This is a genomic window from Pseudomonas sp. BIOMIG1BAC, assembly GCF_001705995.2.
GTDB lineage: Bacteria > Pseudomonadota > Gammaproteobacteria > Pseudomonadales > Pseudomonadaceae > Aquipseudomonas > Aquipseudomonas sessilinigenes.
Map to the genome: position 1 here is coordinate 5,625,172 of NZ_CP049045.1, position 452,186 is coordinate 6,077,357.

At 61.3% G+C, this 452,186-nt stretch carries 421 protein-coding genes, 9 tRNA genes, 8 pseudogenes and 2 riboswitches (2 of these 440 only partly in view); of the genes and pseudogenes, 197 read left to right on the forward strand and 241 right to left on the reverse strand.

Annotation, left to right across the window (positions count from 1 at the left end; all coding sequences use genetic code 11):
• Both ATY02_RS25900 and ATY02_RS25905 read right to left on the reverse strand, forming a co-directional pair.
• Positions 1 to 822 carry the 5' portion of a chemotaxis protein CheV gene (locus ATY02_RS25900; RefSeq protein ID WP_068585605.1) on the reverse strand. The gene continues 114 nt to the left of window position 1, outside the view, so only the first 822 of its 936 coding nucleotides appear in the window; its start codon is at positions 820 to 822; its stop codon lies beyond the left edge, outside the window.
• Between the two features lie 714 nt (positions 823 to 1,536).
• Positions 1,537 to 2,517: an IS5-like element IS1384 family transposase gene (locus ATY02_RS25905; protein ID WP_010466230.1), complete on the reverse strand. Its 981-nt coding sequence runs from the start codon at positions 2,515 to 2,517 to the stop codon at positions 1,537 to 1,539.
• 163 nt (positions 2,518 to 2,680) lie between these two features.
• Here ATY02_RS25905 and ATY02_RS25910 point away from each other — a divergent pair, with 163 nt between their 5' ends.
• From ATY02_RS25910 to ATY02_RS25920, 3 genes are all read left to right on the forward strand, one after another.
• Positions 2,681 to 3,016 carry a hypothetical protein gene (locus ATY02_RS25910; protein WP_228022224.1) on the forward strand — a complete coding sequence of 112 codons (336 nt, stop codon included), beginning with the start codon at positions 2,681 to 2,683 and terminating at the stop codon, positions 3,014 to 3,016.
• A gap of 525 nt (positions 3,017 to 3,541) precedes the next feature.
• Positions 3,542 to 4,435: a sensor histidine kinase gene (locus ATY02_RS25915; RefSeq protein ID WP_068581527.1), complete on the forward strand. Its 894-nt coding sequence runs from the start codon at positions 3,542 to 3,544 to the stop codon at positions 4,433 to 4,435.
• Positions 4,432 to 5,091: a response regulator transcription factor gene (locus ATY02_RS25920; RefSeq protein WP_068581530.1), complete on the forward strand. Its 660-nt coding sequence runs from the start codon at positions 4,432 to 4,434 to the stop codon at positions 5,089 to 5,091. Before ATY02_RS25915 ends, ATY02_RS25920 begins: the two co-directional genes overlap by 4 nt.
• Position 5,092: 1 nt before the next feature.
• Here the strand turns inward: ATY02_RS25920 and yegS are convergent, their stop codons facing one another.
• Positions 5,093 to 5,992: a lipid kinase YegS gene (gene yegS, locus ATY02_RS25925; RefSeq protein WP_068581533.1), complete on the reverse strand. Its 900-nt coding sequence runs from the start codon at positions 5,990 to 5,992 to the stop codon at positions 5,093 to 5,095.
• Positions 5,993 to 6,415: 423 nt separating this feature from the next.
• Here yegS and ATY02_RS25930 point away from each other — a divergent pair, with 423 nt between their 5' ends.
• The 13 genes from ATY02_RS25930 (at position 6,416) to ATY02_RS25990 (ending at position 21,937) form a co-directional block, all read left to right on the forward strand.
• The gene (locus tag ATY02_RS25930; protein WP_068581536.1) at positions 6,416 to 7,849 is read left to right on the forward strand and encodes an undecaprenyl-phosphate glucose phosphotransferase; all 1,434 of its coding nucleotides are present in this window, start codon (positions 6,416 to 6,418) and stop codon (positions 7,847 to 7,849) included.
• Entirely contained in the window at positions 7,850 to 9,307 is a 1,458-nt protein-coding gene (locus tag ATY02_RS25935; protein WP_068581539.1) for a mannose-1-phosphate guanylyltransferase/mannose-6-phosphate isomerase, read from the forward strand. It begins immediately after the preceding gene.
• A 67-nt stretch (positions 9,308 to 9,374) separates the two neighbouring features.
• Entirely contained in the window at positions 9,375 to 10,151 is a 777-nt protein-coding gene (locus ATY02_RS25940; RefSeq protein WP_068581542.1) for a polysaccharide biosynthesis/export family protein, read from the forward strand.
• 18 nt (positions 10,152 to 10,169) lie between these two features.
• A complete protein-coding gene (locus ATY02_RS25945; RefSeq protein WP_068581544.1) occupies positions 10,170 to 12,164 on the forward strand; it encodes a GumC family protein in 1,995 nt (664 codons plus the stop codon).
• Positions 12,164 to 13,360: a glycosyltransferase gene (locus tag ATY02_RS25950; RefSeq protein WP_068581547.1), complete on the forward strand. Its 1,197-nt coding sequence runs from the start codon at positions 12,164 to 12,166 to the stop codon at positions 13,358 to 13,360. The genes ATY02_RS25945 and ATY02_RS25950 overlap by 1 nt, the downstream gene beginning before the upstream one ends.
• The gene (locus ATY02_RS25955; RefSeq protein ID WP_068581550.1) at positions 13,350 to 14,651 is read left to right on the forward strand and encodes a cellulase family glycosylhydrolase; all 1,302 of its coding nucleotides are present in this window, start codon (positions 13,350 to 13,352) and stop codon (positions 14,649 to 14,651) included. Before ATY02_RS25950 ends, ATY02_RS25955 begins: the two co-directional genes overlap by 11 nt.
• A 2-nt stretch (positions 14,652 to 14,653) precedes the next feature.
• Positions 14,654 to 15,874 carry a glycosyltransferase family 4 protein gene (locus ATY02_RS25960; RefSeq protein ID WP_068581551.1) on the forward strand — a complete coding sequence of 407 codons (1,221 nt, stop codon included), beginning with the start codon at positions 14,654 to 14,656 and terminating at the stop codon, positions 15,872 to 15,874.
• Positions 15,865 to 16,965 (forward strand): glycosyltransferase family 4 protein, encoded by a 1,101-nt coding sequence (locus tag ATY02_RS25965; protein WP_068581554.1) that lies wholly within the window; start codon positions 15,865 to 15,867, stop codon positions 16,963 to 16,965. The genes ATY02_RS25960 and ATY02_RS25965 overlap by 10 nt, the downstream gene beginning before the upstream one ends.
• On the forward strand, positions 16,965 to 18,383 hold the full coding sequence (locus tag ATY02_RS25970) for an O-antigen ligase family protein (RefSeq protein WP_068581557.1): 1,419 nt from the start codon (positions 16,965 to 16,967) through the stop codon (positions 18,381 to 18,383). Before ATY02_RS25965 ends, ATY02_RS25970 begins: the two co-directional genes overlap by 1 nt.
• Complete coding sequence (locus tag ATY02_RS25975; RefSeq protein WP_068581560.1) at positions 18,380 to 19,201, forward strand: acyltransferase; 822 nt, start codon at positions 18,380 to 18,382, stop codon at positions 19,199 to 19,201. Before ATY02_RS25970 ends, ATY02_RS25975 begins: the two co-directional genes overlap by 4 nt.
• Before the next feature lie 10 nt (positions 19,202 to 19,211).
• Complete coding sequence (locus ATY02_RS25980) at positions 19,212 to 20,627, forward strand: lipid II flippase MurJ (RefSeq protein ID WP_068581563.1); 1,416 nt, start codon at positions 19,212 to 19,214, stop codon at positions 20,625 to 20,627.
• Positions 20,628 to 20,643: 16 nt separating this feature from the next.
• Positions 20,644 to 21,594, forward strand: a complete 951-nt coding sequence (locus tag ATY02_RS25985) for a glycosyltransferase family 2 protein (protein ID WP_068581566.1) — start codon at positions 20,644 to 20,646, stop codon at positions 21,592 to 21,594.
• Positions 21,595 to 21,697: 103 nt separating this feature from the next.
• Positions 21,698 to 21,937, forward strand: coding sequence for a hypothetical protein (locus tag ATY02_RS25990; RefSeq protein WP_068581568.1), 240 nt, complete (start codon positions 21,698 to 21,700; stop codon positions 21,935 to 21,937).
• Between the two features lie 46 nt (positions 21,938 to 21,983).
• On the opposite strand, the gene glp is transcribed toward ATY02_RS25990, so the two are convergent.
• Positions 21,984 to 23,171, reverse strand: a complete 1,188-nt coding sequence (gene glp / locus ATY02_RS25995; RefSeq protein WP_164487375.1) for a gephyrin-like molybdotransferase Glp — start codon at positions 23,169 to 23,171, stop codon at positions 21,984 to 21,986.
• A 22-nt stretch (positions 23,172 to 23,193) separates the two neighbouring features.
• Complete coding sequence (moaB, locus tag ATY02_RS26000) at positions 23,194 to 23,733, reverse strand: molybdenum cofactor biosynthesis protein B (protein ID WP_068581573.1); 540 nt, start codon at positions 23,731 to 23,733, stop codon at positions 23,194 to 23,196.
• 245 nt (positions 23,734 to 23,978) lie between these two features.
• Between moaB and ATY02_RS26005 the strand changes: the two genes are divergently transcribed.
• Positions 23,979 to 24,200: a YgdI/YgdR family lipoprotein gene (locus ATY02_RS26005; RefSeq protein ID WP_068581576.1), complete on the forward strand. Its 222-nt coding sequence runs from the start codon at positions 23,979 to 23,981 to the stop codon at positions 24,198 to 24,200.
• Between the two features lie 75 nt (positions 24,201 to 24,275).
• On the opposite strand, the gene ATY02_RS26010 is transcribed toward ATY02_RS26005, so the two are convergent.
• The 6 genes from ATY02_RS26010 to ATY02_RS26035 all read right to left on the reverse strand — a co-directional run bounded on the left by ATY02_RS26010 (position 24,276) and on the right by ATY02_RS26035 (position 28,577).
• Positions 24,276 to 25,166, reverse strand: coding sequence for a pseudouridine synthase (locus ATY02_RS26010; RefSeq protein ID WP_068581580.1), 891 nt, complete (start codon positions 25,164 to 25,166; stop codon positions 24,276 to 24,278).
• Positions 25,167 to 25,243: 77 nt separating this feature from the next.
• Complete coding sequence (locus ATY02_RS26015) at positions 25,244 to 25,564, reverse strand: transcriptional regulator (protein WP_068581585.1); 321 nt, start codon at positions 25,562 to 25,564, stop codon at positions 25,244 to 25,246.
• A gap of 40 nt (positions 25,565 to 25,604) precedes the next feature.
• Entirely contained in the window at positions 25,605 to 26,051 is a 447-nt protein-coding gene (locus ATY02_RS26020; protein ID WP_068581588.1) for a S24 family peptidase, read from the reverse strand.
• 111 nt (positions 26,052 to 26,162) lie between these two features.
• Positions 26,163 to 26,399 carry a glutaredoxin family protein gene (locus ATY02_RS26025; RefSeq protein WP_068581589.1) on the reverse strand — a complete coding sequence of 79 codons (237 nt, stop codon included), beginning with the start codon at positions 26,397 to 26,399 and terminating at the stop codon, positions 26,163 to 26,165.
• 75 nt (positions 26,400 to 26,474) lie between these two features.
• The gene (locus tag ATY02_RS26030) at positions 26,475 to 27,446 is read right to left on the reverse strand and encodes an acyltransferase family protein (RefSeq protein WP_068581592.1); all 972 of its coding nucleotides are present in this window, start codon (positions 27,444 to 27,446) and stop codon (positions 26,475 to 26,477) included.
• A gap of 36 nt (positions 27,447 to 27,482) precedes the next feature.
• Entirely contained in the window at positions 27,483 to 28,577 is a 1,095-nt protein-coding gene (locus ATY02_RS26035) for an acyltransferase family protein (RefSeq protein ID WP_068581595.1), read from the reverse strand.
• A gap of 243 nt (positions 28,578 to 28,820) precedes the next feature.
• On the opposite strand from ATY02_RS26035, the gene ATY02_RS26040 reads away from it, so the two are divergent.
• Positions 28,821 to 30,776: a monovalent cation:proton antiporter family protein gene (locus tag ATY02_RS26040; RefSeq protein ID WP_068581598.1), complete on the forward strand. Its 1,956-nt coding sequence runs from the start codon at positions 28,821 to 28,823 to the stop codon at positions 30,774 to 30,776.
• A gap of 59 nt (positions 30,777 to 30,835) precedes the next feature.
• On the opposite strand, the gene ATY02_RS26045 is transcribed toward ATY02_RS26040, so the two are convergent.
• On the reverse strand, positions 30,836 to 32,044 hold the full coding sequence (locus ATY02_RS26045; protein ID WP_068581600.1) for an ammonium transporter: 1,209 nt from the start codon (positions 32,042 to 32,044) through the stop codon (positions 30,836 to 30,838).
• 336 nt (positions 32,045 to 32,380) lie between these two features.
• On the opposite strand from ATY02_RS26045, the gene ATY02_RS26050 reads away from it, so the two are divergent.
• The 10 genes from ATY02_RS26050 to ATY02_RS26095 all read left to right on the forward strand — a co-directional run bounded on the left by ATY02_RS26050 (position 32,381) and on the right by ATY02_RS26095 (position 49,424).
• Positions 32,381 to 32,695 (forward strand): DUF883 family protein, encoded by a 315-nt coding sequence (locus ATY02_RS26050; protein ID WP_068581604.1) that lies wholly within the window; start codon positions 32,381 to 32,383, stop codon positions 32,693 to 32,695.
• A gap of 1 nt (position 32,696) precedes the next feature.
• A complete protein-coding gene (locus ATY02_RS26055) occupies positions 32,697 to 33,086 on the forward strand; it encodes a phage holin family protein (RefSeq protein WP_068581605.1) in 390 nt (129 codons plus the stop codon).
• Positions 33,083 to 33,424 (forward strand): hypothetical protein, encoded by a 342-nt coding sequence (locus ATY02_RS26060; protein ID WP_068581607.1) that lies wholly within the window; start codon positions 33,083 to 33,085, stop codon positions 33,422 to 33,424. Before ATY02_RS26055 ends, ATY02_RS26060 begins: the two co-directional genes overlap by 4 nt.
• A gap of 95 nt (positions 33,425 to 33,519) precedes the next feature.
• Positions 33,520 to 34,683, forward strand: coding sequence for an EAL domain-containing protein (locus tag ATY02_RS26065; protein ID WP_068581610.1), 1,164 nt, complete (start codon positions 33,520 to 33,522; stop codon positions 34,681 to 34,683).
• Between the two features lie 128 nt (positions 34,684 to 34,811).
• Positions 34,812 to 36,143 carry a deoxyguanosinetriphosphate triphosphohydrolase gene (locus ATY02_RS26070; RefSeq protein WP_068581612.1) on the forward strand — a complete coding sequence of 444 codons (1,332 nt, stop codon included), beginning with the start codon at positions 34,812 to 34,814 and terminating at the stop codon, positions 36,141 to 36,143.
• Between the two features lie 764 nt (positions 36,144 to 36,907).
• Positions 36,908 to 38,632: a ShlB/FhaC/HecB family hemolysin secretion/activation protein gene (locus ATY02_RS26075; protein WP_068581615.1), complete on the forward strand. Its 1,725-nt coding sequence runs from the start codon at positions 36,908 to 36,910 to the stop codon at positions 38,630 to 38,632.
• 101 nt (positions 38,633 to 38,733) lie between these two features.
• Positions 38,734 to 43,695, forward strand: coding sequence for a hemagglutinin repeat-containing protein (locus ATY02_RS26080; protein WP_068581618.1), 4,962 nt, complete (start codon positions 38,734 to 38,736; stop codon positions 43,693 to 43,695).
• A gap of 203 nt (positions 43,696 to 43,898) precedes the next feature.
• Complete coding sequence (locus ATY02_RS26085) at positions 43,899 to 44,525, forward strand: response regulator transcription factor (RefSeq protein WP_068581620.1); 627 nt, start codon at positions 43,899 to 43,901, stop codon at positions 44,523 to 44,525.
• A 43-nt stretch (positions 44,526 to 44,568) separates the two neighbouring features.
• Positions 44,569 to 46,248: a response regulator gene (locus ATY02_RS26090; RefSeq protein ID WP_068581623.1), complete on the forward strand. Its 1,680-nt coding sequence runs from the start codon at positions 44,569 to 44,571 to the stop codon at positions 46,246 to 46,248.
• 227 nt (positions 46,249 to 46,475) lie between these two features.
• Positions 46,476 to 49,424 carry an HD domain-containing phosphohydrolase gene (locus ATY02_RS26095; protein ID WP_068581626.1) on the forward strand — a complete coding sequence of 983 codons (2,949 nt, stop codon included), beginning with the start codon at positions 46,476 to 46,478 and terminating at the stop codon, positions 49,422 to 49,424.
• A 4-nt stretch (positions 49,425 to 49,428) separates the two neighbouring features.
• Here the strand turns inward: ATY02_RS26095 and ATY02_RS26100 are convergent, their stop codons facing one another.
• Together ATY02_RS26100 and ATY02_RS26105 are read right to left on the reverse strand one after the other, a co-directional pair.
• Entirely contained in the window at positions 49,429 to 49,911 is a 483-nt protein-coding gene (locus ATY02_RS26100; protein ID WP_068581628.1) for a GAF domain-containing protein, read from the reverse strand.
• On the reverse strand, positions 49,908 to 50,798 hold the full coding sequence (locus tag ATY02_RS26105; protein WP_068581631.1) for an ATP-binding protein: 891 nt from the start codon (positions 50,796 to 50,798) through the stop codon (positions 49,908 to 49,910). The genes ATY02_RS26100 and ATY02_RS26105 overlap by 4 nt, the downstream gene beginning before the upstream one ends.
• Before the next feature lie 165 nt (positions 50,799 to 50,963).
• Between ATY02_RS26105 and ATY02_RS26110 the strand changes: the two genes are divergently transcribed.
• Positions 50,964 to 53,285 carry a hybrid sensor histidine kinase/response regulator gene (locus tag ATY02_RS26110; protein WP_068581633.1) on the forward strand — a complete coding sequence of 774 codons (2,322 nt, stop codon included), beginning with the start codon at positions 50,964 to 50,966 and terminating at the stop codon, positions 53,283 to 53,285.
• On the opposite strand, the gene ATY02_RS26115 is transcribed toward ATY02_RS26110, so the two are convergent.
• The 3 genes from ATY02_RS26115 to msrB all read right to left on the reverse strand — a co-directional run bounded on the left by ATY02_RS26115 (position 53,269) and on the right by msrB (position 54,877).
• Positions 53,269 to 53,730 carry a MarR family winged helix-turn-helix transcriptional regulator gene (locus ATY02_RS26115; RefSeq protein ID WP_068605668.1) on the reverse strand — a complete coding sequence of 154 codons (462 nt, stop codon included), beginning with the start codon at positions 53,728 to 53,730 and terminating at the stop codon, positions 53,269 to 53,271. The genes ATY02_RS26110 and ATY02_RS26115 overlap by 17 nt on opposite strands.
• Positions 53,727 to 54,212 (reverse strand): glutathione peroxidase, encoded by a 486-nt coding sequence (locus tag ATY02_RS26120; protein ID WP_068581641.1) that lies wholly within the window; start codon positions 54,210 to 54,212, stop codon positions 53,727 to 53,729. Before ATY02_RS26120 ends, ATY02_RS26115 begins: the two co-directional genes overlap by 4 nt.
• Before the next feature lie 272 nt (positions 54,213 to 54,484).
• Positions 54,485 to 54,877: a peptide-methionine (R)-S-oxide reductase MsrB gene (gene msrB, locus ATY02_RS26125; protein ID WP_068581644.1), complete on the reverse strand. Its 393-nt coding sequence runs from the start codon at positions 54,875 to 54,877 to the stop codon at positions 54,485 to 54,487.
• Between the two features lie 223 nt (positions 54,878 to 55,100).
• Here msrB and ATY02_RS26130 point away from each other — a divergent pair, with 223 nt between their 5' ends.
• Together ATY02_RS26130 and htpX are read left to right on the forward strand one after the other, a co-directional pair.
• Positions 55,101 to 56,312: a pyridoxal phosphate-dependent aminotransferase gene (locus ATY02_RS26130; protein ID WP_068581647.1), complete on the forward strand. Its 1,212-nt coding sequence runs from the start codon at positions 55,101 to 55,103 to the stop codon at positions 56,310 to 56,312.
• A gap of 303 nt (positions 56,313 to 56,615) precedes the next feature.
• Complete coding sequence (gene htpX, locus ATY02_RS26135) at positions 56,616 to 57,503, forward strand: protease HtpX (protein ID WP_068581651.1); 888 nt, start codon at positions 56,616 to 56,618, stop codon at positions 57,501 to 57,503.
• Positions 57,504 to 57,567: 64 nt separating this feature from the next.
• Here htpX and ATY02_RS26140 read toward each other — a convergent pair whose 3' ends face one another.
• Positions 57,568 to 58,233 carry a thiopurine S-methyltransferase gene (locus ATY02_RS26140; RefSeq protein ID WP_068581655.1) on the reverse strand — a complete coding sequence of 222 codons (666 nt, stop codon included), beginning with the start codon at positions 58,231 to 58,233 and terminating at the stop codon, positions 57,568 to 57,570.
• Between the two features lie 102 nt (positions 58,234 to 58,335).
• Here ATY02_RS26140 and ATY02_RS26145 point away from each other — a divergent pair, with 102 nt between their 5' ends.
• Positions 58,336 to 59,103 carry a DODA-type extradiol aromatic ring-opening family dioxygenase gene (locus ATY02_RS26145; protein ID WP_068581658.1) on the forward strand — a complete coding sequence of 256 codons (768 nt, stop codon included), beginning with the start codon at positions 58,336 to 58,338 and terminating at the stop codon, positions 59,101 to 59,103.
• Positions 59,104 to 59,181: 78 nt separating this feature from the next.
• Here ATY02_RS26145 and ATY02_RS26150 read toward each other — a convergent pair.
• Positions 59,182 to 60,889: pseudogene (locus ATY02_RS26150) on the reverse strand (DEAD/DEAH box helicase).
• A gap of 387 nt (positions 60,890 to 61,276) precedes the next feature.
• Between ATY02_RS26150 and ATY02_RS26155 the strand changes: the two are divergent.
• On the forward strand, positions 61,277 to 62,068 hold the full coding sequence (locus ATY02_RS26155; RefSeq protein ID WP_068581665.1) for a crotonase/enoyl-CoA hydratase family protein: 792 nt from the start codon (positions 61,277 to 61,279) through the stop codon (positions 62,066 to 62,068).
• A 19-nt stretch (positions 62,069 to 62,087) separates the two neighbouring features.
• Here ATY02_RS26155 and ATY02_RS26160 read toward each other — a convergent pair whose 3' ends face one another.
• Entirely contained in the window at positions 62,088 to 62,843 is a 756-nt protein-coding gene (locus tag ATY02_RS26160) for a spermidine synthase (protein WP_068581667.1), read from the reverse strand.
• 158 nt (positions 62,844 to 63,001) lie between these two features.
• Here ATY02_RS26160 and ATY02_RS26165 point away from each other — a divergent pair, with 158 nt between their 5' ends.
• On the forward strand, positions 63,002 to 64,348 hold the full coding sequence (locus ATY02_RS26165) for a class II 3-deoxy-7-phosphoheptulonate synthase (RefSeq protein WP_068581671.1): 1,347 nt from the start codon (positions 63,002 to 63,004) through the stop codon (positions 64,346 to 64,348).
• 49 nt (positions 64,349 to 64,397) lie between these two features.
• On the opposite strand, the gene ATY02_RS26170 is transcribed toward ATY02_RS26165, so the two are convergent.
• Together ATY02_RS26170 and ATY02_RS26175 are read right to left on the reverse strand one after the other, a co-directional pair.
• Positions 64,398 to 65,612 carry a winged helix-turn-helix domain-containing protein gene (locus tag ATY02_RS26170; protein WP_068581673.1) on the reverse strand — a complete coding sequence of 405 codons (1,215 nt, stop codon included), beginning with the start codon at positions 65,610 to 65,612 and terminating at the stop codon, positions 64,398 to 64,400.
• Between the two features lie 65 nt (positions 65,613 to 65,677).
• Positions 65,678 to 65,899 (reverse strand): DUF1127 domain-containing protein, encoded by a 222-nt coding sequence (locus ATY02_RS26175; RefSeq protein ID WP_068581726.1) that lies wholly within the window; start codon positions 65,897 to 65,899, stop codon positions 65,678 to 65,680.
• Between the two features lie 96 nt (positions 65,900 to 65,995).
• Between ATY02_RS26175 and ATY02_RS26180 the strand changes: the two genes are divergently transcribed.
• Positions 65,996 to 66,850, forward strand: coding sequence for a LysR substrate-binding domain-containing protein (locus ATY02_RS26180; protein ID WP_068581677.1), 855 nt, complete (start codon positions 65,996 to 65,998; stop codon positions 66,848 to 66,850).
• Here the strand turns inward: ATY02_RS26180 and ATY02_RS26185 are convergent.
• Positions 66,840 to 67,589, reverse strand: coding sequence for a sulfite exporter TauE/SafE family protein (locus ATY02_RS26185; protein WP_068581681.1), 750 nt, complete (start codon positions 67,587 to 67,589; stop codon positions 66,840 to 66,842). The two genes, ATY02_RS26180 and ATY02_RS26185, sit on opposite strands and share 11 nt — an antisense overlap.
• A 106-nt stretch (positions 67,590 to 67,695) precedes the next feature.
• Between ATY02_RS26185 and ATY02_RS26190 the strand changes: the two genes are divergently transcribed.
• The 3 genes from ATY02_RS26190 to ATY02_RS26200 all read left to right on the forward strand — a co-directional run bounded on the left by ATY02_RS26190 (position 67,696) and on the right by ATY02_RS26200 (position 69,790).
• Entirely contained in the window at positions 67,696 to 68,646 is a 951-nt protein-coding gene (locus ATY02_RS26190) for a LysR family transcriptional regulator (protein WP_068581685.1), read from the forward strand.
• Positions 68,647 to 68,720: 74 nt separating this feature from the next.
• A complete protein-coding gene (locus tag ATY02_RS26195; RefSeq protein ID WP_068581689.1) occupies positions 68,721 to 69,182 on the forward strand; it encodes a MarR family winged helix-turn-helix transcriptional regulator in 462 nt (153 codons plus the stop codon).
• 188 nt (positions 69,183 to 69,370) lie between these two features.
• Positions 69,371 to 69,790 carry an organic hydroperoxide resistance protein gene (locus ATY02_RS26200; RefSeq protein WP_068581692.1) on the forward strand — a complete coding sequence of 140 codons (420 nt, stop codon included), beginning with the start codon at positions 69,371 to 69,373 and terminating at the stop codon, positions 69,788 to 69,790.
• Positions 69,791 to 69,860: 70 nt separating this feature from the next.
• On the opposite strand, the gene ATY02_RS26205 is transcribed toward ATY02_RS26200, so the two are convergent.
• A complete protein-coding gene (locus tag ATY02_RS26205) occupies positions 69,861 to 70,433 on the reverse strand; it encodes an elongation factor P (protein WP_068581695.1) in 573 nt (190 codons plus the stop codon).
• 48 nt (positions 70,434 to 70,481) lie between these two features.
• Positions 70,482 to 71,615, reverse strand: a complete 1,134-nt coding sequence (gene earP, locus ATY02_RS26210) for an elongation factor P maturation arginine rhamnosyltransferase EarP (RefSeq protein ID WP_068581697.1) — start codon at positions 71,613 to 71,615, stop codon at positions 70,482 to 70,484.
• A gap of 127 nt (positions 71,616 to 71,742) precedes the next feature.
• On the opposite strand from earP, the gene ATY02_RS26215 reads away from it, so the two are divergent.
• Together ATY02_RS26215 and ATY02_RS26220 are read left to right on the forward strand one after the other, a co-directional pair.
• Positions 71,743 to 72,138 (forward strand): hypothetical protein, encoded by a 396-nt coding sequence (locus ATY02_RS26215; protein ID WP_068581700.1) that lies wholly within the window; start codon positions 71,743 to 71,745, stop codon positions 72,136 to 72,138.
• A gap of 2 nt (positions 72,139 to 72,140) precedes the next feature.
• The gene (locus ATY02_RS26220) at positions 72,141 to 72,623 is read left to right on the forward strand and encodes a GreA/GreB family elongation factor (RefSeq protein WP_068581703.1); all 483 of its coding nucleotides are present in this window, start codon (positions 72,141 to 72,143) and stop codon (positions 72,621 to 72,623) included.
• 10 nt (positions 72,624 to 72,633) lie between these two features.
• Here ATY02_RS26220 and cysB read toward each other — a convergent pair whose 3' ends face one another.
• The 5 genes from cysB to ATY02_RS26245 all read right to left on the reverse strand — a co-directional run bounded on the left by cysB (position 72,634) and on the right by ATY02_RS26245 (position 76,594).
• Positions 72,634 to 73,608: an HTH-type transcriptional regulator CysB gene (cysB, locus tag ATY02_RS26225; RefSeq protein WP_007931387.1), complete on the reverse strand. Its 975-nt coding sequence runs from the start codon at positions 73,606 to 73,608 to the stop codon at positions 72,634 to 72,636.
• Positions 73,609 to 73,719: 111 nt separating this feature from the next.
• Complete coding sequence (locus tag ATY02_RS26230) at positions 73,720 to 74,220, reverse strand: universal stress protein (protein ID WP_068581706.1); 501 nt, start codon at positions 74,218 to 74,220, stop codon at positions 73,720 to 73,722.
• Positions 74,221 to 74,314: 94 nt separating this feature from the next.
• On the reverse strand, positions 74,315 to 75,220 hold the full coding sequence (locus ATY02_RS26235) for a 5'-nucleotidase (protein WP_068581708.1): 906 nt from the start codon (positions 75,218 to 75,220) through the stop codon (positions 74,315 to 74,317).
• Positions 75,221 to 75,251: 31 nt separating this feature from the next.
• Complete coding sequence (locus tag ATY02_RS26240) at positions 75,252 to 76,208, reverse strand: putative 2-dehydropantoate 2-reductase (protein ID WP_068581711.1); 957 nt, start codon at positions 76,206 to 76,208, stop codon at positions 75,252 to 75,254.
• A complete protein-coding gene (locus ATY02_RS26245; protein ID WP_068581715.1) occupies positions 76,208 to 76,594 on the reverse strand; it encodes a thioredoxin family protein in 387 nt (128 codons plus the stop codon). Before ATY02_RS26245 ends, ATY02_RS26240 begins: the two co-directional genes overlap by 1 nt.
• Here ATY02_RS26245 and ATY02_RS26250 point away from each other — a divergent pair.
• Both ATY02_RS26250 and ATY02_RS26255 read left to right on the forward strand, forming a co-directional pair.
• The gene (locus ATY02_RS26250; RefSeq protein ID WP_068581718.1) at positions 76,593 to 77,027 is read left to right on the forward strand and encodes a PilZ domain-containing protein; all 435 of its coding nucleotides are present in this window, start codon (positions 76,593 to 76,595) and stop codon (positions 77,025 to 77,027) included. The genes ATY02_RS26245 and ATY02_RS26250 overlap by 2 nt on opposite strands.
• Positions 77,028 to 77,167: 140 nt before the next feature.
• Entirely contained in the window at positions 77,168 to 78,244 is a 1,077-nt protein-coding gene (locus tag ATY02_RS26255; RefSeq protein WP_068581720.1) for a 3-deoxy-7-phosphoheptulonate synthase, read from the forward strand.
• A gap of 59 nt (positions 78,245 to 78,303) precedes the next feature.
• Here ATY02_RS26255 and ATY02_RS26260 read toward each other — a convergent pair whose 3' ends face one another.
• Positions 78,304 to 78,585: a GNAT family N-acetyltransferase gene (locus ATY02_RS26260; RefSeq protein WP_068581723.1), complete on the reverse strand. Its 282-nt coding sequence runs from the start codon at positions 78,583 to 78,585 to the stop codon at positions 78,304 to 78,306.
• Positions 78,586 to 79,219: 634 nt separating this feature from the next.
• On the opposite strand from ATY02_RS26260, the gene oprI reads away from it, so the two are divergent.
• Positions 79,220 to 79,471: an outer membrane lipoprotei OprI gene (gene oprI / locus ATY02_RS26265; protein WP_003448337.1), complete on the forward strand. Its 252-nt coding sequence runs from the start codon at positions 79,220 to 79,222 to the stop codon at positions 79,469 to 79,471.
• Positions 79,472 to 79,594: 123 nt separating this feature from the next.
• Here oprI and ATY02_RS26270 read toward each other — a convergent pair whose 3' ends face one another.
• The 3 genes from ATY02_RS26270 to ATY02_RS26280 all read right to left on the reverse strand — a co-directional run bounded on the left by ATY02_RS26270 (position 79,595) and on the right by ATY02_RS26280 (position 81,657).
• Positions 79,595 to 80,569 (reverse strand): L,D-transpeptidase family protein, encoded by a 975-nt coding sequence (locus ATY02_RS26270; protein ID WP_068605704.1) that lies wholly within the window; start codon positions 80,567 to 80,569, stop codon positions 79,595 to 79,597.
• Between the two features lie 132 nt (positions 80,570 to 80,701).
• Positions 80,702 to 80,995 (reverse strand): hypothetical protein, encoded by a 294-nt coding sequence (locus tag ATY02_RS26275; protein WP_007931378.1) that lies wholly within the window; start codon positions 80,993 to 80,995, stop codon positions 80,702 to 80,704.
• Positions 80,996 to 81,051: 56 nt separating this feature from the next.
• The gene (locus ATY02_RS26280) at positions 81,052 to 81,657 is read right to left on the reverse strand and encodes an arylesterase (RefSeq protein WP_068581728.1); all 606 of its coding nucleotides are present in this window, start codon (positions 81,655 to 81,657) and stop codon (positions 81,052 to 81,054) included.
• Positions 81,658 to 81,667: 10 nt separating this feature from the next.
• Between ATY02_RS26280 and ATY02_RS26285 the strand changes: the two genes are divergently transcribed.
• Positions 81,668 to 82,351 carry an ABC transporter ATP-binding protein gene (locus ATY02_RS26285; protein ID WP_068581730.1) on the forward strand — a complete coding sequence of 228 codons (684 nt, stop codon included), beginning with the start codon at positions 81,668 to 81,670 and terminating at the stop codon, positions 82,349 to 82,351.
• Complete coding sequence (locus ATY02_RS26290) at positions 82,351 to 84,855, forward strand: ABC transporter permease (RefSeq protein ID WP_068581733.1); 2,505 nt, start codon at positions 82,351 to 82,353, stop codon at positions 84,853 to 84,855. Before ATY02_RS26285 ends, ATY02_RS26290 begins: the two co-directional genes overlap by 1 nt.
• Before the next feature lie 20 nt (positions 84,856 to 84,875).
• On the opposite strand, the gene greB is transcribed toward ATY02_RS26290, so the two are convergent.
• The gene (greB, locus tag ATY02_RS26295; RefSeq protein WP_068581794.1) at positions 84,876 to 85,349 is read right to left on the reverse strand and encodes a transcription elongation factor GreB; all 474 of its coding nucleotides are present in this window, start codon (positions 85,347 to 85,349) and stop codon (positions 84,876 to 84,878) included.
• A gap of 244 nt (positions 85,350 to 85,593) precedes the next feature.
• Between greB and ATY02_RS26300 the strand changes: the two genes are divergently transcribed.
• Positions 85,594 to 86,223 (forward strand): response regulator transcription factor, encoded by a 630-nt coding sequence (locus ATY02_RS26300; RefSeq protein WP_068581739.1) that lies wholly within the window; start codon positions 85,594 to 85,596, stop codon positions 86,221 to 86,223.
• A gap of 13 nt (positions 86,224 to 86,236) precedes the next feature.
• Here the strand turns inward: ATY02_RS26300 and ATY02_RS26305 are convergent, their stop codons facing one another.
• The 3 genes from ATY02_RS26305 to ATY02_RS26315 form a co-directional block, all read right to left on the reverse strand.
• A complete protein-coding gene (locus ATY02_RS26305) occupies positions 86,237 to 86,545 on the reverse strand; it encodes a hypothetical protein (protein WP_083235922.1) in 309 nt (102 codons plus the stop codon).
• Positions 86,546 to 86,839: 294 nt separating this feature from the next.
• Positions 86,840 to 87,274 (reverse strand): DoxX family protein, encoded by a 435-nt coding sequence (locus ATY02_RS26310; RefSeq protein WP_068581745.1) that lies wholly within the window; start codon positions 87,272 to 87,274, stop codon positions 86,840 to 86,842.
• Between the two features lie 102 nt (positions 87,275 to 87,376).
• Entirely contained in the window at positions 87,377 to 88,798 is a 1,422-nt protein-coding gene (locus ATY02_RS26315) for a transglycosylase SLT domain-containing protein (RefSeq protein ID WP_068581746.1), read from the reverse strand.
• Between the two features lie 236 nt (positions 88,799 to 89,034).
• On the opposite strand from ATY02_RS26315, the gene ATY02_RS26320 reads away from it, so the two are divergent.
• The 3 genes from ATY02_RS26320 to ATY02_RS26330 all read left to right on the forward strand — a co-directional run bounded on the left by ATY02_RS26320 (position 89,035) and on the right by ATY02_RS26330 (position 91,927).
• Complete coding sequence (locus ATY02_RS26320) at positions 89,035 to 89,841, forward strand: TatD family hydrolase (RefSeq protein ID WP_068581748.1); 807 nt, start codon at positions 89,035 to 89,037, stop codon at positions 89,839 to 89,841.
• Positions 89,842 to 89,926: 85 nt separating this feature from the next.
• On the forward strand, positions 89,927 to 91,408 hold the full coding sequence (locus ATY02_RS26325) for a methyl-accepting chemotaxis protein (protein ID WP_068581751.1): 1,482 nt from the start codon (positions 89,927 to 89,929) through the stop codon (positions 91,406 to 91,408).
• 156 nt (positions 91,409 to 91,564) lie between these two features.
• Positions 91,565 to 91,927 (forward strand): terminase, encoded by a 363-nt coding sequence (locus tag ATY02_RS26330; protein WP_068581797.1) that lies wholly within the window; start codon positions 91,565 to 91,567, stop codon positions 91,925 to 91,927.
• A 2-nt stretch (positions 91,928 to 91,929) separates the two neighbouring features.
• Here the strand turns inward: ATY02_RS26330 and ATY02_RS26335 are convergent, their stop codons facing one another.
• From ATY02_RS26335 to ATY02_RS26345, 3 genes are all read right to left on the reverse strand, one after another.
• Positions 91,930 to 92,727, reverse strand: a complete 798-nt coding sequence (locus tag ATY02_RS26335; RefSeq protein ID WP_068581754.1) for an acyl-CoA thioesterase — start codon at positions 92,725 to 92,727, stop codon at positions 91,930 to 91,932.
• Between the two features lie 107 nt (positions 92,728 to 92,834).
• Positions 92,835 to 93,602, reverse strand: coding sequence for a CHAD domain-containing protein (locus ATY02_RS26340; protein WP_068581756.1), 768 nt, complete (start codon positions 93,600 to 93,602; stop codon positions 92,835 to 92,837).
• A gap of 142 nt (positions 93,603 to 93,744) precedes the next feature.
• Entirely contained in the window at positions 93,745 to 94,023 is a 279-nt protein-coding gene (locus ATY02_RS26345; protein WP_068581760.1) for a hypothetical protein, read from the reverse strand.
• A 219-nt stretch (positions 94,024 to 94,242) separates the two neighbouring features.
• Here ATY02_RS26345 and ATY02_RS26350 point away from each other — a divergent pair, with 219 nt between their 5' ends.
• Positions 94,243 to 95,280: a patatin-like phospholipase family protein gene (locus ATY02_RS26350; protein WP_068581764.1), complete on the forward strand. Its 1,038-nt coding sequence runs from the start codon at positions 94,243 to 94,245 to the stop codon at positions 95,278 to 95,280.
• Position 95,281: 1 nt separating this feature from the next.
• Here ATY02_RS26350 and ATY02_RS26355 read toward each other — a convergent pair whose 3' ends face one another.
• From ATY02_RS26355 to kdpF (ATY02_RS26380), 6 genes are all read right to left on the reverse strand, one after another.
• Positions 95,282 to 95,977 carry a response regulator gene (locus tag ATY02_RS26355; protein WP_068581766.1) on the reverse strand — a complete coding sequence of 232 codons (696 nt, stop codon included), beginning with the start codon at positions 95,975 to 95,977 and terminating at the stop codon, positions 95,282 to 95,284.
• 98 nt (positions 95,978 to 96,075) lie between these two features.
• Positions 96,076 to 98,727, reverse strand: coding sequence for a sensor histidine kinase (locus tag ATY02_RS26360; RefSeq protein ID WP_068581768.1), 2,652 nt, complete (start codon positions 98,725 to 98,727; stop codon positions 96,076 to 96,078).
• 100 nt (positions 98,728 to 98,827) lie between these two features.
• Entirely contained in the window at positions 98,828 to 99,373 is a 546-nt protein-coding gene (kdpC, locus tag ATY02_RS26365; RefSeq protein WP_068581772.1) for a potassium-transporting ATPase subunit KdpC, read from the reverse strand.
• Positions 99,374 to 99,405: 32 nt separating this feature from the next.
• A complete protein-coding gene (gene kdpB, locus ATY02_RS26370) occupies positions 99,406 to 101,490 on the reverse strand; it encodes a potassium-transporting ATPase subunit KdpB (RefSeq protein ID WP_068581775.1) in 2,085 nt (694 codons plus the stop codon).
• Positions 101,491 to 101,500: 10 nt separating this feature from the next.
• Positions 101,501 to 103,195: a potassium-transporting ATPase subunit KdpA gene (gene kdpA / locus ATY02_RS26375; protein ID WP_068581778.1), complete on the reverse strand. Its 1,695-nt coding sequence runs from the start codon at positions 103,193 to 103,195 to the stop codon at positions 101,501 to 101,503.
• An 11-nt stretch (positions 103,196 to 103,206) separates the two neighbouring features.
• Positions 103,207 to 103,296: a K(+)-transporting ATPase subunit F gene (kdpF, locus tag ATY02_RS26380; protein ID WP_058435663.1), complete on the reverse strand. Its 90-nt coding sequence runs from the start codon at positions 103,294 to 103,296 to the stop codon at positions 103,207 to 103,209.
• A gap of 481 nt (positions 103,297 to 103,777) precedes the next feature.
• Between kdpF (ATY02_RS26380) and ATY02_RS26385 the strand changes: the two genes are divergently transcribed.
• Positions 103,778 to 103,945 (forward strand): DUF2897 family protein, encoded by a 168-nt coding sequence (locus ATY02_RS26385; protein ID WP_068581781.1) that lies wholly within the window; start codon positions 103,778 to 103,780, stop codon positions 103,943 to 103,945.
• 43 nt (positions 103,946 to 103,988) lie between these two features.
• Here ATY02_RS26385 and ATY02_RS26390 read toward each other — a convergent pair whose 3' ends face one another.
• Together ATY02_RS26390 and ATY02_RS26395 are read right to left on the reverse strand one after the other, a co-directional pair.
• Positions 103,989 to 104,840, reverse strand: a complete 852-nt coding sequence (locus ATY02_RS26390; RefSeq protein WP_068581784.1) for an urea carboxylase-associated family protein — start codon at positions 104,838 to 104,840, stop codon at positions 103,989 to 103,991.
• Between the two features lie 30 nt (positions 104,841 to 104,870).
• Positions 104,871 to 105,509, reverse strand: a complete 639-nt coding sequence (locus tag ATY02_RS26395; protein ID WP_068581787.1) for a GntR family transcriptional regulator — start codon at positions 105,507 to 105,509, stop codon at positions 104,871 to 104,873.
• Positions 105,510 to 105,698: 189 nt separating this feature from the next.
• Here ATY02_RS26395 and ATY02_RS26400 point away from each other — a divergent pair, with 189 nt between their 5' ends.
• Entirely contained in the window at positions 105,699 to 106,259 is a 561-nt protein-coding gene (locus tag ATY02_RS26400) for a TetR/AcrR family transcriptional regulator (protein WP_068581789.1), read from the forward strand.
• A gap of 33 nt (positions 106,260 to 106,292) precedes the next feature.
• On the opposite strand, the pseudogene ATY02_RS26405 reads toward ATY02_RS26400, so the two are convergent.
• From ATY02_RS26405 to ATY02_RS26415, 3 genes and pseudogenes are all read right to left on the reverse strand, one after another.
• Positions 106,293 to 107,320, reverse strand: a pseudogene (locus ATY02_RS26405) (IS30-like element ISPsp8 family transposase).
• 182 nt (positions 107,321 to 107,502) lie between these two features.
• A pseudogene (locus ATY02_RS26410) lies at positions 107,503 to 107,827 on the reverse strand (ComEA family DNA-binding protein).
• A 109-nt stretch (positions 107,828 to 107,936) separates the two neighbouring features.
• Entirely contained in the window at positions 107,937 to 109,931 is a 1,995-nt protein-coding gene (locus tag ATY02_RS26415; RefSeq protein WP_068587377.1) for a polysaccharide biosynthesis protein, read from the reverse strand.
• 768 nt (positions 109,932 to 110,699) lie between these two features.
• Between ATY02_RS26415 and ATY02_RS26420 the strand changes: the two genes are divergently transcribed.
• From ATY02_RS26420 to galE, 12 genes are all read left to right on the forward strand, one after another.
• The gene (locus tag ATY02_RS26420) at positions 110,700 to 111,824 is read left to right on the forward strand and encodes a DegT/DnrJ/EryC1/StrS family aminotransferase (protein WP_068595846.1); all 1,125 of its coding nucleotides are present in this window, start codon (positions 110,700 to 110,702) and stop codon (positions 111,822 to 111,824) included.
• The gene (locus ATY02_RS26425) at positions 111,821 to 112,519 is read left to right on the forward strand and encodes a WbqC family protein (protein ID WP_068587703.1); all 699 of its coding nucleotides are present in this window, start codon (positions 111,821 to 111,823) and stop codon (positions 112,517 to 112,519) included. The genes ATY02_RS26420 and ATY02_RS26425 overlap by 4 nt, the downstream gene beginning before the upstream one ends.
• Complete coding sequence (locus tag ATY02_RS26430; RefSeq protein ID WP_083236065.1) at positions 112,513 to 113,481, forward strand: hypothetical protein; 969 nt, start codon at positions 112,513 to 112,515, stop codon at positions 113,479 to 113,481. Before ATY02_RS26425 ends, ATY02_RS26430 begins: the two co-directional genes overlap by 7 nt.
• Positions 113,478 to 114,038, forward strand: coding sequence for a GNAT family N-acetyltransferase (locus ATY02_RS26435; RefSeq protein ID WP_068587701.1), 561 nt, complete (start codon positions 113,478 to 113,480; stop codon positions 114,036 to 114,038). Before ATY02_RS26430 ends, ATY02_RS26435 begins: the two co-directional genes overlap by 4 nt.
• A 4-nt stretch (positions 114,039 to 114,042) precedes the next feature.
• Positions 114,043 to 114,465: a MaoC family dehydratase gene (locus ATY02_RS26440; protein ID WP_083236066.1), complete on the forward strand. Its 423-nt coding sequence runs from the start codon at positions 114,043 to 114,045 to the stop codon at positions 114,463 to 114,465.
• A gap of 12 nt (positions 114,466 to 114,477) precedes the next feature.
• Positions 114,478 to 115,986 (forward strand): oligosaccharide flippase family protein, encoded by a 1,509-nt coding sequence (locus tag ATY02_RS26445; protein ID WP_068587700.1) that lies wholly within the window; start codon positions 114,478 to 114,480, stop codon positions 115,984 to 115,986.
• Positions 115,987 to 115,994: 8 nt separating this feature from the next.
• A complete protein-coding gene (locus ATY02_RS26450; RefSeq protein ID WP_083236067.1) occupies positions 115,995 to 116,909 on the forward strand; it encodes a glycosyltransferase in 915 nt (304 codons plus the stop codon).
• Entirely contained in the window at positions 116,906 to 118,114 is a 1,209-nt protein-coding gene (gene wzy, locus ATY02_RS26455; protein WP_141698278.1) for an oligosaccharide repeat unit polymerase, read from the forward strand. Before ATY02_RS26450 ends, wzy begins: the two co-directional genes overlap by 4 nt.
• Positions 118,115 to 118,127: 13 nt before the next feature.
• Positions 118,128 to 118,925 carry a glycosyltransferase gene (locus ATY02_RS26460; RefSeq protein WP_068587696.1) on the forward strand — a complete coding sequence of 266 codons (798 nt, stop codon included), beginning with the start codon at positions 118,128 to 118,130 and terminating at the stop codon, positions 118,923 to 118,925.
• A gap of 98 nt (positions 118,926 to 119,023) precedes the next feature.
• Positions 119,024 to 119,989, forward strand: a complete 966-nt coding sequence (locus ATY02_RS26465; RefSeq protein WP_068587694.1) for an NAD-dependent epimerase/dehydratase family protein — start codon at positions 119,024 to 119,026, stop codon at positions 119,987 to 119,989.
• A gap of 43 nt (positions 119,990 to 120,032) precedes the next feature.
• Positions 120,033 to 121,058, forward strand: a complete 1,026-nt coding sequence (locus tag ATY02_RS26470) for an MraY family glycosyltransferase (protein ID WP_068587693.1) — start codon at positions 120,033 to 120,035, stop codon at positions 121,056 to 121,058.
• A gap of 115 nt (positions 121,059 to 121,173) precedes the next feature.
• Complete coding sequence (galE, locus tag ATY02_RS26475; protein ID WP_068587691.1) at positions 121,174 to 122,196, forward strand: UDP-glucose 4-epimerase GalE; 1,023 nt, start codon at positions 121,174 to 121,176, stop codon at positions 122,194 to 122,196.
• A gap of 595 nt (positions 122,197 to 122,791) precedes the next feature.
• Here galE and ihfB read toward each other — a convergent pair.
• From ihfB to mtnA, 9 genes are all read right to left on the reverse strand, one after another.
• Positions 122,792 to 123,079 carry an integration host factor subunit beta gene (gene ihfB, locus ATY02_RS26480; RefSeq protein ID WP_068587689.1) on the reverse strand — a complete coding sequence of 96 codons (288 nt, stop codon included), beginning with the start codon at positions 123,077 to 123,079 and terminating at the stop codon, positions 122,792 to 122,794.
• A 393-nt stretch (positions 123,080 to 123,472) separates the two neighbouring features.
• Entirely contained in the window at positions 123,473 to 125,167 is a 1,695-nt protein-coding gene (gene rpsA / locus ATY02_RS26485) for a 30S ribosomal protein S1 (RefSeq protein WP_068587686.1), read from the reverse strand.
• Between the two features lie 121 nt (positions 125,168 to 125,288).
• The gene (cmk, locus tag ATY02_RS26490; RefSeq protein ID WP_068587685.1) at positions 125,289 to 125,975 is read right to left on the reverse strand and encodes a (d)CMP kinase; all 687 of its coding nucleotides are present in this window, start codon (positions 125,973 to 125,975) and stop codon (positions 125,289 to 125,291) included.
• The gene (locus ATY02_RS26495; RefSeq protein ID WP_068587683.1) at positions 125,975 to 128,182 is read right to left on the reverse strand and encodes a bifunctional prephenate dehydrogenase/3-phosphoshikimate 1-carboxyvinyltransferase; all 2,208 of its coding nucleotides are present in this window, start codon (positions 128,180 to 128,182) and stop codon (positions 125,975 to 125,977) included. Before ATY02_RS26495 ends, cmk begins: the two co-directional genes overlap by 1 nt.
• 28 nt (positions 128,183 to 128,210) lie before the next feature.
• The gene (gene hisC, locus ATY02_RS26500) at positions 128,211 to 129,323 is read right to left on the reverse strand and encodes a histidinol-phosphate transaminase (RefSeq protein ID WP_068587682.1); all 1,113 of its coding nucleotides are present in this window, start codon (positions 129,321 to 129,323) and stop codon (positions 128,211 to 128,213) included.
• A gap of 10 nt (positions 129,324 to 129,333) precedes the next feature.
• A complete protein-coding gene (pheA, locus tag ATY02_RS26505) occupies positions 129,334 to 130,428 on the reverse strand; it encodes a prephenate dehydratase (RefSeq protein WP_068587680.1) in 1,095 nt (364 codons plus the stop codon).
• The gene (serC, locus tag ATY02_RS26510) at positions 130,428 to 131,513 is read right to left on the reverse strand and encodes a 3-phosphoserine/phosphohydroxythreonine transaminase (RefSeq protein ID WP_068587706.1); all 1,086 of its coding nucleotides are present in this window, start codon (positions 131,511 to 131,513) and stop codon (positions 130,428 to 130,430) included. Before serC ends, pheA begins: the two co-directional genes overlap by 1 nt.
• Positions 131,514 to 131,577: 64 nt before the next feature.
• Positions 131,578 to 134,244 carry a DNA gyrase subunit A gene (gene gyrA, locus ATY02_RS26515; protein ID WP_068587678.1) on the reverse strand — a complete coding sequence of 889 codons (2,667 nt, stop codon included), beginning with the start codon at positions 134,242 to 134,244 and terminating at the stop codon, positions 131,578 to 131,580.
• Positions 134,245 to 134,598: 354 nt separating this feature from the next.
• Positions 134,599 to 135,675, reverse strand: a complete 1,077-nt coding sequence (gene mtnA, locus ATY02_RS26520) for an S-methyl-5-thioribose-1-phosphate isomerase (RefSeq protein WP_068587676.1) — start codon at positions 135,673 to 135,675, stop codon at positions 134,599 to 134,601.
• Between the two features lie 110 nt (positions 135,676 to 135,785).
• Between mtnA and ATY02_RS26525 the strand changes: the two genes are divergently transcribed.
• The 5 genes from ATY02_RS26525 (at position 135,786) to ATY02_RS26545 (ending at position 140,645) form a co-directional block, all read left to right on the forward strand.
• The gene (locus ATY02_RS26525; protein WP_068587675.1) at positions 135,786 to 137,117 is read left to right on the forward strand and encodes a TRZ/ATZ family hydrolase; all 1,332 of its coding nucleotides are present in this window, start codon (positions 135,786 to 135,788) and stop codon (positions 137,115 to 137,117) included.
• Positions 137,118 to 137,178: 61 nt separating this feature from the next.
• The gene (ubiG, locus tag ATY02_RS26530; RefSeq protein ID WP_068587673.1) at positions 137,179 to 137,877 is read left to right on the forward strand and encodes a bifunctional 2-polyprenyl-6-hydroxyphenol methylase/3-demethylubiquinol 3-O-methyltransferase UbiG; all 699 of its coding nucleotides are present in this window, start codon (positions 137,179 to 137,181) and stop codon (positions 137,875 to 137,877) included.
• Positions 137,878 to 137,880: 3 nt separating this feature from the next.
• Positions 137,881 to 138,552 (forward strand): N-acetylmuramic acid 6-phosphate phosphatase MupP, encoded by a 672-nt coding sequence (gene mupP / locus ATY02_RS26535; protein WP_068587672.1) that lies wholly within the window; start codon positions 137,881 to 137,883, stop codon positions 138,550 to 138,552.
• A gap of 54 nt (positions 138,553 to 138,606) precedes the next feature.
• Positions 138,607 to 139,347: a YciK family oxidoreductase gene (locus ATY02_RS26540; RefSeq protein ID WP_068587670.1), complete on the forward strand. Its 741-nt coding sequence runs from the start codon at positions 138,607 to 138,609 to the stop codon at positions 139,345 to 139,347.
• Between the two features lie 368 nt (positions 139,348 to 139,715).
• The gene (locus ATY02_RS26545) at positions 139,716 to 140,645 is read left to right on the forward strand and encodes a GGDEF domain-containing protein (RefSeq protein ID WP_068587668.1); all 930 of its coding nucleotides are present in this window, start codon (positions 139,716 to 139,718) and stop codon (positions 140,643 to 140,645) included.
• Positions 140,646 to 140,708: 63 nt separating this feature from the next.
• Here ATY02_RS26545 and ATY02_RS26550 read toward each other — a convergent pair whose 3' ends face one another.
• The 7 genes from ATY02_RS26550 to ATY02_RS26580 all read right to left on the reverse strand — a co-directional run bounded on the left by ATY02_RS26550 (position 140,709) and on the right by ATY02_RS26580 (position 148,609).
• On the reverse strand, positions 140,709 to 141,461 hold the full coding sequence (locus ATY02_RS26550) for a TenA family transcriptional regulator (RefSeq protein WP_416220695.1): 753 nt from the start codon (positions 141,459 to 141,461) through the stop codon (positions 140,709 to 140,711).
• 77 nt (positions 141,462 to 141,538) lie between these two features.
• Complete coding sequence (locus tag ATY02_RS26555) at positions 141,539 to 143,998, reverse strand: EAL domain-containing protein (protein ID WP_068587665.1); 2,460 nt, start codon at positions 143,996 to 143,998, stop codon at positions 141,539 to 141,541.
• A gap of 201 nt (positions 143,999 to 144,199) precedes the next feature.
• Complete coding sequence (locus ATY02_RS26560; protein WP_068587662.1) at positions 144,200 to 146,026, reverse strand: ABC transporter ATP-binding protein; 1,827 nt, start codon at positions 146,024 to 146,026, stop codon at positions 144,200 to 144,202.
• Complete coding sequence (locus ATY02_RS26565) at positions 146,019 to 146,621, reverse strand: DsbA family protein (RefSeq protein WP_176719817.1); 603 nt, start codon at positions 146,619 to 146,621, stop codon at positions 146,019 to 146,021. Before ATY02_RS26565 ends, ATY02_RS26560 begins: the two co-directional genes overlap by 8 nt.
• Before the next feature lie 36 nt (positions 146,622 to 146,657).
• Positions 146,658 to 147,599, reverse strand: coding sequence for a rhodanese-related sulfurtransferase (locus ATY02_RS26570; RefSeq protein ID WP_068587659.1), 942 nt, complete (start codon positions 147,597 to 147,599; stop codon positions 146,658 to 146,660).
• A gap of 185 nt (positions 147,600 to 147,784) precedes the next feature.
• A complete protein-coding gene (locus ATY02_RS26575; RefSeq protein ID WP_068587657.1) occupies positions 147,785 to 148,081 on the reverse strand; it encodes a BolA family protein in 297 nt (98 codons plus the stop codon).
• A gap of 12 nt (positions 148,082 to 148,093) precedes the next feature.
• Positions 148,094 to 148,609: a DUF2059 domain-containing protein gene (locus ATY02_RS26580; RefSeq protein WP_068587655.1), complete on the reverse strand. Its 516-nt coding sequence runs from the start codon at positions 148,607 to 148,609 to the stop codon at positions 148,094 to 148,096.
• A 191-nt stretch (positions 148,610 to 148,800) separates the two neighbouring features.
• Between ATY02_RS26580 and ATY02_RS26585 the strand changes: the two genes are divergently transcribed.
• Complete coding sequence (locus ATY02_RS26585; protein ID WP_068587654.1) at positions 148,801 to 150,195, forward strand: class II fumarate hydratase; 1,395 nt, start codon at positions 148,801 to 148,803, stop codon at positions 150,193 to 150,195.
• Between the two features lie 43 nt (positions 150,196 to 150,238).
• Here the strand turns inward: ATY02_RS26585 and ATY02_RS26590 are convergent, their stop codons facing one another.
• The 3 genes from ATY02_RS26590 to pap form a co-directional block, all read right to left on the reverse strand.
• Positions 150,239 to 151,198: a DMT family transporter gene (locus ATY02_RS26590; RefSeq protein ID WP_068587652.1), complete on the reverse strand. Its 960-nt coding sequence runs from the start codon at positions 151,196 to 151,198 to the stop codon at positions 150,239 to 150,241.
• A gap of 155 nt (positions 151,199 to 151,353) precedes the next feature.
• Positions 151,354 to 152,538, reverse strand: a complete 1,185-nt coding sequence (locus tag ATY02_RS26595; RefSeq protein WP_068587650.1) for a thiolase family protein — start codon at positions 152,536 to 152,538, stop codon at positions 151,354 to 151,356.
• Between the two features lie 99 nt (positions 152,539 to 152,637).
• Positions 152,638 to 154,152 (reverse strand): polyphosphate:AMP phosphotransferase, encoded by a 1,515-nt coding sequence (pap, locus tag ATY02_RS26600; protein ID WP_068587648.1) that lies wholly within the window; start codon positions 154,150 to 154,152, stop codon positions 152,638 to 152,640.
• 147 nt (positions 154,153 to 154,299) lie between these two features.
• Here pap and mnmC point away from each other — a divergent pair, with 147 nt between their 5' ends.
• The 5 genes from mnmC to ATY02_RS26625 all read left to right on the forward strand — a co-directional run bounded on the left by mnmC (position 154,300) and on the right by ATY02_RS26625 (position 161,583).
• Positions 154,300 to 156,276 carry a bifunctional tRNA (5-methylaminomethyl-2-thiouridine)(34)-methyltransferase MnmD/FAD-dependent 5-carboxymethylaminomethyl-2-thiouridine(34) oxidoreductase MnmC gene (mnmC, locus tag ATY02_RS26605; RefSeq protein WP_068587645.1) on the forward strand — a complete coding sequence of 659 codons (1,977 nt, stop codon included), beginning with the start codon at positions 154,300 to 154,302 and terminating at the stop codon, positions 156,274 to 156,276.
• Positions 156,277 to 156,480: 204 nt separating this feature from the next.
• Positions 156,481 to 158,253, forward strand: coding sequence for an N-acetylglutaminylglutamine amidotransferase (locus ATY02_RS26610; protein WP_068587643.1), 1,773 nt, complete (start codon positions 156,481 to 156,483; stop codon positions 158,251 to 158,253).
• Positions 158,254 to 158,256: 3 nt separating this feature from the next.
• The gene (gene ngg, locus ATY02_RS26615; RefSeq protein ID WP_068587642.1) at positions 158,257 to 160,002 is read left to right on the forward strand and encodes an N-acetylglutaminylglutamine synthetase; all 1,746 of its coding nucleotides are present in this window, start codon (positions 158,257 to 158,259) and stop codon (positions 160,000 to 160,002) included.
• Positions 160,003 to 160,083: 81 nt separating this feature from the next.
• Positions 160,084 to 161,268, forward strand: coding sequence for an osmoprotectant NAGGN system M42 family peptidase (locus ATY02_RS26620; protein ID WP_022640144.1), 1,185 nt, complete (start codon positions 160,084 to 160,086; stop codon positions 161,266 to 161,268).
• An 87-nt stretch (positions 161,269 to 161,355) separates the two neighbouring features.
• Positions 161,356 to 161,583 carry a YheU family protein gene (locus ATY02_RS26625; RefSeq protein WP_068587640.1) on the forward strand — a complete coding sequence of 76 codons (228 nt, stop codon included), beginning with the start codon at positions 161,356 to 161,358 and terminating at the stop codon, positions 161,581 to 161,583.
• A 19-nt stretch (positions 161,584 to 161,602) separates the two neighbouring features.
• On the opposite strand, the gene ATY02_RS26630 is transcribed toward ATY02_RS26625, so the two are convergent.
• Entirely contained in the window at positions 161,603 to 161,935 is a 333-nt protein-coding gene (locus ATY02_RS26630; RefSeq protein ID WP_068587638.1) for a YnfA family protein, read from the reverse strand.
• Between the two features lie 64 nt (positions 161,936 to 161,999).
• Positions 162,000 to 162,815, reverse strand: a complete 816-nt coding sequence (locus ATY02_RS26635; RefSeq protein WP_068587636.1) for an SDR family oxidoreductase — start codon at positions 162,813 to 162,815, stop codon at positions 162,000 to 162,002.
• A gap of 274 nt (positions 162,816 to 163,089) precedes the next feature.
• On the opposite strand from ATY02_RS26635, the gene ATY02_RS26640 reads away from it, so the two are divergent.
• Positions 163,090 to 163,248, forward strand: a complete 159-nt coding sequence (locus ATY02_RS26640) for a DUF3309 family protein (RefSeq protein ID WP_176719818.1) — start codon at positions 163,090 to 163,092, stop codon at positions 163,246 to 163,248.
• A gap of 109 nt (positions 163,249 to 163,357) precedes the next feature.
• Here the strand turns inward: ATY02_RS26640 and ATY02_RS26645 are convergent, their stop codons facing one another.
• The 5 genes from ATY02_RS26645 to ATY02_RS26665 all read right to left on the reverse strand — a co-directional run bounded on the left by ATY02_RS26645 (position 163,358) and on the right by ATY02_RS26665 (position 169,144).
• Complete coding sequence (locus tag ATY02_RS26645; protein ID WP_068587632.1) at positions 163,358 to 165,445, reverse strand: LTA synthase family protein; 2,088 nt, start codon at positions 165,443 to 165,445, stop codon at positions 163,358 to 163,360.
• A 326-nt stretch (positions 165,446 to 165,771) separates the two neighbouring features.
• Positions 165,772 to 165,963: a PLDc N-terminal domain-containing protein gene (locus tag ATY02_RS26650; protein ID WP_068587630.1), complete on the reverse strand. Its 192-nt coding sequence runs from the start codon at positions 165,961 to 165,963 to the stop codon at positions 165,772 to 165,774.
• Between the two features lie 85 nt (positions 165,964 to 166,048).
• Entirely contained in the window at positions 166,049 to 166,579 is a 531-nt protein-coding gene (locus ATY02_RS26655) for a hypothetical protein (RefSeq protein ID WP_068587628.1), read from the reverse strand.
• 110 nt (positions 166,580 to 166,689) lie between these two features.
• Positions 166,690 to 167,208, reverse strand: a complete 519-nt coding sequence (locus ATY02_RS26660; protein WP_068587626.1) for an ankyrin repeat domain-containing protein — start codon at positions 167,206 to 167,208, stop codon at positions 166,690 to 166,692.
• Positions 167,209 to 167,305: 97 nt separating this feature from the next.
• Positions 167,306 to 169,144 carry a long-chain-acyl-CoA synthetase gene (locus ATY02_RS26665; protein WP_068587624.1) on the reverse strand — a complete coding sequence of 613 codons (1,839 nt, stop codon included), beginning with the start codon at positions 169,142 to 169,144 and terminating at the stop codon, positions 167,306 to 167,308.
• Between the two features lie 652 nt (positions 169,145 to 169,796).
• Between ATY02_RS26665 and ATY02_RS26670 the strand changes: the two genes are divergently transcribed.
• On the forward strand, positions 169,797 to 170,075 hold the full coding sequence (locus tag ATY02_RS26670) for a DUF3509 domain-containing protein (RefSeq protein ID WP_068587622.1): 279 nt from the start codon (positions 169,797 to 169,799) through the stop codon (positions 170,073 to 170,075).
• Positions 170,076 to 170,154: 79 nt separating this feature from the next.
• Here the strand turns inward: ATY02_RS26670 and ATY02_RS26675 are convergent, their stop codons facing one another.
• The 3 genes from ATY02_RS26675 to aroC form a co-directional block, all read right to left on the reverse strand.
• Positions 170,155 to 170,691: an acireductone dioxygenase gene (locus tag ATY02_RS26675; protein WP_068587620.1), complete on the reverse strand. Its 537-nt coding sequence runs from the start codon at positions 170,689 to 170,691 to the stop codon at positions 170,155 to 170,157.
• A gap of 127 nt (positions 170,692 to 170,818) precedes the next feature.
• The gene (locus ATY02_RS26680; protein ID WP_164823717.1) at positions 170,819 to 171,973 is read right to left on the reverse strand and encodes an MFS transporter; all 1,155 of its coding nucleotides are present in this window, start codon (positions 171,971 to 171,973) and stop codon (positions 170,819 to 170,821) included.
• Positions 171,974 to 172,001: 28 nt separating this feature from the next.
• Positions 172,002 to 173,093, reverse strand: coding sequence for a chorismate synthase (gene aroC, locus ATY02_RS26685; RefSeq protein WP_068587617.1), 1,092 nt, complete (start codon positions 173,091 to 173,093; stop codon positions 172,002 to 172,004).
• Positions 173,094 to 173,284: 191 nt separating this feature from the next.
• On the opposite strand from aroC, the gene ATY02_RS26690 reads away from it, so the two are divergent.
• Complete coding sequence (locus ATY02_RS26690; RefSeq protein WP_068587614.1) at positions 173,285 to 174,238, forward strand: alpha/beta hydrolase; 954 nt, start codon at positions 173,285 to 173,287, stop codon at positions 174,236 to 174,238.
• A 98-nt stretch (positions 174,239 to 174,336) separates the two neighbouring features.
• Positions 174,337 to 175,128: a hypothetical protein gene (locus ATY02_RS26695; protein ID WP_068587612.1), complete on the forward strand. Its 792-nt coding sequence runs from the start codon at positions 174,337 to 174,339 to the stop codon at positions 175,126 to 175,128.
• A 49-nt stretch (positions 175,129 to 175,177) separates the two neighbouring features.
• On the opposite strand, the gene prmB is transcribed toward ATY02_RS26695, so the two are convergent.
• The gene (prmB, locus tag ATY02_RS26700; RefSeq protein ID WP_068587610.1) at positions 175,178 to 176,086 is read right to left on the reverse strand and encodes a 50S ribosomal protein L3 N(5)-glutamine methyltransferase; all 909 of its coding nucleotides are present in this window, start codon (positions 176,084 to 176,086) and stop codon (positions 175,178 to 175,180) included.
• Between the two features lie 240 nt (positions 176,087 to 176,326).
• Between prmB and ATY02_RS26705 the strand changes: the two genes are divergently transcribed.
• The 5 genes from ATY02_RS26705 (at position 176,327) to ATY02_RS26725 (ending at position 179,095) form a co-directional block, all read left to right on the forward strand.
• The gene (locus ATY02_RS26705) at positions 176,327 to 176,917 is read left to right on the forward strand and encodes a cysteine hydrolase family protein (RefSeq protein ID WP_068587608.1); all 591 of its coding nucleotides are present in this window, start codon (positions 176,327 to 176,329) and stop codon (positions 176,915 to 176,917) included.
• A gap of 128 nt (positions 176,918 to 177,045) precedes the next feature.
• Positions 177,046 to 177,366 carry a hypothetical protein gene (locus ATY02_RS26710; protein ID WP_068587606.1) on the forward strand — a complete coding sequence of 107 codons (321 nt, stop codon included), beginning with the start codon at positions 177,046 to 177,048 and terminating at the stop codon, positions 177,364 to 177,366.
• Between the two features lie 75 nt (positions 177,367 to 177,441).
• Positions 177,442 to 177,999 carry a Smr/MutS family protein gene (locus tag ATY02_RS26715; protein ID WP_068587604.1) on the forward strand — a complete coding sequence of 186 codons (558 nt, stop codon included), beginning with the start codon at positions 177,442 to 177,444 and terminating at the stop codon, positions 177,997 to 177,999.
• Positions 178,000 to 178,075: 76 nt separating this feature from the next.
• Positions 178,076 to 178,621 (forward strand): GTP cyclohydrolase I FolE, encoded by a 546-nt coding sequence (gene folE / locus ATY02_RS26720; RefSeq protein WP_011062625.1) that lies wholly within the window; start codon positions 178,076 to 178,078, stop codon positions 178,619 to 178,621.
• 102 nt (positions 178,622 to 178,723) lie between these two features.
• Positions 178,724 to 179,095, forward strand: coding sequence for a glutathione S-transferase N-terminal domain-containing protein (locus ATY02_RS26725; protein WP_068587602.1), 372 nt, complete (start codon positions 178,724 to 178,726; stop codon positions 179,093 to 179,095).
• A 46-nt stretch (positions 179,096 to 179,141) separates the two neighbouring features.
• Here ATY02_RS26725 and ATY02_RS26730 read toward each other — a convergent pair whose 3' ends face one another.
• Both ATY02_RS26730 and ATY02_RS26735 read right to left on the reverse strand, forming a co-directional pair.
• The gene (locus ATY02_RS26730) at positions 179,142 to 179,744 is read right to left on the reverse strand and encodes a glutathione S-transferase family protein (RefSeq protein WP_068587600.1); all 603 of its coding nucleotides are present in this window, start codon (positions 179,742 to 179,744) and stop codon (positions 179,142 to 179,144) included.
• Positions 179,745 to 179,763: 19 nt separating this feature from the next.
• Complete coding sequence (locus tag ATY02_RS26735) at positions 179,764 to 180,921, reverse strand: PLP-dependent aminotransferase family protein (protein WP_068587599.1); 1,158 nt, start codon at positions 180,919 to 180,921, stop codon at positions 179,764 to 179,766.
• An 82-nt stretch (positions 180,922 to 181,003) separates the two neighbouring features.
• Between ATY02_RS26735 and ATY02_RS26740 the strand changes: the two genes are divergently transcribed.
• Both ATY02_RS26740 and ATY02_RS26745 read left to right on the forward strand, forming a co-directional pair.
• Positions 181,004 to 181,447, forward strand: a complete 444-nt coding sequence (locus tag ATY02_RS26740) for a MarR family winged helix-turn-helix transcriptional regulator (RefSeq protein WP_068587597.1) — start codon at positions 181,004 to 181,006, stop codon at positions 181,445 to 181,447.
• Between the two features lie 246 nt (positions 181,448 to 181,693).
• A complete protein-coding gene (locus tag ATY02_RS26745) occupies positions 181,694 to 183,043 on the forward strand; it encodes an NCS2 family permease (RefSeq protein ID WP_068595874.1) in 1,350 nt (449 codons plus the stop codon).
• A gap of 163 nt (positions 183,044 to 183,206) precedes the next feature.
• Here the strand turns inward: ATY02_RS26745 and uraH are convergent, their stop codons facing one another.
• Positions 183,207 to 183,560, reverse strand: a complete 354-nt coding sequence (gene uraH, locus ATY02_RS26750; RefSeq protein ID WP_068587591.1) for a hydroxyisourate hydrolase — start codon at positions 183,558 to 183,560, stop codon at positions 183,207 to 183,209.
• A 425-nt stretch (positions 183,561 to 183,985) separates the two neighbouring features.
• Here uraH and puuE point away from each other — a divergent pair, with 425 nt between their 5' ends.
• The 7 genes from puuE to ATY02_RS26785 all read left to right on the forward strand — a co-directional run bounded on the left by puuE (position 183,986) and on the right by ATY02_RS26785 (position 191,395).
• Positions 183,986 to 184,912, forward strand: a complete 927-nt coding sequence (gene puuE / locus ATY02_RS26755; RefSeq protein WP_068587589.1) for an allantoinase PuuE — start codon at positions 183,986 to 183,988, stop codon at positions 184,910 to 184,912.
• Positions 184,909 to 185,424: a 2-oxo-4-hydroxy-4-carboxy-5-ureidoimidazoline decarboxylase gene (uraD, locus tag ATY02_RS26760; RefSeq protein WP_068587587.1), complete on the forward strand. Its 516-nt coding sequence runs from the start codon at positions 184,909 to 184,911 to the stop codon at positions 185,422 to 185,424. The genes puuE and uraD overlap by 4 nt, the downstream gene beginning before the upstream one ends.
• Before the next feature lie 157 nt (positions 185,425 to 185,581).
• The gene (locus ATY02_RS26765; RefSeq protein WP_068587585.1) at positions 185,582 to 186,085 is read left to right on the forward strand and encodes an ureidoglycolate lyase; all 504 of its coding nucleotides are present in this window, start codon (positions 185,582 to 185,584) and stop codon (positions 186,083 to 186,085) included.
• Between the two features lie 51 nt (positions 186,086 to 186,136).
• Positions 186,137 to 187,447, forward strand: a complete 1,311-nt coding sequence (locus ATY02_RS26770) for a urate hydroxylase PuuD (protein WP_068595877.1) — start codon at positions 186,137 to 186,139, stop codon at positions 187,445 to 187,447.
• Between the two features lie 171 nt (positions 187,448 to 187,618).
• The gene (locus ATY02_RS26775) at positions 187,619 to 188,968 is read left to right on the forward strand and encodes a nucleobase:cation symporter-2 family protein (RefSeq protein ID WP_068587384.1); all 1,350 of its coding nucleotides are present in this window, start codon (positions 187,619 to 187,621) and stop codon (positions 188,966 to 188,968) included.
• A gap of 639 nt (positions 188,969 to 189,607) precedes the next feature.
• Positions 189,608 to 190,393 (forward strand): outer membrane protein OmpK, encoded by a 786-nt coding sequence (locus ATY02_RS26780; protein ID WP_068587386.1) that lies wholly within the window; start codon positions 189,608 to 189,610, stop codon positions 190,391 to 190,393.
• Positions 190,394 to 190,540: 147 nt separating this feature from the next.
• Complete coding sequence (locus ATY02_RS26785; protein ID WP_068587387.1) at positions 190,541 to 191,395, forward strand: pirin family protein; 855 nt, start codon at positions 190,541 to 190,543, stop codon at positions 191,393 to 191,395.
• A gap of 16 nt (positions 191,396 to 191,411) precedes the next feature.
• Here the strand turns inward: ATY02_RS26785 and ATY02_RS26790 are convergent, their stop codons facing one another.
• Positions 191,412 to 192,584 carry a patatin-like phospholipase family protein gene (locus ATY02_RS26790; protein ID WP_068587390.1) on the reverse strand — a complete coding sequence of 391 codons (1,173 nt, stop codon included), beginning with the start codon at positions 192,582 to 192,584 and terminating at the stop codon, positions 191,412 to 191,414.
• A 51-nt stretch (positions 192,585 to 192,635) separates the two neighbouring features.
• Entirely contained in the window at positions 192,636 to 193,568 is a 933-nt protein-coding gene (locus tag ATY02_RS26795; RefSeq protein WP_068587392.1) for a lipid A biosynthesis lauroyl acyltransferase, read from the reverse strand.
• Between the two features lie 121 nt (positions 193,569 to 193,689).
• Between ATY02_RS26795 and minC the strand changes: the two genes are divergently transcribed.
• The 8 genes from minC (at position 193,690) to ATY02_RS26835 (ending at position 201,859) form a co-directional block, all read left to right on the forward strand.
• Positions 193,690 to 194,427, forward strand: a complete 738-nt coding sequence (minC, locus tag ATY02_RS26800; RefSeq protein ID WP_068587393.1) for a septum site-determining protein MinC — start codon at positions 193,690 to 193,692, stop codon at positions 194,425 to 194,427.
• Between the two features lie 200 nt (positions 194,428 to 194,627).
• Positions 194,628 to 195,440, forward strand: coding sequence for a septum site-determining protein MinD (minD, locus tag ATY02_RS26805; RefSeq protein ID WP_058433395.1), 813 nt, complete (start codon positions 194,628 to 194,630; stop codon positions 195,438 to 195,440).
• Positions 195,440 to 195,694: a cell division topological specificity factor MinE gene (gene minE, locus ATY02_RS26810; RefSeq protein WP_068587395.1), complete on the forward strand. Its 255-nt coding sequence runs from the start codon at positions 195,440 to 195,442 to the stop codon at positions 195,692 to 195,694. Before minD ends, minE begins: the two co-directional genes overlap by 1 nt.
• Before the next feature lie 90 nt (positions 195,695 to 195,784).
• Positions 195,785 to 196,420 (forward strand): RluA family pseudouridine synthase, encoded by a 636-nt coding sequence (locus ATY02_RS26815; RefSeq protein WP_068587398.1) that lies wholly within the window; start codon positions 195,785 to 195,787, stop codon positions 196,418 to 196,420.
• 111 nt (positions 196,421 to 196,531) lie between these two features.
• Positions 196,532 to 197,821, forward strand: coding sequence for a M18 family aminopeptidase (locus tag ATY02_RS26820; RefSeq protein WP_068587399.1), 1,290 nt, complete (start codon positions 196,532 to 196,534; stop codon positions 197,819 to 197,821).
• A 149-nt stretch (positions 197,822 to 197,970) separates the two neighbouring features.
• Positions 197,971 to 198,147 carry a hypothetical protein gene (locus ATY02_RS26825; protein WP_164487340.1) on the forward strand — a complete coding sequence of 59 codons (177 nt, stop codon included), beginning with the start codon at positions 197,971 to 197,973 and terminating at the stop codon, positions 198,145 to 198,147.
• Between the two features lie 80 nt (positions 198,148 to 198,227).
• The gene (locus tag ATY02_RS26830; protein WP_068587570.1) at positions 198,228 to 200,387 is read left to right on the forward strand and encodes a mechanosensitive ion channel family protein; all 2,160 of its coding nucleotides are present in this window, start codon (positions 198,228 to 198,230) and stop codon (positions 200,385 to 200,387) included.
• A 125-nt stretch (positions 200,388 to 200,512) separates the two neighbouring features.
• The gene (locus ATY02_RS26835) at positions 200,513 to 201,859 is read left to right on the forward strand and encodes an amidohydrolase (RefSeq protein ID WP_068587401.1); all 1,347 of its coding nucleotides are present in this window, start codon (positions 200,513 to 200,515) and stop codon (positions 201,857 to 201,859) included.
• Positions 201,860 to 201,896: 37 nt separating this feature from the next.
• On the opposite strand, the gene ATY02_RS26840 is transcribed toward ATY02_RS26835, so the two are convergent.
• A complete protein-coding gene (locus ATY02_RS26840; RefSeq protein WP_068587402.1) occupies positions 201,897 to 202,610 on the reverse strand; it encodes a UTRA domain-containing protein in 714 nt (237 codons plus the stop codon).
• 363 nt (positions 202,611 to 202,973) lie between these two features.
• Here ATY02_RS26840 and ATY02_RS26845 point away from each other — a divergent pair, with 363 nt between their 5' ends.
• From ATY02_RS26845 to ATY02_RS26870, 6 genes are all read left to right on the forward strand, one after another.
• On the forward strand, positions 202,974 to 204,041 hold the full coding sequence (locus tag ATY02_RS26845; RefSeq protein ID WP_068587404.1) for an ABC transporter substrate-binding protein: 1,068 nt from the start codon (positions 202,974 to 202,976) through the stop codon (positions 204,039 to 204,041).
• 128 nt (positions 204,042 to 204,169) lie between these two features.
• Entirely contained in the window at positions 204,170 to 204,976 is an 807-nt protein-coding gene (locus tag ATY02_RS26850) for an alkaline phosphatase family protein (protein WP_068587406.1), read from the forward strand.
• Positions 204,973 to 205,818 carry an ABC transporter permease gene (locus ATY02_RS26855; RefSeq protein WP_068587407.1) on the forward strand — a complete coding sequence of 282 codons (846 nt, stop codon included), beginning with the start codon at positions 204,973 to 204,975 and terminating at the stop codon, positions 205,816 to 205,818. The genes ATY02_RS26850 and ATY02_RS26855 overlap by 4 nt, the downstream gene beginning before the upstream one ends.
• Positions 205,805 to 206,605 carry an ABC transporter permease gene (locus ATY02_RS26860; protein WP_068587409.1) on the forward strand — a complete coding sequence of 267 codons (801 nt, stop codon included), beginning with the start codon at positions 205,805 to 205,807 and terminating at the stop codon, positions 206,603 to 206,605. Before ATY02_RS26855 ends, ATY02_RS26860 begins: the two co-directional genes overlap by 14 nt.
• Positions 206,602 to 207,591 (forward strand): ABC transporter ATP-binding protein, encoded by a 990-nt coding sequence (locus ATY02_RS26865; RefSeq protein ID WP_068587411.1) that lies wholly within the window; start codon positions 206,602 to 206,604, stop codon positions 207,589 to 207,591. The genes ATY02_RS26860 and ATY02_RS26865 overlap by 4 nt, the downstream gene beginning before the upstream one ends.
• A 106-nt stretch (positions 207,592 to 207,697) precedes the next feature.
• Positions 207,698 to 208,351: an HAD family hydrolase gene (locus tag ATY02_RS26870; protein ID WP_068587413.1), complete on the forward strand. Its 654-nt coding sequence runs from the start codon at positions 207,698 to 207,700 to the stop codon at positions 208,349 to 208,351.
• A gap of 43 nt (positions 208,352 to 208,394) precedes the next feature.
• Here ATY02_RS26870 and ATY02_RS26875 read toward each other — a convergent pair whose 3' ends face one another.
• Positions 208,395 to 209,357 (reverse strand): NAD(P)H-quinone oxidoreductase, encoded by a 963-nt coding sequence (locus ATY02_RS26875; protein WP_068587415.1) that lies wholly within the window; start codon positions 209,355 to 209,357, stop codon positions 208,395 to 208,397.
• A gap of 139 nt (positions 209,358 to 209,496) precedes the next feature.
• Here ATY02_RS26875 and ATY02_RS26880 point away from each other — a divergent pair, with 139 nt between their 5' ends.
• Entirely contained in the window at positions 209,497 to 211,581 is a 2,085-nt protein-coding gene (locus ATY02_RS26880) for a carboxy terminal-processing peptidase (RefSeq protein ID WP_164487341.1), read from the forward strand.
• A 121-nt stretch (positions 211,582 to 211,702) separates the two neighbouring features.
• On the forward strand, positions 211,703 to 213,511 hold the full coding sequence (locus tag ATY02_RS26885; RefSeq protein ID WP_068587419.1) for a bifunctional diguanylate cyclase/phosphodiesterase: 1,809 nt from the start codon (positions 211,703 to 211,705) through the stop codon (positions 213,509 to 213,511).
• Here the strand turns inward: ATY02_RS26885 and ATY02_RS26890 are convergent.
• The 5 genes from ATY02_RS26890 to ATY02_RS26910 form a co-directional block, all read right to left on the reverse strand.
• Positions 213,480 to 213,878, reverse strand: coding sequence for a sel1 repeat family protein (locus tag ATY02_RS26890; protein WP_068587421.1), 399 nt, complete (start codon positions 213,876 to 213,878; stop codon positions 213,480 to 213,482). The genes ATY02_RS26885 and ATY02_RS26890 overlap by 32 nt on opposite strands.
• A complete protein-coding gene (locus ATY02_RS26895) occupies positions 213,879 to 214,250 on the reverse strand; it encodes a hypothetical protein (RefSeq protein ID WP_003179080.1) in 372 nt (123 codons plus the stop codon).
• Complete coding sequence (locus ATY02_RS26900; protein ID WP_068587571.1) at positions 214,247 to 214,588, reverse strand: helix-turn-helix domain-containing protein; 342 nt, start codon at positions 214,586 to 214,588, stop codon at positions 214,247 to 214,249. Before ATY02_RS26900 ends, ATY02_RS26895 begins: the two co-directional genes overlap by 4 nt.
• Positions 214,589 to 214,695: 107 nt before the next feature.
• Complete coding sequence (locus ATY02_RS26905) at positions 214,696 to 215,160, reverse strand: YkvA family protein (protein WP_068587423.1); 465 nt, start codon at positions 215,158 to 215,160, stop codon at positions 214,696 to 214,698.
• 292 nt (positions 215,161 to 215,452) lie between these two features.
• The gene (locus ATY02_RS26910; protein ID WP_068587427.1) at positions 215,453 to 216,175 is read right to left on the reverse strand and encodes an FKBP-type peptidyl-prolyl cis-trans isomerase; all 723 of its coding nucleotides are present in this window, start codon (positions 216,173 to 216,175) and stop codon (positions 215,453 to 215,455) included.
• 267 nt (positions 216,176 to 216,442) lie between these two features.
• Here ATY02_RS26910 and ATY02_RS26915 point away from each other — a divergent pair, with 267 nt between their 5' ends.
• Positions 216,443 to 218,251: a di-heme-cytochrome C peroxidase gene (locus ATY02_RS26915; protein WP_068587429.1), complete on the forward strand. Its 1,809-nt coding sequence runs from the start codon at positions 216,443 to 216,445 to the stop codon at positions 218,249 to 218,251.
• Positions 218,248 to 219,414: a catalase family protein gene (locus ATY02_RS26920; RefSeq protein ID WP_068587431.1), complete on the forward strand. Its 1,167-nt coding sequence runs from the start codon at positions 218,248 to 218,250 to the stop codon at positions 219,412 to 219,414. Before ATY02_RS26915 ends, ATY02_RS26920 begins: the two co-directional genes overlap by 4 nt.
• 140 nt (positions 219,415 to 219,554) lie before the next feature.
• Here ATY02_RS26920 and ATY02_RS26925 read toward each other — a convergent pair.
• The 4 genes from ATY02_RS26925 to ATY02_RS26940 form a co-directional block, all read right to left on the reverse strand.
• Positions 219,555 to 219,631 (reverse strand) — tRNA-Asp (locus ATY02_RS26925).
• A 19-nt stretch (positions 219,632 to 219,650) separates the two neighbouring features.
• Positions 219,651 to 219,726, reverse strand: a tRNA-Val gene (locus ATY02_RS26930).
• 187 nt (positions 219,727 to 219,913) lie between these two features.
• Positions 219,914 to 219,990: transfer RNA gene (locus ATY02_RS26935), tRNA-Asp, on the reverse strand.
• 20 nt (positions 219,991 to 220,010) lie between these two features.
• Positions 220,011 to 220,086 (reverse strand) — tRNA-Val (locus ATY02_RS26940).
• Positions 220,087 to 220,246: 160 nt separating this feature from the next.
• Here ATY02_RS26940 and rdgC point away from each other — a divergent pair.
• The 3 genes from rdgC (at position 220,247) to sugE (ending at position 222,638) form a co-directional block, all read left to right on the forward strand.
• Positions 220,247 to 221,167 carry a recombination-associated protein RdgC gene (rdgC, locus tag ATY02_RS26945; protein WP_068587433.1) on the forward strand — a complete coding sequence of 307 codons (921 nt, stop codon included), beginning with the start codon at positions 220,247 to 220,249 and terminating at the stop codon, positions 221,165 to 221,167.
• Positions 221,168 to 221,240: 73 nt separating this feature from the next.
• The gene (locus ATY02_RS26950) at positions 221,241 to 222,191 is read left to right on the forward strand and encodes a bile acid:sodium symporter family protein (RefSeq protein ID WP_068587435.1); all 951 of its coding nucleotides are present in this window, start codon (positions 221,241 to 221,243) and stop codon (positions 222,189 to 222,191) included.
• A gap of 129 nt (positions 222,192 to 222,320) precedes the next feature.
• A complete protein-coding gene (gene sugE / locus ATY02_RS26955; RefSeq protein ID WP_068587437.1) occupies positions 222,321 to 222,638 on the forward strand; it encodes a quaternary ammonium compound efflux SMR transporter SugE in 318 nt (105 codons plus the stop codon).
• Between the two features lie 64 nt (positions 222,639 to 222,702).
• On the opposite strand, the gene ATY02_RS26960 is transcribed toward sugE, so the two are convergent.
• The 3 genes from ATY02_RS26960 to ATY02_RS26970 all read right to left on the reverse strand — a co-directional run bounded on the left by ATY02_RS26960 (position 222,703) and on the right by ATY02_RS26970 (position 226,232).
• Entirely contained in the window at positions 222,703 to 224,577 is a 1,875-nt protein-coding gene (locus ATY02_RS26960; RefSeq protein ID WP_068587439.1) for an MFS transporter, read from the reverse strand.
• An 82-nt stretch (positions 224,578 to 224,659) separates the two neighbouring features.
• Positions 224,660 to 225,811 carry a TDT family transporter gene (locus ATY02_RS26965; protein WP_068587441.1) on the reverse strand — a complete coding sequence of 384 codons (1,152 nt, stop codon included), beginning with the start codon at positions 225,809 to 225,811 and terminating at the stop codon, positions 224,660 to 224,662.
• A gap of 109 nt (positions 225,812 to 225,920) precedes the next feature.
• Positions 225,921 to 226,232: a cupin gene (locus tag ATY02_RS26970; protein ID WP_068587443.1), complete on the reverse strand. Its 312-nt coding sequence runs from the start codon at positions 226,230 to 226,232 to the stop codon at positions 225,921 to 225,923.
• Between the two features lie 187 nt (positions 226,233 to 226,419).
• On the opposite strand from ATY02_RS26970, the gene ATY02_RS26975 reads away from it, so the two are divergent.
• Positions 226,420 to 227,379, forward strand: coding sequence for a GlxA family transcriptional regulator (locus tag ATY02_RS26975; protein WP_068587445.1), 960 nt, complete (start codon positions 226,420 to 226,422; stop codon positions 227,377 to 227,379).
• A 10-nt stretch (positions 227,380 to 227,389) separates the two neighbouring features.
• Here ATY02_RS26975 and ATY02_RS26980 read toward each other — a convergent pair whose 3' ends face one another.
• Entirely contained in the window at positions 227,390 to 228,592 is a 1,203-nt protein-coding gene (locus ATY02_RS26980; RefSeq protein ID WP_068587447.1) for an MFS transporter, read from the reverse strand.
• Between the two features lie 93 nt (positions 228,593 to 228,685).
• On the opposite strand from ATY02_RS26980, the gene ATY02_RS26985 reads away from it, so the two are divergent.
• Positions 228,686 to 229,258: a TetR/AcrR family transcriptional regulator gene (locus ATY02_RS26985; RefSeq protein ID WP_068587449.1), complete on the forward strand. Its 573-nt coding sequence runs from the start codon at positions 228,686 to 228,688 to the stop codon at positions 229,256 to 229,258.
• Between the two features lie 116 nt (positions 229,259 to 229,374).
• Positions 229,375 to 232,848 carry a PAS domain-containing hybrid sensor histidine kinase/response regulator gene (locus ATY02_RS26990; protein ID WP_068587451.1) on the forward strand — a complete coding sequence of 1,158 codons (3,474 nt, stop codon included), beginning with the start codon at positions 229,375 to 229,377 and terminating at the stop codon, positions 232,846 to 232,848.
• Between the two features lie 8 nt (positions 232,849 to 232,856).
• On the opposite strand, the gene rmuC is transcribed toward ATY02_RS26990, so the two are convergent.
• The gene (gene rmuC, locus ATY02_RS26995) at positions 232,857 to 234,194 is read right to left on the reverse strand and encodes a DNA recombination protein RmuC (RefSeq protein WP_176719821.1); all 1,338 of its coding nucleotides are present in this window, start codon (positions 234,192 to 234,194) and stop codon (positions 232,857 to 232,859) included.
• A gap of 205 nt (positions 234,195 to 234,399) precedes the next feature.
• Positions 234,400 to 234,723: a hypothetical protein gene (locus ATY02_RS27000; protein ID WP_083236069.1), complete on the reverse strand. Its 324-nt coding sequence runs from the start codon at positions 234,721 to 234,723 to the stop codon at positions 234,400 to 234,402.
• Positions 234,724 to 235,588: 865 nt separating this feature from the next.
• On the opposite strand from ATY02_RS27000, the gene ATY02_RS27005 reads away from it, so the two are divergent.
• From ATY02_RS27005 to ATY02_RS27015, 3 genes are all read left to right on the forward strand, one after another.
• Positions 235,589 to 235,813, forward strand: a complete 225-nt coding sequence (locus ATY02_RS27005; RefSeq protein ID WP_068587457.1) for a hypothetical protein — start codon at positions 235,589 to 235,591, stop codon at positions 235,811 to 235,813.
• Between the two features lie 271 nt (positions 235,814 to 236,084).
• On the forward strand, positions 236,085 to 236,567 hold the full coding sequence (locus ATY02_RS27010) for a hypothetical protein (protein WP_068587458.1): 483 nt from the start codon (positions 236,085 to 236,087) through the stop codon (positions 236,565 to 236,567).
• 144 nt (positions 236,568 to 236,711) lie between these two features.
• Complete coding sequence (locus ATY02_RS27015; protein WP_068587460.1) at positions 236,712 to 237,986, forward strand: OmpP1/FadL family transporter; 1,275 nt, start codon at positions 236,712 to 236,714, stop codon at positions 237,984 to 237,986.
• A gap of 72 nt (positions 237,987 to 238,058) precedes the next feature.
• Here ATY02_RS27015 and ATY02_RS27020 read toward each other — a convergent pair whose 3' ends face one another.
• The 13 genes from ATY02_RS27020 to cobO all read right to left on the reverse strand — a co-directional run bounded on the left by ATY02_RS27020 (position 238,059) and on the right by cobO (position 249,370).
• Positions 238,059 to 238,610 (reverse strand): glutathione peroxidase, encoded by a 552-nt coding sequence (locus ATY02_RS27020; protein WP_068587462.1) that lies wholly within the window; start codon positions 238,608 to 238,610, stop codon positions 238,059 to 238,061.
• 174 nt (positions 238,611 to 238,784) lie between these two features.
• Positions 238,785 to 239,987: an MFS transporter gene (locus tag ATY02_RS27025; RefSeq protein ID WP_068587464.1), complete on the reverse strand. Its 1,203-nt coding sequence runs from the start codon at positions 239,985 to 239,987 to the stop codon at positions 238,785 to 238,787.
• Between the two features lie 51 nt (positions 239,988 to 240,038).
• Positions 240,039 to 240,443, reverse strand: coding sequence for a MarR family winged helix-turn-helix transcriptional regulator (locus tag ATY02_RS27030; RefSeq protein ID WP_068587466.1), 405 nt, complete (start codon positions 240,441 to 240,443; stop codon positions 240,039 to 240,041).
• A 70-nt stretch (positions 240,444 to 240,513) separates the two neighbouring features.
• The gene (locus ATY02_RS27035; protein ID WP_068587468.1) at positions 240,514 to 241,245 is read right to left on the reverse strand and encodes an adenosylcobinamide-GDP ribazoletransferase; all 732 of its coding nucleotides are present in this window, start codon (positions 241,243 to 241,245) and stop codon (positions 240,514 to 240,516) included.
• A gap of 1 nt (position 241,246) precedes the next feature.
• A complete protein-coding gene (cobC, locus tag ATY02_RS27040) occupies positions 241,247 to 241,822 on the reverse strand; it encodes an alpha-ribazole phosphatase family protein (protein ID WP_068587470.1) in 576 nt (191 codons plus the stop codon).
• Positions 241,819 to 242,874, reverse strand: a complete 1,056-nt coding sequence (cobT, locus tag ATY02_RS27045; protein WP_068587472.1) for a nicotinate-nucleotide--dimethylbenzimidazole phosphoribosyltransferase — start codon at positions 242,872 to 242,874, stop codon at positions 241,819 to 241,821. The genes cobC and cobT overlap by 4 nt, the downstream gene beginning before the upstream one ends.
• On the reverse strand, positions 242,871 to 243,392 hold the full coding sequence (cobU, locus tag ATY02_RS27050; protein ID WP_068587474.1) for a bifunctional adenosylcobinamide kinase/adenosylcobinamide-phosphate guanylyltransferase: 522 nt from the start codon (positions 243,390 to 243,392) through the stop codon (positions 242,871 to 242,873). The genes cobT and cobU overlap by 4 nt, the downstream gene beginning before the upstream one ends.
• A gap of 40 nt (positions 243,393 to 243,432) precedes the next feature.
• Complete coding sequence (locus ATY02_RS27055) at positions 243,433 to 244,884, reverse strand: cobyric acid synthase (protein ID WP_068587476.1); 1,452 nt, start codon at positions 244,882 to 244,884, stop codon at positions 243,433 to 243,435.
• Positions 244,881 to 245,873: a threonine-phosphate decarboxylase CobD gene (cobD, locus tag ATY02_RS27060; protein ID WP_068587478.1), complete on the reverse strand. Its 993-nt coding sequence runs from the start codon at positions 245,871 to 245,873 to the stop codon at positions 244,881 to 244,883. Before cobD ends, ATY02_RS27055 begins: the two co-directional genes overlap by 4 nt.
• On the reverse strand, positions 245,866 to 246,774 hold the full coding sequence (cbiB, locus tag ATY02_RS27065; protein WP_068587480.1) for an adenosylcobinamide-phosphate synthase CbiB: 909 nt from the start codon (positions 246,772 to 246,774) through the stop codon (positions 245,866 to 245,868). Before cbiB ends, cobD begins: the two co-directional genes overlap by 8 nt.
• Positions 246,771 to 247,421, reverse strand: coding sequence for a 5,6-dimethylbenzimidazole synthase (gene bluB, locus ATY02_RS27070; RefSeq protein WP_068587482.1), 651 nt, complete (start codon positions 247,419 to 247,421; stop codon positions 246,771 to 246,773). The genes cbiB and bluB overlap by 4 nt, the downstream gene beginning before the upstream one ends.
• Complete coding sequence (locus tag ATY02_RS27075) at positions 247,414 to 248,748, reverse strand: cobyrinate a,c-diamide synthase (protein ID WP_068587484.1); 1,335 nt, start codon at positions 248,746 to 248,748, stop codon at positions 247,414 to 247,416. The genes bluB and ATY02_RS27075 overlap by 8 nt, the downstream gene beginning before the upstream one ends.
• 10 nt (positions 248,749 to 248,758) lie before the next feature.
• Complete coding sequence (gene cobO / locus ATY02_RS27080) at positions 248,759 to 249,370, reverse strand: cob(I)yrinic acid a,c-diamide adenosyltransferase (RefSeq protein ID WP_068587486.1); 612 nt, start codon at positions 249,368 to 249,370, stop codon at positions 248,759 to 248,761.
• Between the two features lie 80 nt (positions 249,371 to 249,450).
• Positions 249,451 to 249,686: riboswitch (cobalamin riboswitch) on the reverse strand.
• Positions 249,687 to 249,855: 169 nt separating this feature from the next.
• Between cobO and ATY02_RS27085 the strand changes: the two genes are divergently transcribed.
• Complete coding sequence (locus ATY02_RS27085) at positions 249,856 to 250,437, forward strand: hypothetical protein (protein WP_068587488.1); 582 nt, start codon at positions 249,856 to 249,858, stop codon at positions 250,435 to 250,437.
• A 69-nt stretch (positions 250,438 to 250,506) separates the two neighbouring features.
• The gene (locus ATY02_RS27090) at positions 250,507 to 251,823 is read left to right on the forward strand and encodes a PQQ-dependent sugar dehydrogenase (RefSeq protein ID WP_068587574.1); all 1,317 of its coding nucleotides are present in this window, start codon (positions 250,507 to 250,509) and stop codon (positions 251,821 to 251,823) included.
• Positions 251,824 to 251,825: 2 nt separating this feature from the next.
• Here ATY02_RS27090 and ATY02_RS27095 read toward each other — a convergent pair whose 3' ends face one another.
• From ATY02_RS27095 to ATY02_RS27120, 6 genes are all read right to left on the reverse strand, one after another.
• A complete protein-coding gene (locus ATY02_RS27095; protein WP_068587490.1) occupies positions 251,826 to 252,488 on the reverse strand; it encodes a class I SAM-dependent methyltransferase in 663 nt (220 codons plus the stop codon).
• Positions 252,489 to 252,509: 21 nt separating this feature from the next.
• A complete protein-coding gene (locus ATY02_RS27100) occupies positions 252,510 to 253,043 on the reverse strand; it encodes a C40 family peptidase (RefSeq protein WP_068587492.1) in 534 nt (177 codons plus the stop codon).
• Positions 253,044 to 253,207: 164 nt separating this feature from the next.
• Entirely contained in the window at positions 253,208 to 253,828 is a 621-nt protein-coding gene (locus ATY02_RS27105) for a C40 family peptidase (RefSeq protein ID WP_068587494.1), read from the reverse strand.
• Positions 253,829 to 254,046: 218 nt separating this feature from the next.
• Entirely contained in the window at positions 254,047 to 254,751 is a 705-nt protein-coding gene (gene hda, locus ATY02_RS27110) for a DnaA regulatory inactivator Hda (RefSeq protein WP_068587496.1), read from the reverse strand.
• A gap of 195 nt (positions 254,752 to 254,946) precedes the next feature.
• On the reverse strand, positions 254,947 to 256,020 hold the full coding sequence (locus tag ATY02_RS27115; RefSeq protein WP_068587498.1) for an AI-2E family transporter: 1,074 nt from the start codon (positions 256,018 to 256,020) through the stop codon (positions 254,947 to 254,949).
• Positions 256,021 to 256,057: 37 nt separating this feature from the next.
• Positions 256,058 to 257,101 (reverse strand): DUF2066 domain-containing protein, encoded by a 1,044-nt coding sequence (locus tag ATY02_RS27120; RefSeq protein WP_068587501.1) that lies wholly within the window; start codon positions 257,099 to 257,101, stop codon positions 256,058 to 256,060.
• Positions 257,102 to 257,470: 369 nt separating this feature from the next.
• On the opposite strand from ATY02_RS27120, the gene purM reads away from it, so the two are divergent.
• The 4 genes from purM (at position 257,471) to ATY02_RS27140 (ending at position 260,388) form a co-directional block, all read left to right on the forward strand.
• Positions 257,471 to 258,529: a phosphoribosylformylglycinamidine cyclo-ligase gene (purM, locus tag ATY02_RS27125; protein ID WP_068587503.1), complete on the forward strand. Its 1,059-nt coding sequence runs from the start codon at positions 257,471 to 257,473 to the stop codon at positions 258,527 to 258,529.
• An 11-nt stretch (positions 258,530 to 258,540) separates the two neighbouring features.
• Entirely contained in the window at positions 258,541 to 259,191 is a 651-nt protein-coding gene (gene purN / locus ATY02_RS27130) for a phosphoribosylglycinamide formyltransferase (protein ID WP_068587576.1), read from the forward strand.
• Between the two features lie 8 nt (positions 259,192 to 259,199).
• The gene (locus ATY02_RS27135; protein WP_068587505.1) at positions 259,200 to 259,913 is read left to right on the forward strand and encodes a DUF3108 domain-containing protein; all 714 of its coding nucleotides are present in this window, start codon (positions 259,200 to 259,202) and stop codon (positions 259,911 to 259,913) included.
• 286 nt (positions 259,914 to 260,199) lie between these two features.
• Positions 260,200 to 260,388, forward strand: coding sequence for a hypothetical protein (locus ATY02_RS27140; RefSeq protein WP_083236070.1), 189 nt, complete (start codon positions 260,200 to 260,202; stop codon positions 260,386 to 260,388).
• Positions 260,389 to 260,484: 96 nt separating this feature from the next.
• Here ATY02_RS27140 and ATY02_RS27145 read toward each other — a convergent pair whose 3' ends face one another.
• The 7 genes from ATY02_RS27145 to ATY02_RS27175 all read right to left on the reverse strand — a co-directional run bounded on the left by ATY02_RS27145 (position 260,485) and on the right by ATY02_RS27175 (position 268,729).
• Positions 260,485 to 261,024: a DUF2058 domain-containing protein gene (locus ATY02_RS27145; RefSeq protein WP_068587508.1), complete on the reverse strand. Its 540-nt coding sequence runs from the start codon at positions 261,022 to 261,024 to the stop codon at positions 260,485 to 260,487.
• 26 nt (positions 261,025 to 261,050) lie between these two features.
• Positions 261,051 to 261,884, reverse strand: coding sequence for a nucleoside triphosphate pyrophosphohydrolase (gene mazG / locus ATY02_RS27150; RefSeq protein WP_068587510.1), 834 nt, complete (start codon positions 261,882 to 261,884; stop codon positions 261,051 to 261,053).
• 23 nt (positions 261,885 to 261,907) lie between these two features.
• The gene (gene relA / locus ATY02_RS27155) at positions 261,908 to 264,151 is read right to left on the reverse strand and encodes a GTP diphosphokinase (protein ID WP_068587512.1); all 2,244 of its coding nucleotides are present in this window, start codon (positions 264,149 to 264,151) and stop codon (positions 261,908 to 261,910) included.
• Positions 264,152 to 264,273: 122 nt separating this feature from the next.
• Entirely contained in the window at positions 264,274 to 265,626 is a 1,353-nt protein-coding gene (rlmD, locus tag ATY02_RS27160) for a 23S rRNA (uracil(1939)-C(5))-methyltransferase RlmD (RefSeq protein ID WP_068587514.1), read from the reverse strand.
• Positions 265,626 to 266,528: a cysteine synthase CysM gene (cysM, locus tag ATY02_RS27165; protein ID WP_068587579.1), complete on the reverse strand. Its 903-nt coding sequence runs from the start codon at positions 266,526 to 266,528 to the stop codon at positions 265,626 to 265,628. The genes rlmD and cysM overlap by 1 nt, the downstream gene beginning before the upstream one ends.
• A 118-nt stretch (positions 266,529 to 266,646) precedes the next feature.
• Positions 266,647 to 268,020: a sensor histidine kinase gene (locus ATY02_RS27170; RefSeq protein WP_068587516.1), complete on the reverse strand. Its 1,374-nt coding sequence runs from the start codon at positions 268,018 to 268,020 to the stop codon at positions 266,647 to 266,649.
• On the reverse strand, positions 268,007 to 268,729 hold the full coding sequence (locus ATY02_RS27175; RefSeq protein ID WP_068587518.1) for a response regulator transcription factor: 723 nt from the start codon (positions 268,727 to 268,729) through the stop codon (positions 268,007 to 268,009). Before ATY02_RS27175 ends, ATY02_RS27170 begins: the two co-directional genes overlap by 14 nt.
• A 213-nt stretch (positions 268,730 to 268,942) precedes the next feature.
• Here ATY02_RS27175 and ATY02_RS27180 point away from each other — a divergent pair, with 213 nt between their 5' ends.
• From ATY02_RS27180 to ATY02_RS27195, 4 genes are all read left to right on the forward strand, one after another.
• Positions 268,943 to 271,696 (forward strand): response regulator, encoded by a 2,754-nt coding sequence (locus ATY02_RS27180; RefSeq protein ID WP_068587520.1) that lies wholly within the window; start codon positions 268,943 to 268,945, stop codon positions 271,694 to 271,696.
• Between the two features lie 64 nt (positions 271,697 to 271,760).
• Positions 271,761 to 272,750: a 2-hydroxyacid dehydrogenase gene (locus ATY02_RS27185; protein ID WP_068587523.1), complete on the forward strand. Its 990-nt coding sequence runs from the start codon at positions 271,761 to 271,763 to the stop codon at positions 272,748 to 272,750.
• Between the two features lie 90 nt (positions 272,751 to 272,840).
• Entirely contained in the window at positions 272,841 to 273,278 is a 438-nt protein-coding gene (locus ATY02_RS27190; protein ID WP_068587525.1) for a hypothetical protein, read from the forward strand.
• The gene (locus ATY02_RS27195) at positions 273,275 to 273,679 is read left to right on the forward strand and encodes an META domain-containing protein (protein WP_068587528.1); all 405 of its coding nucleotides are present in this window, start codon (positions 273,275 to 273,277) and stop codon (positions 273,677 to 273,679) included. Before ATY02_RS27190 ends, ATY02_RS27195 begins: the two co-directional genes overlap by 4 nt.
• A gap of 31 nt (positions 273,680 to 273,710) precedes the next feature.
• On the opposite strand, the gene ATY02_RS27200 is transcribed toward ATY02_RS27195, so the two are convergent.
• On the reverse strand, positions 273,711 to 274,172 hold the full coding sequence (locus ATY02_RS27200) for a TlpA family protein disulfide reductase (RefSeq protein ID WP_068587531.1): 462 nt from the start codon (positions 274,170 to 274,172) through the stop codon (positions 273,711 to 273,713).
• Between the two features lie 137 nt (positions 274,173 to 274,309).
• On the opposite strand from ATY02_RS27200, the gene arsC reads away from it, so the two are divergent.
• The 7 genes from arsC (at position 274,310) to ATY02_RS27235 (ending at position 281,222) form a co-directional block, all read left to right on the forward strand.
• A complete protein-coding gene (gene arsC / locus ATY02_RS27205) occupies positions 274,310 to 274,663 on the forward strand; it encodes an arsenate reductase (glutaredoxin) (RefSeq protein ID WP_068587533.1) in 354 nt (117 codons plus the stop codon).
• Positions 274,660 to 275,274 (forward strand): NAD(P)H:quinone oxidoreductase, encoded by a 615-nt coding sequence (gene wrbA, locus ATY02_RS27210; RefSeq protein ID WP_068587535.1) that lies wholly within the window; start codon positions 274,660 to 274,662, stop codon positions 275,272 to 275,274. The genes arsC and wrbA overlap by 4 nt, the downstream gene beginning before the upstream one ends.
• On the forward strand, positions 275,258 to 275,680 hold the full coding sequence (locus ATY02_RS27215; RefSeq protein WP_068587537.1) for a DUF2069 domain-containing protein: 423 nt from the start codon (positions 275,258 to 275,260) through the stop codon (positions 275,678 to 275,680). Before wrbA ends, ATY02_RS27215 begins: the two co-directional genes overlap by 17 nt.
• 117 nt (positions 275,681 to 275,797) lie before the next feature.
• The gene (locus tag ATY02_RS27220) at positions 275,798 to 276,469 is read left to right on the forward strand and encodes a DNA-3-methyladenine glycosylase I (RefSeq protein ID WP_068587539.1); all 672 of its coding nucleotides are present in this window, start codon (positions 275,798 to 275,800) and stop codon (positions 276,467 to 276,469) included.
• A gap of 581 nt (positions 276,470 to 277,050) precedes the next feature.
• A complete protein-coding gene (locus tag ATY02_RS27225) occupies positions 277,051 to 277,572 on the forward strand; it encodes a histidine phosphatase family protein (protein WP_228022225.1) in 522 nt (173 codons plus the stop codon).
• 259 nt (positions 277,573 to 277,831) lie between these two features.
• A complete protein-coding gene (gene arnT, locus ATY02_RS27230; RefSeq protein WP_083236071.1) occupies positions 277,832 to 279,565 on the forward strand; it encodes a lipid IV(A) 4-amino-4-deoxy-L-arabinosyltransferase in 1,734 nt (577 codons plus the stop codon).
• 121 nt (positions 279,566 to 279,686) lie between these two features.
• Positions 279,687 to 281,222 (forward strand): ArnT family glycosyltransferase, encoded by a 1,536-nt coding sequence (locus ATY02_RS27235; RefSeq protein WP_068587544.1) that lies wholly within the window; start codon positions 279,687 to 279,689, stop codon positions 281,220 to 281,222.
• A gap of 48 nt (positions 281,223 to 281,270) precedes the next feature.
• Here ATY02_RS27235 and ttcA read toward each other — a convergent pair whose 3' ends face one another.
• The gene (gene ttcA, locus ATY02_RS27240; protein ID WP_068587546.1) at positions 281,271 to 282,095 is read right to left on the reverse strand and encodes a tRNA 2-thiocytidine(32) synthetase TtcA; all 825 of its coding nucleotides are present in this window, start codon (positions 282,093 to 282,095) and stop codon (positions 281,271 to 281,273) included.
• Between the two features lie 292 nt (positions 282,096 to 282,387).
• Here ttcA and ATY02_RS27245 point away from each other — a divergent pair, with 292 nt between their 5' ends.
• The gene (locus ATY02_RS27245; protein WP_068587548.1) at positions 282,388 to 282,990 is read left to right on the forward strand and encodes a Yip1 family protein; all 603 of its coding nucleotides are present in this window, start codon (positions 282,388 to 282,390) and stop codon (positions 282,988 to 282,990) included.
• Between the two features lie 165 nt (positions 282,991 to 283,155).
• Complete coding sequence (locus ATY02_RS27250) at positions 283,156 to 283,650, forward strand: SprT family zinc-dependent metalloprotease (protein ID WP_068587550.1); 495 nt, start codon at positions 283,156 to 283,158, stop codon at positions 283,648 to 283,650.
• 14 nt (positions 283,651 to 283,664) lie between these two features.
• On the opposite strand, the gene ATY02_RS27255 is transcribed toward ATY02_RS27250, so the two are convergent.
• Both ATY02_RS27255 and ATY02_RS27260 read right to left on the reverse strand, forming a co-directional pair.
• Positions 283,665 to 284,846 (reverse strand): CaiB/BaiF CoA transferase family protein, encoded by a 1,182-nt coding sequence (locus ATY02_RS27255; protein WP_068587553.1) that lies wholly within the window; start codon positions 284,844 to 284,846, stop codon positions 283,665 to 283,667.
• Positions 284,847 to 284,992: 146 nt separating this feature from the next.
• On the reverse strand, positions 284,993 to 286,324 hold the full coding sequence (locus tag ATY02_RS27260) for a dicarboxylate/amino acid:cation symporter (RefSeq protein WP_068587554.1): 1,332 nt from the start codon (positions 286,322 to 286,324) through the stop codon (positions 284,993 to 284,995).
• Positions 286,325 to 286,659: 335 nt separating this feature from the next.
• Here ATY02_RS27260 and ATY02_RS27265 point away from each other — a divergent pair, with 335 nt between their 5' ends.
• A complete protein-coding gene (locus ATY02_RS27265; protein WP_068587556.1) occupies positions 286,660 to 287,658 on the forward strand; it encodes an AraC family transcriptional regulator in 999 nt (332 codons plus the stop codon).
• 9 nt (positions 287,659 to 287,667) lie between these two features.
• Here the strand turns inward: ATY02_RS27265 and ATY02_RS27270 are convergent, their stop codons facing one another.
• From ATY02_RS27270 to ATY02_RS27280, 3 genes are all read right to left on the reverse strand, one after another.
• Complete coding sequence (locus tag ATY02_RS27270) at positions 287,668 to 289,014, reverse strand: ATP-binding protein (protein ID WP_068587558.1); 1,347 nt, start codon at positions 289,012 to 289,014, stop codon at positions 287,668 to 287,670.
• Positions 289,011 to 289,688 (reverse strand): response regulator, encoded by a 678-nt coding sequence (locus ATY02_RS27275; RefSeq protein ID WP_068587581.1) that lies wholly within the window; start codon positions 289,686 to 289,688, stop codon positions 289,011 to 289,013. Before ATY02_RS27275 ends, ATY02_RS27270 begins: the two co-directional genes overlap by 4 nt.
• A 124-nt stretch (positions 289,689 to 289,812) precedes the next feature.
• Positions 289,813 to 289,983 carry a hypothetical protein gene (locus tag ATY02_RS27280; protein ID WP_164823718.1) on the reverse strand — a complete coding sequence of 57 codons (171 nt, stop codon included), beginning with the start codon at positions 289,981 to 289,983 and terminating at the stop codon, positions 289,813 to 289,815.
• Between the two features lie 168 nt (positions 289,984 to 290,151).
• Between ATY02_RS27280 and ATY02_RS27285 the strand changes: the two genes are divergently transcribed.
• On the forward strand, positions 290,152 to 290,877 hold the full coding sequence (locus tag ATY02_RS27285) for a 4'-phosphopantetheinyl transferase family protein (protein ID WP_068587560.1): 726 nt from the start codon (positions 290,152 to 290,154) through the stop codon (positions 290,875 to 290,877).
• A 9-nt stretch (positions 290,878 to 290,886) separates the two neighbouring features.
• On the opposite strand, the gene ATY02_RS27290 is transcribed toward ATY02_RS27285, so the two are convergent.
• The gene (locus ATY02_RS27290) at positions 290,887 to 292,497 is read right to left on the reverse strand and encodes an ATP-binding protein (RefSeq protein WP_068587562.1); all 1,611 of its coding nucleotides are present in this window, start codon (positions 292,495 to 292,497) and stop codon (positions 290,887 to 290,889) included.
• Positions 292,494 to 293,216, reverse strand: coding sequence for a response regulator (locus ATY02_RS27295; protein ID WP_068587564.1), 723 nt, complete (start codon positions 293,214 to 293,216; stop codon positions 292,494 to 292,496). Before ATY02_RS27295 ends, ATY02_RS27290 begins: the two co-directional genes overlap by 4 nt.
• A gap of 760 nt (positions 293,217 to 293,976) precedes the next feature.
• On the opposite strand from ATY02_RS27295, the gene ATY02_RS27300 reads away from it, so the two are divergent.
• Positions 293,977 to 296,868, forward strand: a complete 2,892-nt coding sequence (locus tag ATY02_RS27300; protein ID WP_068587566.1) for a ribonucleoside-diphosphate reductase subunit alpha — start codon at positions 293,977 to 293,979, stop codon at positions 296,866 to 296,868.
• Between the two features lie 232 nt (positions 296,869 to 297,100).
• Here the strand turns inward: ATY02_RS27300 and flgE are convergent, their stop codons facing one another.
• From flgE to ATY02_RS27330, 6 genes and pseudogenes are all read right to left on the reverse strand, one after another.
• The gene (gene flgE / locus ATY02_RS27305) at positions 297,101 to 298,435 is read right to left on the reverse strand and encodes a flagellar hook protein FlgE (protein WP_124347024.1); all 1,335 of its coding nucleotides are present in this window, start codon (positions 298,433 to 298,435) and stop codon (positions 297,101 to 297,103) included.
• 28 nt (positions 298,436 to 298,463) lie between these two features.
• On the reverse strand, positions 298,464 to 299,192 hold the full coding sequence (flgD, locus tag ATY02_RS27310; protein ID WP_124347023.1) for a flagellar hook assembly protein FlgD: 729 nt from the start codon (positions 299,190 to 299,192) through the stop codon (positions 298,464 to 298,466).
• Positions 299,193 to 299,207: 15 nt separating this feature from the next.
• Positions 299,208 to 299,651 (reverse strand): flagellar basal body rod protein FlgC, encoded by a 444-nt coding sequence (flgC, locus tag ATY02_RS27315; protein ID WP_068587379.1) that lies wholly within the window; start codon positions 299,649 to 299,651, stop codon positions 299,208 to 299,210.
• A gap of 3 nt (positions 299,652 to 299,654) precedes the next feature.
• Positions 299,655 to 300,062, reverse strand: a complete 408-nt coding sequence (flgB, locus tag ATY02_RS27320; RefSeq protein ID WP_068595672.1) for a flagellar basal body rod protein FlgB — start codon at positions 300,060 to 300,062, stop codon at positions 299,655 to 299,657.
• Positions 300,063 to 300,316: 254 nt separating this feature from the next.
• The gene (gene cheR, locus ATY02_RS27325) at positions 300,317 to 301,144 is read right to left on the reverse strand and encodes a protein-glutamate O-methyltransferase CheR (RefSeq protein WP_068578588.1); all 828 of its coding nucleotides are present in this window, start codon (positions 301,142 to 301,144) and stop codon (positions 300,317 to 300,319) included.
• Between the two features lie 43 nt (positions 301,145 to 301,187).
• Positions 301,188 to 301,340: pseudogene (locus ATY02_RS27330) on the reverse strand (chemotaxis protein CheV); the annotation flags it as partial.
• Positions 301,341 to 301,375: 35 nt separating this feature from the next.
• Here ATY02_RS27330 and ATY02_RS27335 point away from each other — a divergent pair.
• The gene (locus tag ATY02_RS27335; RefSeq protein WP_011911785.1) at positions 301,376 to 302,413 is read left to right on the forward strand and encodes an IS630-like element ISPa47 family transposase; all 1,038 of its coding nucleotides are present in this window, start codon (positions 301,376 to 301,378) and stop codon (positions 302,411 to 302,413) included.
• 24 nt (positions 302,414 to 302,437) lie between these two features.
• On the opposite strand, the pseudogene ATY02_RS27340 reads toward ATY02_RS27335, so the two are convergent.
• A pseudogene (locus ATY02_RS27340) lies at positions 302,438 to 303,229 on the reverse strand (chemotaxis protein); the annotation flags it as partial.
• Between the two features lie 75 nt (positions 303,230 to 303,304).
• Between ATY02_RS27340 and flgA the strand changes: the two are divergent.
• From flgA to ATY02_RS27360, 4 genes are all read left to right on the forward strand, one after another.
• Positions 303,305 to 304,066, forward strand: coding sequence for a flagellar basal body P-ring formation chaperone FlgA (gene flgA / locus ATY02_RS27345; RefSeq protein ID WP_068584609.1), 762 nt, complete (start codon positions 303,305 to 303,307; stop codon positions 304,064 to 304,066).
• A 153-nt stretch (positions 304,067 to 304,219) separates the two neighbouring features.
• On the forward strand, positions 304,220 to 304,537 hold the full coding sequence (gene flgM, locus ATY02_RS27350) for a flagellar biosynthesis anti-sigma factor FlgM (protein WP_068584611.1): 318 nt from the start codon (positions 304,220 to 304,222) through the stop codon (positions 304,535 to 304,537).
• A gap of 48 nt (positions 304,538 to 304,585) precedes the next feature.
• Complete coding sequence (locus ATY02_RS27355) at positions 304,586 to 305,053, forward strand: flagella synthesis protein FlgN (RefSeq protein WP_068584614.1); 468 nt, start codon at positions 304,586 to 304,588, stop codon at positions 305,051 to 305,053.
• A 96-nt stretch (positions 305,054 to 305,149) separates the two neighbouring features.
• A complete protein-coding gene (locus ATY02_RS27360; protein ID WP_068584623.1) occupies positions 305,150 to 305,896 on the forward strand; it encodes a flagellar brake protein in 747 nt (248 codons plus the stop codon).
• Between the two features lie 52 nt (positions 305,897 to 305,948).
• Here ATY02_RS27360 and ATY02_RS27365 read toward each other — a convergent pair whose 3' ends face one another.
• Complete coding sequence (locus tag ATY02_RS27365) at positions 305,949 to 307,313, reverse strand: MFS transporter (protein WP_068584626.1); 1,365 nt, start codon at positions 307,311 to 307,313, stop codon at positions 305,949 to 305,951.
• A 70-nt stretch (positions 307,314 to 307,383) separates the two neighbouring features.
• Positions 307,384 to 308,625, reverse strand: a complete 1,242-nt coding sequence (locus tag ATY02_RS27370; protein WP_176719751.1) for a glutamine synthetase family protein — start codon at positions 308,623 to 308,625, stop codon at positions 307,384 to 307,386.
• 319 nt (positions 308,626 to 308,944) lie between these two features.
• On the opposite strand from ATY02_RS27370, the gene ATY02_RS27375 reads away from it, so the two are divergent.
• Positions 308,945 to 309,889 (forward strand): LysR family transcriptional regulator, encoded by a 945-nt coding sequence (locus tag ATY02_RS27375; protein ID WP_068584632.1) that lies wholly within the window; start codon positions 308,945 to 308,947, stop codon positions 309,887 to 309,889.
• Here the strand turns inward: ATY02_RS27375 and ATY02_RS27380 are convergent.
• Complete coding sequence (locus ATY02_RS27380) at positions 309,877 to 310,566, reverse strand: sensor histidine kinase (protein ID WP_068584635.1); 690 nt, start codon at positions 310,564 to 310,566, stop codon at positions 309,877 to 309,879. The two genes, ATY02_RS27375 and ATY02_RS27380, sit on opposite strands and share 13 nt — an antisense overlap.
• The gene (locus ATY02_RS27385; RefSeq protein ID WP_068584643.1) at positions 310,563 to 312,167 is read right to left on the reverse strand and encodes a tetratricopeptide repeat-containing response regulator; all 1,605 of its coding nucleotides are present in this window, start codon (positions 312,165 to 312,167) and stop codon (positions 310,563 to 310,565) included. The genes ATY02_RS27380 and ATY02_RS27385 overlap by 4 nt, the downstream gene beginning before the upstream one ends.
• Before the next feature lie 523 nt (positions 312,168 to 312,690).
• Between ATY02_RS27385 and ATY02_RS27390 the strand changes: the two genes are divergently transcribed.
• The 3 genes from ATY02_RS27390 to ATY02_RS27400 are packed head-to-tail and all read left to right on the forward strand — an operon-like array spanning position 312,691 to position 316,921.
• The gene (locus ATY02_RS27390) at positions 312,691 to 315,021 is read left to right on the forward strand and encodes a hypothetical protein (RefSeq protein ID WP_068584646.1); all 2,331 of its coding nucleotides are present in this window, start codon (positions 312,691 to 312,693) and stop codon (positions 315,019 to 315,021) included.
• A complete protein-coding gene (locus tag ATY02_RS27395; RefSeq protein WP_068584649.1) occupies positions 315,012 to 316,265 on the forward strand; it encodes a hypothetical protein in 1,254 nt (417 codons plus the stop codon). Before ATY02_RS27390 ends, ATY02_RS27395 begins: the two co-directional genes overlap by 10 nt.
• On the forward strand, positions 316,259 to 316,921 hold the full coding sequence (locus tag ATY02_RS27400) for a DUF1266 domain-containing protein (protein WP_068584653.1): 663 nt from the start codon (positions 316,259 to 316,261) through the stop codon (positions 316,919 to 316,921). The genes ATY02_RS27395 and ATY02_RS27400 overlap by 7 nt, the downstream gene beginning before the upstream one ends.
• A 132-nt stretch (positions 316,922 to 317,053) precedes the next feature.
• Here the strand turns inward: ATY02_RS27400 and ATY02_RS27405 are convergent, their stop codons facing one another.
• Positions 317,054 to 317,260 (reverse strand): hypothetical protein, encoded by a 207-nt coding sequence (locus ATY02_RS27405; protein ID WP_141698135.1) that lies wholly within the window; start codon positions 317,258 to 317,260, stop codon positions 317,054 to 317,056.
• Positions 317,261 to 317,317: 57 nt separating this feature from the next.
• Positions 317,318 to 317,394, reverse strand: a tRNA-Arg gene (locus ATY02_RS27410).
• Between the two features lie 549 nt (positions 317,395 to 317,943).
• Between ATY02_RS27410 and ATY02_RS27415 the strand changes: the two genes are divergently transcribed.
• Complete coding sequence (locus ATY02_RS27415) at positions 317,944 to 318,123, forward strand: PA3371 family protein (protein ID WP_068584658.1); 180 nt, start codon at positions 317,944 to 317,946, stop codon at positions 318,121 to 318,123.
• Here the strand turns inward: ATY02_RS27415 and phnN are convergent.
• Positions 318,098 to 318,679 (reverse strand): phosphonate metabolism protein/1,5-bisphosphokinase (PRPP-forming) PhnN, encoded by a 582-nt coding sequence (gene phnN / locus ATY02_RS27420; RefSeq protein WP_068584661.1) that lies wholly within the window; start codon positions 318,677 to 318,679, stop codon positions 318,098 to 318,100. The two genes, ATY02_RS27415 and phnN, sit on opposite strands and share 26 nt — an antisense overlap.
• Positions 318,680 to 318,787: 108 nt before the next feature.
• Positions 318,788 to 318,946 (reverse strand): hypothetical protein, encoded by a 159-nt coding sequence (locus ATY02_RS27425; RefSeq protein WP_164823720.1) that lies wholly within the window; start codon positions 318,944 to 318,946, stop codon positions 318,788 to 318,790.
• 111 nt (positions 318,947 to 319,057) lie between these two features.
• On the opposite strand from ATY02_RS27425, the gene ATY02_RS27430 reads away from it, so the two are divergent.
• Positions 319,058 to 319,384 carry an Arc family DNA-binding protein gene (locus ATY02_RS27430; protein ID WP_003204761.1) on the forward strand — a complete coding sequence of 109 codons (327 nt, stop codon included), beginning with the start codon at positions 319,058 to 319,060 and terminating at the stop codon, positions 319,382 to 319,384.
• A 107-nt stretch (positions 319,385 to 319,491) separates the two neighbouring features.
• Here the strand turns inward: ATY02_RS27430 and ATY02_RS27435 are convergent.
• From ATY02_RS27435 to ltaE, 11 genes and pseudogenes are all read right to left on the reverse strand, one after another.
• Positions 319,492 to 319,683, reverse strand: a pseudogene (locus ATY02_RS27435) (magnesium transporter); the annotation flags it as partial.
• 145 nt (positions 319,684 to 319,828) lie between these two features.
• On the reverse strand, positions 319,829 to 320,809 hold the full coding sequence (locus ATY02_RS27440; protein WP_010466230.1) for an IS5-like element IS1384 family transposase: 981 nt from the start codon (positions 320,807 to 320,809) through the stop codon (positions 319,829 to 319,831).
• A 62-nt stretch (positions 320,810 to 320,871) separates the two neighbouring features.
• Positions 320,872 to 322,128 (reverse strand): annotated as a pseudogene (mgtE, locus tag ATY02_RS27445) (magnesium transporter); the annotation flags it as partial.
• A 415-nt stretch (positions 322,129 to 322,543) separates the two neighbouring features.
• Positions 322,544 to 322,620 (reverse strand) — tRNA-Arg (locus ATY02_RS27450).
• 71 nt (positions 322,621 to 322,691) lie between these two features.
• A tRNA-Arg gene (locus ATY02_RS27455) sits at positions 322,692 to 322,768 on the reverse strand.
• 71 nt (positions 322,769 to 322,839) lie between these two features.
• A tRNA-Arg gene (locus tag ATY02_RS27460) sits at positions 322,840 to 322,916 on the reverse strand.
• Positions 322,917 to 323,023: 107 nt separating this feature from the next.
• Positions 323,024 to 323,114, reverse strand: a tRNA-Ser gene (locus ATY02_RS27465).
• A 62-nt stretch (positions 323,115 to 323,176) separates the two neighbouring features.
• On the reverse strand, positions 323,177 to 323,365 hold the full coding sequence (csrA, locus tag ATY02_RS27470) for a carbon storage regulator CsrA (RefSeq protein ID WP_002554426.1): 189 nt from the start codon (positions 323,363 to 323,365) through the stop codon (positions 323,177 to 323,179).
• A gap of 187 nt (positions 323,366 to 323,552) precedes the next feature.
• On the reverse strand, positions 323,553 to 324,794 hold the full coding sequence (locus tag ATY02_RS27475; RefSeq protein WP_068579374.1) for an aspartate kinase: 1,242 nt from the start codon (positions 324,792 to 324,794) through the stop codon (positions 323,553 to 323,555).
• Positions 324,795 to 324,890: 96 nt separating this feature from the next.
• Entirely contained in the window at positions 324,891 to 327,515 is a 2,625-nt protein-coding gene (gene alaS, locus ATY02_RS27480) for an alanine--tRNA ligase (protein WP_068579376.1), read from the reverse strand.
• A 146-nt stretch (positions 327,516 to 327,661) separates the two neighbouring features.
• Entirely contained in the window at positions 327,662 to 328,666 is a 1,005-nt protein-coding gene (ltaE, locus tag ATY02_RS27485; RefSeq protein WP_068579379.1) for a low-specificity L-threonine aldolase, read from the reverse strand.
• A 213-nt stretch (positions 328,667 to 328,879) separates the two neighbouring features.
• Positions 328,880 to 329,050, forward strand: a riboswitch (FMN riboswitch).
• Positions 329,051 to 329,170: 120 nt separating this feature from the next.
• On the opposite strand from ltaE, the gene ATY02_RS27490 reads away from it, so the two are divergent.
• A complete protein-coding gene (locus ATY02_RS27490) occupies positions 329,171 to 329,680 on the forward strand; it encodes a 6,7-dimethyl-8-ribityllumazine synthase (RefSeq protein ID WP_068579381.1) in 510 nt (169 codons plus the stop codon).
• A 52-nt stretch (positions 329,681 to 329,732) separates the two neighbouring features.
• Here the strand turns inward: ATY02_RS27490 and astE are convergent, their stop codons facing one another.
• The 14 genes from astE to acs form a co-directional block, all read right to left on the reverse strand.
• Positions 329,733 to 330,743, reverse strand: a complete 1,011-nt coding sequence (gene astE, locus ATY02_RS27495) for a succinylglutamate desuccinylase (protein WP_068579386.1) — start codon at positions 330,741 to 330,743, stop codon at positions 329,733 to 329,735.
• A 12-nt stretch (positions 330,744 to 330,755) separates the two neighbouring features.
• On the reverse strand, positions 330,756 to 331,043 hold the full coding sequence (locus tag ATY02_RS27500; RefSeq protein WP_022640322.1) for a hypothetical protein: 288 nt from the start codon (positions 331,041 to 331,043) through the stop codon (positions 330,756 to 330,758).
• 56 nt (positions 331,044 to 331,099) lie between these two features.
• Complete coding sequence (gene astB, locus ATY02_RS27505; protein ID WP_068579502.1) at positions 331,100 to 332,446, reverse strand: N-succinylarginine dihydrolase; 1,347 nt, start codon at positions 332,444 to 332,446, stop codon at positions 331,100 to 331,102.
• 173 nt (positions 332,447 to 332,619) lie between these two features.
• Positions 332,620 to 334,089, reverse strand: a complete 1,470-nt coding sequence (gene astD, locus ATY02_RS27510; protein WP_164823756.1) for a succinylglutamate-semialdehyde dehydrogenase — start codon at positions 334,087 to 334,089, stop codon at positions 332,620 to 332,622.
• On the reverse strand, positions 334,086 to 335,111 hold the full coding sequence (gene astA, locus ATY02_RS27515) for an arginine N-succinyltransferase (protein WP_068579392.1): 1,026 nt from the start codon (positions 335,109 to 335,111) through the stop codon (positions 334,086 to 334,088). Before astA ends, astD begins: the two co-directional genes overlap by 4 nt.
• Before the next feature lie 85 nt (positions 335,112 to 335,196).
• Positions 335,197 to 336,216, reverse strand: coding sequence for an arginine/ornithine succinyltransferase subunit alpha (gene aruF / locus ATY02_RS27520; protein ID WP_068579395.1), 1,020 nt, complete (start codon positions 336,214 to 336,216; stop codon positions 335,197 to 335,199).
• A gap of 133 nt (positions 336,217 to 336,349) precedes the next feature.
• Positions 336,350 to 337,570, reverse strand: a complete 1,221-nt coding sequence (locus ATY02_RS27525; protein ID WP_068579398.1) for an aspartate aminotransferase family protein — start codon at positions 337,568 to 337,570, stop codon at positions 336,350 to 336,352.
• 383 nt (positions 337,571 to 337,953) lie between these two features.
• On the reverse strand, positions 337,954 to 338,934 hold the full coding sequence (gene argR, locus ATY02_RS27530; protein ID WP_068579401.1) for a transcriptional regulator ArgR: 981 nt from the start codon (positions 338,932 to 338,934) through the stop codon (positions 337,954 to 337,956).
• A gap of 112 nt (positions 338,935 to 339,046) precedes the next feature.
• Positions 339,047 to 339,811: an ABC transporter ATP-binding protein gene (locus ATY02_RS27535; protein WP_068579404.1), complete on the reverse strand. Its 765-nt coding sequence runs from the start codon at positions 339,809 to 339,811 to the stop codon at positions 339,047 to 339,049.
• Positions 339,812 to 339,834: 23 nt separating this feature from the next.
• Positions 339,835 to 340,947, reverse strand: coding sequence for a succinylglutamate desuccinylase/aspartoacylase family protein (locus ATY02_RS27540; protein ID WP_068579406.1), 1,113 nt, complete (start codon positions 340,945 to 340,947; stop codon positions 339,835 to 339,837).
• A 1-nt stretch (position 340,948) separates the two neighbouring features.
• On the reverse strand, positions 340,949 to 341,647 hold the full coding sequence (locus ATY02_RS27545) for an ABC transporter permease (protein ID WP_068579409.1): 699 nt from the start codon (positions 341,645 to 341,647) through the stop codon (positions 340,949 to 340,951).
• Complete coding sequence (locus ATY02_RS27550; RefSeq protein WP_068579412.1) at positions 341,644 to 342,333, reverse strand: ABC transporter permease; 690 nt, start codon at positions 342,331 to 342,333, stop codon at positions 341,644 to 341,646. Before ATY02_RS27550 ends, ATY02_RS27545 begins: the two co-directional genes overlap by 4 nt.
• Before the next feature lie 91 nt (positions 342,334 to 342,424).
• A complete protein-coding gene (locus ATY02_RS27555) occupies positions 342,425 to 343,201 on the reverse strand; it encodes an ABC transporter substrate-binding protein (protein ID WP_068579415.1) in 777 nt (258 codons plus the stop codon).
• Positions 343,202 to 343,850: 649 nt separating this feature from the next.
• Positions 343,851 to 345,806 carry an acetate--CoA ligase gene (gene acs, locus ATY02_RS27560; RefSeq protein WP_068579418.1) on the reverse strand — a complete coding sequence of 652 codons (1,956 nt, stop codon included), beginning with the start codon at positions 345,804 to 345,806 and terminating at the stop codon, positions 343,851 to 343,853.
• Between the two features lie 410 nt (positions 345,807 to 346,216).
• Between acs and ATY02_RS27565 the strand changes: the two genes are divergently transcribed.
• The 3 genes from ATY02_RS27565 (at position 346,217) to ATY02_RS27575 (ending at position 349,677) form a co-directional block, all read left to right on the forward strand.
• Entirely contained in the window at positions 346,217 to 346,480 is a 264-nt protein-coding gene (locus tag ATY02_RS27565) for a DUF2790 domain-containing protein (protein ID WP_083235997.1), read from the forward strand.
• A 731-nt stretch (positions 346,481 to 347,211) separates the two neighbouring features.
• Positions 347,212 to 348,462, forward strand: coding sequence for a ribonucleotide-diphosphate reductase subunit beta (locus ATY02_RS27570; protein ID WP_068579426.1), 1,251 nt, complete (start codon positions 347,212 to 347,214; stop codon positions 348,460 to 348,462).
• A 234-nt stretch (positions 348,463 to 348,696) separates the two neighbouring features.
• Positions 348,697 to 349,677 carry a hypothetical protein gene (locus tag ATY02_RS27575; RefSeq protein ID WP_068579429.1) on the forward strand — a complete coding sequence of 327 codons (981 nt, stop codon included), beginning with the start codon at positions 348,697 to 348,699 and terminating at the stop codon, positions 349,675 to 349,677.
• Between the two features lie 11 nt (positions 349,678 to 349,688).
• Here ATY02_RS27575 and ATY02_RS27580 read toward each other — a convergent pair whose 3' ends face one another.
• On the reverse strand, positions 349,689 to 350,846 hold the full coding sequence (locus ATY02_RS27580) for a hypothetical protein (RefSeq protein ID WP_068579431.1): 1,158 nt from the start codon (positions 350,844 to 350,846) through the stop codon (positions 349,689 to 349,691).
• A gap of 119 nt (positions 350,847 to 350,965) precedes the next feature.
• Entirely contained in the window at positions 350,966 to 351,781 is an 816-nt protein-coding gene (locus ATY02_RS27585) for a sulfite exporter TauE/SafE family protein (protein WP_068579434.1), read from the reverse strand.
• Between the two features lie 114 nt (positions 351,782 to 351,895).
• Between ATY02_RS27585 and ATY02_RS27590 the strand changes: the two genes are divergently transcribed.
• Positions 351,896 to 352,678, forward strand: a complete 783-nt coding sequence (locus ATY02_RS27590) for an AraC family transcriptional regulator (RefSeq protein ID WP_068579439.1) — start codon at positions 351,896 to 351,898, stop codon at positions 352,676 to 352,678.
• A 109-nt stretch (positions 352,679 to 352,787) separates the two neighbouring features.
• Positions 352,788 to 353,105 (forward strand): transcriptional regulator, encoded by a 318-nt coding sequence (locus ATY02_RS27595; RefSeq protein ID WP_068579442.1) that lies wholly within the window; start codon positions 352,788 to 352,790, stop codon positions 353,103 to 353,105.
• A gap of 56 nt (positions 353,106 to 353,161) precedes the next feature.
• Here the strand turns inward: ATY02_RS27595 and ATY02_RS27600 are convergent, their stop codons facing one another.
• A complete protein-coding gene (locus ATY02_RS27600) occupies positions 353,162 to 354,220 on the reverse strand; it encodes an MBL fold metallo-hydrolase (RefSeq protein WP_068579445.1) in 1,059 nt (352 codons plus the stop codon).
• A gap of 202 nt (positions 354,221 to 354,422) precedes the next feature.
• Here ATY02_RS27600 and ATY02_RS27605 point away from each other — a divergent pair, with 202 nt between their 5' ends.
• The 4 genes from ATY02_RS27605 to ATY02_RS27620 all read left to right on the forward strand — a co-directional run bounded on the left by ATY02_RS27605 (position 354,423) and on the right by ATY02_RS27620 (position 358,562).
• Positions 354,423 to 355,031, forward strand: a complete 609-nt coding sequence (locus ATY02_RS27605; protein ID WP_068579448.1) for a TetR/AcrR family transcriptional regulator — start codon at positions 354,423 to 354,425, stop codon at positions 355,029 to 355,031.
• Positions 355,032 to 355,203: 172 nt separating this feature from the next.
• Complete coding sequence (locus ATY02_RS27610; RefSeq protein WP_068579449.1) at positions 355,204 to 356,274, forward strand: diguanylate cyclase; 1,071 nt, start codon at positions 355,204 to 355,206, stop codon at positions 356,272 to 356,274.
• Between the two features lie 351 nt (positions 356,275 to 356,625).
• Entirely contained in the window at positions 356,626 to 357,945 is a 1,320-nt protein-coding gene (locus ATY02_RS27615) for a methyl-accepting chemotaxis protein (protein WP_068579452.1), read from the forward strand.
• Between the two features lie 89 nt (positions 357,946 to 358,034).
• A complete protein-coding gene (locus ATY02_RS27620; RefSeq protein ID WP_068579456.1) occupies positions 358,035 to 358,562 on the forward strand; it encodes a DUF1003 domain-containing protein in 528 nt (175 codons plus the stop codon).
• A 15-nt stretch (positions 358,563 to 358,577) separates the two neighbouring features.
• On the opposite strand, the gene ATY02_RS27625 is transcribed toward ATY02_RS27620, so the two are convergent.
• Positions 358,578 to 359,525 (reverse strand): LysR family transcriptional regulator, encoded by a 948-nt coding sequence (locus ATY02_RS27625; RefSeq protein ID WP_176719796.1) that lies wholly within the window; start codon positions 359,523 to 359,525, stop codon positions 358,578 to 358,580.
• 17 nt (positions 359,526 to 359,542) lie between these two features.
• Here ATY02_RS27625 and ATY02_RS27630 point away from each other — a divergent pair, with 17 nt between their 5' ends.
• Both ATY02_RS27630 and ATY02_RS27635 read left to right on the forward strand, forming a co-directional pair.
• Positions 359,543 to 360,262 carry a CTP synthase gene (locus tag ATY02_RS27630; protein ID WP_068579461.1) on the forward strand — a complete coding sequence of 240 codons (720 nt, stop codon included), beginning with the start codon at positions 359,543 to 359,545 and terminating at the stop codon, positions 360,260 to 360,262.
• Complete coding sequence (locus ATY02_RS27635) at positions 360,259 to 360,582, forward strand: antibiotic biosynthesis monooxygenase family protein (protein WP_068579464.1); 324 nt, start codon at positions 360,259 to 360,261, stop codon at positions 360,580 to 360,582. The genes ATY02_RS27630 and ATY02_RS27635 overlap by 4 nt, the downstream gene beginning before the upstream one ends.
• A 46-nt stretch (positions 360,583 to 360,628) precedes the next feature.
• Here ATY02_RS27635 and ATY02_RS27640 read toward each other — a convergent pair whose 3' ends face one another.
• Positions 360,629 to 360,964 carry a DUF2025 family protein gene (locus ATY02_RS27640; protein ID WP_068579467.1) on the reverse strand — a complete coding sequence of 112 codons (336 nt, stop codon included), beginning with the start codon at positions 360,962 to 360,964 and terminating at the stop codon, positions 360,629 to 360,631.
• A gap of 245 nt (positions 360,965 to 361,209) precedes the next feature.
• On the opposite strand from ATY02_RS27640, the gene ATY02_RS27645 reads away from it, so the two are divergent.
• Together ATY02_RS27645 and ATY02_RS27650 are read left to right on the forward strand one after the other, a co-directional pair.
• Positions 361,210 to 362,337, forward strand: a complete 1,128-nt coding sequence (locus ATY02_RS27645) for a glycerophosphodiester phosphodiesterase (protein WP_068579472.1) — start codon at positions 361,210 to 361,212, stop codon at positions 362,335 to 362,337.
• Positions 362,338 to 363,018: an AraC family transcriptional regulator gene (locus ATY02_RS27650; RefSeq protein WP_068579476.1), complete on the forward strand. Its 681-nt coding sequence runs from the start codon at positions 362,338 to 362,340 to the stop codon at positions 363,016 to 363,018.
• Here the strand turns inward: ATY02_RS27650 and ATY02_RS27655 are convergent.
• The gene (locus tag ATY02_RS27655) at positions 362,987 to 363,907 is read right to left on the reverse strand and encodes a sterol desaturase family protein (RefSeq protein ID WP_068579479.1); all 921 of its coding nucleotides are present in this window, start codon (positions 363,905 to 363,907) and stop codon (positions 362,987 to 362,989) included. The two genes, ATY02_RS27650 and ATY02_RS27655, sit on opposite strands and share 32 nt — an antisense overlap.
• A 157-nt stretch (positions 363,908 to 364,064) precedes the next feature.
• Here ATY02_RS27655 and ATY02_RS27660 point away from each other — a divergent pair, with 157 nt between their 5' ends.
• On the forward strand, positions 364,065 to 364,382 hold the full coding sequence (locus ATY02_RS27660; protein WP_068579483.1) for a PepSY domain-containing protein: 318 nt from the start codon (positions 364,065 to 364,067) through the stop codon (positions 364,380 to 364,382).
• 65 nt (positions 364,383 to 364,447) lie between these two features.
• Here the strand turns inward: ATY02_RS27660 and ATY02_RS27665 are convergent, their stop codons facing one another.
• Complete coding sequence (locus tag ATY02_RS27665) at positions 364,448 to 366,073, reverse strand: methyl-accepting chemotaxis protein (protein WP_068579486.1); 1,626 nt, start codon at positions 366,071 to 366,073, stop codon at positions 364,448 to 364,450.
• 272 nt (positions 366,074 to 366,345) lie between these two features.
• Here ATY02_RS27665 and ATY02_RS27670 point away from each other — a divergent pair, with 272 nt between their 5' ends.
• On the forward strand, positions 366,346 to 367,368 hold the full coding sequence (locus tag ATY02_RS27670; RefSeq protein ID WP_068579494.1) for a transporter: 1,023 nt from the start codon (positions 366,346 to 366,348) through the stop codon (positions 367,366 to 367,368).
• Positions 367,369 to 367,613: 245 nt separating this feature from the next.
• Positions 367,614 to 369,224, forward strand: coding sequence for an inorganic phosphate transporter (locus ATY02_RS27675; protein WP_068595817.1), 1,611 nt, complete (start codon positions 367,614 to 367,616; stop codon positions 369,222 to 369,224).
• Between the two features lie 84 nt (positions 369,225 to 369,308).
• On the opposite strand, the gene ATY02_RS27680 is transcribed toward ATY02_RS27675, so the two are convergent.
• The 5 genes from ATY02_RS27680 to ATY02_RS27700 form a co-directional block, all read right to left on the reverse strand.
• Complete coding sequence (locus tag ATY02_RS27680) at positions 369,309 to 370,283, reverse strand: biotin-dependent carboxyltransferase family protein (protein ID WP_068579505.1); 975 nt, start codon at positions 370,281 to 370,283, stop codon at positions 369,309 to 369,311.
• Complete coding sequence (locus ATY02_RS27685; protein WP_053137130.1) at positions 370,280 to 371,152, reverse strand: 5-oxoprolinase subunit B family protein; 873 nt, start codon at positions 371,150 to 371,152, stop codon at positions 370,280 to 370,282. Before ATY02_RS27685 ends, ATY02_RS27680 begins: the two co-directional genes overlap by 4 nt.
• The gene (locus ATY02_RS27690; protein WP_068579508.1) at positions 371,149 to 372,522 is read right to left on the reverse strand and encodes an acetyl-CoA carboxylase biotin carboxylase subunit; all 1,374 of its coding nucleotides are present in this window, start codon (positions 372,520 to 372,522) and stop codon (positions 371,149 to 371,151) included. The genes ATY02_RS27685 and ATY02_RS27690 overlap by 4 nt, the downstream gene beginning before the upstream one ends.
• Before the next feature lie 10 nt (positions 372,523 to 372,532).
• Positions 372,533 to 372,775 (reverse strand): acetyl-CoA carboxylase, encoded by a 243-nt coding sequence (locus ATY02_RS27695; RefSeq protein WP_022640376.1) that lies wholly within the window; start codon positions 372,773 to 372,775, stop codon positions 372,533 to 372,535.
• 93 nt (positions 372,776 to 372,868) lie between these two features.
• Positions 372,869 to 373,627 carry a 5-oxoprolinase subunit PxpA gene (locus ATY02_RS27700; RefSeq protein ID WP_022640377.1) on the reverse strand — a complete coding sequence of 253 codons (759 nt, stop codon included), beginning with the start codon at positions 373,625 to 373,627 and terminating at the stop codon, positions 372,869 to 372,871.
• Positions 373,628 to 373,746: 119 nt separating this feature from the next.
• On the opposite strand from ATY02_RS27700, the gene ATY02_RS27705 reads away from it, so the two are divergent.
• Positions 373,747 to 374,664 carry a LysR family transcriptional regulator gene (locus ATY02_RS27705; RefSeq protein WP_068579511.1) on the forward strand — a complete coding sequence of 306 codons (918 nt, stop codon included), beginning with the start codon at positions 373,747 to 373,749 and terminating at the stop codon, positions 374,662 to 374,664.
• 183 nt (positions 374,665 to 374,847) lie between these two features.
• Here ATY02_RS27705 and ATY02_RS27710 read toward each other — a convergent pair whose 3' ends face one another.
• Genes ATY02_RS27710 through ATY02_RS27725 form a run of 4 tightly spaced genes read right to left on the reverse strand, consistent with a single transcriptional unit; the run spans position 374,848 to position 378,332 of the window.
• Positions 374,848 to 375,429: a PqiC family protein gene (locus ATY02_RS27710; protein WP_022640379.1), complete on the reverse strand. Its 582-nt coding sequence runs from the start codon at positions 375,427 to 375,429 to the stop codon at positions 374,848 to 374,850.
• Positions 375,426 to 377,117, reverse strand: a complete 1,692-nt coding sequence (locus ATY02_RS27715) for an intermembrane transport protein PqiB (protein WP_053137139.1) — start codon at positions 377,115 to 377,117, stop codon at positions 375,426 to 375,428. Before ATY02_RS27715 ends, ATY02_RS27710 begins: the two co-directional genes overlap by 4 nt.
• Positions 377,110 to 377,724: a paraquat-inducible protein A gene (locus ATY02_RS27720; RefSeq protein ID WP_068605563.1), complete on the reverse strand. Its 615-nt coding sequence runs from the start codon at positions 377,722 to 377,724 to the stop codon at positions 377,110 to 377,112. Before ATY02_RS27720 ends, ATY02_RS27715 begins: the two co-directional genes overlap by 8 nt.
• Complete coding sequence (locus ATY02_RS27725; RefSeq protein WP_031320352.1) at positions 377,724 to 378,332, reverse strand: paraquat-inducible protein A; 609 nt, start codon at positions 378,330 to 378,332, stop codon at positions 377,724 to 377,726. The genes ATY02_RS27720 and ATY02_RS27725 overlap by 1 nt, the downstream gene beginning before the upstream one ends.
• Positions 378,333 to 378,485: 153 nt before the next feature.
• Between ATY02_RS27725 and ATY02_RS27730 the strand changes: the two genes are divergently transcribed.
• On the forward strand, positions 378,486 to 379,133 hold the full coding sequence (locus tag ATY02_RS27730; RefSeq protein WP_068579362.1) for a TetR/AcrR family transcriptional regulator: 648 nt from the start codon (positions 378,486 to 378,488) through the stop codon (positions 379,131 to 379,133).
• A 9-nt stretch (positions 379,134 to 379,142) separates the two neighbouring features.
• On the opposite strand, the gene ATY02_RS27735 is transcribed toward ATY02_RS27730, so the two are convergent.
• Positions 379,143 to 379,577 (reverse strand): multidrug/biocide efflux PACE transporter, encoded by a 435-nt coding sequence (locus ATY02_RS27735; RefSeq protein ID WP_068579359.1) that lies wholly within the window; start codon positions 379,575 to 379,577, stop codon positions 379,143 to 379,145.
• 89 nt (positions 379,578 to 379,666) lie between these two features.
• Between ATY02_RS27735 and ATY02_RS27740 the strand changes: the two genes are divergently transcribed.
• Positions 379,667 to 380,521 (forward strand): LysR family transcriptional regulator, encoded by an 855-nt coding sequence (locus ATY02_RS27740; protein WP_068579356.1) that lies wholly within the window; start codon positions 379,667 to 379,669, stop codon positions 380,519 to 380,521.
• A 19-nt stretch (positions 380,522 to 380,540) separates the two neighbouring features.
• Here ATY02_RS27740 and ATY02_RS27745 read toward each other — a convergent pair whose 3' ends face one another.
• The 5 genes from ATY02_RS27745 to ATY02_RS27765 all read right to left on the reverse strand — a co-directional run bounded on the left by ATY02_RS27745 (position 380,541) and on the right by ATY02_RS27765 (position 383,802).
• Positions 380,541 to 381,782, reverse strand: coding sequence for an RNA polymerase sigma factor (locus tag ATY02_RS27745; protein ID WP_068579353.1), 1,242 nt, complete (start codon positions 381,780 to 381,782; stop codon positions 380,541 to 380,543).
• Entirely contained in the window at positions 381,782 to 382,273 is a 492-nt protein-coding gene (locus ATY02_RS27750; RefSeq protein ID WP_068579350.1) for an SRPBCC family protein, read from the reverse strand. The genes ATY02_RS27745 and ATY02_RS27750 overlap by 1 nt, the downstream gene beginning before the upstream one ends.
• Positions 382,274 to 382,295: 22 nt before the next feature.
• Positions 382,296 to 382,640 (reverse strand): YciI family protein, encoded by a 345-nt coding sequence (locus ATY02_RS27755; protein WP_068579348.1) that lies wholly within the window; start codon positions 382,638 to 382,640, stop codon positions 382,296 to 382,298.
• A gap of 64 nt (positions 382,641 to 382,704) precedes the next feature.
• Positions 382,705 to 383,139 carry a YybH family protein gene (locus tag ATY02_RS27760; protein WP_068579345.1) on the reverse strand — a complete coding sequence of 145 codons (435 nt, stop codon included), beginning with the start codon at positions 383,137 to 383,139 and terminating at the stop codon, positions 382,705 to 382,707.
• Positions 383,140 to 383,304: 165 nt separating this feature from the next.
• Positions 383,305 to 383,802: a GNAT family N-acetyltransferase gene (locus ATY02_RS27765; protein ID WP_068579342.1), complete on the reverse strand. Its 498-nt coding sequence runs from the start codon at positions 383,800 to 383,802 to the stop codon at positions 383,305 to 383,307.
• A 184-nt stretch (positions 383,803 to 383,986) separates the two neighbouring features.
• Here ATY02_RS27765 and ATY02_RS27770 point away from each other — a divergent pair, with 184 nt between their 5' ends.
• Positions 383,987 to 384,139, forward strand: coding sequence for a hypothetical protein (locus tag ATY02_RS27770; RefSeq protein WP_164823721.1), 153 nt, complete (start codon positions 383,987 to 383,989; stop codon positions 384,137 to 384,139).
• On the opposite strand, the gene ATY02_RS27775 is transcribed toward ATY02_RS27770, so the two are convergent.
• The 8 genes from ATY02_RS27775 to ATY02_RS27810 all read right to left on the reverse strand — a co-directional run bounded on the left by ATY02_RS27775 (position 384,118) and on the right by ATY02_RS27810 (position 393,784).
• A complete protein-coding gene (locus ATY02_RS27775; protein ID WP_068579340.1) occupies positions 384,118 to 384,813 on the reverse strand; it encodes a response regulator in 696 nt (231 codons plus the stop codon). The two genes, ATY02_RS27770 and ATY02_RS27775, sit on opposite strands and share 22 nt — an antisense overlap.
• Positions 384,810 to 387,503, reverse strand: a complete 2,694-nt coding sequence (locus ATY02_RS27780) for a sensor histidine kinase (RefSeq protein ID WP_068579338.1) — start codon at positions 387,501 to 387,503, stop codon at positions 384,810 to 384,812. Before ATY02_RS27780 ends, ATY02_RS27775 begins: the two co-directional genes overlap by 4 nt.
• A gap of 56 nt (positions 387,504 to 387,559) precedes the next feature.
• A complete protein-coding gene (kdpB, locus tag ATY02_RS27785; protein ID WP_068579334.1) occupies positions 387,560 to 389,632 on the reverse strand; it encodes a potassium-transporting ATPase subunit KdpB in 2,073 nt (690 codons plus the stop codon).
• Between the two features lie 12 nt (positions 389,633 to 389,644).
• Positions 389,645 to 390,328, reverse strand: a complete 684-nt coding sequence (gene kdpC, locus ATY02_RS27790; protein WP_068579330.1) for a potassium-transporting ATPase subunit KdpC — start codon at positions 390,326 to 390,328, stop codon at positions 389,645 to 389,647.
• Positions 390,329 to 390,337: 9 nt separating this feature from the next.
• Positions 390,338 to 392,044, reverse strand: a complete 1,707-nt coding sequence (gene kdpA, locus ATY02_RS27795; RefSeq protein WP_068579329.1) for a potassium-transporting ATPase subunit KdpA — start codon at positions 392,042 to 392,044, stop codon at positions 390,338 to 390,340.
• A 166-nt stretch (positions 392,045 to 392,210) separates the two neighbouring features.
• Positions 392,211 to 392,309 carry a K(+)-transporting ATPase subunit F gene (gene kdpF, locus ATY02_RS27800; protein ID WP_068579325.1) on the reverse strand — a complete coding sequence of 33 codons (99 nt, stop codon included), beginning with the start codon at positions 392,307 to 392,309 and terminating at the stop codon, positions 392,211 to 392,213.
• Positions 392,310 to 392,564: 255 nt separating this feature from the next.
• Complete coding sequence (locus ATY02_RS27805; RefSeq protein WP_068579321.1) at positions 392,565 to 393,053, reverse strand: GyrI-like domain-containing protein; 489 nt, start codon at positions 393,051 to 393,053, stop codon at positions 392,565 to 392,567.
• 68 nt (positions 393,054 to 393,121) lie between these two features.
• Positions 393,122 to 393,784, reverse strand: coding sequence for a LysE family translocator (locus tag ATY02_RS27810; RefSeq protein WP_068579318.1), 663 nt, complete (start codon positions 393,782 to 393,784; stop codon positions 393,122 to 393,124).
• A gap of 281 nt (positions 393,785 to 394,065) precedes the next feature.
• On the opposite strand from ATY02_RS27810, the gene alaC reads away from it, so the two are divergent.
• Positions 394,066 to 395,280 carry an alanine transaminase gene (gene alaC, locus ATY02_RS27815; protein WP_068579315.1) on the forward strand — a complete coding sequence of 405 codons (1,215 nt, stop codon included), beginning with the start codon at positions 394,066 to 394,068 and terminating at the stop codon, positions 395,278 to 395,280.
• A gap of 145 nt (positions 395,281 to 395,425) precedes the next feature.
• On the opposite strand, the gene ATY02_RS27820 is transcribed toward alaC, so the two are convergent.
• Positions 395,426 to 396,778: a GntP family permease gene (locus tag ATY02_RS27820; protein WP_068579313.1), complete on the reverse strand. Its 1,353-nt coding sequence runs from the start codon at positions 396,776 to 396,778 to the stop codon at positions 395,426 to 395,428.
• Positions 396,779 to 396,862: 84 nt separating this feature from the next.
• Positions 396,863 to 397,396: a gluconokinase gene (locus tag ATY02_RS27825; protein ID WP_068579309.1), complete on the reverse strand. Its 534-nt coding sequence runs from the start codon at positions 397,394 to 397,396 to the stop codon at positions 396,863 to 396,865.
• 217 nt (positions 397,397 to 397,613) lie between these two features.
• Between ATY02_RS27825 and ATY02_RS27830 the strand changes: the two genes are divergently transcribed.
• Complete coding sequence (locus ATY02_RS27830) at positions 397,614 to 398,645, forward strand: LacI family DNA-binding transcriptional regulator (RefSeq protein ID WP_068579305.1); 1,032 nt, start codon at positions 397,614 to 397,616, stop codon at positions 398,643 to 398,645.
• 6 nt (positions 398,646 to 398,651) lie between these two features.
• Here the strand turns inward: ATY02_RS27830 and ATY02_RS27835 are convergent, their stop codons facing one another.
• The gene (locus ATY02_RS27835; RefSeq protein ID WP_068579302.1) at positions 398,652 to 399,272 is read right to left on the reverse strand and encodes a LysE family transporter; all 621 of its coding nucleotides are present in this window, start codon (positions 399,270 to 399,272) and stop codon (positions 398,652 to 398,654) included.
• Positions 399,273 to 399,338: 66 nt separating this feature from the next.
• Here ATY02_RS27835 and ATY02_RS27840 point away from each other — a divergent pair, with 66 nt between their 5' ends.
• A complete protein-coding gene (locus tag ATY02_RS27840) occupies positions 399,339 to 400,274 on the forward strand; it encodes a LysR family transcriptional regulator (protein WP_068579299.1) in 936 nt (311 codons plus the stop codon).
• Here ATY02_RS27840 and ATY02_RS27845 read toward each other — a convergent pair.
• Positions 400,271 to 401,188 carry a LysR family transcriptional regulator gene (locus ATY02_RS27845; protein WP_068579296.1) on the reverse strand — a complete coding sequence of 306 codons (918 nt, stop codon included), beginning with the start codon at positions 401,186 to 401,188 and terminating at the stop codon, positions 400,271 to 400,273. The genes ATY02_RS27840 and ATY02_RS27845 overlap by 4 nt on opposite strands.
• A gap of 120 nt (positions 401,189 to 401,308) precedes the next feature.
• On the opposite strand from ATY02_RS27845, the gene ATY02_RS27850 reads away from it, so the two are divergent.
• The 3 genes from ATY02_RS27850 to ATY02_RS27860 all read left to right on the forward strand — a co-directional run bounded on the left by ATY02_RS27850 (position 401,309) and on the right by ATY02_RS27860 (position 403,139).
• Positions 401,309 to 401,740: a PACE efflux transporter gene (locus ATY02_RS27850; protein WP_068579293.1), complete on the forward strand. Its 432-nt coding sequence runs from the start codon at positions 401,309 to 401,311 to the stop codon at positions 401,738 to 401,740.
• Positions 401,741 to 401,837: 97 nt separating this feature from the next.
• On the forward strand, positions 401,838 to 402,470 hold the full coding sequence (locus ATY02_RS27855; RefSeq protein ID WP_068579290.1) for a glutathione S-transferase family protein: 633 nt from the start codon (positions 401,838 to 401,840) through the stop codon (positions 402,468 to 402,470).
• Between the two features lie 153 nt (positions 402,471 to 402,623).
• The gene (locus ATY02_RS27860; RefSeq protein ID WP_068579286.1) at positions 402,624 to 403,139 is read left to right on the forward strand and encodes a hypothetical protein; all 516 of its coding nucleotides are present in this window, start codon (positions 402,624 to 402,626) and stop codon (positions 403,137 to 403,139) included.
• Positions 403,140 to 403,193: 54 nt separating this feature from the next.
• Here ATY02_RS27860 and ATY02_RS36710 read toward each other — a convergent pair whose 3' ends face one another.
• From ATY02_RS36710 to ATY02_RS27870, 3 genes and pseudogenes are all read right to left on the reverse strand, one after another.
• On the reverse strand, positions 403,194 to 403,733 hold the full coding sequence (locus ATY02_RS36710; RefSeq protein ID WP_225926590.1) for a methyl-accepting chemotaxis protein: 540 nt from the start codon (positions 403,731 to 403,733) through the stop codon (positions 403,194 to 403,196).
• A 6-nt stretch (positions 403,734 to 403,739) separates the two neighbouring features.
• Positions 403,740 to 404,513: pseudogene (locus tag ATY02_RS36715) on the reverse strand (PAS domain-containing protein); the annotation flags it as partial.
• A 566-nt stretch (positions 404,514 to 405,079) separates the two neighbouring features.
• The gene (locus ATY02_RS27870) at positions 405,080 to 405,940 is read right to left on the reverse strand and encodes a LysR family transcriptional regulator (RefSeq protein ID WP_068579280.1); all 861 of its coding nucleotides are present in this window, start codon (positions 405,938 to 405,940) and stop codon (positions 405,080 to 405,082) included.
• 97 nt (positions 405,941 to 406,037) lie between these two features.
• On the opposite strand from ATY02_RS27870, the gene gstA reads away from it, so the two are divergent.
• Entirely contained in the window at positions 406,038 to 406,640 is a 603-nt protein-coding gene (gene gstA, locus ATY02_RS27875) for a glutathione transferase GstA (RefSeq protein ID WP_068579277.1), read from the forward strand.
• A gap of 96 nt (positions 406,641 to 406,736) precedes the next feature.
• On the forward strand, positions 406,737 to 407,156 hold the full coding sequence (locus ATY02_RS27880) for a GNAT family N-acetyltransferase (RefSeq protein WP_068579273.1): 420 nt from the start codon (positions 406,737 to 406,739) through the stop codon (positions 407,154 to 407,156).
• A gap of 44 nt (positions 407,157 to 407,200) precedes the next feature.
• Here the strand turns inward: ATY02_RS27880 and def are convergent, their stop codons facing one another.
• The 3 genes from def to ATY02_RS27895 all read right to left on the reverse strand — a co-directional run bounded on the left by def (position 407,201) and on the right by ATY02_RS27895 (position 409,055).
• Complete coding sequence (gene def, locus ATY02_RS27885) at positions 407,201 to 407,740, reverse strand: peptide deformylase (RefSeq protein WP_068579270.1); 540 nt, start codon at positions 407,738 to 407,740, stop codon at positions 407,201 to 407,203.
• Positions 407,741 to 407,742: 2 nt separating this feature from the next.
• Complete coding sequence (locus tag ATY02_RS27890) at positions 407,743 to 408,687, reverse strand: YihY/virulence factor BrkB family protein (RefSeq protein ID WP_068579267.1); 945 nt, start codon at positions 408,685 to 408,687, stop codon at positions 407,743 to 407,745.
• Between the two features lie 176 nt (positions 408,688 to 408,863).
• A complete protein-coding gene (locus ATY02_RS27895) occupies positions 408,864 to 409,055 on the reverse strand; it encodes a CsbD family protein (RefSeq protein WP_068579264.1) in 192 nt (63 codons plus the stop codon).
• Positions 409,056 to 409,267: 212 nt separating this feature from the next.
• On the opposite strand from ATY02_RS27895, the gene ATY02_RS27900 reads away from it, so the two are divergent.
• Positions 409,268 to 409,645 carry a hypothetical protein gene (locus ATY02_RS27900; RefSeq protein WP_068579262.1) on the forward strand — a complete coding sequence of 126 codons (378 nt, stop codon included), beginning with the start codon at positions 409,268 to 409,270 and terminating at the stop codon, positions 409,643 to 409,645.
• A gap of 60 nt (positions 409,646 to 409,705) precedes the next feature.
• Here the strand turns inward: ATY02_RS27900 and fadD1 are convergent, their stop codons facing one another.
• A complete protein-coding gene (gene fadD1 / locus ATY02_RS27905) occupies positions 409,706 to 411,397 on the reverse strand; it encodes a long-chain-fatty-acid--CoA ligase FadD1 (RefSeq protein WP_068579258.1) in 1,692 nt (563 codons plus the stop codon).
• A gap of 344 nt (positions 411,398 to 411,741) precedes the next feature.
• A complete protein-coding gene (gene fadD2, locus ATY02_RS27910) occupies positions 411,742 to 413,430 on the reverse strand; it encodes a long-chain-fatty-acid--CoA ligase FadD2 (RefSeq protein ID WP_068579255.1) in 1,689 nt (562 codons plus the stop codon).
• A gap of 214 nt (positions 413,431 to 413,644) precedes the next feature.
• On the opposite strand from fadD2, the gene ATY02_RS27915 reads away from it, so the two are divergent.
• Both ATY02_RS27915 and ATY02_RS27920 read left to right on the forward strand, forming a co-directional pair.
• A complete protein-coding gene (locus tag ATY02_RS27915) occupies positions 413,645 to 414,589 on the forward strand; it encodes an alpha/beta hydrolase (RefSeq protein WP_068579252.1) in 945 nt (314 codons plus the stop codon).
• Positions 414,590 to 414,634: 45 nt separating this feature from the next.
• The gene (locus tag ATY02_RS27920) at positions 414,635 to 415,105 is read left to right on the forward strand and encodes a MaoC family dehydratase (RefSeq protein ID WP_068579250.1); all 471 of its coding nucleotides are present in this window, start codon (positions 414,635 to 414,637) and stop codon (positions 415,103 to 415,105) included.
• A 15-nt stretch (positions 415,106 to 415,120) separates the two neighbouring features.
• Here the strand turns inward: ATY02_RS27920 and ATY02_RS27925 are convergent, their stop codons facing one another.
• From ATY02_RS27925 to ATY02_RS27940, 4 genes are all read right to left on the reverse strand, one after another.
• Positions 415,121 to 415,987, reverse strand: a complete 867-nt coding sequence (locus ATY02_RS27925) for an HlyD family secretion protein (protein WP_068579249.1) — start codon at positions 415,985 to 415,987, stop codon at positions 415,121 to 415,123.
• A gap of 10 nt (positions 415,988 to 415,997) precedes the next feature.
• On the reverse strand, positions 415,998 to 416,204 hold the full coding sequence (locus ATY02_RS27930; protein WP_068579245.1) for a DUF1656 domain-containing protein: 207 nt from the start codon (positions 416,202 to 416,204) through the stop codon (positions 415,998 to 416,000).
• Entirely contained in the window at positions 416,191 to 418,179 is a 1,989-nt protein-coding gene (locus tag ATY02_RS27935) for an FUSC family protein (protein ID WP_068579371.1), read from the reverse strand. The genes ATY02_RS27930 and ATY02_RS27935 overlap by 14 nt, the downstream gene beginning before the upstream one ends.
• A 155-nt stretch (positions 418,180 to 418,334) precedes the next feature.
• Positions 418,335 to 418,802, reverse strand: a complete 468-nt coding sequence (locus tag ATY02_RS27940) for a ferritin-like domain-containing protein (RefSeq protein WP_068579241.1) — start codon at positions 418,800 to 418,802, stop codon at positions 418,335 to 418,337.
• 231 nt (positions 418,803 to 419,033) lie between these two features.
• Here ATY02_RS27940 and ATY02_RS27945 point away from each other — a divergent pair, with 231 nt between their 5' ends.
• Together ATY02_RS27945 and ATY02_RS27950 are read left to right on the forward strand one after the other, a co-directional pair.
• Positions 419,034 to 419,270 (forward strand): DUF3820 family protein, encoded by a 237-nt coding sequence (locus ATY02_RS27945; RefSeq protein ID WP_068579239.1) that lies wholly within the window; start codon positions 419,034 to 419,036, stop codon positions 419,268 to 419,270.
• Between the two features lie 45 nt (positions 419,271 to 419,315).
• On the forward strand, positions 419,316 to 420,506 hold the full coding sequence (locus ATY02_RS27950) for an aminotransferase class V-fold PLP-dependent enzyme (RefSeq protein WP_068579236.1): 1,191 nt from the start codon (positions 419,316 to 419,318) through the stop codon (positions 420,504 to 420,506).
• Between the two features lie 153 nt (positions 420,507 to 420,659).
• On the opposite strand, the gene ATY02_RS27955 is transcribed toward ATY02_RS27950, so the two are convergent.
• From ATY02_RS27955 to zwf, 3 genes are read right to left on the reverse strand one after another with little or no spacing between them, the layout of a single operon-like run.
• Positions 420,660 to 421,325, reverse strand: coding sequence for a bifunctional 4-hydroxy-2-oxoglutarate aldolase/2-dehydro-3-deoxy-phosphogluconate aldolase (locus tag ATY02_RS27955; protein WP_022640431.1), 666 nt, complete (start codon positions 421,323 to 421,325; stop codon positions 420,660 to 420,662).
• Positions 421,326 to 421,342: 17 nt separating this feature from the next.
• Entirely contained in the window at positions 421,343 to 422,056 is a 714-nt protein-coding gene (pgl, locus tag ATY02_RS27960) for a 6-phosphogluconolactonase (protein ID WP_068579231.1), read from the reverse strand.
• Positions 422,043 to 423,512 (reverse strand): glucose-6-phosphate dehydrogenase, encoded by a 1,470-nt coding sequence (gene zwf / locus ATY02_RS27965; RefSeq protein WP_068579228.1) that lies wholly within the window; start codon positions 423,510 to 423,512, stop codon positions 422,043 to 422,045. Before zwf ends, pgl begins: the two co-directional genes overlap by 14 nt.
• A gap of 304 nt (positions 423,513 to 423,816) precedes the next feature.
• Here zwf and hexR point away from each other — a divergent pair, with 304 nt between their 5' ends.
• On the forward strand, positions 423,817 to 424,677 hold the full coding sequence (gene hexR, locus ATY02_RS27970; RefSeq protein ID WP_176719805.1) for a DNA-binding transcriptional regulator HexR: 861 nt from the start codon (positions 423,817 to 423,819) through the stop codon (positions 424,675 to 424,677).
• A 37-nt stretch (positions 424,678 to 424,714) separates the two neighbouring features.
• Here hexR and ATY02_RS27975 read toward each other — a convergent pair whose 3' ends face one another.
• The 11 genes from ATY02_RS27975 to edd all read right to left on the reverse strand — a co-directional run bounded on the left by ATY02_RS27975 (position 424,715) and on the right by edd (position 438,096).
• Positions 424,715 to 425,569, reverse strand: coding sequence for a D-hexose-6-phosphate mutarotase (locus tag ATY02_RS27975; RefSeq protein WP_068579223.1), 855 nt, complete (start codon positions 425,567 to 425,569; stop codon positions 424,715 to 424,717).
• A gap of 132 nt (positions 425,570 to 425,701) precedes the next feature.
• Positions 425,702 to 427,051, reverse strand: coding sequence for a carbohydrate porin (locus ATY02_RS27980; RefSeq protein ID WP_068579221.1), 1,350 nt, complete (start codon positions 427,049 to 427,051; stop codon positions 425,702 to 425,704).
• Between the two features lie 88 nt (positions 427,052 to 427,139).
• The gene (locus tag ATY02_RS27985) at positions 427,140 to 428,300 is read right to left on the reverse strand and encodes an ABC transporter ATP-binding protein (RefSeq protein WP_068579219.1); all 1,161 of its coding nucleotides are present in this window, start codon (positions 428,298 to 428,300) and stop codon (positions 427,140 to 427,142) included.
• A gap of 3 nt (positions 428,301 to 428,303) precedes the next feature.
• On the reverse strand, positions 428,304 to 429,149 hold the full coding sequence (locus ATY02_RS27990; RefSeq protein ID WP_068579217.1) for a carbohydrate ABC transporter permease: 846 nt from the start codon (positions 429,147 to 429,149) through the stop codon (positions 428,304 to 428,306).
• On the reverse strand, positions 429,142 to 430,050 hold the full coding sequence (locus tag ATY02_RS27995) for a carbohydrate ABC transporter permease (protein ID WP_068579215.1): 909 nt from the start codon (positions 430,048 to 430,050) through the stop codon (positions 429,142 to 429,144). Before ATY02_RS27995 ends, ATY02_RS27990 begins: the two co-directional genes overlap by 8 nt.
• Before the next feature lie 170 nt (positions 430,051 to 430,220).
• Complete coding sequence (locus ATY02_RS28000; protein ID WP_068579213.1) at positions 430,221 to 431,513, reverse strand: ABC transporter substrate-binding protein; 1,293 nt, start codon at positions 431,511 to 431,513, stop codon at positions 430,221 to 430,223.
• A gap of 116 nt (positions 431,514 to 431,629) precedes the next feature.
• On the reverse strand, positions 431,630 to 432,889 hold the full coding sequence (locus tag ATY02_RS28005; protein ID WP_068579211.1) for an AGE family epimerase/isomerase: 1,260 nt from the start codon (positions 432,887 to 432,889) through the stop codon (positions 431,630 to 431,632).
• 204 nt (positions 432,890 to 433,093) lie between these two features.
• Positions 433,094 to 434,521, reverse strand: coding sequence for an ATP-binding protein (locus ATY02_RS28010; protein WP_141698309.1), 1,428 nt, complete (start codon positions 434,519 to 434,521; stop codon positions 433,094 to 433,096).
• Between the two features lie 31 nt (positions 434,522 to 434,552).
• Positions 434,553 to 435,284, reverse strand: a complete 732-nt coding sequence (locus ATY02_RS28015; protein ID WP_068579207.1) for a response regulator — start codon at positions 435,282 to 435,284, stop codon at positions 434,553 to 434,555.
• A gap of 38 nt (positions 435,285 to 435,322) precedes the next feature.
• Positions 435,323 to 436,273, reverse strand: coding sequence for a glucokinase (locus ATY02_RS28020; protein ID WP_068579206.1), 951 nt, complete (start codon positions 436,271 to 436,273; stop codon positions 435,323 to 435,325).
• On the reverse strand, positions 436,270 to 438,096 hold the full coding sequence (gene edd / locus ATY02_RS28025; protein ID WP_068579203.1) for a phosphogluconate dehydratase: 1,827 nt from the start codon (positions 438,094 to 438,096) through the stop codon (positions 436,270 to 436,272). Before edd ends, ATY02_RS28020 begins: the two co-directional genes overlap by 4 nt.
• A 223-nt stretch (positions 438,097 to 438,319) precedes the next feature.
• On the opposite strand from edd, the gene gap reads away from it, so the two are divergent.
• From gap to ATY02_RS28065, 8 genes are all read left to right on the forward strand, one after another.
• Positions 438,320 to 439,324 carry a type I glyceraldehyde-3-phosphate dehydrogenase gene (gene gap / locus ATY02_RS28030; protein ID WP_068579201.1) on the forward strand — a complete coding sequence of 335 codons (1,005 nt, stop codon included), beginning with the start codon at positions 438,320 to 438,322 and terminating at the stop codon, positions 439,322 to 439,324.
• A 137-nt stretch (positions 439,325 to 439,461) separates the two neighbouring features.
• Positions 439,462 to 439,980 carry an RNA polymerase sigma factor gene (locus ATY02_RS28035; RefSeq protein WP_068579200.1) on the forward strand — a complete coding sequence of 173 codons (519 nt, stop codon included), beginning with the start codon at positions 439,462 to 439,464 and terminating at the stop codon, positions 439,978 to 439,980.
• A gap of 114 nt (positions 439,981 to 440,094) precedes the next feature.
• Positions 440,095 to 441,063 carry a FecR family protein gene (locus tag ATY02_RS28040; protein WP_068579198.1) on the forward strand — a complete coding sequence of 323 codons (969 nt, stop codon included), beginning with the start codon at positions 440,095 to 440,097 and terminating at the stop codon, positions 441,061 to 441,063.
• A gap of 122 nt (positions 441,064 to 441,185) precedes the next feature.
• The gene (locus tag ATY02_RS28045; RefSeq protein WP_068579196.1) at positions 441,186 to 443,804 is read left to right on the forward strand and encodes a TonB-dependent receptor; all 2,619 of its coding nucleotides are present in this window, start codon (positions 441,186 to 441,188) and stop codon (positions 443,802 to 443,804) included.
• 110 nt (positions 443,805 to 443,914) lie between these two features.
• Positions 443,915 to 444,523: a biliverdin-producing heme oxygenase gene (locus ATY02_RS28050; RefSeq protein WP_068579193.1), complete on the forward strand. Its 609-nt coding sequence runs from the start codon at positions 443,915 to 443,917 to the stop codon at positions 444,521 to 444,523.
• 112 nt (positions 444,524 to 444,635) lie between these two features.
• The gene (locus ATY02_RS28055) at positions 444,636 to 445,037 is read left to right on the forward strand and encodes a YbaN family protein (protein WP_068579191.1); all 402 of its coding nucleotides are present in this window, start codon (positions 444,636 to 444,638) and stop codon (positions 445,035 to 445,037) included.
• Positions 445,038 to 445,223: 186 nt separating this feature from the next.
• Positions 445,224 to 447,368, forward strand: a complete 2,145-nt coding sequence (locus ATY02_RS28060; protein ID WP_068579189.1) for a methyl-accepting chemotaxis protein — start codon at positions 445,224 to 445,226, stop codon at positions 447,366 to 447,368.
• Positions 447,369 to 447,477: 109 nt separating this feature from the next.
• The gene (locus ATY02_RS28065) at positions 447,478 to 448,827 is read left to right on the forward strand and encodes a CoA transferase (RefSeq protein ID WP_068579186.1); all 1,350 of its coding nucleotides are present in this window, start codon (positions 447,478 to 447,480) and stop codon (positions 448,825 to 448,827) included.
• 12 nt (positions 448,828 to 448,839) lie between these two features.
• Here ATY02_RS28065 and ATY02_RS28070 read toward each other — a convergent pair whose 3' ends face one another.
• Entirely contained in the window at positions 448,840 to 449,730 is an 891-nt protein-coding gene (locus ATY02_RS28070) for a DNA-3-methyladenine glycosylase family protein (protein WP_068579184.1), read from the reverse strand.
• Positions 449,727 to 451,154, reverse strand: a complete 1,428-nt coding sequence (gene arcD / locus ATY02_RS28075; RefSeq protein WP_068579182.1) for an arginine-ornithine antiporter — start codon at positions 451,152 to 451,154, stop codon at positions 449,727 to 449,729. Before arcD (ATY02_RS28075) ends, ATY02_RS28070 begins: the two co-directional genes overlap by 4 nt.
• A gap of 453 nt (positions 451,155 to 451,607) precedes the next feature.
• On the opposite strand from arcD (ATY02_RS28075), the gene arcD (ATY02_RS28080) reads away from it, so the two are divergent.
• Positions 451,608 to 452,186 carry the 5' portion of an arginine-ornithine antiporter gene (gene arcD / locus ATY02_RS28080; protein WP_068579181.1) on the forward strand. It continues 849 nt past the right edge of the window, so only the first 579 of its 1,428 coding nucleotides appear in the window; its start codon is at positions 451,608 to 451,610; its stop codon lies beyond the right edge, outside the window.

The window sequence follows — 452,186 nt, forward strand, 5'->3', positions numbered from 1 at the left end:
GAAGCTGCCCGACAACGAGGTATGCAGTACCACGTAGAGCCCGCGCAGGCGCGGGTCGTTGCGGATCTCGGTGGTCAGGCGGTAGCCATCCATCTCCGGCATCTCGGCGTCGGTGAACACCATCAGCAGCTTCTCGGTCATGTCGACCCCGGTATCGGCCCAGGCCTTGAGCATCTTCAGGGCCTTGAGGCCATCGCTGGCGATGTGCATCTTCACCCCCAACTGGCCCAGGGTGTCGCGCAGTTGCGACAACGCCACGTTGGAATCGTCCACCAGCAGCACTTCGCGGCCACGGGCACGGGCCAACAGCGGGTCGTCGAGCTTGTCGCGAGAAACCTTGGCGTTGTACGGCACGATCTCGGCCAGCACTTTCTCGACATCGATGACTTCCACCAGTTGGTCATCGACCTTGCTGATGGCGGTCAGGTAGTGCTGGCGGCCGGCGCTGGAGGGCGGCGGCATGATGGCTTCCCAGTTCATGTTGACGATACGGTCCACGCCCCCCACCAGGAACGCCTGCACCGAGCGGTTGTACTCGGTGACGATGATGGTGCTGTTGGGCCCCGGGACCAGCGGACGCATGCCGATGGCCTGGGACAGGTCGATCACCGGCAGGGTCTGGCCACGCAGGTTGACCACGCCACAGACGAATGGATGGCGCTGGGGCATCAGGGTCAACTTCGGCAGTTGCAGGACTTCCTGGACCTTGAAGACGTTGATCGCGAACAATTGCCGACCGGCCAGGCGGAACATGAGGATTTCCAGGCGATTCTCACCCACCAATTGCGTGCGTTGATCTACCGTGTCGAGAATGCCGGCCATTGATGACTCCTGGGCTGTGCTGATGAATTCACTAAAGACTGATATCGGCCAGGGACGCCGTATCTTGACCCGTATGCAAATTGCCACACAAAGCCATTGATGTCACATTAACATCATGCTTTACTTCGGTGGTCAATTTAGCAGCATGGCTGCAGCGCCGCCGAGACCTCTATTCCGGCGGAAGGTTCCCGCGCCTAAGGGATTCCCCTATCAACAATCAGGACCAGCCTGATATTCGCAATATCCAATAGCCATTAATGTGACGCCATTCTCATTGCATGAATGGAGTCAGGCTTTTGTTTTTGATCGCAGAAAGGTGGCTCGGCACCCTTTCAAGCCTAAGTTCCCCTGCTCCTGAAGCCCCGGCGCTCATGCGTTGCCTGGCTGTGAGCGGCATCTGGCTGCCAACGCTGGACGATAAGCATCGAGCATCGTCAATGGCTGCACGCGCGGAAAAAACTCCAGACTTGTCTAATATTCAATTTCTCAAAACACCTTCCAACTTGAAACCGTTCAGCCAACGCCCTATCCCACCATCGGAAACGAAGTCATGGATATAAGCATGCTAAGGATGGTCTGAAGTAGCCATGTATTTCCCCGGCATACCACCTAGCGCAACTTTTAAACTCGCCAAATGATCAAAAAACAATCAATTCGACGAGTATTTCTTACGTTTTCGCCACCCGGACCCCACTCCGGTGGCCATTTCCCGCATTACAGGCGCACCTCTCCTGCATTCGTCAGTAAATGTCGGCGCGCCATCCACAGGTTCGACAGAGCGAACAGTGTCACCAGTTGCGCCGTGTTTTTGGCCAAGCCGCGAAAGCGCACCTTGGTGTAACCGAACTGGCGCTTGATTACCCGGAACGGATGCTCGACCTTGGCGCGCACCTGAGCCTTGGCCTTTTCAATCTTGCGCTTGGCTTTGTACAGCACGCTGCGCTTATCGAGTTTTTTGTAGGTGCTGCGGCGTGCCGCCACCTGCCAGATAACTTCACGTCCTTCATGCTCGGGCCGCTTTTCGACACCGGTGTAGCCTGCATCGGCGCAGACCACGTTTTCGTCGCCATGCAGCAATTTGTCCACCTGGGTGACATCCGCCACATTGGCCGCCGTGCCCACTACGCTGTGCACCAGACCCGATTCGTCATCGGCGCCGATGTGGGCCTTCATGCCAAAATAATACTGGTTTCCCTTCTTGGTCTGGTGCATTTCCGGGTCGCGCTTGCCGTCCTTGTTCTTGGTCGAACTGGGCGCATTGATCAGCGTTGCATCGACGATGGTGCCCTGGCGCAGCGACAGGCCGCGGTCGCCCAGATAGCCATTGATGACAGCGAGGATGCCGGCCGCCAGCTCGTGTTTCTCCAGCAAGCGGCGGAAGTTGAGAATGGTGGTTTCGTCGGGGATGCGCTCCAGGTTCAGCCCGGCAAACTGGCGCAGGATCGTGGTTTCGTACAGCGCTTCCTCCATCGCTGGATCGCTGTAGCCGAACCAGTTCTGCAGCAGATGCACACGCAGCATCGCCATCAACGGGTAGGCCGGACGGCCACCTTCACCTTTCGGATAATGTGGCTCGATCAAAGCAATCAAGCCCTTCCACGGCACCACCCGATCCATCTCGATCAGGAACAACTCCTTGCGGGTTTGCTTGCGCTTGCCAGCGTACTCGGCGTCGGCGAAGGTCATCTGCTTCATCGGGAAACTCGGTGGGTGGGGTCGCGGTATTTTGCCAAATCAGAAAGTCTTTTTCAGAGTTTCCCTAAAGGACGGCCATGAGTGCGCTACCCCTCTGCCCGAATTCCTGCTTGAAGCCCAGACCCTGCTGGCCAAATCGGAAGATTGCCTGAGCCACCTGCACTTGATCAGGAATGACGAGGAGGCCATCAGTTGCCTGCTCGTCAGCCTGCAGCGCCTGGCCCAATGCGCAGCCCGCCATGCCATCAGCCCGCTGCATGAGTTCTCAGTGCACATCCACGGCCTGCTCAAGCGTCCCCAGCACCCGTTGGACCTCAACGACCAGGTGCTGGAATCCCTCAAGAGCTGCCTGACCCTGATGGCCTGGCAACTGGAACTGATCGACCCGAACGATGGCCAGTTGAATATGGATGACAGCGAACAGGTCATGCTGATCGAGGAATTGGCCGACCAAGTCTCGCAGAACTGCACCTGCACACTCCCTACTTGCAGGCACTAGTTTTTATACCGCCCAAGGTGGCGAATAACATCAGGCAAAGATAGCTAGGCAACACAAGAATAAGTAGCCGGCTAAGTATCTACGCCACTGTCGTTATTGAACATCACATACCCAAGAACGACACTCCCCACTAAACAATCCAACTTCTTGCGATCCGGGATTTAATCTTCCGAGACTTGCGTGCCCCAATGGAAGCTGACTTCACTCTGAGCGCTTATTGAGCGATACCGCTGCCGAACGCCGCACGGCAGATACGCTGAGTCGCAACTTTATTGACTTTCCGGACATGTATATCAAGTACCTGAGCGCGACCAACGGTATCTTCGGTGGTATTATGCGGCGCACTAATGAACCGTATTAATGGCACATTGACTCCAATGTCGATAATCACTATCAGGCCTGCACAAGAGATACAGACAGAACTGATTGAAATCACCTATTCAAATGGCACCGCTTCTCAAACAGGCCCCGTCACCTGCTCCTGACCGGGCTCTTCGCAGCGAACATTCATTGGCTCCATCCGCTATGTACGCCAGCCTCAAGTCACTGTTCTCCTGGCCCATCTCCCAAGATCGCCTACGCTGGCTCAGCCTACTGCTGTGCTCAGGCTCGGCCGTGGGCAATGTGCTGGTTTATTGCCTGAGCCGCCCTCTGCCCCTGGCGTTGCTGGTTCTCAACGTGGTGGCACTGGCATGTATCTGGGCGCAGTACGGCTATTCGCGTAAATCCATCCGTTTTCAGCCCCAGGAGCTGGCCGAGCGCTTGCTGCAAGTCAAGGAAAGCGAACGCCACCGCCTCAGCCGCGAACTACACGATGACATCGGCCAGTTGCTGACGGCGGCAAAACTGCAGGCCGACTGGCTCAAGCGGCGCCTGCCGGACGACCTGCAAGAGCATTTCGCACTGCTTGGCACCACCCTGGAAGAAACCCTGGCCAAGGTCCGCGACGTATCGGCCATTCTCAATCCCCGCCAGCTAGCCAGCCTGGGGCTCGAGGCCAGCCTGCGCGCCCATCTGATCAAGACCCTGGAAAGCAGCACGGTGCACTGGAGCCTGGAGTGCCACCAGCGCCTGGCCGGCATCCCCGAGGAAATGGCCGTGGCAGCGTTTCGCATCACCCAGGAAGCGGTGACCAACATGCTGCGCCACGCCCACGCCAAGAACCTGCTGGTACGCCTGCAACGCCTGCCGGAAGGGCTTTCACTGTTCATCAGCGATGATGGCCAAGGCTTTGCCCCCGCCGCGAACCCTGGAGAGCAGGGCCAGTGCGGCATGGCCGGCATGCAGGAACGAATCAGCCAACTGGGCGGTTTCCTCAAGGTCACCAGCGAGATCAACCAGGGCACCCAGATCGAAGCTCTCTTTCCCTGGGCCCCTCGCACCCTGGAGCGGGCCAGCACGAATAAGGTTTTACATTGACCTGTAATTTACTCTTGGTGGATGACCACTCGCTCATCAGGGCTGGCGTGCGTGCGCTGGTCATGGATATTCCCGGATACGCCGTGATCGGTGAAGCCGACGATGGCTCGCACCTGCTGGAAATGGTCGAGAAGCTCCATCCGGACATCATCCTGCTGGACCTGTCGATGAAGCATACCGGCGGCCTGGAAGCGTTGCGCCGACTCAAGGCGGCCCGCCCGCAGAGCAAGGTCCTGATCCTGTCGATGCATACCGATCCGGCCCTGATCATGCAGGCCCTGGAGTCCGGGGCCCACGGCTATCTGCTCAAGGACACCACGGCTACCGAGCTGGGGCATGCCCTGGAAGCCCTGCGCAACGGCGAACGCTACTTGAGCCCGGCGATTGCCCATACCGTGATCAACCAGGCCCTGACCCGCTCCCAGAAGACCCAGCCGCCACCTGCCGACACCCATAACCTGACAGCCCGCCAGCTGGAAATCCTGCGACTGATAGTGCGCGGCAAGTCGACCCGGGAAATCGCCCAGGGACTGGGGTTGAGCATCAAGACCGTGGAAACCCATCGCTCGCAGATCATGAAGCGCCTGCAGATCTTCGATGTCGCCGGGCTGGTCCTGTTCGCCGTGCGCGAACGCATCATCAGCCTCGACGACTGACTCAGCCATCGGTGCCCAGCAACGGCGATCCCTGCGGCAAGTGCATCTGCAGGGCCGCGGGCCGGGCCGTGAAACGCAGCAGCTCACCTTGCCGTGGCTCACCGTCGAGGTTGATATCCAGGCCACGCGAGGCCTTGATCTCGACCCACGGCAGGCGGGCCCGGATGAACAAGTCGTCGATGCCCATGTCCCCTGCCAGCAGGCTCTTCAGAGCACCCACCAACTCCTGGGGCGCCGGCAGGATGCTGACATCGAGCAACCCATCGTCGATCAGGGCTCCCGGGCACAGCTCATGACCGCCGCCAGCCTGTCGACCATTGCCAATACCCAGCGCCAGCAACTGGCCATGCCAGTGAAAACCCGGCCCCTGCAACTCGCCATAGGCCGCGCTCAGCTGCGCAAAGCGCGATAACCCGGTAAACAGGTACGCGGCTCCCCCCAGGACTTTCTTCAGGTCGGGCGATGTATTGGCGGTCACCTGGCTGCCGAAACCACCGGTGGCCATGTTCAGGAAAACCTGCCCGCCGACCTCCCCCAGATCCACCGGGCGGGCCGGGACATCCAGCAAGTCCAGGGCCGCCGATGGCTCCAATGGCACGCCGGCCGCCCGCGCGAAATCATTGGCCGTTCCCAGAGGCAGCGGCACCAGGCTGGCCGGCTGCGAGGCTTCGGCCAAGGCCTGGGCGACATCGCGCAACGTACCATCGCCACCACCGGCGATCAGTTGCCGGTAACCTGCGTCCAGCGCCTCCCCGACCAGGCGCTGGGCATCCCCGGCCTCCCACGTCAGGCGTACCGCCAGGTCCCAGCCCGCCTCACGCCGGGCCTGGACCGCAGCCCGCAGCTCTTCGTTGAGTGCCTGCTTGCCGTGCAGGATCAACAACGCCTTGTGTTCACTCATTGGTCATGCCTCCCGTGTTCAATGGCTGCGAAAAATGTGGACCCTGGCCGTCGAGAAAAAGATCTGCCGCCAAGCATTATTTTTTACCGGCAACCCGGTTCGTACGCCCTTTGTCAGCCTGCAAGGGAGATAAAGGGCACGCAAAAAAAGATCTTTCATCACCAAGCGGTTTTCAATTCGCAAGCTTCTGTTTCATGAGCTTTACTCAGCCAAGTCATCTGGATGAGCAGGCTCGACAGCGGGTCGATCGGCATCGGGAGCCCCACCCCGCCATGGACAGCGCCTGCACCCCGGTGAAAAGCGACCAGGCCGGCAATGGCGTGGCGCGCCTAGAGCAGGGCTTCCGGGTGCGAAGTGAATGCTCGAAGTTGTGGCCGGTTCTTCCAGTCAACCGGTGTGCCTTGGGTCGAGGGAATTGATCTTATGCGGTTGCAACCTGTAGACAGCCTGTTACTGACTCGACCCAGCATGGTCGAGTACTTCCTGTTCGGTATCCGCGTAGCCCACGGCATGACCGCGATCCTTCCAGGGCTCCTGCTACTGCTGCTGGCGAACGACCTGCCCAATACCCTGAAGAGCGACCTGACCATCCTCGCGTTCTTCGGCGTCATCAGCGTGCTGATCTTCCAGGCCCTGGGGGTCTACGCCGAATCCATCTTCAGCAACTTGCTGCGCTTCCAACTGACCCTGTTCGCCTGGTCGGCCTCCTTTTGCGTGCTGTTGTTCATGCACCACTCGATGCTGATGTTCAACGCCATCGACAATCGCGGGCTGCTGGCCTGGTTCTTTGGCAGTTTCGTGCTGTTCGGAATCGAGCGCCTGATCCTGCTGACCCTGTTCCAGCAGCTGATGCAGCGGGGCGTGTTCCTGCAGAACGCGGTCATTCTCGGCGCCACGGAAAATGGCCAGCGCCTGGCCGAATACCTGGCCCAGCACCAGGACATCCGTTCCGGCGTCATCGGTTTCATCGACGACCGAATCGGCCGCCTGCCCAAGGTGCTGTGCAACCTGCCGCTGCTGGGCAACTCCAGCGACCTGGAACGGCTGATCCGCGAGGAGAAGGTCACCCAAGTCCTGGTCGCCCTGCCCTGGTCGGCGGAAAGCCGCATGGCCTACGTCATTCGTGAACTGCGCCGGCTCCCGGTGAACGTGTTGCTGGTTCCCGACATGGTGGCCTTCCGGCATGCCCACAACCGCATCACCGAAGTCGCCAACCTGCCGATGTTCAACGCCTCCGAGGTCCCCCTGCGAGGCTGGTCGCCGTTCTTCAAGCGCCTGGAGGACATGATCCTGTCCACTATTGCCCTGGTCCTGCTGTCCCCGGTGATGCTGCTGGTGGCCCTGGCGATCAAGCTGGATTCCAGGGGCCCGGTGCTGTTCAAGCAAAAACGCTATGGCTACAACAACCGGCTGATCCAGGTCTACAAGTTCCGTTCCATGCACCAGCACATGAGTGATGCCAACGCCGAGAAGCAGACTACCCGCGGCGATCCGCGCATCACCCGGGTCGGGCGTTTCATCCGCAAGACCAGCCTCGATGAGTTGCCACAGCTGTTCAACGTGTTCGGCGGCAGCATGTCGATGGTCGGCCCGCGCCCCCATGCCACGGCAACCAAGGCCGCGGGCATCCTGTTCGAAGAGGCGGTCAAGGAGTACACCTCACGGCACCGGGTCAAGCCGGGCATCACCGGCCTGGCACAGATCAACGGTTACCGGGGCGAAACCGACACCCTGGAAAAAATCGAGAAACGTGTCGAGTTCGACTTGGAATACATCGAAAACTGGTCGGTCTGGTTCGATCTGTACATCCTGTTCCGCACCGTTCCCTCCGTGATCATGACCCGCGAGGCCTTTTGAATGAGCACACTCATTCCCTGCATCATCGCTGGCGGCGCCGGCACCCGTCTGTGGCCGGTGTCCCGCGAGGCAATGCCAAAACCCTTCATGCGCCTGCCCGACGGCGAAAGCCTGCTACAGAAGACCTTCGTGCGCGCCGCGAACCTGAACGATGTCGGTCGGCTGTTGACGGTGACCAACCGCGAAGTGTTCTTCCGTACCCTCGATGACTATCGCCTGCTGAACAAGAAGCGGGTCGACCTGGACTTCATCCTCGAACCCTTCGGGCGCAACACCGCACCGGCCATCGCTGCAGCGGCCCTGCATGTCAGCCGCCTGTATGGCGAGGACGCACAATTGCTGGTGCTACCGGCCGACCACCTGATCAAGGACCTGGCAGCCTTCTCGACAGCGGTGGAGCATGCCCGGCAACTGGCCGAACAAGGCTGGTTGGTGACTTTCGGCCTTGTACCGACCCACGCCGAAACCGGTTTTGGCTACATCGAGAAAGGCCAGGGCCTGAACGACGCCGGCTTCCAGGTCAGCCGCTTCGTCGAAAAACCCGATGCCGCCACGGCCCAGCGCTATGTCGACGGCGGCCTGCACCTGTGGAACGGTGGCATGTTCTGCATGCGCGCCGACGCGATTCTCCAGGAGCTTCGGGAATTCGTGCCCGAAGTGGTCAGCGCCGTGGAGCGTTGCCTGGAGCTGAGCCATCGCAAGGAGGGCAAGCACGAGCTGCAAGTGGAGCTGGACGGCGAGAGTTTCGCCCTGGCCCCGGACATTTCCATCGACTACGCGGTGATGGAGCGTTCGAAGAAGGTCGCCGTGGTGCCCTGCCAACTGGGCTGGAGCGATATCGGCTCGTGGCAGGCCGTGCGGGAACTGACCCCGGCGGACGAGCACGGCAACCAGTGCAACGGCGAGACCGTGCTGCATGATGTCCGCAACTGCTACATCGATTCACGCAAGCGCCTGGTGGGCGGGGTTGGCCTGGATAACCTGATCATCATCGACACCCCCGACGCCCTGCTGGTGGCCGACGGCAAGCGTAGCCAGGACGTCAAGCTGATCGCCCAGGAGCTCAAGCGCCTGGGCCACGACGCCTACAAGCTGCACCGCACCGTGACCCGGCCCTGGGGCACCTACACCGTGCTGGAGGAAGGACCGCGCTTCAAGATCAAGCGCATCATGGTCAAGCCCGATGCCTCGCTGTCGCTGCAAATGCACCATCACCGCAGCGAGCACTGGATCGTCGTCAGCGGCATGGCCCGGGTGACCAATGGCGAGGACGAATTCCTGCTCAATACCAACGAATCGACCTTCATCAAGCCGGGGCGCACCCACCGGCTGGTCAATCCCGGGGTGATCGATCTGGTGATGATCGAAGTACAGAGCGGGGAGTATCTCGGAGAGGACGACATCGTGCGTTTCAACGACATCTATGGGCGGGCACCCGCCGAAACCGCAAAGACCTGAAGGCGCACTTGCGCTTGAATCTGGCCCGACAGGGAGCTGTAACTATGCACGCCAGGAAGACCGCTCGATGAAAAGACTGCTGCTGATTTCCAGTGTCCTCATACTGTGCGCCTGTTCCATACCGGCGAAAGTGGAGTTACCTCCCAGCCAGGACCTGGAGGCGGGCCACCGAGCCGGTGAAGCCCTGGCCGGCAAGCCGCTGCCACCGCAGCGGATTCGCCCGGGCGATACCCTGCGCATCGTCCGCAACACCGGTGAGGCTCCGTCGATCTCGGCCTTCACCGCCAACTCGATCTACGAGCTGACGCTGTTCACCGTGCTTAACGACGGCACCTTCTCCTACCCCTACGCCGGCCAGATCAAGGCCGCGGGGCTGACCCCGCAGCAGTTGACCCAGGTCCTGGAAAACAAGCTGAAGAACGTCTACCAGGACTCGGCGCTGACGGTGAACATCAACCAGGCGCCGGGCAACACCGTGTTCGTCGGTGGCTCGGTACGCAACCCGGTATCCCTGCCGGTCACGGTGACCACCACCCTGGAGCAGGCCATCGTCGGTGCCGGAGGCCTGCTATCGGTAGGCGACAGCCGCAATATCGCCCTGCTGCGCGAAGGCGAGGACGGGCGCTACAAGACCTACTTCTTCGACTATCGCAAGTTCATGATCGCCGGCAACGCCGGGACGCCACCGGTGCTGCTGCAACGTGGGGACGTGGTGTTCGTGCCCAAGTCCAGCGTCGGCAACGGCATTGAATGGGTGGATGTGTACCTCAACCAGCTGATTCCGTTCACCAAGTCGATCGGTATCGGGGCGAGCTACGAAATCAACCGCCAATCCAGCAATTGATCGCCAAGGACTGCCCATATGATCAATATCCGTTCCTTTCGCGATTTGCTGCGACTGTTCTTCATCTTCAAGCGTGAGGTGAAGATCACCGTCCTGGTGACCTTCATCATCATCGTGCTGGGTGCTTTCCTGCTGCCCAACCGCTTCGAATCCACCGCGTTGCTGCTGGTCAAGCCAGGCCGCGATACCAGCACCCTGCCGATCGAGATCTCCGATCGCCAGGCGGTGGTGATCCCCAGTGCCCAGCGTGACCCGATCCTCGACGAGGAGCGCATCCTCACCGGTGCTCCCATTGCCCGCAAGGTCGCGCAGCAGTATCTCGACGACCTGTCCCGCCAACCCCAGCCCGGTGGCGTGCTGGGTACCATCAAGAACGCGCTCAAGAGTGCCGTGGAAGGCATCGCCGATCTGTTTCGCGGGCTGCTGCAACTGGTGGGCCTGGTGGAGAAGCAAACCCCGGTCGAACGCCTGACCGAACGCATGCTCAAGAACTTCAGCGTGACCCATGTCGCCGGCTCTTCAGTGATGGAGGTGAGCTTCACCTGGAACGACCCGCAAGTGGCCCAGACCGTGGTCAAGAGCTGGATCGAGCAGTACCAGCAAGAACGCGCGCAAACCCTGGGGCGCAAGAGCCTCTACGCGTTCTATGAAGGTGAAAGCACCAGCACCAACCAGCGCATCCTCGGCTACAAGAAACAAATCACCGACTACCTGAACCAGTTGGGCGCCGTCAGCATCGAGGAGCGCCTGAACGATATCTCGCGCAACCTCAATAACCTCAAGGGTGAGCACCTCAATACCACCCGGGCGGTGGCGTCCACCAAGAGTGGCCTGGACACCATCCAGAACCAGCTCAACAGCATGAAGAAAGAGATCAGCATTGGCCGCCAGATGAGCCTCAACCCTGATCGCCAGGACCTGCAGCAACGGATCAACGCCAAGCAGATCGAGCGCCAGGAAATGCTTCGCACCTTCAAGGAAGGGGCGCCGCCGGTGCGTGCCATGGATGCTGCGATCGCCAACCTGCAAGCCCTGTTGCGGGCCGAGAACGCAACCGTTCAACGCAGCGAGAACCTGGCACCGAACCCGGTCTACACCCGCCTGCAGAACAGCTTCGCCGACCAACAGGCCAGCCTCAGCCGCCTGCAGACCCAAGCCGCCCAACAGGAAAGCCAGCTGCTCAAGCTGGAACAGGACCGGCGCCAGGCGCTCGCCCTGGAACCTGAGCTGGCACGCCTGCAACGCGAACTCAGTGCCGCCGAGAAGAGCTTCGCGCTCTATAGCGATAGCACCGAGAAGGCACGGATCGACCGCGAACTGGACCAGAGCCAGATCAGCAACATCGCCGTGATCGAAGAAGCTACCTTCCAGCCCAGCCGGATCTTCCCCAAGAGCCTGACCATGTTGCTGGTGGCCATTCCCCTGAGCCTGGCGGTAGGCCTTCTGGCCCTGTATTTCTTCTACCTGCTGGACCAGCGCATCCACGATGGCGACCAGTTGGAGGAGCGTTTCGGCGTCAAGGTCTGGAGCAGCCTGCAAGACCTGCACAGCCACCTGCCACAGCGCAACAGTGCCTTCACCGCCAGCCTCTACCGGCTGTATGGCGTACTGCCGTTGAAACAGGTGGCCGAGCGCGGCCTGGTGATCGGCCTGACCTCGGCTCGCCATGGCGAAGGCGTGAGCTTTGTCACCGGGCACCTGCGCGACCTGCTGCAAGAGCGCGGCCACACCGTACGGGTCGATGGTTCGCCAAACGCAGCCCCGGGTGAAATCGTACTGCTGGAGGCCTCCGGCTTCTTCTCCAACCAGGAAGCCTTCGTCAGCCTGCGCGAGGCCGACCTCATCGCCCTGATCATCGAAGCCGAAACCACCACGGTGCCGATACTGCAAAACGCCTTGTCGATCCTCAACACTGCATTCAAGCGGGTCGACGGCATCATTCTCAACCGTCGCCGCTTCGGTATCCCGGAAAACGTGCTCAACTTCATGGCGCGAATCAGGAGCCCCCACTGATGCATATCGCCGTGCTGGCCCCCATGCCCCCCGAGCAGAACGGTATTGCCGACTATGCCGCACACCTGCGCGCGGCGTTGCAGGACCAGGGGTTGCAGGTCAGCACGCCACTGCAGGGAGTAGGCAACGATCCACAGCGTGCCATCGAGCGCGTGGACCAGGTCGACTGGCAAGGCATCGACCTGGTCCATGCCGAACTCGGCGGAGGCCGGCTGGCGGAATTTCATGCCCTCCAGGCTTTGCGCCAGCGTTTTCCCAGCCTGCCCCTGAGCGCCACGGTGCACGATCCCGAGCGCCTGGTCTGGCGTCGGGCCAAGCTGCCCTGGCCATTGTCGCTGGCGAGCAACCTGCCTTCGCCATTGCCCCAGATTGCCACGGTGCTGGCCGATCCGATCTGCCTGTACGAGGAAAGAAAGCTGGCCCGCAGCCTGAACCGGCTGATCACCCTGACCCACGCCGGTGGTGAATGCCTACGCCAACGCATGGGCCTGCGCGCCGAGCAGATGGTGGTGATCCCCCACGGCAACCTGGCAATCGCCCCCCAGCCCCTGCCGCCGGCATCCCCGCTGAAACTCCTGTATTTCGGCTTCATCTACCGTGGCAAGGGCATCGAGGACTTGCTGGATGCACTGGCCATGGCCTTCGCCCAGCAACCCGACATACGCCAGCGCATGCGCCTGACCCTGGCCGGCGGCAGCGAGCCGGAAATGGCCTTCGGCAACGCCGGCAGCTACCTGGAGCAGTTGCGCGAACATATCCGGCGCCTGAACCTGCAGGACAGTATCGACTGGCAGCTCGACCTGCCGGCCACCGACATCCCCAAGGTCATCCAGGCCCATCACGTCATGGTCTTGCCGTATCGCGAGTCGAGCAAACTCAAGTTGCTGGGTACGTTGCGCGGTACCAGCGGGGCCTTGTCCTGGGCGGTCGCTTGTGGACGCGGAGCCATCACTTCCGATGCGCGTTCATTCGCCGAGGAAGTGGCCCAGAACAACGGAGTGATCTTTCCCCAGGGCAACGTCGCGGCCCTGGCCGCCGAGCTCAGCCACCTGTGCGCCAGCCCGGAGCTGGTGGAACGCTGGGCCGAGCACGCCACGATCATCGGCCAGCGGCGGATCTGGAGCCACACCGCCGAGCGCTTTGCCCGCGTGTTCGCCGACGCCTGTGGAGGCAATGCCCATGCCTATGTCACGTAGATCGGGCCTACCGGTGCTGCTGGCCACCCTGGCCGTCCTCGCCTGGCCGGCTCTTGCGGACAACACCTTGCGTGGCCCGCGCCCGGTGGTGTGGAAGGACTTCCTCGGGGTCAATGCGCAGTTCCAGTACTTCGCCCCGAGCGTCTATCAGAAACAGATGGACCGGCTCGATGCCCTGGGCCTGAACTGGGTCCGCCTGTCCATTCACTGGGCAATGATCGAGCCGGTGGAAAACAGCCTGCAGCTCGATAGCCTGGATGCCGTGATGAGCGCCATGCAGAGCCGCCACTACAACATCCTGGCCTACATGGTCGGCTCGGCGCCCTTCGCTGCCAACGTACCGGCCGGAGCGGCACCGTCCGACCAATATCCGCCCAAGGACTTCAACGTCTTCGCCCAGCGCATGCAGATGCTCGCCCAGCGTTATCCCCAGGTGAACACCTGGCAGGTCTGGAACGAGCCGAACATCGTCTGGCTGCCCAAGGAAGATCCCAGCGCCTACGACCAGTTGCTCAGTACCACCAGCACCGCGATCCGCGCCGCAGTCCCCGACAAGCCCGTGGCCACCGCCGGCATGGCCTACTACAGCCAGATGCGCAGTACCCCGGGGCTGATGCTTGAGGACCTGCTGCAACAGGGCCTGGCCGGCGACAACCTGATCGCGGCCTATCACCCTTATTCCGAGTACCCCGAAGGGGACGATCCCGCCGCCAAGGACTTCCTGAGCCGCGGCAACTTCCTCAACAGTGCCCTGCACGGCAAGGGCGTGAAGCAGGTCTGGGCCACCGAATGGGGTTGGTCGAGCTATACCACCGGCGTCCCCGAGATGCAGGCGATGATCGGGACCAGCGGCCAGGCCGACTACACCCTGCGCCGGCTGGCGCTGATGGCGACCATGGACTATCAGCGCATCTTCCTGTTCAACCTGAGCGATCTCGATGCCAGGGCCACCAATCGTGACCAGTCCTACGGCCTGGTGGACCTGAGTGGCGAGCCCAAGCCTGTGTACAACGCCCTCAAGTATTTCCTCGATACCACCGGGCCGAGCCTGGCCCCGGACGACCCACCGACCCTGAGCAACGCCCCCGACGACCTGTACAGCATGGCCTGGACCCGCCCCGATGGCTCCCACGTCTGGATGTTCTGGAGCGCCAGTGGCAGCAGCCTGCAAGTGCCCGGCCTCAATGCCGCCACGCTGCACGATCCACTGGCCGGTACCCGGACCGACCTGAGTGGGCAACAGGGCCTCAACGTACCGCTGAAAACCAGCCTGCAACTTCTGGTGTGGTGAGCATGAAGATCCTCTGGACCCTACCCTACTTGCCCTGGCCAGCCACCAGCGGTGGCAAGACCCGGCAATATCACCTGCTGCGGGCCCTGGCTGCCCGCGGGCATCGCATCACCTTGCTGGTGCAATCCAAGACTCCCTTGGACGAAGCCTCGCGCGCCGCCCTGGAACCCTGGCTGGAACGCTTGATCGTGCTGCCGCGTCGCCCCCTGCGCAGCCTCAAGACCCTGCTGGCGGTGCTGTTCGCTCCTTATCCGATGCTCGCCACGATCAATGGCCTGGCTGAGCCGCTGCAACAGCGCTTTGATGAACTGCTGCGCGAGCACTGGGATGTGATCCAGATCGAACACAGCTACAGCTTCCAACCTTTTGAACAACCGCTGCGCCAGTATGGGCAAGACTTCATTCTCACCGAGCACAATGTCGAGTCGGCCCTGGGCGCCGCCAGCTACGACCGCCTTCCCGCGTGGTCCAAGCCCTTCACCCTCTATGATCAGTGGCGCTATCGGCGCTGGGAAAAACGCGTATTCCAGCAAGCGGCCAGGGTCGTCGCCGTGACCGAGCAGGATGCCGTAACCCTGACCCACTTGAGTGGCAAGCCGTCCGCGGTAGTGGTCAATGGCGTGGATTGCGGGCACTACGCCTCGGTCCAGCCGGACCTGGCCAGCCAGCGCCTGTTGTTTATCGGCAACTATGAATACAGCCCCAACCTGGACGCGGTGGAGTGGGCCCTGGACGAGATCATGCCGCGCCTGTGGGCGATCAATCCGCAAGTGCGCTTTGCCATCTGCGGCTATGCCCTGCCGGACAGTTTCCGCCAACGCTGGAGCGACGCCCGTATCGAGTGGCAGGGCTTCGTCCCCGACCTGCGGGAGCTGCAACGGCGTTCAACGCTGTTCTTCGCGCCACTGCGCCAGGGTGGCGGGTCCAAGCTCAAGGTCCTGGAGGCCATGGCTGCCGGCCTGCCAGTGGTGACCACCGCCCAGGGTGTCTCGGGGCTGCAAGTCGAGAATGGCCAGCACTACCTGGGCGGCGAGGACCCCGGCGCCCTGGCCCAGCTCCTGGTCCAGGCCCTGGCCGAACCACAGCGCCTGCAACGCATTGGCGCCGCCGGGCGCGACTATGTGGTGGCCAAGCATGACTGGAGCGCCGCCGCTGCCCAGCTCGAAGCGGTCTATGACCAACTCCCCTCTGTCAAAAAAGAAGAAGTGTCCGTATGCGCATAGGTCTGGATTACCGCCCCGCCGCGGGCTACAGCAACACCGGTATCGGCCGGCAGAACCTGGCGCTGGAAGACGCCTTGCGAGCCAACCCGCAGGTCAGCCTGCAACTGTTCGGCCTGGCCCCGGAAGACCATCCCCTGCGCCGCCGGGTGCATTGCCCGCGCTGGGGGGCGCCACTGCAAGGAGTCCACCGCCTGCCCGGGCGCTTGCGCTTCGAGGGTGGATTCCTGCCCGGTGCCCTGCGCGAAGCAGGTGTCGAGGTCTATATCTGCAATTTCAACATGGGCCTGCCATTGGGCAAGAAACCCCAGGGCCTGCGTTATGTGTTGCAACTGCATGACCTGTTCCAACTGACCCTGAGCAACAGCCATGGCTCCAAGCTCAAGGAGCGCCTCTATCGCCTGAGCGACCAGCTTTCCATCGGCTACTCAGTGAAACAGGCGGACCGTGTCTGGACACCTTCGCAATACACCGCCGACGAGCTGGTGAAACTGTTCCCCAGCGCCCGGGACAAGGTGCGGGTGCTACCGAACCTGGTACCCGGCTTCACCGGTGAGCCGGTCGACATCAAGGACCTGCAACTGCCCGAACGCTACTGGCTGGCCGTGGGTACCCGAGAGCCACGCAAGAACATGCCCTGGTTCGTCGCCGCCTGGCAGGCCGCGCGCCAGCAATCGGCCGACGTTCCTGAGCTGGTGCTGATCGGTGCGGCGCAGCATTTGCCCAGCGAACTGCAGAGCGTGCCCGGCCTGCATTTTCTCAGTGACATCAGCGACGACCAGTTGCATGCCGTCTACCGTCAGGCCCAACGCCTATGGCAACCCTCCTATGCCGAGGGCTTCGGCCTGCCGGTGATCGAGGCCCTGAGTGTCGGTACCCCGGTGGCAGTGGCCACAGGCTCGGCACTGGATGAGATCACCCCGGCGGACAGCCCGCGCTTCTCGCCAACCGACAGTGATGCCCTGAGCCAACTGATGGTGCAGTTGGCCAACAGCGCCAAGGGCGATCCCCAGGCGCTGGAGTCCTGGGCCGCAGGCTATGCCCAAGGCGCTTATCGCCAGCGCCTGGACGAACTGCTCGAGGAGCTCAAGTAATGCCCATTGCCTTGCCGCTGGCGCTGGTCTTCAGCCTGGTATTCGGCGTGCTGGCCTGGCTGCTGCCTGCCCTCAAGGTGCTGGTACTGATGGTCGGCATCGCTGCCGTGGTGACCGTGATCCGCAACCCCTTGCGCGGCCTGCTGTTGTTCGCGGTACTGGCGACCTTCCTGCCCTACTCCACGGTGCAGATCGGCCTGCGCACCACGATTTCCGAAGCCCTGCTGTTGTTGGTCTGGGCCAGCGTCCTGACCCAGAACCTGTTTTCCAACCTGCCGCGTCCGCCGCGGCTGTTGCGCACCGAGAAGCTGTTGCTGGCGCTGATGGCCTTCAGTGCCCTGCCCTTCATCATTGGCCAATTGACGGTGAACGCCGAAGGCAACGGGCCGGTGAACTGGGTGCGCTGGCTGCTCAACCTGTCGGCGCTGTTCCTGGTGCCGCGGCTGTTGCAGGACAACAAGGCCCGGGAGCAATTGGTCTGCGGGCTGTTGCTGGGCACCTTGCTGCTCCTGTTGCTGTCGATTCCGGTATTCCTGAAAAACGGCACCGCGACCGCCATGACGCCGATCCTGGAAAAACTCGGCTACGGGGGTATCGCCGTGCTTGGCGACAGCCTCAGCGCCCTGTCCAATCGCATGGGATCGCCGTGGATGCACCCCAACGTGACTGGCGGCGCCATGGCGCTGACCCTGCCCCTGGCCTTCTGCTTCGGCCTGACCCGTACCGGCTGGGAGCGTCGTCTGGGCCTGGGCGTAGCGCTGCTGGGGGCCGCCGGATTGCTGCTGTCGGGTTCACGCGGGGCCCTGCTGAGCTTGCTGGTGGTCCTGATCTGGATGGCTCGCCAGCGGGTGCCCTATACCGGGCGCATGCTCATGGGCGGCTTCGTGCTGGGCACCTTGCTGTTGATGTCCTATCCGCCGCTGCAGGATCGCCTGCTGACCCTGTTCACCTCCAACGACGCCAGTACCAGCGTCCGGGTCGACGAGTACTCGCACTTCCCGGCAGCCATGGCGATGTTCCCCTTCGGTATCGGGTTCAAGGTCGACCCACCCGTTCCCGGTACCGGCCTGTGGGGGATTTCCAACCTGTGGTTGAACTACATCTACAAGATCGGCGTGCCCGGCATGCTGCTGTTCGTCGCGGTGATCTGGAGCTGGTGGCGGGAAACCCGCGCCCCCGGGCGGCAGGTACGCCTGACCCGCGACAACGCCCTCTGGCTCGGCAGTGGCGCAGGCCTGAGTGCCGCCTTGATCAGCGGCCTGTTCGACCACTATTTCAGCTTCACCCAGGTACTGGTGGCCCTGTTCTGGTTGTTGCTGGGCCTCAACCTGCATGAGGCCAGGCGCTTGCGACTCAAGGCCAATGCCGCGGCAGCCGGCACCACTCCAGAATCCCCCAGCTCAGGAATCCATTCATGAAACATCGCCTCTTTCACTCGCAGAACCTGAAACAGGCGCTGCCCGAATATGCGCAGAAAATGGGCGTAAGCCTCGAGGACCTGGAAGCGGCCTATCAGTGGATGCTGGAAAACGACGTGATCTTCGAGCAACCCCTCAAGGGCAACATCCTCACGTATGTCAGCTACCTGAACATCGAGTCGAAGATCGAACCGCCCCTTCCCCGGCGCTTCTATGCCCTGCTGGGCCGCGAAGTCAAAGGGGCGCTGATTCCCATGTACGGGATCAATTGGCCGACCCTGCGCGACCGCATGCTGCGCACCTGGGAGCAGATGTACAACATCCTCATCTGCAAGATCCCCAGCCACACCCTGCGCCTGCTCTGGCTGCGCATGGGCGGGGCGAAGATCGGCAAGGGCTCCACGGTATGGCGCAACACCGAAGTGCTGGGTATCGACAGCCTGCGCATCGGCCAGGACAGTACCGTGGCCTGGCATTGCCAGTTGGATGCCCGCGGCGGGTTGATCATCGGCAATCACGTGACCATTGCGTCCCACGTGCTGATCATCGCCGGTGGCCATGACCTCAAGGAGCCGGAGTTCTGGGCGGTGGGCGGGCCGATCTATATCCATGACTACGCCTGGATCGCCAGTCGCGCCCTGCTGTCCTACGGCGCCGAGATCGGCGAGGGCGCTGTGGTCGGTGGCCAGTCGGTGGTGTCCAAGCCAATCCCGCCCTATGCCATCGTCAGCGGCCCGGATGCCGCGATCAAGGGCGAACGTTGCCGCGACCTCAACTACAAAGTGGGCGGCAAAGGCCTGTTCACTTTGTTCCACTGAAACGCTTTCCATGTTCGGCGCAACCTTGTGGCTGACCCTGGCCACCCTGACCGGACTTGCCGCGGGATTTGCCCGGGAATGGCTGTTGGTGGCCGCTTGGGGCGCCGGTGGCCAGAGCGACGGCTTCCTGGTGGCGATGTTCCTGCCCGAAGCCCTGCGCATGGCCCTGGCTGCCGGCCTGCTCAGCGCTGCCGCCTTGCCGCTGTATCAACAGCGCTCGCCCTCGGAACAACAGGCCTGGCTCAGCGCCCTGGCACCGCGCCTGCTGCTCTGCGGCCTGCTGCTGGCTGGCCTGCTCAGCCTTGGCGCCCCCCTCTGGGTACGCCTGATCGGCCCGGGCCTTGGCAGCGACGGTTATGCCCTGGCCAGCGGTGGCCTGCACTGGCTGGCCTGGTGCGCCCCGGGGTTCATCCTGCACAGCCTGTTCTGCGTCCCGTTGCAGGCGCGCTCGCGCTTTGTCCTGGCAGGGCTGGGCTCGTTGCTGTTCAACCTGCCACCCGTGCTCTACCTGGCCAGCATGCAGCATGCCGCCAGCCCCAGCGGGCTGGCGGCCGCCTGTGTGCTGGGTAGCCTGCTGATGCCCAGCGTGCTGCTGCCCTCCGTGCTGCGCGATGGTTGGCGTCCCTGGCGTATTCAGGGGGCGCCAGGGGCCGGTCGCGAGCTCCTGCAACGCATAGGTCCGTTGCTGAGCAGCAACCTCGCCAGCCAGGGCCTGGCCTTGCTGGAACGCATGGCGGCCTCGCTGCTGGGTGAAGGGGCTGTCACCTGGATCAACCTTGCACGCAAGCTGATCAACCTGCCTCTGATCGCCCTGATGAGCCTCAACCAGGTACTGCTGGGCCTCATGAGCGGCAGTTCCGGGGAGCAGCGCCTGGATCTGTTGCGCAAAGGCCTGAGCAGCGCCACCTTGCTGACCATTCCAGCAGTGGTGGGCTTGATCGGTGCGGCCGCATCGCTGGTGCACCTGTTGCTGCCATCCCAGGCCGCCGACAGCCCCCTGCCGCATCTACTGGCGTGGTTCTCGGTGCCCTTGATGTTCGGCGCCTGGAATGCGCTGCTGGCACGCTATGCCTATGCGGCGGGAGATACCCGCATGCCCCTCAACTGCGAGCTGGCCGGCAGCCTGCTCAACGCCCTGCTGCTGGCCGCACTACCGTATTTCCTGGGCTTGATCGGCATCGCCCTGGCGGCCATCTGTGGCGTGCTGCTCACCGGCTTGCTGCTGATGCGGCGCCAGCAACTGCTGGGCCTGCTGCCGTGGCGCAGCCATTGGCTGATTGGCCTGTGCGGCATGTTGCTGGCGGCGCTGCTCCTGCATCCATTGACCTCGATCGCCTGGCAATTGGGCTTGAGCAGCGCCTGCGGCCTGTTGCTATTGCTGGGCCTGGCCGCCTGGTTGCGCCCCTGGCGCCAGAACCCGACCTGAACCGGAGGCAACGATCATGTCCACACTACGCGTGGCCTGTGTGATCCCCACCTACAACGGTTGCCGGGACTTGTCCCGGCTCCTGGATTCCCTGGCCATCCAGAGTGCCGTCTTCGACACCCTGATCGTGGATTCCAGCTCCAGCGATGGCACCTACGAACTGGCCATGTCCCGTTGTGCCAACGTACTGCGCATCGACAGTCGCGATTTCAATCACGGCGGCACTCGGCAATTGATGGTGGAGCGCAATGCCGACTACGACGTCTATGTCTTCATGACCCAGGATGCGTATCTGGCCGATGCCGAGGGCATCGCCAACATCGTCGCGCCCTTCGCCGACCCGCAAGTCGGTGCGGTATGCGGGCGCCAGTTGCCGCATCTGGATGCCAGCCCCCTGGCCACCCATGCGCGATTGTTCAACTACCCGCCGACCTCCCAGGTAAAGAGCCTGGCCGATGTACCGACGCTGGGTATCAAGACCGCCTTCATGTCCAACTCGTTCTCTGCCTATCGTCGCGAGGCACTGATGCAGGTGGGCGGTTTTCCCAACCATGTGATTCTTTCCGAGGACATGTACGTAGGCGCCAAGATGCTCCTGGCGGGATGGAAGGTGGCCTATGAAGGCCATGCCTGCTGCCGCCATTCACACAACTACAGCCTCAAGGAAGAGTTCCGTCGCTACTTCGACATCGGCGTCTTCCACGCCCGCGAACCATGGATCCGCCAGGCCTTCGGCGGCGCCGGCGGCGAAGGCTTGCGTTATGTCAGATCCGAGCTTGAGTTCCTTGGCGGCGATCGATTGCTGCAATGGCCAGGGTCGCTGCTACGCAATGCCTTGAAATTGTTCGCCTATAAACTCAGCCAGCAGGAGCGCTATCTCCCCCTGGGCCTGAAGAAAAGACTGGGAATGTACAAGGGCTATTGGAACGGGCCCTATGCTTCTGCGCAGGCCAGGACGCTGCCGTAACTTTTCTGACTCAAAAAAGCGAAATGCCCTGATTGATCCGCTGGTGCCGATCAGTGACTGTGACCGACAGGCGCTGACGCCTCCAACAGGGAAGTACAACGTCATGAACGACAAGGGGCTTTATCCAGGATCGCACACACCACTCAACCCCATTAAAGGCAACGCCTGGCTCACAGGCAGCCCAGCCAAGGAACGCTACGAATCGCATCCCCCACATTCCAGGCTGCAATCGACACTCAAGCGCGTGGCCTGGCTGGCCCTGGCCGCGTCGCTAGTGGCCGGCCTGGTGACCTGGGGGTTTCATAGCCGTTTCGGCCTGCTGCTCTTGCTACTGCTACGTTGAGCTGGCTGCAATGGGCTCGCTTCGAGCGGGCCCATTGCTCCAGGCTTCAGTCCAACAATTCGCTCAAGGGAATGAAACTGACCTGATCACCTTCGACCAGGGTCCGGCCTTCGAGCACCTCCACCAGGCCTTCCGCCCATGCTGCACTGCGCAAGACACCCGAACTCTGGTTGCGATAGATGATCGCCCGCCCTTGTTCCATGCGCCCTCGTAGATATTCGCGACGATTACCCGGCTGGGGCCAGGCGAATCCGGCTGCGACCTCGAAACGAAGGGGCTGGACCTGCTGTACACCTTGGCGCCGAAGCAGGTAAGGCCGCGCGAGCAAGGCGAAAGTCACCAGGGTCGATGCAGGATTGCCAGGCAGGCCGATCACCGGCACTCCACGAAAATGTCCGAAAGTCAGCGGCTTACCTGGCTTGATCGCCAGCTTCCACAGCGCCAGTTCACCGGCCTCGCGCAGGGCCAAACCAAGAAAGTCCGCCTCGCCCACCGATACGCCACCGGTAGAAAGGATCAGGTCAACGTCCTTGAGATCCGCCAGGCGCTGGCGGGTCGCTTCCAGATCGTCGGGCAGGATTCCGCCATCCAGCACTTCACACCCCAGGCGCTGCAACCAACTGCATAGCAGTACCCGATTGCTGTTGTAGATCTGTCCCGGGCCTAGGGACTGGCCCGGTTCCACCAGTTCATCGCCGGTGGACAACACCGCCACACGAACCCGTCGAACCACTTCCAACTCGGCACATCCCAGGGATGCCGCCAGACCCTGCTCGATCGGCCCCAGGCGGGTACCGGCAGCGAGGACCTCCTCCCCCACCGTGGTTTCCTGGCCTTGGGGACGGATATTTTGCCCGCGCTTCAGAGGCTCGGTGAACAGCACGCGCTGGTCGTCCTGGACCTGGGCATTTTCCTGCATCTCGACGCAATCCGCGCCGGCCGGTACCGGAGCACCGGTAAAGATCCGCGCGCAGGTTCCAGGCTGCAGCGGCTCTGGCGCCTGCCCGGCGAAAATCCGCTGGCTGACCGGTAGGGGAAGCCCCTTCCAGTCTTCAAGACGCAGCGCATAACCATCCATGGCACTGTTAGGCCAGGGTGGCAGGTCCAGGCTGGAAACCAGCGGCTCGGCCAGTACCCGCCCATGGGTGGCCGCCAAAGGCAGGCGCTCACGCTCGGTGATCGCCGAGGCCTCGGCCATTGCCAGCAGACGCTCGAGTGCCTCTTCCACGGGCATCAACGCACCGAGCTTGCCTGGCTTACCCACGGGATTCACAAGGGGCCGCCTGCTTCAGGTGAGGTACGAAGTTGCAGGGTCGATGCCGTGAATCCAGTTGTTCGGCCAAAATGCCGTCCCAACCGGTACGCACTGCATTCGTGGAGCCTGGCAGGCAACACACCAGGGTTCCATTGGCCAAACCGGCCAAGGCCCGCGACTGCACGGTGGAGGTGCCGATATCTGCCACGGAAATCTGGCGGAACAGCTCGCCAAAACCATCGACCTGCTTATCCAACAGGCAAGTCACGGCCTCCGGGGTACTGTCACGACCCGTGAAGCCGGTGCCACCGGTGATCAGTACCACCTGTACCAGGTCATCGGCGATCCAGGTAGCGACCTGGGCGCGGATCTTGTACAGGTCATCCTTGAGCAGGACCCGTTCCGCCAGGCGATGGCCTGCGGCACTCAGGCGATCGACGAACAGTTGTCCGGAGGTGTCGGTCTCCAGGGTTCGGGTATCGCTGACGGTCAATACCGCAATGTTCAGCGGAGCAAAAGGTACATCAGCCTTGGCTTTCATAGGCTCGGTCCAGTGATGGGGGAAACAGGCCGGTGTTATATCACAGCACTTTGGAGCGTCGGCGCCTCTCCAGTAATCGGCCGATGATTCCCAGCCACGGCCAATCAGGCACAATGCGCCGCTTGCAATCAGCGAACGCCTGCGATCTGCCCGGCAACGTGGCAGAATGTCCCTGGCCAAGGAACTTGCAGGCGTTGTATACGTCTGAAGACCAGCACTCAAAGTACTTATTTCGGAGACACACAATGACTCAACGGACCCTCGCCACTCTCATGCTCGCACTGGGCCTGGCCACTCTCGCCGGCTGCGCCTCGCCGACAGTGCTCACCCTGAATGACGGTCGCGAAATCCAGGCCGTAGATACTCCCAAGTTCGACAAGGATTCCGGCTTCTACGAATTCGAACAGCTGGATGGCAAGCGGACTCGTATCAACAAGGATCAGGTCCGTACCGTCAAAGAACTGTAAGACTGACGACTGTCGATCTGAAAGCGACAAAACCCGCCTATAGCGGGTTTTGTCGTTTCTGGGCCCGGGGCAAGCTCACCAGTCGAGGCTGATGCGACTCTCGAACTCACGCGCCTGCCCAGTCAGCGGATCAGTGAAACGCAGGCCCTGGGCCAGGAGTTTCAACGGCTGGCCCAGGTCATCCTCGACGTCCTTGAGCACCTCGGGGTAGAACGGATCATTGGCGATCGCTGCGCCAAGGGCGCTCATATGCACCCGCAACTGGTGCTTCTTGCCCGTTACCGGGTACAGGGCATAACGCCACAAGTCGCCATGCTTTTCCCGGACATCGATAAGCGTCTCGGTGTTACTTACACCTTCAACCTCCTGCATGCGAAAGAACGGTTCCCCATCCACCAACCGGCTTTTATGCAGCAGCGGAAAAGCCAGCTCCGGCAAGGCCCGGGCAATGGCTTCGTAACGTTTCTCTATTTGCCGGGTCGGAAACAGCGCCTGATAGGCCGAACGGCTATCGGGGTTGGCAGAGAACAGCACCAACCCCGCCGTGTGCCGGTCGATGCGATGCAAAGGCACCAAGTGAGGATTGTCCAGGCGCCGGATCAGACGCCGGAGCAAGGTCTGCTCGACATATTCCCCCGCCGGGGTCACCGGCAGGAAATGCGGTTTATCCGCTACCACCAGGTGTTCGTCGACATGCAGGATCGTCTCCTGGACCGGGATCACCTTCTCGTCCGGAACTTCCCGGAAATAGTGGATACGCAGGCCTTCGCGATAACCCAACTCCAGGGCGATGGGCTGGCCCTGGCTATCCAGTACCCGGCCACGAGCGATACGGTCCAGCCATTGTTCACGGCTGATGGCCTTGAAGTGATCGCACAGGCAGTCCAGCACCGTCGCCCAAGAACCTGGGGGTAGGTACAAGGTGCTGGCCTGATGCTGTGCCGCAGAAAAACTCGCGCAAGACATACAAAAACTCGAGGGATCGATCCAAAACGGCATTATCCAACAGCGATCCCCCACAGCCTAGGAACAGTTTGTCCCGTTCAGGCACAAGACTGCCTGGCCTGTGCAGCCGCCTCAGTAAACTCCTTGAGCCAGCGCAGTACATCTACCGCCTCCCACCGCCCCGGATCGTAAAGGGCATACAGCAGTCCCTGATACCCGACCACATCCAGTTGCCGATGATAGCCAGCGCGCTGGAACAGGGCTTCGATCTCGGCGAAGCAGGTATTGAAATGCAGTTTGTTGAAGGGTGTCTTGCCTTCAGTCACCAGCCCATCCAGGCGTAGCTCAAGCACCGCCTCACGGACCACATCGGTGGACATGCTGTTCACGCTATTTTTAAGTTGTTCGACATTGACCATCATTTATTCCTTTAACGATTCCGGGACTGCGCCCCATCCTTCAGGGCTGCTTGTGCCCGACATAACTGACCACCCACAGCACAACGCCCCAGATCTCTATGGAGTCCAGATCGTCCAGGACAATGGAAGGGATTGAAGGCCGCGCCGCCTTGAGCAACAGGCCACCGCGAGGGTCGGGAGCCAATAGGCGCAATGAATACTCGACATCACCTTCGGGCCGCACCACCAGGTACTGATCCACCACCGGTGCGGCCGAACGATCGACGATCAGCCGGTCCCCGGGATAGATCCCGAACCCCAGCAGGTTGTCATCGTCCACCAGCAAGCCATGAATTTGCGGGGCTCCGAGCCCCAGGGTCCGGTCCAGGGAAAATCCGCTGCCCGTGGGCTCATGGGCAATCGGGGCATGATCATTGGCGCCCAGCTCCAGGATGGGGGCTGGCAAGGGTTGCGAGCGTTCGATAGCGGTCAGGAAAGTGAGAGACATGACGAGGCTCCTCGATAACTGTATGGACATACAGTAAACGAATCATCGAATCTCGCCAATGAATTCCAACCAGGGGCGACCAACGGAAGCATCCGGGTGCCAAGGCCAGGCTCAGCGCAGGAAGGCCACCACTTGTTCAGCGTCGAACGGCCAACCCAGCTCCGCGCCGCTGTCCACCCGGCGCAACACCGGGATGCGCAAGCCATAGGTTTCGAACAGCTCCTGGCTGTCGGCGATGTCCACCAGTTCGACCAGCAGGCCGTGCTCCACCAGCGGCATCAGCTCGGCCTCGGCCAGTTCGCACAGGTGGCATCCAAGGGTGCCGAACAATTGGCATTCAGGGGGCATCGCGGGACAACCGTTGAATTGGGGAACAGGCGCCCATTGTAGAACCTGAAGGAAAAAGCCGTCGACCCGCCAGGGTCAAAGAATGAATCGCACTCGACGGCTGGCCAGGATCAGCAGCGGTGCCACGGCGAACGCCAACACCAGCACCAGCAGTGCCATCTGGTTGCCATAGGCCAGCCCTGCCGACAGTGCGCCATAGACGAACCAGGGATGCACGTAATACACCGCCGAAGACAACTTCGCGGGGTAACTGCTGTGGCTGGCCCTGAAGTAGGCCTGGGGCAGCAAAAACAGCGCCGGGGCGATCACCAGCAGCGATACGAGAAAATCGAAGTTCTGCTCGACATCGGCCCGAAGTGCAAAATTCAGCGCCGCCTCGCCCAGGATCAACACCAGTCCCAGGATCAGCCAGCCCCACAGGACTGGCCGGCCAACACGCTGCGCCAGCTGGTGGCGGGCAGACAGAAAACCGATGGCCATGAACGGAAACCCCATGAACAGGAAGTTGCGCGCGGTGTAGTCGTTCTGGTTGAAGTGCTGGACAAAAGCATTGGGCAACTCGAAGTAGACCCGCGCGTATTGCAGGCACAGGCCAATCAGGAACGCCACCAGCGCCAGGCCGATCAAGGCCCCCGAACGCCATTTGCGCAGCATCAGCAATATCAGGCCACCACCGAGCATGCCCAGCAGATACCACAGGTGGAAATAACCAATCAGCAGCTTCTTCAGCACTCCCAGGACCCCGCCGATACTGGCGATGGTCGCCGGATCGACGTACTGCGGGCTGTAGACCAGCATCCAGAACAGGTAGATCAGCAAACCCCGCTTGAACCACTGGCCGAAGGAGTGCCCGCCCTCCAGGGTCTGGTACAGGTAGTAGCCGTTGATGATGAAGAAGGTCGGCACCGCCACTCGGAACAGGCCGTTGCACAGCAGATAGCCGGCCCAGGTGTAGTTTCCCCCCAGCAGCTTGCAGTGCAGCAGCACGACCATGACGGCCAGCAAGACCTTGAGGGCATCGAGATTTCCGTTGAGGACTTTCGACATGAAATGGCTACCCGAACAGGCAGGAGGAATCCCGGTCTACACCGGATCGTAGTGTTTGCGCTTGGTGCTCGAGCTGAAACGACGCTTGCAGTAGGCCGTAGCCCTATCAAGGATAGGCTTCTCATAGAACTGGTAGCCCACCCAGCCATAACAGACCACCGCCGCCATCATCAGCACCAGGAACACCAGGTTATCCACATAGCTGGCCGGCCAGGCACCCACCACCTGCCAGGCCCGACCCACCACGCCCAGTACCAAGAGATGGGACAAATAGATGGTGTAGGACATGTCGCCAGTGGCGGTCAAAAATCCCGGCATCCGGATCAGTTGCCGCCGCTCCAGCAACGCCAGGGACAGCACCAGGGTGCCAAAGGTCAGTCCTACTGCCAGCATTCTCGGCAGCCCCTCGGTCAGGAACAGCCGATTGGCGTAGATCAACGGGAACCCCACCAGCAAGGCCGCCGCCAGCGCTCCCCAGACCAGCGCCGCAGGCACCCTGGCGCTATGCGGGCCATAAAAGAACAGGGCCAGGGCACTGCCGACGATGAACTCCAATGCATAGGGATGCAGCATGATCTTCAAGGCCGGGGAGTAATCCTGCCAGTCCTGCAACAGGTTGAAGAGCACCAGTACCGCCGCCCATGACAACAGGATCAACGGCAGCAGCCGCTCCTTGAAGAACAGGAACAGGGTGAACATCAGGTAGAACCACAACTCGAACAACAGCGACCAGGCCACCATCACCAGCAGCACCCGGTCATTGGGCAACAGCAGGAAGGACATCCACAGGTTCGAACCGCCGTGGGAGCTGTTCACCAACGCCGGCTGCCACAGGTACACCCCCAGGGTGATGAAGAAATACAACCAGTAGGTGGGATAGATCCGCGATAGCCGGTTGAACAGGAAGCGCTGGGTCTCGACGCTTTTCTGGAAACGTCCGCGACTGACGATCACCATCACGAACCCGCTGATGACGAAGAACAGGTCGACCCCGAGCTGGAAGAAATCCAGAAAGACCGGCAGCAAGGTATCGCCACCGGAATACTTGGTCTCCACCGACATCATGTGGAACAGCACCACGCCCAGGACCGCGGCACCACGCAACCCTTGCAGTGAATACAGACGCTCCATATACCTCTCCGGCTCCTCACTGGCAGGGCCCGTCAGACCTTGGCAAAGACACGGCCATGCGTGGCCCCATGTTGCGTGCACAGCGTGCATCGACAGTGTCTGAGCATAGCGAAGGCTCGTGAAGATGAGACATTCTCGATAAAGAATGACTTGTGTCAGCGCGACCCTGCGTCGCTCGAGCGATCCTCCTGTCTTTTTTGCCTCTAGGCTTTGCCCTGCTCGCCCCTCGTCCGGAGATCGCCGTTGTTTGCCAATCTGTTGATCATTCTCGCCTCCTCACTGGTAGTCATCGCGCTGTTCCGGCGCCTGAGCCTGCCACCGGTACTGGGTTACCTGTCGGTGGGGCTGATGGTCGGCCCTACGGCCCTGGATTGGGTCAACGACAGCGAAGACCTGCCGGACCTGGCGGAACTGGGCGTGGTGTTCCTGTTGTTCTCCCTGGGCCTGGAGTTCTCCCTGTCGAAAATGCTCGCTCTGCGCCGCGTGGTGTTCGGCCTCGGCAGCCTGCAAGTGGCCTGTACCGGCCTGGTCCTGGGCGCGCTCCTGGCACTGTTCGGCATGCCGTTGAGCTCGGCCTTGATGCTCGGTACGGGGCTGGCGCTGTCTTCCACGGCCATCGTCAGCAAGGAGCTGACCAGCCTCGGCGAGATTTTCAGCAGCCATGGCCAGAATGCCATCGGCGTGTTGCTGTTCCAGGATGTGGTCGCAGTACTGCTGCTGACGCTGGTTCCGGTGTTCGCCGGCAATGCCGAGCAGGCCTGGTACTGGGCCCTGCCGGCGACCCTGGGCAAGACGGTCATCTTGTTCGTCGGCCTGCTGCTGGCCAGCCGCTGGCTACTGCCACGGCTATTTCATGAAGTCGCCGCCTCCCACTCCGCCGAGCTGTTCGTACTGCTGGCCCTGGTGATCGTCCTGCTCACCGCCTGGCTGACCCACCTGCTGGGCCTGTCGCCCGCCCTGGGAGCCTTCCTGGCCGGCATGCTACTGGGGGAAAGTCACTACCGGCATCAGATCGAGGCCGATATCCGACCCTTTCGCGACATCCTCCTGGGGCTGTTCTTCGTCAGCATCGGCATGCTCATCGACCTGCAACTGTTCATCGACCACAGCCTGCTGATCATCGGCCTGACCCTGGCCCTGCTGCTGATCAAGGGTACGGTGGTGGCCGCCCTGCTCAAACTGCGCGGCAGCGACGGTGAAACCGCCTGGCGCAGCGGCCTGGCCCTGGCCCAGGGCGGTGAATTCTGCTTTGCCCTGATGGCCCAGATGCAACTGGGCCAGATGATCCCGGCAGAAATCAGCAGCCTGCTGCTGGCCGCCACTTTCTGCTCGATGCTGCTGACGCCGCTGCTGTTGCGGGCCGCTCCGGTGCTCACCGCGCGCTTGCATCGCAAGCCCAACCAGGCCGCGCAGCTGGAAGAGATCAGCGCACAGAATGCCCAGCTGCAGGGCCATGTCCTGATCTGTGGTTATGGCCGGGTAGGCCAGTCCATCGGGCGATTCCTGCGCCACGAGCAATTGCGCTACATCGCCCTGGACGACGATCCCGTGCGGGTCCAGGAAGCCTCGGCGGCGGAAAGCTGCGTGCACTACGGCGATTGCCGGCGTGGCGATCTGCTCGCGGCGGTCGGCCTGGAACGGGCACGCCTGCTGGTGATCGCGGTGGACAAGAGCGACATCGCCCTGACCGTACTCAAGGCCGCCCGGCGCCTGGACAGCGCCGTGCCGATCCTGGTGCGCACCCGGGACGACAGCCAACTGGCCGAGCTCAAGGCCGCCGGAGCCAATGCCGTGGTTCCCGAGCTGCTGGAGTCGAGCCTGATGCTCGCCTCCCACGCCCTGATCATGCTCGGCCTGCCCGAGCAACGCGTACAACGCACGGTGGATGAAGTGCGCCACAGCCGCTACCACCTGCTCCACGGCTTCTACCACGGCGGCCAGAGCGACACCCAAGACAACCGCGAGCCACCCACGGTGCAGATGCACGCCGTCAACCTGGACGCCGATGCCCACGCCTGCAGCCAGCCGCTGCAGTCCCTGGCCCTGGAGCAACTGGGGGTGGACATACGCGCCGTGCAGCGTCACGGCCATGACCTGCCCCTGTCTCCCGGCCTGCAGCTGCAAGCTGGCGACCGCATCCTGGTGTCCGGGCCACAGAGTGCCATCGAAGCATGCGAAGCACGCTTGCTGGGCGGTTAAGGGCACAGCGGGCGCGTCCTGGACGGCAACGAGCCAGGTCTTCGGGCGACCCTGCCGCCCTACTCCTGATTGACCGCGCCGATCTTGTGCAGCGACAGGTCGGCGCCGTAGTACTCCTGCTCCTGGGTCAAGCGCAGCCCGCAAACGGCCTTGACCAGGCCGTACACGGCAAAGCCTCCCAGCAGCGCCACCAACACCCCAAGCGCGGTGCCCAGCAACTGGCTGGCCAGGCTCACACCTCCCAACCCGCCCAGCGCACTCTGGCCGAAGATCCCGCAGGCGATACCGCCCCAGACCCCACACAACCCATGCAGAGGCCAGACCCCAAGCACATCGTCGATCTTCCATTTGCCCTGGGCTGCGATGAAACACCAGACGAACAGGGCCCCGGCAATCGCCCCAGTGACCAGGGCTCCCACCGGATGCATCAAGTCCGAGCCGGCGCAGACCGCGACCAACCCCGCCAGTGGACCGTTATGCAGGAACCCGGGGTCGTTGCGCCCTACGATCAACGCTGCGACCGTACCGCCGACCATGGCCATCAACGAGTTGACCGCCACCAAACCGCTCAGGCCTTGCAGGGTCTGGGCACTCATCACGTTGAAACCGAACCAGCCAACGATCAGGATCCACGAGCCCAGGGCGAGGAAAGGGATGCTCGACGGCGCGAACGCAACCAGCTTGCCATCGCGATAACGGCCATGGCGCGGCCCCAGCAACAGTACCGCCGCCAGTGCCAGCCAGCCGCCCATGGCATGCACCACCACGGAACCTGCGAAGTCGTGGAAACCGGCACCCAAGTGCACCTGCAACCAGGCTTGCACGCCGAAATTGCCGTTCCAGACCAGGCCCTCGAAAAACGGATAGACGAATGCGACGATCAGCACCGTGGCGCACAATTGCGGGACAAACCGCGCGCGCTCGGCGATGCCTCCAGAGATGATCGCCGGGATCGCTGCCGCGAAGGTCAACAGGAAAAAGAACTTCACCAGGCCGTAGCCGTGATCGCTGCTAAGTACCGCGGCCGGTTGCAGGAAGCTCACACCGTAGGAGATCCAGTAGCCTATAAAGAAATAGGCCAGGGTCGAGACAGCAAAATCGCTGAGGATCTTCGACAGGGCATTGACTTGGTTCTTCTGCCTGACCGTGCCCACTTCGAGGAAGGCGAAACCGGCGTGCATGGCCAGGACCATGACCGCCCCGATCAGGATGAACAGGGTGTTGGAACCGTGGACCAGGGTGTCCACAGCGCTTTGCAGGTTTTCCATGGAGTAGGCAGATCCGGTAATGGCCGTCGGCTCGCGCAAGCCTTGCAACGCCGCCCCTGCACCAAGTTGGCTCGCGGACACCCAACAGCTGTATCCGGTGAACCGTTTTGGCGCGCAAGGGGCCGTAAGCAGCGCCGCACGCAAGAAAATGACCTGGGGTTGTGATTCACTCGGCCAGGGTTTGCGCGGTCCACAGCGCTTTCCCCGCTCGTTTTCAGCGCAGGCTCGAGAACCTGCGCACCAGGACAAAGCAAAAGCTGTACCAGGCAATTACAGTGAACCTTCATTCAGGGCTCATACTCATAGCTCACACAAGCCACCTAAGGAGGCAGCAGCATGGCCAGCAAAACGGCAAAGACGGCTCAAGAAGTACTGATGGCGGATTTTCAGGCACTGGTCAGTGACACGGAACGTCTGCTGGAGCACACCGCAACCCTGGCCGGCGACCAGGCCGACGAGTTGCGCGAGCAGATCCACGAAAGCCTGCTCAAGGCCCGGGAAACCCTGCAACTGACCGAAGACTCCCTGCGCCAGCGTGGCCAGGCCGCGGTCACCGCCGCGCAAGACTACGTGCAGGCCAACCCCTGGCAGTCGGTGGGCATCGCCGCCGGGGTGGGCTTCCTGATTGGCCTGCTGGCGACACGGCGCTGATATGGCGATCGATGAATCCAACGCCTCCGGCCATGGCCCGAGTGCATCCTCACGACGCCTGGGAGCGGCGGTCCTGGGCCTGCTGCACAGTCACGTCGAGCTGTTCGGCATCGAGTTGCAGGAGCAAAAAGCCCGGACCGTGAGCCTGCTGCTGTTCGCCGGCCTGGCCCTGGTATTCGCCTTGCTGTTGCTGGTAGGGCTCTCGGCGCTGGTGTTGATCCTGCTGTGGGACAGCTATCGCCTGGCCGGGATCATCGGCCTGTGCGTGTTCTATGCCCTGGCAGCGATCTTCTGCGGCTTGCGCCTGAAATCGGCGGTGTTCGACGAATCATCGCCCTTCCATGCCACCCTTCAGGAGCTGGCCAATGACCGGGAGCGCCTGTTGCCATGAACCTGCCTGAAATTCCACAGAACAGCTCCCGCCGGGAAATGCGCAAGGCCCTGATCCGCCTGCGCATGGAAATGCACCGCCAGGAGATCCGCCACGAATCCCAGCAACTGCTGCAACCGCTGCAACGCATGCGCAACCTGGGGCAAAGCTGGCAGGACGGCCTGGGCATCAAGCACGCCCCCCTCTGGGGCGTGGCAGTGGTGACCTTGCTGGGCTTCATCACCGGCAAGGGCGTCAAGAACGGTGGCACCAGCAGCCTTGCCCGCCTGGTGCGCCTGGGTACCAGCCTGATGCCGCTGATCAAGCTGGTGTTGCAGGGCTCCTCGCGCAAAACCTGATCAGCCTCATCTGGCTGCATTCTTGCTAAGCAACCCGGACCGGCCCTGAACCAGGTGCTGGTCCATGCCGTTATGACGCCCTATGAGGAGGCCTTGTGACCGACGGGCAACCGCTCGCGTGTTTCCAGCCATTCATCGACACCGCCACCGGGCGCATCGCCGGGGTCGAGGCCCTGGGGCGCCTGCGCCTGGGCAACGACCAACTGGTATCGGTAGGTCCGTTGTTCAGCGAACCACGCACCCCGGCCAGTGCCTTGCGCCGACTCGACCGCCAGATCCGCGAGGATGCCCTGCGGCGCCTGCACCAGGCCCCGGAGGACTGGTTCCTGAGCCTGAACATCTCGCCACGCTGGATCAGCCTGTTGCGGCCCGGTCAGCCACTGCCAAGCCTCAAGCAACTGCAACACCACCACATCGATCCGCGACGCATCGTCTTCGAGATCACCGAGCTGGGCGGGAACAGCCAGCGCCTGGCCCAGGTCGTGGAGCGTTATCGCCAGGCCGGGGCGAGGATCGCCATCGACGACTTCGGCGCCGGCTACTCGCAACTCGACCGGGTACTGGCCCTGCAACCGGACATCCTCAAGCTCGACATGCGGCTGTTCCAGGCCGCGGCCCGCGGCGGCCCCAGTAGCGATGTGGTCAAGGCCCTGGCGCAGATGGCCGAGAAAACCGGCTGCTGGATCATCGCCGAAGGCGTGGAGACCGAAGCCGAGCTGGACTTCGCCCTGGAATGCGGATCACGTTATGTGCAGGGCTTCCTGTTCGCCCAGGCCCAGGAAGGGTTCTTTGCCAGCGACACCTTCGTCCAGCCCTTCGCACGCCTGCGCGAACGCTATGTGCGCGACAAGCTCAAGGAGCGCCATCGCCTGATGCGCCTGCGCCAGCAATTGGCGCAACTGATGAACCTGCTGCAGCCATGGGCCCTGGCCCAGGCCCCCGTCAGCCAACTGCCCAGGCTCGAGGCCTTTCCCTGGCTACTGCGCTTCTATCAGTGCGACCGCCACGGCACCCAGCTGACTCCGAACCTGGAACGGCGCCACGGCGCCTGGCACGTCGACACCAGCTATGTCGGCCACAACTGGTCCTGGCGCCCGTACTTCTACCACCTGCTGGCCGAAGGTTGGGAGGAACGCCGGCTGATTCTTTCCAGCACCTATCGCGACGCCACCAGCAACCAGTATTGCCTGACCGCCGGCCAGTTCTTCGCCAACGGCCAGCGCCTGCTACTGATCGATATCGATGCCGCCGGGCTCTAGCGACCCGCCGATCGCTGCGCCGCGCCGATCCGCGGCATTTACTTGCACAGCAGCCCCTACGCCCTCTTGCAGCCAAGCGCGGGAACCCGGAAGCTGGGCACTTTGTGTTTTCTTCGGAGAGACCCGCCTTGGATTGGCAGACCCTGCTCAACCGCGAACGCCTCGGAAAGCCAGTGCACAGCCCGGAAGAACTTGGCCGTAGCCCTTTCCACAAAGACCATGACCGCATCATCTTTTCCGGCGCCTTCCGCCGCCTGGGCCGCAAGACCCAGGTGCACCCGGTATCCAGCAACGATCATATCCATACGCGCCTGACCCACTCCCTGGAGGTCAGTTGCGTCGGCCGCTCCCTGGGCATGCGCGTCGGTGAGACCCTGCGCAACGCCCTGCCCGAGTGGTGCGAACCCAGTGACCTGGGCATGGTGGTGCAATCCGCTTGCCTGGCCCACGACATCGGCAACCCACCCTTCGGCCACTCCGGCGAGGATGCCATCCGCCATTGGTTCCAGCAGGCGGCCGGGCGTGGCTGGCTCGATGCGATGAGCGAGGCCGAGCGCCTGGACTTTCTCAATTTCGAGGGCAATGCCCAGGGTTTCCGGGTCTTGACCCAACTGGAATATCACCAGTTCGATGGCGGTACCCGACTGACCTACGCCACCCTGGGCACCTACTTGAAATACCCCTGGACCGCGCACCATGCCGACGCCCTGGGCTACAAGAAACACAAGTTCGGCTGCTACCAGAGTGAACTGCCCCTGCTCGAACAGATCGCCCACAAGCTGGGCCTGCCGCAGCTGGAGGAGCAACGCTGGGCCAGGCATCCCCTGGTGTACCTGATGGAAGCTGCAGACGACATCTGCTACGCCTTGATCGACCTCGAGGACGGCCTGGAGATGGACCTGCTGGAGTACGCCGAGGTCGAATCCCTGTTGCTCGGCCTGGTAGGCGACGACCTGCCGGAAACCTACCGCCAGCTCGGCCCCGAGGATTCGCGCCGGCGGCGCCTGGCGATCCTGCGGGGCAAGGCCATCGAGCACCTGACCAACGCGGCGGCCCGTGCCTTCGTCGAACAGCAGGACGCGCTGCTGGCCGGCACCCTGCACGGTGACCTGGTGGAACACATGCACGGCCCCGCCAAGCGTTGCGTACTCAACGCCAAGGACATGGCCCGCAAGAAAATCTTCCAGGACAAGCGCAAGACCCTGCACGAGATCGGCGCCTATACCACCCTGGAGATTCTCCTGAACTCCTTCTGTGGCGCTGCGCTGGAACAACATGGCGGCAGAACGCCTTCATTCAAGAACCGGCGGATCCTCGACCTGCTGGGTAACAACGCACCGGACCCGAGCTGGCCTTTGCACAAGTCTTTCCTGCGGATGATCGATTTCATCGCTGGCATGACCGACAGCTACGCCAGTGAAATGGCCCGGGAAATGACCGGCCGCTCCAGCCCGCAGTAATCTCCGCTACCCGGCACCTCGCCCTCGCGGCAGGTGCCTGATATCAACCACGACACCTGCCCCGCGACTAAGGGATTCCCCTAGTCCATCTAACGAAGGCTGCGCCTGAATACTGGCAAGACATTCCCGCCAGGCTCCCGAAAACACCCATAGATCGCCGCAAGCAATACAACCGAATGATTCTAAGGAAAACCCTTAGTTTAAAAACGAAATCACCCTAAATAAAAAATAGAGCAACAACTCAACTAACAAGACAAACCGCAAGATGAAACTAGTTAGTTCACTACTGAATATTCCAAAAGACTCACAAAATTAAACATCTCCACCCTAAATCCATCAGGCGTCCCACCTTCCAGCATCTGTCATTTCTGGCGAAAGCCTTGCCAGCAAAGGCCAGGAGTAAAATTTAGTTAGCCTTCTATGCGTTTACAATTTACGTACAAATAGTACTTTTGGTTTCGGATAGTCTCGATTTCAACAGGAAATTTCCCCGCTGAACGCCCTCCATAAAAATAAATCCGCGCTGCGCTGTAACGTTTCCACGGCTACTCACTCAACCCTTTTGTCATACCTGAAACTGCACTGAATCACCCGGTACTCACTCAGGAACTGTCACTCTCGAGCACTTGAACATTGCTCCTCGATATAGCTGTCGTTGGGATTTGATGTTCATAGGGCAGAACTAAAAGCGACGTCACTAGTTGAGCCCGCTAACCGGCTTCTCTGTTGTTCGTCACTTGGCCTTTTTACAGTAAGGACACCAAGTGCCCCATTCATCACGTACTGAACGCTCTCTTCCTATTCGCACCGGCGGTTGGGGCCTGGTTTGTTTGCTGGGCCTGGCGTACCTGGGCCCGGCCCAGGGCGACGACTTGCAACCCGGCCAGGAAGCCCTGCGCCTGCAACAGCAGCAACAACAGAACCTGCAACAGCTGCAATTGGAACAGCGCCAGCGACAGATGCAACGGGGCAGCTTCAGCGGTACCAAGACCGAGGCCGGCGTGCCCGAACAAACCGCCAGCGACAGCCGTTGCTGGCCGTTGAGCGGTACACGCATCGGTGGCGTCAGCCTGTTCGACAAGAGCCGCGTCAATGCCTTCATCAAGCCGTACGTGGCGCCGTGCATGGGGGTCAACCAGATCAACCAGTTGCTGGCCGCCCTCACCCGCCTCTATGTGGAGGCCGGCTACATCGCCAGCCGCCCCTACCTGGCCAGCGCTCCGGCCACCGGGCACAGCCTGGATATCCTGATCGAGGAAGGCTACGTCGAGGCCATCGAACTGGCCGACCAGAGCCTGCCAGTGTCGTTGCGCGGGGCGTTCCCGGGAGTGCTCGGCAAACCCCTGAACCTGCGGGACCTGGAACAGGGGCTGGACCAGTTGAATCGCCTGCGTTCGCTGGACCTGACTGCCGATATCGCCCCGGGCAGCCAACCTGGCGCTTCGCGGATCATCCTGCGCTCACGCAGCAGCGCTGCGCGCTGGGGCCTGGGACTTGGCCTGGACAACCTCGGCAGCGCCGGCACCGGGCGCGACCGCCAGTCATTGAACTTCAACCTCGACAGCCCCTTGCAGCTCAACGATGCGCTGAACCTGAACTACAGCGACACCCTCAACCAGGGGCCGCGCTACAGCCGCAGCAGCAGCCTGTTCTACTCCGTGCCCTATGGCTACTGGACCTACAGCCTGTTCGCCAGCCATGCCGAGTACCGCTCGCCGCTCAAGCTGGCCCGCACCACCCTCTACAACAGCGGCCGTACCGACATGGTCAGCGCCCGTGCCGACCGGGTGCTGTGGCGCGGCCAGGGCCACCAGCTCAGCGCCAACCTGCAACTGGCCTACAAGGACGTCGACAGCTACCTGCAAAAAGCCCATCTGCAGATCCAGAGCCCGACCCTGACCGTGGCCGAGACCGGGCTCAACCTGTTCTGGCTCAACAGCGCGGTCTGGAACCTGGACGTCAACTATGCCCAGGGCTTGACCTGGTTCGGTGCCGACCGCGACTCGCAACAAGTACAACGCAACCTGCCCAAGGCACAGTTCCACAAGTACCGCGCCAGCCTCAGCCAATGGCGCAACGGACAACTGGGCGGCCAACGCTGGCAATGGCAGAGCCAACTCTCGGCGCAGTACAGCCCGGACCCGCTGCCAGCGATCGAGCAACTCCTGGCCACCGACGATTCGGCGGTGCGCGGTTACCGAGTCAACAGTGTCTCCGGGGCCATCGGCGCGGTGTGGCGCAACACCCTGCGCCTGCCCCTGGACAGCGACCTGCCGGTGAAACTCACCCCACGCCTGGCCCTGGACAACGGCTGGATCAAGGCCGACCACGGCGCCCAGAGCCGACACCTCGCCGGTGCCAGCGTGGGCTTGAACCTGGCCTGGAAAAAACTGCAGCTGGACCTCGACTACCAACGCAGCCTGCAAACGCCGCAGGGCCTGCGAACGGAGCCGGAAACCTGGCTGGCCAGGATCAGCCTGCAGATCTGACCAACCGCCGATTTAGCCTGAATCAATCGATGAACCTGAGCCCCATGGGCCGTTGACCACAGAAAGCAACGCCCGGCTCACCTACTTAGAACGAGGTTCTCATGCCTGACAACACTCACAGGTTCCACCTTTCGCCCCAGGGCACCTTGCGCTGGACCATCGCCAGCCTGCTGCTGGTCTCCCACCTGCCTTTGGCCCTGGCCGGCGGCATCACCGTGGTCGAGGGCCCGGGTGGCGTGCCGATCCTGCAAGACCAGGGTGGCGTACCCATCGTCAACATCGTCGCCCCCAATTCCGGCGGCCTGTCCCATAACCAGTTCCTGGACTACAACGTCGGCCAGCAAGGCGTAGTGCTCAACAACAACAGCGATGTGTTGCACCAGGCAGCTTCGCAACTGGCTGGCCAGGTGGCGGCCAACCCGCAGTTCCAGGGCCAGGCGGCCAGCGTGATCCTCAACGAAGTGATCAGCCGCAATGCCTCGCAGCTCAACGGTATCCAGGAAATCGCCGGTACCGCCGCCGATTTCGTGTTGGCCAACCCCAACGGCATTTCGGTCAACGGTGGCAGCTTCCTCAACACCCCCAACGCCAGCCTGGTGGTGGGCCGTCCGGAACTCGAGGACGGCAAGCTGCAAGGGCTCAACACCCGCGACGCACGGGGCCAACTGGACATCCAGGGCGGTGGCCTGCGCAACGACAAAGGCTCGATCAACCTGATCGCCCCCCGTATCGACAGCCGCGGTGAGCTCAAGGCCCAGGATCAGTTGAACCTGACCGTAGGGCGTAACCAACTCGATGCCAAAGGCCAGGTACGCCAGGTCGACCCGGCCGGCCACACCCAGGAGCAGCGCATCGACGCCAGCCTGTTCGGAGCCATGCGCGCCGGGCGGATCAATATCGTCAGCACCGCCGAAGGCGCCGGGGTACGCGTTGGCGCGGTACAGATCGACGGTCACGATGGCATCAAGCTGAGCTCCGCTGGCGACCTGGACATCCGTGGCCAGGCCGTGGCCAACAGCCTCGACGCCAACCGGGCCGACCTGCGCAGCCAGGGCGATATCGACCTGCATGGCGGCCGCGACCTGGACCTGGCCGCCACCGACGTCAGCGGACGCAACGTCAAGCTCGACGCCGGGCGCAACCTGACCCTGAGCAGCATCGAAAGCCGCAAGCTCCAGGAAAAACGCCAGCAGTGGGACAACAGCACCATCGGCATTACCTGGGAAACCTACGACCGCACCGAGACCAGCAGCGACAGCCGCCAGCACGGCAACAAGGTGGTGGCGCAACACAACGCGCAATTGAACTCGGGGGCCGACACTCGGCTGCAAGCCAGCAGCATCGAGGCCGGCAATAGCCTGTCCGCCAACAGTGGTGGCGACCTGCAACTGACCGCCGCCACCGAGACCCACACCCAGCGCGACCAGGGCCAGCACCGCAAGCACCTGTGGAAGGAAACCTGGGACACCGCCAGCAGCGACCAGCGCAGCATCACCAGCCAGCTCAAGAGCGGCAACCAGTTGCAACTCGACAGCAAGCAGAAGCTACGCCTGGAAGGCGCTGAACTGCACAGCAAGGGCGATATCCAACTGGCGGCCAAAGACGTGGATATCACCAGCGCCAGCCGCCATAGCAGCAGTAGCGAGCAACGCTACTCCGGCGACCTGGTGGGCGGGGGCTTCTTCGGCAAGAACGCCGATGGCGACCAGGGCAAGACCCAGAACCAGGGCAGCAAGGTCAATGCCGAGGGCAAGCTGATCGTGCAGGCCGACAACGTGCGCATCAGCGGCAGCCAGGCCCGGGGCGGCACCCAGGCCAGCGTTATCAGCGACGACGGTTCGCTGACCATCGACGGCGTGCAGGACACCAGCCACAGCAATAGCCACAACAAGGACAGCAAGTTCTTCGGCATCGCCAAGGACGAGAGCAGCCAGCAGAACAAGGCCAGCACCACCGTCGGCAGCCAAGTGCGCTCGGACAGCAACCTCAAGCTGCAAAGCGCCAAGGACCTGGTCGTCAGTGGTTCCCAGGTCAGCGCCAAGGGTCAGCTGGACGCCAGCGCGAAGGGCTCGGTCAAGGTGACAGCGGCCGAGGATACCCAGCACACCAGCAGCAGCTCGCAACAGCGCGGTTTCGACGCCTACGCCAAGCAGACCGCACCCGGCAGCGGCCAGTACCGGGCCGGCGTGCGCTACCAGGACCAGCAGCGCAACGACAGCAGCGACAGCACCCGGCAACAGGCGTCCAGCCTTAGCGGCACCAGCCTGGCGGTCAGTGCCGGCGAGGACGTGAGCATCCAGGGCAGCAAAGTGGCGGCCACCGCGGGCGATGCCAGCCTGAGCGGCAAGAACGTCGAGCTGCTGGCAGCGCACGACAAACAGGACAAGCACAGCGACAGCACCACCACTGGTGGCGGCTTCTACTACACCGGCGGCCTGGATCGGGCCGGCAACGGCGTGGAGGTAGCCCATAACAGCAGCCAGGACAGCAGCAGCAAGAGCACCGCACAAACCAGCAACATCGCCGCCAGCGGCAACCTGACCATCAGCGCCGGCAATCGCCTGAGCACCGAGGGTGTCCAGGTCAAGGCCGGCGACAAGCTGCAAGTCAGCGCCGGGCAAATCGACAACCGCGCCGCACACAACAGCGAAAGCAGCCACCACCAGGAGAACAACTGGGCGGTGGATGTCGGCGCCAACGTCGAGTACAAGGGCGTGGCCCGGCCCATCGAGAAGGCCGTCCAGGGCGTGGCCCAGCGCAAGTTCCACCAACCTGGGGTGCTCGACGCCCTGGAACAGCCCAACATCGGGCTGGACGTGGATGTCAGCCACCAGAACCGCCAACTCGACACCAGCGCCAGCACCGCAGTGGTCAGCCAACTGAGCGGTGGCCAGGTCCAGGTCAAGGCCGACGGCCAACTGCAGGACCAGGGCACCCAGTACCGCGCCACCGACGGCGCGGTGAAGATCGATGCCGGCAGCCTGGTGGCCAGCGCCGCCAAGGACACCCACAGCAGCAGCGAGCAGGCGGTGGACGCCAAGGTCGGCGTACGGGTCTACACCAACACCGGTGAAGACCTGAACATCCGCGGCAGCGGCGCCGGTGGCAGCAGCACCGTCACCAGCAGCACCGAGAAAGCCCAGGTGGGCAGCTATGCCGGCAGCCAGGGCGTGGAAATCAAGCTCACCGGCGACGCCAGCTTCGAGGGCAGTCAGTTCAATGGCGGCCAGGGCGACGTAAAGATCAAGGCCGGCGGCGAACTGGCGTTGAACCAGGCCACTGACAAGCAGGACAGCAGCAACTCCAGCCTGCGGGGCGATGCCTCGCTGAGCCTGGGCACCCTGCCCGGCAGCAGCGGCACCAACCTCAACGTCGGCGCCGGGCTCCAGCTGGACCACAAGCGCCTGGACCAACAGGACAGCCAGGCGCAGGTCGCCAGCATCCAGGGCCAGGGCAAGGTGCAGCTCGAAAGTGGCGGCAACCTGACCCTGCAAGGCACCCAGATCGGCAACGCCGCGCGCCCCACCGGGGATATCAGCCTCAATGCCGGTGGCAAGCTCGACCTGCAAGCCGCGACCAATACCCACGCCAGCCAGGGCAGCAATCTGGGCGGTGGCCTCACCGCCGGTGGTGGCAAGTCCAGCAGCGAGCAGAGCAGCGGCAAGAACGCCAATCTGAGCGCCAACTTCAACATCGGCCGGGTCTCCGAGCAGGACCAGGACCAGCGTGGCGGCCAGCTCTACAGCCAGGGCCAGGTCACGCTCGCCAGCGGCGCCAGCGGTGATGCTGCGATCCACCTGCAAGGCACCCGGGTCGATGCCGGCAAGGTGGTACTCGATGCCGCCCAGGGCGGTATCCACCAGGAGTCGGCGCAGGCAACCCAGGTCCATAACAACTGGGGCCTGACCCTGGGCGCCGGGGCCAACCTGAGCCAGACCACCCCGACCGACGCCGAGCAGGGCTCGGCGAAGAACGCCCACGGGATCAACGCCCGGGCCAAGATCGACGTCGACCGGCGCCAGAACAGTACCCAGCACGACAGCCTGATCAAGGCCGACCAGGTTGTGCTCGCCAGTGCCGGCAACGTGCAGCTGGCCGGTGCGCACATCGACGCACAGCGGGTCGACGGAGCGATTGGCGGTGACTTGAGCATCGAAAGCCGCCAGGACCAGGTGCGTTCCACCCAGGTCAACATCGACGCCAAGCTGGACGCGGAGAAGAACCAGCCTGGCCTGGTGAGCAAGCTGGCCAAACCCGCCGGTCCGCTCAAGGACGATCTGCAGGCCAAGGCCGAGAAGAGCTTCGGCAAGCACCGGGAAAAACTCGAGAACGCCGTCGACAAGGGCGTGGACAAGCTCGGCTCGGCCAAGGACAGCCTGGTCAGCCAGGCCGACAACGCCAAGGAACGCCTGGGCGAGAAGCTCAGCCGCAGCGCCAGCTACGACGTCAACCCCGAGCCTCGTGGCGCCATCGGCAACAGCGTGGACAAGGCCAAGGGCTATCTCGCCGACAAGGCCGACGCGCTGGGCAATCGCTTCTCCAGCCTGAAGGACCGCTTCTGGCCCAAGACCAGCGACAGCTACTCGGTCAGCGAGAAGACCACCACTGGCGCCAGCGTGGCCAACACCACGGAAAACGTGCTGTTCGGCGACAAGAGCGGCAACACCTCCTACACCCCGACCTTGAACCTGAACCTCAGTCACCAGGCCAAGGACAGCGTGCAGCAGGCCTCGGGCATCAGTGGCCGGCAGGGCGTCAATCTGTCGGTGAGCGGTGAAACCAAGCTGACCGGAGCACGCATCGGCGCCAGCGACGGACGTGTCGACCTCGGCGGCTCGCGAGTCACCAGCACCGCCCTGGCCGGCTCGGACTACCGCGTCGACGTCGGGGTCAACCTGTCCAAGTCGCCAGTCAACCTGGCCCTGGGCAGTGGCAACGAACTGACCCGCAAGCAGGACGACGCCACCCAGAAGGACCAGGTGTTCAACCTGGGCCCGCTGCGTGTCGGCGGCCACAGTGACAGCCAACTGCTGCAGGCCGGTATCGACCAGAAAGCACCTTGAAACATCGGCCGCCTCCTCCCGGGGGCGGCCTTTGCCCCTCGCCTCCCCGACAGGGGCTTCCTCTGCGTGCCACCTGACTGTAATACCTCCCCTTATTCGCTGTAGGACCGTTCTCGAATTCGCTCCACGGTCTTTTTCGCCACGCCTTCCCCAAGACAGCTGGGCTACTGTTCGAACTTTCCACTCATCGACAGGAGGTCCGTATGCGCTCTGTACTCATCATTGACGACCACCCTGTCATACGCCTGGCCATCCGCTTTCTCCTGGAACACGAGGGGTATGCGGTCATCGGTGAAACCGACAACGGCGTCGATGCCCTGCAAATGGTCCGCGAGCACGAACCGGACCTGATCATCCTCGACATCTGCATTCCCAAGCTCGATGGCCTAGAGTTGCTCGAACGTTTTGGCAGCATGCCCCGGCCTGTGCGAACCCTGGTCCTGACCGCTCAGTCCGCCGCCTTGTTCGCCAATCGCTGCATGCGTGCCGGCGCCAGCGGCTTCGTCTGCAAGCAGCAAGACCTGAGCGAGCTGCTGAGCGCCATCAAGGCGATCCACAGCGGCTATAACTACTTTCCCAGCCAGGCCATGCAGGCCAGCCGCACTGCCCTTGGCGCTCCCCTGGAGCTGGCACAGTTCAACTCCCTGAGCGACCGGGAATTGATGGTCATGCAGCTTTTCGCCATGGGACAAACCAACCAACAGATAGCCACGGGGATGTTCTTGAGCAACAAGACCGTCAGCACCTACAAGAAGCGCATCATGCAGAAACTGGCCGCTGCCTCCATGAACACCCTGGTGAATATGGCCAAGCGCCACGAACTGATATGAAATCTCCCTGCCTGCCACCCTGCCCTGTTGATGAACCACGGCAATGATCGACTTCCTGCTGCAACACCCCGCACTGATTGCAATGACCACGTTGCTACTGGCGGCCTTGCTGGGCCAGGCCTGGTTGTATCGGCAACTTCGCCAAGGCACCCGATTGCTGCAGGCAACGTTGCGCACGAGCCAGGCCCTGCAAGCCGACAAGCAACAGGCCGAAGAGGCCAGCCGGATAAAAAGCCGCTTCCTGGGCAACATCGGTCATGAAATACGCACACCGCTCAACGCCCTCATCGGCTTGCTGGAGCTGGTGCTGCAGCGCACCCAGGCCCAGGACCCGAACCGCTCCTCCATCGAGCTGGCACTTGGGGCGGCCGGGGACCTGCGGGAGTTGCTGGCCGACCTGCTGGATGTAACCCGGATCGAATCCGGGCAAATGTCACTGGCACCGGATTGGACTCGCCTGCGCGATTGCGTCGATTCGGTGATGAGCATCTTCCTGATCTTGGCTCGCCAGAAGCACCTGGAGCTGAACCTTGAGTACCAGGTCCCGGACCCCGAGCCCCTGGTCCTGATCGACGCCCTGCGCTTCAAGCAGGTGCTATCGAACCTGTTGAGCAACGCCATCAAGTTCACCCATCGGGGCGAGGTCCGGGTCAGGCTGCAGCTGGTGCCCGGCAAGCACCCGGAGCACTTCAGGCTGCGCCTGCAGGTGCTGGACACAGGCATCGGCATTGCCGAATCACAGCGCCAGCGTGTGCTGTTGCAGCCTTTCGCCCAATCCACGCCTGACGGTCAGTCGGCCCGGGACAGCACCGGGCTCGGCCTGCCCATCAGCCATCACCTGTGCCAGAAGATGGGGGGCAGCCTGACCCTGCACGGGCGCAACGGCCCCGGTAGCGAAGCGCGCGTCAGGCTACCGCTGACCGGTCGCACGCTGCCTGTCCCGGCCAAGGAGGAAGCCGTACTGCCCTCCACCAGCCAGCCACTGGATATCCTGCTGGCGGACGATCACCCCGCGAGCCTGGTGCTGCTACGTGGGCAGTTGGAATACCTCGGGCACCGGGTCACCAGTGCCGCGGACGGGTTGCAGGCCTACCAGCAGTGGAAATCCGGGGACTTCGACTTGCTGATCGTCGACTGCAACATGCCCGTGATGAACGGCTATGAACTGGCCGAGGCCATACGCCAGGATGAAGCCCTGGAGCGGAGACCTGCGATCACCCTGATCGGCTATAGCGCCAGCAACGACCCGCAGACAGTCCAGCGTTGCCTGGATACCGGCATGCACGACTGCCTGTTCAAGCCCCTCAGCATTGGTTTGCTGAGCCATAAGCTGGCCATGCTCGATCCACAGCCCCGGGCAGACTGTTTCAACATGGCAGCCTTGCGCACCCTGACCCGTGGCGAACCGCGATTTGCCCTGCGCCTGCTCAAGGAGTTGCTGCAGTGCTGTCATGACGACCGCCGCCTGCTGGTCCGGATCAGCCCCGACAATCTCCAGGAACTGCGCCCACTGGCCCACAAGATCAAGGGCTCGGCACTGATGGCCGGAGCCGACGCGTTACATGAATGTTGCGAGGCCCTCGAGCTGGCGTGCCTGGGAGGCGCTGGAGCCGAACTGATCGGCAACGCTGTGGATGAGCTGGACCTGGAGCTGGTGCGGTTCACCCAATCCCTGCATCGACATCTTGAGCGTCATCGACAAGCGACTGCCGAATCGCCCTAAGCCATGGGCCTCACCACACCCGCCGTTGCCACCCGAAAGCCTGGCAAGCGCGACTAAAAAACGTCTCTTGCCAGACAAATATCAAAAAGCCACTATCCTCTCCCCCGCGCCCTCATCTGCGAATGAGTGAACGCCATCAACTTCCAAGCAAGATCGCAGCAGGAATGCCTGCCTTAACTATGCTTGGTTCCTGAGTCATGCCTGATGTGCCTTTGGAGAGAACTGGAATGCCGAGCACGCCATTGCCCGCACAACGCCGTCTCCCCCTCCATATTCATATCAGTGCGATGTTCACCCTGTTGCTGCTCCTGACCGGAGTGGTGCTGGGCATCTACAACTATCAGGCCACCACAAGCATCATTCTCGGCAGCAGCGAAAAACTGTTCCAACGCATAGAACAGGACGTACGCAGCGACCTGAGATCCACCTACGAACCCATCCGCCATGTGCTGAGCCTGTTGGCGACCAGGTCGGCGACCCAGGCACCGAACCTGGAGCAGCGGCTGGAGTTGCTCCAGCCATTCAGCCAGTCCCTGTTGGACAATTCCGACCTGGCATCGCTGTACCTGGGGTACGCCAACGGTGACTTCTTCATGGTGCGGCCGTTGCGCAATAGTGAGATCAAGGACAAGCGCCAGGCTCCCGCCAACAGTGCCTATGAGGTATGGAGCATCGAGCGCAACGCCAGTACTGGCCAGGTCAAGTCGCAATCGTTGTTCTATGACGCAAACCTGGTGCTGCTCGGGCGCCTGGATCACCCCGACGAGCGCTACGATCCCCGGACCCGGGACTGGTTCGCCAATGCCCGAGGCAATGCCGACCAGATCACCACCCGGCCGTATGTTTTCTATTCCACGCTGAATGTCGGCACCACCCTGGCCCGCAGCAGCGGCAAGATGGCAGTGATCGCCGCCGACCTGACCCTGGAGCAACTGTCTTCGACCCTGGCCAAGCACCGCGTCACCGCCACCACCGAAGTGGCCTTGCTGGACGACCTGGGCAACGTCGTGGCCTACCCCGAGAGCCACAGATTGCTGGTGGAACAGCGCTCCGCCCGCCTGATCAAGGCCAGTGACCTGAACCCGGTGCTCAACGCCCTGTTTCAAGGCCAGACCGTGGACGGCCATCTGCAAGTCCAGGGTCGCAACTGGATAGTTGCCAGCAGCCATATCGCCGAAGGCGGACCCGGCGGCCTGCAACTGGACCTGCTGGTACCCGAGGACGAGTTGCTGGCCGATGCCTACCGCTTGCGCTGGCAAGGTGCGCTGATCACCCTGACGACCCTGTTGCTGTGCCTGCCCCTGGGCTGGCTGATATCACGCATCCTGGTCCGTCCGTTGCGTAACCTGGTGCAGGAAGCCGATGCCATCCGCAGCTTCGACTTCCACTACCCGGCATCACGCCGCTCTCCGGTCCTGGAAGTGGATCAACTGAGCGTATCCATGACCCGAATGAAGAGCACCCTGGCCAGCTTCTTCGAGATCAACGCCAGCCTGTCCTCGCAAACCCGTTTCGATCCCCTGCTGCAACGAGTGCTGTTCGAGACGGTGAAGATCGCCCAGGCCCAGGCCGGGCTGATCTATCTCTGTGAAAGCAAGGGCACGCGCCTGGAACCCCATGGCCTGATCATCGACGGGCAACCCCAGGACCTCTCGCCCTTCGATATCGCCACCCAGGACCTGGCCGACCCGCATAACCCAGCCTGGCTGCAACAACTGGCGAACAACGACAACGTGGTCACCACCCTGGGCTTCGAGCAGGCCGGCAACCTGCAACGTATCCTGCTGGCCCTGGACAGCCCCAGCGCCCACCTGGTGGGCGTGCGCTTGCGCAACCGGCACAACGAGACGGTGGGCATGCTCCTGCTGTTCCTGGTAGACAGCGGCAGCGAGGCCGACATGGACAAGCTCGGCCCGGACCGCATCGCCTTCATCCAGGCGGTATCAGCCACCGCCGCACTGTGTATCGAAAGCCAGCGCCTGCAGAACAAACAGAAGCAACTGCTGGACGCCTTCATCCAGTTGCTGGCCGGTGCCATCGACGCCAAGAGCCCCTATACCGGCGGCCATTGCCAGCGGGTGCCGGCGCTGATGCTGATGCTGGCCGAAGCTGCCGCTGCCAGCCAGGAGCCCGGATTCGCCGCCTACCAGCCCAGCGAGGACGACTGGGAGGCCTTGCATGTCGCGTCCTGGCTACACGACTGCGGCAAGGTAACCACCCCCGAGTACGTGGTGGACAAAGCCACCAAGCTGGAAACCCTGAACGATCGTATCCATGAGATTCGCACCCGCTTCGAGGTGCTCAAGCGCGATGTCTGGATCGACTACTGGAAGGCACTGGCCCAAGGTGCCGAAGAGGTGCCCCAGGCCAGCGAACGCGATGCACGCCTGCAACAACTGGACGAGGAATTCGCCTTCGTCGCCCGCTGCAACCTCGGTGCCGAGTTCATGGCCGAGGCCGACCAGCAGCGACTGCAACGCATCGCCCAACGGACCTGGAGCCGGACCCTGGACAACCGCCTGGGCGTGTCCTGGGCAGAAAGCCAGCGCCTGGAGCGCACGCCCGCCCCCGAACTGCCAGTGGATGAACCGCTGCTGGCCGACCGCCCCGACCACCTGCTGGAACGTGACAGCACGGAGATCCTCGCGGCGGACAATCCCTGGGGCTTCAAGCTGCAGATGCCGCTCCACAAGTACAACCGTGGCGAGCTGTACAACCTGAGCATTCCCCGGGGCACCCTCACCGCCGAGGAGCGCTATGTGATCAATCACCACATCGTGCAGACCATCATCATGCTCGAGCACCTGCCCTTCCCGAGCCACCTGCAGAACGTGGCGGAAATCGCCGGTGGCCATCACGAGAAAATGGACGGCAGCGGTTATCCGCGACAGCTCAAGCGCGAGCAGATGAGCCTGCCGGCCCGCATGATGGCCATCGCCGACATCTTCGAAGCCCTGACCGCCGCAGACCGACCCTACAAGAAGGGCAAGACCCTGAGCGAAGCGCTGGGCATCATGGCCATGATGTGCCGCGATGCCCATATCGATCCGCAACTGTTCCAGCTGTTCATCCAGCAGCGGATCTACCAGCAGTACGCCGAGCGCTTCCTGACGCCGCAGCAGATCGACCCGGTGGACCAGGCGGCCTTGCTGAGCAAGGCCGGACTGGGCCACTGAAGGCTCAGCAGTCGCTGGCGTCCAGGAAGATCTGCGCCAGGCGCTCGATGCCTGCCTGGTCTTCTGCCCCAAAGCGCGCCAGCTTCGGGCTGTCCAGGTCGAGCACACCGATCAGTCGGCCCTCCTTGACCAGCGGTACCACCAGTTCACTGTTGGACGCGCTGTCACAAGCGATATGCCCGGCAAACGCGTGCACATCTTCCACTCGCTGGGTTTGCAAGGTGGCCGCCGCGGTACCACACACACCGCGCCCGAAAGGAATGCGCACACAGGCGATCTGGCCCTGGAACGGGCCCAGTACCAGCTCCTGGTTGCGATTGAGGTAGAACCCGGCCCAGTTCAAGTCCTCGAGCTGGCTGAACAGGAATGCCGAGAATTGCGCCGCGTTGGCGATGAAGTCGCGCTCATCGGCCAGCAGCGCTTGCAACTGGGCGCACAGCAACCCATAGCCGTCCAGGCCCTGTCCGGTCCCTTGTAAATCGATCATGCGTTTTGCTCCAACAACTGCAAGCCCACCCAGTAGCGGGCAAATTGATAGGCACAGCGGCCATTGCGGTTACCACGGCCGGTGGCCCAGCGTACCGCGAGAATGTCCAGCGCCTCGTCGCGCTGCCACTTCAGGCCGGCCTTGCCTGCCAGCTCGCCGATCCAGTGCTCGACCACATTGAGGAAGTGCTCCTGGGTAAAGGGGTAGAACGACAACCACAGGCCGAAGCGGTCCGACAGGGCGATCTTGTCTTCCACCGCTTCGCTGGGGTGCAGTTCGCCATCGACGCGCTTCCAGTTCTCGTTATCGCTCTCCTTTTCCGGTACAAGGTGCCGGCGGTTCGAGGTGGCGTAGAGCAGGACGTTCTCCGGGGCCTGCTCCAGGGAGCCATCGAGCACGCTCTTGAGCACCCGATAGTCGCCCTCGCCCGACTCGAAGGACAGGTCGTCGCAAAACAGCACGAAACGCTGGGGCAGCTTGACCAGTTGCTCCACCACTCGCGGCAGGTCCGCCAGGTGGTCGCGCTCGATCTCGATCAGGCGCAGGCCGCTCTTGGCGTGCTCGGCCAGCAGCGCCCGCACCAGGGAGGACTTGCCAGTGCCACGCGAGCCCCAGAGCAGGGCATGGTTGGCCGGCAGGCCGTCGAGGAACTGCTGGGTATTGCGCGCCAGCTGTTCACGCTGCTTGTCGACCCCGATCAGGTCGCTCAGGCGCATGTCCAGGCTGACCTCCAGTGGCAGTAGAAAACCGCTGCGGCCTTCGCGTTGCCAGCGAGCAGCCAGGCACTGGCTCCAGTCGATAGACTGGCGCGGGGTTGGCAACAGGGGTTCGATCCGGGCCAGAACCGCATCGGCGCGTTCAAGAAATGCAATCAATCGAGCATCCACGACTTTTCCTCAGGCACGTTCAAGGTAATGATGCGGCACACAGACGAAACGCAGTCCTGATCGAGGGGTCTATCGCCTTATCAGCTGCTGCCAGGCCAAGCCGGCAACCCAAGATGATCAGCTATGCTTGCGCAGCGAAGGGAAACGAAAGTGGTTCAACTCCCCATGGATATCAATTTCACCAACCGCCTGTCCTATAAACAGGCTCGGCTCACCGTGGTGGTGGGTTTCATTCTGGGGACCGCGCTCAGTCTGCTGCAAATCGGCATCGATTATGCCAGCGAAGACGCCTCCATCAATCGTGAAATCCATGCGTTACTGGAAATCAGTCACAATCCGGCCTCACGGATCGCCTACAACATCGATTCCGAACTGGCCCAGGAATTGACCCTGGGCCTGCTGCGCTCCCCGGCAATCATCCGTGCGCAGTTGATCGACAACAACAATACCTTGCTGGCCAATGTCGAGCGCCCACCGCTGCAAAGCCGCTACCGGGCCATCAGCGACTTCCTGTTCGGCGCCGACCGCCAGTTCGAGGATCGCCTGTACCTCAGCCACCTGCCGGAGGAGTCCCTGGGCTCCCTGCACCTGGATGTCGACACCTACGCTTTCGGCAGCCGCTTCCTGCGCCGCGCCGAAGTCACCCTGATCAACGGGTTTGCCCGCAGCCTGATCCTCACCGGGATTCTCCTGGGGTTGTTCTACGTGATGCTGACCAAGCCCTTGGTCGGTGTGATCCGCGAGCTCAGCAGCCGCGACCCGCGCAGTGCCCAGCAGGCCAAGCTGGAGTTTCCTCCTGGCCATGAAAACGACGAGGTCGGGGTGCTGGTCAAGGTCGCCAACCAGCAGTTCGAGATCATGACCACCGAAATCCAGCAGCGGCGCAATGCCGAAAATCGCCTGACCGAGTACCTCGGGCAGCTGGAGAACATCGTTTCGGCCCGTACCACCGAACTCAAGGCCAGCAATGCCCGCCTCAGCCAGTCCAACGAAGAACTGGAAGCGGCGCGACGCACAGCACTGGACATGGCCCAGGCACGTGCTGCGTTCCTGGCCACCATGAGCCACGAGATCCGCACCCCACTCAACGGCCTGCTGGGCATGATCGCCTTGTCCCTGGACAGCCCGCTGAACCCGGAGCAACGCCAGCAACTGTCCATTGCCCACGACTCCGGCAAGGTCCTGGTGGAATTGCTCAACGATATCCTCGATATGTCCAAGTTCGACGCCGGGCAACTGGAGCTCGAGCACATTCCCTTCGATCTCGGGGTCCTGGTGGAGGACACCGCCAACCTGCTGTCGCAGAACGCGGCGGCCAGCGTCGAGTTGGCTTGCCTGATTGCCCCGGACTTCCCCGCGCTGGTCCTGGGGGACCCAACGCGAGTGCGGCAGATTGTCAGCAACTTACTGTCCAATGCCCTCAAGTTCACGCGTTTCGGCCGGGTCGATGTGCGCCTGAGTACCCTGGGCGATGGAGTACGTATCGAAATCTGCGATACCGGCATCGGTATCGCCCAGGAAGCCCAGGCCAAGATCTTCCAGCCCTACACCCAGGCAGGTGCCGGCATTACCCGGCAATTTGGCGGCACCGGGCTGGGCCTGGCACTGACCTATAATCTCTGCGAGGCCATGAACGGCCGCCTGAGCATCAGCTCGGAAGTCGGCTTCGGCAGCCAGTTCTGCGCGGACCTGCCACTGCCATGCCACACCCCGGCGACACCGCTGCCGATGCTGTCCGGCAAGATCATTGCCATCACCGATGCCGGCAGCGGCCTGGCGGAACTGCTGGACAGCCTGCTGCCGGCCTGGGGCCTGAGCTACCAGCGGTGCAATATCGAGGACTCCCTGGCCGGGCGGCATCCCGACCTGCTGATTACCGACTGCCCGGAATGCCTGTTCGGCCTGCGCCCGGCCATCAATGCGCCGATCCTGCTGGTGACCGCCTACGGCAGCTTCCTGCCCAGCGAGCAGGCCAGTGCCCTGGCACCGCTGCAACAACAGGCGCGGCCGCTGGCGCGCAATGCGCTGTATCAGACCTTGCGGCGCTCACTGCAGGCCGAGCCCGTCACGCTCAACGATGCACAGCTGGAAATGCCGGCGCAGATCCGCCGGGCGAACATCCTGCTGGTAGAAGACAACCCGGTGAACCAACTGGTGGCCAAGGGCATGCTGAGCAAGCTGGGGTGCTCGGTCACCGTGGCCGCCCATGGCCTGGATGCGCTCAACCAGCTGGAACACAGCGCCTTCGACCTGATCCTGATGGATTGCAACATGCCGGTCATGAACGGCTACGAGGCCAGCCGGCAGATCCGCCGCAGCGGGCGCTGGCCGGACCTGCCGATCATCGCCCTGACCGCCAACGCCATGCCCGAGGAGCGCGAGCGCTGCCGTGCTGCCGGGATGAGCGACTACCTGGCCAAGCCCTTCCGGCGTGAAGAGCTGATCGCCCTGCTGGACCTCTGGGTACCGACTACGACAAAGCTCTGATCTGTTGCAGCAAGCGATCGAGGCCATCACGCAACTGGCCCAGATTGTCCAGATCGACTCCGCTGTCGCACAACAGCGCCGCCTTGAGCGGCGGGACTTGCTCGCGCAGGGCCAGTCCCGCCTCGCTCAGGCTCAGGTGCACCTCGCGCTCATCACGACCGGAGCGCCGGCGTTGCACCAGTTGCAGTTGTTCCAGGCGCTTGAGCAAGGGGGTCAGGGTGCCGGAGTCCAGCGCCAGCCGCTCGCCCAGGGCCTTGACCGTCGGCAGGGGCGGAGGCTGTGCATACCACTCCCACAACACCAGCATCACCAGGTATTGCGGGTAAGTCAGGCCCAGGCGATCGAGCATCGGCTTGTAGCCGCGCACCACGGCCCGGGATGCGGCATACAACTTGAAGCACAGTTGGCTATCGAGCTTGAGTGAGTCCACGGGCGAGTCGTTCATTTGAGCAGGGCTTCGATCTCTCGAGTCAGGTCCTGGGGCTTGGTGGTCGGAGCGAAACGCTTGACCAGCCGTCCCTCACGATCGATCAGGAACTTGGTGAAATTCCACTTGATCCCCTGGGACCCCAGGAGCCCGGGAGCCCGCTTCTTCAACTGGACGAACAATGGATGGGTACCCTCGCCATTGACCTCGATCTTCTTGAACAGCGGGAAGCTCACGCCATAGTTCAACTCACAGAACTCGGAGATCGCATCCTCGTCGCCCGGCTCCTGCTTGCCGAACTGATTGCACGGAAAACCCAGAACCACCAGGCCCTGGTCCCGGTAGGTCTGCCACAGTTCCTCCAGCCCCTTGTACTGGGGCGTGAATCCGCACTTGCTGGCGGTATTGACCACCAGCACGGCCTTGCCAGCGAAATCCGCCAGGGTTTTCTGCTCACCCTTGATGGTGGTGCAGGGAATGGTCAGCAACGCATCGGTCATGGCAGCAACTCCATTGAAGGTTGGGAACGGATAAAAATAGCGCTCAATTAGATTGCGCACAATTTAAATAATGAAAAAATAGGCCCCATGGAGCCCAATACCAGCCAGTCAAGCGAGGCGAACCCTGCAGGAGCGAAGCTTGCTCGCGATGGACTTCAGAGCGCTGCGTTTATCCAGTCAATAAGCGCTAACGTTAACGACCATCGCGGGCAAGCCACGCTCCCACCCTTTCCTTAGTTGATCGGCATTACTCCATGGAGCCGTCCTTTCGCCTAGCGCGCTACCAGGTCCAGGCAGACGGAGTTGATGCAGTAGCGCAGGCCGGTGGGCGGCGGGCCATCCGGGAACACGTGGCCCAGGTGGGCATCGCACTTGGCACAGACCACTTCGGTGCGGATCATGCCGTGGCTCAGGTCGCGGATCTCGATCATCGCGCTATCGGCGATGGGCTCGTAGAAGCTCGGCCAACCACAACCGGAATCGAATTTGGCCCTGGAGTCGAACAGCGGCTCATTGCAACAGATGCAGTGGTACACCCCATCGGTCTTGGTGGCGTTGTACTTGCCCGAGAACGGACGTTCGGTGCCCTTGAGCCGGCAGACGTTGTACTGCTCGGGATCGAGCATGGCCCGCCATTCTTCCAGGGTTTTTTCCAGCTTTTCCATGGTCCTTCCTCTGCAACGGAAAAAGCCCGATCTGTATCTTTTCCACGGATCGGGCGGCACGTATGATTGCGCCTCGTCAGACGCCAGTCTGGCAGCCGCGCTACACCCATTCAAACGGATTCTGCCGCAGCCGGCGCGAGCTACAGCCGGTGTCACACGGCAGGATTCCCAGTACGGTAGTTCATCCTCCGCCTGGATCGTTCATTTTCGGGAACACATCGCCATGCAGGTCAGCAAATCGAACAAGCTCGCCAACGTCTGTTATGACATTCGCGGCCCAGTGCTCAAGCACGCCAAACGCCTGGAAGAGGAAGGCCATCGCATCCTCAAGCTGAACATCGGCAACCCGGCGCCCTTTGGTTTCGAGGCACCGGACGAGATTCTCCAGGATGTGATCCGCAACCTGCCGACCGCCCAGGGCTACAGCGACTCCAAGGGCCTGTTCAGCGCACGCAAGGCTGTGATGCAGTACTACCAGCAGAAGCAGGTGGAAGGCATCGGCATCGAGGATATCTACCTGGGCAACGGCGTATCCGAGCTGATCGTAATGGCCATGCAGGCCCTGCTCAACAATGGCGACGAAGTGCTGGTCCCGGCCCCCGACTATCCACTGTGGACCGCCGCGGTGAGCCTGGCCGGTGGCAATCCGGTGCACTACCTGTGCGACGAGCAGGCCAACTGGTGGCCCGACCTCGCCGACATCAAAGCCAAGATCACCCCGAACACCAAGGCCCTGGTGATCATCAACCCGAACAACCCCACCGGCGCCGTGTACCCCAAGGAAGTGCTGCTGGGCATGCTGGAGCTGGCGCGCCAGCACAACCTGGTGGTGTTCTCCGACGAGATCTACGACAAGATCCTCTACGATGACGCCGTGCATATCTGCACCGCCTCCCTGGCCCCGGACCTGCTGTGCCTGACCTTCAACGGCTTGTCCAAGTCCTACCGCGTGGCGGGCTTCCGCTCCGGCTGGGTGGCCATCTCCGGTCCCAAGCACCACGCCCAGAGCTACATCGAAGGCATCGACATGCTGGCCAACATGCGCCTGTGCGCCAACGTGCCCAGCCAGCATGCGATCCAGACCGCCCTGGGCGGCTACCAGAGCATCAACGACCTGGTCCTGCCGCCTGGCCGCCTGCTGGAACAGCGCAACCGCACCTGGGAACTGCTCAACGACATTCCCGGGGTCAGCTGCGTCAAGCCCATGGGCGCACTGTATGCCTTCCCGCGGATCGACCCGAAAGTCTGCCCGATCCACAATGACGAGAAGTTCGTCCTCGACCTGCTGCTTTCGGAAAAGCTCCTGGTCGTCCAGGGCACAGCCTTCAACTGGCCGTGGCCGGACCACTTCCGCGTAGTCACCCTGCCTCGGGTCGACGACCTGGAACAGGCCATTGGCCGGATCGGCAATTTCCTCAAGTCCTACCGTCAATAATTCTGATAACGCAGTGCGATCCTTCGCTGATCGCACTGCGATTAATTCAGCAACACATCTTCGCTGACCTTCTCCGCCCCCCTCTACTAAGCTTGCACTTTCCATCGCATCCACTGTCACAGGGTCTGCATTGCAACCAGGTGATGACTGCGTGCGAGGGTTGGTCATGAAGCTGTCACGCCAGCGTCATCTCCTTTTCCATGCGACATAGTTTGAAATAGAAGCTGTATTGAATAGGGCGTTGTCGCGCCTTATATACCCCGCGGTACGCAACATCTTTAGCTTGAGGAGATTTCTACAACCATGATGCGAATCCTGCTGTTTTTGGCCACTAACCTTGCGGTCGTGCTGATTGCCAGCATCACCCTGAGCCTTTTCGGCTTCAACGGGTTCATGGCGGCCAACGGGGTTGATCTGAACCTCAATCAGCTGCTGATTTTCTGTGCGGTCTTCGGGTTCGCCGGTTCGCTGTTCTCGCTGTTCATCTCCAAGTGGATGGCGAAGATGAGCACCAGCACGCAGATCATCACCCAACCGCGCACCCGCCATGAACAATGGCTGCTGCAGACCGTTGAACAACTGTCCCGCGAGGCTGGCATCAAGATGCCGGAGGTCGGGATCTTTCCGGCCTACGAAGCGAATGCCTTCGCCACCGGCTGGAACAAGAACGACGCCCTGGTAGCCGTGAGCCAAGGCTTGCTGGAGCGCTTCTCGCCAGACGAAGTGAAGGCCGTGCTGGCCCATGAGATCGGCCACGTCGCCAATGGCGACATGGTCACCCTGGCATTGATCCAGGGCGTGGTGAACACCTTCGTGATGTTCTTCGCGCGGATCATCGGCAACTTCGTCGACAAGGTGATCTTCAAGAACGAAGAAGGCCAGGGAATTGCCTACTACGTGGCGACCATCGTCGCCGAACTGGTCCTGGGCATCCTGGCCAGTGCCATCGTGATGTGGTTCTCACGCCAGCGCGAGTACCGTGCCGATGAAGCTGGCGCCCGCCTGGCCGGCACCAATGCGATGATCGGCGCCCTGCAGCGCCTTCGTTCGGAGCAAGGCCTGCCAGTGCACATGCCCGACACCCTGAATGCCTTTGGCATCAACGGTGGCATCAAGCAAGGCTTGGCTCGCATGTTCCTGAGCCACCCGCCACTGGAAGATCGCATCGACGCCTTGCGTCGCCGCGGTTGATCCGCAGTACGGCAACCAGCAAAAGGGCGACGCAAGTCGCCCTTTTGCATGGACTCAGGAACGCTCAGCGTTCACGCTGCTTCTCCAGGCGATAGACCCGCTCCACCAGGCGGGTGACGCCGCCCTGGAGAAACTTCCAGCTCTCACCCAGGATGTCCCGTTCGGTCTCCACCTGCAGTTGCCAACTGCCCTCCAGACGCTGTCGGACCTCATCATCCAGTACCGCGAATGGCGGCCCGTCCAGCTGGGCCTGATCGTAGTCCATGGTAATCAGCAGGCCACGAGTACCAGCTGGCAAAAGGCCGTTGAGGTGTGCGCTATAGCGCTGGCGCATTTCCTGGGGCAAGGCAATCATCGCCGCACGATCGTACAAGGCCGTGCAATCGGCGATGTCCTGGGCGGTCAGGGCGAAAAAATCGCCACGCCAGATCTGGATCGGCCCCTGGGCATAGACCGTGAACGCTCCTTGCTGGCGGATCTCTGGTTGCAGTTGATGCTCATGGAAAAAATCCTCCACGGCCTTCTGCGACAGCTCGATACCCAACACCTGATGCCCACGATCGGCGAGCCAGAGCAAATCCAGGCTCTTGCCGCACAGCGGCACCAGCACCCGGCTCTGCGCTGCCAGGCCAAGGCCTGGCCAGTACTGCTGCAGATAGGGGTTGACCTCTGTCGAATGAAAACCGATCTGCCCCTGTTCCCAGCGTTTGTGCCAAAAATCTGCTTGCATGAGACACCCTTGGAATTCGATCAAAAAGCCCTAAAACTTATATTAGATTTAGATCGATGACCTGATTGAAGATGGCGCATCTTAACCCTCAGGACCTTCTTCATGCTCCCCAGCCTGTTCATTTCCCACGGCTCCCCCATGCTGGCCCTGGAACCCGGCGAAAGCGGTCCGGCATTGGCCCGCCTGGCCGCACAGCTACCACGCCCCCGGGCGATCCTGGTGGTATCGGCCCACTGGGAAAGCAGCGACTTGCGAGTCAGTGCCCACCCGCATCCAGAAACCTGGCACGACTTCGGCGGTTTCCCGGCGGCCTTGTTCGCCGTGCAGTATCCCGCCCCCGGAAGCCCCGAACTGGCCGCGCAAGTCGTGCAGCTGCTGGGGGCCAACGGCCTCGTGGCACAACTGGACGAGCACCGCCCTTTTGATCACGGCACTTGGGTACCGCTATCGCTGATGTATCCACAAGCAGATATCCCGGTCGTGCAACTGTCGCTCCCCAGCCAGCAAGGACCGGCCCTGCAGACTCGCATCGGCCACGCCTTGGCCAGCCTGAGGGCCCAGGGCGTACTGTTGATCGGCTCCGGCAGCATCACCCACAACCTGCGGGAACTGGACTGGCATGCCGGCCCGGAAAGCGTCGAACCCTGGGCCAAGGCCTTTCGCGACTGGATGATCCAGCACCTGGCTGCCAATGACGAGAGTGCCCTGCACGCCTATCGACAACAGGCCCCCCATGCCGTACGCAGCCACCCAAGCGATGAACACCTGCTACCGCTGTACTTCGCCCGAGGCGCCGGCGACACGTTCGGCCTGGTCCATCAAGGCTTCACCCTGGGTGCGCTGGGCATGGATATCTATCGCTTCGATTGAACAGCTGGCGCAGCAGGCAAAAAAAATCCCCGAACCAGTCGGGGATTTCTTTGCCTGATCAATCAGCTCGCGAGCCGATCAATCTTCGCGGTAGCGACGCAGCTTGAGCTGCTTGCCAGCTACGCGGGTGTCCTTGAGCTTGGTCAGCAAACGATCCAGGCCTTCTTCCGGCAGTTCTACCAGGCTGAAGCTGTCACGCACCTGGATCCGGCCGATGGCTTCACGAGCCAGGCCACCCTCATTGAGGATCGCCCCCAGCAGGTTCTTGGCGGCAATACCATCGCGCGCACCCAGCGCAGTACGGCAACGGGCACGGCCCTCAGCCAGCGGCATCGGTGCGCGACGCTCACGCTCGCCACGCTCAGGACGATCACCATAGCGCTCGGAACGCTCGCCACGCGGAGCGCTGTTCGGCACCAGCGGACGCTCTTTCTCGATCGCTGCCAGGTTCAGCGCCTGACCATTGGTAGCCTTGCGCAGCAGAGCCGCAGCCAGGGCACGCGGGCTGCAACCGATATCGGCAGTCAGGCGGTCCAGCAGGTCGCCATGGGTCGCTTCAGCATCGGCAACCAGCGGCGACAGGCTGTTGGTCAGCTTCTTGATGCGCGCATCGAGAACGGCTTGGGCATCGGGCAGTCGAACTTCGGCAACCTTCTGGCCAGTCACGCGCTCGATCACTTGCAGCATGCGACGCTCACGCGGGGTCACCAGCAACAGGGCACGGCCTTCACGACCGGCACGACCGGTACGGCCGATGCGGTGCACGTAGGATTCCGGATCGTAGGGCATGTCCACGTTGAATACGTGGGTGATGCGCGGTACGTCCAGGCCACGGGCGGCAACGTCGGTAGCCACAACGATGTCCAGGCGGCCATCCTTGAGGGAATCGATCACGCGCTCGCGCTGGTTCTGGGCGATGTCGCCGTTCAGCGCAGCGGCTTTGTAGCCTTTGGCTTCCAGGGCACTGGCCAGGTCCAGGGTGGCTTGCTTGGTACGCACGAACATGATCAGGGCGTCGAAATCTTCGACTTCCAGCAGGCTCAGGACCGCGCCAGTCTTCTGGTCGGCGTGAACCAGCAGGTGAGCCTGCTCGATCGCGGTAACGGTCTGGGTCTTGCTCTGGATCTTGACGTGTTTCGGATCCTTCAGGTGACGCTCGGCGATCGCACGGATCGACTGCGGCAGAGTGGCCGAGAACAGTACGGTCTGACGGGACTCCGGCATGGCCTTGAAGATCACTTCCAGGTCATCCATGAAGCCCAGCTTGAGCATTTCGTCGGCTTCGTCGAGAACCAGGTGGTTCACGGTAGCCAGGACCTTCTCGTCACGACGCAGGTGGTCGCACAGACGGCCAGGGGTGGCGACAACGATTTGCGCGCCATTACGGATTGCTTTCAATTGTGGGCCCATCGGCGCACCGCCATAGACGGCCACAACGGTCACGCCAGGCATTTGCTTGGCGTAGGTTTCGAAAGCAGTTGCTACTTGCAGCGCCAACTCACGGGTTGGGGCCAGGATCAGAGCTTGCGGCTCGCGCTTGGACGGATCGATGCGGTTCAGGATAGGCAGGGCAAAGGCAGCGGTCTTACCGGTACCGGTTTGCGCCTGGCCAATCATATCGTGACCGGCAAGGATGATCGGAATCGACTGCTGCTGAATGGCCGAAGGCTCTTCATAGCCGGTAGCGACTACTGCAGCGACAATATTGGGATGAAGTTCAAGAGCGGCGAAGCCGCCGATTTCCTGGGTCATGGGTCTGCCTCTAAGTGCATCCGCAAAGACCCATGCTCCAAAGCTGCGCATGCCGTGTAAGACTCGGAGAGTCACCCTGGCAGCTTTGTCGGCGGGGATTTGCGAAAACGATTGAAAGAAATGAACGTCAAGGATAGCCCGCGAAGCGGACAAGCAGCCGAAGCTGACTTCGGGGAAATGCGTTACCTAAACGGGGCCCGGTTAAAGGCCGGCGCGCACTATACCGGAATTACTTAAAAAAGGGAGTTTTTTTTGTCGGAAAAATCCGCTCAACCCCCGATTACCACAGGCTTTGCGCAGACTCGGGCGGCACGCTACTTTTGCTCAAGCCCCGGGTAAATGGGCGCCTCGCTTAATCGGTTCACCTTTATTCGCCAAATCATCCCACAGCCGCCCTTTTGTCTTCCAAGGACAACCCCCTATGAATCAGCCCAGCGCCAGTCGCGTCAGCCGTGAACAACGTGGCCATCTGTTCCTCATCGGCCTGGACCGGATTGCCAAGCGCAACGCTTTCGATCTGGAACTACTCAATCAATTGAGCCTGGCCTACGGCGAATTCCAGGCCGACAGCCAGGCACGTGTCGCGGTGGTCTTCGCCCATGGCGAGCACTTCACCGCCGGGCTGGACCTGGCCAATGTAGCCGCCGCCCTGGCCCAGGGCTGGCAGGCGCCTCCTGGCGGTTGCGACCCTTGGGGCGTGTTCGCCGGGCCGCGGGTAAGCAAGCCGGTGATCACAGCGGTGCAAGGCTATTGCCTGACCATCGGCATCGAACTGATGCTGGCCGCCGACATCAACCTGTGCGCCAGCAACACCCGCTTCGCCCAGATGGAGGTGCAAAGGGGCATCCTCCCATTCGGTGGTGCCACCTTGCGCTTGCCGCAACTGGCCGGATGGGGCAACGCCATGCGCTGGTTGTTGACCGGGGATGAATTCGATGCCCACGAGGCCCTGCGGATGGGGCTGGTGCAGGAAGTCATGGCCAGCGAAGACCTGTTGCCACGAGCTATCGAACTGGCACAACGCATCGCCCAACAGGCGCCACTGGGGGTCCAAGCCACACTGTTGTCGGCGCGCCAGGCGCGCCTCGAGGGAGAGACCGCAGCCGCCCGGGGCTTGCCCCCCTTGGTGCAGAAGCTGATGAACAGCGACGATGCCAAGGAGGGCATAAGGGCCATGCAGGAAAAACGCCCGGGATCGTTCAAGGGCTGCTAACAGCACCCGCAAAACGATCTCAGGTAGCCGGGCGGATGTCCTTGATCAGCGATTGCAACGAATAGCCCAGGCGCGGCGCCAGGGCCTCGGCCCTGGCCACCAGGCCCGGCATGTCCAGATCCTGCTCCAGGTCGGCTGGCACGATCAGGATCACATTGCCCTCCTTCACCGGCAGCTCCCAGTAATGCCGGTGATACAGGCCACGCAACAACGCCGCCCCCAAGGGCTTGCCGTCATCGGTGGCCCACTGGTTGATCACCAGCCAACCGCCGGGGTTGAGACGCTTCTGGCAGTTTTCCAGAAACCCCCAGGCCAGATGGCCGACACCTGGGCCAACATCGGTGTACAGGTCGACGAAAATCAGGTCGGCAGGCTCGGCGCTGTCCAGCAATTCCAGGGCATCGCCAATCCTTATATAAAGCCGTGGATCATCATCCAGTCCCATGTACTCGATGGCCAGGCGCGGTACATCCGGACGCAGTTCGATAGCCTCGACGTCCTCCAGGGGCAGGAACTTCAGGCACGCCTGGGTCAGGGTGCCGGCGCCCAGCCCGAGAAACAGGGCACTTTCAGGTGCGGCATGGCACAACGCACCGATCAACATGGCGCGGGTGTAGTCATACTCCAGCCAACTGGGGTCTGCGGTGAACACGCAGCTTTGCTCGATGGCCTCGCCAAATTCGAGAAAGCGATAATCGGCCACTTCCAGGACCCGGATCATGCCGAACTCGTCGTGAACTTCGGCGAGCACTCGCTCGACGCGCTCCTCAGTCATTTCATCTCCTAATGCACCGGTGCGAACCTTGCCGGTGCCATGAACCAGCCGCTCGATGGCGAGCGCAAAGGCGCGATTGTCGACCAAGCCCGATAAGCAGGTCACGCATTAATTTGCTGCTAACATGCCTACCCCACCGTAACGCAATCGAGTACGCGATGAGCCAACCCTGGACCCCCGACAGCTGGCGCGCCTTGCCGATCCAGCAACAGCCCCATTACCCCGATGCTGCACACCTGCTCCAGGTGGAGCAGACCCTTGCCAGCTATCCACCACTGGTCTTCGCCGGGGAAGCCCGGGAGTTGCGCCGCCAGTTCGCCGAAGTCACCCAGGGTCGTGCCTTCCTGCTGCAAGGCGGTGATTGCGCCGAGAGCTTTGCAGAATTTTCCGCGGCGAAGATTCGCGATACCTTCAAGGTGCTGTTGCAGATGGCGATCGTCATGACCTTCGCTGCCGGCAGCCCGGTGGTCAAGGTCGGGCGCATGGCCGGCCAGTTCGCCAAGCCACGCTCGGCCAACGACGAGACCATCAATGGCGTGACCCTCCCGGCTTACCGTGGCGATATCGTCAATGGCATCGGCTTCGATGAAAAAAGCCGGGTACCGGATCCCGATCGCCTGCTGCAGTCCTACCACCAGGCCACCGCCACCCTCAACCTGTTGCGGGCCTTCGCCCAGGGCGGTTTCGCCGACCTGCACCAGGTGCACAAGTGGAACCTGGACTTCATCGCCAACTCGGCACTGGCCGAGAAATACAGCCAATTGGCGGACCGCATCGATGAAACCCTGGCGTTCATGCGGGCCTGCGGCCTGGACAGCTCGCCACAATTGCGCGAAACCAGCTTCTTCACGGCCCACGAAGCACTGCTGCTCAACTACGAGGAAGCCTTCGTCCGCCGCGACAGCCTGACCAACGACTATTACGACTGCTCGGCGCACATGCTGTGGATCGGTGATCGCACCCGGCAACTCGATGGTGCGCACGTCGAGTTCCTGCGCGGGGTGAACAACCCGATCGGGGTCAAGGTTGGCCCAAGCATGGATACCGAGGAGCTGATCCGCCTGATCGACATCCTCAATCCCAGCAACGACCCAGGCCGCCTCAACCTGATCGTTCGCATGGGGGCGAACAAGGTGGGCGAGCATCTGCCACGACTGATCCGTGCGGTGGAAAGCGAAGGCAAGCAAGTGCTGTGGAGCTCGGACCCGATGCACGGCAACACCATCAAGGCCAGCAGCGGCTACAAGACCCGGGACTTCGCCCAGATCCTCAGCGAGGTCAAGCAGTTCTTCCAGGTGCACCAGGCCGAGGGCAGCTACGCCGGCGGCATTCATATAGAAATGACCGGGCAGAATGTCACCGAGTGCATTGGCGGTGCGCGCCCCATTACCGAAGATGGCCTGTCGGACCGCTACCACACCCATTGCGATCCGCGGATGAACGCCGACCAGTCCCTGGAGCTGGCATTCCTGATTGCCGAGACCCTGAAACAGGTCAAGCGCTGAGTCCGGCCAGGACCTGCTACGGCCTTCGCGGGACGCCCTCGCGAAGGCTTCAGGCCAAGAGCTTGCGCAAACGCTGTGCCCCCTCTCGCGGGCAGTTCAATTGAATGTCCGCCAGGCCCAACCAGTCAGCCATCTGCCGTAGCTGCCCGGCCAGCGCCTGCATTCCAGGTTCGTCCAGCCCCACCGCCTCTTCATGCACCGCATGCACCGCCAGTCGCCCCTGGGCACGCTCAGCCCGCAGGTCGACCCGGGCAACAATGCGCTCATCGTGCAGAAATGGCAGTACGTAGTAGCCATAGACCCGCTTGTGCAGCGGTGTGTAGATCTCCAGCCGATAGCGGAAATCGAACAGGCGCTCGGTGCGGCTGCGCTCCCAGATCAGCGAATCGAACGGCGATAGCAAGGCACTGGCGCCAACCTTGCGCGGCACCTTGAACTGGGGCAGGCAGTAAGCCGGCTGCCGCCACCCCTGAACCTCACAGGCCAGCAGCTCGCCAGACTCCAACAACTCGGCCAGGCGAGCGCGGCTATCGGCAGGATCGAGGCGAAAATAATCACGCAGGTCCTTTTCCGTCGCCACCCCCAGGGCCGTTGCCCCTTGCACCAGCAATTGGCGCTGGGCCTGGGCCTCATCCATTAGCGGCTGCTGGAGGATGGCCTGGGGAATGACCCGCTCCGGCAAATCGTACAGTCGCTCGAACCCCCGTCGCCCGGCCACCGTCACCTCACCAGCGGCGAACAGCCATTCCAGAGCATGCTTTTCATCGCTCCAGTCCCACCAGGGCCCTGCCCGCTCCTCGCGACTGGACAGGCTGCCAGCGCCCAGGGCGCCCTGCGTCTGCACTGCCGCCAGTACCCGGCTGATCGTGGCCTGCTGCTCCCGGCCGAACCGCGCCAGCTGGGAATAGATACCCTGGCCCTGACGGGCTCGCTGCATGCGCCAGCGCATCAGTGGATACATGGACATCGGCAACAGCGACGCTTCATGCCCCCAGTACTCGAACAAGGTACGCTGCCGCCCCTGGCTCCAGGCAGCCTGATCCAGCAACTGCTGTGGATAACTGCCAAGACGGGAGAACAACGGCAGGTAATGGGCGCGAACCAACGCATTGACCGAATCGATCTGCAGTAGCCCCAGGCGCTCTATCTGCTGGTTGAGGCGTGCCGCCTTGATCGATGCCGGCGGCCGCCGCCCGCCAAATCCCTGGGCGGCCAAGGCCAGTCGTCGAGCCTGCTTGAGCGAAAAAGAATGGGCTACGGGCATGGATTCCTCCTTGTCTGAGCGCACGCTAACGCACCGACAACCGATTTGGGTAGCCACTCCTACGCTCATTTATGCATCGGGTCGTCCCAGAATGGGCGAACCCTCTCATGCTCGACATCCACTCGGGTGAGCCCCAGGTCCTTGAGCGCCTCGTCACTGAGACTGGCAAGCATCCGGCGCTCGTGACCCAGGGTGTACCAGCGGGCCACCTTGTGCCACAAGACACTGAGCGACAACCCTTGGAAGGGTGTTTTATGGACGAGTACAAAACCCTTTTGACCTTTCATCATCTTGCCCTCCAGTGGGGATGACGCCAGTGTCTGCCCAGGAATAAGATCAATCCAACGAATGTTTCTTATGCCGAACATCTCAGGATTTGATGAATGTCTCAGTTCCCCAGTATCGATACCGAAGTGCTGCGTACCTTCGTCGCCATTGCCGATGAAGGCGGTTTTACCCGGGCTGGCGAACGGGTCAATCGCACCCAGTCTGCGGTCAGCATGCAGATGAAGCGCCTGGAGGAGGATGTGCTGCAACGCCAGCTGTTCCAGCGCGATGGCCGCCAGGTCAAGCTGACCGCCGAGGGGCAGGTGCTGCTGGGCTATGCCCGGCGCATCCTGAAACTGCATAGCGAGGTGTTCAACACCTTGCGTGAGCCGCACATGGTGGGATTGGTGCGCATCGGCACCCCGGACGACTATGTGATGCGCTTTTTACCGGGAATTCTCTCGCGCTTCGCCCAAAGCTACCCATTGATCCAGGTCGAGGTGCATTGCGAGTCCTCCAGGCAGCTGTTGCAACGCCAGGACCTGGACCTGTCCATCGTCACCCGGGAACCTGGCAACGAGATCGGCCAACTGTTGCGCAAGGAGCGTTTCGTCTGGGCCGCGGCCCAGTGCTTCAGCGCACATGAACAGTCGCCCATGCCCTTGGCGATGTTCAACAGCGATTGCTTTTGCCGGGTGTGGGCCTGCAATGCCCTGGACGCTGCCGGCCTGGACTATCGGATCGCCTACAACAGCTCAAGCCTGTCGGCGATCATGGCGGTGGTCAGCGCAGGGCTCGCCGTCACCGCGCAACTGGAAAGCCTGATCACGCCGGACATGCGCATCCTCGGTGAGGCCGAAGGGCTGCCCCTGCTGCCAGAGGCGAGCATCATGCTCTTGCGCAACCTCAACAAACCCTCGCCCATTACCGAATGCCTGGCCGAGCATATCGTCGAAGGCTTCAAAGCTTGAGGCCCAGCATCACTGCGCACACCACCAGGAAGCCACAGAACAGGGCACGCAACAGGCGCTCCGGCAAGGCATGGGCGACCCTTACCCCCCAACTGATACTCAACAGGCCACCTGCCGCCAGCGGCAAGCCCACCTGCCAATCCACTTCATGATGGATACCGTAGGTCACCAGGGTCACCGCCGTGCTGGGCAGGGCCAAGGCCAGGGACAGGCCCTGGGCCACCACCTGGGTGGTGCCGAAAATACTGGTCAGCACAGGCGTGGCGACCACCGCACTGCCAACGCCGAACACGCCCCCCAGCGCTCCGGAAGCTGCGCCCAGGGCACCCAGCCAAGGCCAGGAGTAGCGCATCTGCGATTGAGCCGGGGCACTGGAACTGAACATGCGCAACAAGTTGTAGGCTGACAGGGCCAGTAGAAAGACGACGAAGATGGTACGCATCGATTGGGGATCGATCCCCACGGCCCAGATCGACCCGAGCCAGGCGAAACTGAACCCCATCAGCGCCAGGGGCGCGGCATGGCGCGCGGCGATACGGTTGTGCTGGTGATACCGCCACAGCGCCAGCATCACGTTCGGCACGACCATCACCAGGGCAGTCCCCTGGGCAATCTGCTGGTCCAGGCCGAACAGCACCCCCAGCACAGGGATGGCGATCAGCCCCCCACCGATACCAAACAGACCGCCCACTGTCCCCAGCACTGCGCCCAACAACAGATACATCGCTAACTCGATCAATGCCGCACTCCTCACCTGAGGCCTTGCATGCTACGTAGCTGGCCCTGGTACGGAAACGCATAGCAACGCACAATGGCTTTGCTGTTTTCGCATAAGCGAGTCGACCATGAATCCCAATACCCTGACTGAACAACTGGGGCTGTTTATCGATGTGCTGGAGGCAGGCAGCTTTTCTGCCGCCTCACGCCGCCACCCCCTGACACCTTCGGCCGTGGCCCGACGTATCGACAGCCTGGAGAAGGCCGTGGGTACCACCCTGTTCATGCGCACCACCCATGCGGTAGTCGCCACCGCGGCCGGCCTGGCATTCGCCGAACGGGCTCGACGGATCGTCGCCGAACTGCAACTGGCACGGGCCGAAGCCGTTTCCTTGAGCCATGCCCCGGAAGGCCTGATCCGCATCGACGCCCCGGCCGCCTTCGGGCGACGCCACTTGGCTCCCGCCATTGCCGACTTCCTGGTGCTCTACCCAGGCCTGGACGTGCAACTGCACCTGATCGACAGCTTCATCGACATGCAGGGCGCACACCTGGGCAAGGTGGACCTGGTCCTGCGGGCGGGACAACAGGTGGATACACGCATGGTCGCCACGACATTGGCCAGCATCGTGCGCATTGCCTGCGCCAGCCCGGCCTACCTGAAGAACCGTGGCACTCCCCGGCATCCATCCGAGCTCGATCAGCACGACGGGCTCGACTGGGATGGCCTTGCCCCACTGTTTGCCTGGCGCTTCGAACTCGACGGCCAGTTGCAGAGCCATCGTCCCCAGCGCATCCGCTTTAGTGCCAACAATGCCGAAGCCTTGCTGTCCGGGGCCTTGGCCGGGTTAGGTATCGCCCACTTGCCCACCTGGCTGGCGAGCGAATACCTGTTGCGCGGGGAATTGGTACCGTTGTTCTGCGAAGGTGGCCTGCCAAAGCCAGAAACCGCTGGTATCTACGCCTTGCGCATGGAGCAGCACCCCAATGCTCGCAGCCGGCTATTGCTGGAGTACCTCAAGAGCCGATTCAGCCCGGTGCCGCCCTGGGACCTGGCATTGCAGAGCAGCATGGGCTGAGCTTCGGCATAATTACCTGGCGCATTAAAGGCTTGCCCGCTAGATTCAAGATCATTAACGATCAAGGCTCCAACATGACCACTGAACACACCGCCCTGCCGCCCTGCGAGCAACTGTTGCTGGATAACCAGTTGTGCTTTGCCCTGCACTCCACTTCGCTGCTGATGACCAAGGTCTATAAACCTTTACTGCAGCAATTGGGCCTGACCTATCCGCAATACCTGGCGATGTTGGTGCTGTGGGAGCGGGATGGGCTGACCGTCGGCGAAATCAGCCAGCGCCTGCTGACTGACCCCGGGTCCCTGACCCCTTTGCTCAAGCGCCTGGAGGCCGAGGGATTGCTCAGCCGTACCCGCAGCCGTGAAGACGAACGGGTGGTGATCGTCGAACTGACCGAGCAAGGCCGCGAGCTGCAGGCCAAGGCCCGGGATATTCCCCAGTGCATCCTGGGTGCCAGTGGCAGGACAGTGGAACAACTGCGCCACCTGCAGGCAGAACTGCAGATTCTACGCAGCCACCTGCAAGACAGCCTGTAAGGCACGGGCAGCCACCCGAGCTGCCTCAAAAAATATCTCATTAAAAATCAATAGATTAGACCTCTATAGAGGTCTTTTTGTGTTTGCGTTCGAAAAATTATCTTGCGCACAAAATATTTGAGCGATAAATTAATTTCGAAATTACTTAACGCGCAAATAATTTGCGAGCAACCGAAGAGGCTGAACCCATGCAAACTCTCTATACCGCTGTTGCAACCGCTACCGGTGGCCGTGATGGCCGCGCCGTTTCCAGCGACAACATTCTTGACGTCAAGCTGGCCACTCCCAAGGAGCTGGGTGGCGCAGGTGGCCAGGCCACCAACCCGGAACAGCTGTTCGCCGCCGGTTACTCGGCTTGCTTCATCGGCGCCCTGAAGTTCGTCGCCTTGCAGAGCAAGCGCAAGATTCCAGATAACGCCTCGATTACCGCCAAGGTCGGTATCGGCCAGATCCCCGGCGGTTTCGGCCTGGACATCGACCTGCATGTCAGCCTGCCCGGGCTGTCCCAGGAGGACGCCCAGGGCCTGGTGGATGCGGCGCACCAGGTTTGCCCCTACTCCAACGCCACCCGTGGCAATGTCGATGTGCGCCTGCACGTAACGGTCTGACACGATAAATCCCAGGCATAAAAAAGCCCGACTCAAGGTCGGGCTTTTCATTTACAGGATCGAACCAGGATTAAACCTTGGCGCGGCCCTTGTAAGAACCGCCTTCGCGGGTATCGATCTCGATCCAGTCGCCGATCTCGATGAAGTCGGCAACGCTCAGCTCGGTGCCGTTCTTCAGTTTGGCAGGCTTCATCACCTTGCCCGAAGTGTCGCCGCGAGCGGAACCTTCGGTGTAGTCGACCTGGCGCACGATGGTGGTCGGCAGGTCAACGGAAACCAGGCGGCCTTCGAAGAACACAGCTTCACAGACGTCAGTCATGCCTTCTTCGATGAATGGCAGAACGGCCTCGATGTCTTCGGAGTTCAGCTCGTACATGGTGTAGTCAGTGGTGTCCATGAACGTGTAGGTGTCGCCGCTGATGAACGACAGGGTCGCTTCTTTGCGATCCAGGATCACGTCGTCCAGCTTGTCGTCCGCACCGTAGACGGTTTCGGTCTTGTAACCGGTCAGCAGGTTCTTCAGCTTGGTCTTCATGATCGCACTGTTACGACCCGACTTGGTGAATTCAGCCTTCTGAACCAGCCAAGGATCGTTGTCGATACGGATCACGGTACCGGGTTTGAGTTCTTTACCAGTTTTCATTACGAATATCCGAATTTGGATGGGATTTACAAAAATCTAGGCCGCGTATCATATCCAATTTAGGTAAAACTGCACCAGCGCCGCAGCAAGATCGGTCTGCGAGCCTTGTTCCAGACACCACTGTTCGGCATGCGCGGTGATTTGCGGCCAGTGTTGCAGGGCGTTTTTCCAGGCTTGGGCCATCCCGGACTCGGTATTCCAGGCCTGCCACAGCGCCAGTACTGCGGCCCGGGCTTCAGGGGACAGGGACCGGGTGTAAAGCGCAAGGAAGGCCTCGAGCTTGTCCAGGTGGATATCCTCGTCCTGGCGATAGATATGCCAAAGCATGGGCCGCCCCGCCCATTGCGCTCGTACGAAGGAGTCTTCACCACGCACGGCGTTGAAGTCGCAGCACCACAACAGGCGGTCGTAGTCTTCCTGAGGGACAAAAGGCAGGACTTGAATCGTCAGCGAACGGCGAACCGCCAGGTCGCCCGCCCCCAGGGGGGCGACATCCAGCCAGCGCTGGACATCTCCCAGGATGCACCCCTCGGGAACCAGGAGATGGGTGGGGCGAACATCATCGGCCAGGGCATCCAGCCAACTGCCGAGACCGGCATTCTCGTAGGCGAACAACGACATCAGCCTGGCATCGGCTACCGGTGCCACCCCCAGCCCTTGCAGGAATTCCAGTTGGGCCTGGCGATCTCCCTGAAAAGCCTGGCGTCGCCGCAAGAGATCGCTCTCACGCAGCAATCCACCAGTCCCTGGTACGAACCCTGGAAAGAAGAAGTACTTCTGTACCCCGTGAAACTTCACGGAAGGTAAACCATGGCAACCACCGATCCAGTCCTCGGCGCTCAGGTAATCCAGGTTCAGCCACAAGGGCGGCCGTTCACGTTCGGCCATGGCCTCCATATAGGCATGGGGCAATTGGCAGGCGAAGGCAGCGATGACCACATCGGCTGCAGCTACTGGCAACCAGTGTTCGGGCCATTGTCGTACCTCCACTCCCGCTTGCTGCTGGCACTCGCGCCGGATGTCGATCTGCGGACAGATCTTTTCAAAGGCACGCAAGTCATCGACCCACAAGCGCACCTCGCACTCGTGCTCGGCAACCAGTTGCCGCGCCAGGCGCCAGGTCACGCCGATATCACCGTAGTTATCGACGACGCTGCAGAAAATGTCCCAGGAGGCTTTCATTTCGGTCCCCGATTGGCAAAGGCGCCGATTGTCCGCATAAATGCCCCTGCGCAGAAGAGCCAACCTCGATTAATCTTCATGCGACAATCAGCCCTCGTTCAATACTGCCCGCCAGGAGGCAACTACCATGTCCCACCGCCCACCCGCCCGCCGTTCCTTGCGCATCAGCTTCAATGCGTTGGCGCTCAGCGGCAGCATCGCCCTGGGCCTGTGGCTGGGATTCCTGGCGATCGCCCTGACCTGCTGGCTGGCGTCGCACTTTCTCCTCGCCCCGCAAATCGCTCCAGTAGCCCAGGCAGTGCAACGATTGACCCAACCGGCAGCCGTTGCCCCAGAACCGCAGAACCGCATGTTCGAGCAGTATCAGGAAAACCTGCGCAAGAACGAGGAGTTGCAGTCGATGGACAACGCCCGTAGCAATCCGCGCAATCTGTCCAACCCCAAGTGCCAGTTCTGGTTGCAGCAGGACCAAACGGCACCAAGCGAAAAAAGCCGGGCCAATGTCCTGCAATTCTGTAATTGATCATGAATAAACAGTCGGTCTATCAACTGATTCTGCAACAGCTCCAGGACGACCTGCAGATCATCCTGCGGGCGGCACAAACCGCCTACGAAACCGCCACCCACGAAGAGAATATCGCGGAGAACAAGTACGACACCCTAGGGCTGGAAGCCGCTTACCTGGCTGCTGGCCAATCTCGGCGGGTCGAAGAGATCCGCCAGGCGCTGAGCCTCTGGCAGAGCCTGGTACTGCGCCCCTACGAGCCGCAAGCCGGCATCCAGGTCGGAGCCCTTTTGGGCCTGGAAGATGAAAAGGGCCACGAGCAGTGGTTGTTTCTAGGCCCGGACGGCGCCGGCCTGAAAGTCCAGGTCGTCGGTCAGCTGGTCACCGTGATCACCCCGCGCTCTCCCCTGGGCGCGAGCTTGCTGGGCAAATTCGAAGACGACGAGGTGGAGATCGTGGTGGCGGGCTCTCGGCAACAATTCACTGTCACCGAGGTCCGCTAGGCGGGCAGGATCAGTGGACAGGCAACTCGACACCGTCGAACAGCTCTTCCAGCTCCTGCTTGTTGTGGCACTGGATGGCCTTGGCCATCACTTCACGCGTCAGGTGCGGGGCGAACTTCTCGATGAAGTCGCACATGAATCCGCGCAGGAAGGTGCCACGACGGAACCCGATCTTGGTGATGCTCGACTCGAACAGCTCGCTGGCATCCAGCACCACCAGATCGCTATCGAGCTTGGTATCCACCGCCATCTTGGCGACGATGCCCACTCCCAGTCCCAGACGGACATAGGTCTTGATCACGTCGGCGTCGGCGGCGGTAAATACGACCTTGGGGGTCAGGCCGCGATGGCTGAAGGCCTCGTCGAGCTTGGAACGACCAGTAAAACCGAAGACATAGGTCACGATCGGATACTCGGCCAGGGTTTCCAGAGTCAGCTTCGGCAGTTTGGTCAGGGGATGGCCTTGAGGGACGACCACGCAGCGGTTCCAGCGATAGCACGGCATCATCACCAAGTCGCCGAACAGCTCCAGGGCTTCGGTGGCGATCGCGAAATCCACAGTGCCATCGGCGGCCATCTCCGCGATCTGCATGGGCGAGCCCTGATGCATGTGTAGCGCAACATCCGGATACTGTTTGATGAAGCTGCTGATCACCGGCGGCAAGGCATAACGCGCCTGGGTATGGGTGGTCGCGATGGACAGGGTGCCTTTTTTCTCGTTGGAGAATTCCTGGGCGATCTGCTTGATGCTCTCGACCTTGCGCAGGATCTCGCCAGCAGTGGTGATGATCCTTTCGCCAGCCGGAGTCACCCGGGTCAGGTGCTTGCCGCTACGAGCGAAGACCTCGACGCCCAGTTCGTCCTCCAGCAGGCGGATCTGTTTGCTGATACCTGGTTGCGAGGTGTAGAGGCTTTGGGCAGTAGCGGAAACGTTGAGGTCGTGGTGCGCCACTTCCCAGATGTAGCGCAATTGTTGGAGCTTCATATCAATCCCTCAAAGCAGAAAGACGCCACGGGTATCAGCGACGGTATATAACTATATTAATGGTCAGGAGAATAAATCTAGAACTTTTATTCAGAATTTTCCATTCTGACTTCAAGCATCTCCCTGACGTCTTCGCTGCACCAGAGGCACCAGGTAAACCGGCACTTTCGCTAACTGCAGGACCCGCGCCGCCGTGCGCCCCAAAGGGGTTTGTGCCCCGACGCCATGGCTGTGACTTCCTACGATCAGCAAATCCACCGAGAGTTTCGCCGTCTGCTCAAGAATCACCTGGGAGGGATCGCCCTGCAGGACACGCACCGACTGGATCAAAGACAGGTCCTGCATCCCTTCCCCCAGCTCTTCGCGAAAGCTATCAAGCACCCGCTGCTCGATATTGGCCATGACCGTATTCAGGCCCTGGCGATGAAACTCATTCAGCGACTGCTCGTCCAGGTAGCTCTGGAGCACCGATTCAGCGAACAGTCCCATGGGCTCCACAGCGTGGACTACATGTAAGTCGGCATTGAACGTTCGAGCCAGCTCCAGGGCATGCTGCATCACAAAAGGGGCGTACACCCCGAGGTCAGTGGCATACAGCATCGAACGAATCATATGACCTCCTCAACTGCCAAGATGGCGGAGATTGATTCAGCTTAGCAGTGCCTGGATGCATGGGAGGCCGCGGCCTCTACGGGTTTGGATAGACTCAGGTACTGGCTTCATTACTGATGCCATGGGGCACATGACCGGTGGCCACTACTTCGCGTGCCAGTTCGCAGTGCCCTGCCTGGTCATCGAAGAAGACATCGGCAGCAAAAGCCTCGAGGAAGGCGGCCTTCTCCAGCCCTCCGAGGAACAGCGACTCGTCCAGGCGGATGTTCCACTCGCGCAGGGTGCGAATCACCCGCTCATGGGCCGGAGCCGAACGTGCAGTGACCAAGGCGGTGCGGATCGGACAGGCATCAACGGGAAACTCGCCCTGGAGCAGATTCAGCGCCGCCAGGAAACCCTTGAATGGCCCACCTGGCAGGGGCTCTCGGGCTGATTGCCGCTCACTGGCCTGGAACGCCTCGAGGCCTCCGGACTGGTAGATGCGTTCCGAGACATCGGAGAACAACACCGCATCACCGTCGAAAGCGATACGCAACTCACCATTTTCAGCGCGTCGCGCACCACCCGACAGGATAGTGGCCGCAGCGAAACCGGCATCCAGCGCATTGCGCACATCTTCGGCATGGGTCGAAAGAAACAGGTCGCTGGCAAAAGCGGCCAGGTAGGGATAGGGACTGCGCCCGCCGACGAACGCAGCCCGGGAGATGGCCAGGCCGTAGTGCTGGATAGAATTGAAGACGCGCAAGCCGGTATCGGCACTGTTACGAGAAACCAGCACCACCTCGACCCTCTCCCGGCCCAGGCTGGCATTGAGGTTCAAGAGTTTTTTCACCAGAGGGAAGGCATCACCTGGCTCGAGAACCTCTTCTTCGTGCTCGATCTGGTACTGCCGATAAGCCTCAACGCCTTGGGCCAGGTACACCTTGTGACTGTCACCCAGGTCGAACAACGCCCGTGACGAAATCGCTACCACCAGCTTGCCATCCAGGCCCTTGGCCATGCTCCGTCCTCTTGAGGGTGATGAACCGGGCTCAGGAACGATACCGGTCGATGAAACCCAGGGCCTGGTACAGCGCCCGGATCTTGGGCAACTCGCAACCAGCGGCCCGTGCCGCAGCCAGTGGTGCAGCATAGATTGCCTGCAGTTCCAGGGGGCGCCGATGCAGAAAATCATGGTACATGCTCGGCCAGTAATCGGGCATGTGCTCGGTAGACCTGAACAACTGCTGGGCATAGGCCGCCGGAATGACATGGCCACAAGCCGCAGCCCCCTGCAGCACCTCTTGCATCAGGTCCTGGATCAGTTGGCGAATGTCCGGATCCGCCATCAGCGCAGTGGTGCTGGCCCTGAGCAATACCGATAGGCCGTTGTAGGGCACATTCCATACCAGCTTCTGCCAACGCGCCTGGTGCAGGTTGTCCATGGCCTGGGAGTCGAGCCCGGCCTCCCGGAACAGCCCTGCGCCTTCCTCGACAATCGCCCGGGTCAAGGCCGGATCGACAGCAGCCGGACCGCTGTGATAACCCAGGTTCACCGCCCCCAGCGCCTGGTGCTCTATCTGGCCGGGCCCTGCACGATGGACACAAATAAAGCACAAGCCGCCCAACAGATGCAGCGAATCGGGTAATGCACTACGCAACGCATCCTCGACATCCAGGCCATTCTGCAGCAACAGGACCTTGGCCCCGGGAGCCGCAGCCTGGACGATCGCCGGCGCCAACTGCAGGTTACTGGTCGTCTTGGTCCCTACGAGCAACCAGTCGCAAGGAGGCATGTCTTCGGCGCGGACATAAGCCTGCACCGGATTCAGGCTCAAGATGCCATGCTGGGCATGGTTGAGACGCAGCCCCTGCTCCAAGACCGCCGGGAACTCGCTGCGCATTAAAAAGTGCACGTCAAAACCGGCCCGTGCCAGCATCACCCCGTAAAAGCCTCCAATCGCTCCAGTGCCGATAATGCCAACCCGCGGTTTACGACGTGCATCCATCAAGGCAACTCCTCTGGTAATCGTTGCAACGCTTGACGCAGGCTCTCGGTGAGTTCCCTGTACGTCAACCGCGACTCTAGGCCCCCATAAAACTCGGCATCGCGCACCACGAACAAGGCCGGCAGGTGAAAGACCTGATAACGCTCCACCGCTCCACCATTGTCACCGGCATCGACCCAGCACAAGCGGTCGATCGGCAGTCCCAGCGCTGGCAATTGCGCCCGGGCCCAGCGACAGCCAGCACAGCCGGGGCTGGTGAAAACCACCAGGGACACCCCTTTCAGTCCCAGCAAGGTCTGGTCGATGTCGAGATCGGTCAGTTCCGATTCGAACACTATACTGGGGGAAACAATGTCAAATGGACGACACTCGGAGTCTGCGGTCATGGGACGTTTTCTGCCTCATCCTGATGATGTTCCGGTTGAGCTGACATTACGCAAGCATGCCTGTATCTCGCGCCAGCGGCTGCACACTATCAGTCTCGGCGGCATGGCGTGCAATTACCACCGGGCCTGGCGCCGGGGCACCGCCCTCGAAGTCCACATGCCGACACTGGGGGAGAATGCCCGCTATAACGGCTACGTCGCCTGGTGCCTGAAACGCAAGCGCGGCTATCTGGTGGGCATCGCCTTCGTCGACGAGCAAACCCTGTTCAGCGCGCGCATGAGCGAACAGGTCTGCCAGATTGCCCGCTACTGCCGCCAGCATGACGCACAGAGTGAACAGCGATGCATCGAGGCCTTGGCCCTGGATTGGGTCGAACGGCATGCGCAAGACTATTCAGAAGATCGGGTGCATCAGGCTTTTATGCAGCCATAGCCCAATAAAACCGCAGCCAGCCCATTGTCGAGCCACCGCCTAACGCGCTAAGGTTCCGCTCCCCGACGCGCCCAAATCCGCTGTGCTCCGCCGCGCGGGGATCGCTGGCGGCCGGCATCCGTGACCTGACGAGTAACACGATGGCTGATTTACCGATCAACGACCTTAACGTCGCCTCCAACGAGACCCTGATCACCCCAGATCAACTCAAGCGAGACATCCCCCTGAGCGACACCGCCTTGCACACCGTGACTCGGGGCCGCGAAGTGATCCGCAATATCCTCGACGGCACTGATCATCGTTTGTTCATCGTCATTGGGCCCTGCTCGATCCACGACATCAAGGCAGCCCACGAATACGCCGAGCGCCTCAAGGCCCTGGCAGCCGAAGTTTCCGACACGCTCTACCTGGTGATGCGGGTGTACTTCGAAAAGCCCCGCACCACTGTTGGCTGGAAAGGCCTGATCAACGACCCTTACCTGGATGACTCGTTCAAGATCCAGGATGGCCTGCACATCGGTCGCCAGTTGCTGCTGGACCTGGCGGAAATGGGCCTGCCTACCGCCACGGAAGCCCTGGACCCAATCTCCCCGCAATACCTGCAGGACCTGATTAGTTGGTCGGCCATCGGCGCGCGCACCACCGAATCCCAGACCCACCGCGAAATGGCTTCCGGGCTGTCGTCGGCGGTAGGTTTCAAGAACGGCACCGATGGCGGCCTGACCGTCGCGATCAATGCCTTGCAATCGGTTTCCAGCCCTCATCGCTTCCTGGGCATCAATCCACAAGGCGGTGTGTCTATCGTCACCACCAAGGGCAATGCCTATGGCCATGTGGTGCTGCGCGGTGGCAACGGTAAGCCGAACTATGACTCGGTCAGTGTCGCCGTTTGCGAACAGGCCCTGGCCAAGGCCAAGGTCAAGCCGAACATCATGATCGATTGCAGCCATGCCAACTCCAACAAGGATCCGGCACTTCAGCCACTGGTAATGGAAAACGTTGCCAACCAGATACTCGAAGGCAACCAGTCGATCATCGGTCTGATGGTGGAGAGCCACCTGAATTGGGGTTGCCAAGCAATTCCCAAAGATCTCTCGGAACTGCAATACGGCGTTTCGATCACCGATGCCTGCATCGATTGGGAAAGCACTGAGAAGACGTTGCGCAGCATGCACGCCAAGCTCAAGGACGTCCTGCCAAAACGCAATCGCGTCTGATCGCGATTAACACGCGCAAAAACGCCGGGGCAAGCCCGGCGTTTTTCATGGTCGCTCGATCAGAGTTTCGCGCCGTGGCGCTGGTGACGCTCCATGTACCGCTCAACGTATGAGCAGGAAGGGATCACGGTGTATCCCATGCGATCGGCATACTCCAGCGCATGCTCGGTCAACGCCGCAGCGATACCGCGCCCACGCAGCGCGTTGGGGACGAAGGTGCGATAGATATCCAGGGTTTGCTTACCCAGGTCCATATAGGTCAGGTAGGCACGATGACCGTCCACATTGGTCTCGAACTGATGACCAACCTGGTCATGGTGGATGGACAACGCCTCGCTCATCACAACTCCTTGCGGGTCTGGAATACTGACCCGTACCTTACCGATGTTTTTCCGGCGAAGGAACAACTTACGCCACCTCGTACCTGCTGGGCGCAAGTAGAAGCTTTCGCTTTTGCACCACGAACACGTTACAAAATATTAGGCGCCTTTGGCATGAATGCTCAAGCCACACTCGTCACAGATCAGCACAAAAATCCTCGTACACCGCCCAGAGCCTGGCCTGGCCCCATACGCAAGACATCTTTTGGCTGCACATCGCCGGACGCTGAAACTTAAGACGGGACTCACCTCTTAAAGTCACCAGCAACAAGGATAAAAAAACCGACATAGAGCCAAGGTCAAAGTGTCACAGACACGATATAGACCGACTTTAGTCTAGCCCCTGAAACAGTACTTGGAAAAATCCGCAAGCGATGCTGGCAAACAAGCAGCATCCTCCGGGCGGGAATCGAATTGAATGTTTTTTAAACAACTCCTCAAGAGAGTTGCCTGAAAAAGATTCACCACCTAGAATTTTTTTTGCTTCTTGCGTTACGTCAGTTTACTTACTACAAGTAATGGGTAGTATGTACGCCGGCTATTTCCTCACTCTGGGGTGGTAGCTACTAATAGAAAGTCCTTGAAGGGGAACACGATGAACAACGTTCTGAAATTCTCTGCTCTGGCTCTGGCCGCAGTTCTGGCTACCGGTTGCAGCAGCGTATCCAAAGAAACCGAAGCTCGTCTGACTGCTACTGAAGACGCAGCAGCTCGTGCTCAGGCTCGTGCAGACGAAGCCTATCGTAAAGCTGATGAAGCTCTGGCTGCTGCTCAAAAAGCACAACAGACTGCTGACGAAGCTAACGAGCGCGCTCTGCGTATGCTGGAAAAAGCTAGCCGCAAGTAATAGTCCCTCGGGATTGTTATCAAGCCGACCCATCTTGGGTCGGCTTTTTTGTTGCCCGATTTTGTCATCGGCAATAAAAAACCCGCCGCTACCCTCAGGTATCGGCGGGTTGGGCTACCGCCCTTACTGCTGCATATCGAAAGGCGTAGCAGACAGAGAGGTCGCCGGCGCAGCGGTTGGCACCGCAATCTCCACCGGCAGGCCATCTTCCGCCGCGACTACGTCACGGACTACATCCCAGTTCATACGCAGGTTGTTAGCCAGGTCTTCACGCTTAAGCAAGGCGTTGATCACTGCAGTGTGTTTGTCGACCACTGAAGGATTGCCTTTATCATCTAACGGCGTATGTGCTTCCAGATAGACTTTGCCGGCGCTGATACCAAACTTGTAAGGCTCGTTGATGATACGTACGGAAGTTCCAACTGGAACCATACCGGCCATTTGCAGCACGTTGTTATTGAGCATTCGGAAACAACCGTGGCTGGTGCGCATGCCAATACCGAACTTCTTGTTGGAGCCATGGATCAGGTAACCCGGCGTACCCAGGGTGAACTTGAATGGGCCCAAAGGATTGTCTGGCCCCGCCGGCACTATGCCTGGCAGGGGATCACCATCAGCTGCATGTTCGGCCCTGATTGAGGCCGGTGGCGTCCAGGTCGGGTTGGGAGTCTTCGCGGTGATACTGGTATGGGCGATCGGCGACCCCCACCCCTCGCGACCAATACCCAATGGGAAGGTGTAAACCACGCTCTGGCCCTTGGGGAAATAGTACAGACGGTACTCTGCCAGGTTGATCACGATACCTTCGCGAGGCCCTGGCGGCAGGATGAAACGGGTGGGAAGAACCACTTCGGTACCGGCTCCCGGCAACCAGGGGTCGACTCCCGGATTGGCAGCCACCATCTCCAGATAACCCAGGTCATTGGCGGTGCCCAAGTCGGCGAAGGTATCTTCGTACTTGGCCTTGATCACCTGAACCTGGCCTACGACATCTTCGCCAGGGGGAGGAAGAGGAAATTCCAACGCTGCAACGGGACCAGCCACACATAATGCGGCAAGTGTCAGACAGCGGGTGACGACAGGGAGGCGCGGCAACATCCGGATAATCCTTCGCTCGTACAACCAATGAAAGAGACACGATTGTACACCCCTCCCATGGCTACGGCAGCCAAGCCGGGGAGACAAGCGCAGATACATGAAATCCCTGTCGAAACACCCAATAACGGGCGCCTACAGCTCGAAACGCAACTCTGGCCAGATCGGAGGCGTACCTCGCTTCTGCGACTCCAGGATTGCCCTGCACAGCGGACAGAGCCGCTGATCCTGGAAAATCGTCCGATCTACGCTGGACCAACGTGGCTGCGCAGGCAGCAAGGTCCCACACAAGGTCCGGTCGGCGGAGCCGCCCAGCTCCAATTGACGCGTCACCAGATGCACCCGAACTTCCTGACAAGCGAACAGGTCAAGCTGTTCATCAGGCTCGATCAGTTGATAGGCAAACAAGGACCAGGCGGGACGCGGCATCGGGGGCTCCAAATCGGGGGCGCCACATTAGCCGAAACACTGCCACTAGAAAAGCGTCAAAGCAGCGGTTTTAGCGTCGGCCAGACATTTTCCAACAACTTGCCCTGGGCCGCTGCCGCCGGGTGCAGACCGTCCGCCTGCATCAAATCGGGATGCCCTCCGACCCCATCAAGAAAAAACGGCACCAGTGCCACCTTCTTGTCGATGGCCAACTGCTGGTAGACCTTGGCGAATGCCTGGGTATAGCGCACACCGTAATTGGGCGGCAGCTGCATGCCCAACAGCAGCACCCTAGCCCCCGAGGCCTGGGCACTGTCGATCATCGAGGCAAGATTTTGTTGCAATTGCTGGGGCGGCTGGCCGCGCAAGCCATCATTGCCCCCCAATTCGAGGATCACCACCTGAGGCTTGTGCTGCGAAAGCAGCGTCGGCAGGCGCGCTTGCCCCCCAGCGCTGGTATCACCACTGATCGAGGCATTGATCACTTTGTCCGTGAAGCCCTGGTCCACCAGGCGCTTTTCCAGCAGTGCCACCCACCCCTGCCGGGTATCCAGGCCGAAAGCCGCACTGATACTATCGCCCACGATCAGGACCGTACCGGCAGCTGCATTCTGGGCCATGCATATCAAGGCCAGGCCAGCACTCAAAAACCATACACGCATCGGACTCTCCATGGGCGCAAGCATTCTCACTGCACGGAACCTTAGCAAAGTGGTTCCCAGCGCGGAAGGCGAGCTGACTATCCTTCATGAACTCAACCTGCAGCTTGATAAGGGTGACAGCCTGGCTATCGTTGGCGCCTCCGGCTCCGGCAAATCTACCCTGCTCGGTTTGCTGGCCGGGCTCGACTTGCCCAGCAGTGGTGAAGTCATCCTTGCCGGGCAAAGCCTGAGCCAGCTCGATGAAGACCAACGAGCACGCCTGCGGGCCGAATACGTAGGATTCGTCTTCCAATCCTTCCAACTGCTCGACAGCCTCAATGCCCTGGAAAACGTCATGCTGCCCATGGAGCTGGACGGCCGCCGCGATGCCCGCAAACACGCGACCGAACTGCTGCAACGGGTCGGCCTGGGTCAACGCCTGAACCATTCCCCCCGCCAACTTTCCGGCGGAGAGCAACAACGCGTAGCCATTGCCCGGGCTTTTGCCGCAGAACCGCAAGTATTGTTCGCCGACGAACCCACCGGCAACCTTGACAGCCATACCGGCGAACGCATCAGCGACCTGTTGTTCGAACTCAACCAGGAAAACGGCACGACCCTGGTCCTGGTGACCCATGATGAGCGCCTGGCCCATCGTTGCCGGCGCCTGATCCGTCTTGAAGCGGGCATGCTGGTCGCCCCCCAGGAGCCTTGATGGCACGCCTGTCCCTGTTGCGCCTATTCAGCCTTGCCCTACGCCAATTGTTGCGTGATGCACGTGCCGGCGAGTTGAGGGTATTGTTCTTCGCCTTGTTGGTGGCGGTCGCGGCAAGTACCGCCATTGGCTACTTCGGTGCCCGACTGAACGCCGCCATGCAACTGCGGGCGACCGAATTCCTCGGCGCCGATCTGTTACTCGAGGGCAGCTCTCCTGCGCGGGCCCAACAGATAGAGAGCGGATTAGAACTAGGGCTCGTGCACGCCCGCACCGTCGAATTCTCCAGTGTCATTGCCACCGACAACGCAATTCAGCTGTCCAGCATCAAGGCCGTGGACAACGCCTACCCGCTACGCGGTCAACTCAAGAGCGCAGCAGGTCCCTATGCCTCCGAAGAGCCCGGTGGCGGGCCCAAGATTGGCGAAGCCTGGGTCGAGTCGCGTCTGCTGACGGCATTGGAGTTGAAGGTCGGCGACAGCATCGACGTCGGTAGCAAGACCCTGCGCCTGGCCCGGGTCCTGACTTACGAGCCGGATCGCGCAGGCAACTTCTACAGTTTGACACCTCGAGTCCTGATCAACCTGGATGACTTGCAAGCCACGGGTGTCGTCCAGCCTGGCAGCCGGGTCAGCTACAAGGAACTCTGGCGCGGCCCGTCCCAAGCTCTCGAGGCTTACCGCAAGTTGATCAAGCCAGGCCTGGAGGCCAATCAGCGCCTGCAGGACGCACGGGATGGCAACCAGCAAATCGGCGGGGCGCTGGGCAAGGCCGAACGCTATCTGAATATGGCCAGCCTGGTGGCCGTGCTGCTTTCGGGTGTCGCCGTGGCGCTATCGGCCAACCGTTTCGCCGCCCGCCGCTTCGATGCCAGCGCCCTGCTCCGCTGCCTGGGCCTGTCTCGCCGGGAAACCATGTTGCTGTTCAGCGCCCAACTGGGGCTTCTCGGACTGCTGGCCAGCCTCAGCGGTGCATTGCTTGGCTGGCTGGCGCAGTTGGTGCTGTTTTACCTGCTACAGGGGTTGCTACCAAGTGATGTGCCGCCCGGAGGACTGCTGCCCGCCATGGCAGGTATCGGCACGGGGCTGGTGGCCCTGGCCGGTTTCGCCTTGCCTCCACTGGCCGCATTGGGACGAGTGCCGCCGCTTCGAGTGTTGCGTCGCGACCTGCTGCCGATTCCGCCCAGTACCTGGATGATCTACGGCGTCGCTCTACTTGCCCTGGGCTTGATCATGTGGCGCTTGAGCCTGGACCTGGTGTTGACCTTCGCGCTGATGGGGGGTGGCCTGGTCGCGGCATTGGCGCTCGGCGGCCTGTTGCTACTGCTCTTGCAGAGCCTGCGCCGCCTCTTGGCAGGCGCCACCTTGCCCTGGCGCCTGGGGTTGGGACAACTGCTGCGCCACCCTCTCGCGGCAGCTGGGCAATCCATGGCCTTCGGCCTGATCCTGCTGTCCATGGCACTGATCGCCCTGCTGCGGGGAGAATTACTGGATACCTGGCAAAACCAACTGCCGCAGAATGCCCCCAACTATTTCGCACTGAACATCCTGCCGGCTGACAAACAAGCCTTCACCGAGCGCCTGGTGCAACTCTCGGCTCCTTCGGCGCCGCTCTATCCGGTGGTACCCGGGCGCCTGGTCAGTATCAATGGAGAGCCTGTGACGGAGCTTGTCACCAAGGACTCCAGCGGGGACCGTGCTGTCCAGCGAGACCTGAGCCTGACCTGGTCCGCCGACTTGCCTTCTGGCAACAGCATCACGCAAGGAAGCTGGTGGTCTGCCCGGCCTGACGAAGCCTTGCCTGGCGTATCGGTGGAAGCCAAGGTGGCCCAGAGCCTCAAGCTGAAGCTGGGTGACCGACTGACCTTCACTGTCGCGGGCGTCAACCGTGAGGCGCAAGTCACCAGCCTGCGTACTATCAATTGGGACAACTTCCAGCCCAACTTCTTCATGATTTTCCAACCCGGTACCTTGAAGGATCTGCCGGCCACCTATCTCACCAGCTTCTACCTGAGCCCAGGTCATGACCAACAGATCGTCGAACTGTCCAGGGCATTTCCAGCGGTGACCATCCTGCAGGTCGAGGCTCTGCTGGAGCAGCTGCGCAGTATCCTGGGTCAAGTCACCCTGGCAGTGGAATATGTGCTGTTGTTCGTCCTAGCAGCAGGAATGACGGTGCTGTTTTCCGGACTGCAGGCCACCCTGGACGAGCGTATTCGCCAAGGAGCACTGCTGCGAGCCCTTGGGGCTGAACGCAAGTTACTGGTCAAGGCACGGCGCATCGAGTTCGGCCTGCTTGGTGCCGCCAGCGGGCTACTGGCAGCCCTAGGTTGCGAGCTGGTCAGCCTGGCGCTCTACCGCTTTGCCTTCGGCCTGCCCTGGCATCCGCACCCCTGGCTTCTGCTGCTGCCTCTGGCCGGGGCACTATTGGTGGGTGGGGCCGGGGTCTTTGGTACCCGCCGAGCCCTGAACGTCAGCCCACTGAATGTCCTGCGCGAAAGCTGATGGCTCGCCCTGCGGCGAGCCTACTTCACGTATTCGATCTGATTGATCCACCAACAGGTTTCGCCCGCGGGGGTCACGACAACGGCCTCGTCCCCCACCTCCTTCTTCAACAGCGCCCTGGCCATGGGCGAGTCGATGGAGATGTAGTCCTTGCGCTGATAGATCTCGTCATAACCGACGATACGAAAGCGCTTGACCTGCGCCTCGTCGTTTTCGACCTCGACCCAAGCCCCGAAGAACACTCGCCCTTCTTGTTCGGGTGCATATCCGACGACCTTCATGTCTTCGAGGCGCTTACGGATATAGCGCACCCTGCGGTCGATCTCTCGCAGAAGCTTCTTGTTGTACTGATAGTCCGCATTTTCACTGCGGTCGCCCAGAGAGGCGGCCCAGGTGACCTTTTGAGTGATATCGGGACGCTTTTCCCGCCACAGGTAGTCCAGCTCCTGCTTGAGAGCATCGTAACCATCCTGCGTGATGAGCTTGGTACTCAATTGGTGTTCCATCTCCCAGCCAGGTAAAGGCTGCTCCGTTACGTGAATGAACTACAAACGCGACCCGTCATTAGAAATGGCAGCGACTCGTTCTTCCCTTTTCGCCCTCCCCTATCAGATCTGTCCGATTTAGGTTTCAGATAGGTCAGCCAATCATAGAGCCAAGCCAACAAGGTTTACGAGCCAGGCGCATTTTCAGCCACGGCCCCCGTATGCGCCACCAGATACCCAAGGAACTCTATCAATGGCCAATATCATCGTCGTCGACGACCACCCACTGATTCGTATGGCTATCAAGATGGCCTTGGAAACTCAGCAGCATACCGTAGTCGCCGAAACCGACAACGGAGCGGACGCCGTCCAACTAGCACGCCGACATGTTCCGGACTTGTTGATCCTTGACCTGGGAATTCCCAACCTTGACGGTTTTTCGGTCATATCCCATGTCCGGAGTGCACAGCTAGACATCAAGATCCTGGTGGTGACGGCAAGCGACGCCAAGAATTTTGCCTTTCGCTGCCTGCTGACCGGAGCCGCTGGTTTTTTGTCCAAGGGCGAAAACCTGCACGAACTGAATAATGCCGTCAAAGCCGTCCTTTCTGGATACAGCTACTTTCCAGAAGATACCCTCAGTGCCTTGCAGCAGAACAACAAGGCCGCCGACCAGGAAAGCGTGTTGGTTTCCCGACTGACAGACCGTGAGATCACGGTCCTGAAACTGCTGGCCAGCGGCCTGAGCAACCAGCAGATCGCCCAGACACTCTTGATCAGCCACAAGACTGTGAGCACCTATAAAGTCCGCTTGCTCAAGCGTTTCAGTGTTTCCAGCCTGGTGGCACTGGCAGAGCTGGCAAAACGCAACTCGATCATTTGAATGACGGCTCGAACTAGCGGCGAACGATCAGCCCTTGTCGAGCGATGCGCGTCAGTTGCTTGATGACCTCGATCGCTTCTTGTGCCCCTGGGGCTGGAATGACAGCCAGATCGAAACTATCACTGGCAAAACGCGCCAAGGATTCGCCTTCTTCGACAAACTGGATCAGAAACGCCGCCGGCCCTACGGAGCGTTTAGGCCAACCATCGAGATAGCGCAACAAGGTCGGTTGATGCTTGCCGCAGAGGAGGATTTTCGGATTGCGCTGGGAAAGGTTCGCCGTGATTGGCGCAAGACGTAGAAGAGGGCGTGGTGCATTCATCGTATCGTGTCTCTGCCTCAAGTTTCTGCCGGGCAGGTGAGAGGCACCACCGAACCAGCGCTTTAGCGGTACTTCGAAACCTGGAATGGCTTCTGGTAGTGAGCAAGCTGGCTCACCTGGCGCCCCGCAAGTAGCTGTTTAAATCGGCGCATGAGAAACATCCTAGAGAAGCTGGCAGGCCAGTGTCAAGATTCGGCCAAAACGAAAAAGGCCTGCATTGGCAGGCCTTGGATAACTTCACAACGCTCGCTCCAGGACAGTCGATAAGTCTGCGACCTCCTAAAGCTGCGTGGCTCATTTGGTGATGGCGGCGTCCAGCGACAACTTGCCAGCTCCCTCGAGCAACACCGCCAAGGTGCCCCCCAGCAACGCCAGGGCGAACTCGTAACCATTATTGGCCATGAACAAGCCATTGCTGATATGCACCGAGAAGATCGCCACCAGCAGGGTGAATGTCAGCCCCAATGCGGCAGGACGTGCGAGCAAGCCGATGATCAGAGCCAAGCCGGCAAAGAATTCGGTGCCACCGGCCAGCAGTGCCATCAGGTAGCCAGGGGCCAGGCCGATGCTTTCCATCCACTGGGCCGTGCCGGCCAGGCCGCCGCCGCCGAACCAGCCGAAGATTTTTTGCGAGCCATGGGCGGCGAAAATGATGCCAACAAGAATGCGCAGGATAGTCAGGCCGTAGCCTGCACGGGTGCCCAGTACGTTTTTGATCAGAGTGCTCATGCTATGTAGTCCTGTGTAAGGTGAGGAAGTTGGTCGCCATACTAATCAGTTTTCATCATGTTAAAAGCGGAAATAACCCGTAATAACAATCAGTTTTTTCGATTATTTGCGAGACACAACTTTCCGCTCCCGAGGCTCCAGGGAATCTCGTTCACGATCAAAGGCCAGATAGTATTTGTTGACACTATTAACATAGCTGACAGCCCCCACTCCGACCTGCTCCATGGCGATACGCTCCACCTGGAAGAACCACTGGTTGGGGTTCAACCCCCGGCGCCTGGCTTCGTTGCGCATTCCCTGGACCCGCTCAGGCCCCATGTTGTAGGCCGCCAGGACAAAGGCCATGCGTTCGCGCTCATTGAGCTTGGGGCTGGAGAAGAACTTGCGCCGGATCATCGCCAGGTACTTGGCTCCGGCCTGCACATTGCTGTCTACCGATTGAATGTTACTGACACCTACTCGCTGCGCCGCAGAAGGGGTGATCTGCATCAGGCCAGTAGGCCCACTGCCGCTCTTCGCATTGGGTTGCAAGGCCGACTCCTTGAACGCCAGGGCTGCAAGGTTCAGCCAATCCATGCCCTGCTCCCCGGCATGCTTCTGCAGCACCGGACGCAGCTTCTCCAATCGCTGACGATCAGCCCGGGCCAAGGGATAGTGCACCTGATACTGGCGTCGATAGGTACGCAAGAATGCTACATCCTGATCCGCCGGGGTTTTGTAGGTCTTGAGGAAACGATCGATGCTCGCCCGCAGCATCGAAGCGTCGCGACGGACGAACCAGTGCTCCTCCCCCGGATCGCTGATCTTCAATTGGCGATCAAAACGCAACTTCGGCAGGATCTTGCTCCACCGCTCGGCAATCGGCTGCTCCACGATAGTCAGGTGGAAGATGCCCCCTTGGACCATTTCCAGCACATCCTCCACTGCCAGGCTGGGGTCGACCCACTCGATCTTGATCGGTGCCAGCTTGCGCAGCGCCAATCGCTGGTTGATCTGGCTCACCGCATCCCCGGCAGCACTGCCGGTAGTCAGGGTCAGGGTCTTTCCGGAGAGTTGCTCGGGTCGCGTATAGCGACGCTCGCCCTTGATGCCTACCAGTAGAAGGGGAACATTGCTGGCAATTGGATCACTGGAGCTGACGGCATGCCCTGGCTGGGCCTCGAGCAATTCTCCTGGCGCCACCAGGTCCCCTTCTCCACGCTGCAAGGCGCCCAGTAGCTGGTCCTTGGCCTTGGGAATGATCTTGAGGCTGATTTCCTGGCCATCGCGGGCGTGACCGTTAAGGTATTGCTCGAACGCCCGCAAACGATGGTACTCGACACCAATAGGCTGGCCCTTGACCTCACCGGAACTATTACGGCTCTGGTTGACCAGCACTCGCAGTACGCGGCTGCTACGGATTTCCGCCAGGTCGCGCACCTTGCCCGAAGCCAGCACTTCCGGCGGGCCTGCCAAGCGCGCCATTGCCGGCAACGGCAATAGCAATGTCAGGCACAACGCAAACAACATCGAGGATCGGATCATCCGTTCTCCGCAAAGAATACTGTTCAACCCTTCGTCGCTTTTTAAGGATTGGTCGACAGAAACCGAGCGCCTTGAGCGCTGACAAGGTGCGAAAGACAGGTGAAATGGCCTCAGGACGTTGTGGCCACGATCTGCCTCCGGCAGCAAAAGACAGCTTCAACTCGTTGTAGTTCTTGGTTTTTCTTATTAAATCTACAGCTCTGATATGCTTTCCGGCCGCAGGCGGAGATAGCACCATGCAACTCATCGATATTGGCGTCAACCTGACCAATCCGTGTTTTTCCGAAAAACACCAAGCCGTTCTCGATCGAGCTTATGCAGCCGGAGTCTGTCAGTTGGTCGTGACCGGGACCAGTATCGAGGGCAGCGAACAAGCCCTGGAGCTATGCCAGCAACTGGACACCAGCGGCCAGAGACTGTTCGCCACGGCCGGTCTGCATCCCCATAGCGCCAGCGACTGGAACACCGACAGCACACGGCGCTTGCGGGCCCTGCTGGGCGAACCACAGGTACGAGCGATTGGTGAATGCGGCCTGGACTTCAACCGTGACTTCTCCCCTCGCCCGCAGCAGGAAAAGGTGCTGGAAGAACACCTGGCCTTGGCCGTCGAGCTGCAACTGCCGGTATTTCTCCACGAACGCGACGCCAGCCAGCGCCTGCTGGATATCCTCAAGGACTTTCGTGACCGTTTGCCGGCAGCCGTAGTGCACTGTTTCACCGGCGAGCGACAAGCGTTATTCAGCTACCTGGACCTGGATCTGCACATCGGCATCACCGGCTGGATCTGCGACGAGCGCCGAGGCACTCACTTGCATCCGCTGGTACGCGAGATCCCTCGTGGGCGCCTGATGCTGGAAAGCGACGCCCCCTATTTGCTGCCTCGCAGCCTGCGGCCAAAACCGAAGAACGGGCGCAATGAACCAGCCTATCTGCCAGAGGTACTCCGCGAAGTGGCCTTGCACCGGCAGGAAACACCCGAAGACCTGGCCAGCCATAGCACCGCTTGTGCCAGGGCCTTTTTTGGCTTGTCAGAAATTGGTTGATGCATATCAAGATTTTTCTGACCCCATAGGGGCACAATAATGGCACCTTGCCAATACTATTCCGCTCAATCAGAGAAGACCTTCTATGGGTGCCTGGCTTAGCAATATCTCGCTGAAATACAAATTCTGGGCGGTCAATGCGGTCGCCTTCGTCACCACCTTGTTGCTGGTACTGTATGCAGTACAACTGGAACAGCAGGCCCGCGGCCAGAACGCCCAGGCGGCGGCTCAGGCTCAAGCTCGCCTGCTCGATGCCTGGCCTGCTGGCACAGCGCTGCCCAGCGCCGAGAACCTGGTGTATTTCTCCCGTGGACAGACACCAACCCTGAACGACCAGCCCCTGCCGCAACTGAACGGCGCCAATGGTTGGGTCCAGCTCAACCACCTGCCATTGTTTGGCGAAAATCCGTTGCTGGGCGCCGAAGTCATCAGTCGTGCCGATGGCCAGCAAATCGCGGTGGTGGCCCATACGCCCAGCCTCGCCCAGGTTTTCAGCGATCGCTTCACCAACTATGCGGTCGCCGTATTCATCCTGATGTTCGCCATGCTCTGCGCTTCGCAGTTGCTGATCCGCTTCCTTCTCAGCCAGCTCAATACCCTGAAGGACGTGATGCTGCATGTAGAAAAGACCGGCGATCTGGCGGCCCGGGTACCGCTGTCCTGCAAGGACGAAGTGGGCCAGATGGCCAGTGCCTTCAACGCCATGCAGGCCGGCTACCAGCGAGTGGTGAATACCGTGGCCAACACTGCCCGCCAACTCGACCAGGGAGCCGCACGCCTGGCTTCGAGCATGAATGATGTGCGCCACGGCATGCTCGGCCAGCAAAGCGAAACCGACCAGGCCGCGACGGCCATCAATGAAATGTCCGCCACTGTCTACCATATCGCCCAGCATGCGGGCGCAACTCGGGACCTCTCGCAAACTGCGGACACCCTGGCCGGCACTGGGCATGAAGTGGTGGGCCGGGTACAGAAGTCCATCGCCGGGCTGTCCAACGGCGTGCAGCAGACCGCCGAGATGATCCAGAAGCTGGCCGAGGACAGCCAGAAGATCAACGGCGTGGTCAACGTTATCCACAGCATCGCCGAGCAAACCAACCTACTGGCCCTCAACGCCGCCATCGAAGCCGCCCGGGCCGGCGAGATGGGCCGGGGCTTCGCCGTGGTGGCCGACGAAGTACGAAACCTGGCCAAGCGCGTGCAGACCTCTACCGACGAAATCACCAGCATGGTCTCCGCCCTCCAGGCCGGCACCCGCGATGCCGTGGACTTCATGCAGGAAAGCTCATTCAAGGCCGATGACTGCGTACAGCAGGCCCAGGAGGCTGGCGCTGCCCTGGAGGAAATCACTGGTGCTGTTGCCCAGATGCGCGAGAGCAACACCCAGATTGCCGTCGCTGCGGAACAGCAGAGCCAGGTGGCGGAGGAAATGAACCGGGCAGTGGTCAGCATCCGCGACGTGACCGAGAACACGGTGCAACAGACTGTCGCCTCTGCGACGACCAGCAGCGAACTGGCCACCCTCGCCGGCGAACTGAGCAAGGCCATCGGCCAGCTCAAGCTCTGAATCGACGCCATCTGCCAAGGGGTGAGGCCTGCTCACCCCCTCTCTCCCAGAGCCCCGCGGTTGTGCTATCGAGCCGATAGCCAGCCTTGATTCGTCGCCGGGCGGCCCGCGCCCTATCCTTGGTCCATGAGTTTCCAGACACTAAGGATGATCATCATGGGCCAACGCCACCCCAACCTTCCCGCCTGGCAATGGCGAGTCTACCCACACAGCCACCAGCATCCGACCAACCTGGTATTGCACCTGATTGCCGTACCGCTGTTCATCGTCGGTTTCCTGCTCATTGTCTCAGGGGTGTTTTCCCTGAGCCTGGCGAGCCTGGCCATCGGAGTGGTGGGCATCCTGGCGGCCCTGGGCCTGCAACGCCACGGCCACAGCCTGGAGGCACAGGCCTCCGAGCCCTTCAGTGATCGCCAAGATGCAATACAACGCCTGCTGACAGAACAATTCGTGACTTTTCCACGCTTTGTCCTCACCGGTGCCTGGTGGCGTGCCTGGCTGCAGCGCCACCGACACTGACCTCAGGCGAAAATGGTCACCGTCTGCCGGCTCAAGGCGACCAACTGGCCCTGGGCGCTCCACAACGCCGCAGCAGCGTGACCATAGCCATCGCGAGCATGCTCGATGTCTACCCGATACTTGCACCAGTCCAGCGTACTGAGCTCCAGCAACGGCTGGACGAACTCGATCGTCCAGGTCAGGGTGCTGCCGGCCGCGGGTTTGCTCAGGTGCGGCAACAGGGCGGGTGGCCAGGCATCCACCAACGCCAGGATGTGCGCCTCGGTCACCGGCTCCTCCTTCACGTCACCGCGCAGGCGCACCCACCCTCCCATGTCCCGGGAGCGATTGCCGGTGAAAGGCATGCCGCCGATACTCCAGCGCATCGCCAGATGACGCATGAACTCCGGGGTCACGCCCGGGATATAGGGCAGTTCCTGGCAATCGTCCCAGTGCTTCATTTCGGGCGCCGGCAAGGCCTCGACACTCACCACCGACTCACGTGAGGCGCCGAAGCTGCCTTGCACCAGGGTCACGACCTGGCCTTCCTGCATCACCCGCCCCAGGACCTGGCTGACCGCCTTGCCCTCACGCAGCACATCCACTTCGAAACTCACCGGCACTTCGGGAGCCACCGGACCGACGAACGTTACCGCCAGGGAGCGCACGGGGCGATCCGCCGGGACCTTGGCCCGCATCGCTTCATACTGCAAGGCGACCACCAGGCCACCGAAGCTGGCACGCCCTTGGGCCCATTGCGCCGGAATGACCAGCGCCTGTGGCTGGTTGCGGACAGCTTCGAGCAAATCGTGGAAACGCATGAAAACCTCAATGGAGAAAGAAGACAGGGGATGTTAACCAGCGTCACGGATGCACACAGCGCCTATTCCGGCCAAAGCAGCGGACAGAAAAGCCGCAACCTGGCGGCTCACCCCTGGAAGCAATCAGCGCATAGCTTGTCCAGTACCTGATCGGAGCGGGCCTCGGCCTTGAGCATGGTACGCCGCCATACGGCCATGCAGGGCAAGAGATCCAACTCATGCTCGGCCTGAGCTAGCCATTGCCAGCAATCGTGCCAGTCCCCCAGCACTGCCTGGGCCTCCTTCAGCCGCTTGACGGCCTTGGCAGGCAAGCGCGCCAAGTCGGGATAGGCATCTGCGCCATAACGCACGCGCTTGATCAGCAGCCGCAAGCGATGGCGATCATGGGCCGGGTCCTGCAGCGCGTCGCCCAAGATCCGCCACTGCCTGGCCAGGCGCTTTTCGATGCGCTGGCGCAAGCCACCCAACAGTCCTTGATGCTGGGCGGCCCTGAGAAAGCGCGGAAACGCATCCAGTACCATCAACAGCTGCGCCAGCTCCGGCCCACTGGCCACCGCGGCATACTCGCCTTGCAATTGCGCGGTGCGCCGATCGGCAGGCGCATGCTGGCCATGCTGATGCAGATAAGCCGCCAGCACCTCGCGATCACGGATCGGCGTGGTCACGCGTCCGACTTCACTGGCCGCGCCCTCCAACTGCTCGACACCCGGCAAACCACGCAAAGGTCGCAACAGGCTGCGCAAGCGCCGTACGCCGACACGCAGGTCATGCAGGGCCTCGCCATCCGTGGCGGCGGCCAAGCGAGCCTGGCACGCCAGCAAGTTCACATCCAGGCTCAGGATCTGAGCCACCAATCGATCGATCAAGGCAGACATCAAGGATTCCCCCAAGCACGACACACATCCGGCAGCGCACTGCCGTTCCCCTGAACGGCATCGCGGGCCGATGACCAGCCCAATGCCAGTTCATCGACCCGCGATCCCCGTATTACCGTTTCAGCGTAACGCGTATGGCGATTTAACGCCCGGCGCGAGACTCACGAATGTAGAAGCGCGCCTTCTCGGCCTTGTTGGTGCACCCTTCGAAGGCTTCGAATTGCTGCTGGGTCTTGGCACCCGTCAGCAACGACAGTGCCTTGGAGTAACTCACGGTGCCGGCGAAACCCTCGGCCTTGGCCAGGTCCAGCTCATGCCAGGCGGCATCCAGCTGCGTGCCGCAGCTATCACGGTAGGCAGTCTTGCCTGCGCAACCGGTCAACGCCAGTGCTATCAGGGGCAAGCAGATCCAGGCTTTCATCAATGACACCTCAGGAATGGAAAACAGTCGTACAGGGTAAGACGGCGACCGCAGGAAAAAGTGCCAGGCCCATCTTCTGGAAAATATAGCCGCGCCAGTCTATCCGTGCGGCCAGCCAGGCACTGGAAAAACACCGAACGCCCCTGCAGGCACATCGACGATTGAACCCCGGGCTGCTATGGGTGCATTGTTGCAACCTGCTTGGCGAAAGGACAGATCATGAACAAACGTGTCGCACTGGTCCTCGGCTCGGGAGGTGCCCGCGGGTACGCCCATATCGGGGTGATCGAGGAAATCGAGAAGCGCGGTTATGAAATTGCCTGTATCGCTGGCTGCTCCATGGGCGCCGTGGTAGGCGGTATCTACTCGGCCGGCAAGCTCGCGCAGTACCGCGAGTGGATCGAAAGCCTGGATTACCTCGACGTACTGCGCCTGGTGGATGTGAGCTTTCGCCTGGGAGCCATTCGCGGCGAAAAAGTCTTCGGGCAGATTCGCAAGATCGTCGGTGACGTGAACATCGAAGACTTGCGCATTCCCTACACCGCGGTTGCCACCGACCTGACCAACCAGCAGGAAATCTGGTTCCAGGAAGGCTGCCTGCATCAAGCCATGCGCGCCTCGGCGGCCATTCCCAGCCTGTTCACCCCGGTGATGCAGGGCAATCGCATGCTGGTGGACGGCGGCCTGCTCAACCCGCTGCCGATCGTTCCGGTGGTGTCCAGCCACTGCGACCTGATCATCGCGGTCAATCTCAACTCCACCAACCAGCGGCACTATCAGTTGCCGGTGATCCAGCGCCCCCCAGCCTTCAAGAGCCGCTTCGACAGCCTGATCAACTCGTTGGGCTCGCGCCTGCCATTCCGGCGCAAGCAGGCCGAGCAACTGTTGTTGCTGGAGCAAGAGGCATTTAGAAGCGATGCGGCGCAGATCAATCCCTGGGTCGAAGGCGCCGAACCTGAGTCCCAACAGCCCGCCGCGGCCCCGGAAACCGACGGTGCCCCCAGGTCGGCCAGCGGCTCGTTCATCGTCGATAACGTCGGCCCCGCCTCGCTGCTGGACCTGGTCAACCAGAGCTTCGAAGTCATGCAGACGTCCCTGGCCCAGTACAAGATCGCCGGCTACCCGCCGGATATCCTGATCAACGTACCCAAGCGGGTGTGTCGTTTCTTCGAATTCTACAAGGCGCCGGAGCTGATCGCCCTGGGTCGGGAAATCGCCAGCGACACCCTCGACCGCTACGAACAGGAGCAGCTCTAGCTCAAGCTTCGCCCGTCAACAAGCGATAACCGACCCCGGCCTCGGTGACGATAAAACGCGGCCGGGTCGGATCGTCTGCGAGCTTCTGGCGCAGGTGCCCGACCACGATCCGCAGGTAATGACTGTCCTCGGTATGGGTCGGTCCCCAGATGTCCTTGAGCAGTTGCTGCTGAGTGATCACCCGCCCCGGGTGGCGGGCCAGCTGGGCCAATACCGCATATTCCTTGCGTGTCAGGGCCACTTCCACGTCCTCGAGCAAGACCCGGCGGTACGCCAGGTCGACCGTCAAGGGCCCCACCTGCAACGCCGCTTCCTGGACTTCTCCCGACGGTGCCTGGCGCAACAGGGCGCGTATGCGAGCCAGGAACTCCTGGATACCGAACGGCTTGGTGACATAGTCGTTGGCCCCGCCGTCCAGGGCTTCGACCTTCTGCAACTCGCTGGCCCGCACCGAGAGCACCAGCACCGGTACCGCCGACCACTCGCGAAACTCGCGCAGCACCTGCTGGCCATCCATGTCCGGCAACCCCAGGTCGAGCACCAGCAGGTCCGGCTTGTTCAACGCCGCCTGGGCCAGGCCCTCGGTACCGGTGCCGGCTTCAATCACTTTGTATCCTTGGGACGCCAGGCTGATGCGCAGGAATTTGCGGATCTGCGGCTCGTCGTCGATGACCAGGATGGTCGCGGTCTGGCTCATGGGTTCAGTTCAAGACAAATAAGAGACAAGAGAGTAGCGCAACGCCAATCTCCTCCAGAGGGCTTTTGCAGGAGCCCTCGCCCCTGCCACCGATCGCGTCACAGCTCACCCTCGAGTTCCGGCTGGGCCTGCAAGGGCAGGTACAGGGTGATACAGGTGCCCTTCCCATCGATGCCATCGGCGACACTGATGTGCCCGCCATGGGCCCCCACCATGCCCTTGCAGATCGCCAGCCCCAGGCCCGTACCCTGGCCGCCCCGATCGCCCCTGGCGGCGGTGTAGAACATGTCGAAGATCTTCGCCCGCTCCTCTTCGGGAATACCCGGCCCCTCGTCGCTCACAGCGAAACTCAGCGCCTGCTCGTCGGCGCGAACCGCCAGGTGCAGGCGGCCATGAACCGGGGAAAAACGCGCCGCATTCTCCAGCACATTGACCAGGGCCTGTTCGATCAGCGCCGCGTGTACATACAGCAGCGGAAGATCCTGGGGCAACTGCGTACTGACCTGCAACGGCGCCAGCACCACCCGCAGGCGATTGAGCGCGCTGCCGACGATATCCGCCGGGGTGACCCAGTCGCGGGCCAGCTTCAAGGCGCCATGGCCAAGCCGGGTCATGTCCAGCAGGTTCTGGATATATCGATCCAGGCGCTCGGCTTCATCCCGGGTGCCCTCCAGCAGTTCCCTGCGATCCTCCAGGGGAATCGCCTCGCCCAAGGCCAACAGGCTATCGATGCTGCCGCGCATCGACGTCAGCGGAGTGCGCAAGTCGTGGGACACAGAGGCCAGCAAGGCGCTGCGCAGTTGCTCGGTTTCGCCGTGCAAGCGCGCCGCCTCCAGGTCCTCGGCCAGGCGCGCCCGGGCCAGGGCCTGGGCCAACGGCTGGCTGAGCGCGGTAAGCAAGCGCCGGCGTTGATCACTGAAGACCGCGCCCTCCCTGGGACACACACCCAATAGGCCCAAGGGGCCGTCATCCACTGACAGCGGCCACCACCACCAACGGCCAAAAGGCAAGGTCCCAGTGCCCAACCCCGCAGGTTGATCGTGCTGCCAGGCCCAATCGGCCGCGGCTCGCTCGGCTTCGGAGAGTTGCTGGGTGCCACCACTCTCGACCTTCCACGCACCTTGCTCATCGCGGTTGAACAAACAGATACGCAACTCCTCGCGCCCGTTCAGGTGCTGGATCGCAGCGCTGATCACCGCCTGCCGATCGGTGGCAGCCGTGAGTTTGCGCGACAGGTCCAGCAGCTCGCCGGTTTCCTCCTGGGTATCGCGCAGTGCCTGCAACTGCCGGCGCTGGCGGGCCGCGAGGTTACCGGTGAGCGCGGCCATCAGCAGGAAGAACAGCAGGGTCAGCACGTCTTCTTCGCGCTGGATGGAAAGGGAGAAGTTCGGCGGGATGAACAGGAAGTCGTAACTCAGGAACGACAGCGCGGCGCAGGCCAGGGCCGGCCCCAGGCTGCTGCGCACCGCCACCAGCAGCACTGCGGCGAGAAATACCAGGGAGATGTTCGGCAGCGCCAGGATTCCAGCCACGCCCCAGGCCAGGGCACTGGCCAACAAAGTCGCCAACAGCGCCAGGGCATAGTCGAACCACACCAGCGGATGCTTGACTCGCAACCTCGGCTGGCTAGGCAATGGCTCGCTGTCCAGGACATTGATTTCCAGGCCATCGGCGTTGCGCAGCAAACGTGCCGCCAGCCCGCCGCCGAACCAGCGCCGGCGCCAGCGACGGCTCGACTGCCCCACCAGCAACAGGCTGGCCCGCCGCTCGTTAGCGTGCTGGATCAGGGTCTTGGCCACCTCGCCCGCCCGCAGCAGGACCACCTCCCCGCCCAGGCGCTCGGCCAGTTGCTGGGCCGCCTGCAGACGCAAGCGCGACTGTTCGTCGCCAAGACGGCCGTTATCCACATGCACCAGGCTCCAGGGCAAATGCCGACGCTGTGCGACCCGGCTGGCATGGCGCACCAGGCGTTCGGCCTGGAGATCACCGTCGACGCCCACCAACAGCCGCCCGCGCACCGCCGGTGCCGCTTGCCCGAGGCGGCGATAACCCTGGGCCAGGTCGTTGTCCACCTGGGCCGCCGCGGTCTGCATCGCCAACTCGCGCAGGGCCGTGAGGTTGGTCTGGCTGAAGAAGGCATCGATGGCCGCCCGGGCCTGCTCAGGCACATAGACCTTGCCATCGCGCAGGCGCTCCAGCAGCTCCCGGGGCGGCAGGTCCACCAGTTGCAATTCATAGGCCTCCTGCAGCACCCAGTCGGGCAAGGTCTCGCGGACCTGGACCCCGGTGATGCCGCGCACCTGGTCATTGAGGCTCTCCAGGTGCTGGACGTTGACCGTGGTGAACACGTCGATGCCCGCCGCCAGCAGCTCCTGGATGTCCTGCCAGCGCTTGGCATGGCGGCTGCCCGGGGCGTTGCTGTGGGCCAACTCGTCCACCAGCGCCAGCTTGGGCCGGGCCTTGAGCAAGCCATCCAGGTCCATCTCCTCCAGCAGCACCCCACGGTATTCCGAGCGCAGCAGGGGCTGTTGCGGCAAGCCGCCCAGCAGCGCCTCGGTCTCGGCCCGTCCGTGGGTCTCCACCACCCCGGCCAGGACCTTGACGCCCTGGCGCATCTGAGTGTGGGCGGCCTGGAGCATGGCGTAGGTCTTGCCGACCCCGGGCGCGGCGCCGAGAAAGACCTTGAGCCGGCCACGCCCGTCCCGGGGCAGCTCGGCAAGCAGCGCGTCGGCGCGACCGGAATCACTCATGGGGCATCTCTCTGCGACAAGACAATGGGTTTCAATCGTCACTCCTTGGGGCTCGAGCATCGCAAAAGCCCCTTTCGGGGCTTTTTTAAGGCTCGCCAGATTACAGCCGCTCCAGGGCCAGGTTCAGGGTCAGCACATTGACCACCGGCGGGCCGATCAGCGGCCGCTCGGTGTGCTCTGCCACCAAGGCTCGTAGCTGGTCGGCTGGCAGGTTGCGTGCCGCTGCAACTCGCGCCAGTTGATAGTCAATCGCCTGCGGTGGCAAGTGCGGATCCAGGCCGCTGCCGGAAGTGGTCAGCAACGCCAGGGGCACCGGGCCCTGTCCGGGCACCAAGAGCTTGTTGGCATCTTCGATCACCCGGGTCGCCAGCGCCGGATTGCTCGGTGCCAGGTTGCTGGCCCCGCTGGCCACCGTGGCAAAGGCACCTGCGGAAGGGCGCGGGTGGAACCAGGCATCACCGACAAAGTCCTGGGCGATCAGGGCCGAGCCCCGCACCTTGCCGCTGTCATCGCGGACCAGGCTGCCATTGGCCTGGTCCGCGAACGCGACCTGGGCCACTCCAGTGACCACCAGCGGATAGGCCACGCCGGTGATCAGGGTCATCAACACGATCAGGCTCAAGGCCGGACGCAATACGCTAGACATTTCTCAATCCTCGATGGGTCAATCCCGGCCGCCTACACCAGGTGCGCGGCGGTCAGCAGCATGTCGATCAGCTTGATCCCGGCAAAGGGCACCACGATGCCGCCCAGGCCATAGATCAGCAGGTTGCGCCGCAACAGATGGGCGGCACTCGCGGCCTGCACCCGTACACCGCGCAAGGCCAGGGGAATCAGCACCACGATGATCAGCGCGTTGAACACGATCGCCGAGAGAATCGCGCTCTGCGGGCTGGCCAGGTGCATGATGTTGAGCACGCCCAGCTGTGGATAAATCGCCGCGAACAAGGCCGGCAGGATGGCGAAGTACTTGGCCACGTCGTTGGCGATGGAAAAGGTGGTCAAGGCTCCACGGGTCACCAACAATTCCTTGCCGATCTGCACCACGTCCAGCAGCTTGGTCGGATCGCTGTCCAGATCGACCATGTTGGCCGCCTCGCGAGCGGCCTGGGTGCCGTCGTTCATGGCCATGCCGACATCGGCCTGGGCCAGGGCCGGAGCATCGTTGGCGCCGTCACCGCACATGGCCACCAGGCGTCCGTCGTTCTGCTCGTGGCGGATGCGCGCCAGCTTCTTCTCCGGCGTGGCCTCGGCCAGCACATCGTCGACCCCGGCTTCGGCGGCGATGGCGGCGGCCGTCAGCGGGTTGTCGCCGGTGACCATCACGGTACGGATCCCCAGTTTGCGCAACTCGGCGAAACGCTCGCGGATACCGGGCTTGACCACATCCTTGAGATGAATCGCGCCCAGCAACCGGCCAGCGGCGCAGACCAGCAGCGGAGTGCCGCCGCTCTGGGCGATCTTGTCGATCTCGCGGGCCAGTGCCGGAGCCAGGTCATCGCGCTTGAGGCCAACGAAATCCAGCACCGAGTCCACTGCCCCCTTGCGGTAGGCCTGGCCACGATAGTCGACCCCGGACAAGCGGGTCTCTGCGCTGAAAGGCACGGCCACCAGCAACTCGCTGCCCGGCTCGGGCTGTGGATAAAGTTCGCGCAGGTATTCGACGATGGACTTGCCTTCGGCCGTGTCGTCGGCCAGGGATGCCAGCAAGGCGGCCTCGGCCATGTCCCCGGCGTTGACGCCCGGGGCCGGGTGGATGGCGCTGCACCGGCGATTGCCGAAGGTGATGGTGCCGGTCTTGTCCAGCATCAACACATGCACGTCCCCGGCGGCTTCCACCGCCCGCCCGGACTTGGCGATGACATTCAGGCGTACCAGGCGGTCCATGCCGGCGATGCCAATGGCCGACAGCAGGCCGCCGATGGTGGTCGGAATCAGCGTCACCAGCAGTGCCACCAGGAACACCAGCGGCAAGCTGCCATTGGCGAAATGGGCGAACGGCTGCAGGGTCACCACCACCAGCAGGAAGATCAGGGTCAAGCCGATCAGCAGGATGTCCAGGGCCACCTCATTGGGGGTTTTCTGGCGCTTGGCGCCTTCCACCAGGGCGATCATGCGGTCCAGGGTCGACTCCCCGGGGTTGCTGGTGATACGCACCAGCAACCAGTCGGACACCAGCCGGGTGTTGCCGGTCACCGCCGAGCGATCGCCACCGGACTCGCGGATCACCGGCGCCGACTCCCCGGTGATCGCCGCTTCGTTGACCGCGGCGATGCCTTCGATCACTTCACCGTCGCCCGGGATCATTTCCCCGGCATCGACCCGCACCACATCGCCTTTGCGCAGGTTGGCCGCTGGCACCAGCTGGAAGCTGCCATCAGCACTCCTGCGCCGGGCGCTCAGGCCTTCGCTGCCGGCCTTGAGGCTGTCGGCACGAGCCTTGCCACGCCCTTCGGCCAGGGCCTCGGCGAAGTTGGCGAACAGCACGGTGAACCACAGCCACAGGGCGATCTGCGCGGCCACGAAAGTCGGCACCGCAGTGTTGGGCACCAAGCACAGCACAGTGGTGAGGATCGCGGTCAGCTCCACCACCAGCATCACTGGCGAGCGCTGCAGTTGCCGTGGGTCGAGCTTGACGAAAGCCTGGACCAGCGCCGGGCGCCACAGGGCGGACAGGCTGGTGGCCGACGACGGCGCAGAAGAGTGCTTGGCCTTGGCCACCGCATCGGCGACCTTGTTCGAGGTGGGAACATGCATATTCATCATCAGATCCTCAGAAGCCCATGCTCAGTTGTTCGGCGATGGGGCCCAGCGCCAGGGTCGGCAGGAACGTCAGGCCACCTACCAGCAAGATGGTCATGGTCAGCAAGGCCACGAACAGTGGGCCATGGGTGGGAAAGCTGTTCTGGCCTACAGGCGCGGGTTTCTTCAGGGCCAGGCTGCCAGCCAGGGCCAGTACCGGCAGGATGTAGCCGAAGCGACCGATCAGCATGCCCAGGCCCAGCATCAGGTTATGAAACGAGGTGTTGGCGCTGAAGCCACCGAATGCCGAGCCATTGTTGGCGCTGGCCGAGGTGTAGGCGTACAGCAGTTGGCTGAAGCCGTGGGGCCCAGGGTTGCTGATGGCTCCGGCCGGTCCTGGCAAGCTGGCGGCCAGCGCCCCCAGCACCAGCACGCCGATGGGCATGACCATCAGGGTCAGTACCAGCAGTTGCACTTCCCTGGCCTGGAGCTTCTTGCCCAGGTACTCAGGAGTGCGCCCGATCATCAGGCCGGCCAGGAATACCGCGATCAGCACATTGAGCAGCATGCCGTAGAGCCCGGCGCCGACACCGCCGAAGATCACCTCGCCCACCATCATGTTGATCAGCGCCACCATGCCGCTCAGCGGGTTGAGGCTGTCGTGCATGCCGTTGACCGAACCGTTGGAGGCGGCAGTGGTGGTCACCGACCACAGCACCGTGGCTGTGGTGCCGAAGCGCATCTCCTTGCCTTCCAGCGGCGCTGCCTGCTCCACGGCCGGATTGGCCAATGCCGGGTTGGGTTGGTATTCGGCCCACAGCGAGGTGGCACCGCCGATCAGGAACAGCGCCAGCATGCAGGCGATGATGGCCCGGCTCTGGCGCATGTCCTTGACGTAATGGCCAAAGGTGAAGACCAGCGCCACCGGGATCAGGATGATCGAAGCCAGTTCGAACAGGTTGCTCCAGGCCGTGGGGTTCTCGAACGGATGCGCCGAGTTGACCCCGAAGAAGCCACCGCCGTTGGTACCCAGTTGCTTGATGGCGATCTGGCTGGCCGCTGGCCCCAGGGGAATCATCTGGTCGTTACCTTGCACGGTCAGGGCGTCCACATAGTGAGCGAACGTCTGCGGCACGCCCTGCCAGACCAGCAGCAAGGCCAGCAGCACGCACAGCGGCAACAGGCCGTAGAGGGTGGCACGGGTCATGTCCGCCCAGAAGTTGCCCAGGGTGCGTACCGAGCGTCGGCCAATACCCCGGCACAGGGCCACCAGCACCGCCAGGCCGGTGGCCGCGCTGACAAAGTTCTGCACGGTCAGGCCGGCCATCTGGCTGAGGTAGCTCAAGGATGCCTCGCCGCTGTAGGCCTGCCAGTTGGTGTTGGTCATGAAGCTGACCGCGGTATTGAAAGCCAGGGTCCACTCCTGCCCCGGCAGGTGTTGCGGGTTGAGGGGCAAGTGGTCCTGGAACAGCAGGATGAAGAACAACAGGGCGAACCCGGCGAGGTTGAACGCCAGCAAGGCCAGGCTGTACTTCTGCCAGCTCTGCTCCAGTTGCGGATCGACCCCGGCGATGCGGTAGCACACACGTTCCACCGGCCCCAGGACCGGGGTCAGCCAGGTACGCTGGCCTTCCATCACTTTGTAGTAGAAGCGTCCCAGCCAGGGCGCAGGCACCAGCACCAGCGCGAAGAAGGCGAGGATCAGCCAATAGTCATAACTGTGCATCACCGTCGCTCCTAGTTCCGATCCGCGCACAACAGTGCAATCAGCAGGTAAACGAACAGGCCCACTGCAAGCAGTAACGACACCGCGTCCAGAATGTTCATGGAATGTCTCCGAGGTACGGCGATTGCCGCGAATGCAGACATTGTCCGCAGGCTGCCTGTAAAGGAACGAGAGCGACGGGATGGGTAGCCCATAAAGAAAGCGTAAAGACTCACCCCAAGGACGTTTACCAGAGCCATCACAAGGCCTGGGTGATGCCGGCGGCAGCGCTGGCGCCTCTCTTGAGCTCGCCCTGGCTAACCACCCTATATGCCTGCTTTATAAGCATGGCCTGGCCCAAGGCAGCGACCGGACAGGTATTTTTGCGGGGCTGGCCGGAACTGGGCTGTATCTGCCTCCGGCTCACTGGGCGTCGACGAGCATGTACTGACAGACGCCACGCTCTGCGGCACATGGGAACGCTACCCGGCAGAACGATCAGGCATACAATGGAACCCACGCAAAGTGCTTTGACTCAAAGCACCATAGACTGACTCCAGCACGAATCCACGTGCCTGGAGCACGCCCCTCAAGGAGAATCCTATGCCCTGGTATGCCTGGTTGATTCTGGTGGTTGCCATCGGCTCCATCGTCGGCGGCTTGATGCTGCTGCGTGACACCGCCAGCAAGGTAGAGCTGACCGAAGAGCAGCGCAGACGCGTGGCCGAGCGCAACGCAGAGATGGATGCCAAGGAAGCCCGTGACCGTTGAACCTGCCGGCCCCTGCACCCAAGGTGAAGGGGCCGTTCGCGGTTTATCGCTCCCAATCGGCCTGGGCCATCTGCAAGCCGTGCAAACCTTTGTAGGCTGCTCGCTCAGGCGGACTCCAGCCATCGAGCAATGACGGAGCCAGGCGGTAGATCTCCACGCCCAACGGACGGCAAACACTCAGTGGGTCCTGGGCCTCGGGCCCCCACATGGGTAATGACAGGTCGCCCCCCGGACACGTCGACAATGCGCAGAGCAAGTCTATCTCGGCGAAGAACTCCAGATAGTCCCCCTTCTGCGCCGGGCAGGCCTTCATGAAATACAGATCGTCGTGATTCAGGCCCGTGCACTGGAAGATATTCAATACGTCATGCACATCGAACTCGGTGAGGCCGTAAGGCAAGACAGCCCGAGTCAGATTCGAGTGGCAGTGGTGGTGAAAATCCTCGCCAGTGAGCATTCGATTCACATAAGGGTCGCAGCGGGTCCCCAGCAAATCGTGCAGGCGCCCACCATGCTCATCAACGCCATAATGTGCCAGGCTGTCATCGGTAATGGTGACCAGGGGGCGCAGGAACGGCAGGTTGGACCAGAGCCGATCATGAGTACTGACATGTGCCCCCTGTAATTGTCGGGTCCGCGCAGCCCACAAGCGCTCCCGCGGGTCATCGGCGTTCCAGACATTGAAGTCCCCCACCTGCGGTCCCACGGGGGTAGTTACCCGGAACACGTGACCAGCCGGGACCTTCCAGGCCCGACCGGTGCGGATGGGTACTTCGAACTGCTCGATCAACGTGCGTTGTGCCTGGTTATCGCGGATACGCTCGTAAAAAGCCGTATCCACCTGTAGCGCCGAACCTTTACTGACCTGATAAGCCGCCGGGTAGTCCTTGTACATCGGTATGCTCCTTGCCTGCTGATGGATGGATTAGCTGAACATGCTCAATAGCAAACGCTCGGAGTCGTGTAGATACGACTCCATGGCCTCGCCGGCAGAGTGTTTGTCGCCCTCTGCCAGCCATTCATGAATTTGGTGGTCACGCGCCAGCCAGGGTGCCTGGAACAGCGCTTCATCCGGTGCGCTGAAGAACAGCAGCCGCAATTGCGCGACGACTTTGGTGAAGAACTCATCCAGCAGGCGCGAATCCAGCAATCCCACTACATGCTGATGGAAACGCAGGCCATGGGTGCCGACGGAGCGCCAATCTTCTCGCTCCCTGGCCAACTCGGCGGCTTCGAGGGCCTCGAGCATATAATCGGACTGGTATTCGCGCAGCGGCCTGGCGTTGGCAATCGCCTGCAACTCAAGAGTCCGGCGAACTCGAAACAGGTCGCGCACGTCGTCGCTGTTCAAGCGCCGCACGGTCATGCCCTTATGACGAATGTAGAGCGCCAGGCCGTCCTGTCCTAGACGATGCAACGCCTCACGAATGGTGTTACGCGAAGCATTGTAAGTCCTGACCAGTTCACTCTCGAGCAGCGGCATGCCGGGTGGAAAGCGCCCACCAATGATATCTGCACGCAACTCCAGCGTGATGTAATCCGCCAGGGACAAACCATTGCTCATGGGAAGCTCTCGTGATTGTTCAACAATAGTTGAATAACCAGCAATCACTTATCGTGCCAACTGTTGACAACCGGGAGCTCCCTAAAAGTTGTCGAAAAACTGTAACCGGGAGCTAAAGACGACTTATAAGTAGAGTGTGATCTGCCGAACCTTGGTTAAAATGGCGACCTAGTTGTGGAGGTTTCTCATATGCGTTATTCAACAGATCACAAATCCCAGACCCATAAACGCATTATCAAAGAAGCTTCGGAAAGGTTCCGCCGTGATGGCATTGGCGCAACGGGTTTGCAGCCATTGATGAAAGCCCTTGGACTGACTCATGGCGGCTTCTACTCACATTTCAAGTCCAAGGACGAGCTGGTGGAGGAAGCGCTTTGTGCCGCCGCCGCCGACCTCGATGCTCATTGCGCCGCGCTGTTCGAACAAGAACACCCACTGCAGGCATTCATCGACAACTACCTTTCCGAGTGGCATCGCAGCTCTCCCCATGAAGGCTGCCCGTTACCCACCATGAGCCTGGAGCTCGGCCAGCGTGGCCAGCCCAGCACCACGAGCGATACAGTGCTCAACGCCAGGCGTATCCAGATTGAGGCCGCCCTGAAAGGTGAAAACAAAACGCAGCGCAGCTTGATGATCATGTCGGCTCTGGTGGGTGCCCTGATGCTTTCACGCAGCGTGGAGAATCCACAACTCGCGGCCCAGATACTAGAGATCGTACGAGAAGGTTTGAAAGAGCAGGAAGGCGGATAAGAACGGCGGTTGCAGGAGCTGAGTGCAACACGGTCATTGAATTGAAACTGGAGCATCATGCCGCATAGCCATGGCCTTCTGCATCACCTCGTCCATAACTTCGATTGGGCATTTGAAGTCGAAGCGCTTACGCGGTCGCATGTTCAGTTGCAGCGCAATGGCGTCCAGCTCCTCCTGGCTATGTACCGACAGGTCTGTGCCCTTGGGCAAGTACTGGCGAATCAGGCCGTTGATGTTTTCGTTGCTGCCGCGCTGCCAGGGGCTGTGCGGGTCGCAGAAGTAGATCGCCACGCCGGTTCTTTGGGTGATCTCGGCGTGTCGCGCCATCTCCCGGCCCTGGTCGTAAGTCATGCTCTTGCGCATCTCCAGCGGCATGCTATTGAGCGCGGCGCTGAAGCCTTCAGCGCCGAAGTCGCCGTCGCGTCGTTCATCTTCACCAACATCAGGTACCCACTGGTGCGTTCCACCAGCGTACCGACGGACGAGGCGTTGGCCTTACCCTTGATGAGGTCGCCTTCCCAATGCCCCGGCATCAGCCTGTCTTCAATCTCCGGCGGGCGCACATGAATACTGACCATCTCGGGGATCTGGCCGCGCCGATCCACGCCACCAGAGCGCGGCCGGCGCGTCGTCTTGCCTTGGCGCAGACAGATGATCAGCTCCTTACGCAGCTCACCCACTGGCAGGGCATAGATCGCGTTGTAGATCGTCTCGCGACAGACGTAGGCATCTCTGAGGCTAGGTATGTTCATGTGGCGCAGCTTGCCGGCAATCTGTTCGGGAGACAAACGCTCACGCAGCATATGAACCACCAGTTCGAAGCGCTCGCTCCCCGGCAGCAGCTTTCGGCTCGGTCGACAGACTTGGCGGCGGGCCTTCATCTGCTCCTGGGCCGCGCGGGCCGAGTAGCTGCCACAGACATCTCGATTGCGGCGCAGCTCTCGACTGATGGTCGAAGGAGACCTATTGATCAGGCGAGCAATCCTGCGCAGGCTGAAGCCCTGGGCGTGGCCGATTTGGATGGTGGCGCGTTCTTCAACGCTGAGTTCGGTATATGACATAGGGGCAGCACCGTACCGGAAAGGTCAGGTGTTGCACTCAGTTTTGCCGCCGCCAACAGGTTGTCCCTCCCCGCGCCACCCGGAGCAAAGTCAGCTGCAAGAAATCGGAACTTTGTGCAGCGTTTTCCCGCAATAGAAAGGCCGGTCATTGACCGGCCTTCATTGTTTATAGATGCAATGAGTCAGTTGATATCAAGCTTGTCTCGATTGCGCTCCAGGATGGCCTTGCCCTTTTACTTCCAGAAGTTCATCCACCGAAGCAAAAGCTCCATTCTCTTCGCGATAAGCGACTATCGCCCTGGCCTTGGCTTCACCAATGCCCAATAGCTCACGCTGTAATACAACCACATCAGCAGTGTTGAGATTGATCTTGCCCGCCCGAACCGCAGACTGCCCCTGCACCTCTTCGGAGACGAGCGGCATCGGCGTGACCGGCGCTGCTTGAGAGACCAAAGGCAGAGTGGAAAGAACTGCAAGGATCAGGGAGGAGAAATAGAGGTTACGCATAATGACGCTCCATGACATCGATAAGGAAAGCAGCTTTCCGAAGCTGCCTTCCAAACCTAGGAGATGCCGAGCGCAAGTCAAAAGCAGGAGAGTTACGGTTTATGTAGCATCACGGCTTGAGGCGACGCTGCTGGTACACCCAATCAACGATTTCACCATCCGGGGTGTAACCACTGACAGTCTCGCGAAGCAATTGACGAACTCTCGAATAGTCGTGACAGTCAAGCGCTGCGAGGAGTTCGTCGAGCTTGGCCTTGAGGGTATCCCAAGACAAGTAATCCTCATTGGCACTCATGATCATCGGGTGTTGGGTAGCGACTACGTTGTCACCAATCAGCAATTCTTCGTAAAGCTTTTCACCAGGTCGCAAGCCAGTGAACTCAATGGCAATATCGCCATGAGGGTTCTTTTCTGAGCGAACGCTCAACCCGGAAAGATGGATCATCTTCTCTGCCAGTTCGACGATTTTCACCGGCTCGCCCATATCCAGCACGAAAACATCTCCACCCTGCCCCATCGAACCGGCCTGGATGACCAACTGAGCGGCTTCAGGAATGGTCATGAAGTAACGAGTGATCTTCGGGTGAGTGACCGTCAACGGGCCACCAGACTTGATCTGTTTATGGAACAACGGGATAACTGAACCCGAAGAACCCAGCACATTGCCGAAGCGGACCATGGTGAAGCGAGTCTTGTTGACCCTTGCCACATTGGAGTTATCTCTAAACAACACCGGAGCCAATTCATGGCTAAGTGCTTGCAAGGTCAGCTCGGCCAAACGCTTGGTACTACCCATGACATTGGTAGGTCGCACTGCCTTATCTGTGGAGATCAAAACAAAGTTTGCAACACCGGCTTGAAGCGCAGCTTGAGCAGTGTTCAATGTCCCAGCGACATTATTCAACACGCCCTCGGCAATATTATGCTCCACCATCGGGACATGCTTATAAGCAGCAGCATGATAAACAGTGCTGACACTCCAAGCGCTCATGACTTCCAGCAGCTTTTCCGAATTACGAACAGAGCCTAATATTGGTAACAACTTCACCGACAGAGACTTCCGAGCAATACGCTGCTCCAACTCGGACAGAATGCTATAGAGATTAAACTCACTATGATCGAAAAGAATCAGTACCGTAGGTTGTAACAGCAGGATTTGCCGACACAATTCGGAGCCGATAGAACCTCCAGCACCAGTAACGAGGACATTCTGACCCTTGATACAGCGCTCCAGCAATTCTTCTTGGGCAGGAACCGCATCACGTCCTAATAGGTCAGCAATATCGACTTCTTGAATATCATCGACTTTAACCCGGCCACTTGCCAGATCCATAAAGCTGGGAACGCTTCGCACATGCAATGGAAATCCTTCAAGAAAACTCAAGATTTCACGGCGACGAGCACGATTAGACGAAGGAATTGCCAGTAATATTTCTTGCGCGCCTGTTGCCTTGATCATGCGCTGGATATGCTTGGGCTTATAGACCTGCAACCCCGAAATAACTCGGCCAGCAATGCTCAAGTCATCATCAATGAAGGCTACCGGGCGCATCAGGCGCCCCATTCGTAAAGCGGCGACCAACTGATTCCCTGCAGAACCAGCACCATAGATAGCGACGCGCGGCAGACCATCTTCTCGGTTAGTGAACGGTACATGGCGAACGGCAGAAAACCAGTCACCCAAGAAGTATTGGCGCATGGCCAGACGCAGCCCTCCAACCATGATCATACTGAGCCACCAGTAGTTGAAAATGATTGAGCGGGGAACGACATGTTGATGGTTGCTATACCAGTAGACCAGGACACCAAGGACTAAGGATGCAAGACTGACCGCCTTGATGATAGCGATTAATGCGTCGTTACCAAAGTAACGCATAACAGCGCGGTACATTCCAAATCGAATAAATAATGGAATAGCGACAACAGGCGCTGCCAAGAATAGCCAGAAATGGTAGATCAGTGGATTGACCATTTCATCTATTCCCAACCTGACGACAAAGGCCATCCACAATGCAGTCCAAAGGAGCACTACATCAGTAGATACCTGAATCAGTCGCTTTTTTCGTCTAGGCAGGCCCAGCAGCTTTGCACGAAACTTTTCCATAACCCCGTCGCCCACTAAAACAGCTCCTGATATCGTCACGTCAGCGGCTATTCTATCTTCCCCTGGCGATCCTAGCTTAAAATTTTTCCTAAACGGCACTACCCTTGCTCGATCTTCACCCATGGGACACGTGAAAAGTCCGAAAATCACTGAAACGCTTAGGATCCAGCTCTCCTCACGATGGCGGAAGCTCTTTCCAACTGAACTGCTAGATTCCAAATGGGCGAGTTCGAGCAACTGCCCCTGGGCCTCAGCCCTTTACTCCAGAGTAAAGCCCTCCTACCGACGTGGAGTACATCGACACAATCAGAAGAACGGTCTCTGAGCAAGATAGGCCAAGTGATATCATATAGACATGCCGCTTGGGCCTTGGCTACCCAAGATAAAACGGGAAACACCAAGCTATGCAAGTAGGTCTGAATGCCTGCTGGTGAACTGATTGATCTCCGACAAGGTCGCCATAGCAAGACTGGAGCAGGAGCCTAAACGAGAGAGTACGCCCAAGTATCACAAGCGCGCGAAAACGCTCTAGGCGTTTAGAAAATCATTTTAAATCAATGGATTGCATGCAGATCAATCAACAGCTAATGTCGCATCCTACGCTACCTCTGCCTAAGAAGTAGCTACCCACTCCAAAGGGCGATTATTATCACGCCCCTAGAGACAGGTCAAATGACGAATCAGCGCCGACCATCGACGGCCGCTTGAGCAACGTCAAGGATACAAAAATTGCGGCCAGCGCCCCCATTTCCTGGCCAAGGAGTCGGCATGAGCGAAAAAAACATCTTCGTTACACAACCCTACCTGCCCGCACTAGAGGAGTTCGTCCCTTATTTGCAACAGATCTGGGATAACAAGATCCTTACCAATGGCGGCCAAATGCACCAGCAACTGGAAGCAGAGCTGTGTGAGCATCTGGGTGTTGAATATATCTCGCTATTTAACAATGGCACCATTGCCTTGTTGACCGCACTTCAGGCAATGCGAGTTTCGGGGGAAGTCATCACAACCCCATACTCCTTTGTAGCTACAGCACATTCCTTGCTTTGGAATGGTATAAAACCAGTGTTCGTGGACATTGACCCACAAACACTCAATATCGATCCAAGCAAAATTGAAGCGGCTATCACCCCACAAACAACTGCTATTCTCCCCGTACACTGCTACGGCAACATATGTGACGTAGATGCCATTCAAAAAATAGCCGACAATTACAATCTAAGAGTTATTTACGACGCAGCCCATGCCTTTGGTGTAGAAGACTCTCGCGGCAGCATTTTGAGGCACGGCGATCTAAGCGTTTTAAGCTTTCATGCAACCAAAGTATTCAATACTTTTGAAGGTGGTGCGATCATCTGCCCAGACGCAAAAACCAAGAAGCGTATTGATCAACTGAAGAACTTTGGCTTTGTGGATGAAGTCACGGTTGTCGCTCCTGGCATTAACGGTAAAATGGCCGAAATAAACGCAGCTTTTGGACTATTGCAACTCAAGCACGTTGACGAGGCCATGCAGGCTCGGCAAAAAATTGACTCAACCTATCGCGAACTGTTGAAGAACATAAAAGGTATTCGTTTACTTGAAGGCACGGGACAGACAGTATCTAATTATTCATACTTCCCCATCCTGATTGAACCAGACTATCCCCTCAGTCGTGATGAACTCTACCAAAAACTTAAAGATCAAAATATATATTCCCGCCGGTACTTCTATCCACTGATTAGTGAATTCCCCATGTATCGTGGCATGTCCTCGTCCAAACGAAGCAACCTGCCAGTGGCTAACTGCATTTCTGAACGCGTCTTGTGCCTACCAATCTACCCGGCCCTGGAAGAGCAGTCGGTTGTGGATATCACTAAAATCATCAGCGATCTACAAGAGCAAGCTCAATGAAATTAGCAATCATGCAGCCATATTTTTTTCCATATATTGGCTACTTCGACTTGATTGCCTCTGTTGATAAATTTGTGTTTTACGATGATGTTAACTTTATAAAAAATGGCTGGATCAATAGAAATAGACTATATCTTTCCGGAGACGTTAGATATTTTACTGCACCGCTTTCCGGCGCCAGCTCTAATTCCAAAATTTTCGAAGTCCGCATCCAGCCGCGACAAGCCTGGACACGAAAATTATTGGAAAGTATTCGTCAGTCATATGCAAAAGCACCTAACTTCATAGAAACTTTCGACTTACTTCGAGATGTTCTCGATGGTGACAGTGAAAGTGTCTCCAGCCTTGCCCAGAAAAGCGTCCAAAAAAGCGCAGAGCGCCTGGGAATGTTAACAAATTTTATTGAGTCTTCTTCTATATACGAAAATTCCGACTTAAAAGGAACAGAACGAGTACTGGATATCTGCCTAAAGGAAGGAACCAAGGAATATATAAACCTTCCAGGTGGAAAATCGCTTTATGATGAGACCGACTTTCTCAAGAAAGGCATTAAACTGAGCTTCACAAATACATCTTTTATACCCTACGCCCAGTTTGACAGACCATTTTCCCCCGGGCTATCCATTATTGATATGATGATGTTCAACAGCTTTGAACAATGCAGAGAACTAATAAGCCAGGGGAACGCATGCTAGATAAACCCATTGGTGGATACTTTGAACTTGAGCTCCCTCCCAATGGCCCAGGTGCCTATCCGGGCTCGCTCAAGTTTCAATCAGCACGAGCTGCGTTTTGCGCCTTACTTCAAGTCGGTCGCCCCAGCCGCGTCTGGGTGCCTCGATATATTTGTGACGCCATGCTATCGCCACTCAAGGTAACTGGCATCGACTTTTCATTTTATGCACTAGAAGATGATTTCTCCATCGATACCAATCTTCAACTTGGTGCAGATGAATGGCTTCTCTACGTGAACTATTTTGGAGCATGCTCATATCAACAGCAGAGGATATTGCAACGCTTCAATCCTGCTCAAGTTGTGTTTGATCACGCCCAGGCTTTCTTTGCGCCACCACTTGACTGCCTAGCTACCATATATTCACCACGCAAATTCTTCGGCCTTCCTGATGGCGGATTGATGTTTACCCGCCTACCACTGACCCAACCGTCAATAGTCGACGAAGACTCGCTTCAGCGCTCAGCACACTTACTCAAGAGGTTAGCTGGAACACCTGAGTCTGGTTATAATGAATACCAGAGCGCAGAGGCAACCCTGGAAGGCGTAGAACCCAAAGGAATGTCCATACTCACTGGACGCCTGTTTTCCAGCATCGACTACGCTTTAGTTAAAGAAAAGCGAAACAAGAACTTCCAGTTTCTTCACAACGAATTAGCCGACCTCAACACACTGACCTTTGACATAGAGTCAATCGACGGTCCTCTATGCTATCCGATGCTTCCAGCTGCTCCAGTTCCACATAGTGACCTAGCCAAGCAACGAATTTTCGTCGCACGATACTGGCCCGACGTCATAACGCGCACGGCTCCTGATAGTAGAGAGCGCCTCCTTACAGAACGATTGCTCCCCCTATGCTGTGACCAGCGGTACGAGGAAAGCGACCTTCTACGCATGATTAACGCAATAAAGAGAGAATTATGAATATCTGCGGAAAAGTAGTAACACTACGCGCAATTGAATTAAGCGATATTGAACAACTCAATCGCTGGGCAAACGCGCCAGAACTGTGGGAAAAACTGGGCGGCTGGCACTTCCCTTACTCTAAGCAAAGTACAGAGCAATGGGTACGAAGCATCAACAACAATGACATGAAAAACCAGGTCTATGCAATTGAAACTGTAGATCAAGGGCTGGTAGGCACAGCCAATCTAGTAAATATTGATTGGAAAAATAAGAATGCCTTCCATGGCATGATGCTTGGGGACAAAGAAAGTCGCGGCAAAGGTTATGCTCAGGATACGGTCATGACCATCATGCGCTATGCCTTTGACGAACTAGGCCTGAATCGTCTCGATGGCGATATGATTTCAAGCAATGCCCTTTCAATAAACTTCTATACGAAACGTTGTGGATGGGAAGTAGAAGGCACCAAGAAAGATTGGTTCTATCGTAAAGGCCAGTATTTTGACAAAGTTGTAGTCGGTATTACTCGGGCAAGATATGAAGAGTTCTGCTCCTCCATCAATTACTGGGGCTGACTAAATGCAAAACCATATTTCTTTTGCTGAAATTTCTATCGGAATGCAGTTCTCGTACGAACAAACCATTACCGATGCTGATATCAAAGCGTTTTCTGGTATCTCCGGAGATAAAAATCCTGTTCATATGAGCGATGCGTATGCAGAACAGTCTCGTTATAAAAAACGAATTGCACACGGGCTAATGTCCGCGAGCTATTTTTCTGCAATTTTTGGAATGAAATTTCCAGGCCCCGGCTGTGTATATGTCTCGCAATCATTGAAATTTCTTCGACCGGTTTATATTGACGATACCGTCAGCGCCATTGTTACTGTAACAGCAATTGACGCAGACAAACGCAGGGTTTTTTTTGAAACAGTTTGTAAAGTAAAGAATAAAAATGTGATTTCGGGTGAGGCTGAAATATATATACCCTCACCAAAATAACGAGTTAATAAATTGTCTCTGAAACGCAACATTCTGGCAAACTATGCTAGCCAGCTCTATGTGACTGCCACAGGCATACTTATTCTTCCCCTCTATATTAAATACATGGGGGCAGAAGCGTATGGTCTAGTTGGTTTTTTCACAATGCTGCAGGCTTGGTTCACTCTATTGGACCTAGGGCTGACCCCAACCATTGGTCGCGAGACAGCTCGCTATCACGGTGGGGCCATGTCTGCTTTGGCTTTCCGGCAATTGCTTCGTAGCCTCACTGTCATTTTCACAATGATTGCAGTGATCGGTGGCACCACGCTATGGCTTCTGTCCGAGATAGTCGCTGCTCGATGGTTGAATGTCACAAGCCTACCAACGAACGAGGTAACTTTAGCCGTACAGATCATGGCGATCAGTGTGGCGTTACGCTGGCTTGGAGGCTTGTACCGAGGAGTTATCAGTGGAGCCGAGCGCTTAGTCTGGCTAAGTGGGTTCAACGCTCTGATCGCTACCTTGCGTTTTGTAGCAGTCTTTTTCAGCATGTATCTTTACGGATTCACACCGTTTGTATTTTTCATCCATCAGTTAGCCGTAGCAGCGCTGGAGCTATTAGGGCTGTATCTAAAAAGCCAGCGACTAATACCATCCATGCGCAACACAACAGAAAAAATAGGTTGGTCCTTTAGACCAATACAACCGCTCTTGAAGTTTGCGATGACTATCGCATTTACCTCCTCTGTCTGGGTGATAGCTACACAGACAGATAAATTGATTTTATCCGGTATTCTACCATTGGCAGAATACGGCTATTTCACCCTTGCAGTACTAGTTGCTAGCGGAATCACAGTTGTGAGCGGTCCAATCAGTAATGCCATTATGCCAAGAATGGCAAGATTGCATGCGGAAGGCCACGAGAAGGAGTTCATTGACGTCTATCGTCGAGCCACCCGACTGGTAAGCATCATTGCTGGTGCCGCTGCGATTACTATTGCATTCGGGGCAGAACAACTAATATTTACCTGGACAGGAGACGCCGATCTCGCGAGCAAAGCCGCGCAGATACTCCAGTTATATGCCATCGGTAATGGATTGCTTGCTGTTAGTGCATTTCCATATTACCTACAGTATGCAAAAGGCAACTTACGCTATCACCTGATTGGCAATATCGTTATGGTGATAGTACTAATACCTACAATAATCCTGGTAGCAACTCACTATGGTGGTATCGGAGCTGGGTATGTGTGGAGCATCACCAATGGTTTATTTTTGCTGACTTGGGTTGCGTTTGTTCATAGTCAATTAGAGCCAGGTCTGCATAAAAAATGGATGTTAAAAGATATTCTTATGATCAGCCTGCCTGCCGTTCTAGCCGCAGTATTCTTCAGCATGCTCGGAATAAACCATGAAACCAGGCTTTCGTCTTTATTATATGTAACTCTTCTTGGCGGCAGTGTGTTCTTGGCCAGCCTTCTTGGCGCAGGGGTTAACCATCGAACCCTGATGAAAGCACTTCAAAAGTTCAAAGGATAGGATTTCCCATGACGGCAATAAAAGCGTCTGTATGTGTAGTTACTTATAATCAGAAAAACTATCTACGAGATTGCCTGACTAGTTTACTAGAACAAGAGGTAGACTTTGAATACGAGATCATTATTGGTGACGACGCATCGACAGATGGAACAGCTGATATCGTAAGTGAGTTTTTCAGAAATTATCCTCAGCGTATAGTTTCTATCCGGCATGAAAAAAATGTCGGACCTACGGCCAACTATGTTTCCGTCCATAGTCAGGCACGCGGGGAATTTGTTTTCCATATGGATGGGGACGATATCGCATTTCCAAATAAGCTAAAGCGACAAGTCGAATTTCTAGAAAATAGCGACTGTGTGCTGGCATGGCACAAAGTCCAAGTATTTAACGACGCTGGTGAGATCAGTCGCATCTTGCATGAAAATCTATCCCAGATAGTTGATATCAATGCTATCACTCAAAAAGACTTGCTTCGCTACGGCATGTTGGGAGCCCACAGTTCAACAGCGTACAAAAAAAGCGCAATGCCAAACTTTAGAGAACTTAAAGGAGAGGCACTGGATTATTTTCTTGTCTGCCTTATTCTGGCATCAGGTAATGCAGGACGCGTTGAAGAAATATTAGGTGGGTATAGAGTTAATGCAGCGGCCACTACTGCCTCCAAGAAAGGGTCATTGTACTTCAAAGGTTCGCCCATTCGCGAATTGTACGCAGAGCATCTAAGCTATTTCTTAAAATCAAAAAATCAAAACACCGTCAAGCAAGATATATTTTTGAATGCATTTTTTAACTTTTTAGTCGATGTCAGATTTTTTCGACCAAGCTCTATAACCTTTTTCTCATTAGCAATTAGAGCATTTTCCCTCAAAGCGGCGTTAAAAATCCCCAGCTACTTAAGAAGTTCACTTGAGCTCAGGAAATGAAAGTAACTAATAACTCGCAGGCTTTAACCTGGAACCCGGTTATTTGCTTAGCTTTGCTATATTTTATTTCGAATTTATATTTTTTCTTCACAGTCTTTTCAGGAGAAGAAATTGGAATTGATAGTCTAAGCCAGAGATTCGATCAGAATACTTCGCTAATAGCCCTCTTGCTGCTTGGTTTATCATTTTTTTTCTTATTAGGCTTGTACTGGTCCAACACTAAACTGACGAGCACAAGAAATTTCGGGCTATCCAATAGCTGGGGTGGAGGAATATTTGCATATCAAACTCTATACCTCATTAATAGCCTATACTTCGGAGTAAACATTGCTGGTGTACAAGATGAAATAAAAAGTCCATTTCAATTTTTATTTACTCTATTTGATCCAGATACTTTATTTCTAGTGGTTGTAATTTCACTCAGATCACCACGTCTATTCTGGGCAAACACTGGACTCTATTTAATCTCGACCGTTATCAGAGGCTGGGGAGGCGCATTTGTACTAGTACCGATACTACTTCTCTGTAGATACTACCCAGTAAGAGTCAAACTATCATCAATTTTTTTGTTGGCTGGCTCATCCATAGTAATCTTACTCACCTCACCATTCATCATCGAAGCAAAGTGGCTAATACGCTCCGGAGCCGAACTAGGACAAGCTATATCCAATGTATTGGAAAGAGGATATCTAGAGTCTCTATACTCAACTTTAGAATATATATTTAGAAGATTTCAGATGTTTGGACACGTAGCGATACTCGTGGAAAATTCAGATATCACAGCTGAAGCCTACAACAACAATGAATTTATCCCTTACTGGGCTGATGGTTTACTACAATGGATAGCATTAAAATTTAACGGTACCGATATCATCCAATTAAATAGATACATGGTCAGCCATTTTTTTAACGTCGAAAATTCGGCATATAGTACTAATCCAGGACTAGCCGGATGGATGGCAATACTTGGTGAACGCTCTATATTTTTTTCCGCCTATATATTTCTCATCGTTTTCTTCCCTGCCTGGCTAGTAAGAAAATACGTTGGCATCCCTCACTTCTTGTTATTATATTCTTTCGTATTTATATGGTTATTCCATGGATGGATCGGCGCATACTTCAATTTTGCTATCTACTCAGCGTGCATAATCTTTACAAAAAAACTTTTTACATTCCGAAAAAGTTCTTTAACCATCACAAGCTAAAGAGAGATAAATAATGAGCTTTTCGGTATTAATGTCAGTTTATATCAAGGAAAACCCTGAATATTTGCGGGCATGCCTTGAGAGCTTGCAGATGCAGAAACTAAAAACTTCTGACTTAGTTTTAGTTGAAGATGGCCCTCTTACTGAGGCATTATACGAAGTCATTGAGCACTATAAAAACATATTGCCAATTAATAGTGTTAAACTTACGAAAAACCAGGGCCTGGCAAGCGCCCTCAATGAAGGGTTAGCCCACTGCCAATTCGAATTGGTAGCTCGTATGGATACAGACGATATTGCACTACCCGAGCGATTCGATCGACAGGTTTCTTTCATGGAAAGTCATCCAGATATCGACGTATCCAGCTCTTGGATTGAAGAACGCGATCAGAAAATGGAAAAAACTCTTTTCCTGAAAAAGCTACCCATCGACCACCTTGAACTTCTACTTTTTGCAAATCGACGCAACCCTTTAAACCATCCATCTACAATATTTCGAAAAAGTCAAGTGCTCTCAGTGGGGGGCTATCCGCTGATCTTTCCCGAAGACTACGCGCTTTGGAGCCTTATGATGGTAAAAGGCCTAAAATTCTCCAACATTCCAGAAGTTTTACTTTATATGCGTACCGGTGAAGACTTTATTGGCCGACGCGGCTTGAATTTTCTAAAAGGGGAAATCAAGCTATTAAAGTATCAACGTAAAATCGGATTTTTAAGCTTTAGAAGTTACTTATTCAACTTAGTAGCTCGCACAGCTGTACGATTGCCACCTCCAGCGATACGGCGCTTTCTTTATAAAATATCCAGATAATTATTAAGCCAAAGAGTACTACTGTAGGGCATGACAAGTATTAATCATATGACGGTCCTACCTCAAAATCGGATTATCAAAAATTTACGGAGGCTTTCATGAAAGTACTTGTGACAGGAGCGACAGGGTTTGTAGGTCGTTCTCTGCTGCAGTGGTTACTCAGGCAGCCAAATTACGATGTAGTTGGAGCTTGTCGCAGCCCACAACAAGCAAGAACTAGTTCGCCGGAGATTATCTCTGTTGGAGAGTTATCTGCCGAAACTGACTGGCAAGCGGCCTTAACTAATGTAGAGGTAGTTGTCCACCTTGCTGCTCGCGCCCATGTTCTGAAAGAGCAAGATGCGGATCCTAAAACTAAGTTTCAGCGTACGAACGTAGATGGAACTTTAGCTTTAGCCACTCAAGCACTTGCCGCAGGTGTCCGTCGCTTCATATTTATCAGTTCAATTGGTGTAAACGGCAACTTCACTAGCGGGCAAGCATTCAACGAAACCTCCACACCAGCCCCTCATGCAGATTATGCGCGGTCCAAGCTCGAGGCTGAGTCCCGGCTGCAGGATTTACTTAACGAGACAGAAATGGAACTCGTTATCATTCGCCCACCTCTTGTTTATGCCGGTCATGCTCCTGGTAATTTTCGTCGACTGCAGAAACTCATCGCATCCAATGTACCTTTGCCATTTGCTATGGTGAAGAATCAGCGCAGCATGATTGCGTTGGAAAATCTAGTTGATTTTATTGGCTGCTGCATTCAACACCCGTTGGCGGCAAACGAACTCTTTCTAATCTCGGATAATGCAGATATCTCAACGGCACAAATGGCTCGCTATCTAGCCAAAGGTATGGGACGCAAGGCGACTCTCCTGCCAATTCCTAGAAGATTTCTATACTGGGGAGCAAAACTGCTTGGCAATGAAGGTTTGTATATACAACTATGTGGCTCTCTTGTTATTGATTCTAGAAAATCACGTACCCTTCTTGGATGGCAGCCACCAGTATCTTCCGAAGATGCTCTGGTAACCGCAGGTCATGATTTTAAAGCGCTATCTAACACTAATAGCTAAGTACTCATTCTTGAATAAATGCTTCTAAATTAAGGTTTGGTTAATGAATCTCTGGTGGTGGTTACCGTTAGTAATTTTTCTGGCAGTTTTACTGACTGGCGTTTTGAGGCGCTATGCTTTAGCTCATAGCTTAATTGATACTCCTAATGCTCGCAGCTCACACTCCATACCAACACCGCGAGGCGGTGGAGTCGCAATTGTTGTCGTATTTCTTCTTGGACTACCAGTGCTTGCGCTAATCGGAGAGGTAAGCTGGTCCTCCGTCTGGAGCTTGCTTGGAAGTGGTGCAGCAGTAGCCGCCCTGGGATTCCTCGACGACCATGGTCACATCGCTGCACGCTGGAGACTACTTGGACATTTTGTAAGTGCAATCTGGGCATTGTTGTGGATCGGAGGGCTACCACCGCTAGCAGTATTTGGTATTTCCCTTGATCTAGGTTGGCTTGGCTACGCATTGGCGGCCATCTACCTAGTCTGGATGCTTAACCTTTATAACTTCATGGATGGTATTGATGGTATTGCCAGTCTTGAGGCTATTTGTGTGTGTCTCGGCGGCGCAGCACTGTATTATCTTGTAGGAGAATCAGCCTCAGCCATACTACCTATGACACTGGCATGTGCTGTTCTTGGGTTTCTATTCTGGAACTTTCCACCTGCTCGAATTTTTATGGGCGATGCAGGAAGTGGTTTCCTGGGTTTGACCCTAGGTACCCTCTCACTTCAGGCTGCCTGGACGAAGCCTGAACTGCTTTGGAGCTGGATTATTCTGCTCGGTGTATTTGTTGTAGACGCTACCTTCACGTTGCTACGGCGCTTGCTAAGGGGCGATAAAGTATACGAGGCGCACCGTAGCCACGGCTACCAATACGCATCTCGGCATTTTGGCAAGCACTTACCCGTTACTCTCGCAGTTGGTGTTATCAATATTATTTGGTTGTTGCCCGTTGCTCTTTGGGTTGGGCTCGGTGGAGTAGATGGATTACTCGGTGTTTTGATAGCTTATACCCCATTAGTAGTACTCGCCATTCTGTATAGTGCTGGAAAATTAGAGCAGCCACCGGCAACATGAAGCTCAGGCTGTAAACACTTTCATGCCAGACTTCATTTGAAATAAAAGATAAAGGACGATCATATGGAGGCTGGAATGACAGACAAACTCAAACACTACACACATTCGGTGTTTTATGCTTGATTCTATTTTAGTTACTGGTGGCGCAGGCTACATTGGCTCTCATGTAGTCGTTACTTTACTGCAGTCGGGGTATAACGTTATTGTATTGGATAACTTGTGCAATAGTTCAGCCATATCATTAGATCGAGCCTACCAGATAACCGGGCGAAAGCCAGTTTTTGTGAAAGGTGACGTTCGCGATAGAGAGCTATTGGACAAGTTACTTACACAGTACCAAATTTCGAGCGTACTGCACTTTGCGGGGCTTAAGGCCGTAGGTGAAAGCACACACGAACCACTAAAATATTATGACAACAATGTTGTAGGAAGTATCGAGCTTTGCCAGGCCATGGCTTCAGCTGGAGTTTTCAAACTAGTCTTCAGCTCATCGGCCACCGTGTATGGGGAACCCGAGCAAATGCCTATCAGTGAGAGCTTCGCGACAGGAGCACCAACCAACCCTTACGGGCGCTCGAAGCTAATGACTGAACAGGTTCTCATGGACTTAGCTTCTGCGGATCCACGTTGGAGCATTGCATTGTTGCGCTACTTCAATCCTGTTGGCGCACACCCGACGGGATTAATAGGCGAAGATCCTAATGGAGTACCAAACAACTTGCTACCTTACATCAGCCAAGTTGCAATAGGAAAACTCAAGGAACTTACAGTTTTTGGATCAGATTACCCCACAAAGGATGGCACAGGTGTGCGTGACTATATTCATGTGGTTGACTTAGCCGACGGACACTTGAAGGCCTTGCAAGCTATCAATAGTAAACAAGGACTCAATATCTGGAACTTGGGAACAGGTAGGGGGTATAGTGTTCTTGAAATGGTTCGAGCTTTCGAACAGGCTAGTAATCAGGTCATTGCTTATCGTATGGCACCACGCCGCCCTGGAGATATTGCAGAATGCTGGGCTGCCCCGGCTAAAGCCGAACAGGAACTTGGCTGGAAAGCTGAACGGACTCTGAACGACATGATGACTGACACTTGGCGGTGGCAGTCTTTAAATCCTAACGGTTACACTGAATAAAGATTATGTAAGAGTAAATCCCGTTTTCGCAAAATGCCCAATGCAGTACATTGGGCATTTTCATTGTGGCCCAATATGTAAGGCTCACTTCCTGTGTTCATTCCTGCGCCTGAGCTTCCTCATACGAAATCTATATCAAAACGGCAGGAGCTCCTCCGTTTTAGGCTGCTGCTCCCATTAGAAGAAGCACTAAATGAGCATGCTATATCTTTTCTTTTTCATTGAATTAATACACAAGGACTATGGGTTTAAACTTTATCAATTTTTTGCCAAACCTCCCTTGCCATATAGTACTACCAGTGCCGGTCGATATTTCCTCATATAAAACCAATGAAAACGCCATCACTATCTGAGCGTTATTCTGGGCCTTTAAACGTTTTCGTCACTGGATGAGTGTTCTGAGCGCTTTACATTGCAACCGTGAGGCCGCCTCAAGCTGAAAAGGAACTGGAAGTTGCGCCTGCTATTCTGCAACAGAGCACAAGGCAATGCACATCCAGGTGAAATATGAAGTCATTGGTTCAAAAAATAATTACTTAAAAAAGATGCAACGAAGGCAAGCTACGCATAGCGCCCCTTCAAACTAAAGCGCTGCCTACTCCTCATCCTCATTGACCCGATCACGCAGTTCTTTTCCCGGTTTAAAGTGAGGAACAAATTTTCCATCAAGGCTGACAGATTGCCCAGTCTTGGGGTTACGACCTACACGAGGAGCGCGGTAGTGTAATGAGAAACTGCCAAAGCCACGAATTTCGATTCGATCACCAGTGGCCAGGCACTGGGACATTTGCTCAAGCATGGTTTTGATGGCCAGCTCAACGTCTTTGGATGAGAGAAGCCCTTGATGGGTGACAATTCGCTCGATCAACTCCGACTTCGTCATATTTTTCCCTTCTTTTTCAAGCAGCTAGGAAAAGCACACCGAAGGTTTTAGCATGACCAGATTAATTTGAACAGCCCAGGATCGACTTATCTTCGATAAAGAGGACTTACCTGTAGAGCTGTAGTCAGTCCAGAACCAGTTTTTCTACGAGCCAACACTGGAGAAATATCGCAACCTGAAAGAGATACAACAACCGCCACAGCATTGAGCCGTGCATCCCTCCAAAAAATCCATTTAGCCCTGAAAATAGATTTACCCCGGCACACTACTGCTTACGTCGCTACCAAGCCTGTAGTCCTCTGTAGCAAGGGATTTAGGGCAGGCCCATTCAGGACGAAAAAAAAGCACAAAAAAAGGGCGACCGAAGTCGCCCTTTTTATGGTCAAGTAGAACTTAGTTCTGCTTTTCCATTTGTGCACGCAGCAGGTCACCCAGAGTGGTAGGACCAGCAGCGATATCCGAAGTAGCTGGCTTGTCGCGCAGGCTTTGGATAGCTTCTTTCTCGTCTTCAACGTCTTTCGACTTGATCGAGAGCTGGATTACACGGCTCTTACGGTCAACGCTGATGATCTTGGCTTCAACTTCTTCGCCTTCCTTCAGGACGTTACGCGCATCTTCAATGCGGTCACGGCTGATTTCAGAGGCTTTCAGAGTAGCTTCGATATCGTTGGCCAGGGTGATGATGGCGCCTTTGGCGTCAACTTCTTTCACAACACCCTTAACGATTGCGCCTTTATCGTTCTCTTGTACGTACTCGGAGAACGGATCGCTTTCCAGCTGCTTGATACCCAGGGAAATGCGCTCACGCTCTGGGTCAACAGACAGGATGACGGTGTCCAGCTCGTCGCCCTTCTTGAAGCGACGTACGGCTTCTTCGCCCACTTCGTTCCAGGAGATGTCGGACAGGTGAACCAGACCGTCGATGCCGCCGTCCAGACCAATGAAGATACCGAAATCGGTGATCGACTTGATGGTGCCGGAGATCTTGTCGCCCTTGTTGAACTGGCCAGAGAAGTCTTCCCATGGGTTGGACTTGCACTGCTTGATGCCGAGGGAGATACGACGACGCTCTTCGTCGATGTCCAGAACCATAACTTCCACTTCGTCGCCGACTTGTACGACTTTCGAAGGGTGGATGTTCTTGTTGGTCCAGTCCATTTCCGAAACGTGTACCAGGCCTTCAACGCCCTCTTCCAGCTCAGCGAAGCAGCCGTAGTCGGTCAGGTTGGTTACACGAGCGGTAACGCGGGTGCTTTCTGGGTAACGAGCCTTGATGGCAACCCACGGATCTTCGCCCAGTTGCTTCAGGCCCAGGGAAACACGATTGCGCTCGCGATCGTACTTCAGAACCTTGACATCGATCTCGTCGCCAACGTTGACGATTTCGGATGGGTGCTTGATGCGCTTCCAAGCCATGTCGGTGATGTGCAGCAGGCCGTCGACGCCGCCCAGATCAACGAATGCACCGTAGTCGGTGAGGTTCTTGACGATACCTTTGACTTGCTGGCCTTCCTGCAGGGATTCCAGCAGAGCTTCACGCTCAGCGGAGTTCTCGGCTTCGAGGACGCTACGACGGGAAACGACAACGTTGTTGCGCTTCTGGTCAAGTTTGATGACTTTAAACTCGAGCTCTTTGCCTTCCAGGTGCGTGGTATCGCGCACTGGACGGACATCAACCAGAGAACCTGGCAGGAACGCACGGATGCCGTTAACGTCGACAGTGAAGCCGCCCTTAACCTTACCGTTGATAACGCCCTTGACCACTTCTTCGGCTGCGAAGGCTGCTTCCAGAACGATCCAGCATTCAGCGCGCTTGGCTTTTTCACGGGAGAGCTTGGTTTCACCAAAGCCGTCTTCAACCGAATCCAGAGCAACGTGAACTTCATCACCAACATTGATGGACAGGTCGCCAGCATCGTTGTAGAACTGCTCAAGCGGGATCAGCGCTTCAGACTTCAGACCAGCGTGTACGGTTACCCAACGCGCTTGGTAGTCGATGTCGACGATAACACCGGTGATGATGGAGCCTGCCTGAAGGTTCAGGGTTTTTAGGCTTTCTTCAAAGAGTTCCGCAAAGCTTTCGCTCATTTTAATTCCTGTTGATGAGGGCGAAGAATCCGCCCATCTGCCACATTCCAGACAATGTGGGTTACGTTCATATAAAAGAAAGATCGCAGGACTATGACTGGTCCCCCGCGACCTTCCTTGTTCACCCGGCGATATCGCGAATAGCGATTTCGCTCAAGATGCGTTGCAACACCTGATCGATGGATAACTCCGTGGAGTCCAGCTGAATAGCGTCCACCGCTGGTTTAAGCGGGGCCACGGCTCGCTGGGTGTCGCGCTCATCGCGCTCACGAATCTCATCTAGCAGACTCGACAGACTAACACCATCGACTTTTCCCTTCAACTGCAAGTAGCGGCGGCGTGCACGCTCCTCGGCACTGGCCGTCAGGAAAATCTTCAATGGCGCATCGGGAAACACCACCGTTCCCATGTCACGTCCATCGGCCACCAGCCCCGGCAGTTCGCGAAAAGCCCGTTGCCGCTGCAACAGCGCCTCGCGTACCGCTGGTAGAGCCGCAACCTGAGAAGCCCAGGCACCGACCTGCTCATTACGCAGGTCGTCGGTCACATCGTCGCCTTCCAGGATGATCCGTTGCGGATGGCTTTCGGTCGCACCAAGAAACTGAACGTCCAGGTGAGCCGCCAACAGCTTCAACGACTCTTCATTGGTCAGGTCGACCCCATGATTACGCGCAGCGAACGCCAACAATCGATACAAGGCACCAGAATCCAGCAGGCACCAGCCCAAATGCTCGGCCAGCTTGCCAGCGATGGTGCCCTTGCCCGAACCGCTAGGCCCATCGATGGTAATTACAGGGGCCTTGCTCATCACGACTGGGCCTCTTGCGCGACACGAATACCAACCTCGGCGCAAAGCGCGAGGAAGTTAGGGAAAGAAGTGGAGACGTTGGCGCAATCATGGATGCGAATTGGCGCGTTGGCACGCAGCGAGGCCACACTGAACGCCATGGCAATTCGGTGATCGCCATGACCATGGACTTCACCGCCGCCAATCTGGCCACCATCGATGATAATGCCATCCGGCGTCGGTTCGCATTTGACGCCCAGCGTGAGCAAGCCGTCGGCCATGACCTGGATACGATCGGACTCCTTGACCCGCAGCTCCTCAGCCCCACGCAACACCGTGCGCCCTTCGGCACAGGCGGCCGCGACGAACAGTACCGGGAACTCGTCGATCGCCAGCGGGACCAATTCCTCCGGAATCTCGATCCCCTTGAGCTTGGCTGCGCGCACATGCAAGTCTGCAACCGGTTCGCCACCCACTTCACGCTGGTTTTCCAGGCGAATGTCGGCCCCCATCAAGCGCAGGATGTCGATGACTCCGGTACGAGTCGGGTTGATCCCCACATGCTCCAGCACCAGTTCGGAGCCCTCGGCGATCGAAGCGGCCACCAGGAAGAAGGCCGCGGAGGAGATATCCGCCGGCACCTCGATATGGGTAGCCTTAAGCTTGCCACCGGAGGCCACCGAGGCGGTCGCCCCTTCGACATCCACCGAATAACCGAAGCCGCGCAGCATGCGCTCGGTATGGTCGCGAGTCGGCGCTGGCTCGGTCACAGTGGTCTTGCCTTCGGCATACAGCCCCGCCAATAGCAGGCAGGATTTCACCTGGGCGCTGGCCATCGGCAAGGTGTAGGTCAAGCCCTTGAGCTTGTGCCCGCCACGAATCACCATCGGAGGACGACCTTCGGCCGCCGTCTCGATTACCGCACCCATTTCCCGCAACGGGTTGGCCACACGATTCATCGGACGCTTGGACAGCGACGGGTCGCCAGTCAGGGTGCTATCGAATGTTTGCGCCGCCAACAAACCGGAAAGCAGGCGCATCGATGTACCGGAGTTACCCAGGTAGATCGGCCCTGGCGCTGGCTTCAAGCCATGCAGGCCAACGCCGTGGATGGTCACTCGGCCGTGATGCGGGCCTTCGATAACCACGCCCATGTCGCGAAAAGCCTGCAGCGTGGCCAGAGCATCTTCACCTTCGAGGAAACCCTCGACTTCAGTGGTGCCCTCGGCCAAGGAGCCGAGCATGATCGAGCGATGGGAAATCGATTTGTCACCTGGTACGCGAATCCGCCCACTCAGGCGGCCACCAGGATTTGCCAGGAAAATCATATCGTTGGAGTTCATAGCGTCCACATAGGCCCGACGGGCCAGGATTTTGCCGAAATGCTCGCGGGCTACCCGGGCGCGAGTGAATACGCCCAACAGCTGGTGCCCGTCCCCTGTATCGACCGCGTCGCGCAAGGCGTCGAGGTCATTGCGAAATGTATCGAGTGTGCGCAGGACCGCTTCGCGATTAGCGAGAAAGATGTCGTGCCACATGACCGGGTCACTGCCGGCGATTCTGGTGAAATCGCGGAACCCGCCGGCAGCGTAACGGAAGATGTCGAGATTTTCACTGCGCTTGGCCAGCGAGTCGACCAGGCCAAATGCCAGCAAATGCGGCAGATGGCTGGTTGCAGCCAGAACTTCGTCATGACGCTGGACCTGCATATGTTCGACATCTGCCCCCAATTCACGCCACAGCCCATCGACCAGAGCCAGCGCCAGCGGATCGGTCTGCGCCAGCGGCGTCAGGATTACCTTGTGCCGACGAAACAGCTGAGCATTGGAAGCCTCGACACCGCTTTGCTCGGAACCGGCGATCGGGTGCCCGGGCACAAAACGCGCAGGCATGCCGCCAAAGGCCTCGGTAGCCGCCCGCACCACATTACCCTTGGCACTGCCGACATCGGTCAGCACCGCCCGCCCCAGGTCCATGCCAGCCAGCTTGCCCAGCAGCTTCTCCATGGCCAGGATCGGCACTGCCAGTTGAATGACATCGGCCCCCTGGCAAGCCAGGGCGAGGTCTTCCTCACAGCGGTCCACCACCCCCAGCTCGACCGCCAACCGACGGGACTGGGGATCCAGGTCGACACCAACAACTTCGCGGCACATGCCACTTTCACGCAAGCCCTTGGCAAACGAGCCGCCAATCAAGCCGAGGCCAATCACCACCAGGCGACCGATCATAGGTACAGCAGATTGCATTGGAATGACATCAACCACGGGCCATGACCTTGGCCAGGGCCTCAAGGAAGCGAGTATTTTCCGCTGGCAGGCCAATGGTCACCCGCAGGTGGTTGGGCATCCCGTAATTGGCCACAGGACGCACGATCACACCCTCACGCAACAACCCTTGGAACACCGGGGCCGCCTCGCGTCCCAGGTCCACGGCGACGAAGTTGCCCTTGGACGCAATCCAGCTCAGCCCCAGGTCACGGAACCCCGCCTGCAGCTGATGCATGCCGGCCTCGTTCAAGCGACGACTTTCAGCCAGGTACTCCTCGTCTTGCAGCGCCGCGCAAGCCGCCGCCAGGGCGAGGCTATTGACGTTGAAGGGCTGACGCACCCGATTGAGCACATCCGCCACAACTGCGGTCGAGAGCCCATAGCCGACCCGCAGGGCCGCAAGGCCATAGGCCTTGGAGAAGGTCCGCGACACCAGCAGGTTCGGGTAAGCCGCCAGGAAATCCAGTCCATCGGGCAAGTCACTGCCCTCGGCGTATTCGATATAGGCCTCGTCCAGCACCACCAGCACATGGGCCGGCACATCCTGGAGAAACTCGTCCAGGGACTCGGCATCGAACCAAGTCCCCGTCGGGTTGTTGGGGTTGGCAATGAACACCACCCGGGTTTGCCCATCGATAGCCCTGAGCATGGCGGGCAGGTCGTGCCCCCAGTCCTTGGCCGGGACCACCTTCGCCTGGGCACCCACCGCCTGGGTGACAATCGGGTAGACAGCAAAAGCATGCTCGCTGAATACCGCGTTCAGGCCCGGGGCCAGGTAGGCGCGAGCGACCAGTTCGAGAATGTCGTTGGAGCCATTGCCCAGGGTCACCTGCTCGACCTCGATACCGCAGCGCTGGGCCAACAGGGACTTGAGAGCGAAACCGTTGCCATCCGGATAGCGGGTCAGCTCGGCCAGCTCCTCGCGGATCGCAGCCAGGGCCTTGGGACTGGCACCCAGCGGGTTCTCGTTGCTCGCCAGCTTGACGATGGTCGCCGGATCGATATCCAGCTCACGGGCCAGTTCGTCCACGGGCTTGCCCGGAACGTACGGCGAAAGTTGTTGCACGCCTGGCTGCGCCAGGGCGAGGAAGTCGCCACTCATTGTTTAAGCCTCAGAGAACCGCTTTCGGGTAGGAACCCAGCACCTTGAGTGCCACTGCTTCCTGACTGATCTTCTCCAGCACACCCTTGACCAGCGGGTCGCGGTGGTGGCCGACGAAGTCGATGAAGAACACATAGGTCCATTTGCCGCTACGCGAAGGACGGGTCTCGATTCGCGTCAGGTCGATACCGTTGTCGTGAAACGGCACCAGCAGCTCGTGCAATGCACCCGGCTTGTTGCTCATGGAGACGATGATCGATGTCTTGTCGTCGCCAGTCGGCGGCACCTCCTGGCTACCGATCATCAGAAAGCGCGTGGAGTTGTCCGGACGATCCTCGATCTTCTCGGCCAGACGAGTCAGGCCGTAAAGGCTCGCCGCCATGTCACCGGCGATCGCCGCCGAGTTCCATTCGCCCTTGACTCGCTTGGCCGCCTCGGCGTTGCTCGATACCGCCACACGCTCGACATTCGGATAGTGCGAGTCCAGCCACTTGCGGCACTGGGCCAGGGACTGGGCATGGGAGTAGATACGACTGATGCTGTCGGTCTTGGTGTTCTCGCCCACCAGAAGGTGATGGTGGATACGCAACTCCACCTCACCGCAAATCACCATGTCATGCTCGAGGAAGCTATCGAGCGTGTGGTTAACCGCGCCTTCGGTGGAGTTTTCCACAGGCACCACGCCAAAGTTGACGGCACCAGCCGCCACCTCGCGAAACACTTCGTCGATCGCAGCCATCGGCTTGCTGATCACCGCATGGCCGAAGTGCTTCATCGCCGCCGCCTGGGTAAAGGTCCCCTCAGGACCGAGGTACGCCACTTTCAGCGGCTGCTCGAGCGCCAGGCAAGAAGACATGATTTCACGGAACAGCCGCGCCATTTCTTCGTTGTCCAGCGGGCCCTGGTTACGCTCCATCACCCGCTTGAGAACCTGGGCCTCGCGCTCGGGACGATAAAACACCGGGGACTCGCCTTCCGTCAGGGTAGCCATCTTGACCCGGGCGACTTCCTGGGCGCACCGCGCACGCTCACTGATCAGCTCCAGGACCTTTTCGTCCAGGGCATCAATGCGCAGGCGCAAGGCCTTGAGTTCTTGCTCAGACATCAGCCATGTTCCTTCTCGAACTCCGCCATGTAGGTCACCAGCGCGTTGACCGCATTGATGTCCACGGCGTTGTAGATGGAAGCCCGCATGCCACCCACCGAGCGATGGCCCTTGAGGTTCAACAGGCCACGCGCGTCCGCGCCGGCGAGGAACGGCTTGTCCAGGCGGTCATCGGCCAGGCGGAACGGTACGTTCATCCACGAACGATCGGCCTTGTTGATCGGGTTGCTGTACAGGCCGCTGGCATCGATGAAGTCGTACAGGGTGCGCTGCTTGACGTCATTGAGCTTGGCAATGGCCTGCACCCCACCCTGCTCCTTGAGCCATTCGAATACCAGGCCGGACAGGTACCAGGCCAGGGTCGGCGGAGTGTTGTACATCGAACCGTTATCCGCCGCGACCTTGTAATCGAGCATGGTCGGGCACAACGGCCGGGCACGTCCCAGCAAGTCTTCACGAATGATGTTCACCAGGATGCCGCTAGGGCCGATGTTCTTCTGCGCACCGGCATAGATCATGCCGAAGCGAGAGATATCCACAGGACGCGAGAGGATGTCGGAGGACATGTCGGCCACCAACGGAACCTCACCGGTTTCTGGAATCCAGCTGAACTCCAGGCCACCGATGGTTTCGTTCGGCGCGTAATGCACATAGGCCGCATCTTTCGACAACTGCCACTCGTCCTGCCCCGGAATCGAGAAGTAATCGTAGGGCTTGGCGCTGGCCGCCACATTCACCTGGCCATAGCGAGAGGCTTCCTCGATGGCTTTCTGCGACCAGATGCCGGTGTCGACATAGTCGGCCTTGCCGCCTTCAGGCAACAGGTTCAGGGGAATCTGGGCAAACTGCTGGCTGGCGCCGCCTTGCAGAAACAGCACTTTATAGTTCGAGGGGATATCCAGCAGGTCACGCAGGTCCTGCTCGGCCTTGGTGGCGATGGAGACGAACTCATCGCTGCGATGGCTCATCTCCATGACCGACAGGCCCTTGCCATGCCAATCCAGCAATTCGGCCTGGGCACGCAACAGGACAGCTTCAGGTAGCGCAGCGGGACCTGCGCAGAAGTTATAGGCTCGTTTGCTCACATCCACTCTCGCTATGCATTCACGGTAGCGGACAGAGCAAACACTCTGCCCTGCTACGATTTATTTAGTCTTGCGACTCTTCTTCGGCTGCGGCACCTGCCTGGCCATCGCTGGCCTCATCCGACTCGGCTGCCGTACGCTGCGCAGCTTCCTCGAAGTCACCGCCCTCCTCGCCTTCCAGCTCGTCACCCTCGATTTCCGAAGGTTCCTGCACGCGCTCAAGGCCTACCAGGGTCTCGTCGTTGGCCAGCTTGATCAGGGTCACGCCTTGGGTATTACGGCCCAGGCTCGACACTTCGTCGACACGGGTACGCACGAGGGTACCCTGATCGGAAATCAGCATGATCTCCTCTCCGTCCAGCACCTGCACCGCACCGACCAGACGACCGTTACGCTCGTTGCTGACCATGGCGATAACGCCCTGCCCGCCACGCTTGTACTCGGGGAACTCGGTGATGGCGGTACGCTTGCCGAAACCACGCTCGGAAGCGGTCAGGATCTGGCTGCCCTCTTCCGGAATCAACATGGAGATCAACTTCTGGCCTTCTGCCAGGCGCATGCCGCGTACGCCGCGAGCGGTACGCCCCATGGCGCGGACATCGGACTCCTTGAAGCGCGTTACCTTGCCGCCGTCGGAGAACAGCATGACTTCACGCTCGCCATCGGTGATCGCAGCGCTGATCAACACATCGCCCTCGTCCAGTTCCAGGGCAATCAAGCCGACGCTGCGTTGACGACTGAAGGACTCAAGCGGTGTCTTCTTCACCGTACCGTTAGCGGTAGCCATGAAGATGTAATGACCTTGGGTGTACTCCTCCACCGGCAACATGGTGGTGATGTACTCGCCATCGTCCAATGGCAGCAGGTTCACCAACGGACGGCCACGAGCCGCGCGGGAGGCTTCTGGGATCTCGTAGGTCTTGAGCCAGTACACCTTGCCCTTGCTGGAGAACAGCAACAGCGTGGTATGGCTGTTGGCGACCAGCAAGTGAGCGATGTAGTCCTCATCCTTGACGCCAGTGGCCGACTTGCCCTTGCCACCACGGCGCTGGGCCTGGTAGGCCGCCAACGGCTGGGTCTTGGCATAGCCGCCGTGGGAAATGGTCACCACGCGCTCTTCTTCCGGAATCATGTCGCCCAGGGTCAGGTCGAGGCGCGCATCGAGAATCTCGGTGCGGCGCACATCGCCGTACTCGGCGCGAATCACTTCCAGTTCCTCACGGATCACTTCCATCAAGCGCGTAGCGCTGTTGAGGATGCGGATCAGCTCGCCGATCTGATTGAGGATCTCCTGGTACTCGGCCAGCAGCTTCTCATGCTCCAGGCCAGTCAGGCGGTGCAAGCGCAACTCCAGGATGGCTTGCGCCTGCTCCGGGGACAGGAAGTACTTGCCATCGCGCAGGCCATACTGCGGGTCGAGGTTTTCCGGACGGCACGAGTCCGCGCCAGCACGCTCCACCATGGTCATTACCGCACTCGACTCCCAAGGCGTGCTGACCAGCGCTTCCTTGGCTTCCGACGGCGTCGGCGACGCCTTGATCAGGGCAATGACCGGATCGATGTTGGACAGGGCAACCGCCTGGCCTTCGAGGATATGGCCACGCTCACGGGCCTTGCGCAGCTCGAATACGGTACGCCGGGTGACCACTTCGCGACGATGGCGGACGAACGCTTCCAGCAGATCCTTCAAGTTGAGGATCCGCGGACGGCCATCGATCAGCGCAACGATGTTGATACCGAACACGCTCTGCAGCTGGGTCTGGGCGTAGAGGTTATTGAGGACCACCTCCGGAACTTCGCCACGACGCAACTCGATCACCACGCGCATACCGTCCTTGTCGGACTCATCGCGCAACTCGGTGATGCCTTCGAGCTTCTTCTCCTTGACCAGCTCGGCGATCTTCTCGATCAAGCGTGCCTTGTTGAGCTGATAAGGCAGTTCGGTAATGACGATCTGCTGGCGACCGCCGACCTTGTCGATGTCCTCGACAGTCGAGCGGGCGCGCATGTAGATACGGCCGCGACCGGTGCGATAGGCCTCGATGATGCCTTCGCGACCGTTGATGATCGCCGCGGTCGGGAAATCCGGCCCCGGGATGTACTGCATCAGGTCATCGACCGTCAGCTCGGGGTTATCGATCAGCGCCAGGCAGCCGTCGATGACTTCGCCGAGGTTGTGCGGCGGAATGTTGGTCGCCATGCCCACGGCGATGCCGCTGGAGCCGTTGACCAACAGGTTGGGGATCTTGGTCGGCATGACCGCGGGGATCAGTTCGGTGCCGTCGTAGTTCGGCACCCAGTCCACGGTTTCCTTGTGCAGGTCGGCCAGCAGCTCGTGCGCCAGCTTGGTCATGCGCACTTCGGTGTATCGCATGGCCGCCGCGTTGTCGCCGTCCACCGAACCGAAGTTGCCCTGGCCGTCTACCAGCAGGTAGCGCAGGGAGAATGGCTGGGCCATGCGGACAATGGTGTCGTATACAGCGGTATCGCCGTGCGGGTGATACTTACCGATCACGTCACCGACCACACGGGCAGATTTCTTGTACGGCTTGTTCCAGTCGTTACCGAGCTCGCTCATCGCGTACAGCACACGCCGGTGCACGGGCTTCAAGCCATCGCGCGCATCAGGCAGTGCCCGCCCGACGATTACGCTCATTGCGTAGTCGAGGTAGGACTGTTTCAGCTCGTCTTCGATATTGACCGGTAGGATTTCTTTGGCCAGTTCGCCCATGAGAAGCCTGATTCCTTTTTCTGGTGAAACTTCGCCACATCCAGACAGGACGAACGAAGCTCGCCGCTGCAGGCCTAGTGCCATGCACCGACTTACGACAAATCAACAAGTTATGCCATGGATTTGCGCAGTAGAGGCGGTCGCGTCGAACCGCCTTGGAAACCGCCGGATGTTATCACAATCGCCGCCACGCACCTATCCCCCTGATGCGCATGGAGCATAGTTAGTTGACCGGTGACCGCCTGATAAGGGACGACAGGCGCTCAGAGACCCAACTCGCCCCTATTCATGAGGTTTTTTACCCACCTGGCAGCTATTCCCACGAGCCTGAATCGACCACCTGGCTCCCAGGTCTCAATGCAAGCGCTTGCGGCACATCAACTGGGCCAGCTTGGCCGCATCCGGACGCTCGACTACGCCCTTTTCAGTGACGATCGCGTCGATCAGGTCCGCAGGTGTAACGTCGAACACCGGATTGAAGACCTCGACTTCAGGCCCCACCCGCTTGCCATCCAGCTCTAGCAGCTCCCGGGCATCGCGCTCCTCGAGGACGATGTCTTCGCCACTGGCCAGCCCCATGTCGATGCTCGAACTGGGCGCCACCACCATGAAGCGCACACCGTGATGCATGGCATTGACCGCCAGCTGGTAGGTACCGATCTTGCTGGCCACATCTCCGTTGGCAGCGATCCGGTCAGCACCGACGATCATCCAGGTCGGCCCCTTGGTCTTCATGATATGTGCCGCGGCGGAATCAGCATTCAAGGTCACGGCAATACCGTCGCCGGCCAGCTCCCAGGCCGTCAAGCGCGAGCCTTGCAGCCCAGGCCGGGTTTCATTGACATACACCCGCTCCACCATGCCTTCCAGCCACGCCGCGCGAATCACCCCCAGGGCCGTACCAAAACCACCCGTGGCAAGGCCTCCGGCATTGCTGTGGGTCAACAGCGCCTGGGGATTGCCCTGGTGCCTGCGAATCAGCTCGACCCCAAACTGGGCCATGGTCAGGTTCGCCTCGCGATCACTTTCATGAATCTCCAGGGCTTCCTGCTCCAGGGCCGCCACTGGGTCGGCACACTCCTTGACCCGCTCCAGGCGCTCGCTCATGCGATTCACCGCCCAGGAGAGGTTGAACCCGGTAGGGCGTACGTCGGCCAACCGCTGGAAATCCGCCTGCGAGGCCGTGACCCAATCGCCACCCGCGGCAAAACGCGCCCTGGCCGCCAGAACCGCGCCATAGGCCGCGCTGATGCCAATGGCCGGCGCGCCGCGCACCGCCATCGAGCCGATGGCCTCGATCACTGCGCCGACGCTGTCGCAGGCGATCCAGCGCTCCTCAAGAGGCAAGGCTCGCTGATCGAGCAGATACAGGGTGCCATCTCGCCAAGCAATGGCCTTCACCTTCTCCGCAGCCAACAGACGATCGCGCATCCCTCACCCCGTACTCATGACAAAAGCCGCCGATTATAGCGATCCCCCCGCGAAGACGCTCGGGTATACTTCGCCATCCTTCTATTCGCAAAGCCCTGGACCGATCCTCGATGCCGAACCGTGAAACCGCGCTCGACCTTCTGCTGCTGCCCACCTGGCTGGTGCCCGTGGAGCCAGCTGGCGTCGTGCTCAAGGAACATGGCCTGGGCATCCGCGATGGTCGCATCGCCTTCATCGGCCCACGCAGCGCAGCCCTGAAGCAGCAGGCCAGCGAAGTGCGCGAACTCCCGGGCATGCTGCTCAGCCCAGGACTGGTCAATGCCCACGGGCATGCGGCCATGACCCTGTTTCGCGGCCTGGCCGACGACCTGCCATTGATGACCTGGCTGGAGAAGCACATCTGGCCCGCCGAAGCCAAATGGGTCGATGAGAGCTTCGTCCACGACGGCACGGACCTGGCGATCGCCGAACAGATAAAAGGCGGCATCACCTGCTTCTCCGACATGTACTTCTTTCCCAAGGTTGCCAGCGAACGCGTCCATAACAGCGGCATCCGCGCCCAGATCGCCATCCCCGTGCTGGACTTCCCGATCCCCGGCGCCCATGACGCCGACGAAGCCATTCGCCAGGGCGTGGAACTGTTCGCCGACCTCAAGCACCACCCTCGCATCAGGATCACCTTCGGCCCTCATGCCCCCTACACCGTCGGCGATGAGAATCTGGAGAAAGTCCGGATGATCGCCGAGGAACTCGACGCCTCGATCCACATGCATGTGCATGAAACCGCGTTCGAAGTGCAGCAGGCCATGGAGCAGCGCGGCGAACGGCCATTGGCCCGCCTTGCCCGCTTGGGACTCCTGGGACCACGCTTCCAGGCCGTTCACATGACTCAAATCAGCGATGAGGACCTGGCTTTACTGGTAGAAACCAATACCAGTGTGATTCATTGCCCAGAATCAAACCTGAAACTGGCCAGCGGCTTCTGCCCGGTGGAGCGCCTGTGGCAAGCCGGGGTCAATGTCGCTGTCGGCACCGACGGCGCCGCCAGCAACAACGACCTCGACCTGCTGGGCGAAACCCGCACAGCGGCGCTGCTGGCCAAGGCCGTATCGGGTTCGGCAACGGCCCTGGACGCCCATCGCGCCCTGCGCATGGCGACCCTCAACGGTGCCAGGGCCATGGGCCTGGAGACCGAGGTGGGCTCCCTGGAAATCGGCAAGGCCGCGGATCTGGTGGCATTCGACCTCTCCGGCCTGGCCCAGCAACCGATCTACGACCCGGTGTCGCAACTGATCTACGCCACCGGTCGCGATTGCGTAGCGCACCTGTGGGTAGCCGGCAAGCAGCTGCTGGATGACCGGCAACTGACTCGGATGGATGAGCGACAACTTGGCGAAACCGCCCGCAGCTGGGGCCAACGCATCGGCGGACACGCCCAATAACCCCGGCCTTGAGCTGAAGCTTGAGGCCATACAAAGATTTTTTAGCTTTGGAGCATTACCCATGAGCAACGTCGACCACGCCGAAATCGCCAAGTTCGAAGCCCTGGCCCATCGCTGGTGGGATCGCGAAAGCGAGTTCAAGCCCCTGCACGACATCAACCCACTGCGAGTCAACTGGATCGACGAACGCGTCAACCTGGCCGGCAAGAAGGTCCTGGACGTCGGCTGCGGCGGCGGCATCCTCAGCGAAGCCATGGCCCAGCGCGGCGCTACAGTCACCGGCATCGACATGGGCGAAGCCCCGCTGGCAGTCGCCCAACTGCACCAGCTGGAGTCCGGCGTCAACGTCGAATACCGGCAGATCACCGCCGAGGCCCTGGCCGAGGAAATGCCTGGAGCGTTCGACGTCGTCACCTGCCTGGAGATGCTCGAACACGTTCCCGACCCATCATCGGTGATTCGCGCGTGCTTTCGCATGGTCAAGCCTGGCGGCCAGGTGTTCTTCTCCACCATCAACCGCAACCCCAAGGCCTACCTGTTCGCCATCGTCGGCGCCGAATACATCATGAAGCTGCTGCCTCGCGGCACCCACGACTTCAAGAAATTCATCCGCCCTTCCGAACTGGGTGCCTGGAGCCGCTCCGCCGGCCTGACCGTCAAGGACATCATCGGCCTGACCTACAACCCACTGACCAAGCACTACAAGCTGGCAGCGGACGTGGACGTCAACTACATGATCCAGACTTTGCGAGAGGAGTAAGACATGGCCATCAGAGCCGTTCTTTTCGACATGGATGGCACGCTGCTCGATACCGCACCGGATTTCATCGCCGTTTGCCAGGGCATGCGCCGCGACCGCGGCTTACCGCCCATCGCCGACCAGCACATCCGTGACGAGATTTCCGGCGGAGCCCGGGCCATGGTTGCCGTGACCTTCTCCATGGACCCGCAATCCCCGGGTTTCGAGGAGCTGCGCCAGGAGTTTCTCGAGCGCTACCTGGAGAACTGCGCCGTGCATAGCCGGCTCTTCGATGGCATGGGCGAGCTGCTGGAAGACATCGAACGAGCGAACCTGACGTGGGGCGTGGTCACCAACAAGCCCCTGCGTTTCGCCGAGCCAATCATGCAGCAGCTGGGACTGGCCGAGCGCTCGGCCCTGCTGATCTGCCCGGATCACGTGAAAAACAGCAAGCCGGACCCCGAACCACTGACCCTTGCCTGCAAGATGCTTGACCTGGACCCGTCCACCGTCCTGTTCGTCGGCGATGACCTGCGGGACATCGAGTCGGGTCGCGATGCTGGCACCAAGACCGCTGCCGTGACCTATGGCTACATCCACCCGGACGACAACCCCCGGCACTGGGGCGCCGACGTGGTGGTCAACCACCCACTGGAACTGCGCCAGGTCCTGGATAACGCATTGTGCAGCTGCTGAGCCGCACGTCCGGCCGAACGCCGGGAACGCTCCAATTTCTGTTGAGGTCCCTTTATGTTTGACTACTCCGCTCGCCCCGAACTGCTCAAGGACCGGATCATCCTGGTCACCGGCGCCGGCCGCGGCATCGGTGCCGCCGCCGCCAAGACCTACGCCGCCCATGGCGCTACCGTCCTCTTGCTCGGCAAGACCGAAGCCAACCTGACCGAGGTCTACGACGCCATCGAGGCCGCCGGGCACCCGCAACCGGCCGTGATCCCATTCAACCTGGAAACTGCCCTGCCGCATCAGTACGACGAACTGGCAGCCATGATCGAAGCCGAGTTCGGCCACCTCGACGGCCTGCTGCACAATGCGTCGATCATCGGTCCGCGTACCCCGCTGGAACAGTTGTCCGGGGAAAACTTCATGCGAGTCATGCAAGTCAACGTCAACGCCACATTCATGCTGACCAGCACATTGCTGCCACTGCTCAAGCTGTCCCAGGACGCCTCGGTGGTCTTCACCTCCAGCAGCGTGGGTCGCAAGGGCCGTGCCTACTGGGGCGCCTATGGCGTATCCAAGTTCGCCACCGAGGGCCTGATGCAGACCCTGGCCGACGAACTGGACACCGTGGCGCCGGTACGTGCCAACAGCATCAACCCAGGCGCGACCCGGACCAGCATGCGGGCCCAGGCCTACCCGGGCGAGAACCCCAGCAAGAACCCGATGCCCGAAGAAATCATGCCGGTCTACCTGTACCTGATGGGCCCGGACAGCACCGGCATCAATGGCCAGGCTTTCGACGCACAATAACGCCCCACCGTTCGTCGCGACGGAATACCGTCGCGACTCCTCGATAAAGCCCGCGTCCTGCGAGGTTTTAGCCAAACAAATGTCATCTACGGTGACAGCATTTTTCAGCTGCAATTCAAGCATTTGAATTCAAAAGAGTTTTACTCATCTGAACTGAATGGCACGAGTTTCGCTCTAAGAGCACTCAAGACACCGTGCCTTGGCACCGTGGAAAACGGCTTTTATCGGGGCGTGGAAGCCCGAGATGAAGCGGCATAAAATATGCGCGATTGTCCTACGGGACTGAAGGAACAGTACGACGCGCAGCTCCGAGCCGCTCTCACCCAGCCAGTAAGACCCTATACCGTGCTCAGGGGGCGCAAGCTCAGATGAAGATTCCCACCCAGAACAACGCAATTGACTTTGACAGCGCCAAATTGCAACGCCTGGGCTTTACTCAACAATCGCCACTGCTCAAGCAGCCTGTGAGCCTGGCGCAATTGCGCCAGCAACTGGGCCTGCAATTGCAGACCAGCCTGGAGCCGCAGCGCATCCTTGGTCTGTTCTTTCGCGAAGTACAACGCCTGGTCCCCCTGGACGCCCTGCACTACCAGCACGCTCCCAGCGATCTGCGCCTGGAATTCGGCCAGCGCGGGCACCACTCCATCAGCTACAGCCTCAGCCACGAAGGCGAGCCCATGGGCGAGCTGCTCTTTCGCCGCAACCAGCGCTTCAGCGATAGCGAGCAGGCACACCTGGAATCATTGCTGTCTACCTTGCTGTACCCGATGCGCAATGCGCTGCTGTACCGCGCCGCAACCCGTAGCGCCCTGCGAGATCCGCTGACCGATACCGGCAACCGCATCGCCATGGATCAGACCCTGGAGCGGGAAATCGAAATGGCTCGCCGCCACCTGCTGCCATTGTCACTCCTGATGCTGGATATCGACCACTTCAAGCGCATCAACGACAGCTACGGCCACAGCACGGGCGATGAAGTGCTCAAGGCCGTTGCCGCCTCGATCAAGGGGCAATTGCGCAATGTGGACATGGTCTTTCGATTTGGCGGGGAGGAGTTCCTGGTCCTGTTGTCCAACACCGGTCGCGAAGCGGCGGCGATGGTGGGAGAGCGCCTGCGCAATGCCACCCAAGTACAGGAATATCGGGCCGACAATGGCAGCCCCATCGAACTGACCGTCAGCCTGGGCTGCGCAACGCTATTGCCGGGAGAGTCCGCCGAAAGCCTGTTACGCCGTGCGGACAGTGCGCTGTACGTCGCCAAGCGCGAAGGGCGCAACCGACTGGCGATGGCCGGCTGAACGCGGTGAAAACATCGCCACAAGCACGGTTGCTTGCGGCGATCTTGCCTGCCAACTGCTGACTCAGCCCTCGGCCAGCGCCAGGCGCTCGCGAGTTACCGTGACCTTCTCCAGTTGCATGCAACGCTCCAGGAACAGGTACATGTAGTCATAGCTCTTGCAGATCGCCTGGCGCAGTTCCACTTGCAGGGCCTTGCTCGGATTCAGCCCCGCCAGGGTCACGATGATCTCCAGTGCCTCCCAAGGATGGGCATCATCGTATTGCGCATGCATCTTCAACCACTTCATGGCGCGCTTGCGATCGTCCTCAGGGAAGGAGGCCGCATAGATGCCATTGGAGCAGACCAGGGCCGACCACTCGCCAGTGGCGCCTTCAATGGCGTAGTTGGTGGCGGCAATGGCGACGATCAACGAGTCCGCCGAGCTGGTATGCCAGCACCAATGGCTCAACGCATGCAGTTCCGGTGGCACCTGCTGCGCCTGCAGGTCTTCCAGGGTCACCCCGTGGGCCCGGCTCCAATGCACCCAGTAATCGGCATGATTGAGCTCGACTCGAATGTTGCGCATCAGCCAGCGGCGCGCCATGTCCTCACCTGGATGGCGGGCAAAGCGAGTCTTGGTCAGGTTCTGCGCCATGTACAGGGCGAATTGCTCCACCACCGGCCAACCGCCGATGAGGTACTGGCGCATGACCTTCGGGCTGAGCTTGTTATCCCGCATGCGCTGGTACAGCTCATGCTCTACGACGCGGCGCTTGCTCTCGCTGCAGTCCTGGATCAATTGCTGGGTCCAGGCGGGGTAACTGGCAGCTTCCATGAGCGGGCCGGTTCGGCTGAATGTGTCGATCACTGTCGGGCTCCTTTTGATTGTGATGTATGGATCCAAAAGAGGTTTCAACGGAACGTGCCGGGCGCCTTGAACAACAGGGGCCGTGGCCGCACGGGTCGACACTGCAAACTGTCACAGGTAAACAACTGCGGGCGCTCAATGAGGTAGCCCTGAGCATAATCCACGCCGATCTCGAGCAATGCCTGCTCGATCTGCGGTGTTTCGACAAACTCGGCAATCGTGCGCTTACCCATGACATGCCCGATGTGATTGATCACTTCGACCATGGCACGGTTAATCGGGTCGTCCAGCATATCCTTTACGAAACTTCCATCGATCTTTAGGAAGTCTACAGGCAAATGTTTGAGATAAGCGAACGACGACATTCCCGCACAAAAGTCATCCAGGGAAAAATGACAACCTAAGCCCTTGAGTTCATTTATAAAACGAATTGCACTGCCCAGATTCGCGATTGCGCTGGTTTCAGTAATTTCGAAGCAGATCATCTTTGGCGGCACGCCATAGGCGGCAAACTGCTCGCGCAGGAAGTCGAGGAACTCGTCATCGCCAATCGTGATGCCGGACAGATTGATCGCACACATCGCCATCGGACCTTCGCGCCCCTCTTCGATGCACTGGGCGATGACCTTGAATACATTCTGTACTACCCAACGATCCAGGGCTGTCATCAAGCCATAGCGCTCGGCCGCCGGGATGAAGCTGTCCGGGAGGATCATGCGGCCCGCCTCGTCATGCAGGCGCAGGAGAATCTCGACATGTCCAGTATCACCCTCTACATGCCCCAGGGCGGTGATCTCCTGGGAGTAAAGGCAGAACCGGTTCTCCTCCAGGGCCATGTGCAAGCGCTGGACCCAAGCCATCTCGCCAAAACGCAGGGACAGCTCCGAATCGTCGGCATGATAGACCTGCACCCGATTACGGCCCTTTTCCTTGGCCATGTAGCACGCCATGTCGGCAGCGCGCAAAGACGCCTCCAGGGTCGTTGGAGTCTGCGCAACATGCACCAGGCCGATGCTCACAGTGGTCACGAACGGCCGGCCCTTCCAGACGAAATGCAGGTTCTGCACGGTCTGGCGCAGGCCCTCGGCAATTTTCTCCGCGGCCTCCGGCGAGCAGTTCTCAAGCAAGATGCCGAACTCATCCCCACCCAGCCGGGCCAGGGTATCGCCTTCGCGCAGGCCCGATTGCAACAGCGCGCAAATATGGCGCAGCAACTCGTCACCGGCAGCATGGCCGCAGGTATCGTTGACCAGCTTGAACTGATCCAGATCCAGGAACATCAGTGCATGCCGGGCCGGCTGGCGCGCCAGGTTGTGCAGGGCCTGCTCCAGGCGGAACTCGAATTCCCGGCGATTGGCCAGCCCGGTCAGGGCATCATGGGTCGCCTGCCAGGACAGGTTGGCGATGTACTGGCGCTCCTGGGTCATGTCATGCAGCACCAGCACCGCACCGCTGACCTTGCCGGCATTGCGGATCGGTGCCCCGACCAGAGTCACCGAGACCGTACTGCCATCCAGGCGCTGGATCAGCTTGGAATGCTCGCTGCCACCGCTGAGCCGGCCACTGAGGATATGTTCGATCAAGGCAAAACCGTCGGCCTGGGCATTTTCATCCAGCACGCTGAACAGCGCCGCCAAGGGCAGGCCCACAGCCTGCTCGGCCTTCCAGCGGGTCAACTCCTCGGCGGCCGGGTTCATGTAGGCGATGGCCCCCTCGACGTCCGTGGTGATCACTCCATCGCCGATGGACTGCAAGGTGATCTGCGCCCGCTCCTTTTCCAATTGCAGGGCACTGGCGAAGGCATGACGCTGCGCCAACAGCTTATGGGTACGCAACAACGCCAGCGCGATCAGGATCAGCGCCGTGGCCAGGTTGGTCACCAGCAACAGCCGCAGGATCACCCGTGACCCCTCGCCCAAGGCATCGCTGAAAGCCTTGGCAGCCGGGGTGACGCCATCGTTGATCGCAAAGATCTCACTCTTCCAGCGCTGGATATCGGCTTCGCTGGCGGTATTGTCGCTGATGCCCCGGTGCATCTCCCGCGCCACCGTATCCAGTTGCAGCAGGTAGCTGTCCCCTACGGTCCAGCGGTCGATGGCTTTTTCCAAGTAGCTGAAATGGCGGAAATTGAGATACAGCCAGATCAGGCTGGAAACATCGTCAGGGTGATTGCCGCCTTTGAGAATCCCCAGGCGGGCAGCCTCCAGGTCCGGCGGCTGGCGATCCAGGGCCACGCGCAGCTCATGCCCGCCCTGGGGCACGGCGATCGCATTCTGGTATTTGAGGAAGGCGCCTTCGTCGCGGCTGTCCGCATACAGGCTCAAGTAGTAGATGGCGTCCTTCTGGCCCTTGGACCACAGGCTTTCGCCGGCGACATAACCACGCACAGCCGATAGGACATACAGGCTGAGGCCACCTAATAGTGCCTGGAACACCACCACCGCAATGAAGGGCCAGACAATGCCCAACAACCGTGGCGTTGCGAAAGTCCGCTTTTGCTTCATGAGGGTCCTTGCTTCAGCACTGCCAAATGAACACCCAGTAGTCCCGCCTCAGACAGCACAGATTAGGCTAATTTGCGCAGCCCTGAGGCAAGGCAAACGACTGCCGGATGGGGCCTCTTGCTAAAAGCTTCCACCCGCTGTTTCTGAAACGGTCAATACACCTGGAAATTCAAGCACTAAGCACAGAAAACAGGATAAAACTCAAGGTGATCTAACCTGCTGCAAATGCCCATAGAGCTTGGCATACAAGCCGCCATCGGCGATCAACTGCTGATGGTCGCCATCTTCGGCGATCTGTCCGCCATCGAAGACCAATACCCGGTCGGCCTGCTTTACCGCCGAGAGCCGGTGCGCAATGATCAGCGTAGTCCGCCCCTGCAGGAAACGCGTCAATGCCTGATGCAGGTTGTACTCGGTAGCGGCGTCCAGCGCAGAGGTCGCTTCATCGAGTATCACCACCTTGGGTTCGGCCAGGACCATCCGGGCGATCGCCAGGCGCTGGCGCTGGCCGCCGGACAAGCGCACCCCGGAGCGCCCGACCACGGTATCCAGCCCTTGAGGCAGGGCCCTGACCGTCACGTCCAGCTGGGCGATCTCCAACGCCTGCCAGCAGGCATTGTCGCTGCGCTCGCGGCCCATGGTCAGGTTGGCCCGGACCGTATCGTTGAACAGCGCTGGATGCTGCAGCACCACCGCGACGTTCTCGCGCACGGTATCCAGGCCGATCTCCTGCTGCGTCGAACCACCGAAGCGAATGCTGCCGGTCTGCGGCGTATACAACCCCAGCAACAGCTGCACCAAGGTGCTCTTGCCACCGCCACTGGCCCCGACAATGGCCACCTTCTCCCCGGGGGCGATGGACAGGTTCATGTTGTCCAGTACCCGCTCGTCACCATAACCGAAGCTCAGGCCACGGACCTCGATACCGACGGTCTCCCGGCCCTGGAACGGGTCCACGCCTCCTGCATATTGCGGTTCATCGGCGCGCGCCAGCAGCTCGTTGATCCGGGTCAACGCCCCGCCCGCGGCGTAATAGGCGTACTGCAAGTTCAGCAATTGCTCCACCGGACCGATCATGAACCACAGGTAGCTGAACACTGCCAGCATCTGGCCGATGGACAAGTCGGAAAACAGCACCGTGAGCATGGCAGCGGCGCGAAAGATATCGATGCCGAACTGGAACAACAGGCCGCTGGCCCGACCCGAAGCATCGCTTTTCCATTGCGAGGCCACGGCATAATCCCGCACCTCCTCGGCCCGTTGCCCAAGGCGGCCAAGGAAGTAGCCCTGGCGATTGCCCGCACGCACCTCCTGGATAGCCTCCAGGGTCTCGGTCAGGGCTTGGGTGAAACGCGAAGTGCTGTCGTTTTCCAGCTTCTTCAAATGCTTGACCCGCTTGCCCAGCTGCACCGTGGCAAAGATCACCAAGGGGTTGAACAACAGGATCAACAAGGCCAGCTTCCAGTGCATCCACACCAGGATCCCGGCCGTACCCACCAACGTCAGCATGGCCACCAGGAAACGACTCAAGGTCTCGCCGACGAACTTGTCCACGGTGTCCAGGTCGGTCACCAGGTGAGTGCTCACGGTGCCGCCCCCCAGGCTTTCATACTCACCCAGGGAAATGCGCTTGAGGCGCTCGATCAAACGGACGCGGATGCGGTAGACGATGTCCTTGGCCAGGCTGGCGAACAGTCGCGCCTGGACCACGTTGAACACCAGGGCCGAGCATCGCAGGATCAGGGTCACCAGCAACATCAACCCGATGTAGCCGGCAGCGCTGTGCCAGGAACCCGGCAGGAAGCGCTGCATGATCTGCAACGCTCCATCGCCATGCCCCAGCAACACTTCATCCACCAGCAACGGCAGCAACAGCGGAATGGGCACACTGCACAGGGTGGCCAGGACCGCCACACCGTTGGCGATCCACAACGACCGCTTGTGCTGCAGGGCCAGGCGGCGGATTTCCGCCCAACTCAGACGATCGACGGCCTTCGCGCCAGCACCTGGATCGACCGGCTCAGGCACAGGCGGCACGCTCCAGCCAACGCCCCAGCAGCGGCGACAATTGGTCGAGCGGCTGGTAGCCGTTGGTCAGCAGCGCCAGCTGGCCATTGCGTTCGGCCAGCAAGGTGGGAAACCCGGCGATCCCCAGATCCTGGACCCAGGTGAAATCCGCCGCCGTGGCCACATGCTGGTCAGCCCGGTCGAACGCTGCGGCGAATTCGATGCGCGGCACCCCGGCCTGCTCGGCCAGCTCCACCAGGACACTGGCCAGGGTCACATCCCGACCCTCGACGTAGAACGCCCGCTGGATCAGGCCCAGCAGGCTCCAGGCACAATCTGCTGCCAGCCCGCGAGCCGTGACGATGGCCCGGCAGGCCGGCTCGGTGTCGTAGACGAACCCGTCAGGCAAAGCCCCCTCGAACGTGAAGGGCTGGCCGGTCGCCTGTTGCACCGCCTGCCAGTGCTCGAGGATATAGCGCCGGGTATTGGGCTCCAGCGCCGAGCCACTGCCGGTGCGCAACCCGCCCACCACCAGGTGCAGTTCGACCCCGGCGGCCTTCGCCTGCTCGGCAAGGGCCTGGGCCACGGGCGCAAACCCCCAGCACCATGAACACATCGGGTCCATCACATACAGCAGGCGGGCAGACATGGCTCAGGCCTCGGTGGATGCTTGCTTGTAGTTGTAGCCAATCGGGTGCGGCTGGTTGCGAGCCTTGGCCAACTCGATCTGCTTCTGCCGGTCGATGGCGCTGCGGCGGGTCTTCTCGCTCAGCGTATCCCAGCAATGTGGGCAACTGATGCCAGGCACGTAGTGCTCGGAAGTGCGCTCCTCGACGCTCACCGGAGTACGGCAGGCATGACATTGATCGTAGTCGCCTTCGCTGAGGTCGTGACGTACGGTGACCCGGTTGTCGAACACGAAGCAGTCGCCCTGCCACTTGCTCTCTTGCTGCGGCACTTCCTCGAGGTACTTGAGGATCCCGCCCTTGAGGTGGAACACCTCGCCGAAACCTTCACTGAGCATGTAGCTCGAAGCCTTCTCGCAGCGAATGCCGCCGGTGCAGAACATCGCCACTTTCTTGTGCTTGCTGGGGTCGAAGTTGGCCCGGATGTAGTCCGGGAACTCACGGAAGGTGGTGGTCTTCGGATCGATGGCGCCCTCGAAGGTGCCAATGGACACTTCATAGTCGTTGCGAGTATCGATCAGCAGCACCTCGGGGTCGCTGATCAGGGCGTTCCAGTCCTGGGGCTCGACATAGGTCCCGACCTGCTTGTTCGGGTCCACGCCCGGCACACCCAGGGTGACGATTTCCTTCTTGAGCTTGACCTTGGTGCGGTAGAACGGCTGCTCGTCGCAGTACGACTCCTTGTGGTCGATGTCGTGCATGCGCGGGTCGTTCTTGAGCCAGGCCAGCAGGCCGTCGATACCTTCGCGGCTGCCGGAAACCGTGCCATTGATGCCTTCCTCGGCGATCAGCAGGGTGCCCTTGATGCCGTTGTCGAGCATGGCCTGCAGCAAAGGCTCGCGCAGGCTGACGTAATCTTCCAGGGTGACGAACTTGTACAGTGCCGCCACGACGATGGGTTGAGTCATGGGTAATCTCCAGGTGGCTACCCTCGCAAAGGGTGAACCGGATGCAAAAAAAAACGCGCCGGCTAAGCGGCGCGTTGCGTATTGTAACAGGAAGGCGGTGGCAAGCTCCAAGTCTCGAATGGCAAGCGACCCACCGAGCCGGAAATCCCGGAGTTGCAGCCTGCCGCCGAAGCCCGCAGCTACTCCTAGGGATGACCACCGGCACAGGTTGGCGAAGCCGGGGCCGCGCTGATTGTTTCCCACTCCTGGGGCGTATAGGTATGCAGCGCCAGGGCATGGAACTGGCCCATCAGCTCGCCCAGGGTGGCGTAGACCTTTTGATGGCGCTTGACGCTGTTGAGGCCGGCGAACTGCTCGCTGACCAGCACCGCCTTGAAGTGGGTTTCCAGGCCACGGCTATGCATGTGGCTTTCATCCAACACTTGCAAATGCTCAGGCTGCAGGCCCGCCAGCGCCGTTTCGATCCGTTGTTGCATGGTCATCACGAGCTCCGCTTACTTCTTCTTCGCCGGAGCGGCCTTCGGCTCCAGCTCAGCGGTCATGTCGGCCAGCAGCTTGTTGACCACCGGTACCGCGCTTTCCAGCTTGCCCTGGGTCATCTGCGCCGATTGCTGGGTCAGCTGGGGCATTTTTTCCAGGACTTTCTTGCCCAGCGGCGACTGGTAGAAAGCCACCAGGTCCTTGAGCTCCGATTCACTGAAGTTGCTGGTGTAGAGCTTGACCATGTCCGGCTTCAGCTTGTTCCAGCCGATCGCCTGGTCCAGGGCGGCATTGGCCTTGGCCTGGTAGGTTTCCAGCAGCGCGCGCTTGGACTCCGGAGCCTTGGTCTGCTCGAAGCGCTGGGCGAACATCTGCTGGACTTGCATGTAGACCGGGGTACCGAGCTTGTCGGCATGGGCCAGGGTCAGGAAGGCCTCGGCACTGGCGTTGTGGCTGGCGGTATCGGCGAGAACCTGGCCGCTGGCACACACCAGAGCAACCGCGGTACAGATGGCGCGAAGACGAGTCATCGAGTTTCCTTTTCTAGCAAGCGAGGTAAAACCCCAAGGGCGCCCATTCTGCGCCTATTGATCCGCGTCCCTCAACCCCGGCCCAGGACAGCCCCGGGTTTGCCCGGGCAAACCCGACAAAACCCGGTCAAGGGAACCCGGGCCACGGATCACGGCCTAAACTGGCCAGTCAGACTAGGAGGATCGCCACGATGAATCGAATCGAAACTGACAGCCTGGGCCAGGTTGAAGTCCCGCAGGAAGCCTACTGGGGCGCGCAGACCCAACGCTCGCTGGTCAACTTCGCCATTGGCAGCGAACGCATGCCACTCTCGGTGCTGCATGCCCTGGCCTTGATCAAGAAAGCCGCCGCCCGGGTCAACAACCGTAACGGCGATCTGCCCGCCGACATCGCCCGGCTGATCGAACAAGCCGCCGACGAAGTGCTGGCCGGCGAGCATGACGACCAGTTCCCGCTCGTGGTGTGGCAAACCGGCAGCGGCACCCAAAGCAACATGAATGTCAACGAGGTCCTGGCCGGACGGGCCAACGAACTGGCTGGCAACCCTCGCGGCGGCAAGACGCCAGTGCATCCCAACGACCACGTCAATCGCTCGCAGAGCTCCAACGACTGCTTCCCCACGGCAATGCACATCGCCGCGGCCCAGGCCGTGCAGTTCCAATTGCTGCCGGCCATCGCCGAGCTGTCCGGCGGCCTGGCCGAGCTGTCGGCAAGGCACATGAAGCTGGTGAAGACCGGGCGTACCCACATGATGGATGCCACACCGATCACCTTCGGCCAGGAAGTCTCGGCGTTCATCGCCCAATTGAGCTACGCCGAACGTGCGATCCGCGCTGCCCTGCCGGCCATTTGCGAACTGGCCCAGGGCGGGACCGCCGTGGGCACCGGGCTCAACTCGCCCCACGGCTTCGGGGAAGCCATTGCCGCCGAACTGGCTGCTTTGTCTGGCCTGCCGTTCGTCACCGCGCCGAACAAGTTCGCGGCCCTGGCCGGCCATGAACCACTGACCACCCTGTCCGGTGCGCTCAAGACCCTGGCCGTGTGCCTGATGAAGATCGCCAACGACTTGCGCCTGCTGGGCTCGGGCCCCCGGGCCGGGCTGGCGGAAGTCAAGCTGCCGGCCAACGAGCCGGGCAGCTCGATCATGCCGGGCAAGGTCAACCCGACCCAGTGCGAAGCCCTGTCGATGCTGGCCTGCCAAGTCATGGGCAACGACACCACCATTGGTTTTGCCGCGAGCCAGGGCCACCTGCAGTTGAACGTGTTCAAACCGGTGATCATCCACAACCTGCTGCAATCGATCCGCCTGCTGGCCGATGGCTGCAGCAACTTCCAGCACCACTGCATTGCCGGCCTGGAACCCGATCCAGTGCAAATGGCCGCCCATCTGGAACGTGGCCTGATGCTGGTAACGGCGCTCAACACCCATATCGGCTACGACAAGGCCGCCGAGATCGCCAAGAAGGCCTATGCCGAAAACCTGACCCTGCGCGCAGCGGCCCTGGCACTGGGCTACCTGGACGATGCGCAGTTCGACGCCTGGGTTCGTCCGGAAAACATGCTGGAAGCCGGAAAACAGGGCTAATACCCAAAGCGGGCGGTTGTCTGTACGAAACCGCCCGTGAACGTCACCCGACGGCGCCGCGCCGACGCCGTGCCCGCAGCCCTTCGATCAGCGACGGCCCCAGGGCCGTCAACGCAGACCCCAGCACCACCAGCAGCGCACCGCCGTAACCCAGGCCGTTGATCTGCTCCGCGTGCACGTACGCCGGCCACATCCAGGCCGCCCAGGCCACGGCGGCAAAGGTCACCAGGGGTGTGATGGCCAGGGTTGCGCTGACCCGCGACGCCTCCCAATGGGCCAGGGCTTCGGCAAACGCGCCATAGGCCACCAGGGTATTGAGGCAGCAGGCCAGCAGCAGCCAACCTTGCAACGGCGTCAGCGCCAGGACCTCCAGCGGATGAACCCAGGGCGTGAGCAGCAGGGCACAGGACAGGTAGATCACCATCATCACCTGCAATGAATTCCACACGCTCAGCAACTGCTTCTGGCCCAGGGCATAGAAGGTCCAGACCGCCGATGCCGCCAGCACGGTGAGCACGCCAGCGGTGTAGTCGCCCAGGGACGTCAGCAACTCGGCCAGGCGCTGGTTGAAGAACAACCCGAACCCCACCAGCAATACCAGCAGGCCCAGGCCCTGCCCCAGGCTGAAGCGCTCCTTGAACACCAGCACACTGGCGATCAGCAGCAAGATCGGCCCCATCTGCACCACCAGTTGCGCGGTGCCCGGGCTCAACAGGTTCAGGCCCATCAGGTACAGCACGTAGTTGCCCACCAGGCCGCCCACAGCAAGTGGCACCAGCCAGGCTCCCCGCGGCCCGAGCCGTCGCCAGTCGGGCAAGCGCCGTACCGCCGCCAGGTAGATCAACAGGCACCCGCCGGACACCAGCAAGCGAAACCAGGTCACCGTGACCGGGTCCATCGCTTGCAGCACTTGCTTGAGCTTGATGGGCAGGATGCCCCAGAGCACCGCGGTCACCAACGCGAGGAACAGGCCATAGGCCCAACGACCGGATGAAACGTGCATGCCAACCCCACAAAACCTGCCAGCGACGGGCACATTCTAGGGCCGCAGCCCAGGGTGACACAGCGGCCGTGAGCGGCCGAGCGCAAACAGGACAGTCCAGGTCGCAAACACGCAAGCCGGCCCCATCGGAGCCGGCTCGTATAGCGCCAATCAGCCTAGCGCACGGCCTCGAACAGCCCGGTAGCGCCCATGCCGCCACCCACGCACATGGTGACGATGCCGTAGCGCAGGTTGCGCCGCTGCAGCTCACGCACCAGGTGCCCGACCTGGCGCGAGCCGGTCATGCCATAGGGGTGGCCGATGGCGATCGAGCCGCCATTGACGTTGTAGCGGGCGTTGTCGATCTCCAGGCGCTCGCGGGCATACAGGCACTGGGAAGCGAAGGCCTCGTTGAGTTCCCACAAGTCGATGTCGGCGATGCTCAGGCCCTTGGCCTTGAGCAGCTTGGGTACCGAGAACACCGGGCCGATGCCCATCTCGTCCGGCTCGCAGCCAGCCACAGTGAAGCCACGGAAGAACGCCTTGGGCTTGAGCCCCAGGGCCAGCGCCCGCTCCAGGCTCATCACCAGGGTCATCGAGGCCCCATCGGACAACTGCGAGGAGTTGCCAGCGGTGACCGAACCATCCTCGGCAAACACCGGCTTGAGCGCCGCCAGGTTCTCCAGGGTGGTGTCCGGGCGGTTGCAGTCGTCGCGATCCACCACGCCATCGAGGATCTGCACCTGCCCGGTGTTCTTGTCCTCGACCTTGTACTTGACCGCCATCGGCACGATCTCGTCGTCGAACAGGCCGGCGGCCTGGGCCTGGGCGGTGCGCTGCTGGCTCTGCAGGGCGTAGCGGTCCTGGCTTTCACGGCTTACGTTATAGCGTCGAGCTACCACCTCGGCGGTCTGGCCCATGGGGAAATAGATGCCTGGTACCTGCTCCTTGAGCAATGGATTGATCAGGTTCTCGGTATTGACGCTCTTCATGGTCAGGCTGATGGATTCCACCCCGCCGGCGACGATGATGTCGCTGCAGCCGGAGGCGATCTGGTTGGCGGCGATGGCGATCGCCTGCAACCCCGAGGAACAGAAACGGTTGAGGGTCATGCCCGCGGTGCCGGTGCCCAGGGCCGAAAGCACGGCGACGTTGCGCCCGATGTTATAGCCCTGGGCGCCTTCGTTGGAGCCGGCGCCGACGATGCAATCCTCGACGCTGGCCGGGTCGATGCCAGTGCGCGCCAGCAGCGCATTGACACAATGGGCGGCCATGTCGTCCGGGCGGGTTTGGTTGAACTTGCCCCGGAAGGACTTGGCCAGGCCAGTCCGCACGCTGTCGACTATCACCACTTCACGCATGACGCTCTCCTTGTTGTTGCCAGCTCAAGAGCGTCGAGCATAGATCCGCGGCCAACAGGCCGCGACGATCATTCATTAGCCGTATGCGCGGCCATCGACCTACTTCTTGTGCTTCTTGTCGTGCCGCTCGCTGCGCTCGAACGCCTCCTCCAGCGCCCGGTTGAGGGTACGCAGGACCTTGACCCGGGCCCAGCGCTTGTCGTTGGCCTCTACCAGGGTCCAGGGCGCCACTTCGGTACTGGTGCGGTCGACCATGTCGCCCACCGCAGTACGGTAGTCGTCCCACTTGTCACGGTTGCGCCAGTCGTCCTCGGTGATCTTGAAGCGCTTGAAGGGGATCTCTTCGCGCTCCTGGAAACGCTCCAGCTGGGTGTCCTTGTCGATGGCCAGCCAGAACTTCACCACGATCACCCGGGCATCGGCCAACTGCTCCTCGAAGTCGTTGATCTCGCTGTAGGCCCGCAGCCAGTCGGCCGGGCTGCAGAAGCCCTCGACCCGCTCCACCAGCACCCGGCCGTACCAGGAACGGTCGAAGATGGTGAACTTGCCCCGGGCCGGGATCTGCCGCCAGAAACGCCAGAGGTAAGGCTGCGCACGCTCGTCTTCGGACGGCGCGGCAATCGGCACGATGCTGTACTGGCGCGGGTCCAGCGCCGCCGCCACCCGGCGGATGGCGCCGCCCTTGCCCGCCGCATCATTGCCCTCGAACACCGCCACCAGGGCGTGCTTGCGCATGCGCTTGTCGCGCAACAGGCCGGCCAGGCGCGCCTGTTCGGTAATCAGTTGCTCTTCGTAGTCGTCCTTGTCCAGGTGCTGGGTCATGTCCAGGCTGTCCAGCAGGCTCAGCTGATCCACCGAGGGTGGCAACGGCGCGGCATTGACCTGGGCCGGCTTGAGGGGCATGCGGGCCAGGGCGCTCTGCAATCCCTCCAGGAGAATCCGTCCCACGGTGAGGCTGCGGTAATGCGGGTCGACACCCTCGATCACATGCCAGGGCGCATAGTCGCGACTGGTGCGGCGCAACACCCGCTCGCCATACTTGACGAACTTGTCGTAGGTCTCCGATTGCTGCCAGTCCAGCGGGCTGATGCGCCAGCTGTGCAGCGGGTCTTCCTGCAAGGCCTTGAGCCGGGCCTTCATCTGTTTTTTGGACAGGTGGAACCAGAACTTGAAGATCAATGCGCCCTCATCGCAAAGCATCTTCTCCAGGCGTTCGGCAGCATTGATCGCCTGGTCCAGGCGCGGGTCCTTGATCTCTCCATGCACCCGCCCCTGAAGCATCTGGCTGTACCAGTTGCCGAAGAACACCCCCATGCGGCCCTTGGCCGGGAGCATCCGCCAATAGCGCCAGGCCGGTGGCCGCGACAGCTCCTCGTCGGTCTGCTGGTCGAAAGTACGCACCTCGATCAGGCGCGGGTCCATCCATTCGTTGAGCAGCTTGACCGTCTCGCCCTTGCCCGCTCCTTCCACGCCATTGATCAACACGATCACCGGGAACCTGGCCTTCTGGCGCAACTCGAACTGCGCCTCCAGCAAAGCTTCGCGCAAGGCCGGCACTTCGGCGTCGTAGGTTTCCTTGTCGATGGCGTGACCGATTTCAGCGGATTCGAACATGGGTGGCTCCCTTCCAAGAATTTTCCAAGACTAGCGGATGGCCCCAGGCCAGGGAAAACAAATCTCCGAGCACCAACGCCTTGCCATGGATCAAGCGCCAACCCGGTGATCGGCTAGAATGGCCGCCTTGCGCCACACGAGCCGAACATGACAGCAGAACTGCCCCACGCCCAGCTCGACTGGGACGACCAAGGACGCCCGCGTTCGCGGGTCTTCGACGATGTGTATTTCTCCACCGATTCGGGCCTGGATGAAACCCGCCACGTCTTCATCGAACAGAACCGCCTGGGTGAACGCTTCGCCGCCCTGGCCGCCGGCCAGCGCTTCGTCATCGGCGAGACCGGCTTCGGCACCGGGCTGAACTTCCTCTGCGCCTGGCAACTGTTCCGGCAACAAGCGCCGGCCGGCGCGCGCCTGCATTTTGTCAGCGTCGAGAAATACCCCCTGAGCCACGCCGACCTGCAGCGGGCCCTGGCCCTGTGGCCGGAACTGGCCGAGCTGGCGCAGCCGCTGCTGGGGCAGTACCAGGCGATCCACGGCGGTTTCCAACGCCTGGTGCTGGACGCAGGCAGGGTCACGCTGACCCTGCTGATCGGCGATGCCCTGGAGCAACTGCCGCAACTGGACGCCCAGGTGGACGCCTGGTTCCTCGACGGTTTCGCCCCCTCGAAAAACCCCGAGATGTGGACACCCGAGCTGTTCGCCGAACTGGCTCGCCTGGCCGCACCGGGCGCAAGCATCAGCACCTTCACCAGCACCGGCTGGGTGCGGCGCCTGTTGAACGCCGCCGGCTTCAAGATGAAGCGCACCCCGGGCATCGGTCATAAATGGGAAGTGCTGCGCGGTGAGTTCCTCGGCTGGCCCGAAGAAACTCCCGCTCCGGTAGCAGCCAAGCCCTGGTTCGCCCGCCCACCGCTACAAGGCAAGACCGCCCTGGTGATCGGCGGCGGCTTGGCGGGTTGCTCCAGTGCCGCCAGCCTGGCCGCCCGTGGTTGGCAGGTTCAACTGCTCGAGCGCCATGGGCAACTGGCCCAAGAGGCCTCGGGCAATCCCCAGGGCGTGCTCTACCTCAAGCTGTCGGCCCACGGCACGGCGCTGTCGCAGATGATCCTCAGCGGCTTCGGCTATACCCGCCGCCAGCTGGAGCACCTGCAACGAGGCCTGGACTGGGACGGCTGCGGCGTCCTGCAACTGGCGTTCAACGCCAAGGAAGCCGAGCGCCAGGCACAACTGGCCACGGCCTTTGCCCACGACTTGCTGCATATCCTGGACCAGGAGCAAGCCCAGTCCCGGGCCGGCATTGGCCTGGAACACGGCGGGCTGTTCTTCCCTGAAGGGGGCTGGGTCCATCCGCCGGCGCTGTGCCAATGGCAAGCCGGGCATTCAGGCATCCAGGTCCTGACCCATCGACAGGTGCTGGAACTGCGCCGGGTCGACCAGCAGTGGCAGGCCTGGGACGGCGAACAGCTACTGGCCAGCGCTGCCGTGGTGATCCTCGCCGGCGCCGCCGAGATCAAGCAGTTTCCCCCCAGCGCCGAGTTGCCCCTCAAGCGCATCCGTGGGCAGATCACCCGCCTGCCGCAAACGGCGCGCAGCCAGGCCCTGGCCACGGTGGTCTGCGCCGAAGGCTATGTCGCCCCGCCCCGGCTGGGTGAGCACACCCTGGGCGCCAGCTTCGACTTCAACAGCCAGGACCTGGCCCCGACCACCGCCGAGCACGCGGGCAACCTGGAGATGCTGCGGGAGATCTCCAACGATCTGCTGCAACGCCTGGACGCCGAGCACCTGCCCCTGGAAGACCTGCAAGGCCGTGCGGCCTTTCGCTGCACCAGCCCGGACTACCTGCCCATCGTCGGTCCGCTGGCGGATGCCGCCGCCTTTGCCCACACCTATGCCGCCCTGGGCCGGGACGCCCGCCAGGTACCGGACCTGCCCTGCCCCTGGCTCGAAGGCCTGTACATCAACAGTGGCCATGGCTCACGTGGCTTGATCACCGCACCGCTGTCGGGGGAGCTACTGGCCGCCTGGCTGGAAAACGAGCCCCTGCCACTGCCCAGGAGCGTGGCCGAGGCTTGCCATCCGAACCGCTTCGCCCTGCGCCGGTTGATTCGCGGCAAGCCCTGAAACAGAGCCTCTGCAACCGCATACCCGAGGCGCAGCCTGCTCCTTCCCTGCCCTACCCCGGCCCGTCCGGGGTTGGACAGGACCTGGCGCTTATAACCCATCGATCTAAAACTCCCGAGTTATGCACAGGTCAGTTTCCTGGTAGCCGTCATTTTGGCGGCGACGGATTGACTCTTCCCCAACGGAAAAAACCGGTAAGGACTTATGTGCGGATTAGCTGGAGAACTACGTTTCGATCACCAACCTGCCGACCTTGCGGCAGTTGAACGCATCACCCACCACCTCGCCCCCCGCGGCCCCGACGCCTGGGGCTTCCACAGCCAGGGCCCGATCGCCCTGGGCCATCGTCGCCTGAAGATCATGGACCTGTCGGACGGCTCGGCGCAGCCCATGGTCGACAACCAACTGGGCCTGTCCCTGGCCTTCAATGGCGCGATCTACAACTACCCCGAGCTGCGCGCCGAACTGGAAGCCAAGGGTTATGCCTTTCATTCCGGGGGCGACACCGAAGTACTGCTCAAGGGCTACCACGCCTGGGGCGCCGAGCTGCTGCCCAAGCTCAATGGCATGTTCGCCTTCGCCATCTGGGAGCGCGACAGCAAGCGCCTGTTCCTGGCCCGCGATCGCCTGGGGGTCAAGCCCCTGTACCTGTCGCGCACCGGCCAGCGCCTGCGTTTCGCCTCGACCCTGCCGGCACTGCTCAAGGGCGGCGACATCGATCCGCTGCTCGATCCGGTCGCCCTCAACCACTACCTGAACTTCCATGCCGTGGTCCCGGCCCCCAGGACGTTGCTGGCCGGCATCGAGAAACTGCCGCCAGCCACCTGGATGCGCATCGAGGCCGATGGCCGCAGCGAGCAGCAGACCTGGTGGACCCTGGCCTACGGCCCGGCCGCCGACGAAACCCGGCTGACCCTGGAAGACTGGCGCGACCGGGTGCTGGACAGCACCCGTGAAGCGGTGGCCATCCGGCAACGGGCGGCGGTGGACGTCGGCGTGCTGCTGTCCGGCGGCGTCGACTCCAGCCTGCTGGTGGGCCTGCTGCGCGAAGTCGGGGTGGACGAGCTGTCGACCTTCTCCATCGGATTCCAGGATGCCGGCGGCGAACGGGGCGACGAGTTCCAGTATTCCGACCTGATCGCCCGGCACTACGGCACCCGCCATCACCAACTGCGCATCGCCGAGCACGAGATCATCGAGCAGTTGCCGGCGGCGTTTCGCGCCATGAGCGAGCCGATGGTCAGCCACGACTGCATCGCCTTCTATTTGCTGTCCCGGGAAGTGGCCAAGCACTGCAAGGTGGTGCAGAGCGGCCAGGGTGCCGACGAGTTGTTCGCCGGCTACCACTGGTATCCGCAGGTGGACGGCGCCAGCGACCCGTACGCTGCCTACCGCGATGCCTTCTTCGACCGCAGCTACGACGACTACGCCGCCACCGTGCAACCGCAGTGGCTGACCGCCAACGATGCCGCCGGTGATTTCGTCCGCGAACATTTTGCCCGGCCCGGGGCCGAGGCCGCCGTGGACAAGGCCCTGCGCCTGGACAGCACGGTGATGCTGGTGGACGACCCGGTCAAGCGCGTGGACAACATGACCATGGCCTGGGGCCTGGAGGCCCGCACGCCATTTCTCGACTATCGCCTGGTGGAACTCTCGGCCCGGGTCCCGGCGCGCTTCAAGCTGCCAGACGGCGGCAAGCAGGTACTCAAGGAGGCCGCGCGGCTGGTGATTCCCAGCGAGGTCATCGATCGCAAGAAAGGCTACTTCCCGGTACCGGGGCTCAAGCACCTGGAGGGCAAGACCCTGGACTGGGTCCGCGAACTGCTGCTGGACCCGAGCCAGGACCGCGGCCTGTTCAATCCGGCGATGCTCGACCGCCTGCTGACCGATCCCAGGGGCCAGCTGACGCCGTTGCACGGCTCCAAGCTGTGGCAACTGGCGGCGTTGAATCTGTGGCTCAGTGAACAAGGAATCTGACCGATGAAAGCCCATGCTACGGCCTACAGCCAACGCCTGCTGCGCGGCCAGGCCCCCTCCTACGAACGCTTGCAGGCGCGTTTTGCCGAAGACGGCAGCGAGCCAGGCAACGACCCGGTCGCCGTGCACTGCGGCTGGGGCCGCCTGCTGATCGGCCATACCTTCCCCGACGCCGCCCGGCTGGCCGAGGAACTGCTCAACGAGCGTCCCGGCGAGCGGGACATCGCGCTGTATGTGGCCGCGCCCCAGCAGGTGCTGGGGCTGGAGCCGGCGCAGCTGTTCCTCGACCCCTCCGACACCCTGCGCCTGTGGTTCAGCGACTACCGCCAGGCCACCCGGGTATTCCGTGGCTTTCGTATCCGGCGTGCGCAAAGCGCCGCCGACTGGCAGGCCATCAACCAGCTGTACCTGGCCCGGGGCATGCTGCCCATCGATCCAGAGCGGCTGACCCCACGCCACCAGGGCGGGCCGGTCTACTGGCTGGCCGAGGACGAGGACAGCGGCGCCCTGATCGGCAGCGTCATGGGCCTGGACCATTACAAGGCCTACCAGGACCCGGAGCACGGCAGCAGTCTGTGGTGCCTGGCTGTGGACCCCGACTGCAGCCGACCGGGCGTTGGCGAGGTGTTGGTGCGCCACCTGATCGAACACTTCATGAGCCGTGGCCTGAGCCACCTCGACCTGTCCGTGTTGCACGACAACCGCCAGGCCAAGAACCTCTACGCCAAGCTGGGCTTTCGCACCCTCTCGACCTTCGCCATCAAGCGCAAGAACGGCATCAACCAGCCGTTGTTCCTTGGCCCTGGCCCCCAGGCGCAGTTCAACCCCTATGCCCGGATCATCGTCGAGGAAGCCCATCGCCGGGGTATCGACGTACAGGTCGACGACGCCACCGCCGGCCTGTTCACCCTCAGCCACGGCGGGCGCCGGGTGCGCTGCCGGGAATCCCTGAGCGACCTGACCAGCGCTATCAGCATGACCCTGTGCCAGGACAAGAGCCTGACCCACAAGGTGCTCAAGGGCGCCGGACTGAACCTGCCGGCCCAGCGCCTGGCGGGTAACGCCGATGACAACCTGGAGTTCCTCGACGAGCATCGACGGGTGGTGGTCAAGCCCCTGGACGGCGAACAGGGTCAGGGGGTGGCGGTGGACCTGCGCAGCATCGAGGAGGTGCAGCAGGCCATCGACCAGGCTCGCAAGTTCGACAGCCGGGTACTGCTGGAAAGCTTCCACGAGGGCCTGGACCTGCGCATCCTGGTGATCGGCTTCGAAGTGGTGGCCGCGGCCATCCGCCGCCCGGCACAGATCATCGGCGATGGCCAGCACTCCATCGGCGCGTTGATCGAAGCCCGCAGCCGCCGACGCCAAGCGGCCACCGGTGGCGAGAGCCGCATCCCCCTGGACCACGAGACCCAGCGCACCCTGCACGCCGCCGGCTACGACTACAACAGCGTGCTGGAACCCGGCGAGCTGCTATGCGTGCGGCGTACCGCCAACCTGCACACCGGCGGCACCCTGGAAGACGTCACCGACATCCTCCATCCGCAGCTGGCCGATGCCGCGGTGCGCGCGGCCCGGGCCCTGGATATCCCGGTGGTCGGCCTGGACCTGCTGGTGCCGGCGGCGGACCAGCCCGAATACGTGTTCATCGAAGCCAACGAGCGTGCCGGGCTGGCCAACCACGAACCGCAACCGACGGCCGAGCGCTTTGTCGACCTGCTGTTCCCCCTCAGTCAACCAACCCCCTGAGCCCCTGGGACCTGCGGCGCCAGCGAGTGCCGCAGGTCTTGGACGAAGCCATCGCTGGGCGTTTTTTCATCAGGAGTTTCCATGACCCGCAAGATCGCCGAACCGGACCTCGCCTACCTGCAGAAGGTCCTCCTGGAAATGCTCGCCATTCCCAGCCCCACCGGTTTCACCGACACCATCGTGCGCTATGTCGCCGAGCGCCTGGAAGAACTGGGCATTCCCTTCGAATTGACCCGGCGCGGCACCATCCGCGCCACCCTCAAGGGCCAGAAGAACAGCCCCGACCGGGCCGTCTCGGCGCACCTGGACACCATCGGCGCCAGCGTCCGCGCGGTGAAGGACAACGGCCGCCTGACCCTGGCGCCGGTGGGCTGCTGGTCCAGCCGCTTCGCCGAGGGCAGCCGGGTCAGCCTGTTCACCGACAACGGCGTGCTGCGCGGCAGCGTGCTGCCGTTGATGGCCTCCGGGCACGCCTTCAACACCGCGGTGGACGAGTTGCCCATCAGTTGGGACCACATCGAGCTGCGCCTGGACGCCTACTGCACCACCCGCGCCGACTGCGAATCCCTGGGCATCGGCGTGGGGGACTTCGTCGCGTTCGACCCCCTGCCGGAGTTCACCGAAAGCGGCCATATCAGCGCCCGGCACCTGGATGACAAGGCCGGGGTCGCGGCCCTGCTGGCCGCCCTCAAGGCCATCGTCGACAGCGGCGAACCCTTGTCGATCGACTGCCACCCACTGTTCACCATCACCGAGGAAACCGGTAGCGGTGCCGCCGCAGCCCTGCCCTGGGACGTCAGTGAATTCGTCGGCATCGACATCGCCCCGGTCGCTCCGGGCCAGCACTCCAGCGAGCATGCGGTCAGCGTCGCCATGCAGGACTCCGCCGGCCCCTACGACTACCACCTGTCCCGGCACCTGCTGCGCCTGGCCGGGGAGCACGAGTTGCCGGTACGGCGCGACCTGTTTCGCTATTACTTCAGTGACGCCCATTCGGCGGTCACCGCCGGCCACGATATCCGCACTGCGCTGCTGGCCTTCGGTTGCGACGCCACCCATGGCTACGAACGGACCCATATCGACAGCCTGGCTGCACTGGCCCGGCTGCTGAGCGCCTACATCCTCAGCCCGCCGGTGTTCGCCAGCGACGCCCTACCGGCCCAGGGTTCCCTGGATCGCTTCAGCCACCAACTGGAGCACGATGCGCAAATGGAGAGCGAGACCCGGGTGCCCTCGGTGGACAGCCTGGTGGGCAACCGCTCCTGAGAACCAGCCAGGGGTTTGTGCACGCGGTGGCTGGCGGCGCGCACCCGGCCCCGGTAGCATCCGGGATTGTTTGCCGGAGCCCCCCTTATGCTAATTCCCCACGAGCTGCTTGAAGTCGACACCCTGACCCGCCTGATCGAGGACTTCGTCACCCGCGAAGGTACCGACAACGGCGATGAAACACCGCTGGAAACCCGAGTCCTGCGGGTTCGCCAAGCCCTGGGCAAGGGGCAGGCAGTAATCGTCTTCGACCCCGACAGCGAGCAGTGCCAGTTGATGCTCAAGCACGACGTGCCCAAGGAACTGTTCGACTGAAACACCGCTGGGTCGGGGCTCAAGGGGTCGTGAATCGCGGGCCGAACAGGATGATGCTGGCCCCGATCACGCATAGCCCCAGCCCCAGCCAATCCGAGCCCAGGGGCCGGACCCGCTCCACCACTGCCAGCCAGCCAATCGACGCCACGATATAGATGCCCCCGTAGGCGGCATAGGCGCGCCCGGCGTAGGCGGCCTCGACCTTGGTCAGCAGCAGGGCGAACAGGGTCAGGCTGACCAACGCGGGGATGACCCACAGGGCGCTCTTGCCCTGGCGCAACCACATCCAGAAGGCATAGCAGCCGAAGATTTCGAACAGCGCGGCGAGGAAGAACCACAGGTAGTTGAGCATGCAAAGTCTCGTCAGGATTGCCAGATGCCGGCAACCCTAACCAGACCCGGACCCGCGGGCAAGTTCAGCTGGCGCCCTGCCTGGCCTTGGCCCGCATCTTGTCGGCCATCAGCGTCATCTCGTCGTACAGCACCTGGGGGTTCTTCTGCTTCAAGGCCCAAGCCATGCGCCCCTGTTCATGGGGCAGGATCATGAATTGGCCAGCCTCGACCTGGGCATGGATGTAGTCGGCGATCTGGGTCGCGGAAATGGGCGAGCTTTCCAGCAGCTTGCCCACCTGGGCCTTCATGGCCGGGGTCGGGCCACGGAAGGAGTCCAGCAGGTTGGTCTGGAAGAACGACGGGCACACCACGTGAACGGCGATTTCCTGCTGCGCCAGCTCGACCAGCAGGCTCTCGGAGAGCGCCACCACACCAGCCTTGGCCACGTTGTAGTTGCTCATCGCCGGCCCCTGCATCAGTGCCGCCATGGAGGCGATGTTGATGATCTTGCCCTTGCTCTGCTCCAGCAGCGGCAGGAAGGCCTTGCAGCCCTTGACCACGCCCATCAGGTTGATCGCGATCTGCCAGTCCCAATCCTCCAGGGACAGCTCGCTGAAGAAGCCACCGGAAGCCACGCCGGCGTTGTTGACGATGATATCGATGCCACCGAACTTGAGCTCGCAAGCCTGGGCGAACGCGGTCAGTTGGCTGTAGTCACGCACATCGCAGCGCTGCACGAAGCCATCGCCACCCGCCTCGCGCACCAGCTTCAGGGTTTCCTGCAAACCGGTTTCGTTGACATCGGACAAGGCCAGCCGCCAACCCTCACGCGCCCAGCGCAAAGCGATTTCGCGCCCCAGACCGGAGCCCGCGCCAGTGATCATCATGCGGTTTTGCATAAGAGTTGCCTTGTTGTTCCGGGAAAGATGAGCGCCAGTGTAGCGAAGGCCCCGACCTCACCCATGCACCATCAGGGTGCTGAATGGCGCGGGCAAACCCGTGCCTCGGTCCCAGGCCTGTCCTGGCCACTCTCCGTGCCTGGAACTGGCAACCGGCAGGCAATGAACTTGAATCTTCCCTGCCCTACCCAGGTCGGAATCAGTAGGAGCGTCGCTGCTGCAGGACCGACAGTCCTGCAGCAGCCGGCCATCGAACAACACACCAGGCAAGGACATCGATATGGGCACTCTTTTGATCATCATCCTGATTCTGCTGCTGATTGGCGGCCTGCCGGTATTTCCCCATTCAAGAAGCTGGGGCTACGGTCCCTCGGGGCTCATTGGCACGGTGCTGGTGGTGCTGCTGGTCTTGCTGTTGCTTGGCAGGATCTAGCCCGTCGCCTCGCCCACGACCAGCCACCTAGCGTTATTCCCGGTTTCCCCCAGGCAAAAAAACACCCCTACAGGAGGGGTGTTCAGTCAGTCAGCTAACAGGCCGGGAATCAGTCGGGCTTGCCATTGACCACGCCTGCGGTGTTATCCATCAGGCTCTTGGTAGCGGTCTGCAGGAACGACTCCAGCTTCTGCTTGAGTTGGGCCTCATCGGCGGCCTCGGGGATCTGCTCGCCAGTAGGGTTGCTACCCAGCTCATACTTGTACAGCCGCGGCGGCATGTCCTTGGGCAGTACCAGCACGCGATCGGCCGTCAGCAGGGCTACGGTCTGGTCGCTGCCGGACGGCTTGATCACACCAAAGCCCTTGTCACCTTCCGGCAGGTTGAGCAAGTCACGTCCCCAGCACTGATGCAGCACATCACCACCCAGGCGGCCCATGATGGTCGGCACGATGTCGATCTGGGTCCCCACAGTGTGGTCACGCTGGCCGAACTTCTCCTGGATGCCCGGAGCGATCATCAGCATCGGCACGTTGAAACGCCCCAGGTCCATTTCGGTGATCTGCTGCTCGTTGCCAAAACCATGGTCACCGACCACGACAAACAGCGTCTCCTTGAAGTAGGGCTCCTTGCTCGCCTTCTCGAAGAACTGGCCCAGGGCCCAGTCGGAGTAACGCATGGCGGTCAAGTGTTCGTTGAGGCTGCCACGATCGGTCACCTTCTCCACCGGCAACGGTGTCGGCAACGCGTACGGCGTGTGGTTGGACAGGGTTTGCAGCAGGGCGTAGAACGGCCCCTTGCCTTCCCGGGCCTTCAGCTCTTCCAAGCCACGATTGAACATATCCTGGTCGGACACGCCCCAAGTCGGATCGGAGAACACCGGGTTGACGAAGTCGTTACGGCCGATGAAGTTGGTCATGCCCTGGTTGCTGAAGAACCCCGACTGGTTGTCCCAGGCGAAGTCGCCATTGTAGACATACACATCATCGAACTTGCGCGCGCTGAGCAGTTGCGGCAGGCCGGAAAGCTTGTGGCTGCCTTCCGGGGTCTGCATCAGGTATTCGAAACCTGGCAGGTTGGGGAAGCAGGCCATGGTGGCGAACATGCCCTGGTGGGTATGAGTGCCGTTGGAGAAGAAGCGATCGAACAGCAGGCCCTGCTTGGACAGCTTGTCGAAATACGGAGTGATTTCCCCAGGACGTCCCAAGGCCCCCACAGAATGTCCAGCAAAGCTTTCCATGAGGATGACGACGACATTCTTGATCGGCAGGGTCTTGTCGGCATCCGGCGTGTAGTTACGGCGTACAGCTGCAATGTCGGCATCCACCAGCTTATCGCTCGGGACCAGCAGCATGTCGCGTACGGTCTGCTGTGCCTCAGGCTGAGGCAGGGTCGCCTTCCAGATATTGGTCCGGTCCTCGGACATGCGGTCCTTGGCGGCGGCGAGCAATTGCAGCGTGCCGTTAAGGCCCAGCTGGTTGGCGAAGTTCGACTCAGTGGTGTAGACATCGCCCCAGCGCATGGGCGGGCCTTGGCGCAGGGTGCCACGGGCAGCGACCACGCAGATCACCAGGCACACCACGAATACCGCCAGCCGGGTATACCAGGGAGCGACCTGGCGGGTCCCGATGTTGCCACCGCTGAATGGGCCACGAGGGCGGGTGGCACGGTCGGCCCCCTTGAACGCCAGGCTCAGCAGCCAGGTTCCCACGGCCCAGGCCAACAGATAGCGAACCACTGGGAAGCCATACCAGAGCATGCTCATCACGGTCTTCGGATCTTCCTTCACGTATTGGAAGACCAGGCCGTTGAGGCGCTGGTGGAATTCGCGATAGAAGTCCATCTCCATCAGGCCGAGGAACAACGCGATGCTGGACGTCACGGTTAGCCAGAAGCGCAGCACGCCACGGGCAGCCATGGCTCGGGCGCTGAACAGCGCCAGGACCAGGGGCACGCTGATATAGACCACCAGGCGCAGGTCGAAACGCAGCCCGTTGGCGAACGCCTCGAGGAAGGTCGAGGCCGGCGTGTCGAGAATCATCTCGCGGTTGTAGATCAACAGCGCAACGCGCAACAGGGAGAGCATCACCATCATGACCAGCGCACAAAGGAGCGTGTAGGCCAGGTGGGATTTAACGGTCGGTTGCAGCAGGCGATTCGAGGATCGCTGCTGGCTCAGGGCATCCGAGTTTGCCATGTCGTTTTAGGACCCATTGGAAGTTAAATTGCAAAAAGCTAGCGGCGTTCTGCCCTCTTGTTTGCCACCAGGGCGCCGGGGGAATACGCGGTGCGCGAATGTTGCACGATCACTCAAGGCATTGCCATTGATTCGTGGAAGACCGCGTCACCCACGTTACCAATGGCTCTGGCACAAGAGATTGCAGGGGGTTATACCGAGGAATAAGCGCCGGGGAATTGTCTTAAAGCGTTTGTGAAAATTTCGTTCAACGCATGTTTAGTCACAAAAAAGGGCCTTGCGGCCCTTTTTCATGTAACCACTTGCGGCACCGTCCACCTTGGGATTCAGAGACGGACATCACCTCGTGGGCCGGCAATGGCCCAGATGATCAACCCAAGCACCGGCAGGAAAATGATCAGCAGTACCCAGAGGATCTTCATCCCGGTCTCGGCACCGCTTTTCAGGACGTTGATGATGGCCCAGATATCCAGGGCCAGGATGATCAGGCCGACCAGGCCGTTGAAGGTGGAACCCATGGTGTCGCTCCCGAATGATGGCGTGTTTCTTCTAGGATAGCCGGGGCGTGGCAGGGTTCCGTTTTATTCCGGTGCCGCGGACAACTCAAACGTGCAGCGCAACCTTCAATGCTTCCAGGGCTGGGGCTGCGCTGATCCCGACTTCGGCACACAGTTCCAGGACCCGTGGCACATCGTTGCCGTAGACCAGCACCATCTGCAATTCGTCGTCGAGCAACTGGCTGAAATTCATCAGCACATAACCGCCGTTCTCCGGATTCATGCTACCCATCTGGATCTGGATACGGTTCAGGGCAGTCAACGCCTCGGTCTTGGCCAACTGCTTGGGCTTGATATTGAAAGACACATCCTGACCGAACGAGGCCACGATCCCGGAGAACAACTCCACATAGGTGTCCGCCTGGAACAGCACGGTATCAGGCAGGCTGCCGACCACCACCCACTCCCCCAGGGGAATGGGAAAGCTGTCGTCGTAGTTGATATCGGGATTGGCCGCCAGGAACGCCTCGGGGTCGGCATACGCCTGGGCCGCTTCGTCCGCGATGCGCTGGATCTCGGCATCGCCCATGCACCCGGAGCTGATTTTGCTGATGAGTTCGATAAGGGCGGTTTTCATGGGCATATCCTGCAGGCAAGGGAATTTCGAGGGCGCGAAGGATAGCCTAAAGTGCAGCGTTGCTCCTATTGCCGTCACGAGGGCACCCTGCCCTCGTACGGCCCACAGCGTCAACCCAGGATTTTTTCCAGTTGCGCCGTGGTATCGGCAGCCCCCATGGTCCTGGCTGCCTCAAGGGCATTGACGCCATTGGCATCACGAGCCTTGGGATCAGCCCCCTGGCCGATCAGGTAGGTCACGATCTCGGTACGGTTGAACATCGCCGCCATCATCAAGGCAGTGCGCCCATCGAAGGAGGCCCCCTCCACCTGCGCTCCACCCTCTACCAGCGCCTGGACCACCGCCAGGTCACCCTTGAAAGCGGCACCGGCAATCGGGCTCTGGCCGTTGTCATTACGGATCTCAGGGTCGGCCTTGTGCTTGAGCAGCACCTTTACCGCATCCACATGCCCGTAGTAGGCAGTGAGCATCAGCAAGGTGTCACCCTTGTGATTGCGCAGGTTGACCGGCAGGCCACCAGCGGCCAGCCGGTCGAGCATCTGGGCATCGCCCTGGCGAGCGACGTTGAATACCTGCTCGACAAACTGGGCAGCCTCGTCTTCGGTCATCTGGCGGCTTTTGTCGGTCATCGGAAACTCCAGGTTCGGCAAATCGGAAAGCCGCTAGTTTCCCCAAGCCAACCGCGGCCTGTCATCCCCTTTTTCCCAAGAGCGGTCATAGACAGAATCAATAGCGCAGGCGACCGCCCTGGATATCGGCCAGAAGCTGCGGGGTCAGCCGCACATAGGTGTCCGTGCCCGGCAACCAGGCATAGACCGGATCGTCGCCAGTGTGCTCAAGATCGAAGGCCTGCTCCTTGAGGCGGCTCTTCTGGTACTTGAAAGTACCGGTGGTATCCATCTTCACCTTGATCCGCAAGAACAGCGGTACCGCGTAGGACGGCAGTTGCTGCCTGGCAAACTGCAGCAAGGCATTGAAGTCCAGGGTCGCCAGGGACTCCGCCGGCGTAATCGCCACCATCCCGGCCCGCCCGTTGGTGTTGTGGATTTCAACCCCATAGGCCACCACCTCGGCAATCTGCGGGTGCCCCAGGAGAATGTTCTCCACTTCGGTGGTCGACACGTTTTCGCCCTTCCAGCGATAGGTGTCGCCCAGGCGATCGACGAACTGCACATGGCCGAAGCCTATGTCGCGTAGCAAGTCGCCGGTATTGAAGTAGCTATCGCCCTTCTCGAACACATCCTTGAGGATCACCTTGAGGTTCTTCTCCGGGTCGGTGTATCCATCCAGGGGCGCCTTGTCATCGATCTTCGCCAGCAGCAGGCCCTGCCCCCCCTTGGCAACCTTCTGCATGAAGCCCTGGCTATTGCGCAAGGGCGCGCCGGTGTCGTGGGCGTACTCCACCAGGGCCCAGGGGATCAGGGAAAAACCCACGGTATTGTCGAAGTTGAGAATATTGCTGAAGCCGATATTGCCGTCGCTGGCGGCATACAGCTCGCAGATATGATTCACGCCAAAGCGCTGCTTGAACTCGCTCCAGACACCTGGACGCAAGCCGTTGCCGATCATCTTGAAGACACCATGGTCGTTATCGCGCTCAGAGCCCGGCTGGTCGATCAGGTAACGGCACAATTCACCGACATAACCGATGGTGGTCGCCTTGAAGCGCCGGGCATCGTCCCAGAACTGGCTGGCGCTGAACTTGCGGCGGATGGCGAAACCCGAGGCACCGGTGATGGCCGAGCCCCAGCACACGCACAGGCCCGTGGCGTGGTAGAGCGGCAAGGTGCAATACACCACATCCCCAGGCTGCATATCCAGGGCGATGGTGCCGAAGCCGGCACTGGTACGCATCCAGCGCCCATGCTTGAAGATCCCGGCCTTGGGCAGGCCCGTGGTGCCGGAGGTGTAGATATAGAAGCAGGGGTCGTCGAGAAAGACCTGCTGGGTCTGGGGCAGGTTGTCCGCCGGGTATCCAGCACTCTCGGCCATCAAATTGACCAGCCCCTCGGGAGTCGGGCCAGGATCGGCCAGGGTGTCTTGATCGGCCACGTACCAGGTGCGTCGCGAGTCGATTCCGACCTGGTCGCGCACCGCCGAATAAGCGCCCAGCAACTCGGCACCGACCACGATTGCCACCGGCTTCACCAACGCCAGGCTGTGTACCAGCACACCCTGGGTCTGCGCGGTATTGACCATGGCACAGATGCCCCCCAGCTTTGCCACCGCCAGCACGGTGACCAGCAACTCGGGGCGATTCTCGATGAAGATCGCCAGCACATCGCCCTTGACGATGCCCTGCCCCTGCAAGTAGGCCGCGATGCGGTTGGCCCATTGATTGACCTGGGAATAACTCAGCACCCGGTCGCCACACAGCAAGGCCGGACCATCGGGATTGCGTCTGCTTGCTTGCTCGAAGCTCCAGCCCAGGCCACAGGGCTGGTCGGGTTTCTCGATGTTCCCTGCCTTCATGCCGCGCACCACCCGTGGCAGTGCCCTGGCAATGGACGGCACCTTACGCAGCATCATGCCCCAGGTGATCATGTCGCTCTTGTGCTTGTTCATGGTTGCTCCGATTCGACGACGAAGGTCTGTCCCGGCAAGCTGCCGGGCATTGGCAACAGATCGCACCAGGCTCAGCCCGGGATGGCGATCCGACAGGCCGCCAGGCCACGATCACGGGCCACGTCACGGAGGGAAAAAAGGCAGGGTTGGCGCCAGGCCCCGAAAAGAGCCGGCGGTACGGTGCAGAGATATTTCATGGAGGCGTCCTATGTTCTTATTATCCGTCGGGCGGGATCGCAAGATCGCGCCGCTACACATTCCATGTCGCTGAAACCCACCCTCAAGCACCTGCGCAAGGAGCCTACTGCCAGGGGGGTAACGAGCTGAAAAATACGTCAGCGATCTCGAGCCTGTACACGAGGTTTTTGCAAACTTTTGTATCTCTGCAGCGACCTCGACGGCCCTGCTCCACCCATTGAAATTTATCCTCTGGGCAACGCTCGCATTCCATGCCTTAAGGCCCTGCCTGACCTTGCGACAACCTGCAAAATGCAGGGTGCACGATGCCCGTTCATGCATTTTGCACGAACGGCTTTTCTTGCCATAAATATAACTAATTGATTTATAAAGACTTTTTAAAAAGACAATACTGGCACAATCACTGCACCTATCACTTCACGTTGCCCTTCAAGCACTCACGGAGCTGATAGACATGAGCCTGATCCAAGAAAAGTTTTCTTCCCTGTTCTCCAACTTCGAAGTGACCACCCTGGCCCGCCCCGATGGCGGCATCCTGCTGACCCTGCGCAATAGCGAGGGCAAGGAATTCAAGCGCTCGATCTCCTATGCGCAGCTACATGCCTCGGACCAGTTGTCCTGGGTCATCAGTGCCATTCGCCGTGACTTGGCCGAACAGGCCAGCGAATTGCCCCAGATCTCGATGCTGCAAAGCCAGAACCGCTTCGCCCTGCCGACTTACCACTCCCTGTAAGCCGCGCTGGATTCACGTGCTCGGGCCGACCCCACCTTGCGTGGCGTCGGCCCGAGTGCATTGGGGGACAGGTTTGTTACTAGTCTTCCAGGCGTGGGAAACGGCTGGCGATATCATCGCCAGTGGCCTTCGCGGCCTGCGCTGCATCTTTGCCGGACAAACGGACGGCCAGCAGATTCGGGCGCTCCCCCATATCGAACCAATGAGCGATACCCGCTGGCAGCGACACCAGGTCATGCCTTTCGCACACCAGGCCATAGACGTAGTCATCGATGTGCAAATAGAGCAGGCCACGTCCGGCGACGAACCAGTGTGCCTGGGCGGCATCCAGCCGCTGCTCCTCGGGAAGATTGGCATCGATATCCGCGAAACTGCCCTTGCGGCTGAGCACGGCGAACGAGCCATGGCCACGTTCGACCGACAACTGATCGAGCGCCTCCCGGCAGGCTGCCAGCACCTCCTGCTCGGCGGTTCCCGGCTCGACCCGAACGCTGGCCGGCCAGCGCTCGAAACCAACGCCCCGCTCGACCAGGGTCGCGGCGATATCCTCGAAGTGGGTCAACACCTTGTTCGGCAGGTCCGGGCTGGATACGTGATAGACGGACAGGCTGCTCATTATGCAATTCCTCGGTTTCGGTAACACCCCAAGGGCCGCCTGGGGCTACACATCAGCTGGCAGCTTCTTCAACGAAAGAAAGCCAGGGCAGATAGGGTGACTTGAAAGCATGCGCCCCAGGACAGGTTCAAGACCTCTCCTCGGGCATGCGGGTGGCAATGATAACGGCTGCAGCCAGGGCCGCGACGCTCGCCATACTAAAGGTCAATGTCGCCCCCAGGGCATTCCAGCTATAGCCTGAATACAAGGCCCCCAGGGCGCCCCCGGTACCCGCCAGGGCTGCGTAAAGCGCCTGGCCCTGGCCTTGCTGGCGTGCGCCGAAGCTGCGTTGGACGAAATGAATGGCCGCCGCATGGAAGCTGCCGAAAGTCGCGGCGTGCAGCACCTGGGCCAGCAACAGCACCCAGAGGAACTCCGCCAGGCTGCCCAGGAGCAACCAGCGCAGGGCTGCCAGCAGGAAACTGGCCAGCAGCACCCGGCGCACGGAAAACCGCGCCAGGATCCGGCTCATGGCCAGGAACATCAGCACTTCGGCCACCACCCCCAGGGCCCAGAGCATGCCGATCAGGCCACGACTGTAGCCCAGTCGCTCCAGGTGCAGGGTCAGGAAGGTGTAGTAAGGCCCATGGCTCATCTGCATCAGTGCCACGCACAGATAGAAAGCCAGCACGCCAGGCTTGAGAAGCTGCTGGACAAAACCCTCGCCTGCCGGGCGCTGCCCATGGGCCTGGGGTTGGGCGTTGGGCACCCACAAGCTGCTGAGCACGATACCGCCCATGATCACCACCAGCGTGACCGGGTAGATATCCAGGCTCAACCACTCGAACAGTCGCCCCAGGGCCACCACCGTGAGAATGAAACCGATGGACCCCCAAAGGCGAATCTGGCTGTAGCGCGAGGCCTGGCCCTGCAAATGGGCCAGGGTGATGACCTCGAACTGCGGCAGGACCGCATGCCAGAAGAATGCATGCAGGGCCATAACCATCGCCAGCCAGGCGTAGCTCTTGTCGACGAAGATCAGAGAGAAGCTGGCCAGCGTGCAAACGGCGCCAAAGCGCACGATCGCCAGGCGCCGGCCGGTGTAGTCGCCGAGCCAGCCCCAGAGGTTCGGCGCCACGCACCGCATGAGCATGGGGATGGCCACCAGCTCGCCGATCCGCGCGCTGGAAAACCCCAGGTGGTCGAAATACAGCGCCAGGAATGGCGCGGTCGAACCCAGCAGCGCGAAATAGAACAGGTAGAAACTGGAAAGCCGCCAGTACGGCAATGCCGCCACGGTCATCAGACCGCGGCGACTGGCAGAGCCACCATTACAGCTGGCCCAGCACTGGGGTACCGACCCGTACGTCGGCGTTCTGGCCGCGATGACGCAGCAAGTGATCCATCAGCACGATGGCCATCATCGCCTCGGCGATCGGTGTGGCGCGGATGCCGACGCATGGGTCGTGACGGCCCTTGGTGATCACGTCCACCGGGTTACCGTCGACATCGATGGAGCGGCCCGGGGTGGTGATGCTGGAAGTCGGCTTGAGGGCCAGGTGGGCAACGATCGGCTGGCCCGAGGAGATGCCACCGAGGATGCCGCCGGCGTTGTTGCTGAGGAAACCTTCCGGCGTCAGCTCGTCCCGGTGTTCCGTGCCACGCTGGGCCACCGAAGCGAAACCGGCACCGATTTCCACGCCCTTGACCGCGTTGATGCTCATCAGCGCATGGGCCAGCTCGGCGTCCAGGCGATCGAAGATCGGCTCGCCCAACCCAGGCATCACGCCCTCGGCAACGACGGTGATCTTCGCGCCCACGGAATCCTGGTCACGGCGCAGCTGGTCCATGTAGGCCTCCAGCTCCGGCACCTTGTCCGGATCAGGGCTGAAGAAGGCGTTGTCCTCTACGCTGTCCCAGGTCTTGAAGGGGATTTCGATCGGGCCCAGCTGGCTCATGTAGCCACGCACCACGATGCCCTGGCTGGCCAGGTACTTCTTGGCGATGGCACCGGCTGCCACGCGCATGGCGGTTTCCCGCGCCGAGCTGCGACCGCCGCCACGATAGTCGCGGATCCCGTACTTGTGGTGATAGGTGTAGTCAGCGTGGGCTGGGCGAAACAGATCCTTGATCGCCGAGTAGTCCTTGGATTTCTGGTCAGTGTTGCGGATCAGCAGGCCAATGGAGCAGCCGGTGGTCTTGCCTTCGAAGACCCCGGAGAGGATCTCGACCTCGTCGGGCTCCTGGCGCTGGGTGGTATGGCGGCTGGTGCCGGGCTTGCGTCGATCGAGGTCACGCTGCAGGTCCTGCAGGGACAGCTCCAGGCCCGGCGGACAGCCGTCGACAATGGCGACCAACGCCGGCCCATGACTTTCGCCTGCGGTGGTGACAGTGAACAGCTTGCCGTAGGTATTGCCGGACATGCGGGATGCTCCATGAAATCAGCTGGAATGACTCAATCTGGACCAGGGCCTGTTACGGCTTGTCGATCATCCATCGACCTACGGCAACAGCTCCCAGCAGCGCGCCAGTATACGCAGGCAACCCAACTAGTTCATCCTCGAACCTTCTGTTCCCTGCCGAGTCCAACCGGCACCTTATCCATGATGGCGTGATGATGCTGCGAGCCCTTCTGCTGAGTCTTCTACTGTTCACCGGCCTGGCCCAGGCCACCATCCTGCAACGCCCCATCAGCCTCGACACCGGGCACGGCGAGCTGTACGGCTCGCTATTGCTGCCCAAGTCAGAGCAACCGGTGCCAGTGGTATTGATCATTTCCGGTTCCGGGCCGACCGACCGCGACGGCAACAATCCCGACGGTGGCCGCACCGACAGCCTCAAGCGCCTGGCCTGGGTCCTGGCCCGGCACAACATCGCCAGCGTGCGCTACGACAAGCGTGGCGTGGCCGCCAGCCTCGCGGCCACCCCGGATGAGCGCAACCTGACCCTGGATGCCTACGTGGCCGATGCCGTGGCCTGGGGCAACAAGCTCAAGGCCGATCCACGCCTGGGACGCCTGATCGTACTGGGACACAGCGAAGGCGCATTGATCGCCAGCCTCGCCGCCCCGCAACTGGACGCTGCCGGGGTGATCTCCATCGCCGGCACCGCCCGCCCGGTGGACCAGGTCCTGCGCCAGCAACTGAGCTATCGCCTCCCCCCGGCATTGATGGTGCGGGCCAACGAACTGCTCGACAGCATCAAGTCCGGCAAGGTCGATAGCGACGTGCCAGCGGCGCTGCAGGTCATCTTCCGCCCCAGCGTGCAGCCCTACCTGATCACGCTGTTTCGTGAAGATCCGGCCGCCGCCTTTGCCCGCTTGAAAATGCCGGCACTGATCGTCCAGGGCAGCAACGACATCCAGGTCAGCGTCGACGATGCCAAGGTGCTCAAGGCCGCCAAGCCGGATGCCCGGCTGACGTTGATCGAGGGCATGAACCATGTGATGCGCATCGTGCCCAACGATCTTCGGCGCCAGCTGGACTCCTACAAGGACCCGCAACTTCCGCTGGCGGCACAGTTGGGCAGCACCGTCATCGATTTTATTGACGGACTTCACACCCGTTAGCAGGTGTTAACCCTCCAGTCCTGGAAAAAACGGCCGATAAGCCTTTGCCGGCCGTTCGATTGCTGTCGGCGCACAGCGATTGGACAGGACTTTGCGTTATGACTGATACCCAGAATTCACCTGCTGCCGAGCAGGAAGAGGCCGCCCCGGAGCGGGCTCCACTGCCTTGGGCGGATGTCCAGGTCGAACATCGCAAGATGCTACGCCTGGCGCCCTTGCAAACCGATCGTGCTACGGGTGCACGCCCCCTGCGCTTTATCGAGTTTGGCTATGCCGAACGCAGTAACAAGGACTACAGCCTGCTACGCATGGTTGTCAGCCTGCCTGGCCAACGGGTCCGCAAGGAACAGAATCACCTGGACGTGTGGGTCGAGCACGAAACCCGTCGGGTATTCTTCGAGCCCGAAAGCGGCTTGCAGATCGAACCGCTGAATCGTGGTATCGGTCGCTTCCTACTGGCGCAGGCCACGCAATGGGCGCAAAAGAAGTGGTCGCACTACCGGGTCGATGGTTTCGAGCTGGCCAACAAGGATGCGCTGAACGAAGACACCCGACTGCGCCGCGACCATGTGTTGCGCACCCTGGGCCTGGATGTGGTGTATGCCGATGCCCAGCATCTCAAGGGCAGCGTCAAGGATATCCAGGTCGGTGAGTTGCAGAGCCAGTGGAACACCGAGAAGCTGCAGTTCGTGGAAATCCTCGAAGCCGCACAGATGCTCCAGCAGGCCGAGCAGAACCTGGAAGAGCTGGAAGGCAAGCTGCGCAAGCAGGAAGAGAAAGTCACCAAGTACAAGCGCGAAGACACTGGCTTGCGTTTCACCATCACCTGCCTGGTGGCCTTCGCGGTGTTCCAGGCCGGGCTGCTGATCTGGATCGCGACTCACCGCTGAGTCGCGACCACATTGCCCATGGCCCGTATTGCACGGGCCGGCGAATCCCTCAGAGACGCGAAGCGAACAACGCCTGGTGCTGACGGCATTGTTCGGCGGTCAGCATGAACACTCCATGGCCACCGCGCTGGAAATCCAGCCAGGCGAAATCGACCTCTGGATACAGCGCCTCGACGTGCACCTGGCTATTGCCCACCTCGACGATCATCAATCCCTTCTCGGTCAGGTGATCGGCGGCTTCGGCCAGCATGCGCCGCACCAGGTTCAAGCCATCGTCACCACAGGCCAGGCCCAGTTCCGGCTCATGCTGGTACTCCTCGGGCATGTCGGCAAAATCCTCGGCGTCGACGTAAGGCGGATTGGAGACGATCAGGTCGAAACGCTGTCCCGGCAGGCCAGCAAAGCCGTCGCCCTGCACGGTGAAGACTCGCTCATCGACGCCGTGGCGCTCGATGTTCTGGTTGGCGACTTCCAGGGCCTCGAAGGACAGGTCGGCCAGCACCACCTCGGCCTCGCGGAACTCGTAGGCACAGGCGATGCCGATGCAGCCGGAGCCGGTGCACAGGTCGAGGATTCGCGCCGGCTCATTGGCGAGCCACGGCTCGAAGCGCTTCTCGATCAGTTCACCGATGGGCGAACGGGGAATCAGCACGCGTTCGTCGACCACGAACGGCAAGCCACAGAACCAGGCTTCCCCTAGCAGGTAGGCCACGGGCACGCGGTCTTCGATACGGCGCTTGAGCAAATGCTGCAGATGGACCAGCTCGTTGTCTTCCAACGCGCAGTCCAGGTAGCTATCGGCAATTTCCCACGGCAGGTGCAAGGCACCCAGCACCAGCTGGCGAGCTTCGTCCCAGGCATTATCGGTGCCATGGCCGAAGAACAGATTCTCCCCATGAAAACGGCTGACGGCCCAGCGGATATGGTCACGCAAGGTGCGAAGACGGGAAGTGATCACGGAACAGACTCCTGACAAAACGACCGGCGATTCTAACAGCCAAAACCGTTGCCGACTAAGCGTGAAAACCATCGCGGCACAATCGACCTGTCACTGCCCGGCCCTTCCCCAAACAGTGCTCGACGATGGCCCTTGACATGGCTGTAAGCCAGCAACGACGCCCCTTACGTTAGTAGCGATTCACAGAAGCGCTCCGCCAGAGGACAATGTCGCAAAAGCCCCACTCACAGGAGCCCCAGAATGTCCGTTCCAAAGACGATGTTTCAACTCAGCGGTCGTGGTTATGCGGCGGCCAACTTGAGCCACGCGACCCTTGTGATCATCGACGCCCAGAAAGAGTACCTCAGCGGCCCCCTGGCCCTGTCCGGCATGGATGCTGCGGTAGCCAACATCCGCCAACTGCTGGCAGCGGCCCGTGCCGCCGGTCGGCCCATCGTGCATGTGCGCCATCTCGGTACCGTCGGCGGCCTGTTCGACCCCCAGGGCGAACGCGGCGAGTTCATCCCAGGCCTTGAACCCCAGGGTGACGAAACCATCATTGGCAAGCTGCTGCCCAGCGCGTTCCATGGCACCGAATTGGAAAAACGCCTGCAGGACCTCGGCTCGCTGGACCTGATCGTGGCCGGTTTCATGAGCCATTCCAGCGTCAGCACCACCGTGCGCGCGGCAAAGAACCTGGGCTTTCGCTGCACCCTGGTGGAAGATGCCTGCGCCACCCGCGACCTGCCCCACAAAGGCGGCATCCTCAGTGCCGAACACGTCCAGCAGACCGAAATGGCGATCATGGCCGACAACTTCGCTACCCTCGCCCTGACGGCCAGCCTGATCTGATCGTCCCTGATGAGCGGCTAATCGCCGCTCATCCATGAATGCCTCGCATTTGCAGCAATTACCCGAGCCTCAGGAACCACCCGAGCAACTTCCGGTCGAAGGGCCGATACCCACTGAGGAAGGTCGGAATGAAGATATCCGATGGTTTTGACGCACGTCGGCTGCGGCCCAAGAGCCCGCGGAACTGGCGCTTGCGCTTGGGAGCGGCATTCTCCGCGTTGCTTGCGACCTGCGGCATCCTGCTGGCGATGGCCGGCGTCGCGAGCCTGCTCGGACGCATCCCCGCGCTGGGCGAGGTCAACGCCCGCCCGCTGGGCTCGACGATCATCCTCCTGCTCGGCCTGGTGGTGCTGTATATCGGCATCCGCCTATGGCGCCGCTGCCGCCGCCGCATGCGCCAGCCACTCGCGCTGAACATGGCTCCACACCTGATGAAAAAACACGACTGACACTTCCAAGGCGCAATTTACGCGCCTTGCTGCGTGCCGACTTGGGTAAACTAGCCGCCCTTCGCGGAGGCTGACATGCAAGACGACGACTTTTCCCTGTTCAAGAACGAGATGCGCGGCATCAAGCCGATCAAGCATGATCGTGCCGAAACAGGCAAACCCAAGACCGATCGGGCGCAGATCGCCAAGCTGCGCCAGGCCGCCACCATTCGTAGCGAAACCACCACGGTGGACGGACTGTCCGACCAGTTCGTGATCGATGTAGGTCCTGAAGATGAGCTGATGTGGGCCCGTGACGGCGTCCAGGACAGCCAGATGCGCAAGCTGAAATTGGCCCAGATTCCCTTTGAAGGTAGCCTCGACCTACACGGAATGACCGTGGAAAAGGCTCGAGAAACCCTCTGGGCGTTTCTTGCCGAAGCCACCAAGCTGGAGGTTCGCTGCGTACGGGTCACCCACGGCAAGGCCGTGCGCCTGGATGGCAAGCGCCCCATGATCAAGAGCCATGTCAACACCTGGCTGCGCCAGCATCCACAGGTACTGGGCTTTGCCTCTTGCCAGGCCAAGCACGGCGGCACCGGAGCGCTGTACGTGATGCTCAAACGCACCATGATGGAAGGCCGCGACGAATAAAGGCGCTGCGTCACGCTTGCAGCGCCGTGCCCGCCACCGTACCCTTGCCCTTTGCGTAAATCCCACAGGTAGTTTCATGTCCCTGGAACAGAATTACACCGCGATCCTCGGCCAACTGGGCGAGGACGTCTCCCGCGAGGGCCTGCTCGATACGCCCAAGCGCGCCGCCAAAGCCATGCAGTATCTTTGCCGCGGTTATGCACAAACCCTGGAAGAAGTCACCAACGGTGCCTTGTTCAGCTCCGACAACAGCGAAATGGTGCTGGTCAAGGACATCGAGCTCTACTCGCTGTGCGAACACCACCTGCTGCCTTTCATCGGCAAGGCCCATGTGGCCTACATCCCTAGCGGCAAGGTCCTGGGGCTGTCGAAGGTCGCGCGCATCGTCGACATGTACGCTCGTCGCCTGCAGATCCAGGAAAACCTCAGCCGGCAGATCGCCGACGCCGTCCAGCAAGTAACCGGCGCCCTGGGCGTGGCCGTGGTGATCGAAGCCAAGCACATGTGCATGATGATGCGCGGTGTGGAGAAGCAGAACTCGTCGATGATCACCTCGGTGATGCTCGGCGAATTCCGCGAGAATGCCGCGACCCGCAGCGAGTTCCTCAGCCTGATCAAGTGACGGGCGGAGAGTGAAAAGACCGGCGTTGATCGCCGGTTTTTTTTCGCCTGGCAAAAATCAGGTAAGCTGCCGCCCCTTCATTCATGGGCAAGAGGCAATACCGTGATCGTCAAAGCGCTGCGAGTCGGCCTGGGCCAACTCATCATTTTCATCGACTTCATCACCCGCCCGCGCAAGCAAAAGCGCAGCGCCGCCGCCCAGGCCCAGGTCGAACAGGCCGCCAAGGGCCTGAGCCTGTACCAGTTCCACGCCTGCCCCTTCTGCGTGAAAACCCGCCGTACCTTGCACCGCCTGAACGTGCCGGTGGCGCTGCATGACGCCAAGAACAACCCGCAGGACCGCCAGGCCTTGCTGGAGCAAGGTGGCAAGATCAAGGTGCCGTGCCTGCGCATCGAGGAAAACGGCCAGACCACCTGGATGTATGAATCCAAGGTGATCATCGACTACCTGAACCAGCGTTTTTCCGCCGCCTGAATCCTCCGGCGGACGAGCCCGGCACCTGCCTGATGCCGGGCCACGCTCAGTCGAGCATCGCCACGTGCCGTGGATGGCTCGCCACCCGTTGCATCCAGGCCTGGATGCCAGGGTAGCGAGCCAGGTCGAAACCGCCTTCATGGGCCACGTGGGTATAGGCATACAAGGCAATGTCGGCGATGGAATAGTGCTCGCCCACCAGGTATGGCGTACGGCTCAACTGCTTCTCCATCACATCCAGCGCCTTGTAGCCACGCTTGTGCAGCTTCAGGTATTCCTCCTCGCGCTCCTGGGGCAGTCCTTCGTAGAGCTTGATGAAACGCGCCACGGCGATGTAGGGCTCATGGCTGTACTGCTCGAAGAACTGCCATTGCAGGACCTGGGTACGTAGCCGCGGCTCGCTGGGCAGGAACCGGCTGCCATCGGCGAGAAAGTTGAGGATTGCATTGGACTCCCACAAGCAGGTGCCATCCTCGAGTTCCAGGACCGGGATCTTGCCATTGGGGTTCTTCGCCAGGAATGCCTCGGTCTGGGTATCCCCACCCAGAATATCCACGGCCTGCCATTCATAGGGCAACCCCAGCAGATTGAGCATCAGTTTGATCTTGTAGCAGTTGCCCGAACGATAATCGCCATAAACCTTGTACATGGCCCTCCCCTTGGGCTGCCTATGCAGCCTGTGCTTGACGTATCACGGTGGCCAGCCGCTTGAGGCCTTCATCCAGCCGTGCTGGATCGATATGGCTGAAATTCAACCGCAGATGCCCGTGATTCTGCTCCGGATCGGAAAAGAACGGCTCACCGGGCATGAATGCGACGTCGCGCTCCAGCGCCGCCCCAAGCAAAGTGCGGGTGTCCAGCGGCTGTTTCAAGCTCAACCAGAAAAACAATCCACCCTGGGGCACCTGCCAATCGGCCAGGTCGGCGAAATGAACCTGCAGAGCTGCCTGGAACGCATCACGGCGCTGGCGATAGAAACCGCGCAATGCCTCCAGGTGCAACTGGAACTTGGTGCTGCCGATCCATTGCATGGCCTGCCATTGACCGAAGCGGTTGGTGTGCAGGTCGGCCGACTGTTTCAGACGCAACAAGTGTGGGAACAGGTCCGCACTGGCGATCAGATAACCCACCCGCAGCCCAGGCAGCAGGGTCTTGGACACCGTCCCGCTGTAGATCCAACTGGCCTTTTTCAAGCGGCTGGCAATCGGCGTGGCACTGCCACCGTCGAAGGTCAGTTCACGATAGGGCTCATCCTCGATCAGGGTGACCTCGAACTCATCCAGCAAGGCCGCCACGGCATCGCGCTTGGCTTCGCTGTAGCGCACCGCCGACGGATTCTGGAAGGTCGGGATCAAATACACGAATGCCGGACGATGCTGCTCCAGGCAAGCCCTCATCCGTGCCAGGTCGGGGCCATCGGCCTGTAGCGGCACGGTCAGGCACTGGGCGCCGAACAGCTGGAAGATTTGCAGGGCCGCAAGGTAAGTCGGGGCCTCCAGCATGATCTCGGTGCCCTTGTCGATGTACAGCTTGGCCGCCAGGTCGAGGGCCTGCTGGGAACCACTGACTACCAAAACCTGGCTGGCCGTACAGGGCAGGCCGAGTTGGCGCGCCTGTTCCGCCAGGGCCTCGCGCAATTGCGGCTCGCCCTCGCTCATGCCGTACTGGCCAATCGTGTGGGGCGCATCCTGCCACTGCACATGGGGCAGCATCGCCTCGGCCGGCAACCCACCAGCAAACGACATCACCTCCGGACGCTGGGCCGCGGCAAGAATTTCACGGATCAAGGAGCTTTTGAGGCGCGACACACGTTCGGAGAAAGCCATAAAGATCACCGCTAGCGAAGGTTGGAGGGAATACGTCAAACTGGTTGACCAAAATTACGCCGGCCTTTGCAGATACGTCAATATGTTTGACCTTACCCAGCCAACCTCGCAGCAAACCGCCATGGAAGCCTTCTTCTTCGGTTACCAGGCCTTTACCGCCAAAGCCGACGAAATGCTCGAACGCCGTGGCTTGAATCGCGTGCACCAGCGCATCGTGTTCTTCATCGCTCGCTATCCAGGGCTGAGCGTGAAAGAACTGCTGGCCTTGCTGGGGGTCAGCAAGCAGGCCTTGAACACCCCCTTGCGCCAACTGATGGAAATGCACCTGGTCGATAGCGCCGCGCCCGCCTCTGACAAACGCAAACGCCTGCTGGAACTGACCGACGAGGGTGCGCGTTTCGAACAATCCTTGCGCCGCGAGCAAGTCAAGCTGCTGCAACGGGCCTTCAGCTTAGCCGGGGAAGATGCCGTCAATGGCTGGTTGGCGGTGAACCAGGCGCTAGCCGGCAAAACGGCCGACGACTGACCTGCCCAGGGGCGGTCGCTGCCATCTCCGCACGCCCCTCCTGATATAGCAGCGTCTTGGGTTTTCTTGCAGACAACTCAAAAAACATTATTTGCATTCTTTGTATACAAAAGCATAATCGCCACGTGTGAGTTCTTGACCCGCAGGTCAATAAACCCTACAAGCCCTGCCTGCCTCAAAGAACCGTTGCCCAACCCCGCGCATCCGGTTCCGAAAAAACAATAAAACTCTTGAGGAGTACTCGCTGTGGAAAGCCGCAAATCCGAAGCCTCGCCGCTCGACCTCTCGCCATCGCCGAACAGCGGCTGGCTGGAGCGCATCTTCAAACTCAGGTTGCATGGCACCACGGTGAAGACCGAGTTGATTGCCGGGGTGACGACGTTCATCACCATGGCCTACATCATCTTCGTCAATCCGAACATCATGGCCGACGCCGGTATCGATCATGGCGCAGCGTTCGTCGCCACCTGTATCTCCGCGGCCCTGGGTTGCCTGCTGATGGGGCTCTATGCCAACTGGCCGGTAGGCCTGGCACCGGGAATGGGACTCAACGCCTTCTTCACCTACACCGTGGTCGGCACCATGGGCTACCACTGGGAAACCGCCCTTGGTGCGGTATTCATCTCCGGCGTGCTGTTCATGATCCTGACCCTGTCGCGGATCCGCGAATGGCTGCTCAACAGCATTCCCGCCAGCCTGCGCTTCGCCATGGGCGCCGGAGTCGGGCTGTTCCTCGGCCTGATCGGTCTCAAGACCTCCGGGATCATCGTCGACAGCCCGGCGACCCTGATCAAGCTCGGTTCCCTACGCGAGCCCGGGCCGCTGCTGGCCGCGGTGTGCTTCCTGATGATCGCCGTGCTCAGCTACCGCCGGGTGTTCGGCGCGATCCTGATCAGCATCATTGCCGTGACCCTGGCCGGCTGGGGCCTGGACCTGGTGCACTACAACGGCATCCTCTCCCCGCCGCCAAGCCTGGCGCCGACCTGGATGGCCATGGATGTCGCCGGAGTGTTCAACGTCAGCATGATCAGCGTGGTCCTGGCGTTCCTGTTCGTGCACATGTTCGATACCGCCGGGACCTTGATGGGCGTGGCCCAGCGCGCCGGACTGGTGAACCCCGATGGCCGGATCGAAAACCTGTCCCGGGCCCTCAAGGCCGACAGCGCCTCCAGCGTATTCGGCGCAGTGGTCGGCGTGCCGCCCGTCACCAGCTATGTGGAAAGTGCCGCGGGCGTAGCCGCCGGTGGCCGTACCGGCCTGACCGCTATCACCGTGGGCGTGCTGTTCGTGGCGGCGATGTTCTTCGCCCCGCTGGCGGGGATGATCCCCGCCTATGCCACCGCCGGCGCGCTGATCTATGTGGCGATGCTGATGATGGGCGGCATGGCCCATATCGATTGGGAAGAAGCCACCGACAGCATTCCGGCGATCGTCACCGCGATCATGATGCCCCTGACCTTTTCCGTCGCCGACGGGATCGCCCTGGGTTTCATCACCTACGTAGTGCTCAAGGCCGGCACCGGCAAGCACAAGGAAATCTCCATCAGCCTGTACGTGCTGTGCGCAATCTTCGTCGCCAAGTTCGTATTCCTGTAGTCACAGGCCCCGGCCGCCAAGCCCCGTCCCGTTGGATGGGGCTTTTTTCATGGAGCACCAGCCACACGACGGCAAGCCCTGGCTGCAGGCAAAAAAAAGCCCGCAGTGTGGGGCGGGCAAGGACCAAAGAAAGCTATTTGCGCAGGATTCTTGGGGGAAAGTCCTAGCTTCCTCGATAGGTCGAATAGCTGTAGGGCGAAATCAGCAGCGGCACGTGGTAGTGATCCTGCTCGGCGCTGATGCCGAAGCGCAGCACCACCACATCGAGGAATGCCGGCTCCGGCAACTGCACACCGCGGGCGCGGTAGTAATCACCAGCATGGAAGTGCAGCTGGTAGACGCCGCTGCGGTAGTCATCGCCCTGCAGCAACGGTGCATCGCAGCGACCGTCGCTGTTGGTGACGGCGGTGGCGACCGGCTCCAGCTGAGCCCCTTCGACCCGATACAGCTCGATCTTGATGGCGCTGCCAGGGCAGCCATGTGCGGCATCCAAAACGTGTGTAGTCAAACGTCCCATTGATTCTGCGTGCCTGTCGCGCCGTGCGCTTCAGGGCTCGCGCCTCCCGAAGTCAGTGAGTGAAGGGAAGCCACAGCATCGACAGCGAGAAAGACTGTGGCAGGTGCACAATTAAGACATTTTCAATAAAAATTGTACACAATAATAATCACAAATATTCGCCTCGCCGCACAGGCTTTCGATAGCCTGCGGATCTTCTGCAAAACCACAGCAACAGACGACTTGCCATTCATTACCTGACTGCTTGGGCAAGTTTCTTGCAGAGCATTCCAGTACCGATAAAAGCGGAAAAATGCAAAAAAACGGGCTTACAAACTGAATATAAAGTTGTATACAATCAAGCCATCGCAGTGACGCCCACCTGGCTTCCCCCGACTTCAGGTCCCGCCACGCCACCGTTATCACGAACAAGAAGGAAGACTGCAGTGAGCGCTGACTACCCTCGCGACCTGATCGGTTACGGCTCCAACCCTCCTCACCCTCACTGGCCAGGCAATGCCCGGGTCGCCCTGTCCTTCGTACTCAATTACGAAGAAGGCGGCGAGCGCAACATCCTTCATGGCGACAAGGAGTCGGAAGCCTTCCTGTCTGAAATGGTCGCCGCGCAGCCCCTGCAAGGCGAGCGCAACATGAGCATGGAGTCGCTGTACGAGTACGGCAGCCGTGCCGGCGTCTGGCGCATCCTCAAGCTGTTCAAGGCATTCGACATCCCGCTGACCATCTTCGCCGTCGCCATGGCTGCCCAGCGCCATCCCGATGTGATCCGCGCCATGGTCGAGGCTGGCCACGAAATCTGCAGCCACGGCTACCGCTGGATCGACTACCAGTACATGGACGAGGCCCAGGAGCGCGAGCACATGCTCGAAGCGATCCGCATCCTCACCGAGATCACCGGTGAACGCCCCCTGGGCTGGTACACCGGCCGCACCGGCCCGAACACCCGACGCCTGGTGATGGAGGAAGGTGGTTTCCTCTACGACAGCGACACCTACGACGACGACCTGCCCTACTGGGAAGCCAACAACCCCACAGGCAAGCCGCACCTGGTGATCCCCTACACCCTGGACACCAACGACATGCGCTTCACCCAGGTCCAGGGCTTCAACAAGGGCGATGACTTCTTCCACTACCTCAAGGATGCCTTCGACGTGCTGTATGCCGAGGGTGCAGAGGCACCGAAGATGCTCTCCATCGGCCTGCATTGCCGCCTGGTGGGGCGCCCCGCGCGCCTGGCCGCCCTCAAGCGTTTCCTCGAGTACGTCAAGGGCCACGAGCAGGTCTGGTTCAGCCGCCGGGTCGATATCGCCCGCCACTGGCACCAGGTCCATCCTTACCAGGGGGCCGCGAAATGACCGCTTTCCAGACCCTCAAGCCCTCGACCCTGGACCGCGCAGGCTTCGTCGAGGCCTTCGCCGACATCTACGAGCATTCCCCATGGGTGGCCGAAAAGGCCCATGACCTGGGCCTGGATGCCTCCATCGACCAGATCGAGGGCCTGCACCAGCGCATGAGCGACATCCTGCTCAGTGCCGATCACGCCCGCCAACTGGCGCTGATCAACGCTCACCCGGACCTCGCCGGCAAGGCCGCGATCCAGGGCGAGCTGACCGAGGCCAGCACCAACGAACAGGCTGGCGCCGGCATCCATCAGTGCACCGCGGAGGAGTTCCAGCGCTTTACCGAGTTGAACGACGCCTACAAGGCCAAGTTCAAGTTCCCCTTCATCATGGCGGTGAAGGGCAGCAACCGGCACCAGATCCTCGCCGCGTTCGAAACCCGCATCCACAACTCGGTGGACACCGAGTTCAAGTGCGCCCTGGAGCAGATCAACAAGATCGCCCTGTTTCGCTTGCAAGCCCTGTAGTCCTCCAAGGTGCCAGTCCCGATGACTCCCAGGGGCCTTCAGGGACTGGCATGACAAACAGACAAGAACGATGCAGGACCACCTACGCCAGCAACGCACCGACCTGACGGCCGAGCGTGGTCAGCAGTGACTTCATTAGAGAACGAAGAAGAACAGCATGCGCACACTGACGATTGAACCCCTGACCAAAGAAGCCTTTGCCCCTTTCGGTGACGTGATCGAAACCGAGGGCAGCGACCACTTCATGATCAACAATGGTTCGACCATGCGCTTCCACCGCCTGGCGACGGTCCAGACCGCCCAGCCGGAGGACCAGGCCATCATCAGCATCTTCCGCGCCGATGCGCTGGACATGCCGCTGACCATCCGCATGCTGGAACGCCATCCGCAGGGCAGCCAGGCTTTCATCCCGCTGCTCGGCAACCCCTTTCTGATCGTGGTCGCGCCGCTTGGCGATGCACCTGTATCAGGTCTGGTCCGCGCCTTCGTCAGCAATGGCAGGCAGGGCATCAATTACCATCGCGGCGTCTGGCACCACCCGGTGCTGACGATCGAAAAGCGGGATGACTTCCTGGTGGTTGATCGCAGTGGTTCGGGTAACAACTGCGATGAGCATTTCTTCAAAGAGGATGAGCGTTTGATCCTCGCCCCCCACCAATAAGAGAAGGCCCGATCACCCGACAACAAGGGTGACGGGTATGAGGTAGAGACTGTGGAAGCACATCTGTTGGAATGGCTCAATCTGAGCGTGCGCTGGATACACATGATCACCGGTGTGGCCTGGATCGGCGCATCGTTCTATTTCGTCTGGTTGGAGAACAACCTCAATCGCGCCAACCCCAGGGACGGCTTGTCCGGCGACCTCTGGGCGATCCACGGCGGCGGCATCTACCACCTGGAGAAGTACAAGCTGGCACCGCCCTCGATGCCGGAGAACCTGCACTGGTTCAAGTGGGAGGCCTACTTCACCTGGATGTCGGGGATTGCCCTGTTGTGCCTGGTGTTCTATTGGAACCCGACCCTCTACCTGCTCGCCCCTGGCAGCACCCTGAGCGGTGGTGAAGGTATCGCCATCGGCGTCGGCTCGCTGATCGCCGGCTGGTTCATCTACGACTTCCTGTGCGACTCGCCGCTGGGCAAGCACCCCGCCCTGCTGGGCCTGGTACTGTTCGTACTGGTCATCGCCGCCTGCTTCGGCTTCAGCCAGGTGTTCAGCGGTCGCGGCGCCTACCTGCACACCGGGGCGATCATCGGCACCATCATGGTGGGCAACGTGTTCCGCATCATCATGCCGGCCCAGCGCCAGCTGGTAGCGGCCATCGAGGCCAACCAGACCCCGGACCCGGTCCTGCCGGCCAAGGGCCTGCTGCGTTCGCGGCACAACAACTACTTCACCCTGCCGGTGCTGTTCATCATGATCAGCAACCACTTCCCCAGCACCTACGGCAGCCAGTACAACTGGTTGATCCTGGCCGGCATCGCCGTGGCGGCCGTGTTGGTTCGCCACTACTTCAATACCCGCCATGACAGCCACAAGTTCGCCTGGACCTTGCCAGTCGCGGCACTGGGCATGATCTGCCTGGCCTATGTGACGGGCCCTACGCCGATGACCAGCGCTCCTGAAGTGGCCAAGGCACCCGCCAAGATCGATTACCAACCCCTGCCGGAAACCGCTCTCGGGGGCGGCGCCAAACCGGCCACCGAGGCACCGGCCCAGGCTCCAGCGACGACCACTACGGCACCGGCCCAAGCCAGTAACGGCCCGAGCTTCGAGAAGGTCCACAGCGTGATCCAGGAGCGTTGCGCGGTCTGCCATTCGGCCAAGCCCACCAGCTCGCTGTTCAGCACCGCACCGGCTGGCGTGATGTTCGACACCCCGGAGCAGATCCGCCTGCAGGCAGCACGTATCCAGGCCCAGGCCGTGGCCAGCCAGATCATGCCCCTGGGCAACATCACCCAGATGACCCAACAGGAGCGTGAGCTGATCGGTGCCTGGATTGCCCAGGGGGCCCAGACCAACTGATCCGCGCCTGGCGCCAGGCTGCTCTGCGGGCAAGCTCGCCTCTACAGAACCTGCACTCTCTGTAGAAGCGAGCTTGCTTGTCATCAGCCGATCATGATTTGCCCGTTGCACACCGCTGTGCACCAAGACACAGCGGCTAAATCACAAGAATAAGAACATCCGAGGTGTTGCATGTCCGATTCATCCGAACAGTGCGTCCCCGATGCGCCCGCCATTCAGCGCTTGCCCTTCTTGCAACTGATCCTGGTCGGTTTGCAGCACGTTCTGCTGATGTATGGCGGTGCAATCGCGGTACCGCTGATCATCGGACAGGCCGCTGGCCTGAGTCGTGAAGAAATCGCCTTCCTGATCAATGCCGACCTGCTGGTGGCCGGCATTGCCACCATCGTCCAATCGTTCGGCATCGGCCCCATGGGTATCCGCATGCCGGTGATGATGGGCGCCAGCTTCGCCGCCGTCGGCAGCATGGTGGCCATGGCCGGCATGCCCGGCATCGGCTTGCAGGGCATCTTCGGCGCCACCATCGCGGCCGGCTTCTTCGGCATGCTGATTGCGCCCTTCATGTCCAAGGTGGTGCGTTTCTTCCCGCCTTTGGTCACCGGCACGGTGATCACCTCGATCGGACTGTCGTTGTTTCCCGTGGCGGTAAACTGGGCTGGCGGGGGCACTTCCGCGCAATTCGGCTCTCCCATCTACCTGATCGTCGCCGGGCTGGTACTGGGCACGATCCTGCTGATCCACCGCTTCATGCGCGGCTTTTGGGTGAACATCTCCGTGCTGCTCGGCATGGCCCTGGGCTACGCACTGTGTGGCCTGATCGGCATGGTCGACCTCGGCGGACTGGCCCAGGCTCCCTGGCTGCAAGTGGTGACGCCGCTACACTTCGGCATGCCGCAGTTCCACCTGGCCCCCATCCTGTCCATGTGCCTGGTGGTGGTGATCATTTTCGTCGAGTCCACCGGCATGTTCCTCGCGCTGGGCAAGATTACCGGTCATGAAGTCACGCCGCGCATGCTGCGCCGGGGCCTGTTGTGCGATGCCGGGGCCTCGTTCTTCGCTGGCTTCTTCAATACCTTCACCCACTCCTCCTTCGCCCAGAACATCGGCCTGGTGCAGATGACCGGGGTCCGCTGCCGCTCCGTGACCATGGTCGCCGGTGGCCTGCTGATCGTCCTCAGCCTGCTGCCCAAGGCCGCCTTCCTGGTGGCTTCGATTCCCCCGGCGGTACTGGGCGGTGCGGCCATCGCGATGTTCGGCATGGTCGCCGCCACCGGAATCAAGATTCTCCAGGAGGCTGATATCGCCGATCGCCGCAACCAACTGCTGGTGGCGGTGAGCATCGGCATGGGCCTGATCCCGGTGGTGCGTCCGGAGTTCTTCTCCCACCTGCCCCTGTGGATGAGCCCCATTACCCACAGCGGCATCGCCATGGCGACCCTGAGTGCCCTGCTGCTGAACCTTTTGTTCAACATTCTCGGCGGTGCCGAGCGGGCCTCTGCCCAGCAAGTGCACCAACACTAGCTCGTGAGCCGGGCGTCATTGCGACGCCCGGACTTTGACTCACCCATGACCTGATACCTGTCACAGCGGCGATCCCAGCAAGGAACGACCGCTACCTGCAATCGCTGCGCCTTGACAATAAGAACAACCAGGGAGCAACCACCATGCAGACCGACCGGACGGGCCTGTCGGCGTTTCGCCGCCAGCCGCCGACACGTCTCCAGCCCATGGCTGGCGCCAGCCATCTTCCGGGCATCGCCCCTCATCGCCAGCCGGTTCCGCAAATGACCGGCCTGCCCATCCGTCAATGGCTGCAAGTGCGTCACCGTGCTGCACTTGAGCCCTGCCGTGGGAGCCAGTATTCTCCGCGGCCGCGCGAATCCGGTCTAAAAAAAAGCCCGGATGAAAAACCTGACCCAAGAGCCAATTTATCCCGGCCAAGGCAGGTAGCCAGGCACACGAAAACAGTGCAGGGAAAAAACTCTCGCTCGACTGTATCGCTACAGCCGGACGGGAGTTTTTTTGCTTTTTTCGGACCTGGCCCAGCAGACGCTAAAAGCGTCGACGCTGATCGAACGCAGAGTTGTAACGCAAGGAAAAGGCGCCAAACCAGAGCGCTATGCCAAGAAAACATGGAACCACTACTTTTGGAGCAACCGAATGAACCCGATGAGCAAGAACCTGCTGCTCGCCACCGGCCTGCTGGCCGGGAGCCAGGCCATGGCTGGCGATCTGCTGCAGTGGCAGAACAACAGCCTGACCTACCTGTATGGCAAGAACTTCCAGGTCAATCCGCAGATTCAACAGACCGTGACGTTCGAACACGCCGACGCCTGGAAATATGGGGATAACTTCTTTTTCCTCGACCGCATCTTCTACAACGGCAAGGAGGACGGCAACGTCGGCCCGGACACCTATTACGGTGAGTTCACCCCGCGCCTGTCGTTCGGCAAGATCTTCGACCAGAAGCTGGAATTCGGCCCGATCAAGGACGTGCTCCTGGCCTTTACCTACGAGTTCGGCGAAGGCGACAACGAGTCCTACCTGGTCGGTCCCGGGTTCGATCTGGCAGTGCCCGGTTTCGACTACTTCCAGCTGAACTTCTACCAGCGCCACACCGAAGGCAGCCGCCCAGGTGATAACGTCTGGCAGATCACCCCAGTGTGGTCCTACACCATTCCCGTGGGCGGTTCGGACATCCTGATCGACGGCTACATGGACTGGGTCGTGGACAATGACCGCAACGCCAAGGGCACCTACCACGCCAACCTGCACTTCAACCCACAGGTCAAGTACGACCTGGGCAAGGCCATGAACTGGGGCGCCAAGCAGCTGTACGTCGGTTTCGAGTACGACTACTGGAAGAACAAGTACGGCATCCAGGATTCCCGTGGCTTCGAAACCAACCAGGACACCGCCAGCCTGCTGATCAAGTACCACTTCTGATCAGAGCTTGCGGACGCTGCCTCCACCCGGTTGGAGGCAGCGCACAATACATCTACAAATTCGATAAAACCTTCGCACATTTCGCAACCATCGATCGATGAAGCAGGCATAACATGCCGCCATTCCCACATTGATCAGGAGTTGCCCATGACCCAGCTGCGCAAGGTACTCAGCATCCATAGCGGCCAGCCCGCCTCTGACGGTGCCGGGGTGAAACTGACCCGGGTCTTCGGTGGCCAGGGTGTCGAACGCTTCGATCCGTTCCTGATGCTCGACGAATTCGGTTCACAGAACCCGGACGACTACATCGCCGGATTTCCACCTCATCCACATCGTGGTTTCGAGACCGTGACCTACATGCTCGAAGGGCGCATGCGCCACGAGGACCACCTGGGTAATGTCGGCCTGTTGCACAGTGGCGGCGTGCAGTGGATGACCGCAGCCAAAGGCATTATCCACAGTGAGATGCCAGAGCAGGAAGAAGGCGTGATGCGCGGCTTCCAGCTGTGGCTGAACCTGCCGGGCCGGCACAAGCTCGACCCCGCCGCCTACCGGGACATCCAGCCCCAGGACATCCCCCGGCTGACCACCACCGGAGGAGTCGAGGTGGTCGTGATTGCCGGACGCTTCGACGATGGCCAACACCAGCAGGCAGGAGCCGTGGAGCGCCCCCATACCGAGCCACAGTACTTCGACCTGCGATTGCCCGCCGGCGCCTCAGTCAGTCCACGCCTGCCAGCAGGGCATCGGGCGTTGCTGTACGTCTACGAAGGCGCGCTCGAGCTTCCCGGCCATCCACAGAGCGTGGCCAGCGGCAAGCTGGTGCGCCTGTCCGATGACGGTGAGTTGCAATTAAGCAGCTTGCACGGTGCCCGAGTGCTTCTGATCGCCGGCAAGCCCTTGGCTGAACCTGTGGTGCAGTACGGACCTTTCGTGATGAATACCCGGGAGGAAATCGAGCAGGCCCTGCGAGACTTTCGCGACGATCGCCTGACGGACTGAAGCCCAGGGCCAGGGCTCAGGCCGGCGCCAGGGTCTTGCGCAAGCCGAGGAATCGCGCCAGTTCCTGGGCCTTGGCCAGTGCGTCGCTGCGCCCCAGCTCGATCAGTTCGCTGCAATAGGCCGCCTCGAACAGCAGGTAGCTCAACACCCCAGCACCACTGGTTCGAGTCGCCCCCGGCCCCCGCAGGAACAAGCGAAGGGCTGCCGGCAACTCCTGCCGGTGGCGCGCGGCGATCTCATCGATCGGCTGGCTTGGGGCAATCACCAGTACCTCGACCGGGGCAATGCCCAGGCCGTGCTCGGTGGCACCGCCTGGCACCAGGCGGGTGAAATGATTGAGGCGCTCCAGCAGTTCGATATCGCTCTCCAGGCTGTCGATGAAGGTACTGTTGAGCATGTGGCCACCAATCTGCGCCAACGTCGGCTCCTGCCCGGTGTAGCTGCGTGGCGTGGCGTTCTCCGGATCGTTGCCCCGCGGGTTGCCACTGACCCCCACCACCAGCACCCGACTGGCTCCCAGGTGCAACGCCGGGCTGATGGGCGCCGACTGGCGTACCGCGCCATCGCCGAAGTACTCCTGGTCGAGCTTCACTGGGGCGAACAACAGTGGGATCGCCGAACTCGCCAGCAGGTGGTCCACGGTCAAGCGGGTCGGCAACCCGATCCGCCGATGTCGCAACCAAGGGTCGATCACCCCTCCCCCTTGATAGAAGGTCACGGCCTGGCCGGACTCGTAACCGAAGGCGGTGACCGCCACTGCATGCAACTGCCCCTGGGAAATGGCATCGCCGATCCCCGAAAGGTGCATGTGCTGGTTGAGTAAATCCCGCAGGGGCGAACTGTTGATCAGCGCCACCGGCACCTGGGCGCCCAATCCCAACAGGCTGTGGCCGACGAACCGGCTGGCCTGGCGAATCACCCCCGGCCAGTCGCTGCGCATCACCTGGTCACTGCGAAAGCTGCGCCAGAACTCTGTGAGGCGCTTGATCGCCGCCGAGAAATCAGTGGCGCCACTGGCCAGGCTGACGGCGTTGATGGCCCCGGCGGAGGTGCCAACGATCACTGGAAAGGGGTTGCGTGCCCCCGGCCCAAGCAGTTCGGCAATCGCCGACAAGACCCCGACCTGATAGGCCGCCCGGGCTCCACCGCCGGAAAGAATCAAACCGGTGACAGGTTCTGCCGCACTCATCAACTCATTCCCTCCATGGCGCCCGGGGGCCGTTCTGTCATTGCCTGGGGATCACCCGCGCTTCTTGTAGAGGCGCGGCTCACCCGGCGGCCGGCTCTTGAAGCGCCGATGTGCCCAGAGATATTGCTCGGGACAAGCACGCAACGCACCCTCGACCCACTGGTTGATCCGCAGGCAATCCTCTTCTTCGGTGGCGCCGGGAAAGTCTTCCAGCGGAGCATGGATCACCAGGCGATACCCGCGGCCATCGGCCAGGCGCTCCTGGGTGAAAGGCACCACCTGCGCCTTGCCCAGGCGGGCGAACTTGCTGGTAGCCGTGACCGTGGCAGCCTGAATGCCGAACAGGGGCACGAACAGGCTCTGCTTGGCGCCGTAGTCCTGGTCCGGCGCATACCAGATCGCACGGCCGGAACGCAGTAGCTTGAGCATGCCGCGCACGTCCTCGCGCTCCACGGCCAGGGAATCGAGATTGTGCCGCTCGCGGCCGCGGCGCTGAATGAAATCGAATACCGGATTCTTGTGCTGGCGATACATGCCGTCGATGGTGTGCTGCTGGCCCAGCAGCGCAGCACCGATTTCCAGGGTGGTGAAATGCAGGGCCATCAGGATCACCCCCTGCCCCTCTCGCTGGGCCTGCTTGAGGTACTCCAGCCCCTCGACGTGGGCCAGGCGTGCCAGGCGCGGCTTGGACCACCACCAGCTCATGGCCATTTCGAAGAATGCGATCCCGGTCGAGGCGAAGTTCTCCTTGAGCAGGCGCTTGCGCTCTGCCACGGACTTTTCCGGGAAGCACAATTCCAGATTGCGCCAGGCAATGCGCCGGCGCTCGCCCGCTACCCGATACATCAGCGCCCCCAGGGCACGACCGATTTGCAGCAGGACGGGATAGGGCAGTTGGACGACCAGCCATAACAAGCCAAGCCCCAGCCACAGCGGCCAGAAACGTGGAGACAAGAATGCAGCTTGAAAACGCGGGCGATCCATTAAAGATTCCGGACAGACAACAGGGTCGCGCATTCTACAACGGTTCGACCTGGCTTGCGGGCCGAGGGCGTTCTCGTTATAAGTCTCGGCACTTTTAGTGACAAGCCGCCTTCTGCAGACCATGAGCCAAACCGAATCGCTAGACCAAGACCCCGTCTTCCAGTTGAAAGGCAGCATGCTCGCCATCACCGTACTGGAACTGGCCCGCAACGACCTTGAGGGCCTGGATCGGCAACTGGCCGCGAAGGTCGCCCAGGCACCGAACTTCTTCAGCAACGCTCCCCTGGTCCTGGCCCTGGACAAACTGCCCGCCACCGAAGGCTCGGTGGACCTGCCCGCACTGATGCGCGTGTGCCGCCAACATGGCCTGCGTACCCTGGCCATTCGCGCCAGCCGAATCGAGGACATTGCCGCGGCGATTGCCGTCGACCTGCCGGTTCTGCCACCGTCCGGAGCCAGGGAACGACCGCTGGACCCACCTGAAAGCGAAGTCCGCAAGGTTCCGGAAAAGCCCCCCGAGCCTACCGTCAAGCCAACCCGCATCATCACTTCGCCAGTACGCGGTGGGCAGCAGATCTATGCCCAGGGCGGCGACCTGGTGGTGGTGTCCTCGGTCAGCCCCGGCGCGGAACTTCTCGCCGACGGCAATATCCATGTATACGGCCCAATGCGTGGCCGGGCGCTGGCTGGCGTCAAGGGTGACACCAAGGCGCGGATTTTTTGTCAGCAGTTGAGCGCCGAACTGATCTCCATCGCCGGCCAGTACAAGGTCTCCGAAGACCTGCGACGCGACCCTTTGTGGGGCTCGGGAGTCCAGGTCAGCCTGTCGGGAGACGTGTTGAACATCACTCGTCTTTAACGGATACTGCCGCATTTTCCAAACATCTCTAAAACGTAGCGAAAACGGCTCAAACGAAGTGGGAAATTGGCGACCCGCAGCGTCTACCAACGGTAGATCCTGCCACTGGCCGAGCTCCAGCCACGGCTGTCCGACTGCAGTAGTTTTCAAGAGATGTTTTTCAGGGACCCAAAGTCCTTTTTCCTTAGGGGTGAAACACCTTGGCCAAGATTCTCGTTGTTACATCCGGCAAGGGTGGTGTGGGTAAAACCACCACCAGCGCCGCTATCGGTACCGGCCTCGCTCTGCGTGGCCACAAGACTGTCATCGTCGACTTCGACGTCGGCCTGCGTAACCTCGACCTGATCATGGGCTGCGAGCGTCGCGTGGTGTATGACTTCGTCAACGTGGTGAATGGCGAGGCCAACCTGCAGCAGGCGCTGATCAAAGACAAGCGCCTGGAAAACCTCTATGTACTGGCCGCCAGCCAGACCCGCGACAAAGACGCGCTGACCCAGGAAGGCGTGGAAAAAGTCCTGATGGAGCTCAAGGAGACCTTCGATTTCGTGGTCTGCGACTCTCCGGCCGGCATCGAGAAAGGCGCTCACCTGGCGATGTACTTCGCCGACGAAGCGATTGTCGTGACCAACCCGGAAGTGTCTTCGGTTCGCGACTCCGACCGCATGCTGGGCCTGCTGGCCAGCAAGTCCCGCCGGGCCGAGAAAGGCGAAGATCCGATCCAGGAACACCTGCTGATCACCCGCTATCACCCAGAGCGAGTCGAAAAAGGCGAGATGCTTGGCGTCGAAGACGTCAAGGAAATCCTCGCCGTTCGCCTGCTGGGCGTGATCCCGGAGTCCCAGGCAGTGCTCAAGGCTTCCAACCAGGGTATCCCTGTCATCCTCGACGACCAGAGCGATGCCGGCCAGGCCTACAGCGACACCGTCGATCGCTTGCTGGGCAAGGAAAAAGAACACCGGTTCCTGAATGTCGAGAAGAAGGGATTCTTCGAGCGCCTGTTTGGAGGTAGATAATGAATCTTTTTGACTTCTTTCGTGCCAGCAAAAAGGTCACTACCGCGTCGGTAGCGAAAGAGCGTCTACAGATCATCGTGGCGCACGAACGCGGCCAGCGCAGCACCCCGGATTACTTGCCTGCCCTGCAGAAGGAACTGGTGGAAGTGATCCGCAAGTACGTCAATATCGGGTCCGACGACGTGCATGTCGCCCTGGAAAACCAGGGCAGTTGCTCGATCCTGGAACTCAATATCACCCTGCCTGATCGCTGATCGACCAGGCTGGAGCCACGGCGGCTCGCGGGCCTCATGCATACATGGGGCTGGCGTGCCGCCGTTGGCGTTTGTTACGAGACTGTTTTAATGCCGCTGTCCAATATCCACATCCTGCATCAGGATGCCGCCCTCCTGGTGGTCAACAAACCGACCCTGCTGCTTTCGGTTCCCGGTCGCGCCGACGACAACAAGGATTGCCTGATCACCCGCTTGCAGGAGAACGGTTATCCCGAGGCCCGCATCGTCCATCGACTGGACTGGGAAACTTCAGGGATCATCCTGCTGGCTCGCGATCCGGATACCCATCGTGAGCTGTCCCGGCAGTTCCATGACCGCGAGACCGAAAAGGCCTATACCGCCCTGTGCTGGGGTCAGCCGGAACTGGACAGCGGCAGCATCGACCTGCCCCTGCGCTATGACCCACCGACCAAACCGCGACACGTGGTGGACCACGAACAGGGCAAGCACGCCCTGACCTTCTGGCGCGTACTGGAGCGCTGTGGCGACTGGTGCCGGGTCGAGCTGACGCCCATCACCGGCCGCTCCCACCAATTGCGCGTGCATATGCTGTCGATCGGCCACCCGCTGCTGGGCGATGGCCTCTACGCGCATCCACAAGCCCTGGCCGCCTGGCCGCGCCTGTGCCTGCACGCCAGCATGCTCGCTTTCACCCATCCACAGACCGGCGAACGCTTGCGCTTCGAATGCACCGCGCCGTTCTGAAGCCTCTGTAGCAGGAGACCCCAGCGGCTCCTGCTGACGCCTCCAAGAGCCCACGCCGCCACTTTTCCGATCAATACGTTAAACTCGCGCCACTGCTGTCTGGAGCTACTTATGCGCGAAGAGTTGAACCAAGGCCTGATCGACTTCCTCAAGGCCTCCCCTACCCCTTTCCATGCCACTGCCAGCCTTGTTCAACGCCTGGAAGCAGCGGGCTACCAGCGTCTCGATGAGCGCGAACCGTGGACCACCGAAGCCAACGGCCGCTACTACGTCACGCGCAACGATTCCTCCATCGTCGCCGTCAAGCTGGGTCGGCACTCCCCTCTGCACGGTGGCATTCGCATGGTCGGCGCCCATACCGACAGCCCGTGCCTGCGGGTCAAGCCTCAACCCGAGCTGCAACGCCAGGGTTTCTGGCAACTGGGCGTGGAAGTCTATGGCGGGGCGCTGCTGGCCCCCTGGTTCGATCGCGACCTGTCCCTGGCAGGCCGGGTGACCTTCCGCCGCGACGGCAAGGTGGAAAGCCAGTTGATCGACTTCAAGGCGCCGATCGCGATCATTCCCAACCTGGCCATCCACCTCAACCGTGAAGCCAACCAGGGCTGGGCGATCAATCCACAGAACGAGCTGCCCCCGATCCTGGCCCAGTTCGCCGGTGACGAGCGCGTGGACTTTCGTGCCGTGTTGACCGACCAACTGGCCCGCGAACACGGCCTGAACGCCGACGTGGTGCTGGATTACGAATTGAGTTTCTACGACACCCAGAGCGCTGCGGTGATCGGCCTGCACGGCGACTTCATCGCCGGCGCGCGCCTGGACAACCTGCTGTCCTGCTACGCCGGGCTGCAAGCCCTGCTCAATGCCGACAGCGACGAAACCTGCGTGCTGGTGTGCAACGACCATGAAGAGGTCGGCTCCTGCTCGGCCTGTGGCGCCGATGGCCCGATGCTCGAGCAGACCCTGCGCCGCCTGCTGCCCGAAGGTGACGAGTTCGTGCGTACCATTCAGAAATCGCTGCTGATTTCTGCCGACAACGCCCACGGCGTACACCCCAACTACGCCGACAAGCACGACGCCAATCACGGCCCCAAGCTCAATGCCGGCCCAGTGATCAAGGTCAACAGCAACCAACGCTACGCCACCAACAGCGAGACTGCCGGTTTCTTCCGTCACCTGTGCATGGCCGAAGAGGTGCCGGTGCAGAGCTTCGTGGTCCGTAGCGACATGGGCTGCGGCTCCACCATCGGCCCGATCACCGCCAGCCACCTGGGGGTACGGACCGTGGACATCGGCCTGCCGACCTTCGCCATGCACTCGATCCGCGAGCTGTGCGGCAGTCATGACCTGGTCCACCTGGTCAAGGTGCTGAGCGCCTTCTACGCCAGCCAAGAGCTGCCGTAGGCCGCCAACCGAGCCCGCACAGGGACGTCACCTGTGCCGGCTCGGCCCCAGGAACCGGTGGCAGAGCGGCCGGTTGCTGATGCACATCACCACGGATCGCGACAAAACGACCTAGACTTATAAGAATTCCTTCTGAGGAGGCCACGGCCATGATCTCGATGTCTTCATTCCATTCCATGCTCGTGCCGATCCTCGCTGGCATGATCCTGCTGGCCATCGGCTTCAATTTCCGCGACAAGAACCTCGGCGTGTTCAGCATGTGGACTGGCATGCTGCTGATCCTTGGCACCGTGGTCTACAAGATCCTGGCCAAGCTCGCGGAATAAATGCGGCACTCGCCCTCGCATTGAATTTGGCGGCCTCGTACACTCGGTCGATCCTGCATTCCTCCGAGGTTGACCGCCCAGTGTTCGCTCGTCTTTTTGCCCTGCCCTGCTATGTGCTCGTCTGCCTGCTGACCTTCCTGCCCCTGAACAGCGCCCAGGCCGTGGGGCTGCCAGGGTTGCTGGGCAACCAGGGCAAGGCACAGCCACAAGCCGAGGAGCCTTTGGGGCAATCCCTGGACGAGGTGATCAAGTCCCTTGAGAACGACCAGCAACGAGCCAAGCTGCTGGCAGACCTGAAGCGCTTGCGAGACACCACGAAAAAAGCCCAGCCCACCCCGGAGGAGGGTGTGCTCGGGCTGATCGGCGGTACCCTGTCGACCCTGGAGAAACAGTTCTCCGGGGCCGACAGCCCCCTGACTCGCTGGACCGACGAGTTCGAACAGGCCCAGCAGGAACTGGCCTCGCTGATGCTGCCGGCCAGCCAATGGTTGCCGATCATCTTCGCCTTCGCCCTGATCCTCATGGTCTGGAGCCTGCTCGCCGCGGCGCTGATCTGGCTCAGTCACCGGGTACGCCTGCGCTTCGGCCTCACCGAAGACCTGCCCCAGCACCCCAAGACCTGGGACCTTTTGCGCTTCGCCTTGCGCAAGCTCGGCCCCTGGATGATCGCGTTGCTGATCACCGTGTACATGACCTATTCCCTGCCCTCGTCCCTGGGCAAGGACCTGGCCATGGTCCTGGCTTATGCCCTGGTGGTCGGCACCTGTTTCTCGGCCATCTGTGTGGTGGCGTTCTCGGTGCTCGACGGCCCCCACCGCCATCGCGCCCTGTACATCCTGCGGCGCCAGGCGTTTCGCCCGCTATGGTGGATCGGCAGCTTCGCCGCCTTCGGCGAGGCCCTGGGCGACCCGCGCATGGTGGCCAGCCTCGGCCAGCACCTGGCCCATACTGCCGCGACCTTCGCCAATGTCATGGCCGCCCTGTCCACCGGGGTATTCATCCTGCGCTTCCGGCGGCCGATCGCCCATCTGATCCGCAACCAGCCCCTGGCCCGGCGCCTGACCCGGCGCGCCTTGAGCGATACCATCGAGATCATCGGTACGTTCTGGTACCTCCCTGCCCTGGTACTGGTGGGCATCTCGCTGTTCGCCACCTTCGTCTCCGCCGGCGACACCAACACCGCCCTGCGCCAGTCGCTGCTGTGTACCGTGCTGCTGGTGCTGTGCATGGTGATCAATGGCCTGGTACGTCGCCATGCCCAACGCCCCCATCGCGGCCACAAGCGCCATGCGCTGTATTCCGAGCGCCTGAAGGGCTTCTGCTACACCCTGGCCCACCTGGCCGTTTGGCTGGCCTTCATCGAGCTGGGCCTGCGGGTCTGGGGCATGTCGCTGATCCGCTTCACTGAAGGCGACGGCCATGAGGTCAGCGTCAAGCTGTTCAGCCTTGGCGGCACCCTGATTTTCGCCTGGCTGATCTGGATCCTCAGCGACACCGCGGTGCACCACGCCCTGACGCGTTCGCGCAAGGGCCTGGCCAATGCCCGCGCCCAGACCATGATGCCGCTGATCCGCAACGTGCTGTTCGTGGCGATCTTCATCATCGCCACCATCGTCGCCCTGGCCAACATGGGCATGAACGTCACGCCACTGCTGGCCGGTGCCGGTGTGATCGGCCTGGCCATCGGCTTCGGCGCCCAGTCGCTGGTGGCGGACCTGATCACCGGCCTGTTCATCATCATCGAGGACTCCCTGGCCATCGACGACTACGTGGATGTCGGCGGCCACCTGGGCACCGTCGAAGGCTTGACCATCCGCACCGTGCGCCTGCGGGACATCGACGGTATCGTCCACACCATCCCGTTCAGCGAGATCAAGAGCATCAAGAACTACTCCCGGGAGTTCGGCTACGCCATCTTCCGCGTGGCGATCCCGTACAACATGGAGATCGACGATGCGATCAAGCTGATGCGCGATGTCGGCCAGAAGATGCGCACCGACCCGCTGCAGCGCCGCAATATCTGGTCGCCCCTGGAGATCCAGGGGGTGGAGAGCTTCGAATCCGGCAGCGCCATCCTCCGCGCCCGCTTCAAGACCGCGCCGATCAAGCAGTGGGAAGTGTCCCGGGCCTTCAACCTGTCGCTCAAGCGCCACCTCGACGAGGCCGGGCTGGACCTGGCGACCCCGCGCATGAGCATCCAGGTGGTCACCGCCGGTGGCGGCTCCCAGGCCGAGGCGTAAGGCGAGCGGCACGCCTGGGCACGGATACGGCTGCGCGCTCCATGGCAGGGCGGTCCATGACAGGACGGCACGGCCAAGGGGCCTGGCAGCCCCGTACTACAACAACAATCAAGGAGAGAGTCCCCATGCAGCTATCCGTCATCGCCAGCGCTTGCCTGGCCAGTGTTCTGGCCTTGTCCGGCCACTACGCCCATGCCGCTGACGACAGCGCCATGGACCAGGCCCGCAGACACATCGCCGAGCAGGCCAAGGCCCTGGAACCGGCACTGCTGGCAAACCGTCGCGATATCCATGCCCACCCTGAACTGGGCAACACCGAACACCGCACTGCCGAGTTGGTAGCCACGCAGTTGCGCGCCCTGGGCCTGGAAGTGCGCACAGGCGTCGCCCGCACCGGCGTGGTGGCGGTGCTCAAGGGCGGCCTGCCCGGCCCCACCGTGGCCTTGCGCGCCGACATGGACGCACTGCCGGTCAAGGAGGTCGCGGACCTGCCATTCGCCTCCAAGGCCAAGGGGCGCTACCTGGACAAGGAAGTGGACGTCATGCACGCCTGCGGCCACGACGCCCACACGGCAATCTTGCTGAGCACGGCGAAAGTCCTCAGCGACATGCGCGAGCGCCTGCCAGGCACCGTGGTGTTCTATTTCCAGCCCGCCGAAGAAGGCCCGAGCGATTTCATTCCCGATGGCAAGAACATCTGGGGCGCGAAGATGATGGTGCAAGAAGGCGTGATGCAATCGCCCAAGCCGGACGCGGTGTTCGGCCTGCATGTCTGGGCCGGGATTCCCGCCGGGCGCATCGCCTATCGCCCGGGCCCGACCCTGGCCAGCTCCGACGACCTGCGCATCCGCATCCTCGGCAAGCAGACCCACGCCGGCCGCCCCTGGGACGGCATCGACCCGATCACCGTCGGCGCCCAGGCCATTGTCGGGCTGCAGAGCGTGGTCAGTCGCCGTACCGATATTTCGTCGTACCCGTCGGTGGTCAGCATTGGCACCATCAACGGCGGCACGCGCTACAACATCATTCCCGAATCCGTGGACATGACCGGCACCATCCGCTCCTACGACTATGGCATTCGCCAGAAACTGCACGGCGACGTACGCCAGACCGTGGAGAAGATCGCCGAAAGCGGCGGCGCCAAGGCCGAGGTGAGCATCATCGAGAAGTACGACCCGACCATCAACGACCCGGCCCTGACCCAGAAGATGCTGCCGAGCCTGCGCTGGGCAGCCAAGGACGATGTGGTGCAAGGCCCGCTGGTGAGTGGCGCCGAAGACTTTTCCTTCTATGCCAAGCAGGCGCCGGGGCTGTTCGTGTTCCTCGGCGTGACGCCCCGGGACCAGGACATGGCCAAGGCCGCGCCGAACCACAACCCGGGATTCTTTGTCGATGAGTCGGCTCTGGTGGTGGGCGTGCGGACCCTGGCGTCCTTGACCACCGACTATCTGTTCGCCGGGGCCAAGCCCTAAGCTCCCGAACCAGCCCGCTGGCGCGAGTGCAGCGGGCTCAGGCCACATCCACGCCGACGTGGATCGCATCGTGGCGCCAGAACTCCAGGTCGCAATCGATCAGCCGCTGGTGCTGGTCGTAGTTGACCCGGGCGATGCGCAGTCCCGGGCTGCCCACCGAGACCTTGAGCGCCGCGGCCGCTTCCGGCTGCAGGGAAGTGGGCACGATCTCGAAACGCACCCGCCCGTAATGCAGGTCGTAGTGCCGGGCATACAGCTCGGTGATCGACTGGTTCAGGTCCAGGTCGAGGATCTTCGGGAAGTACTGCGGATTCAGGTAATGCTCCACATACAGCACCAGACGCTCGTCGATCCGTCGCGCCCGGCAGATCTGGATCACGCTGGACAAGGCCGGAAGTTGCAGCCAGGCGCAGACCGCTGCCGACGCCGGTTGCAAGCGCGCAGAAATCACCTCGGTGGACGGCACCCGGCCCTGGGCGCTGACCATGGCGTGGAAGTGGCTGCGCTGCATCAGGTTGTAGGCCAGGCGCGGCGGCGAAACGAACCAGCCCCGGCGCTCCTCTCGGTAGATCTGCCCCTGGGCCTCCAGTTGCAGCAAAGCCTCACGCACGGTGATCCGGGTAGTGGCGAACAATTCGCTGAGCTTGCGCTCGGCCGGCAGCTTGCTCCCCGGCGCCAGCAAGCCATGGGCAATCTGTTCTTGCAGCACCTGGCCGATGGCTGTCACCGCCTTGGTTGCCTCTATACGCATCAACGTTACCTATCTGGACTAGACCAGCACTGTTCCAGTGCCTGGCAGCGACCCGGGCGGCCTCCTGCTCCTGAGTGCAAAGCCTAGGCAACGCAGATGACTGATATGTGACAAAGCTGCCGAACGGCCTAGTGCCGGGGCTGCAATTTCCCCGCCAGGGCCTTTGAAAACGGGAGTTTTGCCATGGTCTACGCTTAGTTCGCAGTGTCGAGCCTGCGCCTGGTTCCAGGCGTTCGCAGCAGGCATCGACATAAAAGTGTCATCCAACAGGCTTAGATTGGCTCAGGTATTGCTGACCTAGACCAACCCACCGCAAGACTGTCGATCACAACGCAGCGTGGAACACGCCCAAAGGAGCTTCGGATGAAACAGCTTTTCCTGGCATCACTGTTAGGTTCGACCATCGCCATGTGCACCGCCGCCGTGGCCGCTGACAACGATTTGAAAACCCTGGAAGCCGCTGCAAAGGCGGAAGGCGCCGTCAACAGCGTCGGCATGCCCGATGACTGGGCCAACTGGAAAGGCACCTGGGAAGACCTGGCCAAGACCTATGGCCTCAAGCACATCGACACCGACATGAGCTCGGCCCAGGAAATCGCCAAGTTCGCCGCCGAGAAAGACAATGCCAGCGCCGATATCGGCGACGTTGGCGCCGCGTTCGGCCCGATCGCCGTCAAGCAGGGCGTGGTCCAGCCCTACAAACCAAGCACCTGGGCGCAGGTCCCGGACTGGGCCAAGGACAAGGACGGCAACTGGGCCCTGGCCTACACCGGCACCATCGCCTTCATCATCAACAAGAAGCTGCTGCACGGTTCCGAAGCACCCAAGAGCTGGGCCGACCTGGAAAAGGGCAAGTACAAGGTGTCCATCGGTGACGTGAGCACCGCCGCCCAGGCTGCCAACGGCGTCCTGGCCGCCGCCATCGCCAAGGGGGGCGACGAGAAGAACATCCAGCCGGCGCTGCTGATGTTCGCCGAGATCGCCAAGCAGGGGCGCCTGTCCCTGGCCAACCCGACCATCGCCACCATGGAGAAGGGTGAAGTGGAAGTCGGCGTGGTCTGGGACTTCAACGGCCTGAGCTACCGCAACAAGATGGTCAACAAGGACGACTACGAAGTGCTGATCCCGTCCGACGGCTCGGTGATCTCCGGCTACACCACCATCATCAACAAGTACGCCAAGCACCCGAATGCGGCCAAGCTGACCCGCGAGTACATCTTCAGCGACGCCGGGCAGGTCAACCTGGCTCGGGGCAATGCCCGCCCGATCCGCGCCGAACACGTCAACCTGCCGGCGGACGTCAAGGCCAACCTGCTGCCCAACGAGCAGTACAAGCACGTGACGCCGATCAAGGATGCCGAAGCCTGGGAGAAGACCTCCAAGGCCCTGCCGCAGAAGTGGCAGGAAGAAGTGATCATCAACATGCAGTAATGCTGCATCCGTAGGGGCGAGGCTTGCCCGCGATCCAGACGCTGCGGTCTATCTTGAAATCGCAGCGACACCATCGCGGGCAAGCTGCGCTCCTACGAGATTGTTCGGTCTTGCGGAGCCCTTGCCCCATGTCACACAACGTCATCCTTGTCGTGCTCGACGGCCTCAATCACCAGGTCGCCCGTCACGCCATGGGACATCTTCAAGCCTACGTCGGCGCAGGACGCGCAGCGCTGTACCAACTGGAATGCGAGCTTCCGGCACTGTCCCGCCCGCTGTACGAATGCATCCTCACCGGCGTGCCGCCGATCGACAGCGGCATCGTGCACAACCAGGTCTCGCGCCTGTCCACCCAGCGCAGCCTGTTCCATTACGCCCGTGCCGCCGGCCTGGCCACCGCCGCTGCCGCCTACCACTGGATCAGCGAGCTGTACAACCGTACGCCATTCAATCCGGCCCGGGACCGGCACACCGCCGACCCTGAGTTGCCGATCCAGTACGGCCACTTCTACTGGAACGACCACTACCCCGACTCCCACCTGTTCGCCGATGCCGAGGACCTGCGCCTGCGCCACGCTCCCAATCTGTTGCTGGTGCACCCGATGAACATCGACGACGCCGGCCACAAGCACGGCCTGGACAGCGCCCAGTACCGCAACAGTGCGCGTTCGGCCGACATCATCCTGGCCGACTACCTGCAAGGCTGGCTCGACGCCGGCTACCAGGTGCTGGTGACCGCCGACCACGGCATGAACGCCGATCGTTCGCACAATGGCCTGCTGCCGGAGGAACGGGAGGTGCCGCTGTTCGTCATCGGCGAGGCCTTCAGCCTCGATCCCGGGGCCACACCGAAGCAGACCGAACTGTGCGGCACCCTTTGCCAACTGCTCGGCGTACCCCACGACAAACCCTTCTGCCGGGAGCTGTTGAAGTGAATTCAGTGACCCGTGGCAAATGGCTGGCGGCCTTGTGCCTGGTGCCTTTCGCCCTGTTCTTCATCGTGTTCCAACTAGCCCCGCTGGCGTGGGTGCTGATCAACAGCCTGCAGTCCGAGGAGTTCGGCTGGGGCCTGGCCAACTTCAACAAGATCTTCAGCTCGAAGTTCTACCTGCAGGCGATCCAGTACAGCCTGGAGATCAGCTTCTGGTCCAGCGTGTTCGGCATCATCATCGCCGTGCTGGGTAGCTACTCGCTGCGCCGGGTCGACTCCAGGCTGCGCAACTTCGTCAATGCCTTCGCCAACATGACCAGCAACTTCGCCGGCGTGCCCCTGGCCTTCGCCTTCATCATCCTGCTGGGCTTCAACGGCGCCATCACCATCATGCTCAAGCAGTCGGGGATCATCCAGGACTTCAACCTGTACTCCAAGACCGGCTTGATCATCCTCTACACCTACTTCCAGATACCCCTGGGGGTGCTGTTGCTGTACCCGGCTTTCGACGCCCTGCGTGAAGACTGGCGCGAATCCGCCGCCCTGTTGGGCGCCAGCGGCTGGCAATTCTGGCGGCATATCGGCCTGCCGGTGCTGACCCCGGCGTTGCTGGGTACCTTCGTGATCCTGCTGGCCAATGCCCTGGGCGCCTATGCCACGGTCTACGCCCTGACCACCGGCAACTTCAACGTCCTGCCGATCCGCATCGCGGCCATGGTCTCCGGGGACATCTCCCTGGATCCGAACATGGCCAGCGCCCTGGCGGTGGTGCTGGTGGCGCTGATGACCCTCGTGACCATCGTCCATCAGCTGCTGCTGAAGAGGAGCTACCATGTCTCGCGCTGAATCCGGCTCCGCCGCCCTCTACCACCGATTCGTGGTCTGGCTACTGTTCGCCATCCTGCTGTTGCCGCTGTTGGGGACCTTCGTCTACTCCATCGCCAGCAGCTGGTCGGCGACCATCCTGCCCAGCGGCTTCACCTTCAAGTGGTACCTGCAGTTGTGGAGCGACCCGCGCTTTCTCGCGGCCTTCGGCCAGTCGCTGCTGGTCTGCGTTGGCGCTCTGGTTTTGTCGGTGGTGCTGATCCTGCCGCTGCTGTTCGTGGTGCACTACCACTTTCCCAAGCTCGATGCGCTGATGAACATCCTGATCCTGCTGCCCTTCGCAGTGCCGCCGGTGGTGTCCTCGGTGGGCCTGTTGCAGCTGTACGGCTCAGGCCCCCTGGCCATGGTCGGCACACCGTGGATCCTGATCGGCTGCTACTTCACCGTGGCCCTGCCGTTCATGTACCGGGCCATCACCAACAACCTGCAGGCGATCAACCTGCGGGACCTGATGGACGCCGCCCAACTCCTGGGCGCCAGCACCTGGCAGGCGGCCCTGCTGGTGGTCCTGCCGAACCTGCGCAAGGGCCTGATGGTGGCGCTGCTGCTGTCCTTCTCGTTCCTGTTCGGCGAGTTCGTGTTCGCCAACATCCTGGTGGGCACCCGCTACGAAACCCTGCAGGTGTACCTGAACAACATGCGCAACAGCAGCGGCCACTTCACCAGTGCCCTGGTGATCTCCTACTTCTTCTTCGTGCTGGTCCTGACCTGGGCCGCCAACATCCTGAACAGGGACAAGAGCCAATGAGCTTCGTCGACGTGCAACACCTGCAAAAGCATTACGCGGGCACCACGGTGTTCAGCGATATCAACTGCCAGATCCACAAGGGCGAGTTCGTCACCCTGCTGGGCCCCTCCGGCTGCGGCAAGTCCACCCTGCTGCGCTGCATCGCCGGCCTGACCCCGGTCGACAGCGGCAAGATCCTGGTCGACGGCCAGGACATCGTGCCCCTGAGCCCGCAGAAACGCGGGATCGGCATGGTGTTCCAGAGCTATGCACTGTTTCCCAACATGACCGTGGAACAGAACGTCGCCTTCGGCCTGCGCATGCAGAAGGTCAACGCCGACGACAGCCACAAGCGGGTCAGCGAAGCCTTGCAACTGGTGGAGCTCAAGGACTTCGCCAGCCGTTACCCGCACCAGCTGTCCGGCGGCCAATGCCAGCGCGTAGCCCTGGCTCGCTCCCTGGTAACCCGGCCACGCCTGCTGTTGCTGGACGAGCCGTTGTCGGCCCTGGACGCGCGGATCCGCAAGCACCTGCGCGAACAGATCCGCAATATCCAGCGGGAACTGGGCCTGACCACCATCTTCGTCACCCATGACCAGGAAGAAGCGCTGACCCTGTCGGACCGGATCTTCCTGATGAACCGGGGCCAGATCGTCCAGAGCGGCGACGCCGAGACACTCTATACCGCTCCAGTGGACGAATTTGCCGCCGGCTTCATCGGCAACTACAACCTGCTGGACGCCGAGAGCGCCAGCAAGCTCCTGCAACGCCCCATCAGCGGTCGCATCGCCATCCGCCCCGAGGCCATCGAGCTGCGCAAGGATGGCCAGCCGGACGCGCTGATCCGTGGTCATAGCCTGCTGGGCAACGTCATCCGCTATCGGGTCGAGGCCCGTGGCGTGGAACTGGTGGTGGATGTGCTCAACCGCTCGGCCGCCGACTTGCACGCCGATGGCCAGCGCCTGGCGTTATCCATCGATCCGAGCGCCCTGTGTGAGGTAGCTTGACGGCAGCGACAAGCTTCAAGTTATAGATAGACCGCTAAGCACCTAAATCCAATTCTTGCAGCTTGAAGCTTATAGCTTGAAGCTGTTCTCGGAGAGAACTGCACTGATGGCCCTGGCAATTTTTGATCTGGACGAAACCCTGATCCACGGCGACTGCGCCACCCTCTGGAGCGAGCAGATGGGGCGCCTGGGTTGGGTCGACAGCGAGTCGTTCATGCGACGCAACAACGAACTGATGGACGCCTACAGCCACGGCAAGCTGGCCATGGAAGAGTTCATGGCCTTCAGCCTCGAACCCATGGCCGGACGCAGCCCGGAGGAAGTGGCGCATCTGGTGGAGCCCTGGGTCGAGGACGTGATCGAGCCGATCATCTTCAGCGATGCCTGCAAGACCCTGGCCGCCCATCGCCAGGCGGGTGACCGGATCCTGGTGATCTCGGCCTCGGGCACCCACCTGGTGAAACCCATAGCCCAGCGCCTGGGCATCGACGAAGTACTGGGGATCGAGCTGGAGGTACGTAACGGCGTCTATACCGGCAACACCGTGGGCACCCTGACCTATCGTGAAGGCAAGATCACTCGCCTGCTGCAATGGCTGGAGGCCGAGAAAGAGAGCCTGGAAGGTGCGAGCTTCTATTCGGACTCACGCAACGACCTGCCTTTGCTGCTGCGGGTAGCGCATCCCCAGGTGGTCAATCCAGACCCGGTGCTGCGCGAACATGCACAGCAGGCCGGCTGGCCGATCCACCATTGGAAATGACCGGACTGCCAGGGGAACAGGCCACGGCCCGCTCCCCTGGTGGCTAGGCCAACGCGGGGTCGATCACCAGTACCAGCTTGCCTGACACCTGGTTGGTGGCCAGTTCGGCGAAGGCCAGTTCGGCATCCTGGATCGGGAAGGTCATGGCCAATTGCGGACTCAGTCGCCCATCACTGAACAGGGGCCAGACGTTCTGCCCCAGGTCGCTCAGCAGGTCGGCCTTGAACTGATCGCTGCGGCTGCGCAGGGTAGAGCCCAGCAGCTGGATGCGCTTGGCCAGCACCTTGGCCAGGTCCAATTGGGCCTCGCGGCCGCCCATCAGGCCGATCAGGACCCAGCGCCCATCGAGGGCCAGGAGCTTGAGATTATTGGCCGCATAGCTGGCCCCCACTGGGTCGAGGATCACATCGAACGGCCCGAAATCGCGCAGCGCCTCTACACCTTCGGTGCGCACCACGCCACCCTGGGCCCCCAGGTCCTCGCAATAGGCCAGGCGCTCGGCCGAGCCGACACTGACCCAGCACGGGCTGCCGAACGCCTTGCATAGCTGGATCGCCGCCGAACCGACACCGCTGGCCCCGGCGTGCAGCAGCACCTTCTCACCGGGCTTGAGCGCGGCCAACTGGAACAGGTTCAACCAGGCCGTGGCGTAGACTTCCGGCAAGGCCGCAGCCTCGACCAGCGACAACCCTTCGGGCACCGGCAGCACATGGCGCGCATCGACCACCACTTCCTCGGCCATGCCACCGCCGGCCAGGAGCGCACAGACCCGATCACCGACTTTCCAGGACGAACCCGGGCCGACTTCACTGATCACCCCTGAGCACTCCAGGCCCAATACATGACTGGCGCCCGGCGGCGGCGGATAGAGCCCCGCACGCTGCAACAGGTCGGCCCGATTCAGGCCCGCAGCCGCCACACGAATGCGAACCTGCCCTACATCACAGGCTGGACTTGGCTCTTCAACCCACTCCACATGACCTTCAACGCCTTGCAATGCTTTCACAGTGCCTCCATAGTGAGTCTGGACTGAGCCCGGAGCTTCTCGCGCCGGGCTTTTTGCATTATGCGACCGGCCTTAATGGAACCGGCGACTTCAAAGACGGCCTAATATGCGTGATCAATTGCCCCCACGTCGAATCAGCATGAAGCATCTGTTCCCCAGCACCGCCCTCGCTCTCTTCATTGGTTTCGGCCTGCTGCCGATGTCGGCCACTACGTTCGCAGCCAACAGCTGGGACAATCTTCAGCCCGATCGCGATGAGGTAATTGCCAGCCTCAACGTCGTAGAACTGCTCAAGCGCCATCACTACAGCAAGCCGCCGCTGGACGATGCTCGCTCGGTGATCATCTACGACAGCTACCTGAAATTGCTGGACCCCTCGCGCAGCTACTTCCTGGCCAGCGATATCGCGGAATTCGACAAGTGGAAGACCCAGTTCGATGACTTCCTCAAGAGCGGCGACCTGAACGCCGGGTTCACCATCTACAAACGCTACCTGGACCGGGTCAAGTCCCGCCTGGACTTTGCCCTGGCAGAGCTCAACAAAGGCGTGGACAAGATCGACTTCACCACCAAGGAAACCTTGCTGATCGATCGCAAGGACGCACCTTGGCTCAAGACCACCGCCGAACTCGACGATCTGTGGCGCAAGCGCGTCAAGGATGAAGTGCTGCGGATGAAGATCGCCGGCAAGGAGCCCAAGCAGATCCAGGAAACCCTGACCAAGCGCTACAAGAACCAGCTGGCGCGCCTGGACCAGACCCGGGCCGAGGATATCTTCCAGGCCTACATCAACACCTTCGCCATGTCCTACGACCCGCATACCAACTATCTGTCACCGGATAATGCGGAGAACTTCGACATCAATATGAGCCTGTCGCTGGAAGGCATCGGCGCGGTACTGCAGAGCGACAACGACCAGGTCAAGGTCGTGCGCCTGGTACCGGCCGGCCCGGCGGACAAGACCAAGCAGGTAGCTCCTGCGGACAAGATCATCGGCGTCGCCCAGGGCAACAAGGAAATGGTCGACGTGGTGGGCTGGCGCCTGGACGAAGTGGTCAAGCTGATCCGCGGTCCCAAGGGCACCCTGGTGCGCCTCGAGGTGATCCCGGCCAGCAATGCACCGAACGACCAGACCAGCAAGATCGTGCCCATCGTGCGCGAAGCGGTGAAACTCGAAGACCAGGCGGTGAAGAAGTCGGTCCTCAACCTCAAGCAGGACGGCAAGGACTACAAGCTCGGGGTGATCGAGATCCCGGCCTTCTACCTCGACTTCAAGGCCTTCCGCGCTGGCGATCCGGACTACAAGAGCACCACCCGCGATGTGAAGAAGCTGCTGACCGAACTGCAGAAGGAAAAGGTCGACGGCGTGGTCATCGACCTGCGCAACAACGGCGGTGGCTCCCTGCAGGAAGCCACCGAGCTGACCAGCCTGTTCATCGACAAGGGCCCCACCGTACTGGTGCGCAACGCCGACGGCCGGGTAGACGTGCTGGAAGACGAGAACCCAGGTGCCTTCTACAAAGGCCCGATGGCCCTGCTGGTCAACCGCCTCTCGGCCTCGGCCTCGGAGATCTTCGCTGGCGCCATGCAGGACTACCATCGTGCGTTGATCATCGGCGGGCAGACCTTCGGCAAAGGCACGGTCCAGACGATCCAACCGCTCAATCATGGCGAGTTGAAGCTGACCCTGGCCAAGTTCTACCGGGTTTCCGGCCAGAGCACCCAGCATCAGGGCGTGCTTCCAGACATTGGCTACCCATCGATCATCGATACCAAGGAAATCGGCGAAAGCGCCCTGCCTGAAGCAATGCCGTGGGACACCATCCGTCCAGCCATCAAGCCGGCGATGGACCCGTTCAAGCCGTTCCTGGCCCAGCTCAAGGCCGAGCATGAAACCCGCTCGGCGAAAGATCCGGAGTTCGTGTTCATCCGCGACAAACTGGCCCTGGCCCAGAAGCTGATGGCGGAAAAAACCGTGAGCCTCAACGAAGCCGACCGTCGTGCACAACATGCCGATATCGAAGCCAAGCAACTGGCCCTGGAAAATACCCGCCGCAAGGCCAAGGGCGAGGAGCCGCTCAAGGAGCTGAAGAAAGAGGACGAGGACGCCGTGGCAGCCGCCGAGCCGGACAAGACCAAGCCGGAAGACGATGCCTACTTGAGCGAGACCGGGCGTATCCTGCTGGACTACCTGAAGCTCAACACCTCGGTGGCCAAGCACTGAGGATGATGGCAATTTAATTCGAACGCTCCTCGGAACGTCATTAAACAGTCATCATTCTGTCGTGAAATAAAGGACCGGGAGCCGCGTGCGCCCGGTCCTTTTTTTATCGACAGAGATCGCCATGACCACGACCGAACAGCTCAGTGCATTGAGTTCAATCCTGGCTCAAAGCGGTTTGCACAGCCTGTTCCAACCGATCATTTCCCTTTCGGAACGCCGTATCCTCGGCTACGAGGCCTTGAGCCGTGGCCCCTCCAACAGCCCTTTGCACTCCCCCGTCGCCCTGTTCGCCGTGGCCCGCCAGGCCGGGCGCCTGAGCGAACTGGAGATCGCCTGTCGACAAAGCGCCTGCAAACGCTTCAGCGAACAGGTGCTCCCGGGCAAGCTGTTCCTCAACGTTTCCCCCGAATCCCTGCTGGAGGCGGCTCATCAGCCCGGACGCACCCTGCAACTGCTGCAAGACTTCGGTATTCCACCCAGCCAGGTGGTGATCGAACTCACTGAGCAGACCCCCATCGACGATTTCCAACTGCTGCAAAATGCTCTGCATCACTATCGTGACATGGGTTTTTCCATTGCCCTGGATGACCTGGGTGCCGGCTACTCCAGCTTGCGCCTGTGGTCGGAGTTGCGGCCGGATTACGTCAAGATCGACCGGCACTTCATCGACGGAATCCACCAGGACGCCCTCATGCGCGAGTTCGTCGGCTCGATCCTGCAGATAGCCAAGGCCTCCCGAGCCAAAGTGATCGCCGAAGGTATCGAACTGGTCGAGGAACTTGCGGTACTGACTGAAATGGGCGTCGACCTGGTCCAGGGCTACCTGCTCTGCCGCCCCCAGGAGCAACCGCTACGCGATGCCCGGGCAATGATGCCCAAGCACGACAGCACCAGCGTGACCCTGAGCGATGAAGGCAGCGACCTCAGCGCCCTGCTCAACGAGCAACCTGCGGTGGCACGCGACACCCCTACGGCCCATGTGCTGGAGGCCTTCCGCCGGCAAGCCAACCTCAACTCCCTGGCGGTTCTCGACGAACACGGCCAGCCCTGCGGGATCGTCCATCGACATTCGCTTTCCGATGCGCTGCTCAAGCCCTTCGCTACCGACCTGTTCGCCCGCAAGCCCATCAGCCGGCTGATGAACGACGACTTTCTCGCCGTTGAACTGACTCAATCCCTGCAACAAGTCAGTCGCCTGATCACCAGTCGCGCCCGGCAGCGTATCGAGGAGGACTTCATCATCACCCTCAATGGCCACTACCTGGGGCTGGGACGAGTGATCGATGTGCTCAAGCTGATCACCGAGTTGAAGATCCAGCAGGCACGCTACGCCAACCCGCTGACGCTGCTACCGGGCAACGTACCGATCCAGCAGTGCCTGACCCGCTTGCTGCAGCAGGGACGGGAGTCGGTGATCTGTTATGTGGACATCGACAGCTTCAAGCCCTTCAACGATATCTATGGCTATGGTCGTGGCGACGAGGTGTTGCTATGCCTGGCCCAGTGCCTGAATGACCGGGTGGACCCCAGCCGCGATTTCGTCGGGCATATCGGTGGGGATGACTTCCTGCTGGTACTGGGACCGGAAGACTGGCGCAAGCGACTCAACCAGCTACTGGACGATTTCCATAGCCAATGTCGGCGCTTCTATCGCAGCGAGCATCTGGAGGCCGGTTGCTTCGTGGCGCCCAATCGCCAGGGAGTCCGCCAGGAGTTTCCCTTGCTATCACTGTCCATCGGCGTGGTCCACTTGTACCCGCAGGCCTGTGGCCAGCTGGACTCCAGCCAGCTGGCCGAATTGGCCTCACAGGCCAAGCACCATGCCAAGAACGTACAAGGCTATAGCGTGCATGTGATCGACAGCCTGGAAGCATTGGCTGGCCCGAGAAGCACAATCCTCAATGCGGCAGATTCAGTTGCTCAAGCTTGAGGCTTGCCAGAGGATGCCCTGCCTGGGCCGAAAGCTTCCACCAACGGGCCGCCTCGGCGGCATCGGGGGCCTTGCTGGCCGAGCCGGCAAGACTGATGACGCCCAGCTGATAGGCTGACTTGCCATCACCGGACAGTGCCGCCAGACGTAGCAGGCGGATGCCTTCCTCGCGCGCACCAAGCCCTTGCCCCCGGAAGGTCAGGATGTGCCCATAGAAACTTTGCGCACCCACATCGCCAAGATTGGCCATGCGTGCATACTGCCCTTCCATCCAGCGCCAGCTGCGCGGCTGACGGATAAACCAGGGCCAACGGAACAGTCGACGCGCGAGCCAGTAGCCAAGCCGCGCCTTGAGTCGCAAGAACATTCAGGCCTCCGCAGATTCGGGATACTCGTACTCGAACACTCGCACCACCTCCGAGGCATGCCAGGACGCCGCGGCAACGCCGTCGGAAGGCCCGGAAAAACGCCCCAGGCGCTCCACGCACTCGAAGAAACCCGTGCGCGGCAAGCGGCTGGCCCCCTGACTGATGACCAGGGAGCTGCGCAACGGCTGCTCGGCCCGCGCATCCAACGCGGCCAGGTGCTCCAGCGCGGCCGTCAGTGTCTGCATGGCCGGGCTGGGCAATTGCAAGCGCTCCAGTAACGCGCGATAGGTTAAGAGATGCCGCTGACGCCGGGCTTGATCCAACTCACCCAACAGCCCATCCCAGTGCTGACGACTGATCCTTACACTCACGGTTGATCCCTCCACCCCGGCACCGTCAACTCCCAGGCCAGGCTGCGGCGGATCGCAGCGTCGGGTTGACGCTCGCCGCTTTCAATCAGGGCCAGGTAAGACGGGCTGATGCCTACTTTGCGAGCCAACGCCTCAATGGCGATGCCCTTCCCTTCGCGAAGATTACGTAGCTGATCCAGACCCGGAAGGCTCCGGGTCGATGCCGCTGCCTGAGCAACGTCGGCAGTCTGTGGCGCTTGTTCGGTGAGACCTGCGGCTGCCAGTAAAGCTTGATACTGAGCCCACGGCAGAACCGCATATTCGGGTTCGCCATCGCGTTCAATAATCTGGATATCCATTACTACCCCGTAGGACAACGACACTTAACGAGTCGGACTTTTCCTTTTAAGTGTAATCCTATCAGCGGCAGCGGTCGCGGGGAGCATGATTGTCATCAGGCAATGGTTCAAATGCCTGGATTTTTTCCTGGCCCCTCCAGTTGCAATTGCTCCGGGGTGTCCGGCAGCCTTTCGAGCACCACCAATCGCTCCGGTGCCTGGCGGTTGCGCCAGGCACGAAAGGCGTCGAGCTCATCACCCAGGGTCTTCATCAGCCAAGCCAGTACGGCAATATCATCGAGCATGCCGAACAACGGCAGGAAATCGGGAATGGCATCCAGCGGACTGAGGAAATACATCAGCCCCGCCACTACCGACAACAATGCTTTCGGGCTGATCGCGCGGTACTCGCCTCGCCAGTAGGCCAGGCACAACGCTTGCAGCAGGCGCAGGTCGTCCTTGACCTTGCCCAGGCGCTGGCCCTGGAAGGCCCCCTTGCTCGCCACAGCGAAGAGCAGGGTCGGCAGGCGACCACGACTCAAGAGTCGAGCGGCCAAAGGCAGGAAGCGGGCAAAGTTCCAGGGCGTCTTCATGTTCACTCCCAGTGAAATGTTATCCACACAAATTGTGGATAACCTTGTGAACAGAGCCATATTTAGAGGCTGAAAGCCCCGTTTCACAAGGGTTTGACTCAGATCGGGCGTTTTTTACTCACATAAAAAAACCCATAATTTCATTGACTTGGCAGCCCTCAACGACTAGCTACCCCAGCTCCCTGATCAGACTGCGGCCAATGCCGCCAGTTCGAGCTTTTTTACCAGTACCACCCCACAGAAACGACAACGCCCCGTAGGAACGGGGCGTTGCTTCAGGCGCTAAAACAGGTTACTTGGCGGCGTCCTGCTTGTCCTGCTTGGCTGGATCCTTGATACCCAGCAGCTCCAGCTCGAAAACCAGTACCGAGTTGGCTGGAATCGACGGGCTTGGGCTCTGGGCGCCATAGGCCAGGTCGCTTGGGATGTACAGCTTGTACTTCTCACCCACGTGCATCAGTTGCAGGCCTTCGACCCAACCTGGAATCACTCCACTGACCGGCAGGTCGATCGGGCTGCCACGATCTACGGAGCTGTCGAAGACGGTGCCGTTGGTCAGGGTGCCGGTGTAGTGCACGGTCACCACGTCAGTTGGCTTGGGCTGTGGGCCGTCGGCCTTCTTCAGGACTTCATACTGCAGGCCGGAAGCGGTGGTGGTCACACCTGCCTTCTTACCGTTTTCCTCGAGGAATTTCTTGCCAGCAGCGGCCGACTCTTCGCTGATCTTGGCCATACGCTCTTCAGCACGCTTTTGCAGCGCGGCGAAGGCTTCGATCAGGTCTTCGTCCTTCAGCTTCTGTTCTTTCTTGCCGATGGCATCTTCAATGCCCTGGGCTACCGCTTTGGAATCCAGATCATCCATGCCTTCCTGGGCCAAGCTCTTGCCCATGTTCAGGCCGATGCCGTAGGAAGCTTTCTGCGCCGGGGTTTTCAGCTCTACGCTGGTCTGCGAATCACAACCGGCAAGTACCAGGCTAACCAGGGCCACCGCCGCCGCCAACCGATGCTGTTTCATGCTATTTCCTTGTTCATGCGCCTAAAGGGCAATCGAATAAAGCCGCGAGCTTATCAGGCCGCCACGACCAATGGCTACCGGCATAGGAGCAGCAAATAGCTGATAAGTTCACGTCTGCAAACGCATTTCATGGTCTGGGTTACACCTCGCTCGGTCCAATCACGAGGTACTCAAAAAAGCGCGAATAACCATAGCGCAAGTAATGGCTACTTGCCGCACAAGATTCACTCAGGCATAAGGAAACGAAATTCGACAAGGACGTACATCTTGCGCCTCATCTACCGTGCATTACTGCTGATTATCCTGCTGATCGGCATCACCCTGGCTGTAGTGCTGTACTACACCGCCAACCCGAAACTTCCCGACTACGTTCCCGCCGAACAGGTGCACTACCTGGACCAGTGGGATGACAAGGATCGCCAAACCTACTATTTCACCCCCCAGGGCACCCAGGTCAAAGGCCTGCGCTATGACTGGTTCGTCGCCCTGGAGCTGCCGTTCTCCGAGCACGCCTTCGCCACCCCTGAATACCTGGCCCGCTTCGGCTTCCTGGTGGAGCCGGGACAAAAAGCCACGGCGCAAAACCCAGGCAACCTGCCAGTGGGCTTCGCCCGGCACCAGAACCCGGGCAGCCAGGAACAGTACCTCGATATCACCTGCTCGGCCTGCCATACCGGCGAGCTGCGCTTCAATCACCAGGCCTTGCGGATCGATGGCGGCTCGGCGCAGCACGTGCTGCCCTCCAGCGTACCGACCTTGCGCGGCGGCAGTTTTGGCCAGGCGCTTGTTGCCAGCCTGGCCGCGACTTACTACAACCCCTGGAAATTCGAGCGCTTCGCCCGCAAGGTCCTGGGTACAGGCTATGACCTGCACCATGAACAGCTGCGCAAGGACTTCAAGGAATCCCTGGACACGTTCCTGCGGGTCGCCTGGAACGACACCCATCGCGGCCTGTATCCCACGGAAGAAGGCCCCGGTCGCACCGACGCTTTTGGCCGCATCGCCAACGCCAGCTTCGGCGACGCGATCTCACCTACCAATTACCGAGTGGCCAACGCCCCGGTGGACTACCCCCAATTGTGGGATATCTGGACCTTCGACTGGGTCCAGTGGAACGGCTCGGCACAGCAACCCATGGCCCGCAATATCGGCGAGGCCCTGGGCGTGGGGGCGACCCTGAACCTGTTCGATGCCGCCGGCCAGCCGCTGACCGGCGAGGCTCGCTATCCTTCCAGCGTGCGAGTACGCGACCTCAACCATATCGAAGAGACCCTGCAACGCCTCAAGCCCCCCACCTGGCCGGAAGCCCTGCTGGGCAACATCGACAAGCCGCTGGCCGCCAAGGGCCGCACCTTGTTCGCCACCCATTGCAGCGGCTGCCATGTTCCTGCGGTCAGCGAGAGCAACGGCCGCCCGGTCCAGCAATTGAAGATGCTCCCGGTTGCGGTGATCGGCACCGACCCGAACTCGGCCAGCAACATCGCCGACCTGCGCTATGACTTGAGCGCCCTGCAATGGGATACCGCCGAGCTGGCCAAGTCCAACGTCGAACTGCATCCGGCACCGAGCGAACCGCTGGACCTGCGGCAAATGTCGGCCGCCAAAGGATTGGCCTATATCACCGCATTCGTCGAGGAGCGCGCCTACCGCGACGCCAAAGTCACGCCCGAAGAGCGTTCGCGACTGGATGGCTACGGCCTGCCGATCGGCGTACGTGAGTTGCGCGCCTACAAGGCACGCCCGCTGGCCGGGGTCTGGGCGACCCCGCCCTACCTGCATAACGGTTCGGTGCCCAACCTCTATCAACTGCTATCGCCGCAATCGGAACGCTCTACCACCTTCTATCGCGGTACCTTCGAGTACGACCCCAAGCACCTGGGCTATCGCCTGGAAGCCTTCAAGAACGGCTTTGAGTTCGACACCCGCATTAGCGGCAACCATAACAGTGGCCACGAATTCCGCGCCGGCCAGCGTGGTAAGGGTGTCATCGGCCCCTTGTTGCAACCCGAAGAGCGCTGGGCACTGCTGGAGTACCTGAAAGTACTGGGCGGGCCACTGGAGTCCCAACTGCCATGAAACTCGATCTCGCCAGAAAACGACCCTCCCTGCTGGGCAGGCTGTGGCTGCGCCTGGGCGCTTTGCTGGGCAAGGGGCTATTGCTGCTGGTCGGCATCGGATTACTGGGTTGGGCCCTGGCGACAGCCTGGTTCGCCTGGCAACATCGCGGGCCGGTCTCGGTACAGGAGCAGGTTCCCGCCGATGAGGCAGCCCGCACCCAGGACATCATTCAAACGGCGGTGCGTATCGTCGATCAGCATCGTGCGGGGACTCGCTACCTGCGCGACGCCCACGCCAAGGCCCACGGCTGTGTAAAGGCCGAAGTCCAGGTTCTGCGTGAGTTGAGTCCGGATCTGCGCCAAGGGGTGTTCGCCAATCCAGGGCAAACCTGGCAGGCCATCGTGCGCCTGTCCAACGGCAACGCCTACCCACAGTTCGACAGCATTCGTGATGCTCGCGGCATGGCGATTAAGCTGCTGGAGGTTCCCGGCCAGCAACTGATGCCCGCGGAATCGGACAGGCGTGAACAGGACTTCGTGATGTTCAATCATCCGAACTTCTTCGTCAGCGATGTGGCCGAGTACCAACAGAACTTCACCGCTCAGGCCGACGGCAAGAAAGTCGGGGCATTCTTTCCTCACTGGGACCCGCGCAGCTGGCAAGTCCGCCACCTGTTTATTGCCCTGGCGACCCTGTCACCGGCGCCAAGCAGCCCGACCCAGACTACCTACTTTTCGGTTTCGCCCTACAAGTTCGGCAAGGCCAATGCCAAGTTCCGGGTCATGCCGGACCCTGGTAGCTGCCCGGCCTACAGCCTGCCACTGCAGAACCAGGATCTGCCTAACTTCCTGCGCAGCGCACTGGTCCAGCAACTATCCAGCGATCGAGTCCCGGCTTGCTTTGTCCTGCAGATCCAGCGCCAGGACCCCAAGCGCTTCATGCCGATCGAAGACACCAGCATCGAATGGAAGGAAAGCGACGCGCCCTTTGAAACCGTGGCCCGGGTAACGATTCCTCCTCAGGATTTCGACACCCCGGCACAGAACCTGGCCTGTGATAACCAGTCGTTCAATCCCTGGTTCGGCCTTGAAGCTCATCGCCCCATCGGCGGCATCAATCGCCTGCGCAAGTCGGTGTACGAAGCCGTCAGTGACTACCGGCGCAGCCGGAACGCCGAGTAACGGCTCAAAATGAAAAAAGCGGCCTCAGGGCCGCTTTTTTTCATCAATGAGTGCCTGGCTAAAATGCAGGCAATAAAAAAGCCCGCATTAAGCGGGCTTTTCGTGGTGACCTGGCGTTCAGTGTTCCAGGCTACCGAATATGGCGCAGCGGACGGGACTCGAACCCGCGACCCCCGGCGTGACAGGCCGGTATTCTAACCGACTGAACTACCGCTGCGCGTAGCGTTGAAAGTAAGTGGTGGGTGATGACGGGATCGAACCGCCGACATTCTGCTTGTAAGGCAGACGCTCTCCCAGCTGAGCTAATCACCCTTTACCTTCGTTGCGGGGCGCATTATGCCACAGAAACTCTTAAAGTGTTGATTTAATTGATATTTTTATCAAAAAATCTGAATTTCCATGATTTGCCGCACAACCCGCAAAACCTCTTACAGCAAAAAGCCCGCGCTAGCGGGCTTTTTGTGGTGACCTGGCGTTCAGTATTCCAGGTTACCGAATATGGCGCAGCGGACGGGACTCGAACCCGCGACCCCCGGCGTGACAGGCCGGTATTCTAACCGACTGAACTACCGCTGCGCGTAACACAATCAAACGAATGGTGGGTGATGACGGGATCGAACCGCCGACATTCTGCTTGTAAGGCAGACGCTCTCCCGGCTGAGCTAATCACCCTTCTCGTTCGGTGTGGCGCGCATTCTACGGAGCAGCCCCCACTCTGGCAAGCACTTTTTATAATAATTTTTTCAGCCCTTCCAAAGGCTTAGCGAAGGGTTGGCCTGAGCAGCAGCGAAGAGAATAATGCCCTCCTTTGTATAAAGGAGAGATTCACCCCATGTGGTTCAAAAACCTGCTGATCTATCGCCTGACCCAAGATCTGCCTTTTGATGCTGAGGCGCTGGAAACTGCACTGGCGACCAAACTGGCGCGCCCCTGTGCAAGCCAGGAGTTGACCACTTATGGTTTCGTCGCGCCTTTTGGCAAAGGAGAAGATGCCCCGCTGGTACACGTCAGCCAGGACTTCATGCTGGTAGCCGCGCGCAAGGAGGAACGCATCCTGCCAGGCAGCGTCGTGCGTGATGCGGTCAAGGAAAAGGTCGAAGAGATCGAGGCCGAGCAGATGCGCAAGGTCTATAAGAAGGAACGCGACCAGATCAAGGATGAAATCATCCAGGCCTTCCTGCCTCGTGCCTTTATCCGTCGCTCCTCGACCTTCGCCGCCATCGCGCCGAAACAGGGCCTGATCCTGGTGAACTCGGCCAGCCCCAAGCGCGCCGAAGACCTGCTCTCCACCCTGCGCGAAGTGCTGGGCACCCTGCCAGTGCGTCCGCTGAGCGTGAAGACCGCCCCGACCGCGATCATGACCGATTGGGTCAAGACCCAGCAGGCCGCCGACGACTTCTTCGTTCTCGATGAATGTGAACTGCGCGACACCCATGAAGATGGCGGCATCGTGCGCTGCAAGCGCCAGGACCTGACCAGCGAGGAAATCCAGCTGCACCTGAGCACTGGCAAGGTGGTCACCCAATTGTCCCTGGCCTGGCAGGACAAGCTGTCCTTCGTGCTGGACGACAAGATGGTGGTCAAGCGCCTGAAGTTCGAGGACCTGCTGCAGACCCAGGCCGAGGAAGACGGTGGCGACGAGGCCCTGGGCCAGCTCGATGCCAGCTTCACCCTGATGATGCTGACCTTTGGCGACTTCCTGCCCGCACTGTTCGAAGCCCTGGGCGGCGAAGAGATCCCGCAGGGCATCTGACGCCCCGAGCGGATAGCCCACTGCACCAGACGCCACCCACCCGGTGGCGTTTTCACATAATAAGGAACAGGCCATGCGCGCACTGGCTGCACTGAGTCGCTTCGTCGGCAACACCTTCGCCTATTGGGTACTGATCTTCGCGGTGCTGGCGTTCTTCCAGCCAACCTGGTTCATCGGCCTCAAGGGCGCCATCGTGCCCCTGCTGGGACTGGTGATGTTCGGCATGGGCCTGACCCTGAAGCTCGAAGACTTCGCCGAAGTCGCCCGCCACCCCTGGCGCGTGGCCCTGGGTGTGGTGGCGCACTTCGTGATCATGCCTGGCGTGGCCTGGGCACTCTGCCAGGGATTTCACCTGCCGCCCGAGATTGCCGTAGGCGTGATCCTGGTCGGCTGTTGCCCAAGTGGCACCGCCTCCAACGTCATGACCTGGCTAGCCCGCGGTGATCTGGCGTTGTCGGTCGCCATCGCTGCCGTGACCACCCTGCTCGCACCATTGCTGACGCCAGCCTTGATCTGGCTGCTGGCTTCGGCCTGGCTGCCGGTGTCCTTCATGGAGCTGTTCTGGTCGATCCTGCAAGTGGTGCTGCTGCCGATCGTGCTTGGCGTGCTAGCCCAACGCCTGCTGGGCCAACGGGTTAGACATGCCGTTGACGTACTGCCGCTGGTGTCGGTGCTGAGCATCGTCATCATCGTCGCCGCGGTGGTGGCTGCCAGCCAGGCGAAGATTGCCGAATCCGGCCTGCTGATCATGGCCGTGGTAATGCTGCACAACAGCTTCGGCTTCCTGCTGGGCTATGTCACCGGTCGCGTGTTCAAACTGCCACTGGCCCAGCGCAAGTCCCTGGCCCTGGAGGTTGGCATGCAGAACTCGGGGCTGGGCGCAGCCCTGGCCAGCGCCCACTTCTCCCCCCTGGCGGCGGTTCCCAGCGCCCTGTTCAGCGTCTGGCACAACATTTCCGGGGCATTGCTCGCGACCTGTTTTCGCCGGATGGCCGAGCCTGCCCCTGAGAAGCCCGAGAAGTAAGGCTGCCTCCTGAAAAAACCGATCGCCCCACTCGGCACGGGCCGTATACTGCCCAACGCGAGGACGACCTCGCGGCTCGTGTCGAGTCATGAATTCCTGGGGACGACCCCATCCATCCATGAGGTCAATATGTCCTGGATCATCCTGTTTTTCGCCGGCCTGTTCGAAGTAGGCTGGGCAGTGGGCTTGAAATACACCGATGGCTTCAGCCGCCCACTCCCCACCGCCCTGACCATCATCGCCATGGCTATCAGCCTGGGCTTGCTGGGCCTGGCCATGAAGGAGCTGCCACTGGGCACCGCCTATGCCATCTGGACCGGAGTCGGTGCCGTCGGCACGGTGATCGCCGGCATCATCCTGTTTGGCGAGTCCATGGCCCTGGTCCGCCTGGCCAGCGTGGCGCTGATCATCGCAGGCCTGGTGGGCTTGAAAGTCAGCGCCGCCTGACAGCCCGGCAAGCAGGAATGAAAACGCCCGCATCATTGCGGGCGTTCTTGTATCCGTCCCCTGGCTAGCGGCGCGTACCGCGCAATTCCCCTACCATGACCTGCAATTGTGCAGGCTCGGCAGCTTCCACAGCCACCGAGGGCCCCGCGACCAGGGTGACCCGCGACCAGAACCGATGGAAGAAACCCTTGTTCGGATCACGGCTGAAAAAACTGCCCCACAAGCCTTGCAAGGCCAGCGGAATCACCGGTACCGGGGTTTCCTCGAGAATCCGTGTCAGGCCGCCCTTGAACTCGTTGATCTCACCATCGGCGGTCAGCTTGCCCTCAGGGAAGATGCACACCAGCTCGCCATCGCGTAGGTACTCGGCAATCTTCTTGAACGCCTTTTCATAGATCTCCATATCTTCATGGCGACCTGCAATGGGAATAGTCCCGGCGGTACGGAAAATGAAGTTCAATACCGGCAAGTTGTAGATCTTGTAGTACATCACGAAGCGAATCGGCCGACGTACCGCACCGCCAATCAACAAGGCATCGACGAAGGACACATGGTTGCAGACCAGCAATGCCGCCCCTTCATCGGGAATCTGCTCCAGGTTGCGATGCTCCACACGGTACATGGAATGGCTGAGCAGCCAGATCATGAAACGCATGCTGAACTCGGGAACCACTTTGAAGATGTAGACGTTGACCGCGATATTGAGCAGCGACACCACCAGGAACAGGTGCGGAATGCTCAGCTTGGCCATGCTCAGCAGCACGATGGAGACAATCGCCGAGACCACCATGAACAGCGCATTGAGAATGTTGTTGGCTGCGATGACCCGGGCCCGCTCGTGCTCCGGGGTCCGCGACTGGATCAGGGCATACAGCGGCACGATGTAGAAACCACCGAAAATCCCCAGGCCCAATACATCCAGCAACACCCACCAGGCATGGGAGAAGCCCAGCACTTCGACCCAGCCGTGACCGGTAGCACTCTCAGGAATACCGCCGGAGTGCCACCACAGAAGCAAGCCGAATATCGTGAGCCCCAGCGAACCGAAGGGCACCAGACCGATCTCCACCTTGCGTCCCGAAAGCTTCTCGCACAGCATCGAACCCACGGCGATGCCCACCGAGAACACGGTAAGAATCAGTGTCACAACCGTTTCGTCGCCGTGCATCCACTCCTTGGCGTAAGCCGGGATCTGCGTCAGGTAGATCGCCCCGACGAACCAGAACCAGGAGTTGCCGACAATCGAGCGCGAAACGGCCGGAGTCTGCCCCAAGCCCAGGCGCAGGGTGGCCCATGACTGGCTGAAAATGTTCCAGTTCAGGCGCATTTGCGGAGCGGCCGCAGCTGCCCGGGGAATTGCCCGGCTGGCCAGATAACCCAGCACCGCGACCCCGATGATGGCGCCCGAGACAATCGGGGCGTAATGCGTGGAGGACATCATGATCCCCGCGCCGATGGTGCCCGCAAGGATCGCCAGGAAGGTGCCCATTTCCACCAGGCCGTTCCCGCCTACCAGCTCTTCCTCATGCAACGCCTGGGGCAGGATCGAGTACTTCACCGGGCCGAACAGCGCCGAATGAGTGCCCATGGCAAACAGCGCCAGTAGCATCAGCGACAAGTGATCGAAGACAAAACCCACCGCCCCCACCGCCATGATCACGATTTCCCCCAGCTTGATCAGGCGGATCAGCGCATCCTTGGCGAACTTCTCGCCGAACTGCCCGGCCAGGGCCGAGAACAGAAAGAACGGCAGGATGAACAGCAAGGCACAGAGGTTGACCCAGATCGATCGGTCCCCCTCGATGCTCAGCTTGTAGAGAATGGCCAGGATCAACGACTGCTTGAAGATGTTGTCGTTGAAGGCGCCAAGGGACTGCGTGATGAAAAACGGCAGGAACCGCCGCTTGCGAAGCAAGGTGAACTGCGAGGGGTGACTCATCTTCCGTGTTCCTGAGTGGCGAGGATACTGTTATTGGAATGCCGAACATCGATCCAGGCCACACCTTACCTGTCTTTACCGATTATTTGTGCAAGCCGGCAATGCACGGCGAAACAAACAGCTCTCCTTTATAGGCGCCCTGCACCGTGCGCTTGGCCACGATCAGCCACATCACGGCCAGGGCCGCCACCAACACGCCGCCCATCACACTGAAGAACCCCAGGTGCAGGGTGCTACCCAACTTGAGGGTCGCCAGCGAATACACCCCCAAGGGGAATGTGAACCCCCACCAGCCAAGGTTGAAGGGGATGCCCTCACGCAGATAGCGCCGGGTGATCAGCAAGGCCATCAACATCCACCACAGACCGAAGCCCCAGAGGGTCAAGCCGGCCACCAACCCCAGGCCAGCGGCGATTTCGCCAATGCCCGCAAGGTTATTGGCGGCGAAGATCGCCGGTGCATCGCCACCCAGTACCAGCATGCCCAATGCACCGGTACCGATCGGCCCCAGGGCCAGCCAGCTCGAAGCCGCCATGCTTTCATGGGGCAATTTGTGCAAGGCCATGCGCAGCAGGAGAATCGTCAGGATGCTGAACGCCACAGGCAACGAAAACGCCCACAACACGTAGCTGGTACTGAGCATCACCAACTGGGCATGGGCATCTTGCAAGTGAGGGGCCAGCAGGCCGCCGCTGGCCGCGGCCACTTCGGCAGCGACCACTGGCAACAGCCAGACAGCGGTCATCTGGTCGATGCTGTGTTCCTGGCGGGTAAACATCATGTAGGGAATCAACACACCGCAGGCCAGGGACATGGCCACATCCAGCCACCACAACACCTGCGCCGGCATCAGCACCGCCTCCCCCCAATGAGGCAAGCCAAACAGCAACAGGCCGTTGATGATAGTGGCCAGCCCCATGGGGATGGTGCCGAAGAACATCGAGACGGTGGAATGCCCAAAGATCCGTCGCGCCTCATCGAAGAACATCACCCAGCGCGCGGTGTACAGCGCGGTAAACAGCAGGAACAGAACGATGGTCAGCCACCAGAACCCTTCGGCCACCAAGCGCAGCCCAGGAACTTCGGCAGGCCATTGGGCCAACGCCAGGGCCAGGACGCCAGTCCCCATGGTGGCGGCGAACCAATTGGGCGTGAACTGACGAATAGCTTCGCGCGGATGGGGTAGATGACTCAGGGGCCGGCGGCCGGCTTTGACGCTTTGGGTGCATGGCATGTTAGGGGTCTCCTGTCCTCTGAAGAGGTTGGAGCCCATGGTAGAACCTAATCGAATATCTATATAACGGGTAATTTCTCTATCTGTTATCTATTTTATAGATATACGCTCAAATACTGCCCTCACACTCGATGACCAGCACCCGGGCGACACCCAGGGGATGGGCCACATGCTCGGTCCCCATAGAGGCATGGAAGATATCGCCCACCTCAAGCAACACTGTCTGTTCGAGTCCGGCGTGGCGATAGTGCATTCGCACCCGACCGTTCAACACGACGAACACCTCTTCCCCCTCGTTGATGTGCCATCGATAAGGCTGGTCGGTCCAGTGCAAGCGCGTGCCAATGCCATTCATGCTGGCAATATCCAGGGCCGCCCAGGCGCGCTCGCCGACAAAGTCGGCACTGCGAATGACCTTCATGAGCGCCCCCGCGTGCAGGCGTCGGAACACTGTCCGGGGCAATGCAAAAAGGCAACGGTCCAGGCCACGGCGGGCTCCTTGAGTACGGGAAACGAAGCCCCATCCTGAGCGGCCGAGCCCTGATAAAGAAGTGGCCCGATGGCCATGCTTCGATAGAATCAGGCCAACTTTTCCAAACGCCTACGACATGAACAATCCAATCCGCATCGCGGTGATCGCCTTCGATGGCATCAGCCCATTTCACCTCTCGGTACCGCTGCTGGTGTTCGATGAACAGGACCGGGGACTCGGGCTGCCAGGTTTCCAGGTGCGCGTCTGTGCGTTTGAAAACCCGCCGCTGCGCACTTCGGCCGGTTTCGATATCACCGCCCATCATGATTTGGACGAACTGCACACGGCCGACGTGATTGTCATGCCCTCCTGGCGCGATAGCCTTGAGCGACCACCACAGGTGTTGCTCGACGCCCTGCTCCAGGCCCATCGACGAGGAGCCCGCCTGGTGGGGTTGTGCCTGGGGGCCTTCGTCCTGGCGGAGACCGGACTGCTGGACGGTCACCCGGCAACCACTCACTGGCGCTGGGCGCAGACCTTTGCTGAAAGATTCCCCCAGGTCGCCCTGGATGCCGATGTGCTGTATGCCGAAGCCGGCAACCTGCTGACGTCCGCTGGTACCGTCGCCGGCCTGGACTGCTGCCTCCACCTGCTGGAGCAACTGTGCGGCGCACAAAACACCCACAAGCTGGCCAGGCACTTGGTGATTGCCCCGCATCGCTCCGGTGGCCAGGCCCAGTTCATCGAACGCGCCATGCCCAAGGGCGGCGAGCGGGACCGCATGGGACTGTTACTGCAATGGCTGGAACGGCACTTTACCGAAGATCACTCGCTGGATGCCCTGGCAGAACGGGCTGCCATGAGCCGACGTTCGTTTACCCGGCACTTTCGCCAACTGACGGGCACCACTGTCGGCCAGTGGTTGATCAGGCAACGCCTGAATCATGCCCAGCGCCTGCTGGAAACCAGCCAGCAGAGTATCGAGGCCATCGCCCTGGCTTCGGGTTTTGCCAGCGCCCTGTCGATGCGCCAGCACTTCACCGGTGTCTTGCTGCTTTCTCCTTCGGCCTACCGGGCGCAATTCCGCCGCCCTTGAAGTGCCCGGTTCAAAGCCCCGGTTCACCAGCCACCACCGGACGCTGGCGCATCAGGGCCAGCAGGGCGCCCAGGGACAGGAGAATCAGCACTGCACCATAACCATCGGTGGTAGCCACCAGGCCGAAGTTGCGAGCCAATCCTCCAGCCAGCAATGCCGGCAGGCAGAACGCCAGGTAGCTCAGGACATAGAACGCCGACAACAGCCCGGCCCGCTCGTGGGGCAAGGCCAGGGGCACCACACTGCGCAACGCCCCCAGGAAACCGCCACCGAAACCGCTGCCCAGCACCAGGGTGCCAAAGAAAAACAGCAGCAGGCTAGCACTGTGCACCGCAGCCAGGATCAGCGCCACGCCCAGGGCCAACAATCCGGCCCCCAGGCGCAGGACCCCGTCGGGCCGCCGCTCGCGCAGGGAATAGATCATCACTGCTCCGCTGAGCGTCAGCACAGCGACCAAGCCGCCGCCGATCAGGTTCGAGGTGAAGCCAGTGGCAGCCCGTACCAGGGACGGCGCCAGGGATAGATAGAAACCACCCACTGCCCAGACCGCCACATCCACCGGCAGTGCCAGCCATAGCGCACGCCGTGCCTGCACAGGCACATGCAGGGTCGGACGCAGCGAGGCCCAGGCCCCCGGTTGCGCACTGACGCTTTCCGGCAGGCGCCAGATATACAAGGCCTGGAGCACGAACAAACCGAGCAGCAGCCAATAACTCAATTGCAGCGGCAACGGCGCGAACTCCACCAGCAAACTGGCCCCCATGGCCCCGCAGGCCATGCCCAGTAGCGGTGCGATGCTGTTGACCAGCGGCCCCTGCTCTCGATCGGTATCCAGCAGCGCGGCCCCCAGGGCACTGGTGGCCATGCCGGTCGCGAAGCCTTGGACCATGCGGGCAGCGATCAGCCAGTACACGCTGCTTTCATTGATAAACAGCAGCATGGCCAGGATATTGAGCAACAGGCCGGTAAAAATCACCGGGCGACGTCCCAGGTAATCCGACAACGAACCGACCGTCAGCAACGCTGCCAGCAGGCACATGGCGTAGACGCCGAACACCAGCGTCAGCATCGCCGCAGAAAAATGCAGATTTTGCTGGTACAGGTGGTACAAGGGGGTCGGCACGCTGGAGGCGGCCAGGAAACCGAGCAAAGTCACAGCCAGGAACAGCAGGCTGCAACGGTTGGACACGCGAGTGTCGATAGCACCAGGCATAGGGCACGCCCCACTAAAGCTAATATTTTGCTTTTGCGGAGTGTGCTACTGCCAAGCGCTTAAAGCAAATTCTTTGTGTTAAGGTTCGACCCCATGGCTATTAAAGAAGGTTTACGCCCAGGCGGTCGCAGCGCCCGGGTCCAGGAATCCATCCATCGAGCAGTGCGCGAGCTTCTTGAAGAACAGGAACGCTCAACCCTGACCGTCCCGCTGATCGCCACTCGCGCCGGCGTCACCCCTTCGACCATCTACCGGCGCTGGGGCGACCTGGCGACCTTGCTCGCCGACGTCGCCCTGGCCCACATGCGCCCGGACAGCGAACCGGCCAACACCGGCAACCTGCGCGGCGACCTGCTGGCCTGGGCCGAACAATACCTGGACGAGATGAGCTCCGAGCCCGGGCGCAACATGATGCGTGACGTCCAATGCAGCGCCACCCCGGGTTATTGCGCGACCATCCTCAGTGGCCAGTTGCGGATCATCCTCGACCGTTATCGGAGCAGCTCCGCCCCCTTGCCGGACGTGGACCGACTGCTGAACCTGGTCGTGGCGCCCACGGTGTTTCGCATCCTGTTCGCCGCCGCCCCCCTCAAGGTCGAGGAACTCCACGAACTGGTCAACATCGCCCTGCTACCGGCGCCCGAGCCCCACTCCCGGACAAACTGAAGCGCCCTGCGACATCAGGCCGCGCCGATACCATGGTCGACACTGACGAGGACCCGACATCGTGCCAGACTGTCTGGCCGGGATGATGTGCCCGGTGTTTTCGTTCCGGAGTTCCCATGTCGTTGTCCAGCGGGCTGATTGCCGCCGTCGCCCTGGCCTATATGGCCATCATGTTCGCCATCGCCTTCTATGGCGATCGGCGCAGTGCGCCCCTTCCACCACGCGTACGGGCCTGGGTATATAGCCTTTCACTGGCGGTCTATTGCACCAGCTGGACCTTCTTTGGCGCCGTGGGCCAGGCCACCGAGCAACTCTGGGCCTTCCTGCCGATCTACCTGGGGCCGATCCTGCTGCTGGTCTTCGCACCCTGGGTGCTGCAGAAGATGGTGATGATCAGCAAGCAGGAGAACATCACCTCGATCGCCGACTTCATCGCCGCACGCTATGGCAAATCCCAGTCCCTGGCGGTAGTCGTGGCGCTGATCTGCCTGGTGGGCGTACTGCCCTACATCGCCCTGCAGCTCAAGGGCATCGTGCTCGGGGTCAACCTGCTGATCGGCGCGGGAGCCGACACCATGGGCACGCGCGCCCAGGACACGGCGCTGATCGTGTCGCTGATCCTGGCCCTGTTCACTATCGTCTTCGGCACCCGCAACCTGGACGCCACCGAACACCACCGGGGCATGGTGCTGGCGATTGCCTTCGAGTCCCTGGTCAAACTGTTCGCCTTCCTCGCCGTTGGGGTCTTCGTGACCTTCGGCCTGTACGACGGCTTCGACGACCTGTTCAACCAGGCCATGCTGGCGCCGCGCCTGGAGCAGTACTGGGAAGAAACCATCAACTGGCCATCGATGGTGGTGCAGACCGGGGTGGCGATGATGGCGATCATCTGCCTGCCCCGCCAGTTCCACGTCACCGTGGTGGAAAACATCGAACCCCAGGACCTGCGCCTGGCCAAGTGGGTGTTCCCGGCCTATCTGGCCCTGGCTGCGCTGTTCGTGGTGCCCATCGCCCTGGCCGGGCAGATGCTCCTGCCCAGCAGCGTGCTGCCGGACTCCTTCGTCATCAGCCTGCCCCTGGCCCAGGCCCACCCAGCGCTGGCCCTGCTGGCCTTCATCGGTGGTGCATCAGCCGCCACCGGTATGGTGATCGTCGCCAGCGTGGCACTCTCGACCATGGTCTCCAATGACATGCTGCTGCCCTGGCTGCTGCGGCACAAGAACGCCGAACGCCCTTTCGAGGTGTTCCGCCACTGGATGCTCTCGGTGCGCCGGGTGAGCATCGTCGCCATCCTGCTGCTGGCTTATGTCAGCTATCGCTTGCTGGGCTCCACCGCCAGCCTGGCCACCATCGGCCAGATCGCCTTCGCCGCGGTGACCCAGCTGGCGCCGGCCATGGTCGGCGCGCTGTACTGGAAACAGGCCAACCGGCGCGGTGTGTTCGCCGGCCTCGCCGCGGGTACCTTCATCTGGTTCTACACCCTGGTACTGCCCATCGCCGCCCATAGCCTGGGCTGGTCCCTGAGCAGCTTCCCGGGGTTGGCCTGGCTGCACGGCAACCCACTGAACCTGCCGATCACGCCGTTGACCCAGGGCGTGGTGCTGTCCCTGGCAGGCAACTTCACCCTGTTCGCCTGGGTTTCGGTACTGTCGCGCACCCGGGTTTCGGAGCATTGGCAGGCCGGGCGCTTCATCGGCCAGGAAATCAGCAGCCGCCTGAGCTCTCGCTCGATGCTGGCCGTCCAGATCGACGACCTGCTGAAACTGGCCGCGCGTTTTGTCGGTGAGGAGCGCGCCCGCCAGAGCTTCATTCGCTTCGCCTACCGCCAAGGCAAGGGCTTCAACCCCAACCAGAATGCCGACGGTGAGTGGATCGCCCATACCGAGCGCCTGCTGGCTGGTGTATTGGGCGCTTCTTCGACCCGGGCAGTGGTCAAGGCCGCCATCGAGGGGCGGGACATGCAGCTCGAGGACGTGGTGCGTATCGCCGACGAAGCCTCCGAGGTCCTGCAGTTCAACCGCGCCCTGCTGCAAGGGGCGATCGAGAACATCACCCAGGGCATCAGCGTGGTGGACCAGTCCCTGAAGCTGGTGGCCTGGAATCGTCGCTACCTCGAACTGTTCAATTATCCCGAAGGCCTGATCAGCGTCGGCCGGCCGATCGCCGACATCATTCGCCACAATGCCGAGCGAGGCCTGTGCGGGCCCGGCGAAGCGGAGGTCCATGTGGCCCGACGCCTGCACTGGATGCGTCAGGGACGGGCCCACACGTCCGAGCGACTGTTCCCCAACGGCCGGGTGATCGAACTGATCGGCAACCCGATGCCCGGCGGCGGCTTCGTCATGAGCTTCACCGACATCACCCCGTTTCGCGAAGCCGAGCAGGCCCTGACCGAAGCCAACGAAGGCCTGGAGCAAAGGGTGGCGGAGCGTACCCATGAGCTGTCGCAACTCAATGCCGCGCTGATCGAGGCCAAGGGCACCGCAGAGATGGCCAACCAGTCCAAGACACGATTCCTGGCTGCCGTCAGCCATGACCTGATGCAACCATTGAACGCCGCGCGGCTGTTTTCCGCAGCGCTTTCACATCAGGAAGACGGCTTGTCCGCCGAGGCCCAGCAACTGGTCCAGCACCTGGACAGCTCGCTGCGCTCGGCCGAGGACCTGATCAGCGACCTGCTGGATATCTCGCGCCTGGAAAACGGCAAGATCACCCCGGATCGCAAGCCTTTTGTCCTCAATGAGCTGTTCGACACCCTGGGCGCAGAATTCAAGGCACTGGCCCAGGAACAAGGGCTGCAATTCCGCCTGCGCGGCAGCCACCTGCGTATCGACAGCGACAGCAAGCTGCTGCGCCGGGTCCTGCAGAACTTCCTGACCAATGCCTTCCGCTACGCCAAGGGCCCCGTGCTCCTGGGGGCCCGTCGTCGGGGCGACTCGCTGAGCCTTGAGGTATGGGATCGGGGTCCGGGAATTCCCCTGGACAAGCAGCAGGTGATCTTCGAGGAATTCAAGCGCCTGGACAGCCACCAGACCCGCGCCGAAAAAGGCCTGGGCTTGGGCCTGGCCATCGCCGATGGCTTGTGCCGGGTACTTGGCCACCCCCTGCAAGTCCGCTCATGGCCTGGCAAGGGCAGCGTATTCAGCGTCAGCGTGCCCCTGGCCCGCAGCAACGCGATCGCCCCCGGAAAGGCCACGGAGCTCAACGGACAGTCGCTCAATGGAGGACAAGTACTCTGCGTGGATAATGAAGACAGCATCCTGATCGGCATGAACAGCCTGCTCAGCCGCTGGGGATGCCAGGTCTGGACGGCACGCAATCGCGACGAATGCGCCGCGCTACTCAAGGAAGGCATCAGGCCGCAACTGGCCCTGGTGGATTACCACCTGGACAACGGCGAGACCGGCACCGATGTCATGGCGTGGCTGCGTACCCAGTTGGGTGAGCCGGTGCCCGGGGTGGTGATCAGCGCCGACGGGCGCCCGGAGATGGTCGCCCAAGTACACGCCGCCGGCTTGGACTACCTGGCCAAACCGGTGAAACCAGCCGCATTGCGCGCCTTGCTCAGCCGGCATCTACCCCTGGGGTGAGGAGCGAGCTACTCCGGCAGCTCCAGCTCCTGCCCATCGACATCGGTCATCGCCCGCTCCAGCAAGTCCGCCGGCAGGCTCTTGCTGGCACGGGCGCCTAGCAGCTTGAGCTGCTCGCTACGACTGATCAGGTTGCCGCGCCCCTCGGTCAGTTTGTTACGCGCGGCGGCATAAGCCTTGTCCAACTGCTGCAGGCGATTGCCGACTTCATCCAGGTCCTGGATAAACAGTACGAACTTGTCATACAGCCAACCTGCTCGCTCGGCGATCTCCCGGGCATTCTGGCTCTGGCGCTCCTGCTTCCACAGGCTGTCAATCACCCGCAGGGTAGCGAGCAAGGTCGTCGGACTGACGATCACGATATGCCGGTCGAAGGCTTCCTGGAAAAGGTTCGGCTCGGCTTGCAAGGCCGCGGAGAATGCCGCTTCGATCGGTACGAACAGCAGGACGAAATCAAGGCTGTGCAAACCCTCTAGACGCTTGTAATCCTTGCCGGCCAAGCCTTTGACATGATTGCGCAGGGACAGCACATGCTGCTTCAAGGCAGCCTGGGCAACCTGCGGATCATCGCTACCGACAAACTGCTGGTAGGCGGTGAGGCTAACCTTGGAGTCCACTACCACCTGCTTGTCGCCCGGCAACAGGATCAGTACATCGGGTTGGAAACGCTCGCCATCCGGGCCTTTCAGGCTGACCTGGGTCTGGTATTCACGGCCCTTCTCCAGACCTGCGTGCTCCAGCACCCGCTCGAGAATCAGCTCGCCCCAGTTACCCTGGGTTTTCTGCCCCTTGAGGGCACGAGTCAGGTTGGTGGCCTCATCGCTCAGGCGCAGGTTCAACTGCTGCAGGCGCTCCAGCTCCTTGGCCAGGGAAAAGCGTTCCCGGGCCTCGGCCTGGTAACTCTCCTCCACGCGCTTTTCAAAGGACTGGATACGCTCCTTGAGCGGATCCAGCAATTGCCCAAGTCGCTGTTGGCTGGTCTCGGCAAAACGCTGCTCGCGCTCATCGAAGATCTTGCCCGCCAATTCGGCGAATTGCGCCCGTAGTTCATCCCGGGAGCCTTGCAGGTCCATGAGCCGCTGCTGGTGGCTTTCCTGTTGCTCACGCAACTCGGCACTCAATGACGCGGCCTGAGCATCCAGGCGCCGCAACTCACTCTCCTTGGCCGCACGCTCCAGGCTCCAGGCATGGGCTGCGTCCCGGGCGTTGTCACGCTCGATCTGCAACAACTCGACTTCCCGCCCCAGGGCGGCCATCTCTGCCTGCTTGAGGCCATTGGCCTGGCTCAGGTCGCTGACTTCATCACGGCTGGCGTCCAGTTGCGCCAGCAGCCCTTCCTGGGCCATCTGGGCCGTCGCCAGCCGCTCCTCCAGGAGCGCCAGCTCAGCCTGGCTGGAACTGGCGCGACGCTGCAGTTGCCAGGCCAATGCCAGCAGCGGCAACGCGGCGCCCGCCAGGCCTAGCAGCATGCTGGTCAAGTCCATAGCCATAGCGACTCCTGCCATCAAGATAAGGAATGAAGGTTAACCAAGCAGTCAGGGGTTGGACAGATCAGTCTTCGATCCGAACCAGCTCTTGTTGAGCACGACGGTCACCAGCGCGAGCCGCCTGGCGCAACAGGTCGTGGCCGATACGCCGATCTCGCGCATTGCCACATTCGCTACACATCAATCGACCCAAACGGCTCTGGGCCACCACCACCCCTTCCCGGGCCGGCTGCTTGAGCAAACGTCCGGCGAAGTGCTTGACGCTCGAGCTATGCCCAAGGCGAGGACTATCCAACAACCACAGGGCGACACGTAGGGAGAAACGCTTGGGTTCGGTAACACTTGCAGGGGTAGCGGTAACAGAAGGTGATACTGAGCGAAACTTCATAAAGCACTGTGGGGCAGATCGAAAGGCGCGCCACTCTACTCCTTTTTTCGCCAGGGTAAAGTCAAAAAGAGCCAGCACGCCCGTCCTAGAGCAAGTGCTTGGGACAATCCACAGAAGCTGTGGATAACTCAGTGGACAACCCCTCCACAACCCTCGCGAAGCCCCATGAGACGGGCCTTCCAGTCAAACTGACGATTTTTTCACCAGTAAAAAAAAGCGATGTTTATCATTGACTTAAATTCTCGAGACAGGCTATAGGCCATGCTTCGAAGAAGGTGACAACAGGGTGACACGCTGCGCAACAAGTGTGCACAACCGCACCGAAATTAGCGTCGGTAACGCACCGTTTTCGTACACGCCAGAGCCAGTAGGGTTACACTTTCGCGCTAGACCTTGGGGGAATTTTCCTAATGCGCTTGCATTGTTTCCCTCAACTCAATAGAATGGCCGCCGTTAGTACCAAGCTGAAAGTCAATTCTGGTCGAACAAGTCCCCCGGTAGCCCTCCAAAACGAGCAGCAACCGAACCTCAAGGACCGACCATCTCGCTGGTTTCCAGGCAGATTCGCACCTAACCAGGCCCAGGAATAAAACCCAAGGCCAAGCGCGAAACACCTGCTCTGACCGAACCAACCTGCAAATTGATCAGGATCTCCACCCTGGGCCCAGAACCTTAGCCCTTGTTGTGCTGCCTGACCTCCTAAGTACCTACCTGCCAGCCTTAGCGCAACTGTAATCAAAGCGCTGCAAACTGGCTGCTTTGTTCCAGACAGGTTCTTCGCTCGACCCTTGGCGGTCGGCGTTACTGGAACGTTTTAACGTTGCACGGTTCTATAACCGTGTCATTTGTAGGAACACCTAATAATATGTCTATTCAAATCCAGACTCAGGATGCCATTCGCACCCTAACCCACGCTTTTGCACCATTGAACTGCCTGATCATGGCAACCCGCAAAGGCGGCTTTAGTTTTACCCTGGTCAACGAACACGGCATCGCTCGCCACAGCGAACGCCTGTACCCCGACCAGTACTCCAGCGCCGAGCCACTGCAAGCAGTGATCGAACGCACCCGCCAGGCCCTGGTCGCCTGATCCGGCAGTACGCCGAAACCCAAAAGCCCCGCCCTGCTGCGGGGTTTTTTATTGCCTGTGATTTATCGGTCGGCTGCAGCGATCAAAGTACTAATCGGCATAAGGCATATAACAAGAGAACGGAAATATTTTAAAAACAGTCCTTTACAGCACAGATATGACACTACACTTCAACTCAAGCGGCCCGATCCGCTTCCGGCAAACCTGATCCCCTTCATTCGCTGCCAAGCACCTTCAGGTTTCGCCGGCCAATTCAATTCTCGAGGGCCTTATGGGTATCGCCGCCAGCGAGTTGTGCCGCTATGTCATTCGCCCAACACTGATGTACCTGGGTAGCCATAGCAAGACCGCTGAAGCCCTGTTATTGGGCATCGCCGCCAGCCAGTCCGCGCTGGGCTCGGCCCTGCACGATCGTCGCGGCCATGGCCTGTATCGCATCACCGAACCCCGCCACCGCGCCCTCTGGGACCACTACCTGGCACTGGACCCGGAACGCGCCAGCCTGGTTCGCGGGCTGGCCAGCCAGCATGCATTTCTCAGTGGCCCTCACCTGGAACTGACCGTGAACCTGCGCTATGCCACGGCCATTGCCTGGCTGCTGGTGGAAGAACAACACACCCCGCTTCCCGCTGCCGACGACCTGCTCGGCATGGCCCGTATCTGGAGAAAGACTTTTCAACCACAAGGACGCCTCAGAGATTTCGCCTACGCCTGGCAAACCTGCATTTCGCCACTGAATCAGGTCGCCTGCTGACAACCACTTTTACAAGATCAGAGAAAAAGCCTGATTTTGGTCGGATTGTCCTACAAAACCGCTCTAAATCAACTATTGCAGCCTATAGCGCCGAGACAGAAATATTGGTAGTTTTCGCCTCGGTGATCATCAGGAGTTCTAATAATGAAAAAAGTAATGCTCAAATCCACCATTGGCCTCGCCGTTGCGGTGGCATCCAGCCAGATCTTCGCAAGCGGCTTCGCCCTTAACGAACAAAGCATCAGCGGCATGGGTACCGGCTTCGCTGGCCGCTCTTCCGCTGCCGAAGATGCAAGCACCCTCTATGGCAACCCTGCCGGCATGTCCCTGCTCAAGCGCGACCAAGTAACCGTGGGCGTAGCGGCAATCGATGCCAAGACCAATATCAAGAACGAGAAAGGTGGCGCTCCTGGCGGCTCCAACGATGGCGACATGGTGCCATTTACCAGCGTCCCAATGGGCTTCATCGTCAAGCAACTGGGTGATGGCTGGGCCTTTGGTCTGGGTGCCTATGCACCTTTCGGCCTGATTACCAACTATGAAAGTAACTCTGCCGGTCGTTATTACGGCAAGAAGAGCGAAGTTAAGGTCGTGACCCTGCAACCGACCATCAGCTACGCCTTCAACGACATGGTATCCATCGGTTTCGGCCCAACGATCAACCGTATCAGTGGCCAGCTGACCTCGGCAGTGCCATTTGCTCCGACCCTCGGAAAAAACGACGGTAGGGTGAACGTCAAGGGTGATGACACCGCCATTGGTTACAACGTCGGTATCATTGTCCAGCCGACCGAAAGCACCCGCCTCGGCCTGACTTACCACTCCAAGGTCAAGTACGAGCTCGACGGCCATACCAATATCTCCGGCATAGGCTTCGGTGCATACAACGGCAACCGCTACAAGGCCTCCCTGGATATCACTACTCCAGAAATCGTCGACTTCTCGATCACCCAGAAGCTGGACGACCAATGGACCGTCTACGCAGGTAGCACCTGGACCCGCTGGAGCCGCCTGAAAGACATCACCGTCAATAACGAAGGCGTTCCAGCGCGACTGGGTGGCACCGCCGGCCCTATCGGCACCAGTGTCGAGCCACAGAACTGGCATGACACCTGGGCCTCGGCCATCGGTGTCTCCTACAAGCTGAACAAAGAGTGGGTACTGCGCAGCGGCCTGTCGGTCGACCAGGCACCAACCAACAACACCGATCGCTCCGTACGCATCCCGACAGGCGATCGTAAGGCCATCAGCTTCGGTGCCGGGTACAGCCCAACCGACGACCTGACCTTCGACGTGGCCGTGTCCTACCTGAAAGAAGAAGACGTCAATGTCAACCGTACTGGCAAAGGCCCTGCTTATAGCGCAACCTACCAGAACAGTGCCTGGGGCTATGGCCTGGGTGCCACCTACAAGTTCTAAACCGTTGTAGGCGCTTCCTGGTTTGACAAAAACCCCGCAAATGCGGGGTTTTTTCATGATCAGGCAGGACCGTCAGGACCCCGACGCCAGCGCCTTCTCCACGGCTTCGATGAACTCCGGGTTATCCGGCTTGGTCAGGCTGGAGAAATTGGCAATCACCTTGCCCTGGCGGTCCACCACGTACTTGTAGAAGTTCCACTTCGGCGTACTACTCTGCTCGGCCAGCGCCTTGAACAGGTGCACCGCATCTGCGCCTCTGACCTTCTGCGGCTCGGTCATGGTGAACGTCACACCATAGTTGACATAGCAGACCTTGGCGGTCTGCGCCCCATCCTTGGCTTCTTGCTTGAAGTCATTGGACGGTACTCCCAGCACTTCCAGCCCTTGGTCCTTGTATCGCCGGTACAAGGCCTCAAGGCCCTTGAACTGCGGGGCGAAGCCGCAAAAACTTGCCGTGTTGACCACCACCAGCGGCTTGCCGGCAAAGCGCTGGCACAGATCGATGGACTCCTTGGCGTGCAGCTTGGGCAACGAGCCCTGCAGCAGTGCAGGGCAATCAGCGGCCCAGGTCGAACCGACGAGAGTCACGAGCAAAGCTGGAACAGCAAACCAGCGCATGGCCATATCCGGTGTCCTTGAGTAAGCGCAAGACACTGAAGTTACTCGCCCCTGCACACGCCTAGCAAGCGCCCATGCCCAACTGCATCAACGCCAACCCACCGCGGTGCCAACCCCACCAGGCCAGCAACAGCAGGACGGTCCCCACTCCCAGACCGATGCCCCAAGCGAGCCAGGGCCTCATGCGGCGCTGGCCTGCAAGCGCGCCACGGGACGCTCACGCACCGGCCAATTGAGGGCAGCAGCCAACAGGCTGAGCAAGACCGCCACCTGCCAGATCAGGTCGTAGCTGCCTGTGCGGTCATACACCACGCCTCCCAGCCAGCCCCCCAGGAAAGAACCCAATTGGTGGAACAGGAACACGATACCGCCAAGCATCGACAGGTTCCTGACCCCAAACAAGGTGGCCACCGTCCCGTTGGTCAAGGGCACGGTCGATAGCCAGAGAAACCCCATGGCCATGCCGAACAGGTAGGCACTGGTCTGGGTCACCGGCAGCCACAGGAACAACACGATCACCACCGCCCGCAGCAGATAGAGGGCCGTGAGCAGACGCGGCTTGGAAATCCGCCCCCCGAGCCAACCTGCGGTATAGGTCCCGAAGATGTTGAACAGGCCGATCAAGGCCAGCACCGTGGTACCTACCGTCGCTGGCAGGTGCTGGTCCACCAGGTAGGCCGGAAGATGCACACCGATAAACACCACCTGGAAGCCGCAGACGAAAAAGCCGAACGCCAGCAACCAGAACCCGGAATGAGAGCACGCCTCGCGCAGGGCTTCTGCCAAGGTTTGCTCGTGCCCTAGCACCGGTAGCGGTTTGTCCTTGAGCATGCTCACCAAGGGCACGATCAACGCAACCAGCAAGCCCAGCACCAACAATGCACTGGACCAGCCCAGCCAGCCGATCAGGCCGAGGGTTCCGGGCAACATGGCGAACTGTCCGAAAGAGCCTGCGGCACTGGCGAGCCCCATGCCCATGCTGCGCTTCTCTGGCGGCAACGCCCGACCAACCACACCAAGAATCACCGAGAACGACGTACCGGACAGGCCGATGCCGATCAACAACCCGGCACTCAGGGACAGCGACAGGGGGGAATCCGCCAACCCCATGAACAGCAACCCGACGGCATACAGCACACCACCGATGAGCACCACCTTCGCCGCCCCGAAACGGTCGGCCAGCGCCCCGGTGAAAGGCTGGGCCAGGCCCCAGATCAGGTTCTGCAAGGCGATGGCAAACGCGAAGACTTCACGCCCCCAGCCGAATTGCGCACTCATGGGTGGCAGGAACAGGCCGAAGCCATGCCTGATACCCAGCGATAAAGCCAGAATCAGTGCACTGCCAAGAAGTACCCAACTGCTGGTACGCCACGTCGATGACATTTTTATTCTCCGTTACGGGTAGCTACCCGCTTATATTCGAACGAACCCTCATCAAGCCAGTTCGTTCAGCAAGGCCAACAGGGTTTCACGCTTCTGCGCCCCCAGGCGATCGATCAGTCGCTGCTGGGCAGCCTCCCAGGCCGGCAGGGCTGCGGCCAGCCGCTCACGCCCGGCCTCGGTGAGTTGCACCAGGCGGTTGCGTTGGTCGTCACCCTCCATCAAGCGCACCAAGCCAGCAGCCTCCAGGACCCGCACGTTGCGCCCTAGCGTACTGCGATCCAGCCCCATGGCTTCAGCCAGGCTGGAAATGCTTGGCTGGTCCAGGCGCAGCAGATTATTCAGCAAGGAATACTGGGCGACGTTGATCCCGAAGCCATCGAGGGCTCCGTCATAGAACCTGCTGACGCCACGGGCGGCGCGCCGCAGGTTGGTGCACAAACATTGAGAGGGAAGCATGATGCGTGTATATACCCGCGACTGATCCAAGGCAATAATTTTCAATAAAAATACCGCAGCGCACTGTTGTTCAAAACAGCGCCACGCTCAGCAAAACCACCATCTCCAACAGCTCCAGCAAGGCCCCGGCGGTATCTCCAGTAGTACCCCCAAGCCGCCGCAGCATCAGATGGCGCAACCAGCAGAACGCCGCGAAAGCCATGAGCAGGGCCCACAGCCCGCTATACCCCCCTAGCAGCAGGCAGGCCAGCACGCTAAAGCCCATCACCTGCCGCCCAGCCAAACGCGGCAAATGATCAGCCAGGGCCTGCCCCAGGCCACCGGCACGCACATAAGGCGTGCTTAAGAACAGCCCAAGCAAGGCGCTACGCCCGATCAGCGGTGCCAGCAGCAGGGCAAAGCCCTGCTGCCGTTCGATCAGGACCACCAGGGCAGTGAACTTGAGCAACAGCACCAGTACCAGGGTCACTACGGCAATCGGCCCGCTGCGAGGGTCCTTCATGATGCTCAGGGTACGCTCACGATCACCAAAACCACCCAGCCAGGCATCGGCACTGTCCGCCAACCCATCCAGATGCAAGCCGCCACTGAGCAAGACCCAGGCCGCCAGGAGCAGGGCCGCCTGCAGCAATACCGGAACCCCACCGAGCAAGGCACTCAACGCCCATAGCAAGATCCCGAAGAGCAACCCCACCAGCGGATAGCACAACAGGGAGCGCCCCAGCTCCTTAGGCTGCGGCATGCCTGGCAGGCGGATCGGCAGGCTGCTGAGGAACTGCAAGGCAATCCAGAACGGCAGCATCTCAACCCTCCTCGCTCAAGCAGCCGGCCGCCATCACCTTCAGGCTGAAAAAGGCGCCATGGTTCACTTCGACATTCAACAGCTGTTCACGAGGCAGTCCGCGCGCCCTGGCCAACAGCAGGCGCATCACGCCGCCATGGCTGACCAGCAGTACACGTCGACCGGCGTGAGCCAGGTGAAGGCGGTCGATCGCCGCCAGCACCCGCTGTGAGAAACGCTCCACCGGCTCACCTTCAGGCGGGGTGAAAGCATAGGGATCGGACCAGAAGCGCCCCAGCACCTCGGCATCGGTCTGCATCAGGGATGCCGCACTGCGCCCCTCCCAGGCACCAAAATGCAGCTCTTGCAGGTCCGGTTCCAGGACCAGCGGCAATTGCAGACGCTCGGTCAATTGCTCGGCAAACCGAGCACAACGCTGTAAAGGCGAACTGACCACCAAATCCCATTCACCGCGCCCCTGGATTCCATCGTGCATCTGCTGCCAGCCATGGCTGGTCAGCGCATCGTCCAGGCTGCCACGCAAGCCCCCCCCCGACTCGGTCTCGCCGTGGCGCAACAGATCCAGGTGCAGGATCATGCCGGACGGTCTGCCACGGCAGCCTCGGCAAAGGTCGCCATCTGCCCATGCAGGTCGCAAGCCAGGCGCAACAAAGGTACCGCCAGTGCCGCACCACTGCCCTCACCCAGGCGCAGCCCCAGGTCCAGCAAGGGGTCGGCCTCCAGGACCTGCAACACATGGCGATGCCCCGGCTCGGCGCCCTGATGGGCGAACAGCAACCAGGGTCGGCAGGCCGGATTCAGGCGCACAGCCACCAACGCGGCAACGCTGCAGATAAAACCATCCACCAGCACCGCGATACCCTCCTGGGCGCAAGCCAGATAGGCCCCCGCCAACGCCGCGATTTCAAAGCCGCCCAGGCTGAACAATGCGTACAACGGGTCATTGCAAGCCTGCGGATGCAGCGCCAGGGCACGCTCGATGACCTGGGCCTTATGGCTGACCCCAGCGGCGTTCAAGCCAGTACCGGGACCAGCCAGTTGCGCAGCCGGAATGCCCAGCAAGGCGCAGGCGATGGCGCTGGCGGCCGTGGTGTTGCCAATGCCCATTTCTCCACCAATGAACAACTGGGCGCCCTGTTCGCGAGCACGCAGCGCGCTGTCGCGACCAGCCTGCAGTGCCTGCTCGCCCTGGGCAGGGGTCATGGCCGGGCCCATGAGGAAGTTCGCCGTACCCGGCCCCAGGTTCAGGTGACGCACCCCGGCCAGCTCCAGGCTGGGATTAATAGTCCCGAGGTCCACCACTTCCAGCTGCGCCCTCAATTGACGGGCCAGCACACTGATAGCCGCGCCGCCACTGACAAAGTTCAGCAGCATCTGCCCGGTGACTTCCTGCGGATAGGCAGAAACACCTTCAGCCACCACCCCGTGATCACCGGCGAAAATCGCAATCCACAGCTGCTCGAGGCTCGGCTTGAGCTGCCCCTGCAGCCCCGCCAGGCGCACAGCCAGTGGCTCCAGTTGGCCCAACGAGCCGGCCGGCTTGGTCAGTTGCTGCTGACGCGCCAGCGCCTGCTCGACCACTTGGGCATCGATCGCTTTGCACGGATTCTGCCACCAGGAATTACTCATAACGCGGGTCCTTTCAAAGTCAGGGGCAGGCCGGCGACAGTCAGCACCACACGCTGACAACGCTCGGCCAGAGCTTGATGCAGCCAACCGGCTTCATCCACGTAGCGGCGAGTCAACTCGCCCAGCGGCACGACACCCATCCCGGTCTCGTTGCTGACAAAAATGATGCTGCCCGGCAGTGTCGCCACACACTGCAGCAGGGCGTCGCGCTCGGCGACCAGGCGTGCCTGGTCTTCGAGCATCAGCAGGTTGGTCAGCCACAGGGTCAGGCAATCCACCAACAGGCAATGCCCTTCGGCAGCGGCCTGCTGCAGCACCCGAGCCAACTCCAGCGGCTCCTCGATCAGCCCCCAATGTGCCGGACGCCGCTCGCGGTGATGGACGATGCGCTGATTCATCTCGCCATCCAGTGGCTGGCTGGTGGCGATGTAAGTCACCGCCAGGGCACTGTCACCGGCCAGCTTTTCAGCCAGGCGACTCTTGCCGGAGCGGGCACCGCCGAGGATCAGTTGCAACATGCTTGGGCACCTTTGAAGAGAAAACGGAACATGGGCGCGGCTAGAGGTGACAGAGCTGGCGCAGCGCGCCGGTATCCAGGTGGCGCTCCACCAGGTCCGCCAGGCGCTCGATATCGCGCTCGCGCAAGGCGTGGTAATCCACCTCTTGCACATCCTCCAGCCCAGCCCAGCGCAGCAACGCGCCACACGCGGCCGGGGTCTCGAACAGGCCATGCAGGTAAGTGCCGATAATCTGTCCGTCGTCGCTATAGGCGCCATCGCTGCGCCCGTCGTCGAGCCGCACAGGCGCTTGCTCCAAGGCAGGCCCACGGCTGACTCCGGCGTGAATCTCGTAGCCGCTGACCTTCGCGTCTTCCAAGACCAGGCGACCACTGACATTACGCAACTGCTTTTCTGTTTCGAGCACGGTCTCGAAGGCCAGCAGCCCCAAGCCCGCGCTCGATCCCGCTACGCCTTCGAGCCCCAGGGGATCGTGCACCTGCTCGCCGAGCATCTGCAGGCCACCACAGATCCCCAGAAGCTTGCCGCCATAGCGCAGGTGCCGGGAGATCGCCTGCTCCCAACCATTGGCCCGCAGGTAGGCCAGGTCGCTGCGTACGCTCTTGGAACCAGGAAGAATGATCAGGTCTGCCGCGGGAATCGCCTGGCCGGGGCCAATGAACTGCAGGTCCACCTGGGGATGCAGGCGCAAGGGATCGAAGTCGGTATGGTTGCTGATGCGCGGCAACACCGGCACCACGACCTTGAGCAACTGCTCGACCTTGCTGGCCTGACGCTGGTCGATACCGTCCTCGGCCTCCAGGTGCAAGTCCATGACATAGGGCAACACGCCCAGCACCGGCTTGCCAGTGCGTTGCTGCAACCAGTCCAGGCCTGGTTGCAGCAATGCGATGTCTCCCCGAAAGCGGTTGATGATGAAGCCCTTGACCCGGGCCTGTTCGCTAGGCGAAAGCAGCTCCAGCGTACCCACCAAATGGGCGAACACACCGCCACGATTGATATCGGCGATCAGCAACACCGGGCAGTCCACCGCCTCGGCGAACCCCATATTGGCAATGTCCCCGGCCCGCAGGTTGATCTCGGCCGGGGAACCGGCACCTTCCACCATCACCACCTGGTAAGCGGCCCGCAGCCGTTCGTGGGAGGCCAGCACCGCCTGCATGGCAACCGCCTTGTAGTCGTGATAGGCCACGGCATTCATGGTGGTCACCGCACGACCATGGATGATCACCTGGGAACCAGTGTCGCTATTGGGCTTGAGCAGCACCGGGTTCATGTCGGTGTGAGGCACCAAGTTAGCAGCCTGGGCCTGGACCGCCTGGGCCCGGCCGATCTCGCCGCCATCGGCGGTCACCGCACTGTTGAGGGCCATGTTCTGCGGCTTGAAGGGCACCACGCCGACACCCTGGCGCACCAGCCAGCGACACAGCGCAGTAACCAGGGTGCTCTTGCCGGCATCCGAAGTGGTGCCTTGCACCATCAGTGTTGTCATGGGTGATCCTTGCGGTAGGCCAGCAGCGCCTGATCCAGGCGCACCCAATCGGCCTCCTCGGCAGGCAAGCCGAAACGCAGGCTGCTGTTATGGACGAACAGGCGCAGCAGAATGCCCTGTCGCGCCATGAACTGATGCAAGCGCTCGGCCTCGGCGGTGATCAGCCATTGAAACAGGGCACAACCTCCCTGGGGCTTGAAACCATGGCGCTCCAGGACGTCCACCAACCGCTGGCTGGCCACTTCGCTGCGCTGGCGCTGGCGGGCATGCCCGGCGACATCTTGCAGACAGGCCTGGCCCAGCACCCGGGTTGGTCCACTGACAGCCCAGGGCCCGACCTGTTCGGCCAGTAGCTTGAGCAACCGGTGCTCGGCCAGGACAAACCCCAGCCGCACACCAGCCAGGCCGAAGAACTTGCCGAAGGAACGCAGGACGATCAACCCCACCTGGTGGGCATGACCGGCCAGGCTCAGCTCGGGGGTGTTGTCCATGAAGGCTTCGTCCACCACCAGCCAGCCACCGCGCTGGGCCAGGCGCCCGTGCCACTCCAGCAGGCGCTCCGGGGGCAGGCTCAGGCCCGTGGGATTGTTGGGATTGACCACCACCAGCACGTCGAGGCTGTCGAGAAAGAAGTCCACCTCCTGCTCCAGCACCTCGCGAACCCGGTACCCGGCGCGGCGCCAGGCTTGCGCATGCTCGGCATAACAGGGCGACAACACCCCGACCTTGCCCGTACGTCGCAAACGCGGCAGCAATTGGATCGCAGCCTGAGAGCCCGCTACCGGAAGCACCTCCCTGGCGCCGTAGTACTCGCAGGCCGCCTGCTCCAGGCCATCGTCGGTCTCTGGCAGGCGCGCCCATGCACGCAGCGGTATCTGCGGCAATGGAAACGGCCAGGGCGCCAGGCCACTGGACAGGTCAAGCCAGTCCTCTTCAGGAATACCCTGCTCCAGGGCTGCCTTGCGTAACCGCCCACCGTGCTCAAGCATAGAATTCAGCCCCCAGGCAAAGAATCAGCAACCAGAGCCAAACGCCTCGCTGCACCAGTTGCCAGCCACGATCGATGGAACCGGCACTTGCCGGCTCGCCCTCGCCCAACTGTGGGCGTTGATGCAACTGACCATGATAGATCGCCGCGCCCCCCAGCTCGACGCCCAGGGCGCCGGCGCCAGCCGCCATCACCGGGCCCGCATTGGGACTGTCCCAGGTGGGCCCTTGGCGGTACCAGCACTTGAACGCCAGGCGGGTCTTGCCCAGCAAGGCATAAGTCAGGGCCACCAGGCGCGCCGGCACATAGTTGAGCAGATCGTCGATCCGTGCGGCTGCCCAGCCGAAGCGCTCGAAGCGCTCGTTGCGATAGCCCCACATTGCATCCAGGGTGTTGCTCAGTCGATAGAGCACCACTCCCGGCACACCCGCCACAGCGAACCAGAACAAGGCGGCGAATACCGCATCGCTACCGTTTTCCAGCACCGATTCGGTCGCTGCCCGAGCCACAGCGGTGGCGTCCAGCTCGCTGGTCTGGCGGCTCACCAGATACCCTACCCGGCGCCGAGCTTCGTCCAGGTCATCGCTGCGCAGCGCCTGGGCCACGGGCTCGACATGCTCGCCAAGGCTGCGCAGCCCCAGGGCGCAGTACAACGCCAGGATCTCCACTAGCCAGCCGATATAGGGCAACCAGGACAACGCCGTGGCCAATAGCGTCAGGGGCAGGACGGCCAGCACCCAGGCAGTGACACCATGACTGCGCCAGCCTCTTCCGGCAGCGTTGAAACGCTGCTCGATCCGATCCGCCAGGCGCCCGAACGCCACCAGTGGATGCCAGCGCCTGGGCTCGCCCAGCAACGCATCCAGTGCCACCCCGGCGACACTCAGCAATGCCACGCTCATTGGCTTACTCCCCAGCGGTTTTCATACAACAATTCATTCAACGGCCGCGGCTGTGCCCAGCCTTCCAGGGCCAGCATTGGCGCCGGGTAGAACTCGGTGACCGGCCCCAGGCACAACACGGCCAGGGGCTTGGCCCCCTCCGGCAAGCCCAGCAAGTCGGCTAGCGCCTGGGGCTCGAACAGCGATACCCAGCCCATTCCCAGGCCTTCGCTACGCGCCGCCAGCCACAGGTTCTGGATCGCGCAGGACAAGGACGCCAGGTCCATCTCCGGCAGGGTCCGCCGACCGAAGACATGCCGCTCGCGGCCGTCCATCAACGCGGCCACCAAAAGCTCGGCGCAATCGTTGATGCCTTCGACCTTGAGCCTCATGAACTCGTCGGAGCGCTCCCCCAGGGCCTCGGCGGTGCGCACTCGCTCCTCTTCCACCAATTGCTGGATCTGCCCCCGCAGCACGCGGTCGCTGATGCGGATGAAACGCCAAGGCTGCATCAGCCCCACGCTCGGCGCCTGGTGGGCTGCCGTCAGCAAGCGCTGCAACAGCTCGGGAGCGACGCTGCCGCCGGCGAAATGGCGCATGTCGCGACGCTCGGCAATGGCCCGATAGACCGCCTCGCGCTCGAGCGAGGAAAAAGCCTGTTCAGTCACCCGTGACGCCCCCAGCTACATCAACCTCTCGCTTCGGAGCGAACAACGCGGCCACCGCCGCAGGATTGGATGGAAAGTAGAAATGCACATAGGAGGCCGTCATTCTCCCGACCCGATAGACCGCCTCGGCACCACGGCCACCGTTGGGACTGGAGCCCCGGGCGATAGGCGCAAGCTCGGTACTGGTCAGGGAATGATGGTAGGTATGGCCTCGCAGGCTACCCTCCGGCAGGTCCACCGCTTGCAAGGCCAGGGCAGCCAGACGCTTCTGCATCACCGCTTCGCCGGGGAGCAGGCCCAGCAGCTCGGCTCGCTGGCCCTGGACATCGACCAGGGAATCCAGCAAGTACAACATCCCGCCACACTCGGCGAGCAAGGGCTTGCCAGCGCCATGATGAGCACGAATAGCCGCCAGCATCGCACTGTTGCGCTCCAGCGCCTGGTGATGCAATTCGGGGTAACCGCCTGGCAGGTACAGGCTGTCGGCCTCAGGCAGCTCGCGATCGTGGATCGGTGAAAAGAAGCTCAACTGCGCCCCCATGGCTCGCAGCAAGTCCAGGTTGGCGCCATAGGTAAAGGCAAATGCCTCATCCCGCGCCACGGCAATGCGCACACCCTCGAGCAGTGGTTCACACATTGTCGGAACGGGGGCGGCAAAGCCGACGGCAGGCGGTAGCGCTACCTGGCAACTGCTGGCCAGCGCCTCGGCGGCAGCATCCAGGCGCAAGTCCAGGTCATTGAGCTCGTTGGCTTGCACCAGCCCCAGATGGCGACTGGGCAATTCGATATCCGTCTCCCGGGACAGAGCGCCATACCAGCGCAACCCTTCGGTGAGGCTGCCTTCGAGCAACTGCGCATGGCGCAAGGTGCCGACACGATTGGCCAGCACCCCGGCAAATGGCAGGTCCGGCTGGTAGCGCGCCAGGCCCAAGGCCAGGGCACCAAAGGTCTGGGCCATGGCGGTACCGTCGATCACCCCCAGCACCGGCACTCCAAAATGCCGTGCCAGGTCGGCGCTGGAGGGCGTGCCGTCGAACAGCCCCATGACCCCCTCGATCAGGATCAGGTCGGCCTCGCCCGCGGCTTCCCACAATAGGCGGCGGCTCTCCTGCTCACCCACCATCCACATGTCCAGCTGGTACACCGGGGCACCACTGGCACGCTCGAGAATCATCGGGTCGAGAAAATCCGGCCCGCACTTGAAGACCCGCACTTTGCGCCCCTGATTGCGGTGCAGGCGCGCCAGGGCGGCAGTCACGGTAGTCTTGCCCTGGCCGGATGCCGGTGCGGCGATCAATACCGCCGGGCAATGACGAACATCATTCATGGGTTCACGCTCACAGCTCGATGCCTTTCTGCGCCTTGATACCGGCCTGGAAGGCATGCTTGAGCATGCCCATCTCGGTGACGGTGTCGGCCAACTCGATCATTTCCGGCTTGGCCCCGCGCCCTGTCACCACCACATGCTGCATCGGCGGACGGGCTTGCAGGTCGCTGAGCACCTGATCCAGGTCCAGGTAGCCATGCTTGAGGGCGATGTTCAGCTCATCGAGCACCACCAGGCCAATCTCTGGATCGCTCAGCAACTCCCGGGATACCGCCCAGGCGGCTTCGGCGGCGGCGATATCACGCTGGCGATCCTGGGTCTCCCAGGTGAAACCCTCACCCATTACATGAAACCGCACCTGCTCGGGGAAACGCCTGAAAAACAGTTCCTCACCGGTACTGTTGCGACCCTTGATGAACTGCACCACGCCACACCGCATGCCGTGCCCCATGGACCGTGCCAGCATGCCAAAGGCCGAACTGCTCTTGCCCTTGCCGTTGCCAGTCAGCACCAGCAACAGTCCGCACTCATTGGGGGAGTTGGCGATACGCTCGTCGATCACCGCTTTTTTGCGCAGCATGCGCGCCAGGTGACGTTCGTCACGCTCGTAGGATTCACTCATGGGACAGCTCTCCGTTGGGGCTGGGGGAACTGGGGGCAGGAACAGGAATAGACGGCACAAGCCTGGCATCGCCCACCGTGATGCCGTTGGATGAGTCAGGCCGGTCTCCGGGCTCATGAGCGGCATCGCTGCCGGACTGCGCGCCTTCCCATGCCTGCGTCGACACAGTGGCACTTGCGCAATCTTGACTCACCTACCGTTGCGGGGGCAGCGCCGGAATCGTCGCCTGCTCCATGGCTGGAGAGGACCCTGACCGGCTTCCCTGTTTCACTCTATCGACCTGTGGCCACAGAGCACCTGAAACAAGTCGCGAAGGTTAGAGGGTTGAGAATGGAGCGTCAATTGAAGCGGCCCGCCATATCCTGCACAAAACTGCACTGCATCAACAAACTGACGCCAATCTTGTGCCACACTGGAGGGAGTGATATCAAATAGCCACTTTCAGGACATGACGTCCCGTCACACAACAATAAGGGGTGAGTTCGATGCAAGGCATGATCATCAGCAATCCAAGGCTGGAATTCCTGCGTCCGATGCTGGAGCGCTGGTTCGATTGCATTGACCGCTACAACGCGGTCCGCGGCGATAACGAAACCCCTTACTGGTTCGACGAACAGGCCAACCTGGGCCTGCTCTCCGCTGCGGCCTGGATGGCCGAGATGGTGACCCTCGAACACAGCCCCAGCAAGAAGCAGCTTGAAGAAGGCGCACGCAACGCTCGTACCGGCCTGTACCTGGCCACCAAGGAAGAACGCGCCTACATCCAGGCCACCCAGCGCTGGCCACGAGTCAACAGCCTGAACCTGACCCAGGCACTGCTGGATATCGCCAATGAGGCGAAGGCGATCAGCTATGCCAGCGACCTGAAGCTTGGCTGCCTGTTCGTCGCCCCTCAAAAGGCACAGCACAGTGCTACTCCCGAAGAGCTGCAGGACATGCTTGACGATCTGCAGAAGGAACACTGCTGCGCCGTGGCCTGGTATTTCCCCTATGCGTATCGCAAACTACACAACGAGGCTGGCCAGTATCACCCCGGAATAGCCGTACTGTTCAAGGAAGCCCGCTGAGTACAAGGAACCCAGGCCCGCCCATGCCTCTCTATGATTGAACGTTCGCGCATCCATAGGGACATCAACATGCTCAAGCCACGCCATACCTTGCTCATCATCGCCGCTGGCCTCGCCGCCTGCGGCGAAACCTCCAGCCTTCAGGTCGCGGATGGAACCGGCCCAACCCCCAAGCTGCCGGAACCCAATCCCACGCTGATTCCCACGCTGAACATCGCCCCGGCCGTCGGCTGGCCCCAGGGAACCAAACCCCAGGCCGCCAGCGGCACCCAGGTCAACGCCTTCGCCGAGAACCTCGACCATCCACGCTGGCTCTATGTCCTGCCTAATGGGGACGTCCTGGTGGCAGAAACCAATGCCCCGCCCAAGCCGGACGACAGCCAGGGCCTTCGCGGCTGGGTAGCCGGCAAGGTGATGGAGCGCGCCGGCGCCACCGTTCCCAGCGCCAATCGCATCACCTTGCTGCGCGATGCCGATCATGACGGTGTGGCGGAGACTCGCAGCGTATTCCTGGAAAACCTCAACTCGCCCTTCGGCATGACCCTGGTGGGCAACGACCTGTATGTGGCCGACACCGACAAGTTGCTGCGCTTTCCCTACCAGAACGGTGACACCAGGATCAACGCCAGCGCCATCAAAGTGCTCGACCTACCTGGCGGCACGCTGAATCACCACTGGACCAAGAACGTCATCGCCAGCAAGGACGGCAGCAAGCTGTACGTGACCACCGGCTCGAACAGCAACGTCGGCGAAAACGGCCTGGACAAGGAAGAAGGCCGGGCGGCGATCTGGGAAGTGGACCGTGCCAGTGGCCAGCACCGACTGTTCGCCACCGGCCTGCGCAACCCCAACGGCCTGGCCTGGGAACCAGTGAGCGGAGCGCTCTGGACAGCGGTGAACGAACGGGACGAGATCGGCAGCGACCTGGTGCCCGACTACATCACCTCGGTCAAGGATGGCGCTTTCTACGGCTGGCCCTTCAGCTACTACGGCCAGCACGTGGATGTGCGGGTCAAGCCCCAGGACCCGGCGCTCGTGGCCAAGGCCATCGCCCCGGACTATGCCGTAGGGCCGCATACCGCCTCGCTGGGGCTGGCCTTCGCCGAAGGCAGCAAGCTTCCCGCCCCCTTCACCGAAGGCGCCTTCATCGGCCAGCACGGTTCCTGGAACCGTAAGCCCCATAGCGGCTACAAGGTGATCTTCGTACCGTTCAGCGGCGGCAAGCCCCAAGGACAGCCGATCGACCTGCTCAGCGGCTTTCTAGATGCTGACAAGAACGCCATGGGGCGACCGGTGGGAGTGGTGATCGACCAGCAAGGGGCCCTGCTGGTCGCCGATGACGTCGGCAACAAGATCTGGCGCGTGAGCACTGCCAAGAAACCCTGAGCTCAGCGCTTGCGACATAGGGTCAGGCCATCCCCCAGGGGCAGCAACGACAGATCGATACGCGGGTCATCCTTGAGGGCACGATTGAGCGCCTGGATGGCCCGGGTATCCTCGCTGGCAGGAGCCACCTCCAACACCCGCCCACTCCACAAGGTGTTATCGAACACGACCAACCCTGCAGTACGCAGCAAGCGCAGCGCGGACTCCAGGTAAGCCGGGTAATTGGCCTTATCGGCATCGATGAAGATCAGGTCGAAAGAATCACCCTGCCCCTGTTGCTCCAGGCTGGCCAGGGTTTCCAGGGCAGGCGCCAGGCGTAGATCGATATGCTGCTCGACTCCAGCCTCCTGCCAGTAACGGCGGGCAGTGGCGTTGTAGTCACCAGGAAGATCACAACAGACCAGCGAACCATCCTCAGGTAACGCTTGGGCCATGCACAAGGCGCTATAGCCAGTGAAGGTGCCAACTTCCAGTACCCGGCGAGCACCGATCAGCTTGATCAACAGGGCGAGGAATTGCCCCTGCTCCGGCGCAACCTGCCAGCGCGCAGTGGGCAAGGCTTGGGTTTCATCCCGCAGGCGGCGCAGCAATGGCGTTTCACGCAGGGAAACGTCCAGCAGGTACTGATAGAGGGCATCGTCGAGGTTGAGCGTACGGGCAGTCACGAACACCTCGACAAGAAATGATTATGGATTGTGCGCCAAGTGTTCCGGCTGCAGCACGCGCTTGGCGCTCAGGTAGGCTTTCTGCCAGTAGGCCTTGGACAGGCTGTCGAGCTTCACTGTGCCGCCAGTGGCCGGGGCATGCACGAAACGTCCTTCGCCGACATAGATCCCCGCATGGCTGACCTGGGAGCCGCCATTGGTGGCGAAGAAGATCAGGTCACCGGTTTGCAGCGCGTTCTTGCCCACATCCGGGGCCTGCATGCCAATCATCTCGCGAGTCGAGCGCGGCAGCGAGATACCAGCGGCATCACGGTACACATAACCGATCAGCCCACTGCAATCGAAACCTGAGTCAGGGGTATTGCCGCCCCAGCGATAAGGCGTACCCACCAGGCCCAAGGCACGAAACAGCACATCTTCGGCAACCGGAGAAAAGGTTTGGGAGGAATTGAATACCGGAGCACGCACCACGGGCGCAGGAGGCGGAGTACGGCTGGCACAAGCGCTGAGCAGCGCGGCGAGGACGATGAGAGCGATACGGGCCGAGGTCGACATAAGCTGAACAATCCTGATCGGGATGCGGCTTTCTCTGCCGTGGTACTGAAAACAAAACCGCGTAAGCGAGGCTTACGCGGTTTGTTTCAACAATAGATCAGGATTCTAGCGCCTACGCGCCAAACTTCAAGTAAGACTTTAACTTCGCCCTACAAATAGTCTGCTTATTTACGCGCGGTGACTACGGTTGGAGCCATGGCGAGTGCGCGCTTGGCTTCAATGAAGGTCTTGCTCCAGTAACTGTCACCCAGGCTGTCGACCCGCACGCCACCACTACGACGGCTGCTGGAGTGGATGAACTGATCATCCCCCAGGTAGATACCGGCATGGCTGACACGTCCGCGGCCATTGGTGCTGAAGAACAGCAGATCACCCGGCTTGAGGTTGTTGCGCGCAACCAGGGGAGCCTTGACGTTGATCATTTCGCGAGTGGAGCGAGGCAGATTCATGCCTGCCTCTTCACGAAACAGATAACCAATGAACCCACTGCAATCGAAGCCGGCTTCGGAGGTCCCGCCGAAACGGTAGCGGGTACCAATCAGGGACATGCCGCGCTCGAGAATGCTGTCAGCCAGAACTGGCAACTGATAAGGCTTGCTGTCAGCGAATTCTGCCAGTTCCTTTTCAGTTGCCAGCTCTTCCTGGTAAACAGCGGAAGACTGGTTCTTGGTAGTGACTTGAGCCTGCTGTACGACTTGTTGCTGCGACACCGGAGTATGGGAAGCGCAACCAAACAACAGGGTAACGAGTGCGAGAGGCACGAGGGGTGCGAAGCGATTTAGCATGGGCACGACCGTGGCTTGAATAAAAGAAGTAGCGACTATGCCTTCTATCGCCCTCATTTGCAAATTCAATCGATCAGAATGTGACTTATGAGTTTCTTGCGTACATCTAAGGCTTTAAGCCCATTTAAGCCGCACCCGCCCTTGGAAGCCCTTCCAAAGGCGCGTTTTCTGGCGCCTGAATTATGCCCGAACCCCACAGGATGACTGGAAAACCATCCTTACCAGCCCAGGGTTTCCTTCAGGAAAGGAATGGTCAGCTTGCGCTGCGCCTGCAAGGAAGCCTGGTCGAGACGCTCGAGCAACTCGAACAACGCACTCATGCTGCGGGTACCACGCGTCAGGATAAAGTGCCCGACTTCGTCGGTCAGGTGCAGGCCCCGCCTGGAGGCGCGCAACTGCAGGGCACGCAACTTGTCTTCATCCGAAAGCGGACGCATCTGGAAGATCAACGCCAGGGTCAGGCGTGATTTCAGGTCCGCCAGTTTCACAGGCAATTCACGCGGAGAGGTCGACGCTGCGATCAGCAAGCGCCGACCGCTGTCACGCAAACGATTGAACAGGTGAAACAGCGCCTCTTCCCAGTCAGCCTTGCCAGCCACGGCCTGCAGATCATCCAGGCACACCAGCTCATACTGCTCCAGGTGATCGAGAATCTCGATACCACGATCCAGCAACTCGGCCAGCGGCAGGTATACCGCAGGCTCCCCCAACTGCTCGAAGCGCAGGCACGCAGCCTGCAACAAGTGGGTACGACCCACGCCATCCTTGCCCCAGAGATAAATCAGGCTTTCGGTCCAGCCGGCGTCGGCTTCGCAAAGACGCTCGACATAGCCGAGTGCAGCGGCATTGGCGCCTGGATAGTAGTTGATGAAGGTGGCGTCATCACGCAGACGCACACCCAGGGGCAGCTGAATCGGTTTCATGCTGACTGAACAGTTCCGAACGAACCGTTAGTGGCCTCAGTGTAAAGTTTGCAAAGTTTATACTCGTGACGCCGAGCGCACAATGCAGCAGACCACAAGCAAAATCAAAGGTTTGCGTGAACCAAAAGGACTCCAGGGGCTTATTTGACAGACTGAATGGCATCCAGCCCATGCTCAACCCCCCGCCCCCCCCCACTACAGGTCGGGATCTTCTGCGCCACTGTAGATATCCGAGTCCTTGTACAGGTCGTGCACATGGCGTACCAAAACCATGATCACCGCCGCCACAGGCAAGGCCAGCAATACACCGGTAAAGCCGAACAGCTCTCCACCGGCAAGAATCGCGAAAATCACCGCCACCGGATGCAGGCCTATGCGATCGCCAACCAGCAGGGGGGTCAGGACCATGCCCTCCAGGGCCTGGCCCACCATGAACACCGCAACGATACCGATCATCGGGTACAGGTCGCCGCCAAACTGGAACAGACCGGCAATCAAGGCCGAACCGATGCCGATGATGAACCCCATATACGGCACGATGGCCGCAAGCCCGGCAATCAGCCCGATCAACAGGCCCAGCTCCAGCCCTACCACCATCAACCCCGCTGCGTAGATCCCCCCCAACGCCAGCATCACCAGCAGCTGCCCACGGATAAAGGCCCCCAGCACTTCGTGGCACTCTCCCGCCAACGCCACCACGCGCTCCTCACGATTACGCGGCAACAAGCTGCGGATCTTGGCCATCATCAGGTCCCAGTCACGCAACAGATAGAAACCGACCACCGGGATCAGCACCAGGTTGGCCAACCAGCCGATCAGCGCCAACCCCGAAGCCGTGGCCTGGCTCAGCACCACGCCGACGATATCGGTGGTCTGCCCCATATGTTCGCTGATCGCGGCCTTGACCTTGTCGAACTTCCAGAAACCATCGGCCAGCCCCAACCTGGACTGGACCCAGGGCATCGCAGTGTGCTGCACCCAGTCGAGCATCTGCGGGGCCAACTCATAGAGCCGCACCAACTGCTTGGCGAGCATGGGAACCAGGACCAACAGCAACGTCATCACGATCAGGATGAACAAGGCGAAGACCGCGACTACCCCCCAGGTACGCGACAAGCCCCATTTTTCCAGGCGATCCACCAGCGGATCGAACAGATAGGCCAAAAGCAGCGCCACCAGGAACGGGCTCAGGATCGGATGCAGCAGGTAGAAGAACCCACAAACCAGAAGCGCCGCACCCAACCAGACCCAACGACGGGCATCAACCATAAAGCACCCCTGCTTCTATATAGAAGGAAAACACCCGCTACCAACGAAAGCGCAGTTGCGCCACAGAGCCCGGGGCAGCGACCGGCGCCTCACCCACGGCACCCGGCACAGGCGCTGCCTGCGCCTGCTCGGCAGGAATCTCTTGCAACTTGGCCAGGGATAACTGCGCTCGTAGCTGCTCGGCACTGCCATTGACCCGATAGACGATCCGATCACCATCGACGCTACGCAATTGCGCGCCAAAAGGCTCCAACAGGTGGCCCAAGGCAGCGTAATGCTCAAGATTCATGCCCTGCACCTCAAGCAGTTGCTCACTGGAAACACCTGGACGGGTAACGAAACGTGGCGCCAGGCGCTGGCTCACGGCCAACAGCACTGCATCGGCCAGGGCCGCGGTATCCGCGCCCTGGACAGTTCCCTGTTCCTTCTGCTCACCCAACCACAGTCGCCACTTGGCCTGCCACTGCCCTCCCTCTTCACGGGCATGTACCGCCAGCAACGCATCCGCACCGTAACGCTCCGAGGCCGCGCGCAGCGGTGCCGGATCGGAGCCCTCCAAGTTGGGCGCAGTGGCCACGATCTGTTCGTCCAGGTCCCCCAGCGGCAAACGCAAAGGCAAGCCGCGATGCTGGGCGGCTCGTCGCAGCGGTGCCGCGCTGGCCTGGCCATCACCGACCAGGGTCGAGCCTTCAGTAGAGTCACTCAACCACCAACCGAGGATGGACGGACGGTTACTCCCCCACAGCGACAATCCAGCCTGGCGCAAGGCCCGGTCAGTGCTGACCGGATCGAAGTCCACCTGCAGGCTTTCCGGTGGCCCGGCGTCATAACCGTACTGGCTGATAATCTGCTGCGGGTCCTTGCGAACCCCTTCCAGGCCCGGCGCCTGTGCCGCCTTGGCATCTCCGGTCAGGCGCAGCACCAGGGTCTCCAGGGCCCGCTGGGTCGCCTGGTCGCGCTCCTGTGGCGATTGGCTGCTCACAGGCTCACGCACCTGATACAGGCCATTCAAGGTTTCGGCATGACTGGCCAGGCTGACCAATGACAAACAGCCCACAAATAGAAATCGACCCAAACGCATGGAAAATTCTCGATGACAGAAAACGGTTGAAACAGCACGCATGCAGTACGGCGGACAAGGCTGTGACCACAAGCCTCGGCAAAACATTCACCTGCCGCTCGATTGTTTTTCGCGCTGTCATAACGATAGCCACTAGAGCGCTATACCTTATACAGGCATGGGCGGAAGCACCAACATGGGCAATCGCGGTTTTTTTCGCGGGATATGCTCCTCCCCGTCGGCCCGAGGATGGCCGCTGCCCCTCAAGCCTGATAAAATCGCGCGCCTTCGCAGACCGCCATCAGCGGGGCCCCTGAATCACTTTTACAGTGCATCAGCGGTCTCATTGATTCGGTCGATATCCCTGAATCCCCTTAAAGGCCTGGATCAATGAGCAAGCAACCCTCCCTGAGCTACAAAGACGCCGGTGTAGACATCGACGCCGGCGAAGCACTGGTCGAACGCATCAAGGGCGTAGCCAAGCGCACCGCACGCCCTGAAGTCATGGGTGGCCTGGGCGGCTTCGGCGCCCTCTGCGAGATCCCGGCCGGCTACAAGCAGCCAGTGCTGGTCTCCGGCACCGACGGCGTCGGCACCAAGCTGCGCCTGGCGCTGAACCTGAACAAGCACGACAGCATCGGCCAGGACCTGGTCGCCATGTGCGTCAACGACCTGGTGGTCTGCGGTGCCGAGCCCTTGTTCTTCCTGGACTACTACGCCACCGGCAAGCTCAACGTCGATGTGGCCGCTACCGTAGTCACCGGCATCGGCGCCGGTTGCGAACTGGCTGGCTGCTCGCTGGTGGGCGGTGAAACCGCCGAGATGCCCGGCATGTACGAAGGCGAGGACTATGACCTGGCCGGTTTCTGCGTCGGCGTGGTGGAAAAAGCCGAGATCATCGACGGCTCGAAAGTGGTCACCGGCGACGCCCTGATCGCCCTGCCTTCCTCCGGCCCGCACTCCAACGGCTACTCGCTGATCCGCAAGATCCTCGAAGTGTCCGGCACCGACATCGACAGCACCCAGCTCGACGGCAAGCCACTGGCCGACCTGCTGATGGCCCCGACCCGCATCTACGTCAAGCCACTGCTCAAGCTGATCAAGCAGACCGGCGCAGTCAAGGCCATGGCCCACATCACCGGCGGCGGCCTGCTGGACAATATCCCGCGCGTGCTGCCAAAAGGCGCCCAGGCGGTGGTCGATGTGGCCAGCTGGCAGCGTCCGGCGGTGTTCGACTTCCTGCAGGAAAAGGGCAACGTCGACGAACATGAAATGCATCGCGTACTGAACTGCGGCGTGGGCATGGTCATCTGCGTAGCCCAGGACCAGGTCGACAACGCCCTGCAAGTGCTGCGCGAAGCTGGCGAACAACCCTGGGTCATCGGCCAGATTGCCACTGCCGCCGAGGGCGCAGCCCAGGTTGAACTGAAGAACCTCAAGGCTCACTGATGCAAGAGCGGATGTCGCCGACCTGTGATGTTGTGGTGCTGCTGTCCGGCACCGGCAGTAACCTGCAAGCCTTGATCGACAACCTGCGGACCGGCGACAACCCGGCCCGCATCGCTGCCGTGATATCCAACCGCGCCGATGCCTACGGCCTCCAGCGCGCCAAGGACGCGGGCATCGCTACCCGCTTCCTCGATCACACCACCTTCGAAGGCCGCGAGGCCTTCGATCAAGCCCTGATCGAACTGATCGACACCTTCCAGCCAAGACTGGTGGTGCTGGCCGGATTCATGCGCATCCTCAGCGCCGGTTTCGTCCGCCACTACCAAGGCCGCCTGCTGAATATCCACCCTTCGCTGCTCCCCAAATACAAAGGGTTACATACTCATCAGCGGGCGCTGGAGGCCAAGGACACGGAACATGGCTGCAGCGTGCACTTCGTCACCGAGGAACTCGATGGCGGGCCTCTGGTCGTACAGGCTGTGATCCCGGTAGAGTTGCACGACTCGCCCCAGAGCCTGGCGCAGCGAGTACACGTTCAGGAACACCGGATTTACCCCATGGCAGTACGCTGGTTTGCCGAGGGTCGGCTGACGCTCGGCGACCAAGGTGCTTTACTGGACGGCAAATTACTGGCCGCCAGCGGTTATTTGATTCGAACCTAGGAGATTTTATGCGTCGCGCCCTGCTCTTCGCTTGTGCTCTGTTCGCCCTGCCGGTTGTGCAGGCGGCAGATCTTCACCCATTCTCCGCCAGCTACACCGCCGACTGGAAGCAATTGCCCATGAGCGGCACAGCTGAACGCAGCCTGGAAAAAACCGCCAACGGCGCTTGGAAACTCAGCTTCAAGGCGTCGATGATGATCGCCAGCCTGACTGAAGAAAGCACCTTGACCCTGGAAAAGGACGCCCTGGTTCCCCAGTCCTATCACTTCGAACGCGGCGGCCTGGGCAAGGCCAAGAAATCCGATCTGGATTTCGACTGGACCGCGAAGATGGTCACCGGTAGCGATCGTGGCGACGCGGTAAAACTGCCACTGAACACCGGCATGGTGGACAAGTCCACCTACCAGCTGGCCCTGCAGCATGACGTAGCGGCCGGCAAGAAGACCATGAGCTACCAAGTGGTCGATGGTAACGACGTCGACACCTACGACTTCCGCGTGCTGGGCTCGGAAAAGGTCGACACCAAGGCCGGCCAGATCGACGCGATCAAGGTCGAGCGCGTACGCGATCCGACACAAAGCAAGCGCACCACCGTGATGTGGTTCGCCAAGGATTGGGATTACCTGCTAGTGCGTCTGCAGCAGGTGGAAACCGACGGCAAGGAGTACAACATCATGCTCCTCAACGGCACCGTCGACGGCAAGACCGTCAAGGGCAGCTGAGCCGATAGCTACACGAAGCCCCGCTAGACGCGGGGCTTTTTTTTGCCCGAAATCTGGCCGTTCGCCCTCCCCCCGAAATGGCGATGCAAGATCGCGAAGATGAAACTTTTGTCATGAAACTTTCCGCCCTGCGGCGAAATGCCACGGCTTTCGCGGGCTGCAGCATTGTTTTCGTTTTTGCAAAGGTTTATTGCAAACCCAGGCAATTTACTTAGCAAGCTAACAAAATATATAACAGAGTCCTGCACATGCCTTGCTGCAGATCAACAGAGATTGGAGCTAGCAGATGACTGTAAAAGTGACTGAACGCGACGATTCACACATGTCCCATGAAGGCGTAGCCGCAGGCGTGCGCATCTGGGATGTGCATCAACAAGACATACTGGTAGGCATGTTCCATTCCGAGAGCGATGCCCATAGCTACAAGGCGGAACTGGAAAAGCTTGAACAACAGCGCGCTCTGCAGAGCTCCTGAGTCAAGGCTCACCTGGTAGTGACGGATCTCCACGCCGGTCCCCACCTCCATGAACGACAAACCCCGCCATGAGCGGGGTTTGTCGTCTGTGGCCAGTTACCACATCAGGTCATCAGGGATCTGGTAGGCCGCGTACGGATCGTCTTCGTCCGGCGCCTCGGTAGGGGTATTCATCTGCACGATACGACGGGGATCGCGCTCCTGGATCTTCAATGCCGCCTCACGGGGGATCACTTCATAGCCACCGCCATGATGAACGATGGCCAGGGAACCGCTGCTGAGCTTGTTACGCATCAGGGTATTCACCGACAGGCGCTTGACCTTCTTGTCATCGACGAAGTTGTAGTAGTCCTCGGTGTTCAGCTTGGGCAGGCGCGAAACCTCGATCAACTGCTTGATCTGTGCTGCACGGGCTTTCTGCTCGGCCTTCTCCTGCTGCTGGCGGTTGAGCTCCTGGTCGCGCTTGACCTTCTCGGCCATGGCTTCCTGGGCCGCACGTTGCTGGGAGTCGTCAAGCACCGCCTGGCCTTTGTGGGCCAGGCGCTGCTGCTTCTGCTTGTCCTTGCCGACCTGCTTGGCCTGCTTTTGGTTGACCAGTCCTGCTTTGAGCAACTGGTCGCGAAGGGAAAGGCTCATGGTACTCACTCACTTGGGCTACGGCCTCAGCCGCAGCTGGGCAAATTCTTTTCCTGGCGCTTGGCTTCGCCCCACAGGGCGTCCAACTCTTCAAGGGTGCAATCTTCCATGGGACGACCGGTATCGCGCAATGCCTGCTCGATAAATCGAAAACGCCGGTCGAACTTGGCATTGGCGCCACGCAGGGCGGCTTCCGGGTCAACCTTTAGGTGCCGGGCCAAATTGACCACGACAAACAGCAGGTCGCCCATCTCGTCGGTGATGGCGGGCATGTCGTTGTCGGCCATGGCCTCCAGCACCTCGTCCAGCTCCTCGCGAACCTTGTCCACGACCTGCAAGGCTTCAGGCCAGTCGAAACCAACCTGGGCCGCACGCTTTTGCAATTTGGCCGCGCGGGACAGGGCCGGCAAGGCCATGGGCACGTCATCCAGCAACGACAGCTGCTGTGGCACGCTGGCCTTCTCGGCACGCTCTTCGGCCTTGATCTGCTCCCAACGCTCCTTGACCTGTTCCTCATCGAGCCGAGGCAGATCCAGCGGCGCATAGAGGTCCCCAGTCGGGAACACATGGGGATGGCGGCGAATCAGCTTGCGGGTGATGCCATCCACCACCGAAGCGAATTCGAAACGCCCCTCCTCCCTGGCCAACTGGCTGTAGTACACCACCTGGAACAGCAAGTCCCCCAACTCACCTGGCAGATGATCGAAGTCGCGACGCTCGATGGCATCGGCCACTTCATAGGCCTCCTCCAGAGTGTGGGGAACGATACTGGCGTAGCTCTGCTTGAGGTCCCAGGGGCAGCCGTATTGCGGGTCGCGCAGGCGGGCCATCAAGTGAAGCAGGTCGTCAAGGCTATACATGGGGTCGTTCATGTCCTGGGCTGTCATGGAGTCCGGTTACGCCGGGTCTCGATGATGTTCGGCAACTGCGAGATACGTCCCAGCAAACGCCCCAACGCGTCCAGCCCCGGGATCTCGATGGTCAGGGACATCAACGCCGTGTTGTCCTCCTTGTTCGAGCGGGTGTTGACTGCCAGCACGTTGATCCGCTCGTTGAGCAGCACCTGGGACACATCACGCAGCAGGCCGGAACGATCATAGGCGCGGATGATGATATCCACCGGATAGGTCAGCACCGGCACCGGCCCCCAACTGACCTGGATGATCCGCTCGGGTTCGCGACCCGCCAGCTGCAGCACCGACGCGCAATCCTGGCGATGGATGCTGACACCACGGCCCTGGGTGATGTAACCGACGATGGCATCCCCCGGCAGCGGCTGGCAGCAACCGGCCATCTGGGTCATCAGGTTGCCCACGCCCTGGATCTGGATGTCGCCGCGCTTGCCCGGCTTGTAACCGGTTGCCTTGCGTGGAATCAGCTCCAACTGCTCATTGCCGCGCTCGGGCTCTACCAGCTGCTGGGCCAGGTTGACCAATTGCGCCAGGCGCAAATCACCGGCACCGAGGGCTGCAAACATATCTTCGGCGATCTTCATGTTGGCCTTATCGGCCAACTTGTCGAAATCGACCTGCGGCAGGTCGAGGCGATTCAGTTCGCGCTCCAGCAGGCTCCGGCCTGCAGCAACGTTCTGGTCGCGAGCCTGCAGTTTGAACCAATGGACGATCTTTGCCCGTGCCCGGGACGTGGTGACGTAGCCCAGGTTCGGGTTCAGCCAGTCGCGGCTCGGAGTGCCATGCTTGCTGGTGATGATCTCAACCTGCTCGCCAGTCTGCAGGCTGTAGTTGAGGGGCACGATCCGACCGTTGATCTTCGCGCCCCGGCAGTTGTGGCCGATCTCGGTATGCACCCGGTAGGCGAAGTCCAGCGGCGTGGCGCCCTTGGGCAGGTCGATGGCATGGCCGTCGGGAGTGAAGATGTACACCCGGTCCGGCTCGATATCCACCCGCAACTGCTCGGCCAGACCGCCGATGTCTCCCAGTTCCTCGTGCCATTCCAGCACCTGGCGCAACCAGGAGATCTTCTCTTCGTAATGGTTGGAACCGGACTTGACGTCGGTGCCCTTGTAGCGCCAATGGGCGCAGACGCCCAGCTCCGCCTCCTCATGCATCGCATGGGTGCGAATCTGCACCTCCAGCACCTTGCCCTCAGGACCGATTACCGCGGTATGCAACGAGCGGTAGCCGTTTTCCTTGGGGTTGGCGATGTAGTCGTCGAATTCCTTGGGGATATGTCGCCACAGGGTGTGGACGATGCCCAACGCGGTGTAGCAGTCGCGCATTTCCGGCACCAGGACCCGCACGGCGCGCACGTCGTAGATCTGGCTGAACTCCAGGCCCTTGCGCTGCATTTTGCGCCAGATGGAATAGATGTGCTTGGCCCGGCCGCTGATATCGGCGTTGACCCCGGTAGCCTGCAACTCGCTCTGCAACTGGCTCATCACATCCGCAATGAAGCGCTCGCGATCCAGGCGCCGCTCGTGCAGCAGCTTGGCGATCTGCTTGTACTGCTCGGGCTCCAGGTAACGGAAGGACAGGTCCTCCAGCTCCCACTTGATGTGCCCGATACCCAGGCGGTGGGCCAGGGGCGCGTAGATGTCGAAGACTTCCCTCGCGACCCGGTTGCGCTTCTCTTCATCTGCGCCCTTCACCGCCCGGATCGCGCATGTGCGCTCGGCCAGCTTGATCAAGGCCACGCGCACGTCGTCGACCATGGCCACCAGCATCTTGCGCAGGTTTTCAACCTGGGTCTGGGTACCCAGCACCAGGGACTGCCGAGGGCTGAGGCTGGCGGTGATCGCCGCCATGCGCTGCACACCGTCGATCAGCTTGGCCACCACCGGACCGAAGCGCTGGCTGACCGCCGCCAGCGGGATCTGCCCTTCACGGACCCCACGGTACAGCACCGCGGCGACCAGCGAATCCTGGTCCAGCTTGAGATCGGCGAGAATCTCGGCGATCTCCAGGCCCGTGCTGAAACACGATGCATCCTCGGTGCCGAGACTCTTCGTCGTGATGTATTGCTGCTCGGCCTCACGAGCGAACTCGCAGGCCTCTTTCAACGCTTCACGGTCCAGTGCCATGTCGACGCTGACCGTATGATCGAGCCACGCCTCGAGATTGATACTGCCATCGGTGTTGACCGGCTGGTGCGCTCTCACCTGTACCATCTTGCTTTACCTTCCCTACGACGCACATTCAGTACGTCAAATCGCTGACCTTCAACACTCAGGCCTTGCTCGCAGGGCCAGCGAGCCAGGCCTTGAGGACCAGTCGGATTAGACAAGCCATCCTAGCTCGCTTCGAATAACGCCATGGCCTCGACATGCGCCGTTTGAGGAAACATATCGAGAATCCCGGCACGTTTTAACCTGTAGCCCTGCCTGGTCAGTTCGACCGTGTCACGAGCCAAAGTTGCCGGATTGCATGACACATACACCAACCGTTTGGCGCCCAAGTCCGCAAGCTTGCGAACCACCTCGAAAGCACCATCGCGGGGTGGGTCCAAGAGTACCGCAGAAAACCCCTCACCGACCCACTCGGCAGCACCCAGAGGCTGGGATAAATCGGCTTGAAAAAAGCGGGTGTTATGCAAATTATTGCTGGCGGCATTCTCTGCCGCTCGCGCCACCATGGTCGCCACGCCTTCCACGGCAACCACTTCCCGAGCCTGCCGGGCCAGCGGCAAGGCAAAATTTCCCAGACCGCAAAACAGATCCAGCAACCGCTCACCGGCTTGCGGAGCCAGCCATTCCAGGGCCTGGGCCACCATGGCTTCGTTGACCCCGGCATTGACCTGAACGAAATCCCCCGGCCGGTAAGCCAGGTGCAGGCCCCACGACTCCAGGCGAAAGCCCAGGGTCTGGGACGCATCGAATGGCTCCGGCTCGCCTTCACCGTGCAGCCACAACTGCGCCTGATGGAAATCGCAGAAGTCCTTGAGAATCCCCAGGTCGGCTTCGGACAACGGCGCCATATGCCGCAGCAACACGGCCAGGGCCGAACCGCTGAACAACTCGACATGGCCCAGCGCCTGAGGCTTGCTCAAGCGCCGCAACATGGCCGGCAAACGGCTCATGATCTGTTGCAAGGCCTGTACCAGCACCGGGCAGTCGTCGATGGCGACGATGTCCTGGCTGCCGGCTGCACGGAAACCGACTTCAAGCTGCTTGCCCCTGGCATCCCAGCGCACCGCCACACGGGCCCGGCGCCGATAGCCGAACTCCGGCCCGCTCAGGGGCGCGGCCCAGGCCTCGGGCTCGACACCCGCTACCTTGGACAACTGCTCGGCGAGCATGCGCTGTTTCAGGGCAAGCTGCTCAATGTGGGGCAAATGCTGGACGCTGCAACCGCCACAGCGACCGGCGTGGGCACAGGCCGCAGGGCGACGCAATTCGCTGGCATTGAAGATCCGCTCGGCCCGGGCCTCTACCACCTTGCCATGGGCGCCCAGGACTCGTGCCTCGACCTCTTCGCCAGCCAGGGCGCCATTGACGAACCAGGTGCGGCCCTCGACGAATGCAATGCCACGACCGTCATTGGCCAGGCGCTGGATGGTCAGGCGCTGTTTCTTGCCCACCGGCACCTGTGGCGCGCGGGTGCCGCCCGCTGGCTGGAAACGCAGGCCTCTCTCGTGCTTAGCCATCAGTTGGGAGCATCGAAAATGCCGGTCGACAGGTAACGATCGCCACGGTCACAGATGATCGCGACCATGACCGCGTTTTCCACCTCACGGGACAAGCGCAGCATCGCCGCCACCGCACCGCCGGACGATACGCCGCAGAAGATGCCTTCTTCGCGAGCCAGGCGCCGGGTCACGTCCTCGGCCTCACGCTGGGCCATATCGACGATCCGATCGACGCGGCTGGCCTGGTAGATCTTCGGCAGGTACTCCTCGGGCCAGCGGCGAATACCGGGAATGGCGGCGCCCTCCATCGGCTGCAGGCCGACGATCTGTACCTGGGGGTTCTGCTCCTTCAGGTAGCGCGAAGTCCCCATGATGGTACCGGTGGTGCCCATGGAGCTGATGAAGTGGGTGATGCTGCCCTGGGTCTGGCGCCAGATCTCCGGGCCGGTCCCTGTGTAGTGGGCCTCGGGATTGTCGCCATTGGCGAACTGGTCGAGGACCTTGCCACGCCCTTCGGCCTGCATCCGCTCGGCCAGGTCACGGGCGCCTTCCATGCCTTCTTCCTGGCTGACCAGGATCAGCTCGGCACCATAGGCCGTCATCGCCGCCTTGCGTTCGGCACTGGAGTTGTCGGGCATGATCAGGATCATCTTGTAGCCCTTGATCGCCGCAGCCATGGCCAGGGCGATACCGGTATTGCCCGAGGTCGCCTCGATCAGCGTGTCGCCGGACTGGATCTGCCCGCGCAATTCGGCACGGGTAATCATCGACAGTGCCGGGCGGTCCTTGACCGAACCCGCCGGGTTGTTGCCCTCAAGCTTGAGCAGCAGGGTATTGCTGGTGGCGCCAGGCAGGCGCTGCAAACGAACCAGCGGAGTGTTGCCGACGCAATCGGCGATGGTTGGGTATTGCAAGGTCATGGCGTATTCGCAATCCAGACTGCGGGGGGCGCCTATCATACCGGCAAACTTCCTGGCGCCATATCACGCAAAGTGAGGGCCTTATGGCTAATTCGCATAAGCCCCCAAGCGGCTGGCGTCAGGCTGTAACCTGCGACGCTGCGGCTCTCAAGCGCAGGTGAATACGCAATCCTTGTCCATGGTTCTGCGCCCAGATCTGCCCGCCCTGGCGATGCACCGCATTGCGCGCAATGCTCAACCCCAGGCCGAAGCCGCCATCTCCTGGGCGCGAACCATCCAGGCGGGTGAACGCTGCGAAAATCCGCTCCAGGTCCTGCTCGGCCACCCCACTGCCCTGATCATCCAGCCACAGGTGCCAGTACTCCCCTTCGAGCCGCCCATCCAGCGTGACCTGGGCACCGGCAGGAGAGTGCCGGATGGCATTGCGCAGGACATTCTCCAAGGCCTGGGCCAGGGTATTGAGGTGCCCGCGCACCCAGCAATCGCCCACCAGCTCGCAGCGCAATTGCCGTGGTGACCAGCCACTTTCGAAGCAGGCATTTTCGCTGAGCATTTCCCACAGCGCCTGGACCTGGATCTGTTCCTCGGCCAGGGGTGCCCGCTCGGTATCCAGCCAGGCCAGTTGCAAACTGTCTTCCACCAGGCGCTGCATACCGTCGATCTCGCGCCCCAGGCGCTCGCGCAAGGCCGACAAGTCCTGTTCACCTTCACAGGCCACCCGCAACCGGCTCAAGGGGGTGCGCAGCTCATGGGACAGATCCCGCAACAGCTGCTGTTGCGTCGCGACGGTACTTTGCAAGCGCTCGGACATCTGGTCGAAAGCCCGCCCCAATTCCCCCAGCTCATCCTTGCGCAAGGTGGTTTCGCTGGAAAGCCGGACATTGAGCTGCTCCGCTCGCCAGGCATTGGCCTGTTCGCGCAGCTGGTTGAGCGGCACCACCAGCAGGCGGTACAGGCCGACACATAGCAGCAAGGTGAAGAAACCAGGGATCACGCCATTGGTCATGACCTGCCAGAACAGCCGATAACGGCCAGGCATGAAGCGCTGGGGCAGCTCGATCACCAGGCTGCCGGCAGAGGGGTCATCGGGAAAGGCGATCTTCAGCCAGGGCAAGTTCCGGGCATGCCGGCTCACCGGCCAGTCGGCGCCTCGCAGGAACGTCAGGCGCTGGATCTCCATCGGCTTCAAGGGATAACTGCTCAACGATTGCAGGTCGCTGCCGATGACCCCGACCCAGGTCTTCTCCCGGCCGGCCATTTGCTGGATCCAGACGTCGACGCCGGCTTGCTGGCCGCTCTTCCAGGCCTGCTCGGCCTCTCGGGCATAAGCCCCCAGGGTGGCCCGGGCCTCATCGGAAAGGTAGAGATTCCTTTGCTCGACATAGCGCCCCCAGGACCAGCTCAGCCAGATCATCAGCAGGCAAAAAGCGACCAGCAGCAATGCCAGCTTCCAGAATACCGAATGCCGGCCCGGTAGCTCAGGCCAGTTCATCGGCGGCACTCAATACGTAGCCCTTGCCCCATACAGTACGCAGCTCACGCTCGCCGTAGCCCAGGGCCTTGAGCTTGCGACGAATCTGGCTGACGTGCATGTCCAGGCTGCGATCATGGGCCGCGTACCCTCGTTGCAATACATGCTGGTAGAGGAAGGCCTTGCTCAAGACTTCATCGGCATTGCGATGCAGCGTCTCCAGCAAGCGATATTCACTGCGAGTCAGACCGGCCCATTGCTGGGCAAAGAACACATCGCACAGCTCATCATCGAAACGCAGGTTCTGGACACAACTGCTGGGGGCCAGCGGCATGGGTCGGCGATCCAGGGCCACTCGCCGCAGTATGGCTTCGATCCGCACCCGCAGCTCGGCCATGCTGAAGGGCTTGGGCAGATAGTCGTCGGCTCCCAGGCGAAAACCGCTGATGCGATCGGCCTCCGCTCCCAGGGCAGACATCAACAACACCGGGGTCGAGTGACTCTTGCGCAAATGGGTCAGCACCGTCAGCCCATCCATCCCCGGTAGCAGGATATCCATCAGCAACACATCGAAAGGCTGCTGGAGAGCAACGTCCAGCCCTTCCTGGCCGTTACGGCACCAAGTCACGGCAAAGCCGCAACGCTCCAGTTGCTCATGCACATAGGCACCGAGTATGGGGTCGTCTTCAATGGCCAGGATACGGGGCGGATCAACAGATACGGGAGTCATTGGCTTGTGCAAGTGATTCTCAGTTGAGCGATTATTCAAGATTGCCCGAATCACGGCAACCAATGCCTTGATTGCTCACGCCTCTGAATTCCTGCCAGCGTCGACGAAACAATTTGCCAAGATTGACCTTCGGCAAATCGTTACACTGCGCAAGCGGCACATCATGGACGTGCCCTTCGACCTATCAAAATCGCGTGGAAGCAGGAGAGTTGCGTGCTCAAGAAACTGGGAATCAAAGGCCGCGTACTATTGCTGACCTTGCTACCCACCAGCCTGATGGCCCTGGTGCTGGGCGGCTACTTCACCTGGATGCAGCTCTCTGACCTGCAGACTCAACTGTTGCAGCGCGGAGAAATGATCGCCGAGCAACTGGCCTCGCTGGTGGCACCGGCGATGGGCAATCGCAATACCCAGATGCTTGAGCGCATCGCCACCCAGGCCCTGGAACAAGAGGACGTGCGCGCGGTATCGCTGCTGGCCCCGGATCGCACGCTCATCGCCCATGCCGGGCCCAGCATGCTCAATCCAGCACCAGCGGGTAACAGCACGCACATGGTGCAACGCAGCGGCAACGACGCGACCCGCTACCAGATGCCAGTCTTCGGCCGTCATCGCAATCTTGCGGGCGATCTGATTCCCGATGAGTCCGACCGCCTCCTGGGCTGGGTAGAGCTGGAGCTGTCCCATAGCGGCATGTTGCTGCGTGGATATCGCAGCCTGTTCGCCAGCCTGCTGCTGATCGCTTCCGGCCTGGCCCTCACTGCCCTGCTGGCGGTGCGCATGGGACGGACCATCAACAACCCGCTGAGCCAGATCAAGCTAGCCGTGACGCAATTGAAAGACGGCAACCTGGAAACCCGCCTGCCACCCTTGGGCAGCCAGGAGCTGGATGACCTGGCCTCGGGCATCAATCGCATGGCCAGCACCCTGCAAAATGCCCAGGAAGAATTGCAGCACAGCATCGACCAGGCCACGGAAGACGTGCGCCAGAACCTGGAGACCATCGAGATCCAGAACATCGAGCTGGACCTGGCACGCAAGGAGGCCCTGGAAGCCAGCCGGATCAAATCCGAGTTCCTGGCCAACATGAGCCACGAAATCCGCACGCCGCTCAACGGCATCCTCGGCTTCACCCACCTGTTGCAGAAAAGCGAACTGACCCCGCGCCAGCTGGATTACCTGGGCACCATCGAGAAATCTGCCGACAGCCTGCTGGGTATCATCAACGAAATCCTCGACTTCTCGAAAATCGAGGCCGGCAAGCTGGTCCTCGACAACATCCCGTTCAACCTGCGGGACTTGCTGCAAGACACCCTGACCATCCTCGCTCCAGCGGCCCACGCCAAGCAGCTTGAGCTGGTCAGCCTGGTGTACCGCGACACGCCACTCTCGCTGGTGGGCGACCCGCTGCGCCTCAAGCAGATCCTCACCAACCTGGTCAGCAACGCGATCAAGTTCACCCGCGAAGGCACCATCGTCGCCCGGGCCATGCTCGAGGAAGAACACGAAGACAGCGTGCAACTGCGTATCAGCATCCAGGACACCGGCATCGGCTTGTCGAACCAGGATGTCCGCGCCCTGTTCCAGGCCTTCAGCCAGGCCGACAACTCGCTGTCGCGGCAACCCGGCGGTACCGGCCTCGGGCTGGTGATTTCCAAGCGCCTGATCGAACAGATGGGTGGCGAGATCGGCGTCGACAGCACGCCTGGGGAAGGTTCCGAGTTCTGGATCAGCCTGAGCCTGCCCAAGGCTCGCGACGACGCCGAGGACCTGCCTGCTCCGCCACTGCTGGGACGACGCGTGGCCGTCCTGGAAAACCACGAGCTGGCCCGCCAGGCCTTGCAGCACCAGCTGGAAGACTGCGGACTGGAAGTAACACCCTTCAATACCCTGGAAGCCCTGACCAACGGCATTACCGGCGTCCATCAGAGCGACCAGGCCATTGACCTGGCGGTGCTCGGCATCACCACCAACGACATGGCGCCCGAACGCCTGAGCCAGCACATCTGGGACCTGGAACACCTGGGCTGCAAGGTGCTTGTCCTGTGCCCGACCACCGAACAGTCGCTCTTCCAACTGTCAGTGCCCAATCCCCACAGCCAGTTGCAGGCCAAGCCTGCTTGTACTCGCAAGCTGCGCCGGGCGCTGTCCGACCTGGTCACGCCACGCCGACCTCGTACTGAGCCGGAAGAAAGTATCTCCAGCCGTGCCCCGCGCGTGCTGTGCGTAGATGACAACCCGGCCAACCTGCTGCTGATCCAGACCTTGCTCCAGGACATGGGTGCCAAGGTCCAGGCGGTGGACAACGGTTTTGCCGCCTTGAATGCCATCCAGCAGGAGCCGTTCGACCTGGTAATGATGGACGTACAGATGCCTGGCATGGACGGTCGGCAAAGCACCGAGGCCATCCGCCAATGGGAAAGCGAGCGCCACGGTACGCCGCTGCCCATCGTCGCCCTGACGGCACACGCCATGGCCAACGAAAAGCGCGCCCTGCTGCAAAGCGGCATGGATGACTACCTGACCAAGCCCATCAGCGAACGCCAGCTGGCCCAGGTAGTTCTCAAGTGGACCGGCTTGGCCTTGCGCAACCAGGGGACAGAGCGCCCCGGCGAACGCCAGGAACTGAGCCTGGAGCTGCAGGTGCTGGATCAGGAAGAAGGCCTGCGCCTGGCAGCAGGCAAAGCCGATCTGGCAGCCGACATGCTGGCCATGCTGCTGGCGTCCCTGGAGGCCGACCGCGAGGCGATCAATGCCGCACGAGCAGCCAATGACCACAGCGCCCTCATCGAACGGGTCCATCGGCTGCACGGCGCCACCCGATATTGCGGAGTACCGCAGTTGCGTGCCGCCTGCCAGCGCAGCGAAACCCTGCTCAAGCAGGAGGATGCCAAGGCCTTCGCTGCCCTGGACGAGCTGGACCATGCCATCGACCGCCTGAACAGCGAAGCACGAGTCAAGGCCTGATCCAGGGCAAGAACCGCCCGGCGTCCCGGCATCATCCTGGGCGCCTTCGAACAAGGATGCAGCCATGCGTACGATTCTTTTCAGCAGCCAGAACTATGATCGCGAGAGCTTTCTCGACGCCCCTCTGCCGGCCGGCATCGAACTGCAATTCCAGGCCGCCCGCCTGAGCCTGGATACTGCGCCCCTGGCCGAGCGCCATGAAGTGGTCTGTGCCTTTATCAACGACGACTTGAGCGCACCGGTGCTCGAACAACTGGCTGCCGGCGGCACACGGCTGATCGCCTTGCGCTCGGCGGGCTACAACCATGTCGATCTACCCGCAGCCAAACGCCTGGGCCTGGATGTGGTGCGGGTCCCGGCCTATTCGCCCCATGCCGTGGCCGAGCACGCCGTGGCCTTGATCCTGGCGCTTAACCGCCGTTTGCATCGGGCCTATAACCGGACGCGCGAAGGCGATTTCACACTGCACGGCCTCACCGGCTTCGACCTCGTGGGCAAGACCGTGGGAGTCGTCGGCACCGGGCAGATCGGCGCTACGTTCGCGCGCATCATGGCCGGCTTCGGCTGCCAGTTGCTGGCCTACGACCCCTACCCCAACCCTGCGGTACAAGCCCTGGGCGCGCGCTACATGGAACTGCCGGAACTGCTGGCCCAAGCACAGATCATCAGCCTGCACTGCCCGCTTACCGACGCCAGCCGCTACTTGATCAACCCGCAGAGCCTGGCGCAGATGCAGCCAGGGGCGATGCTGATCAATACCGGTCGCGGCGGCCTGGTGGATACCCCCGCCCTGATCGAGGCTCTCAAGAGCGGCCAATTGGGCTACCTGGGCCTGGATGTCTATGAAGAAGAGGCCCAACTGTTCTTCGAAGATCGCTCCGACCTGCCGTTGCAGGATGACGTCCTGGCCAGGCTGCTGACCTTTCCCAACGTGATTGTCACCGCGCACCAGGCATTTCTGACCCGCGAAGCCCTGGCGGCGATTGCCGACACCACCTTGCACAACATCGCCAGTTGGATCGCGGGGCAACCACAGAACCTGGTCCATGGCTGAAGCCGGCGCCGTGTCCTGATCGAAGGTCGCCAGCCCGCGACCTGAGACGCCAGGCCCCGTGCTAGCATACGCGGCAGATTTGGAGGACCCATGGTCGAACACGATTTCCGCTACACCCTGATGAGCCCGCAACACACCCTGATCGAATGCCGTGCCCTGGTACCGGGCCGCTATCAAGTCACCGGCAACGGTGGCTCGATCCGTGCCAACGACGTGCTGGTGGTCACCCTCAAAGGCAGCAAGGATTTGTCCATGCGCCTGACCGTGGACACCGTCCGCCACCTGATCAACCCGGTCGGCCAATGGGTCGCGGTGGCCAGCGGCCCGGTATTCGGTGAGTTGGCCATTCATCAATGGCAGGTCAATTGCGACAGTTGCGCCGTGCAACTGGACTTCGAGTTCGCAGTGGACGCCAAGCTTGGCGAGAAGGCCCGCAAGAGCGCCGCCAGCGCTCGGATTGCCGAACTTGGCTGGAGCAGTGAAGGCGAGCGCCACCTGTGCCCGAAATGCCGGCAGAGCGGCCAATGAAACGCCTGGCGCTGGCCGTGGCATTCGGCGCCGGCCTGCTGGGTTGCGCCGCCGAACCGCTGAAGTTGCAGCAGGATCGCAGCTATATCCTGGAATGGATCGGTGAACGCCCGCTCATCGACTACAGCCACCTGACCATCACCCTCGGCGAGGATGGCCGGGCCTATGGCAATGGCGGCTGCAACCACTGGTTCGCACCCTATACCCTGGATGGCGAAAAACTCACCTTCGGCAAGATCGGCAGCACCCGCAAGCTCTGCGCTCCGGCGTTGATGGAGCAGGAGCGACGCTTTCTCCAGGCCTTGCAGACCGTCGAACGCTGGGATATCTCGCCCATCGAGCAAGTGCGCTTCTGGCCTGCCGAAGGCAAGCCGCTACGCTGGTGGCTGGAAGAAGGCTGACAGTAAGCCTGTGATAACACAGGCTTGCCCATCAATGGCCGCGCAAGGCCTGTAGCTTCGCCAGCACTCCCGCCGCGGTCTGCTCGCCCAGCAACTGCTCACGCACCTTGCCCTTATCATCGATGATGTAGGTCACCGGCAGCGCTTCGCTGCGCGGCAGGTCGAAGACCTGCGCCGGGTCCTGGGCCAGCACGGTGAACTTGATCCCCAGCTTCTCACTGGCGCTCTTGAGCTCCTCGCCCTGCACGTTATCGAAGTTGACCCCCAGCACGGTCGCCTGCCCCTTGAGCTGCTCGTTCAAGGCATTCAATTCGGGAACCTCGGTGCGGCATGGCCCACACCACTCCGCCCAGTAGTTGAGCACCAGCCACTGCTTGTCCAGGCGTTCGGCAGCGACTTTCTGGCCATGCTGGTCGACCCCGTAATCGTTGCCACAACCACTTAGCAGCAGGGTTGTGATGATCGCCAATACTGCAGCCAGTTGCCTTGTCATGCCTGTTTCCTGTCGTTGAACGTGTCTAAAAGATGATCACCTGACGATAATCGCTGCGACCTATCGACTCTCGAGGTTCAGGAGAGCCGGTCGCACGGGTAGAATAGCCGCCACCTTACGCAAGATGCGACCCACACATGACCGACCTGACGCTTTATCACAACCCACGCTGCTCGAAATCCCGCGCGGCACTGGAGCTGCTGGAACAACGCGGCCTGGCTCCGACCGTGGTCCGCTACCTGGAAACCCCTTTGGATGCCACTCGCCTGCACGCTCTGCTGGGCAAGCTCGGCCTCAGCGCACGCCAGTTGCTGCGCACCGGTGAGGACGAGTACAAGAGCCTGGGCCTGGCTGATACCAGCCTCAGCGAAGAACAGCTGATCGCTGCCATCGCCCAGCATCCGAAACTCATGGAGCGACCGGTCCTGGAGACCAGCGACAAGGCCATCATTGGTCGTCCCCCAGAAAATGTACTGGAGATCCTGCCTTGAGCACCCCGTACATCCTGGTCCTGTACTACAGCCGCAACGGCTCCACCAGCGAGATGGCCCGGCAGATCGCCCGGGGTATCGAGCAGGCAGGCATGGAAGCGCGCCTGCGGACTGTCCCGGCCATTTCCGCCGAATGCGAAGCCGTGGCACCCGCGATTCCCGACAGCGGAGCGCTCTATGCCAGCCTCGACGACCTGAAGCACTGTTCGGGCCTGGTCATGGGCAGCCCTACCCGTTTCGGCAACATGGCCGCGCCACTCAAGTACTTCCTCGACGGCACCAGCAACCTGTGGCTGACCGGAGCCCTGGTGGGCAAGCCGGCAGGCGTGTTCACCTCCACAGCCAGCCTGCACGGCGGCCAGGAGGCCACCCTGCTGTCGATGATGCTGCCACTGCTGCACCACGGCATGCTGATCACCGGCCTGCCATACAGCGAATCGGCCCTGCTGGAGACTCGTGGCGGCGGTACTCCCTATGGCGCCAGTCATCATGCCGGTGCCGACGGTAAGAGCCCTCTGGACGAACATGAGATCGCGCTGTGCCGGGCCCTGGGCCTGCGCGTGGCAAAAACCGCGCAAAAGCTGGGGAACGACCGTGGCCAAGAAGCCTAAGATCCTGCCCGAAGTACAGTGGCTGGAACCCCGGGTGCGGATTGCCCGCATCCTTAGCCTGGTGTGTTTCTTTGGCCTGGTGGGCCTGCTCGGCATCTACTACCTGCTGGTAGCCGACCTGCACGGGGCCCGCCCCTGGGTAATCCTGCTGATCGAGCTGATCCCCCTGCTGCTGATGGCTCCTGGCATGCTCAGCGGCAGTGCCCGCGGCCATTCGTGGATGTGCTTCGTGGTCAACCTGTACTTCATCAAGGGGGCCCTGGCCGCCTACGACCCCAACCGCCAGATGTTCGGCCTGCTGGAAATGTTCGCCAGCCTTGCAGTGTTCACCTCATCACTGCTCTACGTACGCTGGCGCTTCCAGCTCAACCGCAGGCTTGCTGGCGAAGGTGCCAACCCGGCCTGATCCGGCCTCCAGGCAGCCCCGGAATCTTGCACACCCGGGGTGCCTGTAACCGCACCCTGCCACCCACCTTGCAGGGCAACCCGCTGAACGACACTTGCGAACCGACCCGGAGCAGGCATGCACGACTACAAATGGCTCAACGAATACTGTCTCAACCGCTTCGGCTCCGTAGCGGCCCTTGAGGAGCGGCTACCGACTCCCGCCAGCGACGACGCCCTACGCGCCTTGAGTGCCGACCGCTATTTGTCGACCCTCGCCTTGCGAGTGTTTCGCGCCGGACTGAAACACAGCCTGGTGGACGCCAAATGGCCGGCCTTCGAGCAGGTTTTCTTCGGCTTCGACCCTCACAAGGTGGTGCTGATGGGGGCCGAGCACCTTGAGCGCCTGATGCAGGACACACGGATCATTCGTCACCTGGGCAAGCTCAAGAGCGTGCCCCGCAACGCCCAGATGATCCTCGATGTGGAACAGCAGCACGCAAGCTTCGGTCAGTTCATCGCCGACTGGCCGGTACAGGACATCACCGGGCTGTGGCAGTACCTGGCCAAGCATGGCAATCAGCTGGGCGGACTATCGGCTCCACGCTTCCTGCGCATGGTGGGCAAGGACACGTTCATTCCCACCTGGGACGTGGTGGCCGCCCTCAATGCCCAGAACATCATCGACAAGGTCCCCAGCAGCAAACGCGACCAGGCCCTGGTACAAGATGTGTTCAATCAATGGCAACAGGAAAGCGGCCGTCCGCTCTGCCAGTTGTCGGCAATGCTGGCCTACACGGTCAATCACTGAATACTGCCCCCCTGGCGCTTCCATGATTCCTTGCCCGCAACGGGCAGGGAACTTCCCTGTTCATCCCGCGCAATCATTCAAGCTGACAATAAGCTGAACTAAATGCGGGGATTTCTCACCCACTGTTTCCGATCAGATACAGTTCACCCGGCAATTACCACAACGATTAAGACCACCAGTCAACAGTGGTGCGTGCCCGGCGAAAAAGCATTGATCCAGTCAAAACCTGAACGACGGCTGTCAGACTCTTAACTAGTCTCTATCGCTCATTCGTTTTTTTCACATTGCTTTCACTCTTCGCCTACTTGCCCGGTCCTAAATTGGCCATCCATTGCAAGGCGGGCCCGACACCGGTCTTTTTCAGAACACCAGCTCCAACCCGAATGACAAGTCCTTATCCAAAAACAGTTCAGGTAAGCGAAGTGATCAACACTGTTAAACCCGGTACTCCTCCCCAGCGTCCGTCGCTAAGCCGATCCCGCAGGATCATCGCCTGGGCGAGTGCGATAACCCTCGCTGCCCTCGTCAGCGGTTTCGTCCTGTGGCCCGGAACGCCTCTGGACCTGGGTGTTGGCAACCAAATGGAAAGCGCTGGCGTCTACCGCCACTGGAAAAGCGGCGAGGTAATCGCCCTGGTACGCCATGCCGAACGGTGCGACCGCTCCGCCAATCCCTGCCTGGGCCCCGCCGACGGCATCACCCAGCTTGGCAGCACCACCTCCAGCGGGCTGGGCCGGGCGTTTCGCTCACTCGGCCTGGAAACCACCGATATCGTCAGCAGCCCGGCCACTCGCACCCGACAGACAGCAGACATGATGTTCAACCAAGCAGTGCCGACCCAGGATTGGCTACTCAACTGCGGTGCGGATTTCGGCGATGTGATCAAGGCGCACAAGAACGCCAGGCGTAACTTGGTATTGATCACCCACAGTGATTGCATCAGCGACCTGGAAAGCCAGTTGGGTTTCGAACATGCCCTGCATAGTAAGTACAACAGTTCGCTGTTCGTTACCCAAAACAGTGACGGTACGCTGCATATACTGGGGACCATCAGTGCCGAAGACTGGCAGCAGGCCATCGAACACTCACCGACCAACTTGTAACGCTTTTTTACAACATCTCAACAGTTTTTTCCCAGCAAATAGACACACTCGTTAGTTACCTAATTGATTTTATCCATTCTTGTACTAAGCAGAACAGCGAGCAACAGAACTTACAACGGGATCACATCACCAGAGCGGTGCGATGGCCTCGAACTTTTGCGGCTTGAGAAACTACAGATTCAACATCAATAGCAGGTCTACCAGTAGCACTTGCTGCAAGTAACACCCAGGCTATCTGCCGACGACTTCGAGGACACAAATGCACCGCACGTCACCACCCCAAGCTTATGGATCAAGCACCACGTCATCTGGCTATACCGTGGGCGGGAGTACATACGGCATCCTCCAACGCTGGGCACTGCCTTTGTTGCTGCTCGCCTTCGGCCTGTTCTACTTGTTGCCACTGACCGCCCACGGCCTGTGGATCCCCGATGAAACCCGCTATGCACAAATCAGCCAGGAAATGCTCCTGCGCGGCGACTGGGTCTCCCCTCATTTCATGGGCATCCGTTATTTCGAAAAGCCTATTGCCGGCTATTGGATGATCGCGATCGGCCAGGCGGTATTCGGTGACAACCTGTTCGGGGTACGGATCGCTTCAGCTGTAAGCACGGGCTTGAGCGTGATCCTGGCCTTCCTCATCACCCGCCGAATGTGGAACGACCCACGCAAGAGCTTTGCCGCCGCCTTGCTGTACATGAGCTTTGGCCTGATTGCCGGGCAAGCCGGCTACTCCAACCTCGATCCGCAATTCACCTTATGGGTCAACCTGAGCCTGGTCGCACTGTGGTTTGCCCTGGATGCTCGGAGTACTCGCCCACGCTTGCTGGCCTGGGCCCTGCTGGGCGCCGCCTGCGCAATGGGCTTCATGACCAAGGGCTTCCTGGCCTGGCTACTACCGGTACTGATCGCCTTGCCCTACATGTTGTGGCAGCGCCGTCTCGGTGAGCTGCTGCGCTATGGCCTGGTCGCAGTAGCGGTCGCCATCCTCATCAGCCTGCCCTGGGTATTGAGCATCCATGCCCATGAACCGGACTTCTGGCGCTTCTTCTTCTGGCATGAACACATCCGCCGCTTTGCTGCCGAGAATGCCCAGCACACCCGTCCCTGGTGGTTCTACCTGCCTTTGCTGGCCGCCTCCAGCCTGCCTTGGGCCGCCCTGCTGCCTGGCACGATGATCCAGGCCTGGAAGGACAAGCGCCAGGCTGCAAGCGGTTTCCTGCTGCTGTGGATGTTGCTGCCACTGGTATTTTTCAGCCTCAGCCGTGGCAAGCTGCCGACCTACATCATGCCGTGCCTGTTGCCCCTGGCCATTCTCATGGCGCATGCGCTAATCGAGCGAATCGGCGCTGGCAAGACCCGAGAGGTTCGTCTCAATAGCCTGCTCAACCTGCTGATTGGCGTGGGAGCGCTGATCACGCTGGTCGTACTGCAGATCACTCGCCCCGTATACGAACACGATGAAATGCTCAGCCTGTCCCTAGTGTTCATCATGCTCATGGGCTGGATCATCGCCAACCTGCTGCCCGCCTCCAGGCCCTTGCAGTACTGGGCCGCACCAGCCCTGGGGATCTGGCTGCTGGTGGCGCTGCTACCCGCAGGCATGCCCGCCGTGATCGTCCATAACAAGATGCCCGACCAGTTCATCAAGGAACACCTGGAGGAACTCAAGCAGACCACGACATTGCTGAGCAACGATCTGGGGGCGGCCTCCGCCCTGGCCTGGCGTCTGCGGCGCCCGGACGTGACGCTATACAACACTGAAGGCGAATTGAAATATGGCCTGACATATTCTGATTCGGAACAACGCAAGGTCAGCATGGCCAACATCGGCCAATGGATGAACGAAGCACGCAAGCAGGGGACGGTCGGCGTAGTCATGCGAGTCAAGGATGTCTTGGAAAACCAGGAGATCGCCCTGCTTCCCACAGGTGGCAAGCGCTATACGCAAGGCAACATGGTCATCATGATCCTGCCATCGGCCCAGCCTTGATTGCCGCTGCCTGATACCTCACGACGTCAGCGTCGGCTTCGGTCGGTGCTGGCGTTTTTTCAAGCCGCCCTGACGGCGATGCAATACCGCTCCTCCCGGCCTCCTCCACGGAACTGTATCCATGAAGATCTGCAACAGTGAGCGCAAGGCCCTGGTCCTGCTGCTCGGCGTGTCTGCCCTGATCCTGCTCCTTGGCCTCGGCTCGCGCGAGCTATGGGGCCCTGAAACCCGTTGGGCCAACATCGTCCTGCAGATGTTGCAGAGCGGTGATTACTTCGACCCCTACCTCAAAGGCAGCCCCTATTACGACAAGCCCTTGCCCTCCTACTGGCTGATTGTCGCCAGCACCTGGCTGACGGGCGGACTGGGACATTGGTCGCTGCGCCTGTCCTCGGTACTCGCCGCCTGGCTGAGCATCTGGCTGGTGTACCTGCTGGGCGAGCAGCTGTTTCGCAAAGGCACCGGCCTGATCGCCGGCTGGATGCTGGCTACAACCTTCTATTTCGCCTTCTGGGCCCGGGTGGCAACCGCCGACATTCTCACGGTGTGCGGGGTGTTGGCCGCGGTATGGTGGTACTGGCGCGGCCCCGAGGACACCCGGCTAGGGCGCTACACCGTGTTCTTCCTGTTACTGGCGGCCACCTCCCTGTTCAAGGGCCTGATCGGTTTTGTCCTGCCGGGGCTGGTCCTGCTGCCCCACCTGCTCGACCAAGGGCGCTGGAAACGCCATCTCAACCTGCGCCTATGCCTGGCCCTGCTGATCGCAGGGCTGCTCTACATGACGCCATTCATGCTTTCGCACCTGTACGGCACCCCAAACTCGGGAGAAAGCGGCCTGAGCCTGGTATTTCGCGAAAACGTGGTGCGTTTCTTCGATCCGTTCGACCATGTCGGCCCGATCTACACCTACCTGATCTACCTGCCGCTCTACACCTTGCCCTGGGCTCCCTGCTGGGTTCTCGCGCTATGGGTGGCGGCCAGGCACTGGCGCCAATTGCAACCGAATGAACGCTGGTTGGTGTGGGCCCTGGGCCTGCTGTTCCTGTTCTTTACCGCCAGTGGCAGCCGGCGCAGCTACTATGTCCTGCCGCTTGTACCCTTTGCCCAGCTCCTGGCCGCCTGGTGGTTGAGCCGACGCCTGGAACAAGGACGCGCCAGCGGCAAGGATCGACGCCGTGGCTGGACCCTGGGCTTTGCCAGCGCGGCCATGGTCATGCTGCTGGTGCTGGGCATCGCCTATCCCTGGAGCAACGGGGGCGGCGGGGTGATCCAGTTCGCGGCGCAGGTGAGGAGCGAAGCGAGTCGCATCGCCCCCTGGAACCAGTGGCGAATGGTGATGGTGGAGGTCGATAACAAGCTGCCGATGTACCTGCAGAACCAGGGGACGCCGTTCTACTATGTGGCGCAAACCCAGGACTTCCCGAAGACCGGCAGCAGTGCCGACTTCATGGCCTGGCTGGACAAGACCAGCGGCCAGCATTGGGATCCCCAACGTACGCTGATCTTCGTGGCACAGAGCAAGAAAGGGCCGCAGTTGCTCGATTACCTGGGCCAGGATCACCAGCTGGTCCCGACCCTTCCCACCAATGGCGAACGACTGGCCAAGAAGCCGGCGCAAGGCAACATGGCCTTCATCCCCCGCCAGCCAGGGGCATGAACGAAAGCGCCGTGCCTGCTCTCCTGGAGGCACGGCACAACGCTGGCCTTAGAGGTTCACCAGGTTGACGAAGCGCGGCGTGGCCGTGTCATCGATACGCAGGCTGGTGAAGTCGAACAGGTTGCGGTCCGCCAGTTGCGACGGGATGACGTTCTGCAAGCCACGGAAGATGTTCTCGGTACGTCCCGGGCTCTTGCGCTCCCACTCCTGAAGCATTTCCTTGACCACCTGACGCTGCAGGTTCTCCTGGGAGCCGCAGAGGTTGCAGGGAATGATCGGGAATTGCTTGAGATCGGAATAGGCCTGGATGTCCTTCTCGTTGCAGTAGGCCAGCGGGCGGATCACCACGTTGCGCCCGTCGTCGGCCAGCAGCTTGGGCGGCATGGCCTTGAGCGAGCCGTTGTAGAACATATTGAGGAAGAACGTCTCGACGATGTCGTCACGGTGGTGCCCGAGGGCCATCTTGGTGGCGCCGATCTCGTCGGCGAAGGTGTACAAGGTGCCACGGCGCAAGCGCGAGCACAGCGAGCAGGTGGTCTTGCCTTCGGGCACCAGCTCCTTGACCACCGAGTAAGTGTCTTTCTCGACGATGTGGTACTCGATCCCCAGTTCCTTGAGGTAGGCCGGCAGTACGTGCTCAGGGAAGCCCGGCTGCTTCTGGTCCATGTTCACCGCGACGATCTCGAACTTGATCGGCGCCACCTTCTGCAGGTGCATCAGCACATCGAGCATGGTGTAGCTGTCCTTGCCGCCGGACAGGCAGACCATGACCTTGTCGCCCTCTTCGATCATGTTGAAATCGGCGACCGCTTCGCCCGCCAGTCGGCGAAGGCGTTTCTGCAGTTTGTTCTGGTTGACCGTAAGAGTGCCCATGGCGCTTGGAATCCGCGAGGTGTGTGACGAAAAGCCGAGCATTTTACGCAAAAACACCAGCCCCATGAAAGCGCCCCCGAGCAGCGGCCACTACCGCCCAGGCAACAGAGGCACTGGCAATTAGCCCAGGCGTTTACAGCGCAATTTGCTCTAAAGCTGCACACACTTGATGAAAACTCCTCCCTATACTGCGACATAAGGTCGCACACACATACAGACCTGTACCGACTGTGCCACTTGGCTGTAAGCGCTCCGTTGGGGGGCAATGGCAACGATAAAGGAGTGACTGACCATGATTCATCATGTCGTAGGACTCTTCACCCACCCCGATCAGGAATGGCGAGACATCCGTGGCGATGCCGAGGAAAGCATCAGCCACATGTACCTCACCCACACGCTGATTCTGGCGGCGATCCCTGCGGTCTCGGCCTTTATCGGCACCACCCAGGTCGGTTGGGTCATCGGCAGCCGCGCGCCGGTGATGTTGACCGCTGAAAGCGCCCTGTGGATGACCATCATGTCGTACCTGGCCATGCTGGGCGGCGTGGCCGTGATGGGGGCCTTCATCCACTGGATGGCCCGTACCTATGACGCCAACCCGAGCCTGGCACGCTGCGTGGCGTTCGCCACCTACACCGCGACACCGCTATTCGTCGGCGGCCTGGCGGCGCTGTACCCGCACATGTGGCTGGGGATGATCGTCGGGACGGCAGCCATCTGCTACACGGTGTACCTGCTCTACGTCGGCTTGCCGACCTTCATGAACATCCCATCGGACGAGGGATTCCTGTTTTCCAGCTCGGTGCTCGCGGTGGGACTGGTGGTACTGGTGGCGATCATGGCATTCACCGTGATTGTCTGGGGCCTGGGCGTCGGCCCCGTCTACACCAACTGACGCCGCACCAATAATAATCCTCTGTCTGCCAGCACAGGCCGCCGCAAGGCGGCCTGCCTATTTCAGGGTTCTGCGCAGCGATGGCTCGATGACCATTCGGCGCCTGGGCGATTCGGATTCCACGCTCTTTGCGGCATACTCAGCCGCTCTGGAGAACCGCCAAGCATGCCCGAGCAACTCAATACCCGCGTCGAAGACTGTTTCCTACTCGCTGAATCCTTTTTCAAACGTTCCTTCAAACGCCCGGTGGTCAGCCTCAAGTTACGCGGCCAGAAAGCCGGAGTCGCTCATTTGCACGAGAACCTGCTGCGCTTCAATCCACAGCTGTATCGGGAAAACGCCGAAGACTTCCTCAAGCAGACCGTGGCCCACGAGGTGGCACACCTGATTGCCCATCAACTGTTCGGCGACCGCATCCAGCCCCATGGCGAGGAGTGGCAACTGATCATGCGCGGGGTGTACGAGCTGCCACCCAATCGCTGCCATACCTACGAGGTGCAGCGGCGCAGCGTGACCCGCTATATCTACCGCTGCCCCTGTGCCCAGAGCGATTTCCCGTTCTCCGCCCAGCGCCACAAACTCGTGGCCCAGGGCCGCCGCTACCTGTGCCGGCGTTGCCGGCAGATCCTGGTCTACAGCGGTGAAACCCGGATCGAGTGAGCGCACGCCTGCACCTAGGCGATGACCCGATTACGCCGTAGCGCTTCGATCCGCTCAGCCTCATAGCCCAACTCGGTCAGGACCTCGGTCGAGTGAGCTCCCAACCTGGCCCCTATATGCCGCGGCTCGGGCAAGCCTGCGGAAAACTTCAGCGGACAAGCCATCTGCGCCTGCACGGTGCCGTCTTCCCGAGGCACCTGGCTGACCAACTGGCGAGCCTGCAACTGCGGGTGCACCACGGCCTCGGCCAGGCTCAGCACGGGCTCGACACAGGCATCGACGCCCGAGAACAACTGGCAAAGCTCGGCGAAGTCATGCTTCTCGAACTCGATCTGCAGGGCCTGCTTGAGGGCCTGCTGCTGTTCCGGCACGGGCGACAGGCCCTGGGCCGCCAACTCCGGGCGCCCCAGTGCCTGACACAACTGCTGCATGAATACCGGCTCCAGGCTGCCTACCGAAAACCAGCGCCCGTCGCGGGTACGGTAATAGTCATAGAAACTGCCGCCGTTGAGCACCTGCTGCTCCATCCCGGGTTCTACCCCACAAGCCAGGTAGCCAGCACCGGACATGGCGTTCAGGCTGAACGCACAATCGGTCATGCTCACATCCAGATGCTGGCCCTGGCCGCTGTGCTGGCGGGCGACCACCGCTGCCAACAAACCGATCACCCCATGCAGGGAGCCACCGGCGATATCCGCCGCCTGGATCCCCAGGGGCAGTGGCCCCTGGTCCCTACGTCCGGTCTGGCTGGCCAGGCCGGCCAGGGCCAGGTAGTTGATGTCGTGTCCGGCGCGGTCCTTGTATGGCCCGGTCTGACCGTAACCGGTGATGGACACATAGATCAGCCGTGGATTGATCGCCTTCAGGGCCTCGTAGCCCAGGCCCAGGCGCTCCATCACCCCCGGGCGGAACTGTTCGAGGACGATGTCGTAGTCCTGCACCAGTTGCCGCACCACCTCCAGGGCCTCGGGCTGCTTCAGGTCCAGGGCGAGGCTGCGCTTGTTGCGATTGAGATAGGCGTGACTGGCCGATACGCCCTGGTCATGAGGCGGCAGGACCCGCAGCAAGTCCATGCGGCTCAAGGACTCGATGCGCAGTACATCGGCGCCCATGTCTGCCAGCAGCAGCGAAGCGAACGGCCCCGGTAGCAGGGTGGAGAAATCCAGTACCTTGAGTGACGCCAACGGCCCTTGCATGTGCCTCTCCTCTTGATTGACTGACCTCAGAGTAGGCAGGCTCCCAGCTCCCAACAATCACCGCAACGGTCAGTTGCAATGACCGTTGCGCTCAAGGCCCAGGCAATAAAAAACCCGCCGCAGCGGGTTTTTCATGCTCATCGAGCTTACTTGATGCTCGGCGCAGGGCCTTCGGCCACGCCCAGGTCATCGGTTTCGCGGGTGTCGGTAATGGCCCGGCCACCGGAAGCCAGCTCGGCCTGCAGCTTGTCTTCGTCCAGCTCCTTGACCCACTTGGCGACTACCACGGTGGCCACGGCATTGCCCACCAGGTTGGTCAGGGCACGGGCTTCGGACATGAAGCGGTCGATCCCCAGGATCAGCGCCAGGCCGGCAACCGGCAGGTGGCCCACGGCCGACAGGGTGGCCGCCAGGACGATGAAGCCACTGCCCGTCACACCGGCAGCGCCCTTGGAGGACAGCAGCAACACCAGCAGCAAGGTGATCTGGTGAGTGATGTCCATGTGGGTGTCAGTGGCCTGGGCGATGAACACCGCAGCCATGGTCAGGTAGATCGAGGTACCGTCCAGGTTGAACGAGTAACCGGTAGGGATCACCAGGCCGACCACCGACTTCTTGGCGCCCAGGCGTTCCATCTTGATCAGCATGCGTGGCAGCGCCGACTCCGAGGAGGAGGTGCCCAGTACGATCAGCAGTTCCTCACGGATGTAGCGGATCAGCTTGACCACGCTGAAACCATGGGCGCGGCAGATGGCGCCCAGGACCACCAGCACGAACAGTACGCAGGTGATGTAGAAGCAGAGCATCAGCTGGCCCAATTGCACCAGCGAACCCACGCCGTAGGCACCGATGGTGAAGGCCATGGCGCCCAGCGCACCCAGGGGAGCCAGCTTCATGATCATGTTGATGATGTTGAACATCACGTGGGCGAAGCGGTCGATGAAGTCCAGGATCGGCTTGCCGTAGGCGCCCAGGCGATGCAGGGCGAAACCGAAGATCACCGAGAACATCAGCACTTGCAGGATATCGCCGTTGGCGAAGGCACCGACGATGGTCGCCGGAATCACATTGAGGATGAAGGCGACCACGCTCTGCTCGTTACCGGCAGTCACGTAGGCAGCGACTTTCGAGGCATCCAGGGTTGCAGCGTCGATATGCATGCCGGCACCCGGCTGCACGACGTTGACCACCACCAGGCCGATCAGCAAGGCGATAGTGGAGACGATCTCGAAGTACAGCAGCGCATAGCCACCGGTCTTGCCCACCGATTTCATGTTCTGCATACCGGCGATACCGCTGACCACGGTGCAGAAAATGATCGGTGCGATGACCATCTTGATCAGTTTGATGAAGCCATCGCCCAGGGGCTTGAGGGCCACGCCGGTCTGGGGATAGAAGTGACCGAGCAGGATGCCGATGGCGATGGCAACGATCACCTGGAAATACAGGGATTTGTACAGTGGCTGACGAGTCGTCATTGCAAAGTTCCTCAAGAGCCCCGGCATGCTGCTTCCATCACGGCATGCGGTGCCTAAAGTGCGAACCCTCCTGCGCTGGAGGGATTTGTTGTGTCGAGCTGCGCACAGGCAGATCTGCAGGCTCTATCGCAAGGCTCGTGCCACCTTGCCAAAAAACCAATGAGGTCTTTTAAAACAAGGGGTTAGAGCCAAACTTTGCATCCAGTGAGCTACGGCTGAGCTGGCGGATTTCCGCCCACCCACCGATTCTCGTCCTACAATTTGGCGGATATCCGCCTTGTTCCCTCGTCGAAGCGCTCGCTAAGATCCACCATTCAACGGACGGACCAGCCCGCATGCGCGAACGCACTATCGCCAGCCACTTTGCCCGCGCCGCCCTCGGCGGGGCACACCGCCGCGGCTACGACTATCTACCGCTGCTGCAACAGCTGGGGATCAGCCCCGAACTGCTGAGCCAGCCCAAGGCCCGGATCGCTCCCGAGCAATTCGCCCAATTGCTGCAACGACTGTGGTTGGAGCTGGAGGACGAATACCTCGGATTCGCTGATGGCCCCAGCAAACCTGGGACCTTTGCCATGATGTGCCATGCGCTGATCCACTGCCGTACCTTGGAGAAGGCACTCAATCGCGGATTATTATTTTATAGCTTATTCCCACAGGCCCCGCGCTTGAGCCTGACCCGTGAAGGCGACATGGCCAGGTTGAGCCTGGACGACTCCGGGCTATGGGACCCGGAACACTTTCTCAGCGAATGCCTGCTGGTGATCTGGCATCGCTTGGGCAGTTGGCTGATCGGCCAGCGGGTCCGCCTGGAACAGGCCGGTTTCAGCTATCCACGCCCCGAGCACGGCGCGGAATACGACCTGCTATTCCCTTGCCCGCTGCAATTCGACCAGCCGTGCAGCAGCCTGCTGTTCCACAGCCGCTACCTGGACATGCCGCTGTTGCAGGATGAACGCACCCTCAAGCACTTTCTCGAACGCTCTCCTGCCGACCTGCTATCACGACCCGATGAGGGCGACAGCCTCAGCAGCCAACTGCGCCGCCTGCTGGCCCGCGACCGCGAACACTGGCCCGACCTGGAAAGCGTCGCCCAACACATGCATGTCAGCCCCCAGACCCTGCGTCGGCATTTGCGCGAAGAAGGCTTGAGCTTCCAGGAATTGAAGGACGAGCTGCGGCGCGACATCGCCATCTACCACCTGGGGCGTGCCGACCTGTCCTTGCAGCAGATTGCCGAGCAACTGGGGTTTTCCGAACCTTCGGCCTTCCACCGGGCCTTCAAGAAGTGGACCGGCCTGACTCCAGGTGCCTATCGCGCCCGGAGCCAGTGACCCGATCGGCTACAGCTCGGGGAAATGGATGCGAAAGGCTGCGCCACCCAAGGCTGAGTCGCCCAGGGCCAGGCGCGCGCCGTAGCTCTCGATAATGTCCTTGACCACCGCCAGGCCGATGCCCTGCCCCGGATGCTGGCGGTCCAGGCGCTCGCCACGCTGGAGTATCCGTGCCCGTTGATCCGCCGGCACCCCTGGCCCATCGTCCTCCACGCACAGCTCGGAACCGTCCAGGCTCTCGCGCACACTGACGCGCACCGACCCCAGGCACAAGCGGTAGGCGTTCTCCAGCAGGTTGCCCAGAAGCTCCAGCAAGGCGCCGTGCTCGATCGGCAGATAGCAGCGCTCAGGCAGGTCGAACGAGACTTTCACCCGCTTGTCGCGATAGACCTTGTCCAGGGTATCGCACAGGCTTTGCAGGACCGGACGCAAGCGAACCTGGTGGCGTACCAGGCCACTCTTGCGCAGACTGGCACGTTGCAACTGATAGCTGATCTGCTGGCTCATGCGCTCGATCTGCCCTTGCAGGACCCAGGCCTGCTCACGATCCTGGGGGCGCAGCGCCATGTCCTCGCTGACCCCTTGCAAGACCGCCAGCGGGGTTTTCAAGCTATGGGCCAGGTCGTCCAGGGAGTCGCGGTAGCGCCTGCGCTGCTCACGCTCGCTCTGCAGCAGGCGGTTCAACGAACCGGTCAGGCGCAAGAGCTCTCGTGGATGTTCTTCGCTCAGGCTCTGGCGGGTGCCGCTCTCGATCTGGTCCAGCTCCTGGCTCAAGCGCCGCAGGGCCTGCAGGCCCCAGGTCAGGCCCAGCCAGAGCAATGCCAGCAGCACCAGCAGCGCCGCGCCAAACCCCAGGTAGAGGTTCTCCCGCACCCCTTCCAGGGTCTGCTGATACTCGCGCACCGGTTGCAAGGCAACGATGCTGAAGGCAGCGCTCTTGCCCCCCAACAACTTGATCTCGACGTCGTAGACGAAGAACTCCTGCCCATTGGCCTCGCGAATCCTGGCGAATTCATTGCCACGTCCGTCATAGCGCGGTCGGTAGTTGATGTTCTCTTCCTGGGTCGCCCGTGAACGCCACACCAGGTGCCCCTCACGGTCGTAGATGTAGCCCAGCAGCCGGCTGTCGGCGAGGTTGAAGCGCTCATCAGGCAGCTGCGCCGGCATTTGCAGGCGGTTGTCCTGGATGCGTGCCGCCGAGATCAGGGTCGTGACATCGGACGCCAGGCGCTGCTCGATGGAGTCCTGCAACGCCAGGCTGAAGGCCCCCTGCATCGCCGGCAGCAACGCCAGCATGAACAGTACCGCCAGGATGGTAGCGGCCAGCATCAACCGCAGCCGTAGCGATCGAATCATCGGCAACGCTCGTTGAACAAGTAGCCCAGACCACGCACCGTATCGATCGGCTTGAAGCCTGACGGGGCCTCCAGCTTGCGTCGCAACCGCCCTACCAGCACCTCGATGACGTTCGGATCACGCTCGTCATCATCCGGGTACAACTGTTCCATCAGCCGATCCTTGGCCACCACCTGCTGATGATGGCGCATCAGGTATTCGAGAATCCGGTACTCGTAGGCGGTCAACGCCAAAGGTTGCTCATCAAGGGAAGCCTGCTTGCGATTCAGGTCCAGCAGCAAGGGCCCGGCAATGATGGTGGCCTGGGTGAATCCGCTGGAACGGCGCAGCAACGCATTGAGCCGGGCTTCCAACTCCTCGAACTGGAAAGGCTTGACCACATAGTCATCGGCACCGCTGGCCAGGCCTTCGACCTTGTCCTGCCAATTGCCCCGAGCCGTGAGGATCAGGATCGGAAAGCTCTTGCCACGGGCACGCAGTTGCCGGATCAGGTCCAGCCCGCCCATGCCCGGAAGGCCCAGGTCGATCACCGCCAGGTCGTGATTGAACTGTTCGCTCTGATACAGCGCCTCCTCGGCATTCGCCACGGACTCGACGACATGCCCGCTGTCGGTCAGGCGGGTTTGCAAGTGATGGCGCAACAGCGCCTCATCCTCGACGACCAGCAATTTCATAATGCTCTCCCAGGCAGTATTCGACATCTGCAGGGGCGCTCCTGCGCCCCGATGATTAACGCACCAACGCCGGGCCATACCCACAAGGGGATGGCCCGGCGCGGTTCAAGGACCCGTTCGCTGATCAGAATGCGCGATTGGCCGACAGATAGGCCCGAACGCTGCCAGCCACTGACAGGAACACAGCGTGACCGTCAGGCAGGTCATTAGCGAGGAGGTTGCCACGAGCGACCTGGACAGTGGCGCAGGTACTGAAAACAGTAAAGACCAGGGTCGGTTTTTTCAACGAGCTCATTAAAGGGTTTCCTATGCACGACTCGGCATCTTGATTATCAGGCTAGAGTAAACGGCCTGCCCTGAACTCCTACTGAACATTTCCTTAACCCCTCCTGAATACCGCTTGGCAGGCCTTCGAGCCTTGCATGGCTATCCTGCGAGTTTGCAACGCGGCACACTAGCGACCATGACTGAACTTCCTCCTCTTCCCGCCTGCTGTACCTCACTGGACGCCTCCTGGCCCTTGCCGACTCCTTTGCCCGATACCCTCTGGCTGAGCACCCGGTTCGATCCCGGCCAACTGCTGGCGGGCGATTTCCAGCGCAGCGGCATCCAAGCACCGCCGAGCATCCAGCGCTCGGTGGCCAAGCGCCAAGCTGAATTCCTCGCCGGACGCCTATGCGCTCGGGCAGCCTTGTGGCAGCTCCAGCAGTTGGACTGGACTCCCGCTATCGGTGCCGATCGGGCACCGGTATGGCCGCCCCATATCAGCGGATCGATCACCCATAGCACCGGACGCGCCGCCGCCATCGTCGCCGACAAGCGCCATTGGCGGGCACTGGGAATGGACCTGGAAACCCTGCTCAGCGCCGAGCGTGCCAGCAAGCTGGCGGAACAGATCCTGACTCCCGCCGAGCTGCAGCGACGTGAACAACTGCCGGATGAACTGCAGGCCCTGGCCGTGACCTTGACGTTCTCGATCAAGGAAAGCCTGTACAAGACGCTTTATCCGCTGGTGCAAAAGAACTTCTATTTCGAACATGCCGAAGTACTGGACTGGAGCCCTGATGGCCAGGTACGCATGCGCCTGCTGACGGACCTGTCCGAGGAATGGCATCACGGCCGCGAGCTGGAGGGGCAATTTACCGTCGAGGACGAGCAATTGCTCAGCCTGATCGCCATCAAGGCCTGACCCCTTCCATTAACGGGGCTCCTGCTGGCGCGGCCAGGCCAGGCTGAAGCAGGCCCCCCCCAGGCTCTTGCTCCGGCCGATCAGGGCCCGGCCACCATGCCAATAGATGATGCGCCGCACGATCGACAGCCCCAGCCCATGACCGCCAGAGGCTCGGGTCCGACTGTCATCCAGGCGCAGGAAGGGCGTGAAGATCTTTTCCCAGGCACTTTCCGGTACCCCCGGACCGTCATCCTCCACATCTATACGGCAACGCAATTGCCCAACCTGATAGCTGACGGTCACCTGGGATTCGGCATGGCGCATGGCGTTGCCAACCAGGTTCTGCAACGCCCGATGCAGGTAGCGTGGTTCGGCTTCGACCCAGGTACCGTCACAATCGGCAGCAGACAGGCACAGGCCACACTGGACCTTGAGATTGGCGCGCAACGGCGCCAACTCGCTGATCACCTGGTTGATCAGTGCATGCAGGTCGATGCGCTGGAAATTCAAGGCGGGCGAGCCTTGCTCCAGTCGAGCGTAGGTAAGCATCTCGTCCACCAGGCGGTCGAGGTCCTGGATGTCGTTATCCATGCCATCCAGGTATTTCTGCCGCGCTTTGTCGTTACCTGCCGAGGCGATCATCTCCAGGCCGAAGCGCAGGCGCGCCACCGGGGTCCGCAACTCATGGGAAACCGCCCGGACCAGCTCGCGCTGGATCGCCAGCAATCGCTGCAAGTGCTCAGCCATGCCGTTGAATGCCGCCGCCAGGCGTCCCACCGAGTCAGCGCCCCTGGCCGGTACCCGGACCTCCAGGCTGCCTTTGGCGATCCGCGTAGCCGCCGCCTCCAGGCCATTGACTCGACGCTCCAGCTGGCGCACCAATAAATAGACGATCAGCCCAATCAAGCTAAGCCCCAGCACGGCAATCGATACCAGCCACTGCACCGGATAGGGGTTCATCTGGTACAGCGGGCCGATTTCCAGCACCCAGGGAGTGCCCGCCAGCCCGGCGAACACCCGGATCGAATCCCCTCCCTTGCCCAGCGCCATCACCGTATCGCCTTCAGCCACCCGGCGGCGCTGGTCGTCATCCATATCGGCGACATCCAGGGCAGACAAGTGCATATCGAAACCAAAGCCCTTGGCTTGCTTCAGGGCCGCCAGGCGCTCGGGCTGCTCTGCCACCGGATAACGCACCAGTTCATCGGCCAGCAGGTAGATGGTCGCCCGGGCCAGTTGCTCGCTGATCTGCTGCACCTCGGCACTGAGCAGCAACTGCTCCTTCTCGCTGACCAGTCGATAGACCCGGGCAGCGAACGGCCCCGTCTGCTCGACCAGCGCCTGGCCGCGCAGCACTCGACCACGCTGGCTACCATCCAGATCAGTCTGGCTGAAAGTCTTCAGGCTCAGAGGGATGCCCAGCAACCGTTCCCACACGGCCAGCGCCCGCCGCCGCTCGATCTCGCTCATGGGTTGCAGGTTGTCGGCCATCAGCGAAAAGGTGCCATGCGCCAGTCGCTCGCGGTACTGCTCGCTGCGCACCTGATTGAGCAGGTGCAAGGCCAGCACGCCGAGCAATGCCACCAGAATCAGTGCGGCGCACATACCGCCATAGATGCGCAGGAAGATCGAGTTCACAGGGGCATGTCGGCAGCGGCCTCGGGAACGAACAGGTACCCCTTGCTGCGGATGGTCTTGATCAACCGCGGATGCTCCGGGTCATCACCGATCTTCGGCCGGATGCGCGAGATCCGCACATCGATGGAGCGGTCCTGGCCGTCATAACCGATACCACGCAAGGCCGTGAAGATCTCTTCGCGGGACAGGATCCGCCCGGCGTTGGCCACCAGCAACCACAAAAGATCGAACTCGGCGCTGGTCAACTCGATGCCGGTGTCGCAGAGCCAGGCTTCGCGCAAGGCGTTATCCACCACCAGCGGACCGAATTGCAGGCGGCGAGTCTTCTCGGCCTGCGCTTCCGGAGCCTCGCTACGGCGCAGCAGCGCCTGGATCCGGGCCAATAACAGCCGCGGTCGCACCGGCTTGCACACATAGTCATCGGCCCCCTGGTCCAGTCCCATGATCTGGTCCATATCGTCGGTGCGCGCGGTGAGCATCAGGATCGGTCCGTCATAACGGTCACGCACCTTGCGACAGATGCTCAGCCCGTCCTCGCCAGGAAGCATCAGGTCCAGAATCACCAGGTCCGGTTGCTCGGCGATGATCCTCGCGGCAGCCAGGGCACCATCGCCCTCGATCGCCACTTGTAGTGCGTTGCTCTCCAGATACTCCCGGGTCAACTCAGCCAGACGCTGGTCATCCTCGACAATCAATATCCGCCAGGCTTCCTGCTCCACGCTCGACCTCTTCTTTGTCTTGTTGTCAGCATTCTGCACCCATCACTGCGTACATCTTTCTGTCATGAAAAAAGCCGATAACCGGCCCGAGGGAAGACACGCTTGGGGCAGTGGATCGCGACGGATTGTAGCAACCGGCGAAGCCTCTTATACAAGCGGTGAAAACGACTCGGTCAGGGAGATTTTTTGTGATAGGGTTCGCGCCCGCAAAAATCCGCCCCAGGCAATTTTCGCCCGCAAAAAACAGTGACAAACGGTTCCATGCAGTGGGACTGCGGGCTGCAAGAGTTTTACCCAAACCATGCACACTTTACGCACAAACTTATCCACAGGCCTTACGTTGCAACCACCCCCTAAACGCATTATCTTGTAGCCCGGCGGCAAAAAAACCCTACATCTAGGGTTTTCCCCAAAAAACCAAACACAATTCAGACAAGAAACTCAAGCGCTTTTCTTGCGCCCGTTTGGTTGAACCAATCGCTGTTTTAGAAGACCAACACCGCACGCGCGGATGGCACCGTTTTCTACCTCGTTCAGGAGAAGGCGGTACGGGTGTTGCAGCAAGAGATTGCCACCCATCAGGAACAAGATGCCGGAGCAGATCCCGGCATCCATGACTTCGGCATGGAAGCGGCGCCAAGAGCCCTTCCTGAACTGTCCCGAAGTCGTTATGCCGGCCCGCGCCGGTAATAGTGCTTCAGGACGGAACGGTGGGCACCTTATGGGTGCCCAAACAAACATAGAGAACGTGGAGAGACCCATGCAAACCGACACAACTCGCGAGAACCCGCAGGCCAATGCGCCGCAGGCCGCCGATTCCAACCTGGATCTGTCTGCTACCGCACCTGGCCAATTGCGCGTGATCAAGCGTAACGGCACTGTCGTCCCCTACACCGACGACAAGATCACCGTCGCTATCACCAAAGCGTTCCTCGCAGTTGAAGGCGGCACCGCTGCTGCCTCGTCGCGAATCCACGACACCGTGGCCCGCCTGACCGAACAAGTCACCGCGACCTTCAAGCGCCGCATGCCTTCGGGCGGCACCATCCACATCGAAGAGATCCAGGACCAGGTAGAACTGGCCCTGATGCGTGCCGGCGAGCAGAAAGTCGCTCGCGACTACGTGATCTACCGCGACTCCCGCGCCAAGGAGCGCGCCACCCGCTCTACCAGCGAAGAGCCGGTGAACGCTCACCCTTCGATCCGCATCTCCCGCGCCGACGGCAGCTTCGCTCCCCTGGACATGGGCCGCCTGAACACCATCGTCAGCGAAGCCTGCGAAGGGCTGGAAGAAGTCGACGGCGAGCTGATCCAGCGCGAGACCCTGAAGAACCTCTACGACGGCGTAGCCATCAAGGACGTCAACACCGCCCTGGTGATGACCGCCCGCACCCTGGTGGAGCGCGAGCCGAACTACTCGTTCGTCACCGCCCGCCTGCTGATGGATACCCTGCGCGCCGAAGCCCTGGGCTTCCTGGACGTCGCCGACAGCGCCACCCACCACGAAATGGCCGACCTGTACGCCAAGGCCCTGCCGGCCTACGTCGCCAAGGGTGTCGAGTTCGAACTGCTGAACCCGGTACTGGCTGAATTCGACCTGGAGAAACTCGGCAAGGCGATCAACCACGAGCGCGACCAGCAGTTCACCTACCTGGGCCTGCAGACCCTGTACGACCGCTACTTCATCCACAAGGACGGCGTGCGTTTCGAACTGCCACAGATCTTCTTCATGCGCGTGGCCATGGGCCTGGCGATCGAAGAGAAACAACGCGAAGACCGCGCCATCGAGTTCTACAACCTGTTGTCGTCCTTCGACTACATGGCCTCGACCCCGACCCTGTTCAACGCCGGCACCCTGCGTCCACAACTGTCCAGCTGCTACCTGACCACCGTTCCGGACGACCTGTCGGGCATCTACGGCGCCATCCACGACAACGCCATGCTGTCGAAATTCGCTGGCGGCCTGGGTAACGACTGGACCCCGGTACGTGCCCTGGGCTCGTACATCAAGGGCACCAATGGCAAGTCCCAAGGTGTCGTGCCGTTCCTGAAAGTAGTCAACGACACCGCCGTCGCGGTCAACCAGGGCGGCAAGCGCAAGGGCGCGGTCTGCGCCTACCTGGAAACCTGGCACCTGGACATCGAGGAATTCCTCGAGCTGCGCAAGAACACCGGTGACGACCGTCGCCGTACCCACGACATGAACACCGCCAACTGGATCCCGGACCTGTTCATGAAGCGCGTCTTCGATGACGGCAAGTGGACCCTGTTCTCGCCAAACGAAGTACCCGATCTGCACGACCTGACCGGCAAGGCCTTCGAAGAGCGCTACGAGTACTACGAAGCCCTGACCGAGTACAACAAGATCAAGGTATTCAAGACCATCCAGGCCAAAGACCTGTGGCGCAAGATGCTGTCGATGCTGTTCGAGACCGGCCACCCATGGCTGACCTTCAAGGACCCATGCAACCTGCGCTCGCCGCAGCAGCACGTGGGCGTGGTCCACAGCTCGAACCTGTGCACCGAGATCACCCTGAACACCAACAAGGACGAGATCGCCGTCTGCAACCTGGGCTCGATCAACCTGCCGAACCACATCGTCGACGGCAAGCTCGATACCGCCAAGCTGGCACGCACCGTCAAGACTGCCGTGCGCATGCTCGACAACGTGATCGACATCAACTACTACTCGGTTCCGCAAGCACAGAACTCGAACTTCAAGCACCGCCCAGTAGGCCTGGGCATCATGGGCTTCCAGGATTCGCTGTACCTGCAGCACATCCCGTACGGTTCGGATGCCGCGGTGGAGTTCGCCGACAAGTCCATGGAAGCGGTCAGCTACTACGCGATCCAGGCCTCCTGCGACCTGGCCGACGAGCGCGGTTCCTACCAGACCTTCGAGGGTTCCCTGTGGTCCCAGGGCATCCTGCCACTGGACAGCCAGCAGATCCTGATCGAGGCCCGTGGCGCCAAGTACATCGACGTCAACCTGGAAGAGTCCCTGGATTGGGCGCCGATTCGCGAGCGCGTCAAGAAAGGCATCCGTAACTCGAACATCATGGCCATTGCGCCGACCGCGACCATCGCCAACATCACCGGCGTATCGCAGTCGATCGAGCCGACCTACCAGAACCTGTACGTGAAGTCGAACCTGTCGGGCGAGTTCACCGTGATCAACCCATACCTGGTGCGCGACCTCAAGGCTCGCGGCCTGTGGGACTCGGTCATGATCAACGACCTGAAGTACTACGACGGTTCCGTGCAGCAGATCGAGCGTATCCCGCAAGAGCTGAAGGACCTGTACGCCACCGCGTTCGAAGTCGAGACCAAGTGGATCGTCGATGCCGCCTCCCGCCGCCAGAAGTGGATCGACCAGGCTCAGTCGCTGAACCTGTACATCGCCGGCGCTTCGGGCAAGAAGCTGGACGTGACCTACCGCATGGCTTGGTACCGTGGCCTGAAAACCACCTACTACCTCCGCGCCCTGGCCGCCACCAGCACCGAGAAGTCCACCATCAACACCGGCAAGCTGAATGCTGTATCCAGCGGCGGTGACCATGGCGACAGCTCGATCCTGGCAGCCCCAGCCGGTCCTGCTCCAGTGCCGAAGGCTTGCGCCATCGACGAGCCGGATTGCGAAGCTTGCCAATAAGCTGAACCGACAGGTGCCCCACGGGCACCTGCACCAACCCCCGATATGCCACCGGTGTATCGGGGGTTTTCTTTTGCCTGATCCCAGCACTCCTTGCTTGCACCGGCCTGCTGGCGACCCAGCTCACTGCATGCCTTACCGCTCCCCAAAGAGCAGGGACGAATACCAAAACGCGGGCATGAAAAAGCCCCTCGGGGAGGGGCTTCTTGTCCAGCGCGTCAGCGACCCCGCATCAGGTCATCTGGATGGTGGTCTGCATGATGGTGCTCTGGGTAGAGATGGTCTTGGCGTTCGCCTGATAGTTGCTCTGGGCCTTGATCAGGTTCACCAGCTCGTTGGTCAGGTTGACGTTGGACTCTTCCAGGGCGTTGGACTGGATTGAACCCAAGGTACCAGTCTTGGGGGCGTCATAACCTGGAATACCCGAGGAGTAGGTTTCTTTCCATTGGGTGCCGCCTACCGGCTGCAGACCCTGCTCGTTGGTGAAGCTGGCCAGGGAGATCTGGCCGATCGCCTTGGTCTGCTCGTTGCTGAAGTTGGCGAGCAGGACGCCGGTGCCATCGATCGTCAGGTTGGTGATCTGGCCAGTGGAATAGCCATTCTGCGCGATCACCGTGCGGTTGTTGTCACCGAGCACCGAGCCGGTCTTGGTCATGTCGATGCTGACCCCGGCCGGGGCCGGCTTGGCGCCGTTAGGGGTGAAAACGCCGTTGGTCACAGTACCTGGTGTCCAGGCTGTGGCAGACATGACAATTTTGTTACCACTCACAGTGAATGGGCTTACGAGAGGTGCAGCCGGGGGCGTGATGGAAGCCAGCTTGCCCGATGAGTCGAAGTTGATGGTGATCGGCGACTGCATTGGGTTATTGAAAGCCGTACCGTTCGGGTTGCGCCCCTCGACCAGGGTATAGGTCTGCCACTGGTTAGGACCGGTCTTGATCATGTACTGGTCCATGATGTGCTTGTTGCCCTGGGTATCATAGATCGGGGTACTGAACTGCTTGGTATAGGTAGTGTTGTCAGTAGGGTCGAACTTGTAGGTCGCAGCTGCCGTATTGATGACATCAGCGCTGGAGTTCAGGTTGATGGTCGAGGAGATCGCGTCGGTTGGCTTTGGCGGCAGGTTCGAGGTATCGATCCGCAGGTCGGTCAGCACGCCATTGATGATCTTGCCGTTGTCATCCACGCCATAGCCCTGCAGGCGGGCAGTGCCATCACTGTTGGTGATGTAGCCTTCCTTGTCGGTCTTGAAGGTACCGGCACGGGTATAGGACAGCGAACCATTGGTGCTCAGCACGAAGAAGCCCTGACCCTGGATGCCCATGTCCAGCACGTTGCCAGTGTTGTTGATATCACCGTTGGTGAACTGCTGGGAAACGTTGGCCAGGCGCACGCCGTTGCCCACCACCTGGGTACCGCTGCCCAGTTTGGTGGCCGAATACACGTCGGCGAACTCTGTCCGGGACGACTTGAAGCCGGTGGTCGCCACGTTGGCAATGTTGTTACCAGTCACATCCAGTTGTTTGCTGGCAGCGTAGAGGCCGCTAAGGCCGACGTTGAAAGACATATTCCACTCCTTTTGCCGCTAGTCGGCTCTAGATACCAATAGTTTGAACTTTGGACAGCCCGACCGGGCTGCTCATGCCTGCCAGGTTCAGCATCAACTCTCCACCGGTCTGACTGATGGTGACGCTGTTGACCGTGGCCGGCAGGTAGGTGACCAAGGCTGTGCCCTTGCCATCGATAGTCGTGCTGGCCTTGAAGCTGTAGTTGCCCGGCGCGGCCTTGGTCCCGTCGGTCTTGGTGCCATCCCAGACAAAACTGGCGTTGCCAGCCTTCTGGCTGCCCATGTCGATGGTCTTGACGATGTTGCCGTCCTTGTCGGTGATGGTCATGGTCACCGAACTGACGCTGGCCGGGATAGTCACCGAGCCCGTCATGCTCTTGCTGGTGTCGACCTGGGTGGTACCGCTCTGGACGATCACCGAACGCCCCACCAGGGAAGAGGCCTGCAAGGCCTGGGAGGACTTGTAGTTGCCCGTGATGGAGTTCACCGAATCATTGAGGGTGGTAATCCCCTCCAGGGTCGAGAACTGCGCCAACTGGGCAACGAACGCGCTGTTGTCCTGCGGGTCCAATGGATTCTGGTTCTTCAGCTGGGTCACCAGCAACTTGAGGAACGCATCCTTGCCCAGGGCCTTCTTGCCTGTGGCGCTGTTGGTCGCCGCGGCAATGCCATCGGCACTGGTATTCGCGGTTTTCTTCGACGAATTGGCCAACACATCCTTGAGGGATGGGGCGGTAGTGGTATCAGTAACGCTCATCGAATTCGCCCCTTATCACTGACCGAGGGTCAGGACCTTCTGCATCATGGTTTTGGCGGTATTCATCATTTCAGCGTTGGTCTGGAACGAGCGACTGGCAGAAATCATGTCGGCCATCTCTTCCACCACATTGACGTTGGGGTAATAGACATACCCCTTGGCGTCGGCAGCCGGATGATTGGGCTCGTAACGGGGCTCGAGATTGCTTTGGTCCTCCACCACGCCCAGCACCTGTACCCCTTGGCCGGCGGCATCCTGGTTCTGGAACAGCGAGCCACTGCCACCGCCCTGGGCGTTCTGGAACATGGTGGCGAACACCGGGTGACGAGCGCGATAGGTCTGGTCGATGCTCGACGACACGCTCTCGGCGTTGGCGATGTTACTGGCAACGGTGTTCAGACGAGTGGTCTGGGCGCTCATGCCACTACCGGCAATATTGAAAACACTGGCAAGGGACATGGATTACTCTCCGCGCAGGGCTGCAACCAGCCCTTTGAATTTGCTGTTGAGCAGCGTGAAGCTGGCCTGGAAGTCCACCGAGTTCTGCGCATAGTTCGACTGCTCGAGCTGGGCATCCACAGTGTTCTGGTCGATCGAGGGCTGCATCGGCGTGCGATATTGCAACGACTCGTCGCCCTGGCTCAGCCCCTGGGCTTCGATGTGTCGGTTATTGGTCAGGTTCAAGGCAAAGCTGCCGTTCTTGGTCTTGTCGACCTGATCGGCGAGCACAGCTGAGAAGTCCAGGTCCCGAGCCTTGTAGTTAGGGGTATCGGCGTTGGCAATGTTGTTGGCCAGCACCTCGGCGCGCCTGGCGCGAAAGCCAAGAGCCTGTTCGTGGATACCGAGCGCTTTATCGAAGCTGATGCTCATGTCGGGAAACCTTTGGGAGACCTGATTTTTCGTTACCCTGAACTTAGCAAACTGCGTGCCAAGCCAATAAACCCCCATTTTCCGGGGCTTTCCCGGTAGTGACAAAGCGGCAAATGCCAGAAAAGCGGCAACGAATTTCCGCGAAGCGCCGGCAAAGCGGCAATCACCCAGCCTCCTCCCGCTCTCCCGGCAACAAACGGCAGGCACAAAAAAGGAGGCTCGAAAGCCTCCTTTTTCATTACAGCGGTCGCAGATCACTTCGCCTGGTAGATGATCCCCGGATTGCACTGCACCATCTGGTAATGGTCCGGCAAGCCATTGAGGGCTTCCGATGCCCCCAGGAACAGGTAGCCGCCCGGCTTCAATGTGCTGTGAATGCGCATCAGGATGTCCTTCTTGACCTCGGCCGAGAAGTAGATCAATACGTTGCGGCAAAACACGATGTCGAACTTGCCAAGACTGGCATAGCTGTCCAGCAGGTTGAACGAACGGAACTCCACGCGACTCTTGATCGGTGCCTTGACCACCCAGCGCCCCGGTCCCTTGGGGTCAAAATAACGCTGCAGGCGATCGGCCGAAAGGCCACGCCCAATGGCCAGGCTGTCGTACTCGCCGGTCTTGCAATTGTTGAGCATGGTTCCCGACAGATCGGTAGCAACGATCTGCACCCCCATCTTCAACTGGCCCATGTTGCTGCGCTCGAACTCATCGATGGACATCGATAGCGAATAGGGTTCCTGCCCCGAAGAACAGGCCGCGGACCAGATCCGCAAGCGCTGGTTGGGGTTGGCCCTAATCGCCTCGGGGAGCACCTTGTTCTTCAACACCTCGAACGGATAGGTGTCGCGAAACCACAAGGTTTCGTTGGTCGTCATGGCATCCACGACCATCTCGCGCAAGCCACCACGAGGCTGGGTCTGGATACGCTGGACCAGCTCACCCAAGGTTTTTATACCTTGCTGCTCCATCAATTTGTTGAGACGGCTCGAGACCAGATATTGCTTGTTTTCCCCGAGCAAAATACCACAGGCTTTTTCCAGGAAGACCCGGAACTGTTCAAAATCCAAATTACCCGTAGACAATGCTGCCGCCTCTTAAATCTATGTCCACCAAGGGCTGTTGCCCTCAGCTGTGGTCTGCTGCTTTGATCCGGTCAACAACCCGGGATGCCAGGTCATCAGGACGGAACTTGGCAAGGAAGTCATCGGCACCGACCTTCTTCACCATCGCCTGATTGAACACCCCTGACAACGAAGTATGCAGGATGATATTAACCTGGCAAATAAATAGGGCATATTAGATAATCTGTCTCCATGAAAATAGATGCCCGTAAACTCAGCCCCCAAGAACAACGTGAAAAGCGCTCCACGGCCCTACGCATGCGTGAGCAGGGTTACACCTACAAGGCTATTGGCGAAGCGGTTGGTGTTCACCCCCGCACTATTGCTCACTGGGCGCAGGTCGCAGAACATAAAGGCGAAAAGGCTGCCATTGCCGGCGGCCAGCGTGGTGTGCGCCAGGGTGATCGCCGCAGTTTGAGCTCCAGCCAGGAAGTGCTGATTCGCACCTTGATGACCGATAAGATGCCCGACCAACTCAAGCTCGGCTTTGCGCTCTGGACGCGTGATGCGGTGCGAGAACTGATCCGCCAGCGCTGTGGTTTTCTCATGCCGGTTCGAACGGTTGGTGAATACCTCAAGCGTTGGGGCTACACCCCGCAGCGCCCACTGCATCGGGCTTATCAGCAGAAACCTGAAGTGGTTCAGCACTGGCTGGATAATGAATATCCACGCATCGCACAGCGGGCCAGGGCTGAGAATGGTGAGATTCAGTGGGGCGACGAAACCGGTATGCGCAGTGACAGCCATGCTGGCCGCAGCTACGCCCCTATTGGCGAAACGCCGGTGCGCCTGGTCAGCGGCAGTCGTTTTTCCACCAACATGATTTCCACCGTGACCAATCGGGGCAAACTGCGCTTCATGCTGTATCGGGAAACGCTGACAGCCCCAGTGCTGATTCGCTTCCTGAGTCGCCTGATTCGCGATGCTCAGGGCCGCAAGGTGTTCCTGATTCTCGACAACCTGCGCGTACACCACAGCAAAAAGGTGAGCGCCTGGGTTGGCGACCGCAAAGAGCAAATCGAACTGTTCTTCTTGCCGGCCTACGCCCCGGAGTTGAACCCTGACGAGTATTTGAATTGTGATTTGAAACATCAGGTTCGCACGGGCTTGCCGGCGCGTAATCAGGACGAACTGGAAAGGCGTGTTCGCTCGGTCATGAGACGATTGCAATTACGCCCTCAAAGAATCCGTTCTTATTTCCGGCATCCACGTATCGCCTACGCAGCATGATTTGGTGTATTTGATTGCCGGGTTAATATGCAGCTTTTGCATGCGTGGATCATTACGTATCTCGGCCGTGAGGGTGTAACCGTCCATTTCAGGCATCTCGATGTCGGAAATCATCATGAGGAATTCCTCCTCCGGCTTCTTCCCTTCATCCACCAGCTTGCGCAGGTAATCCAGCGCCTGCCGTCCATCGTTCAATGCCACTACCTCGACGCCCACGGTCTGCAGGCAACGAGTGACCTGCTTGCGGGCCACCGACGAATCGTCAACGGTCAGCACACGCAGGGAAATTGCCTTGTGCTGGGTCTCGACATCCACCACGCCGACCGAGATCGCCTCGGAGGTAGGCGCGACTTCCGCCAGGACCTTCTCCACGTCGATGATTTCGACCAGTTGGTTATCCACCCGGGTCACCGCCGTCAGGTAATGATCGCGTCCGGTGCCCTTGGGCGGCGGATGGATTTCTTCCCAGTTCATGTTGACGATGCGTTCTACCGAGCGCACCAGGAACCCCTGGGTCTTGGTGTTGTACTCAGTGATGATGACGAACGGGTTGCTCTGGTCCTGCAAGCCACCAGAACCCGTAGCCATTGCCAGATCCAGGATCGGAATGGTCGCCCCTCGAATATTCGCGACACCGCACACCACAGGACTGGATTTGGGCATCAGGGTCAACTTGGGGCACTGCAGCACCTCGCGAACCTTGAATACGTTGATCCCATAGAGCTGCTCGCCGTCCAGACGGAACAGCAGCAGCTCCAGGCGATTCTGCCCAACCAGTTGCGTGCGCTGGTTTACCGAATCCATTACACCAGCCATGCCCAGACTCCCCAAAGCTTTAAGATCCGACGCACGCTCATTGCTAAACGGCACGGCGCTTGCTTTTTAACTGTTATGAACGCCAAAACGACATTTTTTCGACGCCTGACATCGCAAAGCCGCCAATTACTCTGCGGCCTTGCCATGTTGTGCATTTTAAACCCTGGCGGCCCTGCCGTTGCTGATTCGGTCACCCTGCCTGATTTGCTTATCGGCGTGACTCAAGGGTTTCTTGAATTCACGGTAGAAGACTACCTGGCTACCAGTCAAACGGAAGGACGCTACGAAATCCAAGTCAATCAGCTGGATCCTCGGATGCGCATGCCTGCCTGCGACAAGGAATTGACAGCCACCCTGGAAAGCCCGGCACAACCGCTGGGTCGGGTAACCGTCAAGGTCCGCTGCGACGGGGGGTCGCCTTGGACGGTATTCGTCCCGGCACAGGTCAAGCTATTTCGTGAAGTGGTCACCAGCGTTCGCCCTCTCAAACGCACAGCCATCATCGAGCCAGAGGATGTCGCGCTGCGCGAACGAGATATCAGCCAGGGCGGCCAGAGCTACCTGACCTCGCTTGACCAGGCCATTGGACAGAAACTTGTCCGACCAATGGTCGCAGATCAAGTCATCAGCCTTGCCCACCTGGAGCAGGCCGAGGTGGTACGCAAGGGTGATCAGGTGGTGATATCGGCACGCAGCGGCAGCTTGAATGTAAGAATGCCAGGGGAAGCGTTGTCCAACGGAGGACTGAGTGAGCAAATCAGGGTGAAGAACCTGAACTCGCAGCGAGTGATCAAGGCCCGTGTCATAGCGCCAGGCCAGGTAGAAGTGGCGATGTAGATAACTGGCGCTCGCCCTGCTCGTTCCCTAAACTGTGGTCACGAACTTGGGTTGCCGATAACTGCGTTGGCTTGCCGACAATTGAGCCTAAAGTTTTTCACGATATGGCCGAGAACATGGCAAGCGTCCAAATACCCAGAGGTTTTCTTCATCATGGTCATCGACTTCAGCCGTTTGAACAGTTCCCCTTCACTGACAGGCAGTACGCGTACCAGCGCCAGCAAGGAAACCGGCGATGCCGGCAAATCCGCGCCGCTGACGACTTCGGCCGAGACCAGCAAAAGCGGGGAATCGGTCCACCTCAGCAATGAGGCCCAACAGTTGCAACGAATCACTGACAAGCTGCGCGATCAGCCTGTTGCCGACAAAGCCCGAGTGGCAGAGTTGAAGCAAGCCATTGCCGATGGCAGCTACAAAGTCGACAGCAACCGTATAGCCAGCAAACTGCTCAACTTCGAAGCCCTGCGCTAGCCACAGGCTTGCGCCAGGCTTTTGGACGCTTAATCCCCAAGGCCAGCCATGCACGATACCAATCTACTGCAACTGATCAACGACGACCTTGCTCCAGCTCAACAACTGCTGGAGTTGCTCAGAGCCGAATCCCTAGCCCTGCATGGCCGCGATATGCCACTGCTGGAAGACATTCTGGCGCAAAAGCAGGCGTTGATCGTCTTGCTGGAGCAGCATGGCCGCAAGCGCACATTGCTTCTGGACAGCCTCGGCCTGCCAGCCAATCGCGAAGGCCTCGAACAGGTAGCCAGCCATTCCAGCCTGGGCGAACAGCTGCTGGAACAAAGCGACCTGCTGACCCAACTCCTCACGGACTGCCAGGCTACCAACGAGCTCAATGGCCGCTCGATCCAGATCCAGCAGGCCACCACCGCCAACCAGCTGAAAATCCTCAACGGCGGCGAACCTCCAGCACTCTATGACGCCCGCGGCTCCACCTCGATGCTTGCGAAGCCCCGCCCACTCAGTCAGGCTTAGGCCGCAAAAATGAGCGCGTGCTACCAAGCCGCAAAACATGCTGGCAGAATGCCAGCAATTGCGTGTAGTCGTATTCTGTCTGGAGATTGATGAACCGTGTTCAATGCCTCAAACGCGGAAGATGCTCCGCAACCGCCCAAGGTGCTTACCACTGCACTGGAGATTTCCTCCAACCTGCGGTTGCTACAAGAGAGCCATGACCCTCTGATCATCACCTTCCACGAGCGCAGCCAGCGCTTTCAAAGCTATATGGTGGAAGTGGATCGCGACGACAACATGATCGCGCTCGATGAAATGATCCCCCGCGATGGCGAGCGTTTCATGCTGGCTGGCGAACCGTTTCGCGTTGAAGGGTTCCATGAAGGCGTCCGCATCGCCTGGGAAAGCAATGGCGTACCGACCCTGGATGAATCCAACGGTGGCCGCTGCTATCGCACCACCCTGCCGGACGAAGTGGTCTACCACCAGCGCCGCAATGCCTTCCGCGCAGCCCTGAAGCTGGCACAACTGGTAGATATCGAACTCGGCGGCGACAAGCTCAAGTCGCCACTCACCGGCAAACTGCTGGATATCTCCGCCACAGGCTGCAAGCTGCGCTTTGATGGTGAGATTTCTGCACGCCTGCAACTGGGCCAGGTCTACGAGCGCTTCATCGCCGCCCTGCCCTTTGGCAGCATGACCGCCCCGGTGGAACTGCGCTACCTGCACTATGAAGAAAGGATCGACACCACCTTCGCCGGTGTACGCTTCCACAACATGAGCGGCCTGGTACAGCGCCAGGTAGAGCGCTTCGTCTACCAGTTGCAGCGTGAAGCACGCCGCTTCGACAAAGACGACATCTAGTCATCGAAGCCTTATGAACAACGGGCAGTCGCCGCCAGGCACTGCCCGTTTTTCATTCCCGGGGTTTTGTCTCGCCAAGCTCCTCGACTGCTGCCTCCTGCGCTGTCGGCACCTCGGCCACAGGCTCTTCGCCTGGCACGGCATCCTCTGCCGGGGCGACTTGCATCTGGTCCTGCCCCACTTGCTCGTCCACCCGCGGATCGAGGGCCGCGACCAGCGGTGAACTGGACATGCTGTCCGGCATCGCCACGTGATGCAGCGGAGCGTCGTCGACCTGATGCAGGTTGGTCACGGCCTTCGGCCGTATCCGCCAGACCAGCACCAGCGCAAAGAAACAGAAGAAGGCATAGAGCATCTGGCTGCCGAACAACTTCATCAACACCCCTGCCGCCAAAGGCCCGATGCTTGCCCCCACGCCATAGGTCACTAGCAGCATCGCCGTCAGCGACACCCGCCGATCACCCTCGACATGGTCGTTGGAAAACGCCACAGCCAGCGGATAAAGACAGAACTGCATCAGGGAGCAGAGAACCCCCAGGATGAACAACACCTCCAAAGGCACTGTAGGCAAGAGGGCCAGCGGCAAGGCCATCACCGCCAGGAACAAGGCGAAGCAGCGAATCAGCAGCGCCCGGTCAAAGCGGTCCGACAACCACCCCAGGGGCCATTGCACGAGCAGCCCGGCAAAGATGCAGCTCCCCATGAACAGGCCCACCTGCTCGGTACTCAGGCCCTGCTGCGAGGCATAGAGCGGCGCCAGGCCATAGAACGAACCGACGATCAGCCCTGACCCCAAAACCGTGCTCAAGGACTGCGGGACGCGCTTGATGAAGAAACGCGGCTCCATCGGCGCCGGACGCAGGGGCGCTGGGTGGATCCGCCGAGTCATCGCCACCGGCACCAGGCACAGCGCAAAACACAGCGCCACCAGCATCAGCAGCTCCAGCCCCAGAGCCGGATGCAGGACCAGGATCAGCTGCCCCAGGACCAGTCCCAGGTAGGACGCGATCATGTAGCCGCTGAAGACCACGCCACGCTGCTTGGCATCGGCCTGCTCGTTGAGCCAGCTCTCAATGACCATGTACTGGCACATCATCCCCAGGCCAACGATCATCCGCAGCACCAGCCAGGCGGGCAACCAATTCACCAACCCATGCCCAAGCACCGCCGCACCGACGATCCCGGCACAGGTGGCATAGGCCCGGATATGCCCGACCCTGGCGATCAGCCGGTGCCCCAGCTTGCCCCCCAGAACCAGGCCAAAATAGTTGGCCGCCATCAAGGCACCGACCCACAGGCCGTCGACATGATCGGCCGCCAGGCGCAAGGCCAGGTAGGTACTGAGCAAGCCCGAGCCGATCAACATCATCAGCGAGGCGAAATACAGCGCGCGAAAGGATTTCCAGATCTGGCGCATCGGCGTTCCGGGCGGCTCCTTGAATGAAGTTCCGGACCCTCGGAAGAGGGTCCGGCCAGCGACGGTTCGGTTATGCCTGGGCCGCTAGTACACGCCGTTCCCAGGGGGTGATTTCATCAAAGAAGCTGGTCAACTCCATGGTTTTCGAAGCGATGTAGCCTTCGATGAACTCATTGCCGAACAGTTCCCTGGCCAACTGGCTGCGCTTGAGGCGCTCCAGTGCCGCATGCAGGGTACAAGGCAGCGACAGGCTGTCCGGCACCTCGAATTCGCCCTGGATGGCAGCCGTTGGCGCCAGCTCGTTCTCGATACCATGCAAACCGGCTGCCAGGCTGGCAGCAATGGCCAGGTACGGGTTGGCATCCGCCCCCGGCAAGCGATTTTCCACTCGCCGCGCCACAGGTGAACTGGCGGGAATACGCAGCCCTGCGGCGCGATTGTCGTGGGACCAGCAGGCATTGTTCGGCGATGCGTAGGGATGGCACAGGCGCTGGTAGGAGTTCACATTGGGCGCAAACAACGCAGTGAAATCCGCCAGGCCAGCCTGCAGGCCGCCAATAAAATGATGGAACATAGCCGTCGGTTGCCCGCAATCGTCACTGAAAACGTTACGGCCGCTACCAATCTCCACCAGGCTCTGATGAATGTGCATGGAACTGCCGGGCGTGTGGGCCAACGGCTTGGCCATGCAGACCACGATCAAGCCATGCTTGAGCGCAACCTCCTTGAGCAGATGCTTGAACAGGAACGTCTGGTCCGCCAACAGCAACGGATCACCATGCAACAGATTGATCTCGAACTGGCTGACGCCCATCTCGTGCATGAAGGTATCGCGAGGCAGGCCCAAGGCGGCCATGCACTCGTAGACTTCGTTGAAGAACGGTCGCAGTCCATTGTTGGAGCTGACACTGAACGCGGAGCAGCCATCTTCTCGACGGCCGTCCTTGCCGACTGGCGGCTGGAAGGGCCGCCCCGGATCTTCGTTGGGGGCGAACACGAAGAACTCCAGTTCGGTGGCCACCACCGGTGCCAGGCCCAGCGCTGCATAGCGGGCAATCACCTGCTTGAGCTGGCCCCGGGTCGATAGCCGCGAGGATTCGCCACTGAGCTCGTCTGCATCGCAGATGGCCAGCGCCCGTGGAGTCTCGCTCCAGGGCAGGCGATGAATCTGCCGCGGGTCGGCGGTAAGCGCCAGGTCGCCGTCGTCGCTGCCATAGAAACGCGCGGGCGGATATCCGCCCATGATGCATTGCAGCAGCACCCCACGAGCCATCTGCAAGCGCCGCCCTTCGAGGAATCCCTCGGCGGTCATTACCTTCCCCCGCGGTACGCCATTCAAATCCGCAGTAACACATTCGATTTCATCAATGCCCGTCAATCGCTCGGCGAGTGAACTGTGGCCATCGGTTGTCATGACTCAATCCTTGTTGTTATACGAGCCGCGAACGGCGACCCGTACAAAATACGCATCACCCGTTCGGGATTTCAAGCAGGGCAGAACAAAATCCCGGACATGCCTGTCCCCGCCAATACCTGCGTATTCACGACCGGCGCCAGGCACGAACGTCCGCTCATTCAAACAATGGAGTAGGCTCGGTCGGTGATTGTGAGCCAGGCCGCTGGAGGCCCACATGCTGGGGAATCTTGCCGACATCGACCTGCGGATGCTGCGGGTATTCTGCGCCATCGTCGAAGCCGGGGGCTTTACGGCTGCCCAGGCCAGGCTCAACACCAGCCTGTCGCGACTGAGCGTCGTGGTTCGTGATCTCGAGGAGCGCCTGGGCTATTCCGTGTGCCGGCGAGGCAGCAGCGGCTTCCAACTGACCGACCAGGGCCAGGAATTGTTCGAGGCGACACAATTGCTGTTCGCCGATATCGAGCGCTTTCGCCAACACGCCAACCGACTTGCGCCCAACGCACGCGAACACTTGCAGATAGGCAGCGTCGACAGCCTGATCAGCCTGCCCTGCGCTCCGCTTCCCCTGGCCCTAAAACACCTGCGCCAACGCCTGCCACAGGTGCGCCCGAACCTGCACCTGATGCGTCCCGACGAACTGGAACAAGCGGTACTCGATGAGCGCCTGCACCTGGCCATCGGAGCGTTCCACCATCAACTGTCGGGCTTGAACTACCAGCCGCTGTTCGATGAGGAACAGAACCTGTACTGCGCCAAAGGACATCCGCTATTCGCCTGCCATGATGCGCAACTGAGCCTGGAACACATTTGCGCCGCGGACTATGTCGGCCGGGGCTACATGGCGGAAAACCAGCGTCCCCACGACCTGCACTTCAACCAGGCCATCAATGCCTACAGCATGGAAGCCATTGCCACCCTGATCTTCTCCACGGCCTACCTGGGCTACCTGCCCAGCCACTATGCCGCCAACTGGGTGGCCCAAGGCCAATTGCGCGCCCTGCTACCTGAGCGCCTGGCGTATCGCTCGAGCTTCCATTGCATTACCCGCCAGGGCCAAGAACCACGGACGGCACTGGCCACCTTCCTGGATTGCCTGGAGCTGGCTGGACAACAGCTGGGCAACCGCCAACAGCGGCTGAGCGAGGGTCAGGGCAGGTAGAGCTTGAACAAGCCACCACCCAACGGACCACCATTGCTGATCCGGGTATGCCCGCAAACGCCATTGCGCTGGTGCAGCTCAGCGATGCGCCCGGCAAAATACAGCCCCAGGCCGGTACTGCCACTGCTTTGATTGATGCCCTGCATGTACTCGGCCTGCCGCTCGATCATCGCCTGGGGGTAGCCTTCGCCATCGTCGTTGATCGACAGCACCACCTGGCCTTCTTCGTCGCTGACACTGATCAAGAGCGCATGGCGAGCATGCCGGATCGAGTTGTTGATGCAGTTGGCCAATACCGAGGCGATCAGCTCACGATCGAAGAAACCCAGGGGGCTCAGCGGATCGACCTCATAGGTGGCAGAGATCCCGCGGCTCTTGAACACTTCCTGGTGACTCACCAGCTGCGCTTCGATGAAGTCGTCCAATTCATGGTAGGCCGGCTGCAACGGCAGTTGATTGACCCCCAGCTTGTACAGCCCCAACAGCTGCACCAGCATGCCGTTGAGGTGCGCGAACTCATAGTCGATCACTCCCTGTTCGGCAGGCAACTGCTCGGCTGGCAGACGCGCCAGCCATTGGGAATGGGCCTGCATCAGCATGGCCAGGGAGTTCTTCATGTCATGTACGGTGGAGGCGATCACCGTGGAAAAGTCGAGCGCCTGTTGCTTTTCGATCATTCGCCAAACGCCTTGCTTCGCAGCTTCTGGTAGCGCGGATAACGCGCGTCGGTATCGGGCATCATGCCGACCATTTTCAGGCACGCCTGGCATTCCTCCAGGAGCGCCGCATCCGGGTTGGCGTCGGCACCATGCAACAGCGACTGCGCCATGTTCAGGGCAATACTGATGTTCTTGGGTTGCATGGCCAGGGCCTTGCGGAACAGCTCCCGGGCCTCGGCCAGGTTGCCGGCCTTGTAGCTGCGCACGCCCTGGCGGTTGATATCGGCCGCCGCATTGGAAGAACTGAGGATAGTCGGGTCGTCGGTCAGCTTGGCAATGTTCTGCATGACTTTCGGATCGTCACCGTAGATTTCCGCACAGTTCTTGAGCATCGAAGCACCAGCACTGGCCTGCCCCAGCATCTGCAACTGCTTGGCCACCAGCAGCGCCGCTTCAGGGCTCATGAACTGCTCCATGCCTTCGAGCCGCTGCAAGGCCTGTTCGGTGAGCTTGTCGGCGGTCTCGGCATCATTGAGCAGCAAGCTGGTGGCCTTCATCAGCCGCGCGCGGATCTGCAAGCCAGGATCGGTGGGGTTTTCCTTGGCCACAGCGCTCAGCGTCTGGTTGATCTCCAGCCGGGTACGGGTATCCAGGCCGCGCTCACTGCCCTTGCTGATCAGCGCATGGGCCAGGCCCAGGTTGCTTTCCGGGTCCTTGAAACGCGATTGCGCCCCCTGGCTGACCGCCTGGCGATACGCCCTGGAGGCGCTGTCGAAGTCTTCGTTGGCCATGGCCAGCTTGCCCAGCAACGCCTGGCGCCGAGGGGCCAGCGGCGACAAGCGCACCGCTTCCTCGAGCACGTTCTGCGCGCGCTTGGTATCGCCTTCGGCCACCAGCACATCGGCCAGGCCGTCATATAGGCCCGGCATCATCGGGAAAGTCTTCAGCGCCTTCTCATACACCGCCTTGGCCTCGGTGACCTGGCCACGCTTGAACAGCAAGCGACCCAGGCCGACATAGGCCCAGGGCAGCGGCCGATCCGCCAGGATGCTGTTGTACAGGCGCTCCAGCGGCTCGTTCTGGTTCATGTCGCGCAAGGCGTCGGCCCGGTAGCGCAGGCACAGCGGCGCATAACGCGGATCTTGCTTGCACAGGGTGACGCAGGCGTTAAGCACTTCCACCGGCTTGCCCCGGTCCAACGCCTGGAGGATCGGCTTGAGCAAAGCCTTGCGTTGTTGCAGTCGCTCCAAGCGCTGGGCCAGGCCGGAGCGGTTGAAGGGTTTGGTCAGGTAGGCATCAGGTTCGTGCTCCAGGGCGCTGAGCACCATGGCCTGGCTACTTTCGGCAGTGACCATGAGGAATACGCTCTCATGGCTGATGAGCTTTTCCATCATCAGGTCTTCGAGCACCTGCTGGCCGTTTTTCTTGCCGTCGCCCAGGTGGTAGTCCTGCAAGATGAAGTCATAGCGTTTCTGCGCGCACATGCGCAGGGCCTGCTCCCCCGAGTCGGCGGTATCCACGTCCTTGACGCCCAGCTCCCGCAACATCGAACGCACCGAGCTGCGGTAGTCCGAGAAATCATCGACGATCAAAAAGCTCTTTTGGTGGTACGCCAGCATCGAAGATTCCAGGCAATTAAGAAGATCAATCCAAAGACGCCAGGGCCCACCCGGCTTCACAGCCCCTCGGCGCGCAGATAATAGCGGCTGGCTGAAGGCTATCAAGCACTTTGCGGCTGGCCTGTGATGCAGGTCGCCGCTTGGGAACACAATTGTCCATCGCAGGTTATCGGCCGGACCGAGCATTCCCTTATAGGCGATCGATTGCATTTATTGCGCCTTGGCCAGTGCATGTTGCGATTTGGCCAGCGCCGATAAAAACACCGGGAAAATGGTCTTGGCCAGCCTGGGAAATCTTGGATTTCTGTAACATCACCTGATAGCGTGCAGCGCCTCGAAGCCCCGATCGTTCTTGTCGCCTCCCCCACCCGGTCGCGACACACCGATCGTCAGCGGCCAGAGCTTGCAGGCCAGGCGCCGAAGAGTCGGTAGGCACCCGAGGAGGGCCTCAGCGACATAGGCGAGTCGGTCTGCCGGACGATGCATCAATGGATGCACACAGCATTATTCAATGGAGTTAACGATGGCGCAGGACAGCAGTGTGATTACCGGTATTGAACTGGAACAGTTCATGGACCGCCTCGAAGCGCAACAGCAAGAGCAGGAAACCGATACCCTGCTGGCTCAGTTGCAAGCACAGCCTCTATTCGCCGACTCCCTGGGCTCCATCGCTCGCCTGCACACCTTGTGGATGCAGGCCGGCGACTCGGTTGCCGCCCGAGCCGTCATCGACCGGGACGGCGACGCCCTGCTGCAAGCCTCAGGGGACGCAGCACGCGACGAGTTGCAGATCAACCTGGATATCCTGCGTCTGCAGGTCGCCAACTACCTGGATGACGAACCGGCACTGCTGCAAGTGCTGGAAAAACTCAACCAGATGGCCACGCAGACCCTGGACTTCGATGTCGAGTACTACCGGCGCTACCGGATCTTCGACCAGCTGGAACTGGGCAGCCTCGAAGTCGCACTCAAGACCGTCGAAGTGCGCTATGCGCTGGCCCTGATCAACCCCGAACGCGCTGCCCTGCGAGCCCGGGACGACGCCGACCGGCATCGACGCCGCGCCCTGGCACTGGCGCGCCATGAGCGTGACGAAGAAGCCCGCGCCGCAGCCCTGGACGCGATCAACGTCATCCGCAACGCCAGCCCCGATCAGGATATCGACGAAGGTGACTGGCTGTGGCTGGGCAACTCGCTGATCGAAATCATCCCGCTGCGCCTGGCCCTGTTCGAGCAACCGATCGCCCAGCTCACGGCCGGCCTGTCGCAACCCCGGCGCCGCGAGTGGGACGTACGCATCGCACGCCTGGCGGCCCGTTCTCTGCACGCCCAGGGCGACCTGAACGGTGCCCTGAAGATCTGTCATGTCGCAGCGATGAGCCTGGATAGCGGCGGTGGCAACAGCTTCATCGAGTATGAGCTGCCCTGGCTGCAGGAAGCCGGACGCCTGGAGGAAGCTGGCCATCGTGCGTTCCTGGATATCTACGACCGCCAGTCGGAGATGTGGCCGCCGGTGGCGCGCCTGGTGCTCGAGCGCCTCAAGGACCCGGAAGACCACAACGCCTGGTGGCCGATTTGCATCATGCGCGCCTGTGTCACCAGCGAGCTGTTGCAGATATTCCTCGACGCACTGCCGCCAATCGCCCAGGAGGAGCCGGCGACCACACCGCTGCTGGCCGCCCTGTATGCCGCAGTCGATGACCTGGAGCAGCTCGATCGGTTGTTCGACGAAGCCCGGGCCGAGGCGCTGCGGCGCAACCCCGAACAGCCCTGGATCAAGCGCCTGGCCGCCGTACACGACGCCGACCGTAATCTGATCGACGCGGCCACTGAGGTCGAGCTGCTGCAACAGGCAACCCAGGCCGGTCGCCTGCACGATAATCGCAGTGCCTATGCCCTGTTCGTGGCGTTGGTGCGCAAGCTGGGTGTCATCGAAGCGCTCAAGCAACACCGGCCGGAGCTGGCCAGCGGCAATTACGCCTACAACTACGCGCTGACCATGGAGGAACTGGCGGAGCCGGAGGCCGACAAACTGCCTGGCGAGGCTCGCGACGAAGCCTACTCACTGCTGCGCGATGCCCAGAAAGACGCTTATGAACAAGGCCAGGCCCACATGGAGCGCTACTTCGCCACCGGCAGTGGCCACCCGTTCGATGGCTGTGCCCACCTGTACTCGATGCTCTGCAACAACCTGGCGATCAACTACCGTTGCTACAACGAACAACAGCGCTACGCAGATGCCATCGAACTGCACCAGCGAGGCATTGCCGCCAGCTCCTTCGCCGAGCACTTCAACGGAGTGCTCAGCGCCCGCATCGCGATGGACGACTACCCGGGCATCGCCGAAGCCGCGGAGCAGCTGTGGCATTTCTCGATGGACTACGGCTACAGCCGTCACAATCCGGAGAGCTACATCGTCTCGGTGGCCTACGCCCTGTACTCGCTGGACCGCGACAGTGAAATCCTCATCTGGCTGGAACGCCTGCTCAACTGGCAGCAAGCCCAGGAGATCAGCGATCAACAGTTGGACTCCTCGGCGCTGTTCGACCGGATCAAGCTGGCGCGCTACCTGGCCCCCACCCACCCTGACAACGCCGACAGCCTGTGGCAGCGCTATGAGCCCTGCGTACTGGAAATGAACGAGGTGTCGGTGATGTCCTGTTCGGTGGACTACTTCAAGGCTCGTGGGCGCACTGAAGAAGCCCTCGAGTATTGCGCCCGGACCCTGGCCCTTTGCGACCCGAGCAAAGAGTACGACGTGCAATGCCGCGCCCGGATCGAGTCGATCGTGGCCGAGCTGCAGGCGCCTGCCGCCCCTGCCACCAAGAAGAGCTGGTGGCAGCTATGGAAGTAGCCACCGACAAGCGCAACTCCAGCTACGCAGCGCGCAACCTGCTCAATGCCGATGAACTCAAGCGTGGCATCAAGCAACGCAGCCAGGCCCGGGAAGACGACGCCGCCGTGCAAGGCTGGCTGCTCAACCACTTCTACCGGCACCTGGCTGGCAACTTTGAGCCGGCACGGAGCATCCACAACCTGGATGACGCTGCCCAGGCCCTGGGGAGCGCTGGGCTACCGGCCTGGGTAGCCGGACACTTCAGTGCCGCCAAGGCCCAGGAAGCGGATGCCTCCACCAACGTGGCGCCCCTGGTATGGATCGACCCGGCACAACCCCAGCTGCTGGCACAAGAGGCCCGGCTGGTGGAGTTCCTGGTGTCGCGCAAGGGCACGGCCCTGGAGGGCAAGCTCGACCGCATCAACTGCCCCCAAGCCCTGGCGCTGTGGGAGAAGGAACATGCGCAAATGGCAGCCCGGGTCGACCAGGGCTGGCGCCAGAGTTCAGCCGATGCCTTGCAGGTCACGGTGACCTGCGCCGAGCACACCTGGGTGGAAATGCGCAGCGACAGCCCACTGCTACGGGCCGAGATGGCGTTTGAAAGCTATGTGATGCGCCACTGCCTGGGGCAGTTCGCCAACCGCCGAGCCTTGACCGGTGGCTATGGCGAGCGCTACGCCGAGGCCGTTGAGCAACAGGGCATGCGGGTCTTCAGCCTGCGCGATGCCCAGGGCCAGCCCCATATCACGGTCAGCCTGATTGTCCAGGGCAGCGGCGCACTGACCGTGGAGCAGGTCAAGGGCAAGCAGAACCGTCCACCTGTCGAGCGCTACTTCCATGACCTGCTGGCGTTCCTCAATACCCTAGGTACCGACCAACAGACGCCGGACGACTGCATCGCGATCGGAATCGTGCGCACCGAAACCGGGTGGCTGCACATCGAAGAAGTCAGTGAGCCCGAAGCCCAGACACGCCTGGTATCGCGCTACCCACAGCTGTTCTCGCGACTGGACTCGCCCTCGCCCATGGTCCAGTGGCTGGTGGCGGCTCGCCAGTGCGACCTGTTGCTGGAAAACGAACCCGAGGCTCCGGCTGTGCGCTACGCCATCCGGCATGTCTACAAGAAAAGCCCTTGGCCGCAGCCCCGCCTGGAGGACCCGTTGTATCGCACCGAAGGCGTGCCATGGAAAGACATGTCTCCAGCCCAGGCCGAGTCCATTTGCACCTGGCAAGCCAGCAGGCAGCGGGGGAAATCATGCTGACAGTCATCGGCCTCCTATTCGGCGCCTGGCTGGTCTGGGGTTACTTGCGCCGCCGCTCCAGCCCCACCTCCCTGATGGTCTTCACCCCACGCAAGCGCTGGGCCCTGACACTGGCGCAACCCATGGTGGATGCCACCGGCATGACCGGTTTCTTCGATCCCGAGACCACCTATTTCGCCGATCAGGCCAAGGACACCCTCAGGGCTCCGTTGCTCCACCAGATCGGCTTTCGCAGCAATGCCAGCGACGATGAAGTTCGCAACCACCTGAACTCCACCTTGGAACGCCAGTGGTTTCGTATCGACCTGCATGGCCTGAACCCCAGCGACGATCCACGAGCCGCCGTTGCCTTCGCCTGCGTGCGCAGCGCATTCTTCGCCCGTTGCGCAACGCTGATGGGCTGGCTGGAGGCCGACAGCGGCTGGCGCATCATGTTGCTCAACGCCCAGCGGGCCCAGGACTGCTTCGACAGCTGGGAAGACTTCGGACAGGCCTTCATGCAGGGGCGCCGGCAATGGGTGGCCGCCTTCAGGGCAGACGCCCTGGGGAGCACCTTCAACGAGGAAAGCCTCAAGCACTTGCTCGCGGCCGACGGTGGGGCCTGGGCAGCAGTGGCGTGGCAGGGCTTGCCGGCATTCAGCCCGGCAACCGAGTGAGGATCGGGAAAACCCTCACTATGGGCAGTCTCACACGTGAGACACACAAGCCGAGGATTTAAGTTGCACTCTAGATAAATCCCAAGCTCTCACGATGAAAGCCCCAGGTACAGACGATGCCCTGGGGCTTTTTCATGCCCACAGAAAAATGGAGGTTGCACCGTGTCCCACATAGCCCCACTGATTACCGTCCTGATCCAAACCAGCTCCAGCCTGCCGGCCGAACGATTCTGGGTTCTGACGATGATGGTTTTCACCTACATGCTTGGACGTTTGTTCATCTTGTGGCGAATGACTTGAGAACAACGCAAACAGCTCTGCACGGGCCTTGATCTGCAATCAGGGTACCCGTTGCCCGGATAAGGCAATGCACTGTTATGGATACGGAGAGGGAGATGGTGTCCCAGGGCAGGTTCGAACTGCCAACCTTCCCCTTAGGAGGGGGATGCTCTATCCAATTGAGCTACTGAGACCCGGAGGTAAGTGCCTGATACGGCACAAAGGACGGCGTGCATGTTAACGACCAACGCCGTATTTGTCATGTCGTGTGTAGGGCTTTTTACAGGAAACACCAAGACGCAAGAGCAATCGGCAGCCCATCATCGTGCAAATTGCATCACTGCAAAAAGCCATTATTGCAAAGTGCAATTCGTCGCTACCGTAATCCACATATAACTTGTTGTTTTTATGGGGTTTGACGACCTGTAGACTTCTGGCACGCGGCCTGCTTTATTCCCCGGAACAAGCAGCCTAGAGATGGTGCCCATGAACAGCGTCCTGTTTCTCCTGAATGCGACAGCCATCGCCATATTGGTGGCCTTTCACTTTCAACCCGACGATGCAGTCTCCAGCCCCCTCTCCTCTACCCATTACGGCCAACGCCTAGCCCCACGATTGGCCATCCTCAAGACTCAGGTAGAACCTGGGGATGTGACCCGGATTGCTACAGGACAGCCTCTGCAGCAGGCTCCAGGGCCTACACAACACTGGGCGTTCTAAGACCACGATATCGGAAGCCATTTATGTCCACCGCAGCGAAAAGCCTGCTTATCCTGACGCTCCTCAGTGGCATTGCCGCCATGGCATTGCCCGAGGAAACGCTCAGCCACATTTCCTTGGCCGCCTGCGGCTTGTTCTTCTGCTCGTCGCTGGTTGCATTGCTTGCCGGACGCAAGATCAAGTTCGATCCGGTACTGCGCTGATCCCATGCTGGCGCAGTATCTCCAGTAGATACTGCAGGGTGTCCTGCAATTGCGCGGAGTTATCCAGGCGTACTACCTGCTGCTCCTCCAACCAGGCTGAATCGGCGAATTGCTCATTGCGCCGCAGGCGATTCTCGATCTCCGACAGGTCTTCCCTGGCCCTGCGCAGCAAGCGCTGGCGCAATACCTCTGTGTTCACCGTCAGAACGATCGCAATCAGGTCTGGATAGCGTTGCCGGGCCTGGGACAGGTACCCTCGTGAACCGTTGACCAAGACATGGCGTCCTTGAGCCAGCCATTGATCGATCTGAGCTGGAATCCCATAACCCAAGCCATTGGCTCGCCATGACAAGGCGAAATCTCCGCGTGCCGCCTGCCGCTCGAATTCCTCGACCGAGACTTCGTGAGCGTCCTCTCCCACCGACTCGGCTGAACGCGTAATGACCCGTCTTGCGACCTCGCAACCCAACTCCCTCAATGACGGCTTGGCCGCATCGATCAGAGTATCTTTGCCAGCTCCCGAAGGTCCCATCAAATAAATGAGTCTACCTGGCATGGAACGCATCCCCGAGCAGTGCCACTAGTAAATCGGCCATTTGCCACTATCCTCTAACAGGTAGGGATTATGATGCTCACCCGCATCGCGTGCACCTTCGCTAGTGCATCAGCGCTCTCGCAGGAAGAGAGAATGCGGCCAACAACGCGGATCAGCGATCTTTTCAAACCAGTCCGCATTTCTGATAATTGGTGCTGGCATAACGCCTTTATCCAGTTCAATATTTGTCACAGAATTGGCGCCAATGATCTGGCGAGCTTGAGGCATGATGCGGGCCTCTTAACAATTCAGGTTGAACATTTGGCAATCAGGCTTGTCCTAAAAAACAGCCCGCGGCCAATTCCGAGAACCGCTCCCCTGAACTAACCGGTTAAATATATGCGCCCATTGAAACAGGCAATTTATTCCAGCCGTACGGCTGACAAGTTCGTCGTACGTCTGCCCGACGGGATGCGTGAACGCATTGCCGAGGTGGCTCGCAACCATCATCGCAGCATGAACTCCGAAATCATCGCGCGCCTGGAACAGAGTCTTATTCAGGAAGGCGCCTTGGGTGAAGAGCTAAGCATGCGCCTGGACAGCCCCGAACTGTCCTTGCATGAACGCGAACTGCTTCAACGCTTCCGCCAACTCTCACATCGCCAGCAGAACGCCTTGGTCTCGCTGATCGCCCATGACGCCGAAATGGCCGCAGACGCCACCTGATTTCACCCAGAACACTCAAGCCAGCCTAATAGCTGGCTTTTTTTTGCCCGCAAAAACAACGAAGCGCCATCAAGGCGCTTCGATAGAAAACCGGCATGCAAATGGGTTTAGAGCAGGAAGATGGTCGCCAGGCCAAGGAAAATGAAAAAGCCACCACTGTCGGTCATAGCGGTGATCATCACACTGGCGCCCATCGCTGGATCACGCCCCAGGCGCGCCAGGGTCATAGGGATCAATACCCCCATGAGGGCCGCCAGCAACAGGTTCAAGGTCATGGCGGCCGTCATGACCACCCCTAGGGATGGTCTGAAGTAGCCATGTATTTCCCCGGCATACCACCTAGCGCAACTTTTAAACTCGCCAAATGATCAAAAAACAATCAATTCGACGAGTATTTCTTACGTTTTCGCCACCCGGACCCCACTCCGGTGGCCATTTCCCGCATTACAGGCGCACCTCTCCTGCATTCGTCAGTAAATGTCGGCGCGCCATCCACAGGTTCGACAGAGCGAACAGTGTCACCAGTTGCGCCGTGTTTTTGGCCAAGCCGCGAAAGCGCACCTTGGTGTAACCGAACTGGCGCTTGATTACCCGGAACGGATGCTCGACCTTGGCGCGCACCTGAGCCTTGGCCTTTTCAATCTTGCGCTTGGCTTTGTACAGCACGCTGCGCTTATCGAGTTTTTTGTAGGTGCTGCGGCGTGCCGCCACCTGCCAGATAACTTCACGTCCTTCATGCTCGGGCCGCTTTTCGACACCGGTGTAGCCTGCATCGGCGCAGACCACGTTTTCGTCGCCATGCAGCAATTTGTCCACCTGGGTGACATCCGCCACATTGGCCGCCGTGCCCACTACGCTGTGCACCAGACCCGATTCGTCATCGGCGCCGATGTGGGCCTTCATGCCAAAATAATACTGGTTTCCCTTCTTGGTCTGGTGCATTTCCGGGTCGCGCTTGCCGTCCTTGTTCTTGGTCGAACTGGGCGCATTGATCAGCGTTGCATCGACGATGGTGCCCTGGCGCAGCGACAGGCCGCGGTCGCCCAGATAGCCATTGATGACAGCGAGGATGCCGGCCGCCAGCTCGTGTTTCTCCAGCAAGCGGCGGAAGTTGAGAATGGTGGTTTCGTCGGGGATGCGCTCCAGGTTCAGCCCGGCAAACTGGCGCAGGATCGTGGTTTCGTACAGCGCTTCCTCCATCGCTGGATCGCTGTAGCCGAACCAGTTCTGCAGCAGATGCACACGCAGCATCGCCATCAACGGGTAGGCCGGACGGCCACCTTCACCTTTCGGATAATGTGGCTCGATCAAAGCAATCAAGCCCTTCCACGGCACCACCCGATCCATCTCGATCAGGAACAACTCCTTGCGGGTTTGCTTGCGCTTGCCAGCGTACTCGGCGTCGGCGAAGGTCATCTGCTTCATCGGGAAACTCGGTGGGTGGGGTCGCGGTATTTTGCCAAATCAGAAAGTCTTTTTCAGAGTTTCCCTAGGGACCAGCTTCCATAGAGCATGTAGGCCACGGCACCGATCACCCCACCCCAGATGAGGCCGTTGATCAAGGCTACCGCCAGTTCCTTGCGCATCAGCCGCGAGGTATTACCAGTGCTCACCTGATCCAAGGCCATCGCCCGCACAATCATGGTGATGGTCTGGTTACCCGAGTTGCCGCCTATCCCGGCAACAATGGGCATCAGCGCCGCCAGCGCCACCAGCTTCTCGATGGAGCCCTCGAACAGGCCAATCACCCTAGATGCCAGGAATGCCGTAATCAGGTTGATCGCCAACCAGGCCCAACGGTTGCGCAAGGACTTCCACACCGACGCGAAGATGTCTTCCTCTTCACGCAGACCGGCCATGCTGAGGACTTCGCTCTCGCTCTCCTCGCGGATCAGGTCGACCATTTCATCGATGGTCAAACGTCCAATCAGCTTGTCGTTCTTATCGACCACCGGTGCCGAAATAAGGTCATAACGCTCGAATGCCTGGGCAGCGTCATAGGCATCTTCATCGGGATGAAAACTCACCGGATCGCTGGCCATGACTTCTGCGACCTGCTTTTCAGGGTCATTGACCAACAGTCGCTTGATCGGTAGCACACCCTTGAGCACACCGTCGTAGTCCACGACGAACAACTTGTCAGTATGGCCGGGTAGCTCCTTCAGGCGCCGCAGGTAACGCAGGACCACTTCAAGGCTGACATCCTCGCGGATGGTCACCATCTCGAAGTCCATCAATGCGCCGACTTGCTCTTCGTCATAGGACAACGCAGAACGAACGCGCTCACGCTGCTGCCCGTCAAGAGCCTCCATCAGCTCATGGACAACGTCTCGCGGCAGCTCGGGAGCCAGGTCAGCAAGTTCGTCGGCGTCCATCTCCTTGGCCGCAGCCAGGAGCTCATGATCGTCCATGTCGGCGATCAGGGTTTCACGTACGGAGTCGGATACTTCGAGAAGGATGTCGCCGTCACGCTCGGCCTTGACCAACTGCCAGACGGTCAGACGCTCTTCCAGAGGCAAGGCTTCGAGGATATAGGCGACGTCGGCGGAGTGCAGGTCATCGAGCTTGCGCTGCAACTCGACCAGATTCTGCCGATGGACCAGGTTTTCCACCCGATCATGATGGTGGCCTTCCTGACGATGCGTCAGGTCTTCGACCACTCGCTGGCGCTGCAGTAGCTCAACGACCTGAGCCAGGCGGTCCTGCAGGCTTTCCTGCGTTTTCTTTACTTCTACTTCGGTCATAGGCGAACTCCACTCCCAGCAGAGGAGCACGCCGGAAGGATCAATCAGTCAGTTCATGATTGTGAAAACGAGATACTGAGTAACTACTGGGTAAGTCCATGGAGATATTCCACAAGCCCCGGCGGGGCTGACGGGCGCAATCATACACCGCCTGGCGGTTTTAGACGCTAAAAAATCACGGCAAGAACAAGCGCTTGCGACATAAACCTGAGCAGAGCCCGAATCTACGAAACTGCGACGCTTCGGCGAAAAAAGAAAACACACACCGAGAGAAAAAAGCCTGTGGCGCATTGGCGCACAGGGGATTCGACTGCACACGGGACCAGCCGTTCCAGACGAACGAAGAAGAAAGAGAGAAGATAAAAATCGCTAAAAACAAAAAGCCCGTATCTTTCGATACGGGCTTTTTGATATATGGTGCACTCGACAGGATTCGAACCTGTGACCGCTCGGTTCGTAGCCGAGTACTCTATCCAGCTGAGCTACGAGTGCATTTGTGCTTTTAGACCAGACCACAACTGGTTGAAACCGAGTTATTCATATCGCTACAACTAACTCTTAAATGGTGCACTCGACAGGATTCGAACCTGTGACCGCTCGGTTCGTAGCCGAGTACTCTATCCAGCTGAGCTACGAGTGCATTTGTGCTTTTAGACCAGACCACAACTGGTTGAAACCGAGTTATTCATATCGCTACAACTAACTCTTAAATGGTGCACTCGACAGGATTCGAACCTGTGACCGCTCGGTTCGTAGCCGAGTACTCTATCCAGCTGAGCTACGAGTGCATATGTTGCCGCGCATTATAGCCCGTCAAATCATTTTGTTAAGCACTTTTTCTAGTAAATTCAATAACTTACAGAAGAAGCCAGATTACGACGTGCTAAGCAAATAATGGCGGAGAACGGGGGATTCGAACCCCCGACACCCTTTTGAGGTGTACTCCCTTAGCAGGGGAGCGCCTTCGGCCACTCGGCCAGCTCTCCGCAACACGGGGCGTATATTAACCACCTTTCTCCCCGTTTGCAAACAAAAAAAACGAGAAAAATTAATGGCTTGGTTCTTCGTCCTTCTCTTTCTTTATCCGCAGGTAGATTTCCTCGCGGTGAACCGCCACTTCTTTGGGGGCGTTGACACCAATACGCACTTGATTACCTTTGACGCCGAGCACCGTCACGGTGATTTCGCCATCACCAATGATCAAGCTTTCTGCGCACCGACGAGTCAGAATCAGCATACCTTTCTCCTCACGCATTACATTTCAGGGACTACAGTCTGCAAAAAAAAGGGTGTCGGCCTACAACCTGGTCGGCAGTAGTCCTACACGCCTAAGTATTGACTAGCGTGGACGAAAGAACAGCTTTCTTCCACGCCGATCAAAAACACAAAGGGCGCGGTCAGACCGCGCCCCTTTCAAACACGCATCACTCGCCCTGTCGGGCTGGCGCGTCGAGCTCGAACGCGGTGTGCAGGGCACGTACCGCCAGCTCCAGGTATTTCTCTTCGATCACGACCGAAACCTTGATTTCGGAGGTGGAGATCATCTGGATATTGATGCTCTCCTTGGCCAGCGCTTCGAACATCCGGCTGGCCACGCCCGCATGGGAGCGCATGCCGACACCCACGATCGAGACCTTGGCGATGTCGGTATCGCCGACCACTTCCCGTGCGCCGATTTCACGCGCGGTGTTCTCCAGCACATTCTGTGCGGCCAGATAGTCGTTGCGATGCACAGTGAAGGTGAAATCGGTGGTGTTATCGTGCGAAACGTTCTGCACGATCATGTCGACTTCGATGTTCCCTGCACTGATGGGGCCAAGGATCTTGAAGGCCACGCCAGGGTTGTCTGGCACGCCACGGATAGTCAGCTTGGCTTCATCGCGATTAAAAGCGATGCCGGAAATGATCGGCTGTTCCATGGATTCCTCTTCATCAATAGTAATGAGGGTGCCCGGACCCTCTTGGAAGCTGTGCAACACGCGCAGCGGAACGTTGTACTTACCGGCAAACTCGACCGCACGGATCTGCAGCACCTTGGAACCGAGGCTGGCCATCTCCAGCATTTCCTCGAAGGTGATCTTGTCCAGGCGCTGGGCCCGGGCAACCACCCGCGGGTCAGTGGTGTAGACGCCATCCACATCGGTGTAGATCTGGCACTCGTCAGCCTTCAAGGCCGCGGCTAGCGCCACACCCGTGGTATCGGAGCCACCACGGCCCAGGGTTGTAATGTTGCCGTGCTCGTCAACACCCTGGAACCCGGCAACGACAACCACACGACCAGCCTTCAGGTCGCCACGAATCTTCTGATCATCGATCTGTAGGATTCGCGCTTTATTGTGAGCGCTATCAGTCAGGATGCGGACCTGGTTGCCGGTGTAGGACACCGCCGGGATACCACGCTTGATCAAGGCCATGGCCAACAACGCGATGGTCACCTGCTCACCCGTGGACACGATCACATCCAGCTCACGGGGAACCGGCTGGAATTCACCACTGATCTGCTTGGCCAGATCGATCAGGCGGTTGGTTTCGCCACTCATCGCCGACAGCACAATCACCAGGTCGTCGCCAGCTTCGCGGAACTTCTTCACCTTGTCGGCAACCTGCTCGATCCGCTCGATAGAGCCGACCGAAGTGCCTCCAAATTTCTGTACGATCAAAGCCATTTTCTAAGCCGCCTCAGCCCGTCAAGGGGCGCCCGTTAAACAATAAAACTGCACAGCGCGGGCCTCGCCACTAGACGACGAAGCCCGCTCGGAGCCTTAAATGCCCTGTTCGACAAATGGCACGGTCAGGGCCAACGCGGCATCCAGAGCAGCGGCATCCACACCACCACCCTGTGCCATGTCTGGACGACCACCGCCCTTACCGCCCACCGCAGCAGCGGCTTGTTTCATCAAATCACCGGCTTTGAGTTGGCCAGTCAGGTCCTTGGTCACGCCAGCAACCAGTACGACCTTTTCCTCATGGACACTGCCGAGCAGGATCACTGCGCGACCGAGTTTGTTTTTCAACTGATCCACCAACGCCAGCAGCGCCTTGCCATCCTGGCCGTCGAGCCGTGCCGCCAGTACTTTTACGCCTTTGATGTCGGCCGCCTGGGAAGACAGGTCATCACCGGCAGCCGCTGCCGCCTTGGCTTGCAGTTGCTCCAGCTGTTTCTCCAGCAGGCGGTTGCGCTCAAGCACCGCCGCCAGCTTGTCGATCAGGTTGTCACGGCTGCCCTTAACCAGGACCGCCGCTTCCTTGAGTTGCTCTTCGCCCGCATTGAGGTAGGCCAGGGCCGCAGCACCGGTGACCGCCTCGATACGCCGAACACCGGCAGCCACACCACCTTCGCTGGTGATCTTCAACAGGCCGATGTCGCCGGTACGATTGGCGTGGATACCGCCACACAGCTCGACCGAGAAGTCGCCGCCCATGCTCAGCACGCGCACGCTATCGCCATACTTCTCGCCGAACAGCGCCATGGCGCCCTTCTTCTTGGCGGTGTCGATGTCGGTCTCTTCGGTTTCCACCGCGGTGTTCTTGCGGATCTGGGCGTTGACGATGTCTTCCAACGCCTTGATCTGCTCCGGCTTGATCGCTTCGAAGTGGCTGAAGTCGAAACGCAGGCGCTGGCTGTCCACCAGCGAGCCCTTCTGCTGCACATGCTCGCCCAACACCTGGCGCAAGGCCGCGTGCAGCAAGTGGGTAGCCGAGTGGTTCAGCGAAGTGGCATGACGCACGTCGGCGTCGACCTGGGTTTCAACCGAGGCGCCAACGCTCAGGCTGCCCTTGACCAGTACGCCGTGATGCAGGAAAGCACCACCGGTCTTGGTGGTGTCGCGTACATCGAAACGCGCGCCACCGGCTGCCAGGAACCCGCAGTCACCGATCTGGCCACCGGACTCAGCGTAGAACGGGGTCTGGTCGAGGATCACCACGCCCTCCTCGCCTTCGCCCAGCACCTCGACCGATTGCCCTTCCTTATAGAGAGCAACCACCTTGGCCGAGCCGCTGGTGGCGTGATAACCGGTGAACTCGGTGGCCACATCGACCTTGACCAGGCTGTTGTAGTCCATGCCGAAGGAACTGGCGGAGCGAGCGCGTACACGCTGGCCTTCCATCTCGCGCTCGAAACCTTCCTCGTCCAGGGTCAGGTTACGCTCACGGGCGATGTCACCCGTCAGGTCCATGGGGAAACCGTAGGTGTCATAGAGCTTGAACACCACGTCACCCGGAACCACGCTGCCCTTGAGCTCGGCCAGATCCTGCTCGAGGATCTTCAGGCCCTGCTCCAGGGTCTTGGCGAACTGCTCTTCTTCGGCCTTGAGCACACGCTCGATATGCGCCTGCTGGCTCTTGAGCTCGGGGAAGGCCTCGCCCATCTCGGCCACCAGCGCAGCAACGATCTGGTAGAAGAAGCTGCCCTTGGCGCCCAGCTTGTTGCCATGGCGGCACGCACGGCGAATGATCCGACGCAGCACATAGCCGCGACCTTCGTTGGAAGGCAGCACGCCATCGGCGATCAGGAAACCGCAGGAGCGGATGTGGTCGGCCACGACTTTCAGCGAGGCCTGGCCGTCGTTGCTGCAACCGATCGCCTTGGCCGCTGCGGCCAGCAGGTTCTGGAACAGGTCGATCTCGTAGTTCGAATGCACGTGCTGCAGTACGGCACTGACGCGCTCCAGGCCCATGCCGGTATCCACCGACGGCGCTGGCAGCGGGTGCAGCACGCCGTCGGCGGTGCGGTTGAACTGCATGAAGACGTTGTTCCAGATCTCGATGTAGCGGTCGCCGTCTTCTTCCGGCGAGCCGGGTGGGCCGCCCCAGATATCGGCGCCGTGATCGTAGAAGATCTCGGTGCAAGGGCCGCAAGGACCGGTGTCGCCCATGGTCCAGAAGTTGTCGGAGGCGTAAGGCGCGCCTTTGTTGTCGCCAATGCGCACCATACGCTCGGCCGGAACCCCGACTTCCTGGGTCCAGATGTCGTAGGCCTCGTCGTCGGTGGCGTAGACAGTGACCCAGAGTTTTTCCTTCGGCAGGTTCAGCCACTTCTCGGAAGTCAGGAAGGTCCAGGCGAAGGTGATGGCGTCACGCTTGAAATAGTCGCCGAAGCTGAAGTTGCCCAGCATTTCGAAGAAGGTGTGGTGACGTGCGGTATAACCGACGTTTTCCAGGTCGTTGTGCTTGCCACCGGCGCGGACGCACTTCTGGCTGCTGACAGCGCGGGTATAGGCGCGCTTTTCCTGGCCCAGGAAGCAGTCCTTGAACTGGTTCATCCCCGCGTTGGTGAACAGCAAGGTTGGGTCGTTGCCTGGGATCAAGGAGCTGGAGGCTACACGGGTGTGGCCCTGCTCTTCGAAGAAGCGGAGGAAGGCTTCACGGATTTCTGCGCTTTTCATTAGGTTCTTCCACGGAGACTGCGGCCAAAGGCCTGTGCGCAACGTCAACAGACGAAACGACGGCAAAGGGCCGCATTATATCGGCGTTAATCACTTGGTACAGTGTGTTTGTACGATACAAACAGTCAATTGGACGGAGAACACTGTCACTTGCGAGAAAACTCGGCAAAAGTGCTCACCACTTGGTCGATTTGCCCACGCTCGACGTCCAGATGAGTCACCAGGCGCATCCTTGGTGCGGCGCTCAGACGCACACCCCGCTCACCCGCAAAGGCCTTGAGGGCCTCGGCCCGCTCACCCAACTGCACATAGATCATATTGGTCTGCACCGGCTCGACGCTGTAACCCGCCGCGCGCAAGGCTTCGGCCAACAACTGCGCGTTGGCGTGGTCGTCCGCCAAACGCTGCACCTGATGATCCAGGGCATACAAGCCCGCGGCCGCCAGCCCTCCAGCCTGACGCATGCCGCCACCGACCATCTTGCGCAGGCGCCGGGCCTTGCCAATCAGCTCGCTGGAACCGCAAAGCACCGACCCGACCGGCGCCCCCAACCCTTTTGACAGGCATACCGATACCGAATCGAAGTGCTCGGTAATGGCGCGGGCCTCCACCCCCAGCTTCACGGCTGCGTTATACAAGCGCGCGCCATCCAAGTGCAGGGCCAAGCCGTGCTCGCGACTGAATGCGCGCGCCTGGGCCAGATAACCCAGCGGCAGGACCTTGCCCTGCATGGTGTTTTCCAGCGCCAGCAGGCGAGTACGGGCGAAATGGAAGTCATCGGGCTTGATCGCCGCTGCCACCTGGCCCAGGTCCAGCGAACCATCGGCCTGGACCTCCAGTGGTTGCGGCTGGATCGAGCCCAGCACCGCCGCGCCACCGCCCTCGTATTTGTAGGTGTGGGCTTGCTGCCCGACGATGTATTCGTCGCCACGCTCGCAATGAGCCATCAGCGCCAACAGATTGCTCATCGTGCCGGAAGGCACGAACAGCGCCGCAGCGAACCCCAGGCGCCTGGCCAGCTCGGCTTCCAGCTGGTTGACCGTCGGATCCTCGCCGTACACGTCGTCCCCGGTGCGGGCGCTGGCCATGGCATCGAGCATGCCGGGAGTCGGCTGGGTCACGGTGTCACTACGAAGATCGATCACGCTCATCACATCTGGCCTCGCTGCTGGCCCCTCGGGCCCGGTTAAGACAGGGAATTCCCTTTCGGACATGAATTACTGCCGTCTCACCCCCGAATAATCAAGCAACAACTTTAGAAAAAACTGATCCTGAGCAGGAAAAATCTGACAAGAACCCAAAGGTACGATGTTTTCCTGGGCAGACTGTGTTAAAAATCCACCGCCCGGGCCAAAGCCACGGGCATACGTTCTCAGGGCGGGGTGTAATTCCCCACCGGCGGTAATTGCACGCAATGTGCATAGCCCGCGAGCGCTTGGCACCATCGGCAGCTTGCCTGCAGGTGATGACAAGGTCAGCAGACCCGGTGTGATCCCGGGGCCGACGGTCATAGTCCGGATGAAGAGAGAACGGGATTAGCACCGAAGGGCCGCTGCCGAACCGTCGTGGGTAATCCACGCGGGCCCTGCGCGCACCCTTGAATCCCATTCGATTCATGCATGCCCTGTTTTTCATACAAACAGGAGTCAGAACAGATGCAACTCTCTGCTATCGATAGCAAAAGCAAACACCATCCCAACGAGCGCGTCGCCTTTGTCCAGGCTTGCTGGCACAAGGAAATCGTCGATCAGAGCCGCCAGGGCTTCCTCACCGAAATGCTTGCCCAGGGCTACCAGGAAAGCGACATCGACTTCTTCGAGGTCGGTGGCGCCTTCGAGATCCCGCTGCAAGCCAAGCTGCTGGCCAAGTCCGGTCGCTATACCGGGATCGTCGCGGCCGGCCTGGTGGTGGACGGCGGCCTCTACCGCCACGACTTCGTCGGCCAGGCGGTGATCAACGGGCTGATGCAGGTGCAATTGGAAACCGAAGTGCCGGTGTTCTCGGTGGTGCTGACCCCGCATCATTTCCATGCGGGCGAAGAACACCAGAAGTTCTTCTTCGAACACTTCGTGGTCAAGGGTCGGGAGGCGGCCATCACCTGCGCCGACACCCTGAACAAGACTCGCGCCCTGCGCCGTAACGAACAACGCGCAGTCGCAGTGTAAGGACTGCAACAAGGCAGCCCGCCACGGCGGGCTGCCTTGTTGGCTTGCAGTATCAGCTCAGGCCATCGGCCGTGGCCGGCACGATCAGGATCCCGGCACGCAGGCCATTCTTGACCTTGGGGTTGGGGAAAATGATCCTCGCGCCCTTCTCCTCGATGACCCAGCGGGTCTGGGCAATGTCCTCGGCCAGCAGGTAACCCATCTCCAATTCGGAAAAGTTCTCCACGTCCGCTGGCAAGTGCAGTTGGAAGCTGTCGCTGTGCTTGATCACTTCCCGAGAGACACTGAACAACTTCAATCCTTCGAGGCTGTCCTGCTCTGCGGGCGGCTCGCTGCCCTCGATCAGTTGCTTGAGCCGGGTTTCCAGGCGCTCGACATTGACCCCCTGGTTCTGCCCGAACGGCCGGGCCTTGCCCAGCTCCAGGGTGAAGGACTCGGCGCCCAGTTGATCGTAGGTGTAGGCGCTGAAAACGATCGACGGCTTGTTCTGCAACAGCACCGCCTCCATGCCGCAGGCCCGCAGGCGCGCCAGTTCGCGACGCGAATGCTGGCGCCCGTCCTTCCATGGGTACAGGGCGAACTGCTCGATCTTCGAACCGCGAATGGCCGTATGCAGGTCGTAGTGCAGGCGCTCGCGCCCCGGCACGCTGAAGAAACTCGCCGCCAGGCGCTCCAGCTCACAGGCGCGCAAGGCCTCATTACCACTGCTCAACTCATGCCGGCCGTTGAACAGTCGATTGACATCCTGCTCGACGAAACGCTCGCCGCGGCGCATGGCCTCGGGATTGCCGAACAGGAACAGGATACGGGCGCGGGGCTTCAGGTCGCCCCGGGCGATGTCATGCAACAGGCGGTCGAGCAACTCGATGGGAGCGGTCTCGTTGCCGTGGATGCCGGCGGACAACAACAGGTCCAGCCCGTTGTCGCGCGCCTCGGGGGGGCGCACTTCCAGCGCCCCCTCGCTCAGCCAGCGCATGCGCACGCCGTCGACAGTCAGTTGAGTCTTCTCTGCCGGTTCACGGCCGGCGAGGGTCAGTTCAAGCAGTTTGCCGAGGGCGAGCATAGAGCGCGTTCCTTAGTGAGCGTGGCCGCAGCCAGGGCCGTGTACGTGATCGTCGTCGCCAGCGTCGGCCGGCTCCATTTCCAACTGCAGGCTGACCAGGTTGGTCGCCAGTGGACGCAGCAGCAGGCTGGCGTACTCCTCGTCGCCCTCCTCCACATCCACGCCAATCAGCAACTGGCCACGGCCGTCCTGCTGGATCCACACTTCCTTGCCTTGCCACAACACCGCAAAACGGGTGCAGGAAGTTTCCTGCTGGGCGCCTTCGGCATCTTCAAGGATCAGTTGCAGGGTATCGCTCATGGGTCGGTTCTCGTCTGGGGTGAAGCACCGCACCCGGATCGTCCGGGTGCGGGCTGTCAATTGATCTGGAAAGGATAAACCGCGCCCAGTTTAAGGATTTGCGTCAACTCATCCAATGCCGTCCGGCACTCGACCAGCAGTTGCGGGTCCGCCAAGTCGCTTTCGGCCAGACGATCGCGGTAATGCTTGCCAACCCATTGGGTCAGGGTCTCGTACAGCGGCGCGGTCATGATCACGCCAGGGTTGACCGCCGCCAACTCGGTTTCGTTGAGCGCCACGCGCAGGCGCAGGCACGCCGGGCCACCGCCGTTCTGCATGCTCTGCTTGAGATCGAAGACCTTCACCTCGCGGATCACGCCGCCTGAGCTGGTGAGGTTTTGCAGGTATTGCCAGACCCGCTCGTTGCTGCGGCACTCTTCAGGCACGATCAGCAACATGCTGCCATCGGCACGAGACAACAGCTGGCTGTTGAACAGATAGGAGCGTACCGCGTCCTCTACCGACACCTGGGAGCGAGGCACGCAGATCGCCTGGAAGTTGGCGCCGCGCTTGCCCAGCTTGGCCTGCAGCTCGGCAAGCATCGTGTCGGTGTGGAGGAAGGCATCCTCGTGGTAGAACAGCACCTCGCCGTTACCCACGGCGATCACATCGTTATGGAACACGCCCTGGTCGATCACTGCCGGGTTCTGCTGGGCATAGACCACGCCCTCCTCGCCCAGCCCATGCAACCTGGCCACGGCCTGGGACGCCTCCAGGGTCTGGCGCGCCGGATACTTCTGCGGAGCCGGGTAGCGCGTATCGAAAGCACTGCGACCGAAGACGAAGAACTCGACGCCAGCCTGGCCGTAGTCACGGCAGAAGCGCGTGTGGTTGGCCGCGCCCTCATCACCGAACTGCGCCACTGCCGGCAAGGCCGCGTGGTGGGCGAAGTGCTTCTGGTCGGCGAACATCGCCCCCAGTACCCGGCTGGTGGTCGGGTGCTCGATGCTGCGGTGGTACTTGCAGTTGAGGTTGGCGGCGGTGAAATGCACACGGCCATCGGCGGTGTCGGCACTCGGGCTCACGGTGGCGGCGTTGGCCACCCACATGCTCGAAGCCGAGCAACTGGCGACCAGCAACGGCATGGCCTGCTTGGCCGCCTGCTGAATGACCTGCGCATCCGTTCCGGCAAAGCCCAGGCTACGCAGCGCAGCCACATCCGGACGCTCCTGCGGGGCGAGCACGCCCTGCTGGAAGCCCATGTCCATCAGCGCCTTCATCTTCGCCAGGCCCTGCAACGCCGCTTCTTTAGGATTGGAGCCCTGCTGGCTATTGCTCTGGGAGGCGACGTTGCCGTAGGACAAACCGCCGTAGTTATGGGTCGGCCCCACTAGACCGTCAAAATTGACTTCATAGGATTTCATCAGCGAGGCTCCACGAATCTGCTTGTTATAGGCATCGATATCAGTACAGGTCTTTGAGGCCAACGACGCCCGTTTCAGGAGACGTTCGCAGCCTGCGGCAGCGGCTTCATCGACGCCCCACCGCTGTTTGCAGCCGCTGCCGTGGAGCGCCAGGGGCACTCCACGGCTTCTCATCAATCCAGGCGCACGCCCGGGGTCAGCGCTCCGGGCAAGACCAGGCTCGGAGTCTCCAGGGAGGCTACCGGGTACGCGCAGTAATCCGCGGCGTAATAGGCGCTGGCCCGATGGTTGCCCGAGGCCCCCACACCACCGAATGGCGCGCTGCTGGCAGCACCGGTCAACTGCTTGTTCCAGTTGACGATCCCGGCCCGGCTCTGCAACCAGAACTGCTGGTAGCGCTCTTCGGAATCCGACAGCAGACCGGCCGCCAGGCCGTACTGGGTATTGTTGGCCTCGGCGATGGCGCCATCGAAATCAGCGTAGCGGATCACTTGCAGCAACGGCCCGAACAGCTCCTCGTCAGGTCGCTCGGCCACCGCCGTGACATCCAGGATCCCCGGAGTCAGCAGTGCGGCCTGGGCCTGGAGCTGGGTCATTTCCAGCAGGGCCACGGCGCCGTTGGCCAACAACTGGCGCTGGGCATCCAGCAGTGCCTGGGCGGCGCCCAGGGAGATTACCGAGCCCATGAACGGCGCTGGTTGCTGGTCGAAGGCACCCACCTCGATGGTCGAGCTGACCGCCACCAGGCGCGCCAGCAACGAGTCGCCCCAGGCGCCTGCCGGCACCAGCAGGCGGCGGGCACAGGTGCAGCGCTGGCCGGCCGAGATGAAGGCGGACTGGATGATGGTGTACACCGCGGCATCCAGGTCCGCGACCTGGTCCACCACCAACGGGTTGTTACCCCCCATCTCCAGGGCCAGGATCTTGTCCGGACGCCCGGCGAACTGCTGGTGCAAGTGGTTGCCGGTACGGCTGGAACCCGTGAAGAACAGGCCATCGATCCCTGGGTTGGCGGCCAAGGCGATCCCGGTTTCCCGGGCGCCCTGCAACAGGTTGAGCACGCCCGCCGGCAGGCCGGCCTCGATCCAGCACCGGACCGTCAGCTCGGCGACCTTGGGCGTCAGCTCGCTGGGCTTGAACAGCACACTGTTACCCGCCAGCAGCGCCGGCACTATGTGGCCATTGGGCAGGTGGCCGGGGAAGTTGTAGGGGCCGAACACCGCCACCACGCCATGGGGCTTGTGTCGCAGCACGGCGGTGGCGTCGCCCAGCGGGCCGCTCTTCTCGCCGGTGCGCTCACGGTAGCTTTGCACCGAGATGGCGATCTTGTTGACCATGCTGGTCACTTCCGTGGTCGCCTCCCACAACGGCTTGCCGGTTTCCTCGCCAATGCAGCGGGCCAGTTCGTCGGCACGGGCCTTGAGGCCGGCAGCGAAGGCTTCGAGCACGCCGATGCGCTCCTCCAGGGAACGCTTGGCCCAGGCTGGGAATGCCTGGCGCGCAGCATGCACCGCGCTATCCACCTGGGCGGGCGTTGCGCCGTTGCCGGACCAGATGACCTCCTGGGTCACCGGATTGACGGAGGTGAAGGCTTCACCCTGGCCGGCCAGCCATTGGCCGGCGATGTACAACGTGCTCATTATTTCGACTCCCGAGAAGCAGACAGCGGAACCGCGCGGACCTGGTCGCCGGCGTTGAGTTGCAGGCGCTTGGCGGTCAGTGGATCGACCACCAGGGTGCCCGAGGCGAAGCGCGCAGGCGCCGCGGTGATACGACACTCCTCGCGCTTGCGGTTGTGGATCAGGAATGGCGTGGCGTCGTCGCCCGGGGTGCCGATGGCCAACACCAGCGCCTGGCTGTCGCGCACCGCGCGGATCTTGCTGGTCTCGCACTCCACCGCCGGGCCGGCGTCGAAGATGTCGACATAACCCTGGTAGCTGAAGCCCTCGCTCTTGAGCATGGCCAGGGCCGGCTCGGTGTCGGTGTGGACCTTGGCGATGACGTTGCGCGCGTCCTCGGAAAGAAAGCAGGTGTAGAGCGGGAACTTGGGCATCAACTCGGCGATGAAAGCCTTGTTGCCAACGCCAGTGAGGTAGTCCGCCTGGCTGAATTCCATCTTGAAGAAATGCCGGCCCAGGCTTTCCCAGAAGGGCGAGCGCCCCTGCTCATCGGACATGCCGCGCATCTCGGCGATGATCTTGTTGCCGAACAGCTGCGGGAACTCGGCGATGAACAGCATGCGCGCCTTGGCCAACATGCGGCCGTTGAGGCCGTTACGGTAGTCGGCATGCAGGAACAGCGAACACAGCTCGGAGTTGCCGGTCAGGTCGTTGGCCAGGAACAGCGTCGGGATCTCGCGGTAGATGTTCAGTTCCTGGGAAGCGCTGACGGTCAGGCCCACCCGGAAGTTGTACCAGGGCTCACGCAGGCCGACCGCACCGGCGATGGCGGAAATCCCCACCACCCGGCCGTTGTCGTCCTCCAGCACGAACAGGTAGTCCGCATCACCGCGCTCGGCTTCACCGCGAAAGGTCTTCTCCGCCCAGCCGACCCGATGGGTCAGGCGCTCTTCGTTGGCCGGCAAGGTGGTGAGGCCGGTGCCGGTGCTGCGGGCCAGGTCGATCAGCGCGGGTAAATCGCTGCTGCGTACGGGACGAACGATCATGCTATCTCCTCAGACGGACGCCTTTGCCGGCGTCCGCGAAACTCGCTGCTTTGCAGACAGGCTTTCCAGGTCGTGGAAGCCGCCGTTAAACCGCCACCAGGCGCACGCTGGCACCTTCACCGACGCCCAGGGCCTCGGCTGCTTGCAGATCCAGGGTCACTGGCTTGCCCGGCGCGTAGTCCAGCTCCAGCAGCACCGCGCGGTAGTCCTGCAACTGGCCGTTGGAAACCAGGTACTGGCGACCGCCGCCCTTGAGCGCTTCGCCGATCCTGACCGGCACCACGCGGCTCTGGGCAATCGAACGGATCCCGGAAACCCGCGCATGCAGGGTCGGGCCGCCGTCGAAAATATCGATGTAGTGATCGGTCTCGAAACCTTCGCGCATCAGGATGTCGAAGGTGATCTGCGCCCGCGGATGCACCTGGCCCATGGCTTCCTGGGCGGCGTCCGGCAGCAACGGCACGTAGATCGGATAATGCGGCATCAGCTCGGCCAGGAAAGTCCGGCTCTTGAGGCCGCACAGGCGCTCGGCCTCGGCATAGTTGAGATCGAAGAAGTTGCGTCCGATGGCATCCCAGAACGGCGAGTCGCCATTTTCGTCGCTGTAGCCAACGATCTCGGTCACCACCGAATCGGCGAAGCGTTCCGGGTGGTTGGCCACGAACAGCAGGCGGCCACGGGAGTTGAGCTCGGCCCAGGGCGTGCCCACCAGGTCGCGGACCACATAGAAGCTGGTCAGCAGGCTGTTGCCGGTCAGGTCATGGCACTGGGACAGGACATGGATCTTGTTGTGGATCTTCAGCTCGCGGGACGCATGGACGAAGGTTTCGTTGCGAAAGCTGTAGAACGGCTCGGAGTAGCCCGCCGAGGCGACGATGGCCGAGCATCCCACCAGCTTGCCGCTTTCGCTGTCCTCGAGGACGAAGAAGTAGCTCTCTTCACCGTTGAAGCTCACTTCCGCGGCGAACGAAGCCTCGCTCGCGGCGATCTTGTCGCGCAGGCGCTCCACATCGTCCGGCAAGGAGGTGACACCAATCGGGCTGTCTGCAGCCAGACGCTGTACCTCGCCCAGATCGGCCATTTGCGCGGGGCGCATCACCAGCATGGTGTCACTCCTTACTCTAAAACAGGTCGGAAACCGTCCGACTCAGGGAAAAAAATGCCGGGATAGCCCGGCACAGGAATTAGTGCTCGACGCCAGGAAAAAACACCGGCGCCGAGAAATACCACCGCCTGGATCAGGCTTGGGTCAGTTTCGCCACGGCGCGCTCGAAGCGATCCAGGCCCTGGTCGATATCGGCATCCTCGACCACCAGGCTCGGGGCGAAACGCACCACGTCCGGACCGGCTTGCAGAATCATCAAGCCTTCTTTCTCAGCGGCGTTGAACACGTCCTTGGCCTTGCCCTTCCAGGCGTCGCTAAGTACGCAACCGAGCAGCAGGCCCAGGCCACGGATTTCCGTGAACAGGCCGTACTTGGCGCCGATCTGCGACAGACGAGTCTTGAAGCGATCGTGCTTGGCCTTGACGCCATTGAGCACTTCGGGGGTGTTGATCACGTCCATCACCGCCCCAGCCACTGCACAGGCCAGCGGGTTGCCGCCGTAGGTAGTGCCGTGGGTACCGACTACCAGGTGCTTGGCCAGCTCTTCGGTGGTCAGCATCGCCGCGATCGGGAAGCCGCCACCCAGGCTCTTGGCGCTGGTGAGGATGTCCGGGGTGACGCCGTAATGCTGGTAGGCGAACAGCTCGCCGCAGCGGCCCATGCCGGTCTGCACTTCGTCGAACACCAGCAGCGCGTTGTGCTGGTCGCACAGCTCACGGGCACCTTGCAGGTAGGCCAGCTCGGCCGGCAACACGCCGCCCTCACCCTGGATCGGCTCCAGCACCACGGCGCAGGTCTTGTCGGAGATCGCGGCTTTCAGCGCGGCCAGGTCGTTGTATGGCACATGGGTGATGCCGGTGATCTTCGGACCGAAGCCATCGGAATACTTGGACTGGCCACCAACGTTGACGGTGAACAGGGTGCGACCGTGGAAGCTGTTGAGCGCTGCGATGATTTCGTACTTCTCGGCACCGAATCGATCATGGGCCACGCGACGGGCCAGCTTGAAAGCGGCCTCGTTGGCCTCCGCGCCGGAGTTACAGAAGAATGCACGCTCGGCGAAGGTGGCGTCGATCAGCTTGTGGGCCAGGCGCAAGGCCGGCTCATTGGTGAATACGTTGGAGACATGCCACAGCTTGTTCGCCTGCTCGGTCAGGGCGCCCACCAGGGCCGGATGGGCATGGCCCAGCACGTTGACCGCGATGCCGCCGGCGAAGTCGATCAGCTCCCGTCCCGTCTGGTCCCAGACTCGAGACCCCGCGCCGCGCACAGGAATGAAAGCCGCAGGTGCGTAGTTGGGAACCATCACCTGGTCGAAATCGGCGCGTTGCACCGGAGCTTGCTCAACGGACATCGGAGTCTCCTGAAGAGGAACACCCGCCTGGAACTGGCGAGCGATGGAGGGATTGTAAGGACAGTTTTGTGCCCGGCCTTGTCGCCAAGCGACAACTTCTTATAGCGCCAACCCCGGTTTTTCGTGGGTTTATGGCAATGCGACAAATAGCGTCGCAAAGGCGCAGTTTAAACTGCGTGGCGCCTGAACGGCAGGTTTGCCGGGCTAATTATCCGCTTGGCCGGTAACGCCGCTCACGCCTCTTTTTAGCCGCCGGGCGCACAACGTTCGCAAGGCTGACAACGCCAAGCGCCAGTAGCGCTCAGATACCCCTGGCGACCCGCACAAGCCATGCACGACCTTCAGCAGCGGCTACACCAGGCACCGAGCTGGAAGGGAGCGGATCAGCCGCGCTCGGCGGGTACGGAGGAGAGTTCGAAGGGGCTGCTGCTACGCCGCTGGTTACGGTCTTCACGCGGGGTGGCGCCAAAGAAATTGCGGTAGGCGCTGGAGAAGTGCGGCCCGGAGGAGAAACCGCAGGACAGGCCGATCTGGATGATCGACTTGCTGGTCTGCATCAGCATCTGCCGTGCCTTGTTCAGCCGCAGCTCCAGGTAGTACTGGCTCGGCACACGGTTCAGGTACTGTTTGAAGATCCGCTCCAGCTGGCGACGAGATACGCAGACGTGTTGGGCGATCTCGTCAGTGGTCAGCGGCTCCTCGATATTGGCCTCCATCAGCAATACCGCCTGAGTCAGCTTCGGATGGCTGGAGCCCAGGCGGTTCTGCAGCGGAATGCGCTGGCGCTCGCCACCTTCGCGAATACGTTCGACCACCAGTTCCTCGGATACTGCCCCAGCCAGCTCGGCGCCGTGGTCACGCGCCAGCACCGCCAGCAGCAAGTCCAACACCGACATGCCGCCACAGGCGGTCAACCGATCACGATCCCAATCGAACAAGTGGCTGGTGGCGATAACCTTGGGAAAACGCTCGGCAAAATCATCCTGCCAGCGCCAGTGCACCGCTGCCCGATAACCATCGAGCAGGCCCAATTGGGCCAGCGGATAAACGCCTGCGGACAATCCGCCCACCACACAACCGGAGCGCACCAACTGCTTGAGCGCGGTACCCAGTGCCGGGCTCATGGGCGCCGGCGGCTCGTCCGCCAGCAGGAACAGTTTCTGGCACCCTTCAAGCTTGCCCGCCCAAGGCTCGCCCGGCAGTTGCCAGGCACCTTGCGCAGGAGCCTCGGCCTGGAGAAAGGCCAGCTCATAGATCACGTCCGGATGAACCCGCTGGGCGACGCGCAAAGCCTCCTCGGCCAGCGCCAGCGTCAAGGCTTTAGTGCTGGGCCAAATCAGGAAACCAATTCGATGGGCAGTCATGGCGGGCAATCCGAAACGAAAACAGGGTAGGAAACCAAGGGCGGCTGCACCAAGTTAGACCATCTGGCGCAGGGCGCTCAGCATGACCTAATTTGGTGCATTACGGCAGCTATTACTTGAGACTGCCGGAGAGGAATTGTTGCAAACGTTCTGATTGCGGATTCACCAGCACTTCCCGCGGATTGCCGCTCTCTTCCACCAACCCCTTGTGCAGGAACACCAGTTGATTGGAGACCTCGCGGGCAAAACCCATCTCGTGGGTCACCACCACCATGGTCCGGCCTTCCTGGGCCAGGGACTGCATGACCTTCAGTACGTCGCCCACCAGCTCCGGGTCCAGGGCCGAGGTTGGCTCGTCGAACAGCATGACCTCAGGCTCCATGGCCAGGGCCCGGGCGATCGCCACGCGCTGCTGCTCGCCACCGGACATGTGCCCCGGGTAGGCATCCTTGCGATGCGCCACACCGACCTTGGCCAGGTAATGCTCAGCCTTCTCGCGAGCCTCGGCCTTGGATACGCCCAATACATGCACCGGGGCTTCCATGATGTTCTCGATGGCGGTCATGTGCGACCACAGGTTGAAGTGCTGGAACACCATCGACAGGCGCGAGCGCATGCGCTGCAACTGCTTGGGGTCAGCGGCCTTGAGGGCGCCGTCCTTGTTGGCCACCAGCTTCAGCTCTTCATTGTTCAGCAGGATCTTCCCGGCGTGGGGTTGCTCCAGCAGGTTGATGCAGCGCAAAAAGGTACTCTTGCCCGAGCCACTGGAGCCGATGATGCTGATCACATCGCCAGCCGCGGCCTTCAGGGACACACCCTTGAGCACTTCATGACTGCCATAGCGCTTATGCAGGTCTTGGACTTCAAGTTTGTACATGCGGTCGGTTCTCACAAAAACAGTCAGTCGTTGAGCAAGCGCCCGTGACGCAGCGCTTCGCGCCCCGCCACCTTGGCCAGCCAGAAACCGGGTTGGGCATAACGCAGCCGCTCAACGGCGAATAGCACGCCGCTGGTGCCAGCACATACCGTGCTGACCCGATCGGATAGAGGATCAATCACTTCGAAAATCGGCTCGCCCACTTCCACCCAGCTACCAGCCGGACGCAGGAAACTCACCACGCCAGGATGCGGCGCATACAGTAATTCAGTGCCTTCGAAGGGCATGCCCTCGCAGGCTTCACGCGCTGGCGCCGGCCACTGCCCGGCAATCAGCCCCTGCTCGGCGAGGAACGCCAGGATACCCTCGGCATGCGCCTCGGCCTGGGGACGCCCAGTATCGGCCTGGCCACCCAGCTCAAGCGTAGTCGCCAGGCACGCCAGGGGAATCTGTGCTTCGGGGAACTGCCGCGACAGGCGCAGCCAGGGCAGCGAACAGGCTTCGTCGAACGAACTGCCACCGGAATCCTCGGCCAACAGGCCGACCCGTACATCCAGGTGAGCCGCCAAGGAACGCCATTGCGGCCAATGCTGCGGCAAGGCATACATGTGCAGCGCCGCCTCGGCATCGCAATGCAGATCCAGTACCACGTCGGCGGTGCAGGCATGCGCCAGCAACACCCGCTGCATGCCCTGCAACTGGCTGGCAGCCGGCGGCAATTCGGCCAGCACATCAGCCATGGCCTGGCGGATCAGTTGCACGTTGGCGTGGGCATCGTCACCCAGGCGCCCTTGCAGGCGCTGAGCCACAGGCTCGCTGAGCTCGACGAAATCGCGATTGAAATTCTTGCCGCTACCGGCCTCGAAGCGCCCCTGGTGATTGCCTTGCAGCAACTGCCCAAGCCCCAGGGGATTGGCCACCGGCACCAGTTCGATGACGCCCTTGAGGGCCCCCTGGGCTTCCAGCTCGGCCAGGCGCTTCTTCAGCTCCCAGGCGGTCCGCATGCCAGGCAGTTCGTCTGCGTGCAGGCTGGCCTGGATATAGGCCTTGCGCTCGCCACTGCCGAAACGGAACACCGAGATGCTGCGCTCGCTGCCCAGGTGGCTCCAGGGCAATGGATGGTCGATACGTTCCATATCAGTGCTTCCGTGGCGCCAGGTAGCGCAGCCAGCGGCCTTCGGCCAGCTTGAACAGGCGCACCAGGATAAAGGTCAGGCACAGGTAGAACACACCGGCGGTGATATAGGCCTCGAATGGCAGGTAGTACTGCGCATTGACCGTACGTGCCGCACCGGTGATATCGATCAGGGTGACGATGGAAGCCAGGCTGGTGGTCTGCAGCATCATGATCACTTCGTTGCTGTACTGCGGCAGCGCCCGGCGCAGGGCCGACGGCAGGAGGATGCGGCGATACATCTTGTAGCGCGACATGCCCACGGCCTTGGCCGCCTCGATCTCGCCATGGGGCGTGGCCTTGAGGCTGCCAGCGATGATTTCCGCGGTATAGGCACTGGTATTGACGGCGAAAGCCAGGCAGGCACAGAAGGTCGCGCTGGACAGCCAGGGCCAAAGGAAGCTCTCACGCACGACCTCGAACTGGGCCAGGCCGTAATAGATCAGGAACAACTGCACCAGCATCGGGGTGCCGCGGATCACATAGGTGTAGAGCCAGGCCGTCATGTTCACCAACGGCTGCTTGGATACACGCATCAAGCCCAGAGGCAGAGCCACCAGCAAGCCGAAGAACAGCGACAGCGCCAGCAACTTCAGGGTGGTCAGCAGGCCGCTGAAGTACAGCGGCAAGGCATCATAGATGACGTTGTAGTCGAAGATCATAGATCAGCCGCCTTTACGCCTACCGAGTAGCGCTTCTCAAGGTGACGCAATGCCAGCAACGAGACACTGGTGATCACCAGGTACATGGCCGCCACTGCAAGGAAGAAGGTGAAAGGCTCGCGAGTGGCATCTGCCGCCTGCTTGGCCTTGAACATCATGTCCTGCAGGCCCACCACGGAAATCAGCGCGGTAGCCTTGGTCAGCACCAGCCAGTTGTTGGTGAAGCCGGGAATCGCCAGGCGGATCATCTGCGGCACCATCACCCGGAAGAATACCTGGGGACTGCTCATGCCATAGGCCATGCCTGCTTCTGCCTGCCCCTTGGGAATCGCCATGAAGGCACCACGAAAGGTCTCCGACAGGTAGGCCCCGAAGATGAAACCAAGCGTGCCAATACCGGCGGCCAGCGGATTGAGGTCGATGTACTCGTCGAAACCCAGCAGCGGAGCCACGCGATTGAGCAGATCCTGGCCGCCGTAGAAGATCAGCAGGATCAGTACCAGGTCGGGAATGCCACGGATCACCGTGGAATACAGGTCGCCCAGCCAGGCCAGCCAGCGTACCGGCGAGAGTCGCAGGGCGACCCCGATCAGACCCAGAACAATGGCCAGGGCCATGGACGACAAGGCGAGCTGAAGCGTCAGCCAAGCGCCATCGAGGATGACAGCCCCGTAGCCTTTCAACATGATTCAGGTCCTCGAAAGTTGGGATGAAAAAATGGCGCAAACCTCAGAGATTCTGCTGCTTGCGCCATCTCGGACTGACGAATTCGACGGCTTATTTGCCGTAGATGTCGAAGTCGAAGTATTTGTCCTGGATTTCCTTGTACTTGCCGTTCTCGCGAATGGCTGCAATGGCGGCATTGATCTTGTCCAGATCAGCCTTGTCACCCTTGCGTACGGCGATCCCTACGCCGTCACCGAAGTACTTGACGTCGGTGAAGGCTGGGCCAACGAAGGCAAAGCCCTTGCCGGAGTCAGTCTTCAAGAAGCCGTCGTTCAACAGGGTAGCGTCCGCCACGGTGCCGTCGAGGCGACCGGCCGCTACATCCAGGTAGATTTCGTTCTGCGAGCCGTAAGGCTTGATCTGTGCGCCCAGGGGAGCCAGGACTTCACGAGCGAAACGCTCATGGATCGAACCGCGCTGCACGCCGATGTTCTTGCCCTTGAGCTCGGACATGCCGTCGCTGACCTGGGTACCGGCCTTCATGACCAGGCGTGCAGGCGTGTTGTAGTACTTATTGGTGAAGTCCACGGACTTCTTGCGATCATCGGTGATCGACATGGACGAGAGGATCGCGTCGATCTTGCGCACTTTCAGCGCAGGGATCAGGCCATCGAACTCTTGTTCGACCCAGACGCACTTGACCTTCATCTGCTCGCACAGGGCATTGCCGATGTCGTAATCGAAACCGACGATGCTGCCATCCGGAGCCTTGGAGGCAAATGGAGGGTAAGCCGCCTCAATACCAATTTTCAGGGGCTTTTCGTCGGCAATGCTCGACAGCGAAAACACGGACAGTGCCAGGGCGCCAAGAAGCACGAGTTTCTTCATTCTTAGGACTCCATCGGTAAAGGGCAAAAACGGCAGAGTGAGCGACAGCCCAATATGCGAATGGGTGGAACCTCAATAGCGGTGCTGCGTCCTGGGAGGCCCTAAAAAGGATTCACACACAGGCAACGACGAGCGAGTGACCGGCATTCTAACGACAGGCCGGAAGCCGATATTTCCTCAATGCGACAACAAATTACAGAAGCATCGAGAATACCGGAGCGGCATATTGACAGCTCTTCAGGTTTATGCAAGAGCAAAAGACAGTGAACCAATCTACGTTGCAAATTGCGGGCCTATTATTGGCAAAGCCTTCTATTCCGGCAAGCGCAGCGTGATGCCTTATTTTTTGAAGGGATATAGAACGCCTTAAAACAGGGCCTGGCGTTTCCCATCGCCCCGAAATCGGTCGTGAGGTTACACCCTCGGTAGCGCCGGTAACATTCAGATACGACTGATGGGCAGCCGATATTTATTCAAGCCCTCGACAGCCTCATCCAGCGCAATCAGCCGCTCAAGAAAGGCACTCCCAAAGCCCTGCAATAGCCTGCCCCTTCCGGCCCGGGCCAGGCACAACGACAAACCCTGCGCGCAGCCATGAAAAAGCCCCGCCCGGCAAGACCGGGCGGGGCTGGATGACGCAAGGCTCGTCTTAGGCGACGTTCATGGTCTTGTGGGTATCGATCAAGTGCTGCACGACACCGGGATCAGCCAGGGTGGAGATATCGCCCAGGCCGTCGTACTCCGCAGTAGCGATCTTGCGCAGGATCCGCCGCATGATCTTCCCGGAACGAGTCTTCGGCAGGCCTGGAGCCCACTGGATGACATCTGGCGAAGCGATCGGACCGATCTCCTTGCGCACCCAGTTCTTCAACTCCATACGCAGGGCTTCGCTCGGCTCCTCACCACCGTTGAGGGTGACATAGACATAAATGCCCTGCCCCTTGATGTCGTGCGGCACTCCCACGACCGCTGCCTCGGCGACTTTCGGGTGAGCAACCATGGCGCTCTCGATCTCGGCGGTGCCCATGCGGTGCCCGGAGACATTGAGTACGTCATCCACACGCCCTGTGATCCACCAGTAACCATCCTCGTCGCGACGAGCACCGTCACCGGTGAAGTACATGCCACGGAAGGTCTTGAAGTAAGTATCGACGAAGCGATCGTGGTCACGGTACAGGGTCCGCGCCTGACCTGGCCACGAGTCGAGAATCACCAGGTTACCCTCGGCAGCCCCCTCGATGATGTTACCCAGGTTGTCCACCAGGGCTGGCACCACGCCGAAGAACGGCCGTGCAGCGGAGCCCGGCTTCAGGGCATGGGCGCCAGGCAGCGGGCTCATCAGGGTGGCACCGGTCTCAGTCTGCCACCAGGTATCGACGATCGGGCAGCGAGACTGGCCGACGTTCTTGTAGTACCAGTCCCAGGCTTCCGGGTTGATCGGCTCGCCCACCGATCCCAACAAGCGCAGGCTGCTGCCATCGGCACCTTCGCAGGCCGCAGTGCCCGAGGCCATCATGGCGCGGATCGCAGTTGGTGCGGTGTAGAGGATATTGACCTTGTGCTTGTCGACGATCTTCGCCACACGGGTCACGTCCGGATAGTTCGGCACGCCTTCGAAGAGCAAGGTTGTAGCGCCATTGGCCAGGGGACCGTAGACGATATAGGTGTGGCCAGTCACCCAGCCCACGTCGGCGGTGCACCAGTAGATCTCGCCCGGACGGTAGTCGAACACTCGCTCATGGGTCAGCGATGCATACAACAGGTAACCACCGGTGGTGTGCTGCACACCCTTGGGCTTGCCGGTGGATCCGGAGGTATAGAGGATGAACAGGGCCTCTTCGGCACCCATTTCCTTCGGCGCGCAGACACTGCCTGCGACCTTCATCAGGTCTTCGTACCAGATGTCGCGATGCTGGTTCCATTTGATGTCGCCACCGGTGCGCTTGCACACGATGACCTTTTGGATGCTGCTGGTTTCCGGGTTGGTCAGGGCATCGTCGACGTTGGCCTTGAGCGGGATCTTCTTCCCGGCACGAATGCCTTCGTCGGCAGTGATCACCACTTTCGAACGGCAGTCGATGATGCGGCCAGCCAAGGCCTCTGGCGAGAAGCCACCGAACACCACCGAATGGATGGCCCCGATGCGCGCGCAGGCCAGCATGGCCACCACCGCCTCGGGAATCATTGGCATGTAGATAGTCACCACATCGCCACGGTGCACGTCCTGGCCACGCAGGGCGTTGGCGAACTTGCAGACGGCCTCATGCAGTTCGCGGTAGGTAATGTTGCGGCTTTCGGAAGGATCGTCGCCCTCCCAAATGATTGCTACTTGATCGCCACGCTCGGCCAGGTGGCGATCCAGGCAGTTGTAGGAGACGTTCAGGGTGCCGTCGGCAAACCATTTGATATCGACATGATGATCGTCGAAGGAAGTCTGCTTCACCGTGGTAAAAGGCTTGATCCAGTCGAGGCGCTTGCCCTGTTCACGCCAGAACCCATCCGGGTTCACGACCGACTGCTGGTACATGGCCTTGTAGGTCGCCTCGTCAGTCAGCGTATTGGCCAAAACCTCGGGACGAACGGGATACACAGAAGCCGCACTCATCTTTCTTACCTCGGTGACATAGTTGTTTTTGTATGACCCCGTTGTAGCCGGGGGAGGCCTATAGAACCATTCGACGATGGTAGTAACAACCCCCTGCGAAATACCTCGACATTTACCAGAACCCCTCAAGAACAGGGCCTACAGCCAAATTCACCACCTGCAAAAATGTTTGAGAAGGCCTTGATAGAGGGCTTTTTCAGCGATTGTTACAAAAACTGTCAAAGGTGTTTATCAAAAGTACGCCTATATGAGGGGCGCCCCCACGCCTAAAATCAGCCTCGCCAAACAGGCAACTGATTAACCAAGTTACAGCCCCCACGAAGGCAGTTAATCAAACTTCTACTCAAGTTCCACACGCAGCCTCAAAAGGGCTGCGCGACCCCACACGACCTTAGATAGGTAAAACGCAAATGAAAGCTTTATTAGTTCTGGCCCTCAGCAGTCTGTGCGCTACCGCGATGGCTGGTGAGATCCCGACTGATGTCGCCAACCAGCAAGTACCGGTAGAGGAATATAGTTACTCCACTGACTTGGACATCGCCAAAGTTATTTCCATGAGCGAAGTTCCAGAAGTATGTGAAGTTGTACCAGCTCGCATGGAATATGAAGACTCCAAAGGCCAGCGGCATATTCTTCAATACCGAGTTATGGGCAACGGTTGCTCTAACGGCTAATCGCCGAGTTCATTGCACACACCTTGATGACTGCCGGCCGCAAGAAATCCGTCTTGCGGCATGGATGCCAGCCCCTACCCGAGGGAGTACCGAGCATCACCCCACGGCATGCGACCACGGCCATCGCATGCATTACCCCAAAGATTCAAATCAGAGCGCAAGCCATTGGCGCCCTCCACCTGGAGAGCTCCGCCACGCCCCTGGCTGATGGCGCTTGGCCTCCTTCCAGGGAGCTTCTCGAAGCGTACGAGCGAAGATATTGAGTTGTGTCAAAAACCTTGAAAAGGCTTTCAAAAACACAACATCTAGTAAATTTGATCATTTATTGATCAAAAAAAGCCATTTCTCATCGACCACAAAAAAAATCTTCAACGAGCAAAGCCTTGTAAACCCGTGCTCTGCCCTTCTTCATCGCCTTTCTTGGGCCCGCCTGCGCCCATCGGTCACCCCACGCCCCTGAAAAAATCCTTATAATGCGTCCTCAAAACGGGACTGCAACATTCCCTTACCGGATGGAAAACGACCTGCTGCATCGCACGCCGGAGCTGAAACACCCAGCTCCACCGGCCAGCAGCCTCGAGGCACCCGCAGACGAATTTCTGTTTATTGCCTGCGTCACTGCTGCAACAAACGATTTCTTATGATTTAACGCGGCCGGTAGCGCCGTGTGAAAAGCCAACTTTATTCATTTTCACACGGGCATCTGGCCCTCAAGCAGGAGACGACACGTCATGCTGAGCTGGGACGAATTCGACAAAGAAGAAAGCGAAACCACGGTCAAGGGCAGCAATGCCGGTGGCCAGGCTTCTGAAGCCACCATGGACCGTCTCGACAGCGCTGGTGGTGCCGCAGCTCTCGAAGCTCGTGCCGTGACTAGCGCCGACTCGGCTGCCGTGATCCGTGCCAAGGCAGCTCTGGATGAACTGGACATCGCTGAAGGCCTGGCCGAGCTGGAAGGCTCTTCCGCTCGCATCGCCGTTGATGAAAAGCGCATGATCAACTGCCGTGCCGACCTCAACCAACTGGTGCCATTCAAGTACGACTGGGCCTGGCAGAAATACCTGGACGGCTGCGCCAACCACTGGATGCCGCAAGAGGTCAACATGACCGCGGATATCGCCCTGTGGAAGAGCGTCGAAGGCCTGACCGACGACGAGCGTCGCATCGTCATGCGCAACCTGGGCTTCTTCTCCACTGCCGACTCCCTGGTCGCCAACAACCTGGCCCTGGCTGTATATCGCCTGATCACCAACCCGGAATGCCGCCAGTACATCCTGCGCCAGGCCTTCGAGGAAGCGATCCACACTCACGCCTACCAGTACTGCATCGAATCCCTGGGCATGGATGAAGGCGAGATCTTCAACATGTACCACGAGATCCCATCGGTAGCGAAAAAAGCCGCCTGGGGCCTGCGTTATACCCGCGCGATCTCTGACCCGGAATTCAACACCGGTACCGTCGAGACCGACAAGGAACTGCTGCGCAACCTGATCGCCTACTACTGCGTACTGGAAGGTATCTTCTTCTATTGCGGCTTCACCCAGATCCTGTCCATGGGTCGTCGCAACAAGATGACCGGCGTTGCCGAGCAGTTCCAGTACATCTTGCGTGACGAATCCATGCACCTGAACTTCGGTATCGACGTGATCAACCAGATCAAGATCGAAAACCCGCACCTGTGGGATGCCGAAATGAAGGAAGAGGCCACCCAGATGATCCTCCAGGGCACCCAGCTGGAGATCGAGTACGCTCGCGATACCATGCCACGTGGTGTATTGGGCATGAACGCCGCGATGATGGAGGACTACCTCAAGTTCATCGCCAACCGCCGCCTGTCGCAGATCGGCCTGAAGGAAGAATACCCAGGCACCACCAACCCATTCCCATGGATGAGCGAAATCATGGACTTGAAGAAAGAGAAGAATTTCTTCGAGACCCGTGTAATCGAATACCAGACCGGTGGTGCACTGAGCTGGGACTGATTCGGGCAGCGAGCCTGACCCCCTGGCCCGGATATAGGGCCGGCGAATGAATGAAAAAGCCCTGACCTGGTCAGGGCTTTTTATTGGGCTCGAACACCCGATACATCCCGATAGCTACGACGGCTCCTGCCATGACAACTACACAGGAGACAACTGGCAAAGAACAAACAATGGATGCAGTCTGCGAGCCTTGCCGCTATAAAATCCTCTCCATCGCTCAAGGACCCAAGCCCCATGAAATTCGATGTCGCCTATTGCATCAGCCTCGACGACAAGTTGTCGATCTATGACGTACGGGACCTGAATTTCGATGAGACCGTGGACTTCGACTCCGCCAAGGAGCACTTCCAGTGCCCCAACGACATATGTCGCATGATGTTCGAAGCCAGTAATGAACTGGGTACCTTCAATGCCAAGAACGTCAATTACATTCGCACACCGCACTTCAAGAACCTGACCACGACCCGGCACATGGAGGGCTGCCCCTACGGCGCCAGCAAAACCGGCGGCAACATAGACGGTCTACAGGCCGAGAACGATCGTGAGGAGCATTTTCCTTCGGAACTACTGCTGACTCGCCGCGAATACGTGCGTAAACCAACGCCATCGACAACCTCGACAAACACCCCCGACGAAAACCGACCAATCGCTCCAATCCAGGCTTTTCGCCCCCATCCCGAGCGGCGAGACACCCCAGACACAACCAGCATCTTTGCTCATCCCGTGGAATGTTTCGTATCGAATATCGACGACAAGGACCTGCTCAAGCGCATGCCGCTGAAGATCGGCGAACACACCGCCTCTTATGCCTCGTTCTTCAAGAAGATCGAGTACCTGCAGGACAACAAGGGACTGATCTACTGGGGCAAGATCAAGCAGATCAAGGACTACACCCAAAGCTTTCGCATCGACTTCGAGCAGAAGGTCTGGTTCAAGGCAGAAGGCGAAGCCAGGAAGAAGCCATATTCAGTCAACGTTTACCTGAGCAAGAAACTGATCGACAACTATCGCAAGCACAAAGCCTTCCTCGAAGAGATCAAGCTCGCCATCGATAACCAGCGCGAGTTGTACTGTTTCTTCTATGGTGTGACCCCGGCCTTCAAGCAAGTGCCGAGCAAGAAAAACCCCGAAGCGAGCTTCGGGGTTTTCAGCGCCGATATAGAGAACCTGGATCACTTCATAATCCGCGAGGCTGCGGGCGTGGAGGCGAAGTAACCCCGCGGCTTTCAGCGTTTGGGCAACTCCACCGCCACCGCGCCAGGGTGTTTCCTGACTACCGAGTACGGCAACACGGCCCACTGCGGCCCGTCGCAAGCCCGCTCTACCCGGGGGAAGTGAGCGCTGATGAACAGGCCCCTGGGTGTGAAGTACCAACTGTTATCGCCCCAGACACCGGTGTCACTGTAGTTACAGCCTTCGTCCTCGCTGGCTGGCTCGCGCATTTCACGAGGATGCAGGGCCGTGAACTGTTCGACCAGCCAGGGTGCCAGCTGCTGCGTGTTGTACTCATACAGGGCGCCATGCTCGGATTGCTTCAAGGGCTGCCCTTTTCCAACCCACAACACATCCGTCAGGGACAGGTCGCGGCCACTGTTCACGTCGATGTTCAAGGGGGAATCGCCAAAGTCCGGATGGGCACCGCCACAGGTGTAACTGGTAGCGATGCTGACACTGAGCACGGCCGAGGAGAAAAACCGCGGCTTGACGCTCTGTATGAACTCGCCCCCCTTGCCAGCCTCCAGCATGCACTCGTGGTAGCCCCCCACCTCACGCCACAAACGCTCCATCAGCAACTGGTTGAGCTGCTCTTGCCGGTCTTGCGGATAGCCGGCTATCACCTTGAACATCGAGAGGTTCGATGAGGGTTCGCTCCACCATTGCAGCGTGTAGCCCATGAAGTCCTGCTGCTTGCCCTGCTTAAGCGTCAGGCCTTGCAGACGCAGGTACTCATACAGGTCCTCCCGGTACAACTTCGCAAGGTACGGCAATGTGCCCGGCTTGGGTTCCTGCGCACTGGCCGGTGCCAGCCGGACCTCCAGGGTCTTGCCATTGGCCCCTTGCCACTGGCCCTGCCAGCCTTCGGCAGTTCGCTGTAACTGGAAAGCTGCCTGGGGTGATGCATCCTCGGCATAACTCTCCCGACCTTCACTCAACTGCAGCGACTGCTCTTCGAGCGAGCCCGCCAGGGGCAGGTCATGGTGGTACTTCTGGTAGAAATAACGCCCCGTGACCTTGTGCGGATCACTGGTGCTGATTTCCATCACGATTGGCATCTTGCCCAAGGTGCCGACAAGAATCTGCCTGGATGAGGAGGCCTGGGCAGTCGCCCCCAGAAGCGAAACCAACAGGCCACCAAACAGCCAACGCATCAGTCCATTGAACATGGAAACTTCCTTGTATTGGACGCCGGAACACTTCCCAAAGGAAATCCCGGCCAGAGTAGTTGACGGCAATTATGAACTGCCCTCCCAACACAATCGAGCCATCGAGCGTGACGCGCCAGTCACTTCAGGCACATGCTCAGCAGCACCAGCAACAGTAATCCGATATACACCCGCGCATGCACCTGGTCCGGGATGCGGCCGATCCAAGGCGTAGCCAGGCGAATACCCAACAGTGACCCCAGTGTCAGCACCGAAAACGCCAGCAAGTCGACATACCCGACGAACCAGGGCCCCAGGTCGAAGCGACTGAACCCCGCCAGCAGCATGTAGGTAGTTGTACCCGCCAACGCCACTGGCACACTCAAGGGGTTGGCCATGGAAGTGGCCTGGGTCATGGTAAGGCCGCAACGACGTAGCAGCGGCACCGTCATCACACTGCCACCCACCCCGAGAAAGGTGGCGATAACGCCTATGCCGACACCACCAAACATGGTTTCTCCGCCCCCCAGCCGACGTGCCTCCTGCCCACCTGCCTGGTCGAGAAAGCCACGCCGCAGCAGGCAATCGGCAATGGTGATTGCCAAATAAGCGATGAATGCGTAGCGGATCACCTCGCCACTGACCCACATGGCCGCTGCCGCACCAAACACCGCCCCCAGGCCAATGTACCCGCCCAGTGGCCACAGGTAATGCCGGATGAGATTGCCGGCGCGCTGGTGTCGGCGGCTGGCAACCAATGCGTTGACTATCATCACGCAAGTGGAGGTGGCCACGGCAATATGCATGGCCGCCTGCCCCGCCGCGGAACCGCTGCCCTGGCTCGCCAGCAACATCCAGTACAACAGTGGCACCACCACGAAGCCCCCGCCGAAACCGAACAACACGGCACTGATGCCTGTCATGCAACCAAAAAGTGCCAGCAGTAGATAGAACATCGAGCAGCATCCATCAGCCAAGGAATACCCAGACGATAGAACGCAGGCGCTTGGCCGACTTTAGCAAGTCGGCCAATAATGTTGGCGTTTACGCCAACTATGGAACGTCTCGGAATGCGCAATATTCCTGTCGACCAACTGGACCAGACACCACGCCCGGTGCTGGCCATTGGCACCGATTACGCCGATGGCCAACGTCTGCCACGCCACCGCCATCGGCGGGCGCAGCTGCTATATGGAGCCACCGGCGTCATGCAAGTGGGTACCGACCAGGGGAACTGGGTAGTGCCTCCCCAGCGAGCGGTATGGATACCACCCGAAGTGGAGCACGAAGTGCTGATGCTCGGGGTCAGCACCCGCAGCCTGTACATCGAGCCTGATGCGGCTCCGCTGGGCAACAGCGGCTGCCAGGTGATCCGGGTCTCGCCGCTGTTGCGTCAATTGCTGCTGGAGGCGGTAGAGATCCCACTTGAATACGATCGGCAAGGGCGCGATGGGCTGCTGATCGAACTGTTATTGCTCGAACTGCAACGGTGCCCTCCACTGCCCCTGCACATCCCGCTTCCGGCTGCTCGCCCCCTGCTGCAACTGTGCCAGGCCTTTCTCGCACACCCCGACATCCATCAATCCCCACAGCATTGGGCAGACCAGTTGCATGTCAGCCTGCGTACATTCAATCGAGGATTCCGCCAGCAGACAGGAATGAGCTTCACCCAATGGCGACAGCAGGCCTGTGTGGTCCAGGCCCTTGCACGCCTGGCAGCGGCAGAGAGCGTGACACGAATCGCCCTGGATTTCGGCTACGACAGCCCTGGCGCATTCTCCACCATGTTCCGTCGGGTACTTGGACAGTCTCCGACCACCTACCTGAATCAGCTGGAGCCAAACGCCAGGTAAGGCCCCACGACCAAGGGCCATAGAGCATCCACAGTCGAGTTTGATCTGGAAATCCAATTACTGTATATACATACAGTAATTCCAACGAATCGACCTTCCGGAGAAAGCCATGGCGTCTTTAGCGATGAAAATCACCCTGGAACGTATCGCGCTCTATCAGTTCACCCCACAACACTGTGCCCAGGCACGTGACATGCTGGACTGGGACATGGAGCGTCTATCTCGTGAATCCACGGTTTCGATACAAGCTATCCAGCGTTTCGAAGCCGGCTACGAAGTCCGTGATGTGACGCGCCTGGCTCTGGCGTTCTGCCTCGAAGGCCAGGGCCTGGTATTTTTCCCAGGTTTTACCCCCGGCCGTGGCATGAACATCAAGGGTGCAACCCCCAACCCCATGGAACGTCCAGACTACGCCATGATCGAATAATCCCTGTCCTGGCCAGTCTTACCCAGAGGGGCGCCGGGTGTACCAGACGTATCGAATCAGGCGGATGCCCCTTCCTGCTGTTCCAGCGTCCCATCCACCTCCAGCCACCACGCTGTGCCTCTATCGGGTTGCGTCAGGCTGAACGCCTGCCCCATCTGCGGGGTGGTGATATTGACGCTGCGCTCCCAGGCCAAGGACAGGATACGGTCGAACGGCTCATGCCAGGCATGCATGGCCAGGTCGAAGGTGCCATTGTGGATCGGTAGCAACCAACGGCCTCGCAGGTCGATATGGGCCTGTAGGGTTTGCTCTGGTTGCATGTGCACATGGGGCCATTCAACGTTATAGGCCCCCGTTTCCATCAGAGTCAGATCGAAGGGTCCATACTGCTGGCCGATACGCTTGAAGCCATCGAAGTAGCCGGTGTCGCCACTGAAGAAGATTCTCGTCAATCCATCGATCATGACCCACGATGCCCACAAAGTGTGGTTGCCATCGAACAGGCCACGCCCGGAAAAGTGCTGAGATGGCGTAGCGATAAAGCAGATGCCATCGATTTCACACCCCTGCCACCAGTCCAACTGCCGCACCTTGGCGGCAGGCACTCCCCATTTGATCAAGGTGTCACCCACTCCCAACGGGGCAAGGAAATGCCGGGTCTTGCTTGCCAGAGCCAGTACTGCCTGATGATCCAAATGGTCGTAATGGTCATGGGACAGGATTACCGCCTCGATTTCAGGCAACGCCTCCAGGCTGATGGGCGGTTGATGAAAGCGCTTGGGACCAGCCCACTGAAAGGGCGAAGCACGCTCGGCGAACACCGGATCGGTAATCCAGAATTTTCCGCGCATTTTCAGCAACACCGTGGAATGCCCAAGGCGATAAACGCTGTGATCAGGCGCTTTCAGCAGTTGCTCGCGGGTCAGGGAGTGGACCGGAATGGACCCAGCCGGGCGAGTATTGCGGGGTTTGTGGAACAACATGTTCCAGAATATCTGCAGCGTCTTGCCAAAGCCGGCGCGACGCACAGGGGCATGGTTACGAAAGGCCCCCTGCTCCTGGCGAGAAGTTTCCTGACGGGAAACAGGGGTGACGCTGGACGAGACAGTGGCCATCACTCAACGACTCCATGGAACGTGACTAGGTTCCGAGGTTGCTCTGCGAAACGATTCATCGGCCCAGGCCAGCAAACATCAGCCGGCCATCGTTGCTCCGAAGACGAACTACACTACACAGTGTAGTTTCTGCATTGCAACAAGATTAAGACGAAGTAGACTGCCGAGTGCTTTCACCGCCCACCCTGACTGAACCCAATTTATGACAGCTCCGAAGCGCCTCACCGACCTCAAGCGCAAAGCCATCATCCAGGCAGCGATCAACGAGTTCCGTGCCAATGGTTTCGACCTCACCAGCATGGACAAGATCGCCGCCACGGCCGGGGTCTCCAAACGCACGGTATACAACCACTTTCCGAGCAAGGAGGAGCTGTTCGCCGAGATCCTGCACAAGCTCTGGGCCAGTATCAGCGCACAGGCGGAAATCACCTACCGTAGCAACGTCCCCTTGCGCGAACAGCTGGAACAACTATTGCGGGCCAAGCTGCGATTGCTAGCCGATGAGAATTTTCTGGACCTCGCCCGGGTGGCCATAGCCGCCGCCATCCATTCACCGCAACGAGCGCAGGACATGGTGGCGCGCCTGGGTGAACGGGAAGAAGGCCTGGCCGCATGGATTCGCGCCGCCCTGGCCGATGGCCAACTCAAGTCGCTGGATGTGGAGTTCGCCGCCCAGCAGATGCACGGCCTTATCAAGAGCTTCGCCTTCTGGCCCCAGATCAGCCTGGGCCAACCGCCCCTGACCGCGGATATGCAAACCCGGGTCATCGAATCGGCCCTGGACATGTTCCTCAACCACTACCAGGCCTGAAACCAAACGTACCCCGCACGGCTCTCCAGCTCTTGAACACGATGAAATGGCTTCGAAGGACACTGATTATTCCTACTGGAATAAATGACAATATTCATCAGAGTGATCCGATAAACGGAAAAGCCGCAGAAACGTAACAACGCGTTTCACTACAAGAACTGGTGCAGCAATCATGGAAAACCAACGCGGCAAGGGCCTTTCATTCGCCCGACGCATCTACTGGCCAAGGATCATCGGCCTCGGAATCGGCAGCATCAGTGTCTGCGCCACAATCTATCCCCTACCACTCCCCGCTTGGGTATGGGCCCTGCTGCTGTTCCACGGCCTGCTTTGGCCGCATCTGGCTTGCCAACTCTCCACGCGCTCAGCCTTTCCCTACCAGGCAGAGCGACGCAACATGCTCTACGACTCGCTGCTCGGCGGATTCTGGGCAGCGACCATGCAGTTCAATCCACTACCGACAGTCACCATCTTGTCGATGATGGCCATGAATAACGTGGCGGCAGGCGGCCTGCGACTGTTTATCCGTGGCGGTCTGGTCCAGTGCGGCGGAATACTGCTGTCCTGGGCCCTGCTTGGAGCCAGTTTCAACACCCAGATCAGCGCACTGCAAATCTACGCCTGCCTACCCATGCTGACCCTCTATCCGCTAGCGGTGGGTATGGTCTGCTATCGCCTGGCGATCAAGCTGCACGAACACAAGCGGGCCCTGAGCGCCCTGAGTCGCACCGACAGCCTCACCGGCCTGCTCAACCACGGCTCCTGGAAAGACCTGCTGCACATCAAGTTCCATAAGTGCCAGCAGCGCCAGATCGAAGCCAGCATCGCCCTCATCGATATCGACCACTTCAAGGCCATTAACGACACCTACGGCCATATCGTGGGAGATTCGGTATTGCGCCACCTGAGTAATGAGCTGCGACGCAACCTGCGTCATGACGATCTGGCCGGCCGTTACGGCGGCGACGAGTTCTGTGTGATCCTGCCACGCATGAGCCATCAACAGGCCCTGGAGGTCATGGAACGCCTGCGCCGGGTGTTCAACCAGTATCGACATCCACAGGTAGCGGAATTGCAAGTCAGCCTGAGCATCGGCCTCGCCGCCTTCAGGCCGGCCTACCTTGATCCTTCGAGCTGGCTCCATGCCGCCGACCAGGCCCTGTACCAGGCCAAACACTGTGGGCGCAACCGCATCGCCAGCAACGACGACATGGAACATCTCGTGCAAGCACAAATGGCATAAGAGGCTAGAAAACTTATACAAAAAGGAAGTAAGAATATTTTTGTATAAGTTTATTTGGATTTTTAGGGACAACTGCCATCATAATGCCGCCACTTTGCCACAGTGCCTGCCGTTCCTGTACAGCACTGCAGTAGCCCAAACCCCAACTAAATCGACTCGCAGCCGGCACCCAGCCGCTGATGCAGCCACGGTGCCCGCCCTAAGCACCGTCTGCTTCATCGCTGCGAGTTTTTCTGCCAGCCATGGAACGCTGGCATTGAGCAGATAGTGTCGGATGTCAGAGAGCATTCGGCCTGCAGGCGCACTCCATAGGGATCGACGCAACGTTTCTCCCACAGAGCACCAGCCAACATGCTATTCAATCGCCACGCCAAGACCATCGATGCCCTCAACCGGACCATCGCCGAACAATCGCGCATGCTGGGAGCCATCGAACGCTCCATGGCCGTGATCGAGTTCGATATCAACGGCTCCGTACTGCGGGCCAACGACAACTTCCTCAAGGTCCTGGGATACCGCGACGACCAGGTCCTGGGCCAGTCTCACCGGATGTTCTGCCCCCCCGAATACGCCCGCAGCAGTGACTATCAGAAGTTGTGGTCACGCCTGAAGGACGGCCATTTCGAATCCGGCACCTTCGAACGCGTCGCCAGCGATGGCCGGAGCCTGTGGCTGGAGGCCAGCTACAACCCCATTCGTGATGAGTCCGGCAAGGTCTACAAAGTGATCAAGTACGCTCTGGATGTGACCGCCAGGATCCAGGAAGAAGTCGAGGCGCGGAACAAGCTGGACGCCATCGACCGGGCCATGGCCGTGATCGAGTTCAATCTCGATGGCACCATCCTCGATGCCAACGCCAACTTTCTCAGTCGCATGGGCTACAACCTGGCCGAGATCAAGGGCAAGCATCACCGCCTGTTCTGCAAACCGGAACTGGCCAATAGCAGCAGCTACCAGGACTTCTGGAACCGCTTGAACAAGGGCCAATTCTTCAATGGCCGCTTCGAGCGTATCGACAAGCTCGGCCGGACCCTGTGGCTGGAAGCCAATTACAACCCGGTCTACGACGCCGCCGGGCGCCTGTGCAAAGTGGTCAAGTACGCCGCCGACGTCACCGAGCAGGTGGAAAAACATGAGCGCGACGCCCAGAGCGCAGCCCAGGCCTACCACATCTCGGTCCAGACCCGCAAAGTCGCCGAGCAAGGCACCGGCGTGATCCAGGAGGCCGCCAACGAAATGCGCCAGATCGCCAGTAACATCGAAGACTCCTCCTCGCAGATCGCCCGGCTCGGTGAGCGCTCGGAGCAGATCACCGCCATCGTCAACACCATCCGGGCCATTGCCGACCAGACCAACCTGCTGGCCCTCAACGCCGCCATCGAAGCCGCCCGGGCCGGCGAACAGGGACGTGGCTTCGCCGTAGTCGCCGATGAAGTTCGCCAACTGGCTGCACGCACCAGCGGCTCGACAGCGGAAATCTCCAGCATGATCGACATGATCCAGAACGAGACCCTGCAGGCTATCAAGAGCATGGATAGCACCCGGGAACGGGCAGCCAAGGGCGTGCAACTGGCCGACCAGGCCGGCACCGCGATCCTGGAGATTCGCAACGGCGCCAGCGAGGCCGTGGACGCGGTAAGCACCTTCGCCACGGAGCGCGGCGCGCTCTGAGGCAAGGCTTTCCCGGCGTCGATAGTGGCGTCGGGAGCGGCCTGGAGGGCTATAGTGGCCCGACGTTCCAGAGCCTGGCGGAGGCCATCATGCGTTCCAGCGATACCCCGGATACCCCCACCCCGAACACCGACCACCTGCGTTTTCATCGTGCCCATGCCCACCTGGCACCGACCTTCGGTACTGACAGCTTTGCCTTGAAGGCCGAAGCCTTCGCCCGGTTTTTCGGTACGCCCACCTTCCTCGGCGCACAGACGTTGGTGGTGTTGGCCTGGGTCGCCCTGAACCTCAGCGGGCTCACCCAGTTCGATGTCTACCCCTTCATCCTCCTGAACCTGGCATTCAGCCTGCAATCGGCCTATGCCGCACCCCTGATCCTCCTGGCCCAGACTCGCCAGGCCGCACGGGACAAGGCCCAGGCCGACGCCGATGCCCAGCACCGCGAGGCCCTGGCCGTTGCCAACAGCGAACGCCAGGCCCAGGCCGCCCAGACCACCACGCAGCTCCTGGAGTTACTGGAGCAGAACACCCGCCTGACAGAGATGACCAAGCAACTGACCGAACGCATCGAGAACCTCACCAGCGAGATGCATGAGCACTTCGTACGCAAGAGCTAGTTCGGGGCCAGGTCATCAGGCCCAATGCAGATGGCGCGCCAGTTCATCGAACAGCGTGACCACCGAGCGCAGGGCCCGGCAATCCGGCCGGGTCAGCAACCACAGGGCGGTCTCCTGCCCCAAGGGTTCGCTCAATGGCACCAGGTTCCCCTCGCCAATGAGAAAGTCCGGCAGCGCCGCAACCCCAAGCCCAGCTCGCACCAGCTCAGCGACCGTCAGCATGCTGTTGCAGCGATAGGCCGGTTGCACCCCCGGCCACTGCTGGCGGCGCCAGGCCACGGACGGGTGATCGGGTAGAAAATCATCCGGTGCAATCCAGGCCACCTGTGCCAGATCGCTGCAATCCACGCGCTGCCGATACTCCGAACTGGCATACAACCGATAGGACACCGCCCCCAGGCAGCGCCCCACCAGGTGTTCGGGCGGCGTGGCAGTCAGGCGCACGGCGATATCGGCATCGCGCCGGTTGAGATTGGCAAAGTCATTGGATGTGCACAGTTCGATGACCAGCGCCGGATAGTTCGGCATGAACCGCGCCAAAGCCGGTAGCAGCAGGCTCTGCAACACCGAGTCGGTGCAGGTCAGCCGTACCGTGCCGCTGATCACTTCCCCTCCCTGGGCCACGCCCACCCGTGCCGCCTCCAGGGCCTGTTCCGCGGCCTCGGCCTGCTGGGCCAGGGTCAGGGCCAGGCTGGTGGGCAGATACCCGGCGCGGCTCTTGTCGAACAGTTGCTGGCCGAGCCCTGCCTCAAGCCGACGTACGGCACGAAACACCGTCGAGACATCCACCTTGAGCAAGGCCGCCGCACGGGCCAGGGAGCCGCCACGAACCAGGGCCAGCACCAGGGCCAGGTCGGGATAGTCCAGCTGATATTGCGCTGATGCACTGATCAATTGGGGTAACGCCAATATTGATTGCGTGAACGCCAATCTATAGTGGCCATCACCCCGCCACAAGCCCATGCGCAACAGGAGTCCCCATGCCCCCACACCCCCAAACGCCGAAGATTCGCATCGCCCTGGTGGGAGATCACGATCCTCGGATCATCGCGCACCAGGCATTGCCCCTGGCCTTGCAACACGCGGCCAGCGAAGTAGGAGCCGATCTGGACTATCAGTGGCTAGCCACTGAGCGGCTGCAAGACGAAAAAAGCCTGGAGGGCTTCGATGGCGTCTGGTGCGTGCCCGGCAGCCCCTACCGCAACATGGACGGGGCTCTGATGGCGATCCGTATCGCCCGGCAACGCCAGCTGCCCTTTCTCGGCACCTGCGGTGGTTTCCAGCATGCGCTGCTGGAATATGCCCGCAATGTACTGGGCTGGGCCGATGCCGAACATGCCGAAACCGCGCCGCAAGCCGAACGCGCAGTGTTGTCCCTGCTCAGTTGCGCCTTGGTGGAAACCCGCAATCTGATCCAACTGCACGCCGACAGCCGGATCTCCAAAGCCTATGGCAGCCAGAGTATCGAGGAGGGCTATCACTGCCGCTACGGTGTCAACCCGGAGTTCGCCAGCGCCCTGTTCAGCGGTGCCCTGCGCCCTACCGGCCACGACAGCCAGGGAGACTTGCGCGCCGTGGAACTCGACGATCATCCATTCTTCGTCGCCACACTGTTCCAACCCGAACGAGCCGCACTGTTGGGCCACACTCCGCCACTGGCCCGAGCCCTGCTCCAGGCTTGCCTGGAGGTGCAGCCATGAGCGCTGGCACACCTGCCCCACCCTACTACGCGGTGATCTTCAGCTCCCAGCGCGGTGAAGCCGATCCCGCCTACGACCAGGCGGCCGAGCGCATGCTGGCGCTGGCTCGCCAGCAGCCGGGGTTTCTTGGGGTGGAATCGGCACGCGGCGTGGACGGTTTTGGTATCACCGTGTCCTACTGGAGCAGTGAGGAGGCGATCCTGGGCTGGAAGCAGCACGCCGAGCACAGCACCATCCGCGAACGTGGCCGCAGCCATTGGTACCGGCAATTCCATACCCGGATCAGCAAGGTCGAGCGGGCCTACAGCTTCGGTGAGTGAGAGCGCTCCCGGCCTTCGTCGAGAAGGTCCGGGAGTGGGTGGCGGATCAGCCCTGGCCGCCCGGCAGCAGGCTGCGCACGGCCTGGATTTCCGGCAGGTCGCTGCGGCGCATGTACACCCGCAACGGTTCGCTGATGTTGATCCGATCGTCGATGTTCTGGTCCAGCAGCAACTGGATCTGTTCGCGCCGCAGGCTCATGGCTTCGTCGGACACCCGTGCCCAGACGAATTCACTGGCCGGGACTATCGCGTCATCGGCCACATCCATGCCGAAGGAGTCTTCGCTGAAACGCACGATGTAGCGACCGGTCTTGCGATTGAGGCCGACAAAGCCCTTGAGCTGGTCGGCGGCCTGGCAGATGAGTTCGGAAGTGATGCTCATGGTAAACCTCGCTGTGGATGCCACAGGGCTGGTGATCGATGGTCTACACGCGAGGCAAGGAAAGCGATGTTCTCAGGCTTCCCTCTGATGGGGAAACTGCGGCGCCCAAGATTACTGCAAAGCGCCGGGAAAAACCGTGAAAGATGCGAATCAGAGCGATACATGTCGCTCTGGCGATAGCACAAGCGTCATTGAGTTGCTAAAAGATAACCCCCTGCACCCGCCCCCACGAAAGGATTTCGAGCATGCCAGCAACCTTCACCCCCAGCGCCCTGATGCTGGGCCTGATGCTCGCCTGCGGCCTGGCCCAGGCCGCCGAACAACCTGACCCCGAAGCCCTGGCGGCCCGCCAGGGTATTCCCCGGCCAGCGGTAATTGCCCACCGCGGCGCCTCCTTCGATGCCCCCGAGTCCACCGCCGCCTCCTACAAGCTGGCCCGGGACCTGGGAGCCGATTACCTGGAGATGGACTTGCAGCGCAGCAAGGATGGCGTGCTGTTCGCCCTGCACGACAACAACCTGCAACGCACCACCGATGTGGCGCGCAAGTTCCCCGAGCGCAAGGACAGCCCGGCCAATGCCTTCACCATGGCCGAGCTGAAAACCCTGGATGCCGGCAGTTGGTTCAACCAGGCCCACCCCGATCGCGCCCGGCCTGGCTTCGCCGGCCTGCAGATCCTCACCCTGGATGAAATCATCGACATCGCCCAGGGCAGCACGGCGCACAAGCCCGGGCTCTACATCGAGACCAAGGAACCCCAGCTGTTTCCAGGCATCGAGCATGACCTCAAGGCACAGCTCCAGGACCGCGGCTGGCTGAGCCCGGCCGGGTCGACCCTGGCCAAGAGCGATCTGGCTGTGGGCCAAGGCAAGGGCAAGGTGGTCCTGCAAACCTTCGACAAACACAGCCTGGAACTGCTCCACAAGGAAATGCCCCAGGTACCCAAGGTGCTGTTGCTGTGGCTTGCGCCTGGCAGCATCGAGCCAGCCTCCGGGCAGAGCTTCGCCGGCAGCGGCGAAACCGACAAGGCCGCCTTCTATGCCCGCCAGCAACCCCGGGACCAGGCCGAGTTCAAGCGCTGGGTAGATTTCGCCAAGGCCCAGGGCGCCGTTGGCACTGGCCCTTCCGCCGCACTCACGGCTGGCGGCGACCAGAGCTACGCCGACCTGGTACAACCCTGGATGAACCAGTACACCCACGAGCAGGGCTTGCTGGTCCATGTCTATACCGTCGACGAACCGGTGGACTTCCAGAAAGTCATCGGCGCCGGGGTCGATGGCATTTTCACCAACCGTAGCGACCAGTTGCTCAAGTACTTCCAGCGTCCGGCCGGCACCAGCGTCACCCGGTTGCTGGAGGCCAGCGGCTACTGAATGCCTGCCTCGCGCTGGAACGGCGAACTCTGGCTGGGCCGTGACTTCGGCCTGGTCCATGGGCACATGGGGCCTACCACGGCCCATGCCCATTACGCCCACCAACTGATCATCGCCCCCGGGCAGCCGGTTACCGTGGAACTGGACGGCGTACGGCGCAGCGGTCACTACCTGTTGATCGAGGCCTTGTGCCGCCACGCCATCGTCCAGGCTCCCGAAGCAGCCTTCACCGTCTATGCCGAACCGCTGTCGATCGATGCCCGGGACCTGCACCAGAGCATGTGCGATGTAACGCCAACGCTGCCCGACCTGGAAGCAGCGCTGCGCACTTGCCGACGCCAGCCCATGGCCGACCAGCGTGTCGAACGCGCACTACAGGCACTGGACGCGTCCCTGGATGGCAAAGTCGCGGCGGCACAGCTAGCGGTCCAGGCCAACGTCTCCCTGAGCCAGCTGGAGCGCTTGTTCGCCCGAGACGTGGGCCTGCCGGTTCGGCGCCTGGTGCTCTGGCGGCGCCTGCGCCTGGCCATGGCCCTGATGCTGCAAGGCATGCCCATGACCCAGGCCGCCCACGACGCCGGCTTCGCCGACGCCGCGCACTTTTCCCGGACGCTGAAGGCCTTGTTCGGCATCACCGCGGGCCAGGCTCTCAAGACCCTGAAGACGCGTTTGCTGGCTTGACCTGCCGGCGCAAGGCCTGTGGCACCTTGGGCTCGGCGCTGTAGCGCTGGGCCTTGAAAGGCTCGAGCAATTGCCCCCAGTAGTTCGCCGGATAATCCGGACGGCTGCCGATGCCCAGATCCCCCGGGCGCATCTGATAGTCATGTCGATAGAAAGCGGTACCTAACAACCCGTCCCACAGGTTGAAGAACAGACCGAAGTTCACATCCCCGGCACGACCGTACTTCATGTGATGAAAGCGATGCACCGGAGCCCAGGCGAACACCAGGCGCAGCACACCAAGGCGCATGTCGACATTGGAGTGCTGCAACAGCAACTGGACACCGATGGCCAGTGCCAGCAATTGCGCCACCGGCAGCGGGATACCCAGCACCAGCAGCGGCAACAGCCCCGCCGAAGCCTCGAGCAACTGGTGCAAAGGATGCTTGAGCAAGCCGTTGAAGCCATACATGCGTTGCACGCTGTGGTGCACCGCATGCAGGCGCCAGAGCCAGGCCCAACGGTGACTGGCGTAGTGCGCCAGGGTGATCCCGCAGTCGGCGACGGTAACCGCGAGCAACAACTGCCCCCAGAGCGGCCAGTCCCGGGGCCACAAGCCCTCATGGGCCAGCAGCATCGCCAGCCCCGGCAGCGCCAGCAGGCCAAGGGCATTCAACCCCTCGTTGACCACGGCGTGCAGGCAGTCACGCAACCGGTCCCCGTGGGAGCGGTTCCAGACGGGCTCATAGGGCAAACCCCATTCGGCCAGGAAGGACACGCCAAGGGCCGCCAGGAATAGCCAGAGCAGGCCTGCTGCCGAGCCGCCCGCGCTACCCATCCACCAGACACCGGTGCCGATGAAACCACCAAAGAACAGCGGCCCATACAACCACGCAAGCATTCGTTTCATCCGTCTTGTCTCCATCATTAAGGAGACAGCAGCTTGCCGGCCACCCACGGCCACAGGCTTGAACAAACGGCGCAATCGGTGGCGGGAATTAAGGGTGAATTAAGTTGCGCTGGTTAACCTGTGTCCATCCAAACCCATCACCCCCAAGGAATCATCCATGAGCAAATTCTCCGCACTACTGGCCGCCACTGCCCTGACCCTGAGCGCCGGCCTGGCCCAGGCCGATGTCCGTCCGGACCTGATCCCGGGCCTGCTCAAGTCGGGCGCCATCATGGACCTGGAGAAACTCAACCAGCTCGCCCTGGCCCAGCACCCCGGCACCAGCGCCGCCAACATCACCGACACCGAGCTGGAACAGACTGCCAGCGGCGCCTACGTCTACCAGGTGGAATTGCGCGACGGCAAAGGCATCGAGTGGGATGTGGACCTGGATGCCAAGACCGGCCAGGTCCTGACCAACAAACAAGACCGGTAACCGGCAGATAGCACAAGGCCGCGCCTGTATAAGGGGCGCGGCCTTGTGTTTTGCGGGTCCCGGGATCAGGCGCTCAGGCGCGCCGTGACTTCGTTCAGTTGTCCCGACAGGCCATGCAGGTTGCGGCTCGCCGCCTCGGTACGCTGGACGTTGTCCAGGTTGGTGCTGGCGATGGAGGTGATCTCGGTCAGGTTGCGCGAGATGTCCTCGGCCACCGAGGTCTGCTCCTCGGCAGCGGTGGCGATCTGCCGGTTCATGTCGCGAATCGCTTCCACCGCCTGGGTGATGCGCTCGAGCATGGCCCCGGCCTCGGTCACCTGTTGCACGCTCTGCTCGCTGCGCTCCTGACCGCTCTCGATGGCCTGGGCCGCATCCACGGCACCGGTCTGCACGGTCTGGATGATCTGGTTGATCTCGGTGATCGAAGCCGCGGTGCGCTGCGCCAGGCTGCGCACCTCGTCGGCGACCACGGCAAAACCACGCCCGGCCTCGCCGGCCCGGGCCGCCTCGATAGCGGCGTTGAGGGCCAGCAGGTTGGTCTGCTCGGCGATGCCCTGGATCACCTCCAGCACCTTGCCGATCCGCCCGCTGTCGGCTTCCAGGCGACGGATCACGGTCGCGGTATTGGCGATTTCGCCACGCATCTGGGTGATGCTGTCGATGGTGCTCTGCATCACCTGCTCGCCCTGCTGCGCCGACTGGTCGGCATCGTCGGCGGCACGGGCAGCGTCGGCGGCATGGCGCGCCACCTCCTGGGCCGTGGCGGACATCTCGTTCATCGCCGTGGCCACCTGGTCGGTACGGCTGAACTGCTCGTTGGTGCCCTGGGACATCAAGGTGGCGATGGAGTTGAGCTCGCCGCTCGAGGTGTCCAGGTCCGAGGCACTGCGCTGCAGGCTGGTGAAGGTCTGGGCGAGGAAGTCGCGCAGGGTGTTGGCCGCGGCCGCCAGCTTGCCCAGTTCGTCCTGGCGCGTGTTGTCCACCCGCTGGGAGAACTGGCCACGGCTGAGCTGGGCCACGTAGTCGATCAACTGGCGAATCGGCTCCACCAGGCTGCGGTTGACCAGCCACAGGCTGAGCAGTCCGATCAACAGGCCGGAGACGAGCATCACCAGGATGCCCAGCCACACCGTACGATCGGCGGCCGAACTGATCTGCAACGACTGCTGCTGGCCTTGCTTGCGCAGCTCAGTCACCAGCTCGCTCATCTGGTCGCTGGCAGCACGGTCGAAGCCCTTGACCGCAGCATCGCCGGCACTCGGATCGGCGCCACCGGCCACATAGGCATCACGGGCCTTCTGGTAGGCCTGACCCAGGGCCAGATGCTCCTGGGCCAAGCGCTGGACCCGGCTCTTGAGCGACGCTTCCAGGTCCGGGGTCTGTGCCAACTGTCCCAAAATGCTCTGCACGTCGCGCTGACGATCTTCGAACTGCTGCCAGTACTTGTTCATTTCCTGGGGCTGCTTGCCTCGCAGCAGCACGTTCTTCCACTCTTGCACCTGGATCTTGAACTGCAGGTTGGCCTCGTCGATCAGTTGCGAACTGTGCAACGGGCCTTCGATCAGCTCGCGGTAGCTCTGCACGCCATTGGACAGCAATTGAAAACACGCCAGGGCGATCAACAGCATCGCCAGCAGGCTGCCACTCAGCAGGGCAAGAATTTGCGCCCTCAGGGATTTTTGCAAAAACATCGAGGAGATCTCATGGCAGGGAAGGAACAGGCCCGAAAAGGCATGCGTAAGTCCGAACTTCCCTGTCGGGCACATTCGAGACAGCTCGAATGCACGTGGCATGTGAGCGTGATCGGCATCGACGACACATTCTTGAGGGCCGCCGACCACCGGTATAACGCGGCGAATCATGGACTTTCAATTGTCACAAAACCGTCAAAAAGCATTGCCATGATGTGGCTCAAGTGAACCTGTGAAACCCGCGCCAGGCACCGTCCCTCCTGCGAGCCCCCATGAACCACAGCATCGACCAGAGTCACCGCGATTCCGATCTGTTTGGCCTGCTCTACGGTTACCGCTTCCGCCCCGGCGAACGTGGTCGCGAACTGGATTCGGCCAAGGCCCTGCAAGCCCTGCAATCTGCCGAACACCAGGATGAATTTCTCTGGCTGCACCTGAACCTGGCCCATGCCGCCTGCGAGCGCTGGATGCAGGCCCACCTGCAACTGCCCGAGGAGTTCTTCGAAGCGTTGCATGAGGGCTCGCGCTCGACTCGCATCGAGCACGTGGACTCGGCCCTGCTGGCGGTGGTCAACGACGTGGTGTTCAACTTCAGCAGCATGGTGTCCTCGGACATCTCCACCCTGTGGGTCTGCGTGCGCAGCAACCTGATCATCAGTGCTCGCCTGCAACCCCTGCACTCGGTGGACAAGTTGCGGTCCTCGGTCAAGGCTGGCGAACAGTTCCGCTCGCCCCTTGAGCTGCTGGTGCACCTGCTACGGGACCAGGGGGAAATCCTGACCCAGATCGTGCGCAAGACCAGCCTCAGCGTCGACCAGATCGAAGACCAGTTGCTGGCGGCCCGGGCCTCGGCCAACCGCGCCGAACTGGGAGCCATGCGCCGGGTACTGGTGCGCCTGCAACGGCTGCTGGCCCTGGAACCCGGATCGTTGCTGCGCCTGCTCAACCGACCGCCACAATGGCTGCAAAAGGACGACGTCAAGGAACTGCGCAAGTCCACCGAAGAGTTCGCCCTGATCATCAACGACCTCACGGCCCTGGGGGAGCGGATCAAGCTGTTGCAAGAGGAAATCGCCGCCAACCTCAACGAACAGAGCAACCGCACCCTGTTCACCCTGACCGTGGTCACGGTACTGGCCCTGCCGATCAACATCATCGCCGGCTTCTTCGGCATGAACGTCGGCGGCATTCCGTTCTCCGGCGATCCGGAAGGCTTCTGGATCCTGGTGGCGCTGGTGGTCACCTTCACCGTGATCGCCGGGCGCTGGGCCTTTCGCAAACGCCAGGACTACTGACCCTGCGGCCACTGCGCGCCCGTACGCAGCCTCGCTGGCGCTCGACAGCGGCTACAGCACCAGCGTATCCGCACCCCCGCCTCGTGTAGCCGCTGCCGCAGGCTGCGCACGGCTCGGCACGAGCCGCCGGGGCAAACGGATCAACGGGCCAGTCAATTGCACAAACCATGACCTGGGGCAGTCTGCCTGTAACATTCGGCAACGATCATGGAAGCCATTCCTTCCAGCCACAGGATTGTCCAGCAATGGCCACCCCTTCCCTGACCGTCGCCTCCCCCAGCGTCGACGCCAAACCGCAACTGGATAAGAAACCCGGCCCCTTCACCCTCGTGGTGTTCTTCGCGATATTGGCCATGGGCTTGCTGTTCACCGCCTACAGCCTGATCCACGACATGCATGAACTGGGCACCACGGTCACCACCTGGACCCCGTTCCTGCTGCTTGGCGTCGCGCTGCTGATCGCCCTGGGCTTCGAATTCGTCAACGGCTTCCACGACACCGCCAACGCGGTGGCCACGGTGATCTACACCCATTCGCTGCCACCACAGTTCGCGGTGGTCTGGTCCGGCCTGTTCAACTTCCTCGGGGTGCTGCTGTCCAGCGGCGCAGTGGCCTTCGGCATCATCGCCCTGCTGCCGGTGGAGCTGATCCTGCAGGTGGGGTCTTCCGCCGGCTTCGCCATGATCTTCGCCCTGCTGATCGCCGCCATCCTGTGGAACCTCGGCACCTGGTGGCTGGGCCTGCCGGCCTCTTCCTCCCATACCCTGATCGGCTCGATCATCGGCGTCGGCGTGGCCAACGCCCTGATGCACGGCCGCGACGGCACCAGCGGTGTGGATTGGGGCCAGGCCACCAAGGTCGGCTACGCCCTGCTGTTCTCGCCACTGATCGGCTTCGTGTTCGCCGCCCTGCTATTGCTGGCCCTGCGCCTGTTCGTCAAGAACCGCGCGCTGTACAAGGCGCCCAAGGGCGACACCCCGCCACCGTGGTGGATTCGCGCTCTGCTGATCCTGACCTGCACCGGGGTGTCGTTCGCCCACGGCTCCAACGACGGCCAGAAAGGCATGGGCCTGATCATGCTGATCCTGGTGGGCACCCTGCCCATGGCCTACGCCCTGAACCGCACCATGCCCGCCGACCAGGCCCTGCAGTTCGCCGCCGTGGCCGAAGTCACCCAGCAAGCCCTGGTCAAGAGTGCTCCACAGGCCGCGCCAACCGATCCTCGCGCGGTGCTCTCGGAATACATGCGCAGCAAGCAAGCCACGCCCGAACTGGTGCCGGCCCTGGCCGCCCTGGCCGGTGCCATCGGCAATGAAGTGAAGGGTTATGGCTCGCTGTCCAAGGTTCCGGCCGAAGCCATGGGCAACGTGCGCAACGACATGTACCTGACCAGTGAAACCATCCGCCTGATGGACAAGAACCAGGTCGGCCATTTCGACCAGGACACCCGCGACAAGCTGCAACTGTTCAAGCAGCAGATCGACAATGCCACGCGCTTCATCCCGTTGTGGGTGAAGATCGCGGTGGCCATCGCGCTCGGCCTGGGCACCATGGTCGGCTGGAAACGCATCGTGGTGACCGTCGGCGAGAAGATCGGCAAGACCCACCTGACCTACGCCCAGGGCGCCTCGGCGGAGACCGTGGCGATGCTGACCATTGGCGCGGCGGACATGTTCGGCCTGCCAGTGTCCACCACCCACGTGCTGTCCTCGGGGGTGGCCGGGACCATGGTGGCCAACGGCGGCGGCTTGCAGATGCGCACCATCCGCAACCTGGCCATGGCTTGGGTGCTGACCCTGCCGGCAGCGATCCTGCTCTCCGGCAGCCTGTACTGGCTCTTCACCCAACTGTTCTAGCCGGCAGTCCCCCGCGGCTCGTTCCGAGCCGTACGCAGCCTGCGGCAGCGGCTACACGATGCGTGAGCCGCCACGGACGGGGGATCAGGACGCAAACAGCTTGCTCAGGCAGGCCAGTTTCTTCTTGTAGGAACGCCGGGCCTCCAGCGCCTCTTCCAAGGTCACCGGAATAAAGCGCGCCTTCTGGTTGGGCTGCATCTGCCCCACCAGGTCCAGGTCGGCGCTGATCACCGTGCCGATCATCGCGTAGCCACCACCGGACACCGCATCCCGATGCAGGACGATGGGCTCCAGCCCCGCCGGCACCTGGATCGAACCGATGGGATAACAACTGTCGACGATGTTCGACGGATCGGAACCGGCACCGAACGGCTGCTCCCGAGGCTGGAAGCCCAGGGCACTGCCACCCTTGAAGCGATAGCCGATGCGATCCGCCTCCGAGCCCACGGTCCAGGGTTCGGCGAAGAAACTCGCCTTGGCCCCCTCGCTCAGGCGTTCGTAATAGAGCCCCGGCACCACCCGCAGACTGATCTCGCCCCCCAGGGACTGGCGCAGCGCCATGGGCAGGCTGGCCCCCGGGCGGCCCTTGCCGTCGGCGATCCCCACCGGCAGCTCATCGCCGGCCGCCAAGCGCCGCCCCTGGAAACCGCCCAGGGCGCCCAGGGCATAGGTGGAACGGCTGCCCAGCACCAGCGGCACATCGATGCCACCGGCCACCGCCAGGTAGGCCCGGGCCCCGGCCTTGGGAAAGTCGAAACGCAGCACTTGCCCGGCCTTGACCGCGAACGCGGTATCCAGGTGCCTGTCCACGCCGTCGAGCTTGGGCGTCATGTGTGCACCACAGACCGCCACCAGGGCATCGGCAGTGAACTCAAGTTCCGGCCCGAGCAAGGTGCACTCCAGGCCCGCGGCGCCAGCCGGGTTGCCCACCAGTTGGTTGGCGGCGCTCAGGGCGTACTGGTCCAGGGCCCCGGACGGCGGGATGCCCAGGTGATAGAAGCCCTCGCGGCCCAGGTCCTGTACCGACGTGGCCAGGCCCGGTTTGATGACCTTGATCATGCCAACACCTCCTGTAGCGACTTGGGATAACCGACCGGGTCGGCGAGAAAGGCATCCAGGGAAAACTCCACCTCACGGATGCGCAGGTCGAAGCGCCCGGCCTCCACCTCGGCCACCGCGTGGTCATAGGCCTCGCGGTCGATAGGCTTGAACTGCACGATGTCCCCGGGGCGGAAGAACACCATGTGCTGCTTGAGGTAGGCCAGTTGCTGCTGCGGGTCGTAGATCGGTGCCGGGGTCACGCCGAACATCTGGTAGCCACCGGCGCCGCGCACCGAGTAGATGCAGCCGAAGCAGCCGCCATGGCCCAGGGTCAGCTTCGGCGTGTCGGTGCGCGGCCGCAGGTACTTGGGCACCTGCAACTGGCGCTCGCGCTCGACCATCTGGAACATGAACGGCAGGCCGGCGACGAAACCCACCATGGAGACGAACCAGGGGGCGCCACTGTGGGCGGCGATAAAGGCGTCGACATCCGCCAGGCCATTGATCCGCGCCGCGTACTCCAGGTCGGTGGCGTCCGGGTCCTGGTGCCGGTCGCGAAAACGCATCAGGGTTTCATGGGTCCAGGGGTCGTTGTACAGCACCGGGATCTCGATGATCCGCGTGTGCAGGCTGCGCTCGGCCACGGCGCCGGCCTCGGCCTCGCGCACGGCCTCCAGCAGGGCCTGGGGCGCGATGCGATCCGGATCGAAACGGATCTGGAACGAGGCATTGGCCAGGCATACGTCCAGTACCCCATCCAGGGCCAGGCGCTCCACCGCGCGGGTGACCGCCATGCCCTTGAAGAAAGCCTCAAGGGACATGCTGTCGCTGACTTCGGCGAACAGGTGCTCGTCGGCACCAAAGCTGTAGCGGATCGGTTGGTTCATGCGACACCTCCGGCACGGCGCCCGGCCAGCCAGGTTTCCAGGGTTGCGGTATGGAAGTCCGCGCCCGCCAGCCAAGGCTCGGCCAGCAGTTCGCGATGCAGGGTCAAGGTACTGGCCATGCCAGTCAAGGTCGTTTGCTCCACGGCCGCCCGCGCCCGAGCCAGAGCCTGCTCGCGGTCGGCGCCATGGACGATCAGCTTGGCCAGCAGCGAGTCGTAGTAAGGCGGCACGGCGTACCCCGGATACAGGTGGCTATCGACCCGCAGCCCCGGCCCTTGCGGCCAGGACAACTCCTGGACCTTGCCCGGGCTGGGGAAGAAGTCCCGCGCCGGGTCCTCGGCGTTCAGGCGCATCTGCAGGGCCGCGCCATTGAGGTGGATATCCTCCTGGCGCAGATCCAGCGGTTCGCCACCGGCAATGCGCAACATGGCCTGGACCAGGTCGACACCGGTGATCAGCTCGCTGATGGGATGCTCCACCTGGATGCGGGTGTTCATCTCTATGAAGAAGAACTCGCCGGTGCTGTCGTCATACAGGTACTCCAGGGTGCCGGCGCCCTGGTAACCCAGGGCCTCGGTGAGGCGCACCGCACTGCTGCACAACTGCTCGCGCTGGGTGGCATCGAGCACCGGCGACGGCGCCTCCTCGAAGATCTTCTGCCGCCGCCGTTGCAGCGAGCATTCACGTTCGAACAGGTGCACCGCACGCTTGCCATCGCCCAGCACCTGGACCTCGATATGCCGGGCCCGACCAATGAACCGCTCCAGGTACAAGGCGCCGTTGCCGAACGCCGCCTGGGCCTCGCGCTGTGCCCGGGGAAACTCCTCGGCCAGTTGCGCCGCATCCTCGGCCAGGCGAATACCCCGCCCGCCGCCACCGGCCGATGCCTTGATCAGCAATGGAAAACCCACCGCCTGCGCCGCTTGCAACGCAGCTGGCAGGTCGAACAGTTCGCCAGGCGAGCCGGGCACCACCGGCACCCCGGCGGCCTGGGCGGTACGCCGGGCCTCGGCCTTGTCGCCCATGCGGCGGATGGTCCGCGCATCGGGGCCGACGAAAATCGCCCCAGCCTGGACCACCGCCTCGGCGAACTCGGCATTTTCCGAAAGAAAGCCATAGCCCGGGTGCACGGCATTGGCGCCGCTGGCCTCCAGGGCTGCCAGCAGGGCCTGGATATTCAGGTAGCTCTTGTCGGCCCGGGCCGGGCCGATGATCTGCACTTCGTCGGCCAGGCGCGCGGCCATGGAGTCGGCGTCCGCCTCGCTGCAGGCAGCGACGGTGGGAATACCCAGGGCCTTGGCCGCGCGAATGATGCGCACGGCGATCTCGCCACGGTTGGCGACCAGCAGCTTGCGAATGGATTCGGTCATGGGACGGCCCTCACTCGACCAGGGTCGCGACGACCTGGCCCGGTTCCACCGGGTCACCGTCCTCGACCAGGAAGGCGCCGACCTGGCCGGCGCTGCCGGCAGTGAGCTCGGAAAACTGCTTCATGACTTCGATCAGGCCGATCACGGTATCGGCGCTGACGCTGTCGCCGACCTCGACGAAAGGCGCCGAGTCGGGCGTGGCCTTGCGGTAGAAAGTGCCCGGCAAGGGGGTGATGACGTTGTATTCGGCCATGTCTGTTTCTCTTGGAATAGTTGTCGAAAGGCAGGCAAAAAAAGCAAAACCGCTTGGAGTCGCGTCAATGCACGAGGCTTGGCGGGCAACGCCTCAGCGCGGTGCTCGCACCTGGATGCCGGCCAGGTCCAGCGCTGCGCGGGTGGCTTCCACCAGGTCCAGGGCACCTGGGGTGTCGCTGTGCAGGCAGATGGAATCGAACTCGATGGCCAGGTCCTCGCCCTCCACGGTGCGGACCAGCCCTTGCTGGCAGGCGCGCAGGACCTTGGCGGCCACCTCATGGGGATCCAGGACCCGCACCCGGCGGGTAAAGACGATGGAGCCGCTGAGGTCGTAATCGCGATCGGCGTAGAACTCGCGGATCACCGGTTGCCCCAGCTCCTGGGCGATCCGGCAGATCACCGAGCCGGGCATGCAATACAGCAGCAGTTCGGGTTCGAGTTTCTGCAGGTTTTCCACCAGCAGCCGCGCCGCCTCCTCGTCCCGGGCCAGGTGCATGTACAGCGCGCCATGGGGCTTTATGTGCTGCAACTTGAGGCCTTGGACTCGGGCCAGCTCACGCAGTGCGCCCAGTTGGTAGAGCATGTCGTCCACCAGTTCCTGGGCCGGGGCGTTGATGTGGCGCCGGCCGAACCCCACCAGGTCGCGAAAGCCTGGGTGGGCCCCGATGGCCACGCCCCGCAGCCGGGCCTGCTCGATGGTGCGGCGCATGGTGCCGGGGTCGCCGGCATGAAAGCCGGTGGCGATGTTGGCCGAGCTGATGAAGCCCATCAGCTCGTTGTCGACGCCATCGCCGATGGTCCACGGGCCGAAGCTTTCGCCCATGTCCGAATTGAAATCCACTGCCTGCATCACTGTTGCTCCAACGTTCGTGACTTCGTGCGATGGACGTTAGAGCGGCCTTGACCCCTTGGGAAGATCTATTATCAGATATAGCTTGTTCTGAAAATCAGATACATGGATGGATAGAAATGTCGTTGACCCTGCGCCAGGTACGTTACTTCGTGGCCACTGCCGAGATCGGCCAGATCTCCCAGGCGGCGATCCACCTGAACATTTCCCAATCGGCGGTGACCACCGCGATCAAGGAACTGGAAGCGATGCTCGCCGTGCAACTGTTCGTGCGGTCGGCCCAGGGCATGAGCCTGACCGATGCCGGCCGGCACTTCCTCAACCGCGCCTACGTGATCCTGCGCAGCGTCGACGATGCGCTGAACAGCCCGCTGCCCGACTACCGCGCCAGCGGCACCCTGCACCTGGCCGCCAGCTACACGGTGATCGGCTACTTCCTGCCGCACCATCTGCAGCGCCTGGGGCACTGGCACCCGGACGTCACCATCGAACTGCATGAGCAGGAACGCCAGGCCATCGAACAGGGACTGCTGGCCGGGCGCTTCGACATGGCGGTGGTGCTCACCGCCAACCTGACCCACCCGGACATCGTCTCCGAGACGCTGTTCAACTCCGAGCGCCGGCTGTGGCTACCGGCCCATCACCAGCTGTGCGAGCGGGCCAGCGTCAGCCTGGCGGACGTGGCCGAGGAGCCGTTCATCCTGCTCACCGTCGACGAAGCGGAACAAAGCGCCATGCGTTATTGGGAACAGGCCGGCCAACAGCCCAGGGTGCGGGTGCGCACCAGCTCGGTGGAGGCGGTACGCAGCATGGTGGCCAACGGCAGCGGCGTGGCGATCCTCTCGGACCTGGTGCATCGGCCCTGGTCGCTGGAAGGCAAGCGCATCGAGACCCTGAGCCTGAGCGACCCGGTCACGCCCATGAGCGTCGGCCTGGCCTGGCGTCGCGACCGCGCCTTTACCCCGGCGATGCAAGCACTGCGGGACTACTTTCGCGATGCGTTCCTCGCCCCCCAGCAACTCTCCGCCCGGCGCTGAAGCGACCAGGCGACCTTCAGCGATTACGGGCGCAGCCTGCGGCAGCGGCTACACGAAGCCTGGGCGATGCGCCTAAGGAGATACCTGCCTGTCGCCGCTGCCGAGCTTGCGAGGCGGCTCAGCGTTCATCGCCACGGCACAACGGCAGCGGCGACATGACGCGGCTTGGGCCGCTGTATCGGATCAGGGGCAGGACCAGCGCTGGGCGGCGCCGGCGATCTGCCCGGCCAACTGGGCGATGGCCTGCTGGTGGGCCTGCACCAGGCTGCCGAGCTCGACGCCCGCCGGCTGGCGGATCTGGCTGCTGCAGGTCAGGCTCCGGGCCGGGGTGCCTTCGCTGCGCTGGCGCAGGCTCCAGACTACATCGATCAAGGCATAGCGTCCGGGCAGGGATTCGAAGCGCCGCACATCGGTCTGCAACGACAGCACCGGGCGCCCAGGCTGCTTCGGCAGGCCCTCGAGGTTGCGGGTCCCCAGCTTCGCCTCCATCTGGCTGGCCAGCGCATCGTGGAACTCATCCACCAATGGCGCGCTCCAGCGCTGGGTCTCGAGAATCGCCAGGGTGCCGCTGTCCTGGCGCACCACCAACTGTGGCTGGTCCACCTGGACCGGGATGCGCACCGTGGACATCTCGAACTGCAATCCCGAGTTCCTGGCCGTGGCGCCTTCGGTCACCGGCGGCATCAGGGTGTAGTAATGGGTGGGCGCGGAGCTGCACGCGGCAAGTCCCAGGGTCAGGCTCAACAACAGGGCACGGGTTTTCATGGCTGGGCTTCCGGTACGGATTCGCGAACGGAGGAGGATGGCGACTGGTAGGCATCCGGTTGATTGTCCTTGAGGCGTCCGCGAATCAGCGCCTCAGGATGGCGACCGAGGAAGTCGGTGAGCACCCGCACCGAACGGGCCGTGCGCTGCACCTCCTCCATGGCCTGGCCAAGTCTCTGGCGCTGTGGCGAGTCCTCGGAGAAGCTCTCGTTGGCGCTGGCCAGGGTCTTCTTCGATTGCTCCAGGGTTTCGCGCATCTGCGGCAGGACCTGGCCGTTGACCTGCTTGAGGGTCTTGTTCATTTCCGCCAGGCTGGAATCCAGGTTGGCGGCGATGGAATCGATCGGCAGCTTGCTGATCTTGTCCATGGTCGCTTGCAGTTGCTCCTGCAGCTTGTCCAGGCTGCCCGGTACGGTAGGAATCTCCAGCGGCCGGGCGCTGGGGTTGTAGGCCACGGGCTTGGCGTTGGGCACGAAGTCCAGGGAGATGAACAACTGCCCGGTCAGCAGGTTGCCGCTGCGCGCCTGGGCCCGCAGGCCATTTCTGACGAAGGCGCCGATCAGTTGCGCGGAGCGGGCGTCGTCTTCGCCGCCGGTCTGCTTCAGCAGTTTTTCATGGGCCTTGCCCAGGCGCTCGGGGTAGATCACCGCCCCCACCAGGGTCGGGAAGTACTTGCGCTCCTGGTCGTAGTCCAGGTCCATGGACACCACCTTGCCGATGTTCACCCCGAGGAACTCCACCGGAGCGTTGATGGCCAGGCCACGCAGCGCCTGGTCGAAACGCATGCGGATGTAGTACGGGGCACCGTCTGGCGGCGCCAGGGCGGTGTCCTGGTCCCCGAACAGGTTGTATTCGGCGTTCTCTTCAGCCGGCTTGGCGTTGGGGCTGTACTTGGGTTCGACGAAGGCGATGCCACCGGCGAGGATCGACGACACCGACTCGGTGTTGACCTTCAGCCCGTTGGCGCCAAGGGTCACGTCCACCCCGCTGGCATTCCAGAAGCGGCTATCGGTGGTCACGTACTTGTCGTTGGGCGAGTTGACGAAGATCTTCACGTCCACGCCCTTGCCGCTGTTGGCCAACTGGTAGGACACCACCTGGCCGACCTGGATGCGCCGGTAGTAGACCGGCGAGCCGATATCCAGGGAACCCAGGTCATCGGTATGCAGGGTGAAGCGCTTGCCCTTCTGGCCATAGGTGATGGGCGGCGGAGTCTCCAGGCCCTTGAAGCTGTCCTTGCGCTTGTCCGAGCGGCCGGCGTCGGCGCCGATGAAGGCCCCGGACAGCAGGGTGTCGATACCGGAAACGCCACTGGCGCCGATGCGCGGACGCACTACCCAGAACATCGAGTCCTCGGCGGTGAAGGGCTCGGCGGACTGGTCCAGCTCGACCTTGGCCACCACCTTGCGCCGGTCATCGCTCAAGGCGATGGAGGTCACCTTGCCGATCACCACGTTCTTGTACTTGACCTGGGTCTTGTTGGCCTCCAGGCCCTCGGCGGTCTGGAAGCTGATGCTGATCTCCGGCCCGGCCGACATCGACTTGTGGACCACCATCGACAGCCCCACCAGGGCCGCGACAATGGGCACCAGCCACACCAGCGAGACATTGAAGCGTCGCGTGCGCAGCGCCGGGGCGCCAGGGGCTGAGGGGGAACTTGCTGCGTTGGAACCTGGATGATCAGACATCTTCAACCTCTACATCCCAGATGAGCCGGGGATCGAAACTCATGGCGGCGAACATCGTCAGCACCACCACCAAACCGAAAAACAGAATGCCCATGCGCGGGTCGATGGAGCTCAAGGCACGAAACTGCACTAGGGCCGCCACCAGGGCCACCACCAGCACATCGAGCATCGACCAGTAGCCAATCACCTCGACGAAGCGATACAACCTGGCCCGCTCGCGCTGGGCCCAGCGCGAGCGGCGCTGGCAGGTCACCAGGAGAATGCCGAGGACGAAGAACTTGATGCCCGGCACCACCACGCTGGCGATGAAGATCAGCAGCGCGATGTCCCAGGAACCGGCTTTCCAGAACTCCACCACGCCACTCATGATGGTGTTCTCGCTGGCATTGCCAAAGATATTGGTGTGCATCACCGGCAACAGGTTGGCCGGGATGTAGAAGATCAGGCTGGCCAGGAGCAAGGCCCAGGTGCGCGACAGGCTGTTGGTCTTGCGCGCATGCACCGCCGAATCGCAACGCGGGCAATAGTGCTCGGATGCCTGGCAGACCTGGCCGCAGGTATGGCACAGCTTGAGTTGATGGTCCCGGGCATAGGGCGGCGTGCTCATCAGTAGCGACCCTCCAGGTCATCCCAGAGGTAGCGGATGTCCTTGCCGGAAATCAGGATGATCAGCACCGTCAGCATCGCCAATGCCCATAGCCCCAGCCCGGGATGCACGTCGAGCATGCCCGCCAGCTTGACGATGGCCACCAGGATTCCCAGCAGGCAGACCTCGAGCATGCTCCAGGGCCGCAGGTGCTCCAGGGCGCGCATGCAGGCCTTGAACCCCGGCGCGGCGCGGCCGAAATTGGCAAAACCCAGCACCCAGCACAACAGGACGATCTGCAGGCCCGGGGCGAGGATGATGGTCAGGCCGGTGACCGCGGCGATCAGGCTGATCCGGCCTTGGGCCAGGGCCTCCACCGATTGCCAGAGCGTCGCTTCGTTGCTCAGGCCCTCGAGGCTGATCTTGATCACCGGGAAGAAATTGGCGAAGACGAACAGCAACCCGGCGGTGATCGACAGGGCGAACAACTGCTGCACGTTCAGGTGCCGGGCGCGGGCCAGCAGCGCACCGCAGCGCGAACACTGCGCCGCCTGACCTTTACCGAGCGGCACGGACTCATACAGGGAGTCGCAGTGTTCGCAGATGATCCAGTTGCGAGAATTAGTCATGTTCTTCAGAAAGCCGGAAGGTTGGCGAGCACAGAGGAAGGCTCTCGCCGCCGGGTATTTTCAGCAAAAGTAGAGGGCAGTGTCTAGTTTTATCCGGGGACTGGACACCACCATCTACGCCATAATAGGCGCCCCCGGAAAACTTCGCCGACCATGACCGACACAGCCCCCTCCTCCACCAAGCTCCAGCGCACGCCCAAGCAGACTCGTGGCCACCAGCGGGTCACGGCCATTCTCCAGGCCTGCGCACGCCTGCTGATTCAACTGGGGGTATCGAACCTGACCATGCACGGTATTGCCCGGGAAGCTGGCACCTCCATCGGTTCGCTCTATCACTTTTTCAGCGACAAGCAGCAGGTACTGGAAGCCCTGGGCCAGGGCCATATCGCCGCCATGAGCGCGATTGCCGAACCGTTGCATGTCGTCGATGAGAGTCATTGGCGGGGCTTGAGTTCCCAACAGGTGATGGAACAAACCACCTTGCCGCTCTTGCAGTACATCGAGCAGCACCCCGACCTGCTGCAGATGCTCACTCCGGGCTATGCCCTGGGCCAATTGCAAGCCCCGGACCTGCACGTACAAATGCAGAACCTCTATGACCGGGTATTGAAGGCGCGCCTGCCCAATGCCAGCGCCCGGCAGCGCGAGACCTGCGTGCAGGCGCTGCTCGGCCTGCCCCTGGGCCTGTTCCAGCGGGCCCAGGAACACCAGGAGCTCAAGCGCGAGTTATTGCTCGAAGAAGTGCCGCGGGCATTGGCGGCCTACCTGGATGTCATCGAGAAACTGCATGGCCCGACCTGAAGCTGGCCCTCAATGGGCCAGCCGCACTTGCAGCCACTTGTCCCGCAACAGGTCGTAGGCCCAGTGGTAGACATAGGTGTAGGGCAAGAAGAACAACAGCACGCCAATGTCGAGGATCAACGCCTGCATCAGGCTGATATCCAGCCACCAGGCAATCAAAGGTACGGCGAACGCAACCAGGCCACCCTCGAAGAGCAAGGCGTGGATCACCCGGGTCCAGCCATTACGCACCCGCCGCAGACCCTTGAGCGCCCGGTCGAACAGACTGTTGAACAACACGTTCCAGGCCAGGGCCAAAAGACCGATGCACAGCGTCACCACGCCCATGTCCACCATCGGTTTGTCCATGATCCAGGACAGCAAGGGCGTACAGATCAACAACGCCAGCAATTCGAAGGCAACGGCCTGGGCAATGCGTTCGGTCAGGGATTTGTGTGGGCTCATCGCCGCGCTCCTTGAGTGAATGTGCTGGCGATATTCAAGGATCTCATCGATACTTCATAATCAATAACCATCGATCAAGGCGATACATCATGGCATCCAACGAAGTGCTGCTGGCATTCGTCCAGGCCGCGACCCAGGGTTCGTTCTCCGCCGCCGCGCGCAAGCTGGGCAAGAGCCAGTCGACCATCAGTGCAGCAGTAGCCAGCCTGGAAATCGATCTTGATGTGCCGTTGTTCGACCGCTCCAGTCGCAAACCCGGGCTGACCCCAGCCGGGCAGGTGTTGCTGCGCCGCGCCGAGGAAATCCTCGCCGCCACCAGCCGACTGGAAATGGCCGCCAGCCAGCTGTCCCAAGGCATCGAGGCGAGGCTCACCGTGGCCCTCTCCGACACCTACCAGTCCGATCGTTTTGAAAGCTGCCTGAGCGCCTTCGAACAGCGCTACCCGGACCTGGAGCTGGAATGCCTGATTGCCGAATGCGAAGACCTGGTGGCCTTGGTACAGAGTGGGCGGGCACAGATCGCCTTTGCTGAAATGCAGCTCCAATACCCAGCAGACCTGGAGCACAAGACCATGGATGAGCAGGGCGAGGTGTCGCTCTTCGTATCGCACCAACATCCCCTGGCCAAGCTGCACCGCGTCGATGAGCAAACCCTGCGGCAACACCGGGAGCTGCGCCTGGCCACCGTGCTCAACCCCGATGAAAGCCGCTCCCAGGGGCGAGTCTGGTCGGCCCCCAGCTACCTGATGCTGATGGAAATGGCCCAGGGCGGCTTTGGCTGGGCCCCGTTGCCACGCTGGCTGGTGGACAACTTCGGCGCCGGCAGGCTGCAGGAACTCAAGGTCCGGGGCTGGCCGCGCCCGGTGGTGGTGGACGCCCTCTGGTCACGCCTGCGCCCACCCGGCCCGGCTGGTAGCTGGCTGCTGGAGCGGATGCTGCAGTAACCGCAGCCTCCGATAGCCACTACAGGCTATGCAAGCGGCGTTCGAGAAACCGTCGCTCCGGGGCTTGCCGAACCAGCTCCAGGGCACGCAGGTAAGACATGCGCGCCGCCTCCACCTGCCCCAACTGGCGGCAGAAATCGGCACGGGCAGCATGCGCCAGGTGGTAGTCCTCAAGGTCGCCACGCTGCAGGATGATCTCCACGAGCGCCAACCCAGCCGCCGGCCCATCGCGCTGGGCCACGGCCACCGCGCGGTTGAGCTCGATCACCGCAGAGGGCTGCAAGCGCAGCAACACATCGTACAAGCCAACGATCTGCGGCCAGTCGGTCTGCGCCGCGCTAATCGCTTCGGCATGCACGGCGGCAATGGCGGCCTGCAGGCAGTAGGGGCCGCCGCGCCCGGTGCGCAATCCACGCTCCACCAACGCACAGCCTTCGTCCATCAACGCTTGCTGCCACAGGGAGCGGTCCTGATTCTCCAATAGGATCAACTCGCCATCGGCTCCCATCCGTGCCGCCCGACGCGACTCGTGCAGCAGCATCAGGGCCAGCAACCCCATCACCTCGGCCTCCGGCAGCAGCTCCAGGAGCAGGCGCCCCAGGCGAATCGCTTCGCAGGTCAAATCCTCGCGGGTCAGCTCGGCGCCAAGGGAGGCCGAATAGCCCTCGTTGAACACCAGGTAGATCACGCGCAATACGCTGTCCAGGCGCTCGGGCAGTTCGTTCAGCGCCGGTACCTGGTAGGGAATCGCCGCATCGCGGATCTTCGCCTTGGCCCGCACGATGCGCTGGGCGATGGTGGCCGGGGCAACCAGGAAGGCCCGGGCGATTTCCTCGGTGCTCAAGTCGCAGATTTCCCGCAGGGTCAACGGCACCTGGGCATCCGCCGCCAGGGCCGGATGGCAGCAGGTGAAGATCAGTCGCAGACGATCGTCTTGCACGTCCTCGCCACTCCAGTCCTCCTGCTCCAATTGCTCCAACTGGTTGGCCAGGGCAGCCTGGGAAGCAGCGAAGCGTGCCCGCCGACGCAAGCCATCGATGGCCTTGAAGCGCCCGACGGACACCAGCCAGGCCCTGGGGTTGGTCGGGATGCCGTCGTCCTGCCAGCGCTCCACCGCCACGAAGAAGGCCTCGTGCAAGGCCTCCTCGGCCAGGTCGAAATCCCCCAGCAGGCGGATCAGGGTGGCGAGGATGCGTCGCGACTGCTCGCGGTAGACCTGCTCCACCAGCGCCCGTACCGCCCCACCGGACTGGCCCGGCATCAGTCCGGCATGCCCTGGGTCACCAGCGTCACCAGGCGCTCCAGGCTCTGCCCCCAACCCTCGTGGAAGCCCATGGCCTCATGGGCCTTGCGGTCGGCTTCGGTCCAATGCATGGCGCGGGCGGTATAGAGGGTTTTTGTGCCCTGCTCCTCGAACGTCACCTCGGCGGTCATGAAGGGTTTGCCGGAAGGAATCCAGCCCGGCACATAGGCATCGGTGAACACCAGCCGCGAGGGTGCGTCGATCTCCAGAAACACCCCCATGGTCGGGTACTCGCTGCCATCCGGGGCGCGCATCAAGGTACGAAACTGGCCACCGACCCACAGGTCCATTTCGCACTCCGGAGTGGTCATGCCATGAGGGCCCCACCACTGCACCAGCAACGCCGGTTCGGTCCAGGCGCGAAACAGCTTGCGGCGCGGAGCATCGATCAACCGACTGATGGACAATTCATGGGTGGCGGGTCCACGGCCCGCAGTCTGCAAAGTCATCGCGAAACTCCTTTTAGGGTTATCAGGGATTGAGCTCACGTACCGGACGCACTTCCACGCTGCCGACCCTGGCCGCCGGGATCTGTCCGGCGACCTGGAGCGCTTCGTTCAAGTCGCGGGCTTCGATCAGGTAGAAGCCGGCCAGCTGTTCCTTGGTTTCGGCGAACGGGCCATCGGTGATCGACAGCTTGCCGCCGCGCATGCGCACCGTGGTAGCGGTCTGCACCGATTGCAGGGCCTCGGCGGCGAGCATCCGCCCGCTGTCGCGTACCGCCTCGGCATAGGCCAGGCACTCGGCGTCCCGCGGGCTGTCGGGCAGGCTATGCAGCAGTCGTTCGTCGCTGTACACCAGGCATAGGTATTTCATGGACGTCTCCGTGATCGGGCTGATCAACTATGGTCGCTGTTTTGACCTTTGGCGAACCCGCGGCTCAAGGTTCAAGGTCGAACAAGGTAGTGCCGGTTTGCATATCGAAGGGCGCCGACCAATGCTCGTGCACCACCTGCCACTGGCCGCCCAGGCACTGGTAGGCCGCGCTGACCCGCATCCAGCAGGCCTTGCTCACACCGTCGGCATCGGTGCCGCCGCAATGGGCCAGCCAATGGGCGAACGCCAGCTCGTCACTGGCCTGCACGTGTAGCTGGTGGAACTCGAAGATCCCAGGGCCTGGGCAGACCTGCATGCAAGCCTGCCAATGCGCACGGTAGGCCTCCTTGCCTTTGAATTGCAGGGCGCCGACCGCATCGAAGGAGACGATGTCATCGGCGTAGAAGCTGACGATCTGCTCGATATCCCTGGCCATCACCGCCTGCCGCCAGTGGTCGATCAGGCTGCGTACGCGGGCTTCACTGGATGGATTGGACATGGCGAAATTCCTCGAAAGGTGAAGTGGGTGTCACCGAGCAGGCTGCTCGATTCATCCCTAGTCGCCTGGGGTTTCGCACAATCGACAATGCAGGTGAAAAAAAACCACGCCAACCATGCAGGCACAAAAAAGGCCGCGACATAGCGGCCTTTGGCGGTGGCGGAACTACAGAGCCCGCACCATCTCATGCCAGGCCATGCCGCCGTGGTCCGAGGCCGATGCCTTGAGGTAGACGAAACCGAAGCGCTCGTAGAGCGGCACATGGCGCTCCTTGCACATCAGGTGGATACGCGCCTTGCCAGCGCCAGCCATGCGCGCGATGAACGCCTCCAGCAACTGCCGGGACAGGCCTAGGCCCTGGAAGTCCGGATGCACCACTACCGACATGATCACCACCTCGGGGCCTGCCGGGTCGTGGCCGACCAGTTCCTTGAAGGCCTCGTCGGCCATCTGCACCTCGAAGGTGGCGCCGGAGTTGATGAAACCGGCCACCACGCCCTCGACCTCGGCGACGATGAAACCCTCGGGCCAGGTGGCGATACGCGTGGCGATCTTGTCCCGGGTCGCCGCTTCGTCGCCTTCGTAGGCCAGGGTCTCGATGGCGAAGCAGCGGTCCAGGTCGGCAGGCAGGACGGTGCGGATCAACGGGGTCGGAGCGGTCATGGAACACCAGCCTGAAGTCAGTTGGGGGTGGCCGATTCTAGCAAGGACCCGGCGATATGTATGACCGGCATAGCGTTCGCTGGCCGCCCCGTAAAGCTTTCATATAAGCCCTGGCCAGGCTCGCGCCGAGGGACTATCTATCAGCTCCCCGACGCTTCGCCGCGTCTTGCCAAGGACCTAGACCATGAGCTCTGCCCAGATCGGTTTTTTCGTGTTGTTCGCCATTGCCACCTTCGGTGGCATCACCTTCTACCTCGACTTCTTGCACGAGCGCCGTCGCGACAGGCGCGTATCAGACGCTAGCCAGGCCCGGGCTCAGAGCCCCACCAGGCGATAACCTACCTGCAACTCGGTAATCAGATGCTGGGGCTGGGCCGGGTCGGCTTCCAGCTTCTGCCGCAGATGGGCCATGTGTACCCGCAGGTAATGGGCCCGGTCGACATAGTCCAGGCCCCAGACCTCCAGCAGCAGTTGACGATGGGTCAGGACCCGGCTCTGGCCGCGGATCAGCGCGCAAAGCAGGCGGTACTCGATTGGCGTCAAGTGCACCAACTGTCCGTCGCGGTGCACTTCATGGGTCGCCAGGTCCACCTCGATGGCGCCGAAGTTCACCTTGCTGGTGGCCGCTGCCGCCCCACTCTGGCCATGGCGACGCAGTTGCGCGCGAATCCGCGCCAGCAGCTCCGGCACGCCGAACGGCTTGACCAGGTAATCGTCGGCTCCGGCGTCCAGGGCGGCGACCTTCTCCGCTTCCCGATCCCGCGCCGAAAGCACCAGGATCGGTACCGCCAGCCAGCCCCGTAGTTCGCTGATCAGTTGCTTGCCATCGCCGTCCGGCAGGCCCAGGTCGACGATCACCAGGTCCGGCTGGCGGCTGGCCGCATGGATCAGCGCGCGCTTGACGCTGTCGGCCTCGAACACCTGGAAACCTTCGTCTTCCAGGGCGATACCGACGAAGCGGCGGATATTGGCTTCGTCCTCGACGATCAGGATGCGTGGGCTGCTGCTCATAGGGTTTCCATCGAAGGCGGTTGTCCCGCCGGCAAGGTGATGACAAAACTCAGCCCGGCGTCGGCGTGAGTCTGGGCCTCGATCCGTCCGCCATGGGCCTCGACGATACGCTTGGCCAGGGCCAGGCCCAGGCCGATCCCGGCCACGGCCGATTCCTGCTGGCCACGGCTGAAGGCCTCGAACAGGCTGGCCGGGGAACTGCCCTTGGGGCAACCAGGGCCGCTGTCGCTGACCTGCAGGATGATCTGCTGGTCGACCTGGCGCGCGCTGACCTGCACCAGGGTCCCGGTCGGGGTGTACTTGGCAGCGTTGTCCAGCAGGTTGACCAGTACCCGCTCCAGCAACAGCGCGTCCACCTCCACCAGCGGCAACTGCGGCGCCATGGCGACCCGTACCTGATGCCCGGCCAGGGACTCGCGCAACTGGCGCAGGGCACTGCCGACGATCTCCTCCAGGGAGTTCCACTGGCGATTCAGACGCACCCCACGCTCCTGCATGCGGGCCATGTCCAGCAGGTTCTCGATCAGCCGCTGCATGGAGCCGGCCTGGTCATGGATACCCCGCAGCAACTGCGCCAGGACGCCGTCGGGGGCATGGGGCAAGGCGGCGTCGGCAGCGCCGATGATGGTGGTCAGGGGGGTGCGCAAGTCATGGGAGATCGCCGCCAGCAGGGTGTTGCGCATGCGCTCGCCCTCCATCTGTACCACGGTGCTCTGGGCCACCTCGACGTAGTGCACCCGTTCCAGGGCGATCGCCAGCTGGCTCATGCTGGCTTGCAACAAGCGTTGTTCTTCCGGCTCGCGCAGCCGCTCGGGGTCCGCCAGTTCCAGCACCAGCACGCCACGCACGCGCATCGGCGCCTTGAGCGGCAGGTAGCGCCCCCGGGCTGCCGCCAGGGTATCGGTGCCGCTACCGGCCGGCTGGCCATGATCGTAGGCCCACTGGGCGATGCTCTCGTCCAGTTCCAGGCCATTGGCGCTCAAGGCCCGCATGCGATCACCGGCATCCGGCAGCGCCAGCCCGACCCGGGCCGCGAACACCCCGCTGAAGGTGCGCAGGGCCACGGCGCAGATCTGCTCCTCGGTGAGCGCCGCCGACAGCTCCCGGGCCAGCCCGGCCAGGGACGTGGCCCGGCGCTCGCCCTCGGCGGCGGTACGCGCCTGGTGGCGCAGGCGCGCGGTGAGCTGGCCGGTGATCAGGGCGATGCCGAGCATCAGGGCGAAGGTGAAGAAGTACTGGGTGTCGTTGACCGTGAACGACCACACCGGCTGGACGAAGAAGAAATCGAAGCACAGCACCGCCAGCATCGCCGCCCAGACCCCGGGCCCACGCCCCAGGCGCAGGGCCACCAGGACCACGGTGAGCAGGAACAGCATCACCACGTTGGCCGGATCGAAGACCTTCAACAACAGCGCCGCCACCGCCGTGGCGGCAAAGCACGCCAGGCTGGCCCACAGGTAGGCCGGCGCACGACTGGGCGCCAGGCCGGCCTCGGGCTTGGGCGCCACGCTACGCTGGCGGTCCGCTGGCCCATTGGCGATCACGATCTGGTCGATTTCCGGGTGCTGGCGACTGAGGCGATCACTCACCGACTGGTGCCAGACCTGCCACACCCGGCGCGGGTAATGACCCAGCACCAGGCGGTTGGCGTTGTGCTCGCGGGCACAGGCGGCCAGGGCCTCGGCCACATCCATGCCGGGCAGGGTCGCGGTCTCGGCACCGAACTCGGCGGCCAGGGCCAGGGTCTTCATGGCAGCCGCATACCGACTGGCGCCGATGCCCCGACGCTGGGCCGGCGCCACGTGCACCACCATCCAGTCGGCCTCGAGTTTCTGCGCCAGGCGCGCCGCCTCGCGCACCAGGCGCTCGTCCGCCGGGTCCCCGGCGATCCCCACCAGCAACCGCTCCCGGGCCGGCCACAGGGCGTTGATCGAGCGTTCGCGGCGGTAGTCGCGCATCTGCGCGTCGACCCGGTCGGCGGTGCGACGCAGGGTCAGCTCGCGCAGGGCCAGCAGGTTGCCCTTGCGAAAGAAGTTGCGCGAAGCCCTCTCCGCCTGGGGCGCCAGGTACACCTTGCCGTCCTTGAGCCGGCGCAGCAGATCGTCCGGCGGCAGGTCGATCACCAGCACTTCGTGGGCTTCGTCGAACAGATGATCGGGCACCGTCTCGCGCACACGGATGCCGATGATCCCGCTGACGATGTCATTGAGGCTTTCCAGGTGCTGGACATTGAGGGTGGTCCAGACGTCGATGCCGGCCCGCAGCAGTTCTTCGACGTCCTGCCAGCGCTTGGGATGCCGGGAACCCTGGACATTGCTGTGGGCCAGCTCGTCCACCAGCAATACCGCCGGCTGGCGGGCCAGGGCGGCATCCAGGTCGAATTCGGGCAAGGCATGCTCACGGTGCATCAGCTGGTGCCGGGGCAGCACCTCGATGCCTTGCAGCAGCTCGGCGGTGCCGCGCCGGCCGTGGGTCTCGACGATCCCGGCCACCACGTCGCGACCCTGGGCCAGTTCCTGGCGGGCGGCGGTGAGCATGGCGCAGGTCTTGCCGACCCCGGCGTTGGAGCCGAAGTAGATCCGCAACTTGCCGCGCCGGGCGGCCTGCTCGTCCTGCTGCAGTTTTTCCAGCAACGCATCGGGATCGGGGCGCCCGTCGCGGGTTGTCGTACCAGTGTCGAGAACAGCCATGTGCATCCTTGAATGAACAAGGCGGCGCTCCGGGGAGCGCCGCCTTGCGAGTCCTGTCAGACCAGGCCGAGCCCGGCCAGCAGCATGTCGATCAGCTTGATCCCGGCAAAGGGTACCAGCACCCCGCCCAGGCCGTAGATCAGCAGGTTGCGGTTGAGCAACGCCGCCGCCCCGATGGAGCGGTACTTCACGCCCTTGAGCGCCAGGGGGATGAGGAAGACGATGATCAGGGCATTGAAGATCACCGCGCTCAAGATCGCCGAGTTCGGGCTGTTCAAGTGCATCACGTTCAACGCCGCCAACTGCGGGTAAGTAGCAACGAACGCGGCCGGTACGATAGCAAAATACTTGGCCACATCGTTGGCCACGCTGAAGGTGGTCAGCGCGCCACGGGTCATGAGCATCTGCTTGCCCACCTCCACCACCTCGATCAGCTTGGTCGGGTTGCTGTCCAGGTCCACCATGTTGCCGGCTTCCTTCGCCGCCTGGGTGCCGCTGTTCATGGCCACGGCCACATCAGCCTGGGCCAGGGCCGGGGCGTCGTTGGTGCCGTCGCCGGTCATGGCCACCAGCTTGCCCTTGGCCTGGTAGTCGCGGATCAGTTGCAGCTTGTCCTCGGGCCGGGCCTCGGCGAGAAAATCGTCGACCCCGGCCTCCACGGCAATGGCGGCGGCGGTCAGGCGGTTGTCGCCAGTGATCATCACGGTCTTGATGCCCATGCGCCGCAGCTCGGCGAAGCGTTCCTTGATCCCGCCCTTGACCACGTCCTTGAGCTCCACCACGCCCAGGGCCTGGGCCCCGTCGCTGACCACCAGCGGCGTGCTGCCACGGCGCGAGACTTCATCGACCTTGGCCTGCAGGGCTGGCGCAAAGCTGCCGCCCAGGGCCTCGATGTGGCGGCGGATGGCATCGGCGGCGCCCTTGCGGATGCAGCGGCCCTGGGGCAAATCGACGCCGCTCATGCGGGTCTGGGCGGTGAAGGGCACGGCACTCGCACCCAGGGTCGCAAGGTCGCGCCCAGCGATGTCGAACTGTTGCCGGGCCAGGACCACGATGCTCCGCCCTTCAGGGGTTTCATCGGCCAGGGACGCCAGTTGCGCGGCATCCGCCAGTTCGCTGTCGCGGATCCCCGGGGCCGGCAGGAAGGCGCTGGCCTGGCGATTGCCCAGGGTGATGGTGCCGGTCTTGTCCAGCAGCAGCACGTCCACGTCACCGGCCGCCTCCACCGCGCGGCCGGAGGTGGCGATGACGTTGGCCGACATCATCCGGCTCATGCCCGCCACGCCGATGGCCGACAGCAGGCCGCCGATGGTGGTGGGGATCAGGCACACCAGCAGCGCCACCAGCACCGTGGCACTGACCACGCTGCCGGTGCCGCTCATGGCCACAGCGAACACCGAATACGGGCTCAGGGTGACGATCACCAACAGGAACAACAGGGTCAGGCCCACCAGGAGGATGGTCAGGGCCACCTCGTTGGGGGTCTTCTGCCGCCGCGCCGATTCCACCATGGAGATCATGCGGTCCAGGAAGGATTCGCCGGGGTTGACGCTGATGCGCACCACCAGCCAGTCGGACAGCACCTTGGTGCCGCCGGTGACCGAGGAGAAATCACCGCCGGCCTCGCGGATCACCGGCGCCGACTCACCGGTGATGGCGCTCTCGTCCACCGTGGCCACGCCTTCGATGACCTCGCCGTCCAGGGGCACCAGGTCGCCGGCCTCGATCAGCACCACCATGTCCTTGCGCAACTCACTGGCGGCCATGGGCAGCCAGGCCGCGCCGTGCCGTGGCTGTTGCAGCAACTTGGCCAGGGTCTGGCGCTTCATGCCCTTGAGGCTCGCCGCCTGGGCCCGGCTGCGGCCCTCGGCCAGGGCCTCGGCGAAGTTGGCGAACAACACGGTGAACCACAACCACAGGGTGATGCTCAGGATGAAGCCGCTGGGGGCCTCGCCCTGCCCGCCCAGGGACTGCAGCCACAGCAAGGTGGTGAGCAGGCTGCCCAGGTAGACCACGAACATCACCGGGTTCTTCCACTGCGCCTGGGGCAGCAACTTCTTCACGGCATCCAGGCACGCCGTTAACAACAACCCACGGTCGAACAAAGCTATACGAGCGTTCTTACTCATGATCGGCGTCTCTTACTCACTGGTCGCGAGGGGCGAGGCAGGCATGGGCGCCAGGGCGTCCAGTGCGAGGTTCAGTTGCAGCACATTGACCCGGGGCTCGCCCAGCAGGCCGAAGGTGCGGCTTTCGCTGTGTGCTTGCAGCAGGGCTTGCAGCTCGCCCGGCGGCAGGTGCCGTGCGCGAGCCACCCGCTCCAGCTGCAGCCGGGCGTTGGCCAGGGAGATGTGCGGGTCCAGGCCGGACGCCGACGCCGTCACCGCGTCCACCGGCACCAGGCTGTCGGCGGCCAGGCCATTGAGTTGGCGGTAGGTACGGGCCCGCTCGGCGACGCTGTCCAGCAGCTTCTGGCTGGTGGGCCCCAGGTTGCTGGCACCACTGGCCCCGGCGTTGTAGGGCTGCGGCACGCTCTTGCTCGGGTCCAGCGGATCGCTGCCCAGGGTCATGCTGGGCCGACCCTGGAAATACTCCGGCCGCTGGAAGGCCTGGCCGATCAGGCTGGAGCCCACCACCAGGCCGTTGCGTTGCACCAGGCTGCCCTGGGCCTGGAACGGAAACAACAGGTTGGCCAGCAGCGTGGTCGCCAGCGGATAGGCCAGGCCGGTCAGTGCCAGGCACAGCAACGCCGCCACCAGCACCGGGCGCAGCAGGCCCTTGAACAGCACCGCGGTGGTGCCCTGGGTTTGCATTTGCGTAGTCATCACAACCCCTTACTTGTAGGTCTGGCCGGCCAGCAACTGCAGTTGCTCCACCAGCGGGCCGAGCGCGAGCGCCGGCAGGAAGGTCAGGCCACCGACCACCAGCACCACGAACACCACCAGGAACATGAACAGCGGGGTCGCGGTGGGAATGGTGCCGGCGCCGGCCGGGATGTTCTTTTTCGCCGCCAGGGAGCCGGCCACGGCCAGCATCGGCAGCATGGTGAAGAAGCGCCCCATGAGCATCGCCAGGCCGATGGTGGTGTTGAAGAACGGCGTGTTGGCGTTCAGCCCGGCGAACGCCGAACCGTTGTTCGCGGTGCCCGAGGCGTAGGCATAGAGCACCTCGCTGAAACCATGGGGACCCAGGTTGTTAAGGCTGTTGAGGGTGTCCGGCCAGAGCGCCGCCAGGGCGGTGAACCCGAGGATGCAGATCGGATGCGCCAGCACCGAGAGCATCACCAGCTTGATCTCCCGGGCCTCGATCTTCTTGCCGAGGAACTCCGGACTGCGGCCGATCATCATGCCCACCAGGAACACCGTCAGCAGGGCGTACTGGATCAGGTTGATGAAGCCCACGCCGTCGCCGCCGAACACGCAGTTGAGCATCATCTGCGCCAGGGGTACGAAACCGCCCATGGGGGTCAGCGAGTCGTGCATGGCGTTCACCGAGCCGGTAGTAGCACCGGTGGTGGTGGTGACGAACAGCGCAGTGTCAGCGATGCCAAAGCGCAGCTCCTTGCCTTCCATGTTGCCGCCGCTCTGGGTCGCCGACAGTTGCTGGTCGGCTCCGGCCAGGGTCAGCAGCGGGTTGCCGCTCTGCTCGGCAGTGAACACGATGGCCAGGAAGCCTGCGAACATCACCAGGAAGGTGCCGAAGAACACCCAGCCCTGGCGCCGGCGCAGCAGCATGCTGCCGAAGGTGTAGGTCAGCGCCGAAGGAATCAGCAGCATGCTGAGGATGTGCAGGACGTTGGTCAGCGGCGTCGGGTTCTCGAACGGGTGCGCGGCGTTCATGCTGAAGAAACCGCCGCCGTTGGTGCCGATGTGCTTGATCGACTCGAAGCTGGCCACGGCACCAACGATCAACTGCTGGCGGCCGCCCTCCAGGGTGGTGGCCAGGGCCTCGGAGTCCAGGGTCTGGGGCATGCCTTGCCAGACGTAGACCAGCGCCATCAGCAGGCACAAGGGCAGCATCACCCGGTACAGCACGCGGATGAAATCCACCCAGTAGTTGCCGATGTCCGCCGAGCTGGAACGGCTCAAGCCACGGATGAAGCCGGCGGCGGCCACCACTCCGGCGGTGGCGCCGACGAACATCAGGAAGGTGATGGCCGCCATCTGGCTGAAGTTCGACAGGCTGCTCTCGCCGGAGTACGCCTGCCAGTTGGTATTGGTAATGAAGGAGGCGGCGGTGTTGAACGCCAGGTCCGGGCTCTGCGCCGCCAGCCCCAGCGGGTTCAGGGGCGTCAGCCCTTGCAGGCGCAGCACCAGGTAGCCCAGCAGCATCATCGCCGCGTTGGACAGCAGCAAGGCCGAACCGTAGCGAGCCCAGCCCATGGCCTCGCCAGGGTCGATCCCCAACAGGCAGTAAGTGGCGCGCTCCGCCAGGGCATGGCCACGGCCGCTGAAGACCCGTGCCAGCCACTTGCCCATGAGCACGGCGAGCCCGGTCATCAGGCCGAGGATCACCGCGTATTCCAGCACAGTACTCAACATGTCGATGCTCCGTTCAAATCTTGCCCATGGCGACGATGCCCAGGGCCGTCAGTACAAAGAACCCCAGGGACAGGCCCACGAAGATCAGGTCGTACATGGCTGGTTTCCTTTCTCGAGAACGCCCCAGGGGCGCATGCAGGTAGGTGGCGAAGACTGGGAGCGCGCATCAGAACTTCTCGGCGCGGATCAGTGCATAACCCAGGTAGGCGAACAGCAACACAGCGCAAAAACCACTGGCGCCGTAGATGAATGACAGTGTCAGCAAGGCAGCTCCCCTCGAATGCGTTGAGGTCGCACCAGGGGCGTTATCAGCAACCCATGGCGCAACCGTTCGAGGCGCCCGGCAAGGGGCGCCGACAGGGAGTCGGGAACGAGCCGTCCACCGCCCTCCTCTGCGCCACGCAGGTTAGGTGAGCGCGCATCAAGGCCGGGCACTCATTGCAGGGGGCGGTATTAAGACGGCATAAAGATTGCGTTGGACGCGCTGTAGATCGGGGGCGGACTACGCCCCCCGCCAGCTTCAAGCAGCCTTGAGAGGCAGCCAGATTTCCACGACCCCGGTGCCGGTATCGGGGTTGAAATCGGCGCTATAGCGTTCGAACGAGGGTTCGTCGGCAGCCTGGCGCGCGGACTGCGGCAACCAGGTACGCCAGATGTAATCGAAGGTACGGGGCAGGTCCTGCAATGAGCCACCGTGCTCGAATACGGCATAGTGCTGCGACTGCATTTCGATCCAGCGGTAGTGTTCCGGCAGATCGTCGAGCTTGCTGATCTCGACCCCGGCGATGTACTCGAACCCGCCTTGCCCGTCTGGGTTGGAGTGCACGCCGTAGGTCACGTCGTTGATCTGGCCCGGCACCTTGCCGACATGGGGAATGAAACGCTGCCACAGCTGGCTGATCGCCTGGGCGCTGGCAGGAACGAAGCGTTGGCTGAAACCGGCGACCAACAAGAAATGCCCTCTTTCGAAGCGCGGCTCTGGACCTGTGCCTGGTTTTTGCTCATCCATGAATGCCACTCCTGCCACTGAAAAATGGGTTCGAGGGCAAGTATAGAAGCCCTTGGGCGGCTCTTGGCTCAGAGCGCCGGAAGGTCACTTACCCGGGCATCGACAATAAACTCCTGGTAACCGGAAAGGATCACAAACACCGCGAAATAGCAGAAGATCGCTGCAGATGCCAGGTAGGAATAGCGCAATAGCTTGTCCCCCAGCAGCTTGCCGCCCTGGGTCGCCGCCAGGCACAGGCCTAGGGTCCAGGTCAGCCCGGCACAGAAGAAGCCGCCAAGGAACAAGGCGGAGTCGACGATGCTGCCACCTCCGGAGCGGGCAATCAGGGTGCCACCCACGGCGGCGAACCAGAGGATCGCACTGGGAGAGGACATGGCCAGGAAAATCCCCCGCAGGAACTCCTTGCGCGGCGAGCCCCGCTCCACCTCCCCGGCGGTATTGAGCAACGCATCGTGATGGATCGCGGCGTAGAGCATCTTCGCTGCGAAATACACCAGCAGCGCCGACCCACCCAGCCAAAGTACCCAGCGCACCGTCTCGTACTGCAGCAGCACGGTCATTCCGGCCAGGGCCAGCAGCGCATAGATCAAGTCACCGAAACAGGTTCCCAGGCCCAGGCAAAAGCCCTGGAAATAGCCACGCTGCATGGCCAGGGTGATCATCGCGATATTGGCCACGCCGATGTCCAGGCACAGCGAGAGGCTCAGCAAGAAGCCGCTGGTAAACTCCATCATTCATCCTGTTTGCTGCTGTTGTTCGAAGGGCTTGCGGGCCTTGGGGAGCGCTTGAAAAACCACTCGGGCAGGTATCGCCCGCAACCGTTGCAGGCAAGAAGCGTGCACGTTATAGCGACAAAGCCTGCGCTCTCGCAAATCCCCGGGCGGCCTGCAAAATAATTTTTCGCCCCTCTGGACAAGCCCTCGCCGGCGCCTTTATCGTCTGCCTCGCAGGCCACCGCAGTGGCCAACGTCGCTCGGACGGTTCCGGGCGCTTACGTCTATTCGAGGCAACAATGGCCGAACAAGGTTCGCCGCGCCGCTTTGCGCGCATTGATCGACTCCCCCCCTACGTTTTCAATATCACTGCCGAGCTGAAGATGGCTGCGCGTCGGCGCGGCGAAGACATCATCGACTTGAGCATGGGTAACCCCGACGGTGCGACCCCGCCGCATATCGTCGAAAAGCTGGTGCAGGTCGCCCAGCGCGAAGACACCCATGGCTATTCCACTTCCAGGGGCATCCCACGGCTGCGCCGGGCGATTTCCCGCTGGTACCAGGAGCGCTACCAGGTCGACATCGACCCGGAAAGCGAAGCCATCGTCACCATCGGCTCCAAGGAAGGCCTGGCGCACCTGATGCTCGCCACCCTGGACCACGGCGACACCGTGCTGGTGCCCAACCCCAGCTATCCGATCCATATCTACGGCGCGGTGATCGCCGGCGCCCAGGTGCGCTCAGTGCCACTGGTGCCCGGCGTGGACTTCTTCGCCGAGCTGGAACAGGCCATCCGTGGCTCGATTCCCAAGCCGAAGATGATGATCCTCGGCTTCCCGTCCAACCCCACCTCGCAATGCGTGGAGCTGGACTTCTTCGAGCGGGTCATCGCCCTGGCCAAGCAGTACGACGTGCTGGTGATCCACGACCTGGCCTACGCCGACATCGTCTACGACGGCTGGAAGGCCCCGTCGATCATGCAGGTGCCCGGGGCCAAGGACATTGCGGTGGAGTTCTTCACCCTGTCCAAGAGCTACAACATGGCCGGCTGGCGCATCGGCTTCATGGTCGGTAATCCGGAGCTGGTCAGCGCCCTGGCGCGGATCAAGAGCTACCACGACTACGGCACCTTTACCCCGCTGCAGGTAGCCGCCATCGCGGCCCTGGAAGGCGACCAACAGTGCGTGCGCGATATCGCCGAGCAGTACCGGCAGCGGCGCAATGTGTTGGTCAAGGGCCTGCATGAGCTGGGCTGGATGGTGGAGAACCCCAAGGCCTCGATGTACGTCTGGGCCAAGATCCCTGAAGCCTATGCCCACCTGGGCTCGCTGGAGTTCGCCAAAAAGCTGCTGGCCGAGGCCAAGGTCTGCGTCTCGCCGGGCGTAGGGTTCGGCGAGTACGGTGACGATCACGTGCGCTTTGCCCTGATCGAGAACCAGGACCGTATCCGCCAGGCCGTACGCGGCATCCGCGGCATGTTCCGCGCCGACGGCCTGGTGCACAAAGGCGCGTGATGCGGCTTCTGTAGGAACCAGGCTTGCTGGCGCGCTGAGCCAGCCATCGCGGGCAATCGAGCGTCGACCGGCCGCTCCTACAATCGAACAGGCACAAAAAAACCGCATCGCTGCGGTTTTTTTGTGGGCGGCGTAGCGCAGGAGGTCAGACCACCAGCGACAGCAGCAGGATGAAGATCAGGCCCACCACCGACAGGATGGTCTCCATGGCCGTCCAGGTCTTGAAGGTCTCGGCCACGGTCATGTTGAAGTACTGCTTGACCAGCCAGAAGCCGGCATCGTTGACGTGGGACAGGATCAGCGACCCGGCGCCGGTGGCCAGCACCAGCAGTTCGCGGTTGACCCCGGGGATCATCCCCACCACCGGGACCACGATCCCGGCGCCCGTGATGGTGGCCACGGTGGCAGAACCAGTGGCGATGCGGATCACCGCCGCTACCAGCCAGGCCAGCAGGATCGGCGAGATCTGCGCGTTGACCGCCATGTGGCCGATCACGTCACCCACGCCGCTGGTCACCAGCATCTGCTTGAAGCCACCACCGGCACCGATGATCAGGATGATCGCCGCGGTCGGCGCCAGGCTGGCGTCCAGGAGCTTGAGCATGCGCTTGGAGTCGATGTTCTGCTTGTAGCCGAAGGTGTACAGCGACAACAGCAGCGCCAGGAGCAAGGCAGTGATCGGGTGGCCGATCATGTCCATCCAGATGCGGAAGAAGTGTCCGTCCGGCAGGGCCACGTCGGCGAAGGTCTTGAGCAGCATCAGGAACACCGGCAGCAGCACGGTCACCAGGGTCACGCTGAAGCTGGGCAGCTCGCTGCTCTGGGGTTCGCGGGCCAGCTGGTCCACCAGTTCCTGGGATGGGTTGCCAGGAATGTACTTGGCAATGAAGGTGCCGTAGATCGGACCGGCGATGATCGCCGTGGGCAGCGCCACGATCAGGCCGTAGAGAATGGTCTTGCCGATATCGGCGCCGAACACGCCGATGGCCAGCAGCGGCCCCGGGTGCGGCGGCACCAGGCCGTGGACTGCGGACAGGCCGGCCAGCAGCGGGATACCGATCTTGATCAGCGAGACCCCGGTACGCCGGGCGACGATGAACACCAGCGGGATCAGCAGCACGAAGCCGATCTCGAAGAACAGCGGGATCCCCACCAGGAAGGCGGCGAACATCATCGCCCACTGCACCCGTTCCTTGCCGAACGAGCGGATCAGGGTCTGGGCGATCTGATCGGCGCCGCCGGACTCGGCCATCATCTTGCCGAGCATGGTGCCCAGTGCCAGGATGATGCCGACGAAGCCGAGCACGCCACCGAAGCCGTCCTGGAACGCCTTGATGATCTTGTCCACCGGCATGCCCGAGGTCAGGCCCAGGAAGCCGGCCGCGATGATCAGGGCGATGAAGGGATGCAGTTTGAAGCGGGTGATCAAGACGATCAGCCCGATGATGGTGACCACTGCATCAACCAGCAGATAGGTCTCTTGGGACATGCCAAACATGAGTTTGCCTCCGGTTTGTTGTTTTTATTAAAGCGTTAAAAACAAGGGCCGAGTGGGATAGCGCTACCTTTTTCGAGGCGACACTTAGCGTGAAGTTTCGAGGCCATTTGCCAGCCACCATTGGTGGGCCAGCTCGGCCAGGCGCAGGACGCTCAGGTTGCTGGCATCCAGGGCCAGGGTGAGCGGCTCCCCCACCGGGGATTCGAGGGTGGCGAACTGGCTGTCGATCAGGGTCGATGGCATGAAATGCCCTGGCCGGTGCGCCACGCGATCGGCGGCGACTTGCGGCGCCAGTTCGAGGAAGACAAAGCCCAGGCCGGGGGTCGCGGCGCGCAGGCGCTCGCGATACTGGCGCTTGAGGGCCGAACAGGTCAGCACTGGCTGCTGGCCGGCGGCCAGGGCACGGCGCAACTCCTCGCACAGGCTGTCGAGCCAGCCGGCGCGATCGTCGTCGTCGAGGGGGATTCCGGCACTCATCTTGGCGATGTTCGCGGCAGGGTGGAACGTATCGCCTTCAATGGCCGTGGCACCGCTGCGCTGGCACAGGGCCTGGCTGACGCTGGATTTGCCACAGCCGGCAACGCCCATGATGACCAGGGCGGTAATAGGTTGACTCATATAAGACCTCAGCGCGCAGACAGCGCTACCTTCGCTAGTTCTAGTTCTAGTACAAAAACAGTGTCTGCCGACGCCTTCTTGTCATTTTTGTGGGTTGCCGCGTATATAGTCCGCCAAAACCAAAGAGCGAGGAGTCAGGCACACCTCGCTCACGCATTGCAGCTGTTTTAGGACAGCGCTACCTTAGTGACTTGAATTTTGTTTGGCAAGCCGTCTGATGACCACCCAGAAGAACGATAAAAATTCCCGTACCACGGGCCGCCCAACCCTCAACGAAGTCGCACGCCTGGCTGGCGTCAGCCCGATCACCGCCTCCAGGGCGCTGCGCGGCGTCAGCAGCGTGGCCACCGAACTGGTGGAGAAGGTGCAGAAGGCGGCGCTGGAGCTGAACTACGTGGTCAACTCCGCCGCCCGCGCCCTGGCCTCGGCCCAGAGCCAGTCGGTGGTGGTACTGGTGCCGTCGCTGTCGAACCTGCTGTTCATCGAAACCCTGGAAGCCATCCACCAGGTGCTACGACCCAAGGGCTTCGAAGTGCTGATCGGCAACTACCACTATTCCCGGGACGAAGAAGAGAACCTGCTGCGCAACTACATGACCTACCAGCCCCGGGGCCTGCTGCTGACCGGTTTCGATCGGACCGAAAGCGCCCGGCGGATGATCGAGGCCAACAACATTCCCTGCGTCTACATGATGGACCTGGACAGCGCATCCGGGATCAACTGCGTGGGCTTCTCGCAGCTCAGCGCCGGGGAGACCGCCGCCCAGCACCTGATCTCCCGCGGGCGCCGGCACCTGGCCTACATCGGTGCGCAACTGGACCAGCGCACCCTGCTGCGCGGCGAAGGCTTCCGCCGGGCCCTGCAGGCTGCCGGGCTGTACAACCCGGACCTGGAACTGCTGACCCCCCGCCCCTCCTCCGTGGGCCTGGGTGGCGAGCTGTTCCTGCAACTGATGCAGAGCCAGCCCCAGGTGGACGCGATCTTCTTCGGCAACGACGACCTGGCCCAGGGCGCCCTGCTGGAAGCCATGCGCTGCGGCATCAAGGTTCCCGAGCAGGTGGCGGTGCTGGGCTTCAACGACCTGCCGTCCTCGGAATACATGGTGCCGCGCCTGAGCAGCATCAGCACGCCACGGGAAGCCATTGGCCGGCGCGCCGCCGAGCAGATGCTGACCCTCCTGGCCGGCAACAGCGTGGCCGAACCGGTGGTGGACATGGGCTTCGAGCTAAGGGTCCGCGAAAGCACCTGAGGCGCCTCAGGAGCGCACGTTCAAGGCACCGAGCAACAGGCCGAAACCCACCAGCACCGCACCGAACAGTTGATCGATCCGGCGCTTGTAGGCCAGCAGCCGGCCAGCGATGGCCGGCGCCGAGAAGAACAGCGCCACCGCCACGAACCACAGCACATGGGCCAGGACGATGATCGCGCCGTAGCCCAACTGCACCGGCAAGCGGGTTCCCGGCTCGATCACCTGCATGAACAGGCTGAGGACGAAGATCATCGTCTTCGGGTTCAGCGCATTGGTCAGCAGGCCACTGCGCAGGGCCGCCCAACCGGACATCACCTGGCGCTGCACCAGCGTCTCCTGCCCAGCCGGCGCCGGGCTGCGCAGCAGCTTGTAGCCCAGGTAGATGAGGTACATCGCCCCGGCGCTCTTCAGCACCGTGAACCACAGCAGCGACTGCTGCAACAGCACTCCCACCCCCAGCAAGCTGTAGCCGATATGCAGCATGACCCCCAGCCCGATGCCCAGGGCAGTGAGCACGCCGTGGCGCCGCGAAAGCATCAGGCTATTGCGGGTGACCAGGGCAAAATCGGCGCCCGGACTGAGCACCGCGAGAATGGTAATAGTGAGTACGACTAACAGTTCGGTCACGACAGCTACGCCTTGGTTATAGAATCAGGCGCTACTGTATGGGGACCTCGACGGAAACAGCCAACGATGAAAACTGACACCCACGGTGATAAAAACTCACAGTTGTTGCGTCGCCGCCTGCCGCCCCTGGGAGCCCTGCGCTGCTTCGAGGCAGCGGCGCGCCTGGAGAGCTTCACCCGCGCCGGTGCCGCCCTGCACTTGACCCATGGCGCCATCAGCCGCGCCGTACGAGCCCTGGAAGAGGACCTGGGTACGCCGCTGTTCGAGCGGCGCAGCCACCGGGTATTCCTCACCCCAGCTGGCCATGAACTGTTGCACAGCGTGAGCCAGGCCCTGGACCTGATCGAAGGCACCACCAGCCGCTTGCGCGCATCCGAACCCAAGGCGCCGCTGGTGCTGTCCTGCGAGCCAACCTTGTTGATGCGCTGGCTGATCCCGCGACTGCCGCAGTTCCAGGCCCAGTACCCTGAGGTGTCGATCCAGTTGCTGGCCGGCGGCGGGCCCTTCTCTTTCAATGCCGGGATCGACCTGGCGATTCGCCGCAACGATTTCACCTGGAGCAACCCAACCCAGGCCCACTGGCTATTCGACGAGAGCATCGGCCCAGTCTGCCGCCCCGAACGCCAGGCCGATTGGGCGCCCCTGGACCAGGGGCTGGCGCGCCTGAGCGAACACGCACCACGACTGCACAGCGCCACCCGCCCCGAAGCCTGGCAGCAGTGGTTGCAGCGACAGCGACAGCCAGGCCGGGCGACGCCCCAGGAACAGGTCTTCGAGCATTTCTATTTCAGCCTGCAAGCAGCGGTGGCAGGCCTGGGGGTAGCCATGGCGCCCTGGCAACTGGTGCGCGACGACCTGGCCAGCGGGCTGCTATGCGCGCCTTTCGGCTTTATCGCCGATGACAGCGCCTATTACCTGCTGGCGCCACAGCCCATCGACGAAGACTCGGCGGCCGGGCAGTTGCTGCGCTGGCTGCGCCAGCAAGCCCTGCCGACTGGCTAAGCCCCTGGCATCAGCGGCTGATCCAGGGCCGGGTCCTGGCCGCTGAGCAACTGCACCAGGGCCAGGGCGCCCTTCTGCAACGGCTGGTTCTTCAGCCATACCGCATGCACCGGCAAGGTCAGGCCGTTGTCGATGTTCTTGAAGCGCAGGCGCTGCAGGCGCCCGGCCGCGAACAACGGACGCAACACCGACAACGGGAAGTTGCCCCAGCCGATACCTGTTTCCACCATGTGCAGGGCCATGGCCAGGCTGTCGGTACGCCAGCGGGATTCGCCCACCAGGGGCCGGGTGTCGCTGATGGGCAAGTCACGGCTGGCCACCACCACCTGGCGTACCTGGATCAGGTCCTCCAGGTACAAGCTGCCGTCGCTGGCCTGGAACAGCGGATGGCGGGCGGAAATACAGGCCGTCATGCGCTCGCTGCCCACGTACTGGAAGTACTCCAGGGCATTGACGCTCAAGCCGGCGAACGCCACCGCGACACTGACCCGCCCATCGTGCAGCAACTGCAACACGTCGTCCTGTGGCGCACAGAGCACCTCTACCTCGAGCAGTGGATGGCGCTCGGCAATCAGCTTGATGGCCGCCAATACCCGTTGTTTGTCGATGTCGTCCACCACCGCCACCGACAGCTTGCTCTCCAGGCCCAGGGACAGCTCGACGGCATGCACCTGCAGTTGCCGCAGCTGGTCGGCGATCAAGCGCGCATGGGGCGCCAGGGACAAGGCCAGGGGGGTGGGCACCGGCTCGCGATGGCTGCGGTCGAACAAGGCATAACCCAGCTCGGCCTCAAGGTTGGCGATCCCCATGCTCACCGCCGAGGGCACCTTGCCCAGGAACCGGGCAGCCGCAGAAAAAGATCCGCGCTCAAGCACGGCAAGAAACAACTGGATGCTGTCACTGGAGAAATTCATGGCGCCAACCTATCAGAAAACCTGAAAGCTTCCGACTTTTTCTGTCACTCCAACTGAAGCTATCGTTCACGCCCCTGCCAGCTAAGCCCTGGCCACTCCATTCAAGACAAAGGAACCCCCATGCAAGGCGTGAAACGCAAACTGGTCTACGTCTCCCTGTTCGAAGTATTCGGCATGACCTTCTCGGCCCTGGGCCTGGCCTTGCTGTCCGGCACCTCGCCCACCAGCACCGGCCCACTGGCCGTGATCATCACCAGCATCGCCGTGACCTGGAACTTCATCTACACCAGCCTGTTCGAGCGCTGGGAAAGCCGCCAGGCCTCGCGCACCCGGACCGTCAAGCGGCGCATCGCCCATGCCGTGGGCTTCCAGCTGACACTGATCGTATTCCTCATCCCGCTGATCGCCTGGTGGATGAACATCAGCCTGGTACAGGCCTTTCTCCTGGACTTGGCATTGATCCTGTTCATTCCTTGCTACACCTTCGCCTTCAACTGGCTGTTCGACAAAGTCTTCGGCCTGCCGGCCTCGGCCTTGCCCGATCCCGCCTGAGGCTTGCAAACCGTATCGAAGGCCACATCACCGTCGTCGCCGCATCGCCACACTGATAGATTCCCATGGCCGTCCGAACCACGAACAAGGAAGCGTCATGGGAACCCCCTGCAGAATTCTCGGTAAAGCCTCGTCCATCAATGTCAGGAAAGTCTTGTGGACTTGTGAGGAGCTTGGCTTGCCCTATCAACAGGAAGACTGGGGCAGTGGCTTTCGCTCGACCCACACCCCCGAATTCCTGGCCCTCAACCCCAATGCCCAGGTGCCCGTGCTGATCGACGAAGCCGGCGTCCTGTGGGAATCCAACAGCATCTGTCGCTACCTGGCCAACCTGCACCCAGGCAGCGGCCTGTTGCCGATCGCTCCACGGGCCCGGGCCCTGGTGGAACAATGGATGGACTGGCAGGCCACGGAACTCAATCCTTCCTGGAACTACGCGTTCATGGGCCTGGTACGCCAGCACCCCGACTGCCAGGACAGCCGGCGCCTGGGCGCCAGCCTGCAGGCCTGGAATGCCAAGATGCAGATCCTCGAACAGCAGCTGGCACGTACACAGGCCTACGTTGCCGGTGACGATTTCAGCCTGGCGGATATCGTCCTCGGGCTCTCGGTCAATCGCTGGCAAATGACCCCCATGGAGCACCCGGACTTCCCCGCCGTGGGCGCCTACTACGAGCGCCTGAGCCAACGCCCGGGGTTCCTGTTGCACGGGCGCAACGGCACGCCATGACGCCACCGGCTTTGCCAGGAAGCGGCAAGAACTGTCCGCTTTCTGCCCCCGGCTCCCTACCGACAAAAGCAAATCATTGATTTAAAAGGACTTAAATATCGGCATGGAATTTGCTGTATCAATAACCTAGTTCCCTAACACAGGTTCCAGATCATGTTGGTCAACGCCCAGAACTCCGTTTCGGTGCAGCCCACTTCGCGCACCGATATGGACCCGACTACTGCCGCCGCCAGCGCTCTGTACAGCGGCATGCTGCAACAGGCCCAGAATTCCGTGACCGTGCCGGCCAGCCAGTCCAGCCAACAACAGCAGATCAACAGCGTGACTGACAACGTCAACGCAGCCTTCGCCAAGACTCGCGTCCTGCTGCAACAAGCCACGCCACCCGCCACCAGCGCGCCACAGGCCAACAATGCCACCCAGAGCGATGCCATGTCCGAATTCAAGGACTACATGAGCAAGACTCCGGAGCAACGCCTGCGCGACAGCATCCTTCAGGAAATGGGCCTCACCGAGGATGATCTGCAGAGCATGTCTCCCGAACGCCTGATGGCGATCAACCAGGAAATCTCCCAGCGTATGCAGGACAAGCTGAAACTGGCCAAGCAAGAGCAGCAGTCCAACGACAGCATGAAGCCGGTCGAAGAGAAATTCCTCGCCTCGCTGTAATCACGCGCAATGAAAAAGGGTTCCCTGCGGGAACCCTTTTTTGTGCCCGAGCGCCTACTGCAACTGCAAGGATGAGTTGAACTGGCTGATGGCATCCACCACATGGCGCGAGCCTTGCTGGATCTCCAGGATCACCTCCCCGGCTTCATTCGCCAACTCGACCCCGAGCCCGGTACGACTCAGGCTCGACTGCATGCTGCTGACCGCGCTCTTGGACAGGTCGTGGTTCTTGCGCACCACCTCGACGATCTCCACCGTCGCCTGGCTGGTACGGGCCGCCAAGCTACGCACCTCGTCCGCTACCACCGCAAAACCTCGCCCATGCTCGCCAGCCCGGGCAGCCTCGATGGCCGCATTGAGCGCCAGCAGGTTGGTCTGGTCGGCGATCCCGCGGATGGTCTGGACGATGGTGCCGATGATCTCCGATTGCTTGCTCACCGCATCGATACTGAGCGCCGCCGCATTCAGGTCATGGGAGATCTGCTGGATGATCTCCACAGTCTGCTGTACCACTTCCGAGCCCTTCTGGGCGCAGGCGTCGTTCTGCACCGACGTACTGTGGGCCGACTCGGCCGCCGATTGCAGCGTGGTCATCTGTTGGGTGATGTCACTGGCGAACTTGACCACTTTGTACAAGCGCCCCTTGGCGTCGAACAAGGGGTTATAGGAAGCCTCGAGGAATACGGTCTGGCCATATTTGTTTTCCCGCTCGAAACGGTGGGAATGGTATTCGCCGCGATTCAACGAAGCCCAGAACTGCTTGTACTCGGTCGACTCGGCTTCGGCTCGGTGGCAAAACATGCTGTGGTGCTGGCCGACGATTTCGTTGAGCGAATACTGCATGGTCTTGAGGAAGTTATCGTTGGCCGTGATGATCCGGCCGTCCGGACTGAACTCGATGATCGCCATGGAGCGCCCGATAGCATTGAGCAGGCTCTGGTTCTCATGCTCCAGATGAATGCGATCGGAGATATCCGAGGCCACCTTGATCACGCTGCGCACTTGGCGATTGGCATCGAACACCGGCATGTAGCTGGCTTCAAGCCATATTTCCTCGCCCTTCTTGTTCAACCGCACGAAGGTATCGCTGATCGGCTCCCCCCGGGCGAGATCGCGCCACAACTTGTTGTAGGCCTCGCTGCGATAGAACTCTTCCTCGCAAAAGATTCGATGATGCTTGCCACGTATTTCCTCGACCGAATACCCCATGACCAGGCAGAAATTCTCGTTGGCATCGAGCACGATACCGTCGGGGGAAAACTCGATCATCGCCATGGAGCGACTGATGGCCGCCAACTTGCCATTGGCTTCGTCCAGGGCGCAATTGAAGCGCTCGATTTCCAGCAGGTCAGCCTTGTGATGTAGGTTAAACATGGTTGTATCACCTTCAACGCTGTCTTTTGTTTGACGGAAGTTCCTAGTCTTTCAACTGATCCACCACAACGTTCATAAAGCATGGCAAGCGCCCTCCCATATACGAGAGGAAGTGTCAGGTGATAAGTGATGTTTAATCGGAGAGTCCGTGTTGCAACGCTCTTATCAAGCCATCCTTTACTTGATGACCCATGACCGGGTCGGACCTAACAAAGAAAGCAGACTCCATCTAATTTCAACGCTCCTGGCCCGCTGGTGCCTCTAGTTGCGCACTCTTGCGGCTATCGGTAACACCGGCACGGCTGCAAAAATAGTTGCAGCAACATCAACTACAAGAACATGAACATCGCAAAAGCAGACACTCCAATGCCAACAGATACGAATTTTCACGTTTGAGCATAGACAGCCAATGCCTCTATGCAAGGCCACTAGTCAGGCTGTTTTCACAACTTCCAGGGCACTGGAAGTCATTCGCGATAAGTAACAAATAAGACATAAACATTGCTTATCAGAAGATCCTGGTGCCGGGCGTCTAGAGTCGTTGCAGGTGCTGCCCGGCAGGGTATCTAACGCGCTTCGAGAGTAGCCAGGAACGCCTGTGCCATGGCGCCTGGCTCTTGCCCGGGGGCGGACACCAGCGCGAACTCTCGCTCCACCGTGGAACTCAAGGGCAGCACCCGCAAACCCTGGCGCTGCTCGGGCAAGGTGCTCAGGGGAACCAGGGTGACCCCCAGCCGTTCGCGCACCAGGCTGAAGGCACTGCTCCACTCGCGTACCTCGACCCGTATATCCGCCAGCGTCAATCCGGCAGCGGCAGCCAGGCTGCGGGCGTTCACCGAACAACCACCGGTGGCCAGGATGAAAGGCTGCTCCAGAAGGCTCGCCAGGTCGATGCTCGGCTCCGGCCAGGGATGATCCTCAGGCAATACCGCCACCCAGGAGTCGCGCCCCAACAGCCAGGAGCGACGTCCGGGATCAGGGTTGAGCACCACCCCAAGGTCCACCAGCTGCGCATCGAGCAAGGCATGCACCTCATCATCGCTGACTTCCAGTTGCACCACCTCGATTCCCGGATACAGCTGGTTGAAACGGCGCAACAGCGGTGGCAGGAAGGTCGCCAGGACCACGGGAAAACCCGCCAGGCGCAGGCTACCCTGGGGAATGCCCCGAGCCGCTTCCACCTCTCGGCGGATCTGTGCCAGGGCTCCGAGCATCACTCGCGCCTGCTCCAGGACCTGCAAGCCGATCGCGGTGGGCAGGGCCTGGCGATTGTCGCGAATGAACAACTGCACACCCAGCATGTCCTCCATCTGGGCCAGGGCCTGGCTGGCCCCGGACTGGGTCATGCCGACCTGTTCGGCGGCGCGGGTGATGGTGCCGCGTTCGGCGATCGCCACCAGCAGGCGCCAGTGCATCAGGTTCATCATGGCAGTAGCTATCCTTATGGCCGCTTTCTGAAAGATTAATTTTACCCATGCTACCAGCGTCCACGACACTGGCTCGCCCCTTACTAGAGACCTGTCGATGAAACTCTATTACGCCCCTCAAGCCTGCTCCATGGCCTCCCATATCATCCTGCGCGAACTGCAACTGCCCTTCGAAGCGATCCGTGTCGACAACCGCAGCAAGCGCACCGCCGACGGCCAGGACTTCCTCGGCATCAACCCCAAGGGTTATGTGGCCGCCTTGCAACTGGACAACGGCGAGGTGCTCACCGAGGGCCCGGCCATCCTGCAATACCTGGCTGACCTCAAGCCCGAGAGCGGCCTGGCTGCCCCCAATGGCACCTGGCAACGGGTGCGACTGCAGGAAACCCTGAACTTCATCACCACCGAGATCCACGGCCCCCTGGGCTACCTGTTCAACTCGGCCTTCGATGAACCGGCCCAAAAAGTGTTCCGCCAGAAGCTGGCCAAGCGCCTGGCACTGCTGGAGCAGACACTGGAACGCCAGGACTACCTGCAAGGCTCACAATTCGGGATTGCCGATGCCTACCTGTTCACGGTGCTGCGCTGGACCGCCCTGTTCGCCATCGAGCTGGCGAACTGGCCGGCCCTGGTGCGATTCCAGGCCCGGGTAGAACAGCGCCCGGCCGTGCGTGATGCACTGGCAGTGGAACTGGCCTGAGTCCTCCCCCTCTGCCGGACACGGCCCCCAGAATGGCCTGTGCTTGGCGGAGGGTTTCCTTATAATCCGCGCCTCTTGCCACCCCTTTGCGCGCCCATGCCCAACGTCCATATCAGCCTGCTTAGCGAAGCTTCACGCCCCTTGCTGAACAAGTTCTATCGCCAGCACCGGTCAACCATGCGTGCCTCCGGCGAGGGTCAACTGTGGGTGCTCAGGGATGAAGAGATCGTGGCGGGGATGAGCCTCACACCAGTGGAACAGGGGCATTGGCTGACGGGTTTGTTCGTCGCCCCACTCAGCCGGGGCCAGGGCCTGGCCAGGCGCCTGATCGAACAGGCGCTACAGGAGACGCCGGGGCCGGTCTGGCTATTCTGCCACCCGGACCTGGAAGCCTTTTATCAATGCCTGGGCTTCACTCGCGATCCCCGACTACCGCCGCCCCTGGCGGAGCGACTGGCCCGCTACCAACGCAGCAAACCCCTGCTGGCCATGGCCAGCAGGGATGGTCGGGCCTGAGCCTCGGCGTCAGTCGTCAGTCGTCAGTCGTCAGTCGTCAGTCGTCAGTCGTCAGCATTGGGATCGAGGTCGGGAAACAGCACCTCGGTGAAACCGAACTTGCGAAAATCACTGATGCGCGATGGATACAGCCGACCAATCAGGTGATCGCATTCATGCTGCACCACCCTGGCATGAAAGCCCGAAGCCACGCGCACTACAGGCTCGCCCTTGGGGTCGAAGCCTTCATAGCGAATATGCTGGTAGCGCGGCACCACGCCCCGCATGCCGGGGACCGAGAGGCAACCTTCCCACCCCTCTTCCTGAATCGGGCTCAAGGGGGTGATCAGCGGGTTGATCAGGATGGTCTGCGGCACCGCCTCGGCCTCGGGGTAACGCTCGCTGTGTTCGAAGCCGAAAATCACCAGTTGCAGGTCGACACCGATCTGCGGTGCAGCCAGGCCTACGCCGCCCACGCTCTCCATGGTCTGGAACATATCGTCGATCAGTTCCCACAGTTGTGGGCTATCGAACATCTCGGGCGGTACCGCAGGAGCGACGCGCAGCAGGCGCTCGTCACCCATCTTGAGGATTTCACGGATCATGTTCAGGCTTCGTCTGTGCTCGGCTGGAGCGAGTGGTCCCGACCCAGTCCCGAAATATGTTGTTTGTCGCCGGGGCCGCCAAAGTCCTTTTCACCAGGATCCTTGCCTTCAGCCGACATGTGCTCGATCACCGCATTCATCTCTGCCCCCAGCAGCAGCACTGCGGACGAGATATAGAAATACAGCAACAACACGATGATCGCGCCGATACTGCCATACATCGCGTTGTAGTTAGCGAAGGTTTTCACGTAGTAGGCAAACCCCAGGGAGGCGACGATCCACACCACCACCGCCAGCACCGAACCTGGGGTGATGAAGCGAAATTTCTGCTTCACATCGGGCATCACGTAGTACATCAGGGCCACGGCCACCATCATCAACAGCACGATCACCGGCCAACGCAGGATGGTCCACAAGGTGACGATGAAATCCTCCAGGCCCACCTGCCCTGCCAACCACGCCATCACCTGCGGGCCCAGCACCATCAATGCCGCGGCGGCCAGCAGCATGCCGGCGATGCCCACGGTGTAGAAAATCGACAGCGGGAAGCGCTTCCAGATCGGCCGCCCCTCCACCACGTCGTAGGCGGCATTCATGGCGCTCATCATCAGCCGCACACCCGCCGAGGCGGTCCAGAGGGCGATGACGATACCCACGGACAACAAGCCGCCCTTGGACTGCTGCAACTGGTCGATCACCGGATTGACCTGCTCCAGGGCCTCGTGAGGCAGCACCATCTCAGCCTGCATGCGCAGCCAGGAGAAAAAGTCCGGCAGGTGCAGGAAACCGATCAGGGCGATGAGAAACAGGATGAAGGGGAACAACGAGAACAGCATCTGGTAGGCCAGGGCCGAAGCGTAGGTGGACATCTCATCCGCGATGAACTCATTGACCGTACGAATCAATACGCGGTGCAGGGGCAGGCCTTTGAGGTCCGGAAAAATCATAGCGTCTCCTTTCGCCGCAAAAAGATTGAAGTCGCTGGCGACTCAGGGGGGCGTTTTCTACAACAAATTAGCCTAGTTGGCGAACCACAACCACGGCCATCGGCAGATTGCCAGGGCCCATGCATGACGACGGCCATCCGTGGATGGCCGTCGTGTCAACTACAGGGTACGCCTGCTCAGGCCTTGTCGATGGTCTTCTTCACTGCATCCTTGGCCTTGCCGAGTGCCTGCTGGGCTTCGCCCTTTTTTTCCTGCAACTTGCCTTCGGCCTGCAACTTGCTGTTGTCGGTGGCCTTGCCGATGCCTTGCTTGACGTTACCGATGGCTTCATTGGCCAAGCCCTTGGCCTTATCCGCTGCACTACCCATGGTATTTCTCCGGTGAGTTGTCGTTGGTCGAATCAGGAACAAAATGCCTCGTTGCCCAAGGTTGACTCGAAGCGCTCGCGCAGAGTTTCAATTATTTTTACCGGGCCTTTCATCGCCGACCCACGGTTGCACTTTATGTTTGCCAGGCAACCCGGGAGAATGCTCGCCCTGTTCAGGCCAGGCCCTGAAGATCCAATTTTCGTAGGAAGCTTATGAAACTCGATAAAAAGCAGGCTATCGCCCGTAGAAACCAGGAACTGGGCGGGGCGGTGCTGGACGTCAACAACTGCCAGTTCGCGGAGCTCAACCGCAACCGCAATATCTGGTGGTTCGACATCCTGCTGGCCCGCCTGGCCGTCGGCCAGCACGAATGGCTGCACCTGCTGCTGCATACCCCGAGTACCGACCAGTTGATCCACCTGAAGGTGCCCACCGCCTTCCTGCGCAAAAGGCGCGAGGGCCTGGTGGTGCGCAACGAAGGCAAGCGCAAGTCCGCCCTGAGCCTGGAGCTGAGCGCCGACAAGGACTCGTTCCTCAAGGATGTACGCCCGGCGGGTACTGGCGTGGGCTTCGCCCAGTTCCGCCAGTAACCTCTTGGCGCAGAAACAGAAAAGCCCCGCACTGGCGGGGCTTTTTCTGACTGCTGCGAGTTACTTCTTCACGCCGAGCTTCTTCAGCTCTTCATCGCGCAATTCGCGGCGCAGGATCTTGCCGACGTTGGTGGTTGGCAAGGCATCACGGAACTCCACGGCCTTGGGCACCTTGTAGCCGGTGACATTGGCCCGCATGTGGGTCATCACCTGCTCCTTGGTCAGGGTAGCCCCCGGCTTGACGACGATGAAGACCTTGATGGTCTCGCCGGACTTCTCGTCCGGCACACCGATCGCCGCGCATTGCAGGACGCCTGGCAGCGAAACGAGCACGTCCTCCAACTCGTTGGGGTACACGTTGAAACCCGAGACCAGGATCATGTCCTTCTTGCGGTCGACGATACGGATGTAGCCATTGGGTTGAATCAACGCAATGTCGCCCGTCTTGAGCCAGCCTTCGCTGTCCAGGACTTCATCGGTGGCGTCCTGGCGCTGCCAGTAGCCCTTCATCACCTGCGGGCCCTTCACGCACAGCTCGCCGACTTCACCCAGCGGCAACTCCTCACCGGCATCGTTGACCACCCGGCACAGGGTAGACGGTACCGGAATGCCGATGGTGCCGACCTGGATATTCTGGGCCGGGTTGACCGTGGCCACCGGGCTGGTCTCCGTCATGCCGTAGCCTTCGCAGATCGGGCAGTTGGTCACGGACTTCCAGCGCTCGGCGGCTGCCAGTTGCAGGGCCATGCCGCCGGAGAGGGTGACCTTCAACGCAGAGAAATCCAGCTTGCGGAACGCCTCGTTGTTGCACAGGGCAACGAACAGGGTGTTGAGGCCGACGAACCCGCTGAACTTCCACTTCGACAGTTCCTTGACCATCGCCGGCAAATCCCGCGGATTGCTGATCAGGATGTTGTGGTTGCCCATGAGCATGATGGCCATGCAATGGAAGGTGAAGGCATAGATGTGGTACAGCGGCAGAGGGGTGATGAGGATCTCGCAACCTTCGTTGAGGTCCGAGCCCATCAGTGCCTTGCACTGCAGCATGTTGGCCACCAGGTTGCGGTGGGTCAGCATCGCGCCCTTGGCGACACCGGTGGTACCACCGGTGTACTGCAATACCGCCACTTCGCCGTTGGCGGGGTTGGCTTCCTGGACCGGCTGGCCCTGGCCCATGCGCAGCGCATCATTGAACTTCACGGCCTGGGGCAGGTGGTAGGCCGGCACCATCTTCTTCACGTACTTGATGACGCTGTTGATCACCAGGCGCTTGAGCGGGGGAAGCAGGTCCGCCACCTCGGTGACGATCACATGCTTGACCCCGGTCTTGGGCACCACGGCTTCCGCCAGGTGGGCCATGTTGGCCAGGCAGACCAGCGCCTTGGCACCGGAGTCGTTGAATTGGTGCTCCATTTCCCGTGCGGTATACAGCGGGTTGGTGTTGACCACGATCAGGCCAGCACGGATCGCACCGAACACCGCGATCGGGTATTGCAGCAGGTTGGGAAGTTGCAGAGCGATTCGATCACCGGGCCGCAAATCGGTATGCTGTTGCAGATACGCGGCAAAAGCCCCGGACAGCTCGTACAGTTCACCGTAGGTGATTGTCTTGCCGAGGTTGCTAAAGGCCGGCTTATCGGCGAAACGTTGGCAGGACTGCTTCAATACCGCCTGAATATTCGGATACTCGTCTGGATTGATATCGGCAGCAATCCCAGCTGGGTACTTATCCTTCCAAAAGTCTTCGATCATGGAAGCCCACTCCTCAGCAACGCGAATTCATCACCGCATTCGATGCGATTTTTATTGGGTGTGTGTTTTTTATTGATGTCTTAATTTGTGGTGAGTCTGGCTTTTTTCTAGGCCGAGAAGTCACAAAGCGCGCCGAGAGTAGCAGCTTTGGAAAAGGCCGCCTAGAGCCAAAAAAGGCCTGAATAGTCACAGATATGACTCAAGACCATTTAATGGTCATTTTTAGAGTAAAAATTCTACAACCCTGAATTCCGCTCTGGTCCGCGGCTTTGCGCCCGACCAAAGCAGAGCGGGCAAGCCGTCGAACCGACCGGCTTGCCCGCGCAAGGTCGAGCGGACGGACCTCAGGCGATATCACGCAACTCGCGACGCAGGATCTTGCCCACTGGAGTCATCGGCAACGACTCGCGCAAGACGATGTGCTTGGGCACCTTGTAGCCGGTGAAGTTTTCCTTGCAGTAGGCCTTGAGTTCCTCAAGGCTGACCCCGGTTTCACGGGGTACCACGAACAGCTTCACGGCCTCGCCGGAACGTTCGTCCGGCACTCCGATTACCGCGCAGTTGGCCACCTTCGGGTGAGCCATCACCACATCCTCGATCTCGTTCGGATACACGTTGAAACCCGAGACGATGATCATGTCCTTCTTGCGATCGACGATACGCACGAAACCATCTGGATCGATGACGGCAATGTCGCCGGACTTGAACCAACCCTCGGCATCGAGCACCTCTGCCGTGGCCTCGGGTTTGTGCCAGTACCCCTTCATGATCTGCGGGCCCTTGATGCACAGTTCGCCACGCTCGCCCAGGGCCAGCTCCACGCCCTGGTCGTCGATAACCTTGACGAGGGTGCCAGGCACCGGCAAGCCGACGGTCCCCAGGCGTGAACTCTCGCCATAGGGGTTGGTGCAAGCCACCGGCGAAGTCTCGGTCAGGCCATAGCCCTCGGTGATCCGGCAACCCGTGATCTGCTGCCAGCGCTCGGCCGTGGCCTTGACCAGCGCCGTGCCACCGGAGTTGGTCAGCTTGAGGTTGGAGAAATCCAGGTGCTTGAACTCCGGATGCTCCATCAGCGCGACGAACAACGTGTTCAGCCCCAGCAATGCCGAGAAACGCCAGTTCTTCAGTTCCTTGATGAAGCCGCCGATGTCCCGCGGGTTGGTAATCAGCACATTGTGGTTGCCGGTGACCATCATGCACATGCAGTTCGCGGTGAAGGCATAGATATGGTACAGCGGCAGCGGCGCCACCATTACCTCCTGGCCCTCGCGCCACTGGGTGTGGCCGTCCGGCCCGTGCTGGCCGAGGCAGGCACGAACCTGCTGCATATTGGCCACCAGGTTGCCATGGGTCAGCATCGCGCCCTTGGCCAGGCCTGTAGTACCACCGGTGTACTGCAATACCGCCACATCATCGAGCCCCGCGGCCTGGGGCTTGAGGCTCTGGCCACGCCCCAGGCGCAAGGCGCTCTTGAAAGAGATGGCCTGGGGCAGGTGGTAGGCCGGCACCATCTTCTTCACCTTGTCCACTATGGTGTTGACCAGCCAGCCTTTGGCGGTGGGCATCAGGTCGCCCATCCTGGCCTCGATCAGGTACTGGATATCGGTGTCGCCCTGCACCTCCTGGACCTTCTGCCCGAACATGTTCAGGTAGACCAGGGCCCGGGCCCCGGAGTCCTTGAACTGGTGGCGCATCTCCCGCGCGGTGTACAGCGGATTGGTGTTGACCACGATCAACCCCGCACGCAGTGCACCGAACACGGCGATCGGGTATTGCAGGACATTGGGCATCTGCACCGCGATGCGATCCCCAGGAGCCAGGTCGGTCTGGCTCTGCAGGTAGCCGGCGAAAGCCGCGCTGTAGCGTTCCAGCTCGGCGTACGTCAGCGTCACCCCCATGTTGCTGAAGGCCGGGCGATCGGCAAATTTCTTGCAGGAACGCTCAAACACCTCGATCACCGACTTGTAGGCCCCCAGGTCGATCTCGTTGGGGACTCCGGCAGGGCGCTTATCATTCCAGAAATCAGGTTGCATTATTCTTGTCCTCTTATTTGCCTGAACGGTCCTGGCCACCTCTGTAACGCTGTCAGCGGCGGGGCTCCTGGGACGTTAGCAGCTATGGCGATTCAGGCAAATATGCGCGAGTGTGTCATTAATTGTGTGAATCTTGCGTCCAACAGGCCTGCGAATCAGACGCACGTCCGGCGATGCGCTATAAAGTGCAGCGTCTTCGAGCAAAGGAATAGCCATGACCCACGACATGTTCTGGTTGACCACGAGTGATCATCAGCGCCTCTTCGTCAACCAATGGCTGCCAGAGAGCCCGCTAAAGGCTGTGATCCTGCTGTCCCATGGCATGGCCGAGCACAGCGGCCGCTATGCACGCCTGGCCCAGGCCATGTGTTCTGCGGGCTATGGCGTCTATGCACCGGACCAGCGCGGCCATGGCCAGAGTGCCGGACACGGGGTCCTCGGCCACTACGCCGACCATGGCGGCTGGAACAAGGTGGTCGGCGACCTGGCCAGCCTCAACCAGCATATCGGCCAGCAGCATCCCGCCACGCCCATCGTGCTGCTGGGACACAGCATGGGCAGCTACATCGCCCAGGCCTACCTGCTGCACCACAGCGCCAGCCTGTACGGGGCGATTCTCAGCGGCTCCAACTTCCAACCCGTGGCCCTATACCGTGCCGCTAGCCTGATCGCTCGCTTCGAACGCTGGCGCCAGGGCGGCCAAGGACGCAGTGCATTGATCGAGTGGTTGTCCTTCGGCTCCTTCAACAAGGCCTTCAAGCCCAATCGCACCGCCTTCGACTGGCTCAGCCGCGATCCGGCGGAGGTCGACAAGTACGTCAACGACCCGCTGTGCGGATATCGTTGCACCAACCAGCTATGGATCGACCTGCTGGGCGGCCTGCAACAGATCAGCAAGATCACCAACCTGGCGCAGATCGACCCGGGCCTGCCATTGCTGGTAATGGGCGGCGAATGTGATCCGGTGAGCGATGGCAAGCGTCTCAAGGATCTGGCCGGTGCTCTGCGCGAGGCCGGCAGCCAGTGCCTGCAGCTCAACATCTACCCGCAGGCGCGCCATGAGCTGTTCAACGAGAGCAATCGCGACCAAGTAACCCAGGACGTACTGGCCTGGCTGGAGCAGGCATTGCAGCACCGCCGCCCAGCACGCTCTGAATAGGGCTGCGCCAGTACGCTCATTTATCTGTCAGAGGATTTCCGCAAGATGACCCAGGTGACCAACACACCTTACGAAGCCCTGGAGGTCGGCCAGACCGCCCAGTACAGCAAGACTGTCGAGGAGCGTGATATCCAGTTGTTCGCCGCCATGTCCGGCGATCACAACCCGGTACACCTGGACCCCGAGTTCGCCGCTGCGACCATGTTCAAGGAACGCATCGCCCACGGCATGTTCAGCGGCGCCCTGATCAGCGCCGCAGTCGCCTGCGAGCTGCCTGGCCCGGGCACCATCTACCTCGGCCAGCAAATGAGCTTCCAGAAGCCGGTGAAGATCGGCGACACCCTGACCGTGCACCTGGAAATCCTGGAAAAACTGCCCAAGTTTCGCGTACGCATCGCCACCCGCGTGCTCAACCAGCGCGATGAGCTGGTGGTCGACGGCGAAGCCGAGATCCTTGCCCCGCGCAAACAGCAGACCGTGACCCTGCCCACCCTGCCGGCCATCACCATCGGCTGAGGCCTGGGCAAGCCCCTACTTGCCACTCCCCTCTTCGACCTGGACGCTGGCGGTCATGCCGGCGCTCAGGTTGACACCCTCGGGCACCTTGTCGAGCTTGATCCGCACTGGAATCCGCTGGGCCAGGCGTACCCAGTTGAATGTCGGCTCCACCTCGGCCAGCAGTTGCCCGTCAGGCGTGGCGTTGCGGTCAGTGATCCCTCGGCTGATGCTTTCGACATGCCCCTGCAAGGCCTCCCCGGCACTCATCAGCCAGACCTTGACCGGGTCACCAACCTTGATCCGCGGCAATTTGGTTTCCTCGAAGTAGGCCTGTACATAGAACGTCGAGTCGTCGATCAGCGCCATCACCGACTGCCCGGCATTGACGTAATTACCCTCGGCCAGGCGCAAGTTGGTGATGTGCCCGTCACGGGGTGCATGCACCTGGCTGCGCGCCAGGTTCAATTCAGCGACCTTGGCTTCGGCCTGGGCCTGGCGCAGCTCGCCACGGGCGATGCCGGCATTGATCTGGGCATTTTCCCGCAGCTCGGCACTGATGGCCTGGGGCCCCAGGGCAGCACGACGACTGGCCTCATGCTCACGCAAGCTCAATTGCTGCTGGCGGGTCTGCACCACCGCCTGGGCTTTTTCCAGGGCCGCCTCGAAGCGATCGCGGTCGATGCTCAGCAACAGCTGCCCGGCCTTCACCGACTGGTTGTCCGCCACCTTGAGTTCACGGACCCAGCCGGATACGTCCGGAGCCACGATCACCACGTCAGCGCGAATTCGGGCATCGCGAGTCCAGGGGGTAAGCATGTAGTACTGCCACAGGTGATAACCGGCGAAGACCGCCAGCGCCACCAGGCACAAGGTAAACACGACACGTACGGGTGTACGCATGATCAACTCCTTATAAAGGCCCGAGAACGAGCGTCACCACCGTCAACACACAGACGTACAGGGCACAATCGAACAAAGCCTCGTGCCAGATCCAGCGCCCCAGCCCGGTGGCTCGCACCAGGAGGCGCAACCCGCCGGTAATCAGCAGCGCCAATAGCACATAGATCAGGAACGGGCTGAGCAACACCCCACCCAATGCCCACTCACGCAGCCCCATGACTGTCCTCCTGCTGCCGGCACCAACTGCGCCAGCTGTTTTGCAATTGCCACACTGCGCCCTTGGCCAGCTTCAGCGCATCGCTGGAAGGGTACTGCTCCAGGGCCTGGAGCAAGGCTGCACCCGGCGCGACCAGGGCATCCTGGCGACTGCCCGCAGGTCCTTGCTGCAGGACCTTCTGCAATTGCTCGAAGTAATCGCGTTGCGCCTTGCTCGCCGGTACCTGGGCCACCGCAAGGCTCAAGCGCAGGTGCATCAACTCATCGCCGATATCCAACCCCAGCAGGCCATCGTCCCAACGGCTGCGGGCCGGCTCCGGCAGCTCCGGATAATGTCGCGCCAATTGCAACAGCCGATCGGCCATGCGCCCACCGAACCAGCTTTCGGCGCCCCGCAGATTGCGCCGAGTCAGGCGCACCAGATCGCTCAGGGTCGCCGCCAGCAAACGTCGACCGTGCCAGGCTGGATCACGCAGGATCAGAAGGTGGAAGGCCAACACGGCAGCGCCCACTCCCAACACCATGGCCTGGGCACTGTTGAAGAAATTGGCCACATCGAAGCTCATCCGGTTCATCGGCGAGATCAGCACAATGAAATGCAGGCAGAACGACGTCGCGGTCGCGCCGATCTGCGGCTTGGCCATGCCCAGGGCACCAAGGAACAATGGCACGCCCATGGCCATTGCCAGCATCGGGAAGCCACTCCACTGAGGCAGCAGGATCTGCCCGACCACAAAGGCCGAAGGGACCGCCAAAAAGATCCCGCGCATGAAGCTCATGCCGATCTGCGCGCCGTTCTCCCGACTGGCGAACAGGCCACACACTACGCAGGTCAGCAACATCGCCCCGGAAGCGGCGGGCCAGGCCGTGGCCAGCCAGAAGCTGGCCACGGCCAGGAACGCCAGGGCACTGCGTGCGCCGAATACCAGGGCCAGAGAGAGATCACGATGGGGGCTCAGGTTCGCCGGTTGCTCCAGCGGTGCCCGCCCCTGCTGCACCGCATCCAGGGCCAGGCTCGCGGCCAGGGCGGTGTCCAGCAACAAGGCAAAACGTGCCAGGCAGAAACTCTGTGCCGGGCTGATCCGCTCATCGTGGGAAGCGTCCAGCAAGCGTCTTCGCAATGCCTGCAGGGCGGCCATGTCCGCAATTGCCAGGGCTTGCTGTACTTCCTCCATCCAGGGCTGCAACTGCCGGGCTTGCTCCACGTCCAGTTGTTTCCACTGGCGCCGCACCGAGCGGGAGATACGCAGCAGCATCAGCAACTTCTGGCTCAGGCCACTGATGGCCCGGGCCCGCAGGCGTCCGGAAGGCCCTTCGAACCAGGCATGTTCACGCTGGGAATCCACGGCAACGATCCGCCCGAGGATCTCCAGCAAGCCCTTGCGATCCAGGGCCTCGCCGGCCAGCGTGGCACGGGCTGCCTGCATGCCGCTTTGCCAGGCAGCACGGGCCTGGTCGGCCAATTGGCGTTCGACACGCATGGGCCAGATCAAGGCGCTGCTGGCGGTTGCACAAATGATCCCCAGGGAAATCTCCGTACAGCGCGCCACGGCCTGATCGAAGATACTCAGTGGATGGCTGATGGCCGGCAGGGCAATGATCGCCACGGTGTAGCCCGCCAGCACGAAAGAATAGGACCAGGCACTGCGCAGCAAGGTCGAACTGGCAGTGCACAGCCCCAGCCACAAGGCGAGTACCAACAGGAACAACCAGGGCGTCTGGGCGAACAGCGCCATGAACAACACCGACATGATAGTTCCGATCAAGGTCCCCAGCAGCCGCGCCAGGCCCTTCTGCAGGACCATCCCGGACAGCGGCTGGGCAACGATGAACGCCGTCATCAAGGCCCACGACGGTTGCTCCAGCCCCCAGCGCAAGGCCAGCCACAGGGCCACACCTCCCCCCAACAGGGTCTTGATCGCGAACTGCAATGCGCGAAGGTCGGGAGCAAGCAAGGCCTGCAAGGTGATGGGCACGGGCAAGGACTCTCAGGGTATTGATTGAACGATAGTCGGGAACGGATGAGGTGGGCGCGAGCTAATTATTAGCAAGCTAACTAAATGCCGTCCAGCATTAAATTCCAGGCATAAAAAACGCCAGACTGGCTGGCGTTTTTGACAGGTTTTTAGCCTTAGTGACGAGCACGGGCCTGATTGCGCAGGGCCTTGACCTGATCATGGTTGCGTTGCGCGCCATGGTACTGGCGCTCCACGACATCGCGGATTCCCACCAGGTTGTGCTTGCCGATTTTCTCCAGGGCATCCTTGTAGGCCTTGAGCGCATGATCTTCACCACGCTCGGCCTCATTGAGCACCGCCTCCTCGTCCTTGCCTGTGACCAGGGATTTAAGATCGACCCACCGCCGATGCAGATCGCCGCTGACACTGGTGGAGGTCTCGGGATCGCCGCCCATCGAACGTACCACCGACTGCAGTTCCGCCGCTGCGCTGGCACAGTCGGTGGAGCGCTTGATGAACAGGGCCTTGAGCTCGGGATGCTTGATGTCCTCGGCGCAGGTCTTGAAGCCCTCCTGGCCATCCTTGCTGGTCTCGATCAGGCTGTTGAGTACCGAAATCGCTTCTTTGTTCAAGTCAGTCATTTTCAGGTTCCTTGCAGGTTACGAGAATGGGATCGACCGTCGCCGACCTTCCTGTCGTTTACCATTGCAGTGCCCATGCCAGACTTTTCGATAAAATATTTATCTTTAAATTCAATAGGTTAACCATAGTCAGCAAATCTGTATCCGCGTTATTTGCATGATCTGTCATTTGGCCTGCATGCAGAATGCCTGTATTTTCCAAGGCTCTCGAATCACACCACGGTGGCCGCCATGAATCCTGAAACACTAGAACTTCTGGTCACCCGGGAAATGCCCTTCGGCAAGTACAAGGGCCGCATCCTGGCCGACCTGCCCGGCCCCTATCTCAACTGGTTCGCCCGCGAAGGCTTCCCCAAGGGCGAACTCGGTGGCCTGCTGGCCCTGATGCAGGAAATCGACCACAACGGCCTGTCCGACCTGCTCGATCCGCTGCGCGCCAAGCACGGCAAGCCCAAGCCCCGCCATTGACCGCTACCCCTTCCCTGAACCTCCATCACCGATAAAGAGCCCAGCATGCCAAGGACTGTCACCACGCTGGCCCGCGACGAAGAGCATTGGCGGGGCATTGCCCGGCAATTCGACCTCGAGTCCGGACCGATCAACCTCGAGAACGGCTATTTCGGACGCATGACCCGTACAGTGGCCGAGGACTACCAACGCAATATCCTGTGGGTCAACAGCAGCAATTCGGTGCATGTGCGCCAGCGCTTCGAGCAGGTCGAAGCGCTGCAGATCCGCCACCAGCTGGCACAACTGCTAGAGGTCCCGGATAACGCCGTGGCCTTGACCCGCTGTGCCTCCGACGCCCTGCAATCGCTGATCCGCAACTACAATCGCCTGCAACCCGGAGACCAGGTGCTGCTCAGCGACCTGGAGTACGACACAGTGAAAAGCGCCATGCGCTGGCTGGCCCGCCACCGCGGCGTGGAAGTGATAGAGATCCAGCACCAGCACCCTGCCAGTTTTGACAGTCTTGTGGCGACTTACAAGGATGCATTCGAGCGCTATCCGCGCCTCAAGTTGATGCCCCTGACCCACGTCACCCACCGCAGCGGCCTGGTGATGCCGGTCCAGGCCATCGCAGCCCTGGCCAAGGAATACCAGGTCGATATCATCCTCGACGGTGCCCACGCCCTGGGCCAGATCGATTTCGACCTGCAGCAGCTGGGTATCGCCTTCGCCGGTTTCAACCTGCACAAGTGGATCGGTGCGCCATTGAGCCTGGGCTTTCTCTACATCGATCCCGAGCGCCTGGACGCGATCGACCCCGACATGGACGAGTTCCACTTTCCAGTGGACGACATCCGCGCCCGCACGCCCTACAGCACGCCCAACATCCCGGCCTTGATGACCTTGCCGCGGGTGTTCGAAGAACACCGGGCCATGGGCGGCGCGGCAGCCAAGGGCGCGCGCCTGAATTACCTACGCGAAACCTGGACCGAAGCCGTGCGCCAGTTGCCGGGCATCGAGGTGATGACACCGGCAGACCCGCGCCTGTGCTGTGCCATCAGCGCCCTGCGCTTCACTCGCCACCAGGATCAGCAAGCCCTGGTGGACCGGCTACTGCACGACTACGACCTGTTCACGGTGATCCGCAAGGGCGCAGGCTTTGGCCCCTGTATCCGCATCACCCCGGGTCTGGTGACGCCGCTGGAACATATCCAGCGCCTGGTCGTCGCCCTTGAGGAGCTGGCCACCAGCTGAAGCCCTCCGGAGCCGCTGCCCCAGGGCCTTCATCAGCCCTTTGTGCCAGCGGTTCCGGGGAGTTCAGGGCGGCACTTTTTTCCGGGCAAAAAAAAGGTGCGCCGACCAAGCGCACCATAAAGCCGTAGAACACACCAACGAATAGGATTGGATTCAGTCCAGCAGGGCCAGGGCCTGTGCCGTGCACTCCTGGATACGGGCCCAGTCGCCGTCCTTGATCCACTGCGGATCGAGCATCCAGCTACCGCCCACGCACATCACGTTCTTCAACGCCATGTAGCTCTTGATATTGGCCGGTCCGACTCCGCCGGTAGGGCAGAACTTGACCTCGCCGAACGGACCGCCCAGGGCCTTGATCGCCGCCACGCCACCGCTGACCTCAGCGGGGAACAGCTTGAAGCGGCGATAACCCAGGGCATACCCCTCCATGATCCCGGAGGCGTTGCTGATTCCCGGCAACAGCGGGATTGGGCTGGCGACGCTGGCTTGCAGCAGCTCGCGGGTGATGCCCGGGGTGACGATGAACTGCGAGCCCGCCGCCTCAGCCGCCGCCAGCATCTGCGGGTCGAGCACGGTGCCGGCGCCGGTCACCAGTTCCGGGCGCTGCTCGCGCAGGATCTGGATGGCCTTGAGGCCGAACTGCGAACGCAGGGTGACTTCCAGGGCCGTCAGGCCACCTGCGGCCAGGGCATCGGCCAGAGGCAGCACGTCCTGCTCACGGGCGATGGTGATCACCGGCAGGATCCGCGCCTTGGCGCAGAGGCTGTCGAGCAGGGCTACTTTGTCCGCCATGGAAACGGTCGGAGGGAGGTTTGTCATCGCGGCTGATCCTTGGCTCATGGGCACCAGTAAATCTCTAACGGGGTTTGCAGAAAGGCACGAATCGGCATGTCGGCGACCACGTCGCCAGCCAGTGCGGTACTCAGGGTGGCCAGCTTGGACTGGCCGGATATCGACAGCAGGCTGCTACGGGCCGACGCCAACAGGGCCCGGCTCATGCTCAGGCGCTGACGGGGCACGGTGGGCGCCAGCATCGGCCAGCAACGGCGGCTGCCAGCGGGCTCGAGCGCCTCGGCCAGGTTCGGGCTGCCAGGGAACAGCGAGGCGGTATGCCCGTCATCGCCCATGCCCAGTACCAGCACGTCGATCCCAGGCAACTGCGCCAGGGCCTCGTCGGCTTGCTGGGCAGCTTCTTCCAGGCTGGCCGCAGCGCTATACAGACCAAGGAAACGCGCCTTGGCCACCGGCCCCACCAGCAAGTGCTGCTTGAGCAGGCCGGCATTGCTATCGGCGTGTTCCACCGGGACCCAACGTTCGTCGGCCAGGCTGATCAGTACCTTGGACCAGTCCAGCTCCTGCTTGACCAGGGCCTGGAAGAACGCCACCGGACTGCGGCCACCCGATACCACCAGGGTCGCCTGGCCACGGGCTGCGATGGCCTCGCGCAGTTGTTCGGCGACCTTCAGGGCCTGGCCCGCAGCCAGAAGAGTCGAGCTGCGAAATTCGTGGGCGCGCACGCCCGCTGGCAATTGCAAATCAGATATCGCCATACCATGACCTCCCATCCCGCGTGATCAGTGCAATGGAACTCATCGGCCCCCAGGACCCGGCCGCATAGGGCTTGGGCGCATCGCCGGACTTCTTCCAGCCGGCGATCAACTGGTCGCACCACTTCCACGCGGCTTCGATTTCATCTTTGCGCACAAACAGGTTCTGGTTGCCGCGCATCACTTCCAGCAACAACCGCTCGTAGGCGTCGGGAATCCGCGTACTGCGATAGGTATCGGAAAAATTCAGCTGCAACGGGCCGCTGCGCAATTGCATGCCCTTGTCCAGGCCCTGCTCCTTGGTCATCACCCGCAACGAAATGCCTTCGTCCGGTTGCAGGCGGATGATCAGCTTGTTGCTGATCTGCAGGCGCTGCTCGGGGGCAAAGATGTAGTGCGAGGGTTCCTTGAAGTGGATGACGATCTGCGACAGTTTCTGCGGCATGCGCTTGCCGGTGCGCAGGTAGAACGGCACCCCGGCCCAACGCCAGTTGCGGATGTCGACACGCAGGGCGACGAAGGTCTCGGTGTCGCTTTGGGTGTTGGAGTTCTCTTCCTCCAGGTAGCCCGGCACCGACTGGCCTTCGCTATGGCCGGCAATGTACTGGCCACGCACCACCTGGGTGGTCAGGCCTTCGGGGCTGATGGGCGCCAGGGCCTTGAGCACCTTGACCTTCTCGTCGCGGATGCTGTCGGCCGAGAGGTCGGCCGGCGGGTCCATGGCGATCAGGCAGAGCAATTGCAGCAAGTGGTTCTGGATCATGTCCCGCAGCTGGCCAGCCTTGTCGAAATAGCCCCAGCGGCCTTCGATGCCGACCTTCTCGGCCACGGTGATTTCCACGTGGGAGATGTAGTTCTGGTTCCACTGGGTTTCGAACAGGCTGTTGGCAAAACGCAGGGCGATCAGATTCTGTACCGTTTCCTTGCCCAGGTAGTGGTCGATCCGATAGATGCGGTTTTCCGGGAAGAACTGCGCCACGGCGTCATTGACCTTGCGCGAGGACTCCAGGTCCGAGCCGATGGGTTTCTCCAGGACCACCCGGGTGTGCTGGTTCAGCCCGACCCGGGACAGGTTCTCGCAGATTGCCCCGTACACCGCCGCCGGAGTGGCGAAGTAAGCAATCAGGCGTTGCTCGCTGCCCACTCGCTCGGCCAGGCCCACATAGTCGTCGGCCTTGAGGAAGTCCACGTGCACATAGCTCAGGCGCACCAGGAAACGCTGCAAGACCTCGGCATCGATATTCTTGTCGCCAACGTACTTGTGCAATTCGGCTTCGATATTGGCCAGGTGTTCCTGCTCGCTGCCCGGCTCGCGGGCCAGGGCCAGGATCCGCGTGTCCTCATGCAAGAGGCCGGCGGCATCGAGCTGGTACAAGGCAGGAAACAGCTTACGCAGCGCCAGATCGCCCAGCGCGCCGAACAAGGCAAAGGTGCAGGGTTCAACCGTAATCGAAGGCATGATGTTTGTTCTTTTATCAAGTTAAGCTACAAATACCTTTTTTCAAGGTATCACTCAAGGAAAAATGTAGTAATAAACACAACATTTTTACAAAATATCGATTCGCGGTGGTGGTCACTCCAGGCCATCAGTAGGATAGGCCACCTCTCAACTTCGCATTGCAGGCGCGGCGAGCCCGGTACATAGCGCAATCACAGGCCCCTTGAAGGCAGTGCAGCAAGCACCATTGCCTACCCTGGGTTGACCGCCTCCCGGCCCCGCCGTTTCACCTGTCTAACCGATCTAGGAAACCTGAATGGACCGAGTGCGAAATCTACTGGAGCAGATCCAGAACCGCCTTGAAGATTTGAACAAGGCGGAACGCAAAGTCGCCGAAGTCATCCTGCTCAACCCACAGCAGGCCACCCGCTTCAGCATCGCCGCCCTGGCCCAGGCCGCGTCGGTCAGCGAACCGACGGTCAACCGCTTCTGCCGTTCGTTCGGCGTCAGCGGCTACCCCGAACTCAAGCTGCAACTGGCCCAGAGCCTGGCCAGCGGCGCGGCCTATGTCAGCCGTGCCGTGGAAGCCGACGACAACCCTGAAGCCTACACGCAAAAGATCTTCGCCAGCGCCATTGCCTCGCTGGACAGCGCCTGCCAGCAGATCGATCCGCAGCAGGTCAGCCGCGCCGTAGACATGATGATCCAGGCCCGGCAGATCCACTTCTTCGGCCTCGGCGCCTCGGCCCCGGTGGCCATGGACGCCCAGCACAAGTTCTTCCGCTTCAACCTGGCCGTGTCGGCCCACCCAGACGTGCTGATGCAGCGCATGCTCGCCTCGGTGGCGCACACCGGCGACCTGTTCGTGATCATCTCCTACACCGGCCGTACCCGCGAGTTGGTGGAGGTCGCGCGCCAGGCCCGGGAAAACGGCGCCTCGGTACTCGGCATCACCGCCGCCGGCTCGCCGCTGGCCAAGGCGTGCAGCCTGAGTGTGCACCTGCCACTGCCGGAAGACACCGACATCTACATGCCCATGACCTCGCGGATCATCCAGCTCACGGTGCTCGATGTCCTGGCCACCGGCATGACCCTGCGCCGTGGCGTGGACTTCCAGCCACACCTGCGCAAGATCAAGGAAAGCCTCAACGCCAGCCGCTACCCGGCCGGCGACGAGCTCGACTGAGACCACAGGCTCCCGCGAGTTGCGGGAGCCCTTTGCCCTACCCCGCTGCCCGCGCCTGCAGGCTCAGGTGGGCCCGTTCCCCCGGCGCCAGGCGCAGGCTGTCGGTGCCACCGGCGGCCGCTTCGACACAGACGAAACGCGACACCTCGCTCCAACTCACCCCCAGCAGTGGCCGGGTACCGGGATGCCAGACCACGGTGTCGGCGTCCTCGCCGGTATCGATGCGCAGCGCACGCTGCCAGGCACGGTCCTCGATCTGCAACTCGCCCTCGTGCTGGAACACCCGCTGGCAGCCACCGTCGACCCGCAACTCGCCCTGTTGCCGGCAGGCCTGGCGATTCAAATGATCGTAACCCTCGGCGCCATCGAGCCCGGACAGCGCTACCTCACCGACATCGCCAATACGCCAGTAGGCGTGCAGCGCCTGGCTCAACTGGCAGGGTTCGCTGTCCTGGTGCTCGGTGCTCAAGCGCAGGTCCATGTCCTGGCCCAGGTGCGCATGCAGCTCGACCTTCCAGTCGCACAGCTGCAATTGCCAATGCAGGCGCACACCGTCGTCATCGCTGTCGCTGTCCAGCAGCTTCCAGTCCAGCAAGCGCGCCCAGCCATGGGACGGCCAGGCGTTCTCGCTCGGATGACGGCCATACCAGGGCCAGCACACCGGCACCCCACCCCGGATCGCCCCCACCTGCGGCCACTTCGCCGCGCACCAGAGCCAGGGTTTCTGCCCGGTTGGCTGGAAGTGCAGGAGCTGCGCGCCCTGGCGGCTGAATACCGCCTGGCACAGCGGATGGTCGATCACCAGCACATCACGCATCTGGTAGCGCTCCCAGGCAAACACCGGGCGCTCGCGCAGGGTCTTGAAAAAGCGTTGCAAGGGATGCTCATGCATATGCCGCGATCCTGAAAATCATGGGGTAGCCATACTGGCGAACGGCTGTGGCGAAGGAGTCATCCAAAAAAAAGCGGATAGCCAAGGCCATCCGCAATATGCGCACAGAGAAAGGAGCTTATCGCAACAGCGTCAGAACACCGACTGAATTTTCAGGCCGGCCACCAGGGCGTTGTCGACCTGGTCCACACCGCCCGGATGGGTGATGTACTGCAGGTTCGGCCGCACGGTCAGCCAGTCGGTCACATGGAACCCGTAGTTGATCTCGTAGTTGTACTCGGTTTCGCGCAATGGCGAGTACAGCGGGTTGTCATAGTCGCTCACACCGATGGCGGCGTTGGCCAGCTGGGCGTTCTTCTTCACGTCGTCGTTGACATGAATCCGGGCGAAACCGATGCCCACGTCATCCTTTGGCCGGGCGTCGAACGGCCCCTTGTAGACGAACATCAGCGACTGGTAGTTGTCGATGATGTTGGTGTCCTTGTCATGGAAGGTGGCGTTGGCGGCGATGTTCAGGCCGCGCGAGGCATCGCCGTTATGGGTGGTGAGCTGCTGCTGGGCGACGAACCAGTAGCCGTGCTTGCTGTTGTGCACGCGATAGGCGCTGCCGGTGGTAGCGGCGTCCTGGCCGTTGGCGTCCTCACGCACGTCATTGGCCTTGGCCGTGCTCTTGTAGTAACCCACACGGTACTCGCCCGGCAGGTTATTGACCTTGGGCGACCACACCAGCTCTACCGGCAATACCGTGCCCTTGGTGCCGCTGCCGCTGAGCTTGAAGCCATTGCCGTGCTCGGTCTGCGAAGGGTTCTGGTTGTAGGCGCCGATCTGCGCATAGAACTCGGGAGTGATGTGGTACTTGATGCGCAGCGCCGCCTGGCTGACCGGCCAGTTGTACCAGATGTTGGTCGCCCAGTTGCCCACCTGGGAACCGCAGAAGGCCAGGTTCTGGAACTCGCAGGGGAAGGTGTTGAAGTCCTCGCCCTCGCCGAAATAACCGGCCTTGACGTCCAGCTTGCCGTCCAGGAACTGGTGCTGGATCCACAGTTGGGTCAAGCGCACCATGTGCCCACGGCCGTAGACCTCCTGGGAGGAACTCAAAGTGCCGGCCCGGGGATCGCCGACGCGATCGTTGGAGATGTTCTGGCCATTACGGTTGGTCAGCTGGATCTTGGCCTGGGTGTTGTCCCATCCCAGCAGTTTTTGCAGGTCGAACGCCACGCCCAGGCCGAACTGGTCACTGTAGCGCCCGGTCTTGTCGTCGTTGTAGCCACCATGGAGGTTGGCGCCCATCTCCGCGACGTAGTCGGCCTTGATGTCGATCCCCTGCTCCAGCAGCTTGGTGCGTGTACCGCCCCAGTCACCGGTCATCCACTTGGAATTGGCGCCGAACGCTTCGTCGGCCATGGCCTGGCCAGACAGGACCAGCGCCGCCACCGCCGAAAGCTGGCAGAGCAGGCGGGTATTGCCGTGTTGCTTTTTCATCCCTACATCCTCGTCTTTATTGTTATTAACGGTTTATCCAACGCGGTTTACAGTCCCTGCGACGGATGACAGGCCATCCGCCACGAATTCATCGCCCCTTGAATTGCGCCACATTGCCGCCGTGGCCCTGGGCCATGGCAGGGCTGGCCACGCCCAGGCGCTCGCCGCTCTGGGCATCGAACAGCAGGACCCGGGCCGGGTCGAACTGCAAGGTCAGGTTCTGCCCGGCCGCGGGCGCCTGGTCCGGGGCCAGCCGGCAGCAGACCTTGGTGCCGTTGAGGGTGACGAATACCAGGGTGTCGGGCCCGGTAGGCTCCACCACCTGGACCTCGGCACGGATACTCGGCAGGCCGTTGGCCTCGGCGGGCGCCAGGGCGATCTGCTCCGGACGGATGCCAAGGATCACCTCGCGCTCCTCGAGCCCGGCGTCACGCGGCCCCAACGGCAGCTCGCAACGGGCCTGGCCACTGTCCAGCAAGGCCAGCAACCGCCCCTCCTGGCGCTGCAGGCGCAGGGGAATGAAGTTCATCGGTGGCGAGCCGATGAAGCTTGCCACGAACAGGTTGGCCGGTTCGTTGTAGATCTGCTGCGGCGTCCCGAATTGCTGGATGATCCCGTCCTTCATCACCGCCACCTTGTCCCCCAAAGTCATGGCCTCGATCTGGTCATGGGTGACATACACCGTGGTGGTCTTCAGGCGTTGGTGCATCAACTTCATTTCGGTGCGCATCTCGACCCGCAGCTTGGCATCGAGGTTGGACAGCGGCTCGTCGAACAGATAGATCTTCGGCCGCCGAGCCAGGGCCCGGCCCATGGCCACCCGCTGCTGCTGGCCACCGGAAAGCTGGCCCGGCTTGCGCGCCAGCAGATGCTCGATCTGCAGCAGCTTGGCCACCCGCGCCACCTCGGTATCGATCTCGGCGGCAGGCATCTTGCGGATCTTCAGGCCGAAGGCAATGTTGTCGCGCACGCTCATGGTCGGGTACAGCGCGTAGGACTGGAACACCATGGCGATGTCCCGGTCCTTGGGGCTCATGCCGCTGATGTCGGCGTCATCCACCAGGATCGCCCCGCCGCTGATGGTCTCCAGGCCAGCGATGCAGTTCATCAGGGTCGACTTGCCGCACCCCGAGGGGCCGACGAGGATCAGGAACTCGCCGTCGTCGATCTTCAGCTCGATGTTCTTCAAGGTGTCCGGCAGGCCGGCACCGTAGGTCTTGTTGACGTTGCGTAATTCGAGAGTTGCCATGCCTTACCCCTTGACCGCGCCGGACGTCAGCCCGCGCAGGAAATACTTGCCGGCGAAGATGTACACCAGCAGTGTCGGCAGCCCCGCGATCATCGCCGCCGCCATGTCAACGTTGTATTCCTTGACCCCGGTACTGGTGTTGACCAGGTTGTTCAGGGCCACGGTGATCGGTTGCGCGTCGCCACTGGCGAACACCACGCCGAACAGGAAGTCGTTCCAGATCTGGGTGAACTGCCAGATCAGGCAGACCATGATGATCGGCACCGACATTGGCAGCAGGATCTTCCCGAAGATGGTGAAGAACCCCGCCCCATCCAGGCGCGCGGCCTTGACCAGGGCATCCGGCACGCTGACGTAATAGTTACGAAAGAACAGCGTGGTGAAGGCCAGGCCGTAGACCACATGCACCAGCACCAGGCCGGTGGTGGTGTTGGCCAGGCCGAACCGGCCAAGGGTGAACGAGGCCGGCAGCAGCACGGTCTGGAACGGCAGGAAGCAGCCGAACAGCAACAGGCCGAAGAACAGCTGCGAACCGCGAAAGCGCCACATCGACAGCACATAGCCGTTCAGCGCGCCGATCAGGGTAGAGATCAGCACCGCCGGCACGGTGATCTTCACCGAGTTCCAGAAATAGCCACCCACGGTGTCCCAGGCCTTGATCCAGCCGATGCCATCGACCACCTGGGGCCAGCTCAAAAGGTTGCCGGTACGGATGTCCTCGGGAGTCTTGAAGCTGGTGAGCAGCATCACCACCAGCGGCACCAGGTACACCGCCGCCGCCAGCAGCAGCGTGGCGTAGATGGCGATCCGGCTGAAATTCAGGCGCGGCCTGGCGAGCGAATCAGTCATGGCGCTTGCCTCGCAGTTCGGAATACAGGTACGGCACCAGGATGGTCAGCACCGCGCCCAGCATCAGCATGGCGCTGGCCGAACCGATGCCCATCTGGCCACGGCTGAAGGTGAAGGAGTACATGAACATCGCCGGTAGGTCGGAAGAGTAGCCAGGGCCGCCGGCGGTCATCGCCGCCACCAGGTCGAAACTCTTGATCGCGATGTGGGCCAGGATCATGAAGGCACTGAAGAACACCGGGCGCAGGCTCGGCAGGACGATCTTCAGGTAGATGGTCGGCAGGCTGGCGCCGTCCACCTGGGCCGCACGGATGATCGACTGGTCGACACCCCGCAGGCCGGCCAGGAACATTGCCATGACGAAACCCGAGGCCTGCCATACGGCGGCGATCACCAGGCAGTAGACCACGCGATCCTGGTCCACCAGCCAGTCCAGGCGAAAGCCTTCCCAGCCCCAGTCGCGCAGCATCTTGTCCAAGCCCAAGCCGGGATTGAGCAGCCATTTCCAGGCGGTGCCGGTGACGATCATCGACAGCGCCATGGGGTACAGGTAGACAGTGCGGATGAAGCCTTCGCGGCGGATGCGCTGGTCCAGCAGCACCGCCAGGAACACCCCCAGCACCAGGCTGATACCGATGAACAAGCCGCCGAACACGGCCAGGTTCTTGCTCGCCACCCACCAGCGGTCGTTGTCCATCAGCCGCAGGTATTGCTGCAAGCCGACCCACTTGTAGCTCGGCATGAAGCTGGAATTGGTGAAGGACAGAATGAAGGTCCAGATGATGTAGCCATAAAAGCCCACCAGCACGATCACCATGCTCGGCGCCAGCACCAACTTGGGCAACCAGCGCTGCAAGGCATCCAACGGCGAGGCTTTGCTGAAAACCGCCACAGAGCTCATCGAGATAATCCAGTGTGAAGGAGTGAGTATCCGTAGGAGTGAGGCTTGCCCGCGAATGGGCACCGACACTCAAGTCGATGCCCACCGATGCACCGCCTTCGCGGGCAAGCCTCGCTCCTACCAGGGAGAGCGTTTCGGGAATGGCCGCAGGCACGCCTGCGGCCCAGGCCTCACTGCGCGGCCTTGACCGCCGACGCCAGTTGCGCACTGGCCTTGGCCGGGTCCGCATCCTTGTCGTTCATGAAGTTGGTCACCACATCGAAGATCGCGCCCTGCACCGCCAGGGACGTGGCCATGTTGTGCGCCATGCTCGGCTGCAGCCCGCCGGTCTTCTCGTCCGCCAGGAAGTCCTTGGCGGCGGCCTGGGCGCAGGAGTCGAAACCTTCGGCGCCCATGTCGTTGAGCATGTCGGTACGCACCGGGATCGAGCCTTTGTTGATGCTGAAGACCTTCTGGAAATCCTTGCCCAGGGCAACCTTGGCCAGGTCCTGCTGGGCGGCGATATCGCCCTTGCGGTCGGCCTTGAGCTTGAATACCGCCAGGGAGTCGATGTTGTAGGTGAAGGCCTTGTCGGTGCCCGGGAACGGCACGCACTGGTAATCCTTGCCGGCGACCTTCTTGGCCGCGGTCCATTCGCTCTTGGCCCAGTCGCCCATCATCTGCATCCCGGCCTTGCCGTTGATCACGTCGGCGGCGGCGATGTTCCAGTCACGCCCGGCACGGTTGGGGTCCATGTAGCCGGAGAGCTTCTTCAACTCGGCGAAGGTCTTGGTCATCTCCGGGCCTGCCAGGGTCTTCTGGTCCAGGTCCACCAGGGCCTTCTTGTAGCCTTCGGCGCCCATCACCGAGAGCACCATGTCTTCGAATACGGTGCTGTCCTGCCAGGGCTGGCCACCGTGGGCCAGGGCGATGAAGCCGGCCGCCTTGAGCTTGTCACCGGCGGCATAGAATTCTTCGAGGGTGGTGGGCGCCTTGGCGATCCCGGCCTTCTTGAACACCTCGGGGTTGATCCACAGCCAGTTGACCCGGTGGATGTTCACCGGCACGGCCACGTAGTCCCCTTCGTACTTGACGGTATTGGCCACCTTGGGCGAGAGCAGGCCGTCCCAATTCTCGCTCTTGGCCACGTCCTTCAGGGTATCGGTGCTGAGCAGGCCGGTGCTGCCCCACTCCTGGATGTCCGGGCCCTTGATCTGCGCCACGCCCGGCGGGTTGCCGGCCACGGCGCGGCTCTTGAGCACGGTCATCGCGGTGGAACCGCCACCGCCGGCCACGGCGCCGTCCTTCCAGGTGAAACCGTCTTTCTCCACCTGGGCCTTGAGCACATCGACCGCAGCCTTTTCACCACCGGACGTCCACCAATGGACCACTTCCACGGAGCCTTTGGAGTCGGCGGCCAGGGCACTCAGGGGAAACAGGGAGGCAAGGGAAATGACAGTGGCGAGGCGAGAAATCGCATTCATCTGAAGTACCTTTCTTGTTGTTATGCATGCAAGTCTGGTGCTTGCGCTGCAAACGAGTCTAAACAGCCTAGTCCAGCGCCCGGGTAACGAAGCGATGGAGAAATGTCACTGCATGGTTACACAGAGCCCGTGGCAGGCACTTGGGCCAGGGCCGAGGCCATGCTCGGCGCCAGCGGCAGGCGCGGAATCAGCACGGCCTGCCAGGCGTGATAAAGGTCCGGCTTGCCGCCCCAGATTTCTGCCGCAGGGCGGTTGTCCAGGCCCAGTTCGTGGTGCCAGCTGCCGAACTCATGATCGATGAAATGCGCCTGGCAGAACTCCCAGAAAACCCGGTACCAGGTCTCGTAACACTCCTCTGCGGTGCGCCTGAGCAGGGCACTGGCGGCGGCGCTGGCTTCGGCGTGGGTCCAGTGCAGGCGCTGGCGCACCACCGGGCGGTTGTCCCAATCCAGGGTGTAGACGATCCCCGGGGCGCCATCCACGTTCCAGCCGTGACGGCAGTTGCTGTCGAACAGGCGCTGGGCATCCAGCACCAGCCAGCCAGGGGTCAGCATTCCGGCCTGGCCCCGCGCGGCTTCCAGGTGCAGCAACAGCCGCGCCCACTCGAATCCGTGGCCCGGCGTGGTGCCGAAGGGGCGAAAACCATCGGCGGGACACTCCCGGTTGTAATCGCGCAAGGGCTGCCAATCCAGGTCGAAGTGTTCGACCACCATGAAGTCGTTGGCCGCGGCATGGCCGTGGATCAAGCGCTCGGCGATGCGCAGGGCGCGGCTGAGCCAGCGCGGGTCCTGTGCGACATCGGCCAGGGCGAGAAAGGCCTCGGTGGCGTGCATGTTGCTGTTGGCCCCGCGATAGGCCTCCTGCTCGCTCCAGTCGCGGCTGAAGGACTCGATCATTGCGCCCTCCTGCTCGCTCCAGAAATGCTCCTCGATCACGCCAACCGCCTGCTCCAGCAAGGCCTCGGCCCCCGGGCGCCGGGCCACCACCGCGGAACTGGCGGCCAGGGCGACGAAGGCATGCAAGTAGGCAGCCTTGCCGCCATTGCCGTCGGCCTGCCCGGCCACCGCGAACCAGCCGCCGTGCTCGGCATCGCGCAGCGGACCCAAGAGTGCCGCGACACCGTGGTCCACCAGTTCGGCAAAGCCAGGCAGCCCCTGGATATGGGCCATGGCGAAGCTGTGGGTCATGCGCGCGGTATTCATGGTTTCGGCCCGGGCGCCAGCAGGCAGGCAGCCCCGGGCATCCAGGTTGCCGAAGCCCTCGGCAAGTCGTGAAGCCTTGGCGAAGTCCAGCAGCCGCAGGCCCTCGGCGGCCAGCCAGCTGTGGTGTGCGGGAGCGTTCAGCCAACTGCTGAACGGCAGGGAAAGAGGTTCCATGGACGACCTGTTGTTGTTCTTGTCGAAGGCTTGAGTCTAATCAAGCCAAGGTTCGCCCCAGGTAACGAAGGACACGGCAAATGTCACCAGGCCGTGACAAACCAGCGGACGCCGGTAGGAGCGAAGCTTGCTCGCGATGCACGATACCGCGCCGTGCCAGGCATGACGCTTGCCAGGCAAGCCCCGCTGCTACAGGAGGGTTGTTCAGTCCGCGAAACGCGGCAGGTACAAGGTCACCCGCAGGCCACCCTCGCGCAGGTTCTGCAGGCTGACTTCCCCGCCATGGCTATGGGCGATGTTGCGCGCGATGCCCAGGCCCAGGCCGTAGCCCTGCTGCTGGCCGGCCAGGCGAAAGTGTGGCTCGAAGACCTGCTCCAGCCGCTGCTGGGGCACGCCGGGGCCCTCGTCGTCCACGTGCAGGATGAAGGCGCTGGCGTCATCTTCGATATGCAGGTGGGCGTTCTGCCCATACTTCAGGGCGTTGTCGATCAAATTGCCCATGCAGCGCTTGAGCGCCAGGGGCTTGCCCGGGTAGCTGGCCAAAGCTCGTCCCTGCTGGGTCACCCGGCCATTGCCATTGGGCGCCAGATACGGTTCCACCAGGCAATCGAGCACCTGGTTGAGGTCGACCGGCTCAATGTTCTCGTGGATGTCGGTGTCCTTGACGCATTGCAGGGCGCCCTTGACCAGCAGCTCCAGCTCATCGAGGTCGCGGCCGAACTTGGCTTGCAGCTGTTCGTCCTCCAGCAGCTCCACCCGCAACCGCAGGCGGGTGATGGGGGTGCGCAAGTCGTGGGAGATGGCGCTGAACAGCTGGCTGCGCTCGGTCAGGTAGCGGCTGATGCGCTCGCGCATGCTGTTGAAGGCCCTCGCCACTTCCACCACCTCGCTGCCGCCGCCCGGCGCCACCGGCTGCACATCGGCGCCCAGGGACAACTCGCGGGCGGCCCGGGCCAGGCGCTTGAGGGGCCGACTCTGCCAGTGCACCAAGAGGCCGATGAACAGCAACAGGAAGCCGCTGGTCAGCAGGATGAACCACACCTGTTGCGCCGGCAGCCCCTGCTCTTCAAGGCTGGTGTAGGGCTCGGGCAGCAATGAAGCGATGTACAACCACTCGCCCGGGGCCATCTGGATCTGGGTCACCAGCACCGGCGGATTCACCGGTTCCAGGGTCAGGGCGTAGTGGGCCCAGGACCGTGGCAGCTCGTCGAGCTTCAGGCCGCCATTGAAGATCCGCAGGTCGTCGGGACGCACGAAGGTCACGGAGATGTCCGCATCGTTGCCCAGGGACTGGCGCAACACCTGCTCCACCGCCTGCAGTACCGCCTCCTTGCGCGGCGTGGCCGGCAACACCTGCATGTCCAGCGGCTTGTCGTTGAGGGTCACGACAAAACGCGTGCCGCCCATGCTGCGCAATTGGTCGAGTACCAGCGGCCGATAGGCCACCGGCAGCGAACGCAGGTAACTGACGCTGGCGGTCATCGAATGGGCCAGGCTGCGGGCGCTGGTCACCAGGCCCTCGAGCTGGGTGGCGCGCAACTGCGAGACCCAGATCACGCTGGACAGGGCCTGGGCCAGCAGCACCACCAACAGGGTCAGCAACAGCATCCGGCCCAACAGCGAACGCGGCATAGGCACCCGTTGCAGGCAGCCCTTGAGGGTTTCAGCGAGCACAGTCAGCTACCACATTGGCCGCCAACTGGTAGCCACTGCCGCGCACCGTGCGAATCAGCCGCGGGGGCTTTTCAGTATCCCGCAGGCGCTGGCGCAAGCGGCTGACCGCCATGTCGACGATGCGATCCAGGGGCATCAGGTCGCGGCCACGGGTGGCATTGCCGATGGTGTCGCGGTCGAGGATTTCCTGGGGATGATCGAGAAACAGCTTGAGCAGGGCGAAGTCGGCGCCGGAGAGGATCACTTCCTCGCCGTCATTGTGGAACAGGCGGTGGCTGATCACATCCAGGCGCCACTCGTCGAAGCACAGCACCTCGCCACCGGCCCGTTCCTGGGCGAATTGCGCGCGGCGCAACAAGGCCTTGATCCGTGCCTGCAACTCACGAGGGCTGAACGGCTTGCCCAGGTAGTCATCGGCCCCCAGCTCCAGGCCGATGACCCGGTCGGCTTCATCGGAGCTGGCGGTGAGCATGATGATCGGCACCTGGCCGCGCTTGGGGTGCTGGCGAATCCAGCGACACAGGCTGAAGCCGTCCTCATCGGGCAGCATCACGTCGAGGATCACCAGATCACAGGGGGCCTCGCTCAGGGCCTGGCGAAAGCCCGCGCCATCGGCGGTGCTGCGCACCTGGAAGCCACAGCGACTGAGGTAGGTCTCCAGCAGCTCGCGGATTTCCTGATCGTCGTCGACCAACAAGATCGACCTACTGACTGAACTCACCCATGCCGTCCTTTGTTGTTGTCATGAATGGGGGGCGATTATGCCTGTTCCAGGGCCACCCCGGCGCCGGTCAGTCCGGAATAGGGCGCGGTCACCAGCCACACCGGGATGCCCTTGAAGTAGTCGCTCATGCAGCCCTTGTCGGCAAAGCTCTTGGCGAAGCCGCTCTGGATGAAAAAGTCGGCAAAACGCGGGATCACCCCGCCGACGATGTACACCCCGCCCCGGCCACCGGTGGTCAGCACATTGTTGCCCGCCACCCGGCCCAGCCAGCAACTGAACTGCTCCAGCACCTCGCGGGCGATGGGGTCGCCGGCCAACCCCGCAGCGGTGATCGCCTCGGGGGTATCCAGCCGCGGCTCGTGGCCGTCCACTGCGCAGATGGCCCGGTAGACCCGGGGCAGGCCGCCACCGCTGAGGGCGGTTTCGGCGCTGACATGGCCGATCTCGTTATGAATGTGTTGCCAGAGCTGGGTTTCCCGGGGACTGCTCAAGGGCAGGTCGACATGCCCGCCCTCACCCGGCAGGGCCATGTAGCGGCCATCACCGAAGTTCAGCAGGGTACCCACCCCCAGGCCGGTGCCCGGGCCGATCACCACCGCCGGACGCAACGGCTCGGCAACGCCCTCGCAGACCACACGGAACTCATCCGGCTGCAGGCGAGTCATGCCCAGGGCCATGGCCGAAAAATCGTTGACCAGCAGCAGGCGTTCGACCTGCAGCGCCTGGCAGAACGCCTGGCGGTTGAGGTGCCAGTGATTGTTGGTGAAGCGGAACTCGTCGCCACTGACCGGCCCGGCCACCGAGAGGCACACCGAGCCCACCGCGCCCAGGGCCAGGCCCTGCTCCTTCAGGTAGGCCTTGATGGCATCTTCCGGACAGCTGTAGTCCGCCGTCGCATGGACCTGGATCGCGTCCAGCTGTTGGTCTTTCCACAACGCGAACCGAGCGTTGGTGCCGCCGATGTCGCCGACCAGGGCCAGTTTCAATTCAGTGTCTCCAGGGCAGAAGTGAAGGCGCTGGCGCCCTGCTCTGCCGAGCTGAAGGCCATGCGCATGAAGGCGAAGAGTTCGCGGCCGGTGCCGACGTTGTTGCCCAAGAGGCCCTTGGCCGGCTCGCGGGCGGCGAACTGTTCGGCGTCCACCTTAAGCTCCAGGGTGCCCTTGACGCCATCCACGCGAATGATGTCGCCATCCCGCACTCGGGCCAGCGCCCCGCCGACATGGGCTTCGGGGCTGACATGAATGGCCGCCGGGATCTTGCCCGAGGCGCCAGACATGCGCCCGTCGGTGACCAGGGCCACCTTGAAGCCGCGGTCCTGCAGCACACCCAGGAAAGGGGTCATCTTGTGCAGCTCGGGCATGCCGTTGGAACGCGGCCCCTGGAAGCGCATCACCGCCACGAAGTCTTTCTCCAGTTGGCCGGCCTTGAAAGCATCGGCCAGGTCCTGCTGGTCCTGGAACACCATGGCCGGAGCCTCGACGACCTGGTGCTCGGGAGCCACGGCGGAGACCTTCATCACCCCGCGCCCCAGGTTGCCTTCCATGACCCGCAGCCCGCCTTCCGGCGAGAAGGCCCGGGCCACCGGGCGCAGGATGCTTTCATCGAGGCTTTCGATCGGGCCATCGCGCCATACCAGCTTGCCGTTATCGAGGAACGGCTCCTGGATATAGCGGCTCAGGCCCGGGCCGGCCACGGTGTTGACGTCTTCGTGGAGCAGCCCGGCCTCCAGCAGTTCGCGGATCAGGAACGACATGCCGCCGGCGGCCTGGAAGTGGTTGATGTCGGCCTTGCCGTTGGGATAGACGTGGGACAGGGTCGGCACCACCTCGGAGAGGTCGGCCATGTCCTGCCAGGTCAGCTGGATGCCCGCAGCCTGGGCGATGGCCGGCATGTGCAGGGTGTGGTTGGTGGAGCCGCCAGTGGCGTGCAAGGCAACGATGGAGTTGACCAGGCAACGCTCGTCGACGATTTCACCAATGGGCGTGAAGTGGCCGCTCTGGCGGGTCAGGCGGGTGACCTGTTGCGCCGCCTCATGGGTCAGGGCGTCGCGCAACGGCGTGTTGGGGTTGACGAAGGACGCGCCGGGCAAGTGCAGGCCCATGACCTCCATCAGCAACTGGTTGGTGTTGGCGGTGCCATAGAAGGTGCAGGTGCCCGGGCTGTGGTAGGACTTCATCTCCGATTCCAGCAGCTCTTCGCGACTGGCCTTGCCTTCGGCATAGCGCTGGCGCACGTCGGCTTTCTGTTTGTTGGAGATCCCCGAGACCATGGGGCCGCCCGGGACGAAAATCATTGGCAGGTGGCCGAAGCGCAGGGCTCCCATCATCAGGCCCGGGACGATCTTGTCGCAGATACCGAGCATCAGGGCGGCATCGAACATGTTGTGCGACAGCGCTACCGCCGTGGACAACGCAATGACCTCGCGGCTCGGCAGGCTCAGCTCCATCCCCGCCTCGCCCTGGGTCACGCCATCGCACATGGCTGGGGTGCCGCCGGCGAACTGGCCCACCGAACCGATCTCGCGCAGGGCCTTCTTGATCAACTCGGGGAAATGCTCGTAGGGCTGGTGCGCCGACAACATGTCGTTATATGACGAAACAATCGCCACGTTGGCCGCGTTCATCATCCGCAGGCTGTGCTTGTCTTCGGCGCCACAACCGGCCACCCCATGGGCGAAGTTCGCGCATTGCAGCTTGCCGCGCTGCGGGCCGTCGCTGGCCGCACCGCGAATCAGGGCGAGATAGGCCTGGCGAGTGGCGCGACTACGGGCGATGAGCCGTTCGGTGACCTCAAGAACGCGGGGATGCATGTGTAGAACTCCAGGCTAACGGATGTGGCGACCTGTTTGTCTATGCTGGTCCAAAGCCCCGCCACTGGGGGACAGTGGAGGAAATTCCTGACCATTCGGACCAGTTGATTCAGGTCACTCGTTGTAGATAAAACAAAATACTGCCACTAAAAAGGCTTGTTTTCTATTTCTATGCGAATAATCTTGTAATTCCAACAACAAATCCTACGACAGGCGCTTACCCATGACTCTTCGAATCGCAATCAATGGTTTTGGCCGCATCGGCCGCAACGTCCTGCGCGCACTCTATACCCAAGGCTATCGCCAGGACTTGCAGGTCGTCGCCATCAACGATCTCGGAGACAGCGCTATCAATGCCCACCTGCTCAAGCACGATACTGTCCACGGTCTGTTCGACGCCGATATCCAGCATGATCAGGAAAGCCTGACCGTCAACGGCGACCGCATCGCGGTCAGTGCCATCCGCAATCCGGCCGAGCTGCCCTGGGCCGCAGAGAAGATCGACGTGGTGTTCGAATGCACCGGGCTGTTCACCGACCGCGCCAAGGCCGCCGCCCATCTTACGGCCGGCGCGCGCAAAGTGATCATCTCGGCTCCGGCCAAGGGCGCCGATGCCACCGTGGTCTACGGGGTCAACCACGACATCCTGCGCCAATCGCACCAGATCATCTCCAACGCCTCCTGCACCACCAACTGCCTGGCCCCGGTGGCCCAGGTGCTGCACCGCGAGCTGGGGATCGAAAACGGCCTGATGACCACCATCCACGCCTACACCAACGACCAGAACCTCACCGACGTCTATCACACCGACCCCTACCGCGCCCGCTCCGGCACCCAGAACATGATCCCGAGCAAGACCGGCGCAGCCGAGGCCGTGGGCCTGGTACTGCCGGAGCTGGCCGGCAAGCTGACCGGCATGGCGGTACGGGTACCAGTGATCAACGTCTCCCTGGTGGACCTGACCGTGACCCTCAAGCGCGACACCAGCGCCGAGGAAGTCAACGCCCTGCTCAAGAGCGCCAGCCAACACTCGAAGATCCTCGGCTACAACACCCTGCCGCTGGTCTCCAGCGACTTCAACCACAACCCGCTGTCGTCGATCTTCGACGCCAACCACACCAAGGTCAGTGGCGGCCGCCTGCTCAAGGTCCTGGCTTGGTACGACAACGAGTGGGGGTTCTCCAACCGCATGCTGGATAACTGCCTGGCCCTGTGCAACGCCGAATGAATGGCTGACCTGCGGGAATCGCCCCGGGTTCCCGCCACAGCACGACTCACTGCCAGGCCAGACAATCCAAACAAGGCTTGACCACGGACGTAGATGACAATCATTATCATCTGCTAAAAAATGGATCAGGCCTTGCTGTGAGTCAATCGCACTTCAACCACGTCTTCCTCACTCAACGAACGTCCCTGCTACGCACGCTGGAGCGGATGGTCAACAACCACAGCACCGCCGAAGACCTGCTGCAGGAAACTTACCTGCGCGTGACCCGGGCGCTTGCCGAGCGCACCATCACGCACCTGGAACCGTTCGTGTTCCAGACAGCCCGCAACCTGGCGCTCGACCACCTGCGCGCCCGGCGTATCCAGGACCGGACCCTGCTCGAGGACGTACCGGCCCAGGTGCTGGAAAGCGTTGCCGCGCCAGTCAGCAGCGCCGAGGACGCCGCCCACGCCGAACAGTTGTTGGAACGCCTGAACCTCAGCCTGGGTCAACTCAGTGCCCGCCAGCAGCGAATCTTCATCCTCAGCCGCCTACACGGTCACAGCTATCAGGAAATCGCCGACGAACTGGGGGTATCCCTGAGTACGGTACAAAAGGAACTGAAGCTGATCATGGCCATCTGCATTGGTGTCGCCGAGCGCCTGGACGGCGAGTGAACAGCAACTGCCAGGCAGAATGACTGCGTCAGCCCCCTGGCCTTTGCTACCCTTGGCCGGCTTTCGCTCTCTATTGAAAAAACAGCTGTGCACAGACACAGCCGAGGAACACCCGTGACGGATTCTCACCGTGCCGAGCCGCCCACTCCCTCCGGCTCGACCCCAAGCACCCTGGCCATGGATCAGGCCCTGGACTGGCTGATCGAGCTGGAACAGCCAAGCCCGGAACAAGTGCGTCAGTTCCAGCAATGGCTCAGCGCGTCGCCGCTCAACCCCCAGGCCTTCGCCAAGGCCCAAGCCATCTGGAACGGCCCGCAGGTGGCCCAGTGCGCCCTGGCCCTGGCCGCTCCTGCGAAAGTCTCGTTCCTGTCCCGTCTCAAGCCCCACTGGAAACCCCTGGCCAGCGCAGCTGTGCTGGTGCTGGGACTGTTCAGCTTCAGCAACCTGCCCCTGCGCCTGCAAGCCGACCACCTGACCCTGGTGGGCGAGCGCCAGCGCCTGCAACTCGAGGATGGCTCCCAAGTACTGCTCAATACCAATTCGGCGTTCTCCAGCGATATCGACGAGCACCGGCGCACCGCGCGGTTGTACCAGGGCGAGGCGTTCTTCGAGATCCCGGGCAATCGCGGACTGCCCCTGGAGCTGGACGCCGGCCCGGTGCGTGCCAGCGTGCGCGATACCGCTTTTGCCGTGCGTTACCTGGATGGTATCGCCCAGGTCCAGGTACAACGCGGGGATCTCGACCTGCGGGCGACCCATGCCGACCAGCGCCTGCGCCTGAGCGCTGGCGAAAGCGTACGTGTCGGCCCCGAGGGCTTCGACCGGCCGGCCAAACTCGATGCCAGCAAGGACCTGGCCTGGGTCGAAGGTCGCCTGGTGTTCGAGAATTGTCCCTTGAGCCAGGTCCTGGCGGAGCTGCGTCGCTACTATCCCGGCTGGATCGTCAACAACAACGACAAACTGGCGAATGTCGCCGTCACTGGTAACTATCGCCTCGACCAGCCCCTGGATGTGGTCCGCTCCCTGGCCCACATCACCTCGGCGCGGCTGTCGGAGCTACCGGCGCTAGTCATTCTCAATTGAGAACAATTATTTTTACGCGACAACCCCGGGTCGTACGTCTCGTTATAGCCAATGCAATTGATTCGCATTTTTGCGTGTGAATCTGCACCTATAAAAGATTCGTGCGACCCGGAGCGCTTTCGATGTCTTCTCGTCCCAACTACCGATCCCCTGTTCCCAACTCCCGCCTGCAACATTGCACCTTGTCGCTGCTCACCGCAGCGATCCTGCTGGCCGGCACCCATGCTGCGCCCGTTGTGGCCGCGCAAACCTCGGGCAGTTCCAGCCAGCGCATGGGCAACTACAACTTCGCCATTGCCCAGCAGCCCCTGGTATCGGCGCTCAATGCCTTCAGCACAGTGACGGGCTGGCAGGTTGGCCTGCCCGCCGAGTTGGGCACAGGCGTCAACTCCCCGGGCGTCCGTGGCTCACTGCCACCGGAGAAGGCCCTGGATCGGCTGCTGGCCGGCACCAACCTGAGCTATCGCAAGCTGGGCAACAACAACATCGTCCTGGAGAAGCGCAGCAATCCGAATACGGTGAACTTGCAGCAAGTGACCATCAGCGCCACCCGCCAGGAACAGGACATCAATTCGGTACCCAGCACCGTGAGCGTGCACACCCGGGAAGAGCTCGACCGGCAGAACGTCACCAATATCAAGGACCTGGTGCGCTACGAACCCGGCGTGTCGGTAGGTGGCGCCGGCCAGCGTGCCGGCATCAGCGGCTACAACATCCGTGGCATCGACAGCGACCGGATCCTGACCCAGGTCGATGGCGTCGAGGTTCCAGGGCACTTCTTCAGCGGCCCCTATGCCAAGACCAACCGCAATTACGTCGACCCGGAAATCGTCAAGCGCGTGGAAATCCTCCGTGGCCCGGCCTCGGTGCTGTATGGCAGCAACGCCATCGGCGGTGCCGTCAGCTACTACACCCTGGACCCCGACGACATCATCAAGCCCGGCCAGGATGTCGGTGCCCGCCTGAAGACCGGCTACAGCTCGGCCGACGAAAGCTGGTTGAAGTCCGGTACCTTCGCCGGCCGCATCGGCGAGTTCGACGGCTTGCTGCACCTGAGTCGACGCGATGGCCACGAAACCGAATCCTACGGCAGCAACAACGGCACCGGCCTGGGTCGCACCGCCGCTAACCCGGAGGATGTACGCACCACCAACGTATTGGCCAAGCTGGGCTGGAACTATGCGGACGACGCCCGCCTGGGCCTGACCTACGAAAAATACAAGGACGACCGCGACACCAACCAGAAAAGCGCTGTAGGCGGCCTGTTCATCAACGGCGTCGGGCAAAACTGGTACCGCTCGCGCACTGGTAACGACACCATCACCCGGGAACGCTTCGGCCTGGAAAACAGCTTCGCCCTGGAATCCCCCGTGGCAGACCGGATCAAGTGGAGCCTGAACTACCAGATCGCCAAGACCGACCAGACCACCAGCGAGCGCTATAACCCGGTCTCGATATACACCCCGGTGGCCCGTGACGTGCTGCGCGAGCGCAAGACCCTGTACGAGGAAAAGCAATGGGTATTCGACGCTCAGCTGGAAAAGGCCTTCGCCCTGGGTGAGACCGACCACCAGCTGACCTACGGCACCACTCTCAAGCAGCAGAAGGTTACCGGCTCGCGCTTTGGCACCGCCACTTGCCTGAAGGTCGGCGCGGGTTGTACCGCCATCGGCGCCCCTAGCCCGACCGCCAGCGACAGCGTGAAGAAATCCAGTGACTTCCCGGACCCGACCATCAATAGCTACGCCTTGTTCGCCCAGGACCAGATCAGCTGGAACGCCTGGACCTTCACCCCGGGCCTGCGCTACGACTACATCCAGCTCAAGCCGCACGTGACCCAGGAGTTCCTCAATACCGTCAACCCGAACGGCGCCTTCCCGGTCAGCGACGAGAAGAAGACCTGGCACCGGGTCTCACCAAAATTCGGCCTGACCTATGCCTTCGACCAGCACTACACCGCCTATGGCCAATACGCCGAGGGCTTCCGCACACCGTCGGCCAAGGCGCTCTACGGTCGCTTCGAGAACATCGCCGGTGGCTACGTCGTCGAGCCCAACTCCAACCTCAAGCCAGAGACCAGCAAAGGCATCGAGACCGGTCTGCGGGGCAGCTTCGACGCCGGTTCCTTCGACGTGTCGGTGTTCTACAACCAATACCGCGACTTCATCAACGAAGATGCGATCACTGCCGGTGCGCTGCAAGCCGTCATCCAGAGCAACAACATCAAGCGCGCCACCATCAAGGGCGCCGAAGCCAAGGGCCGCTTGAACCTGGATGCCTTCGGCGCGCCCCAGGGCCTGTACACCATGGCCTCGGTGGCCTATGCCCACGGTCGCAACAATGACAACGGCGAGCCGATCAACAGCGTCAATCCGCTCAAGGGCGTGTTCGGCCTGGGCTACGACCAGGATGACTACGGCGCGTTGCTGAGCTGGACCCTGGTCAAGCGCAAGGACCGGGTCGACGACAGCACCTTCAAGGCTCCGGACGGACGCCTGACCAGCAGTCAGTTCAAGACGCCCGGCTTCGGCATCCTCGACCTCACCGGCTTCTACAAGGTCACCAACGACCTGACCGTCAATGCCGGCCTGTACAACCTGACCGACAAGAAATACTGGAACTGGGACGACGTACGCGGCTACGACAGCGTCGGTGAAGCCGGACAGACGGCCCCGGCCAACCTCGACCGCCTGACCATGCCGGGCCGTAATTTCTCGGTCAACCTGGTCTGGGATATCTGACCCTGCCCCCTCACTGCTCTTTTTCATTCAGGGCAGTGAGGATTTTTTACTGTGTCGCGTCTTCTTGTTCGTCTAGTCACTAAGTGCCTCTCATTCTCAAGGACATCGGTATGACCGCCCAGGCTTGCGCCCAACCTCACCACCTGCGTTCCCAGCGCCTGAACCAGATCACCCACGAGCCGCATTCCAAGCTCGATGCCCTGGTCAAGGCCCACGCACCTTTTGAAACCCAGGGTGCCTTCGCCCGCTTCGTGGTAGCCCAGTACCTGTTCCAGTCGGAGCTGGTGGAGCTGTACAACGATCCCGAGCTGATCGCGATCGTCCCGGACCTGGCCGAGCGTTGCCGCGCCGAAGCGGCCAAGGCCGACCTCGCCGACCTGGACACCGAAGTACCGGCCCCGGTAGCCGGCGCCGTGCGCAACCCGAGCAAGGCCGAGGCCCTGGGCTGGATCTTCGTGTCCGAGGGTTCCAAGCTTGGCGCAGCGTTCCTGATCAAGCGCGCCGTGGGCCTGGGCCTGAGCGAGACCTTCGGTGCCCGTCACCTGGGCGAACCGGCCGGCGGGCGTGCCGAGGGCTGGAAAACCTTCACCCGCATCCTCGACGGCCTGCAGTTCAGCGCCGAAGAAGAAGCGGCAGCGGAAAAGGGCGCCCTGGATGCCTTCAACCGCTTCACCGTACTGCTGGAACAGGCTTACTCCAGCGCGGCACAGCCGGCCTGATCCGATAGTTGCAGGCAGGGCGCCATGGAGTGTCCCTGCCCGCCACGGTATTCTGTCGGCCTGCCCGCCTTGCGGATTGAGCCGTACGACGCGTTACCTCATCATCGACGCCATGACCCCCACTCGCCCCTCGCCCTCGAAAATCTCCCGCCTGCTGTTCGGCGCGCTGGCCTATGTCAGCCTGGCCATCGGCCTGATCGCCATCGTAGTGCCGGGCCTGCCGACCACCGAATTCATCCTCCTGGCCGCCTGGGCCGCCACCAAGAGCTCGCCAAGGCTCAGCGCCTGGATGGAGAACCACCGCCTGTTCGGGCCGATCCTGAGCAACTGGCGCAACGGCCGGATCGTCAGCCGCAAGGCCAAGGTCAGCGCCACCGTCAGCATGCTGCTGTGCGCCGGGCTGATGCTGACCCTGCTCAACCATCACTGGACCCTGTATGCCGCCATCGCCGGCATGACCCTGGGCAACCTGTGGATCTGGTCGCGCCCCGAGAGCCTGCCACAGGCCTCCTGAATCCAGCTCCGTGGCAGCTATGCCCTCGGCAGTGGGGCCATATATGTCAAGGAGATGACCGTTCGTCGGCAACACCTCACGCAAAGGCCGTCCGAGCCGATGTTGCGGGCATAGCGCTGAAATGGACTTGGCGAGCGGAATCATCCGACTCCGTGCTATCCATCCGTCCTTTCGCGAGATCGCCCCATGTTCGACTCTCTCTCCATTCGCCTGAAGATCGTGCTGCTGTCCGGCCTGTGCCTGCTAGGCGTGGTGGCCTTGATCGTCAGCATGAACCTGTACCAGAGCCGGCAGAACAACCAGTTGGTCAATACCTCCAGCACACGGATGCTGACCGCTGGAGTCGAGGACCTGCTGCAAGCCAAGGCGACCGACCAGGCCGTTCGGGTCCAGAAAACCTTCGGTGAAAGCCAGGTGGCGCTCAACGCCCTGACCGATCAGGTCCGCGACTTGCGCCAGATGGCCAGCAAGCGTGGCCTGGAGGCCTCGGTACTGCGCGAGGAACTCAACCACAGCCTCAAGACCGCCTTCGAACGCAATCCCAAGGTACTGGGCATCTGGCTGGCCTATGAACCCAACGCCCTGGATGGCAAGGACAGTGAGTTCGCCAACGATACGGCTCGCTCGTCCAACGAGCGCGGGCGCTTCGCCACCTACTGGAGTCGTTCCGGTGGCCAGGGGCTCAACACCGTGATGGCCGAGGAGGACCTGACCAAGACCACCCTCAACCTCAGCGGTACTCCCTACAACATCTGGTACACCTGCCCTCGCGACAACCGCCGCACCTGCCTGCTCGATCCTTATGCCGACACCATTGGCGAGGACAAGAAACAGGTGCTGATGACCACCATCTCCCAGCCCCTGCTGGTGGATGGCAAGGTGATCGGGGTCATGGGCATCGATATCGCCCTGGACTCCCTGCAAGCCGCCGCCGGTGAGGCCCAGCGCTTCCTGTTCGATGGCGCCGGGCACATGATGATCGTCGCCGGCAGTGGCTTGCTGGCGGCTGTCGGCGCCGACGCCAGCCAGGTCGGCAAGAACGTCAACGACGCCTTCGCAGCCCAGGGCAAGGACATTCTCGCGACAGTCACCGGCAACCAGGCCAAGACCCTGCAACAGGGCGAGCTGATTCGCGCGGTCTACCCTTTCAGCCCCATCGCCGATGCCAAGCCCTGGGGCGTGACCATCGACCTACCACAACAGGTGCTGCTGGCCGACTCGGTAAAACTGCAAGCCCTGCTGGATGAAGCCCAGACCAGCGGCATGGTCAAGACCGTGCTGGTGGCCATCGGTGCCGGCCTGCTGGGCCTGGCCCTGATCTGGCTCAGCGCCTCGGGCGTGACCCGGCCGATCAACGGCGTGGCCCAGATGCTCAAGGCCATCGCCAGCGGCGACGGCGACCTGACCCAGCGCCTGGACTACAGCAAGAAGGACGAACTGGGCGAGCTGGTGGGCTGGTTCAACCGCTTCCTCGACAAGCTGCAGCCGACCATCGCCCAGATCAAGCAGAGCATCACCGAGGCCCGCGGCACCGCCGACCAGTCCTCGGAGATCGCCCGCCAGACCAGCGAAGGCATGCAGGTGCAGTTCCGCGAGATCGACCAGGTGGCCACCGCCTCCAACGAAATGAGCGCCACGGCCCACGAAGTCGCCAGCAGCGCGGCCAATGCCGCCCAGGCCGCCCGCGGCGCCGACCAGTCGGCCAAGGAAGGCATGACCATCATCGAGCGCAGCACCCGCGACATCAGCCTGCTGGCCGACGAAGTGAGCAAGGCCGTGGGCGAAGTCGAAGCCCTGGCGGTGAGCAGCGAGCAGATCGGTTCGGTACTGGAGGTGATCCGCAGCATCGCCGAACAGACCAACCTGCTGGCCCTCAATGCCGCCATCGAAGCCGCCCGGGCCGGTGAAAGCGGTCGTGGTTTCGCGGTGGTCGCCGATGAAGTGCGCAACCTGGCCAAGCGCACCCAGGACTCGGTGGAAGAGATCCGTGTGGTGATCGAACGCATCCAGAGCGGCACCCGCGAGGTGGTGACCACCATGCATGCCAGCCAGGATCAGGCGCAGAGCAATGCCGGGCAGATCCAGCAAGCGGTCCTGGCCCTGGGCAAGATCAGCGACGCGGTGACGGTGATCAGCGACATGAACCTGCAGATCGCCAGCGCCGCCGAAGAACAGAGCGCCGTGGCCGAAGAGGTCAACCGCAATGTCTCGGCAATCCGTAGCGTCACCGAGACCCTTACCGAACAGGCCAGCGAATCGGCCCAGGTCAGCAGCCAGCTCAATGCCCTGGCGACCCAGCAGATGAAACTGATGGACCAGTTCCGCGTCTGAGTCCGGCCCTTGTGACGCGGCAACCCGCGTCACAAGACCCGCGCCTGCGCCTCGACAGGCCATGGGATTTCAGGGTGCAATGCCCTCCTCTTGTCGAGAGGAGCTGTCCATGCACCCGCTACTGACATCCATTCAAGCCGCCCTGCACCTGCCACCGTCCGAGCTCCACGAACAGGGCGAAGGCGCCCTGCCCTCGGCCTTTGCCGTCAGCGACCTGGCCAGCGCCAGCATCGGTGCCGCCGGGCAGGCACTCGCCGAACTCTTGTATCACCACACCGGCCGGCGCCCTACGGTCAGTGTCGACCGGCGCCTGGCCTCGTTCTGGTTCGCCAGCTCGCTGCGTCCTCAGGGCTGGAGCCCGCCCGCACTCTGGGACCCGATTGCCGGCGACTACGCCACCTGCGACGGCTGGATTCGCCTGCACACCAATGCCCCTCACCATCGGGCCGTAGCCGAACAGGTCCTGGGCCCCGCCAGCGAGCGTTCGGCCATGGCGGCCAGGGTGGCAAGCTGGAAAGCCCACGAGCTGGAACAGGCCATCGTCGAGCACGGTGGCTGCGCGGCGCAGATGCGTAGTTGGCAGCAGTGGCAGGTCCACCCCCAGGGCCAGGCGGTCAACAGCGAGCCCCTGGTGCATTGGTTGCCCGGCCACGAACCTCGGAAAAAGTCCTGGAGCCGGTCCAGCGAGCGACCGCTGGCCGGGCTCAAGGTGCTGGACCTGACCCGGGTCCTGGCCGGTCCCGTGGCCAGCCGCCTGCTGGCCGGGCTCGGCGCCGACGTGCTGCGCATCGATCCGCCCTGGTGGAACGAACCGGCAGTGGAACCGGAAATGACCCTGGGCAAGCGCTGCGCCCGCCTGGACCTGCACGTTCTTGAAGACCGCGCCCTCTTCGAAAGCCTGCTGGCCCAGGCCGACCTGCTGCTGCACGGCTACCGCGGCGACGCCCTGGACGGCCTGGGCTATGACAGTGAACAGCGCCAGCGCCTGTCCCCTGGGCTGATCGAGGTGAGCCTCAACGCCTACGGTTGGAGCGGACCCTGGCGTAACCGCCGGGGGTTCGACAGCCTGGTGCAGATGAGCTGCGGCATCGCCGAGGCCGGCATGGCCTGGAAAGCAGCGGAACAACCCACGCCCCTACCGGTGCAGGCCCTGGATCACGCCACCGGCTACCTGATGGCAGCCAGCGCCCTGCGCGCCCTGGACCCGTCCTGGCAGCAGGGCGGGCAAGCCCGTTTGTCCCTGGCCCGCACGGCCAGGTTGCTGATCGATCATTCCAGCCAGGGACAGGCCAGCACCGGACTGCGGCCCGAGGGGCCGGAGGATCAAGGGCTGGTGCAGGAGCAGACGGCCTGGGGACCGGCTCATCGCCTTCAGGTGCCCCTGAACATCAGCGGCACGCCGCTACAGTGGGACTGCCCGGCAGGCCCCTTGGGCGCTCATCGGGCCAGGTGGTGGTAGCGGCCTCGTGACTCAGCCGCCAGCCGCCCACAGGTGCTGCGCGGCATAGCCGCGCCACGGCCGCCAGGCTTCGGCGCGGGCCAACAGCTGGCGCGCATTCGGCCGCTGGCCCTGCAATGTCGCCATGGCATTGAGCAACCCGACGTCTGCCGCCGGAAAGGCATCCATCTCGCGCATGTGCCGCAGGGCGATGTAGTGCGCCGTCCAGTCACCGATTCCAGACAGTTGCAACAGCCCCTGGACACCTTGCTGCAGGCTGCCCTTGGGCTCCAGCAGCAACGGGTCGTCCAGCAGCGCCTGGGCCACCCCGGACAGGGTCCGAGCACGACTGCGGGGCATCCCCAGCGCGGCCAGGTCTGCCGAGGCCAGGGCCGTGGGCGTGGCAAACACATGGCTCAGCCCTGGCCACAGGGGATCGCCACAGGCCAAGGGGCGGCCGTGCAACGCCACCAGCCGCCCTGCCAGGTCGATAGCGCCCTGTACGGTAATCTGCTGGCCCAGCACGGCGCGGATCGCCAGTTCGAAACCATCCCAGGCTCCCGGGACCCGCAATCCGGGACGGCTGCGTAGTAACGGCTGCAGCAACTCGTCCCCAGCCAGTTCACGAGCGATTCGCTGCAAGTCGGCGTCCAGGTCGAACTGGCGGCGCACACGCATCACCACCTGCCCGATCAGCTGCGGCGACAAGTCCTGGCCGGCCGACTGGAAACGCACATCCAGTTGCTCCCCTGGCCCCGGGCGTACGCTCAAGGTGCCGGACTGTCCGTCGAGTTCGAAACTCCGGGCGTAGGCCTCGCCCTGCACCACCTCCAGGCCAGCGATGGCGCGCCGCGCCAGAAAGCCCAGCATCGCCTGCCAGTCGTAGGGCCCGGCATAGGGCAGCAGCAGTCGCAGCTCATTCATAACGCCAGCAAACCACTGTAGAGGCCGTAGGCCGCCAGCAACGCGCCGACGATCACGGCACTGAAGATCAGCTTCTCCGGCAGGGTGAACAACGGCTCGCCCTGCTCATGCTTGGCCTTGGCAAACAGGATCACTCCTGGGGCATAGAGCAGGGCCGAGAGCAGCAGGTACTTGACCCCTCCGGCGTACAGCAACCAGATGGCGTAGCTCAGGGCAATGCTGGCGATAAGCAGGTCCTTCATCCGCTGCCCGGTGGCTTGCTCGTAGGTTTCACCACGGCCACTGAGCAACACCGCATAGGCGGCGGACCACAGATAGGGCACCAGGATCATCGACGAAGCCAGGTAGATCAGCTTGGTGTAGGTGCCGGCGGAGACCAGGGTGATCAACAGGAACACCTGGATCATCACGTTGGTCAGCCACAGGGCGTTGACCGGTACATGGTTGGCGTTTTCCTTGCGCAAGAACGCCGGCATGGTCCGGTCGCTCGCGGTGGCGTGGAGGATCTCCGCGCACAACAGGGCCCAGGACAACAGGGCCCCCAGCAGCGATACCGCCAGGCCGATGCTGATCAGCAAGGCGCCCCAGGGCCCGACAATGTGCTCCAGTACCGCCGCCAGGGACGGGTTCTGCAACCTGGCCAGCTCCGGCTGGCTCATGATCCCCAGCGACAGCACGTTGACCAGCACCAACAGCGCCAGCACGCCGAGGAAACCTATCACCGTGGCCCGCCCGACATCCTCGCGCTTCTGCGCCCGCGCCGAGTACACGCTGGCCCCCTCGATGCCGATGAAGACGAAGACCGTGACCAGCATCATGTTGCGCACCTGGTCCAGCACCCCGCCGAAATTCGGGTTGCTGTGCCCCCAGATATCGCGGGTGAAGATCTCCGCCTTGAAGGCCACCGCAGCGATCACGATGAACATCACCAAAGGCACGATCTTGGCCACCGTGGTCAGCTGGTTGATGAACGTGGCTTCCTTGATCCCGCGCAGTACCAGAAAGTGCACGGCCCACAGCAGCAGCGAGGCACAACCGATGGCCACCGGGGTATTGCCCTGGCCGAACACCGGGAAGAAATAGCCCAGGGTGCTGAACAGCAGGACGAAGTAGCCGACGTTGCCCAGCCAGGCGCTGATCCAGTAGCCCCAGGCCGAAGAAAAACCCATGTAGTCGCCAAAGCCGGCCTTGGCATAGGCGTAGACCCCGGAATCCAGTTCAGGCTTGCGATTGGCCAGGGTCTGGAACACGAAGGCCAGGGTCAGCATGCCGACCGCGGTAATCGCCCAGCCGATCAGGACCGCCCCGGCGTCGGCCCGGGCCGCCATGTTCTGCGGCAAGGAAAAGATCCCCCCGCCAATCATGGAACCCACCACCAACGCGATCAGCGCACCCAATTGAAGTTTTTGTGCCGGTTGTGACATCCCTACTCCTTATATCAGCGAGTCGCCCTGGCGATAAAATTAGACGCAATTAAATAACTTTCTAGGAAATTGATTCTGATAGTAACAGTCAATTAACCATCCTTTATTCGGATACTCCGCGAACACCCGCCAGAACACACTGAATAACCGAGTATTTTGTTAAGAGTATGCGCCAAGTGCCATCACCCATCTCGCCTTAATTAGCGAGCGAGATGATTTGCATATTCTTTGAAAGGGTCTAGCGTCAATCGACATCGATAATGGAAGCCGCCTCTTTGAAAGGAGATCAAAGCCTTATGGGATGGGCCTTGCAGGGCTGCATTCTACCTCTCGCTACACGTCTTAAGTCATTCATTCACAACGAAATGCAGCAATTGACTGATCCAAGTCAGCAGTTTGGATTGGCGACAGACTTAATCTGAAGTCTCTCTTCTCCTGCATTGGAGTCATGCAATGTCTGAATCTCCCGGAAAACTAAAACTGGGCGCATTAGTCGCCTTGGTAGTGGGTTCCATGATTGGCGGGGGGATCTTTTCCTTGCCGCAGAACATGGCAGCCAGCGCCGATGTCGGGGCAGTTCTTATTGGTTGGGCAATTACTGCAGTCGGCATGTTGACATTGGCATTCGTCTTTCAAACCCTGGCCAATCGCAAACCTGACCTGGATGGCGGTGTATATGCCTACGCCAAGGCCGGATTCGGCGACTACATGGGCTTCTCCTCAGCCTGGGGCTACTGGATCAGCGCCTGGTTGGGCAACGTCGGCTACTTCGTCCTGTTGTTCAGCACCCTGGGTTACTTCTTCCCGATCTTCGGTGAGGGCAACACTCCTGCGGCGGTGATCGGTGCCTCGGTCCTGCTCTGGGCCGTGCACTTTCTGGTACTGCGCGGTATCAAGGAAGCGGCCTTCATCAACCTGGTGACCACGGTGGCCAAGGTGGTGCCGCTGCTGCTGTTCGTGCTGATCGCGCTCTTCGCCTTCAAGCTGGACATCTTCACCGCTGACATCTGGGGCGTGAAGAACCCGGACCTG

Excerpts from the sequence above, each read along its gene's own strand:
- ATY02_RS26690 (WP_068587614.1), top strand. The coding sequence starts at position 173,285 with ATGATGCTGCGAGCCCTTCTGCTGAGTCTTCTACTGTTCACCGGCCTG.
- ATY02_RS26525 (WP_068587675.1), top strand. The coding sequence starts at position 135,786 with ATGCCGAACCGTGAAACCGCGCTCGACCTTCTGCTGCTGCCCACCTGG.
- ATY02_RS26460 (WP_068587696.1), top strand. The coding sequence starts at position 118,128 with ATGAGCTTTTCGGTATTAATGTCAGTTTATATCAAGGAAAACCCTGAA.
- gap (WP_068579201.1), top strand. The coding sequence starts at position 438,320 with ATGACTCTTCGAATCGCAATCAATGGTTTTGGCCGCATCGGCCGCAAC.
- ATY02_RS26030 (WP_068581592.1), bottom strand. The coding sequence starts at position 27,446 with ATGTCGAAAGTCCTCAACGGAAATCTCGATGCCCTCAAGGTCTTGCTG.
- ATY02_RS26080 (WP_068581618.1), top strand. The coding sequence starts at position 38,734 with ATGCCTGACAACACTCACAGGTTCCACCTTTCGCCCCAGGGCACCTTG.
- ATY02_RS26730 (WP_068587600.1), bottom strand. The coding sequence starts at position 179,744 with ATGTACAAGGTTTATGGCGATTATCGTTCGGGCAACTGCTACAAGATC.
- ltaE (WP_068579379.1), bottom strand. The coding sequence starts at position 328,666 with ATGAGCGTGATCGATCTTCGTAGTGACACCGTGACCCAGCCGACTCCC.
- kdpA (WP_068581778.1), bottom strand. The coding sequence starts at position 103,195 with ATGCACAGTTATGACTATTGGCTGATCCTCGCCTTCTTCGCGCTGGTG.
- ATY02_RS27930 (WP_068579245.1), bottom strand. The coding sequence starts at position 416,204 with ATGGGGCTGCGTGAGTGGGCATTGGGTGGGGTGTTGCTCAGCCCGTTC.
- ATY02_RS26315 (WP_068581746.1), bottom strand. The coding sequence starts at position 88,798 with ATGATCCGATCCTCGATGTTGTTTGCGTTGTGCCTGACATTGCTATTG.
- ATY02_RS26180 (WP_068581677.1), top strand. The coding sequence starts at position 65,996 with ATGTCTCAGTTCCCCAGTATCGATACCGAAGTGCTGCGTACCTTCGTC.
- ATY02_RS26585 (WP_068587654.1), top strand. The coding sequence starts at position 148,801 with ATGAATCGAATCGAAACTGACAGCCTGGGCCAGGTTGAAGTCCCGCAG.
- ATY02_RS26595 (WP_068587650.1), bottom strand. The coding sequence starts at position 152,538 with ATGCGTGAAGTGGTGATAGTCGACAGCGTGCGGACTGGCCTGGCCAAG.
- ATY02_RS27440 (WP_010466230.1), bottom strand. The coding sequence starts at position 320,809 with ATGAAGCAGATGACCTTCGCCGACGCCGAGTACGCTGGCAAGCGCAAG.
- ATY02_RS26710 (WP_068587606.1), top strand. The coding sequence starts at position 177,046 with ATGAAGATATCCGATGGTTTTGACGCACGTCGGCTGCGGCCCAAGAGC.
- ATY02_RS27395 (WP_068584649.1), top strand. The coding sequence starts at position 315,012 with ATGGAAGTAGCCACCGACAAGCGCAACTCCAGCTACGCAGCGCGCAAC.
- ATY02_RS26335 (WP_068581754.1), bottom strand. The coding sequence starts at position 92,727 with ATGCGTTTCCACGATTTGCTCGAAGCTGTCCGCAACCAGCCACAGGCG.
- ATY02_RS26415 (WP_068587377.1), bottom strand. The coding sequence starts at position 109,931 with ATGGAAAAGTTTCGTGCAAAGCTGCTGGGCCTGCCTAGACGAAAAAAG.
- ATY02_RS26300 (WP_068581739.1), top strand. The coding sequence starts at position 85,594 with ATGGCCAATATCATCGTCGTCGACGACCACCCACTGATTCGTATGGCT.
- ATY02_RS26045 (WP_068581600.1), bottom strand. The coding sequence starts at position 32,044 with ATGGAAAACCTGCAAAGCGCTGTGGACACCCTGGTCCACGGTTCCAAC.
- glp (WP_164487375.1), bottom strand. The coding sequence starts at position 23,171 with ATGCCCGTGGAAGAGGCACTCGAGCGTCTGCTGGCAATGGCCGAGGCC.
- ATY02_RS27010 (WP_068587458.1), top strand. The coding sequence starts at position 236,085 with ATGGGTATCGCCGCCAGCGAGTTGTGCCGCTATGTCATTCGCCCAACA.
- ATY02_RS26985 (WP_068587449.1), top strand. The coding sequence starts at position 228,686 with ATGGCTATTAAAGAAGGTTTACGCCCAGGCGGTCGCAGCGCCCGGGTC.
- cmk (WP_068587685.1), bottom strand. The coding sequence starts at position 125,975 with ATGAGCAAGGCCCCTGTAATTACCATCGATGGGCCTAGCGGTTCGGGC.
- ATY02_RS27550 (WP_068579412.1), bottom strand. The coding sequence starts at position 342,333 with ATGTTGAAAGGCTACGGGGCTGTCATCCTCGATGGCGCTTGGCTGACG.
- ATY02_RS27365 (WP_068584626.1), bottom strand. The coding sequence starts at position 307,313 with ATGCGCCAGATCTGGAAATCCTTTCGCGCGCTGTATTTCGCCTCGCTG.
- cbiB (WP_068587480.1), bottom strand. The coding sequence starts at position 246,774 with ATGAGCGTGGCATTGCTGAGTGTCGCCGGGGTGGCACTGGATGCGTTG.
- ATY02_RS27990 (WP_068579217.1), bottom strand. The coding sequence starts at position 429,149 with ATGACTGATTCGCTCGCCAGGCCGCGCCTGAATTTCAGCCGGATCGCC.
- ATY02_RS28070 (WP_068579184.1), bottom strand. The coding sequence starts at position 449,730 with ATGAATGAGCTGCGACTGCTGCTGCCCTATGCCGGGCCCTACGACTGG.
- ATY02_RS26270 (WP_068605704.1), bottom strand. The coding sequence starts at position 80,569 with ATGTTGCCGCGCCTCCCTGTCGTCACCCGCTGTCTGACACTTGCCGCA.
- ATY02_RS27115 (WP_068587498.1), bottom strand. The coding sequence starts at position 256,020 with ATGGTTGATGCCCGTCGTTGGGTCTGGTTGGGTGCGGCGCTTCTGGTT.
- ATY02_RS26900 (WP_068587571.1), bottom strand. The coding sequence starts at position 214,588 with ATGGATATCCAGATTATTGAACGCGATGGCGAACCCGAATATGCGGTT.
- ATY02_RS25935 (WP_068581539.1), top strand. The coding sequence starts at position 7,850 with ATGAGCACACTCATTCCCTGCATCATCGCTGGCGGCGCCGGCACCCGT.
- ATY02_RS25980 (WP_068581563.1), top strand. The coding sequence starts at position 19,212 with ATGTTCGGCGCAACCTTGTGGCTGACCCTGGCCACCCTGACCGGACTT.
- ATY02_RS27425 (WP_164823720.1), bottom strand. The coding sequence starts at position 318,946 with ATGCCTCAAGCTCGCCAGATCATTGGCGCCAATTCTGTGACAAATATT.
- rdgC (WP_068587433.1), top strand. The coding sequence starts at position 220,247 with ATGTGGTTCAAAAACCTGCTGATCTATCGCCTGACCCAAGATCTGCCT.
- ATY02_RS25975 (WP_068581560.1), top strand. The coding sequence starts at position 18,380 with ATGAAACATCGCCTCTTTCACTCGCAGAACCTGAAACAGGCGCTGCCC.
- uraD (WP_068587587.1), top strand. The coding sequence starts at position 184,909 with ATGACCGCTTTCCAGACCCTCAAGCCCTCGACCCTGGACCGCGCAGGC.
- ATY02_RS26355 (WP_068581766.1), bottom strand. The coding sequence starts at position 95,977 with ATGAGCCAGACCGCGACCATCCTGGTCATCGACGACGAGCCGCAGATC.
- ATY02_RS27025 (WP_068587464.1), bottom strand. The coding sequence starts at position 239,987 with ATGTCATCGACGTGGCGTACCAGCAGTTGGGTACTTCTTGGCAGTGCA.
- ATY02_RS27700 (WP_022640377.1), bottom strand. The coding sequence starts at position 373,627 with ATGCAGGCAGTGGATTTCAATTCGGACATGGGCGAAAGCTTCGGCCCG.
- ATY02_RS26950 (WP_068587435.1), top strand. The coding sequence starts at position 221,241 with ATGCGCGCACTGGCTGCACTGAGTCGCTTCGTCGGCAACACCTTCGCC.
- ATY02_RS27535 (WP_068579404.1), bottom strand. The coding sequence starts at position 339,811 with ATGTACAAACTTGAAGTCCAAGACCTGCATAAGCGCTATGGCAGTCAT.
- ATY02_RS27615 (WP_068579452.1), top strand. The coding sequence starts at position 356,626 with ATGCTATTCAATCGCCACGCCAAGACCATCGATGCCCTCAACCGGACC.
- ATY02_RS27995 (WP_068579215.1), bottom strand. The coding sequence starts at position 430,050 with ATGAGCTCTGTGGCGGTTTTCAGCAAAGCCTCGCCGTTGGATGCCTTG.
- ATY02_RS25970 (WP_068581557.1), top strand. The coding sequence starts at position 16,965 with ATGCCCATTGCCTTGCCGCTGGCGCTGGTCTTCAGCCTGGTATTCGGC.
- ATY02_RS27825 (WP_068579309.1), bottom strand. The coding sequence starts at position 397,396 with ATGAGTCAACCTATTACCGCCCTGGTCATCATGGGCGTTGCCGGCTGT.
- ATY02_RS27475 (WP_068579374.1), bottom strand. The coding sequence starts at position 324,794 with ATGGCTTTGATCGTACAGAAATTTGGAGGCACTTCGGTCGGCTCTATC.
- ATY02_RS27830 (WP_068579305.1), top strand. The coding sequence starts at position 397,614 with ATGACCACCCAGAAGAACGATAAAAATTCCCGTACCACGGGCCGCCCA.
- ATY02_RS27255 (WP_068587553.1), bottom strand. The coding sequence starts at position 284,846 with ATGCAAGGGCCGTTGGCGTCACTCAAGGTACTGGATTTCTCCACCCTG.
- ATY02_RS27915 (WP_068579252.1), top strand. The coding sequence starts at position 413,645 with ATGACCCACGACATGTTCTGGTTGACCACGAGTGATCATCAGCGCCTC.
- ATY02_RS26865 (WP_068587411.1), top strand. The coding sequence starts at position 206,602 with ATGAGCTTCGTCGACGTGCAACACCTGCAAAAGCATTACGCGGGCACC.
- fadD1 (WP_068579258.1), bottom strand. The coding sequence starts at position 411,397 with ATGATCGAAGACTTTTGGAAGGATAAGTACCCAGCTGGGATTGCTGCC.
- ATY02_RS27775 (WP_068579340.1), bottom strand. The coding sequence starts at position 384,813 with ATGAGCAGCAGCCCACGCATCCTGATCGTCGAGGACGAAGCCAATATC.
- ATY02_RS27925 (WP_068579249.1), bottom strand. The coding sequence starts at position 415,987 with ATGCGTACACCCGTACGTGTCGTGTTTACCTTGTGCCTGGTGGCGCTG.
- ttcA (WP_068587546.1), bottom strand. The coding sequence starts at position 282,095 with ATGGGCACTCTTACGGTCAACCAGAACAAACTGCAGAAACGCCTTCGC.
- flgM (WP_068584611.1), top strand. The coding sequence starts at position 304,220 with ATGGTCATCGACTTCAGCCGTTTGAACAGTTCCCCTTCACTGACAGGC.
- ATY02_RS27600 (WP_068579445.1), bottom strand. The coding sequence starts at position 354,220 with ATGGCCACTGTCTCGTCCAGCGTCACCCCTGTTTCCCGTCAGGAAACT.
- ATY02_RS25960 (WP_068581551.1), top strand. The coding sequence starts at position 14,654 with ATGAAGATCCTCTGGACCCTACCCTACTTGCCCTGGCCAGCCACCAGC.
- ATY02_RS27260 (WP_068587554.1), bottom strand. The coding sequence starts at position 286,324 with ATGACGACTCGTCAGCCACTGTACAAATCCCTGTATTTCCAGGTGATC.
- mupP (WP_068587672.1), top strand. The coding sequence starts at position 137,881 with ATGGCCATCAGAGCCGTTCTTTTCGACATGGATGGCACGCTGCTCGAT.
- ATY02_RS27745 (WP_068579353.1), bottom strand. The coding sequence starts at position 381,782 with ATGCCGGGCCAGTCCGGTGGGGCGGTACGGGCGCTGGTGGAGCAGGTC.
- yegS (WP_068581533.1), bottom strand. The coding sequence starts at position 5,992 with ATGAGTGAACACAAGGCGTTGTTGATCCTGCACGGCAAGCAGGCACTC.
- ATY02_RS27190 (WP_068587525.1), top strand. The coding sequence starts at position 272,841 with ATGGTCGAACACGATTTCCGCTACACCCTGATGAGCCCGCAACACACC.
- ATY02_RS27735 (WP_068579359.1), bottom strand. The coding sequence starts at position 379,577 with ATGAGCCCACACAAATCCCTGACCGAACGCATTGCCCAGGCCGTTGCC.
- ATY02_RS27805 (WP_068579321.1), bottom strand. The coding sequence starts at position 393,053 with ATGGATGAGCAAAAACCAGGCACAGGTCCAGAGCCGCGCTTCGAAAGA.
- ATY02_RS27595 (WP_068579442.1), top strand. The coding sequence starts at position 352,788 with ATGGCGTCTTTAGCGATGAAAATCACCCTGGAACGTATCGCGCTCTAT.
- ATY02_RS27610 (WP_068579449.1), top strand. The coding sequence starts at position 355,204 with ATGGAAAACCAACGCGGCAAGGGCCTTTCATTCGCCCGACGCATCTAC.
- ATY02_RS27985 (WP_068579219.1), bottom strand. The coding sequence starts at position 428,300 with ATGGCAACTCTCGAATTACGCAACGTCAACAAGACCTACGGTGCCGGC.
- alaC (WP_068579315.1), top strand. The coding sequence starts at position 394,066 with ATGGCCGAACAAGGTTCGCCGCGCCGCTTTGCGCGCATTGATCGACTC.
- ATY02_RS27755 (WP_068579348.1), bottom strand. The coding sequence starts at position 382,640 with ATGAAATACCTATGCCTGGTGTACAGCGACGAACGACTGCTGCATAGC.
- ATY02_RS25985 (WP_068581566.1), top strand. The coding sequence starts at position 20,644 with ATGTCCACACTACGCGTGGCCTGTGTGATCCCCACCTACAACGGTTGC.
- moaB (WP_068581573.1), bottom strand. The coding sequence starts at position 23,733 with ATGAAAGCCAAGGCTGATGTACCTTTTGCTCCGCTGAACATTGCGGTA.
- flgC (WP_068587379.1), bottom strand. The coding sequence starts at position 299,651 with ATGTCCCTTGCCAGTGTTTTCAATATTGCCGGTAGTGGCATGAGCGCC.
- ATY02_RS26160 (WP_068581667.1), bottom strand. The coding sequence starts at position 62,843 with ATGACTGAGGAGCGCGTCGAGCGAGTGCTCGCCGAAGTTCACGACGAG.
- minC (WP_068587393.1), top strand. The coding sequence starts at position 193,690 with ATGAGCCAAACCGAATCGCTAGACCAAGACCCCGTCTTCCAGTTGAAA.
- alaS (WP_068579376.1), bottom strand. The coding sequence starts at position 327,515 with ATGAAAAGCGCAGAAATCCGTGAAGCCTTCCTCCGCTTCTTCGAAGAG.
- ihfB (WP_068587689.1), bottom strand. The coding sequence starts at position 123,079 with ATGACGAAGTCGGAGTTGATCGAGCGAATTGTCACCCATCAAGGGCTT.
- ATY02_RS26025 (WP_068581589.1), bottom strand. The coding sequence starts at position 26,399 with ATGCCCCCTGAATGCCAATTGTTCGGCACCCTTGGATGCCACCTGTGC.
- ATY02_RS28050 (WP_068579193.1), top strand. The coding sequence starts at position 443,915 with ATGACCGCCCAGGCTTGCGCCCAACCTCACCACCTGCGTTCCCAGCGC.
- ATY02_RS26330 (WP_068581797.1), top strand. The coding sequence starts at position 91,565 with ATGGGCCAACGCCACCCCAACCTTCCCGCCTGGCAATGGCGAGTCTAC.
- ATY02_RS27870 (WP_068579280.1), bottom strand. The coding sequence starts at position 405,940 with ATGATGAACCTGATGCACTGGCGCCTGCTGGTGGCGATCGCCGAACGC.
- arsC (WP_068587533.1), top strand. The coding sequence starts at position 274,310 with ATGACCGACCTGACGCTTTATCACAACCCACGCTGCTCGAAATCCCGC.
- ATY02_RS26990 (WP_068587451.1), top strand. The coding sequence starts at position 229,375 with ATGTCGTTGTCCAGCGGGCTGATTGCCGCCGTCGCCCTGGCCTATATG.
- ATY02_RS26850 (WP_068587406.1), top strand. The coding sequence starts at position 204,170 with ATGTCACACAACGTCATCCTTGTCGTGCTCGACGGCCTCAATCACCAG.
- ATY02_RS27120 (WP_068587501.1), bottom strand. The coding sequence starts at position 257,101 with ATGCGTTTGGGTCGATTTCTATTTGTGGGCTGTTTGTCATTGGTCAGC.
- ATY02_RS26240 (WP_068581711.1), bottom strand. The coding sequence starts at position 76,208 with ATGGATGCACGTCGTAAACCGCGGGTTGGCATTATCGGCACTGGAGCG.
- ATY02_RS27760 (WP_068579345.1), bottom strand. The coding sequence starts at position 383,139 with ATGTCCAATCCATCCAGTGAAGCCCGCGTACGCAGCCTGATCGACCAC.
- ATY02_RS27675 (WP_068595817.1), top strand. The coding sequence starts at position 367,614 with ATGGCCACCCCTTCCCTGACCGTCGCCTCCCCCAGCGTCGACGCCAAA.
- ATY02_RS26680 (WP_164823717.1), bottom strand. The coding sequence starts at position 171,973 with ATGACCGTGGCGGCATTGCCGTACTGGCGGCTTTCCAGTTTCTACCTG.
- ATY02_RS26190 (WP_068581685.1), top strand. The coding sequence starts at position 67,696 with ATGAATCCCAATACCCTGACTGAACAACTGGGGCTGTTTATCGATGTG.
- ATY02_RS27235 (WP_068587544.1), top strand. The coding sequence starts at position 279,687 with ATGAAGATCTGCAACAGTGAGCGCAAGGCCCTGGTCCTGCTGCTCGGC.
- ATY02_RS26695 (WP_068587612.1), top strand. The coding sequence starts at position 174,337 with ATGACTGATACCCAGAATTCACCTGCTGCCGAGCAGGAAGAGGCCGCC.
- ATY02_RS27880 (WP_068579273.1), top strand. The coding sequence starts at position 406,737 with ATGCCCAACGTCCATATCAGCCTGCTTAGCGAAGCTTCACGCCCCTTG.
- ATY02_RS26575 (WP_068587657.1), bottom strand. The coding sequence starts at position 148,081 with ATGACCATGCAACAACGGATCGAAACGGCGCTGGCGGGCCTGCAGCCT.
- ATY02_RS26400 (WP_068581789.1), top strand. The coding sequence starts at position 105,699 with ATGCGTTATTCAACAGATCACAAATCCCAGACCCATAAACGCATTATC.
- ATY02_RS26165 (WP_068581671.1), top strand. The coding sequence starts at position 63,002 with ATGAGCCAACCCTGGACCCCCGACAGCTGGCGCGCCTTGCCGATCCAG.
- ATY02_RS26820 (WP_068587399.1), top strand. The coding sequence starts at position 196,532 with ATGCGCGAAGAGTTGAACCAAGGCCTGATCGACTTCCTCAAGGCCTCC.
- ATY02_RS26285 (WP_068581730.1), top strand. The coding sequence starts at position 81,668 with ATGGGCGCAAGCATTCTCACTGCACGGAACCTTAGCAAAGTGGTTCCC.
- earP (WP_068581697.1), bottom strand. The coding sequence starts at position 71,615 with ATGAAAGCCTCCTGGGACATTTTCTGCAGCGTCGTCGATAACTACGGT.
- ATY02_RS26885 (WP_068587419.1), top strand. The coding sequence starts at position 211,703 with ATGACCACGACCGAACAGCTCAGTGCATTGAGTTCAATCCTGGCTCAA.
- purN (WP_068587576.1), top strand. The coding sequence starts at position 258,541 with ATGTCGCCGACCTGTGATGTTGTGGTGCTGCTGTCCGGCACCGGCAGT.
- ngg (WP_068587642.1), top strand. The coding sequence starts at position 158,257 with ATGAAAGCCCATGCTACGGCCTACAGCCAACGCCTGCTGCGCGGCCAG.
- ATY02_RS27540 (WP_068579406.1), bottom strand. The coding sequence starts at position 340,947 with ATGGAACGTATCGACCATCCATTGCCCTGGAGCCACCTGGGCAGCGAG.
- ATY02_RS27570 (WP_068579426.1), top strand. The coding sequence starts at position 347,212 with ATGCTGAGCTGGGACGAATTCGACAAAGAAGAAAGCGAAACCACGGTC.
- ATY02_RS26970 (WP_068587443.1), bottom strand. The coding sequence starts at position 226,232 with ATGAAGGTCATTCGCAGTGCCGACTTTGTCGGCGAGCGCGCCTGGGCG.
- ATY02_RS26230 (WP_068581706.1), bottom strand. The coding sequence starts at position 74,220 with ATGATTCGTTCGATGCTGTATGCCACTGACCTCGGGGTGTACGCCCCT.
- ATY02_RS26170 (WP_068581673.1), bottom strand. The coding sequence starts at position 65,612 with ATGCCCGTAGCCCATTCTTTTTCGCTCAAGCAGGCTCGACGACTGGCC.
- ATY02_RS27500 (WP_022640322.1), bottom strand. The coding sequence starts at position 331,043 with ATGAGCGATACCCTGCAACTGATCCTTGAAGATGCCGAAGGCGCCCAG.
- ATY02_RS27680 (WP_068579505.1), bottom strand. The coding sequence starts at position 370,283 with ATGATCAAGGTCATCAAACCGGGCCTGGCCACGTCGGTACAGGACCTG.
- ATY02_RS27810 (WP_068579318.1), bottom strand. The coding sequence starts at position 393,784 with ATGGAGTTTACCAGCGGCTTCTTGCTGAGCCTCTCGCTGTGCCTGGAC.
- ATY02_RS26435 (WP_068587701.1), top strand. The coding sequence starts at position 113,478 with ATGAATATCTGCGGAAAAGTAGTAACACTACGCGCAATTGAATTAAGC.
- ATY02_RS26195 (WP_068581689.1), top strand. The coding sequence starts at position 68,721 with ATGACCACTGAACACACCGCCCTGCCGCCCTGCGAGCAACTGTTGCTG.
- ATY02_RS27940 (WP_068579241.1), bottom strand. The coding sequence starts at position 418,802 with ATGACTGACTTGAACAAAGAAGCGATTTCGGTACTCAACAGCCTGATC.
- ATY02_RS26545 (WP_068587668.1), top strand. The coding sequence starts at position 139,716 with ATGAAGATTCCCACCCAGAACAACGCAATTGACTTTGACAGCGCCAAA.
- ATY02_RS27220 (WP_068587539.1), top strand. The coding sequence starts at position 275,798 with ATGCACGACTACAAATGGCTCAACGAATACTGTCTCAACCGCTTCGGC.
- ATY02_RS27895 (WP_068579264.1), bottom strand. The coding sequence starts at position 409,055 with ATGGGTAGTGCAGCGGATAAGGCCAAGGGCTTGGCCAATGAAGCCATC.
- ATY02_RS27725 (WP_031320352.1), bottom strand. The coding sequence starts at position 378,332 with ATGACTAATTCTCGCAACTGGATCATCTGCGAACACTGCGACTCCCTG.
- ATY02_RS27380 (WP_068584635.1), bottom strand. The coding sequence starts at position 310,566 with ATGATCGAAAAGCAACAGGCGCTCGACTTTTCCACGGTGATCGCCTCC.
- ATY02_RS27860 (WP_068579286.1), top strand. The coding sequence starts at position 402,624 with ATGTTGGTCAACGCCCAGAACTCCGTTTCGGTGCAGCCCACTTCGCGC.
- ATY02_RS26345 (WP_068581760.1), bottom strand. The coding sequence starts at position 94,023 with ATGAAAGCCTGGATCTGCTTGCCCCTGATAGCACTGGCGTTGACCGGT.
- ATY02_RS26790 (WP_068587390.1), bottom strand. The coding sequence starts at position 192,584 with ATGAGTGCGGCAGAACCTGTCACCGGTTTGATTCTTTCCGGCGGTGGA.
- ATY02_RS25990 (WP_068581568.1), top strand. The coding sequence starts at position 21,698 with ATGAACGACAAGGGGCTTTATCCAGGATCGCACACACCACTCAACCCC.
- astE (WP_068579386.1), bottom strand. The coding sequence starts at position 330,743 with ATGCTCGCCCTCGGCAAACTGCTTGAACTGACCCTCGCCGGCCGTGAA.
- ATY02_RS25915 (WP_068581527.1), top strand. The coding sequence starts at position 3,542 with ATGTACGCCAGCCTCAAGTCACTGTTCTCCTGGCCCATCTCCCAAGAT.
- ATY02_RS26275 (WP_007931378.1), bottom strand. The coding sequence starts at position 80,995 with ATGCCGCGTCCCGCCTGGTCCTTGTTTGCCTATCAACTGATCGAGCCT.
- ATY02_RS26005 (WP_068581576.1), top strand. The coding sequence starts at position 23,979 with ATGACTCAACGGACCCTCGCCACTCTCATGCTCGCACTGGGCCTGGCC.
- ATY02_RS27430 (WP_003204761.1), top strand. The coding sequence starts at position 319,058 with ATGCGCCCATTGAAACAGGCAATTTATTCCAGCCGTACGGCTGACAAG.
- ATY02_RS26650 (WP_068587630.1), bottom strand. The coding sequence starts at position 165,963 with ATGGGTTCCACCTTCAACGGCCTGGTCGGCCTGATCATCCTGGCCCTG.
- ATY02_RS26980 (WP_068587447.1), bottom strand. The coding sequence starts at position 228,592 with ATGCCTGGTGCTATCGACACTCGCGTGTCCAACCGTTGCAGCCTGCTG.
- ATY02_RS27415 (WP_068584658.1), top strand. The coding sequence starts at position 317,944 with ATGTCCACCGCAGCGAAAAGCCTGCTTATCCTGACGCTCCTCAGTGGC.
- ATY02_RS26765 (WP_068587585.1), top strand. The coding sequence starts at position 185,582 with ATGCGCACACTGACGATTGAACCCCTGACCAAAGAAGCCTTTGCCCCT.
- ATY02_RS26235 (WP_068581708.1), bottom strand. The coding sequence starts at position 75,220 with ATGGCCAAGGGCCTGGATGGCAAGCTGGTGGTAGCGATTTCGTCACGG.
- ATY02_RS26965 (WP_068587441.1), bottom strand. The coding sequence starts at position 225,811 with ATGCCATGCACCCAAAGCGTCAAAGCCGGCCGCCGGCCCCTGAGTCAT.
- ATY02_RS27665 (WP_068579486.1), bottom strand. The coding sequence starts at position 366,073 with ATGTTTTTGCAAAAATCCCTGAGGGCGCAAATTCTTGCCCTGCTGAGT.
- ATY02_RS26175 (WP_068581726.1), bottom strand. The coding sequence starts at position 65,899 with ATGAAAGGTCAAAAGGGTTTTGTACTCGTCCATAAAACACCCTTCCAA.
- ATY02_RS26920 (WP_068587431.1), top strand. The coding sequence starts at position 218,248 with ATGAAACTCGATCTCGCCAGAAAACGACCCTCCCTGCTGGGCAGGCTG.
- fadD2 (WP_068579255.1), bottom strand. The coding sequence starts at position 413,430 with ATGCAACCTGATTTCTGGAATGATAAGCGCCCTGCCGGAGTCCCCAAC.
- astB (WP_068579502.1), bottom strand. The coding sequence starts at position 332,446 with ATGAAATCCTATGAAGTCAATTTTGACGGTCTAGTGGGGCCGACCCAT.
- ATY02_RS27575 (WP_068579429.1), top strand. The coding sequence starts at position 348,697 with ATGAAATTCGATGTCGCCTATTGCATCAGCCTCGACGACAAGTTGTCG.
- ATY02_RS25945 (WP_068581544.1), top strand. The coding sequence starts at position 10,170 with ATGATCAATATCCGTTCCTTTCGCGATTTGCTGCGACTGTTCTTCATC.
- ATY02_RS26785 (WP_068587387.1), top strand. The coding sequence starts at position 190,541 with ATGACCCAGCTGCGCAAGGTACTCAGCATCCATAGCGGCCAGCCCGCC.
- ATY02_RS27955 (WP_022640431.1), bottom strand. The coding sequence starts at position 421,325 with ATGACAAACCTCCCTCCGACCGTTTCCATGGCGGACAAAGTAGCCCTG.
- acs (WP_068579418.1), bottom strand. The coding sequence starts at position 345,806 with ATGAGTGCGGCTTCTGTGTATCCCGTTCGTCCCGAGGTTTTGGCCAAT.
- ATY02_RS27105 (WP_068587494.1), bottom strand. The coding sequence starts at position 253,828 with ATGCTAAATCGCTTCGCACCCCTCGTGCCTCTCGCACTCGTTACCCTG.
- ATY02_RS27170 (WP_068587516.1), bottom strand. The coding sequence starts at position 268,020 with ATGAACTGGCCTGAGCTACCGGGCCGGCATTCGGTATTCTGGAAGCTG.
- ATY02_RS26390 (WP_068581784.1), bottom strand. The coding sequence starts at position 104,840 with ATGTACAAGGACTACCCGGCGGCTTATCAGGTCAGTAAAGGTTCGGCG.
- ATY02_RS26085 (WP_068581620.1), top strand. The coding sequence starts at position 43,899 with ATGCGCTCTGTACTCATCATTGACGACCACCCTGTCATACGCCTGGCC.
- ATY02_RS27100 (WP_068587492.1), bottom strand. The coding sequence starts at position 253,043 with ATGTCGACCTCGGCCCGTATCGCTCTCATCGTCCTCGCCGCGCTGCTC.
- mnmC (WP_068587645.1), top strand. The coding sequence starts at position 154,300 with ATGACAGCAGAACTGCCCCACGCCCAGCTCGACTGGGACGACCAAGGA.
- ATY02_RS27185 (WP_068587523.1), top strand. The coding sequence starts at position 271,761 with ATGCGTACGATTCTTTTCAGCAGCCAGAACTATGATCGCGAGAGCTTT.
- ATY02_RS27030 (WP_068587466.1), bottom strand. The coding sequence starts at position 240,443 with ATGCTTCCCTCTCAATGTTTGTGCACCAACCTGCGGCGCGCCGCCCGT.
- ATY02_RS27265 (WP_068587556.1), top strand. The coding sequence starts at position 286,660 with ATGCGCGAACGCACTATCGCCAGCCACTTTGCCCGCGCCGCCCTCGGC.
- flgE (WP_124347024.1), bottom strand. The coding sequence starts at position 298,435 with ATGTCTTTCAACGTCGGCCTTAGCGGCCTCTACGCTGCCAGCAAACAA.
- ATY02_RS27590 (WP_068579439.1), top strand. The coding sequence starts at position 351,896 with ATGCGCAATATTCCTGTCGACCAACTGGACCAGACACCACGCCCGGTG.
- cobD (WP_068587478.1), bottom strand. The coding sequence starts at position 245,873 with ATGCTTGAGCACGGTGGGCGGTTACGCAAGGCAGCCCTGGAGCAGGGT.
- mtnA (WP_068587676.1), bottom strand. The coding sequence starts at position 135,675 with ATGCGCGATCGTCTGTTGGCTGCGGAGAAGGTGAAGGCCATTGCTTGG.
- ATY02_RS26350 (WP_068581764.1), top strand. The coding sequence starts at position 94,243 with ATGAACAAACGTGTCGCACTGGTCCTCGGCTCGGGAGGTGCCCGCGGG.
- ATY02_RS26835 (WP_068587401.1), top strand. The coding sequence starts at position 200,513 with ATGCAGCTATCCGTCATCGCCAGCGCTTGCCTGGCCAGTGTTCTGGCC.
- ATY02_RS26580 (WP_068587655.1), bottom strand. The coding sequence starts at position 148,609 with ATGACTCGTCTTCGCGCCATCTGTACCGCGGTTGCTCTGGTGTGTGCC.
- ATY02_RS27715 (WP_053137139.1), bottom strand. The coding sequence starts at position 377,117 with ATGTCTGATCATCCAGGTTCCAACGCAGCAAGTTCCCCCTCAGCCCCT.
- ATY02_RS27710 (WP_022640379.1), bottom strand. The coding sequence starts at position 375,429 with ATGAAAACCCGTGCCCTGTTGTTGAGCCTGACCCTGGGACTTGCCGCG.
- ATY02_RS26320 (WP_068581748.1), top strand. The coding sequence starts at position 89,035 with ATGCAACTCATCGATATTGGCGTCAACCTGACCAATCCGTGTTTTTCC.
- ATY02_RS27175 (WP_068587518.1), bottom strand. The coding sequence starts at position 268,729 with ATGACTCCCGTATCTGTTGATCCGCCCCGTATCCTGGCCATTGAAGAC.
- ATY02_RS26395 (WP_068581787.1), bottom strand. The coding sequence starts at position 105,509 with ATGAGCAATGGTTTGTCCCTGGCGGATTACATCACGCTGGAGTTGCGT.
- ATY02_RS27075 (WP_068587484.1), bottom strand. The coding sequence starts at position 248,748 with ATGAATGATGTTCGTCATTGCCCGGCGGTATTGATCGCCGCACCGGCA.
- ATY02_RS26385 (WP_068581781.1), top strand. The coding sequence starts at position 103,778 with ATGCCCTGGTATGCCTGGTTGATTCTGGTGGTTGCCATCGGCTCCATC.
- rpsA (WP_068587686.1), bottom strand. The coding sequence starts at position 125,167 with ATGAGCGAAAGCTTTGCGGAACTCTTTGAAGAAAGCCTAAAAACCCTG.
- ATY02_RS27400 (WP_068584653.1), top strand. The coding sequence starts at position 316,259 with ATGCTGACAGTCATCGGCCTCCTATTCGGCGCCTGGCTGGTCTGGGGT.
- ATY02_RS26260 (WP_068581723.1), bottom strand. The coding sequence starts at position 78,585 with ATGAGCGAGGCGTTGTCCATCCACCATGACCAGGTTGGTCATCAGTTC.
- relA (WP_068587512.1), bottom strand. The coding sequence starts at position 264,151 with ATGGTACAGGTGAGAGCGCACCAGCCGGTCAACACCGATGGCAGTATC.
- ATY02_RS25965 (WP_068581554.1), top strand. The coding sequence starts at position 15,865 with ATGCGCATAGGTCTGGATTACCGCCCCGCCGCGGGCTACAGCAACACC.
- ATY02_RS26635 (WP_068587636.1), bottom strand. The coding sequence starts at position 162,815 with ATGCAAAACCGCATGATGATCACTGGCGCGGGCTCCGGTCTGGGGCGC.
- pap (WP_068587648.1), bottom strand. The coding sequence starts at position 154,152 with ATGTTCGAATCCGCTGAAATCGGTCACGCCATCGACAAGGAAACCTAC.
- ATY02_RS27020 (WP_068587462.1), bottom strand. The coding sequence starts at position 238,610 with ATGGCCATGCGCTGGTTTGCTGTTCCAGCTTTGCTCGTGACTCTCGTC.
- ATY02_RS26145 (WP_068581658.1), top strand. The coding sequence starts at position 58,336 with ATGCTCCCCAGCCTGTTCATTTCCCACGGCTCCCCCATGCTGGCCCTG.
- csrA (WP_002554426.1), bottom strand. The coding sequence starts at position 323,365 with ATGCTGATTCTGACTCGTCGGTGCGCAGAAAGCTTGATCATTGGTGAT.
- pgl (WP_068579231.1), bottom strand. The coding sequence starts at position 422,056 with ATGGCGATATCTGATTTGCAATTGCCAGCGGGCGTGCGCGCCCACGAA.
- ATY02_RS27720 (WP_068605563.1), bottom strand. The coding sequence starts at position 377,724 with ATGAGCACGCCGCCCTATGCCCGGGACCATCAACTCAAGCTGTGCCAT.
- ATY02_RS26960 (WP_068587439.1), bottom strand. The coding sequence starts at position 224,577 with ATGAGTCACCCCTCGCAGTTCACCTTGCTTCGCAAGCGGCGGTTCCTG.
- ATY02_RS27585 (WP_068579434.1), bottom strand. The coding sequence starts at position 351,781 with ATGTTCTATCTACTGCTGGCACTTTTTGGTTGCATGACAGGCATCAGT.
- ATY02_RS27630 (WP_068579461.1), top strand. The coding sequence starts at position 359,543 with ATGCCCCCACACCCCCAAACGCCGAAGATTCGCATCGCCCTGGTGGGA.
- pheA (WP_068587680.1), bottom strand. The coding sequence starts at position 130,428 with ATGTCTGAGCAAGAACTCAAGGCCTTGCGCCTGCGCATTGATGCCCTG.
- cobO (WP_068587486.1), bottom strand. The coding sequence starts at position 249,370 with ATGAGTGAATCCTACGAGCGTGACGAACGTCACCTGGCGCGCATGCTG.
- ATY02_RS27000 (WP_083236069.1), bottom strand. The coding sequence starts at position 234,723 with ATGAAGTTTCGCTCAGTATCACCTTCTGTTACCGCTACCCCTGCAAGT.
- oprI (WP_003448337.1), top strand. The coding sequence starts at position 79,220 with ATGAACAACGTTCTGAAATTCTCTGCTCTGGCTCTGGCCGCAGTTCTG.
- wzy (WP_141698278.1), top strand. The coding sequence starts at position 116,906 with ATGAAAGTAACTAATAACTCGCAGGCTTTAACCTGGAACCCGGTTATT.
- ubiG (WP_068587673.1), top strand. The coding sequence starts at position 137,179 with ATGAGCAACGTCGACCACGCCGAAATCGCCAAGTTCGAAGCCCTGGCC.
- ATY02_RS26430 (WP_083236065.1), top strand. The coding sequence starts at position 112,513 with ATGCTAGATAAACCCATTGGTGGATACTTTGAACTTGAGCTCCCTCCC.
- ATY02_RS27490 (WP_068579381.1), top strand. The coding sequence starts at position 329,171 with ATGCAACTCTCTGCTATCGATAGCAAAAGCAAACACCATCCCAACGAG.
- ATY02_RS27285 (WP_068587560.1), top strand. The coding sequence starts at position 290,152 with ATGACTGAACTTCCTCCTCTTCCCGCCTGCTGTACCTCACTGGACGCC.
- ATY02_RS27645 (WP_068579472.1), top strand. The coding sequence starts at position 361,210 with ATGCCAGCAACCTTCACCCCCAGCGCCCTGATGCTGGGCCTGATGCTC.
- ATY02_RS27055 (WP_068587476.1), bottom strand. The coding sequence starts at position 244,884 with ATGACAACACTGATGGTGCAAGGCACCACTTCGGATGCCGGCAAGAGC.
- gstA (WP_068579277.1), top strand. The coding sequence starts at position 406,038 with ATGAAACTCTATTACGCCCCTCAAGCCTGCTCCATGGCCTCCCATATC.
- ATY02_RS27335 (WP_011911785.1), top strand. The coding sequence starts at position 301,376 with ATGAAAATAGATGCCCGTAAACTCAGCCCCCAAGAACAACGTGAAAAG.
- ATY02_RS27135 (WP_068587505.1), top strand. The coding sequence starts at position 259,200 with ATGCGTCGCGCCCTGCTCTTCGCTTGTGCTCTGTTCGCCCTGCCGGTT.
- ATY02_RS26255 (WP_068581720.1), top strand. The coding sequence starts at position 77,168 with ATGGCTGATTTACCGATCAACGACCTTAACGTCGCCTCCAACGAGACC.
- ATY02_RS27850 (WP_068579293.1), top strand. The coding sequence starts at position 401,309 with ATGCAAGGCGTGAAACGCAAACTGGTCTACGTCTCCCTGTTCGAAGTA.
- msrB (WP_068581644.1), bottom strand. The coding sequence starts at position 54,877 with ATGGAAAAGCTGGAAAAAACCCTGGAAGAATGGCGGGCCATGCTCGAT.
- ATY02_RS26625 (WP_068587640.1), top strand. The coding sequence starts at position 161,356 with ATGCTAATTCCCCACGAGCTGCTTGAAGTCGACACCCTGACCCGCCTG.
- cobU (WP_068587474.1), bottom strand. The coding sequence starts at position 243,392 with ATGTTGCAACTGATCCTCGGCGGTGCCCGCTCCGGCAAGAGTCGCCTG.
- kdpB (WP_068581775.1), bottom strand. The coding sequence starts at position 101,490 with ATGAATATGCATGTTCCCACCTCGAACAAGGTCGCCGATGCGGTGGCC.
- ATY02_RS27390 (WP_068584646.1), top strand. The coding sequence starts at position 312,691 with ATGGCGCAGGACAGCAGTGTGATTACCGGTATTGAACTGGAACAGTTC.
- arcD (WP_068579182.1), bottom strand. The coding sequence starts at position 451,154 with ATGTCACAACCGGCACAAAAACTTCAATTGGGTGCGCTGATCGCGTTG.
- ATY02_RS27545 (WP_068579409.1), bottom strand. The coding sequence starts at position 341,647 with ATGATCTTCGACTACAACGTCATCTATGATGCCTTGCCGCTGTACTTC.
- ATY02_RS26360 (WP_068581768.1), bottom strand. The coding sequence starts at position 98,727 with ATGAGTGATTCCGGTCGCGCCGACGCGCTGCTTGCCGAGCTGCCCCGG.
- ATY02_RS26645 (WP_068587632.1), bottom strand. The coding sequence starts at position 165,445 with ATGGCAAACTCGGATGCCCTGAGCCAGCAGCGATCCTCGAATCGCCTG.
- minE (WP_068587395.1), top strand. The coding sequence starts at position 195,440 with ATGAATCTTTTTGACTTCTTTCGTGCCAGCAAAAAGGTCACTACCGCG.
- ATY02_RS27780 (WP_068579338.1), bottom strand. The coding sequence starts at position 387,503 with ATGGCTGTTCTCGACACTGGTACGACAACCCGCGACGGGCGCCCCGAT.
- ATY02_RS27740 (WP_068579356.1), top strand. The coding sequence starts at position 379,667 with ATGGCATCCAACGAAGTGCTGCTGGCATTCGTCCAGGCCGCGACCCAG.
- ATY02_RS27355 (WP_068584614.1), top strand. The coding sequence starts at position 304,586 with ATGCACGATACCAATCTACTGCAACTGATCAACGACGACCTTGCTCCA.
- ATY02_RS26060 (WP_068581607.1), top strand. The coding sequence starts at position 33,083 with ATGAACCTGCCTGAAATTCCACAGAACAGCTCCCGCCGGGAAATGCGC.
- hisC (WP_068587682.1), bottom strand. The coding sequence starts at position 129,323 with ATGAGTGGCGACTTCCTCGCCCTGGCGCAGCCAGGCGTGCAACAACTT.
- ATY02_RS27580 (WP_068579431.1), bottom strand. The coding sequence starts at position 350,846 with ATGTTCAATGGACTGATGCGTTGGCTGTTTGGTGGCCTGTTGGTTTCG.
- ATY02_RS26110 (WP_068581633.1), top strand. The coding sequence starts at position 50,964 with ATGGATATCAATTTCACCAACCGCCTGTCCTATAAACAGGCTCGGCTC.
- ATY02_RS36710 (WP_225926590.1), bottom strand. The coding sequence starts at position 403,733 with ATGACCACGCTGCAATCGGCGGCCGAGTCGGCCCACAGTACGTCGGTG.
- ATY02_RS27090 (WP_068587574.1), top strand. The coding sequence starts at position 250,507 with ATGCTCAAGCCACGCCATACCTTGCTCATCATCGCCGCTGGCCTCGCC.
- ATY02_RS27525 (WP_068579398.1), bottom strand. The coding sequence starts at position 337,570 with ATGTCCGTTGAGCAAGCTCCGGTGCAACGCGCCGATTTCGACCAGGTG.
- ATY02_RS26220 (WP_068581703.1), top strand. The coding sequence starts at position 72,141 with ATGAATAAACAGTCGGTCTATCAACTGATTCTGCAACAGCTCCAGGAC.
- ATY02_RS26715 (WP_068587604.1), top strand. The coding sequence starts at position 177,442 with ATGCAAGACGACGACTTTTCCCTGTTCAAGAACGAGATGCGCGGCATC.
- ATY02_RS26425 (WP_068587703.1), top strand. The coding sequence starts at position 111,821 with ATGAAATTAGCAATCATGCAGCCATATTTTTTTCCATATATTGGCTAC.
- ATY02_RS25940 (WP_068581542.1), top strand. The coding sequence starts at position 9,375 with ATGAAAAGACTGCTGCTGATTTCCAGTGTCCTCATACTGTGCGCCTGT.
- ATY02_RS27695 (WP_022640376.1), bottom strand. The coding sequence starts at position 372,775 with ATGGCCGAATACAACGTCATCACCCCCTTGCCGGGCACTTTCTACCGC.
- ATY02_RS26840 (WP_068587402.1), bottom strand. The coding sequence starts at position 202,610 with ATGCGTATAGAGGCAACCAAGGCGGTGACAGCCATCGGCCAGGTGCTG.
- ATY02_RS26140 (WP_068581655.1), bottom strand. The coding sequence starts at position 58,233 with ATGCAAGCAGATTTTTGGCACAAACGCTGGGAACAGGGGCAGATCGGT.
- ATY02_RS26550 (WP_416220695.1), bottom strand. The coding sequence starts at position 141,461 with ATGGAAGCTGCCAGTTACCCCGCCTGGACCCAGCAATTGATCCAGGAC.
- ATY02_RS27245 (WP_068587548.1), top strand. The coding sequence starts at position 282,388 with ATGATTCATCATGTCGTAGGACTCTTCACCCACCCCGATCAGGAATGG.
- ATY02_RS26655 (WP_068587628.1), bottom strand. The coding sequence starts at position 166,579 with ATGAAAACCGCCCTTATCGAACTCATCAGCAAAATCAGCTCCGGGTGC.
- ATY02_RS26620 (WP_022640144.1), top strand. The coding sequence starts at position 160,084 with ATGACCCGCAAGATCGCCGAACCGGACCTCGCCTACCTGCAGAAGGTC.
- ATY02_RS27900 (WP_068579262.1), top strand. The coding sequence starts at position 409,268 with ATGAAACTCGATAAAAAGCAGGCTATCGCCCGTAGAAACCAGGAACTG.
- ATY02_RS28055 (WP_068579191.1), top strand. The coding sequence starts at position 444,636 with ATGACCCCCACTCGCCCCTCGCCCTCGAAAATCTCCCGCCTGCTGTTC.
- ATY02_RS28005 (WP_068579211.1), bottom strand. The coding sequence starts at position 432,889 with ATGGAACCTCTTTCCCTGCCGTTCAGCAGTTGGCTGAACGCTCCCGCA.
- gyrA (WP_068587678.1), bottom strand. The coding sequence starts at position 134,244 with ATGGGCGAACTGGCCAAAGAAATCCTACCGGTCAATATCGAAGACGAG.
- ATY02_RS27690 (WP_068579508.1), bottom strand. The coding sequence starts at position 372,522 with ATGACCGAATCCATTCGCAAGCTGCTGGTCGCCAACCGTGGCGAGATC.
- ATY02_RS26670 (WP_068587622.1), top strand. The coding sequence starts at position 169,797 with ATGAGCCTGATCCAAGAAAAGTTTTCTTCCCTGTTCTCCAACTTCGAA.
- ATY02_RS28000 (WP_068579213.1), bottom strand. The coding sequence starts at position 431,513 with ATGAATGCGATTTCTCGCCTCGCCACTGTCATTTCCCTTGCCTCCCTG.
- ATY02_RS27890 (WP_068579267.1), bottom strand. The coding sequence starts at position 408,687 with ATGATTTTTCCGGACCTCAAAGGCCTGCCCCTGCACCGCGTATTGATT.
- ATY02_RS26880 (WP_164487341.1), top strand. The coding sequence starts at position 209,497 with ATGAAGCATCTGTTCCCCAGCACCGCCCTCGCTCTCTTCATTGGTTTC.
- ATY02_RS26495 (WP_068587683.1), bottom strand. The coding sequence starts at position 128,182 with ATGATCGGTCGCCTGGTGGTGATTGGCCTCGGCTTGATTGGCGGCTCG.
- cobC (WP_068587470.1), bottom strand. The coding sequence starts at position 241,822 with ATGATCCTGCACCTGGATCTGTTGCGCCACGGCGAGACCGAGTCGGGG.
- ATY02_RS27670 (WP_068579494.1), top strand. The coding sequence starts at position 366,346 with ATGAACCACAGCATCGACCAGAGTCACCGCGATTCCGATCTGTTTGGC.
- hda (WP_068587496.1), bottom strand. The coding sequence starts at position 254,751 with ATGAAACCGATTCAGCTGCCCCTGGGTGTGCGTCTGCGTGATGACGCC.
- ATY02_RS26130 (WP_068581647.1), top strand. The coding sequence starts at position 55,101 with ATGCAGGTCAGCAAATCGAACAAGCTCGCCAACGTCTGTTATGACATT.
- flgB (WP_068595672.1), bottom strand. The coding sequence starts at position 300,062 with ATGAGCATCAGCTTCGATAAAGCGCTCGGTATCCACGAACAGGCTCTT.
- ATY02_RS26055 (WP_068581605.1), top strand. The coding sequence starts at position 32,697 with ATGGCGATCGATGAATCCAACGCCTCCGGCCATGGCCCGAGTGCATCC.
- ATY02_RS27370 (WP_176719751.1), bottom strand. The coding sequence starts at position 308,625 with ATGACCGCCGAGGGATTCCTCGAAGGGCGGCGCTTGCAGATGGCTCGT.
- rlmD (WP_068587514.1), bottom strand. The coding sequence starts at position 265,626 with ATGGCTAAGCACGAGAGAGGCCTGCGTTTCCAGCCAGCGGGCGGCACC.
- ATY02_RS25930 (WP_068581536.1), top strand. The coding sequence starts at position 6,416 with ATGCGGTTGCAACCTGTAGACAGCCTGTTACTGACTCGACCCAGCATG.
- ATY02_RS26910 (WP_068587427.1), bottom strand. The coding sequence starts at position 216,175 with ATGAAACAGCATCGGTTGGCGGCGGCGGTGGCCCTGGTTAGCCTGGTA.
- ATY02_RS26660 (WP_068587626.1), bottom strand. The coding sequence starts at position 167,208 with ATGACCGACAAAAGCCGCCAGATGACCGAAGACGAGGCTGCCCAGTTT.
- ATY02_RS26155 (WP_068581665.1), top strand. The coding sequence starts at position 61,277 with ATGAATCAGCCCAGCGCCAGTCGCGTCAGCCGTGAACAACGTGGCCAT.
- htpX (WP_068581651.1), top strand. The coding sequence starts at position 56,616 with ATGATGCGAATCCTGCTGTTTTTGGCCACTAACCTTGCGGTCGTGCTG.
- ATY02_RS26735 (WP_068587599.1), bottom strand. The coding sequence starts at position 180,921 with ATGGCTTTCTCCGAACGTGTGTCGCGCCTCAAAAGCTCCTTGATCCGT.
- purM (WP_068587503.1), top strand. The coding sequence starts at position 257,471 with ATGAGCAAGCAACCCTCCCTGAGCTACAAAGACGCCGGTGTAGACATC.
- ATY02_RS25905 (WP_010466230.1), bottom strand. The coding sequence starts at position 2,517 with ATGAAGCAGATGACCTTCGCCGACGCCGAGTACGCTGGCAAGCGCAAG.
- galE (WP_068587691.1), top strand. The coding sequence starts at position 121,174 with ATGCTTGATTCTATTTTAGTTACTGGTGGCGCAGGCTACATTGGCTCT.
- arnT (WP_083236071.1), top strand. The coding sequence starts at position 277,832 with ATGCACCGCACGTCACCACCCCAAGCTTATGGATCAAGCACCACGTCA.
- ATY02_RS27200 (WP_068587531.1), bottom strand. The coding sequence starts at position 274,172 with ATGACAAGGCAACTGGCTGCAGTATTGGCGATCATCACAACCCTGCTG.
- ATY02_RS26420 (WP_068595846.1), top strand. The coding sequence starts at position 110,700 with ATGAGCGAAAAAAACATCTTCGTTACACAACCCTACCTGCCCGCACTA.
- ATY02_RS25955 (WP_068581550.1), top strand. The coding sequence starts at position 13,350 with ATGTCACGTAGATCGGGCCTACCGGTGCTGCTGGCCACCCTGGCCGTC.
- cysM (WP_068587579.1), bottom strand. The coding sequence starts at position 266,528 with ATGACCTTGCAATACCCAACCATCGCCGATTGCGTCGGCAACACTCCG.
- ATY02_RS27280 (WP_164823718.1), bottom strand. The coding sequence starts at position 289,983 with ATGAGCTCGTTGAAAAAACCGACCCTGGTCTTTACTGTTTTCAGTACC.
- sugE (WP_068587437.1), top strand. The coding sequence starts at position 222,321 with ATGTCCTGGATCATCCTGTTTTTCGCCGGCCTGTTCGAAGTAGGCTGG.
- cysB (WP_007931387.1), bottom strand. The coding sequence starts at position 73,608 with ATGAAGCTCCAACAATTGCGCTACATCTGGGAAGTGGCGCACCACGAC.
- ATY02_RS26245 (WP_068581715.1), bottom strand. The coding sequence starts at position 76,594 with ATGACCGCAGACTCCGAGTGTCGTCCATTTGACATTGTTTCCCCCAGT.
- ATY02_RS26470 (WP_068587693.1), top strand. The coding sequence starts at position 120,033 with ATGAATCTCTGGTGGTGGTTACCGTTAGTAATTTTTCTGGCAGTTTTA.
- ATY02_RS26570 (WP_068587659.1), bottom strand. The coding sequence starts at position 147,599 with ATGACTCAACCCATCGTCGTGGCGGCACTGTACAAGTTCGTCACCCTG.
- ATY02_RS27270 (WP_068587558.1), bottom strand. The coding sequence starts at position 289,014 with ATGATTCGATCGCTACGGCTGCGGTTGATGCTGGCCGCTACCATCCTG.
- ATY02_RS26610 (WP_068587643.1), top strand. The coding sequence starts at position 156,481 with ATGTGCGGATTAGCTGGAGAACTACGTTTCGATCACCAACCTGCCGAC.
- ATY02_RS27385 (WP_068584643.1), bottom strand. The coding sequence starts at position 312,167 with ATGCTGGCGTACCACCAAAAGAGCTTTTTGATCGTCGATGATTTCTCG.
- rmuC (WP_176719821.1), bottom strand. The coding sequence starts at position 234,194 with ATGGCCCAGGAAGGGCTGCTGGCGCAACTGGACGCCAGCCGTGATGAA.
- ATY02_RS26975 (WP_068587445.1), top strand. The coding sequence starts at position 226,420 with ATGAACAATCCAATCCGCATCGCGGTGATCGCCTTCGATGGCATCAGC.
- ATY02_RS26780 (WP_068587386.1), top strand. The coding sequence starts at position 189,608 with ATGAACCCGATGAGCAAGAACCTGCTGCTCGCCACCGGCCTGCTGGCC.
- ATY02_RS27250 (WP_068587550.1), top strand. The coding sequence starts at position 283,156 with ATGCCCGAGCAACTCAATACCCGCGTCGAAGACTGTTTCCTACTCGCT.
- ATY02_RS27855 (WP_068579290.1), top strand. The coding sequence starts at position 401,838 with ATGGGAACCCCCTGCAGAATTCTCGGTAAAGCCTCGTCCATCAATGTC.
- ATY02_RS26555 (WP_068587665.1), bottom strand. The coding sequence starts at position 143,998 with ATGAAGCAAAAGCGGACTTTCGCAACGCCACGGTTGTTGGGCATTGTC.
- ATY02_RS27950 (WP_068579236.1), top strand. The coding sequence starts at position 419,316 with ATGCCAAGGACTGTCACCACGCTGGCCCGCGACGAAGAGCATTGGCGG.
- ATY02_RS26590 (WP_068587652.1), bottom strand. The coding sequence starts at position 151,198 with ATGCACGTTTCATCCGGTCGTTGGGCCTATGGCCTGTTCCTCGCGTTG.
- ATY02_RS28060 (WP_068579189.1), top strand. The coding sequence starts at position 445,224 with ATGTTCGACTCTCTCTCCATTCGCCTGAAGATCGTGCTGCTGTCCGGC.
- ATY02_RS27195 (WP_068587528.1), top strand. The coding sequence starts at position 273,275 with ATGAAACGCCTGGCGCTGGCCGTGGCATTCGGCGCCGGCCTGCTGGGT.
- ATY02_RS27845 (WP_068579296.1), bottom strand. The coding sequence starts at position 401,188 with ATGAATTTCTCCAGTGACAGCATCCAGTTGTTTCTTGCCGTGCTTGAG.
- ATY02_RS26020 (WP_068581588.1), bottom strand. The coding sequence starts at position 26,051 with ATGTCTCTCACTTTCCTGACCGCTATCGAACGCTCGCAACCCTTGCCA.
- kdpF (WP_058435663.1), bottom strand. The coding sequence starts at position 103,296 with ATGAACATTCTGGACGCGGTGTCGTTACTGCTTGCAGTGGGCCTGTTC.
- ATY02_RS27275 (WP_068587581.1), bottom strand. The coding sequence starts at position 289,688 with ATGAAATTGCTGGTCGTCGAGGATGAGGCGCTGTTGCGCCATCACTTG.
- ATY02_RS26050 (WP_068581604.1), top strand. The coding sequence starts at position 32,381 with ATGGCCAGCAAAACGGCAAAGACGGCTCAAGAAGTACTGATGGCGGAT.
- ATY02_RS26860 (WP_068587409.1), top strand. The coding sequence starts at position 205,805 with ATGTCTCGCGCTGAATCCGGCTCCGCCGCCCTCTACCACCGATTCGTG.
- ATY02_RS26540 (WP_068587670.1), top strand. The coding sequence starts at position 138,607 with ATGTTTGACTACTCCGCTCGCCCCGAACTGCTCAAGGACCGGATCATC.
- ATY02_RS27770 (WP_164823721.1), top strand. The coding sequence starts at position 383,987 with ATGAGCTCTGCCCAGATCGGTTTTTTCGTGTTGTTCGCCATTGCCACC.
- ATY02_RS27555 (WP_068579415.1), bottom strand. The coding sequence starts at position 343,201 with ATGAAGAAACTCGTGCTTCTTGGCGCCCTGGCACTGTCCGTGTTTTCG.
- ATY02_RS26305 (WP_083235922.1), bottom strand. The coding sequence starts at position 86,545 with ATGAATGCACCACGCCCTCTTCTACGTCTTGCGCCAATCACGGCGAAC.
- ATY02_RS27035 (WP_068587468.1), bottom strand. The coding sequence starts at position 241,245 with ATGCTGCCGTTCTGGATTGCCTTGCAGTTCCTCAGCAGCCTGCCGATC.
- ATY02_RS27685 (WP_053137130.1), bottom strand. The coding sequence starts at position 371,152 with ATGAACCAACCGATCCGCTACAGCTTTGGTGCCGACGAGCACCTGTTC.
- ATY02_RS27640 (WP_068579467.1), bottom strand. The coding sequence starts at position 360,964 with ATGAGCATCACTTCCGAACTCATCTGCCAGGCCGCCGACCAGCTCAAG.
- ATY02_RS26675 (WP_068587620.1), bottom strand. The coding sequence starts at position 170,691 with ATGAGCAGCCTGTCCGTCTATCACGTATCCAGCCCGGACCTGCCGAAC.
- edd (WP_068579203.1), bottom strand. The coding sequence starts at position 438,096 with ATGCATCCCCGCGTTCTTGAGGTCACCGAACGGCTCATCGCCCGTAGT.
- ATY02_RS27820 (WP_068579313.1), bottom strand. The coding sequence starts at position 396,778 with ATGTTTGGCATGTCCCAAGAGACCTATCTGCTGGTTGATGCAGTGGTC.
- ATY02_RS26310 (WP_068581745.1), bottom strand. The coding sequence starts at position 87,274 with ATGAGCACTCTGATCAAAAACGTACTGGGCACCCGTGCAGGCTACGGC.
- ATY02_RS27565 (WP_083235997.1), top strand. The coding sequence starts at position 346,217 with ATGAAAGCTTTATTAGTTCTGGCCCTCAGCAGTCTGTGCGCTACCGCG.
- kdpB (WP_068579334.1), bottom strand. The coding sequence starts at position 389,632 with ATGAGTAAGAACGCTCGTATAGCTTTGTTCGACCGTGGGTTGTTGTTA.
- ATY02_RS26115 (WP_068605668.1), bottom strand. The coding sequence starts at position 53,730 with ATGAACGACTCGCCCGTGGACTCACTCAAGCTCGATAGCCAACTGTGC.
- ATY02_RS27140 (WP_083236070.1), top strand. The coding sequence starts at position 260,200 with ATGACTGTAAAAGTGACTGAACGCGACGATTCACACATGTCCCATGAA.
- def (WP_068579270.1), bottom strand. The coding sequence starts at position 407,740 with ATGATCCGTGAAATCCTCAAGATGGGTGACGAGCGCCTGCTGCGCGTC.
- zwf (WP_068579228.1), bottom strand. The coding sequence starts at position 423,512 with ATGCCTTCGATTACGGTTGAACCCTGCACCTTTGCCTTGTTCGGCGCG.
- ATY02_RS27750 (WP_068579350.1), bottom strand. The coding sequence starts at position 382,273 with ATGACTTTGCAGACTGCGGGCCGTGGACCCGCCACCCATGAATTGTCC.
- ATY02_RS26565 (WP_176719817.1), bottom strand. The coding sequence starts at position 146,621 with ATGTGTTCATGGTGCTGGGGGTTTGCGCCCGTGGCCCAGGCCCTTGCC.
- ATY02_RS25950 (WP_068581547.1), top strand. The coding sequence starts at position 12,164 with ATGCATATCGCCGTGCTGGCCCCCATGCCCCCCGAGCAGAACGGTATT.
- ATY02_RS26100 (WP_068581628.1), bottom strand. The coding sequence starts at position 49,911 with ATGATCGATTTACAAGGGACCGGACAGGGCCTGGACGGCTATGGGTTG.
- argR (WP_068579401.1), bottom strand. The coding sequence starts at position 338,934 with ATGACTGCCCATCGAATTGGTTTCCTGATTTGGCCCAGCACTAAAGCC.
- kdpC (WP_068581772.1), bottom strand. The coding sequence starts at position 99,373 with ATGTCTAGCGTATTGCGTCCGGCCTTGAGCCTGATCGTGTTGATGACC.
- ATY02_RS26200 (WP_068581692.1), top strand. The coding sequence starts at position 69,371 with ATGCAAACTCTCTATACCGCTGTTGCAACCGCTACCGGTGGCCGTGAT.
- ATY02_RS26290 (WP_068581733.1), top strand. The coding sequence starts at position 82,351 with ATGGCACGCCTGTCCCTGTTGCGCCTATTCAGCCTTGCCCTACGCCAA.
- kdpA (WP_068579329.1), bottom strand. The coding sequence starts at position 392,044 with ATGTTGAGTACTGTGCTGGAATACGCGGTGATCCTCGGCCTGATGACC.
- ATY02_RS26280 (WP_068581728.1), bottom strand. The coding sequence starts at position 81,657 with ATGCGTGTATGGTTTTTGAGTGCTGGCCTGGCCTTGATATGCATGGCC.
- ATY02_RS27705 (WP_068579511.1), top strand. The coding sequence starts at position 373,747 with ATGTCGTTGACCCTGCGCCAGGTACGTTACTTCGTGGCCACTGCCGAG.
- ATY02_RS27635 (WP_068579464.1), top strand. The coding sequence starts at position 360,259 with ATGAGCGCTGGCACACCTGCCCCACCCTACTACGCGGTGATCTTCAGC.
- ATY02_RS27375 (WP_068584632.1), top strand. The coding sequence starts at position 308,945 with ATGCTGGGGAATCTTGCCGACATCGACCTGCGGATGCTGCGGGTATTC.
- ATY02_RS26825 (WP_164487340.1), top strand. The coding sequence starts at position 197,971 with ATGATCTCGATGTCTTCATTCCATTCCATGCTCGTGCCGATCCTCGCT.
- ATY02_RS27225 (WP_228022225.1), top strand. The coding sequence starts at position 277,051 with ATGGAAAGCGCTGGCGTCTACCGCCACTGGAAAAGCGGCGAGGTAATC.
- aroC (WP_068587617.1), bottom strand. The coding sequence starts at position 173,093 with ATGTCCGGCAATACCTACGGCAAGCTGTTCACTGTCACCACCGCAGGC.
- ATY02_RS26325 (WP_068581751.1), top strand. The coding sequence starts at position 89,927 with ATGGGTGCCTGGCTTAGCAATATCTCGCTGAAATACAAATTCTGGGCG.
- astA (WP_068579392.1), bottom strand. The coding sequence starts at position 335,111 with ATGATCGTTCGTCCCGTACGCAGCAGCGATTTACCCGCGCTGATCGAC.
- ATY02_RS27015 (WP_068587460.1), top strand. The coding sequence starts at position 236,712 with ATGAAAAAAGTAATGCTCAAATCCACCATTGGCCTCGCCGTTGCGGTG.
- ATY02_RS26215 (WP_068581700.1), top strand. The coding sequence starts at position 71,743 with ATGTCCCACCGCCCACCCGCCCGCCGTTCCTTGCGCATCAGCTTCAAT.
- uraH (WP_068587591.1), bottom strand. The coding sequence starts at position 183,560 with ATGGGACGTTTGACTACACACGTTTTGGATGCCGCACATGGCTGCCCT.
- ATY02_RS27620 (WP_068579456.1), top strand. The coding sequence starts at position 358,035 with ATGCGTTCCAGCGATACCCCGGATACCCCCACCCCGAACACCGACCAC.
- ATY02_RS27085 (WP_068587488.1), top strand. The coding sequence starts at position 249,856 with ATGCAAGGCATGATCATCAGCAATCCAAGGCTGGAATTCCTGCGTCCG.
- ATY02_RS27945 (WP_068579239.1), top strand. The coding sequence starts at position 419,034 with ATGAATCCTGAAACACTAGAACTTCTGGTCACCCGGGAAATGCCCTTC.
- ATY02_RS27650 (WP_068579476.1), top strand. The coding sequence starts at position 362,338 with ATGCCTGCCTCGCGCTGGAACGGCGAACTCTGGCTGGGCCGTGACTTC.
- cobT (WP_068587472.1), bottom strand. The coding sequence starts at position 242,874 with ATGAGTAATTCCTGGTGGCAGAATCCGTGCAAAGCGATCGATGCCCAA.
- ATY02_RS26450 (WP_083236067.1), top strand. The coding sequence starts at position 115,995 with ATGACGGCAATAAAAGCGTCTGTATGTGTAGTTACTTATAATCAGAAA.
- ATY02_RS26740 (WP_068587597.1), top strand. The coding sequence starts at position 181,004 with ATGTTTGACCTTACCCAGCCAACCTCGCAGCAAACCGCCATGGAAGCC.
- ATY02_RS26705 (WP_068587608.1), top strand. The coding sequence starts at position 176,327 with ATGTCCGTTCCAAAGACGATGTTTCAACTCAGCGGTCGTGGTTATGCG.
- ATY02_RS26010 (WP_068581580.1), bottom strand. The coding sequence starts at position 25,166 with ATGTCTTGCGCGAGTTTTTCTGCGGCACAGCATCAGGCCAGCACCTTG.
- ATY02_RS26890 (WP_068587421.1), bottom strand. The coding sequence starts at position 213,878 with ATGTTCTTGCGACTCAAGGCGCGGCTTGGCTACTGGCTCGCGCGTCGA.
- ATY02_RS26035 (WP_068581595.1), bottom strand. The coding sequence starts at position 28,577 with ATGGAGCGTCTGTATTCACTGCAAGGGTTGCGTGGTGCCGCGGTCCTG.
- ATY02_RS27660 (WP_068579483.1), top strand. The coding sequence starts at position 364,065 with ATGAGCAAATTCTCCGCACTACTGGCCGCCACTGCCCTGACCCTGAGC.
- ATY02_RS26440 (WP_083236066.1), top strand. The coding sequence starts at position 114,043 with ATGCAAAACCATATTTCTTTTGCTGAAATTTCTATCGGAATGCAGTTC.
- flgA (WP_068584609.1), top strand. The coding sequence starts at position 303,305 with ATGAACGCCAAAACGACATTTTTTCGACGCCTGACATCGCAAAGCCGC.
- ATY02_RS27980 (WP_068579221.1), bottom strand. The coding sequence starts at position 427,051 with ATGAAAAAGCAACACGGCAATACCCGCCTGCTCTGCCAGCTTTCGGCG.
- ATY02_RS26340 (WP_068581756.1), bottom strand. The coding sequence starts at position 93,602 with ATGTCTGCCTTGATCGATCGATTGGTGGCTCAGATCCTGAGCCTGGAT.
- mazG (WP_068587510.1), bottom strand. The coding sequence starts at position 261,884 with ATGTATAGCCTTGACGACCTGCTTCACTTGATGGCCCGCCTGCGCGAC.
- ATY02_RS26465 (WP_068587694.1), top strand. The coding sequence starts at position 119,024 with ATGAAAGTACTTGTGACAGGAGCGACAGGGTTTGTAGGTCGTTCTCTG.
- ATY02_RS27765 (WP_068579342.1), bottom strand. The coding sequence starts at position 383,802 with ATGACCGCTCCGACCCCGTTGATCCGCACCGTCCTGCCTGCCGACCTG.
- ATY02_RS27730 (WP_068579362.1), top strand. The coding sequence starts at position 378,486 with ATGACCGACACAGCCCCCTCCTCCACCAAGCTCCAGCGCACGCCCAAG.
- ATY02_RS27300 (WP_068587566.1), top strand. The coding sequence starts at position 293,977 with ATGCAAACCGACACAACTCGCGAGAACCCGCAGGCCAATGCGCCGCAG.
- flgD (WP_124347023.1), bottom strand. The coding sequence starts at position 299,192 with ATGAGCGTTACTGATACCACTACCGCCCCATCCCTCAAGGATGTGTTG.
- ATY02_RS26205 (WP_068581695.1), bottom strand. The coding sequence starts at position 70,433 with ATGAAAACTGGTAAAGAACTCAAACCCGGTACCGTGATCCGTATCGAC.
- ATY02_RS27840 (WP_068579299.1), top strand. The coding sequence starts at position 399,339 with ATGAAAACTGACACCCACGGTGATAAAAACTCACAGTTGTTGCGTCGC.
- phnN (WP_068584661.1), bottom strand. The coding sequence starts at position 318,679 with ATGCCAGGTAGACTCATTTATTTGATGGGACCTTCGGGAGCTGGCAAA.
- ATY02_RS26630 (WP_068587638.1), bottom strand. The coding sequence starts at position 161,935 with ATGCTCAACTACCTGTGGTTCTTCCTCGCCGCGCTGTTCGAAATCTTC.
- ATY02_RS26665 (WP_068587624.1), bottom strand. The coding sequence starts at position 169,144 with ATGAACAAGCACAAGAGCGACATGATCACCTGGGGCATGATGCTGCGT.
- ATY02_RS26905 (WP_068587423.1), bottom strand. The coding sequence starts at position 215,160 with ATGAAGACGCCCTGGAACTTTGCCCGCTTCCTGCCTTTGGCCGCTCGA.
- ATY02_RS28010 (WP_141698309.1), bottom strand. The coding sequence starts at position 434,521 with ATGCCGCGTTCGCTGTTGGGCCGGATGCTGTTGCTGACCCTGTTGGTG.
- ATY02_RS27605 (WP_068579448.1), top strand. The coding sequence starts at position 354,423 with ATGACAGCTCCGAAGCGCCTCACCGACCTCAAGCGCAAAGCCATCATC.
- ATY02_RS27975 (WP_068579223.1), bottom strand. The coding sequence starts at position 425,569 with ATGCATGAGCATCCCTTGCAACGCTTTTTCAAGACCCTGCGCGAGCGC.
- ATY02_RS26090 (WP_068581623.1), top strand. The coding sequence starts at position 44,569 with ATGATCGACTTCCTGCTGCAACACCCCGCACTGATTGCAATGACCACG.
- ATY02_RS27655 (WP_068579479.1), bottom strand. The coding sequence starts at position 363,907 with ATGAAACGAATGCTTGCGTGGTTGTATGGGCCGCTGTTCTTTGGTGGT.
- ATY02_RS26120 (WP_068581641.1), bottom strand. The coding sequence starts at position 54,212 with ATGACCGATGCGTTGCTGACCATTCCCTGCACCACCATCAAGGGTGAG.
- aruF (WP_068579395.1), bottom strand. The coding sequence starts at position 336,216 with ATGCTGGTGATGCGCCCCGCGCAAATGGCCGATCTGGGCGAGGTACAG.
- ATY02_RS26795 (WP_068587392.1), bottom strand. The coding sequence starts at position 193,568 with ATGGATCGCCCGCGTTTTCAAGCTGCATTCTTGTCTCCACGTTTCTGG.
- ATY02_RS26250 (WP_068581718.1), top strand. The coding sequence starts at position 76,593 with ATGGGACGTTTTCTGCCTCATCCTGATGATGTTCCGGTTGAGCTGACA.
- kdpC (WP_068579330.1), bottom strand. The coding sequence starts at position 390,328 with ATGACTACGCAAATGCAAACCCAGGGCACCACCGCGGTGCTGTTCAAG.
- ATY02_RS27920 (WP_068579250.1), top strand. The coding sequence starts at position 414,635 with ATGACCCAGGTGACCAACACACCTTACGAAGCCCTGGAGGTCGGCCAG.
- ATY02_RS26845 (WP_068587404.1), top strand. The coding sequence starts at position 202,974 with ATGAAACAGCTTTTCCTGGCATCACTGTTAGGTTCGACCATCGCCATG.
- folE (WP_011062625.1), top strand. The coding sequence starts at position 178,076 with ATGTCCCTGGAACAGAATTACACCGCGATCCTCGGCCAACTGGGCGAG.
- ATY02_RS26015 (WP_068581585.1), bottom strand. The coding sequence starts at position 25,564 with ATGGTCAATGTCGAACAACTTAAAAATAGCGTGAACAGCATGTCCACC.
- ATY02_RS27005 (WP_068587457.1), top strand. The coding sequence starts at position 235,589 with ATGTCTATTCAAATCCAGACTCAGGATGCCATTCGCACCCTAACCCAC.
- ATY02_RS28065 (WP_068579186.1), top strand. The coding sequence starts at position 447,478 with ATGCACCCGCTACTGACATCCATTCAAGCCGCCCTGCACCTGCCACCG.
- ATY02_RS26095 (WP_068581626.1), top strand. The coding sequence starts at position 46,476 with ATGCCGAGCACGCCATTGCCCGCACAACGCCGTCTCCCCCTCCATATT.
- ATY02_RS28045 (WP_068579196.1), top strand. The coding sequence starts at position 441,186 with ATGTCTTCTCGTCCCAACTACCGATCCCCTGTTCCCAACTCCCGCCTG.
- ATY02_RS26775 (WP_068587384.1), top strand. The coding sequence starts at position 187,619 with ATGTCCGATTCATCCGAACAGTGCGTCCCCGATGCGCCCGCCATTCAG.
- ATY02_RS26815 (WP_068587398.1), top strand. The coding sequence starts at position 195,785 with ATGCCGCTGTCCAATATCCACATCCTGCATCAGGATGCCGCCCTCCTG.
- ATY02_RS26870 (WP_068587413.1), top strand. The coding sequence starts at position 207,698 with ATGGCCCTGGCAATTTTTGATCTGGACGAAACCCTGATCCACGGCGAC.
- ATY02_RS27145 (WP_068587508.1), bottom strand. The coding sequence starts at position 261,024 with ATGAGCCTTTCCCTTCGCGACCAGTTGCTCAAAGCAGGACTGGTCAAC.
- ATY02_RS27625 (WP_176719796.1), bottom strand. The coding sequence starts at position 359,525 with ATGGGCTTGTGGCGGGGTGATGGCCACTATAGATTGGCGTTCACGCAA.